This is a genomic window from Microbacterium imperiale, from assembly GCF_017876655.1.
GTDB lineage: Bacteria > Actinomycetota > Actinomycetes > Actinomycetales > Microbacteriaceae > Microbacterium > Microbacterium imperiale.
Window position 1 is genome coordinate 170,848 of sequence record NZ_JAGIOK010000001.1, and the last position, 451,184, is coordinate 622,031.

Annotated in this window: 447 protein-coding genes, 12 tRNA genes, 1 other RNA gene and 2 pseudogenes (1 of these 462 running past the window's edge); 199 read left to right on the plus strand and 263 right to left on the minus strand. The window is 70.4% G+C overall.

The window, feature by feature from the left end; translation table 11 throughout:
• Together JOF37_RS00740 and typA are read left to right on the plus strand one after the other, a co-directional pair.
• A protein-coding gene (locus JOF37_RS00740; protein WP_210004166.1) for a dipeptide ABC transporter ATP-binding protein crosses the window boundary here: on the plus strand, positions 1-851 show its end. 889 nt of this gene lie to the left of the window's left edge; only the last 851 of its 1,740 coding nucleotides appear in the window; its start codon lies off the left edge, out of view; its stop codon occupies positions 849-851.
• Between the two features lie 106 nt (positions 852-957).
• Complete coding sequence (typA, locus tag JOF37_RS00745) at positions 958-2,871, plus strand: translational GTPase TypA (RefSeq protein WP_210004169.1); 1,914 nt, start codon at positions 958-960, stop codon at positions 2,869-2,871.
• Positions 2,872-2,936: 65 nt separating this feature from the next.
• Here the strand turns inward: typA and JOF37_RS00750 are convergent, their stop codons facing one another.
• Complete coding sequence (locus JOF37_RS00750; RefSeq protein WP_210004171.1) at positions 2,937-3,278, minus strand: DUF2200 domain-containing protein; 342 nt, start codon at positions 3,276-3,278, stop codon at positions 2,937-2,939.
• A 49-nt stretch (positions 3,279-3,327) separates the two neighbouring features.
• On the opposite strand from JOF37_RS00750, the gene JOF37_RS00755 reads away from it, so the two are divergent.
• From JOF37_RS00755 to JOF37_RS00780, 6 genes are all read left to right on the plus strand, one after another.
• Complete coding sequence (locus JOF37_RS00755; RefSeq protein WP_210004174.1) at positions 3,328-4,053, plus strand: AzlC family ABC transporter permease; 726 nt, start codon at positions 3,328-3,330, stop codon at positions 4,051-4,053.
• Positions 4,050-4,364: an AzlD domain-containing protein gene (locus JOF37_RS00760; RefSeq protein WP_210004176.1), complete on the plus strand. Its 315-nt coding sequence runs from the start codon at positions 4,050-4,052 to the stop codon at positions 4,362-4,364. Before JOF37_RS00755 ends, JOF37_RS00760 begins: the two co-directional genes overlap by 4 nt.
• 9 nt (positions 4,365-4,373) lie before the next feature.
• Positions 4,374-4,763, plus strand: coding sequence for a histidinol dehydrogenase (locus JOF37_RS00765; protein ID WP_210004178.1), 390 nt, complete (start codon positions 4,374-4,376; stop codon positions 4,761-4,763).
• A 10-nt stretch (positions 4,764-4,773) separates the two neighbouring features.
• Entirely contained in the window at positions 4,774-5,100 is a 327-nt protein-coding gene (gene fdxA / locus JOF37_RS00770; RefSeq protein WP_210004180.1) for a ferredoxin, read from the plus strand.
• The gene (gene dapC / locus JOF37_RS00775) at positions 5,097-6,203 is read left to right on the plus strand and encodes a succinyldiaminopimelate transaminase (protein ID WP_210004182.1); all 1,107 of its coding nucleotides are present in this window, start codon (positions 5,097-5,099) and stop codon (positions 6,201-6,203) included. The genes fdxA and dapC overlap by 4 nt, the downstream gene beginning before the upstream one ends.
• Before the next feature lie 101 nt (positions 6,204-6,304).
• A complete protein-coding gene (locus JOF37_RS00780; protein ID WP_210004184.1) occupies positions 6,305-7,597 on the plus strand; it encodes a citrate synthase in 1,293 nt (430 codons plus the stop codon).
• 64 nt (positions 7,598-7,661) lie between these two features.
• Here JOF37_RS00780 and ppk2 read toward each other — a convergent pair whose 3' ends face one another.
• Positions 7,662-8,462, minus strand: coding sequence for a polyphosphate kinase 2 (ppk2, locus tag JOF37_RS00785; protein ID WP_210004186.1), 801 nt, complete (start codon positions 8,460-8,462; stop codon positions 7,662-7,664).
• Between the two features lie 96 nt (positions 8,463-8,558).
• On the opposite strand from ppk2, the gene JOF37_RS00790 reads away from it, so the two are divergent.
• The gene (locus tag JOF37_RS00790) at positions 8,559-10,163 is read left to right on the plus strand and encodes an L-lactate permease (protein ID WP_210004188.1); all 1,605 of its coding nucleotides are present in this window, start codon (positions 8,559-8,561) and stop codon (positions 10,161-10,163) included.
• 15 nt (positions 10,164-10,178) lie between these two features.
• Here the strand turns inward: JOF37_RS00790 and dapD are convergent, their stop codons facing one another.
• On the minus strand, positions 10,179-11,129 hold the full coding sequence (gene dapD, locus JOF37_RS00795; protein ID WP_210004190.1) for a 2,3,4,5-tetrahydropyridine-2,6-dicarboxylate N-succinyltransferase: 951 nt from the start codon (positions 11,127-11,129) through the stop codon (positions 10,179-10,181).
• Positions 11,130-11,173: 44 nt separating this feature from the next.
• On the opposite strand from dapD, the gene dapE reads away from it, so the two are divergent.
• From dapE to JOF37_RS00810, 3 genes are all read left to right on the plus strand, one after another.
• The gene (dapE, locus tag JOF37_RS00800; RefSeq protein ID WP_210004193.1) at positions 11,174-12,250 is read left to right on the plus strand and encodes a succinyl-diaminopimelate desuccinylase; all 1,077 of its coding nucleotides are present in this window, start codon (positions 11,174-11,176) and stop codon (positions 12,248-12,250) included.
• Between the two features lie 10 nt (positions 12,251-12,260).
• Positions 12,261-13,463, plus strand: a complete 1,203-nt coding sequence (locus JOF37_RS00805) for a putative hexosyltransferase (RefSeq protein WP_210004195.1) — start codon at positions 12,261-12,263, stop codon at positions 13,461-13,463.
• Positions 13,464-13,536: 73 nt separating this feature from the next.
• On the plus strand, positions 13,537-13,710 hold the full coding sequence (locus JOF37_RS00810) for a DUF3117 domain-containing protein (protein ID WP_023950528.1): 174 nt from the start codon (positions 13,537-13,539) through the stop codon (positions 13,708-13,710).
• 62 nt (positions 13,711-13,772) lie between these two features.
• On the opposite strand, the gene JOF37_RS00815 is transcribed toward JOF37_RS00810, so the two are convergent.
• Entirely contained in the window at positions 13,773-14,408 is a 636-nt protein-coding gene (locus tag JOF37_RS00815) for an O-methyltransferase (RefSeq protein WP_210004199.1), read from the minus strand.
• 72 nt (positions 14,409-14,480) lie between these two features.
• Between JOF37_RS00815 and JOF37_RS00820 the strand changes: the two genes are divergently transcribed.
• Positions 14,481-14,876: a twin-arginine translocase TatA/TatE family subunit gene (locus JOF37_RS00820; protein WP_210004201.1), complete on the plus strand. Its 396-nt coding sequence runs from the start codon at positions 14,481-14,483 to the stop codon at positions 14,874-14,876.
• Here the strand turns inward: JOF37_RS00820 and JOF37_RS00825 are convergent, their stop codons facing one another.
• Genes JOF37_RS00825 through JOF37_RS00835 form a run of 3 tightly spaced genes read right to left on the minus strand, consistent with a single transcriptional unit; the run spans position 14,877 to position 17,805 of the window.
• Positions 14,877-16,013: an Mrp/NBP35 family ATP-binding protein gene (locus JOF37_RS00825; protein ID WP_210004203.1), complete on the minus strand. Its 1,137-nt coding sequence runs from the start codon at positions 16,011-16,013 to the stop codon at positions 14,877-14,879.
• Positions 16,010-16,534, minus strand: coding sequence for a DUF1003 domain-containing protein (locus JOF37_RS00830; protein WP_210007619.1), 525 nt, complete (start codon positions 16,532-16,534; stop codon positions 16,010-16,012). The genes JOF37_RS00825 and JOF37_RS00830 overlap by 4 nt, the downstream gene beginning before the upstream one ends.
• Positions 16,534-17,805, minus strand: a complete 1,272-nt coding sequence (locus JOF37_RS00835; RefSeq protein WP_210004208.1) for a magnesium transporter MgtE N-terminal domain-containing protein — start codon at positions 17,803-17,805, stop codon at positions 16,534-16,536. Before JOF37_RS00835 ends, JOF37_RS00830 begins: the two co-directional genes overlap by 1 nt.
• Positions 17,806-17,856: 51 nt before the next feature.
• On the opposite strand from JOF37_RS00835, the gene JOF37_RS00840 reads away from it, so the two are divergent.
• Together JOF37_RS00840 and JOF37_RS00845 are read left to right on the plus strand one after the other, a co-directional pair.
• Entirely contained in the window at positions 17,857-18,588 is a 732-nt protein-coding gene (locus tag JOF37_RS00840; protein WP_210004211.1) for a YflT domain-containing protein, read from the plus strand.
• Entirely contained in the window at positions 18,585-19,256 is a 672-nt protein-coding gene (locus JOF37_RS00845) for an alpha/beta hydrolase family protein (RefSeq protein ID WP_210004213.1), read from the plus strand. The genes JOF37_RS00840 and JOF37_RS00845 overlap by 4 nt, the downstream gene beginning before the upstream one ends.
• On the opposite strand, the gene JOF37_RS00850 is transcribed toward JOF37_RS00845, so the two are convergent.
• The 3 genes from JOF37_RS00850 to JOF37_RS00860 form a co-directional block, all read right to left on the minus strand.
• Complete coding sequence (locus tag JOF37_RS00850) at positions 19,257-20,978, minus strand: gamma-glutamyltransferase family protein (protein WP_210007620.1); 1,722 nt, start codon at positions 20,976-20,978, stop codon at positions 19,257-19,259.
• 62 nt (positions 20,979-21,040) lie between these two features.
• Complete coding sequence (locus JOF37_RS00855; protein WP_210004216.1) at positions 21,041-22,462, minus strand: aminopeptidase P family protein; 1,422 nt, start codon at positions 22,460-22,462, stop codon at positions 21,041-21,043.
• A 38-nt stretch (positions 22,463-22,500) separates the two neighbouring features.
• A complete protein-coding gene (locus JOF37_RS00860) occupies positions 22,501-23,520 on the minus strand; it encodes an endonuclease/exonuclease/phosphatase family protein (protein ID WP_210004219.1) in 1,020 nt (339 codons plus the stop codon).
• Between the two features lie 58 nt (positions 23,521-23,578).
• Between JOF37_RS00860 and JOF37_RS00865 the strand changes: the two genes are divergently transcribed.
• A complete protein-coding gene (locus JOF37_RS00865; protein ID WP_210004222.1) occupies positions 23,579-24,457 on the plus strand; it encodes a PHP domain-containing protein in 879 nt (292 codons plus the stop codon).
• A 27-nt stretch (positions 24,458-24,484) separates the two neighbouring features.
• On the opposite strand, the gene JOF37_RS00870 is transcribed toward JOF37_RS00865, so the two are convergent.
• Positions 24,485-25,945 carry a DEAD/DEAH box helicase gene (locus JOF37_RS00870; RefSeq protein ID WP_210004224.1) on the minus strand — a complete coding sequence of 487 codons (1,461 nt, stop codon included), beginning with the start codon at positions 25,943-25,945 and terminating at the stop codon, positions 24,485-24,487.
• Positions 25,946-26,075: 130 nt separating this feature from the next.
• Here JOF37_RS00870 and JOF37_RS00875 point away from each other — a divergent pair, with 130 nt between their 5' ends.
• Complete coding sequence (locus JOF37_RS00875) at positions 26,076-26,792, plus strand: ferritin-like fold-containing protein (protein WP_210004228.1); 717 nt, start codon at positions 26,076-26,078, stop codon at positions 26,790-26,792.
• Positions 26,793-26,814: 22 nt separating this feature from the next.
• Here JOF37_RS00875 and JOF37_RS00880 read toward each other — a convergent pair whose 3' ends face one another.
• Positions 26,815-27,105: a hypothetical protein gene (locus JOF37_RS00880; RefSeq protein ID WP_210004231.1), complete on the minus strand. Its 291-nt coding sequence runs from the start codon at positions 27,103-27,105 to the stop codon at positions 26,815-26,817.
• A 3-nt stretch (positions 27,106-27,108) separates the two neighbouring features.
• Positions 27,109-27,333: a DUF3107 domain-containing protein gene (locus JOF37_RS00885; protein WP_210004234.1), complete on the minus strand. Its 225-nt coding sequence runs from the start codon at positions 27,331-27,333 to the stop codon at positions 27,109-27,111.
• Between the two features lie 126 nt (positions 27,334-27,459).
• Here JOF37_RS00885 and JOF37_RS00890 point away from each other — a divergent pair, with 126 nt between their 5' ends.
• Positions 27,460-30,537 carry an ATP-dependent helicase gene (locus JOF37_RS00890; RefSeq protein ID WP_210004236.1) on the plus strand — a complete coding sequence of 1,026 codons (3,078 nt, stop codon included), beginning with the start codon at positions 27,460-27,462 and terminating at the stop codon, positions 30,535-30,537.
• Positions 30,534-33,824, plus strand: coding sequence for an ATP-dependent helicase (locus JOF37_RS00895; RefSeq protein WP_210004238.1), 3,291 nt, complete (start codon positions 30,534-30,536; stop codon positions 33,822-33,824). Before JOF37_RS00890 ends, JOF37_RS00895 begins: the two co-directional genes overlap by 4 nt.
• Positions 33,825-33,830: 6 nt before the next feature.
• Here JOF37_RS00895 and JOF37_RS00900 read toward each other — a convergent pair whose 3' ends face one another.
• Positions 33,831-35,099 (minus strand): protein kinase family protein, encoded by a 1,269-nt coding sequence (locus JOF37_RS00900; protein WP_210004241.1) that lies wholly within the window; start codon positions 35,097-35,099, stop codon positions 33,831-33,833.
• 65 nt (positions 35,100-35,164) lie between these two features.
• On the opposite strand from JOF37_RS00900, the gene nudC reads away from it, so the two are divergent.
• A complete protein-coding gene (nudC, locus tag JOF37_RS00905) occupies positions 35,165-36,058 on the plus strand; it encodes an NAD(+) diphosphatase (protein ID WP_210004243.1) in 894 nt (297 codons plus the stop codon).
• Complete coding sequence (locus JOF37_RS00910) at positions 36,055-37,809, plus strand: ATP-dependent helicase (protein ID WP_210004246.1); 1,755 nt, start codon at positions 36,055-36,057, stop codon at positions 37,807-37,809. Before nudC ends, JOF37_RS00910 begins: the two co-directional genes overlap by 4 nt.
• 752 nt (positions 37,810-38,561) lie before the next feature.
• Here the strand turns inward: JOF37_RS00910 and JOF37_RS00915 are convergent.
• Positions 38,562-39,974: a zinc-dependent metalloprotease gene (locus JOF37_RS00915; RefSeq protein WP_210004249.1), complete on the minus strand. Its 1,413-nt coding sequence runs from the start codon at positions 39,972-39,974 to the stop codon at positions 38,562-38,564.
• A 125-nt stretch (positions 39,975-40,099) separates the two neighbouring features.
• Here JOF37_RS00915 and JOF37_RS00920 point away from each other — a divergent pair, with 125 nt between their 5' ends.
• Both JOF37_RS00920 and JOF37_RS00925 read left to right on the plus strand, forming a co-directional pair.
• Positions 40,100-41,221 (plus strand): YlbL family protein, encoded by a 1,122-nt coding sequence (locus JOF37_RS00920; protein ID WP_210004252.1) that lies wholly within the window; start codon positions 40,100-40,102, stop codon positions 41,219-41,221.
• A 41-nt stretch (positions 41,222-41,262) separates the two neighbouring features.
• Positions 41,263-44,172, plus strand: coding sequence for a UPF0182 family membrane protein (locus JOF37_RS00925; RefSeq protein ID WP_210004255.1), 2,910 nt, complete (start codon positions 41,263-41,265; stop codon positions 44,170-44,172).
• Between the two features lie 90 nt (positions 44,173-44,262).
• Here the strand turns inward: JOF37_RS00925 and JOF37_RS00930 are convergent, their stop codons facing one another.
• Genes JOF37_RS00930 through mvk form a run of 6 tightly spaced genes read right to left on the minus strand, consistent with a single transcriptional unit; the run spans position 44,263 to position 50,640 of the window.
• Complete coding sequence (locus JOF37_RS00930) at positions 44,263-45,417, minus strand: hydroxymethylglutaryl-CoA synthase (RefSeq protein ID WP_210004257.1); 1,155 nt, start codon at positions 45,415-45,417, stop codon at positions 44,263-44,265.
• On the minus strand, positions 45,414-46,460 hold the full coding sequence (locus JOF37_RS00935) for a hydroxymethylglutaryl-coenzyme A reductase family protein (RefSeq protein ID WP_210004260.1): 1,047 nt from the start codon (positions 46,458-46,460) through the stop codon (positions 45,414-45,416). Before JOF37_RS00935 ends, JOF37_RS00930 begins: the two co-directional genes overlap by 4 nt.
• On the minus strand, positions 46,457-47,536 hold the full coding sequence (fni, locus tag JOF37_RS00940) for a type 2 isopentenyl-diphosphate Delta-isomerase (protein ID WP_210004263.1): 1,080 nt from the start codon (positions 47,534-47,536) through the stop codon (positions 46,457-46,459). Before fni ends, JOF37_RS00935 begins: the two co-directional genes overlap by 4 nt.
• On the minus strand, positions 47,526-48,674 hold the full coding sequence (locus JOF37_RS00945) for a phosphomevalonate kinase (protein WP_210004265.1): 1,149 nt from the start codon (positions 48,672-48,674) through the stop codon (positions 47,526-47,528). Before JOF37_RS00945 ends, fni begins: the two co-directional genes overlap by 11 nt.
• A complete protein-coding gene (gene mvaD, locus JOF37_RS00950) occupies positions 48,671-49,639 on the minus strand; it encodes a diphosphomevalonate decarboxylase (RefSeq protein WP_210004268.1) in 969 nt (322 codons plus the stop codon). The genes JOF37_RS00945 and mvaD overlap by 4 nt, the downstream gene beginning before the upstream one ends.
• Complete coding sequence (gene mvk / locus JOF37_RS00955; RefSeq protein WP_210004271.1) at positions 49,636-50,640, minus strand: mevalonate kinase; 1,005 nt, start codon at positions 50,638-50,640, stop codon at positions 49,636-49,638. The genes mvaD and mvk overlap by 4 nt, the downstream gene beginning before the upstream one ends.
• A 143-nt stretch (positions 50,641-50,783) precedes the next feature.
• On the opposite strand from mvk, the gene pyrR reads away from it, so the two are divergent.
• From pyrR to pyk, 27 genes are all read left to right on the plus strand, one after another.
• Positions 50,784-51,314 (plus strand): bifunctional pyr operon transcriptional regulator/uracil phosphoribosyltransferase PyrR, encoded by a 531-nt coding sequence (pyrR, locus tag JOF37_RS00960; RefSeq protein ID WP_210004273.1) that lies wholly within the window; start codon positions 50,784-50,786, stop codon positions 51,312-51,314.
• The gene (locus tag JOF37_RS00965) at positions 51,311-52,273 is read left to right on the plus strand and encodes an aspartate carbamoyltransferase catalytic subunit (RefSeq protein WP_210004275.1); all 963 of its coding nucleotides are present in this window, start codon (positions 51,311-51,313) and stop codon (positions 52,271-52,273) included. Before pyrR ends, JOF37_RS00965 begins: the two co-directional genes overlap by 4 nt.
• Positions 52,270-53,580, plus strand: coding sequence for a dihydroorotase (locus JOF37_RS00970; RefSeq protein ID WP_210004276.1), 1,311 nt, complete (start codon positions 52,270-52,272; stop codon positions 53,578-53,580). The genes JOF37_RS00965 and JOF37_RS00970 overlap by 4 nt, the downstream gene beginning before the upstream one ends.
• Positions 53,577-54,101, plus strand: coding sequence for a PH-like domain-containing protein (locus tag JOF37_RS00975; protein WP_210004278.1), 525 nt, complete (start codon positions 53,577-53,579; stop codon positions 54,099-54,101). The genes JOF37_RS00970 and JOF37_RS00975 overlap by 4 nt, the downstream gene beginning before the upstream one ends.
• Complete coding sequence (carA, locus tag JOF37_RS00980; protein ID WP_210004279.1) at positions 54,098-55,246, plus strand: glutamine-hydrolyzing carbamoyl-phosphate synthase small subunit; 1,149 nt, start codon at positions 54,098-54,100, stop codon at positions 55,244-55,246. Before JOF37_RS00975 ends, carA begins: the two co-directional genes overlap by 4 nt.
• Positions 55,246-58,533 carry a carbamoyl-phosphate synthase large subunit gene (carB, locus tag JOF37_RS00985; RefSeq protein WP_210004281.1) on the plus strand — a complete coding sequence of 1,096 codons (3,288 nt, stop codon included), beginning with the start codon at positions 55,246-55,248 and terminating at the stop codon, positions 58,531-58,533. Before carA ends, carB begins: the two co-directional genes overlap by 1 nt.
• Positions 58,530-59,402, plus strand: coding sequence for an orotidine-5'-phosphate decarboxylase (gene pyrF / locus JOF37_RS00990; RefSeq protein WP_210004283.1), 873 nt, complete (start codon positions 58,530-58,532; stop codon positions 59,400-59,402). The genes carB and pyrF overlap by 4 nt, the downstream gene beginning before the upstream one ends.
• A complete protein-coding gene (gene gmk / locus JOF37_RS00995; RefSeq protein ID WP_210004285.1) occupies positions 59,395-60,291 on the plus strand; it encodes a guanylate kinase in 897 nt (298 codons plus the stop codon). Before pyrF ends, gmk begins: the two co-directional genes overlap by 8 nt.
• A 103-nt stretch (positions 60,292-60,394) precedes the next feature.
• A complete protein-coding gene (rpoZ, locus tag JOF37_RS01000) occupies positions 60,395-60,649 on the plus strand; it encodes a DNA-directed RNA polymerase subunit omega (RefSeq protein ID WP_023950606.1) in 255 nt (84 codons plus the stop codon).
• Between the two features lie 123 nt (positions 60,650-60,772).
• A complete protein-coding gene (metK, locus tag JOF37_RS01005; protein WP_210004288.1) occupies positions 60,773-61,966 on the plus strand; it encodes a methionine adenosyltransferase in 1,194 nt (397 codons plus the stop codon).
• The gene (locus tag JOF37_RS01010) at positions 61,963-63,924 is read left to right on the plus strand and encodes a primosomal protein N' family DNA-binding protein (protein ID WP_210004291.1); all 1,962 of its coding nucleotides are present in this window, start codon (positions 61,963-61,965) and stop codon (positions 63,922-63,924) included. The genes metK and JOF37_RS01010 overlap by 4 nt, the downstream gene beginning before the upstream one ends.
• Before the next feature lie 8 nt (positions 63,925-63,932).
• Positions 63,933-64,850, plus strand: coding sequence for a methionyl-tRNA formyltransferase (gene fmt, locus JOF37_RS01015; protein ID WP_210004293.1), 918 nt, complete (start codon positions 63,933-63,935; stop codon positions 64,848-64,850).
• Positions 64,847-66,199 carry a transcription antitermination factor NusB gene (locus JOF37_RS01020; RefSeq protein WP_210004296.1) on the plus strand — a complete coding sequence of 451 codons (1,353 nt, stop codon included), beginning with the start codon at positions 64,847-64,849 and terminating at the stop codon, positions 66,197-66,199. Before fmt ends, JOF37_RS01020 begins: the two co-directional genes overlap by 4 nt.
• A gap of 17 nt (positions 66,200-66,216) precedes the next feature.
• Complete coding sequence (rpe, locus tag JOF37_RS01025) at positions 66,217-66,894, plus strand: ribulose-phosphate 3-epimerase (protein WP_210004298.1); 678 nt, start codon at positions 66,217-66,219, stop codon at positions 66,892-66,894.
• A 52-nt stretch (positions 66,895-66,946) separates the two neighbouring features.
• The gene (locus JOF37_RS01030) at positions 66,947-67,210 is read left to right on the plus strand and encodes a phosphoribosyl-ATP diphosphatase (RefSeq protein ID WP_210004300.1); all 264 of its coding nucleotides are present in this window, start codon (positions 66,947-66,949) and stop codon (positions 67,208-67,210) included.
• A 40-nt stretch (positions 67,211-67,250) separates the two neighbouring features.
• A complete protein-coding gene (gene hisG / locus JOF37_RS01035) occupies positions 67,251-68,093 on the plus strand; it encodes an ATP phosphoribosyltransferase (protein ID WP_210004302.1) in 843 nt (280 codons plus the stop codon).
• Between the two features lies 1 nt (position 68,094).
• Positions 68,095-68,859: an imidazole glycerol phosphate synthase subunit HisF gene (gene hisF, locus JOF37_RS01040; protein ID WP_210004304.1), complete on the plus strand. Its 765-nt coding sequence runs from the start codon at positions 68,095-68,097 to the stop codon at positions 68,857-68,859.
• On the plus strand, positions 68,856-69,212 hold the full coding sequence (gene hisI / locus JOF37_RS01045; protein ID WP_210004305.1) for a phosphoribosyl-AMP cyclohydrolase: 357 nt from the start codon (positions 68,856-68,858) through the stop codon (positions 69,210-69,212). The genes hisF and hisI overlap by 4 nt, the downstream gene beginning before the upstream one ends.
• Positions 69,209-69,814: a Trp biosynthesis-associated membrane protein gene (locus JOF37_RS01050; RefSeq protein ID WP_271174880.1), complete on the plus strand. Its 606-nt coding sequence runs from the start codon at positions 69,209-69,211 to the stop codon at positions 69,812-69,814. The genes hisI and JOF37_RS01050 overlap by 4 nt, the downstream gene beginning before the upstream one ends.
• 47 nt (positions 69,815-69,861) lie before the next feature.
• A complete protein-coding gene (locus JOF37_RS01055; protein ID WP_210004308.1) occupies positions 69,862-70,089 on the plus strand; it encodes a DUF6704 family protein in 228 nt (75 codons plus the stop codon).
• A 1-nt stretch (position 70,090) separates the two neighbouring features.
• Positions 70,091-70,867 (plus strand): indole-3-glycerol phosphate synthase TrpC, encoded by a 777-nt coding sequence (gene trpC, locus JOF37_RS01060; protein WP_210004310.1) that lies wholly within the window; start codon positions 70,091-70,093, stop codon positions 70,865-70,867.
• Complete coding sequence (trpB, locus tag JOF37_RS01065) at positions 70,864-72,123, plus strand: tryptophan synthase subunit beta (RefSeq protein WP_210004313.1); 1,260 nt, start codon at positions 70,864-70,866, stop codon at positions 72,121-72,123. The genes trpC and trpB overlap by 4 nt, the downstream gene beginning before the upstream one ends.
• Positions 72,120-72,914, plus strand: a complete 795-nt coding sequence (gene trpA / locus JOF37_RS01070) for a tryptophan synthase subunit alpha (protein ID WP_210004315.1) — start codon at positions 72,120-72,122, stop codon at positions 72,912-72,914. The genes trpB and trpA overlap by 4 nt, the downstream gene beginning before the upstream one ends.
• A 43-nt stretch (positions 72,915-72,957) precedes the next feature.
• Positions 72,958-73,932: a prolipoprotein diacylglyceryl transferase gene (gene lgt / locus JOF37_RS01075; protein ID WP_210004318.1), complete on the plus strand. Its 975-nt coding sequence runs from the start codon at positions 72,958-72,960 to the stop codon at positions 73,930-73,932.
• Between the two features lie 52 nt (positions 73,933-73,984).
• Complete coding sequence (gltB, locus tag JOF37_RS01080; protein WP_210004320.1) at positions 73,985-78,565, plus strand: glutamate synthase large subunit; 4,581 nt, start codon at positions 73,985-73,987, stop codon at positions 78,563-78,565.
• Complete coding sequence (locus JOF37_RS01085) at positions 78,558-80,024, plus strand: glutamate synthase subunit beta (RefSeq protein ID WP_210004322.1); 1,467 nt, start codon at positions 78,558-78,560, stop codon at positions 80,022-80,024. Before gltB ends, JOF37_RS01085 begins: the two co-directional genes overlap by 8 nt.
• 42 nt (positions 80,025-80,066) lie before the next feature.
• Complete coding sequence (pyk, locus tag JOF37_RS01090; protein ID WP_210004324.1) at positions 80,067-81,515, plus strand: pyruvate kinase; 1,449 nt, start codon at positions 80,067-80,069, stop codon at positions 81,513-81,515.
• A gap of 59 nt (positions 81,516-81,574) precedes the next feature.
• Here pyk and JOF37_RS01095 read toward each other — a convergent pair.
• Positions 81,575-81,655 (minus strand) — tRNA-Leu (locus JOF37_RS01095).
• Positions 81,656-81,743: 88 nt separating this feature from the next.
• Here JOF37_RS01095 and JOF37_RS01100 point away from each other — a divergent pair.
• Positions 81,744-82,361: an ANTAR domain-containing response regulator gene (locus tag JOF37_RS01100; protein WP_023950638.1), complete on the plus strand. Its 618-nt coding sequence runs from the start codon at positions 81,744-81,746 to the stop codon at positions 82,359-82,361.
• An 87-nt stretch (positions 82,362-82,448) separates the two neighbouring features.
• On the opposite strand, the gene JOF37_RS01105 is transcribed toward JOF37_RS01100, so the two are convergent.
• On the minus strand, positions 82,449-82,880 hold the full coding sequence (locus tag JOF37_RS01105) for a hotdog fold thioesterase (protein WP_210004325.1): 432 nt from the start codon (positions 82,878-82,880) through the stop codon (positions 82,449-82,451).
• 57 nt (positions 82,881-82,937) lie between these two features.
• On the opposite strand from JOF37_RS01105, the gene polA reads away from it, so the two are divergent.
• The 6 genes from polA (at position 82,938) to JOF37_RS01135 (ending at position 90,952) form a co-directional block, all read left to right on the plus strand.
• The gene (gene polA / locus JOF37_RS01110) at positions 82,938-85,577 is read left to right on the plus strand and encodes a DNA polymerase I (protein WP_210004328.1); all 2,640 of its coding nucleotides are present in this window, start codon (positions 82,938-82,940) and stop codon (positions 85,575-85,577) included.
• A gap of 40 nt (positions 85,578-85,617) precedes the next feature.
• Complete coding sequence (locus JOF37_RS01115; RefSeq protein WP_210004330.1) at positions 85,618-87,294, plus strand: DUF885 domain-containing protein; 1,677 nt, start codon at positions 85,618-85,620, stop codon at positions 87,292-87,294.
• Positions 87,295-87,370: 76 nt separating this feature from the next.
• Positions 87,371-88,411: an LLM class flavin-dependent oxidoreductase gene (locus tag JOF37_RS01120; protein WP_210004331.1), complete on the plus strand. Its 1,041-nt coding sequence runs from the start codon at positions 87,371-87,373 to the stop codon at positions 88,409-88,411.
• A gap of 43 nt (positions 88,412-88,454) precedes the next feature.
• Positions 88,455-89,822 (plus strand): MFS transporter, encoded by a 1,368-nt coding sequence (locus tag JOF37_RS01125; RefSeq protein ID WP_210004334.1) that lies wholly within the window; start codon positions 88,455-88,457, stop codon positions 89,820-89,822.
• Positions 89,812-90,588, plus strand: coding sequence for an SGNH/GDSL hydrolase family protein (locus tag JOF37_RS01130; protein ID WP_210004337.1), 777 nt, complete (start codon positions 89,812-89,814; stop codon positions 90,586-90,588). The genes JOF37_RS01125 and JOF37_RS01130 overlap by 11 nt, the downstream gene beginning before the upstream one ends.
• A gap of 103 nt (positions 90,589-90,691) precedes the next feature.
• On the plus strand, positions 90,692-90,952 hold the full coding sequence (locus tag JOF37_RS01135) for a DUF6458 family protein (RefSeq protein WP_210004339.1): 261 nt from the start codon (positions 90,692-90,694) through the stop codon (positions 90,950-90,952).
• Position 90,953: 1 nt separating this feature from the next.
• On the opposite strand, the gene JOF37_RS01140 is transcribed toward JOF37_RS01135, so the two are convergent.
• A complete protein-coding gene (locus JOF37_RS01140; protein ID WP_210004341.1) occupies positions 90,954-92,291 on the minus strand; it encodes an MFS transporter in 1,338 nt (445 codons plus the stop codon).
• Between the two features lie 59 nt (positions 92,292-92,350).
• Between JOF37_RS01140 and JOF37_RS01145 the strand changes: the two genes are divergently transcribed.
• On the plus strand, positions 92,351-92,779 hold the full coding sequence (locus JOF37_RS01145) for a YdeI/OmpD-associated family protein (protein ID WP_210004342.1): 429 nt from the start codon (positions 92,351-92,353) through the stop codon (positions 92,777-92,779).
• A 12-nt stretch (positions 92,780-92,791) separates the two neighbouring features.
• Here the strand turns inward: JOF37_RS01145 and JOF37_RS01150 are convergent, their stop codons facing one another.
• Positions 92,792-93,547, minus strand: coding sequence for a phosphotransferase (locus JOF37_RS01150; protein WP_210004344.1), 756 nt, complete (start codon positions 93,545-93,547; stop codon positions 92,792-92,794).
• 132 nt (positions 93,548-93,679) lie between these two features.
• Here JOF37_RS01150 and JOF37_RS01155 point away from each other — a divergent pair, with 132 nt between their 5' ends.
• Complete coding sequence (locus JOF37_RS01155; protein ID WP_210004346.1) at positions 93,680-94,171, plus strand: RNA polymerase sigma factor; 492 nt, start codon at positions 93,680-93,682, stop codon at positions 94,169-94,171.
• Positions 94,172-94,237: 66 nt separating this feature from the next.
• Here the strand turns inward: JOF37_RS01155 and JOF37_RS01160 are convergent, their stop codons facing one another.
• Genes JOF37_RS01160 through JOF37_RS01175 form a run of 4 tightly spaced genes read right to left on the minus strand, consistent with a single transcriptional unit; the run spans position 94,238 to position 98,360 of the window.
• Positions 94,238-94,897 (minus strand): response regulator transcription factor, encoded by a 660-nt coding sequence (locus tag JOF37_RS01160; protein ID WP_210007622.1) that lies wholly within the window; start codon positions 94,895-94,897, stop codon positions 94,238-94,240.
• Positions 94,894-95,898 (minus strand): sensor histidine kinase, encoded by a 1,005-nt coding sequence (locus JOF37_RS01165; protein ID WP_210004348.1) that lies wholly within the window; start codon positions 95,896-95,898, stop codon positions 94,894-94,896. Before JOF37_RS01165 ends, JOF37_RS01160 begins: the two co-directional genes overlap by 4 nt.
• Positions 95,899-95,920: 22 nt before the next feature.
• Positions 95,921-97,066, minus strand: coding sequence for a peptidoglycan glycosyltransferase FtsW (locus JOF37_RS01170; protein ID WP_210004350.1), 1,146 nt, complete (start codon positions 97,064-97,066; stop codon positions 95,921-95,923).
• Positions 97,067-97,121: 55 nt separating this feature from the next.
• Entirely contained in the window at positions 97,122-98,360 is a 1,239-nt protein-coding gene (locus JOF37_RS01175; RefSeq protein WP_210004353.1) for an LCP family protein, read from the minus strand.
• 201 nt (positions 98,361-98,561) lie between these two features.
• Between JOF37_RS01175 and JOF37_RS01180 the strand changes: the two genes are divergently transcribed.
• From JOF37_RS01180 to JOF37_RS01190, 3 genes are all read left to right on the plus strand, one after another.
• Positions 98,562-100,931 (plus strand): glycoside hydrolase family 65 protein, encoded by a 2,370-nt coding sequence (locus tag JOF37_RS01180; protein WP_210004357.1) that lies wholly within the window; start codon positions 98,562-98,564, stop codon positions 100,929-100,931.
• Between the two features lie 43 nt (positions 100,932-100,974).
• Entirely contained in the window at positions 100,975-101,892 is a 918-nt protein-coding gene (locus JOF37_RS15735; protein ID WP_210004360.1) for an AEC family transporter, read from the plus strand.
• A 74-nt stretch (positions 101,893-101,966) separates the two neighbouring features.
• Positions 101,967-102,518, plus strand: a complete 552-nt coding sequence (locus JOF37_RS01190) for an HdeD family acid-resistance protein (RefSeq protein WP_210004364.1) — start codon at positions 101,967-101,969, stop codon at positions 102,516-102,518.
• 11 nt (positions 102,519-102,529) lie between these two features.
• Here the strand turns inward: JOF37_RS01190 and JOF37_RS01195 are convergent, their stop codons facing one another.
• Positions 102,530-104,512, minus strand: coding sequence for a S9 family peptidase (locus JOF37_RS01195; RefSeq protein ID WP_210007623.1), 1,983 nt, complete (start codon positions 104,510-104,512; stop codon positions 102,530-102,532).
• 2 nt (positions 104,513-104,514) lie between these two features.
• Positions 104,515-105,279, minus strand: a complete 765-nt coding sequence (locus JOF37_RS01200) for an SDR family oxidoreductase (RefSeq protein WP_210004368.1) — start codon at positions 105,277-105,279, stop codon at positions 104,515-104,517.
• A 121-nt stretch (positions 105,280-105,400) separates the two neighbouring features.
• On the opposite strand from JOF37_RS01200, the gene JOF37_RS01205 reads away from it, so the two are divergent.
• The 4 genes from JOF37_RS01205 (at position 105,401) to JOF37_RS01220 (ending at position 108,044) form a co-directional block, all read left to right on the plus strand.
• Positions 105,401-105,886 (plus strand): NfeD family protein, encoded by a 486-nt coding sequence (locus JOF37_RS01205; protein ID WP_210004371.1) that lies wholly within the window; start codon positions 105,401-105,403, stop codon positions 105,884-105,886.
• Positions 105,879-106,805, plus strand: coding sequence for an SPFH domain-containing protein (locus JOF37_RS01210; protein ID WP_210004374.1), 927 nt, complete (start codon positions 105,879-105,881; stop codon positions 106,803-106,805). Before JOF37_RS01205 ends, JOF37_RS01210 begins: the two co-directional genes overlap by 8 nt.
• Positions 106,802-107,572 (plus strand): glycerophosphodiester phosphodiesterase family protein, encoded by a 771-nt coding sequence (locus tag JOF37_RS01215; RefSeq protein ID WP_210004377.1) that lies wholly within the window; start codon positions 106,802-106,804, stop codon positions 107,570-107,572. Before JOF37_RS01210 ends, JOF37_RS01215 begins: the two co-directional genes overlap by 4 nt.
• Before the next feature lie 109 nt (positions 107,573-107,681).
• A complete protein-coding gene (locus tag JOF37_RS01220; RefSeq protein ID WP_210004380.1) occupies positions 107,682-108,044 on the plus strand; it encodes an RNA polymerase-binding protein RbpA in 363 nt (120 codons plus the stop codon).
• 55 nt (positions 108,045-108,099) lie between these two features.
• Here JOF37_RS01220 and lnt read toward each other — a convergent pair whose 3' ends face one another.
• The 9 genes from lnt to JOF37_RS01265 form a co-directional block, all read right to left on the minus strand.
• Positions 108,100-109,638 (minus strand): apolipoprotein N-acyltransferase, encoded by a 1,539-nt coding sequence (gene lnt, locus JOF37_RS01225; RefSeq protein WP_210004382.1) that lies wholly within the window; start codon positions 109,636-109,638, stop codon positions 108,100-108,102.
• A 10-nt stretch (positions 109,639-109,648) separates the two neighbouring features.
• Positions 109,649-112,093: a DEAD/DEAH box helicase gene (locus JOF37_RS01230; protein ID WP_210007624.1), complete on the minus strand. Its 2,445-nt coding sequence runs from the start codon at positions 112,091-112,093 to the stop codon at positions 109,649-109,651.
• A gap of 26 nt (positions 112,094-112,119) precedes the next feature.
• Positions 112,120-112,899 (minus strand): twin-arginine translocase subunit TatC, encoded by a 780-nt coding sequence (gene tatC, locus JOF37_RS01235; protein WP_210004384.1) that lies wholly within the window; start codon positions 112,897-112,899, stop codon positions 112,120-112,122.
• A gap of 66 nt (positions 112,900-112,965) precedes the next feature.
• On the minus strand, positions 112,966-113,214 hold the full coding sequence (locus JOF37_RS01240; RefSeq protein WP_210004385.1) for a twin-arginine translocase TatA/TatE family subunit: 249 nt from the start codon (positions 113,212-113,214) through the stop codon (positions 112,966-112,968).
• A 71-nt stretch (positions 113,215-113,285) separates the two neighbouring features.
• The gene (locus tag JOF37_RS01245; RefSeq protein ID WP_210004387.1) at positions 113,286-114,248 is read right to left on the minus strand and encodes a helix-turn-helix transcriptional regulator; all 963 of its coding nucleotides are present in this window, start codon (positions 114,246-114,248) and stop codon (positions 113,286-113,288) included.
• A complete protein-coding gene (locus tag JOF37_RS01250) occupies positions 114,245-115,246 on the minus strand; it encodes a helix-turn-helix transcriptional regulator (protein ID WP_210004389.1) in 1,002 nt (333 codons plus the stop codon). Before JOF37_RS01250 ends, JOF37_RS01245 begins: the two co-directional genes overlap by 4 nt.
• A gap of 36 nt (positions 115,247-115,282) precedes the next feature.
• Positions 115,283-116,227 carry an FKBP-type peptidyl-prolyl cis-trans isomerase gene (locus JOF37_RS01255; RefSeq protein WP_210004390.1) on the minus strand — a complete coding sequence of 315 codons (945 nt, stop codon included), beginning with the start codon at positions 116,225-116,227 and terminating at the stop codon, positions 115,283-115,285.
• Positions 116,228-116,236: 9 nt separating this feature from the next.
• A complete protein-coding gene (locus JOF37_RS01260; protein ID WP_210004392.1) occupies positions 116,237-117,250 on the minus strand; it encodes a tRNA (adenine-N1)-methyltransferase in 1,014 nt (337 codons plus the stop codon).
• Positions 117,247-117,927 carry an HAD family hydrolase gene (locus JOF37_RS01265; protein WP_210004394.1) on the minus strand — a complete coding sequence of 227 codons (681 nt, stop codon included), beginning with the start codon at positions 117,925-117,927 and terminating at the stop codon, positions 117,247-117,249. The genes JOF37_RS01260 and JOF37_RS01265 overlap by 4 nt, the downstream gene beginning before the upstream one ends.
• A 102-nt stretch (positions 117,928-118,029) precedes the next feature.
• Here JOF37_RS01265 and JOF37_RS01270 point away from each other — a divergent pair, with 102 nt between their 5' ends.
• Positions 118,030-118,893, plus strand: a complete 864-nt coding sequence (locus JOF37_RS01270; RefSeq protein WP_210004396.1) for a PAC2 family protein — start codon at positions 118,030-118,032, stop codon at positions 118,891-118,893.
• Positions 118,894-118,911: 18 nt separating this feature from the next.
• Here JOF37_RS01270 and JOF37_RS01275 read toward each other — a convergent pair whose 3' ends face one another.
• The 4 genes from JOF37_RS01275 to JOF37_RS01290 are packed head-to-tail and all read right to left on the minus strand — an operon-like array spanning position 118,912 to position 122,977.
• Positions 118,912-119,745, minus strand: a complete 834-nt coding sequence (locus JOF37_RS01275; protein ID WP_210004398.1) for an undecaprenyl-diphosphate phosphatase — start codon at positions 119,743-119,745, stop codon at positions 118,912-118,914.
• A gap of 10 nt (positions 119,746-119,755) precedes the next feature.
• Entirely contained in the window at positions 119,756-121,054 is a 1,299-nt protein-coding gene (locus JOF37_RS01280) for a M20/M25/M40 family metallo-hydrolase (protein WP_210004400.1), read from the minus strand.
• A 31-nt stretch (positions 121,055-121,085) separates the two neighbouring features.
• Positions 121,086-122,312, minus strand: a complete 1,227-nt coding sequence (locus JOF37_RS01285) for a sensor histidine kinase (protein ID WP_210004402.1) — start codon at positions 122,310-122,312, stop codon at positions 121,086-121,088.
• A complete protein-coding gene (locus JOF37_RS01290) occupies positions 122,309-122,977 on the minus strand; it encodes a response regulator transcription factor (protein ID WP_210004403.1) in 669 nt (222 codons plus the stop codon). The genes JOF37_RS01285 and JOF37_RS01290 overlap by 4 nt, the downstream gene beginning before the upstream one ends.
• Positions 122,978-123,083: 106 nt before the next feature.
• Between JOF37_RS01290 and JOF37_RS01295 the strand changes: the two genes are divergently transcribed.
• Genes JOF37_RS01295 through JOF37_RS01310 form a run of 4 tightly spaced genes read left to right on the plus strand, consistent with a single transcriptional unit; the run spans position 123,084 to position 126,773 of the window.
• The gene (locus tag JOF37_RS01295) at positions 123,084-123,809 is read left to right on the plus strand and encodes a hypothetical protein (protein WP_210004405.1); all 726 of its coding nucleotides are present in this window, start codon (positions 123,084-123,086) and stop codon (positions 123,807-123,809) included.
• Positions 123,806-124,894, plus strand: coding sequence for a peptidoglycan-binding domain-containing protein (locus JOF37_RS01300; protein WP_210004407.1), 1,089 nt, complete (start codon positions 123,806-123,808; stop codon positions 124,892-124,894). Before JOF37_RS01295 ends, JOF37_RS01300 begins: the two co-directional genes overlap by 4 nt.
• Positions 124,891-125,589: an ABC transporter ATP-binding protein gene (locus JOF37_RS01305; protein ID WP_210004409.1), complete on the plus strand. Its 699-nt coding sequence runs from the start codon at positions 124,891-124,893 to the stop codon at positions 125,587-125,589. The genes JOF37_RS01300 and JOF37_RS01305 overlap by 4 nt, the downstream gene beginning before the upstream one ends.
• Positions 125,586-126,773 carry an ABC transporter permease gene (locus JOF37_RS01310; protein WP_210004411.1) on the plus strand — a complete coding sequence of 396 codons (1,188 nt, stop codon included), beginning with the start codon at positions 125,586-125,588 and terminating at the stop codon, positions 126,771-126,773. Before JOF37_RS01305 ends, JOF37_RS01310 begins: the two co-directional genes overlap by 4 nt.
• Before the next feature lie 53 nt (positions 126,774-126,826).
• Here JOF37_RS01310 and JOF37_RS01315 read toward each other — a convergent pair.
• Both JOF37_RS01315 and JOF37_RS01320 read right to left on the minus strand, forming a co-directional pair.
• Positions 126,827-126,911, minus strand: a tRNA-Leu gene (locus JOF37_RS01315).
• Between the two features lie 95 nt (positions 126,912-127,006).
• Positions 127,007-128,848, minus strand: a complete 1,842-nt coding sequence (locus JOF37_RS01320) for a DEAD/DEAH box helicase (RefSeq protein ID WP_372445482.1) — start codon at positions 128,846-128,848, stop codon at positions 127,007-127,009.
• A 91-nt stretch (positions 128,849-128,939) separates the two neighbouring features.
• On the opposite strand from JOF37_RS01320, the gene JOF37_RS01325 reads away from it, so the two are divergent.
• Positions 128,940-129,788: an SGNH/GDSL hydrolase family protein gene (locus JOF37_RS01325; RefSeq protein ID WP_210004414.1), complete on the plus strand. Its 849-nt coding sequence runs from the start codon at positions 128,940-128,942 to the stop codon at positions 129,786-129,788.
• Here the strand turns inward: JOF37_RS01325 and JOF37_RS01330 are convergent, their stop codons facing one another.
• Positions 129,789-130,580 carry a TrmH family RNA methyltransferase gene (locus tag JOF37_RS01330; protein WP_210004416.1) on the minus strand — a complete coding sequence of 264 codons (792 nt, stop codon included), beginning with the start codon at positions 130,578-130,580 and terminating at the stop codon, positions 129,789-129,791.
• A 64-nt stretch (positions 130,581-130,644) separates the two neighbouring features.
• Between JOF37_RS01330 and JOF37_RS01335 the strand changes: the two genes are divergently transcribed.
• Genes JOF37_RS01335 through JOF37_RS01345 form a run of 3 tightly spaced genes read left to right on the plus strand, consistent with a single transcriptional unit; the run spans position 130,645 to position 132,655 of the window.
• A complete protein-coding gene (locus JOF37_RS01335; RefSeq protein WP_210004418.1) occupies positions 130,645-131,493 on the plus strand; it encodes a Sir2 family NAD-dependent protein deacetylase in 849 nt (282 codons plus the stop codon).
• Positions 131,494-131,530: 37 nt separating this feature from the next.
• Positions 131,531-132,139 carry a histidine phosphatase family protein gene (locus JOF37_RS01340; RefSeq protein ID WP_210004420.1) on the plus strand — a complete coding sequence of 203 codons (609 nt, stop codon included), beginning with the start codon at positions 131,531-131,533 and terminating at the stop codon, positions 132,137-132,139.
• A gap of 42 nt (positions 132,140-132,181) precedes the next feature.
• Positions 132,182-132,655: an Lrp/AsnC family transcriptional regulator gene (locus JOF37_RS01345; protein ID WP_210004422.1), complete on the plus strand. Its 474-nt coding sequence runs from the start codon at positions 132,182-132,184 to the stop codon at positions 132,653-132,655.
• Here JOF37_RS01345 and JOF37_RS01350 read toward each other — a convergent pair.
• Positions 132,591-133,631: a DMT family transporter gene (locus JOF37_RS01350; RefSeq protein ID WP_210004424.1), complete on the minus strand. Its 1,041-nt coding sequence runs from the start codon at positions 133,629-133,631 to the stop codon at positions 132,591-132,593. The genes JOF37_RS01345 and JOF37_RS01350 overlap by 65 nt on opposite strands.
• 75 nt (positions 133,632-133,706) lie before the next feature.
• Here JOF37_RS01350 and JOF37_RS01355 point away from each other — a divergent pair, with 75 nt between their 5' ends.
• A complete protein-coding gene (locus tag JOF37_RS01355) occupies positions 133,707-134,267 on the plus strand; it encodes a CGNR zinc finger domain-containing protein (protein WP_210004425.1) in 561 nt (186 codons plus the stop codon).
• On the opposite strand, the gene JOF37_RS01360 is transcribed toward JOF37_RS01355, so the two are convergent.
• Both JOF37_RS01360 and leuA read right to left on the minus strand, forming a co-directional pair.
• Entirely contained in the window at positions 134,227-135,129 is a 903-nt protein-coding gene (locus JOF37_RS01360; protein ID WP_210004427.1) for an alpha/beta fold hydrolase, read from the minus strand. The two genes, JOF37_RS01355 and JOF37_RS01360, sit on opposite strands and share 41 nt — an antisense overlap.
• Before the next feature lie 56 nt (positions 135,130-135,185).
• The gene (gene leuA / locus JOF37_RS01365; protein ID WP_210007625.1) at positions 135,186-136,946 is read right to left on the minus strand and encodes a 2-isopropylmalate synthase; all 1,761 of its coding nucleotides are present in this window, start codon (positions 136,944-136,946) and stop codon (positions 135,186-135,188) included.
• A gap of 204 nt (positions 136,947-137,150) precedes the next feature.
• Between leuA and JOF37_RS01370 the strand changes: the two genes are divergently transcribed.
• Positions 137,151-137,753: a hypothetical protein gene (locus JOF37_RS01370; RefSeq protein ID WP_210004428.1), complete on the plus strand. Its 603-nt coding sequence runs from the start codon at positions 137,151-137,153 to the stop codon at positions 137,751-137,753.
• On the opposite strand, the gene era is transcribed toward JOF37_RS01370, so the two are convergent.
• From era to lepA, 11 genes are all read right to left on the minus strand, one after another.
• Positions 137,750-138,649: a GTPase Era gene (gene era, locus JOF37_RS01375; protein ID WP_210004429.1), complete on the minus strand. Its 900-nt coding sequence runs from the start codon at positions 138,647-138,649 to the stop codon at positions 137,750-137,752. The genes JOF37_RS01370 and era overlap by 4 nt on opposite strands.
• Positions 138,646-139,971, minus strand: coding sequence for a hemolysin family protein (locus tag JOF37_RS01380; protein ID WP_210004430.1), 1,326 nt, complete (start codon positions 139,969-139,971; stop codon positions 138,646-138,648). Before JOF37_RS01380 ends, era begins: the two co-directional genes overlap by 4 nt.
• Entirely contained in the window at positions 139,968-140,432 is a 465-nt protein-coding gene (gene ybeY, locus JOF37_RS01385; RefSeq protein ID WP_023950734.1) for an rRNA maturation RNase YbeY, read from the minus strand. Before ybeY ends, JOF37_RS01380 begins: the two co-directional genes overlap by 4 nt.
• Positions 140,429-141,568, minus strand: a complete 1,140-nt coding sequence (locus tag JOF37_RS01390) for a PhoH family protein (RefSeq protein ID WP_210004431.1) — start codon at positions 141,566-141,568, stop codon at positions 140,429-140,431. Before JOF37_RS01390 ends, ybeY begins: the two co-directional genes overlap by 4 nt.
• On the minus strand, positions 141,519-141,866 hold the full coding sequence (locus tag JOF37_RS01395) for an HIT domain-containing protein (RefSeq protein WP_210004432.1): 348 nt from the start codon (positions 141,864-141,866) through the stop codon (positions 141,519-141,521). The genes JOF37_RS01390 and JOF37_RS01395 overlap by 50 nt, the downstream gene beginning before the upstream one ends.
• Positions 141,867-141,912: 46 nt before the next feature.
• Positions 141,913-142,641, minus strand: coding sequence for a 16S rRNA (uracil(1498)-N(3))-methyltransferase (locus JOF37_RS01400; RefSeq protein WP_210004433.1), 729 nt, complete (start codon positions 142,639-142,641; stop codon positions 141,913-141,915).
• A 3-nt stretch (positions 142,642-142,644) separates the two neighbouring features.
• A complete protein-coding gene (gene dnaJ, locus JOF37_RS01405; RefSeq protein ID WP_210004434.1) occupies positions 142,645-143,766 on the minus strand; it encodes a molecular chaperone DnaJ in 1,122 nt (373 codons plus the stop codon).
• A 39-nt stretch (positions 143,767-143,805) separates the two neighbouring features.
• Complete coding sequence (gene hrcA, locus JOF37_RS01410; RefSeq protein WP_210004435.1) at positions 143,806-144,843, minus strand: heat-inducible transcriptional repressor HrcA; 1,038 nt, start codon at positions 144,841-144,843, stop codon at positions 143,806-143,808.
• 75 nt (positions 144,844-144,918) lie between these two features.
• A complete protein-coding gene (hemW, locus tag JOF37_RS01415; RefSeq protein WP_210004437.1) occupies positions 144,919-146,136 on the minus strand; it encodes a radical SAM family heme chaperone HemW in 1,218 nt (405 codons plus the stop codon).
• Complete coding sequence (locus tag JOF37_RS01420; RefSeq protein ID WP_210004438.1) at positions 146,136-146,795, minus strand: DUF1990 domain-containing protein; 660 nt, start codon at positions 146,793-146,795, stop codon at positions 146,136-146,138. The genes hemW and JOF37_RS01420 overlap by 1 nt, the downstream gene beginning before the upstream one ends.
• A gap of 26 nt (positions 146,796-146,821) precedes the next feature.
• Positions 146,822-148,672, minus strand: a complete 1,851-nt coding sequence (gene lepA / locus JOF37_RS01425; RefSeq protein WP_210004439.1) for a translation elongation factor 4 — start codon at positions 148,670-148,672, stop codon at positions 146,822-146,824.
• A 223-nt stretch (positions 148,673-148,895) separates the two neighbouring features.
• On the opposite strand from lepA, the gene JOF37_RS01430 reads away from it, so the two are divergent.
• The 3 genes from JOF37_RS01430 (at position 148,896) to rpsT (ending at position 155,088) form a co-directional block, all read left to right on the plus strand.
• Positions 148,896-153,857 (plus strand): ExeM/NucH family extracellular endonuclease, encoded by a 4,962-nt coding sequence (locus tag JOF37_RS01430; RefSeq protein WP_271174877.1) that lies wholly within the window; start codon positions 148,896-148,898, stop codon positions 153,855-153,857.
• A 115-nt stretch (positions 153,858-153,972) separates the two neighbouring features.
• Positions 153,973-154,710 (plus strand): alpha/beta fold hydrolase, encoded by a 738-nt coding sequence (locus JOF37_RS01435; protein ID WP_210004440.1) that lies wholly within the window; start codon positions 153,973-153,975, stop codon positions 154,708-154,710.
• Positions 154,711-154,827: 117 nt separating this feature from the next.
• Positions 154,828-155,088 carry a 30S ribosomal protein S20 gene (gene rpsT, locus JOF37_RS01440; protein WP_210004441.1) on the plus strand — a complete coding sequence of 87 codons (261 nt, stop codon included), beginning with the start codon at positions 154,828-154,830 and terminating at the stop codon, positions 155,086-155,088.
• Positions 155,089-155,163: 75 nt separating this feature from the next.
• Here the strand turns inward: rpsT and holA are convergent, their stop codons facing one another.
• From holA to JOF37_RS01455, 3 genes are all read right to left on the minus strand, one after another.
• Positions 155,164-156,204: a DNA polymerase III subunit delta gene (gene holA, locus JOF37_RS01445; protein WP_210004442.1), complete on the minus strand. Its 1,041-nt coding sequence runs from the start codon at positions 156,202-156,204 to the stop codon at positions 155,164-155,166.
• Positions 156,205-156,292: 88 nt separating this feature from the next.
• On the minus strand, positions 156,293-157,222 hold the full coding sequence (locus tag JOF37_RS01450) for a zinc-binding dehydrogenase (RefSeq protein WP_245338076.1): 930 nt from the start codon (positions 157,220-157,222) through the stop codon (positions 156,293-156,295).
• Positions 157,223-157,290: 68 nt separating this feature from the next.
• Complete coding sequence (locus JOF37_RS01455) at positions 157,291-157,995, minus strand: CPBP family intramembrane glutamic endopeptidase (protein ID WP_210004443.1); 705 nt, start codon at positions 157,993-157,995, stop codon at positions 157,291-157,293.
• Between the two features lie 80 nt (positions 157,996-158,075).
• On the opposite strand from JOF37_RS01455, the gene JOF37_RS01460 reads away from it, so the two are divergent.
• Entirely contained in the window at positions 158,076-158,660 is a 585-nt protein-coding gene (locus JOF37_RS01460; protein ID WP_210004444.1) for a TetR/AcrR family transcriptional regulator, read from the plus strand.
• Positions 158,661-158,697: 37 nt separating this feature from the next.
• On the opposite strand, the gene JOF37_RS01465 is transcribed toward JOF37_RS01460, so the two are convergent.
• Both JOF37_RS01465 and JOF37_RS01470 read right to left on the minus strand, forming a co-directional pair.
• A complete protein-coding gene (locus JOF37_RS01465; protein ID WP_210004446.1) occupies positions 158,698-161,013 on the minus strand; it encodes a ComEC/Rec2 family competence protein in 2,316 nt (771 codons plus the stop codon).
• Positions 161,010-161,615, minus strand: a complete 606-nt coding sequence (locus tag JOF37_RS01470; RefSeq protein ID WP_271174876.1) for a ComEA family DNA-binding protein — start codon at positions 161,613-161,615, stop codon at positions 161,010-161,012. Before JOF37_RS01470 ends, JOF37_RS01465 begins: the two co-directional genes overlap by 4 nt.
• Before the next feature lie 200 nt (positions 161,616-161,815).
• Between JOF37_RS01470 and JOF37_RS01475 the strand changes: the two genes are divergently transcribed.
• Positions 161,816-162,169, plus strand: coding sequence for a hypothetical protein (locus tag JOF37_RS01475; protein ID WP_210004448.1), 354 nt, complete (start codon positions 161,816-161,818; stop codon positions 162,167-162,169).
• Positions 162,170-162,268: 99 nt separating this feature from the next.
• On the plus strand, positions 162,269-162,757 hold the full coding sequence (locus JOF37_RS01480) for a hypothetical protein (protein ID WP_210004450.1): 489 nt from the start codon (positions 162,269-162,271) through the stop codon (positions 162,755-162,757).
• Positions 162,758-163,088: 331 nt separating this feature from the next.
• On the opposite strand, the gene JOF37_RS01485 is transcribed toward JOF37_RS01480, so the two are convergent.
• Positions 163,089-163,535 carry an SRPBCC family protein gene (locus JOF37_RS01485; protein ID WP_210004452.1) on the minus strand — a complete coding sequence of 149 codons (447 nt, stop codon included), beginning with the start codon at positions 163,533-163,535 and terminating at the stop codon, positions 163,089-163,091.
• A 134-nt stretch (positions 163,536-163,669) separates the two neighbouring features.
• Here JOF37_RS01485 and JOF37_RS01490 point away from each other — a divergent pair, with 134 nt between their 5' ends.
• Entirely contained in the window at positions 163,670-163,885 is a 216-nt protein-coding gene (locus tag JOF37_RS01490) for a hypothetical protein (RefSeq protein WP_210004453.1), read from the plus strand.
• 213 nt (positions 163,886-164,098) lie between these two features.
• On the opposite strand, the gene JOF37_RS01495 is transcribed toward JOF37_RS01490, so the two are convergent.
• The 8 genes from JOF37_RS01495 to JOF37_RS01530 all read right to left on the minus strand — a co-directional run bounded on the left by JOF37_RS01495 (position 164,099) and on the right by JOF37_RS01530 (position 168,350).
• Positions 164,099-164,407 (minus strand): hypothetical protein, encoded by a 309-nt coding sequence (locus JOF37_RS01495; RefSeq protein WP_210004454.1) that lies wholly within the window; start codon positions 164,405-164,407, stop codon positions 164,099-164,101.
• A gap of 49 nt (positions 164,408-164,456) precedes the next feature.
• Entirely contained in the window at positions 164,457-165,113 is a 657-nt protein-coding gene (locus tag JOF37_RS01500; protein ID WP_210004455.1) for a hypothetical protein, read from the minus strand.
• Positions 165,114-165,209: 96 nt separating this feature from the next.
• A complete protein-coding gene (locus tag JOF37_RS01505; RefSeq protein WP_210004456.1) occupies positions 165,210-165,905 on the minus strand; it encodes an SOS response-associated peptidase in 696 nt (231 codons plus the stop codon).
• A gap of 328 nt (positions 165,906-166,233) precedes the next feature.
• Positions 166,234-166,536: a hypothetical protein gene (locus tag JOF37_RS01510; protein ID WP_210004457.1), complete on the minus strand. Its 303-nt coding sequence runs from the start codon at positions 166,534-166,536 to the stop codon at positions 166,234-166,236.
• Positions 166,533-166,667, minus strand: coding sequence for a hypothetical protein (locus JOF37_RS15645; RefSeq protein ID WP_276512764.1), 135 nt, complete (start codon positions 166,665-166,667; stop codon positions 166,533-166,535). The genes JOF37_RS01510 and JOF37_RS15645 overlap by 4 nt, the downstream gene beginning before the upstream one ends.
• A gap of 295 nt (positions 166,668-166,962) precedes the next feature.
• Positions 166,963-167,508 carry a hypothetical protein gene (locus JOF37_RS01520; RefSeq protein WP_210004458.1) on the minus strand — a complete coding sequence of 182 codons (546 nt, stop codon included), beginning with the start codon at positions 167,506-167,508 and terminating at the stop codon, positions 166,963-166,965.
• 19 nt (positions 167,509-167,527) lie between these two features.
• Positions 167,528-167,797, minus strand: coding sequence for a hypothetical protein (locus JOF37_RS01525; protein ID WP_210004459.1), 270 nt, complete (start codon positions 167,795-167,797; stop codon positions 167,528-167,530).
• Positions 167,798-167,984: 187 nt separating this feature from the next.
• Positions 167,985-168,350 carry a hypothetical protein gene (locus JOF37_RS01530; RefSeq protein ID WP_210004460.1) on the minus strand — a complete coding sequence of 122 codons (366 nt, stop codon included), beginning with the start codon at positions 168,348-168,350 and terminating at the stop codon, positions 167,985-167,987.
• 59 nt (positions 168,351-168,409) lie between these two features.
• Between JOF37_RS01530 and JOF37_RS01535 the strand changes: the two genes are divergently transcribed.
• Entirely contained in the window at positions 168,410-168,577 is a 168-nt protein-coding gene (locus tag JOF37_RS01535) for a hypothetical protein (RefSeq protein WP_210004461.1), read from the plus strand.
• A gap of 406 nt (positions 168,578-168,983) precedes the next feature.
• Positions 168,984-169,511: a hypothetical protein gene (locus tag JOF37_RS01540; protein ID WP_210004463.1), complete on the plus strand. Its 528-nt coding sequence runs from the start codon at positions 168,984-168,986 to the stop codon at positions 169,509-169,511.
• Positions 169,512-169,614: 103 nt separating this feature from the next.
• Here the strand turns inward: JOF37_RS01540 and leuS are convergent, their stop codons facing one another.
• Both leuS and JOF37_RS01550 read right to left on the minus strand, forming a co-directional pair.
• Positions 169,615-172,194 (minus strand): leucine--tRNA ligase, encoded by a 2,580-nt coding sequence (gene leuS / locus JOF37_RS01545; RefSeq protein ID WP_210004465.1) that lies wholly within the window; start codon positions 172,192-172,194, stop codon positions 169,615-169,617.
• Between the two features lie 52 nt (positions 172,195-172,246).
• Positions 172,247-173,575, minus strand: coding sequence for an anthranilate synthase component I family protein (locus tag JOF37_RS01550; protein ID WP_210004467.1), 1,329 nt, complete (start codon positions 173,573-173,575; stop codon positions 172,247-172,249).
• A gap of 43 nt (positions 173,576-173,618) precedes the next feature.
• On the opposite strand from JOF37_RS01550, the gene JOF37_RS01555 reads away from it, so the two are divergent.
• From JOF37_RS01555 to JOF37_RS01570, 4 genes are read left to right on the plus strand one after another with little or no spacing between them, the layout of a single operon-like run.
• Entirely contained in the window at positions 173,619-174,299 is a 681-nt protein-coding gene (locus JOF37_RS01555) for a DedA family protein (protein WP_210004468.1), read from the plus strand.
• Between the two features lie 4 nt (positions 174,300-174,303).
• A complete protein-coding gene (locus tag JOF37_RS01560; RefSeq protein WP_210004469.1) occupies positions 174,304-175,338 on the plus strand; it encodes an App1 family protein phosphatidate phosphatase in 1,035 nt (344 codons plus the stop codon).
• Positions 175,339-175,386: 48 nt separating this feature from the next.
• Positions 175,387-176,094, plus strand: a complete 708-nt coding sequence (locus tag JOF37_RS01565) for an SOS response-associated peptidase (protein WP_210004470.1) — start codon at positions 175,387-175,389, stop codon at positions 176,092-176,094.
• On the plus strand, positions 176,091-176,984 hold the full coding sequence (locus JOF37_RS01570; protein WP_210004471.1) for a 3-methyladenine DNA glycosylase: 894 nt from the start codon (positions 176,091-176,093) through the stop codon (positions 176,982-176,984). The genes JOF37_RS01565 and JOF37_RS01570 overlap by 4 nt, the downstream gene beginning before the upstream one ends.
• A 76-nt stretch (positions 176,985-177,060) precedes the next feature.
• Here JOF37_RS01570 and JOF37_RS01575 read toward each other — a convergent pair.
• The 10 genes from JOF37_RS01575 to rplU form a co-directional block, all read right to left on the minus strand.
• Positions 177,061-177,133, minus strand: a tRNA-Ala gene (locus JOF37_RS01575).
• A 27-nt stretch (positions 177,134-177,160) separates the two neighbouring features.
• Positions 177,161-177,550: a ribosome silencing factor gene (gene rsfS / locus JOF37_RS01580; protein WP_245338077.1), complete on the minus strand. Its 390-nt coding sequence runs from the start codon at positions 177,548-177,550 to the stop codon at positions 177,161-177,163.
• Positions 177,547-178,806: a hypothetical protein gene (locus JOF37_RS01585; protein WP_210004472.1), complete on the minus strand. Its 1,260-nt coding sequence runs from the start codon at positions 178,804-178,806 to the stop codon at positions 177,547-177,549. The genes rsfS and JOF37_RS01585 overlap by 4 nt, the downstream gene beginning before the upstream one ends.
• Positions 178,803-179,399, minus strand: a complete 597-nt coding sequence (gene nadD, locus JOF37_RS01590; RefSeq protein WP_210004473.1) for a nicotinate-nucleotide adenylyltransferase — start codon at positions 179,397-179,399, stop codon at positions 178,803-178,805. Before nadD ends, JOF37_RS01585 begins: the two co-directional genes overlap by 4 nt.
• Before the next feature lie 10 nt (positions 179,400-179,409).
• Complete coding sequence (locus JOF37_RS01595; protein WP_210004476.1) at positions 179,410-179,637, minus strand: hypothetical protein; 228 nt, start codon at positions 179,635-179,637, stop codon at positions 179,410-179,412.
• Between the two features lie 47 nt (positions 179,638-179,684).
• The gene (locus JOF37_RS01600) at positions 179,685-180,947 is read right to left on the minus strand and encodes a glutamate-5-semialdehyde dehydrogenase (protein ID WP_210004478.1); all 1,263 of its coding nucleotides are present in this window, start codon (positions 180,945-180,947) and stop codon (positions 179,685-179,687) included.
• A 9-nt stretch (positions 180,948-180,956) separates the two neighbouring features.
• Complete coding sequence (gene proB / locus JOF37_RS01605) at positions 180,957-181,802, minus strand: glutamate 5-kinase (RefSeq protein WP_210004480.1); 846 nt, start codon at positions 181,800-181,802, stop codon at positions 180,957-180,959.
• Positions 181,799-183,310 (minus strand): GTPase ObgE, encoded by a 1,512-nt coding sequence (gene obgE / locus JOF37_RS01610; protein ID WP_210004481.1) that lies wholly within the window; start codon positions 183,308-183,310, stop codon positions 181,799-181,801. Before obgE ends, proB begins: the two co-directional genes overlap by 4 nt.
• Before the next feature lie 72 nt (positions 183,311-183,382).
• Positions 183,383-183,640 (minus strand): 50S ribosomal protein L27, encoded by a 258-nt coding sequence (rpmA, locus tag JOF37_RS01615; RefSeq protein WP_210004483.1) that lies wholly within the window; start codon positions 183,638-183,640, stop codon positions 183,383-183,385.
• A 17-nt stretch (positions 183,641-183,657) separates the two neighbouring features.
• Positions 183,658-183,966 (minus strand): 50S ribosomal protein L21, encoded by a 309-nt coding sequence (gene rplU / locus JOF37_RS01620; protein WP_023950787.1) that lies wholly within the window; start codon positions 183,964-183,966, stop codon positions 183,658-183,660.
• 232 nt (positions 183,967-184,198) lie between these two features.
• Between rplU and JOF37_RS01625 the strand changes: the two genes are divergently transcribed.
• Positions 184,199-184,471 carry a DUF4031 domain-containing protein gene (locus tag JOF37_RS01625; protein ID WP_210004485.1) on the plus strand — a complete coding sequence of 91 codons (273 nt, stop codon included), beginning with the start codon at positions 184,199-184,201 and terminating at the stop codon, positions 184,469-184,471.
• A gap of 39 nt (positions 184,472-184,510) precedes the next feature.
• Here the strand turns inward: JOF37_RS01625 and JOF37_RS01630 are convergent, their stop codons facing one another.
• Entirely contained in the window at positions 184,511-186,982 is a 2,472-nt protein-coding gene (locus JOF37_RS01630; RefSeq protein ID WP_210007631.1) for an Rne/Rng family ribonuclease, read from the minus strand.
• Positions 186,983-187,262: 280 nt separating this feature from the next.
• On the opposite strand from JOF37_RS01630, the gene JOF37_RS01635 reads away from it, so the two are divergent.
• The gene (locus tag JOF37_RS01635) at positions 187,263-187,862 is read left to right on the plus strand and encodes a vitamin K epoxide reductase family protein (RefSeq protein WP_210004508.1); all 600 of its coding nucleotides are present in this window, start codon (positions 187,263-187,265) and stop codon (positions 187,860-187,862) included.
• 64 nt (positions 187,863-187,926) lie between these two features.
• On the opposite strand, the gene ndk is transcribed toward JOF37_RS01635, so the two are convergent.
• From ndk to ileS, 4 genes are read right to left on the minus strand one after another with little or no spacing between them, the layout of a single operon-like run.
• The gene (gene ndk, locus JOF37_RS01640; RefSeq protein WP_210004510.1) at positions 187,927-188,343 is read right to left on the minus strand and encodes a nucleoside-diphosphate kinase; all 417 of its coding nucleotides are present in this window, start codon (positions 188,341-188,343) and stop codon (positions 187,927-187,929) included.
• Position 188,344: 1 nt separating this feature from the next.
• Positions 188,345-188,746 (minus strand): DUF4233 domain-containing protein, encoded by a 402-nt coding sequence (locus tag JOF37_RS01645; protein WP_271174873.1) that lies wholly within the window; start codon positions 188,744-188,746, stop codon positions 188,345-188,347.
• Positions 188,734-190,086, minus strand: a complete 1,353-nt coding sequence (locus JOF37_RS01650) for a bifunctional folylpolyglutamate synthase/dihydrofolate synthase (RefSeq protein ID WP_210004513.1) — start codon at positions 190,084-190,086, stop codon at positions 188,734-188,736. Before JOF37_RS01650 ends, JOF37_RS01645 begins: the two co-directional genes overlap by 13 nt.
• Positions 190,083-193,430 carry an isoleucine--tRNA ligase gene (gene ileS / locus JOF37_RS01655; protein ID WP_210004514.1) on the minus strand — a complete coding sequence of 1,116 codons (3,348 nt, stop codon included), beginning with the start codon at positions 193,428-193,430 and terminating at the stop codon, positions 190,083-190,085. The genes JOF37_RS01650 and ileS overlap by 4 nt, the downstream gene beginning before the upstream one ends.
• A gap of 212 nt (positions 193,431-193,642) precedes the next feature.
• Between ileS and JOF37_RS01660 the strand changes: the two genes are divergently transcribed.
• On the plus strand, positions 193,643-194,326 hold the full coding sequence (locus JOF37_RS01660) for a hypothetical protein (protein WP_210004515.1): 684 nt from the start codon (positions 193,643-193,645) through the stop codon (positions 194,324-194,326).
• On the plus strand, positions 194,323-194,829 hold the full coding sequence (locus JOF37_RS01665; protein WP_210004516.1) for a GNAT family N-acetyltransferase: 507 nt from the start codon (positions 194,323-194,325) through the stop codon (positions 194,827-194,829). Before JOF37_RS01660 ends, JOF37_RS01665 begins: the two co-directional genes overlap by 4 nt.
• A gap of 18 nt (positions 194,830-194,847) precedes the next feature.
• On the opposite strand, the gene JOF37_RS01670 is transcribed toward JOF37_RS01665, so the two are convergent.
• Complete coding sequence (locus JOF37_RS01670) at positions 194,848-195,264, minus strand: OsmC family protein (RefSeq protein ID WP_210004517.1); 417 nt, start codon at positions 195,262-195,264, stop codon at positions 194,848-194,850.
• A gap of 47 nt (positions 195,265-195,311) precedes the next feature.
• Here JOF37_RS01670 and JOF37_RS01675 point away from each other — a divergent pair, with 47 nt between their 5' ends.
• The 5 genes from JOF37_RS01675 (at position 195,312) to JOF37_RS01695 (ending at position 200,543) form a co-directional block, all read left to right on the plus strand.
• A complete protein-coding gene (locus tag JOF37_RS01675; protein ID WP_210004518.1) occupies positions 195,312-196,076 on the plus strand; it encodes an ATP-binding cassette domain-containing protein in 765 nt (254 codons plus the stop codon).
• Positions 196,073-196,744 carry a methionine ABC transporter permease gene (locus tag JOF37_RS01680; RefSeq protein ID WP_271174872.1) on the plus strand — a complete coding sequence of 224 codons (672 nt, stop codon included), beginning with the start codon at positions 196,073-196,075 and terminating at the stop codon, positions 196,742-196,744. Before JOF37_RS01675 ends, JOF37_RS01680 begins: the two co-directional genes overlap by 4 nt.
• 55 nt (positions 196,745-196,799) lie before the next feature.
• Positions 196,800-197,627 (plus strand): MetQ/NlpA family ABC transporter substrate-binding protein, encoded by an 828-nt coding sequence (locus JOF37_RS01685; RefSeq protein WP_210004519.1) that lies wholly within the window; start codon positions 196,800-196,802, stop codon positions 197,625-197,627.
• Between the two features lie 101 nt (positions 197,628-197,728).
• Positions 197,729-200,308, plus strand: a complete 2,580-nt coding sequence (gene valS / locus JOF37_RS01690) for a valine--tRNA ligase (protein ID WP_210004521.1) — start codon at positions 197,729-197,731, stop codon at positions 200,306-200,308.
• Position 200,309: 1 nt separating this feature from the next.
• A complete protein-coding gene (locus JOF37_RS01695) occupies positions 200,310-200,543 on the plus strand; it encodes a hypothetical protein (RefSeq protein ID WP_210004522.1) in 234 nt (77 codons plus the stop codon).
• Positions 200,544-200,570: 27 nt separating this feature from the next.
• Here JOF37_RS01695 and JOF37_RS01700 read toward each other — a convergent pair whose 3' ends face one another.
• Positions 200,571-201,890: an MFS transporter gene (locus tag JOF37_RS01700; RefSeq protein WP_210004524.1), complete on the minus strand. Its 1,320-nt coding sequence runs from the start codon at positions 201,888-201,890 to the stop codon at positions 200,571-200,573.
• Between the two features lies 1 nt (position 201,891).
• Positions 201,892-202,506, minus strand: coding sequence for an ArsR/SmtB family transcription factor (locus JOF37_RS01705; protein ID WP_210004526.1), 615 nt, complete (start codon positions 202,504-202,506; stop codon positions 201,892-201,894).
• A gap of 67 nt (positions 202,507-202,573) precedes the next feature.
• Between JOF37_RS01705 and JOF37_RS01710 the strand changes: the two genes are divergently transcribed.
• Entirely contained in the window at positions 202,574-204,631 is a 2,058-nt protein-coding gene (locus JOF37_RS01710; protein ID WP_210004527.1) for a M3 family metallopeptidase, read from the plus strand.
• On the opposite strand, the gene JOF37_RS01715 is transcribed toward JOF37_RS01710, so the two are convergent.
• The 6 genes from JOF37_RS01715 to JOF37_RS01740 all read right to left on the minus strand — a co-directional run bounded on the left by JOF37_RS01715 (position 204,628) and on the right by JOF37_RS01740 (position 209,846).
• Entirely contained in the window at positions 204,628-205,242 is a 615-nt protein-coding gene (locus JOF37_RS01715) for a dihydrofolate reductase family protein (RefSeq protein WP_210004528.1), read from the minus strand. The two genes, JOF37_RS01710 and JOF37_RS01715, sit on opposite strands and share 4 nt — an antisense overlap.
• A 60-nt stretch (positions 205,243-205,302) precedes the next feature.
• Complete coding sequence (gene clpX / locus JOF37_RS01720) at positions 205,303-206,571, minus strand: ATP-dependent Clp protease ATP-binding subunit ClpX (protein ID WP_210004529.1); 1,269 nt, start codon at positions 206,569-206,571, stop codon at positions 205,303-205,305.
• A 167-nt stretch (positions 206,572-206,738) separates the two neighbouring features.
• On the minus strand, positions 206,739-207,404 hold the full coding sequence (locus tag JOF37_RS01725) for an ATP-dependent Clp protease proteolytic subunit (RefSeq protein ID WP_210004530.1): 666 nt from the start codon (positions 207,402-207,404) through the stop codon (positions 206,739-206,741).
• Between the two features lie 23 nt (positions 207,405-207,427).
• Positions 207,428-208,012 carry an ATP-dependent Clp protease proteolytic subunit gene (locus tag JOF37_RS01730; protein ID WP_023950833.1) on the minus strand — a complete coding sequence of 195 codons (585 nt, stop codon included), beginning with the start codon at positions 208,010-208,012 and terminating at the stop codon, positions 207,428-207,430.
• Positions 208,013-208,174: 162 nt separating this feature from the next.
• A complete protein-coding gene (gene tig / locus JOF37_RS01735; protein WP_210004534.1) occupies positions 208,175-209,701 on the minus strand; it encodes a trigger factor in 1,527 nt (508 codons plus the stop codon).
• Between the two features lie 71 nt (positions 209,702-209,772).
• Positions 209,773-209,846: transfer RNA gene (locus tag JOF37_RS01740), tRNA-Pro, on the minus strand.
• Positions 209,847-209,936: 90 nt separating this feature from the next.
• Between JOF37_RS01740 and JOF37_RS01745 the strand changes: the two genes are divergently transcribed.
• A tRNA-Gly gene (locus JOF37_RS01745) sits at positions 209,937-210,010 on the plus strand.
• 16 nt (positions 210,011-210,026) lie between these two features.
• Here the strand turns inward: JOF37_RS01745 and JOF37_RS01750 are convergent.
• Together JOF37_RS01750 and JOF37_RS01755 are read right to left on the minus strand one after the other, a co-directional pair.
• On the minus strand, positions 210,027-211,253 hold the full coding sequence (locus JOF37_RS01750) for a tyrosine-type recombinase/integrase (RefSeq protein ID WP_210004536.1): 1,227 nt from the start codon (positions 211,251-211,253) through the stop codon (positions 210,027-210,029).
• On the minus strand, positions 211,250-211,840 hold the full coding sequence (locus JOF37_RS01755; RefSeq protein ID WP_210004537.1) for a helix-turn-helix domain-containing protein: 591 nt from the start codon (positions 211,838-211,840) through the stop codon (positions 211,250-211,252). The genes JOF37_RS01750 and JOF37_RS01755 overlap by 4 nt, the downstream gene beginning before the upstream one ends.
• Positions 211,841-211,997: 157 nt before the next feature.
• Here JOF37_RS01755 and JOF37_RS01760 point away from each other — a divergent pair, with 157 nt between their 5' ends.
• From JOF37_RS01760 to JOF37_RS01790, 7 genes are all read left to right on the plus strand, one after another.
• A complete protein-coding gene (locus JOF37_RS01760) occupies positions 211,998-212,234 on the plus strand; it encodes a helix-turn-helix transcriptional regulator (RefSeq protein WP_210004539.1) in 237 nt (78 codons plus the stop codon).
• Positions 212,231-212,467 carry a hypothetical protein gene (locus tag JOF37_RS01765; RefSeq protein ID WP_210004542.1) on the plus strand — a complete coding sequence of 79 codons (237 nt, stop codon included), beginning with the start codon at positions 212,231-212,233 and terminating at the stop codon, positions 212,465-212,467. Before JOF37_RS01760 ends, JOF37_RS01765 begins: the two co-directional genes overlap by 4 nt.
• Before the next feature lie 134 nt (positions 212,468-212,601).
• Positions 212,602-213,339 carry a helix-turn-helix domain-containing protein gene (locus JOF37_RS15820; protein ID WP_210004545.1) on the plus strand — a complete coding sequence of 246 codons (738 nt, stop codon included), beginning with the start codon at positions 212,602-212,604 and terminating at the stop codon, positions 213,337-213,339.
• Positions 213,336-213,788 (plus strand): helix-turn-helix domain-containing protein, encoded by a 453-nt coding sequence (locus JOF37_RS01775; protein ID WP_210004547.1) that lies wholly within the window; start codon positions 213,336-213,338, stop codon positions 213,786-213,788. Before JOF37_RS15820 ends, JOF37_RS01775 begins: the two co-directional genes overlap by 4 nt.
• 33 nt (positions 213,789-213,821) lie before the next feature.
• Entirely contained in the window at positions 213,822-214,016 is a 195-nt protein-coding gene (locus JOF37_RS01780; protein WP_210004549.1) for a hypothetical protein, read from the plus strand.
• Positions 214,016-214,438 carry a hypothetical protein gene (locus tag JOF37_RS01785; RefSeq protein WP_210004551.1) on the plus strand — a complete coding sequence of 141 codons (423 nt, stop codon included), beginning with the start codon at positions 214,016-214,018 and terminating at the stop codon, positions 214,436-214,438. Before JOF37_RS01780 ends, JOF37_RS01785 begins: the two co-directional genes overlap by 1 nt.
• Positions 214,435-215,127, plus strand: coding sequence for a hypothetical protein (locus tag JOF37_RS01790; protein WP_210004552.1), 693 nt, complete (start codon positions 214,435-214,437; stop codon positions 215,125-215,127). Before JOF37_RS01785 ends, JOF37_RS01790 begins: the two co-directional genes overlap by 4 nt.
• Before the next feature lie 455 nt (positions 215,128-215,582).
• Here the strand turns inward: JOF37_RS01790 and JOF37_RS01795 are convergent, their stop codons facing one another.
• Entirely contained in the window at positions 215,583-216,119 is a 537-nt protein-coding gene (locus JOF37_RS01795; RefSeq protein WP_210004553.1) for a gamma carbonic anhydrase family protein, read from the minus strand.
• 111 nt (positions 216,120-216,230) lie between these two features.
• On the opposite strand from JOF37_RS01795, the gene JOF37_RS01800 reads away from it, so the two are divergent.
• On the plus strand, positions 216,231-216,716 hold the full coding sequence (locus JOF37_RS01800) for a Dps family protein (protein ID WP_210004555.1): 486 nt from the start codon (positions 216,231-216,233) through the stop codon (positions 216,714-216,716).
• A gap of 93 nt (positions 216,717-216,809) precedes the next feature.
• Here JOF37_RS01800 and JOF37_RS01805 read toward each other — a convergent pair whose 3' ends face one another.
• Genes JOF37_RS01805 through JOF37_RS01820 form a run of 4 tightly spaced genes read right to left on the minus strand, consistent with a single transcriptional unit; the run spans position 216,810 to position 220,513 of the window.
• Positions 216,810-218,309: an amidohydrolase gene (locus JOF37_RS01805; protein WP_210004557.1), complete on the minus strand. Its 1,500-nt coding sequence runs from the start codon at positions 218,307-218,309 to the stop codon at positions 216,810-216,812.
• The gene (locus JOF37_RS01810; protein WP_210004558.1) at positions 218,306-218,959 is read right to left on the minus strand and encodes an FMN-binding negative transcriptional regulator; all 654 of its coding nucleotides are present in this window, start codon (positions 218,957-218,959) and stop codon (positions 218,306-218,308) included. The genes JOF37_RS01805 and JOF37_RS01810 overlap by 4 nt, the downstream gene beginning before the upstream one ends.
• Before the next feature lie 4 nt (positions 218,960-218,963).
• Complete coding sequence (locus JOF37_RS01815; RefSeq protein WP_210004559.1) at positions 218,964-219,968, minus strand: Fpg/Nei family DNA glycosylase; 1,005 nt, start codon at positions 219,966-219,968, stop codon at positions 218,964-218,966.
• Positions 219,968-220,513, minus strand: coding sequence for a ribose-5-phosphate isomerase (locus JOF37_RS01820; protein ID WP_210004563.1), 546 nt, complete (start codon positions 220,511-220,513; stop codon positions 219,968-219,970). The genes JOF37_RS01815 and JOF37_RS01820 overlap by 1 nt, the downstream gene beginning before the upstream one ends.
• Before the next feature lie 112 nt (positions 220,514-220,625).
• Here JOF37_RS01820 and pepN point away from each other — a divergent pair, with 112 nt between their 5' ends.
• The 7 genes from pepN to JOF37_RS01855 all read left to right on the plus strand — a co-directional run bounded on the left by pepN (position 220,626) and on the right by JOF37_RS01855 (position 228,566).
• Positions 220,626-223,172 (plus strand): aminopeptidase N, encoded by a 2,547-nt coding sequence (pepN, locus tag JOF37_RS01825; protein ID WP_210004565.1) that lies wholly within the window; start codon positions 220,626-220,628, stop codon positions 223,170-223,172.
• 105 nt (positions 223,173-223,277) lie between these two features.
• Positions 223,278-224,192, plus strand: a complete 915-nt coding sequence (locus JOF37_RS01830; protein WP_210004567.1) for an ABC transporter ATP-binding protein — start codon at positions 223,278-223,280, stop codon at positions 224,190-224,192.
• Positions 224,189-224,998, plus strand: coding sequence for an ABC transporter permease (locus tag JOF37_RS01835; protein WP_210004569.1), 810 nt, complete (start codon positions 224,189-224,191; stop codon positions 224,996-224,998). Before JOF37_RS01830 ends, JOF37_RS01835 begins: the two co-directional genes overlap by 4 nt.
• Positions 224,999-225,008: 10 nt before the next feature.
• Positions 225,009-226,271 (plus strand): sensor histidine kinase, encoded by a 1,263-nt coding sequence (locus JOF37_RS01840; RefSeq protein WP_271174871.1) that lies wholly within the window; start codon positions 225,009-225,011, stop codon positions 226,269-226,271.
• Complete coding sequence (locus JOF37_RS01845; RefSeq protein ID WP_210004571.1) at positions 226,258-226,932, plus strand: response regulator transcription factor; 675 nt, start codon at positions 226,258-226,260, stop codon at positions 226,930-226,932. Before JOF37_RS01840 ends, JOF37_RS01845 begins: the two co-directional genes overlap by 14 nt.
• 57 nt (positions 226,933-226,989) lie before the next feature.
• Positions 226,990-228,108 (plus strand): mechanosensitive ion channel family protein, encoded by a 1,119-nt coding sequence (locus tag JOF37_RS01850; protein ID WP_210004575.1) that lies wholly within the window; start codon positions 226,990-226,992, stop codon positions 228,106-228,108.
• The gene (locus JOF37_RS01855) at positions 228,105-228,566 is read left to right on the plus strand and encodes a globin (RefSeq protein ID WP_210004577.1); all 462 of its coding nucleotides are present in this window, start codon (positions 228,105-228,107) and stop codon (positions 228,564-228,566) included. Before JOF37_RS01850 ends, JOF37_RS01855 begins: the two co-directional genes overlap by 4 nt.
• A gap of 24 nt (positions 228,567-228,590) precedes the next feature.
• On the opposite strand, the gene JOF37_RS01860 is transcribed toward JOF37_RS01855, so the two are convergent.
• Entirely contained in the window at positions 228,591-229,262 is a 672-nt protein-coding gene (locus tag JOF37_RS01860) for a DUF8185 domain-containing protein (protein WP_210004579.1), read from the minus strand.
• Between the two features lie 20 nt (positions 229,263-229,282).
• On the opposite strand from JOF37_RS01860, the gene JOF37_RS01865 reads away from it, so the two are divergent.
• Positions 229,283-230,224, plus strand: coding sequence for an acyl-CoA thioesterase (locus tag JOF37_RS01865; protein WP_210004581.1), 942 nt, complete (start codon positions 229,283-229,285; stop codon positions 230,222-230,224).
• On the opposite strand, the pseudogene JOF37_RS01870 reads toward JOF37_RS01865, so the two are convergent.
• The 5 genes and pseudogenes from JOF37_RS01870 to msrA all read right to left on the minus strand — a co-directional run bounded on the left by JOF37_RS01870 (position 230,206) and on the right by msrA (position 234,195).
• Positions 230,206-230,720: pseudogene (locus tag JOF37_RS01870) on the minus strand (acyl-CoA thioesterase). The gene JOF37_RS01865 and the pseudogene JOF37_RS01870 overlap by 19 nt on opposite strands.
• On the minus strand, positions 230,713-232,392 hold the full coding sequence (ettA, locus tag JOF37_RS01875; RefSeq protein WP_210004582.1) for an energy-dependent translational throttle protein EttA: 1,680 nt from the start codon (positions 232,390-232,392) through the stop codon (positions 230,713-230,715). Before ettA ends, JOF37_RS01870 begins: the two are co-directional and overlap by 8 nt.
• A 50-nt stretch (positions 232,393-232,442) precedes the next feature.
• Positions 232,443-232,937 (minus strand): DUF6993 domain-containing protein, encoded by a 495-nt coding sequence (locus JOF37_RS15445; RefSeq protein WP_271174870.1) that lies wholly within the window; start codon positions 232,935-232,937, stop codon positions 232,443-232,445.
• Positions 232,938-232,980: 43 nt separating this feature from the next.
• Entirely contained in the window at positions 232,981-233,505 is a 525-nt protein-coding gene (locus tag JOF37_RS01885; RefSeq protein WP_210004583.1) for a single-stranded DNA-binding protein, read from the minus strand.
• Between the two features lie 162 nt (positions 233,506-233,667).
• Positions 233,668-234,195, minus strand: coding sequence for a peptide-methionine (S)-S-oxide reductase MsrA (msrA, locus tag JOF37_RS01890; RefSeq protein WP_210004584.1), 528 nt, complete (start codon positions 234,193-234,195; stop codon positions 233,668-233,670).
• A 117-nt stretch (positions 234,196-234,312) separates the two neighbouring features.
• Here msrA and JOF37_RS01895 point away from each other — a divergent pair, with 117 nt between their 5' ends.
• The gene (locus JOF37_RS01895) at positions 234,313-234,540 is read left to right on the plus strand and encodes a hypothetical protein (protein ID WP_210004586.1); all 228 of its coding nucleotides are present in this window, start codon (positions 234,313-234,315) and stop codon (positions 234,538-234,540) included.
• Positions 234,541-234,571: 31 nt separating this feature from the next.
• On the opposite strand, the gene yczR is transcribed toward JOF37_RS01895, so the two are convergent.
• The gene (gene yczR, locus JOF37_RS01900; RefSeq protein ID WP_210004588.1) at positions 234,572-235,981 is read right to left on the minus strand and encodes a MocR-like transcription factor YczR; all 1,410 of its coding nucleotides are present in this window, start codon (positions 235,979-235,981) and stop codon (positions 234,572-234,574) included.
• 61 nt (positions 235,982-236,042) lie between these two features.
• Here yczR and yczE point away from each other — a divergent pair, with 61 nt between their 5' ends.
• Positions 236,043-236,699, plus strand: coding sequence for a membrane protein YczE (yczE, locus tag JOF37_RS01905; RefSeq protein WP_210004589.1), 657 nt, complete (start codon positions 236,043-236,045; stop codon positions 236,697-236,699).
• On the opposite strand, the gene JOF37_RS01910 is transcribed toward yczE, so the two are convergent.
• From JOF37_RS01910 to JOF37_RS01925, 4 genes are all read right to left on the minus strand, one after another.
• Positions 236,680-236,892 carry a methyltransferase gene (locus JOF37_RS01910; RefSeq protein ID WP_245338078.1) on the minus strand — a complete coding sequence of 71 codons (213 nt, stop codon included), beginning with the start codon at positions 236,890-236,892 and terminating at the stop codon, positions 236,680-236,682. The genes yczE and JOF37_RS01910 overlap by 20 nt on opposite strands.
• A 63-nt stretch (positions 236,893-236,955) precedes the next feature.
• Complete coding sequence (locus JOF37_RS01915; protein WP_210004593.1) at positions 236,956-237,555, minus strand: TetR/AcrR family transcriptional regulator; 600 nt, start codon at positions 237,553-237,555, stop codon at positions 236,956-236,958.
• 4 nt (positions 237,556-237,559) lie between these two features.
• Positions 237,560-238,102: a hypothetical protein gene (locus JOF37_RS01920; protein WP_210004594.1), complete on the minus strand. Its 543-nt coding sequence runs from the start codon at positions 238,100-238,102 to the stop codon at positions 237,560-237,562.
• A 127-nt stretch (positions 238,103-238,229) separates the two neighbouring features.
• Positions 238,230-238,302: transfer RNA gene (locus tag JOF37_RS01925), tRNA-Arg, on the minus strand.
• Between the two features lie 75 nt (positions 238,303-238,377).
• Here JOF37_RS01925 and orn point away from each other — a divergent pair.
• The 5 genes from orn (at position 238,378) to JOF37_RS01950 (ending at position 240,238) form a co-directional block, all read left to right on the plus strand.
• Complete coding sequence (orn, locus tag JOF37_RS01930; protein WP_210004595.1) at positions 238,378-239,001, plus strand: oligoribonuclease; 624 nt, start codon at positions 238,378-238,380, stop codon at positions 238,999-239,001.
• Positions 239,002-239,037: 36 nt separating this feature from the next.
• A tRNA-His gene (locus JOF37_RS01935) sits at positions 239,038-239,113 on the plus strand.
• A gap of 26 nt (positions 239,114-239,139) precedes the next feature.
• Entirely contained in the window at positions 239,140-239,490 is a 351-nt protein-coding gene (locus JOF37_RS01940) for a metallopeptidase family protein (protein ID WP_245338282.1), read from the plus strand.
• A complete protein-coding gene (clpS, locus tag JOF37_RS01945; protein WP_210004600.1) occupies positions 239,490-239,780 on the plus strand; it encodes an ATP-dependent Clp protease adapter ClpS in 291 nt (96 codons plus the stop codon). Before JOF37_RS01940 ends, clpS begins: the two co-directional genes overlap by 1 nt.
• Entirely contained in the window at positions 239,750-240,238 is a 489-nt protein-coding gene (locus JOF37_RS01950; RefSeq protein ID WP_271174869.1) for a DUF2017 family protein, read from the plus strand. Before clpS ends, JOF37_RS01950 begins: the two co-directional genes overlap by 31 nt.
• Here the strand turns inward: JOF37_RS01950 and JOF37_RS01955 are convergent, their stop codons facing one another.
• The 6 genes from JOF37_RS01955 to gatC all read right to left on the minus strand — a co-directional run bounded on the left by JOF37_RS01955 (position 240,239) and on the right by gatC (position 245,827).
• Entirely contained in the window at positions 240,239-240,814 is a 576-nt protein-coding gene (locus JOF37_RS01955) for a nucleoside/nucleotide kinase family protein (RefSeq protein ID WP_210004601.1), read from the minus strand.
• Positions 240,789-241,109 (minus strand): hypothetical protein, encoded by a 321-nt coding sequence (locus JOF37_RS01960; RefSeq protein WP_210004602.1) that lies wholly within the window; start codon positions 241,107-241,109, stop codon positions 240,789-240,791. Before JOF37_RS01960 ends, JOF37_RS01955 begins: the two co-directional genes overlap by 26 nt.
• Positions 241,110-241,148: 39 nt before the next feature.
• Complete coding sequence (locus JOF37_RS01965; RefSeq protein ID WP_210004603.1) at positions 241,149-242,408, minus strand: DNA polymerase IV; 1,260 nt, start codon at positions 242,406-242,408, stop codon at positions 241,149-241,151.
• Positions 242,409-242,502: 94 nt separating this feature from the next.
• Entirely contained in the window at positions 242,503-244,020 is a 1,518-nt protein-coding gene (gene gatB / locus JOF37_RS01970; RefSeq protein WP_210004604.1) for an Asp-tRNA(Asn)/Glu-tRNA(Gln) amidotransferase subunit GatB, read from the minus strand.
• Positions 244,020-245,531: an Asp-tRNA(Asn)/Glu-tRNA(Gln) amidotransferase subunit GatA gene (gene gatA / locus JOF37_RS01975; protein ID WP_210004605.1), complete on the minus strand. Its 1,512-nt coding sequence runs from the start codon at positions 245,529-245,531 to the stop codon at positions 244,020-244,022. Before gatA ends, gatB begins: the two co-directional genes overlap by 1 nt.
• On the minus strand, positions 245,528-245,827 hold the full coding sequence (gene gatC / locus JOF37_RS01980) for an Asp-tRNA(Asn)/Glu-tRNA(Gln) amidotransferase subunit GatC (protein WP_210004606.1): 300 nt from the start codon (positions 245,825-245,827) through the stop codon (positions 245,528-245,530). The genes gatA and gatC overlap by 4 nt, the downstream gene beginning before the upstream one ends.
• 52 nt (positions 245,828-245,879) lie before the next feature.
• Between gatC and JOF37_RS01985 the strand changes: the two genes are divergently transcribed.
• Positions 245,880-247,577, plus strand: a complete 1,698-nt coding sequence (locus JOF37_RS01985; protein ID WP_210004614.1) for a long-chain-fatty-acid--CoA ligase — start codon at positions 245,880-245,882, stop codon at positions 247,575-247,577.
• A gap of 42 nt (positions 247,578-247,619) precedes the next feature.
• Here the strand turns inward: JOF37_RS01985 and JOF37_RS01990 are convergent, their stop codons facing one another.
• From JOF37_RS01990 to JOF37_RS02005, 4 genes are all read right to left on the minus strand, one after another.
• A complete protein-coding gene (locus JOF37_RS01990) occupies positions 247,620-248,786 on the minus strand; it encodes a glutamate--cysteine ligase (RefSeq protein ID WP_210004616.1) in 1,167 nt (388 codons plus the stop codon).
• Positions 248,787-248,945: 159 nt separating this feature from the next.
• Positions 248,946-251,258 carry an NAD-dependent DNA ligase LigA gene (gene ligA, locus JOF37_RS01995; protein WP_210004618.1) on the minus strand — a complete coding sequence of 771 codons (2,313 nt, stop codon included), beginning with the start codon at positions 251,256-251,258 and terminating at the stop codon, positions 248,946-248,948.
• A gap of 63 nt (positions 251,259-251,321) precedes the next feature.
• Positions 251,322-252,419, minus strand: coding sequence for a tRNA 2-thiouridine(34) synthase MnmA (mnmA, locus tag JOF37_RS02000; RefSeq protein ID WP_210004620.1), 1,098 nt, complete (start codon positions 252,417-252,419; stop codon positions 251,322-251,324).
• A gap of 9 nt (positions 252,420-252,428) precedes the next feature.
• On the minus strand, positions 252,429-253,610 hold the full coding sequence (locus JOF37_RS02005; protein ID WP_210004622.1) for a cysteine desulfurase family protein: 1,182 nt from the start codon (positions 253,608-253,610) through the stop codon (positions 252,429-252,431).
• A gap of 45 nt (positions 253,611-253,655) precedes the next feature.
• Here JOF37_RS02005 and glgX point away from each other — a divergent pair, with 45 nt between their 5' ends.
• From glgX to glgB, 3 genes are read left to right on the plus strand one after another with little or no spacing between them, the layout of a single operon-like run.
• The gene (gene glgX, locus JOF37_RS02010) at positions 253,656-255,725 is read left to right on the plus strand and encodes a glycogen debranching protein GlgX (RefSeq protein ID WP_210004624.1); all 2,070 of its coding nucleotides are present in this window, start codon (positions 253,656-253,658) and stop codon (positions 255,723-255,725) included.
• Between the two features lie 47 nt (positions 255,726-255,772).
• Positions 255,773-257,857: an alpha-1,4-glucan--maltose-1-phosphate maltosyltransferase gene (locus JOF37_RS02015; RefSeq protein ID WP_372445400.1), complete on the plus strand. Its 2,085-nt coding sequence runs from the start codon at positions 255,773-255,775 to the stop codon at positions 257,855-257,857.
• A complete protein-coding gene (gene glgB, locus JOF37_RS02020; RefSeq protein WP_210004628.1) occupies positions 257,854-259,989 on the plus strand; it encodes a 1,4-alpha-glucan branching protein GlgB in 2,136 nt (711 codons plus the stop codon). Before JOF37_RS02015 ends, glgB begins: the two co-directional genes overlap by 4 nt.
• A 58-nt stretch (positions 259,990-260,047) precedes the next feature.
• On the opposite strand, the gene JOF37_RS02025 is transcribed toward glgB, so the two are convergent.
• Positions 260,048-261,001, minus strand: a complete 954-nt coding sequence (locus JOF37_RS02025) for a tetratricopeptide repeat protein (RefSeq protein WP_210004630.1) — start codon at positions 260,999-261,001, stop codon at positions 260,048-260,050.
• A complete protein-coding gene (locus JOF37_RS02030; protein ID WP_210004632.1) occupies positions 261,002-262,786 on the minus strand; it encodes a DUF8094 domain-containing protein in 1,785 nt (594 codons plus the stop codon).
• Between the two features lie 157 nt (positions 262,787-262,943).
• Here JOF37_RS02030 and JOF37_RS02035 point away from each other — a divergent pair, with 157 nt between their 5' ends.
• Positions 262,944-264,014 (plus strand): AI-2E family transporter, encoded by a 1,071-nt coding sequence (locus JOF37_RS02035; RefSeq protein WP_210004634.1) that lies wholly within the window; start codon positions 262,944-262,946, stop codon positions 264,012-264,014.
• Here JOF37_RS02035 and JOF37_RS02040 read toward each other — a convergent pair whose 3' ends face one another.
• From JOF37_RS02040 to rpsB, 9 genes are all read right to left on the minus strand, one after another.
• Positions 264,015-264,761: an alpha/beta hydrolase gene (locus tag JOF37_RS02040; protein ID WP_210004636.1), complete on the minus strand. Its 747-nt coding sequence runs from the start codon at positions 264,759-264,761 to the stop codon at positions 264,015-264,017. It abuts the gene before it with no gap.
• On the minus strand, positions 264,758-265,039 hold the full coding sequence (locus tag JOF37_RS02045; RefSeq protein ID WP_210004639.1) for an Rv1322 family protein: 282 nt from the start codon (positions 265,037-265,039) through the stop codon (positions 264,758-264,760). The genes JOF37_RS02040 and JOF37_RS02045 overlap by 4 nt, the downstream gene beginning before the upstream one ends.
• Before the next feature lie 11 nt (positions 265,040-265,050).
• Positions 265,051-265,734 carry an aggregation-promoting factor C-terminal-like domain-containing protein gene (locus JOF37_RS02050; RefSeq protein WP_271174868.1) on the minus strand — a complete coding sequence of 228 codons (684 nt, stop codon included), beginning with the start codon at positions 265,732-265,734 and terminating at the stop codon, positions 265,051-265,053.
• Positions 265,735-265,780: 46 nt separating this feature from the next.
• Positions 265,781-266,353: a DivIVA domain-containing protein gene (locus JOF37_RS02055; protein WP_210004641.1), complete on the minus strand. Its 573-nt coding sequence runs from the start codon at positions 266,351-266,353 to the stop codon at positions 265,781-265,783.
• Positions 266,350-267,360, minus strand: coding sequence for a phosphatidate cytidylyltransferase (locus JOF37_RS02060; RefSeq protein ID WP_210004643.1), 1,011 nt, complete (start codon positions 267,358-267,360; stop codon positions 266,350-266,352). Before JOF37_RS02060 ends, JOF37_RS02055 begins: the two co-directional genes overlap by 4 nt.
• A 5-nt stretch (positions 267,361-267,365) precedes the next feature.
• Positions 267,366-267,920, minus strand: a complete 555-nt coding sequence (frr, locus tag JOF37_RS02065; protein WP_210007638.1) for a ribosome recycling factor — start codon at positions 267,918-267,920, stop codon at positions 267,366-267,368.
• A gap of 55 nt (positions 267,921-267,975) precedes the next feature.
• A complete protein-coding gene (pyrH, locus tag JOF37_RS02070; RefSeq protein WP_210004645.1) occupies positions 267,976-268,695 on the minus strand; it encodes a UMP kinase in 720 nt (239 codons plus the stop codon).
• Positions 268,696-268,782: 87 nt separating this feature from the next.
• Positions 268,783-269,610, minus strand: a complete 828-nt coding sequence (gene tsf / locus JOF37_RS02075; protein WP_023950948.1) for a translation elongation factor Ts — start codon at positions 269,608-269,610, stop codon at positions 268,783-268,785.
• A gap of 105 nt (positions 269,611-269,715) precedes the next feature.
• Positions 269,716-270,600 (minus strand): 30S ribosomal protein S2, encoded by an 885-nt coding sequence (gene rpsB, locus JOF37_RS02080; protein ID WP_210004647.1) that lies wholly within the window; start codon positions 270,598-270,600, stop codon positions 269,716-269,718.
• A gap of 277 nt (positions 270,601-270,877) precedes the next feature.
• Here rpsB and JOF37_RS02085 point away from each other — a divergent pair, with 277 nt between their 5' ends.
• Positions 270,878-271,396, plus strand: a complete 519-nt coding sequence (locus JOF37_RS02085; RefSeq protein ID WP_271174866.1) for a murein hydrolase activator EnvC family protein — start codon at positions 270,878-270,880, stop codon at positions 271,394-271,396.
• Between the two features lie 2 nt (positions 271,397-271,398).
• Here JOF37_RS02085 and JOF37_RS02090 read toward each other — a convergent pair whose 3' ends face one another.
• The 10 genes from JOF37_RS02090 to JOF37_RS02135 all read right to left on the minus strand — a co-directional run bounded on the left by JOF37_RS02090 (position 271,399) and on the right by JOF37_RS02135 (position 279,061).
• On the minus strand, positions 271,399-271,779 hold the full coding sequence (locus JOF37_RS02090) for a DUF3060 domain-containing protein (protein ID WP_210004648.1): 381 nt from the start codon (positions 271,777-271,779) through the stop codon (positions 271,399-271,401).
• A 244-nt stretch (positions 271,780-272,023) separates the two neighbouring features.
• Positions 272,024-272,938, minus strand: coding sequence for a tyrosine recombinase XerC (locus JOF37_RS02095; protein ID WP_210004654.1), 915 nt, complete (start codon positions 272,936-272,938; stop codon positions 272,024-272,026).
• Between the two features lie 58 nt (positions 272,939-272,996).
• Positions 272,997-274,139, minus strand: a complete 1,143-nt coding sequence (gene dprA / locus JOF37_RS02100) for a DNA-processing protein DprA (protein WP_210007640.1) — start codon at positions 274,137-274,139, stop codon at positions 272,997-272,999.
• 32 nt (positions 274,140-274,171) lie between these two features.
• A complete protein-coding gene (locus tag JOF37_RS02105) occupies positions 274,172-275,710 on the minus strand; it encodes a YifB family Mg chelatase-like AAA ATPase (RefSeq protein ID WP_210004659.1) in 1,539 nt (512 codons plus the stop codon).
• Positions 275,707-276,069, minus strand: coding sequence for a YraN family protein (locus tag JOF37_RS02110; protein ID WP_210004662.1), 363 nt, complete (start codon positions 276,067-276,069; stop codon positions 275,707-275,709). Before JOF37_RS02110 ends, JOF37_RS02105 begins: the two co-directional genes overlap by 4 nt.
• Before the next feature lie 94 nt (positions 276,070-276,163).
• Complete coding sequence (locus tag JOF37_RS02115) at positions 276,164-276,487, minus strand: DUF2469 family protein (protein ID WP_023950963.1); 324 nt, start codon at positions 276,485-276,487, stop codon at positions 276,164-276,166.
• Between the two features lie 40 nt (positions 276,488-276,527).
• Entirely contained in the window at positions 276,528-277,187 is a 660-nt protein-coding gene (gene rnhB / locus JOF37_RS02120) for a ribonuclease HII (RefSeq protein ID WP_210004664.1), read from the minus strand.
• Complete coding sequence (lepB, locus tag JOF37_RS02125) at positions 277,184-277,927, minus strand: signal peptidase I (protein ID WP_210004666.1); 744 nt, start codon at positions 277,925-277,927, stop codon at positions 277,184-277,186. The genes rnhB and lepB overlap by 4 nt, the downstream gene beginning before the upstream one ends.
• A 142-nt stretch (positions 277,928-278,069) precedes the next feature.
• On the minus strand, positions 278,070-278,417 hold the full coding sequence (gene rplS, locus JOF37_RS02130; RefSeq protein ID WP_210004668.1) for a 50S ribosomal protein L19: 348 nt from the start codon (positions 278,415-278,417) through the stop codon (positions 278,070-278,072).
• Positions 278,418-278,572: 155 nt separating this feature from the next.
• A complete protein-coding gene (locus tag JOF37_RS02135) occupies positions 278,573-279,061 on the minus strand; it encodes an MFS transporter permease (RefSeq protein ID WP_210004670.1) in 489 nt (162 codons plus the stop codon).
• A 52-nt stretch (positions 279,062-279,113) separates the two neighbouring features.
• On the opposite strand from JOF37_RS02135, the gene map reads away from it, so the two are divergent.
• A complete protein-coding gene (gene map / locus JOF37_RS02140) occupies positions 279,114-279,896 on the plus strand; it encodes a type I methionyl aminopeptidase (RefSeq protein ID WP_210004672.1) in 783 nt (260 codons plus the stop codon).
• Between the two features lie 6 nt (positions 279,897-279,902).
• Here the strand turns inward: map and trmD are convergent, their stop codons facing one another.
• Genes trmD through rpsP form a run of 4 tightly spaced genes read right to left on the minus strand, consistent with a single transcriptional unit; the run spans position 279,903 to position 281,879 of the window.
• Positions 279,903-280,604, minus strand: a complete 702-nt coding sequence (gene trmD, locus JOF37_RS02145; protein ID WP_210004673.1) for a tRNA (guanosine(37)-N1)-methyltransferase TrmD — start codon at positions 280,602-280,604, stop codon at positions 279,903-279,905.
• A gap of 1 nt (position 280,605) precedes the next feature.
• Complete coding sequence (rimM, locus tag JOF37_RS02150; protein WP_210004674.1) at positions 280,606-281,238, minus strand: ribosome maturation factor RimM; 633 nt, start codon at positions 281,236-281,238, stop codon at positions 280,606-280,608.
• The gene (locus tag JOF37_RS02155; RefSeq protein WP_210004675.1) at positions 281,222-281,452 is read right to left on the minus strand and encodes an RNA-binding protein; all 231 of its coding nucleotides are present in this window, start codon (positions 281,450-281,452) and stop codon (positions 281,222-281,224) included. The genes rimM and JOF37_RS02155 overlap by 17 nt, the downstream gene beginning before the upstream one ends.
• Before the next feature lie 4 nt (positions 281,453-281,456).
• Entirely contained in the window at positions 281,457-281,879 is a 423-nt protein-coding gene (gene rpsP, locus JOF37_RS02160) for a 30S ribosomal protein S16 (RefSeq protein ID WP_210004676.1), read from the minus strand.
• 183 nt (positions 281,880-282,062) lie between these two features.
• Between rpsP and JOF37_RS02165 the strand changes: the two genes are divergently transcribed.
• On the plus strand, positions 282,063-283,232 hold the full coding sequence (locus JOF37_RS02165) for a glutamate--cysteine ligase (RefSeq protein ID WP_210004678.1): 1,170 nt from the start codon (positions 282,063-282,065) through the stop codon (positions 283,230-283,232).
• 20 nt (positions 283,233-283,252) lie between these two features.
• Here JOF37_RS02165 and ffh read toward each other — a convergent pair whose 3' ends face one another.
• Positions 283,253-284,800, minus strand: a complete 1,548-nt coding sequence (ffh, locus tag JOF37_RS02170) for a signal recognition particle protein (RefSeq protein WP_210004681.1) — start codon at positions 284,798-284,800, stop codon at positions 283,253-283,255.
• 47 nt (positions 284,801-284,847) lie between these two features.
• Positions 284,848-285,414, minus strand: a complete 567-nt coding sequence (locus JOF37_RS02175) for a TetR/AcrR family transcriptional regulator (protein WP_210004683.1) — start codon at positions 285,412-285,414, stop codon at positions 284,848-284,850.
• A gap of 57 nt (positions 285,415-285,471) precedes the next feature.
• Between JOF37_RS02175 and lipB the strand changes: the two genes are divergently transcribed.
• Both lipB and lipA read left to right on the plus strand, forming a co-directional pair.
• Positions 285,472-286,110, plus strand: a complete 639-nt coding sequence (lipB, locus tag JOF37_RS02180; RefSeq protein ID WP_210004685.1) for a lipoyl(octanoyl) transferase LipB — start codon at positions 285,472-285,474, stop codon at positions 286,108-286,110.
• Positions 286,107-287,129 (plus strand): lipoyl synthase, encoded by a 1,023-nt coding sequence (gene lipA, locus JOF37_RS02185; protein ID WP_210004686.1) that lies wholly within the window; start codon positions 286,107-286,109, stop codon positions 287,127-287,129. The genes lipB and lipA overlap by 4 nt, the downstream gene beginning before the upstream one ends.
• Positions 287,130-287,144: 15 nt before the next feature.
• Here the strand turns inward: lipA and JOF37_RS02190 are convergent, their stop codons facing one another.
• From JOF37_RS02190 to smc, 4 genes are read right to left on the minus strand one after another with little or no spacing between them, the layout of a single operon-like run.
• On the minus strand, positions 287,145-287,588 hold the full coding sequence (locus JOF37_RS02190) for an MSMEG_6728 family protein (RefSeq protein WP_210004687.1): 444 nt from the start codon (positions 287,586-287,588) through the stop codon (positions 287,145-287,147).
• A gap of 2 nt (positions 287,589-287,590) precedes the next feature.
• The gene (locus JOF37_RS02195) at positions 287,591-288,091 is read right to left on the minus strand and encodes a DUF2004 domain-containing protein (protein ID WP_210004690.1); all 501 of its coding nucleotides are present in this window, start codon (positions 288,089-288,091) and stop codon (positions 287,591-287,593) included.
• A gap of 60 nt (positions 288,092-288,151) precedes the next feature.
• Positions 288,152-289,024: a signal recognition particle-docking protein FtsY gene (gene ftsY / locus JOF37_RS02200; RefSeq protein ID WP_210004691.1), complete on the minus strand. Its 873-nt coding sequence runs from the start codon at positions 289,022-289,024 to the stop codon at positions 288,152-288,154.
• Positions 289,025-289,028: 4 nt separating this feature from the next.
• Positions 289,029-292,538 (minus strand): chromosome segregation protein SMC, encoded by a 3,510-nt coding sequence (gene smc, locus JOF37_RS02205; RefSeq protein WP_210004693.1) that lies wholly within the window; start codon positions 292,536-292,538, stop codon positions 289,029-289,031.
• A gap of 362 nt (positions 292,539-292,900) precedes the next feature.
• Here smc and JOF37_RS02210 point away from each other — a divergent pair, with 362 nt between their 5' ends.
• Together JOF37_RS02210 and JOF37_RS02215 are read left to right on the plus strand one after the other, a co-directional pair.
• A complete protein-coding gene (locus JOF37_RS02210) occupies positions 292,901-293,152 on the plus strand; it encodes a hypothetical protein (RefSeq protein ID WP_210004696.1) in 252 nt (83 codons plus the stop codon).
• A gap of 50 nt (positions 293,153-293,202) precedes the next feature.
• Positions 293,203-294,336, plus strand: coding sequence for a GNAT family N-acetyltransferase (locus JOF37_RS02215; RefSeq protein ID WP_210004698.1), 1,134 nt, complete (start codon positions 293,203-293,205; stop codon positions 294,334-294,336).
• On the opposite strand, the gene mutM is transcribed toward JOF37_RS02215, so the two are convergent.
• The 6 genes from mutM to JOF37_RS02245 all read right to left on the minus strand — a co-directional run bounded on the left by mutM (position 294,287) and on the right by JOF37_RS02245 (position 299,357).
• Complete coding sequence (mutM, locus tag JOF37_RS02220; protein WP_210004700.1) at positions 294,287-295,180, minus strand: bifunctional DNA-formamidopyrimidine glycosylase/DNA-(apurinic or apyrimidinic site) lyase; 894 nt, start codon at positions 295,178-295,180, stop codon at positions 294,287-294,289. The two genes, JOF37_RS02215 and mutM, sit on opposite strands and share 50 nt — an antisense overlap.
• Entirely contained in the window at positions 295,173-295,850 is a 678-nt protein-coding gene (gene rnc, locus JOF37_RS02225; protein ID WP_210007641.1) for a ribonuclease III, read from the minus strand. The genes mutM and rnc overlap by 8 nt, the downstream gene beginning before the upstream one ends.
• A gap of 26 nt (positions 295,851-295,876) precedes the next feature.
• Positions 295,877-296,086 carry a 50S ribosomal protein L32 gene (rpmF, locus tag JOF37_RS02230; protein ID WP_013586329.1) on the minus strand — a complete coding sequence of 70 codons (210 nt, stop codon included), beginning with the start codon at positions 296,084-296,086 and terminating at the stop codon, positions 295,877-295,879.
• 2 nt (positions 296,087-296,088) lie between these two features.
• Positions 296,089-296,586 (minus strand): YceD family protein, encoded by a 498-nt coding sequence (locus tag JOF37_RS02235; protein WP_210007642.1) that lies wholly within the window; start codon positions 296,584-296,586, stop codon positions 296,089-296,091.
• Between the two features lie 104 nt (positions 296,587-296,690).
• Complete coding sequence (gene coaD / locus JOF37_RS02240; protein ID WP_210004702.1) at positions 296,691-297,188, minus strand: pantetheine-phosphate adenylyltransferase; 498 nt, start codon at positions 297,186-297,188, stop codon at positions 296,691-296,693.
• 9 nt (positions 297,189-297,197) lie between these two features.
• The gene (locus JOF37_RS02245) at positions 297,198-299,357 is read right to left on the minus strand and encodes an ATP-dependent DNA helicase RecG (RefSeq protein ID WP_210004704.1); all 2,160 of its coding nucleotides are present in this window, start codon (positions 299,355-299,357) and stop codon (positions 297,198-297,200) included.
• A gap of 62 nt (positions 299,358-299,419) precedes the next feature.
• On the opposite strand from JOF37_RS02245, the gene JOF37_RS02250 reads away from it, so the two are divergent.
• Together JOF37_RS02250 and rsmD are read left to right on the plus strand one after the other, a co-directional pair.
• Positions 299,420-300,010: a 1-acyl-sn-glycerol-3-phosphate acyltransferase gene (locus JOF37_RS02250; protein WP_210004706.1), complete on the plus strand. Its 591-nt coding sequence runs from the start codon at positions 299,420-299,422 to the stop codon at positions 300,008-300,010.
• Complete coding sequence (gene rsmD, locus JOF37_RS02255) at positions 300,007-300,603, plus strand: 16S rRNA (guanine(966)-N(2))-methyltransferase RsmD (protein ID WP_210004708.1); 597 nt, start codon at positions 300,007-300,009, stop codon at positions 300,601-300,603. The genes JOF37_RS02250 and rsmD overlap by 4 nt, the downstream gene beginning before the upstream one ends.
• Here the strand turns inward: rsmD and thiL are convergent.
• A complete protein-coding gene (thiL, locus tag JOF37_RS02260) occupies positions 300,573-301,571 on the minus strand; it encodes a thiamine-phosphate kinase (RefSeq protein ID WP_210004710.1) in 999 nt (332 codons plus the stop codon). The two genes, rsmD and thiL, sit on opposite strands and share 31 nt — an antisense overlap.
• A 77-nt stretch (positions 301,572-301,648) precedes the next feature.
• Between thiL and JOF37_RS02265 the strand changes: the two genes are divergently transcribed.
• On the plus strand, positions 301,649-302,161 hold the full coding sequence (locus tag JOF37_RS02265; protein WP_210004712.1) for a DUF3515 family protein: 513 nt from the start codon (positions 301,649-301,651) through the stop codon (positions 302,159-302,161).
• Between the two features lie 6 nt (positions 302,162-302,167).
• Here the strand turns inward: JOF37_RS02265 and JOF37_RS02270 are convergent, their stop codons facing one another.
• From JOF37_RS02270 to JOF37_RS02300, 7 genes are all read right to left on the minus strand, one after another.
• Positions 302,168-303,271: a D-alanine--D-alanine ligase family protein gene (locus tag JOF37_RS02270; RefSeq protein ID WP_210004714.1), complete on the minus strand. Its 1,104-nt coding sequence runs from the start codon at positions 303,269-303,271 to the stop codon at positions 302,168-302,170.
• Complete coding sequence (locus JOF37_RS02275; RefSeq protein ID WP_245338080.1) at positions 303,171-304,307, minus strand: NAD(P)H-dependent glycerol-3-phosphate dehydrogenase; 1,137 nt, start codon at positions 304,305-304,307, stop codon at positions 303,171-303,173. Before JOF37_RS02275 ends, JOF37_RS02270 begins: the two co-directional genes overlap by 101 nt.
• A complete protein-coding gene (locus JOF37_RS02280; protein ID WP_210004716.1) occupies positions 304,297-305,061 on the minus strand; it encodes a lysophospholipid acyltransferase family protein in 765 nt (254 codons plus the stop codon). Before JOF37_RS02280 ends, JOF37_RS02275 begins: the two co-directional genes overlap by 11 nt.
• A 3-nt stretch (positions 305,062-305,064) precedes the next feature.
• On the minus strand, positions 305,065-306,432 hold the full coding sequence (murA, locus tag JOF37_RS02285; RefSeq protein ID WP_210004717.1) for a UDP-N-acetylglucosamine 1-carboxyvinyltransferase: 1,368 nt from the start codon (positions 306,430-306,432) through the stop codon (positions 305,065-305,067).
• A gap of 72 nt (positions 306,433-306,504) precedes the next feature.
• Positions 306,505-307,101, minus strand: coding sequence for a 3-isopropylmalate dehydratase small subunit (gene leuD, locus JOF37_RS02290; protein ID WP_210004718.1), 597 nt, complete (start codon positions 307,099-307,101; stop codon positions 306,505-306,507).
• 2 nt (positions 307,102-307,103) lie between these two features.
• Positions 307,104-308,552 (minus strand): 3-isopropylmalate dehydratase large subunit, encoded by a 1,449-nt coding sequence (gene leuC, locus JOF37_RS02295; protein WP_210004721.1) that lies wholly within the window; start codon positions 308,550-308,552, stop codon positions 307,104-307,106.
• Positions 308,553-308,702: 150 nt separating this feature from the next.
• Positions 308,703-309,776 carry a TerC family protein gene (locus JOF37_RS02300; RefSeq protein WP_210004724.1) on the minus strand — a complete coding sequence of 358 codons (1,074 nt, stop codon included), beginning with the start codon at positions 309,774-309,776 and terminating at the stop codon, positions 308,703-308,705.
• A 115-nt stretch (positions 309,777-309,891) separates the two neighbouring features.
• On the opposite strand from JOF37_RS02300, the gene JOF37_RS02305 reads away from it, so the two are divergent.
• Complete coding sequence (locus JOF37_RS02305) at positions 309,892-310,452, plus strand: RNA polymerase sigma factor (protein ID WP_210004726.1); 561 nt, start codon at positions 309,892-309,894, stop codon at positions 310,450-310,452.
• Complete coding sequence (locus JOF37_RS02310) at positions 310,449-311,513, plus strand: DUF4349 domain-containing protein (protein WP_210004727.1); 1,065 nt, start codon at positions 310,449-310,451, stop codon at positions 311,511-311,513. The genes JOF37_RS02305 and JOF37_RS02310 overlap by 4 nt, the downstream gene beginning before the upstream one ends.
• Before the next feature lie 55 nt (positions 311,514-311,568).
• Here the strand turns inward: JOF37_RS02310 and JOF37_RS02315 are convergent.
• A tRNA-Glu gene (locus tag JOF37_RS02315) sits at positions 311,569-311,644 on the minus strand.
• Positions 311,645-311,764: 120 nt separating this feature from the next.
• On the opposite strand from JOF37_RS02315, the gene JOF37_RS02320 reads away from it, so the two are divergent.
• Positions 311,765-312,403 (plus strand): MBL fold metallo-hydrolase, encoded by a 639-nt coding sequence (locus tag JOF37_RS02320; RefSeq protein ID WP_210004728.1) that lies wholly within the window; start codon positions 311,765-311,767, stop codon positions 312,401-312,403.
• 69 nt (positions 312,404-312,472) lie between these two features.
• On the opposite strand, the gene JOF37_RS02325 is transcribed toward JOF37_RS02320, so the two are convergent.
• The 5 genes from JOF37_RS02325 to JOF37_RS02345 form a co-directional block, all read right to left on the minus strand.
• The gene (locus JOF37_RS02325) at positions 312,473-312,742 is read right to left on the minus strand and encodes an HPr family phosphocarrier protein (RefSeq protein ID WP_210004729.1); all 270 of its coding nucleotides are present in this window, start codon (positions 312,740-312,742) and stop codon (positions 312,473-312,475) included.
• 12 nt (positions 312,743-312,754) lie between these two features.
• The gene (locus JOF37_RS02330; RefSeq protein WP_210004730.1) at positions 312,755-314,833 is read right to left on the minus strand and encodes a PTS fructose transporter subunit IIABC; all 2,079 of its coding nucleotides are present in this window, start codon (positions 314,831-314,833) and stop codon (positions 312,755-312,757) included.
• Positions 314,834-314,869: 36 nt separating this feature from the next.
• Positions 314,870-315,820, minus strand: coding sequence for a 1-phosphofructokinase family hexose kinase (locus JOF37_RS02335; RefSeq protein WP_210007643.1), 951 nt, complete (start codon positions 315,818-315,820; stop codon positions 314,870-314,872).
• A complete protein-coding gene (locus JOF37_RS02340) occupies positions 315,817-316,590 on the minus strand; it encodes a DeoR/GlpR family DNA-binding transcription regulator (RefSeq protein WP_210004731.1) in 774 nt (257 codons plus the stop codon). Before JOF37_RS02340 ends, JOF37_RS02335 begins: the two co-directional genes overlap by 4 nt.
• Before the next feature lie 154 nt (positions 316,591-316,744).
• A complete protein-coding gene (locus tag JOF37_RS02345; RefSeq protein WP_210004732.1) occupies positions 316,745-317,518 on the minus strand; it encodes a hypothetical protein in 774 nt (257 codons plus the stop codon).
• Between the two features lie 126 nt (positions 317,519-317,644).
• Between JOF37_RS02345 and JOF37_RS02350 the strand changes: the two genes are divergently transcribed.
• The 3 genes from JOF37_RS02350 to JOF37_RS02360 all read left to right on the plus strand — a co-directional run bounded on the left by JOF37_RS02350 (position 317,645) and on the right by JOF37_RS02360 (position 321,555).
• Positions 317,645-319,657 carry a DUF262 domain-containing protein gene (locus JOF37_RS02350; protein WP_210004735.1) on the plus strand — a complete coding sequence of 671 codons (2,013 nt, stop codon included), beginning with the start codon at positions 317,645-317,647 and terminating at the stop codon, positions 319,655-319,657.
• Positions 319,658-319,867: 210 nt separating this feature from the next.
• Positions 319,868-321,349: an SDR family NAD(P)-dependent oxidoreductase gene (locus JOF37_RS02355; protein ID WP_210004741.1), complete on the plus strand. Its 1,482-nt coding sequence runs from the start codon at positions 319,868-319,870 to the stop codon at positions 321,347-321,349.
• Positions 321,343-321,555: a putative acetyltransferase gene (locus JOF37_RS02360; protein ID WP_210004742.1), complete on the plus strand. Its 213-nt coding sequence runs from the start codon at positions 321,343-321,345 to the stop codon at positions 321,553-321,555. Before JOF37_RS02355 ends, JOF37_RS02360 begins: the two co-directional genes overlap by 7 nt.
• A gap of 43 nt (positions 321,556-321,598) precedes the next feature.
• On the opposite strand, the gene JOF37_RS02365 is transcribed toward JOF37_RS02360, so the two are convergent.
• Entirely contained in the window at positions 321,599-321,811 is a 213-nt protein-coding gene (locus JOF37_RS02365; protein WP_210004743.1) for a hypothetical protein, read from the minus strand.
• A 110-nt stretch (positions 321,812-321,921) separates the two neighbouring features.
• On the opposite strand from JOF37_RS02365, the gene JOF37_RS02370 reads away from it, so the two are divergent.
• The gene (locus tag JOF37_RS02370) at positions 321,922-323,169 is read left to right on the plus strand and encodes an MFS transporter (protein ID WP_210004744.1); all 1,248 of its coding nucleotides are present in this window, start codon (positions 321,922-321,924) and stop codon (positions 323,167-323,169) included.
• Positions 323,170-323,224: 55 nt separating this feature from the next.
• Here the strand turns inward: JOF37_RS02370 and JOF37_RS02375 are convergent.
• From JOF37_RS02375 to JOF37_RS02385, 3 genes are all read right to left on the minus strand, one after another.
• Positions 323,225-323,296, minus strand: a tRNA-Gln gene (locus tag JOF37_RS02375).
• Positions 323,297-323,379: 83 nt separating this feature from the next.
• Positions 323,380-324,894, minus strand: coding sequence for a glutamate--tRNA ligase (gene gltX / locus JOF37_RS02380; protein WP_210004745.1), 1,515 nt, complete (start codon positions 324,892-324,894; stop codon positions 323,380-323,382).
• 10 nt (positions 324,895-324,904) lie between these two features.
• On the minus strand, positions 324,905-325,867 hold the full coding sequence (locus tag JOF37_RS02385) for a LysR family transcriptional regulator (RefSeq protein ID WP_210004747.1): 963 nt from the start codon (positions 325,865-325,867) through the stop codon (positions 324,905-324,907).
• Positions 325,868-325,941: 74 nt separating this feature from the next.
• On the opposite strand from JOF37_RS02385, the gene JOF37_RS02390 reads away from it, so the two are divergent.
• Entirely contained in the window at positions 325,942-326,991 is a 1,050-nt protein-coding gene (locus JOF37_RS02390) for an aminotransferase class V-fold PLP-dependent enzyme (RefSeq protein WP_210004749.1), read from the plus strand.
• 22 nt (positions 326,992-327,013) lie between these two features.
• Here the strand turns inward: JOF37_RS02390 and JOF37_RS02395 are convergent, their stop codons facing one another.
• The 6 genes from JOF37_RS02395 to JOF37_RS02420 form a co-directional block, all read right to left on the minus strand.
• Positions 327,014-327,190: a hypothetical protein gene (locus JOF37_RS02395; protein WP_210004751.1), complete on the minus strand. Its 177-nt coding sequence runs from the start codon at positions 327,188-327,190 to the stop codon at positions 327,014-327,016.
• A 61-nt stretch (positions 327,191-327,251) separates the two neighbouring features.
• Positions 327,252-328,526 (minus strand): MFS transporter, encoded by a 1,275-nt coding sequence (locus JOF37_RS02400; RefSeq protein WP_210004752.1) that lies wholly within the window; start codon positions 328,524-328,526, stop codon positions 327,252-327,254.
• Positions 328,519-329,283 (minus strand): fumarylacetoacetate hydrolase family protein, encoded by a 765-nt coding sequence (locus tag JOF37_RS02405; protein ID WP_210004754.1) that lies wholly within the window; start codon positions 329,281-329,283, stop codon positions 328,519-328,521. Before JOF37_RS02405 ends, JOF37_RS02400 begins: the two co-directional genes overlap by 8 nt.
• Positions 329,284-329,285: 2 nt before the next feature.
• Positions 329,286-330,392, minus strand: a complete 1,107-nt coding sequence (locus tag JOF37_RS02410; RefSeq protein ID WP_210004755.1) for a branched-chain amino acid aminotransferase — start codon at positions 330,390-330,392, stop codon at positions 329,286-329,288.
• Between the two features lie 39 nt (positions 330,393-330,431).
• Positions 330,432-331,484, minus strand: coding sequence for a 3-isopropylmalate dehydrogenase (locus JOF37_RS02415; protein WP_210004756.1), 1,053 nt, complete (start codon positions 331,482-331,484; stop codon positions 330,432-330,434).
• 38 nt (positions 331,485-331,522) lie between these two features.
• Entirely contained in the window at positions 331,523-333,070 is a 1,548-nt protein-coding gene (locus tag JOF37_RS02420; RefSeq protein ID WP_210004759.1) for an MFS transporter, read from the minus strand.
• A gap of 62 nt (positions 333,071-333,132) precedes the next feature.
• Between JOF37_RS02420 and JOF37_RS02425 the strand changes: the two genes are divergently transcribed.
• Positions 333,133-333,678 (plus strand): TetR/AcrR family transcriptional regulator, encoded by a 546-nt coding sequence (locus JOF37_RS02425; protein ID WP_210004760.1) that lies wholly within the window; start codon positions 333,133-333,135, stop codon positions 333,676-333,678.
• 130 nt (positions 333,679-333,808) lie between these two features.
• Here JOF37_RS02425 and serA read toward each other — a convergent pair whose 3' ends face one another.
• The 10 genes from serA to JOF37_RS02475 form a co-directional block, all read right to left on the minus strand.
• Positions 333,809-335,413, minus strand: a complete 1,605-nt coding sequence (gene serA, locus JOF37_RS02430) for a phosphoglycerate dehydrogenase (protein WP_210004761.1) — start codon at positions 335,411-335,413, stop codon at positions 333,809-333,811.
• Positions 335,414-335,551: 138 nt separating this feature from the next.
• The gene (locus tag JOF37_RS02435) at positions 335,552-335,902 is read right to left on the minus strand and encodes a hypothetical protein (RefSeq protein ID WP_210004763.1); all 351 of its coding nucleotides are present in this window, start codon (positions 335,900-335,902) and stop codon (positions 335,552-335,554) included.
• Complete coding sequence (locus tag JOF37_RS02440; protein ID WP_210004765.1) at positions 335,902-336,402, minus strand: DNA polymerase III subunit gamma/tau; 501 nt, start codon at positions 336,400-336,402, stop codon at positions 335,902-335,904. The genes JOF37_RS02435 and JOF37_RS02440 overlap by 1 nt, the downstream gene beginning before the upstream one ends.
• Before the next feature lie 52 nt (positions 336,403-336,454).
• The gene (locus JOF37_RS02445) at positions 336,455-337,216 is read right to left on the minus strand and encodes a hypothetical protein (protein ID WP_210004767.1); all 762 of its coding nucleotides are present in this window, start codon (positions 337,214-337,216) and stop codon (positions 336,455-336,457) included.
• A 141-nt stretch (positions 337,217-337,357) separates the two neighbouring features.
• Positions 337,358-338,383, minus strand: coding sequence for a ketol-acid reductoisomerase (ilvC, locus tag JOF37_RS02450; RefSeq protein WP_210004769.1), 1,026 nt, complete (start codon positions 338,381-338,383; stop codon positions 337,358-337,360).
• A 36-nt stretch (positions 338,384-338,419) separates the two neighbouring features.
• The gene (gene ilvN, locus JOF37_RS02455; protein WP_071918201.1) at positions 338,420-338,929 is read right to left on the minus strand and encodes an acetolactate synthase small subunit; all 510 of its coding nucleotides are present in this window, start codon (positions 338,927-338,929) and stop codon (positions 338,420-338,422) included.
• A gap of 1 nt (position 338,930) precedes the next feature.
• Positions 338,931-340,733, minus strand: coding sequence for an acetolactate synthase large subunit (locus tag JOF37_RS02460; RefSeq protein ID WP_210004771.1), 1,803 nt, complete (start codon positions 340,731-340,733; stop codon positions 338,931-338,933).
• Between the two features lie 46 nt (positions 340,734-340,779).
• A complete protein-coding gene (ilvD, locus tag JOF37_RS02465; RefSeq protein WP_210004773.1) occupies positions 340,780-342,486 on the minus strand; it encodes a dihydroxy-acid dehydratase in 1,707 nt (568 codons plus the stop codon).
• 29 nt (positions 342,487-342,515) lie between these two features.
• On the minus strand, positions 342,516-343,307 hold the full coding sequence (otsB, locus tag JOF37_RS02470; protein WP_210004776.1) for a trehalose-phosphatase: 792 nt from the start codon (positions 343,305-343,307) through the stop codon (positions 342,516-342,518).
• A complete protein-coding gene (locus tag JOF37_RS02475; protein WP_210004778.1) occupies positions 343,304-344,767 on the minus strand; it encodes an alpha,alpha-trehalose-phosphate synthase (UDP-forming) in 1,464 nt (487 codons plus the stop codon). The genes otsB and JOF37_RS02475 overlap by 4 nt, the downstream gene beginning before the upstream one ends.
• Positions 344,768-344,848: 81 nt before the next feature.
• Here JOF37_RS02475 and JOF37_RS02480 point away from each other — a divergent pair, with 81 nt between their 5' ends.
• Positions 344,849-345,103 carry a hypothetical protein gene (locus JOF37_RS02480; protein WP_210004781.1) on the plus strand — a complete coding sequence of 85 codons (255 nt, stop codon included), beginning with the start codon at positions 344,849-344,851 and terminating at the stop codon, positions 345,101-345,103.
• 37 nt (positions 345,104-345,140) lie between these two features.
• On the opposite strand, the gene JOF37_RS02485 is transcribed toward JOF37_RS02480, so the two are convergent.
• On the minus strand, positions 345,141-346,325 hold the full coding sequence (locus JOF37_RS02485; protein ID WP_210004783.1) for an acetyl-CoA C-acetyltransferase: 1,185 nt from the start codon (positions 346,323-346,325) through the stop codon (positions 345,141-345,143).
• 110 nt (positions 346,326-346,435) lie between these two features.
• Here JOF37_RS02485 and JOF37_RS02490 point away from each other — a divergent pair, with 110 nt between their 5' ends.
• Entirely contained in the window at positions 346,436-347,896 is a 1,461-nt protein-coding gene (locus JOF37_RS02490) for an HNH endonuclease signature motif containing protein (RefSeq protein ID WP_210004785.1), read from the plus strand.
• A gap of 123 nt (positions 347,897-348,019) precedes the next feature.
• Here JOF37_RS02490 and JOF37_RS02495 read toward each other — a convergent pair.
• Positions 348,020-348,095 (minus strand) — tRNA-Lys (locus tag JOF37_RS02495).
• Positions 348,096-348,192: 97 nt separating this feature from the next.
• Here JOF37_RS02495 and JOF37_RS02500 point away from each other — a divergent pair.
• From JOF37_RS02500 to JOF37_RS02515, 4 genes are all read left to right on the plus strand, one after another.
• Entirely contained in the window at positions 348,193-349,038 is an 846-nt protein-coding gene (locus tag JOF37_RS02500; protein ID WP_210004787.1) for an inositol monophosphatase family protein, read from the plus strand.
• On the plus strand, positions 349,035-349,598 hold the full coding sequence (locus tag JOF37_RS02505; RefSeq protein ID WP_210004789.1) for a hypothetical protein: 564 nt from the start codon (positions 349,035-349,037) through the stop codon (positions 349,596-349,598). Before JOF37_RS02500 ends, JOF37_RS02505 begins: the two co-directional genes overlap by 4 nt.
• 1 nt (position 349,599) lies before the next feature.
• Positions 349,600-349,974: a nuclear transport factor 2 family protein gene (locus JOF37_RS02510; protein ID WP_210004791.1), complete on the plus strand. Its 375-nt coding sequence runs from the start codon at positions 349,600-349,602 to the stop codon at positions 349,972-349,974.
• A 61-nt stretch (positions 349,975-350,035) separates the two neighbouring features.
• Positions 350,036-350,194 carry a hypothetical protein gene (locus JOF37_RS02515; protein WP_210004795.1) on the plus strand — a complete coding sequence of 53 codons (159 nt, stop codon included), beginning with the start codon at positions 350,036-350,038 and terminating at the stop codon, positions 350,192-350,194.
• A 125-nt stretch (positions 350,195-350,319) separates the two neighbouring features.
• Here the strand turns inward: JOF37_RS02515 and JOF37_RS02520 are convergent, their stop codons facing one another.
• Together JOF37_RS02520 and JOF37_RS02525 are read right to left on the minus strand one after the other, a co-directional pair.
• Positions 350,320-351,507 carry a tyrosine-type recombinase/integrase gene (locus JOF37_RS02520; protein WP_210004803.1) on the minus strand — a complete coding sequence of 396 codons (1,188 nt, stop codon included), beginning with the start codon at positions 351,505-351,507 and terminating at the stop codon, positions 350,320-350,322.
• Position 351,508: 1 nt separating this feature from the next.
• Complete coding sequence (locus tag JOF37_RS02525; protein WP_210004806.1) at positions 351,509-352,192, minus strand: helix-turn-helix domain-containing protein; 684 nt, start codon at positions 352,190-352,192, stop codon at positions 351,509-351,511.
• Positions 352,193-352,278: 86 nt separating this feature from the next.
• Between JOF37_RS02525 and JOF37_RS02530 the strand changes: the two genes are divergently transcribed.
• From JOF37_RS02530 to JOF37_RS02580, 11 genes are all read left to right on the plus strand, one after another.
• Positions 352,279-352,461, plus strand: coding sequence for a helix-turn-helix transcriptional regulator (locus JOF37_RS02530; RefSeq protein WP_210004810.1), 183 nt, complete (start codon positions 352,279-352,281; stop codon positions 352,459-352,461).
• A 73-nt stretch (positions 352,462-352,534) separates the two neighbouring features.
• Positions 352,535-353,332 (plus strand): hypothetical protein, encoded by a 798-nt coding sequence (locus JOF37_RS02535; RefSeq protein WP_210004812.1) that lies wholly within the window; start codon positions 352,535-352,537, stop codon positions 353,330-353,332.
• Positions 353,332-353,631: a hypothetical protein gene (locus tag JOF37_RS02540; RefSeq protein WP_210004814.1), complete on the plus strand. Its 300-nt coding sequence runs from the start codon at positions 353,332-353,334 to the stop codon at positions 353,629-353,631. The genes JOF37_RS02535 and JOF37_RS02540 overlap by 1 nt, the downstream gene beginning before the upstream one ends.
• Positions 353,624-354,145 (plus strand): hypothetical protein, encoded by a 522-nt coding sequence (locus JOF37_RS02545; RefSeq protein WP_210004815.1) that lies wholly within the window; start codon positions 353,624-353,626, stop codon positions 354,143-354,145. The genes JOF37_RS02540 and JOF37_RS02545 overlap by 8 nt, the downstream gene beginning before the upstream one ends.
• Positions 354,142-354,501 carry a hypothetical protein gene (locus JOF37_RS02550; protein ID WP_210004817.1) on the plus strand — a complete coding sequence of 120 codons (360 nt, stop codon included), beginning with the start codon at positions 354,142-354,144 and terminating at the stop codon, positions 354,499-354,501. The genes JOF37_RS02545 and JOF37_RS02550 overlap by 4 nt, the downstream gene beginning before the upstream one ends.
• Positions 354,502-354,599: 98 nt before the next feature.
• Positions 354,600-354,938, plus strand: coding sequence for a hypothetical protein (locus JOF37_RS02555; RefSeq protein WP_210004819.1), 339 nt, complete (start codon positions 354,600-354,602; stop codon positions 354,936-354,938).
• Between the two features lie 2 nt (positions 354,939-354,940).
• Positions 354,941-355,303 carry a capsid cement protein gene (locus JOF37_RS02560; protein WP_210004820.1) on the plus strand — a complete coding sequence of 121 codons (363 nt, stop codon included), beginning with the start codon at positions 354,941-354,943 and terminating at the stop codon, positions 355,301-355,303.
• Between the two features lie 8 nt (positions 355,304-355,311).
• Positions 355,312-356,196 carry a hypothetical protein gene (locus JOF37_RS02565; RefSeq protein ID WP_210004821.1) on the plus strand — a complete coding sequence of 295 codons (885 nt, stop codon included), beginning with the start codon at positions 355,312-355,314 and terminating at the stop codon, positions 356,194-356,196.
• Between the two features lie 183 nt (positions 356,197-356,379).
• Positions 356,380-359,133 carry a phage tail tape measure protein gene (locus tag JOF37_RS02570; protein WP_210004822.1) on the plus strand — a complete coding sequence of 918 codons (2,754 nt, stop codon included), beginning with the start codon at positions 356,380-356,382 and terminating at the stop codon, positions 359,131-359,133.
• Between the two features lie 26 nt (positions 359,134-359,159).
• Positions 359,160-359,405, plus strand: a complete 246-nt coding sequence (locus JOF37_RS02575) for a Trm112 family protein (RefSeq protein WP_210004823.1) — start codon at positions 359,160-359,162, stop codon at positions 359,403-359,405.
• A 291-nt stretch (positions 359,406-359,696) separates the two neighbouring features.
• Positions 359,697-360,179 carry a helix-turn-helix domain-containing protein gene (locus JOF37_RS02580; RefSeq protein WP_210004824.1) on the plus strand — a complete coding sequence of 161 codons (483 nt, stop codon included), beginning with the start codon at positions 359,697-359,699 and terminating at the stop codon, positions 360,177-360,179.
• A 25-nt stretch (positions 360,180-360,204) separates the two neighbouring features.
• Here JOF37_RS02580 and JOF37_RS02585 read toward each other — a convergent pair whose 3' ends face one another.
• Positions 360,205-360,471, minus strand: coding sequence for a hypothetical protein (locus JOF37_RS02585; protein ID WP_210004825.1), 267 nt, complete (start codon positions 360,469-360,471; stop codon positions 360,205-360,207).
• A gap of 141 nt (positions 360,472-360,612) precedes the next feature.
• Positions 360,613-360,982, minus strand: a transfer-messenger RNA (tmRNA) gene (gene ssrA, locus JOF37_RS02590).
• A gap of 132 nt (positions 360,983-361,114) precedes the next feature.
• On the opposite strand from ssrA, the gene JOF37_RS02595 reads away from it, so the two are divergent.
• Positions 361,115-361,777, plus strand: a complete 663-nt coding sequence (locus JOF37_RS02595; protein WP_210004826.1) for an SIMPL domain-containing protein — start codon at positions 361,115-361,117, stop codon at positions 361,775-361,777.
• 63 nt (positions 361,778-361,840) lie between these two features.
• Here the strand turns inward: JOF37_RS02595 and smpB are convergent, their stop codons facing one another.
• The 4 genes from smpB to prfB all read right to left on the minus strand — a co-directional run bounded on the left by smpB (position 361,841) and on the right by prfB (position 365,478).
• Positions 361,841-362,317, minus strand: coding sequence for an SsrA-binding protein SmpB (smpB, locus tag JOF37_RS02600; protein ID WP_210004828.1), 477 nt, complete (start codon positions 362,315-362,317; stop codon positions 361,841-361,843).
• Positions 362,318-362,395: 78 nt separating this feature from the next.
• Entirely contained in the window at positions 362,396-363,310 is a 915-nt protein-coding gene (gene ftsX / locus JOF37_RS02605; RefSeq protein ID WP_210004831.1) for a permease-like cell division protein FtsX, read from the minus strand.
• A complete protein-coding gene (ftsE, locus tag JOF37_RS02610) occupies positions 363,307-364,284 on the minus strand; it encodes a cell division ATP-binding protein FtsE (RefSeq protein WP_210004833.1) in 978 nt (325 codons plus the stop codon). The genes ftsX and ftsE overlap by 4 nt, the downstream gene beginning before the upstream one ends.
• 81 nt (positions 364,285-364,365) lie before the next feature.
• On the minus strand, positions 364,366-365,478 hold the full coding sequence (prfB, locus tag JOF37_RS02615; protein ID WP_210004835.1) for a peptide chain release factor 2: 1,113 nt from the start codon (positions 365,476-365,478) through the stop codon (positions 364,366-364,368).
• Between the two features lie 25 nt (positions 365,479-365,503).
• Between prfB and JOF37_RS02620 the strand changes: the two genes are divergently transcribed.
• From JOF37_RS02620 to opgC, 6 genes are all read left to right on the plus strand, one after another.
• Positions 365,504-366,793 carry an MFS transporter gene (locus tag JOF37_RS02620; protein WP_245338306.1) on the plus strand — a complete coding sequence of 430 codons (1,290 nt, stop codon included), beginning with the start codon at positions 365,504-365,506 and terminating at the stop codon, positions 366,791-366,793.
• On the plus strand, positions 366,790-367,686 hold the full coding sequence (locus JOF37_RS02625; protein ID WP_210004837.1) for an endo alpha-1,4 polygalactosaminidase: 897 nt from the start codon (positions 366,790-366,792) through the stop codon (positions 367,684-367,686). Before JOF37_RS02620 ends, JOF37_RS02625 begins: the two co-directional genes overlap by 4 nt.
• A gap of 140 nt (positions 367,687-367,826) precedes the next feature.
• Positions 367,827-369,785 (plus strand): glycosyltransferase, encoded by a 1,959-nt coding sequence (locus JOF37_RS02630; protein WP_245338307.1) that lies wholly within the window; start codon positions 367,827-367,829, stop codon positions 369,783-369,785.
• Between the two features lie 3 nt (positions 369,786-369,788).
• On the plus strand, positions 369,789-370,124 hold the full coding sequence (locus JOF37_RS02635) for an STAS domain-containing protein (protein WP_210004841.1): 336 nt from the start codon (positions 369,789-369,791) through the stop codon (positions 370,122-370,124).
• Complete coding sequence (locus tag JOF37_RS02640; RefSeq protein WP_210004843.1) at positions 370,117-370,536, plus strand: ATP-binding protein; 420 nt, start codon at positions 370,117-370,119, stop codon at positions 370,534-370,536. Before JOF37_RS02635 ends, JOF37_RS02640 begins: the two co-directional genes overlap by 8 nt.
• Positions 370,521-373,010: an OpgC domain-containing protein gene (gene opgC / locus JOF37_RS02645; RefSeq protein WP_271174861.1), complete on the plus strand. Its 2,490-nt coding sequence runs from the start codon at positions 370,521-370,523 to the stop codon at positions 373,008-373,010. Before JOF37_RS02640 ends, opgC begins: the two co-directional genes overlap by 16 nt.
• 24 nt (positions 373,011-373,034) lie before the next feature.
• On the opposite strand, the gene JOF37_RS02650 is transcribed toward opgC, so the two are convergent.
• The 9 genes and pseudogenes from JOF37_RS02650 to JOF37_RS15455 all read right to left on the minus strand — a co-directional run.
• Positions 373,035-374,228, minus strand: a complete 1,194-nt coding sequence (locus JOF37_RS02650) for a SpoIIE family protein phosphatase (RefSeq protein ID WP_210004845.1) — start codon at positions 374,226-374,228, stop codon at positions 373,035-373,037.
• A gap of 98 nt (positions 374,229-374,326) precedes the next feature.
• Entirely contained in the window at positions 374,327-374,764 is a 438-nt protein-coding gene (locus tag JOF37_RS02655) for a pilus assembly protein TadG-related protein (protein ID WP_210004847.1), read from the minus strand.
• Complete coding sequence (locus tag JOF37_RS02660; protein WP_245338082.1) at positions 374,761-375,165, minus strand: TadE family protein; 405 nt, start codon at positions 375,163-375,165, stop codon at positions 374,761-374,763. Before JOF37_RS02660 ends, JOF37_RS02655 begins: the two co-directional genes overlap by 4 nt.
• 49 nt (positions 375,166-375,214) lie before the next feature.
• A complete protein-coding gene (locus JOF37_RS02665) occupies positions 375,215-375,601 on the minus strand; it encodes a TadE/TadG family type IV pilus assembly protein (RefSeq protein WP_271174860.1) in 387 nt (128 codons plus the stop codon).
• A 1-nt stretch (position 375,602) separates the two neighbouring features.
• Positions 375,603-375,794 (minus strand): hypothetical protein, encoded by a 192-nt coding sequence (locus JOF37_RS02670; RefSeq protein ID WP_210004851.1) that lies wholly within the window; start codon positions 375,792-375,794, stop codon positions 375,603-375,605.
• A gap of 20 nt (positions 375,795-375,814) precedes the next feature.
• Positions 375,815-376,732 carry a type II secretion system F family protein gene (locus JOF37_RS02675; protein WP_210007647.1) on the minus strand — a complete coding sequence of 306 codons (918 nt, stop codon included), beginning with the start codon at positions 376,730-376,732 and terminating at the stop codon, positions 375,815-375,817.
• A complete protein-coding gene (locus tag JOF37_RS02680; RefSeq protein ID WP_210004853.1) occupies positions 376,729-377,592 on the minus strand; it encodes a type II secretion system F family protein in 864 nt (287 codons plus the stop codon). The genes JOF37_RS02675 and JOF37_RS02680 overlap by 4 nt, the downstream gene beginning before the upstream one ends.
• Positions 377,589-377,921 (minus strand): ATPase, T2SS/T4P/T4SS family, encoded by a 333-nt coding sequence (locus JOF37_RS15450; protein ID WP_245338313.1) that lies wholly within the window; start codon positions 377,919-377,921, stop codon positions 377,589-377,591. The genes JOF37_RS02680 and JOF37_RS15450 overlap by 4 nt, the downstream gene beginning before the upstream one ends.
• A 127-nt stretch (positions 377,922-378,048) precedes the next feature.
• Positions 378,049-378,768: pseudogene (locus JOF37_RS15455) on the minus strand (ATPase, T2SS/T4P/T4SS family); the annotation flags it as partial.
• A 119-nt stretch (positions 378,769-378,887) separates the two neighbouring features.
• Between JOF37_RS15455 and JOF37_RS02690 the strand changes: the two are divergent.
• Genes JOF37_RS02690 through JOF37_RS02700 form a run of 3 tightly spaced genes read left to right on the plus strand, consistent with a single transcriptional unit; the run spans position 378,888 to position 382,121 of the window.
• On the plus strand, positions 378,888-379,502 hold the full coding sequence (locus JOF37_RS02690; RefSeq protein ID WP_210004855.1) for a TetR/AcrR family transcriptional regulator: 615 nt from the start codon (positions 378,888-378,890) through the stop codon (positions 379,500-379,502).
• A gap of 22 nt (positions 379,503-379,524) precedes the next feature.
• Positions 379,525-380,925 (plus strand): MFS transporter, encoded by a 1,401-nt coding sequence (locus JOF37_RS02695; protein ID WP_210004856.1) that lies wholly within the window; start codon positions 379,525-379,527, stop codon positions 380,923-380,925.
• Between the two features lie 2 nt (positions 380,926-380,927).
• Positions 380,928-382,121, plus strand: coding sequence for a M20 metallopeptidase family protein (locus JOF37_RS02700; RefSeq protein ID WP_210004857.1), 1,194 nt, complete (start codon positions 380,928-380,930; stop codon positions 382,119-382,121).
• A gap of 18 nt (positions 382,122-382,139) precedes the next feature.
• On the opposite strand, the gene JOF37_RS02705 is transcribed toward JOF37_RS02700, so the two are convergent.
• On the minus strand, positions 382,140-383,081 hold the full coding sequence (locus tag JOF37_RS02705) for a LysR family transcriptional regulator (RefSeq protein WP_210004863.1): 942 nt from the start codon (positions 383,079-383,081) through the stop codon (positions 382,140-382,142).
• A gap of 118 nt (positions 383,082-383,199) precedes the next feature.
• Between JOF37_RS02705 and JOF37_RS02710 the strand changes: the two genes are divergently transcribed.
• The 5 genes from JOF37_RS02710 to JOF37_RS02730 all read left to right on the plus strand — a co-directional run bounded on the left by JOF37_RS02710 (position 383,200) and on the right by JOF37_RS02730 (position 387,167).
• Positions 383,200-384,192 carry a putative oxygenase MesX gene (locus tag JOF37_RS02710; RefSeq protein ID WP_210004866.1) on the plus strand — a complete coding sequence of 331 codons (993 nt, stop codon included), beginning with the start codon at positions 383,200-383,202 and terminating at the stop codon, positions 384,190-384,192.
• Positions 384,193-384,209: 17 nt separating this feature from the next.
• A complete protein-coding gene (locus tag JOF37_RS02715; RefSeq protein ID WP_210004867.1) occupies positions 384,210-385,262 on the plus strand; it encodes a methionine synthase in 1,053 nt (350 codons plus the stop codon).
• A 113-nt stretch (positions 385,263-385,375) separates the two neighbouring features.
• Entirely contained in the window at positions 385,376-386,209 is an 834-nt protein-coding gene (locus JOF37_RS02720) for a formate/nitrite transporter family protein (RefSeq protein ID WP_210004869.1), read from the plus strand.
• A gap of 12 nt (positions 386,210-386,221) precedes the next feature.
• Positions 386,222-386,303, plus strand: a tRNA-Leu gene (locus JOF37_RS02725).
• A 51-nt stretch (positions 386,304-386,354) separates the two neighbouring features.
• On the plus strand, positions 386,355-387,167 hold the full coding sequence (locus JOF37_RS02730) for a DedA family protein (protein ID WP_210004871.1): 813 nt from the start codon (positions 386,355-386,357) through the stop codon (positions 387,165-387,167).
• Here the strand turns inward: JOF37_RS02730 and ku are convergent, their stop codons facing one another.
• Complete coding sequence (gene ku / locus JOF37_RS02735) at positions 387,168-388,121, minus strand: non-homologous end joining protein Ku (protein WP_210004873.1); 954 nt, start codon at positions 388,119-388,121, stop codon at positions 387,168-387,170.
• Positions 388,122-388,176: 55 nt separating this feature from the next.
• Here ku and JOF37_RS02740 point away from each other — a divergent pair, with 55 nt between their 5' ends.
• Positions 388,177-390,567 carry an ATP-dependent DNA ligase gene (locus JOF37_RS02740; protein WP_372445403.1) on the plus strand — a complete coding sequence of 797 codons (2,391 nt, stop codon included), beginning with the start codon at positions 388,177-388,179 and terminating at the stop codon, positions 390,565-390,567.
• A 128-nt stretch (positions 390,568-390,695) separates the two neighbouring features.
• Here the strand turns inward: JOF37_RS02740 and rdgB are convergent, their stop codons facing one another.
• From rdgB to murI, 3 genes are read right to left on the minus strand one after another with little or no spacing between them, the layout of a single operon-like run.
• Entirely contained in the window at positions 390,696-391,289 is a 594-nt protein-coding gene (gene rdgB / locus JOF37_RS02745) for an RdgB/HAM1 family non-canonical purine NTP pyrophosphatase (protein WP_210004875.1), read from the minus strand.
• Positions 391,286-392,017, minus strand: coding sequence for a ribonuclease PH (gene rph / locus JOF37_RS02750; protein WP_210004877.1), 732 nt, complete (start codon positions 392,015-392,017; stop codon positions 391,286-391,288). Before rph ends, rdgB begins: the two co-directional genes overlap by 4 nt.
• Before the next feature lie 31 nt (positions 392,018-392,048).
• Positions 392,049-392,891 (minus strand): glutamate racemase, encoded by an 843-nt coding sequence (murI, locus tag JOF37_RS02755; RefSeq protein WP_210004879.1) that lies wholly within the window; start codon positions 392,889-392,891, stop codon positions 392,049-392,051.
• Positions 392,892-392,929: 38 nt separating this feature from the next.
• Here murI and JOF37_RS02760 point away from each other — a divergent pair, with 38 nt between their 5' ends.
• Positions 392,930-394,255: a nicotinate phosphoribosyltransferase gene (locus JOF37_RS02760; RefSeq protein WP_210004880.1), complete on the plus strand. Its 1,326-nt coding sequence runs from the start codon at positions 392,930-392,932 to the stop codon at positions 394,253-394,255.
• A gap of 100 nt (positions 394,256-394,355) precedes the next feature.
• Here JOF37_RS02760 and JOF37_RS02765 read toward each other — a convergent pair whose 3' ends face one another.
• From JOF37_RS02765 to JOF37_RS15460, 3 genes are read right to left on the minus strand one after another with little or no spacing between them, the layout of a single operon-like run.
• Positions 394,356-394,622, minus strand: coding sequence for a DUF3039 domain-containing protein (locus tag JOF37_RS02765; protein ID WP_210004881.1), 267 nt, complete (start codon positions 394,620-394,622; stop codon positions 394,356-394,358).
• Between the two features lie 23 nt (positions 394,623-394,645).
• Positions 394,646-396,181, minus strand: coding sequence for a hypothetical protein (locus tag JOF37_RS02770; RefSeq protein ID WP_210004882.1), 1,536 nt, complete (start codon positions 396,179-396,181; stop codon positions 394,646-394,648).
• Positions 396,157-397,935, minus strand: coding sequence for an ABC transporter ATP-binding protein (locus JOF37_RS15460; protein ID WP_271174858.1), 1,779 nt, complete (start codon positions 397,933-397,935; stop codon positions 396,157-396,159). The genes JOF37_RS02770 and JOF37_RS15460 overlap by 25 nt, the downstream gene beginning before the upstream one ends.
• A 205-nt stretch (positions 397,936-398,140) precedes the next feature.
• On the opposite strand from JOF37_RS15460, the gene JOF37_RS02780 reads away from it, so the two are divergent.
• From JOF37_RS02780 to JOF37_RS02790, 3 genes are read left to right on the plus strand one after another with little or no spacing between them, the layout of a single operon-like run.
• Positions 398,141-398,833: a phosphocholine cytidylyltransferase family protein gene (locus JOF37_RS02780; RefSeq protein ID WP_210004883.1), complete on the plus strand. Its 693-nt coding sequence runs from the start codon at positions 398,141-398,143 to the stop codon at positions 398,831-398,833.
• Between the two features lie 37 nt (positions 398,834-398,870).
• Positions 398,871-399,785, plus strand: a complete 915-nt coding sequence (locus JOF37_RS02785) for a hypothetical protein (RefSeq protein ID WP_210004884.1) — start codon at positions 398,871-398,873, stop codon at positions 399,783-399,785.
• A complete protein-coding gene (locus tag JOF37_RS02790) occupies positions 399,782-400,003 on the plus strand; it encodes an SCO4848 family membrane protein (protein WP_210004885.1) in 222 nt (73 codons plus the stop codon). Before JOF37_RS02785 ends, JOF37_RS02790 begins: the two co-directional genes overlap by 4 nt.
• Before the next feature lie 19 nt (positions 400,004-400,022).
• On the opposite strand, the gene JOF37_RS02795 is transcribed toward JOF37_RS02790, so the two are convergent.
• The gene (locus tag JOF37_RS02795; protein ID WP_210004886.1) at positions 400,023-401,291 is read right to left on the minus strand and encodes a CDP-glycerol glycerophosphotransferase family protein; all 1,269 of its coding nucleotides are present in this window, start codon (positions 401,289-401,291) and stop codon (positions 400,023-400,025) included.
• Positions 401,292-401,346: 55 nt separating this feature from the next.
• Here JOF37_RS02795 and JOF37_RS02800 point away from each other — a divergent pair, with 55 nt between their 5' ends.
• Entirely contained in the window at positions 401,347-402,438 is a 1,092-nt protein-coding gene (locus JOF37_RS02800) for a glycosyltransferase (RefSeq protein ID WP_210004887.1), read from the plus strand.
• An 18-nt stretch (positions 402,439-402,456) separates the two neighbouring features.
• Here the strand turns inward: JOF37_RS02800 and JOF37_RS02805 are convergent, their stop codons facing one another.
• The 3 genes from JOF37_RS02805 to JOF37_RS02815 are packed head-to-tail and all read right to left on the minus strand — an operon-like array spanning position 402,457 to position 406,659.
• Positions 402,457-403,908, minus strand: a complete 1,452-nt coding sequence (locus JOF37_RS02805) for a CDP-glycerol glycerophosphotransferase family protein (protein ID WP_245338084.1) — start codon at positions 403,906-403,908, stop codon at positions 402,457-402,459.
• Positions 403,905-405,152, minus strand: coding sequence for a CDP-glycerol glycerophosphotransferase family protein (locus tag JOF37_RS02810; RefSeq protein WP_210004888.1), 1,248 nt, complete (start codon positions 405,150-405,152; stop codon positions 403,905-403,907). Before JOF37_RS02810 ends, JOF37_RS02805 begins: the two co-directional genes overlap by 4 nt.
• 43 nt (positions 405,153-405,195) lie before the next feature.
• Positions 405,196-406,659, minus strand: coding sequence for a S1C family serine protease (locus JOF37_RS02815; RefSeq protein ID WP_210004889.1), 1,464 nt, complete (start codon positions 406,657-406,659; stop codon positions 405,196-405,198).
• 100 nt (positions 406,660-406,759) lie between these two features.
• Here JOF37_RS02815 and JOF37_RS02820 point away from each other — a divergent pair, with 100 nt between their 5' ends.
• Positions 406,760-407,959 carry an aminotransferase class I/II-fold pyridoxal phosphate-dependent enzyme gene (locus JOF37_RS02820; RefSeq protein ID WP_210004893.1) on the plus strand — a complete coding sequence of 400 codons (1,200 nt, stop codon included), beginning with the start codon at positions 406,760-406,762 and terminating at the stop codon, positions 407,957-407,959.
• Here JOF37_RS02820 and JOF37_RS02825 read toward each other — a convergent pair.
• Together JOF37_RS02825 and JOF37_RS02830 are read right to left on the minus strand one after the other, a co-directional pair.
• Positions 407,933-408,751 (minus strand): carbon-nitrogen hydrolase family protein, encoded by an 819-nt coding sequence (locus JOF37_RS02825; protein ID WP_210004894.1) that lies wholly within the window; start codon positions 408,749-408,751, stop codon positions 407,933-407,935. The genes JOF37_RS02820 and JOF37_RS02825 overlap by 27 nt on opposite strands.
• On the minus strand, positions 408,748-409,263 hold the full coding sequence (locus JOF37_RS02830; protein ID WP_245338085.1) for a DUF6328 family protein: 516 nt from the start codon (positions 409,261-409,263) through the stop codon (positions 408,748-408,750). Before JOF37_RS02830 ends, JOF37_RS02825 begins: the two co-directional genes overlap by 4 nt.
• A 133-nt stretch (positions 409,264-409,396) precedes the next feature.
• Here JOF37_RS02830 and JOF37_RS02835 point away from each other — a divergent pair.
• Positions 409,397-409,470: transfer RNA gene (locus JOF37_RS02835), tRNA-Met, on the plus strand.
• A 100-nt stretch (positions 409,471-409,570) separates the two neighbouring features.
• Here JOF37_RS02835 and JOF37_RS02840 read toward each other — a convergent pair.
• Complete coding sequence (locus JOF37_RS02840) at positions 409,571-409,999, minus strand: MarR family winged helix-turn-helix transcriptional regulator (RefSeq protein WP_271174857.1); 429 nt, start codon at positions 409,997-409,999, stop codon at positions 409,571-409,573.
• 142 nt (positions 410,000-410,141) lie between these two features.
• On the opposite strand from JOF37_RS02840, the gene JOF37_RS02845 reads away from it, so the two are divergent.
• The 6 genes from JOF37_RS02845 to JOF37_RS02870 are packed head-to-tail and all read left to right on the plus strand — an operon-like array spanning position 410,142 to position 415,150.
• The gene (locus tag JOF37_RS02845; RefSeq protein ID WP_245338086.1) at positions 410,142-411,188 is read left to right on the plus strand and encodes a polyprenyl synthetase family protein; all 1,047 of its coding nucleotides are present in this window, start codon (positions 410,142-410,144) and stop codon (positions 411,186-411,188) included.
• Entirely contained in the window at positions 411,185-412,063 is an 879-nt protein-coding gene (locus JOF37_RS02850; RefSeq protein WP_210004899.1) for a phytoene/squalene synthase family protein, read from the plus strand. Before JOF37_RS02845 ends, JOF37_RS02850 begins: the two co-directional genes overlap by 4 nt.
• Positions 412,060-413,649: a phytoene desaturase family protein gene (crtI, locus tag JOF37_RS02855; protein ID WP_210004900.1), complete on the plus strand. Its 1,590-nt coding sequence runs from the start codon at positions 412,060-412,062 to the stop codon at positions 413,647-413,649. Before JOF37_RS02850 ends, crtI begins: the two co-directional genes overlap by 4 nt.
• A 3-nt stretch (positions 413,650-413,652) precedes the next feature.
• Complete coding sequence (locus JOF37_RS02860; RefSeq protein WP_210004901.1) at positions 413,653-413,979, plus strand: lycopene cyclase domain-containing protein; 327 nt, start codon at positions 413,653-413,655, stop codon at positions 413,977-413,979.
• Complete coding sequence (locus JOF37_RS02865; RefSeq protein WP_210004907.1) at positions 413,976-414,281, plus strand: lycopene cyclase domain-containing protein; 306 nt, start codon at positions 413,976-413,978, stop codon at positions 414,279-414,281. Before JOF37_RS02860 ends, JOF37_RS02865 begins: the two co-directional genes overlap by 4 nt.
• Positions 414,278-415,150 carry a prenyltransferase gene (locus tag JOF37_RS02870; protein ID WP_210004910.1) on the plus strand — a complete coding sequence of 291 codons (873 nt, stop codon included), beginning with the start codon at positions 414,278-414,280 and terminating at the stop codon, positions 415,148-415,150. The genes JOF37_RS02865 and JOF37_RS02870 overlap by 4 nt, the downstream gene beginning before the upstream one ends.
• A gap of 18 nt (positions 415,151-415,168) precedes the next feature.
• Here the strand turns inward: JOF37_RS02870 and JOF37_RS02875 are convergent, their stop codons facing one another.
• The 16 genes from JOF37_RS02875 to JOF37_RS02950 form a co-directional block, all read right to left on the minus strand.
• The gene (locus JOF37_RS02875; RefSeq protein WP_210004911.1) at positions 415,169-416,743 is read right to left on the minus strand and encodes a Rieske 2Fe-2S domain-containing protein; all 1,575 of its coding nucleotides are present in this window, start codon (positions 416,741-416,743) and stop codon (positions 415,169-415,171) included.
• Between the two features lie 102 nt (positions 416,744-416,845).
• Entirely contained in the window at positions 416,846-419,761 is a 2,916-nt protein-coding gene (locus tag JOF37_RS15740; protein WP_210004912.1) for a DEAD/DEAH box helicase, read from the minus strand.
• A 48-nt stretch (positions 419,762-419,809) separates the two neighbouring features.
• The gene (nusB, locus tag JOF37_RS02885) at positions 419,810-420,220 is read right to left on the minus strand and encodes a transcription antitermination factor NusB (RefSeq protein ID WP_210004913.1); all 411 of its coding nucleotides are present in this window, start codon (positions 420,218-420,220) and stop codon (positions 419,810-419,812) included.
• A 16-nt stretch (positions 420,221-420,236) separates the two neighbouring features.
• Complete coding sequence (gene efp / locus JOF37_RS02890) at positions 420,237-420,797, minus strand: elongation factor P (protein WP_210004915.1); 561 nt, start codon at positions 420,795-420,797, stop codon at positions 420,237-420,239.
• 53 nt (positions 420,798-420,850) lie between these two features.
• The gene (aroQ, locus tag JOF37_RS02895) at positions 420,851-421,294 is read right to left on the minus strand and encodes a type II 3-dehydroquinate dehydratase (RefSeq protein ID WP_210004917.1); all 444 of its coding nucleotides are present in this window, start codon (positions 421,292-421,294) and stop codon (positions 420,851-420,853) included.
• A 29-nt stretch (positions 421,295-421,323) separates the two neighbouring features.
• Entirely contained in the window at positions 421,324-422,400 is a 1,077-nt protein-coding gene (gene aroB / locus JOF37_RS02900; protein ID WP_210004919.1) for a 3-dehydroquinate synthase, read from the minus strand.
• On the minus strand, positions 422,397-422,906 hold the full coding sequence (locus JOF37_RS02905) for a shikimate kinase (RefSeq protein WP_210004921.1): 510 nt from the start codon (positions 422,904-422,906) through the stop codon (positions 422,397-422,399). Before JOF37_RS02905 ends, aroB begins: the two co-directional genes overlap by 4 nt.
• Positions 422,903-424,114, minus strand: a complete 1,212-nt coding sequence (aroC, locus tag JOF37_RS02910; RefSeq protein WP_210004923.1) for a chorismate synthase — start codon at positions 424,112-424,114, stop codon at positions 422,903-422,905. The genes JOF37_RS02905 and aroC overlap by 4 nt, the downstream gene beginning before the upstream one ends.
• Positions 424,115-424,118: 4 nt before the next feature.
• The gene (locus tag JOF37_RS02915) at positions 424,119-424,979 is read right to left on the minus strand and encodes a shikimate dehydrogenase (protein ID WP_210004925.1); all 861 of its coding nucleotides are present in this window, start codon (positions 424,977-424,979) and stop codon (positions 424,119-424,121) included.
• Positions 424,960-426,297, minus strand: coding sequence for an endolytic transglycosylase MltG (gene mltG / locus JOF37_RS02920; RefSeq protein WP_210004926.1), 1,338 nt, complete (start codon positions 426,295-426,297; stop codon positions 424,960-424,962). Before mltG ends, JOF37_RS02915 begins: the two co-directional genes overlap by 20 nt.
• 1 nt (position 426,298) lies before the next feature.
• Complete coding sequence (ruvX, locus tag JOF37_RS02925) at positions 426,299-426,769, minus strand: Holliday junction resolvase RuvX (protein ID WP_210004927.1); 471 nt, start codon at positions 426,767-426,769, stop codon at positions 426,299-426,301.
• The gene (gene alaS / locus JOF37_RS02930) at positions 426,766-429,429 is read right to left on the minus strand and encodes an alanine--tRNA ligase (RefSeq protein ID WP_210004929.1); all 2,664 of its coding nucleotides are present in this window, start codon (positions 429,427-429,429) and stop codon (positions 426,766-426,768) included. Before alaS ends, ruvX begins: the two co-directional genes overlap by 4 nt.
• Before the next feature lie 68 nt (positions 429,430-429,497).
• Positions 429,498-429,803 (minus strand): ATPase, encoded by a 306-nt coding sequence (locus JOF37_RS02935; RefSeq protein ID WP_245338087.1) that lies wholly within the window; start codon positions 429,801-429,803, stop codon positions 429,498-429,500.
• A gap of 73 nt (positions 429,804-429,876) precedes the next feature.
• On the minus strand, positions 429,877-430,506 hold the full coding sequence (rpsD, locus tag JOF37_RS02940; RefSeq protein WP_023951228.1) for a 30S ribosomal protein S4: 630 nt from the start codon (positions 430,504-430,506) through the stop codon (positions 429,877-429,879).
• A 171-nt stretch (positions 430,507-430,677) separates the two neighbouring features.
• Positions 430,678-431,604 (minus strand): tetratricopeptide repeat protein, encoded by a 927-nt coding sequence (locus JOF37_RS02945; RefSeq protein WP_245338088.1) that lies wholly within the window; start codon positions 431,602-431,604, stop codon positions 430,678-430,680.
• A complete protein-coding gene (locus JOF37_RS02950; protein ID WP_210004932.1) occupies positions 431,601-432,923 on the minus strand; it encodes a replication-associated recombination protein A in 1,323 nt (440 codons plus the stop codon). The genes JOF37_RS02945 and JOF37_RS02950 overlap by 4 nt, the downstream gene beginning before the upstream one ends.
• 104 nt (positions 432,924-433,027) lie before the next feature.
• Between JOF37_RS02950 and JOF37_RS02955 the strand changes: the two genes are divergently transcribed.
• From JOF37_RS02955 to JOF37_RS02965, 3 genes are all read left to right on the plus strand, one after another.
• Positions 433,028-433,330 (plus strand): dioxygenase, encoded by a 303-nt coding sequence (locus JOF37_RS02955; RefSeq protein WP_210004934.1) that lies wholly within the window; start codon positions 433,028-433,030, stop codon positions 433,328-433,330.
• Positions 433,331-433,398: 68 nt separating this feature from the next.
• On the plus strand, positions 433,399-434,661 hold the full coding sequence (locus JOF37_RS02960; RefSeq protein WP_210004935.1) for a DUF349 domain-containing protein: 1,263 nt from the start codon (positions 433,399-433,401) through the stop codon (positions 434,659-434,661).
• Between the two features lie 89 nt (positions 434,662-434,750).
• A complete protein-coding gene (locus JOF37_RS02965) occupies positions 434,751-435,323 on the plus strand; it encodes a type IV toxin-antitoxin system AbiEi family antitoxin (RefSeq protein WP_210004936.1) in 573 nt (190 codons plus the stop codon).
• Here the strand turns inward: JOF37_RS02965 and JOF37_RS02970 are convergent.
• From JOF37_RS02970 to pdxS, 10 genes are all read right to left on the minus strand, one after another.
• Positions 435,293-437,545: a RelA/SpoT family protein gene (locus JOF37_RS02970; protein WP_210004937.1), complete on the minus strand. Its 2,253-nt coding sequence runs from the start codon at positions 437,543-437,545 to the stop codon at positions 435,293-435,295. The genes JOF37_RS02965 and JOF37_RS02970 overlap by 31 nt on opposite strands.
• A 49-nt stretch (positions 437,546-437,594) precedes the next feature.
• Positions 437,595-438,584, minus strand: coding sequence for a protein translocase subunit SecF (gene secF, locus JOF37_RS02975; protein WP_210004938.1), 990 nt, complete (start codon positions 438,582-438,584; stop codon positions 437,595-437,597).
• Positions 438,584-440,299 carry a protein translocase subunit SecD gene (gene secD, locus JOF37_RS02980; RefSeq protein ID WP_210004939.1) on the minus strand — a complete coding sequence of 572 codons (1,716 nt, stop codon included), beginning with the start codon at positions 440,297-440,299 and terminating at the stop codon, positions 438,584-438,586. The genes secF and secD overlap by 1 nt, the downstream gene beginning before the upstream one ends.
• Positions 440,300-440,344: 45 nt before the next feature.
• Complete coding sequence (locus JOF37_RS02985) at positions 440,345-440,851, minus strand: preprotein translocase subunit YajC (protein ID WP_210004941.1); 507 nt, start codon at positions 440,849-440,851, stop codon at positions 440,345-440,347.
• A 79-nt stretch (positions 440,852-440,930) separates the two neighbouring features.
• On the minus strand, positions 440,931-441,956 hold the full coding sequence (gene ruvB / locus JOF37_RS02990) for a Holliday junction branch migration DNA helicase RuvB (RefSeq protein WP_210004943.1): 1,026 nt from the start codon (positions 441,954-441,956) through the stop codon (positions 440,931-440,933).
• Positions 441,949-442,569 (minus strand): Holliday junction branch migration protein RuvA, encoded by a 621-nt coding sequence (gene ruvA, locus JOF37_RS02995; protein ID WP_210004947.1) that lies wholly within the window; start codon positions 442,567-442,569, stop codon positions 441,949-441,951. Before ruvA ends, ruvB begins: the two co-directional genes overlap by 8 nt.
• Before the next feature lie 83 nt (positions 442,570-442,652).
• Complete coding sequence (ruvC, locus tag JOF37_RS03000) at positions 442,653-443,219, minus strand: crossover junction endodeoxyribonuclease RuvC (protein ID WP_210004952.1); 567 nt, start codon at positions 443,217-443,219, stop codon at positions 442,653-442,655.
• Between the two features lie 124 nt (positions 443,220-443,343).
• Positions 443,344-444,105, minus strand: coding sequence for a YebC/PmpR family DNA-binding transcriptional regulator (locus JOF37_RS03005; RefSeq protein WP_210004953.1), 762 nt, complete (start codon positions 444,103-444,105; stop codon positions 443,344-443,346).
• 10 nt (positions 444,106-444,115) lie between these two features.
• Positions 444,116-444,715: a pyridoxal 5'-phosphate synthase glutaminase subunit PdxT gene (gene pdxT, locus JOF37_RS03010; RefSeq protein WP_210004955.1), complete on the minus strand. Its 600-nt coding sequence runs from the start codon at positions 444,713-444,715 to the stop codon at positions 444,116-444,118.
• Between the two features lie 16 nt (positions 444,716-444,731).
• Positions 444,732-445,628 carry a pyridoxal 5'-phosphate synthase lyase subunit PdxS gene (gene pdxS, locus JOF37_RS03015; RefSeq protein WP_271174856.1) on the minus strand — a complete coding sequence of 299 codons (897 nt, stop codon included), beginning with the start codon at positions 445,626-445,628 and terminating at the stop codon, positions 444,732-444,734.
• Positions 445,629-445,715: 87 nt separating this feature from the next.
• On the opposite strand from pdxS, the gene JOF37_RS03020 reads away from it, so the two are divergent.
• Both JOF37_RS03020 and pdxY read left to right on the plus strand, forming a co-directional pair.
• A complete protein-coding gene (locus JOF37_RS03020; RefSeq protein WP_210004959.1) occupies positions 445,716-447,056 on the plus strand; it encodes an aminotransferase class I/II-fold pyridoxal phosphate-dependent enzyme in 1,341 nt (446 codons plus the stop codon).
• A gap of 4 nt (positions 447,057-447,060) precedes the next feature.
• Entirely contained in the window at positions 447,061-447,912 is an 852-nt protein-coding gene (gene pdxY / locus JOF37_RS03025) for a pyridoxal kinase PdxY (protein ID WP_210004961.1), read from the plus strand.
• A 4-nt stretch (positions 447,913-447,916) separates the two neighbouring features.
• Here pdxY and JOF37_RS03030 read toward each other — a convergent pair whose 3' ends face one another.
• From JOF37_RS03030 to thrS, 3 genes are all read right to left on the minus strand, one after another.
• Positions 447,917-448,510, minus strand: a complete 594-nt coding sequence (locus tag JOF37_RS03030) for a hypothetical protein (protein ID WP_210004963.1) — start codon at positions 448,508-448,510, stop codon at positions 447,917-447,919.
• Between the two features lie 89 nt (positions 448,511-448,599).
• A complete protein-coding gene (locus JOF37_RS03035) occupies positions 448,600-449,157 on the minus strand; it encodes an HIT family protein (RefSeq protein WP_210004964.1) in 558 nt (185 codons plus the stop codon).
• Complete coding sequence (thrS, locus tag JOF37_RS03040; RefSeq protein WP_210004965.1) at positions 449,154-451,172, minus strand: threonine--tRNA ligase; 2,019 nt, start codon at positions 451,170-451,172, stop codon at positions 449,154-449,156. Before thrS ends, JOF37_RS03035 begins: the two co-directional genes overlap by 4 nt.
• Positions 451,173-451,184: the final 12 nt, after the last annotated feature.

Genomic DNA, 451,184 nt, shown 5'->3' on the forward strand with positions numbered 1-451,184 from the left:
ACGCCACCGCTGGCCCCCGCATCGACGCACCCGTGCTGTCGCTTCAGAACGTCTCGATCGAGTACGGCAAGCGCGGCCGTGTGGCGGCCTTCCGCGCGGTCGACGACGTCTCGCTCGACATCGCCGAGGGCGAGATCGTCGGCCTCGTGGGAGAGTCGGGCTCCGGCAAGTCGACGATCGGGCGTGCCGCGATCGGTCTCCAGCCGATCGCCGAGGGTAAGCTCGTCGTCGACGGCATCGACATCAGCGGCGGGGACCGCAAGATCATCCGTTCGCTGCGCCGCAAGGTCGGCATCGTGTTCCAGGATCCCTCGTCATCGCTCAACCCGCGTCTGCCCATCGGCGAGAGCATCGGCGAGCCGATGCTGCTAGCGGGGGAGGCGAAGGGAGCGGCCCTCGACAAGCGGGTCGAGGCGCTCCTCGATGATGTGCGTCTGCCGCGTTCGTACCGCAACCGCTACCCGCACGAGTTGTCGGGCGGTCAGAAGCAGCGCGTCGGTATCGCCCGTGCGCTCGCGCTCAAGCCACGGCTGCTCGTCGCCGACGAGCCCACCAGCGCGCTCGACGTCTCGGTCCAGGCGCGCGTGCTCGAGCTGCTGAGCGAGCTGCAGGCCGAGTACCGCTTCGCCTGCCTGTTCATCAGCCACGACCTGGCCGTCGTGGACGCGATGGCCGACCGCATCGTGGTGCTGTACCACGGGCAGATCGCCGAGCAGGGAACGCGCGACGAGATCCTCCGCGCCCCGAAGGAGGCGTACACGCAGCGCCTCATCGCGGCGATCCCCGTGCCGGACCCCGCCGAGCAGGCAGCCCGTCGGGCCATCCGCCGACAGATCCTCGACGTCTCCTGAGGCCTCGAGACCCGCTTCCGCAGGCGTCCCGCATCCCCGCGGGACGCCTGCGGTAAACTGGAGCGTCGGCATCCCGGCGTTTTCCCTTCATCCTGAGGATTCCTTCATGGCGCACGCCCTTCGTCCTGACCTCCGCAACGTCGCGATCGTCGCGCACGTCGACCACGGCAAGACGACGCTCGTCGACGCCATGCTCCGCCAGACCGGCTCGTTCGGCGACCACGCGCACGTCGAAGAGCGTGCGATGGACTCGAACGACCTCGAGCGCGAGAAGGGGATCACAATCCTCGCCAAGAACACGGCGATCACCTACAACGGCGCTCACACCGACGTCCCGGTGACGATCAACGTGATCGACACCCCCGGCCACGCGGACTTCGGCGGCGAGGTCGAGCGCGGCCTGTCGATGGTCGACGGCGTCGTGCTCCTGGTCGACGCGAGCGAGGGCCCGCTGCCGCAGACCCGCTTCGTGCTGCGCAAGGCGCTCGAGGCGAAGCTGCCGGTGATCCTCCTGGTCAACAAGACCGACCGCCCCGACGCGCGCATCGCCGAGGTCGAGGAAGAGGCGCACGACCTGCTGCTCGGCCTCGCGGGCGACCTCGTCGACGACGTTCCCGACCTCGATGTCGACGCGCTCCTCGACGTGCCCGTCGTGTACGCGTCGGGTCGTGCCGGCGCGGCATCCCGCAACCGTCCCGACAACGGCGACCTGCCCGACAACGACGACCTCGAGCCGCTGTTCGAGGCGATCCTCGAGCACGTGCCGGCACCCTCCTACGACGACGAGGCGCCGCTGCAGGCCTGGGTGACGAACCTCGACTCGAGCCCGTTCCTCGGCCGTCTCGCGCTCCTGCGCATCTTCAACGGCACCCTCAAGAAGGGGCAGACGGTCGCTTGGGTGCGCCACGACGGCACGCACAGCAACGCCCGCATCACCGAGCTGCTCATCACGAAGGCGCTCGACCGTTTCCCCGCCGAGTCCGCCGGCCCCGGTGACATCGTCGCGATCGCCGGCATCGAGGACATCACCATCGGCGAGACGATCGCCGACCCCGAAGACGTCCGGCCGCTGCCGGCCATCACGGTCGACGACCCCGCGATCTCGATGACCATCGGCACCAACACCTCGCCCCTCATGGGCAAGGTCAAGGGCCACAAGCTCACCGCGCGCATGGTGAAGGACCGCCTCGACCGCGAGCTGATCGGCAACGTCTCGCTCAAGGTCGTCGACATCGGCCGCCCCGACGCGTGGGAGGTGCAGGGCCGCGGCGAGCTGGCCCTGGCGATCCTCGTCGAGAACATGCGCCGCGAGGGCTTCGAGCTGACCGTCGGCAAGCCCCAGGTCGTCACGCGCCGCGACGAGAACGGCAAGCTCACCGAGCCCTTCGAGCACCTCACGATCGACGCGCCCGAAGAACACCTCGGGGCGATCACGCAGCTCATGGCGGCCCGCAAGGGACGCATGGAGACCATGACCAACCACGGCACCGGGTGGGTGCGCATGGAGTTCGTCGTGCCGTCGCGCGGCCTCATCGGGTTCCGCAGCGAGTTCTTGACGATCACGCGCGGCACGGGCATCGCCAACGCGATCGCCCACGGTTACGACGAGTGGGCCGGCGCGATCTCGACGCGTCAGAACGGCTCGATCGTGGCCGACCGCTCGGGCGTCGTCACGCCGTTCGCGATGATCGCGCTGCAGGAGCGCATGAGCTTCTTCGTCCAGCCCACCGAAGAGGTGTACGAGGGCATGGTCATCGGCGAGAACTCGCGCGCCGACGACATGGACGTGAACATCACCAAGGAGAAGAAGCTGACGAACATGCGCTCGTCGACCTCCGACTCCTTCGAGTCGATGACGCCGCCGCGGGTGCTGACGCTCGAGGAGTCGCTCGAGTTCGCGCGCGACGACGAATGCGTCGAGGTCACCCCCGAGAAGGTGCGCATCCGCAAGGTCCTGCTCGACGCGACCGAGCGTGGCCGTGCCGCCTCGCGCGCCAAGCGCCAGGACGCCGGCTCCTGATCTTCTGACGACGACGACCCCGGGTGGCTACGCGGCCTCCGGGGTCGTCGTCGTTCGCGGCGCGGTCAGCCGCGGAGGATCTTCGACATGTCCTTGCCGCGTGCGACCTCGTCGACGAGCTTGTCGAGGTACCGGATGCGCTGCATGAGCGGATCGTCGATCTCCTCGATCCGGATGCCGCAGATCACGCCCGTGATCATCGAGGCGTTCGGGTGCAGCCGCGCCTTCGCGAAGAACTCCGCGAACGTCGTGCCGGCGGCCAGGTGAGCGTCGAGCTCCTCCTGGGCGAAGCCGGTCAGCCAGCGAGTCACCTCATCGACCTCGGCGCGGGTGCGACCCTTGCGCTCGACCTTTGCGACGTAGTGGACGTATACCGACGCGACACTCATGGTGAACACGCGACTCATGCCCGTCACGCTACCCGGCGCGACCCATCGGGATCGATAGCATCGGACGGTGAGACAGGATGCCGCTTCGCGCCGCGCGTGGCGCGACGGCATCGGCGTCTCGCTGGCCACGAGCGCCTACGGCGTCTCGTTCGGCGCCCTCGGCGTCGCGGCGGGCCTGGACGTCTGGCAGACCTGCGTCCTCAGCCTCCTGATGTTCACGGGCGGCTCCCAGTTCGCGTTCGTCGGTGTCGTGGCATCCGGCGGACTCTCGGCGATCCCCGCGGCGATCGCCTCGGCGGCGCTGCTCGGGGTGCGCAACGTCGCTTACGGCCTGCGCATGGCGCCCATCATCGGCGGGGGAGTGGCGCGGCGGCTCGCCGCGATGCCGTTCACCATCGACGAGTCGGCGGCGGTGGCCCTCGCGCAACGCGATCCGCGCGCCCGGCGCATCGGATTCTGGGTCACCGGCGTGGGGATCTACGTCGGCTGGAACCTCTTCACGCTGGTCGGCGCGCTGCTCGGCGACGTCTTGGGCGACCCCCGGGCGTACGGACTGGATGCTGCGGCGGCGGCGGCCTTCCTCGCTCTGCTCTGGCCTCGGCTGCGCCGTGGCGAGGCAGTCGTCATAGGGGTCGCGGCCGCGGTGGTCGCGGCCGTCGCGACCCCGGTGACGATGCCCGGCGTGCCGGTTCTCGTCGCCGGCGTCGTCGCGATCGTGGTGGCGGTGGCGCTGCCCGCACGACGCGCTGTGGACGAGCCCGACGACGTCGCGGAACGGCAGGGTCTGCCGTGACGCTCTGGACGGGGATCCTCGTCGCGTCGATCGTCTGCGTCGCGCTGAAAGCCCTCGGCTACCTCCTGCCACCGCGCTGGTTCGACGGACCGCGGGCGCAGCGGACGATCGACCAGCTCACGGTCGCGCTGCTCTCGGCGCTCGTGGTGGTGCAGACCCTCGGGTCGGGCGCGGCCATCGTCGTGGACGCGCGTCTGCCGGCGGTGATCGCGGCCGCGGTGCTGCTCCTGCTTCGCGCTCCGTTCCTGCTGGTCGTCGTCGCGGCCGCGGCCGTGGCTGCGGCGCTTCGAGCGGTCGGTTGGGCGGCTTAGACTGAAGCGGTGACGCAGATCTGGCCCCGCATCGCCGGGTGGGCGGTCGCGGCGGTCGCCGGTGTCGTCTACGGCGTGGCCGGAACGATCGGCCAGGCGCACACGTGGGGCGTCCTGCCCGTCGGTCTCATCGTCGCGATCATCGGCGTCACGGGACTCGTCGCCGGCCTCCGACTGCTCACCGGCGACCGGTGGGTCGCCCTGGCGAGCGGCCTCGGCGCCGTGGTTGCGACGATCATCTTCTCGGGTCGCGGCCCCGGGGGCTCGGTCGTGGTTCCGGCGCCGCCCGAGGGGCAGCTCAGCACCGGCATCATCTGGACCTTCGCGCTCCCCGTGGTGGTGGCCATCGTCGTCGGCTGGCCGTCGCTGGCGGCGGCCCGGCGCGCGCACACGAACTAGACTCGATGCCGTGACTTATGTGATCGCTCTTCCGTGCGTGGACGTGAAGGACCGCGCCTGCATCGACGAATGCCCCGTGGACTGCATCTACGAAGGGGAGCGCTCGCTCTATATCCATCCCGACGAGTGCGTGGACTGCGGCGCCTGCGAGCCGGTCTGCCCGGTCGAGGCGATCTACTACGAGGACGACCTCCCCGCCGAGTGGCAGGACTACTACACCGCGAACGTCGAGTTCTTCGACGATCTCGGCTCGCCGGGCGGCGCCGCCAAGATCGGCGTCATTCCCAAGGATCATCCCCTCGTGGCCGCGCTGCCGCCGCAGGGGGAGGGGCATTGAGCGTCCGCGACCTCGCGGACTACCCCTGGGACGCCGTCGCCCCGTACGCCGAGACCGCCCGCGGTCATGCCGACGGCATCGTGGACCTCTCGATCGGCTCTCCCGTCGACCCCACGCCCGAGATCGTGGCCGACGCGCTGCGTGCCGCGACCGACGCTCACGCCTATCCGCAGACGGTGGGGACGCCCGACCTGCGCGAGGCGATCGTTGCCTGGTACGCACGGCGCCGGGGTGTCTCGGGGCTGACGGTGCAGAACGTCCTGCCGACGATCGGCTCCAAGGAGCTCGTCGCGCTGCTGCCGTTGCTGCTCGGACTCGGTGAGGGCGACGTCGTCGTCCACCCCCGCGCGGCGTATCCCACGTACGAGGTCGGCGCGCGGCTCGTCGGGGCGACCCCCGTCGCGGCCGACGAGCCGGCCGACTTCCCCCTCGGCACGCGCCTGGTCTGGGTCAACTCGCCCGGCAACCCCGATGGACGCGTCCTCGACGTCGCCGAGCTGCGCGCGATCGTCGAGCGGGCTCGCGAGCTGGGCGCGGTCGTGGTCTCGGACGAGTGCTACGCCGAACTCGGATGGGACGGCGCCTGGGCGCAGTCCGTCGTCCCCAGCATCCTCGATCCGCGCATCAGCGAGGGCGACCACGCCGGCCTGCTCTCGGTCTATTCGCTGAGCAAGCAGTCCAACCTCGCCGGTTACCGTGCGGCCTTCCTCGCCGGCGACGCCGCGATCGTCGGCCGTCTCCTGACCGCGCGGAAGCACCTGGGTCTCATGCTCCCGCTTCCGGTGCAGCACGCGATGGTCGCCGCGCTGCGCGACGACGAACACGTCGCGGCTCAGAAGGAGCTGTACCGGGCTCGTCGCGACGTGCTGCGTCCTGCCCTTGAGGCCGCCGGCTTCCGGATCGACCGCAGCGAGGCGGGACTGTATCTGTGGGCGACCGCCGGTGCGGATGCCTGGGCCACCCTCGGGTGGCTCGCCGAACGCGGCATCCTCGCCGGTCCCGGTCACTTCTACGGTGAGCACTACCCCCAACACGTGCGCTTCTCGTTGACGGCTCCTCTCGAGCGCATCGAGGCGGCGGCACGGCGCCTGACCGTTTCGTAGGTTTTCTCCTACGCATCCGCCGTTCCCTTGGCGACGTACGGAGTAGGCCCGTGCGCCCGATAGGCTGTAATGACCGCACCGGACGATCGCAAGGAGGCTTCGTGAACGACACGGGCACCCCGCAGAAGGCCACCGTCACCATCGGTGACCGCACCGCGGAACTGCCGGTGCTGCCAGGAACCGCTGGAGTTCCCAGCGTCGACTTCTCGACCTTCACCAAGCAGACCGGGCACACGAGCCTCGACTACGGGTTCGTGAACACGGCGGCCACACGCTCCGCCATCACGTACATCGACGGCGACCAGGGCATCCTGCGCTACCGCGGCTACCCGATCGAGCAGATCGCCAAGCACTCCACGTACCTCGAGGTCGCGTGGCTGCTGCTCTACGGCGACCTGCCCTCTGCGGACGAGCTCGCGGACTTCGACGACCGCATCCGTCGTCACACGCTTCTGCACGAAGACCTCAAGCGCTTCTTCTCGTCGCTGCCCCACACGGCGCACCCGATGTCGGTGCTGTCGGCGGCGACCGCGGCGCTCTCGACGTACTACGAGGACCAGTCCGACCCGAACAACCCCGAGCACGTCGAGCTGAACACGATTCGTCTGCTCGCCAAGCTTCCCGTGATCGCGGCCTACGCGCACAAGAAGAGCGTCGGGCAGGCCTTCCTCTACCCCGACAACTCGCTGAGCTTCGTCGACAACTTCCTCAAGCTCAACTTCGGGGTCCTCGCCGAGCAGTACCAGGTGAACCCGGTCGTCTCGCGCGCGCTCGAGCGCCTGCTGATCCTGCACGAGGACCACGAGCAGAACGCATCGACGTCGACTGTGCGTCTGGTCGGCTCGACCGGCGCGAACCAGTTCTCGTCGATCTCGGCGGGCATCAACGCGCTCTACGGTCCGCTCCACGGTGGCGCGAACGAGGCGGTCCTCGACATGCTCGCGCGCATCCGCGACTCCGGCGAGAGCGTCGAGCGTTTCGTCGAGCGGGTCAAGAACAAGGAAGACGGCGTGAAGCTCATGGGCTTCGGGCACCGCGTCTACAAGAACTACGATCCGCGCGCCAAGCTCGTCAAGGAGTCCGCAGACGAGGTGCTGAACGAGCTCGGCGTCGTCGACCCCCTGCTCGATCTGGCCAAGGAGCTCGAGGAGATCGCGCTCAGCGACGACTACTTCCGCGAGCGTCGCCTGTACCCGAACGTCGACTTCTACACCGGCGTCATCTACAAGGCGATGGGTTTCCCCACCCGCATGTTCACGCCGCTGTTCGCGATCGGACGCCTGCCCGGCTGGCTCGCCCACTGGCGCGAGATGCAGAACGACCCGCAGACGAAGATCGGGCGACCGCAGCAGCTCTACATCGGAGCGGGCGAGCGCGACTACCCCGTCTCCTGAGCGCTTCCTCGATGGCGATGAAAAGGCCGGTGCGTCCCTCGGACGTCACCGGCCTTTTCGCTCCTCAGTCCTCCAGCAGCGTCGCCGCGTAGTCGGGCACATACCCGTCGAGCTGCTGCGGCGGCCGGTCGTACCCGCCGGAGGGCGGGCGCGGCGGGATCTCGATCTCGGGACGTTCGATGACCTCGTACGGCACCTGCTGCAGCAGATGGTGGATCATGTTGATCCGTCCGCGCCGCTTGTCCTCGTTGTCGACCTCGTGCCAGCGCGCTTCCGGGATGTCGGTGTGCACGAACATCGTGTCCTTGGCGCGCGAGTAGTCCTCCCACTTCGTGATCGACAGGACGTCGTTGGGGGAGAGCTTCCAGCGGCGCATGGGGTCCTCGTTGCGGGAGCGGAACCGCTTCTCCTGCTCGACGTCCGACACGCTGAACCAGTACTTCAGCAGCAGGATGCCGTCCTCGACGAGCATCCGCTCGAAGATCGGCGCCTGATGCAGGAAGCGGTGGTACTCCTCGTTCGTGCAGTACCCCATAACCCGCTCGACGCCGGCGCGGTTGTACCACGAACGGTCCATCAGCACGATCTCGCCGGCGGCCGGCAGGTTCGCGACGTAGCGCTGGAAGTACCACTGCGTCCGTTCCCGCTCCGTCGGGGCGGGAAGCGCCACGATACGGGCGACGCGCGGGTTGAGATACTCCGAGACCCGTTTGATGGTCGATCCCTTCCCGGCGGCATCGCGCCCCTCGAAGATCACGACGATGCGCGCTCCTGTGGCCTGCACCCAGGCCTGCATGTCGACGAGCTGCGCCTGCAGGCGCTTCAGCTCCGCCTCATAGAGCTTCTTGGGCAGACGTTCGACCATCGAACCACCTCCTGGCGGCGAGCATACGCCCCTCGTCGTTCGGGGCGGCACGGCACTAGGGTGTTGGCGTTGGCGACTCGACCCCCGGAGATGCACATGTGGACACAGACGACGGATCCGCTCGGCTCCCTCGCCCTGTCGGCCCTCGTGGCCGCGATCCCCATCGTCGTCTTCCTCGTCGCCCTGGTGGTGCTGCGGCTGAGCGGCATCCGTGCCGGTCTCATCGCGCTCGTCGCCCAGATCGCCGTCGCCGTCTTCGCCTTCGGAATGCCGGTCTCGGCGCTCGCGGGGGCGAGCCTCCTCGGGGCGCTCACCGCCGTCTGGCCGATCGCGTACATCATCGTCATGGCCGTGTGGCTGTACAAGCTCGCCGTCGCGAGCGGCCGCTTCGACGTCATCCGGTCGTCCATCGGGGGCATCTCGACCGACCAGCGCCTCCAGGTGCTGCTCATCAGCTTCGCGTTCGGGGCGTTCCTCGAGGGCGCCGCCGGCTTCGGCGTCCCGATCGCCATCTGCGCCGCGCTTCTGGTGCAGCTCGGCTTCCGACCCGTGAAGGCGGCCATGATCTCGCTCGTGGCCAACGCCGGCGCGGGGGCGTACGGCGCCATCGGCATCCCGGTGATCGTCGGCGCGCAGGTGAGCGGCATCGACGTCCACGAACTCTCGCGGGCGATGGTGCTCGTGCTGCAGCCCCTGACCCTGCTGATCCCGTTCCTCCTCGTGGTCATCCTCGACGGGCTCCGCGGGCTGCGTGAGACGTGGCCGGCGACCCTCGTGGTGACCGTCGTATTCAGCGGCGTGCAGGCCGGGGTGCTGTGGTTCCTCGGCCCGGAGCTGGCCGACCTGAGCTCCGGGCTGGCAGCGATGGTCGCGCTCTTCCTGCTCGGGCGGGTGTGGCAGCCCAAGCGTGTCTACCGCGAGCCGGGTGCGCCCGAACCCGAGGTGACCCGCACGAGCTTCTCCGAGGTCGTCGCCGCATGGAGCCCGTTCTACATCCTCACCGCGGTCATCCTGGTGTGGAGCCTGCCGGCGTTCAAGAACCTGTTCGTCGCCGACGGACCGCTGGCCGCGCTCGCGCCCGCGGTGCCGATGCCGGGGCTCACGGGGAGCGTGCAGACGGCGACGGGGACGGTCGTGACCGCTGCCTGGAGCTTCACCCCGATCAACGCGACGGGCACCGCGATCCTGCTGGCCGTGCTCATCTCGTTCTGGACCACGCCGCAGCTGCGTGCGGCGGACCTGGCGCGGACGTTCCGCACGACCATCGCCGAGCTGTGGCCGGCGCTCGTGCTGATCACGATCATCCTGGTGCTGGCGAACATCGCCAACCACTCCGGCGGATCCGCGTCCATGGGCACGGCTCTGGCCGCCGTCGGGCCGCTGTTCCCGGTGCTCGCCCCGATCATCGGCTGGATCGGTGTCTTCCTCACCGGGTCGGTCGTCAACAACAACACGCTCTTCGCGCCGCTGCAGGTCGCGACGGCCGAGCGGCTCGCCGTCGACCCGGCGCTCCTCGTCGGCGCCAACACGGCGGGCGGGAACGCGGCGAAGGTCATCTCGCCTCAGTCGATCGCGATCGCGGCCGGTGCCGTGGGGCTCGCCGGCCGCGAATCCGAGATCCTTCGCGCATCGATCTGGTACAGCCTCGGAATGCTCGCGTTCATCTGCCTCTGGTGCGGGCTGCTCGCCGCACTCGCCTAAGGCAGCTCAGCCCGATCAGGCGTGCAGGGCCTCGTTCAAGGTCACGCCGACACCGGCGCGGCGCACGGCCTCGATCGCCCCCGTCAGCGAGTTGCGGCGGAACAGGATGCCGTCGCGGCCCGAGAGCTCGGCCCCCTTGACCGTGGGGCGAGCGCCCGACGCGGTGGCAGGCTCGTCGGCGAGCACGATCTTCGACCCGGCGGTGACGTAGAGGCCGGCCTCGACGACGCAGTCATCGCCGAGGGAGATGCCGATCCCGGCATTCGCGCCGAGCAGCGTGCGCCGACCGATCGAGACGCGGTGGCTGCCGCCGCCGGAGAGGGTTCCCATGATCGAGGCCCCGCCGCCGATGTCGCTGCCGTCGCCGACCACGACGCCCTGCGAGATGCGCCCCTCGACCATCGACGCTCCGAGGGTGCCGGCGTTGAAGTTGACGAAGCCCTCGTGCATCACGGTCGTGCCCGAGGCGAGATGCGCACCGAGTCGCACGCGCGACGCGTCGGCGATGCGCACGCCCGAGGGTGTGACGTAGTCGAGCAGGCGCGGGAACTTGTCGAGGCTGTGGACCTGGATGCCGTCCCGCTGCAGCTGCGCGCGGCGGCGCGTCGCGTCATCCGGATGCATGGGGCCCGCGGTGGTCCAGGCCACGATGGGCAGGTGGCCGAAGATGCCGTCGAGGTTGACGGTGTTGGGTGCGGCGAGGCGGTGCGACAGCACGTGCAGACGCAGATAGGCGTCGGCCGTCGATGCGGGGGCGGCGTCGAGGTCGATGGTGACGGTGACGGCCTCGACCGACACGCCGCGGCGTTCGTCAGCGGATGCCGACGGCGCCCAGGCGACCATCGCGGCGGCGGCGTCGGCCGCGGCCGGGGTTCCGAGCGCGGGCTCGGGGAACCAGGCGTCGAGTGTCGTTCCATCGCTGCTCGACGTCGCGAGTCCGACGCCCCATGCCCACCGTTCGTTCATGCCTTCCAGGGTATCGGTGCGGCGGCCGTCGATAGACTCGCGGCATGCCTGAGCTCGATCTGTCCCTGCCCAGTGTCGATCTGACCCGGGCCGTCTGCGACATCCCGAGCGTCTCGGACGACGAGACGACTCTCGCCGACGCCATCTTCGCCGCCGTGTCGATGCTGCCGCACCTCGAGGTCGTGCGCGACGGCGATACCATCGTGGCGCGGACGCAGCTCGGCCGCGCGCAGCGCGTCGTGATCGCCGGACACATCGACACCGTCCCGATCAACGACAACCTGCCGACACGTTCGGTCGTCGAGGACGGTGCGGAGTTCATCTGGGGCCGCGGAACGGTCGACATGAAGGCGGGCGTGGCGGTACAGCTCAAGCTCGCCGCCGAGCTCGTCGACCCCCGCGTCGACATCACCTGGATGTGGTATGACCATGAGGAGGTCGCGGCCGAGCTCAACGGGCTCACCCGGCTCGCCGCGCATCGGCCGGAGCTGTTCGCCGGCGACTTCGCGATCCTGGGCGAGCCGTCGAACGGGCAGGTCGAGGGCGGCTGCAACGGCAACCTGCGCGCCATCGTCCGTACCCGCGGCGTGCGGGCGCACAGCGCTCGCGCATGGATCGGCGACAACGCCATCCACCGGGCGGCGCCGATCCTCGCCCGTCTGGCGGAGCACACGCCCGAGGACGTCGAGGTCGAGGGCCTCGTGTATCGCGAGGGCCTCAACGCCGTGCGCGTATCGGGCGGCGTCGCCGGCAACGTGATCCCGGATCTGTGCGAGGTGGAGGTCAACTACCGCTTCGCGCCCAGCCGCAGCACCGACGAGGCCGTCGCCGTCGTCGAGCGCTTCTTCGACGGCTACGAGGTCGAGGTCGTCGATCTCGCCGGCGGGGCGCGCCCCGGACTCGACGCCCCCCTTGCGCGCGAGTTCGTCGCGGCGGTGGGGGCCGAGCCCCGGCCGAAGTACGGCTGGACCGACGTCGCGCGGTTCTCGGCACTCGGCGTCCCCGCGGTCAACTACGGTCCCGGCGATCCGTCGCTTGCCCACCACGACGAGGAACGTGTGCCCGTGGCGCAGATCGAGGCGGTCGAGCGCGGTCTGCGAGCGTGGCTGTCGGCTTCGTGATCGGCTGGGCATGACGACGCGGCGGCATCCCTGGCTGCGGCTCCCGGTGCCGGCGGCCATCGGACTCGTCTATCTCGCATCACGGGCCCTCACGACGCTGTTCCTGCTGATCGCCGCCGAGATCAGTGGTCCGGCGTCGCGATTCGGTGCCGACGCGACGCTGGGTTCGCTGACGATGGGCTGGGACGCACAGTGGTACTGGCTGATCGCCTTCAGCGGGTACCCCGCCGAGCTGCCCCTCGACGCCGCCGGCAACGTGGCCGAGAACGCCTGGGCGTTCATGCCCGTCTACCCGTGGATCGCCGACGCCCTCGGCGTCGTCGTCGGCGGCTACCCGGTGGCTGCCCCCGTCGTCTCGATCGTCGCCGGCTACCTCGCGTGCGTGGTGCTGTACGCGCTGCTGCGCGACCGCGTCGGACGCATCGCGGCGATGTGGGCCGTGGTGTTCTTCGCCGCAGGACCGATGGGCGCGCTGTTCCAACTCGGTTACGCCGAGGCGCTGTTCCTGCTCTGGCTCCTGCTCGCGCTTCGCGCGGTGGAGCGGCGGACGTGGTGGTGGCTGTACCTGTGGGTGCCGCTCATGGCCTTCACCCGCCCCGGCGTGCTGGCGTTCTCGCTTCTGCTGGCCCTCTATGGGATCTGGCGGTGGCTGCGGCGCCGCCGCGACGCGCTGCCCGCTCGCGACGTCGTGCACATCCTCGCGAGCGGGCTGCTCGCGGCGGTGTGTGGTTTCGCCTGGCCGGTGATCACCGGCGTGGTCACGGGCGACCCCGGCGCCTATCTGCAGACCGAGCTCGCCTGGCGTCGTTCATGGATCGGCGACCACGGGGCCTTCGTGCCGTTCGATGGATCTGTGCGTGCCGCGGCGCTCTGGTTCGAGATCTGGGGCCTCCCGGCGTGGCTCGGACCGGTCGCGCTCACGGCCGTCGTGGTGTGCACCGCGCTCGTGCTGCTGTTCGATCGTCGGGTGCGCCGGCTCGGCGTCCCGCTGCGGCTGTGGTCGGCGAGCTATCTGCTGTACCTGCTCGCGGTGTTCTTCCCGCAGTCGAGCACCTTCCGCCTGCTCGTGCCGCTGTCACCCCTGTGGGGCGCCATCGCGGTACCGCGGTCGACGGTGTGGCGGGTCGCCGTCGCGGTCGCTGGAGCTGCAGCGCAGTGGTGGTGGATCTACAACATGTATGCGCTGGGAAACACCTTCGCCCAGGTTCCGTGAGATGCATGTCCACGCTGAGCGTTCCCTGCACGATAAACTCTTCAGGTAGTCCTCATGATGAAAGGGAGCCGTTATGGCAGCCATGAAGCCGCGAACCGGAGACGGACCGATGGAGGCCGTGAAGGAGGGGCGCCTGATCATCGTGCGTGTCCCCCTCGAAGGCGGAGGGCGACTGGTCGTCTCGGTCAATGATGAAGAGGCCAAGGAGCTCCACAGCGTCCTGAGCGGAGTCGTCGGCGCAGCCTGACGATCACCTCTCGAGAAAAGCCGGCCCCGCGGGGCCGGCTTTTCTCGTTCTGGGGCCCGGTGTCAGGCGCGAGGAACCGTCGTCAGCTGCAGCAGTCCCTCGCCGACGATCGACAGTGCGCCGAGGACGGCGGGGGAGGACTGCGTCTCGCGGATGAGCGTGCGGTAGGCGCGCGTGACATCGTCCCGACGCACCGGATCGGCCACGGCTCCGCCGGCGAGCACGCGGGGAACGAGGACCATACCGCCCGGACGCACGAGTCGCAGGCCGTGCTCGACGTAGTCGATGACGCCGTCCGCGTCGGCGTCGACGAGCACGATGTCGTACGAGGCCTCGTTCATGCGGGGCAGCACGTCGGCCGCGCGGCCGGTGATGAAGCGGGCACGCGCCGGCGGCACCTTCGCCTCGGCGAAGGACTGACGAGCCACGGCGAGGTGCTCGGGCTCGATGTCGATGGTCGTGAGGGTCGCGCGGGGCGACCCGTGCAGCAGCCACAGGGCTGACACGCCGCCGCCGGTGCCGATCTCGACGATGTTCAGCGCACCCGTCGCCGCGGCGAGGACGGCGCACTGCGCGCCGACGGGCGGGCTCACGGGGGCCGCGCCGATCTCGAGGGCGTGAGCGCGCGCACGAGCGATGTGCTCCGGTTCCACCGTCGCTTCCATCGCGAATCTGCGGATCGCTTCCTGATCGCCCATGTGTTCCTCCTTCCGCCAGCGTACGCGTCGTCGCGGCTTCGGCCGTCGAGGCGCACGGGTAATCTGGAGGGCATGTTCTTCGGCCTAGACGGGGACAAGCTGATCCTCATCGGGGTCGCAGCTGTCCTTCTCCTCGGACCCGAGCGGCTTCCTCAGCTCGCCGAGACGCTCGCGCGGTTCACGGTGCGAGCGCGCGAGTGGGTCAACGGCGCGAAAGACCGCGTGAAGGACGAGATGGGTCCCGAGTTCTCCGAGGTCGAGTGGCGCAAGCTCGATCCCCGGCAGTACGACCCCCGGCGCATCATCCGTGACGCGCTGCTGGAGGACGCCCCCGTGCCGACCGTGCGCGCGGCCGCTGCCGGGGCGGCCATCACGACGGCATCGGCGGTGGGGATGGATGCCGCGGGCGCCGCGCATCTGCGCTTCGACCGCGAGGCGGTCGTCCCCTTCGACGACGAGGCGACCTGATCAGCGCACGCGCAGCGGTAACGACCGTCCGCTGAGGCCGCGGCCGTCCCGCGCGATGGCGTCCGCGATGCGGCCGATGGCCTGTGCCGCGGGATCGTCGGGATGTGCGACGACGACGGGCACTCCGGCGTCGGCGTCACCGCGCAGCGCCGGGCTGAGGGGCACCGATCCCAGCAGCGGCACGTCGGCGTCGGCCGAGAGGGCCGCGGCGACGGCGGCACCGCCTCCGGCGCCGAAGAGATCGAGCAGCGTTCCGTCGGGGAGCGACATGGCCGCCATGTTCTCGATCACGCCGACGACGCGCTGCCCCGTCTGGCGGGCGACCAAGCCGCTGCGCACGGCGACATCCGCGGCGGCGGACTGCGGCGTCGTGACGACGACGACGTCGGCGTGGGGGAGCAGCTGCCCGACCGAGATCGCGACGTCTCCCGTGCCGGGAGGCATGTCGATGAGGAGGACGTCGATGTCGCCGAAGTAGACATCGGTGAGGAACTGCGACACCGTGCGGTGGAGCATCGGGCCGCGCCACGCGACCGCGCCGGGCGCCGACGACCCCCGCGGCAGGAACATGCCGATCGAGATCGTTCGGACGTCATGCGCGATCGGGGGGAGCATGAGGCCGTCGATGCGCGTGGGTTGCGGCGGCAGCCCGTCGTCGTCGACGAGTCCGAGCAGACCGGGGATGGAGAATCCGTGCACGTCGGCGTCGATGAGCCCGACGGCGAGGCCGCGTCGAGCCAGCGCGACGGCGAGATTCGCGGTGAGCGTCGACTTGCCGACGCCGCCCTTGCCGCTCGTGATCGCGATCACCCGGGTCAGCGAGTCCGGGCCGAACGGGTTCTCGCGCGCTGCGCGGTCGCCGCGCAGTCGCGACGTGAGCGCCGCGCGCTCCGCCGGGGTCATGACCCCGACGGCGACGTCGACCGACGTGACGCCCGGCACCGACAGGGCGGCCGATCGCACGTCACGCTCGATGCGATCGGCGGCGGGGCAACCGACGATCGTCAGCGCGATGCCGACGCGGGCGCGACCGTCGGCGAGGTCGATCTCGCGCACCATGTCGAGGTCGCCGAGGGGCTGCCGCAGCTCGGGGTCGCGCACCGCCGAGACGGCCGCTCGGACCGCCTCGGCCGTCATCGGGCGTCCGGCCGATCGTCGGCGTCGATGCGCTCGAGCGCGGTCCTGAGCTCGGAGCGCAGGGTCTCTTTCGTGACCAGGCCGTCGGTCAGGTCGGAGATCGCCAGACGCAGGGCGACGACCTCGCGCGCGAGGTACTCGGTGTCGGCGAGGTTCCGCTCGGCGCGCTGACGATCCTGCTCGATCTGCACCCGGTCGCGGTCGTCCTGCCGGTTCTGCGCCAGCAGGATGAGGGGAGCGGCGTAGGACGCCTGCAGGGAGAGCACGAGGGTCAGCGCGGTGAACCCGAGGTCGGCCGAGTCGAATTGGAACTGCTCCGGCGCGAGCGTGTTCCAGGCGATCCAGAGCAAGCAGAACAGCGAGAGCATCACGAGGAACTGCGGCGTCCCCATCGCCCGGGCGACCCACTCGGTAAAGCGTCCGAAGCGGTCCCGCGAGGGCTGCGGAGTACGCGTTCCGAGCACGACCGACCGGCGCCCCCGGGGCGCCTCGAGCGAGACCTTCTTGGGTGAGCGCGCCATCATCGTCTTCCTCGCAGGGCTGCGGCTTCCTGCGGCTCGACGTCTTGCGAGCGCCAGTCGTCAGGCAGGAGATGATCGAGCACGTCGTCGACGCTGACCACGCCGACGAGACGATGGGCCTGATCGATCACGGGCACCGAGACGAGGTTGTAGCTGGCGAGCATGCGCACGACCTCGGCGGCCGACGACGAGGCCGCGACCGGCTCGACCGTGTCGTCGATGATCGAGCCGAGTCGTTCGTGCGGGGGATAGCGCAGCATCCGCTGGAAGTGGACGGTTCCCAGCAGGCGGCCGGTCGGTGTCTCATAGGGCGGAAGAGTGACGAAGACCGACGCGGCGAGCGCCGGATGCAGCTCGTGGCGACGGATCAGCGCGAGGGCTTCGGCGACCGTCGCCTCGGCCGACAGCACGATCGGGTCGCTCGTCATGAGACCACCGGCGGTGTCGGGGCCGTACTCCAGGAGCGCGCGGACGTCCTCGGCCTCCTCGGGCTCCATGAGGTCGAGCAGCTGTTCGACCCGGCCCTCGGGCAATTGGCCGAGCAGGTCGGCGGCGTCATCGGGCTCCATGGCATCCAGGATGTCGGCTGCGCGCTCGTCGCCGAGTCGCTCGAGGATGTGCACCTGCTCGTCCTCCGGCATCTCCTCGAGCGCATCGGCGAGGCGGTCATCGGGCAGCTCCTCGGCGACCTCGAGCAACCGGTCCTCGGGCAGATCCAGGAGGGTGTTCGCGAGGTCGGCGGGCTTGAGCTCGGAGTAGGTCGCAACGAGCTGCTCGGCCGACTGCGCCTCGCCGGAGGTCTGATCTTCGCGGACCTCCGCCCACGTCGCGAAAGTCGTGGGGCCCTTCGCGAACGGAGATGCGCTCGTCTTGGGCCGGCGCAGGAACAGCTGCCCGATGTCCCAGTCGCCCAGTCGGTTGCGCTCGATGGCGACATCCTCGATGACGGCGCCGCCCGAACCGTCGCGGAGGTAGACCTTGCGGCCCAGCAGCTCCGCCATGACGCGCACCTCGCCGCCGCGCTGCTGGAAGCGTCGCACGTTGATGAGCCCGGTCGTGATGACCTGCCCCGTCGCGATCGAGGTCACGCGACCGATCGAGAGGAAGACATGGCGTCGACCGGGGATCTCGACCACGAGGCCGATGACGCGCGGAGGGTCCGCCTTTCGGAAGATGACGACCACGTCTCTCACCTTGCCGAGCCGATCGCCAGCGGGATCGAAGACCACGCAACCCACCAGGCGCGCGACGAAAACCCTCTGCGTACTCACCGCTCCAGCGTAGTCGGCGACCGGGTGGGAGGCCCGTGACAAGATGGGGTGATGAGCATGATGGGCGGAACACCCCCGGTCACGGGCGAGAAGGTCGCCGAGTTCGCGTCGTACGAGGCCGCGCAGAAGGCGGTGTCGACGCTCATCGCCGCCGACATCCCCGCCCGCGAGATCGCGATCGTCGGGTTCGGCCTACGATCGGTCGAGACGGTCACGGGCCGCCTCGGGTACGCCACGGCAGCCCGGACCGGCGCCGTCAACGGCATCCTGCTCGGCCTGATCTTCTCGCTGATCTTCGTCTTCGGCACCCCGGATGCTGCGCTGCAGCTGTTCCTCGGGGTGATGCTCGTCGGTGTCGCGATCGGCATGATGATGAGCCTCGTCATGTTCGCCCTCGTGCGACGGCGCCGCGACTTCGCCTCGGTCACGCAGGTGACGGCCGACCACTACGAAGTGACGGTGCAGGCGAACAGCATCCACCGCGCCCGTGGCGCCCTGAACGTCGCGCCGGCGCGTCCCCAGACTCCCGCCCCGTCGGTGCCCGACGGCCCGCCGCGCTACGGCGAGCGGATCGACCCCGTACCGGCGCCGCCGGCCGACCGCCCCGCCCCCGGCCCCGCCGCTCCGAGCGGAACGCCCGCTGCGCCGCCGGCCACCTCTCCCGCGGGTGGGGCCACCCCCGCGCAGCCTCCCGCCACCGGGCCGGTACCCGGTGGCGAAGCGCCCGGCCCGGAGCTGCCCGCGTCCCCCGAACCGCTGCCGGGAGACGATACGCGGCGATGACCGCCGAGGTATCGGTCGCGCTCCCGACCGGCGCGGTAACGGTGCCGCTCATCTGGAACCGCGCCGCGGAGCCCGCCGCCTGCGTCGTCCTGGCGCACGGCGCGGGCGCCGGCCCCGAGCATCCCTTCCTCGACGGGTTCGCGGCGCGCCTCTCCTCCGCCGGGATCACCGTGGTCCGGTTCCCGTTCCCCTACGTCGTCGCGGGGCGGCGGCTGCCCGGTCCGGCGGCGCACGCGGTCGCGACGTGGCGTGCGGTCGTCGATTCCGTGGATGCCGCGGCATCCGGCATCCCGCTCATCGCGGCGGGGAAGTCCTACGGTGGGCGCATGGCGTCGGTCGCGGCCGCGGAGCGGGCCATTTCGCCGGACGGGCTCGTCTACCTCGGGTATCCGCTGCACCCGCCCGGCCGGCCGGACCGCCTGCGCACCGAGCACCTGCCGCTCGTCGAGCAGCCGCAGCTGTTCGTGTCGGGCACACGGGATCCGTTCGTCGACCCGGTACGCGACCTCGAAAGCGCTGTCGCGGCATGCCGGGACGCCGAGGTGCGCTGGGTCGACGGCGGCCGCCACTCCTTCGAGACTACGGGCGGCCCGCGCGACGCGTCGATCGTGGGCGCCGCTATCGCCGATCTCGTCCGACCCTGGATCGGCGCGCAGGCCCGCGGGTGATCAGCGCCCCGCGGCGTACCCCTGCGCCCCGCGGGGATTCGCCGCCGCCCACATCGTGCCGCGCTCCCGGTCGATGCCGACTGCCGAGATGCGGCCCAGGGCCCAGTCGCCGGCTCGCGTGATGGCGTGCCCGCGTGCGCTGAGCGCCGCGATGACGTCGTCGCCGATGCGGTCCTCCAGCACGGCGCCGGCGGGGGTCCAGGTGCGGGGCCAGAACGAGTCGATCATGGCGGTCGTGTGCAGTGTCGGCGCATCGATCGCGGCCTGCGGATTCCAGCCGCCGACCAGCACGCGCAGAAGGAACGGGAGCTGCCACTGGTCCTGCTGATCGCCACCGGGCGTGCCGAGTGCCATGTCGGCTCGGTCGCCGCTCATCACGAGCGTCGGCGACAGCGTGGTCCGCGGCCGGGCTCCGGGGCGCAGCGCCGCGGGGGAGTCCTCGTCCAGCCAGGCCATCTGCAAGCGGGTCCCGAGTGCGAACCCGAGTTCGGGAATCGCGGGCGACGACTGCAGCCAGCCGCCCGACGGCGTGATGGCGACGATGTTCCCCCATCGGTCAACGACGTCGATGTGGCACGTGTCGCCGCGCGTCTGGCCCGAGCGGGCGACCGTCGGCTCGCCGGTGCCCGCGGCGGCGGGTCCGGCGTCGGTGCGCAGCGGCGGGTGGTGCGGCTCACGCCCGCCGGGCGCTCCGGGTCGCCATTCAGCAGAGGCGTCCGCGGCCAGCAGGCCGCGCCGCTGCGCCAGGTAGGCCGCGTCGAGCAGGTCGGCCGTGTCGACTCCGTCGCCGAAGTGCGCGTCGCGGTCCGCCAGCGCGAGCTTGAGCGTCTCGAGCACGAGGTGCGCGCCCTCGGCCGTGCCCGGATCGAGCACCTCGTCGGGGAAGGCGTCCAGCATCCCGAGCGCCTGCAGCAGCACGGGGCCCTGCGACCATGCGCCCGGCTTGACGATCGTGCGGCCGCGGAATCGGCACATCAGCGGTTTCTCGTAGCCGGCGGAGAAGGCCGCGAAGTCCGCCGCCGTGATGACTCCGGCGTGGTCGCCGCCGGTCGCGTGGCGGTGCGGGATCGATACGAAGGCGGATGCTGCTCGCGCAACGAACCCGGTCGACCACTCGGTGCGCGCCGCCTCGATGCGCGCGACGCGATCGGCGGCGCCGTCACCGGCGGCGACGAGGCCCGCGTACATGTCGGCCAGGGCCGGGTTGCGGTGGAGCTCGCCCGCCTGCGGTGGCCGGCCGTCACGCAGCCAGAGGGCAGCCGAGGTCGGCCACGCCTCGGTGAACAGCGTCGCGACGCGTGCGATCGTCGCAGCGGCGGACGCCAGCAGCGGGTGGCCGTCGCGGGCGTAGCCGATCGCATACGCGAGCACGTCGGCGAGCTCCCAGGTGCCGTGATCGCGCAGCAGGAGGAGCCAGGCGTCGACCGCCCCCGGCACGGCGGCGGCCAGCGCGCCGGCTCCCGGGACGAGCTCGAGGCCCTCCTCGCGGAAATGCTCGATCGTCGCGGCCGCGGGAGCCGGCCCCTGGCCCATGAGCACCCGCGGTTCGGCGTCGACGGCGGCGTGGAACAGCCCGACGAGGTCTCCGCCGGGACCGTTCAGGTGCGGTTCGACGACCTGCAGGACGAACCCGCCGGCCACGACGGCGTCGAAGGCGTTGCCGCCGCGCTCGAGCACCGCCTGCGCGGCAGCGGTCGCGAGCCAGTGCGTGGAGGCGGCCATGCCGAAGGTGCCCGTCACGAGCGGGCGGGTGGTCGTGGTCGGCGCTGCCGAGAAGGCGGAGCTCACGAGGCGAGACGCGCGATCCAGGCCTCGACCTCGTCCGCCGTGCGCGGGATGTCGGCCGACAGGTTCACCGGGCCGGTCTCGGTCATGAGGATGTCGTCCTCGATCCGTACACCGATCCCGCGGTACTCCTCGGGCACGGTGAGATCGTCGATCTGGAAGTACAGGCCGGGTTCGATCGTGAAGACCATGCCGGGCTCGAGGATGCCGTCGTAGTACATCTCGCGGCGCGCCTGGGCGCAGTCGTGCACGTCGATGCCGAGGTGGTGGCTCGTGCCGTGCACCATGTAGCGACGGTGCTGACCGCCCCGGTCGGCCTCGAGCGCCTCGTCGGCCGAGACCGGGAGGAGCCCCCACTCGGCGACCCGCTGAGCGATGACGCCCATCGCGGCCTCGTGGATCGAGCGGAAGGTCACGCCCGGACGCGCCGCCGCGAACGCGACGTCGGCGGCCTCGCGCACCGTCTCGTACACCCGGCGCTGGATGTCGGTGAAGCGTCCCGAGACGGGAAGCGTGCGGGTGATGTCGGCCGTGTAGAGGCTGTCGACCTCGACGCCGGCGTCGATGAGGATGAGGTCGCCGGGGACGACCGGCCCGTCGTTGCGCGTCCAGTGCAGGTAGCAGGCGTGCGGCCCGGACGCGGCGATGGTGTCGTAGCCCTCGCCGTTGCCGTCGGTGCGCGCCCGCAAGTGGAACAGTCCCTCGACCGCTCGTTCGCCACGCGGGGTGGCGATGATGCGCGGCAGGTCGGCGACGATGTCGTCGAAGCCTCGGCCGGTTGCCGCGACGGCGGCGCGCATCTGCTCGACTTCGTAAGCGTCCTTCGTCAAGCGCAGCTCGGAGACGGCGCGGGTGAGGTCGGCATCGTCCTCGAGGACGAGGTCGTCCGCTCGCAGCTCGACCTCGTCGAGGTGGGCCGTGGTGATCCCGAGGTCGGCGGCGACGGCCGCGAGCGCGGGGCGAGGCCCGATCCAGAACTCGCCGATGGAGGCGTCCGCGTAGAACTCGGGCGTCGTGCGGTCGGCGCGGTCGCGGACGTACAGCGTCACATCGTGACCGGCGGGCGTCGGGTCGAACACGAGCACCGAGCCGGGAACGGCATCGCTGCCCCAACCGGTGAGGTGCGCGAAGGCGGAGTGTGCGCGGAACGGGTAGTCGGTGTCGTTCGAGCGCTGCTTGGGGGAGCCGGCCGGGATCACGAGGCGCCGGCCGGGGAAGGCCGCCGACAGCCGATCGCGCCGCTTCGCCGCGTACGGAGCCTGCGCGCGCGGCGAGACCGCGACCTCAGCACGGTCGGCCCACCCCTCGGAGATGGTGTCGAGGAAACCGCGCGGGAACGGCTGACGTCGGTTGGTGTTCTCGTCCGTCGCCTCGGGGGCGGCGGCCTCGGTTCCGGTCGTGTCGGTCTCGCTCGTACTCATGCGTCCAGTCTCGCACTCGTAGGCGCGCACCGGCGGTCTCAGCGGCGCGTGTACTGCACGACCAACGGCCGGTGATCGCTGCCCGAGCCGTCGAGCGACGACAGCACCACCGAGCCGGTGGGCTTCCACGAGGCGGTCGCCATCACGTGATCGATGGGAGCGCCGAGCGGTGCGGGAAGAGCGGTGGGCCAGGTGCCGATGCCGCCGTTGCCGGTCTGCTTCGCCGCATCATGACACCGGCCGAGGTCGGCGTCGCCGACGCCGAGTCGCGCCATGTGGTCGAGCGTCGCATTGAAGTCGCCGGCCATGATGACGTCGTCGCTTGCGCACTGGTCGGCCAGCCACTGCAGATCGCTGCGCCACCCGTCCATCGCGGAGGTCCGGGGCGCGACCGCGTGCACCGCGACGACGATCGGCCCGTCGCCGTCCACCGGCATCGCGACGGCGCTCGGCACGATCGTGGTGTTCGACGTTCCGCCCGCTTCCGACTCGATCACCGCGTAGTCGCCGAGCTCGGGGGAGATGAGCAGCGCCGTCGAGTTGGCGTCCCAGGTGTCGGGCCCCTCGTAGCGGTCGACGTGCGCCCACATCGGCTGGCCGCGCTCGCCCATCGCGACCGCGACCGCTCGGCCGGTCTCCATCGTGGTCTCCGGCAGCGCGACGATGTCGGCCTGCATCGCGACCGCGGTCTCGGCGATCGTCTCGGCGTCCGTCGCGGGCCCGGCGGTGTTCCAGGTCATGACACGGATGCTCTCGGCGTCCTTCGCGGGCAGCGTCTCGGCTCCCAGTCCGCGTGTCGCGAGGATGCCGGCACCGGTGCCGGCAGCGACGAGCGAGATCACGGCGATCCACAGGCAGAATGCGCGGATGCGGCGGGCGAGGCCGAAGAGCAGGAAGAGCAGGGCGATCGCGGCGAAGCCTCCTACCAGCAGGGGTCGCAGCGACACCGCCTGCGCGAACGGGAACTCGCGTTCCAACCGCAACAGCTGCGGCCACGTGACGACCGCAGCGCCGGCTGCGAACAGCGCGACGATGAGGGCTCCGAGCACGCGCTTCACGCCTCGACTCTAAGAGAGCCACCCTGGATGATCGCCGGGCGCGGCTACGCTGTCGTGAATGGGAACGACGGCGCGCGCTCACCCCTTCAGCGGGCCGAGTGATCTCCACCTCCACTCCCTGCGATCGGACGGCACCGAGCCTCCGGCCGCCGTCGTGCAGGCGGCGCACCGCCACGGATTGCGCACCATCGCGCTGACCGACCACGACACGACTGCCGGGTGGGCCGAGGCGGCCGAGGCCACCGCTTCGCTCGGGATGACACTGCTGCCCGGCATGGAACTGAGCGCGCGGCACGAGTGGCGCACGGTGCACCTGCTGGCCTACCTGTTCGACCCGGACCACCCGAGACTGCGGGCCGAGATGGAGCGCATCCGCGAGGACCGTGTGGGCCGTGCCGAGCGCATCGTGCGCAGCATCTCGCGCGAACACGACCTGACCTGGGACGACGTCCTGGCCCAGACCGGCGTCGGAGCGACCGTCGGGCGTCCGCACATCGCCGATGCGCTCGTGGCGCGGGGGCTCGCCGCCGACAGGGCCGAGGCGTTCGCCGGCATCCTGCATCCGAGTCAGGGTCACTTCACCCCGCACTACGCGCCGGACCCGTTCACGGCGGTGTCGCTCGTCGTCGCCGCCGGGGGCGTGCCGATCCTCGCGCACCCGTCGCCGAGCGGCCGCGAGCGGATGATGGCGCCGGCGGTCCTGCGCGAGCTGGTGGCGCGCGGGCTCGCGGGCTTCGAGATCGGGCATCGCGAGAACACCGCGGACGGCAAGCGCGCGCTGCGGGCCCTGGCCGGTGAGCTGGACCTGATCGTGACCGGGTCCAGCGACTATCACGGCCTCGGCAAGCCGAACCTGCCCGGAGAGCACACCACCGCTGACGACATGGTGGCGCGCATCATCGATCGCGGAAGCGGAACGGCGCCCGTCTACGCGTAGAGGGGCGCCGTTCGATGCGGATCCGGGTCAGCCCGCTGCCGGGGCTGCCGGGCCACCGGCGCCCGAACCGCGGCGGCGGCGACGACGGCGCGGCGACGTCTTGCCGTCGCGGTGCTCGGCCCCGCCGCCGTCGTGGGTTCCGGCTCCTGCCGGCGTCTCGCCCGTCGTGGTGCCGTCGCCCGAGGCCGCGGCGGAGGTCGTCGCGGCGTCGCCGGCACCGCGTGAGCGGCGACGGCGCGGGCGCTGCCCCGAGCCGTCCGACGCCTCGGTCGACGCGGTCTTCACGCTCTGCGTCGTGGGCAGCTTGCGCAGGCGGCCCTTGGTCCCGGCAGGAATGGCGAGGTCTTCGAACAGGTGGGGGCTCGACGAGTACGTCTCGACCGGCTCAGGCTGGCCGAACTCGAGCGCCCGGTTGATGAGCGCCCACTTGTGCAGGTCCTCCCAGTCGACGAAGGTGACCGCGATGCCGGTGCGGCCGGCTCGTCCGGTACGGCCGGCGCGGTGCAGGTACGTCTTCTCGTCGTCGGGGATCGTGTGATTGATGACGTGGGTCACGTCGTCGACGTCGATGCCGCGCGCGGCGACATCCGTCGCGATGAGCACGTCCTTCTTGCCGGCCTTGAAGCCCGCCATCGAGCGCTCGCGCGCTTCCTGGCTCATGTCGCCGTGGACGGCACCGGCATTGAAGCCCCGGTCGTTCAGCTCGTCGACGAGCTTCTGAGCCGCGCGCTTCGTGCGCGTGAAGATGACCGTCTTGCCCCGGCCCTCGGCCTGCAGGATGCGGGCGATGATCTCGTCCTTGTCGAGCGAGTGCGCGCGGTACACGAGGTGCTTGATGTTCGCCTGCGTGAGGCCCTCGTCGGGATCGGTCGCGCGGATGTGGATCGGGTTCGACATGAACCGGCGTGCCAGAGCGACGATCGGGCCGGGCATCGTCGCCGAGTAGAGCATGGTGTGGCGGACGGGTGCCACCTTCTGGAAGATCTTCTCGATGTCGGGGAGGAATCCGAGGTCGAGCATCTTGTCGGCCTCGTCGAGCACGACCTCCGTCGCGTTCGACAGGTCGAGCAGACGCTGTCCCGCGAGGTCGATCAGACGCCCCGGGGTTCCCACGACGATCTGCGCACCCGCCTTGAGCTGGTCGATCTGGCCTTCGTAGGCCTTCCCGCCGTAGATGGCGACGACGCTCGTGGAGCGGTTGCGCGTGAGCATGTCCATGTCCTCGAACACCTGCACCGCGAGCTCGCGCGTGGGGACGACGATGAGGGCCTTCACGCCGGGTGCCGGATCGAGACCGAGGCGCTGGACGACCGGGATGCCGAAGCCGAAGGTCTTGCCGGTGCCGGTCTTGGCCTGCCCGATGATGTCCTGGCCCGGAAGGCCGAGGGGGATGGTCTGCTCCTGGATGGGGAACGCATCGACGATCCCCTTCTCAGCGAGGGCGTCGACGATGTCCTGGTCGACGCCGAGATCAGCGAAAGTGGTCATGGATGGCGTGCCTGTCTGGCGGTGAGAAGCCGCCGGGTGAACGAGTCCACGCCCTTCACTCAGCCACAGGCGCGGGGCCCCGGTCCGATGCCGGGGCGCATCCAGCCTAGCGCGACCCTAGGCTGGAGCCGTGGTGAGCTGGTTCTTCAAACGCAAGCGTCCCGTCGGACGCACGCTCCGGCTGCGTTCGCGCGGCGACTACGGCGACGTCCGCCGTGTCGATTTCGAGGAGCTCGCGCCCGACATCGACACGTTCCTCGGACAGGCCGCCTATCTGCAGCTCGGGTACTTCGAGACCCTGAGCGATCTCATCGCGTCGACGCCGGAGCTGTCGCAGAAGGAGTCGCTGTCGCTCGCGGCCGGGACGGCGCTGCTGAAGCACCGCGAGCTCGTCGGCGTCATCCGCGATCGCGGGGCCGATCCGCTCGAGCTCATGCTCCCGTTCCGCGAGCCGCTCGACGCGTTCCGCCGCGCGACGCACGGGGCCCGACCGCTCGAGACGATGCTGTCGGTGCACCTGACGGCGGGGATGCTCGACGACTTCTACCTCGCCCTCTCGGCGAGCTACGGCGACACCGGGCGTCAGGTCGCGGTCATCCTCCGCGCGCATGACGACCGCAGCGCGCTCGTGCGGATCATCACCGAGGCGATCGCGGCCGACGAGCAATGGCGTGGACTGCTGTCGCTGTGGGGGCGCCGACTCGTCGGCGACACGTTGCTGATCGCTCGGGCAGCCCTGCGGTCGACGTCGCTCGAGCCCGCGAACGAGAAGCGCGTCGAGCCGACCTACGCCGACGTCATGGCCGCCCATTCGCGCCGGATGGCGGCGATGGGCCTCGAGGCCTGAGAGTCGGTCCGACCGGATCGGATCAGCCGATACGGAGGCGGCGCCGCTCCTGCGCATCGCGCGACGCGCGCACGCGCGTGAGCACGATCAGCACGAGCGGGACGATCAGGGCGGGAGCGAGGACGGCGACGACCCAGATCACCGGGTCGGTGATGCCGACGCCGAACCAGGTCAGCATCGCCCAGGCCGCACCCGCCACCAGCGCCCCCATCACGGGGGCGAGGGCGGCGCCGCGCGCGTCGCGTCCCGGCACGAGCAGTTCCGCGGCGAGCCCGATGGCCGCCCCGAGGATCAGCGCGAGCAGGATGTGCACGGGTCAGGCCACGAAGCCCACGCGGCGGGTCTGGTCCGTGCCGACCTCGACGAAGGCGATCCCGGCCGTGGGGATGATGTAGGAGCTGCCCTTCGCGTCGGTCAGCTCGACGAACGCGGCGTCGGAGGACAGCGCCTCGGAGATCTTCGCGCGGACGGCATCGGCCGAGTCGTTCGACTCCAGGCTGAGCTCGCGTCCGGTGTGGCTGATGCCGATACGAATCTCCACGAAAATCTCCTCCTCCGCGACCGTCCCTCGGGCGCTCTTCGACTCTACGACACCCGTCGCGCGCGGCACCGGGCGTGGTCACGCCCTGGGCGAACGCCTGTCGGAGGTGCGGGTTACCGTGGAGCAATGCCCTCGCTCGCGCCCGACGTCGTCCTCGATGCCGCGCAGTCGCGCGTGGTGGACCTCCCGGTCGACGCGAGCGCCGTCGTCGTCGGGGCCCCCGGCACGGGCAAGTCGCTCACGGTCGTGCAGCGCGTGCGTCGGCTGGTCGAGGCGGGCGTGTCACCCGACGACCTCGTCGTCCTGACGGCGACCCGTCAGGCGGCCACGGGTCTGCGCGACGAGCTCGCCGTCGCGGTGGGCGTCGCCACGGCCGGACCCCTCGCGCGTTCGGTCGCGGCGTTCGCGTTCCAGATCGTGCGCGCCGATGCCGTGCGTCGCGGGCTCGAGCCGCCGCGGCTGCTCACGGGGGCCGATGAGGACGCCCTCGTGCGCGATCTGCTCGCGGGCGACGCCGAGGACGAACAGGAGGGACGCACGCGCTGGCCCGACTGGCTTCCCGCGTCCGTCCGCGAATCGCGCGGGTTCCGGGCCGAGTTGCGTGCGTTCATCGCGGAGTGCACGGCGCTGGGAATCGACAGCCGGACCCTGCGCGAGCGAGCGGAGCGCGAGGGGCGCGAGGCGTGGCGGGCCGCGGCGTCGTTCCTCGCCGACTACGACACGGTCCGGGATGCGATGCGCGGCGCCCACCGCGACGCCGCGGGGCTCGTCGCCGAAGCGGCCGCGATCGTCGCCCGCCTCGGCCTGCCCGATCTGCGCGTGGTGCTCGTGGACGATGCGCAGGAGCTGACCCGCGGCGGGGTGCAGCTGCTCGAGGCCTGCCGGTCGCGTGGCGTCGCCGTCGTCGCGTTCGGCGACCCGGACGTCGGGTCGGGCTCCTTCCGCGGCGCGGCGCCCGAGAACTTCGCGCGGTTGGCCACGGGCGTCGAGCTCCTCGTCCTCGATCGGGTCCACCGCGCCGACGGCGGCCATGCCGATCTGGTGTCGGCGGTCACGACCCGCATCGGCGCCATCGGGGTCGTCGCCCATCGTCGTCCCGCCGCGTCCGACCACCGCACCGCCACCGCCGCGCTGCGCGCCCTCGTGCTGCGTTCGCGCACGGAGGAGTTCGACACGATCGCGCGCATCCTGCGGGAGCGCCACATCCACGCCGGGGTGCCCTGGGAGCAATGCGCGGTGATCGCCCACGACAGCCGTCAGGTCGGCGCGCTCGAGACCGAGCTCGCGGCGCGCGAGGTGCCGACGGTGACCTCCGGTACGGGCTCGGCGCTGCGCGACTCCGCCGTCGTGCGCGACCTGCTGCGGGTCGTCGACCTCGCCGCACGACCGCACGAGGAGTGGACGCGCGACGAGATCGTCGGGGCCCTCGCGGGCGCCGGGCTCGACGCCGTCGACCAGCGTCGGCTGCGCTCCGCGCTGCGGCATGCGACCGGAGACGCCGCCGCGTCGTTCGTCTCGCCGTGGGAGACACTGCGGTCGGCGATGGTGCACCCGGCCGAGTTCGCCCTCGTCGACCTGCGCGAGGCCCGTCGGGCGGCGCGGGTCGCCGACACGCTCGCCGCGGTGCACGACCTGATCGCCGAGGGAGCCACGGCGCACGAGCTGCTCTGGGCCGCGTGGGAGGGCTCGGGGCGCGAGCGTGCGCTGCGCGAATCCGCCCGCGGGCACGGACCGCTCGCCGCCCAGGCCGATCGCGACCTCGACGCCGTGGTGGCGCTGTTCCAGGCGGCGAAGCGCCACGGCGAGCGGGAAGACGGCACCACGCCGATCGCGTTCCTGCGCGGCATCCTCGACGCCGACGTGGGCGACGACCGCTTCGTCGCACCCCCGGCGATGGGGGCCGTGCGGGTGCTCACGCCCGCCGCCGCGCTCGGGACGGAGTTCGACACCGTGGTGGTCGCCGGTCTGCAGGAGGGAGTCTGGCCGAACCTGCGAGTGCGCGGCAGCCTGCTCGACACCTGGCGTCTGGCGTACGACGACCCCGCCGCCGCCGACGCCCTCGACCGTCGTCGCTCCGTGCTGCACGATGAGCTGCGCCTGTTCGCTCGCGCCGTCTCGCGCGCCCGCGATCATCTCGTCGTCACCGCGGTGTCGGATGACGACACCGGGCCGAGCCCGTTCTTCGACGTCCTGCCCGACCCCGAGGGTGCGCCGCCCGAGGCAGCGCACCCGCTGACGCTGCGCGGCCTGGTCGCGCGGCACCGCCGCACCCTGACGGATCCGCGGGCTTCGGATTCCGAACGAGCCGACGCCGCGGGTCAGCTCGTCCTGCTCGCCGACGCGGGCATCGCGGGAGCCGATCCCGACGAGTGGTTCGGGGTCGAGCCGGTGACCTCGGACGCGCCGCTCCGTGACCGCGAGGCCGAGAGCATCCGGGTCTCGCCGTCGCGGCTCGAGACGCTCGAGGAGTGCCAGCTCAACTGGGTCATCGGCGAACTGGGCGGTGACTCGGGCAGCGCGACGGCCGGCATCGGCACGATCGTGCACGGCGCGCTCGAGGTCGCCGCTCCCGACGAGGACGCGCTCTGGTCGGCCGTGGCGGCGCGGTGGGGGGAGCTGGAGTTCGAGTCGCCCTGGCGCGAGCGCGCGGAACGGACGCGGGCTCGCGACCTCGTCCGCCGTCTCGCACGGTACCTGCGCGATTTCGAGCGAGACGGGGGACGCCTCCTCGACGCGGAACCCCGCTTCGAGGTCGAGCTCGCCACGGATGACTCCGACGGGCGGATCGTCGTGAGCGGGGCCGTCGACCGGGTCGAGCTGCGCGGTGACGGATCGGTCGTGATCGTCGACCTGAAGACCGGCAAGCGCGAGCCCCAGACCGACCGCGCGGTGGCGACGCATGCGCAGCTCGCCGCGTACCAACTCGCCCACGAGCGGGGCGCGATCCCCGCCGCGGCGGGCCGTCCGGGCGGCGGCGCGATGCTGCTGGTGCTGCGTCCGACCGCAGCGTCGAAGGACTACGTCGTCCCGCGGCAGCCGCCGTTCGACGACGACAGCCGCGCGACGTTCGTGGCCCGGGTGCACGAGGCCGCCGCGGCGATGGGCGGCACGACCTTCTCGGCTCCGTTCGAAGAGCACTGCCGCGACGACCATTCCTACGGGCTGTGCCGCATCCACACGATCGCCCCGGTGAGCGCGACGTGATCGTGTCGCCTGCCGCCCTCGCCGCGGCTCTCGGACAGTTCCCGCCCACGCCCGAGCAGAGCGCGGTCATCTCAGCCCCGCTCGAACCGTCGCTCGTCGTGGCCGGAGCCGGCAGCGGCAAGACCGAGACCATGGCCGGCCGCGTCGTGTGGCTCGTGGCGAACGGGCGCGTCTCGCGCGCCGGCATCCTCGGACTGACGTTCACGCGGAAGGCGGCCGGCGAACTGGCCGAGCGCATCCGCCGCCGTCTCGACCGCTTGGCGGAGTTCGAGACGGCCGGGCTGCTGCCCCACCTGGACGACCTGCACGCGCGCGGCGCGCTCGACGTGTTCGGCGAGCTCGAGCGCGCGCAGGCGCCCGCGACCGCGCGGCGGGTCACGCTCGAACGGCTTGCCTACGAGAGCGGCGCCCGAGGGCAGTCGGCGCCGTCGGACTCGCTGCTGGATCGGCCGACCGTGTCGACCTACAACAGCTTCGCCGACGGGATCGTGCGCGAGAACGCGGTTCGGATCGGTCGTGACCCCGAAGCGGCCGTGCTCAGCGAGTCCGCCGCGTGGCTGCTGATGCGGCGCGTCGTCCTCGAGTCCGACGACGAGCGCCTCGAGAAGCGCGACAACGCCCTGCGGACGATCATCGACGGCGCGCTGCACATCGCGCGCGACGGCGTCGACAACCTGGTGGACTTCGACGACCTCGTCCGGTTCGGCGACGCTTTCGCCGACGTGCTCGAACGTCCCTCCACCCGCAGCGGAACCACCGTGTACGCGGATGTCGCGCGCGCGGCCGAGCAGGTCGGGGCGCTGCCGCTGCTGGCCGACCTCGCGCGGGAGTACCAGTCGCGCAAGGCCCGTGCCGGCGTCATCGACTTCTCGGACCAGGTGGCCGGTGCCGTCGCCGTCATCCGCGGTCACGCCGCCGTCGCCGATGAGCTGCGGGCGCGGCATCCCGTCGTCCTTCTCGACGAGTACCAGGACACCTCCGTCGTGCAGACCGAACTGCTCGCCGCGGTGTTCTCGGGTACGGCCGTGATGGCGGTGGGCGACCCGCACCAGTCGATCTACGGCTGGCGCGGGGCGAGCGCCGGCAACCTCGGCGACTTCGCCACCGCGTTCGCGCCCGCCGGCCCGTCGCACCGCTTCTCGCTGGCGACGAGCTGGCGCAACAGCCACCGGGTGCTCCGCGCCGCCAATGCCGTGCTCGCGCCGCTCGCGGACCGTTCGCCGGTGCCGGTCGATGAGCTGCGTTCGCGGCCCGGGGCGCCGGACGGGCAGGTCGACATCGTCTTCGAAGCCGACCTCGACGCCGAGACCGACCGCGTCGCCGCGTGGTTCCAGTCGGTGCGCGCCGACCGTGCGCGCCGAGGTGAGCCGACGAGCGCGGCGATCCTCCTGCGCAGCAAGAAGCACATGACACGCTTCGCCGATGCGCTGGGACGCCGTGGCATCCCGCACCGCATCCTCGGGCTGGGCGGCCTGCTCAGCACTCCCGAGGTCGTGGACGTCGTGTCGGCGCTGCGTGTCATCAGTGATCCGACGGCGGGTTCGGCCCTGCTGCGGCTGCTCACGGGGCCGCGCTGGGCCATCGGTCTGCGCGACCTCCGCGCCCTCGCCGAGCTCGCCCGCCGGCTCGCCCGCTCCGACGCCTCGCTGCAGCCGCTTCCGGCGGATGTGCTCGGCGGCGAAGAACGCGCCTCGCTCATCGACGCGCTCGACTTCATCCTGCGGGTGCCGGCAGATCACAGCTGGCTGGCCGACCTCACCCCCGCGGCCCGCTCGCGACTGCGCGAGGCGGCCGCGGTCTTCGCGGGTCTGCGTCGTGCGTCGACGATGCCCGTGCCGGAGCTCGTGCGCCTCATCGAAGCCGAACTGCGACTCGACATCGAGCTCGCCGCCAACGAGAGTCGTGGTCCCGCCCGCGTCGCGTCCGATCAGCTGCGCGCCTTCGTCGATGAGCTGCAGGGCTTTCTCGCAACGGATGAGTCCGGTTCGCTGCCCAGCCTGCTCGCCTGGCTCGACCATGCGGAGCGCCAGGACGAGTTCGCACCGCGCACCGAGCCACCCGAGGACGACGTCGTCCAGATCCTCACGATCCACGGCTCCAAGGGTCTGGAGTGGGATGCCGTCGCCGTCGGCCGCGTCGTCGTCGACGAGCTGCCCGCACGTCCCCGCGACAAGCAGGGGTGGCTCGGTTTCGGCGTGCTGCCGTACGCGTTCCGGGGCGATTCCCGCTGGCTCCCCGAGTTCGCGTGGCAGGCCCACGCGGCGCCGACCCAGCAGGACCTGAAGGCGGCCCTCGCCCGTTTCGCCGATGACAACGCCGACCGGCAGCGCGAAGAGGAACGACGCCTGGCGTACGTCGCCGTCACGCGGGCCCGGGACGCCCTGCTGCTGAGCGGCTCATCGTGGTCGGGCACGCGGAATCCGCGCGGTCCCAGCGCTTTCCTCACCGAGATCGCCGAAGCCCTCGATCATGCGATCGACGACGTCGACCCCGGCGAGAATCCGTACCTCGAGCGCCGTCAGCTCCTGACGTGGCCGCTCGATCCGCTGGGCTCGCGTCGTGCCCCGGTGGATGCCGCCGCCGAGGCTGTCCGCGCCGTCCGTGCCTCCGGTGGGCGGCCGACGCCGAGCCGCGACCTCGCCCTGCTCCTCGCCGAGCGCGACGAGAGGCGCAACGCCGTGGCTCCGACCGCTCCCACCCGCATCCCCGCGTCGCGGTTCAAGGAGTTCGCCGCGGACTACGCCGCCGCGGTCGAAGCGGCTCTGCGGCCCCTGCCCGAGCGGCCGTACCGCGAGACCCGGCTGGGCACACGCTTCCACGCGTGGGTCGAGCAGCGGTCGGGCATCGCTGCGCGCGGACCGCAGCCGGATGCGCCGCTGTGGGAGATCGACGCCGACCTCGACGAGACCGGAACGCCGGCCGCCGGCTCGGACGCCGAATTCCGGCGGCTGCAGCAGAACTTCCTGCGGTCGGAGTGGGCCGATCTGCAGCCGATCGAGGTCGAGACCGAGATCGACTTCGCGGATCAGACCCTGCTGGGCGACGGACGCCCCCACGTGATCATCTGCAAGCTCGATGCCGTCTACCGACGCGACGACCGCGGCGGGCGTCTCGAGATCGTCGACTGGAAGACGGGTCGCCCGCCGCGCACGCCCGCCGAGCGCGCGGAACGGATGCTGCAGCTCGAGCTCTACCGTCGGGCCTACTCCGCCCGCCACGGGGTGCCGGAGTCCGAGATCGACGTCGCCCTGTTCTACGTCGGCGACGACCTCATCCTGCGCGGGTGAGGCTGCTCAGTCGTTGCCGGCCCAGCGGCGCAACGCGTTGCGCGCCGACTCGGCGTGCTCCGGGTCGCGCTCCTCGGTGCCGTCGCCCGCGGACGCGGATTCGTCGGCGACGGGATTGCTCACCGGACGGCGGTCGCTCGAAACGCCGTCGGGAGTCCAATCGGAGAGATCGATCGGGATCGTCTCGATGTCGGCCTGTTCTGCGGTCTCCTGGTCGGCGAGATACGCGGCCAGGAGCGCCGGGTCGTAGGTGTCGGTCTGCATCGACGTGTCGCGGGCCGCGGTCGCGGTGGCCGGCGTGCGCTCGAGGATCTCGAGGGCATCGTCGACCGAACTGTGCTCGTCCGCGAGCAGGGGCTCGTCGCGGACCCCGTCATCAAGGGCGGTGAGCAGGGCGACGGCATCCTCGACGACGCGAGCGGCGCCCGTCTCGTGTCCGTGGGCGAGCCAGCGAGCGAACTCGAGCTCGGCGTAGAGCCGAGCGCGCGAGGCGAGAGCGGCATCGGGGGTGTGGTGGGCGGCTTCGGTGTAGGCCTCGAGGACGTCGTCGCGGGCATTCGGCGCGGAGGCGAGCCAGCGCAGGTCCTCGGCCGGATCGCCGACACCGAGGCCGTTCCAGGCGAGGAGGCCGGTGACGGTCGGCCCGGCGGCCGTGTCGGCGAGCACGAAGCGGCCCGGGTCGACACCGCCGAGGGTCACGGTCGTCTCGAACCGCCACAGCCGATCGGCTCCGAGCGCCGTGCTCCATCGGCGCAGCAGGCCGAACGGGAGCGAGCCGGTGGCCTCGGCGCGGTCGAGCAGGCGCTCGGCGTCCGCGCGGACCTCGGCGCTCGTCCGGGTGCGCAGCCCGGCGTCTCGCGCGACGGCGTGCGGCAGGCCGTGCACGCGCGCGATCGCGGCGCCGAGAGACCAGGCGACACCGCGGCCGGCGGGGATGTGCGCGGCTTCGACTCGATAACCCGGGACGAACTCCTGCACGACCGCGGTGAAGCCGTCGAGGCGTGCTGTCCCGAGCACGGTGGGCGCCGCGAAAGGCAGGAGCCCGCGGACGCCCGGGGTCAGCGCGCGCAGCGCACGGGTGTCGGCGACGAGCTCGCGGTCGGCGTCGGCATCCACGGGCGCGCGGACGACCACTCGCTGCCCGTCGGCGAGGGTCACGAGCGCGCTGTCGTAGCGGCCGTCGGAACCCTCGGTCAGTTCGGCCGCACCGACCACGGCGGCGCCGGGCAGAGCCGAGCTGACGGACGCGGCTAGAGTGAAGGGAGAGCGAGCCATGCCATCAGGGTAGGTCGGGCGGCGGCGCAGGCCGACGCGCCACGCCCGCGAGAGAGGTCCCCGAGATGCGATTGCAGCCGCCGGCCCTAGCCCGGTCCGCGTTCGACACGTCGCCCGACGAACGAGCCGACGACGATCTCCTCTTCCGGTTGCGCGCCGACCCGACGACACGCGTGCTGCGCGTGCACGGCGATCGCGCGCCGGCGGACGGCGCTCGCCTCGTGTGGGAAGCCCCCGACGCCGTCACCGATCCTGCCGAATGGGGATTCCTCGGCCGCGCCCGGGACGGATCGGCGCGCCTGGTGGCAGCCGTCGAACCGGCGGCGTCGCCCGACGCCGAGGCCGGATGGGTGTCGCTCCGGATGGTCGGCGGCGACCTGAGCGACGAGGACGCGGGCGCATTCGTCACCGCCGTGGCGCTCGCGCGGTGGTTCGCCGACTTCCGCTTCTGCCCCCGGTGCGGCTCGCCCGCGCCGCTGCGGGCTGCCGGCTGGTCACGCCTGTGCTCCGGCTGCGGCCGGCAGCAGTTCCCGCGCACCGACCCCGCCGTGATCGTCGCCGTCCGCGACGGGCGGAACGAAGGGCTGCTGCTCGGCCAGAACGCCGCGTGGGCGGCGCAGAACCGATTCTCGACTTTCGCGGGGTTCGTCGAGGCGGGGGAGTCTCTCGAGACCGCCGTGCGGCGCGAAGTGTCCGAGGAGGCGGGCGTGGCCGTCGGCGAGCTGTCGTACCGAGGCTCGCAGGCGTGGCCGTACCCGCGTTCGCTCATGCTCGGCTTCCACGCCGTCGCCGAGGACGCGGCCCCCGCGCGTCCCGACGGTGAGGAGATCACGGAGGTGCGGTGGTTCACGCGCGCCGAGATCGCGAGCTCGCTCGCGGGAGCCGGTCCCGTGGCCCTGCCGGGATCGGCGTCCATCGCGCACCGCCTGATCACCGACTGGTGCGAGGAGGGCGCGTGAGCGACGCCCTCGCCGGTCTCGATGAACAGCAGCGGGAAGCCGCTTCGGCCCTGCGCGGGCCGGTCTGCGTGCTGGCGGGCGCCGGCTCCGGCAAGACCCGCGTCATCACGCACCGCATCGCCCATGGCGTCGATACGGGCGCCTACTCGCCCGGGCGGGTGATGGCCGTGACCTTCACCGCGAAAGCGGCCGGAGAGATGCGGGGCCGGCTGCGTGCCCTCGGCGTGGGCGGTGTCGCGGCGCGCACCTTCCACGCAGCCGCGCTCGCGCAGCTCAACTATTTCTGGCCGCAGCTGGCAGGCGACACCGCGCCGACGATCCTGAGCAGCAAGGTGCGCGTGCTCGCGCAGGCCGCCGACGCGATCGGGGTGAACCCCGACCCGGCTGTGCTGCGCGATGTCGCGACGCGCATCGAGTGGCGCAAGATCACCATGCGCTCCATCGAGCAGTACGCGCTCGACCGCCCCGAGGGCGTCGGGTCGCTCTCACTCGACGCGATCGTGGCACTGCAGCAGGCCTACGAACGGCTCAAGGACGAACGCCGCCAGCTCGACTTCGAGGACGTCCTGCTCGCGTGCGCCGGCATGCTCGAAGCCGAGCCTCGTGTCGCCGCGGAGGTCCGTGAGCAGTATCGCCACTTCACCGTCGACGAGTTCCAGGACGTCTCTCCCGTGCAGTACCGGTTGCTCGAACTCTGGCTCGGCGACCGGCACGACCTCTGCGTCGTCGGCGACGCGAGCCAGACCATCTACTCGTTCGCCGGCGCCGACCCCCGCTACCTCCTCGACTTCGCGTCGCGGTTCCCCGACGCCCGTGTGCTCCGGCTCGAGCGGAACTACCGTTCGGAAGCGAATGTGGTGGCCGCGGCGAACGAGCTGATGCGGGGGCGCCCGGGCGCGCTCGAGCTCGCGGCGCACCGGCGCACGCCGGACCACCCACGACCGGTCCTGCGCGAATACGACGACGACGCGGCCGAGGCCGACGGCGTAGCGGCGTCCATCGCCGACCAGCTCGCCGCCGGCGCCGATCCTCGCGAGATCGCCGTCCTGTACCGCGCCAACGCACAGTCCGCGCCCCTGCTGGCCGCCCTCGCGCGCCGCGGGATCGCGGCATCCGTCCTCGGAGGACCCCGGTACTTCGACATCCCGGAGGTCCGCCAGGCGGTCATGGCGCTGCGGGGCGCAGCGGTGGCCCCCACCTCGGGCGACCTGGTCGCGGACGTGCGGGCGGTGCTGCGCTCGCTCGGGCTGAGCGAAGAGCCGCCCGCCGCGGGCGGCCCGCTGCGCGACGCCTGGGAGGCGCGTGCGGCCCTGCTGCGCCTCGCCGAAGAGGCGCCGGCAGGGACGAGCATGCGGGCGTTCACCGATGACCTGCAGACGCGAGCGAAAGACCAGCACGAGGTCGCGACCCGCACCGTCACGCTCTCGACCCTCCACGCCGCGAAGGGTCTGGAGTGGCCGCATGTCCACCTGGTCGGGCTGGCCGAAGGGCTGCTGCCGATCGCGTACGCCACGACGTTCGAGCAGGTCGACGAGGAGCGGCGCCTCACCTACGTGGGGATCACGCGGGCCGAGCGTACGCTTTCGCTGTCGTGGGCCCGGGGAGTGGGGCGGTACGAGCGGCAGGTGTCGCGGTTCGTGAAGGAGATCGGCACCAACACGCTGGATGCGGCTCGTGCTCGCGCCAGGTCGCCGCGACGCTCCCCGCACGCAGCGTCGCCGAGAGGGCCGGCTCCGTCTCGGGCGCGCTGACCATCCGGACAGCCAGGGCGCACGCCGCCGCGATGAGCGCGGCATCCGTGGGCGGGGCGGGACGAGCGAGCAACTGCGCCGCGATGAGCGGCCACTCGGGATCGGCGTCGCGCCGATGGGCATGCGCGCACGCGCCGCAGGCGGTCCGCCCGGGGATGACGAACGGTCCGACCGTGACGCGATCGCCGGCGAGCTCGAGGGGCAGGTGGGGGATGTCGTCGGACACGAGCCCCGCCGTGCGACGGGGCTCGACGAGGTAGGGCGCGACGAGCACGACCGCGGCTGCTCGATCTGCGGATTCGGTCACCCGTGCGCCCGCGATGCGCAGTGCTCCGGTGACGCGCTCTCGCGCCTCGGCATCGACACCGGGCGCGAACGACACCCGCATGATCGTCGGCGTCCGCGGGCCGCGGTCGAGCACGGGGCCGAGTGCCCCGAGCAGCTCTTCCGCCTCGGCCGGCGACGAGCCGGCATCGGCTGCCAAGGCTGCGATCATCGCTTCCGGAACGCCGGTCCGCAGAGCGTCGATGAGCCGTTCCATAGCAGGCGAGACGTCATCGAGTCGGACGGTGCCCTCCACTCCCAGCTGCAGTCGGCTGGGGGAGCGCCAGAGGGGGACGGCGGAGGGGATCAGGCGGAGCACGTTCCGATTCTCCGCACCGGAGCTCGGCGTTCGCGCCCCTGTCCACAGCCGCGCCAGCGGGGTGTGGCGACGACGCGCATGTGGAGAGGGCGGTGCGCCCGAGCGCGAGTCAGACCGGACGCGGCCCCGCCGGTCCCTCGTCGATCGGACCGTCCTCGGGTTCGTCGCGGTCGTCGGGCGCGTCATCAGAAGGTGCCGCGTCCGCCGACGCGAGCAGCGCGTCGAGCGCGTCATCCATCTCGTCGCGTTCCGGCGCCTCGCCGCGGGCGTGCGCCTCGAGCCGGGCGATGAGACCGCTGGGATCGTCGATGTCGGACGGGGCGGGCATCAGGTCGGGGTAGTCCCAGAGGCTGTCGCGAGCCTCTCGGCCGACGGCATCCGTGATCGCGCGCCACATCGCGGCGGCCTCGCGCAGCCGGCGCGGGCGCAGCTCGAGGCCGACGAGCGAGGCCATCGCCTGCTCGGCCGGGCCGCCCACCGCGCGGCGGCGTCGCACCGCCTCGGCGATGCGGCCGGCGCTGGGAAGCCGGGTCGTGGCGTCGGCAGCCACGACGTCGACCCAGCCCTCGATCGTCGCGAGGAGGTGCTCGAGGCGGGCGAGTGCGGCCGACTGAGCCTCGGAACGCTGGGGCAGCAGAACGCCGCTCTCGAGCGCTGTGCGCAGCTCGTCCGGCTGCGACGGATCGAAACGCGCCGCGAGGTCTTCGAGAGCGTCGGTGTCGACATGGATGCCGCGGGCGAAATCGGTCACCTGCGAGATGACGTGCAGCCGCAGCCAGCGGGCGTGGCGGAACAGTCGCGCGTGGGCGAGCTCGCGGGTCGCGAGCGCGAGGGCCAGCTGGTCGTCGTCGATCTCGAGGTCGCGACCGAAGTCCGCGAAGTTCTGGGGCAGGATCGCCGCTTCGCCGTCCGGCATCACCGGGATCCCCACATCGCCGCCCGAGACGACCTCGAGCGAGAGCTTGCCGACGACGGCGCCGAGCTGCGCGGCGAAGAGCGACCCGCCGACGGTGCGCAGCAGCCGGCCGGCACCCGCGATCATCGTCTGCATCTCCTCCGGCGCCTGCGCCTCGAGGGCTGCGGTCAGCGCGTCCGCGATCGAGGTCGCGACGGGCTCGGCCAGTTCCTGCCACACCGGCAGCGTCGCTTCGACCCACGCGCCGCGGGTGAGCGCACGCGGGGGGACCGGCAGGTCGGAGATCGTCGTCGCCTCGCTCAACCACAACGTGGCGAGGCCGAACGCGTCGCTGAAGTCCTGGCGGTCGCCCGAGCTGATGCCGTGCCCGTCCTTGTTCGCCAGGTGCAGCGCCTGCGTGCGGGTCGCCGACCAGTCGATGCTGCCGTCGCCTCCGCCGGCGAACGCCCCCTGGAGCTGCCGCATCATCTGCTGCAGCATCGCCGGGTCGACGCCCATCCCTGCGAGGCGTTCCAGTTGTTCGGGCCCGAGGGTGCCGCCTTGGCCCAGCAGGCTGCGCAGCAGCTCCTGGAACTCGTCCTCGGGGGAGCGGTCGTCGTCAGCCATGTCAGGCGCCTTTCAGCAGGGCGGTCAGCTCGCGTTCTACGCTAGCCGCACGACCTCGTCGCACGGCGCGAACGACCCTCGTTCGCTTTCGCCGGTCGCGAACGACCCGGGACAGAAAGCAGCACGTGTCACTTTTCGACGAGAACGCCACCGTCATCGCGCCCCGACGTCGTCTCAGCCGCCCAGCCCTGGCCGGTCTGTGGGCGGTGTCGCTGTCCCTCGTGGCACTGCTCGTGCTCACACTCCTGCCGACGTCCTTCGTCATCCAGCGTCCGGGCCCGGTGTACGACACGCTGGGCACCGTGACGACCGGTGACGGCGAGGAGCGCCCGCTCATCAGCGTCTCCGGCGCCGAGACCTTCCCGACATCCGGCTCGCTCGACCTGCTGACCGTCGAGGTGCTGGGCAATCGCGAACGGACCCCGTCGTGGTTCGAGCTCGCGTCGGCCTGGTTCGATCCGGCGCGAGCGATCGTTCCGATCGACGAGATCTTTCCCGAGGGGGTGACCACCGAGCAGCGGAACGACGAGAACGCGGCGCTCATGGTCGACTCCCAGAAGGAGGCGACGGCTGCGGCGCTGCGCGAGCTGGGCTACGACATCGAGTCGCTGGTGCGCGTCTTCCAGGTCATCGACGACTCGCCGGCAACGGGGGTCCTCGAGCAGAACGATGTGATCCGCTCCGTCGACGACCAGCCCGTGACCACGACCACCTCCCTGCGCGACGCGATCAACGCCGCCGGCGGCGCCCCCGTGTCGCTGGGGATCGAGCGCGACGGGCAGTCCCGCACGGTCGAGGTGACACCGGCCGAGACGACCATCGACGGCGAGACCCGATGGGCGATCGGCGTCACCATCACCCCCGATTACGCCTTCCCGGTCGAGGTCGCGCTGCAGCTCGACAACGTCGGCGGTCCGAGCGCCGGCATGATGTTCGCGCTCGGCATCATCGACACCCTCACGCCGGGCGAGCTGACCGGAGGAGAGCGATTCGCCGGTACGGGCACGATCGACGCGGAAGGGGCGGTCGGGCCGATCGGCGGCATCCGTCAGAAGCTCTTCGGAGCCAAGAACGCCGGTGCCGACTGGTTCCTCGCGCCCGAACGCAACTGCGGCGAGGTCGTCGGTCACATCCCCGACGGCCTGCGCGTTTTCTCCGTGGCCGACCTGGAGGACGCCCTCGAGGTCGTCGAGACCGTGAGCTCCGGCGGCGACCTCGACGCCCTCCCGACCTGCACCACGGGCTGACCCTCGGCGTCCCCCCAGCGGGCGGCGCCTAGGATGGGAGGGTGACCACGACCTCAGCGCCGACCCCGGCCACACCGAGCAGATCCCGCCGCGCCGTCGCCATCACCCTCGCCGTCATCGCGGCCATCGTGGTGGCGTTCTTCGTCTTCGCGAGCCTCTACGCCGATTGGCTGTGGTTCCGTCAACTCGGCTTCGAGAACGTGCTGCTGACGCAGTGGATCGCCCGCGTGCTGATGTTCGTCGTGGGCTTCGTCGCGATGGCGGTGCCTGTCTGGCTGTCGATCCAGCTCGCCTACCGCCTGCGGCCGGTGTACGCGCGGCTGAGCTCGCAGCTGGACCGCTACCAGGAGGTCGTCGAGCCGCTGCGCCGTCTCGGGATGTGGGGCATCCCGGCCTTCTTCGGCTTCTTCGCCGGCTTCGCGGCATCGGCGCAGTGGGAGACCGTCGCGCTGTGGTTCAACGGCGTCACCACCGGGACCACCGACCCCGAGTTCGGTCTCGACACCGGGTTCTACCTGTTCACGATGCCCTTCCTGTCGGCGGCGATCGGATTCGTCTCGGCCGTCATCATCGTCTGCCTGCTGGTGACCGCGCTCGTGTCGTACCTCTACGGCTCCGTCCGGGTCGGTCAGCGCGAGCTGCGGATCTCGAAGTCCGCCCGCATCCAGCTGGCCGTGCTCGCCGGCGTCTACCTGCTGGTGCAGGGGGCGAGCCTCTGGCTCGACCGCTACCGCACCCTCGTGACGCCGAACGACCGCATCACGGGCGCCTCGTACGTCGACGTCAACGCCGTCATTCCCGGCCAGGCGATCCTCGCCATCGCTGCCGCCATCGTCGCCATCGCCTTCTTCGTCACCGCGGTCATCGGCCGCTGGCGCTACCCGCTCATCGGCACCGGCCTGCTCGTGGTGTCGTCACTGGTGGTGGGCATCGCCTATCCCTGGTTCGTCACGAACGTGCAGGTGCGTCCGAACCAGCTGACGCTCGAGTCGCCGTTCTACGAGCGCAACATCGAGAGCACGAAGGCCGCCTACGGCATCGACGGCTTGGAGAAGACCGACTTCGAGGCCGTCACCGACGTCGAGCCGGGCCAGCTGCGCGCCGACGCGGACACGACGGCATCCATCCGCATCATGGACCCGGCGATCATCGGGCCCACGGTCCGTCAGATCGAGCAGTACCGCTCGTATTACCAGTTCGCGGAGCCGCTCGACGTCGACCGCTACGAGATCGACGGGCAGTCGCAGGACACCGTGGTCTCGGTGCGCGAGCTGAACGTCGAACAGCTCGGCGAAGCAGCGTCCTGGTACAACACGACGCTCGTCTACACCCACGGTTACGGCATGGTCGCGGCCAAGGGCAACGAGCGCACCGCCGACGGCAACCCGGTGTTCGTCGAGCGCGGCATCCCCGCATCCGGCGAGCTGACCCTCGCGCAGGAGTACGAGCCGCGCGTCTACTTCGGTGAGTTCTCACCGACCTACTCCATCGTCGGCGCCCCCGAGGGCGCGTCGCCGATCGAGCTCGACTACCCGCGCGGTCAGGAGGGCGAGAGCCAGACGAAGACGACTTTCGACGGTGACGGCGGCCCCGCCATCGGCGACGTCTTCCACCGCCTGATCTACTCGCTGAAGTTCCAGTCGACCGACATCCTGTTCTCGGACGCGATCAACTCCGAGTCGCAGATCCTCTACGACCGCGACCCCGCGACCCGCGTGCAGAAGGTCGCGCCCTACCTCGAGCTCGACAACGATCCCTACCCGTCGGTCGTCGACGGACGCATCGTGTGGATCGTGGACGGCTACACGCTGAGCGCGAACTACCCGTACTCGTCGATCGTGAGCCTGAGCGATGCGATCTCGGACTCGTCGAACCCGCAGCCGCGCGTCGCGCTCGACAACATCAACTACATCCGCAACTCGGTGAAGGCGACCGTCGACGCGTACTCCGGCGAGGTCACGCTGTACGCCTGGGATGCCGAGGACCCGCTGCTGCAGGCGTGGCAGAAGGTCTACCCCAACACGCTCAAGCCCGTCAGCGAGATGAGCGGCGACCTCATGAGCCACGTGCGCTACCCGACCGACCTGTTCAAGGTCCAGCGGGCCATGCTCGGCACCTACCACGTCGACACGGCACAGTCGTTCTACTCCCGCGACAACGCATGGAAGACCCCGAACGACCCGCAGCAGAACGAGCAGCTGCAGCCTCCGTACTACCTGACGATGAAGATGCCCGGTCAGGAGTCGCCGTCGTACTCGATGTTCTCGTCGTTCATCCCGGGCGGCCAGGACACGCGCAACGTCCTCATGGGATACCTGTCGGTCGACTCCGACGCCGGCTCCGAAGCGGGCGTTGTCAGCGGCGAGTACGGCAAGCTGCGCATGCTCGAGATCAACGCCGAGACTCCGGTCCCGGGCCCGGGTCAGGTGCAGAACACCTTCGATGCCGACCCCGAGGTCTCGTCGTTCTCGAACATCCTGCAGCAGGGTCAATCGGAGGTCATCAACGGCAACCTGCTCACCCTCCCCGTGGGTGGCGGTCTGCTCTACGTCCAGCCCGTGTTCGTGCAGTCCTCGGGTGCCACGAAGCTCCCCACGCTGCAGAAGGTGCTGGTCGGTTTCGGTGACGAGGTCGCCTTCGAGAACACGCTGCAGGAAGCGCTCGACGTCCTCTTCGGCGGCGACTCCGGCGCCAGTACGGGTGACACCGACGTGGTGCCCGAGCCCGTCCCGGGCGAGGACGCGACGCCCGCGCCCACGCAGCCGGGAGACGGTGGAACCGCCCCGTCGGCGCCGAGCCTCGACTATCAGGCGGCGCTGAACCAGGCCCGCGACGCACTCGCGGAGCGCAACACCGCGATGCAGAACGCCGACTGGGCCGCGTACGGCGAGGCTGACGCGAAGCTGACCGAGGCGATCAACCGTCTGCTCGAGCTCGACGGCGAGGGCTGATCACCCGCTGAACGAGGAAGGGCCCCGACTGCGAAGTCGGGGCCCTTCCTCGTTGATCCGCGCCCGGCATCGTCGATGCCCGGCGGTCGGTCAGTCGCGCGTGTAGCGACGGGCGCGGCCGGAGAGGCCCGCGAAGTGGAACGGGCCGGGCGACTCGGGCGCGATCTCGACGTCGATGGTGCTGTCGCGGTGCGTCGCGTCGTGCAGGTCGCGGTAGGTCGGCACGTCGACGGGAGTGCGCGCCGCGAGCAGCGCCTCGGTCTCGGCGCCGCGGGTGGCGGCGCGGTAACCGGGCTGAACGACGAGCGTGAAGAACTCGCTCACAGAGCCGGAGCCGTAGCTGAACAGGCCGATACGAGCCCCGGTGAGGTCCGCGTCCCCGTCCAGCAGTGCGGCCAGCGCGATGTAGAGCGACGCGGTGTACGAGTTGCCGATGCGGCGGTTGTAGCCGGTGGTCGCCGCGACCAGCTCGGGTGCCAGCTCCACCCCGACGTGCTGCCCGAGCGCGCGATGCGCCTTGACCGCCATCTTGGTGAAGGGCTGGTGGTGGCAGAACCAGTCGATTTGGTCGATGTCGACCCCGCCCCGGGACCGGTAGTCGTCCCACGCGCCGGCCACGCCATCGAGGTAGGCGCTGACCGAGAGCTTTCCGTCGACGACCGCCGTGACGCTGTCGTTGGGGCGCCAGAAGTCGTCGACCTCGGCGGTGTAGACGCCGGCGGCGGGCTCGAGCACGGCGAGTGCGGGATCGGCCGTGACGAGGTAGGCGACGGCGCCCGCGCCCTGGGTCGGCTCGGCGGCGGTGTCCAGTTCGTAGCGCGCCACATCGCTCGCGATGACCAGCACCCGCTCGTCCGGGTTGCGTGCGATCAGCCCGGCGGCGGACTGCAGCGCGGCCGTAGCGGAATAGCACGCCTGCTTCAGCTCGACGACGCGCACCGAGCGCGGCAGACCCAGCAGTTCGTGCACGTGCACTCCGGCGGCGCGGGACTGGTCGATGCCTGTCTCGGTGGCGAAGAAGAGGGTGCGGATGCCGTCGACGCCGTGGCGATCGATGATGCGCTGCGCGGCCGCGGCGCCCATGGTCACGATGTCCTCGTCGAGGCCCGGGATGCTCATCTGCTCCTGCCCGAGCCCGATACGGAACTTGGCGGGGTCGATGCCGGCCCGAGTAGCGAGGTCGTCGAGCTCGACGACGTGGGAGGCGGTCGCGACGGCGAGGTCGTGGATGCCGATGGTGGTCACTGCGAAGAGTCCTTCCGGCGCTCGAGGAGCAGATGCGACTGCATCAGTTCTCCGGGGTTGGTCTGGGCGGCGAGCAGGGAGAGTTCGCCGCAGAGCACGGTGGCGGCGATGAGAGCCGCGAGGCGCCGGGCGTTCTCGCCGGGCTCGCGCTCCTCGCGGCAGCCGAGCCGGGTGAGGGCCTCCTCGACTGCGGGGAGATCCTTGCCGTTGCCGACGGTCCCGACGATGAGGTGGGGGAGTGTGCACGAGAAGTACAGATCGCCGTCACCGCGCACCTCGGCCCACGTGAAGCCCTGCGAGCCCTCGACGATGTTCGCGGCATCCTGGCCGGTCGCGAGGTAGAACGCCAGCAGCATGTTGGCGTAGTGGGCGTTCGCCGAGCGCAGCGCTCCGGCGATCGTCGAGCCGACGAGGTTCTTCTGCACGTTCAAGTCGACGATGCGCTGCGCGGTCGAGCGCAGCTGCTTGTCGACGAGCGCGCCGGGAATCAGGATCTCGGCGATGACGCTGCGGCCGCGACCGAGGATGCCGTTGACCGCGGTGGCCTTCTTGTCGGTGCAGTAGTTGCCCGAGATCGACCCGTACTCGAGCTCGGGGTGCCACGAGAGGACACGCTCCATGAGCGTCTCCGCCGCGAAAGTCACCATGTTGTGGCCCGAGGCATCGCCGGTCGTCAGCGCGAAGCGCAGGTACAGCAGGTTGCCGACGACCTCGCTGTCGAGGTCGATGAGCTTCGCGTGGCGGCTGCGCTCCGAGACGGCCGCGGCGAGCTCATCGAAGCGGGCGATGATGGCGCGGGAAGCGGCGACGGCGGCGGCGGCGCTGTCGGCGACGAACAGCGACGACCGCGTCATCCGCTCGTCGACCACGGTCACGCGGATGCCGTCGTCGACGAGGCGCGAGATGCGGGCGCCACGACCGACGGAGGGCCACAGAGGCGATTCGTAGGTCGCGAGGGGAACATCCTGCTCGGTCTCGACATCACCGGTCAGCCGCAGCGGCCCCACCCAGCGGAGGGGAATCGGAGTGAACTCGGCGCTCATCGCGCGTCCTTCCCGCCGGCGCGGCGCGCCAGGCTGTCGATGTCGATGCCGCGGGCCCGGGCGAACTCCGCCGCGCGTCCGTGGATGATCAGGTCGGTTCGGCGGAGGTCCTCCGGACGGGTCGCCCCCACCAGGGAGTGCAACGCCGTGAGGTGGTCTGACCATTCCCGGATGCGCGAGATCAGTGCATCCGCGCCGCCGTCCAGGACGACGGAGAGGAACGATCCGGACACGCCGACGGCGCGAGCGCCCAGAGCGAGGGCGCGCGCGACGTCGAGCGGGGTGCGGACACCGCCCGACGCGAGGAGGACCGGGGCGTCGGCCGGCGCTTCGAGGAGGCACTCCACGGCGGACTGGCCCCACCCGGCGAGGTAGGCGTAGTCACGGCCCGAGCGCCGATCGTTCTCGATGCGCATGAAGTCGGTACCGCCGACCCCGGAGACATCGGCGAAGCGCACGCCCGTGGCCGCGAGACGCGACAGCGTCTCGGCGCTCAGACCGAAGCCCACTTCCTTCACGACGACCGGAACCTCGACGGCGGCGACGATGGCCTCGAGCGACGCGGGCCAGCTCGAGAACGAGCGGCTGCCCTCGGGCATCACCGTCTCCTGCATGGCGTTCACATGTACCTGCAGCGCGTCGGCCTCGAGAGCATCGACGGCGCGGCGGGCGTCCTCGGGCGAGCGCTCGATGCCGACGTTGGCCATCACGAAGCCGTCGGGGTTCTCGTCGCGGATGACCCGGAAGGTGCTCATGAGCTCGGGGTTGTCGAGCGCGATGCTCAGCGATCCCGACGCGATGGCCACCCCCGTCTCGCGCGCGGCGATGGCGAGATCCCGGTTGATGGTGCCGGTCGAGGCGCTGCCGCCGGTCATGGCGTTGACGTAGAAGGGCAGCGCCCAGCGGGTACCGGCCACATCGACGCCGAGGTCGACCAGGGCCGCATCGACGCCGGCGAGGGCGTGGTGCACGAAGCGCACGTCGTCCCAGCCGTTCGGTCGCGGCGCCTCCTTCTGCTGCGCCGCCGCCAGGCGGACGTGGTCGTCCTTGCGCTCCGATGCCAGCTCAGCCGCCATGGTTGTCTCCTTCCGGCGGATGCACGCCGATCGTGAGGTGTCGGATGTCGTTGGTCTCCCAGACCCGCAGAAGGCCGGCGACGTCGGCGTCGGCCGGCGCCAGGACGATGCCGCAGTCGCCTCCGCCGGCGCCCGAGGGCTTGCCGGCCGCGCCGATCGCCTCGGCCGCGTCGCAGAGGATGCGCAGACGTTCGGTCTCAATGGTGACGCCGGTCCGCTCGCCCAAGGCCTGCAGCAGGCGCCGGTTGCGCCGGATCGCGTCGAGGGCGAGCGTGCCGTCCGATCCCGCGTCGCCGGGAGCGCCGGCATCCGGCAACACAGCCAAGGCGCGCCACAGGTCCTCGACGCAGTCACGCGAGGCCTCGAGGAAGCCGGCGTGGGCGTCACCGGTGACGTTGGTGCCGCGCGACACGCCGCTGACGAGCCGCTCGGTCGACGCGGGGTGTCCCGTCCAGCCGACGAGCAGCTCGAGGCCGACCGGCGGTGCGAGACGGATGATCTCGCTACCGTTCCAGGCATCCGATCCGAGAACGGCGGCGACACCGTGCGCGGATCGCGCGGCGCGGAGGCGGTCGCGGTCGGGCGAGCGGTAGCCGATCCAGCCGCCGTAGGTGCTGGCGGCGACGTCGCCGCCCGACGCGTTCGGCGCGACCGCGATCGTGGCGAGCATCGCGAGCTCGTACCTGCCCCGCGTCCCCAGCTCGAACCCGTAGAACTCGTCGATCGCCGCGATCGTGGCGACGGTGACGGCGGCCGACGAGCCGAGGCCGAACTTCCGGCCGCTGGGATCGTCCAGTCCACTCTCGATGTGGAGGTCGAAGAAGCGGGGGTGCAGCCCTCGCTCGGCCCGTAGGCGTTCGGATGCCTCGATCGCCGCGATGACGTAGTCGTAGGGGTGATGCTCGCGGTCGAGGGTCAGACCGTCCTGCCCGCGCGTCCAGCGCACGGGCATTCGGCTGTACTCCGGCGAGTGGATGCTGCCGGCGTCGACGCTCTCGGTCAGTGACACCGTCAGGTAGCGGTCGACCGCGATGAGCACGGACGGCTCGCCGGGGGACACGACGGCGTACTCCCCGGCCACGAAGAGCTTGCCGGGCGCGCGCACGACGATCGCGCCGGACGGTTCGGTGCTCGTCATCCGTCGGCTCGCGTGACCAGGGCTGCGGCGGGTCCGGGCCGCGCGACGGCGAGCTCGGCGAGTCCGTCGAGCGCTGCGGTGACCGCGTCGACCGAATCCGGGCGCGTCAACACGACGACGTTCGGTCCCGCGTCGGCGGTCGCCCAGGCCTCGACGCCGGACTCGCGCAGGGCTGCGACCCGGTCGAAGATCTCGACGCTCACGGGGCTGAGGTAGCGGATGGGCGGATCGCACGACTGGATGAGGGCGTGCATGCGCAGGGCGTTGACCTCGGTGATACGGCCGAGCCGTTCGACGTCGCCGTCACGGCAGGCTTCGACGGCGGCATCGAGGCTCTCAGCGGTCGACGAGACCCAGGCCGGGTAGAACGGCGAGGTCAGCACGGTGCGGCGCATCGCATCACGGCTGGAGATCGGCTTCTCCCGCTTCTCCACCATCGCCACGACCATCGCCAGATCCGGCGCATCGACCGGTTCGGCGAAGGAGGTGGCATCATCGTCGCCGGCATGCCACACGGCGAAGCCCGGGATCACGGAGCGCGATGCCGACCCCGAGCCGCGGCGGGCGAGGCGGCTGAGAGCGCGCGTGTCGAGGTCGAGTCCGTACGCGGCGGAGGCGGCGACGGCGAGAGCGGCGAAACCCGAGGCGGACGAGGCGAGGCCGGCCGCCGACGGGACCGTGTTGACGGTGTCCACGCGCGCGAAGACGGTACTGCCGGCGAGGTCGCGCACGATGTCGAGGAAGCGTGAGACCCGCTCGGCGGGTCCGTCGACGCGCTCCTCGCCGTTGAAGACGAGCACGTCGCCGGCGGCGTCCGCATCGAGGCTGACGGTCGTGGTGGTGGGGAAGATGTCGAGCGTCATCGACAGACTGCCCGTCGCCGGGAGGTTCAGCCCGCTGTCGCGTTTGCCCCAGTACTTCACGAGCGCGATATTCGGATGCGCGATGGCTGTCGCGGTGCTCATGCCGCTCCTTCGACGGTGGTGGTCCAGACCGCGGCGGCGCCGGCGCGGGTGAGTCGGTCACTGAGGTCGTGTGCGGACGCTGCGTCGCGGGCGAGCGCGAGGACGCAGCCGCCCCGGCCGCCCCCCGTCAGCTTCGCGCCGAGGGCGCCGCCCGCCGTCGCAGCATGCACCAGATGGTCGAGCGCGGGGTCACCGACGCCGAGGCCGTTCAGGAGTACGTGGGCGCGGCTCATCGAACGTCCGATCGCGTCGCGTGCGCCGGTGGAGACGTCGTCGCGCAGCGCTGTCGCGAGCTCGCCGAGCTCGTCCAGGGCCGACTCGACCCCCCGCGGGTCGCTCTCTCGTCGCTCCGCGACGGCCGCGACGGCCTCGCGGGTGCGCCCTCGGACTCCGGTGTCGGCGATGACGAAGACGAGGTCGTCGCCCACCGCGACGGGTTCGATACGACCGCCGTCGAACCACACCGCGGCGCGTGCGCGTACCGTGCGGGCGTCGAGCCCGCTGGGAGCGCCGTGGGCGGCGCGCTCGGCGGTCTGGATGAGCTCATGCATCGTCTCGTCGTCCGCCGTGAGACCGCATGCGCCGAGCACCGCCTCGATGACCGCTGCCGACACGGCCGCGCTCGAGCCGAGACCCCGCTCGGCCGGGACGCTGCTGTCGATCGAGATGTCGAGTGCAGCGTCGGGCTTGCCTGCGGCGGCGAGCGCCGCCCGCATCGCCGTCAGGGTGACGTTGAGGCGATCGGGCGCCTGAGCGATGGGGCCGTGGTACAGCGTGCTCGAGAGGCGGCCGGGCCCCGTCGCCGGACGTGCGTGCGCCTCGACACCGAGGGCGCGGACGGGGATCGCGATCGCGGGTCGCCCGTATACGACGGCATGCTCGCCGAGGAGGATAGCCTTCGCACCGGCGCGGCCCGTCGCTCCGGGCTCCGCGGCCGAGCCGTGCGTTGCCACGTGCAGACGGGCGTCCGGTGCAATGGGGACGTCGGTCGGTGCAGTCATGGAATTTCGACGAGCGTAACAGCCCGTCCCCGCACGAGGCCCGAGCGGCTGCCGATGTGCTCGGCGGCCCGCCAACCGCTATCATTGGCGCCGCACCCAGCAACCTTTAACCCCGTCCTGTGAGGCGGAGAAGGGAGCGGCGGATGAGCACGCGCACCGTGCTGCATGAAGCCGACATCGCCCGGGCCCTGACGAGGATCTCCCACGAGATCCTCGAATCGAACAGGGGACCCGCTGGCCTCGTCATCCTCGGCATCCCGCGGCGGGGCTTTCCCCTCGCCGCACGCATCGGCTCTCTCCTCGCGGAGATCTCCGGGACGGTCGTCCCGGTCGGAGCACTCGACGTGACGATGTACCGCGACGATCTGCACCGCAATCCCACGCGGGCGCCGCAGCCCACGGAGATCCCCGAGGGCGGGATCGACGGCAAGGTCGTGGTGCTCGTGGACGACGTGCTGTTCTCCGGGCGTTCGATCCGCGCTGCGCTCGACGCGCTGCAGGACATCGGTCGTCCCGCGGCCGTCAGGCTCGCGACGCTGGTCGACCGCGGTCACCGCGAGCTGCCCATCCGTCCGGACTTCGTCGGCAAGAACCTTCCGAGTGCCCGCGACGAGCGGGTCAACGTCCGCCTCCGCGAGGTCGACGGCGTGGAGGAGGTGACGATCGGCTCATGAGGCACCTGCTCGACACGAAGCACCTCGGTCGCGAGGACGCGCTGCGCATCCTCGACGTGGCCGAGGACATGGCCGCCACCCAGCAGCGTGAAGTGCGCAAGCTGCCGACACTGCGCGGCAAGACCGTCGTCAACCTCTTCTTCGAGGACTCCACGCGCACGCGCATCTCGTTCGAGGCCGCCGCCAAGCGCCTCTCGGCCGACGTCATCAACTTCTCGGCGAAGGGGTCGTCGGTCTCCAAGGGCGAATCGCTCCAGGACACCGCCCAGACGCTGCAGGCGATGGGGGCCGACGCCGTCGTGATCCGGCACGGCGCCTCCGGAGCGCCGCAGACCCTCGCCACGAGCGGCTGGATCAGCGCCGGTGTCGTGAACGCGGGCGACGGCACGCACGCTCACCCGACGCAGGCCCTGCTCGACGCCTTCACGATCCGCAAGCGCTTCTTCGGTGACGGCAGCCGCGGGCGCGACCTCGCCGGCCTGCGGGTGACGATCGTCGGCGACATCCTGCATTCGCGTGTCGCGCGTTCGAACGTGTGGCTCCTCACGACCCTCGGTGCGAGCGTCACGCTCGTCGCGCCCCCGACGCTTGTGCCGCAGGACGTCTCGGCCTGGCCCGTGGACGTCGTCTACGACCTCGACGACGCGATCGCGGCCGGCCCGGACGCGCTCATGATGCTCCGCATCCAGCTCGAGCGCATGAACGCCGCGTATTTCCCGACTGAACGGGAGTATTCCCGCACGTGGGGCCTGGATGCCGCGCGACTGGCGGCGCTGCCGGCCGATAGCATTGTGCTGCACCCCGGCCCGATGAACCGGGGGATGGAGATCTCCGCCGCCGCCGATTCGCCGCGCTCGACCGTGCTCGAGCAGGTGGCGAACGGTGTGTCGGTGCGGATGGCCGTGCTCTACCTGCTGCTGGCGGGCGAGCGGACCGAAGCTGAGGAGGACGGACGATGAGCGAGAGCTTCCTCATCCGCGGGGCCCGCCGATCGGGCGGGGACGCGATCGACATGATCGTCGCCGACGGCATGATCACCGAGGTCGGCACCGGGCTGAGTGCCGGCGGCGCCACGGTGATCGACGCCGAGGGCCTCATCGCGCTGCCCGGACTCGTCGACCTCCACACCCACCTCCGCGAGCCCGGTTACGAAGCGTCCGAGACGATTCTTACCGGGTCGCAGGCCGCGGCCGCGGGCGGATTCACGACCGTCTTCGCAATGCCGAACACCTCGCCCGTCGCCGACACCGCCGGTGTCGTCGAGCAGGAGCTCGCCCTCGGCGAGGCGGCGGGATACGTGCACGTGCAGCCGATCGGCGCCGTGACGATCGGGCAGAAGGGGGAGCGGCTGGCCGAGCTCGGCGCCATGGCCGCCTCGCGCGCTCGCGTCCGGGTCTTCAGCGACGACGGCTTCTGCGTCTTCGACCCGCTCATCATGCGTCGCGCCCTCGAGTACGTGAAGTCGTTCGACGGGGTCGTCGCCCAGCACGCGCAGGACCCGCGGCTGACCGAGGGCGCTCAGATGAACGAGGGCACCGTGTCGGCCGAGCTGGGCCTGACCGGATGGCCGGCGGTGGCCGAGGAGTCGATCATCGCGCGCGACGTCCTGCTCGCCGAGCATGTGGGCTCGCGTCTGCACGTCTGCCACCTCTCGACGGCCGGCTCCGTCGACATCATCCGGTGGGCGAAGAAGCGCGGCGTGAACGTCACCGCCGAGGTGACGCCGCATCACCTCCTGCTCTCGGAAGAGCTGGTCCGCGGCTACGACGCCCGGTTCAAGGTCAACCCGCCGCTGCGGCGCGACGAGGACGTGCAGGCGGTGCGCGAGGGGCTCGCCGACGGAACCATCGACATCGTCGCGACCGACCATGCTCCGCACCCCGCCGAGGCGAAGAGCTGCGAGTGGGCTGCGGCGGCCAACGGCATGGTCGGGCTCGAGTCCGCCCTGCGTGTCGTGCAGCAGGCGGTCGTCGACACGGGGCTGCTCGGCTGGGACGACGTCGCGCGCGTGCTGTCGTCGGCCCCCGCGCGGATCGGACGCCTCGATGACGCCGGCACGCCGCTCGAAGCGGGTCGGCCCGCCTCGTTCACGCTCTACGACCCGCGCCCGCTGCGCACCTTCACGGGGGACGACCTGCGCGGGCGGAGCGTCAACTCTCCCTACCTCGACCGCGAGCTGCCCGGTGAGGTCCGGTGGACGTTCTTCCGCGGCACGCCGACGGTCGCCGACGGCGATCTGCTCGCGCGGCCGGGAGTGCGCGCGTGACCCGCGAGGGCGCTCTGCTCATCATGGTCGCCGTCGCCGTGGTGCTGCTCGCCCTCGGCGTCTGGGCCTGGCGACGACGAACGAGGCGCGACAGCGGCCTCGCTGCGCCGGTGGGCGAACTGCGCGCCGACGCCGTGGAGACGGCGGCGATCTCGGGACTCTACGTCGCGACGACCCGCCACGACGAGCCGCTCGAGCGCCTCGCCATCCGCGGGCTCGGATTCCGCTCCCGCGTCGACGTCATCGTCGCCGCGGGCGGTGCGGGCGACGGCGTGGCCCTCGACCTGACCGGTCAGCCGCGACTGTTCATCCCCGCCGAGCGCATCGTCTCCGTCGATCAGGCCACCGTCGCGATCGACCGTGTCGTCGAGAAGCAGGGCCTGACGCGCCTGAGCTGGCGCATCGACGACGAGACGATCGTCGACAGCTACTTCCGGCCCCAGACCGCCTCGGCCCGCGCGCTGGCCGAGGCCATCCAGACCATCGTGACCCCCACCCAGACCCCAGGAGGCGACGCGTGACCTCGTTCACCCGCGACCCCGCCGTGCTCGTGCTCGAGGACGGATCCCGCCACATCGGCCGCGCCTACGGCGCGCGCGGCACCACTCTCGGAGAGGTCGTCTTCGCGACCGGCATGACCGGCTACCAGGAGACCCTGACCGACCCGTCCTACGCCGGCCAGATCGTGCTGCAGACGGCACCCCACATCGGCAACACCGGGATGAACGGCGAGGACGTCGAGTCCCGTCGCATCTGGGTCGCCGGATACATCGTCCGCGACCCCTCGCGCGTCGTGTCGAGCTGGCGCTCGGAGAACTCGCTCGACGAGTCGCTCGAGCGCGACGGCATCGTCGGCATCAGCGGCATCGACACCCGCGCAGTGACGCGGGTGCTGCGATCGGCCGGCTCGATGCGCGGCGGTGTGTTCAGCGGCGACGCCGCGGACATCGACCCCGACGAGCAGTTGCGGATCGTCCGCGAGGCGCCGGAGATGACCGGCCGAAACCTCTCGGCCGAGGTGTCGGTCCCCGCTGCCGAGGTGACTCCGGCGACGGGGGAGCGGCTCGGAAACCTCGCCGTGCTCGACCTCGGCGTCAAGCAGGCGACGGTGAACAACCTGGCCGCCCGCGGGTTCGACGTGCACGTGCTGCCCCAGGACGTCACGCTCGAGCAGCTTCGCGCGATCGACCCGGTCGCGGTCTTCTACTCCAACGGCCCGGGCGACCCGGCCGCGAGCGACCACCACGTCGAGCTGCTTCGCGGCGTGCTCGCCGAGAAGCTGCCGTTCTTCGGCATCTGCTTCGGCAACCAGCTGCTCGGCCGCGCGCTCGGCTTCGGCACCTACAAGCTGCCCTTCGGCCACCGCGGCATCAACCAGCCCGTGCTCGACAAGCACACCGGCCGAGTGGAGATCACCGCCCACAACCACGGCTTCGCCGTCGACGCCCCCATCGAGGGAGTCATCGACAGCCCGGCCGGCTTCGGCCGCGTCGAGGTCAGCCATGTCGGCCTCAACGACAACGTCGTGGAGGGCCTGCGCGCCCTCGACCTGCCCGCCTTCTCGGTCCAGTACCACCCGGAGGCCGCAGCCGGTCCGCACGACGCCAACTACCTCTTCGACCGCTTCCGCGACCTCGTGATCGCGTCCCAGGAGAACAAGAACTGATGCCCAAGCGCGACGATATCCAGAGCGTCCTCGTCATCGGGTCCGGCCCGATCGTCATCGGCCAGGCCTGCGAGTTCGACTACTCGGGCACCCAGGCGTGCCGCGTCCTCCGCGAAGAGGGCGTGCGCGTCATCCTCGTCAACTCCAACCCGGCGACGATCATGACCGATCCCGACTTCGCCGATGCCACCTACATCGAGCCGATCACGTGGCAGGTCATCGAGACGATCATCGCCAAGGAGCGCCCCGACGCGATCCTGCCGACCCTCGGCGGCCAGACCGCCCTCAACGCCGCGATCGACCTGCACAAGAACGGCATCCTCGAGAAGTACGACATCGAGCTGATCGGCGCGAACTTCGAGGCGATCAACAAGGGCGAAGATCGCCAGATCTTCAAGCAGCTCGTCATCGACTCCGGGGCGGATGTCGCCGACAGCCGCATCTGCCACACGATGGACGAGGTGCTCGCCGGCGCCGCCGAGCTCGGGTACCCGCTCGTCGTGCGTCCGTCGTTCACGATGGGCGGGCTCGGCTCGGGCTTCGCGTACGACGAGGAGGACCTGCGCCGCATCGCCGGGGCCGGTCTGCGCGACTCGCCCACGACCGAGGTTCTGCTCGAGGAGTCGATCCTCGGGTGGAAGGAGTACGAGCTCGAGCTCATGCGCGACTCGGCCGACAACACCGTGGTCGTCTGCTCGATCGAGAACGTCGACCCCGTCGGCGTCCACACCGGCGACTCCATCACGGTGGCCCCGGCGCTCACGCTGACCGACCGCGAGTACCAGAAGATGCGCGACATCGGCATCGACATCATCCGCGCCGTCGGCGTCGACACCGGCGGCTGCAACATCCAGTTCGCCGTCGACCCGCAGACGGGCCGGATCATCGTCATCGAGATGAACCCGCGTGTGTCGCGTTCCTCGGCGCTGGCATCGAAGGCGACCGGGTTCCCGATCGCGAAGATCGCCGCGAAGCTCGCGATCGGGTACCGCCTCGATGAGATCCCCAACGACATCACGAAGGTCACCCCGGCGAGCTTCGAGCCGACGCTCGACTACGTCGTCGTGAAGGTGCCGCGCTTCAACTTCGAGAAGTTCCCGGCCGCCGACACGACTCTCACGACGACCATGAAGTCGGTCGGCGAGGCGATGGCGATCGGCCGCAACTACGCCACTGCCTTGCAGAAGGCGCTGCGCTCGCTCGAGAAGCGCGGTTCGAGCTTCCACTGGGGCGACGAGGAACGCTCCGTGGACGAACTGCTCGAGATCGCGAAGACTCCCACCGACGGCCGGATCGTCGTGCTGCAGCAGGCGATGCGCAAGGGCGCCACGATCGAGCAGGCCTTCGAGGCCACAGCGATCGACCCGTGGTTCCTGGATCAGATCGCCCTCATCAACGAGGTCGCGCGCTTCGTCGCGGAGGTCGCCGACCTCGACGAGCACGTGCTGCGCGTCGCGAAGGAGCACGGCTTCAGCGACGCCCAGATCGCGCAGCTGCGCGGCATCGACGAGGGCGAGGTGCGCGGCATCCGTCACGGACTGGGCCTGCGCCCGGTCTTCAAGACGGTCGACACGTGCGCGGGGGAGTTCCCGGCCCTCACGCCGTACCACTACTCGTCGTACGACAGCGAGACCGAGGTCACCCCCTCTGACCGCACGAAGGTCGTCATCATCGGCTCGGGTCCGAACCGTATCGGTCAGGGCGTGGAGTTCGACTACTCGTGCGTCCACGCCAGCTTCGCCCTCTCGGATGCCGGCTACGAGACGATCATGGTCAACTGCAACCCCGAGACGGTCTCGACCGACTACGACACCAGCGACCGGCTGTACTTCGAGCCGCTCACGCTCGAGGACGTCCTCGAGGTCCTGCACGCGGAGTCGCAGTCCGGCACGATCCTGGGCGTCGTCTGCCAGCTCGGCGGACAGACCCCGCTCGGCCTGGCGAAGGGCATCGAGGCCGCCGGCTACACGATCCTGGGCACCCAGCCCGCCGCCATCGACCTCGCCGAGGAGCGCGAGCTGTTCTCGCGTCTGCTCGACGAGGCCGGTCTCGTCGCGCCGCGCAACGGCACCGCGATCGACGTGGACGGCGCCGTCGAGGTCGCCGAATCGATCGGCTACCCGGTGCTGGTGCGTCCGAGCTTCGTGCTCGGCGGCCGCGGCATGGAGATCGTCTACGACACCGAGAGCCTGCGCGACTACTTCGTGCGCGTAGCCGACCAGGCCATCATCGGGCCCGGCCTGCCGCTGCTCGTCGACCGGTTCCTCGACGACGCGGTAGAGCTCGACGTCGACGCCCTGTTCGACGGCGAGGAGCTGTACATCGGCGGCGTCATGGAGCACCTCGAGGAGGCCGGCATCCACTCCGGCGACTCCAGCTGCACCCTGCCGCCCATGTCGCTGGGTCGTACCGAGATCGACCGCGTGCGCGAGGCGACCCTCGCGATCGCCCGCGGTGTGGGGGTGCGCGGTCTGCTCAACGTGCAGTTCGCGGTGTCGGCCGGCGTCCTCTACGTCATCGAGGCCAACCCCCGCGCGAGCCGTACGGTGCCGTTCGTCTCGAAGGCGCTCGGCATCCCGCTTGCGAAGGCGGCCTCGCGCATCATGGCGGGCTCGACGATCGCCGAGCTCATCGCCGAGGGCCTGCTCCCGGCGGAGGACGGTTCGCGTGTCCCCCTCGACGCGCCCGTCGCGGTCAAGGAGGCCGTGCTGCCGTTCAAGCGGTTCCGCACCGCGGACGGCCGGACGGTCGACTCGGTGCTCGGCCCCGAGATGCGCTCGACGGGGGAGGTCATGGGCATAGACCGCGACTTCCCGACCGCGTTCGCGAAGAGCCAGGCGGCCGCCTACGGCGGGATGCCCACCTCGGGCACCGTCTTCCTCTCGGTCGCCGATGACGACAAGCGTGCCGTCATCCTGCCCGCGCACCGCCTGCAGGAGCTCGGCTTCCGTCTCGTCGCGACGGAGGGCACCGCCGAGATCCTCGCGCGCAACGGCATCCGGGTCGAGGTCGTCGGCAAGTACTCCGAGACCCAGGCGTCGGGCGAGCCCAACGTCGTCGACCTCATCAACGCGGGCGAGATCGACATGGTCGTGAACACGCCTTCGGGCGGGGTCGCGCGCGCCGACGGCTACGAGATCCGTGCGGCTGCCGTAGCCGGCGACCGCGCCCTCTTCACCACGATGGCCGTGCTCGGCGCCGCCGTGAGCGCGCTGCCGGTGCTGCGCGAAGGGTTCGAGGTGAGGAGCCTGCAGGATTACGCGCGCGATCGAGCGGCACGCGTGTGATCGGATTCGGTGAGCGACTGCACAGCGCGGTCGCCCGTCACGGACGCCTGTGCGTCGGAATCGATCCGCACGCATCACTGCTCGCGCAGTGGGGCCTCGAAGCCTCGGCCGCGGGGACCCGCGAGTTCGGTCTGCGGGTCGTCGCGGCGGCAGCGGGCCGTGTCGGCATCGTCAAGCCGCAGGTGGCCTTCTTCGAGCGCTGGGGATCGGCCGGCTTCGCCGCGCTGGAGGACGTGCAGGCCGCGGCGCGGGACGCCGGGCTGCTCGTGATCGCCGATGCGAAACGCGGCGACATCGGCAGCACGATGGACGGGTACGCCGCCGCCTGGCTGGAGCCGGGCGCGCCCCTCGAGGCGGATGCCGTCACCGTGAGCCCCTACCTCGGCCCGGGTTCGCTGCGGGGAACGATCGCCGCAGCGGCCCGTGCCGGGAAGGGCGTCTTCGTCCTCGCGGCCACGAGCAACCCCGAGGCGCTCGGCGTGCAGTCGGCGGAAGTGTCGGTCGTCGACGCGCAGCGTGGTCAGACCGTCGCCGACTGGGTCGCATCCGGCATCGGGTGGGCGAATCGCGCTGCTGTGGATGCCGGGGGATGGGGGCCGGTCGGCCTCGTGGTGGGCGCGACGGTCGATCGCGACGAGCTGGGGCTGACCGACGAGGCGCTGCGCGGCGCCCCCATCCTGGCGCCGGGCTTCGGCGCGCAAGGCGTCGGTCTGCGCGATGTGGGCTCGGTGTTCGGCGCGCACGCTCCGCAGGTCATCGCCAACGCCAGCCGCAGCGTGCTCGCGGCGGGTCCGGACGGGATCGCCGCCGCGATCGACGCGCACCGCGCCGAACTCGCCGACGCTTTCGAGGAGGAGCCCCGTGGCTGAACGCCCCCACCCGCCCGAGGTCGATCGCGCGGCGGCATCCCGCCGGGCGGTGGCCGCGCGACGCGCGCGCGCCGCTCTCAAGAAGGATGTCGCGACGCGCGTCATCTCGCCGCAGGAGCTGTTGCGGCGGGCACTGGCCGATCCCGAGTCCGCCGCCGGAGCGATGCGGGTCACCGACTTCCTCACCGCCATCCCGGCCATCGGCGAGAACAAGCGCGACCGCATCCTGCAGGAGCTCGACATCTCGCCGGTGAAGAGGCTGGGGGGTCTCGGCTCGCGTCAGCGCCTCGCGCTGCAGTCGTTCCTCGACGCCCGGCTGCCGGAGCCGCAGCCGCGGGCCGGTCGCTCGCGCCTGCTCGTTCTCGCGGGCCCGACCGCGGTCGGCAAGGGCACGGTGGCCGCGCACATCCGCGCCAACCATCCCGAGATCATGCTGTCGGTCTCGGCGACGACGCGCGCGCCGCGACCGGGGGAGGTCGACGGGCAGCACTACTACTTCGTCGACGACGCCGAGTTCGACCGGCTGATCGCCGACGGCGAGCTGCTCGAGTGGGCGACCGTCCACAACAAGCACCGGTACGGCACGCCCCGCGGTCCCATCGAGGCGGCTCTCGCCGAGGGTCGCACCGTGCTGCTCGAGATCGATCTGCAGGGCGCCCGCCAGGTTCGTGCGGCGGCGCCCGACGCGACGCTCGTGTTCCTGCTGCCGCCCAGCTGGGATGAGCTCGTCGATCGACTGGTGGGCCGCGGCACCGAGGACGCCGAAGAGCGGACCCGACGGCTGCGGACCGCGCGGGTGGAGCTCGCCTCGCAGAACGAGTTCGACTTCCGCGTCGTCAACGACACGGTCGAGCGGGCTGCGGCCGAGATCGCCGCGCTCGCTCGCTGAGTGCGTCGGCGGCCCTTCGCCGACGCACTGTAGAATGGGAGGATGCCTGCGTCCTCGGCGCGGCAGCAGACTCTCCACCACATCGATCCCGGAAGGATCCGCCATGGCCGGAAGCAACGAAGGCATCATCGACCCGCCCATCGACGCCCTGCTCGACAAGGTCGACTCGAAGTACCAGCTGGTCATCTACGCATCCAAGCGGGCGCGTCAGATCAACGACTACTACTCCGACCTGCACGAGGGCAACCTGTTCGACAACGTGGGCCCGCTCGTCGACTCGTCCGTCGAGGACAAGCCGCTGACGATCGCGATGCACGAGATCCACGAAGACAAGCTGCGCCTGCGCTCGCTCGACTGAGCCGACGGTCGGTCCGTCACATTTCTGCCCGCGGCAGCCGGATGTCGGCCGCCGCGGGCAGAATCGTTCCGGTCGTCCCGATCCTGATCCCGTCCGTTTCGTCACGCCTCTCAGGGAGCCCCGATGAGCCAGCTGCGCCTGTTCACGTCCGAGTCCGTCACCGAAGGGCATCCCGACAAGATCTGCGACCAGATCTCCGACAGCATCCTCGACGCGCTCCTCACAGTCGATCCGGGCTCGCGCGTCGCCGTCGAGACCCTCGTGACCACGGGCCTCGTGCACGTCGCCGGTGAAGTGCGCACCGACGGGTACGCCGACATCCCCGGCATTGTCCGCGGCGTCGTCAACCGCATCGGGTACACCTCGAGCGAGACCGGCTTCGACGGCGATTCCTGCGGCGTGACCGTGTCGATCGGCGAGCAGTCCTCCGACATCGCCGCGGGCGTCGACAACGCGCTCGAGCACCGCGAGCAGGGCTCGAGCGACCCCACCGATGCACTCGGCGCGGGAGATCAGGGCATCATGTTCGGCTACGCGACGAACGAGACGCCGCAGCTGATGCCGACGGCGATCTGGACGGCGCATCGCATCGCCGAGCGACTGACGTCGGCGCGGCGCATCGGTGCTCTGCCGTTCCTCCGTCCCGACGGCAAGACGCAGGTCACCCTCGGCTACGACGGGGCGACGCCGAAGACCGTCGAGACCGTGGTGCTCTCGACCCAGCATCAGCCCGACATCTCGCTCGCGGCGCTCCGCGCGGCGGTGCAGGCCGAGGTCATCGAGCCGGTCCTGGCGGAGACGGGGCTCGACCTCTCGGCGGTCGAGTACGTCATCAACCCGGCGGGACCGTTCGTCACCGGCGGGCCCAAGGGCGACGCCGGTCTCACCGGCCGCAAGATCATCATCGACACCTACGGCGGAGCTGCGCGCCACGGCGGCGGCGCATTCAGCGGCAAGGACCCCTCCAAGGTCGACCGATCCGCGGCGTACGCGATGCGCTGGGTCGCGAAGAACGCCGTCGCGGCGGGCTTGGCCGACCGGCTCGAGGTCCAGGTGGCCTACGCGATCGGTCGCGCGGCCCCCGTCGGGCTCTACGTCGAGACGTTCGGAACCGGCAACGTGGCGGACGACGTCATCACGGCCGCCATCCGAGACGTGTTCGACCTGCGGCCGCAGGCGATCATCGACCGCCTCGACCTGCTGCGTCCGATCTACGCCCGCACCGCGGCCTACGGGCACTTCGGTCGCGAGCTGCCCGAGTTCACCTGGGAGCGCACCGACCGCGTCGAGGAGCTGCGCACCGCCGCAGGGCTGTGACCGCCCGCCCCACTGCGCGGGTACTGATCGACTCGCCGCTTCCGCAGCTCGACCGGCTCTTCGACTATGTCGTGCCCGCGGCTCTGATCGAGACGGCGCGGCCCGGGGTGCGCGTCAAAGTCCCGTTGCGCACCATGGGCCGGACGGTCGAGGGATACCTGGTCGAACGGGGCGAGGAGAGCGACGCCGATCGTCCGCTGTCGGAGCTCGAGGACGTCGTGTCGCCCGTGGTCGTCCTGCCGCCGGGTCTGTACGCGACGGCGCGACGCGCCGCCGACCGTGCGGCGGGTTCGGCCAGCGACATCCTGCGTCTGGTCATCCCGAAACGGATGGTGCGCGCCGAGAAGGCCTGGGCGGCCGCGCCGGCGCCCGATGCACCCGCCGTCACCGACGACGCGGTCGCCTGGGCGCGGTCGGTCACGGCACAGTATCCCGACCTCGCGAGCGCGGTCACGGGAGGCGAACGGGTCGCGCTCGATGCCCCGCCGCGACCGGGCGACGTGGCGCCGGCTTGGGCCGAGCTGCTGGCCGCGATCGCCGTCGAGACGCTCGCCTCGGGTCGCAGCGCCGTGGTGGTGGTCCCCGATCATCGCGACGAGGCGCACGTGCTGGGGGTGCTCGCAGGGCAGGTCGCCGAATCCGCGGTCGTGCGCGACGACGCGCGACGTTCCGGCCCGGAGCGGTACGCGAGCTACCTGCGCCTGCTGGCGGACGTGCCGTGCATCGTCGTCGGCAACCGCTCGACCGTCTACGCCCCGGCCCACGACGTCGGCGTCGTCGTCATCTGGGACGACGGCGACCCGCTGCTGGCCGAGCCGCTCAGTCCGGGCGTCCACGCCCGCGACGCGGCGCTCGTGCGGCAGGAGGTCGAGGGCAGCGCGCTCGTCTTCGCGGGCATCACGCGGACCACCGACGTCGAGCGACTCGTCGCGTTGGGCTGGGTGCGCGACATCCCCGCACGCCGGCGCGAGAGCCCCCGCGTGGTGCTGTCGGCGACGCGTGAGGGCGAGTCCCGGGGGACGCGCGTGCCGTCCGCGGCGTTCGCGGCGGCGCGGGAGGCGCTCGCGGACGGCCCCGTACTCGTCCAGGTCGCTCGTCCCGGCTATGCGCCGGTGCTCGTGTGCGCCGACTGCCGCACCCCGGCGCGGTGCGCGCACTGCGCCGGTCCGTTGCGTGCGCGACGTCCCGGCGCGGTGCCGGATTGCACGTGGTGCGGACGCTCCGCCCCGGCGTGGTCGTGCGCCGCCTGCTCGTCGCCGCGGCTGCGGATGGCGTCGTCGGGCAGCGAGCGCACCGCCGACGAGCTCGGGCGGGCGTTCCCGAATACTCGGGTCATCGTCTCGGACGGCGAGCACCAGATCACGCACGTCGACCCCAAGCCCGCCCTCGTGATCGCCACCCGCGGGGCCGAGCCGTTCGTCGCGGGCGGCTACCGGGCCGTGATCCTGCTCGACGGCGATCGCATGCTCATGACCGAACAGCTGCGCATCGCCGAAGCCTGCCTCCGGTGGTGGTCGGATGCCGCTGCACTGGCCGCCCCGGGCGCGCCGGTGCACCTCGTCGGCGTCGCCGGGCCCGCCGCCCGTGCCCTGGCGACGTGGACGCAGCCGGCATACGCCCGAGCGGAGCTGGCCGAGCGCGCCCCTCTGCACATGCCCCCTGTTGTGCGCGTCGCGGCGGTCGAGGGCACCGCCCCGGCTGTCTCCGGTGCGCTCGCGCAGCTGCGGACGGATGTGCCTGCGCTGAGCGAGGCGGCCGTGCTCGGGCCGGTTCCGCGCGAGGAGGCGACCGTGCGCGCATTGGTGCGGTTCGAGTACGCGCAGGGCCGCGCCGTGGCCGAATCGCTGCGCGCATCCGTCATCGCCGAAGCTCTGCGCGGCAGGCGACGCCGCGGTGCCCCGCCGGGGCCGCGCAATACACTCAAGGTACGGCTCGACGTGCCCGATCTCGATCTGTGAGGAGCGCCATGCGCATCGTGTTCGCCGGGACACCGGAGCCCGCCCTTCCATCCCTGCGTCGCCTCGCGGCCTCGCACCACGAGATCGTCGGGGTCGTCACGCGGCGCGACGCGCCGCTCGGTCGCAAGCGGGTGCTCACGCCGTCGCCGGTGGGAGCCCTCGCCGAGGAGCTCGGCCTGCCGGTGCTGAAGACCGATCGGCTCGACGCCGACGCGACCGCGACGATCGCACGGTGGGCCCCGCAGCTCGGCGTGATCGTCGCCTACGGCGGGCTGGTGCGCGAACCGCTGCTCTCGACCCCCGACCACGGCTGGATCAACCTCCACTTCTCGCTGCTGCCGGCCTGGCGCGGTGCGGCTCCGGTGCAGCGGGCACTCATCGCGGGCGACCGTGTCACCGGCGCGAGCGTCTTCCAGCTCGTGCCCGAGCTCGACGCGGGCGACGTCTTCGCCCGTTCGCGCTACGACGTCCCGCGCGGCGCGACGGCCGGTGAGGTCCTCGCGGCTCTCGCCGACCTCGGCGCCGAGACCCTCGATGAGGTCGTCGACGCGATCGCCGACGGAACCGCGGCGGCGATCGCGCAGGAGGGGACCGTGACGCTCGCGCCGAAGCTCACCCTCGTGGACGGGCTGCTCGACTTCTCCCAGCCGGCCGAGGTCGTCCTCGACAGATACCGCGGCACGACGCCGGAGCCCGGCGCCCACACGACGATCGACGGTCAGCGGCTCAAGGTGCTCTCCGCGCGACGCGGCCCCGACACCGACATCCCACCGCGCATCATCCGTCTGGTCGGCAAAGAGGTCGTCGTCGGCACGGGCGAGGGGACGATCGCCCTGCTCACGGTTCAGCCCGCGGGCCGCGGTGCGATGGCGGCCGCGGACTGGTGGCGCGGCCAGCGCCTCGAGAGCGCGGAGGCGGGGTCGTGAACCCGGCGCGACGGGTCGCGTTCGACGTGCTCCGCGCCGTCGACGAGTCCGACGCCTACGCGAACCTGCTGCTCCCGCAAGAGCTGAGGCGCGCTGGGCTGAGCTCCGCCGATGCGGCTCTGGCGACCGAGCTCACGTACGGGACGCTGCGCCGGCGCGGCACGTACGACGCGATCATCGAGCATGCCTCGGGGCGCAGCGTCGACGCGATCGATCCGCCGGTGCGCGACGCCCTTCGGCTGGGCGTCCACCAGCTGCTCGCGACGCGCGTGGCGTCGCACGCCGCCGTCAACGAGAGCGTCGAGCTCGTCCGGCGCTCCGGGGCGGCCAACGCCGCGGGCTTCGCCAACGCCGTCCTCCGGCGGATCGCCCGTGACAACCCGGGCGACTGGCTGCAGCGGGTCGCCGACGCGGCACGCTCCGACGACGAGCGGCTCGGTCTGCGCTACGCGCATCCGGTGTGGGTGATCCGCGCGTTCCGGCGTGCCCTCGCGGCGGAGGGACGCGCCGACGAGCTCGAGGAGCTCCTCGCGGCCGACAACGTCTCGCCGGCGGTCACGATGACCGCCCTGCCCGGACTCGCCGACATTCCCGCCGACGCCGCCCGCACTCCGTACTCGCCGGTCGGCTTCCGGCTGGGTGGCGGTGACCCCGAACCGCTCGTGCGCGCCGCGGGCGGCCGCGTGCGGGTCCAGGACGAAGGCTCGCAGCTCGCGGCGCTCGCCCTCGCTCGGGTGCGGCCGGTGCGCGCGGGGGAGCGGTGGCTCGACCTGTGCGCCGCGCCGGGCGGGAAGACAGCTGTGCTGGCGGCGGAGGCCCTCGCAGGGGATGCCCGCGTGGAGGCCAACGAGCTCTCGCCGGCCCGGGCGAAGCTCGTGCGCACGTCGGTCGCCGGCGTTCCGCTCGACGTGCCGGTGTCGGAGGAAGACGGGCGCGTGCGCGCCGGACGCGGCGTGTACGACCGCATCCTCGTCGATGCCCCATGCACCGGCCTCGGCGCCCTGCGCCGGCGTCCCGAGGCCCGTTGGCGCAAAACGCCGGCCGATGTGCCCGACCTGTCCGACCTGCAGCGCGGCCTCCTGACGGCGGCGGTCGACGCCCTCGCCCCGGACGGAGTCGTCGCGTACGTGACGTGCTCGCCCCATCTGGCCGAGACGGCGGCGGTCGTGGCCGATCTGCGCCGCACGCGCGACGACCTCGTCGAGCTGGATGCCCGCGCGGTCCTGCGCAGCGTCTCCCGGGGTGAGCTCGACCTGCCCGACCAGCAGGACGGCTCGGGACGCGCGCAGCTGTGGCCGCACCGGCACGGGACCGACGCGATGTCGATCACGCTGCTGCAGAAGCGGTGACGACGGATAATGGGCGGGTGACCGACGCCGACGCCATCCGCATCAACCCCAGCATCCTGGCCGCCGACTTCGTCAACATGCAGGCGGAGCTCGGCCGCATCCGTTCCGCCGACTTCGTGCACGTCGACGTCATGGACAACCACTTCGTCCCGAACCTCACCTTCGGTCCGCAGATGGTCGAGCGGATCCAGGCCACGAGCCCGGTGCCGCTGGACGTGCACCTGATGATCTCGGATGTCGACCGGTGGGCCCCCGGATACGCCGAGCTCGGCGCCGCCAGCGTCACCTTCCACCTCGAGGCGGCCACCGACCCGGTCCGCCTCGCCCGACGACTCCGCGACATCGGAGCGCGCGCCGGTGTCGCGGTCAAGCCCGCCACCCCCGTCGACGGCCTCTTCGACGTGCTGAACGAGTTCGACCAGATCCTCGTGATGACCGTCGAGCCGGGCTTCGGCGGTCAGAGCTTCATGCCCGATCAGATGCCTAAGCTCCGTCGTCTCGCCGACGAGGCCCGCCGCCGCGGGTCGCAGGTGTGGCTGCAGGTCGACGGCGGCATCTCCGAGGCGACCATCGCGCAGGCCGCGGAAGCCGGCGCCGACACCTTCGTCGCCGGATCGGCGGTCTTCGGCGCGGACGATCCGGATGCCGCGATCGCGAGCCTGCGCTCGGGCGCCGCGGCCGCGCATCGTCACTGATCCCCGACCGTCCGCGGTCGGGGAGGGGCGCCGGCCCCGGTACCCTGGCTAGGTGAAGACGTTCGACGCCCTGTTCGCAGAGCTCACCGCGATCGCCGAGACGCGACCCGAGGGCTCGGGTACCGTCGCACAGCTGGACCGCGGCGTGCACGCCATCGGCAAGAAGATCGTCGAAGAGGCGGCCGAGGTCTGGATGGCGGCCGAGTACCAGTCCGACGCCGAGACGGCGGAGGAGATCTCGCAGCTGCTGTACCACCTGCAGGTGCTCATGATCAGCAAAGGCCTGCGTCCCGAGGATGTCTACCGACATCTCTGAGCGACGCTCCGCCCTCCCGCTCCGCGACAGAAAGACCCCCATGCTGCGCATCGCCGTCCCGAACAAGGGATCGCTCGCCGAGACCGCCGCCGAGATGCTGGCCGAAGCCGGCTACACCGGTCGCCGCGACTCGAAAGACCTGCACGTCATCGACCCCGTGAACGAGGTCGAATTCTTCTACCTGCGCCCCAAGGACATCGCGACGTACGTCGGCTCCGGCGCCCTCGACGTGGGCATCACCGGCCGCGACCTCCTGCTGGACGCTCGCATGCCGGGTGCACGCGAGATCGAGCGCCTCGGCTTCGCGGGCTCGACCTTCCGCTTCGCCGCGCCGACCGGCACGTTCACGGACGTGAGCGAGCTCGCCGGCAAGCGCATCGCCACGTCCTACCCCGGGCTGGTCGATGCGTTCCTCGACGAGCGTGGCATCGCCGTCGACCTCGTCCCGCTCGACGGAGCGGTCGAGTCGGCCGTGCGCCTCGGCGTCGCCGATGCGGTCGCCGACGTCGTCGAGACCGGCACGACGCTCCGGCAGGCCGGGCTCGAGGTCTTCGGCCCCGAGATCCTGCGGTCCGAGGCGGTGCTCATCGCCGGTCCGTCGGACGTCGAGGGCACCGAGCGTCTGCTCCGCCGCCTGCGCGGCGTGCTCGTCGCGCGCCAGTACGTCCTGGTGGACTACGACCTGCCGGCCGACCTCGTCGACGACGCGGTCGCCATCGCCGGCGGCATCGAGTCGCCGACGATCTCGCCGCTGCGCGACCCGGCGTGGGTCGCCGTCCGCGTCATGGTGCCGCGCAAGAGCGTCAACACGACGATGGACGACCTGTACGCGATCGGCGCCCGGGCGATCCTCGTCACGGCGATCGACAACGCGAGGCTCTGACGTGACGCTCGCCCGTCGCGTCATCCCGTGCCTCGACGTCGCCGCCGGCCGCGTCGTCAAGGGCGTCAACTTCGAGAACCTCCGCGATATGGGCGATCCGGTCGAGCTCGCGCGGCTGTACTTCGACCAGGGCGCCGACGAACTGACGTTCCTCGACGTGACCGCGACGGTGGACGGTCGTGCCACGACCTACGACGTCGTCCGCCGCACCGCCGAGCAGGTCTTCATCCCGCTGACCGTGGGGGGCGGCATCCGCTCGGTCGACGACGTCGCCCGGCTGCTGTCGGTCGGGGCCGACAAGGTCGGCGTGAACTCGGCCGCGATCGCCAGGCCCGACCTCGTGAACGAGATCGCGGACCGGTTCGGCGCGCAGGTGCTCGTGCTCTCGCTCGACATCAAGCGCGCGCCCGGCACACCCTCGGGCTTCGTGGTGACGACGCACGGCGGTCGCACCGCCACATCGCTCGATGCGCTCGAGTGGGCCCGCGAGGCCATCGAGCGCGGCGCCGGCGAGCTGCTGGTGAACTCGATCGACGCCGACGGCACGAAAGACGGGTTCGACCTCGAGCTGATCTCCCGGATGCGAGAGATCGCCAGCGTGCCGGTCATTGCTTCGGGCGGCGCCGGCGCCGCCGAGCACTTCGCTCCCGCGATCGCCGCGGGGGCGGATGCCGTGCTCGCGGCCTCGGTGTTCCACTCGGGTCAGCTCACCATCGGCGATGTGAAGAAGGCGCTCGTGGCGGACGGGATCGAGGTGCGCGCATGAGCGAGAGCGTCGAGGATCGCATCGCCCGTGTGTCGTTCGGCGCCGACGGGCTCGTGGCGGCCATCATCCAGCAGCACGACACCCTCGAGGTGCTCATGCTCGCCTGGATGGATGCCGAGGCGCTGCGCCGCACGCTCACGACCGGGCGCGTCACCTTCTGGTCGCGTTCACGTCAGGAGTACTGGCGCAAGGGCGACACCTCCGGCCACATCCAGCTCGTTCGCGGTGCGCGCCTCGACTGCGACGGCGACGCGGTGCTGATCGCCGTCGAGCAGGTCGGCGCGGCCTGCCACACGGGCACGCGGACCTGCTTCGACAGCGACGACCTCGAGCCGGTCGTGAGCGCGCCGTGAACGGCCGGTCGCGCATGCTGGCCGTGCTCGCGGCGGTGCTCGGCGGCGGATTGGCCGTCATCGGATCGACGCAGCCGTGGCTCGAGGCCACTCTTCGCGACGGTGCCCACGCCGTGCTGCCGGTGCCCGGCACCGAGGCGCTGCCGCTCGTGACACCGCTCGGTCTGGCCGCGCTCGCGCTCGGACTCGCGCTGTCGATCGTCGGCCCGGTGCTGCGGTACGTGTTCGGAGCCCTCGGCATCCTGATCGGCGGCGCGCTGCTGGCCGAGTCGGTGCGCATCGCGCTGACGGCTCCCGCCGAGGCCGTGGTCGGGGTCGTCGCCGACACCACCGGGCTGTCGGGTGTCGCAGCCGTGGAGACGCTCGTGTCGACCATCACGGCCACCGCCTGGCCCGTCATCACCGCCGTGGGCGCGTTCCTCATCGCCGCCGGGGGAGCGGTGACCCTCCTCACGGCCCGCTCGTGGCGCAGCACCGCGCGGCGCTACCGCACCGACGCCGCGACGGAGGCCGCGCGGCCGCGCGGATCGCGACCGCACGACTCGCACGACGCCATCGATTCGTGGGACGACCTCAGCCGGGGGTCCGACCCCACCGCCTGAGCCCCGATAGACTGTCTGCAGCCCGAGAAATCCCGCGAAGGAGAACAATGAGCAACATCGGCGACCCCGGCCACGGACACTCCCCGGCGGCGTGGACCGCAGTCGTGATCATGCTCCTCGCATTCGCGCTGGGCACGCTGTTCTTCTGGCTCGACATGCCGGCACTCGTCTGGGCATCCGCGGGCCTGCTCGTCGTCGGCGCCATCGTCGGCTGGGCGATGTCGAAGGCCGGCTACGGCGCCTACGGCGACAAGTACACCCCGAAAGCTCACTGACGTGCTGGCCGGTCTCACGGCCGGCGCCGTCGAGGACGCCGAGGCCCGTGCGGCCGATCGGCCCCTCGCCGTCGTCGAGCGCGACGCGCTCGCGCAGGCTCCGGCTCGAGACGCCCTCGCGGCCCTCGCGCCCGCAGAGCGTGTGCGTATCATCGCCGAGGTCAAGCGCGCGAGCCCGTCGCGTGGCGACCTCGCCGACATTCCCGACCCCGCGCTGCAGGCCAGCCGGTACGAGCAAGGCGGCGCCTCCGTCATCTCCGTGCTGACGGAGGGACGGCGGTTCAAGGGGAGCCTCGCCGACCTCGAGGCGGTCAAAGCCGCGGTGTCCCTGCCGGTGCTGCGCAAGGACTTCATCGCGACGCCGTACCAGGTGCTCGAAGCACGCGCCTCCGGCGCCGACCTCGTGCTGCTCATCGTCGCCGCGCTCGAGCAGCCGCTGCTCGCGCAGCTGCACACGATGGTCCTCGAGCTGGGCATGACGCCCCTCGTCGAGACCCACTCGCTCGACGAGGTGCACCGCGCAGCCGACATCGGCGCGCAGCTCGTGGGCGTCAACGCCCGCAACCTCTCGACCTTCGAGCTCGACCGCGACCTGTTCGGCCGCCTGTTCGAGCACCTTCCCGCCGACGCGGTGAAGATCGCCGAGTCCGCGGTGCTGACGCCCGCCGACGTCGCGCATTACCGGGCGGCGGGAGCGGATGCCGTACTGATCGGCGAAGCGCTCGTGACCAATGACCCCGTGACGACCCTGCACGCATTCCTGGAGGCCGGCGCGTGAGCCTGAGAGACCAGCACGGACCGTTCTTCGGCGACTTCGGCGGGCGTTACATGCCCGAGTCGCTCATCGCCGCGATCGACGAGTTGACGGCGGTGTACGAGCAGGCGATGGCCGATCCCGCCTTCACCGCCGAGCTCGCCCAGATCCTCGCCACCTACGCCGGCCGCCCGTCCGCGCTGACCGAGGTGCCGCGGTTCGCCGCGCACGCCGGGGGAGCCCGCGTCTTCCTCAAGCGCGAGGATCTGAACCACACCGGTTCGCACAAGATCAACAATGTGATCGGCCAGGCGCTGCTCACCAAGCGGCTGGGCAAGACCCGCGTGATCGCCGAAACCGGCGCGGGTCAGCACGGCGTGGCCACGGCGACCGCGGCCGCTCTGTTCGGGTTCGACTGCACCATCTACATGGGCGAGGTCGACACCGAGCGTCAGGCCCTCAACGTCGCGCGCATGCGCCTTCTCGGCGCCGAAGTGATCCCCGTCACGACGGGGTCGCGCACCCTCAAGGACGCGATCAACGAGGCCTACCGCGACTGGGTTGCCTCGGTCGAGACGACGAACTACGTCTTCGGGACGGCGGCGGGCCCGCACCCGTTCCCGGCCATGGTCCGCGACTTCCAGAAGATCATCTCCGAAGAGGCGCGCGAGCAGCTGCTGGCTGAGACCGGACGTCTGCCGGATGCCGTCGTGGCCTGCGTCGGCGGCGGATCGAACGCCATCGGCATGTTCGACGCCTTCCTCGACGACGAGGGCGTCGCTCTCTACGGCGTGGAGGCCGCCGGTGACGGCGTCGACACCGAGCGCCACGCCGCGTCGATCGAGCGGGGCCGCCCGGGCGTCCTGCACGGCGCGAAGACCTTCGTCCTCCAGGACGAGGACGGCCAGACCGTCGAGTCGCACTCGATCTCGGCCGGCCTCGACTATCCCGGCGTGGGGCCCGAGCACGCCTGGCTCGCCTCGATCGGCCGCGCGCAGTACATCCCCGCGACCGACACCGAGGCCATGGAGGCCCTGCGTCTGCTCAGCCGCACCGAGGGGATCATCCCGGCGATCGAGTCGGCACATGCCCTCGCCGGCGCTCTCCGTATCGGCCGCGAGCTCGGTCCCGACGCGATCATCGCCGTGAACCTCTCCGGTCGCGGCGATAAGGACATGGACACCGCCGCGCGCTGGTTCGAGCTGTACGACGACGGCGCTGAACCGGTCGTCGAGCCCGAGCACGACGAAGCGGCATCCGGCGAAGGGGTCGAACTGTGATCTCTCGCGTCGCTGCGGCGATCGACGCAGCCCACGCCGCCGGTCGTGGCGCCTTCGTCGGCTACCTGCCGCTGGGATTCCCCGATCTCGCCACGAGCATCGACGCCGCCGTGGCACTGGCGGAAGCCGGTGCCGACGTCCTCGAGCTCGGGCCGCCCTACTCCGACCCCGTCATGGACGGTGTGGTGATCCAGGAGGCGACCCAGACGGCGCTCGCGGCCGGCTTCCGCCTGCGCGACACCTTCACGGCGGTGCGCGAGATCGCCGCCCGCGTCGATGTCCCGATCCTGGTCATGACGTACTGGAACCCCGTGCTCCAGTACGGGGTCGACCGCTTCGCCGACGACCTCGTCGCAGCGGGTGGCGCGGGGCTCATCACGCCCGACATCACCCCCGACGCCGCTCCCGAGTGGATCGCGGCCTCGGAGCGCACCGGGCTCGACCGCGTCTTCCTCGCGGCCCCGACGTCGACCGACGACCGGCTGCGGATGATCGCCGCCGAGTCCACGGGATTCGTCTACACCGTCTCGACGATGGGCATCACGGGCGAGCGCGCCGAGCTGGATGCCGCCGCCCGCACGCTCGTCGGGCGGCTGCGCGACTTCGGCGCCGGCCACGCCTGTGTGGGAATCGGCATCTCGACGCCCGACCAGGTCGCCGGGGTCGTCGAGTACGCCGACGGCGCGATCGTCGGCACCGCACTCGTGCGCGCCCTGCGCGATGGCGGCGTCCCGGCTCTGACCGAGACCGCCCGCGCACTGGCCGCGGGCACGCCGCGCCGGGCGGTCTAGACTTTTCCGGTCGCACGACCGCCGAATCCCGAGGGACGATCCGATGATCCATGCCGCCAACCTGCTCGTCACGAGCATCCCCAGCCCGTCGGTGAGCTACGTCGACCTGGGACCCCTGCGCATTCACTTCTATGCGCTGTGCATCATCGCGGGCATCATCGTCGCGACCCTCTTGACCAACTACCGGCTCACCAAGCGGGGCGCCGAGCCGTGGGTCGTCATCGACATCGCGCTGCTCGCCGTGCCGCTCGCGCTCATCGGGGCGCGCGCGTTCCACGTGCTGACGCACCCGGGGTTCTACTTCGGGCCGGACAAGAACCCGTGGGCCGTCCTGTTCATCTGGGAGGGCGGCATCGCGATCTTCGGCGCGCTGATCGGCGGCGCGGTCGGCGCGTACCTGGGCTGCAAGTGGACCGGCATCCGGTTCTGGAGCTTCGCCGACGCGCTCGCTCCCGGCCTCCTGCTCGCCCAGGCGATGGGTCGCTTCGGCAACTGGTTCAACCAGGAGCTGTTCGGCCTGCCCACGGACCTGCCGTGGGGCCTGGAGATCGACGCCGACAACCCCGCCTTCCCGGCCGGCCTCGCCCCCGACACGCTGTTCCACCCCACCTTCCTCTACGAGGTGATCTGGAACGGCCTGGGCGTGCTCGTGCTGCTGTGGGTCGGGCGCACCGTGTGGGCGCAGTGGGGCAAGCTCTTCGGGCTCTACCTCATCTGGTACGGCGCCGGTCGCATCGTCTGGGAGTCGATCCGCATCGACCCGAGCGAGATCATCCTCGGTCTGCGCACGAACGTGTGGGCCGCGATCTTCGCCGTTCTCGTCGGCGTCGCCATCATCGTCGTGCAGTCGCGGCGTCACTTCGGCGATGAGCCGACGCCGTATCAGCCCGGTCGCGAATGGGTGGCTCCGAGCGCGCTACAATCGCAGAGCACCGAAGACTTCGTGGATCTGAGCGCACCCCCGACGCCCGAAGCTCACGCAGACAGCGCCACAAGCGCAGTCACCTCGAAGCAGTAGTTCCCCAGGGCCGACGTCGTCCCGGTTCAGCACCAATGTGAGGACGGTCAGTATGGCCTCGAGCCCTCGACCCCAATCTTCCGGATTCGGTTCCTTCCCCGCCAAGCAGGGCATGTACAACCCTGACTTCGAGAAGGATGCCTGCGGTCTGGCGATGGTCGCCACGCTGCGTGGCGAAGCCGGTCACGACATCGTCGAGCTGGCGCTCACCGCGCTGCGCAACCTCGAGCACCGCGGCGCTATCGGCTCGGACGCGGGCACCGGTGACGGCGCCGGCATCCTGACGCAGATGCCCGACGCGTTCCTGCGCGACGTCGTCGACTTCCCCCTGCCGCCGGCAGGGGAGTACGCCGCGGGCATGGCGTTCCTGCCCCGCGAGGCGGAGGCGCGCGACGCGCTGAAGGCGCGCATCGAGGAGATCGCGGCGTCCGAGGGGCTCGACGTACTCGGGTGGCGCGTGGTGCCGACCGAGGACGAGAACCTCGGCAAGCTCGCCTTCGCCGCGCGTCCGTCGTTCGAGCAGCTGTTCGTCTCGCGACCCGCCGTCGGCGACGCGCCGGCGCTGTCGGGCATCGCGCTCGATCGGCGCGTCTACCGTCTGCGCAAGCGGGCGCGTCACGAGCACGACGCGTACTTCGTGTCGCTCTCCAGCCGCACCCTCGGGTACAAGGGCATGGTCACGACGCTCCAGCTCGAGCCGTTCTACCCCGACCTGCAGGACGAGCGCTTCGCCTCCGAGCTGGCCGTCGTGCACTCGCGCTACTCGACCAACACCTTCCCGTCGTGGCCGCTCGCACAGCCGCTCCGGATGCTCGCGCACAACGGCGAGATCAACACGGTCAAGGGCAACCGCAACTGGATGCGCGCGCGTCAGTCGCAGCTCGAGTCCGAGCTGCTGGGGGATGTGCGCCCGCTGCTGCCCATCTGCACCGATGGCGCCAGCGACTCGGCGTCGTTCGACGAGGTGCTCGAGCTGCTCACGCTCACCGGGCGCAGCCTGCCGCACGCCGTCATGATGATGGTGCCCGAGGCCTACGAGAAGCAGACCGACATCGACCCCGACCTCCGGGCGTTCTACGACTACCACTCGATCCAGATGGAGCCGTGGGACGGTCCGGCCGCGCTCATCTTCACTGACGGCACGCTCGTCGGCGCGACGCTCGACCGCAACGGCCTGCGTCCCGGACGGTGGACCGAGACCACCGACGGCCTCGTCGTCATCGGCAGCGAGACCGGCGTCCTCGACTTCGCCCCCGAGCGCATCAAGCGGCGCGGCCGCCTGCAGCCGGGGCGGATGTTCGTCGTCGACACCGAGCAGGGCCGCATCGTCGAGGACGAGGAGATCAAGCGCGAACTCGCAAGCCTGCACCCGTGGCAGGAGTGGCTCGACGCCGGCCGAGTCCGCCTCAAGGACCTGCCCGAGCGCGAGCACATCGTGCACCCCATCGCCTCGATCACGCGTCGCCAGCGCACCTTCGGCTACACCGAGGAAGAGGTGCGCATCCTCCTGACGCCCATGGGCCAGGTCGGCGCCGAGCCGCTCGGCGCCATGGGCAGCGACACCCCGGTCGCGGTCCTCAGCGAGCGCCCGCGACTGCTGTTCGACTACTTCACGCAGCAGTTCGCGCAGGTGACGAACCCGCCGCTGGACTCCATCCGCGAAGAGGTCGTGACCTCGCTCTCGCTCGGGCTCGGTCCCGAGGCGAACCTCCTGGCGTGGGGACCGAAGCACACCCGCACCGTCACGCTCGACTTCCCGGTCATCGACAACGACGAACTCGCGAAGATCCAGCACATCGATACGGCGCTGCCGGGCCGATCCTCGGTCACGATCCGCGGTCTGTACCGGGTCGAGGCCGGACACAAGGGCATGCAGAAGCGCCTCGCGCAGATGTGCGCCGAGGCGGATCAGGCCATCGAGGACGGCGCCGAGTTCATCGTGCTGAGCGACCGCGACTCGAACAAGGACCTCGCGCCGATCCCGTCGCTGCTCATGCTCGCGGCCGTGCACCACCACCTGATCCGACAGGAGACCCGCATGCGGGTCGGGCTCGTCGTCGAGGCCGGCGACGTGCGCGAAGTGCACCACGTGGCGACCCTGCTCGGCTACGGCGCCTCGGCGGTCAACCCGTACCTGGCGATGGAGACGGTCGAGTACCTCGTGCGCGCCGGCTACATCACCGGCGTCGCTCCCGAGAAGGCCGTCAGGAACCTGATCTACGCGCTCGGCAAGGGCGTGCTGAAGATCATGTCGAAGATGGGCATCTCGACGGTGTCGTCTTACGCGGGCGCTCAGGTCTTCGAAGCCGTCGGCCTGTCGGAGGACTTCGTCTCGAAGTACTTCACCGGCACCGAGACCAAGCTCGGCGGCGTCGGCCTCGAGGTGATCGCCGCCGAGAACGCGGCGCGCCACGCCTACGCCTATCCCGAGGATGCCGCGGTCCGCGCGCACGAGCGGCTGTGGACCGGTGGCGAGTACCAGTGGCGCCGCGACGGCGCACCGCACCTGTTCAACCCCGACACGGTGTTCCGGCTGCAGCACGCCACGCGCACCCGTCGTTACGACATCTTCCGCGAGTACACGAAGCTCGTCGACGACCAGGCGGCGGAGCTGAAGACCCTGCGCGGCATGTTCAAGCTGCGCACCGGAGTGCGTCCGCCCGTACCGATCGACGAGGTCGAGTCGGTGGCATCCATCGTCAAGCGCTTCTCGACCGGGGCAATGAGCTACGGGTCGATCTCGAAGGAGGCGCACGAGACGCTCGCGATCGCGATGAACCGTCTCGGCGCGAAGTCGAACACGGGTGAGGGCGGCGAGGACGTCGAGCGCCTGCTCGACCCGGAGCGCCGGAGCGCCATCAAGCAGGTCGCCTCGGGACGGTTCGGCGTCACGAGCATGTACCTCACTCACGCCGACGACATCCAGATCAAGCTCGCCCAGGGTGCCAAGCCCGGCGAAGGAGGACAGCTGCCCCCGGGCAAGGTGTACCCCTGGATCGCGCGCACGCGCGGCGGCACCCCCGGCGTCGGCCTGATCTCGCCGCCGCCGCACCACGACATCTACTCGATCGAAGACCTCAAGCAGCTGATCTTCGACCTCAAGCGGGCCAACCCCGCAGCCCGCATCCACGTCAAGCTCGTCAGCCAGGCGGGCATCGGCGCGGTCGCGGCGGGAACGGCCAAGGCCCTCGCCGACGTCATCCTCGTCTCGGGGCATGACGGCGGCACCGGTGCCAGCCCGCTCAACTCGCTCAAGCACGCCGGTACGCCGTGGGAGCTGGGCCTCGCCGAGACCCAGCAGACGCTCATGCTCAACGACATGCGCGACCGCGTCGTCGTGCAGGCCGACGGCCAGCTGAAGACCGGCCGCGACGTCGTCATCGCGGCGCTGCTCGGGGCCGAGGAGTTCGGCTTCGCCACGACGGCGCTCGTCGTCGAAGGCTGCATCATGATGCGGGTCTGCCACCTCGACACCTGCCCGGTGGGCGTCGCGACGCAGAACCCCGTCCTTCGCGAACGCTTCACCGGCAAGCCGGAGTTCGTCGTGAACTTCATGGAGTTCGTCGCTCAGGAGGTGCGCGAGTACCTGGCCGAGCTCGGATTCCGCTCGCTCGACGAGGCGATCGGGCGCAACGACGTCCTCGACGTCGACGGAGCGATCGAGCACTGGAAGGCCAACGGCCTGGACCTCGGCCCGATCCTGACCGGACCGGCGTTCGCCGACGAGGTGCCCCGCCGCCACCTGCGCGACCAGGAGCACGAGCTCGACGAGCACTTCGACGTGCAGCTGATCGAGCGCGCCCAGGATGTCGTCGCCCACGGCGGTCGCATCGAGATCGACCTCCCCATCCGCAACACCGAGCGGGCGGTGGGCACGATGCTCGGCAACCGGGTCACGCTTGCGCACGGTCAGAACGGCCTGCCGGCCGATTCGATCGTCGTGAGGCTCACCGGGTCGGCTGGTCAGTCCTTCGGGGCGTTCCTGCCCGCCGGCATCACGCTGCGGCTCGAGGGCGACTCGAACGACTACGTCGGCAAGGGGCTCTCGGGCGGCCAGATCGTCGTCCGCCCGCCGCGCGACGCCGCGTTCGACGCGTCCGAGAACGTCATCGCCGGCAACGTCATCGGCTACGGGGCGACGCAGGGCACGATGTTCCTGCGCGGCGTGGTGGGGGAGCGCTTCCTCGTGCGCAACTCCGGCGCGACCGCCGTCGTCGAGGGAGTGGGCGACCATGCCCTCGAATACATGACCGGTGGTCTGGCGGTCATCATCGGCGCGACGGGACGCAACCTCGGCGCCGGAATGTCGGGCGGCAACGCGTACGTCTACCGTCTCGAAGAGGCCAACGTGAACCGCGAGGCCATCGCGACGGGCGAGCTTGCCCTCGAGGAGATGGGCTCGGGCGATGCCGAGATCCTGCGCGACCTGCTCGAGCGCCACGTCGCCGAGACCGGCTCCGAGCTCGCCGCGCGCCTGCTCGAGGACTTCGACACCGAGGTCGCGAACTTCGTCCGTGTGGTGCCGCGCGACTACGCCGCGGTCCTCGAAACCCGACAGACCGCCGCCGCCGAGGGGCTCGACCCCGACGGCGACGAGGTCTGGAACCGCATCCTGGAGGTGACCCGTGGCTGATCCCAAGGGCTTCCTGAAGACCACGGAGCGCGAGCTGCCCAAGCGGCGCCCCGTCCCCGTTCGCATCATGGACTGGCGCGAGGTGTACGAGCCCGGCGACAGCGCTGTGCTCCGCCGTCAGGCAGGGCGCTGCATGGACTGCGGCGTGCCCTTCTGCCACCAGGGGTGCCCGCTCGGCAACCTCATCCCGGAGTGGAACGACCTGATGTGGCGCGGCGAAGGTCGCTCGGCCATCGAGCGGCTGCACGCGACGAACAACTTCCCGGAGTTCACCGGCCGGCTCTGCCCCGCGCCCTGCGAGAGCTCGTGCGTGCTGGGCATCAATCAGCCGCCCGTGACGATCAAGCAGATCGAGGTCTCGACGATCGACGAGGCCTTCGCCAACGGCTGGGTCGAGGCCGAGCCGCCGGGACGCCTGACGGGCAAGACCGTCGCGGTCGTCGGATCCGGGCCGGCCGGACTGGCCGCCGCGCAGCAGCTCACGCGCGCCGGGCACACCGTGGCCGTCTACGAGCGGGACGACCGCATCGGCGGGCTGCTGCGCTACGGCATCCCGGACTTCAAGATGGAGAAGCGCCACATCGAGGCACGCCTCCGTCAGATGCAGGACGAGGGCACCCGTTTCCGCGCCGGGGTCGAGATCGGCAAGGACATCTCCTGGGACGCGCTGCGTGCGCGCTACGACGCCGTCGTGGTCGCCACCGGCGCGACCCTGCCGCGCGACCTGGCCATCCCCGGACGTGACCTCGCCGGTGTGCACTTCGCGATGGAGTACCTCGTCGAGTCGAACAAGGCCGTCGCCGGTGACCAGGTCGCCAACCAGATCCACGCCGAGGGCAAGCACGTCGTCGTCATCGGCGGCGGCGACACCGGAGCGGACTGCATCGGAACGGCGCATCGGCAGGGGGCGCTCAGCGTCACCAACCTGGCGATCGGCAAGCAGCCGCCGTCCGACCGGCCCGAGCACCAGCCCTGGCCCATGATGCCGACGATCTTCGAGGTCGCCTCGGCGCACGAGGAGGGCGGGGAGCGCAGCTACCTCGCCTCGACCGTGGAGTTCCTCTCGAACGAGGCGGGCGAAGTGCGTGCGCTGCGCGTGGCCGAGACCGAGTTCGTCGACGGACGCCGCGTCGCCAAGAGCGGCACCGAGCGGGAGATCCCGGCCGACCTCGTGCTCATCGCGATGGGTTTCACCGGCCCGGAGCGCTCGGAGCTCGAGGCCCAGCTCGGTACCGTTTTCACTGATCGTGGCAACGTCGACCGTGCCGACGACTACCAGACGACCGCGCCCGGCGTGTTCGTCGCGGGAGACGCCGGCCGGGGGCAGTCGCTCATCGTATGGGCGATCGCCGAGGGGCGGGCGGCTGCGGCCGCCGTCGACCGGTACCTCATGGGCGACACGGCCCTGCCGGCACCGGTGCGTCCGACGGACGTCGCGATCGGGCTCCAGCGGGCATAGGCTGGACCCATCCCCTCCCGACCCGAGACCACCGGAGATTCAGTGAGACGCGCCAAGATCGTCGCCACCCTGGGACCGGCCACAGCCAGCTACGAGATGGTGCGAGCCATCATCGACGCCGGCGTGGACGTGACCCGATTCAACCTCAGCCACGGAGACTATTCGGAGCACGAGGTCCGCTGGGCCAACGTGCGCAAGGCGGCCGACGACGCGGGGCGCCCCGTCGCCATCCTCGTCGACCTGCAGGGACCGAAGATCCGGCTCGGCAAGTTCGAGAACGGCCCGCACCACCTCGCGGTGGGCGACATCTTCAAGATCACGACGGAAGACATCCTGGGCACCAAGGAGATCGTCTCGACGACCTTCAAGGGCCTTCCCGGCGACGTCACGCCGGGTGACTTCCTGCTGATCGACGACGGCAAGGTCCGCGTCGAGGTCGTCTCGGTCGACGGTCCGGTCGTGACCACCAAGGTGATCGTGGCCGGTCCCGTGTCGAACAACAAGGGAATCAACCTGCCGGGTGTCGCGGTGAGCGTGCCGGCGCTGTCCGAGAAGGACGAGTCCGACCTGCGCTGGGGGCTGCAGCAGGGCGCCGACCTCATCGCGCTGTCGTTCGTCCGCGACGCGGCCGATGTCACGCGCGTGCACGAGATCATGGCGGAGGAGGGCCGCAAGGTCCCCGTCATCGCCAAGATCGAGAAGCCGCAGGCTGTCGAGAACCTCGAGGGCATCATCGACGCCTTCGACGGCATCATGGTCGCCCGCGGCGACCTCGGCGTCGAGCTGCCGCTCGAAGCGGTGCCGATCGTCCAGAAGAAGGCCGTGGCGCTGTGCCGTCGCATGGCCAAGCCCGTCATCGTCGCGACGCAGATGCTCGAGTCGATGATCGAGAACCCGGTCCCCACCCGCGCCGAGACCAGCGACGTCGCCAACGCCGTCCTCGACGGTGCAGACGCCGTGATGCTCTCGGGCGAGACGAGCGTGGGCAAGTACCCCGTGGGCGTCGTCGAGACGATGGCCCGCATCGTCGACTCGACCGAGACGCATGGTCTCGACCGCATCGCCCCGCTGACGGCGAAGCCGCGCACGCAGGGCGGTGCCATCACGCTCGCCGCGATGGAGGTCGCCCAGTTCATCGAGGCGAAGTTCCTGTGCATGTTCACGGAGTCGGGTGACACCGCGCGCCGTATGTCGCGCCTGCGCCCCGAGATCCCGATGATCGCCTTCGCGACCGACCCGGCCATCCGACGTCGCATGGCGCTGACGTGGGGCATCCGCTCGAGCCTGGTCGAAGAGGTGGCGCACACCGATCTGATGTACCACCAGGTCGACGACTACTTCCTGTCGAACGGCCTCGCCGAGGTCGGCGACAAGGTCGTGGTCATCTCCGGATCCCCTCCCGGAATCCAGGGCTCGACGAACGACATCCGCATCCACAAGATCGGCGACGCCGTCAACGGCCGCGCGCCGATCTACCAGGCGATCCAGTAACCGCCGCCGGGATGCCGAAGGGCGGGTGCCTCCTGAAGAGGTACCCGCCCTTTCGTTCGTGCCGGTGGTGGGAGTCGAACCCACACGTCCGAAGACAACCGAGTTTGAGTCGGTCGCGTCTGCCATTCCGCCACACCGGCGCACGCCTCTAGGAGCCTACCGGCAATCGCGCGGGGTGCTGCGCGAGGCGGGAGCGTTCCCGGAACGGCCATACCGTAGGATCGAAAGGTGACAGAGCAAGAAGAGGCCCCCACGTCGGCCGCACCCGCACCTCGTCGGGTCGTCGTGGCCGAGGACGAATCGCTGATCCGACTCGACATCGTCGAGATCCTCCGCGACAACGGCTATGACGTCGTCGGCGAGGCCGGAGACGGTGAGACCGCCGTTCAGCTCGCGACCGAGCTCCGTCCCGACCTTGTGATCATGGACGTGAAGATGCCCGTCCTCGACGGCATCTCGGCGGCTGAGCGGCTTGGCAAGGCGCACATCGCGCCGGTCGTCCTGCTCACCGCGTTCAGCCAGAAGGAACTCGTCGAGCGCGCGACCGAGGCGGGCGCCCTGGCGTACGTCGTCAAGCCGTTCACGCCGAACGACCTCCTGCCCGCGATCGAGATCGCGCTGGCTCGCTACGAGCAGATCATCACGCTCGAGGCCGAGGTCGCCGACATGGTCGAGCGCTTCGAGACCCGCAAGCTCGTCGACCGGGCCAAGGGCCTGCTCAACGAGAAGATGGGGCTCAGCGAGCCCGAGGCGTTCCGCTGGATCCAGAAGGCGTCGATGGATCGCCGCCTGACGATGCAGGATGTCGCCAAGGCGATCATCGAGCAGCTCGCACCCAAGAAGTAACGCCACCCGCGTCGCGAGACCCCGTCCGCGCATCCCTCGGCCCCGGGGGCTCCGGTTGCGTAGGCGGGGTCTTCTCGCGTCGAGGCGTCAGGACGCGCCGGGGGAGTCCTTGATCACGTTCGTGATGCGGATCGTCGAGCACCGTCGCCCCTGCTCGTCCGTGACGACGATCTCGTGCACGGTCATCGACCGGCCGAGGTGCAGCGGCACGCAGGTTCCGGTGACGACGCCAGAGGTCGCGGAACGCGTGTGCGTGGCGTTGATGTCGACCCCGACGGCGAGGCGACCGGGTCCGGCGTGCATGTTCGCGGCCATGGAGCCGAGCGACTCGCCGAGCACGACGTACGCGCCCCCGTGCAGGAGGCCGGCCGGCTGGGTGTTTCCCTCCACCGGCATCGTCGCCACGCAGCGCTCGGTCGTGAACTCGACGAAGTCGATCCCCATGCGCTCGGCCAGTGCACCCTTGCCGCGGGCACGGGCCCAGTCCAGTCCGGCGTCGGCATCGATGTTCTCGGGCATGCTCCACCCTCGGTTGCAGCGGGTCGTCCTGTCCGTCCCTCTCGTTAGGCTGGTCGGGTGACGGACTCCGCAAAGCCTACCCTTCTCGTCGTCGACGGCCACTCGCTGGCCTACCGGGCGTTCTTCGCCCTGCCGGTCGACAACTTCACGACCAAGGACGGGCAGCACACGAACGGCATCTACGGATTCCTGTCGATGTTCGTCAACCTGATCAAGGCCGAGAAGCCGACGCACCTCGCGGTCGCCTTCGACACGTCGCGTCAGTCGTTCCGCACACGCGAGTACAGCGAGTACAAGGCGAACCGGTCCGAGTCGCCGGCCGAGTTCAAGGGGCAGATCCCGCTGCTGCAGGAATGCCTCGAGGCGATGAACGTCACGGTGCTGACGAAGGAGGACGTCGAGGCCGACGACATCCTCGCGACCCTCGCGACCCAGGCCGCGGCCGAGGGCTTCGACGTGCTCGTGTGCTCCGGCGATCGCGACACGATCCAGCTCGTCACCGACGACGTCACCCTGCTGTACCCGAGCGTCCAGGGCGTCTCCCAGCTCAAGCGCTACACCCCCGAGGCGGTCATCGAGAAGTACGGCCTGCCTCCGGAGAACTATCCTGACATCGCGGCTCTGGTCGGTGAGACCAGCGACAACCTGCCCGGTGTGCCGAAGGTCGGCGAGAAGACCGCGGTGAAGTGGCTCACGCAATGGGGCACGCTCGACGCCCTCATCGAGAACGCCGACAAGATCGGCGGCGTCGTCGGCGGCAATCTGCGTGAGCACCTCGACGACGTGCGGCGCAACCGGTCGCTGAACCGGTTGCTGCGCGACGTCGAGCTCGAGCAGACGCCCGCCGACCTCGCGGTGAAGCCGATCGACGCCGAGGCCGTGCGCGACATCTTCGCGCGTCTCGAGTTCCGCACGCTGCTTCCCCGGGTGTTCGAGGCCGCTGGCGCCGATCCGGCGATGGCGGTCGAGGCAACGGCACCGGCGGTGCCGGCGCCGGTCGCGGCCGAGCCGGATGCCGCGGCGCTGGCGGCTTGGGCCGAGGCGCAGGAGGGCGACGTCGGGGTCACCGTCATGGTCGCCGGCGGCTTCCCCCAGCGGATCGGCCTCGCCGCACGCGATGCCGCCGTCGAGGCGACGTGGGACGACGCCGTCGCCGAGGCGCTGCGTCCGTGGCTCGAGTCCGACGCGCCCAAGGTGATCGCCGACGCGAAGATCCAGGTCAAGGCGCTGCGCCGCGCGGACGTCCGGGTCGGGGGCCTCACCTGCGACCCGATCCTCGCGGGCTGGCTGCTGCGCCCGAGCTTCCCCGACAAGACGCTTGCCGACCTGGTGCACCGCTACCTTGACGAGAAGCTGCCCGAGGCCGACCCCTCGCAGCTCGTGCCCGAGACCGAGGGGGCGACCCCGGGGCAGCTCTCGTGGTTCGCGCTGCGCGTCGCCGATGCCGTGCGCGCCGAGCTGCCCGCGCCCGTCGCCTCGGTGCTCACCGACATCGAGCTGCCCACGCTCGACACCCTCGCCGACATGGAGCTCGCGGGCGTCGCCGTCTCGCACGACAAGCTGTCGACGTTCTCGAGCGAGCTCGGGGCCCGTGCCGACGACATCGCCCGTCGCGCGTACGAGACGATCGGACGCGAGGTGAACCTCGGCTCGCCCAAGCAGCTGCAGGAGGTCCTGTTCGAGCACTTGGAGCTTCCGAAGACCCGCAAGACGAAAACCGGCTACTCGACGGATGCCGCTGTGCTGGCCGACCTGCAGGAGTCCAACCCGCATCCCTTCCTCGAGCTGCTGCTGCAGCACCGCGAGGCGACCAAGCTGCGTCAGATCATCGAGTCCCTCGACACGGCGATCGCGGCCGACGACCGCATTCACACGACCTATGTGCAGACGGGCAGCCAGACCGGGCGCCTGTCGAGCACCGACCCCAACCTGCAGAACATCCCGATCCGCAACGAGGAGAGTCGGCGCATCCGCGCCGCCTTCGAGGTGGGGGAGGGCTACGAGACGCTCCTGACCGCGGACTACTCGCAGATCGAGATGCGCATCATGGCGCACTTGTCCGAAGACCCGGGTCTCATCGAGGCCTTCGTCTCGGGCGAAGACCTGCACCGGTTCGTCGGCGCCCGCGTGTTCGGGGTCGAGCCCGCCGACGTCACCCCCGCGATGCGCACGAAGGTGAAGGCGATGTCGTACGGCCTGGTCTACGGGCTGTCGGCCTTCGGGCTCTCGAAGCAGCTGCGGATCGAGCAGTCCGAGGCGAAGCAGCTCATGCTCGAGTACTTCTCGCGCTTCGGCGCGGTGCGCGACTACCTCCGCTCGAGCGTCGAGCAGGCCCGCATCGACGGCTACACCGAGACGATCTTCGGGCGTCGACGCCCGTTCCCCGACCTCTCGAGCCCCAACCGCGTCCTGCGCGAGAACGCCGAGCGCGCCGCCCTCAACGCCCCGATCCAGGGCAGCGCCGCCGACATCATGAAGATCGCCCTGTTCCGCATCGACCGCGAGTTCCGGTCGGAAGGGCTGCGCTCGCGCGTGCTTCTGCAGATCCATGACGAGCTCGTCGTCGAGGTGGCTGCGGGGGAGTGGGATGCCGCCGAGCAGATCGTCCGGCAGCGCATGGGCGACGCAGCCGATCTCACCGTTCCGCTCGAAGTGCAGATCGGCCGCGGCGGGGACTGGGACGTCGCCGGTCACTGAGGTCCCCAGGCGCGGAAACCGGTCGCAGTAGGCTCGGAGAATGACCGAAGCACAGCGCACCCCCACGCCGATCGACACGATCGCCGACGCGTGGGTCGACACCCTTGCCGAGCTCTCGCCCGGGCTCGCGACGTACATCGGCCGGTTCGAGCACAACGGTCGTCTCGACGACTACTCGCCCGCCGGAACGGCACGAATGCTCGAGGCGGCGCGCGCGACGCTCTCCGCTCTCGAAGCGGCCGAGCCCGTCGATGACGTCGACACCGTCACGCAGGCCGATCTGGCGGGTGATCTGCGTCTGCAGATCGAGCTCGCCGAGGCCGGCGCCCACCTGCGCGACGTGAACGTGATCGCGTCGCCCGCGCAGGAGATCCGCAGCACCTTCGACCTCATGCCCACCGACACGGTCGACGACTGGGCCGTCATCGCCACGCGGCTCGGAGCGGTTCCCGCGGCGATCGAGGGCTACATCCAGACGCTGCGCGAGGGCATCTCGCGCGGGATCGTGCCCGCACGCCGACAGGTCGCCGAGGTCGCGACGCAGATCGCCCGGTACACGGCGGACACGGGCTTCTTCGCGACGTTCGCCGCCGAAGCCGCGCCGGCTGAGGGCGGGCTGCCTGCGTCGCTGGCCCGGGAACTGTCCGACAACGCCAACGCGGCGCGTGTGGCCTACGACGGGTTGGCGGCCTTCTTCACCGCCGAGCTGCTGCCCGAGGCATCCGACACCGACGCCGTCGGACGCGAGCTGTACGCGCTGCACTCGCGCCGCTTCCTCGGTGCCACCGTCGACCTCGACGAGACCTACGAGTGGGGGCTGCAGGAGCTCGCACGCATGGTCGCCGAGCAGGAGGCGATCGCCAACGAGATCCTTCCCGGCGCGACGGTCGAGGAGGCGGTCGCCTTCCTCGAGCAGGATGCTTCGCGCAAGCTGCACGGCACCGATGCGCTGCAGAAGTGGATGCAGGAGACGAGTGACCGCGCCGTCGAGGAGCTCGGGCGCACGCACTTCGACATCCCCGAGCCGATCCGCACGCTCGAGTGCATGATCGCCCCGACCAACGAGGGCGGCATCTACTACACGGGTCCGACCGACGACTTCTCCCGTCCCGGCCGCATGTGGTGGTCGGTGCCCGAGGGCGTGGACTCGTTCGACACGTGGCGTGAGCTCACGACGGTCTATCACGAGGGTGTGCCCGGGCATCACCTTCAGATCGCGCAGTCGGTGTACAACCGCGCGGAGCTGAACTCGTGGCGGCGTCTGCTGGCCGGATCCAGCGGCCACGCCGAGGGCTGGGCCCTCTACGCGGAGCGCCTGATGGAACAGCTCGGCTACCTCGACGACCCCGCCGACCGCCTCGGCATGCTCGATGGCCAGCGGATGCGGGCGGCGCGCGTCGTCCTCGACATCGGGGTGCACCTGGGCAAGCAGCGTCCGGACGGCGAGGGCGTCTGGGATGCCGACTACGCGCTGGCCTTCATGCAGCGCAACGTCAACATGCCCGACGAGTTCATTCGGTTCGAGGTCAACCGCTACCTCGGCTGGCCGGGTCAGGCGCCGTCGTACAAGGTCGGCCAGCGCATCTGGGAGCAGATCCGGGACGACTACGCCGCTCGCGCAGGCGACGACTTCGACATCAAGGCGTTCCACATGACGGCGCTGCGGCTGGGCGGCGTGGGGCTCGACACCCTGCGCATGGCGCTCACCACGGACTGAGCCGGGCTCCACGGGCGGCCGACGGGAATACTCCCGCCGGCCGCCCGTTGCATGCGTGTGAATGAAAGGTGATCTCATGACCGCGAACTCCGTCCAATTCGGCCTCGACACGTTCGGCGACGTCACGATCGACGCCGACGGCTCGCTCCTGTCGGACGCCCAGACCATCCGCAATGTCGTCGACCAGGCGGTGCTCGCCGACGAGGTCGGTCTGCACTTCTTCGGCGTGGGGGAGCATCACCGCCGGGAGTTCGCGGTGTCGAGCCCCGAGATCGTTCTCGCGGCGGCGGCCTCGCGCACCCGCGACATCCATCTCGGCACCGCCGTGACGGTGCTCTCGAGCGACGATCCCGTCCGCGTGTACGAGCGGTTCGCGACCCTCGACGCGGTCTCGAACGGACGCGCCGAGATCATCCTCGGACGCGGTTCGTTCACGGAGTCCTTCCCGCTCTTCGGCTTCGATCTCGCCGACTACGAGATCCTCTTCGAGGAGCGCCTCGACCTCTTCGGTCGCCTGCGCACCGAACAGCCCGTGACCTGGCAGGGCAAGACCCGTCCGGCGCTGACGAACGCCGACGTCTTCCCGAAGACCGAGAACGGCCTGCGTGCATGGGTCGGTGTGGGCGGGTCGCCCGAATCGGTGCTGCGCACCGCGCATCACGGTTACGGCCTCATGCTGGCGATCATCGGCGGCGGCGCGGCCCGCTTCCGGCCCTATGTCGACCTCTTTCACCGCACACGCGACGCGATGGGCGCGGAGCGGCTGCCCGTGGGCGTCCACTCGCCGGGGCACGTCGCCGATTCCGACGAGCAGGCCTGGGAAGAGGTCTTCCCGGCGATGAAGGTCAACCGCGACGCGATCGGCGCCGAGCGCGGGTGGCCGCCCTACTCGCGGCTGCAGTTCCAGCACGATCTCGGGCCCGATGGCGCCGTCTACGCCGGATCGCCCGAGACGGTCGCGAAGAAGATCGCCGAGACCGTCCGGACGCTCGGTCTCGACCGCTTCGACCTGAAGTTCTCGCACGGCACGCTCGGCCACGAGCCGATGATGCGCTCGATCGAGCTCTACGGCACGCGCGTCGTTCCGCTGGTGCGCGAGATGCTCGGCGACGCCTGACGCGGTGGCTTCGGAGGGCGTCGCGGGTCAATAGCATGGAGCAATGACCGATACCGCGACGCCCTCGGTGGCGCGCCGCCTCGACGCCCTTCCGTTCGGACGGCGTCACCTGAAGGTCCTCACCGGCTCCGGGCTGGGGTGGGCGCTCGACGCCATGGACGTCGGACTGATCTCGTTCATCATCACCGCGCTCATCGCGGAGTGGTCGCTCGAGACGTCGCAGGCCTCGTGGATCGCCTCGGCGGGCTTCGCCGGGATGGCGATCGGCGCGAGTCTCGGCGGCCTGCTCGCGGATCGCTTCGGACGCCGGTCGGTGTTCGCGGTCACGCTGCTGGTCTACGGGCTCGCCACCGGCGCGAGCGCGGCTGTCGGCGGGCTCGCCGTGCTCCTCGTCCTGCGTTTCGTCGTCGGACTCGGGCTCGGGGCGGAGCTCCCCGTCGCGAGCACCTACGTCAGCGAGTTCGCGCCCGCCCGTATCCGCGGACGGGTGATCGTGATCCTCGAGGCGTTCTGGGCCGTCGGATGGACGGCATCCGCCCTCATCGGCTACTTCGTCATCCCGCAGGTCGATGAGGGGTGGCGGTGGGCGTTCCTCATCGGTGCCATCCCCGCGGCTTACGCCCTCGTCGTGCGCTGGGGGCTGCCCGAGTCGGCTCGGTGGCTCGAGCGGCGCGGGCGTCACGCCGAGGCCGACGCCGTCGTGCGCGAGTTCGAGGCCGCCTCACCGGATGCCGCGTCGGGCGTCGCCTCGCCGGGCGCCGCCGACCCCGCGCCCACTGAAAACGCCGCGCCTGCCCCGGTCACCGCCGGGCGCGGCCGCATCGGCGCGCTCTGGAGCGGGGAGTTCCGCGCGCGGACGGCCTGCCTCTGGCTGGTGTGGTTCTGCGTCAACTTCTCGTACTACGGCGCATTCATCTGGATCCCGACGATCCTCTACACCCAGGGCTACGACCTCGTCCGCTCGTTCGGGTTCACGCTCATCATCACCCTCGCGCAGCTGCCCGGCTACGCCGTCGCGGCCTGGTTGATCGAGGTGTGGGGGCGGCGCGCGACCCTGTCGGTGTTCCTCGTGGGCTCGGCCGTCGCGGCCGTGGTGTTCGGCACCGCGAGCACCGAGGGCGTCATCATCGGCGCCGGCATGGCGCTGTCGTTCTTCAACCTCGGTGCATGGGGCGCGCTGTACGCCGTCACTCCCGAGATGTACCCGACGTCGATGCGCGGCACCGGAGCCGGCTGGGCCGCCGGTGTGGGCCGCATCGCCTCGATCCTCGCGCCGCTGTCCGTCCCGCCGCTTCTGCTCTGGGGCGGTGCGCCGGTGCTTTTCGTCGTGTTCGCGATCTTCTTCGCTGTCGCGGCCGCGGGAGCTTGGGGCCTCGCCGACCGAAAGGGGATGGCACTCGATGAGCGCTGAGTCCGCGGCATCCGTCCGTTACGTCGCGATCGGCGACTCGTTCACCGAGGGCGTCGGCGATGAGCTGCCCGACGGCGCCGTCCGCGGCTGGGCCGATCTCGTGGCCGCCGGCTGGGCCGACGCGACGGGCGAGAGCATCCAGTACGCGAACCTCGCCATCCGCGGCAGGCTCGTGCGACCCATCGTGGACGAGCAGCTCGAGCCCGCACTCGCGCTGCGGCCGACCCACCTGTCGTTCAACGGCGGCGGCAACGACATGCTGCGTCCGCGTACCTCGGTCGAACATGTCCTCGAGGCGTTCATGCAGGTCGTACGCCGCTGTGATGAGGAGGGCGTGACCCTCATCGTCCTGTCGGGGGCGAACCCGTCCGCGCAGCTGCCGTTCGGCAGCCTCGTGAACCGGCGCGGCGACGCACTGTCGGACGCCGTCGTCAGCCGGCTCAGCGACCGCGACGACATCGTGCGCGCGCTGAACTGGTACGACCGCACTCTGACGCACCCGTCGTACTGGTCCGCTGACCGGCTGCACATGAACGCTCGCGGTCATCACCGCGTCGCGGCGCGGGTGCTCGGCTCGCTCGGCATGGACGCGCCGGGGGAGTGGTGGGCGCTGCCCGCCGAGCAGCAGGCACCCGCACTGGCGCGTGGCGAGTACTTCCGCGAGCACCTCGCGCCGTGGGTTCGGCGGCGGCTGACCGGTCGGTCGTCGGGCGACGGGCGCGCGCCCAAGTTCGGGTCGTGGGTCGAGGTGTCACCGCGGGGGTGAGGCCAGCATGCTCGCTGGGTCGGTGTCAAGCAGGTGCGCGGGTTCGGCTCGGAGCGCCAGGATCGGAGCCGTCCGCTTGTACGCCCGTCCCGAAGGAGCTGTCATGAGCATTGGTGCCGGAATCGCCCTGTTCGTCATCGGAGCGATCCTCGCTTTCGCCGTCAACGTCGAGGTCGAGTTCGTCGACCTCGACCTGGTCGGCTACATCCTCATGGGCGCGGGTGCGGTCATCTTCGTCCTCGGTCTCGTGCTGCTCGCCCGTCGCCGCCAGACCGAGACCGTCAGCCGCACGGCGATCGACCCCGCCAGCGGTCAGCGCGTGACGCGCAACAGCTCGACCACCTCGGGCGACCCCACCCTCTGACTCAGCGTCGCGGGCGGCGCGGCGCATCCATGCCGATGTGGATGCGGGTGCGCTTGCGCTCGATCGCGATGAACGTGCCGCCGAGGAGCCAGAGCGGAACCTGCGTCAGGAAGGCGATGCGGAACGCGTCGAGCGTGTAGGTCGACGGCGTTCCCGCGCCCTGCAGGTCGAGGGCCAGGCCGATCGCGAACACCGCCAGGAGTGCCGCGAGGAACCCGCCCGAGTTGGTGAGCCCGGTGGCCGTGCTCAACCGATGCGACGGGTTGTGAGCGCGCGCATGGTCGAACGCGATCATGGATGCCGGTCCGCCGGTCGACAATGCGATGGCCAAGGCGACGAGCAGCCACAGTGGCGCCGGCCCCGGCCACAGCAGCACGGCCGTCCACGCCGCCAGTTGCACGCCTACCGCGGGAAGCACGAGCGCGCGCGAACGCAGGTTCGGAATGCGGCGGGAGAGGTCTCCGACGATCGGGCCGAGGACCATCCCGGCGAAGACGTACAGCGTCGTGATGAGCGTTGCCTCGGACTGCGTGCGGCCTTCACCGGCGGTGAGGAACGGGATGCCCCACAGCAGGATGAAGGCTGTGCCGGCGAACGGCGTCGTGAAGTGCGACCAGAACGCGAGACGCGTGCCGGGGTGAGCCCACGCGGCGCGGATGCCGACGCCGGTGTCGACGCTCGAAGTGACGACACGGATGGCGCCGGTGTCGGTGTCGACGGTGACGTCGCGGTCTACCTCGGGTGGGTGATTGCGGATCACGAGGAACACGAGGATCGCGAAGAGCACGCCGAGCCCGGCGATGCTGCCGAAGGCGATCGACCACGTGGTGGCGTGCAGCAGCGCCGAGAGCGGAATGATCGCGACGAGCTGTCCCGCCTGCCCGATGATGCCGGTGAGCTGCACCATCACCGGGCCGCGTTGCGCCGGGAACCAGGTCGCGACCAGGCGCAGCACCGCCGGGAAGATCGCCGCGTCGCCGGCACCCAGAAGCATGCGTGCGACGATCGCGACGCCGACACTGGGGGAGAGGGCCATCGTCAACTGCCCGACCGCCATGAGCACCATGCCGACGGTCATGATCGGGCGCGAGCCGTATCTGTCGAGCAGGACGCCGATCGGCAGCTGCATCCCGCCGTACACAGCCAGCTGGACCACCGCGAACAGCGACAGGGTCGCGGCATCCGCCTGGAAGCGCTCGGCCGCGTCGACGCCGACCGCCGAGAGCGAGGTGCGGTTCGTGATCGAGAGGACGTACGCTGCAACGCCCGTGCCCCACACGAGCCACGCCCGCAGGTCCGGTCCGCCGCGGTCCGGGGGAGCGGATGCGGCGAACGTCACCCCTCCACGCTACTCCCGTCGTGTCGCGCGACAGCGGTCGCGCTGCCATAATCCGAGGCATGCGGTTCGAGACGACGCTGTTCCAGACCGGCAACAACGCCGGCATCGAGGTCCCTCCCGAGATCGTGCATGCGCTGGGCGGCGGTCAGCGCGCCGCCGTCGTGGTGACCGTCAACGGCTTCAGCTATCCGAGCACGCTCGCCGTCATGGGCGGACGCCACCTGATCCCGTTCTCTGCCGACAAGCGCGCAGCAACCGGTCTCTCCGGCGGGGACCCGATCGATGTGACGCTCGAGCTCGACACGACGCCGCGTACGGTCGATGTGCCCGAGGATCTCGCCGCGGCACTCGAAGAGGCGGGCGTGCGCGGGACGTTCGACGGCCTCGCACCGAGCAAGCGCAAAGCGGATGTCGCGAACGTCACCGGCGCGAAAGCGGCAGACACCCGCGAGCGTCGCATCGCGGCGATCGTCGCACGCCTCAGCTGAGACCCGGGGGAGTCAGGCGACCGGCAGCAGGGCCGCGCGCCACAGGTCGCGGTGGCGGCTGACGAAACTGTTCACGGTCGACCAATGATCACCGTGCCCCGAGGCGAACATCGTCGCCCAGGGTTCCTTCCCCGTGGCGTACGAGGTCCGTAGCAACTCGTACATAGCGGCGGCGCGGTCGGCCATCGCCTCCGGCAGAGCGCGCCGCATCTTCTCGTCCGCGCGATATCCGTCGACGAAAGCGGCCAGATTCGCGGCCGCGAGGAGCGGGTCGAGCGCGGCATCCGAGAGGGCGAATGCCTGCGCGGCGTAGGCCAGATCCCACACCCGGGTACTGGGTGCCGCAGCATCCCAATCGATGAACACCCACCGGTCTCCGACGAGCAGGTTCCACGGGGCCAGGTCGTTGTGACAGACGAGTTCGGCGCCGGGCGCGGGGATCGCCGTCTCCCACACCGCGTCAGCGGGCGGGATGTAGGCGGCGCTGGCGTCATGAATCGCTCGTACCATCGCGCCCACACGCCGGAATTCCGCGGGGGAGAGGGGGCCGGCCTCGATGGCCAGAGTTCCGGGGACGAACTCCTGAATCTGGCGACCCTGCTCATCGCGACCCTCGGGAGTCGGGGCATCGACGCCGGCTGCGCGGAGCGCGTTCACGAAGGAGACGACGCTGGCAGTTGATGCCGTCCACGGCTTGCGGACGGTCCCATCGATGCGGACGACAGCGCCGCTTGCGTTGCCACCCGCCAGCGGCTCCTCGTAGCTCACGGAACGTCCTTCCTGACGACACCGCCGAGTGTAGATCGTCGTACGGCACGCAGAGGGTCGTGGCGTTCCGTAACCGGCGGCTGTCGGTAATGATTGCTGTGAACCGATCCGGAGGATTCGAGCAATACGGATGTGAGCCCCGATAACGAGGTGATTGAGCGCTCGGCGCGTGAGCCGGAGGCCTTCAGCGCGCTGTTCGAACGACACGCTACGTCCGTGTACCGGTATGCGGCGCAGCGAATGGGAGACCGCGTTGCCGAAGACGTGATGTCCGAGACTTTCCTCGTGGGAATCGCAACCCGTTTGATGCGGAAACACGCCCGGCTCGAGGCGACCGCGTGGCGCGGACTCTCCACCGACCTGGCCGCACGGATCGCGCCTGACCTCATCGAACAGGCTGGGGCCCGCGTCGACGCCGAGAGGTTGACGCGGCGGCTGACGAAAGCGCTGCGGAAGCTGGGAGCTGCCGACCGCGACACATTGCTCCTGTATGCGTGGGCCGACCTCGACTACGCGTCGATCGCGGACGCGATCCCTCGGGCGCGGTCCAGAACGCGGGTCGCTGCGATGAGCTGCTCGTTGCCGGCAGCCGCGACCGGGGAGGCCCTTCAGAACCCAAACTGACATAATGTGCATTATCGGCGGCATCCCGATCGTTAGGACCGGGATCATCGGCGCAGCGAAGCGGGTTCAGGCGGGATCTCCCAGCCGGTAGCCGCGGCCGCGCACTGTGCTGATGATTTCGCGCTGGGTTTTCCGTCGTAGGTAGTGAACGTAGGTATCGACGGTCGTCGTGCTTTCCCCCTGGGCAAAGACGCGCGCGAGCAGCTGTGTGCGAGAGAACGTGCGCGTGGGCTCATTCGCAAGCACCGCCAGCAGTGCGGCCTCTGTCTCTGTGAGCGAGACTCGCTCGCCGTACATCGACTCGATGACGAGGTCGCTCTCGTAGAAGACCCAGCTCCCGATGTCGCGTCCGACCTCGACGCCGGTGTCGTCGCGTGTGAGTGCTCGCAGTCGCGCGGCGAGTTCCTGGAAGTCGAAGGGCTTGACGAGGTAGTCGTTCGCACCAGCATCCAGACCCTCGACCTTGTCGTGCACCTGCCCGAGCGCCGTGAGGATCAGAACGGGTGTGGCGATCCGTCGACGTCGCATCTCGCGGATGACATCGAGGCCGCTCGTCCTCGGCAGGCCACGGTCGATGATCATCACCGCGAAGGTTGTCGTCTCGACAGCCGCGAGGGCGTCCTCCCCTGATCCTGCTAAAGCGACGTCCCAGTCAGTGGCGAGGACGTCGCGCATGATAGGACCGAGTCGGGGATCGTCCTCGACGATGAGCAGTTTCAAGCTCATGATCCGCACTCCCCCACGATGAGCGGCAGGCGCAGTTCAAAGGATGTCCCGCCAGGACCGGGATCGACGACCCGAATCCTTCCTCCGTAAGCCTTGGCGACATCGCGCACCAGCGCGAGGCCGATGCCCCGTCCCGTCGGGCGAACTCGCCCGGGCCGATCCCCTTGCGCGCCGCGATCGAACACGCGCGTCGGATCGATGCCCACGATCCCCAGACCTTCATCGGCAATGGTGATGAGGACGACGGACCCCCTTCGCTGCGTCGCGACGCGGACGGTGCCACCGGTTGGCGAGTGTTCGATCGCATTATCCAGGAGCGCGATCAGGCATCGGCGGAGCTCGATGGCGGGAAGCCCGACCGTCATCGGATTGGCAACGGGCGTCAGATCGATCGAGACACCGTTGGGTGTCGCAATGCAGCGCAGATCGAGGCAGGTGGACTCCAGCACGGCGCTGAGGTCGGCCGTGCCCGCGGAAGACCCGCTATCCGTCACCGTGACGATCAGGTCGTCGATCACTGCCGACATGATGCGCACGTCCTCGCGCAGCTCGTCGAGGATGAGCCGCTGCGCTTCTCCGACGGGGTGCAGCGCCATGAGGTGCTGGACGCGGGCGTCGAGCACCGCGAGCGGGGTGCGTAGTTCGTGGCTGGCATCGTCGATAAAGCGTCGCTCGCGCTCGAGGGCGTCCGCTAGCGGTCGCACCGCTCTGCGAGCAACCAGGCGCGCCGCGATGTCAGCGCAGATCGCGGCACCGACGGCTAGAGCTGTGAGCGCGACAAGGAGTTCCGCGAGGTCGAGGCGAAGCTCGACTTCGCCAGGTCGAAGGGGGCGCTGCATCTCGTCGAGCGTCGTCTGCCACAGCACGAATCCCAGGATGACGAGACCGCCGAGCAGAACGAGCGCGACGCAGATCACCATGACCTCATGGCCGAGACGCTGCGCGGAGCGACGGACTATCGGCTCGTCACCGGCCACTGAGGGGCTGAGCAGTGTCTGCACCCGCATCCCGTCTCCGTATCGCTCATGCCGAACGCAGTCCGAGTTCCACCCTGGCACGCTCCGTCTGCGAGGCCGCTGACTCTCGCTCGGACGCGCTCTCCCTGCGGGACTCGTCGCGCAGGCAGGCGACCACGACGCCGACCGCGGTGAGCAGTGAGATGAGGGACGAGCCTCCGGCGGAGACGAACGGAAGCGGCACACCGAGGACGGGGACGAATCCCAGCACCACCGCGACGTTCACGACCATCTGCCCGATGATCCAGACCAGTGCGCCACCGATCAGCGCGGTAGTGAATTTCTGGTGACACCGCGTGAGGGCGATGAGCATCGTTACCGCGATGACGAGAAACACCGCGAGGGCTGCGCACGCGCCGATGAGACCGGCTTCTTCACCGATGATCGCGAAGATGAAGTCATTCTCGGCCTCGGGCAGCCAGTGCCATTTCGACCTGGAGGAGCCGAATCCCACGCCTGACCAACCGCCGCGTGCGAGAGCGCCGAAGCCATGGAGGGTCTGCCAGCACAGTCCGTACTTCTCATCCGGATCGGACAGGCAGTCGACCTCCATGAAATGCGCGACGCGCATGACCCGGTTGGGCTTTATCGCCGTCATCACAGCGATACCGAGCGCCGCGAGGGCGACGATTGCTAGGAGGACGCGCATCCGGATCTGAGCGAAGAACAGGCATCCGAGAACGAGACCTGCGATGACCATGAGCGATCCGAGGTCTCCGCCGAGGATTCCCACGATCATCGAGAGGGCGACAACAGGCACGACGGGAATCACGACGTGAACCCATCGGTTCAGAAGCCGCGACTTGGCATCGATGACGGTGGCGATCCACACGAGCAGAGCGAGCTTCATCAACTCCGACGGCTGCAGACTCACCGGGCCGATCCTGAGCCAGTTGCGGTTGCCCTGGAATTCGTAGCCGAGCGGCGTGTACACGAGGGCCTGAAGTGCCAGCCCGATCAGCATCCCGGCCCATGCGAACCGTTTGAAAGTTGCTATCGGAAGACGCATCACGACGAGCATGGCGATGAGACCGATGATGACGTGCGGAAGTTGGCGCAGCGCTCCCGAAAGGGGAAACTCTCCGGCTGCCACCGCTCGCACCTGAAGTGCGGACTGAACCATGACGACGCCAGTGGTGACCAGGAGCAGCACCGCGGTGAGCAGGGTGCCCTCGAGTCGGCGCAGGGACGGCGCTTTCACGTCCTGGTCAGTTGACGCACGGCAGCGCCCCCGCCCGCATCGGCTCGTCCCAGGTCTCGTAGACGGCGACCCGGGGCTCGTCCTCGTCGTCACTCCCGGCGCCGGGCTCGTCGTCGTTATCGGCGCCGGACTGGTCGTGCGGGGCACCTGGGTCGTCGGCGCCGTCGTCGGGGGCGAAGTACGTCCCGTCGAGCGCAGCCGCAACCACTGAGCGCACCTCATCGAGATCGACGATGTTGACCGAAGCTCCCTGAATGGTGTCGAAGCCGGCAATGGGCAGCGTCACGAAGCTCACACCGCTTCGCGATACGTTGTGCGCCGTGCGGAGGAAGCTCAGCACGTCGAAGCCGGAGTCCATCGCGACGTGATTCTTTGTTACCTCCATAAGCGTCATCACGGTGTGCGGGTTAATGAGCGTGGTCTGCTCTCGGAGCTTCTCGGCGAGCGCAGCGATGAATGCCTGCTGACGCCGGGACCGATCGAGGTCGGTGAGGAAGGGTCCGCCGGCGGTGTCACGGCGCTGTCGGACGAAGGCGAGAGCCTCCTCGGGCCCCAGTTCCTGAACCCCGGCGGTGAAGTTCGCTCCAGAGTGGTCGTCCTGTGTCGCTTCGTTCACGCACACGGTGATCGGGGCGACGGCCTCGGCAACGTAATAGAAACCGGCCATCGTGACCTCGACGAAATGGTCGATGCGCACGTCGCCGAGAAAGCGTGAAATCGTCTCGATCTGCGCCTGCCGCGCCGCGGCCCGCGCCTCCTGGTACCCCTCGGCGTCGCTCGTGCGGCCCTGGTTGACCTGTTCGTTCAGGCGAGCCTGGAGTGTGAGCCCGTAGGCCTCTTTGATCTTCGCGTGCGTGACGCCCAGCGGCGCCCCGGCGATCTCGACATAATCGTCACGCGGGATCGAGATGCCGACCGCCTGAGACCGGTCTTCGGGGATGTGCAGCAGGATGAGGACGTTTGCGTTGTACCCGCCCACGCTCGCGTCGCCGGCGTGGAGCGCGTGGTAGATCTCGTCGGGGAGGGCCTTGCCGTTCTGGTCGACGCGGCTGTCAAGGCCCATGATCAAGATGTTCTGCTCGCCTGAGTCCTCATCAAGGTCGTCGATGAACGGCAACTCGAACTCCGAGCGGGCGATGCCCTCATCGAGATCGCGAAACACCAGTGCAACGATCCCTACGCCGACCGCGAGAGCGGTGGTCATCGCAACGGAGATAGTGGTGAGCAACCGGCGACGGCGACGCACTCCCGGGGACAGGGGGGATCGGCCTCGAGCAGCTGGCGAAGTATCAGTCATTCGTTCATGCTCGGCGAGAGGCACCAAGAAAGGACCAATGAATGCGCTGGGGCCCATGTGCGTTGGTCTCGCATCAGAGGAATCGCTGAGCCGCGTCGATTACGTTGGTCGGATGCATAGCTCTGGGCTCCGACACGCAACGTCCGCGGCATGAGCGGCACGTATCCGTTCACGGTCCACCCGTGGAGCATCGGCTTGTCGGGCATCGACGAGTCGCAGCTGACGCATCGCGAGTCCGTGTTCGCACTGTCGAACGGGCACCTGGGCTGGCGGGGAAACCTCGACGAAGGTGATCCCCGTGGCATTCCGGGAAGCTACCTGAACGGCGTCTACGAGGAATACCCGATGCCCTATGCCGAGGACGGCTACGGGTACCCCGAGAACGGCCAACACGTCATCAACGTGCCCAACGGTCAGATTCTGCGGCTGCTGGTGGACGATGAACCGTTCGACGTCCGGCGCGGGGCGCTCACCCAGCATGACCAGTGCCTCGACTTCCGAGCCGGAACGCTGCATCGCGCCGTCGAATGGACGTCGCCGACGGGCCGGACGGTACGTGTCCGCTCGACGCGGCTGGTCTCCCTCGCCCACCGCTCCGTCGCTGCCGTGCGGTATGAGGTCGAAGCCGTCGACGCGCCGATGACGGCGACGGTCCAGTCGGAACTGGTGGCGAACGAAGCGATACCCGATGCTCACCCGGAGGGTCGCGTTCAGCGAACCGTCGATGCTCCCCTTCAGGGAGTCGAGCATGTCGTGTTCGGCTCGGCGGCGACGCTCGTGCATCGGACACCGACCAGTGACCTGGGGATCGCGGTGTCCATGGACCATGTCGTGACCGGCTCCGGCACGACAGATCCGGATGTGACGACCGAAACATCGGCGGATCTGGCGCGCACGACGATCAGCCTCCGTCTCGAGCCCGGCGACCGACTCGAGATCGTCAAGGTCATCGGTCACGAGTGGGCAGCCGCCGTCTCCGCCGCGGGGCTGCGCGACCGGGCGGAGGGCGCGGTGGCGGACGCCCTGCGCGACGGGTGGGACGGGCTCGTCCAGCAGCAGCGCGAGCGCCTGCACGAGTACTGGACGTGCGCGGATGTTCGCGTCGAAGGCGAACCGAAGCTGCAGCAGGCCGTCCGGTTCGCGATGTTCCACATCTTCCAGGCAGCTGCTCGCGCAGAACTGAGGTCGGTGCCGGGTAAAGGCCTGACGGGCGCGGGTTACGACGGGCATACCTTCTGGGACTTCGAGGCGTTCGTCCTGCCCGTCCTGACATCGACAGCGCCGGCAGCCGCAGAGCAGGCCCTGCGCTGGCGGCACTCCACACTCGGCCACGCCCGCCGGCGCGCTCAGCTGCTCGGATTGGCGGGCGCCGCTTTCCCCTGGCGGACGATCGACGGCCGCGAGAGCTCGGGCTACTGGCCGGCGAGCACCATCGCGTTTCATCTGAACGCCGACATCGCCTTCGCCGTCCTTCACTACGTGCGGTCGACCGGTGACGACGTTTTCGAACGCGAAGCGGGGCTCGAGATCCTGGTCGAGACCGCGCGCCTGTGGATGTCGCTGGGCCATCGAGACGCCGAGGGTCGGTTCCACATCGACGGGGTGACCGGGCCCGACGAGTACTCGGCGATGGTCGACGACAACGTCTACACGAACCTGATGGCTCAGCTCAATCTCACCGGCGCTGCAGCCGCCGCGAAACGCCACCCCGAGGTCGCAGACGGTCTCGGCGTCGGCGATGACGAGATCGAACAGTGGGCGGCAACGGCGGCCGCCATGACCGTTCCTTTCGATGTCGAGAGGCGAGTGCACCCCCAGTTCGCCGGATTCACCGACAAGCAGCGCTGGGACTTCGCCAACACCTCCCCCGACCAGTACCCGCTGCAGGAGCACTTCCCCTACTTCGACCTGTATCGCAAGCAAGTCGTCAAGCAGGCCGACCTCGTCCTGGCGCTGTATCTCGTCGGTGACGCGTTCACGGCTGCGGAGAAGGAGCGCGCCTTCGCGTACTACGACGCCCTCACGGTGCGTGACTCATCACTGTCGGCGGCCGTGCAGGCGGTGATCGCCGCCGAGGTCGGACACGTGGATCTCGCCGCCGATTATCTCGCCGAGACGGCCACGATCGATCTGCACGATCTGCACGAGAACACCGATGCTGGCCTCCACCTGGCGTCCCTCGCCGGCATCTGGCTGGCCCTGACCGCCGGGTTCGGCGGGATGCGCGACGCCGAGAACGGTCTCCGGTTCGCCCCGCGCCTCCCCTCGCAGCTGACACGGATCGCCTTCGGCGTCCGTATCGGCGGGCAGACGCTTCAGCTCGACATCACGCCGTCCGCCACGGTGTATCTGCTCAGCGACGGCCCCTCGCGATCCATTCGGCACTTCGACGAGACCCTCGTGCTGTCCCCCGGTCACGCGACGACCGTGACGACTCCCCCGTTGCCCGCCGTCGGGCGTCGGCCGGTGCAGCCGCCCGGCCGAGCTCCGCGCGACTTCGCCGCCGCCTTCGCGGACTGACCCGTCGGCGAGGCGCGCGCCGCGGCTCGCCTAGGCTCGGAGGGTGCAGGTCGTGACCGGTTTCGTCGTCATCGGTGTCGCGATCGCCGTCGGTTACGTGATCGGGCGCATCGATCTGCTCGGCCCGCACGGCCGCCCCGTCCTGGCCCGCCTGATCTTTTTCGTCCTGTCGCCGTTCCTCATGTTCGTCGTGCTGTCGCAGGCGGATGTGTCGACGCTCTTCTCCGCGCTGCTACCGGTGTCGGCCATCGCCGCGGTGTCGATGTTCCTCGTCTATGCGCTGGTCGCGCGTCTGTTCTGGCGTCGACGCGTCGGCGAGGCGCTCATCGGGATGCTCTCCGCAGGCCAGGTGAACTCGAACAACATCGGCATCCCCTTGTCGCTCTACCTGCTCGGTTCCGCGGCGCTGCCGGCGCCGGTCATCCTGATGCAGCTGATCGTGTTCACCCCGATCACCATGGCGATCCTCGAGGCGGTCACGACCGGTCAGCGTCGACCGTTGCCGATCCTCCGCCGCACATTCGGCAACCCGATCGTGATCGCCTCGCTCGCGGGTGTCACCGTCTCGGTCAGCGGCCTCGAGCTGCCGCCGATCGTGCTGGACCCGCTGCAGCTGATCGCCGACGCCTGTGTTCCCGTGCTGCTGATCGCCTACGGAATGTCGCTGCACGGGCAGCGCGTGCTGTCGCGCTCGGGTCGGCGACGCGACATCCTGCTCGCCAGCGGACTCAAGCTCGTCGCCATGCCGGTCGTCGCCTGGGCGGTGGCCGCCTACGCCTTCCGCCTCTCCCCCGACGAGGTCCTGGCCGTGACGGTGCTCGCGGCGCTTCCGACCGCGCAGAACGTCTTCAACTTCGCCCAGCGCTACGACATCGGCGAGACGATCGCGCGCGACACCGTCTTCCTCACGACGCTCGGGTGCGTGCCGGTCCTCATCGGGGCGACCGTCCTGCTCGGCTGAGCGTGTCGCCGCCGCTCCCCGTGGGCTAGCGTGTCGCATGGCGGGGCGTGCGCCTCGCGGAAGGAGGCCCGACCATGTCCACCATCGACGGCACCGCGCGGACGTTCGTGAAGTCGCTGCGCACGGCGTTCATCGTGGGCGGCATCCTGTCGCTCATCCTCGGCATTGTGATCCTCGTCTGGCCTGGACGCACGGCCCAGGTCGCGACCGGGATCATCGCCGCCTACGCGATCGTCGCCGGCGTCGTGTACGCGGCGCTCGGCATCTTCTCGCGCACCAGGGGCGGCTGGTCGCGCCTCGGCCACATCGCACTCGGTGCGCTGTTCGTGGTCGTCGGCGTGGTCGCGTTCGCCAATCTTGCGGCGTTCACGGTCTCATTCGCCCTGTTCCTCGGTGTGCTCGTCGGCATCCTCTGGATCATCGAGGGCGCCGTCTCGCTCTCGGTGATCGGCCAGTCGAGTTCGCGCGGGTGGACGATCGCCTTCGCCGTCCTGTCGATCATCGCCGGCGTGATGCTGCTCTTCTCGCCGCTGTGGGGCGCCTTCGTGCTGTGGTGGCTCCTGGGTGCGTCGGCCGTCGCCCTCGGCATCGTGAACATCGTCCGCGGGCTCTCGTTCCGCCCCTGAGGGCGGGTGGTTCAGACCGGCAGGTAGCGGGACCACCACTCCAGGATCGCCTCGAACCGCTCGACGCGGTGCCGGGGGCGCCCCGATCGCGTGAGCTCGTGGTCCTCGCCCGGGAACACGAGCAGCTCCGCCGTCGTGCCCTTGCGCCGCAGCGCGCTGTAGTAGCGCGTCGCCTGCTCGAGCGGGCACCGGAAGTCGAGCTCCGAGTGGATGACGAGCGTCGGCGTGGTCACCCGGTCGACGACGGCCATCGGACTCTGGCGCTCGATCGCCTCCGGGTCGGTGCCGACGTACTCGTCGCCGAAGAACGAGCCGATGTCGCTCGTGCCCTGGAACGTCGCCGGATCGAGGAAGCCCCGCTCGACGATCGCGCCCGCGAAGCGGTGGTCGTGGGCGATCGTCCACGCGGTGAGGTACCCGCCGTAGGACCCGCCCATGATGCCGACGCGGTCGCCGTCGAGGCGGCTGTCGGTCGCGACGGCGCCATCGAGGAACGCGAGGACGTCGACGAGATCGTCGGTGCCCATCCGACCCCGGATGCTGCGCCCATGAGCCCGGCCGTAGCCCGCGCTCCCCCGAGGGTTGCAGTACACGACGGCGTAGCCCGCGTCGACGAGCACCTGCGTCTCGTCGAAGAGGTGGACGCCGTACGACGCATACGGCCCGCCGTGGATCTGCAGCAGCACGGGGAACGGACCGTCGCCCGCCGGCGTCGCGATCCATCCGTGCACCGGGTACCCGTCAGGACCGGAGACTTCGATAGCCCGCGGCAGGACGAAACCGCGCGCGTCCGCCGCATCGCCGAACGCGGTCAACAGCCGCGCGTCGACACCGTCGGAGTCGAGCAGGAGGATCTCCCCAGCGGAACGGCTGGTCGCGACAGCGCAGACGATGCGCTCCCCCGCGGCATCCGCGCCGTGGCCGATCACTTCGAGCCCGCCGCGCAGGCGCGTCACCTCGCCCGTGCGGGTGACGCGCAGGAGCTCGACTTCGCCGCGCGTGCGGTTCTGGACGAGGAAGTCGTCACCGATGGGGGTGATGTGCGAACCGACCTCGCCGAGGTCCACGGTCTCCTCGTCGGTGAGGCGGCGAGGCTCGCCGTTCTCGATGACCCACAGCGCGACGCCGGGTGCGACGAAGTCGACCCCGGTGGCGCCGGGGTCGGAGGCCAGCAGCGCGATGAGTCCGTCGGGTGCGACCGAGACGTCGTTGATCGACAAGACGGCGGGGAGCACCTCGCGCGAGCCGGAGCCGTCGACGCGGATGCCGACCAGCGGCGTCCGCAGATCGCGCTGGTCCGCCTCGATGGTGTCGACGACCGTGAGGACCTCGTCGCCGTCGCGGGTGAAGACGACGCCGTCGTGCGAGTGCGGGCCGTCGGTCAGCTGCACGACCTCGTTCGCGGGTGCGGACTCGCTGGACGCTGAGTCCTCCGATAGTGCCGGAGCCGCGTCGTAGACGGGTTCGGCATCGAGATCCGGTGCATCCACGACGAACACCTGCGCGGGGCGGTCGAGGGTGTAGCCGACGCCGTTGGAGTGCCATCGGATGCCGGTGATGCGGCGGGGCGCCTCCGCTTCCGGTGCCAACCCGTCGACGGAACCGTAGCGGCCCGCCTCGGGCACACGAGCGGTGAACGCGAGTCGGCGCCCGGACGGATCCCACGCGAACGACGAGACACCCAGCGGCGCGTCGGTGACGCGGAGGGCCTCGGAACCCGTCGCCTTGATCACGTGGAGCTGTGCTCTTCCGCGGTCGTCGGCGCGCAGGAAGGCGACGACCGACCCGTCGGGCGACAGTCGCGGCGACGTGTCCGCGGTCCCCCGGGTCAGACGCTCGAGGCTGCCGCCGGGCAGGGCGACGCGCCAGAGCTGTCCGACGTTGCGGTTGGCCGCGATGTCGGGTCGCGACGTCGCGAAGACGGCGAACGACCCGTCCGGGGCGACCGCGGGGCGACCGACCGAGATGAGGGCTTCGATGTCGTGGGCGCGCACCGTCACTCGCCGCCGAAGGACGAGATGTCGCCGACGAGACGGGTGTGATCGGCGGGGATCGGCTCGACCGCGGCGAGGGCGATCTCGGCCGCGAACTCGGAGACGTTGTAGAGCTTGCCCGCCGACTCGCGACGCGTCGCGATCGCGCCCGGGTTGGCACGCTCGAGGAGCGTCGCCGTGATGGTCCCCTCGATCATGTCGCCCGAGACGACGACGAATCCGATGCCGCGCTCGGAGAGCTCTTCGATGCGCTCGCGCAGCGCGTCCTCGCCGGCGCGCTTGGACAGCGCCACCGCTTCGTACTCGGGCATGGTCGGAGTGGTGCGGATGAAGTGGGCCTGGTGGCTGGTGACGAACACGACGCGCGAGCCGTCCTCGAGCAGCGGCAGTGCGGACTCGAGCGTCCCCACCTGCGCGTCGCGGTTCAGCGTGAGGGCGTAGTCCTCGGCCATTCCGCCCTCCATGCCGCCGGAGGCGTTGAGGACGAGCAGGTCGAGATGACCGAAGGTCTCGCGGACGGCGGCGAACATCTCGTCGACCGAGGCCCGATCGGTGAGGTCGGCCCCGACGACGAGGACCTCGACGCCCAGTTCGCGCAGCTCGGCCGCGAGCTTCTCGGCGCGGGGCGCCTTGTTGCGGAAGTTGATCACGACGTTCGCGCCGGCCTGCGCGAAGTAGCGCGCCGTGTCCGCACCGATGCCGCGGGAGGATCCCGTCACCAGTGCCGTGCGACCAGTGAGGGTTCCGGCGGGAAGGGGCTGAGTCATGGGGCGCTCCTGCGAAGAAGTGGGCTCGGGGCGCGGCGGATCGCCGGCACCGCACGAGCCTATCAACCGCCCTCCGACCGCCCCCGACTGATAGATTCGGGTCAGGGACGAAGGAGCGCCGATGTTGCCCGATCTCACGCAGTACCTCTGGATAGCGTGGCTCGTGCTGGCCTTGATCTTCGTGATCGTCGAGCTGCTCACGCTCGAGTTCACCTTCCTCATGCTGGCCGGGGGAACGCTCGTGGGCGGTCTCGGCGCGAACCTCCTCTCGGCACCCTGGTGGCTCCAGGTCGGTGCTGCCGCGGCCGTCTCGGCGCTGCTGCTGTTCACCATCCGTCCCCTATTGCTGCGTCTGCTGCATCGCAGTAGTGCGCACATCCCCACCAATGTGGATGCTCTCGCCGGCATCGGAGCACGTGTCCTCGTGCCGTTCGTCGACGGAGCCGGATCGGTCAAGCTCGACAACGGCGAGACCTGGACGGCCCGTCTGGTCGAGGGAGAGAGAAACGCCGAGGTCGGCTCGCGCCTCGTCGTCCGCGCCGTGCGAGGTGCGACCGTCGAGGTCGCCGCCGCCGTACCGGACCCGAAGGAGAACACCCATGGTTGACGTCGGCGCTTTCGTCGGACAGATCTTCGTGATCGTCCTGCTGGTCGTGCTCGCGATCTTCGTGATCGTCGTGCTCTTCCGCGCGATCCGCATCATTCCGCAGGCGTACGCCGGGGTGGTGGAGCGTCTGGGCCGATATCAGCGCACGCTGTCTCCCGGCCTGAACCTCCTCGTACCGTTCATCGACCGCGTCCTCCCCCTCGTCGACATGCGCGAGCAGGTCGTCTCGTTCCCGCCGCAGCCGGTGATCACCGAAGACAACCTCGTCGTCTCGATCGACACCGTCGTCTACTTCCAGGTGACGGATGCCCGCGCTGCCACCTATGAGATCAACAACTACCTCGGCGCCGTCGAGCAGCTGACGACCACGACGCTCCGCAACGTCGTGGGCGGCCTGAATCTCGAGGAAGCCCTCACCAGCCGCGACAACATCAACGGTCAGCTGCGCGTGGTCCTCGACGAGGCGACCGGCAAGTGGGGCATCCGCGTATCCCGCGTCGAGCTCAAGGCCATCGACCCGCCCACCTCGATCCAGGACTCGATGGAGAAGCAGATGCGGGCGGAGCGCGATCGTCGCGCCGCGATCCTCACGGCCGAGGGCTCCAAGCAGTCGCAGATCCTCGAGGCCGAGGGCCGCCGGCAGGCGGAGATCCTCAAGGCCGAGGGTGACAAGCAGGCTCAGATCCTGCGCGCGGAGGGCGAGTCGGCGGCGATCCAGTCGGTGTTCCAGGCCATCCACGACGGCAACCCCGACGACAAGCTCCTGGCGTACCAGTATCTGCAGACCCTTCCGAAGATCAGCGACAGCGCCTCCAGCAAGCTGTGGATCATCCCGAGCGAATTCACCGAGGCGTTGAAGGGGATGAGCGCCGGCTTCGCCGGTCGTCGCGACGACCGTCAGGCTCCCCCGACGCCGTGACCCACCCGTTCTTCGCACCCGACCGCCCACGCGTCTTCGCTCACCGCGGGTTCGTCCCGCCCGACGCGGAGGGCGTCGTCGAGAACTCCTTCGCCGCCTTCGCGGCGGCGCACGCGGCGGGAGTGCCCTACGTCGAGTCGGACTGCCATGTGAGCGCCGACGGCACGGTCATCCTGTTCCACGACGCCGATCTCGCGCGGGTCGCGGGCGATCACCGGAGCGTGTCGGATGTCGGCGATCGCGAGCTCGAGCTGCTGATGGCCGAACGCGGCGGACTCGTCACGCTCGCTCAGGCGCTCGAGGCTTTTCCGACGCTGCGCTTCAACCTCGACGTGAAGGCCGAGGGCGCCGCCGAAGAGGTCGGACGCATCGTCGCGCCGCACGCCGACCGCGTGCTGCTCACGAGCTTCTCGGAGCGGCGTCGCGTCTCCGCGATGCGGTCGGCGTCGCGACTCGGCGGGCGTCCCGCGACCTCGGCCGGCACGACGCGCGTCGCGGCCTTCGTCGCCGCGGCCACCGTCGGTGTGCCATGGTTGATACGCCGCGCGCTGCGCGGCATCGATGCGATCCAGGTACCCGAACGACGGGGGCCGATCCGGGTCGTCTCTCCCCGCCTCATCCGCGCGGCGCATCGCGCCGGCGTCGAGGTGCACGTCTGGACCGTGAACGACGCGGACGACATGCGCCGCTTGCTGGCCGCCGGAGTGGACGGGCTGGTGACCGATCGCGTCGATCGCGCACTGGCCGTCATCAACGGTTCACGCTGATATCCCGACACGCTGAACATCGGCTGTGAAACCCGGCCGAGATTCACTCATTCGGATGATGCACACAGCCGCGCACGTTACAACTGATAGCCGACGAGAGGACCACACAATGGCAGACCGCAGTTTGCGCGGCATCCGACTCGGCGCCTCGAGCCTACAGAGCGAAGAGGGCGTCGTCTTCCACGACCGGATCAACCACACGTACGTGTGCTCGCGCTGTGCGCACGAGACCGTCATGACGTTCGCGGCCGACGCCGAAGCGCCCGAGACCTGGGAATGCCGCGCGTGCGGCGCCGAGGCTCTGCTGCGCGTGGGCGAGGGCCTCGTCGAGGTCGACCACTCGGGCGACAAGGCCGCCCGCACCCACTGGGACATGCTGCTGGAGCGTCGGACGATCCCCGAGCTCGAAGAGCTCCTCGAGGAGCGTCTCGCCATGCTCCGGGAGCGCCGCGGTTCGCGCCTCAGCGCCTGAGCTTCCCGCTCCGCGCCCACAGTGCCGGCTCCTTCGGGGGGCCGGCACTGTCGTTTCACCGGCGCCGCTTGATTCCGGCGATGAGGCCGATCACGACGAGCGCTGCAGCACTCCCCCACCCGAGGACGACCTGCACCGCTCCCCCGAGCACCACGGCCGGCGTGAGCCCGGTCCGCAGCGGCACGTCGGTGATCATCGCTCCGGCTTCGGCGGCGGGCAGCCCGTCGAGCTCTTTTCCGTCCGGTGCGATCACCTGGCTCGTGCCCACTGTCGAGATGTTGACGACCGAGCGTCCGGTCTCGATCGCGCGCATCCGCGCGAAGGCGAGCTGCTGAAGATTCTCGTCGGTGTCACGGAAGTCGGCATTGTTCGTCTGGAACACGTAGACCTGGGCGCCCTCACGTGCCCCCGCCCAGATCACGTCGTCGTACAGCACGTCGAAGCAGATGGCGAGGCCGAGCCCCACGCCGTCGACGTCGATGAAGGGCGGGTTGGTCCCCGGTGTGTACTCGCGCTGGATCAGACCGATCAGATCGGGCACGATCATCTCGAAGAACCAGCGGTCTGGCACGTACTCGCCCATCGGCACCGGCCGGGACTTGTCGTGGATCGCGACCGGGTTGTCGGCCCCGGCGCGCCACAGCATGGAGGTGTTGAAGCTGTTCTCGCCGCGCGTCGTCGCCGCGTTGACCAGCAGGGGCGCCTCGACGCGCTCCGAGAGGCGGTCGAGGGCACGAGCGACCGACGCGTTGGCCAACGGATCGGCATCGATACCGCCCTCGGGCCACACGAGCAGATCCATCGGCTCGTCGATGATCGCCTCGGTCGCCTCGAGCTGCGCCCGGAACACGCCGTACGGCTCGCGATCGTCGAAGTAGCCCGCGGGGCCGTTTCCCTGCACCGAGCCGATGCGATACGTGCCCGCGTCCGCCGTCGGGAACGCCGGGGTCACGACCAGGACGACGATGACAGCGAGGGCGGGAAGGGCCGTGCGCAACTCACGCCACCGACCGGCGCGGCCCCACTCGATGCCGGCCGCTGCGACGAAGACCATGAGGAAGGTCAGCCCCGAGACGCCCGTCCATGACGCGATGTGGGCGAGGGGGCTCTCGGACTGACTCATCCCGATCCGCCCCCACGGGAAGCCGGTGTACGGCCAGGAGCCCATGAACAGTTCTCGGGCGGTCCACAACCCCGCCACGAGGGCCGGCAGCGCGACGAAGCGCCCCCACCACCCCGGCGCGACCCGCGGGAGCCAGCGGTAGGCCAGTGCGATCGGGATGGAGCCGAGAGCCATGAACAGGGTCTCGATCCCGGCCAGACCGAACCACGGCAGAGGCCCGAGGTATCGGGTGATCCAGGAAATGTGGATGAAGTAGAACGAAGCGCCGAACACGGCGCCGACGGCGACCGCCCCGCCCACCGACCGACCGACGAGCCCGACGAGTGAGAACGCCACACCGACGAAGGCGAGCGGCCACCAGCCGATGTCGGGGAACGCGGCGTCGAGCACGGCACCACCCACGAGCGCGGCGACGAGCGCCAGCCACAGCGGGATGAGAGGGCGCGAGCGGGCCCCGGGCGAATCGGCCACGGTGTCGAGCCTAAACGCCGGAGTATGAGACGATGCCGCGTCGCACCGCCTCGAGCGCGGCCCGGGCGGTACGCGCCACAGGCCCGTCCGCGACCAGCGAGAGCTGGTCGAGCAGGTCGATCGTCTGCTTCGCCCAGCGGACGAAGTCACCGGCGGCCATATCCGCCTCGACGAGTACGCGGTCGAGCATGGCCCCCCGCGCCCAGGAGTGCATCGCGCCCGCCAAGCCGGTCGCGACGGGCTCGGACCCGGGCAGCTGGTGGTCGCGTTCGAGATCGTCCAGCACCGCCCACAGTTCCTGGGTGGCAGACAGGGCGGTGCGGAACGCGCCGCGCGGTAGCCCGTACTCGCCCGGCCCGTCGCCTTCGCGACGCGGTTCGTAGACCAGCGAGCAGGCGAGCGCGGCCATGCCCGCCGGATCGAGGTCGCGCCACAGTCCCCGCCGCAGCGCTTCGGCGACGAGCAGATCGCGTTCGCCGTAGATGCGCCGCATGGTCGCGCCGGCCGGCGTCAGCGAGGTCGCGCCGTCCTCATCGATCCGGACGTATTCGAGCGCCGCGAGGACGTCGACGACGCGGTCGAACACCCGGGCCACGGTCCCCGTGCGGGTGTCGATCTGCTGCCGCAGCTTCTCGACGTCGCGCCGCAAGCGCCAGTAGCGTTCGGCCCACCGCGCGTGGTGCTCGCGGTCGGGGCAGCCGTGGCATGGATGCCGCTGCATCCGGCGCCGCAGGAGCGCGAGCTCGTCCTGCCGACGCTGGCGCACCCGGGCCGGGGCGGTGCGGTCGTTGCGGTTGAGCTTCTCGAGGTCGCTCAACTCGCGACGGATGCCGGAGTACTCGGCGAAGTCGCCCCGGTCGCAGGTCATGGAACGGGCGTACCCCTCGAGGGTCTGCTCCTTGTCGCGCACCTGACGGGCGAGACCGACCACCGACCGGTCGGCCTGGAACTGCGCGAACGAGGACTCCAGCACTTCCCGGGCCCGCTCCCGCCCGAACCGGTCGATGAGGTTCACCGCCATGTTGTAGGTGGGCCGGAAGCTCGAATTCAGCGGGTAGGTGCGGCGCGAGGCGAGAGCTGCCACCGCCTGCGGGTCGAGCGCCTCACTCCACTGGATGACGGCATGCCCCTCGACATCGATGCCCCGTCGCCCGGCGCGACCGGTGAGCTGGGTGTACTCCCCCGACGTGATCGCGACGCGGGCTTCGCCGTTGAACTTCTCGAGCTTCTCGAGCACGACGGTGCGCGCCGGCATGTTGATGCCGAGAGCGAGCGTCTCGGTGGCGAACACCACCTTCACGAGCTTGCGCTGGAACAGCTCCTCGACCACCTCCTTGAAGGCGGGCAGCAGGCCGGCGTGGTGCGCCGCCACACCCCGCTCGAGGTTCTCGCGCCACTCCCAGAAACCGAGAACCGCGAGATCCTCCTCCGCCAGCGCGCGCGTGCGCCGCTCGACGACCTCGCGGATCTCGTCGCGCTCCTCGGGCGTCGTCAGCCGCACCCGCGAACGTCGCAGCTGTTGGACGGCTCCATCGCAACCCGCCCGGCTGAAGATGAAGAAGATCGCAGGCAGAAGATTCGCGCGGGCGAGGAGGCCGACAACATCCGGCCGGTCCAAGCGCTCCATCCGCTGCATGCCGCCCGGACGCGGCGCGTTCCGGTCGCGCCGCTGACCGCGGTGCGCCTCTCGCCCGCCCCCGGAGCGATAGCCCTGCGTCCGGCGGTCGCGGTCGGAGCGCGGACCCTGCGGCGACCGAAGCCGCATGAGCTCCTGATTGACCCGGGCCGTGGCGACGCCGGCGCGATCGTCGAAGAGCGGCAGGAGGTCGCCCCGCACCAGGACATGCTGCTCGAGGGGAACGGGCCGGATCTCGGATACGACGACCGCCGTGTCACCGCGCACCGTGTCGAGCCAGTCGCCGAACTCCTCGGCGTTGGACACCGTCGCCGACAGCGCGACCATCCGCACCGAGCGATGGAGGTGGATGATGACCTCTTCCCACACCGCCCCGCGGAAGCGGTCGGCGAGGTAGTGCACTTCGTCCATCACGACGTATCGCAGGCCGCGAAGAGCCGGGGAGTCCGCGTACAACATGTTCCGCAGCACCTCAGTCGTCATCACGACGATGCGGGCGTTGCCGTTGATGTTCGTGTCGCCGGTGAGCAGCCCGACCTCGTCGGGCCCGTAGACGTCCACGAGCTCGCGGAACTTCTGGTTCGACAGCGCCTTCATGGGCGTCGTGTAGAACGCCTTCGCGTCGGGCTCGCGCATGGCCAGGTGCATCGCGAACTCGCCGACGATGGTCTTCCCCGCGCCGGTGGGAGCCGCCACCAGAACGCTGCGCCCATCCTCGAGGGCCTGACATCCGGCGATCTGGAACGGGTCGAGCGAGAAGCGCTGATTCTCTGCGAAGGCGGATGTCAGCGGATGCGCACGGGCCGACTGCGCGGCCATATACCGTTCGGCGGGGCTCGGGCCGCTCACGGGATCGGATCCGTCGTCGGCATCGGCCCCGGAACCGTGAGCTCGGGCGCACGCCGCGAACGGCGGAAGTCGAGCAGCAACGACAGACCCGCCGCCGCGAAGTAGAGGACGGTGAGGATCGCCGCGAGCATGAGCATGCTGACGATGTCGGCGGCCGGGGTCGCCAGACCCGAGAAGATCACGGCGACCAGGATCGCGACGCGCCAGCCCTTCAGGATCGCCTTGCCGCTCATGATGCCGGCGAAGTTCAGGGCGACGAGGAACACCGGGATGACGAAGGCGATGCCGACCACGAGGAGCAGCTTGAACACGAAGTCGTAGTAGTACTTGCCCTCGTAGAAGTTCGCGGACGACTCGGGCGAGAACGTCGCCATGATCTCGACGATGTGGGGCATGACGAGCCAGCCGGTGAGCACGCCCGCGAAGAAGAGCGGCACCGCCGCCGAGACGAAACCGACGGTGTAGCGAACCTCTTTACGGGTCAGACCGGGCATCAGGAACGCCCAGATCTGCCACAACCAGATCGGTGCCGAGAGGATGATGCCGACCGAGAACGAGATGCGCAGGCGCATGTCGAACGGCCCGGTGATCGTCGAGTACATGAGCTTGACGGCCTCGCCGTCACCGCGCTGCTCGGCGACGAGCCGGATGGGCTCGGTCATGGCCCAGATGATCCAGTCGGTGAGGAAGAAGGACGCGACCATCGAGGCGACCAGGGCGATCGCCGCGATGATGAGGCGCCGCCGCAGCTCGATGAGGTGCTGCCCGAGGGACATGCGCTTGTCGCGCCGGGGGCCGCCCTCCGCCCCTGAGCGCGTGCGCTCAGCTGTGACCACGCGGGGCTACGGAGTGGGCGCGGCGGGACCGCTCTTCGGGTCCGCCGGCTTATCGCTCGGCGTGGAGTCGACCGTCGCAGGCGCCGTCGTTCCGGCGGAGGCGTCGTCTTCCTTCATGGCCTTCAGCTCACCCTTGAAGATGCGGGCGGACTGGCCCATGCTCTTCGCCAGCGCCGGCAGCTTGGCCGCGCCGAACAGCAGCAGGATGACGATGAGTAGGACCCACAGGTGCGGCCCTGCGAAAAGATTGCCCATAGCGTCTCCTCGTCGCTCGTTTCGCCCAGTCTAACCCGGGCATCCGGAGAGGCAGCCGGACGCGCACGTGATTATTCGTACAGATCCAACGCCGCGCTCGCCCAGTCGTGCGCCGCTCGTCGTGCGTCGATCGGTGCAACGATCTCGATGGCGCCGCCGGCACGGGCGACGAGGCGCTTGAGCGACCGTGCGTCCGCGACCCGGATGCGAGCGATCCGCCAGGGGCCGTCCGCGCGCACCTCGGCGTTGGCGAGGTACTCCCCGACGGCGGCCGTCGCCGCCACGGGGAATCGGATCTCGGCGACGACCTCGTCCTCGCCGGGCTGGAACAACTCGGGCACCGGTTCGGAAGCATGCACTGCGGGTATCTGCGTCGCTTCGGCATCCGCGATGCGGTCGAGGTGGAAGGTGCGCATCGCCCGACGCATGTGGCACCAGCCCTGCAGGTACCACTGCCCATCCGAGATCGAGACCTTCACCGGGTCGACCGTGCGCTTCGTCGGCCCCGGCGCATCGGGCGCGCGATACGTGAACGACACCGCCACGCGCTCGCGCAGCGCGCGCGCCACCGTCTCGCGCACCTCGTCGACGGGCGCCGGCGCGATGATCACCTCGGCCGGAGTCTGACCCGCGCCGCGGGCGAGCTTGGCGAGGAGCCCCTGCATGACGTCGCTGTCGCCGACTCCCGGGAGCGATGCCGCGAGCTGGAGACCGGCGAGGAGGGCCGCCGCCTCGCGTGCCGTCAACCGCGGTGAGCGCTCGAGCCCGACGGAGTTGGTGATGACGATCCGGTCCTCACGTTCGAGCAGGTCCCAGTCGATGTCGAAGAGGTCGTTGGCCATCTGCCAGAACCCGCCTTCGCCCGGCAGACCGATCACCGTGAGCTTGCGCACCATCTCGCGCATCTGCTCGGCGGACACCTCGAAGTCACAGGCCGCCTGCTCGACGGTCACCTCGCCGGCGGCGATCAGATACGGGACGAGTTGCAGGATCAGCGCGGCCCGGTCGGTGGCGACGATCGGCTGCGCGCTCATGCCCGCACCTCCGACCGCTGCAGCGCACCGCGAAGCCGCTCGACGACGGCATCCCGCAGTTCGACAGGCGCGATCACGCGCACCTCTGGTCCGTACGAGGCCAGCTCGTCCGCGAGCACCTGGAGATCGACGTACGGGATGCTCAGGCCGCTCGGTACGTCGGCGCCGGTCACGGCGCGGCGGCCGAGCCGGACCGCGGCCTCGGTGCCGGCGGCGACCTCGACGACGGCGCGCTGGCGCGCCGCGAGATCGCGGAGTCCGGCAAGAGCCCGCTCCCCCGCCCCCGCGAGCGCCGACGGATCGAACGACCGGCGGGTCGTGACCACGTCGGAGCAGATGCGGGAGAGCAGGAAGGTGCGCTCCGCGCCGACGTTCGTGTCGAAGGCGAAGAGGTGCCAGCGGCCCTCGAAATCAAGCAGGGCGTAGGGGCGCACCTGACGGCGACGCGGCTGGTCGGACCCGGGACGCAAGTAATCGAAGGCGACTTCGCGGGCCTGCTCCATCGCGCGTTGCAAGGGCAGGAAGGATGACTCGCGCAGCGTGATGCGCGGCGCGTAGCCGATGATCGGCTCGTCGACGTCGATTCCGAGCGATCGGATCTTGCGCAGACCGGAACGGGCGCCCGCCGAGAGCGACCCCTCCTCCCACACGCCGCCCGCGAGCGTCAGCACAGCCAGCTCGGCCGGGGTGAACTCGATGTCGTCGGGCAGCGCATACTCGGTCGGCGGGATCCGATAGCGGGCCTCGCGCAGATCGTCGGGGTCGGCGTAGTCGCCGATCGTCTCGATCGGTACGCCGAGGCCGCGGAGGTTCTCCTTGTCGCGCTCGAACATCTTCTCGAGCGCGTCCTTGCGGGCACCGCCCTCGTTCTGCTCCCGGTAACCCGAGACCGAGCTGAGGATGGTGTCCTTCGTCAGCCCTTGTTCGGTGGCCATGAGCGCCACGACGAGGTTCACCAGACGCTCTTCCGGAGGCACGCGTGGTGAGGGGCTGGACACGCCTTCGATTCTAGGCGCGACCGAGCGTGGGCCGACTCAGGCGGCGGGATCGAGGCCGAGGATGTCGATGACGTAGACGAGGGTGTCGCCCGTGGCGCCCGCGGCGCCGTCGTCGCCCGGGATCACGGCGAGTACCTGCGACCCCACCGGCTGACCGCGCAGCGCGTCCGCGAACGAGTCACCCATGCTGTCGATCATGAGGGGGCGCGAACCGCTCCCCCACGTCGTGTCGACGACCTGCTGGTCGCTCCAGCTGACGGCGGTGTAGTGGACGCGCACCGGGACATCGCCGGTCACCTCGGGTCCGTCGCCCTTCTTGAGCACCTCGACGGCGACCTCCGCCGGCGGCTCGGCGTCGGGGACGACGATCCCCGGGCGGCCGTCGGGGGCGCGGACGACCGACGGCATCCCGGACCGGTCGTTGAACTGCTCGGCGCCGTCCGCCGCGGCGAGGTACACCTTCTGCAGGTCGAGGACCACGACGGTCGTGGCGTCCGGTCCCATCCCGAAGCGTGCGCGGGTGTCGGCGGTGACCTCGTCGGGACCCAGCGCCATGACGACCCGCGACCCCTCGGTCGCGCACGCGAGCGCGTCGACCAGGCCCGGGAAGGTCGCCTCCCAGTTGTCGAGCGGATAGACCTGCGAGAGGTCGCCGCTGTAGCCGGAAGCCGCGATCGGGGCACCGGAGGAGCCGTCGATGACCGTCAGATCGAAGACGACGTCCTGAGCGTCAGACGTGATGGCGCGGCCGTCGCCGACGACGAGGTCGCGAGCTGCCAGCCCGTCGACGTGCACGGGTGCGCCGAGGCTGATCTCGGGCTCGGTGCCGACGGGAGCCTCTCCGACCTGCACGAGGTCGAGAGCGCTCGAGTCAGCCGGTTCCCGAAGGCACGAAGCGGAACCGCCCGACGGTGTCGAGCAAGCCGTCAGAGCGACAACGGTCAACGAGAGAGCGCCGGCGGCGGCGAGGATCCTACGCACCGCAGCAGTCTACGCGGACTCGTCCTGCCCGCCGGACCCGGCGGCGATGCGCGCACCGTCGGCGGCGCGCTGGGCCTCGCGCATCCGCTTGCGCAGGTTCTTGTCGGTGATCTCGCGGTCGCCGACGGCGCCGGGCGTCCACAGCTCGACGTCCTCGTCCGCGTAGCTCGGCTTCTTCAGCGCGCGCTTGCGCACATCGGGTGGCACCGCACCCGGCGCGAGGCGACGCGCTGTCAGCAGGAACCCCGTGTGGGCGACCATCCGATGGTCGGGGCGCACCGCGAGGCCTTCGACGTGCCAGCCGCGGATCATCGTCTCGGAGGCCTCCGGGTCGGTGAACAGGCCGGTGCCGCGGACGTACTCCGCGACGCGGCTCAGCTGCGTCGCCGTGGCGATGTAGCAGAGGACCACGCCGCCCGGGGCGAGGGCGTCCGCGACGGCGTCGATGCACTCCCACGGGGCGAGCATGTCGAGGACCACGCGATCCACGCTGCCCGGGGCGACGGCATCCGGCAGGCTCTCGACGAGGTCGCCGACGACGACATCCCAGTTGCTCGGACGCGACCCGGTGAAGGTCGTGACGTTGGCTTCGGCCACCTCGGCGAACTCAGCCCGCCGCTCGAACGAGAGCAGCCGTCCCTCGGCGCCGATGGCGCGCAGCAGCCACAGCGACAGGGCGCCCGAGCCGACTCCCGCCTCGACGACGGTCGCGCCGGGGAAGATGTCGCCGGCCGCGAGGATCTGCGCCGCATCCTTCGGGTAGACGATCGCCGCGCCGCGGGGCATCGACATGACGAAGTCGCGCAACAGCGGCCGGAGCGCGAGGTACTCGTGCCCGCCGCTGTTGGTCGCGACCGATCCGTCGGGCTGGCCCACCAGGACGTCGTGACGCAGCACGCCGTGGTGCGTGTGCAGCTCGCCACCTTCGCGGAGAGTGATGGTGTGCATCCGCCCCTTGGGTCCGGTCAGCTGAACGCGGTCGCCGTAGCGGAAAGGCCCGCGGGGCTGGAGGTCGTCGGTCATGCGGGGGCTCCGAGTCGGTGGCTGGTGTACAGGTCGGTCAGATCGGCGACGGTGCGTCCGTCGAGGGAGTCCCAGAGGGCGTGCGCGCCGATTCCCGCGAGCGGGACCATGAGCGGGACGCCCAGCGCGACGGCCCCGGAAGCGACCGCCGAACGCAGACCGTTCGGGGAGTCCTCGATCGCCACCGTCTCGGCGACGTCGACGCCGAGCGCTCGGCAGGCCTGCAGATAGGGGTCGGGATGCGGCTTGGGGCGGACCGCGTCGTCGCCGGCGATCACGACATCGAAGGCCTCGAACGGGATGGCCGAGACGACGGTTTCGGCCATCCGCCGCATCGACATCGTCACGAGCGCCGTCTTGATGCCGGCCTGACGGAGGCCGGCGAGGAGTTCGCGCGCGCCCGGGCGGAACGGCGCGCCCTCGGCGCGCAGGCGAGATGAGACGGTGTCGGTGAGGTGATCGATGATCTCACGGGTCTCCATCCGAACACCCGCTGCCTGCAGGATGCGGGCGGAGTCTTCGAGGCCCAGCCCGACGAGCGACAGCGCCTGCTCGTGCGTCCAGACGCCCCCGAAGCTCGCGACGAGCGGCCCCTCCGCGGCCATCCAGTACGGTTCGGTGTCGACGAGGGTGCCATCCATGTCCCACAGGACGGCGGCAGGAGCGGGAGAGGTCATCCGCCCCATGTTACCGACGCGCGGTCGCGGCGCCGCGCGCCCCCGCCCCGGCCCGAGCAGGCGCGGCGTATCGTGGAGCAGAACCTCTCGGAAGGAGGACGGGTGAACAGTCTGGGACGTCGGGTTCTCGTGGTCGCCTTCGACGGATGGAACGACGCCGGCGAAGCTGCGACGGCCGCTGCGACCCAGCTGCGCGAGTCACGCCCGTACGAGCCGGTCTACTCGGTCGATCCCGAGCTCTATTTCGACTACATGTACACGCGGCCCCAGATCGAGGCCGACGCGGACGGCCGGCGGTCGCTGCGCTGGCCCGAGGCGACCATCTGGCGCCCCCAGGCGACGGCCCGCGGAACCCGGCTGTGGGTGCTCAGCGGCGCCGAGCCTGCACGCGCGTGGAAGTCGTTCGCGGCCGAGCTGGTGGACGCGGCTCTCAGCGAGGACATCACGGGACTCGTGGCCCTCGGCTCGATGATGAGCGACGTGCCGCACACGCGGCCCATCACCGTCTTCCGCGGCAGTGACAACGACGAACTGCGCACGGCACTCGGCCTCGAGCGCTCGACGTACGAAGGACCCGTCGGCATCCTCTCCGTCATCGCGGCGGCCGCCGAGGAAGCCGGCATCCCCACGGCCGCCCTCTGGGCGAGCGTCCCGCACTACGTCGCCGGGCACTCCCCCTCGCCCAAGGCGACGCTCGCCCTGCTCGACCGGCTCGAGGGCATCACCGGCGCGAAGATCGCCCGCGGCTCGCTGCCCGGCGACGCGCTCGCGTGGGAGGCGACCATCGACGCGGCCGCCGCCGACGACGAGGAGATGACGGAGTACATCCGCCAGCTGGAACAGACACGCGACACGTGGGACTCGCCCGAGGCCTCCGGCGACGCGATCGCGCAGGAGTTCGAGAAGTACCTGCGTCACCGCGGTGACGGCGACGGCCGCGGGCTGGGGCGGGGACCGCACCGCTGACGCGGCCCCCGCGGCGGCTCAGGACGCCTGCAGCACGCCCATCGAGAGCAGGACGATCAGCACGACGCCGAGCCCGACCCGGTACAGCACGAACGGCAGGAAGCTGCCGCGCTTGAGGTACTGCATCAGGAACGCGATGACGGCCAGCCCGACGCCGAACGCGACGACCGTGGCCACCGCCGTCTCGGTCAGCGTGAACACCGAGGCGCCGGGTTCGCGGATCGCCTGCAGCAGCTCGTAGAAGCCGCTGCCGAAGACGGCGGGGACGGCGAGCAGGAAGGCGACCTCGGCCGCGGCCGGCCGCGTGTAGCCGAGGGTCAGCCCCATCGTCGTGGTGGCGCCGGAGCGGGACACGCCGGGGATGAGGGCCAATGCCTGGGCGAAGCCGAGCGCGAGGCCGTGGCCGTAGGTGAGATCCTTCTCGGTGCGCACGCGGCGGCCGAGGGCGTCGGCGGCGCCGAGGAGCAGACCGAAGACGATCAGGACGATCGCCACCAGCCAGAGGTTGCGGAAGGTGTCGCGGATGACGTCCTGGAAGAGGAAGCCGAGCACACCGATCGGCAGCGTGCCGATGATGACGATCCAACCGAGGCGGACGTCGGCGTCGTCGCGCGGCACCGAGCCGGTGAACGAGCGGAACCAGCGGCCGATGATGCGCGTGATCTTCTTCCAGAAGTAGACGAGCACGGCCAGCTCTGTGCCGATCTGCGTGATGGCGGTGAAGGTCGCGCCGGGATCCTGCGCCGAGGGCAGGAACTCTCCCACGATGCGCAGATGAGCGCTGGAAGAGATCGGCAGGAACTCGGTCAGGCCCTGGATGATGCCCAGGATGATCGCCTCGAGAAGCTGCATGGGGCGCCTTTCAGTACGTGCGGATGAGATCGGTGAGCACGCGCTGCCCGAAGACGAGCGCGTCGATCGGGACGCGTTCGTCGACCCCGTGGAACATACCGGTGAAGTCGAGATCGGCCGGGAGGCGCAGCGGCGCGAAGCCGAATCCGGCGATGCCGAGTTCCGCCAGCGCCTTGTTGTCGGTTCCGCCCCCCATCAGGTACGGCAGCACCGGCACGCCGGGATCGTGGCGACCGAGCGCGGCGACCATGGAGTCGACCAGGGAGCCCGCGAACGGCACCTCGAGCCCGATGTCCCGGTGCACGATCTCGATCCGGATGTCGTCGCCGACGATGCGCTGGATCTCGGCGAGGACGGCGTCCTCCTGCCCGGGGAGCGTGCGCACGTCGATGGCAGCCGAAGCGGCATCCGGGATGACGTTGTGCTTGTAGCCGGCGGTCAGACCGGTGGGGTTGGCCGTCGTCCGGAAGGTCGAGGCGAGGAAGGCCGACGTGGCACCGGTCGCCTCGACGACCGCGTCCGGGTCGGCGCCATCGCGTCCGCTCAGGCGCGCGAGGTCGGCCACGAGACGCTCCGTCGTGGCCGTGAGCTCGATCGGCCAGCGTGCGCGCCCGAGCGCCGCGACCGCTTCCGCGACGCGCGTGATCGCGTTGTCGGGATGCAGCCGGCTGCCGTGGCCCGCCCGGCCCGTGGCGTGCAGGCGCAGCCACACGAGCGCCTTCTCGCCCACCTGCAGCAGGTACGCGCGGTGCCCGTCGACGCCGATGGAGTAGCCGCCGACCTCGCTGATCGCCTCGGTCGCGCCGGCGAACCACTCCGGCCGATCGCGGACGACGAGCTGCGAGCCCTCGACGCCGCCGTTCTCCTCGTCGGCGAAGAAGGTCACCACCAGGTCGCGCTCGGGCTGCTCCCCCGCGCGCAGCAGGCTCGCGACGGACGTGAGGATCATCGCGTCCATGTCCTTCATGTCGACCGCGCCCCGACCCCACAGCATCCCGTCGCGGACGACGCCGCCGAACGGGTCGACGCTCCAGTCCTCCGCGACGGCGGGGACGACGTCCAGATGGCCGTGGAGCACCAGCGCGGGCTTGTCGCGGTTGCGTCCCGGGATCCGCACCGACACGTTCGTGCGACGCGGGATCGGTTCGTAGTACTCGGGACGCAGGCCCAGGCCTTCGAGATACGCGCCGACGTACTCGGCGGCCTCACGCTCGCCCCGCGAACGGCCCTCGCCGAAGTTCGTCGTGTCGAAGCGGATCAGGTCCCGCGCAACGCGGGCGACCTCAGGCAGATCGTCGTTCTCGGACATGGGTTCCACGGTAGTCGCGAAGCCGTTCCGGTCATGACAGCGGCTCGGGTGCGCGAGGCGCGGTGAGCACCACGCGCAGGCCTCCCTCGGCCCGCGCTTCGAGCGCGAGCGAACCGCCGAGCGCCCGCAGCGCCGCCTCGGCGAGCGTCAGCCCCAGCCCCAGGCCCGGCCCCGCGAGGCGGGTGCTGCTGCCACGGTGGAACGGCTCGGTGAATCGCGCGACCTCGGCCGGCGTCAGCACGGCGCCGTCGTTTCCGACGACCAGACGCAGGTGCTCCCCCTCGACCTCGGCGGTGACCTCGAGACGCCCGGCGGGCCGGTTGTGGCGTACGGCGTTGCTGATGACGTTGCCCACCGCGATGCCGAGGAGGGCGGGGTCCGCCCGCGCAGCCAGCGGCGGCACGTCGACCAGCACCGCGAGCTGCTTCGCGGCGATCGCGTCCGCGCCTTCGGCCAGCGCGTCGGCGACGACGTCGTCGAGCGGCGTGGCGGGAGTGTCGTCGTCGGCTGCGCGCGGGACGGCGTAGGTGAGCGTCAGCAAGGCGGCGATCAGCCGCTCGCTGCGGGCGTTGGCCTCGAGCGCCTGGCGCACCGTGGGCTCGAGCTCGGCGGGGACGCGCCCCTGCTCGAGCGGGATCTCGAGCAGGGCGCGCGTCGTCGTCAGGGGCGTGCGCAACTCGTGCGATGCGCTCGCGATGAATCGCTCCTGGCGCTGGAACGCATCGTCGAGCCGGTCGAGCATGCCGTCGATGGTGTCGCCCAGCTCTTTGATCTCGTCGCGCGGGCCCTCGAGCTCCAACCGGCGATGCAGATCGCCGCGGGTGATCTCACGGGTGGTCGCGATGACGGCCGCGATACGCCCGAGGGAACGCCGCGACAGCCACCATCCCGCCGACGCGGCCAGGGCGGCGAAGCCGATCAGCACCACGATCGACCAGCCCAGCAAACCCGACAGCACCTCCTCCGACAGCTGCGTGGTCTGCTCCGTCACGATGGACTCGTACTGCTCCCCCGGCGCCGTGCCCGCGTCGGGGCCCGAGACGATCTCGCAGGCGAGCTCGCTCTCGGTTCGGGGTTGACCGTCGGACAATCCCTCGCTCACGATGCACCCGGTCGAGATGGTGCTGATCCCTTCGGCGAAGAGCTGCTGCACCAACAGGAACTGCACGGTCAGCAGCACCGCGCCGCCTGCGATGAACACGCCGGCGATGAGCGTCGCGAGCTTCGCCCGGAAGCTCCACGGCCGAACGAGCGTCACGCGTCCTCCGCCCCGATGCGGTAGCCGCGCCCCACGGCCGACTCGATCGGAGCGTCCGGCCCGAGCTTGCGCCGCAGGTTGTGGACGGTCGCCTTGACGATCGCCGGGTCGCGATCGCCCCCGTGGTCCCACACCTCCGAGAGCAGCTCGCCGGTCAGGACCCACCCGCCGTCCGCCCGCAGCAGGCACTCCAGCACGCCGTACTCCTTCGGCGTCAGCGATACCGGCCGCCCGTCGCGTTCGACGACGCGACGAACGGTGTCCATCCGGATGCCGCCGCCGTCGAGCACCGCGTCGAGCGTCGGGGCGGCGCGCCGGGCGAGGGCGCGGATGCGAGCGAGCAGCTCGATGTACGCGAACGGCTTGGTGACGTAGTCGTCCGCTCCGAGATCCAGTCCCGCGACGCGGTCGCCGAGAGCTCCCGCCGCCGTGAGCATGAGGATGCGCACGGGATGACCCTCGGAGCGCAGCGAACGACACACGGCGTCGCCCGTCAGACCGGGCAGGTCACGGTCGAGGATCAGCAGATCGATCTCGCGCTCGGCGAAGGCCGTGAGCGCGGTGAACCCGTCATACGCGACGTCGACGGCGTACCCCTCCCGGCGCAGACCGTCGGCGAGGGCGTCGGCCAGAACGCGCTCGTCCTCCGCCACCAGGATCTGCATGCATCCCCCTCTCCGTTCCGCGCCATCCACTCTGCCAGTGACGGGTCAAGGCTCGGTCAAGGCGAGGCAGACATCCCGTTGACACCCTGCTCGGCACGGTGGGCTCATGAGAAACACGACATTCCCACAGCACACGCTCACTCGTCCGATCCGCTCGGCCTGCCTGCTCGGAACCGCGTTCGCGCTCGCCCTCGCGCTCGCGGGGTGCAGCCCCACGCCCGACGACGTCGCACCCGGTGATGGCGCCGGCGCCGGCCGTTTCGCCGCGTGCCTGGCCGCGGCGGGCGTACCCGCGAAAGCGGTCGATCCGGGCTACGTCGTGGTCCGCGTCGCCGGCCCCGGTCAAGACGACACCGCCGAGAACGTCGGCATCGGCGCTCTGCTCACCCTGTCGGACGAGGACGGCACGTGGGTCGCGCCCGCCGACGCCGAGTTCTTCGAGGACGATGCCGCCGCGCGCGACGCGTACGCCGCGTGCGAGACGGACCATCCGGACTTCGCCCAGCCGGCCGTATCGGTGCCGGGTGGCGCCGCGGACGAGGGAGCGGATGCCCTGGCCGAGGCACTCGCATTCACCCGATGCGCGCGCGACGCGGGGTTCGCGTGGCTCGCCGACCCCGACCCCGAAAGCGGGGGCAGCATCGTCCTGCCGCCCAGCCTGACCGAGAGCGAGTTCCGCGCCCTGCTCGCGGCGTGTCCGCCCACGGACTACCCCGCCGGGCTCGGCTGGTCCGTCACCGGTGACCTGAGCTTCGACTGGACCGCCGTGCTCGACGAGTTCGCGGAGGCGGCAACGACCGGGGACACCTCAACGCGGCGGGTGCCCTCATGAGTCGTCCCGGCAGAGCCTGGACGGTCGGGGCCGCGGTGCTGGTGGGAGCAACGCTCGTGGTGGGGGGCATCGCCGCAGGCCGAGCGACATCGACCGACACCGAGGCCGGTGACGACGGGGCCACCCCTGTCACCGCCGTGGTCGAGCGCACCACGTTGGCTGCCCAGCTGCGATTGAACGGGCAGCTCGCTTACGGCACCCCGCAGCCGCTTCCGGCGAGCTCCGGCATGATCACCCGGCTGCCCTCGGCCGGTCAGATCGTCGAACGAGGGCAGCCGGTGTACGAGGTGGAGGGCAAGCCGGTCGTCCTCTTCTCGGGCGAGCGGCCGTTCTGGCGGGAGCTGTCGACCGAGAGCTCGGCCGGCGAGGACGTCCGACAGCTGCAGACGAACCTGCGCGACCTCGGCTTCGAACCGGGCCGCGACGACGGTCGCTTCGACTGGCGCACGGATCAGGCCGTGCGGGCGTGGCAGCGCAGCGCGGGGCTGCCGCAGGACGGCGTCTTCTCGCCGGCGAGCGTCGTCGTCGCCGACACCGCCCGCATCCGGATCGCGCAGGTCACCGCGCGAGCCGGCGACGGGGCGACCAGCCCCGGCACCTACACCGCCACCGACCTCCGGGCGTCGGCGGCCCTGACGCCGGCTCAGGCGCGCCGGGTGCAGGTCGGGACGGCGGCCTCGATCGAGCTGCCCGACGGCTCCGTGACCGACGCCAGCGTCGCCGCGGTCGATCCGGGTGGTCAGCCCACCGGCGCGGACGGGGGCGACCGCACTCCCCCGACCGCGATCCTCGACGTGGCCGATCAGGATGCCGTGGCGGCTGCCGGCGCCGGCGACGTTCGGGTCACGATCGTGCACGACGACGAGGAGGAGCCGACGCTCGTGGTCCCGGTGCACGCCCTCATCGCCACGGCCGGCGGCGGATACGCCGTCGAACGTCTGCGCGACGACGGGGCCGAACGCATCGCCGTGACGATCGGTCGCGTCGGCGACGCCCGGGTCGAGATCCGCAGCAGCGGCGACGAGATCGAGGGCGCCGCCGGAGCTGCCCTGGAACCGGGTGACCGGGTGGTGCTGGCACGATGAGCACAAGCGTGATCCGGGCCGACCAGGTGTCCAAGACGTATCCGGGCCCGCCGCCGACGACCGTGCTTCATCCCGTGTCATTGACCATCCACGCCGGTGAGCAGATCGCCGTCGTCGGAGCCTCAGGCTCGGGCAAGAGCACGCTGCTGGCGATCCTGGGGATGCTGGACGATCCCACTTCGGGCCGGGTCGAGGTCGACGGCGTGGCGACCGCGTCGATGAGCGAACGCGAGCGCTCCCGCATCCGGGCCACGCGCATCGGCTTCGTCTTCCAGCAGTTCCACCTTCTGCCGGCGCTCAGCGCGCTCGACAACGTGGCGACGGGGCTGCTCTACGCCGGGGTGCCGCTGCGCGCGCGCCGCGCCCGGGCCGCCGCGGCACTCCGCGACGTCGGCCTCGGGCACCGCCTCGATCACCGACCGACGCAGCTCTCGGGCGGCGAACAGCAGCGCGTCGCGATCGCCCGCGCCCTCGTCCGCGAGCCCGCGGTCCTGTTCGCGGACGAGCCGACCGGAGCGCTGGACTCCGTCACGAGCGCGGGCGTGGTCGATCTGCTGGCCGGCCTGACGGAGCGCGGGACGACCGTCGTCATCGTCACCCACGACAACGACATCGCGGCATCGTTCGCACGACGTGTGCGGATCACCGACGGCCGGGTCCGCGACGATGCCGCACGTCGGAGGAGCGCATCATGAGCGGCCGTCTGCGCGTGCGCGACGTCGTCGGCACCGCCTGGCTCGGAGTCGCCGCGCGACCCCAGCGCACGATGTTGGCAGCACTGGGCGTCGCGCTCGGCATCGCCGCGATGATCGCGCTCACGGGAGCCGCCGCGTCGAACCGTGCGCACCTGCTCGCAGAGTTCGACGCGCTCGGCGCCGACCTCGCGGTCGTGGCTCCCGGTGAAGGCCCCGACCGCAAGCCCGTCCCCCTTCCGGGCACCGCGCCCGAGACCATCGCACGCCAGGACGGTGTGGCGCGGGTCGGCGTCGTCGAGACCGCGCCGCCGGGCCTCGCGGTGTACCGCACGCACCTCATCCCCCGCACCGAGACCAGCGGCGTGACGGTCGCCGTCGCCAGGCCCAATCTCCTGGCTGCGTTGGATGCCACCGTGGTCTCGGGGCGGTGGTTCGACGACGCCTCCCGTTCGCTGCCCACGGCGGTCCTCGGCGCCACCGCCGCCGAGCGCCTGGGGATCGATCGTGCGGGTGACCGCGTGCTGATCGGGGGCGAGTGGTACGGCGTCATCGGCATCCTCGCCCCCGCCGGGATCGTCGACTCCCTCGACGCCGCCGTGTTCCTCGGCGACCGTTGGATCGCCGAGCACCTTCGTGCCGGTGACGACCCCGAGATCGCGGCGGTGTACGTCCGCGCCGAGCCCGGCCGGCTGGCGGACGTCAGCGCCATCCTCGCCGCTGCGGCCTCGCCCGGGTCACCCTACGCGTCGGTGACCCGCGCCGCGGACCTCTTGCAGGCCCGTGCCGTCGCGGACGACTCGCTCGCGACCCTCGGGCTCGCACTCGGCGGCATCGCGCTGCTCGTCGGCGGCGTGGGCATCGCCAACACGATGCTCGTGTCGGTCATGGAGCGGCGCGGCGAGATCGGGCTACGTCGGTCGCTCGGCGCCCGACCCGGGCAGATCGCGACGCAATTCGTGACCGAGTCCGCCATGCTCTCGCTGCTGGGCGGGGCCGGCGGCATCCTGCTCGGCGTCGCCGGCGCTGCAGCCACGGCGGCCGTTTTGCGACAGCCGCTCGCACTGCCGATCGCGACCATCCTGCTAGCACCCATCGTGTCGGTCATGGTCGGGGCGTTCGCCGGATTGCAGCCGGCGGTGCGCGCGGCACGGCTCGCCCCGACGGCCGCGCTGCGATCGTCGTAGGACGCAAGCGAAAGGCCCCGTCCCGGTTTCCCGGGACGGGGCCTTTCTCACTGTGCGCGAGGGGGGACTTGAACCCCCACGCCCTATACGGGCACTAGCACCTCAAGCTAGCGCGTCTACCTATTCCGCCACCCGCGCAGTGTTTTTCAGTTGTTCCCAACCGAGGATCAACACTAACACGTCGCCGCCCCCGCGAAGAATCGACGGCCGCCCGGGCGTGGCGCGGCGCGGGTTCACGACCGTACGCGCGATCGCAGCACGGCGATGCGTGCTTGCAGCTGTGCGACCGTCGCGTGCGAGACGGCCGGTCCGCCGCAGACCCGGCGGAGCTCGGCGTGGATCTGAGCGTGCGCCTCGCCGCTCTGCCGGGCGTAGAGCCCGACGAGGCTGTTGAGCAGCTGGCGCTGTTCCTTCAGCGATCGATGCAGAGGCTCGGGCAGCGACGTCTCCGGCGCGTCCTCAGCGGTGGCCGTGCCGCCCTCCGCCTTCTCGCGCGCCTCTCGGCTGTGCCGATGCTTGGACTGCCGCGACTGGCGCTGCATGAGCAGTTCGTGCACGTGCTCCGGCTCGAGCAAGCCGGGGATCCCGAGGAATTCCTCCTCCTCGGGGGTCCCTGGAACAGCCAGCTGCCCGAACTCGGCGCCGTCGAACAGCACCCGATCGAAGTGCGCGACCGAGCCCAGGGCCTGGTAGCTGAACTCCTCGGTCAGCGCGTCGGAGGCGGCGTCCTCGCGCTCGGCCTCGGCGAGCAGCGTGTCTTCGAGCCCGTCGTCGTCGCCGGCCTCGCGATCGAGCGCGTGGTCGCGCTGGCGCTCCATCTCGGCGGCCAGTCCCAGGAGCACCGGCACGTTCGGCAGGAAGACGCTCGCCGTCTCGCCGCGACGTCGAGCCCGGACGAAGCGGCCGATGGCCTGCGCGAAGAACAGCGGCGTCGAGGACGATGTCGCGTAGACGCCGACAGCCAGACGTGGCACGTCGACACCTTCCGACACCATGCGCACCGCCACCATCCAGCGGGTCGTGCTCTGGGAGAAGACCTCGATGTTGCCCGACGCGGCCTTGTCGTCGGAGAGCACGACCGTCGGAGCCTCGCCCGTGATGCCGTGGAGGATCTCCGCGTACGCTCGCGCCGCGGTCTGATCGGTCGCGATGACGAGGCCGCCGGCATCCGGGACCTCCTGACGCACCTCGGTGAGCCGGCGATCCGCCGACCGCAGCACCGCCGGGATCCAATCACCCTCAGGGTTCAGCGCGGTGCGCCACGCCTGCGAGGTGATGTCCTTCGTGTTGTCCTGGCCGAGGTGGGCCTCGAACTCGTCGCCGGTCTTGGTGCGCCACTTCATGTGCCCGGCGTAGACGAGGAACAGCACGGGCCGCACCACGCCGTCGGCGAGGGCCCGCCCGTAGCCGTAGTTGTAATCGGTCCGCGAGAGGCGGATGCCCTTGTCGTTCGGGTGGTACTCCACGAACGGGATGGGCGCGGTGTCGCTGCGGAACGGCGTTCCCGACAGCAGCAGGCGGCGGGTCGCGCGGCCATATGCCTCGCGCAGGGCGTCGCCCCAGCTGAGGGCGTCGCCGCCGTGATGCACCTCGTCGAGGATGACGAGGGTGCGGGCATCCATCGTCAGGCGCTGATGGACGGAAGCCTTCACCGCCACCTGCGCGTACGTGACCGCGACGCCGTGATACTGCCGTGACGGCGTGGCATGGCGATTGCTGAAGCGCGGATCGAGACGGATACCGACGCGACCGGCGGCATCGGCCCACTGCGTCTTCAGGTGCTCGGTAGGCGCGACGACGACGATGCGGTCGACGACGTTGCGGCGCAGCAGCTCGGACGCGAGCCGGAGCGCGAAGGTGGTCTTACCGGCACCGGGCGTCGCCGCGGCGAGGAAGTCGCGCGGACCGCGTCCGACGCCCTCGGGGCCGTCGGCGCCGAAGTACTGATCGAGCGCTTCGGCCTGCCAGGCGCGCAGTCGCTGAGCGGTACCCCAGGGGGCGCGCTGCGGGAACGAGGGCGACAGATGCTCGGCGGCGAAGCTTCCGAAATGCTCCTGCGGGTCCTCTGTCACGATGGACCACCCTAAACGACCGCACCGACAGGCTCGCCTCGTCGGGATCGGACCCGACCCGATACCGTGGAAGGACCGATGCCCAGGAGGTGCCATGAGGGAGAACGAGACGTCCGAGCACGACCGACGCACACCCTACGTTCCGAACGACACGGCGCACCCGTGGCGCCGCATGGTGGCGATCGGCGACTCGTTCACGGAGGGCATCGGCGATCCCGAACCCGATCGGCCAGGTGGGCACCGCGGCTGGGCCGACCGCGTCGCCGAGGTCCTCGGCGCTCAGGTGCCCGACTTCGCGTACGCCAACCTCGCCGTGCGCGGCAAGCTCATCGCCCAGATCATCGCCGACCAGATCGAGCCGGCGCTCGCGCTCAAACCCGACCTCGTGACCTTCTCGGCCGGCGGCAACGACGTCATCCGTCCGGGTGCCGATCCCGACGCCGTCGCCCAGCAGTTCGAGGATGCCGTCGTCCGCCTGTCGTCGACCGGCGCGACCCTCGTGCTCTTCACCGGCATCGACACGAACTTCACGCCGGTGTTCCGCGGCATTCGCGGGCGGGTGGCCATCTACAACGAGAACATCCGCGCGATCGCCGAGCGGTACGACGCGATCGTGGCGGACCAGTGGGCGCTGAAGGAGGTGCAGGACATGCGCTTCTTCGACGACGACCGCCTGCACTACAACTCGCTGGGGCACCACGAGGTCGCCCGCATGGTGCTGCGGGCCCTCAACGTCCCGAACGACCTGCAGCCCATGCAGCCCGATCCCCTGCCGCCCTCGACGTGGCGTGCGGCGCGCGCTCACGACCTGGTCTGGGCCCGCGAATACCTGGTGCCCTGGGTGCTGCGCCGCCTGCGGCACCAGTCGTCCGGCGACCACGTGACGGCGAAGCGCCCCGAGCCGCTGCCGGTCATCCGGCGCCTGCACGACGACGGCGAGTGATCAGCGCAGCGCCCACAGTGCGACGGCCGCTGCCGCCGCGACGTTGAGCGAGTCCACTCCCCCGGCCATCGGGATCGTCACGATGGAGTCGGCGGCGGCCAGGGCGCGGCGGGTCAGGCCGTCGCCCTCCGTTCCCATGAGCAGCGCCACTCGATCGGGTCGTGCTGCGGCGAAGTCGTCCAGCGGCACCGCGCCCTCCGCGAGCGCGAGGGCCGCCAGGTGCAGGCCGGCCTCGCGGAGCAGCGGCGCGGCCTCGGGCCAGGCGGGCAGGCGCGTCCACGGCACCTGGAAGACCGTGCCCATGCTGACGCGGACGCTGCGACGGTAGAGGGGGTCGGCGCAGCGCTCGCTCACGAGGACCGCGTCGGCACCGAGACCCGCGGCGGCGCGGAACGCGGCTCCGACGTTGGTGTGATCGACGATGTCCTCGAGGACGAGCACGAGCCGCGCCCCCGCGACGACCTCCGCGACGGATGCCGGCGCCGGGCGGTGCATCGACGCGAGCGCGCCCCGGTGCACGGCGTACCCGGTGAGCGCCTCGGCCACGGCATCCGACACCACGAACACCGGCGCATCGCCCGCGAGGTCGGCGACGTCGGCGAGCCATTTCTCCTGGACGAGGACCGACCTCGGCCGGTGTCCGGCAGCCCGCGCGCGAGCGATGACTTTCGCCGACTCCGCGATATACAGGCCGCCGGCGGGCTCGAGGACGCGTCGCAGTGCGACGTCCGTCAGATCCCGGTAGTCGGAGAGGCGGGAGTCGTCGGGGTCGTCGATGCGGATCACGGGCACCCTCCCACTCTCGCACGCGCGACCGACCGGGTCCGCAGGCCCGCGCCGCTCGTAGAGTAGAGGGGTGACCCCCGCCGACCTCGTCTCTCCGTCGAGCGATGACGTGCGGCAGGCCATCGACGTGCTGTCGGGGCGCCGGATCGCCGTGCTGACCGGCGCGGGGGTCTCGACCGACTCCGGAATCCCCGACTACCGAGGGGCGGGCGCACCCGTGCGCACACCGATGACCGCCCAGCAGTTCCTCGCGAGCGAGGACGCCCGCCGGCGCTACTGGGTCGGCAGCCACCTCGGCTGGCGCGCCTTCGCCGCTGCACGGCCGAACGACGGTCACGTCGCCCTCGCCGACCTGGAACGCGCGGGCGTCGTCACCGGAGTCGTCACCCAGAACGTCGACGGTCTGCACCTGCGTGCCGGCAGCAGCCGAGTGGTCGAGCTGCACGGCACCATGCGGCGGGTCTTCTGCCTGCACTGCGGGCAGGTCTTCGACCGGCGCGACCTCGCCGAGCGCGTCGAGACCGACAACCCGTGGATCACCGTTCCCGAGAACGTCGAGCTCGGTCCCGACGGCGATGTCCTGCCCGCGACGAGCGACGGGTTCGTCGTGCCGCGCTGCAGCGTGTGCGAGGGAACCCTCAAGCCGGATGTCGTCTTCTTCGGCGAGTTCGTTCCGCGCGAGAAATTCGCCGAAGCCGAGCAGCTCGTGCGCACGAGCGACGCGCTCGTGGTCGCGGGTTCGTCGCTCGTCGTCAACTCGGGTGTGCGACTGGTGGAACGGGCGCGGCGGCGACGGATCCCGGTCGTCATCGTCAACCGCGGCGCGACCCGGTCGGATGCGAAGGCCACCGTGAAGATCGACGCGGGAACGACCGAGGTCCTGCGGGAACTGGCCGCCCACCTGCCGCGTCCGCTGTGAGATCGGCCGATCCGCGGGACGCGCGTAGGGTCGAAGCGTGACTGTTCTGACCCTCGTGCGCCACGGCGAGACCGATTGGAACCGCGATCGCCGGATCCAGGGATCCACCGACATCCCTCTCAACGACACCGGGCGGGCCCAGGCTCGGGCCGTGGGAGTCGAGCTCGCCGCGAAGCTGTCGGGCGTCCCCGGCGTGACGGTGGCCTCGAGCGACCTCGCGCGCGCCGCCGAGACCGCGCGCCTGATCGCCGCTGAACTCGACGCTCCGGACCCGCTCGCCTACCCCGAGCTGCGCGAGCGGGGCTACGGCGACGCCGAGGGCGTCGGGGTCGAGGAGTTCCACGCCCGCTGGGGAGAATGGGCCACCGCCGAGGTGCCCAACGCCGAGCCGTGGCCCACGGTGCGCGAGCGTGCGCTCCGCGGGCTCGAGCGCGCGGTCCGTGACGCGCGGACGCGCACCGCGCCGGTCGCGGCGCCGCTGATCGTCGTCGCGCACGGTGCGCTGATCCGCGAAGTGATCCGCCATGCCACCGCCGACGAGTTCCCGCTGCAGGGCGTGCGCCTGGCCAACGGTTCGAGCCACACATTCCTCTTCGAGCGCGAGCGCCTGCGGCTGCTCGAGTCGGCGGCGGTGGCGTCGGGCTGAACCGCCGACACGCCGGCACTGGCCGGTGTATCGTCCAGGTTCATGGCAACGCACGACCGGGTCGATCTGGCACTCCTCGACGCTCTCGCCGGCGATCCTCGGGCGACGGTCGTCGCACTGTCGGAGCGGTTGGGGATGTCACGCAACACCGTGCAAGCGCGCATGGGACGCCTTGAGCAGGCCGGCGTCTTCCTCTCGTACGAGCGCGCGATCTCGATGCGCGCCCTCGGGTACCCGATCGAAGCGGTCGTGAGCGTCATCCTCCGCCAGCCCGAACTCCCCCGCATCGCCCGCGAGCTCGCCGAGATCCCCGAAGTCCTGCAGGCTCAGGGCCTCAGCGGTCAGGTCGATCTGATGGTGCGCGTCGTCGCGCACGACACCCAGCACCTCTTCGCCATCGACGCCCGCATCCTCGCCGTCGACGGCGTCGAGCGCACCGAGACCTCGCTCATCATGGACGAGGTGATCCCGCACCGCGTTCGACCATTGCTGCAGCAGAGCCGATCGGGCGTGTGATCGGCGGCGCGCCGTCCGCATCAAGACGTACGAGCACGACTCCGACGAGGATGAGCGCTCCCCCGGCGAACTGCACGGGGGCGGGAGCTTCGGCCAGCAGCAGCCAGGCGAACCCGAGCGCGAACAGCACCTCCGACAGCCCGATGAACGACGCCAGCCGCGATCCGGTGCGCGGTACCGCCGAGACGCCGAGCGCGTAGGCGGTTCCGGTCGCGAGGCCGACGAACAGCAGCACGGCGAGCGGCGGGAGCTCGGCGCCCAGCACCGCCGCAGCGCCGCCGGAGACGGCGAGCGGCAGCAGCCCGAGGCCGAGCAGGACGGCGATGAACGTCGCGGCCACCACCATGCCTCCCGCCGCCAGCACGATGGGCGCCAGCGTGTCGCCCGTGCGCTCGGCCATCACGAAATAGACGCACGTGCACAGCGCCGCCCCCAGCGCGAGCAGCGTGCCCCAGAAGTCGAACCGCGCACCCGCGATGTCGACCACCAGGACCAGGCCGATCATCGCGACGACCGACCCGGCGATGACGGTGTTCGAGGGGCGACGGCGCGTCCGCAGCCAGACCCACAGGACCAGCAGCACGGGCGCTAAGTACTGGATGAGGAGCGCCACGGCGACCGGCATCCGCTGCATCGCGGAGAAGTAGAACAGCTGGCAGCCGACGACGGGCATGAGACCGAAGGCGATCATCGCGCCCCCGTGCCGGCGCAGGATGCCGCGGTCGCGGACGATCGCACGCACGAGGAACGGTGAGAGCACGAGGGCCGCCGTGGCGATGCGCACGAACAGCGCCGCGCCGAGAGACCAGCCCGCTTCGAGCAGGGGCTTGACGAGCGGCCCGCTCGACGAGAACGCGAGCGCCGACGCGACGGCCATCGCCATGCCGATGGTCCGGCGACCGGCCGAGGACGCCGCCGGAGCATCCGCGGAGTCGGCGACTGCGATGATGGGCAGGGGCGCGGTCGGGTTCGTCATCGGCAGGCCTCGCGTGTCACGGGTGAAAGTTATCTACACTCGTGACAGTAACGCTCGATTGAGTCAGGAGTCAACATGGTGTTCATCCATGACACCGAACTGTCGTTGCGCGCCACGGCGGCACTGGTCAACACGCTGCCTCGCACGAGCGCGGGAACCGCTGACACCCTGGCCGACCGCGACGACCTCGACGCCTATCTGGCGGAGTTCGCCTTCACCGGGGCGATCGTGCGCGACGAGGCCGAGCTGCAGGCCCTGCGCCGCATCCGCCCCCGGCTGCGCGAGCTCTGGACGCTCGGTCGCGACGAGGCGGTCCCGCATGTCAACGCCATGCTGCGCGACGGGCATGCGCAGCCCCAGCTCGTGATCCATGACGGCTACGACTGGCACATCCACGCCACCCCCGACGACGCTCCCCTCGCAACGCGCATCCTCGTCGAGGCGGCGATGGCGTTCGTCGATGTCATCCGCGCCGACGCCTACGACCGGGTGCGTACGTGCGCGGCCGACGACTGCGCCGCCGTCTATGTCGACTTCTCGAAGAACGGCTCGAAGCGCTACTGCGACACCGGCAACTGCGGCAATCGCATGAACGTCAACGCCTATCGTCGACGGAAAGCCCGAGAAAGCGCCTGATCGCCGTCGCCGCCTCACGCGGCTTCTCGTAGTGGATGAGGTGTCCGACGCCGTCGAGCTCGACGAGCTCGGCCCGGGCGAAGAGCGTCTGCAGGTGACGCTCGGCATCGATGGGCGTGATGTCGTCCTGCACCGCGGCGATGAGGAGGGTCGGCTGCGAGATCTCGGGGGCGAACGCACGGACGTCGTTCGAGACCGACGTGACGAACGCGTCACGCAGGACGTCGCGGTCGGCGAAGCGCGAGAAGTACGTGTCGTGCTGAGCGTGGACGAAGCGGCGCAGTCCTCTGTCGCGCGTCTTGACCATGGCGAGACTCATCACGCGGACGATGATGCGGTTGCGCAGGAGCGCCTCGCCGAGGCGTCGCGGCAGCGATGCGCCGAGGCCGTAGTACCAGATCGCCAGACGGGTGAAGAAGCCGCGCGGCCCCTCGAGAGCCGGAGCGCCGATCGGATTGATCAGGATCAGCTGCGGGGTCGCGAGTCCGCGTGCGACCGCCGCGGACGCGACTATCGAGCCGAACGAGTGCCCCACGACGACCGAGTCGGGCGCGACAGCGGCTGCGAACGCCGTGAGCCACTCCGCGTACGTCGTCAGGTCGTGCGTCCGGCCCGGCAGCGGGGCGGTTTCACCGAAGCCCGGGAGGTCGGGCATGACGACGCGGACATCGCCGAGGTGCGCCACGACCGGCTCGAGTCCGTGATGCTCGCCCCGGAATCCGTGCACCGCGAGCAAGGTACGGGGGGCGTCGTCGCGCCCATAGACCCAGAAGGACGTCCGTCCGCCCAGCACGGATGCCTCGGCGCGGCGCACCGGGATGCGCGAGAGGAGCTCGGAGTACGGCGACGGCGCGGAGGGCATTCGTCGAGTCTACGGATCACTCCCCTCGACGAACGCCGTCCGCGCCGCCGTGTGCGTCAGACGGCTGCGAGCTCGCCCGAGCGCTCCCGGGTGCGGATCGCACGGTTGACGCACGAGACGACGGCCTTGAGGCTCGCGGTCGAGATGTCGCCGTCGATGCCCACGCCCCACAGGCGCTGGTCGTCGACCTGCAGCTCGACGTAGGCGGCAGCCTGCGCGTCGCCGCCCGAGCTCAGCGTGTGCTCGACGTAGTCGTACAGCGAGATGTCGAAGCCGCGCTCACGCAGCACCTCGAGGAAGGCGGCGATGGGACCGTTGCCGACCGCCGACACCTCGTCGCGGGTCTCGCCGTCGCGCAGCGTGACGTCGAGACGGACATCGCCCGACATGTCGCTGTGCGTGCGGGTACCGAGCAGTTCGAAACGCCCCCACTTGTCGTCGGCGGCGGGTGCGGGGAGGTACTCATCGGTGAAGATCGACCAGATCTGCTCGCTCGTGACCTCGCCGCCCTCGGCATCCGTCTTCTCCTGCACGACGCCCGAGAACTCGATCTGCAGCTTGCGCGGCAGGTCGAGCGCGTGGTCGGTCTTGAGCAGGTACGCGACACCGCCCTTGCCGGACTGCGAGTTGACGCGGATGACGGCTTCGTACGAGCGCCCCAGATCCTTCGGGTCGACCGGCAGGTAGGGCACCGCCCACTCGATCTCGTCGATCGAAACCCCGGCGGCGTCGGCACGCACCGCCATCGCCTCGAAGCCCTTCTTGATCGCGTCCTGGTGCGAGCCACTGAAGGCCGTGAACACGAGGTCGCCGGCCCAGGGGCTGCGCTCGGGCACGGGCAGCTGGTTGCAGTACTCGACGGTGCGCTTGATGCCGTCGACGTCGCTGAAGTCGATCTGCGGGTCGATGCCCTGCGTGAAGAGGTTGATGCCCAGCGCGACCAGGTCGACGTTGCCGGTGCGCTCACCGTTTCCGAAGAGGCAGCCCTCGATGCGGTCGGCACCGGCCATGTAACCGAGCTCGGCGGCCGCGATCGCGGTACCGCGGTCGTTGTGGGGATGCAGCGACAGAATCACGTTCTCGCGGTGGGCGAGGTGCCGGCTCATCCACTCGATCGAATCGGCGTACACGTTCGGGGTCGCCATCTCGACCGTCGCGGGCAGGTTGATGATGACCTTGCGCTCGGGCGTCGGCTCGAAGATCTCGATGACCTGGTTGCAGACGTCGACGGCGAACTCGAGCTCCGTACCGGTGTAGCTCTCGGGCGAGTACTCGTAGTAGACGGCGGTCTCGGGCACCGTCTTCTCGTATTCGCGGCACAGGCGCGCGCCCTCGAGCGCGATGTCGATGATGCCTTGCCGGTCGGTGCGGAACACCACCTCGCGCTGCAGGATGCTCGTGGAGTTGTACAGGTGCACGATCGCCTGCTTCGCGCCGGCGATCGCCTCGTACGTGCGCTTGATCAGGTGTTCGCGCGCCTGCGTCAGCACCTGGATCGTGACGTCGTCGGGAATCAGGTCGTCCTCGATCAGCTGGCGGACGAAGTCGAAGTCGGTCTGGCTCGCACTGGGGAACCCGACCTCGATTTCCTTGTAGCCCATCTTCACGAGCAGCTCGAACATGACGCGCTTGCGCTCGGGGCTCATGGGGTCGATGAGCGCCTGGTTGCCGTCGCGCAGGTCGACCGCGCACCAGCGCGGCGCCGTCTCGATGCGCTTCGTGGGCCACGTGCGGTCGGGCAGGTCGACGCGGATCTGCTCGTGGAACGGCCGATACTTGTGGATCGGCATGCCCGAGGGCTTCTGGTTGTTCTCCATGGTGGTCTCGCTCTTCCTCATCAGGTGTGGCGGGCCAACGCGAAGCTCCGCGACGAGAGAGGCCCTAGAACGAGGACTCGTCGCGGCGACTAAGAAGGAGAAGTCGGCCGAAGCGCATGCGCCCAGGCTACACCGGCCGGCGGGTCGTGCGCACACGGGCGTGCCATCATCGAGACGATGGGCGGATCGGCGACACTTCCGGGTATGAGAACTGCGCGCCTGCCCCTGCTCGCCGTGGCCCTGTCGACCCTGGTGCTCACGGCCGGCTGTGCGACGACTCCCGCCGCCGACCGCGCGTCCCTCACTCCCCCGCCGCCTGCCGGCCCGATCGTGGCGCAGGGCACGGTGCTCGACGACGGCAGCGAGGCCGAACTCTGCCTGGGGGCGGTGTCCGAGTCCGCTCCCCCGCAGTGCGGCGGCATCCCCCTCGCGGATTGGTCCTGGGAGGGTCTCGACGACGCGACCGAAGTGTCGGGGGTCACCTGGGGCGCCTATGCCGTGCACGGGACGTACGACGGCGACGTCATCACCGTGACCGAACCGCCGGTGCCGCTCGCGGCGTACGACCCGGCTCCGCTCGAGGATCCGACCGGCGGGGCGCCGGGCTCCGCCGACGAGGCGACCCTCCGCGACGTCGAGCAGCGGATCCACGACACCCTCGGGAAGACGGTGCTGGCATCCGGCGCGTACGACGGGCGCCTCTGGGTCACCGTGGTGTGGGATGACGGCACCCTGCAGGACGCGGCGGACACGGAGTTCGGCGACGACGTCGTCGTCGTGCAGTCGGCGATCCGCGAGGTCGGCTAGAAGCCCAGGCGGCCCAGCTGCTTGGGGTCGCGCTGCCACTCCTTCGCGACCCGCACATGCAGCGACAGGAAGACCCGGCGCCCCAGCAGCGGCTCGATCTGAGCACGGGCGCGGGCTCCGACATCCGCCAGGCGCGAGCCCTTGCGGCCGATGATGATCGCCTTCTGACTGTCGCGCTCGACGACGATGTTCGCGTAGACGTCCGTGAGGTCGGAGTCCTCGCGATCGGAGAGGTCCTCGATGGTCACGGCGATCGAGTGCGGCAGCTCGTCGCGCACGCCCTCGAGCGCCGCCTCGCGGATGATCTCGGCGATGCGGTCCTCGGTCGATTCGTCGGTGACGACATCATCGGGGTACAGCGCCGGGCCCTCCGGCATGAGCGCCAGCAGCTCGTCCGCGAGCACGTCGAGCTGGTCGTCCGTGACGGCCGAGAGCGGGATGACGGCGGCCCAGTCCTCGCGCAGGCTGTCGACCTCCATGAGCCGCTCCATGATCGCGTCGCGCCCGGCGAGATCGGTCTTGGTGACGATCGCGACCTTCTTGGCGCGCGGATAGCCGTCGAGCGATGCGGCGATGCGGCGGTCGCCGGGGCCGACCTTGTCGACGGCGGGGACGAGGAAGCCGATGACGTCGACGTCGCCGAGCACCTGCTCGACCAGATCGTTGAGTCGCTGTCCGAGCAGCGTGCGGGGCTTGTGGATGCCGGGGGTGTCGACGATCACCAGCTGCCCGGCCGGCCGGTTGAGGATGCCGCGGATCGCACGCCGGGTCGTCTGGGGCTTGTCGCTGGTGATGGCGACCTTCTCGCCGACGAGCGCATTCGTCAGCGTCGATTTGCCGACGTTCGGGCGTCCCACGAAGGTCACGAACCCCGAACGGTGCGCATTCTCGGTCATCGTTCTTCTCCTCTGGATTCCACCCGGATGCCGCCGGTGCGGGGATGCGGGTCGTCGGCGTCCGCATCGGACGGCGCCCGCTCGACGAACACCGTCGCGAGGCCGCGGCCGCGACCGCGCGAGACGCCGCCGGTGATCATCAGGCCGTCGGCCACGACGGTGGCCCCGGGCATGGGCACGCGGCCCAGCTGCTTGCCCAGCAGGCCGCCGATCGAGTCGACATCGTCGTCGTCGAGCTCGAGGCCGAACAGCTCTCCGACCTCGTCGAGGCCCAGCCGAGCACTGACCCGGTAGCGGCCCGGCTCGAGCTCGACGACCTCAGCGGCGCCGCGGTCGTACTCGTCCGCGATGTCGCCGACGAGCTCCTCGATCAGGTCCTCGAGCGTGATCAGTCCCGCCACGCCGCCGTATTCATCGACGACGAGACACACGTGCACGGCATCCCGCTTCATCTGCTGCAGCAGCGTCTCGGCACGCATCGACTCGGGCACGAACACCGCCGCGCGGGCGACGCGCCCCACCGGGACGTCTCGCCATCCTGCCGCTTCTCCGTAGGAGAACTGCACCAGGTCCTTCAGGTAGACGACACCCAGGATGTCGTCGCGCTCGTCGTCCGTGACGGGCATGCGCGAGACCCCGCGCTCGAGGAACAACGCCAGCGCCTCATGGGTCGTCGCGGTCTGCGGAACCGTGACCATGTCGGTCCGAGGAACCATGACGCTGCGGACGAGCGTGTCGGTGAAGTCGAAGACGGAGTGGATCAGGTCGCGATCGTCCGCCTCGATGAGGTCCTGCGACGCGGCCTCGTCGACCATGCTCAGCAGCTGCTCCTCGGAGGCGAACGACGTGCCGCGCGAGACGCCGGGCGTGACCCGGTTGCCGACGATGACCAGCAGGTGCGCGAGCGGACCCAGCACGATCCGGGCAGCGCGCACGATGGGCGCGCACGCGATGAGGAGCCCCCGGGCGTGCTGGCGGCCGACCGAGCGGGGGCTCGCGCCCACGAGGACGAACGACACCGCCGTCATCAGGAGCGCCGCGACCAGGATCGCCCACCACAGATTCTCGAGCGCGAGCGTCAGGGCCGCCGTGACGAAGACCGCGGCGGTCGACTCGGCGAGGATGCGGATGAAGACGACGGCGTTGCCGTGGGCCGTCGTGTCGTCGGCGATGCGCCGCAGGGCGTTCTGCTGCCGGCCGAGCTCGGCCCAGTCCGACAGGTCGGAGCGTGAGGTGACGCCCAGCGCGGCATCCAGAGCCGCCATCAGGCCCCCGAGCGCGACCAGGAAGACCGCGCCGAGGGCGAGGAGGAGCTCGGTCACGCTCGGCGGCGCTCGCTCGCGTGGAAGGCCGAGATCAGCTCGCGCTGAAGCCCGAACATCTCGCGCTCCTCTTCGGGCTCGGCGTGGTCGAATCCGAGCAGGTGCAGCAGTCCGTGCGTGGTGAGCAGGATCAGTTCGTCGAGGGTGGTGTGTCGAGCTGCCTGAGCCTGCGCCTCGGCGACCTGCGGGCACAGCACGATGTCGCCGAGCAGCCCGGGGGGCGTCGGTGCATCCTCGGTGCCGGGGCGCAGCTCGTCCATCGGGAAGCTCAGGACGTCGGTGGGGCCGGGCTCGTCCATCCACTGCACGTGCAGCGACTCCATCGCCCCTTCGTCGACGAGGAGGATGGCCAGGTCGGCATCGGGGCTGACGTTCAGCTGCGCCAGGTTGTGCTCCGTCAGACGCAGCAGCACGGTCTCATCGACCGAGACCCCGGACTCGTTGGTGATCTCGATGGTCATGAAGAACGTCCTCGTTTCGGGAGTCGATCGCGGGGACCGGCGGGGCGGGCCGTCGAGCGGCGTTCGGCGCGGTTGGCGAACTCGCTCGCCTCGTCGCGCTCGCGCCGCGCCAGCAGGCGCTGCTCGTCGTACTCGCTGTAGGCGTCGACGATCCGGCCGACGAGCGTGTGGCGCACGACGTCGTCGCTCGTGAGGGTCGCGAAGTGGATGTCGTCGATGTCCTTGAGGACGCGCGTCACGGTGCGCAGGCCCGAGGTGCCCTGTGGCAGATCGACCTGCGTGATGTCGCCGGTCACGACCATCCGGGTGCCGAACCCGAGACGCGTGAGGAACATCTTCATCTGCTCGGGCGTGGTGTTCTGCGCCTCGTCGAGCACGACGAAGGAGTCGTTCAGCGTCCGACCGCGCATGTACGCCAGCGGCGCGACCTCGATCGTTCCCGTCGCCATGAGCTTGGGCACGAGCTCGGGATCGAGCATCTCGTTGAGCGCGTCGTACAGCGGCCGCAGGTACGGGTCGATCTTGTCGGTGAGGGTCCCCGGCAGGAATCCGAGCCGTTCGCCCGCCTCGACGGCCGGGCGCGTCAGGATGATGCGGTTGACCTCTTTACGCTGCAGGGCCTGCACGGCCTTCGCCATCGCGAGGTAGGTCTTACCCGTGCCCGCAGGACCGATGCCGAAGACGATCGTGTTCTCCTCGATCGCGTCGACGTACGCCTTCTGGCCGAGCGTCTTGGGCCGGATCACCTTGCCTCGCGACGACAGGATCGCCTCGCCGAGCACTTCGGAGGGCCGCGGCCCCTCGTCGCCGGGCGACCGACGCTGGAGGATGCGGCTGGACGTCGTGACATCGCTCGGGTCCAGGCCCTGACCGGCGCGGGCCATGGCGATCAGCTCGTCCACGAGAGCGCGCGCTGCCGCGACGTCATCCGTCGAGCCGGTGAGCGTGATCTCGTTGCCGCGCACGAGGACGTCGACATCGGGGTGCTCCCGTTCGACGACGCGCAGCAGTCGGTCCTGCGGCCCGAGCAACTGGACCATGGCCACGCCGTCGGCGAAGATCGTCGCGACGGCGGGTTCGGAAGCGTCAGCCACCGAGGCTCCCTTCGGAGAGGCCACCGGCGAGGACGTGGGCATGGACGTGGAAGACCGTCTGCCCGGCCCCGGCGCCGGTGTTGAAGATGAGGCGGAAGTCGCCGTCGGCATGCTCGGCGGCGATGGAGTTGGCCAGGCCGATGAGCTCGCTCAGCAGAGCGGGATCGGCCGCGGCGAGCTCGACGACATTGCGGTACTCCTCGGTCTTGGGGATGACGAGAAGGTGGACCGGAGCCTGCGGCGCGATGTCGCGGATGGCGAACACGTTCTCGGTCTCGGCGATGATCTCGGACGGGATCTCACCGCGGAGGATGCGCGTGAAGACGGAGGGTTCGCTCATTCGCCCAGTCTATCGACGGGCAGGCCGAGCGGGTCGGCGGAAGCCGTCACCATCTCCCCAACGCGACGTTGACGACGCCGAGCGCCGCGGGGCCTGCTGTCGAGGTGCGCAGTACCGTGTCGCCGAGGCGGACGAGGGTCGCCCCCGCGTCGCGGAGCTCGTCGAGCTCATCGGGGGCGATGCCGCCCTCGGGCCCGACGACGAGGTCGACGTCGCCCTCACCGAGATCGACCTCGCTGAGACGCTCGGTGGCGGACGGCTCGAGCACGAGCATGCGGGTGCGCCCGGCTCGGGCCACGAGGTCTCGCGTCGTCGCCGGCGCGCCCACGAGGGGCAGCCACGGCCGGTGCGCCTGCTTCGCGGCCTCGCGCGCGATGGTCGTCCAGCGCTGCACCCCCCGTTCGAGCTTCGGGCCCGCCCATCGAGACACGCTGCGCGCGGCCTGCCACGGCACGATCTCGTCGACGCCCAGCTCCGTGCTCGCCTGTACCGCGAGCTCGTCGCGATCACCCTTCGCGAGCGCCTGGACCAGGGTCACGCGCCGCGTCGGCGCCGGATGTTCGGCGCGCGAGCCGACCTCGATGCACACACGCCTGGGGTCGGCGGACACCACGACCCCGGTGAGCCAGACCCCGGACCCGTCGCCCACCGTGACGGCCTCGCCGGCGCGGACCCGACGCACACCCGCTGCATGGTGGGCCTCCGGCCCCGTCAGATCGACGGTGTCCCCCGCGCGCGCATCGAGCGGCGCGTCGACGACGAAGTGCAGTGCCACCGCTCAGCTGTTCCGGAAGCGGTCGCGCAGCTTCGCGAACATGCCCTGGTGGAACTCCGCCAGACGCGGCGCCGGCGCCTTCGTGCGGCGCTTCAGCTCCTCGATCAGGGCGCGCTCCTTGGCGTCGAGGCGAGTCGGCGTCACGACGTGCACCCCGACGCGCAGATCGCCGCGCGTGGAGCCCCGCAGGGGCGTGATGCCGCGGCCCTTGACCGTCAGGACGTCGCCGGACTGCACGCCCGGGCGCAGCTCGAGCTCGACGGTTCCGTCGAGGGACTCGATCGTCGTGGTGGCGCCGAGCACGGCATCGGGCATCGACACCTCGAGGGTCGCGAGCAGGTCGTCGCCTTCGCGACTGAACACGTCGTGCGCCTCGACCGTGACCTCGAGGTAGAGGTCGCCGTTGGGACCGCCCGCGGGCCCGACCTCGCCGGAGCCCGGGAGCTGCAGCCGCAGCCCGGTCTCGACACCCGCCGGGATGTCGAGCGAGACGGTCCGGCGGGCGCGAACGCGCCCCTGACCCTGACAGGTCGTGCACGGGTAGGGAATCGTCGTCCCATAGCCCTGGCACACGTTGCACGGCTGGGAGGTGACGACGTTGCCGAGCAGGCTGCGCACTGTGCGCTGGACGTTGCCCGCTCCGTGGCAGACGTCGCACGTCACCGGCTGCGTTCCCGGCTGGCAGCACGAGCCCTGGCATGTGTCGCACAGAACGGCCGTGTCGACCTCGATGTCGCGGTGGACGCCGAACACGACGTCGTCCAGCTCGAGGGTCACGCGCACCAGCGCGTCCTGCCCGCGCTCGCGGCGGGAGCGCGGGCGGCCGGCGCGAGCACCGCCCCCTGCTCCCCCGCCGAAGAACGTCTCGAAGATGTCGCTGAAGCCACCGAAGCCGCCGGCGCCGCCGAAGCCGCCCGCGGCGTCGCCGCCCATGTCGTAGCGCTGGCGCTGCTCGGGATCGCTGAGCACGTCGTAGGCGTGCGTCACCAGCTTGAAGCGCTCGGACGCGTCCTCGCCCGGGTTGACGTCGGGGTGCAGTTCGCGCGCGAGGCGTCGGTATGCCTTCTTGATCTCGTCGGGCGACGCGTCGCGCGCGACGCCCAGGACCTCGTAGTGGTCAGCCACGGATCGCCTTTCCGCCCCTGCGGGCGTGGGTGGATACGGTCAGCGGGCGCTCTCGTCGTCCTCAAGCAGCCGGCTGAGATAGTGGGCGACGGCACGCACCGTCGCGAGGTTGGTCGGGTAGTCCATGCGGGTCGGACCCATGAGGCCGACACGCGCGTGCGAACCCGGCACGTCGTAGTCGCTCGTCACGACAGAGGCCTCCGAGAGCCCGAACGCCTCGTTCTCGCGGCCGATACGGGTGGCGACGCCGCGCTCGTCGGCGACCATCTCGCCCATCAGCCGCAGAAGGGTCACCTGCTCCTCAATCGCCTCGAGCAGCGGGTAGATACTGCCGCGGAAATCCGCTTCGCGACGGGCCAGGGTGGCCGTGCCGGCCATGACGAGCCGGTCCTGTCGGAACGTCTCGAGCTCCTCCACGAGAATCCGGGCGATCTCCCGGACGGCGTCGCCGATGGGATCCCCGGCGGACTGCCCTTCGGCCAGAGCCGACACCGCCTGCGACGCATCGCGGATGGAGCTGCCCGTGATGGCGGCGCGCAGCGTCGCCTTCGCGACGGCGAACTGCGCTTCGTCGAGGAGCGTGCGCACGACGCCGACGCGCTGCGAGACCCGCCCGGTGTCGGTGACCACGATCACGACGAGTCGCCCGCCGCCGAGGTCGACCAGCTCGAGGTGCGAGACCTGAGCCCGCGCGAACGAGGGGTACTGCACCATCGCGACTTGACCGGTCAGCTGCGTCAGCGCGCGCACGGTTCGGACGAGGAGGTCGTCGAGGTCGGACGGCCCGTCGAGGAAGGTCGCGATCGCCGAGCGCTGCGCGGGGCTGAGCGGGCGGAGTCCGGCGAGATGGTCGACGAAGACGCGGTAGCCCTTGTCGGTGGGCACGCGGCCCGACGACGTGTGGGGCGCCGCGATCAGCTCCTCGTCCTCGAGCAGGGCCATGTCGTTGCGGATCGTCGCCGCCGACACGCCGAACGCATGCCGCTCGACGATCGACTTGCTGCCGACCGGCTCGCGGGTGTCGACATAGTCCTGCACGATCGCTCGCAGCACCTGCAGTCCGCGTTCCGAGACCATGTCACCTCCTCGCTGGCACTCGCTATACCTGAGTGCCAATTCTATCGCGAACCGACACGGGATAGCCGCCGGGACTCACTCCGTGAGAGCACGCACCACGGCGTCGGCCATCAGGCGCCCCCGCCGCGTCAGGACGATACGTCCGCGCACCGCGTCCGCCCCTTCGATGAGCCCGTCCGCGATGAGGGCGGCGACGCCCCGGCGGCCGTCCTCATCCAGTTCGGCCACGGGCAGCCCTTCCGCGATGCGCGTGCGCAGCAGCACGGATTCGAGGCGTCGAGCCGCGGCATCCGGTCGTTCCCGGCCCGCCGCCGGTGAGGCGTCCATCGCGAGACGCTGTGCGTACGCGGCCGGGTGCTTCACGTTCCACCAGCGCAGCCCGCCCACGTGGCTGTGCGCGCCGGGCCCGTAGCCCCACCAGTCGGTGCCGCGCCAGTACGCGAGGTTGTGGCGCGACCTCTGCTCCGGCGACGTGGCCCAGTTCGACACCTCGTACCAGGAGTAGCCCGCGGCTGCGAGCAGCGTGTCGGCCGTCTCGTACATGTCGGCCTGCAGATCGTCGTCGGGGGCAGGCACCTCGCCGCGCCGGATCTGACGTTCGAGCTTCGTCCCGTCTTCGATGATCAGGGCGTACGCCGACACGTGGTCGGGCGCCAGAGCGATGGCCGTCTCTACGGAGGCACGCCAGTCGGCCAGGCTCTCGCCCGGCGCGCCGTAGATCAGGTCGAGGGACACATCGAGACCCGCCGAGCGCGCTGCGGAGACCGCCGTCGCCACGTTCGCGGGGTCATGGGTGCGATCCAGCGCCGCCAGCACGTGCGGCACCGCCGACTGCATCCCGATAGAGAGACGCGTCACCCCGGCCGCAGCCAGCTCGTCGGCGACCGCGGGCGTCATCGTGTCGGGATTGGCCTCGACCGTCACCTCCGCGCCGGGCGCGATGCCGAACGTGTCACGGACGCCGCCCAGCATCCGCGCGAGATCCCCCGGCGGCAGCAGGGTCGGAGTGCCACCGCCGAAGAAGACGGTCGCGGCGGGGCGACGGGGACCGCGCGCGTCGAGCACCCGAGCCGAGAGCGCGACCTCGCGCAGCACCTCGTCGGCGTAGGCGTCCTGACGCGCGCCTCGCAGCTCGGTGGCGGTGTACGTGTTGAAGTCGCAGTATCCGCAGCGCACGCGGCAGAACGGCACGTGCAGGTACACGCCGAAGTCCGCATCGGGCGAGACGAGAAGGTCGTCGGGCAGGGCTCCGTCAGCGGGAACGGGATCGCCCAGGGGCAGCGCTGCCCCCATCAGGACCCGGGGGTGGCGTACAACGGCGAGATCGCGCGGAGGTATCCCTGGAACAGCAGGCGGCGACGCCGCCGAACGAGGGCGGGCAGCATCCGGTACAGCATCGCCGTCGGACGGTCGAAGGCGCGCACGACGAACCAGACCTCGTCATTGTCGCGCCACTCGAGCAGGAACGACTCCTCACCGCTGACGACCGAGCCGTCGACCGTGCCGAGCGCGAACGCCACGCGGCGCGGCTCCTCGTCCACGAAGATGACGCGCAGCTCACCGTCGGCACTGTGACCGGCGACCCGTCCGTGGACGCGCAGCGTCGTGCCGGCCCCGACGTAGGGGGTGCCGTCGGCGTCGAAGCGCTGCTCGTGCTCGAGGCTGCTCGGTGCCACCGCGTTTCCTTCGTCGTCGAAAGCGACGCCGGTGTACATCGGGCCCGAGGCGGGGCGCACGTCGGTGACGCGCAGGCCCGCTCCGCGCAGCGCGCTCCACGACATGAGCAGGTCGGCGGCCGTGTCGAACCGCGCTTCGCCGCTGCCGATGCGCCAAGCGTCCTCAGCGGGGATGCTGCGCTCGGGCGGGTAGGCCATCAGGTCGTGGGCCCGGGTCGCCCCCACCGCCGCGTAGTCGACGGTCTCATCACGGAAGGTTCCGCGTCGGTGATGCATCGCTCTCCTCGTGGATCCGGTGGTGACTACTTCTTGTCCTTGCCCTCGACGTCGCCCGAGAGCGCCGCGATGAAGGCTTCCTGGGGCACCTCGACCCGGCCGACCATCTTCATGCGCTTCTTGCCCTCCTTCTGCTTCTCGAGGAGCTTGCGCTTGCGGGTGATGTCACCGCCATAGCACTTGGCGAGCACGTCCTTGCGGATGGCGCGGATGTTCTCGCGGGCGATGATGCGCGCCCCGATGGCGGCCTGAATGGGCACCTCGAACTGCTGACGCGGGATGAGCTTGCGCAGGCGCTCGGTCATCATCGTGCCGTAGGCGTACGCCTTCTCGCGGTGGACGATCGAGCTGAAGGCATCCACCTTCTCGCCCTGCAGCAGGATGTCGACCTTCACCAGGTCGGCGGTCTGCGACCCGGCGGGCTCGTAGTCGAGGCTCGCGTAGCCCTGCGTGCGCGACTTGAGGTGGTCGAAGAAGTCGAAGACGATCTCGCCGAGCGGCATGTTGTACCGCAGCTCGACGCGGTCCTCGCTGAGGTAGTCCATGCCGAGCAGCGTGCCGCGACGCGACTGACACAGTTCCATGACGGTGCCGACGTAGTCCTTCGGGGCGAGGATGCCGACCTTGACGACCGGCTCCGAGACCTCGGCCACCCGCCCGTCGGGGTATTCGCTCGGGTTCGTCACGACGACCGTCTCGCCCGTGTCGGTCGCGACCTCGTACGTCACCGACGGCGCGGTCGTGATGAGGTCGAGACCGAACTCGCGCGAGAGGCGCTCGGTGATGATCTCGAGGTGCAGCAGGCCGAGGAAGCCGCAGCGGAACCCGAAGCCGAGCGCCACCGACGTCTCGGGCTCGTACTGCAGCGAGGCGTCCGAGAGCTTGAGCTTGTCGAGCGCTTCGCGCAGGTCGCCGTAGTCGCTGCCGTCGATCGGGTAGATCCCCGAGAAGACCATGGGCTTGGGGTCGGTGTAACCGGGCAGGGCCTCGGTCGCGGGCTTGCGGTGGTTGGTGATGGTGTCACCGACCTTCGACTGACGCACGTCCTTCACACCGGTGATGAGGTAGCCCACCTCGCCGACGCCCAGCCCCTTGGTCGGGATCGGCTCGGGGCTCGACACACCGATCTCGAGCAGCTCGTGCGTCGCACGCGTCGACATCATCTGGATGCGCTCGCGCGGCTCGAGCTTGCCGTCGACCATGCGCACGTAGGTGACGACGCCGCGATAGGCGTCGTAGACCGAGTCGAAGATCATCGCGCGCGCCGGAGCCTCGGGGTCGCCCACGGGGGCCGGGATGCGATCGACGATGCGGTCGAGCAGGTCTTCGACGCCCATGCCGGTCTTGCCGCTCACGCGCAGCACGTCTTCCGGGTCGCCGCCGATGAGGTTGGCCAGCTCGGCCGCGTACTTCTCGGGATCGGCCGCCGGCAGATCGATCTTGTTCAGGACCGGGATGATCTGCAGGTCGTTCTCGAGCGCGAGGTACAGGTTCGCGAGGGTCTGCGCCTCGATCCCCTGCGCGGCGTCCACGAGGAGGATCGCTCCCTCGCACGCGGCGAGCGAGCGGCTGACCTCGTACGTGAAGTCGACGTGACCCGGCGTGTCGATCATGTTGAGCGCGAACGTGCCGGAGTCCTTCGACCACGGCATCCGGACGGCCTGGCTCTTGATCGTGATGCCGCGCTCGCGCTCGATGTCCATCCGATCGAGGTACTGGGCGCGCATGTCACGGTCGGCGACGACGCCGGTGATCTGCAGCATCCGGTCGGCGAGCGTCGACTTGCCATGGTCGATGTGGGCGATGATGCAGAAGTTGCGGATGAGCTCGGGCGGCGTGGCGGCGGGCGCGAGCGGCTGAAGGGCGCGCGGAGACATGTCCCGGGAAGTCTACCCGGGGGCTCGCCGCCCGACGGCCTCGACGATCCCGCGCGCGGCACAATACGACGCCGGATGCCGGACACGCCAGCAATCCGTCGAGTGAAAAACAATTAACCATCTCGCTACTTGCCGAACAGGTCGATCGCGTCGAATGCTCAGTGCGGCGGCCGGCGGTTGCGCGAACTCACCGCGCCCGGTCCGCTTCCCCCCGGAGAGCACCGTGATCACAGCAGACCCCGTCGCGCCCGCGCGACGACCCTGGCGAACCTGGGTGGCGTCGAGCGCCGCCCTCGCGATGGCGATGGGAGGTGTGAGCCTCGGCGCACTGCCGGCATCGGCAGCCGTGTCGCCGGACGCCGCAGTCGTGATCGACGAGATCTACGGCGGTGGCGGCAACAGCGGCGCGCCGCTCAATCGCGACTTCGTCGAGTTGCGGAACACCTCGAGCGAGACGGTCGTCCTGGACGGCTGGAGCGTCCAGTACACCTCGGCGGGCGGCGGCGGCGGATCATCGCGCTGGCAGGCGACTTCGCTCGACGGCGCCTCGATCGCCCCGGGCGGCTCGCTGCTGGTCGGTCAGGCGTTCGGCACGAACCGCGACCTGCCGAGCTTCGACGCGGACGTCGAGGGCACGATCGCGATGAGCGGCACCGGCGGGAAGGTGGCGCTGGTGCGCGGCACCGAGCCGATCGTGGGCGCCACGGGTGCGGCCGCTCTCGAGAACGCCGTCGATTTCGTCGGCTGGGGCGGGGCGAACGACTTCGCGGGCACCGCGGCACCGGCCACGACCAACAGCACGAGCGTGGCGCGCGACGCGGAGTCGACCAACACGGGCGACAACGGCGCCGACTTCCGTATCGGAGCTCCGACGCCGCAGGGCGCTGCACCGACGGAACCGACCGAGCCGACCGAGCCCACCGAGCCCACCGAGCCGACTGAGCCCACCGAGCCCGAACAGCCCGGACAGCCGACCGTCCCCGCGGTCGTCGCCATCGCCGACATCCAGGGCACCGGCGGTCGTTCGCCCCTGGCCGGACAGACCGTGACGACCGAGGGGGTCGTCACGGCGCACTACCCGACCGGCGGCTACAACGGCTACGTCATCCAGACCGGCGGTACGGGAGGCGAGATCGATCTCGCGACGCACCGGGCGTCCGACGCGGTCTTCGTGTACTCCCCCGCGACCGTCGGAGAGGTCGCGCTCGGCAGCACGGTGCGCGTCACCGGCGTCGTCGGTGACTACTTCGGCCTGACGCAGCTCACCGTCGGCCCGGGGAACGCGACCACGATCGCGGACGCCCCGCCGGTCCTGCCGGCGACCGTCGCGTGGACGACCGACAACGCTCAGCGGCAGTCGCTCGAGTCGATGCTCGTTCAGCCGCAGGGCGATTTCGTCGTCGCGGACAACTACAACCTCAACCGCTTCGGCGAGCTCGTGCTGGCTACGGGCGACGAGCCGCTGCGGCAGCCGACGGATGTCGCTCGTCCCGGCTCCCCCGAGGCCGCGGCCGTCGCCGCCGACAACGCCGCACGGCGGGTCGTGCTCGACGACGGCTCCTCGACGAATCTCGGCGCGGCGGGCGCGACGCCGCCCTACATCTCGACCACCGAGCCCGTTCGCGTCGGTGCGCGGGTGAGCTTCGACGCGCCGGTGATCCTCGACTACCGCAACAACTCGTGGAAGCTGAGCCCGGTGCGGCACATCGTGGCCGGCGAGACCCGCGACGACGACATCACCGTCGAGAACACCCGCACCGCTTCGCCGGCCAAGGTCGGCGGCGATGTCTCGGTCGCCTCGTTCAACGTCCTCAACTACTTCACGACGTTGGGCGACGAAACCGGCACCTGCGTGGCGTACAAGGACCGCGAGGGCAACGGGACGAACGTGCGTGAGGGCTGCGACCAGCGCGGCGCCTGGGACGCGGCATCCTTCGGGCGCCAGCAGGAGAAGATCGTCGCGGCCATCAACGCGCTCGACGCCTCCGTGGTGGGCCTCATGGAGATCGAGGACTCGGCTCGCCTGGGCGAGCAGGCCGATGAGGCGACCGCATCCCTCGTCGCGGCGCTCAACGCGGCGGCCGGTACCGAGCGCTGGGCGTTCGTGCCGTCCTCGGACGAGCTGCCGGATGCCGCAGGGCGCGACGTCATCACGAACGCGATCATCTACCAGCCGAGCGAGGTCGAACGCGTCGGCGACGCCCGTGCCCTCGGCACGGAGTCGGATGCCGGTGAGGCCTTCCAGAACGCGCGCACCCCGATCGCTCAGGCCTTCGCGCCCGTCGACGGCGGCGAGCCGTTCCTGTTCGTCGTGAATCACTTCAAGTCGAAGGGCTCGGCGGGCCCGTGGGCCGGTGACGCCGACGCCGGTGACGGCCAGGGCGCATCCAACGAGTCGCGCGTGCGTCAGGCCCGTTCACTCGACGCCTGGGTCGAGCGGATCCAGGGCGACGTGGAGTCGGTCCTGCTGGCGGGAGACTTCAACGCGTACTCGCAGGAGGACCCGATGCAGGTCTTCTACGAGTCGGGATACGTCGACGCGGGCATCGCCTTCGATGTGACCGACAGCAGCTACGTCTTCCAGGAGCTGTCGGGCTCTCTCGACCACGTCCTCATGAACGAGGCCGCGTACGACCGCGCGACGGGCGCCGACGTATGGAACATCAACGCGGGCGAGTCGATTTTCCTGGAGTACAGCCGGTACAACTACTTCCCGGTGAACTTCCACGACGACGGCCCCTACCGCTCGTCGGACCACGACCCGGTCAAGGTCGGTCTCTCGGCCGAGGCTTCGGCCCCGGTCGAGCCGGTCGATCTGACGCTGCTCGGGATCAACGACTTCCACGGACGCATCGCGGGGATCACCCCCGCGAAGCCCGCCGACGGCCCCGTCCAGGCGCAGGACGAGATCCCCGGCACCGTCGGGTTCGCCGGCACCATCGAACAGCTGCGGGCGGACGCACCGGAGGCGATCCTGCTCTCCGCGGGTGACAACATCGGAGCCTCGCTCCCCGCCTCGTCGCTCGCGCAGGACGTGCCGACGATCGATGTGCTCAACGCCCTGGAGCTGCGCGCGAGTGCCGTGGGCAACCACGAGTTCGACCGCGGGTTCGCGGATCTGCGCGACCGGGTCATCCCGCGAGCGGACTTCTCGCACCTGGGCGCCAACGTCTACGTGGCCGGCACTCGCGAGCCGCAGCTCGACGAGTACGAGCTCATCGAGTCGCAGGGGCTCACGGTGGCCGTCATCGGTGTGGTCACTCAGGAGACCGCGGCTCTCGTCAGCGGCTCCGGGATCGCCGGTCTCGAGTTCGGTGACCCGGTCGAGGCGGTCAACCGGGTGACGGCCGACCTCACCGACGGCGAAGGCGAGCAGGCCGACGTGATCGTCGCGGTCTACCACGAGGGTGCGGCCGACAGCGCCTCCGACGCGAGCCTCGCCGACGCCGTCGCCGACAGCGCGGTGTTCGACCGCATCGTCAACGAGACCTCCCCCGAGGTCGCCGCCATCTTCACCGGGCACACGCACAAGCTGTACGCCTGGTCGGCGCCGATCCCCGGCACGGACCGCACCCGCCCGGTCGTGCAGACCGGCTCGTACGGCCAGTTCGTCGGCAAGGTCGTGCTCTCGGTCGACCCGCGCACGGGCGCGGTCATGTCGCACACGCAGGAGAACGTCGGACAGACGAAGACGCCCGCGGCCGACCTGATCGCCACCTACCCGCGCGTCGCCGAGGTCAACGAGATCGTCCAGCGCGCTCTGGCGGACTTCGCCGAGATCGGCAACCGGCCGGTGGCGACCATCTCCGCTGACATCACGAGCGCATACTCGGGCGGTGCGTACGTCGACGGCGTCTACGCCGGCGGCCAGCGTGACAACCGGGCGGCCGAGTCCTCGCTCGGCAACCTCGTCGCGGAGTCGATTCGCTCCAACCTGGCGAATCTGCCGAACGGCGCGCAGATCGGCGTGACGAACTCGGGTGGGCTCCGAGCCGACCTGTTCGACACGCAGGCAGAGTTCGGCGCGAACGCGGTGGCGGGTGTGCCCGACGGCACGATCACGTGGGGTCAGGCGTACGCGGTGCTGCCGTTCAACAACACGATGGCGCTGGTGACGCTCACCGGTGCCGACTTCGTGCGGGTGCTGGAGCAGCAGTGGCAGCGCGACAAGGACGGCAAGATCCCCTCGCGTCCGTACCTGCAGCTGGGCCTGTCCGACAACGTGACCTACACGTTCGACGAGGCCCGCCCCGAGGGCGATCGGATCACGTCGGTCACGATCGACGGCGAGCCGCTCGATCCCGCCGCCGAGTATCGCATCGGCACGCTCTCGTTCCTCGCCAGCGGCTCGGGAGACAACTTCCGCGCCTTCGCCGCCGGAACCGACTACGTCGACACGGGCTTCCTCGACCACGAGGCCTGGATCGAGTACCTCGGCGCCGAGCAGCCGGTGTCGCCCTCGTTCGACAAGCGCGCCGTCCAGGTGCAGGGCGTCCCCGAGACGGCGGCTCCCGGCTCAGCGCTCACGCTGACGGTGTCGAACCTCGACATGACGAGCCTCGGCGCACCGCAGAACACCGCGGTGGACGTCGCGCTGAACGGCGCGACGATCGCCTCGGCGCCGGTGGCCGGCGGCAGCGCGGTCGTGTCGGTGCCGCTGCCCGCCGACCTGCCGGACGGCCCGCTGGAGCTCGTCCTCACCACGGATGCCGCGGCGACGACCGTCACCGTGCCGGTGGAGGTGGCCGCGGCGGGCACCGACCCGGGCGCAGGCCCCGCGCCCGACGGCGCACCGTGGGCGCAGGCCGACCTGTCGACCACGCGCGTCGAGCAGGGCGGCGTCATCGATGTGCGTGTCTCGGGCCTCGAGCCCGGACAGCAGATCGGCGCCACCCTGTTCAGCGACCCGCTCGTGGTCCGCGGCATCCCGGCGGCGGACGCATCCGGCGTCACGTCCTTCCGGGTCGCGGTCCCCGCCGACTTCGCCGTGGGGGCGCACACGCTGCAGATCACCTCGGCCGGTGAGCAGCCGCTCGAGTTCGGCATCACCGTCGTCCGGGCCGGGCAGCTGGCGGTCACCGGTGCCGAGACGCCGCTGGGCGTTCTGCTCGCCGCATCGATGCTCCTCGTCGCCGGCGGCGTGATCGCGGCGACGCGACGCCGGGGCACGGTCCGCGAGGGCTGAGCGCGCGATACGCGAGCCGAACGAGGGCGGCCGGTTCACAGCCGGCCGCCCTCGTTCGTGCCGGCCTGTCCGGCCGCTCAGCCGACGCACCGCTTCGGCTTCGTAGAGTGGGGATATGACCGCTCAGGTGGTGCTCGTCCACGGCATCCGGACGTCTGCGACCATGTGGCGGGCGCAAGTCGCCCACCTGGGCGATCGCGACGTCGACGTGACCGCCCTCGATCTGCCGGGGCATGGGACGCGGATGTCCGAGACGTTCACCCTCGACGGCGCCTTCGCCACGATAGATGATGCGGTGCGCCGGGCCGCCGAGCGCGGTCCCGTGCTGCTGGTCGGTCATTCGATGGGCGGGCTGCTGAGCACCGCGTACGTCGGCAACGAGGAGCGTCCTCCCGTGTCGGCGTTCATCGCGGCATCCTGCACTGCGATCCCGCGAGGTTTCGGTCTGGCCGTCTACCGCGCACTCGCACTCGGTTTCGACCGGCTGCCCGGGCGCGGGCAGAGGATCACGGACTGGGTTCTCGACCGCACGCTCCCCGTCGAGACGCGGCCCGACTTCGGTGCGGGCGGCTACGCCTACGACGCCCAGGATGTCGCGCTCGCGAGCCTATCGGTGCTCGACCTGCTCGCGGCGCTGCGGCGCATCGACGTGCCGACGTGGTTCGTCAACGGTCAGTACGACCAGTTGCGGGTCAATGAACGGCTCTTCACGCAGCTGGCGCCGGCGGCGGAACTCATCGTGGTCCCGCGAACGAGTCACCTGGTCACGGCGATGCGCCCACGAGTCTTCAACGCCGTGCTCGACCTGGCGCTCGCCACGATGGCGGATACCGGTTCCCGCGACGCGACCTGATAGACTCGGAAGTCGGCTTGCCGTGTGGGTTCCTCCCTCACACGACCGCCGTGCGGCATCCCTCTACTGTCGCCCGGCACATCCACCGAAAAACTCCGAACGAAAGATACGTCGAACGTGGCGAACATCAAGTCGCAGATCAAGCGCAACAAGACCAACGAGAAGGCGCGCGAGCGCAACAAGGCGATCAAGAGCGCGCTGAAGACCGAGGTGCGTCGCACCCGCGAGGCCATCGCCGCCGGCGACAAGGCCGCCGCCGAGAAGGCTCTGGCGACCGCGTCGAAGAAGCTCGACAAGGCCGTCAGCAAGGGCGTCATCCACGAGAACCAGGCTGCGAACCGCAAGTCGGCCATCGCCAAGAAGGTCGCCGCTCTCTGAGCCGTCGCTTTCCGAAGGCCCGTCCCGTTCCGGGGCGGGCCTTCTGCGTTGCCGCGACGATCGCGCGTCGCGGCGTCAGGACCCGTAGGGCGCGCGCGTGGCGATGACCGTCACGAGACGCTCGACGGCGAATACGGGGTCGCGCGAGGCGCCCTTCACCTCGGCGTCGGCGCGGGCCGCGGCCTGGATCGCTGTCGCGAGAGCAGACTCGCTCCATCCGACGAGGTCGCGCTTGGCGCGGTCGACCTGCCAGTCCTTCATGCCCAGTCGTGCCGCGAGGGCGGAGGAAGGCTCGCGGGTTCCGGCGACGCGTGCCATCGTCCGCAGCTTCGAGGCGATCGCAGCGACCAGGGGCACCGGGTCGGCGCCGCTCGAGAGCGCGTGGCGCAGGGTGAGCAGCGCTTCGCCGTAGCGGCCCGCGATGGCCGTGTCGGCCACGGCGAACGCGGTCGTTTCGACGCGACCGCCGTAGTAGCGCTCGACGACCTGGTCCCCGATGTCACCGGGAACGTCGGAGATGAGCTGCTGGCACGCGGCGGCGAGTTCGGTCAGATCGTCGGCGAAGGCGGAGACGAGCGTGCGCAGCGCGGAGGGCGCGATGCGCTTGCCCGCGGCGGAGAACTCCCCCGCCGCGAAGTCGAAGCGGTCGGAGTCACGCTTGATCGCGGGCACGGCGATCTCGACGCCACCGCCGGTTCCGGCGCGGATCGCGTCGAGGAGCTTCTTGCCCCGAACGCTCGCACCGGTGTGCCGGAGCACGACGGTCGCGCCTTCCTGCGGGTTCTCGAGGTACGCCAGCGCCTCGGTCAGGAACGCGTCCGAGCACTTCTCGACACCGGCGACGCGGACGAGGCGGGGCTCGCCGAACAGCGAGGGCGACGCCATGCCGAGAAGCGTGCCCGCGGCGTAGTCATCGGCACGGACATCGGAGACCTCGAGGCTCGGATCTTCGGCCTTCAGGTAGTCGCGGAGCGAGGCGATCGCCCGCTCGGCGCAGACCTCTTCGGGACCGGCGACGAGCACGATCGGCGCGGGCTCGGGCGACCGCCACGACAGCTGCCGGATGGCCGACTTCGCGCCGCCTCGGGCGGCGGGGCGGCGAGCGGACGGCGGCATGTCACCAGCCTAATCGGCACCGGCGACAGCGCCCGCCGGACCGGTCATCCGGGTTGGTGGTCGAGCAAGGCGTCATTCGGGCGAGCCATCATCGCACCTCGAGGACAGCTTTGCCGTTGAGCTGCCGCCGCTGAAGGAGGTCGACCGCTGTATCCGCCTCGGACCAGCTCCCGCGCCATGCGATGCCGGGGTCGATGGTTCCTGACGCTACTTGCTCGCACAGCCATTCGAGCCCGTGCGCGAAGTCCGCGGCTTCGGGCATGAAGAACGTGTGCACGGAGCGATTGTCTTGTCCGGCACGACTCGTCAGCAAGCCGACAGGGAAGATCTCCGGTTCGTCCGTGACGTGCCCGACCGCGACCAACGTGCCGTCGCGACGCAGCAGCTGAAACGCCTCGATCAAGACGCGCCCGCCGACAGTGTCGACGACGCCATCTACGGGCGCGACGCCGCTCAGGGATTGACGCACCTCGTGGGCGCCCAGCGCGCGGAGCGCGTCTCCATGCCGAGCAGCATCGCTCGTCGCGGCGATGACGAACGCCCCACCCAACCGTGCGAGCTGCAGGGCGTAGCGTCCTACTCCGCCCGAAGCGCCCGTCACGAGTATCCGACGCCCGAGGGTTGGTCCGATGCGGTCGAGAGCCGCCAGGGCGCTGACACCCGCGACGGGAATCGTGGCCATCGCACCGAGATCTGCACCGGAGGGTGCACGGCTCAACAGCGCGGTGTCCACGGCACGCAACTCCGCCCACCCGCCAGTCCAACCGAAGGTAGCGACGGGTGTGCCTTCGGCCGGCCCGCTGCCGTCGCGGGCGGCAGCGCGGACGATCCCCGCAGCCTCCCATCCCGGGACCGTGCCGTCGACAGCGTTGGCGACGTTGTCGACGAGGTCGCCGAAGTTCAGCGATATCGCGGCGACTGCCACGAGCGCCTGGTGCGGCGTGGGGGCCGGGTCAGGCACGTCGCCCAGGCGCAGCTTCTTCGGGGCCGAGTGATCGACGATGAGGGCACGCATCATGCAGCCGGGCCCGAGACAAGCTGACCGTCTACGACGGCCGACGCGATCGCGATGCTCATTGTTGCTCCTCACCCGACGAGAGCGAATCCCACGTTGCTGATGCCGTTGTACACCACATGCACAATCACGCATGGCCACACGGAACCGCTCAGCCGGAACAGGATCGCGTTCACCAGACCGACGGTGAAAGCGAGAGGGAAGACGAGATTGACACCGTGCACGAGTGCGAACAAGAGCGCGCTCACGACGACGCCGGCCCACGGGCCGAATCGCCAGAGCACATTCGCGACGACTCCTCGGAAGAAGACCTCTTCGCCGAGACCGGTGAGGCCTGCGCCGAGCAGCAACGTCAGAATCAGGGAGATCACGCTCGCACTCGCAGCTGCCTGGTAGTCCGCTTGCGGCGTATCGTTCCCGAAGATCGCGATGTAGCCGACGGCGACGAACTGGTTCGCCCAGTACACGACCGCGCCGACGACGAGCGCGATCGCGATCCACTTCCCGCGGACGCGCGCCAATCCGAAGGCGGCGAAAGGCAGCCGGCGAGCTCGGGTCGCCGCGAGGAGGGCGAGGATGCCCGCAACGCCGGACACGAAGTAGCTCACGTATCCGCGTAGTTCGCCCAGATGCTGCGGTGTGCTGTCGATCCACCAGATCCCGAGAGCGAGCGCGACAGCGTACGCTCCGGCGGCCAGCCCGAGTTCGGGCCAACCCGGTCGGGTCGAGCCTGGGATTGTCGTCGAGCGGCTCTGCTGCGCAGAAGAGATGTTCATGTGACTCGCGTACTCCTTGTCGTTATCCGTACAGCGTACGGCACAGCGTACGGGCACGGCGTACGCTGTACCGTGATCGCATGCCGAAAGACACCCGAGCTCGTATCGTCGAGGCGGCGACGGCGCTCGTGCGGGAGCGGGGACTGGGGGCACTCTCGGTTCGCTCCGTGGCGTCGGCCGCAGGGTTAGCGCCGACGACGCTGCGCGGCTATTTCCCCTCTCAGGCCCAGCTCTACAGCGCTGTCGCATCAGAATTCGTCTCGGTGACGCTCAGCGATCAGCGAGTGCACGACGAAGAGGTCTCACCCGTGGAGCGACTGCATGAGTGCATGCGGCAGTTCCTGCCAGAGCCGAAAGGAGCACGAACGGCTCTCGAGGGCTGGTTCGAGTACTACCGCCTCTCGTTCGGCGCCGAGGGCAACACTGCTGTTCGCGAGCTGCTCGTCGCAGGTCGGCATGCCTCGCTGAGCTCCATCGAGGGATGGCTGACGGTCCTTGCCCAGCAGGGTCACCGATGCCGACGAGGGATCCCTCAGACCGCGGCAGGGCTTCTCTCCGTGATAGACGGCCTGCATCTGTCGATGCTCGCCGACCCCGAGCTTCTGTCGATCGACGACGCACACGATGTCCTCCGCGATCACGTGTCCGCTTCGCTGCATGCCTGAGCACAGCGCTACTGGCGAACGGCGCCCGCCGGACCGGTCATCCGGGACGTTGACGCCATAGCTCGAGCCCGCGCTCCGTCGCGAGAACCGCCGCTGCTCCCGTGCGGTCGGTGCGCGCGACCGACGTACCGGTCGTGGCCAGCACGTCGAGGATCTCGGACCGCGGATGGCCGTAGTCGTTCTCACCGACCCCGATCAGCGCGATGCGTGCCCCGATGCGGCGATAGAGCGCCGCGGCTTGGTCCGCGCTGCCGTGGTGGGCGACTTTGACGATGTCGAAGCTCCCCCGCACCGCCGGTGAGAGCGCCACCTGAGGCGTCTCGGAGAGATCCCCGAGCAGAATCGAGCGCGGGATGCCGCCGCCTTCGATCGTCAGCACGACGCTGGCGTCGTTGCCGGGAGGGAAGACCACCCCGCTGCTGCGTGGCCAGAGCACTCGCCATCGCGCGTCGCCGAGCACCCCCGACATCCCGGATGATACCGCCTGGGTCGCCGCACCTGCGTCGACGAGGTCGTTGAGAAGGGCTTCATCGGCCGGTTCTCCGAGGGGTCCGTGGAGGACGAGTCCGACGCGTCCCCGAATGGCGGCGACTCCCCCGCTGTGGTCGAGGTCGAAGTGCGTCAGGACCAGGAGGTCGAGCCAGTCGACTCCGAACAGATCGAGGCACGCGGCCAGCCGCTCGGGCTCGGGGCCGGTGTCGACCAGGGCCGTCCGCTCGGCCGAACGCAGTAACACCGCGTCGCCCTGCCCCACGTCGCAGATCGCGACCGCCCAGTCGTCGGGAACAGCGGCGCGCTGTATGGGTCCGGTGAGCGCGATGACCCCGCTCCCGACGCCGACCGTGAGGGCGAGCACACCCACGGCGAAGCGAGCGAGGAGCCGTGGCGCACGCGGTATCAGCACGACGAGCACGGCAGCGCTGAGAGCGAGAGCGACGGCGGCACCGGCCAGGTCGGGGATCCAGGGCACCGCGTTGCCCGGAAGGACGGACACGAGTCCCGCCGTCGCGGCGATCCAGGCGCATGGCAGCCAGGCGAGTGCGGCGAAGCCCGAAGCGAGCACGGGCACACCCACGAAGAGGCAGGCGGCGAGTCCGGCGACCGTGGCCAGGGGTGCCGCCGGAGCCGTCAGCACGTTCGCGAGCACCGCGTACACCGGGAGCCGGGGGTCGATCAGCACGATGAGCGGCGTGCAGGCGAGTTGGGCGGCGAGCGGAACCGCCACCGCGAGCGCGAGAGGCCGCGGCATGAACCGGGCGAGCGTGTCGCCGACGGGGCCGGCTGCGAGCAGCAGGGCACCCGTCGCGGCCGCTGACAGGGCGAAGCCCAGGCTGCCGGCGAGCCAGGGATCGGCGATGATGCAGGCGATGATCGCGAGCGACAGGACGGAGACCCCCGCCCCCGCCCGTCCGAGCAGCACCGCAAGCATCGCGATAGCGGCCATCGCCGCGGCCCGGACGACGCTCGGCTCGGGAGAGACCAGCAGCACGAACCCGACGAGCACGACGAGTCCCGCCGCGACCCGCCACCCGCGCCGCAACCCCAGCCAGGCCGCGGTTACGAAGGCGATGCCGACCACCAGGGCACAGTTCGCGCCGGAGACCGCCGTGAGGTGCGAGAGTGACGCGGTTTTCATCTGCGCGTCAAGCTCATCGGTCACCGCGGACGTCTCGCCCACGGCCAGGCCGGCGATGAGACCGGCTCCAGGTCGCGGCAGGGTGTGCGACTGAGCGACGAGCGCAGACCGTAGCCCCGCCGTGGCGGCGAGGACCCCGCTCGGCGGGGCGCGCAGCTGCGGAGGCGTGGCCGCGTCCACGACGAGGACGGCACGCTCCCCCGGTTCCGCCGGGAATGCCGAACCGGTCACGCGTATGGTTGCGCCCAGGTCGAGCGCCGCCGGCCGTTCCGCGGCGCGCACCACCACCGGGATTGAAGCTCGCAGGCTCTCGGCCGCCGCGTCTATCCGGGTCGTGACCGCGTCGAATCGCCAGCCGGTGGGCGATCGCTCGACCTTCCCGGTCACCGCGGCTTCCAGAACGACCGAGCGACCGCCCGAGATGGGCATCCTCGCCGCGCGGTCGCGCTCCGGGTGCGCTACCGCCACATGGCTCACCGTCGCGGCGGCGAACGCGGCGGCGACGGCGGCGACCGTGAGAACGGAGGCGAACCGGCCGATACGTCGGTGTCGTCCGGCACCGAAAAGCACCGCGACGAGCGCGAGCGCAACGGCCCACAGAGCCGCCGACCCGGAAGCCGCGAGACCGGGATACCGCGTCGCGACGAACGCTGCGGCCCACGTGATCCCCGCGACGGGCAGCAACCGCAAGTCGCGGCGGCGCGGATGCCCGCTCACACGCTTACCTGGTCGCGCAGCGCCTCGAGCATCTTCTCGCCGATCCCCGACACCGCCAGCAGGTCCTCGACGCTCGTGAAGCGACCGTTCTCCTCCCGCCAGGCGATGATGCGCTCCGCCAGCGCCGGACCCACCCGCGGCAACGTGTCGAGGGCGGCGGCATCCGCAGTGTTGAGGTTCACCCGCCCATCGGCGTCACCGCCGCCCGCACTCGTTCCGTCGGGTGACGCGGGCGGTGGCGCTTCACCGGCCGCCGGCACGTACAGCTGCTCGCCATCGGTGACCGTCCGGGCCAGGTTCACTCCGGCCGGGTCCGCGGCGTCGGTGAAACCACCCGCGGCGGCCACCGCGTCGACCACCCGCGCGTCCATCTCCAGCCGGTAGAGACCCGGACTCACGACCGCGCCGTGCACATGCACATACGCGGATGCCGGCTGCGCGACAGCATCCGGTGACGCTGCCGGTGTCACGAGCTCGACCGGCGCCGCGACCGAGCGGAACATGCCGATCGCGACGGTCACGCCCGCTGCCGCGAGGATCAGGACGATGACCGCGCCGGCCCCGAGCCGGCGCCGCGACGCCGAGGAATCAGAAGCTGCCACCCGGTCAGGCTAGGCATGCCGCCCGCACCGATTGCGGCTCACTGCGCTTGCTGGGGACAGCGCGACACGCCCGCTCGACGGGGAGGCGCCGACACGGCACGGCGAAGGGTCGAACCCACAGGACTCTCGATGATCGAACTCGGGTGCCGTCACCGCCGGCATCCGTAGCCCGCGCGACGCCGCCGCGGTACGTTGTCGCCATGGGGAGAGAGCTCACGCAGCGAGAGCGGGGAATCGCGGCTTTCATGATCGACAATGGCGAGCCGTTGCCGGGAGATGCGGTGCTGGACGCCGACGCGCGCGAGCGGCTGTACGAGCGGCTCGACGCTGTGCGCGCCGGCAAGCCCTGCGCCTGCGGCACCTGCCCTTCGATCGAACTCATCGACGAGGCCGGCCAGGCGCCGGACGTCGAGCTTCGAACCGTGCTGATCGCCGAGACGGAGGGTGCCACGCTCCTGCTGTTCGTCAGCGAGGGGCAGCTCAGCTACCTCGAGCTCGCCCCGCACGGCGACGAGCCGTTCGCAGAGTTCCCCATCACCGCCCCGTCTCAATGACAGTCATCATGAAACCGGAGCGCGTTCCGTCGGCGGCGGTCTCTCGGCGGCGCCGCTACGTCACCCGGATGAATCGGAGCACGGCAGGGGAAGCCGCCGATGTCGCATGACGCAGTCGGCAAGGACGGACCTCGTCCAAGCCGAGACGAGTTGCTGTCCCGGTTGGAGGCGCTCGAACGAGAGCACCACGAAGTGCTGCTGGCCGCACTGTCGGTACCTGGAGGCGCTCACTTCTCGCAGCGCTTGCGCGAACTCGAACATGCAGCCGATCTCATCAGACGAGAACTGAGTATTCCCACGAGGGCTGGGACCGAGCTCGGGGCGGTTGGCGACTTCGAGGGCCCACCCAACCGGACGATGTGGGCCGACCGGCGACCGGTCATCAAGGTCGTGATGGTGCTGTCAGTGATCCTCGTAGCCGGCGGGTTGGCGCTCGGCGCGTTCGCCCTCGGATCGGGCTACTGGGGCGGCATAGGGGGCACGATCAATATGATCCTCGGCGGATCGTTCTGCTACTGGTTCGCATCGACCCAGACCGGCAGAAGAACCGACCGACCCCTGAAGCCGGGAGGGCCTCGCCGTCGCTAACCCACCGGCTCCGGCAAAGTCGGATCAGCCGGATCGACGGCGCAGGAGTTCCTCACCTTGCGGCCGACGATGTGCTCGCGGATGGTCGAGGCGACCTCACCCGAGCTGTGCTCGAGCATCGCCAGCGGCGTTCCTCACGAGCGAATGGCCGGAAGTCTCCTGACACACCCGGGCGGGCTCATCGCTGCCTGAACCGTACGGGGGGTCTCACGGCCCCGCGCTACGTGCAGGGCGCTCCCGTCAGGAATCGCTGATCTGCGCAGAGGCGATGGCGAGAACCGCCAGGATCGCCCCGTGTCGGGCCAGGACCGATCCGCACCCCCGTGCCGCGTCACCGAGTGACGGAGGCTACGAGGTGCCGGCCCCGCCGCGTGAGCAGGCGGCGCAGGTATGGCACGAGTACGACGCGCTCGGCGAGCAGTCCGAACACCGGTGACGCGAGGGTCACGCGATCGGTCATGATCGTCACACCGTCGCGCTCGAGGTAGAGATGCTCGTGTTGGAAGATCCGGAACGGTCCGGCGACCTGTTCGTCCACGAAGCGGCGGGGCCGATCGAGCGCCGTGACGCGGGAAGTCATCCGGAACGGGATGCCGAAGTGCCAGGCCCGCCACGTGACCGTCTCACCCAGCCCGATGCGGCCAGTCGTGACCCCACCGATCGCACGCTCGCCGGTGCCGCGCATCGAGTCGACATGGGCTCCGATGTCGAGCGACGCGTCGAAGAGCGCCTCGGCGGGAACATCCGCATGCGTCTCGATCTCGAACGACGACGTCATTCGCCGATGATCCCACACCGCGGCCCAAGGTCTGACGGGCGGGGCTCGACGACCCCTCCCTTACTCAGTCTCAAAGCGCGGAGCGTCGTTGGCTAGCAACCGCACCCGGCATGGCGGCTCGCTAGGCTCGCCGCATGGGGACCAGATGGGCCGATCGAAAGAGGGCCAACAAAGCACTGCTCATCTGCTCGGCGGTACTCCTCGCCAATGGCCTCGCGATCCTCGCGATGGCACTCGTCTACGGACATGCGAGCGGGGTCGGCTCTGCGATCAGCCTGGCGATGACCTCCGGATTCTTCTTCTGGTTAGCCCAGCGCGGCGGCACGGACGACGACAGCGCAGGCCGCTAGTCGCGTCGCGAACGGATCGAGCATGCATCAGCATGGACGGGTGCAGCCTTGGTCGCGCCGTTCCCTCGTGGTCATGACGGTCGCTTTACTGCTCTCGCTGATCGGGATGCCGCTGGCGTTACTCGCCGGTGAAAGCTGGCGAACAGTCGGCATCGCCCGGGCCATCCCGTGCACGATCACGGTTTGGGTTCTCTTGGCGCGACGGATGCTCTATTAGAACGACCCGGGACGACCGTCCTCGGTGACGGTTGCGCTCCCGACGTCGCTGCTTCCTGGCGGCGGGCTCCCGGGCCAAGGGTCAGGTGGGTACTCGTGGTAGTACCGGCGCCAGGCGTAGATGTTCCCTGCGACGGCTAGAGCGATCCAGCCCGCGAGCACGAGCCAGCGCATCAGGTTACCGGGGTCATCGATGGCGAGCACCAGGAACAGCCCGCCGACGGATGAGCTGAGAAGACCGGCGATCATCAGCTGATGGTTGCGAGCGCGCGCCTTCGGATCTCGCGGCGGCTGGGGAATCTCCATCACGGCTCTCCTTCATGTGCCCACAACGTCGCCGAGGCTTGCTCGACGATTATCTCGACGCGTTTCGCTGGATACCAGCTGCAGCAACGAACCCGGCCGCGGCGAGCGTCGAAACCCCGATGCCGAACTGGAGCGTCGTACCGAGACAGACGAGGCAAGCACCGGCTGTGGCTCCAACGAGCGACCATCGCCGGCCGACGGCCACACCGATTACCCCGATGAGCAGACCCAGAACACTCACCGCCAAGCTCGGGGCCACCGCCTCCATCCATAGCCCCAGCCCCGTCTCACCGGGCGGGCGGGATCCGGTATAGATCGTGGCCGGGTAGAACGACCACCACCCGATCCACGCGAGCGACACCGATGCGAGCACCACCAGCGTCGCAGCACCGCGGAGAGACGGCTTGCCGATCGCGACGAGCAGGCCGAGGAGCACCAGCAGCGCGGACATCCCGCCGAGACCCACCGCGACGACCATGTAGCCGATCCCGTCTGCGCAGACCCATTCACCTGCCTCCCACGATTCGCCCGTGAACAAGTAGGAGCAGTTGTAGTGCAGGGTGTCGCGGAACAGATACAACGCGGAACCCGAACTGAGGAACGCAAACAACCCGCCGAGAACGACCGCCATCACCGCGTAGTTGCGGTGCTCACGCCCGGCGCCCCTCATCTCCAGGGGCTCAGCGTCCATTGGGAGGTGCGCCATCAGGCCGACGTTACCCGACCGCCTCGCTCGGTGAACTGGTCACCATCGTTCCGCACTCGGGGTGCGGGACCCACGACTCTGAGATGACCCTCTCGCCTAGCCCACCGGCTCCAGCAAGCTGGGATCAGCTGGGTCGACGGTCCGGGAGTTGCTGACCTTGCGGTCGACGATGTGCTCGCGGATGGTCGAGGCGACCTCACCCGAGCTGTGCTCGAGCATCGCCAGCGTCTCGGCCTTGCGATCGCCGGTGAGCTTCTCCGGAGTCAGCCAGTCGTCCCAGGTGTCAGGGGTCAGAAACGCCGGCATTCGGTCGTGCACCTCGCCGCTGGCATCGCGCGCTTCGCGGGTGATGACGACGAAGCAGCGTGACTTCTCACCGTTCGGCAGTTCCATCGACCAGGTCAGTCCCGCGGCCGAGAGCAGCCCGTCGCCGTGGAGGAAGTGCGGGGTCTTCGGCGTCTTGTCGCCGGTCCACTCGAAGTACCCGCGCATCGGGACGATGCACCGGGCGGCGCTGAACGCCGGCGCCCAGAACCCTTGCGCGAGCTTCTCCATCCGGGCGTTGATGATCGGGCCACCCCGCGGCCGGTTCGCTGGCTTCTGCCAGTCCCATTGGACGAGCTCGAGAAACCGGCCCTCACCCCGGTCACGGACGATCGGGGCATCCTGCGTCGGTGCGATGGAATATGCACCAGTCCACGCGCTCGACCACTCCTCGGGCTTCCCGCCGCCGGCGACGTACTCCCGGATCAGCTCGTCGGTCCCTGCGTCATTCGCGAATCGGCCGCACATACGAGTGACCCTACGGCGCGAGCCGAGTAGCGTCGAGGGAGCTTCCCGGACCGACCGCTCTGCTACGGTTCCGGCATGCCGCAGGAGCCGTGGTCGATTGCGAACCTCGCCGGGCCACGTTTCCGCGTGCTCGTGTTCCTCACATGCTTCACCGCTGTGCTGACCGCCATCTATGCCGCAGTCGCGATCGGACGGCAAGAGGTCTCGGACATCGTCGTCGCCGTGCTGTGGGCTCTGATCACGGCCGCCCACGCCACGTTGCTGGTCCGAGCTGCACGACACCGTCGTCGAACACGCGGTAGAACCGCTAGACCCACTCCCCCACCGATCAATTCATCAACGCAGAGGTGATGGCGAGAACCGCCATCATCACGACGACGCTGGCAGCCAGCAGCATCCATCCCGGCATGTGAGAGCGCCGCTGCGCGGCGTCCGGGGAGCGTTCGTGCCCGAGAGCCGCGCGCAGCTTGGCGCGCTCGTTGTCGATCGCGTCCTGCCGCAAGTGACTTGAATGCGCCATGAACCGCAGCGGAGTCATGTCCTTCCCGTGAAGGTCGCGCTCTTCCGCGTCCAGCTGCTCCAGCCGTCTGCGGATGTGCTCCTCATCGCGTGCAGGTTCGTGTTTGCTCATTCAGCGTCGCCCGACCTATCGACGCCGACGATGCGTCGGGCGAGAGCGTGACCTCGGCGTTGGTACTGCTTCATGTCGATCGCCCCTCGGGCGTAGTCGGTGATGTTCTCGACCTCCTCACGCGTCGGCACGAACGCGTCGTGCCAACCCGCCAGAGCCTGCCGCACGCTATCGCGCTGCGCCGCGTCGAGCTGTACGAACAACTCCGGCCAGTCGTCCTCAAACGTTAACGCGTCCGGCGCCGTAGCCCCCTCCGTAGCTGTGCATCCATCGTGCCTCCCGAAAACCCCCTCGCGCGAGGTTCCGGCTGAAGACGTTTCGACACAGGGTCTTGGCACCGCGTGTCGACCTCGACCAGCGCCCGGCATCAGGCTTGCCGATAACATCGTCTGCGGCATCGACCGAGGGCTGCGGAGCCGATGCTTGTCAACGCAGAGTCTCAACGTGGTGCTCGGACGTCTCGGTGTCGCAGGTGGTGATCTGCCACATCGACTCGTCGTTTTCGCGAACGCGTGCCATTTCGATGATCAAGGTGGACGGCCACTCTTCCCCTGCGCGCTGAGCTACCTCGTAGGCGCTCGTACCCTCCTCTTGCTCGGCTGTAGAGAGCTCCGCGTCGTAGGACGAGACGACAGCCAGAGTGCGGGCATCAACAATTGAGTCTCGGCCGAAGCTCGGATCGTTCTCTCGTTGGCCCAATAGGTTGGTCTTCTGCGCAGCGGAGCGGAGCCGCCATACCCACTCGGAGTCCACGTACTCAAGACGCAGACCGACGATCCTGCCGCCGACCGCAGAGGATGCGCCCGGCAACGACTCAATAAAATCAGTCGGCCACCTCAGTTCACCGGGCAAGCAGGTGCCGGGGAAGTTCTCGCCGACGACGGTCGGAGGGCTCGGATGCGGCGCGCAACCCACGAACGCCGACAACATCGCGCACGCGAGCGTCACACCAACGAGGAGCCGGGCCTTCACTTGGTCTCCATTCTCCGGTTCACTCAGGCGGTTCGCCTGTTGCACATGGAGCGATCGCGTAGACGTCAACGACCTCGGCCCCATCGACGTCCGCGACGATGACATCCAGGATGATCCCGCTCGCATGGTTCAGCGCGACCGCCGGGAACGCGATGTCGACGACCTTGTCGTCGACGAGGAACTCTTCGCCCAGACGGCCGGGGAGGTCTCGAACGAAGTCCGCACCGCTGAAGGCGCGATCTGGTGTTACCCCCACCGGGCGCTGTAGGTATATGCACCTTCTCCGCATGGCAGGTAGGGCGATTCTGCCGAGAAATCCTCGATAGTGCCGCCTGGAACCTCATCAGCGATCGTTTTCATCACCGTCTCGGCTATTGCGCGTGCCTCGTCGAGTGTCATCTGCTCCCCTGATGCACAGCCCGTTGTGAGCAGCGTTGTCAGCATCGCGAGGGCAACGCCGACGACCCAGCGGCGCCTCATCGTGTTAGCTCGTACAAGACGCGGTTTACCTCACGACGCGTGCGCGGATTGAGCCGCTCGCCTGTCGACAGTAGCCAGTTGTGTTGTTCGATGGGGTCCCCCGCGGTCATCCCGGAATCAAGCTCAGTGATGCCATTCTCCTGCGAAGGGGTGATGGCGTACCCCAGGGCGCCGACTTGAGCACCATCCAGATAGCGGTTGACGTCACGGGGACCCTGGATGGCGTAGTACTCAGTGCCGTCGCGCGCTTCCCAACCCTCGAGCATCCCGATCCCACCTAACAGCACGCGTGGCCGAAAATCGGCGCCCGCAGATTCCGCCGCACCACCGATGGCGGTCCCGAAGGAGTGCTCCAGCGACATGAGCGGCGTGTCGCCTACGACACGGGCCGCGTGGAAGAATGGCGAAAAGGAGACATGACATGTCCCAGAAGAAGCTCTCCATCTGGACGCGGCTCCGGCACCTGGTCCTCGGCCGGCCCATCACCCACGAGGAGCAGCAGGCAGCGCGCCGCTCCGGGCGCGCCGACACCATGACCCAGGTGCAGAACGGCGTGCGCGGGACGAGCTCCGCCGGCTTCCACCTCTGACCCGTCGAGATTCCGCCGTAGTCCATCGATTCCGGCACGCAGTCATCCACCGTTGCTGCGGCGGTGCGGTCTTCGAGCGCCGACCAGACGTCCGCACGCACGGCGTCGAGGTAGGCCCGCCCGGGAAGTCGGTTTCAGGTTCGGATCGGTATCAGGGTCGCCCCCTCTCGCGCCCGAAATGATCGCAGCAACGCGACTGCTCGGATGGCGCCTCAGTTGCAGCCGAGGACGATGCCATCATCCTCGCTTTCACGAGTGAACACGAGACGGGCGGCTACATCACAGACAAGCATGACCTCACTCTCGTCGAGGTGACCTGACCGGTCCAGCACCCTCACGGAACCCATGCGGCCCTCGGACCACGTCCCTGTCATTCACCCCTCCTGCCCCTCTCTAGGCTCAGCGCATGGGGATCACTCGGGCCGGTCGCGAGACAGACCCCACGCCCGGCGCGACATCCCCGTTGACCACGTTCACTGCACTCCTCGCGGGCGCGTGTGCGGGACTGAACATCGGAGCTGCCTCCGCGGCATTCCTCCTGGTGCCCGTCAGTGGCGCGGGCCCTTTCGTCCTCTTCCTCCGCTTCGTCCTGATAGGCGCGCTGGTTCTCGCGCCGATCGCGACGATCTTCGTGCTGCCTCCGTTAATGCTCGGCGCGAGACGAGGTCAGACTCGCTCGACTTCGCTTCTACTCGGGGCGTGCCTCGCGACGAGCGCACTGCTGCTGCTCGGCGTGATCCTCGGGTGGGCATCATCGGGGCCGGGTTGGATCGGCGTATCAGTCGCGGTGGTTCTCACGGCCGGCCTCCTCTGTCAGTTCTCCGCCCTCCTGCTGCTCCGCATCTTCCTCGACCACCGGCGGCTCAGGACCGTCGTCCTCATCGGAACTGCCGCGGCGGCGGTGCTCGGTGGGCTGTCTCTGCCCTTGCTCTAGCACCGAGGGGCAGTCCCGTGCGCTGTCGCGCCCGGCTTGGGAGGCGCCGAAACGGGATGACGAAGGGCCCGGTCCCGCAACGGACCGGGCCCTTCGATGTCGATCAGGCGGTGGTGAAGCTCACGACCTTCGGGGCGCGCACGACGGCTCGCGCGATCGCGCGGCCGTTCAATGCTCGCGTCACCTTCTCGTCGGCGCGGGCGAGAGCCTCGAGCTCGTCCGAGGAGATCTTCGCCGAAACGCTCAACGTGCCGCGGACCTTGCCGTCGATCTGGACGACGGCCGTGACGGACTCCTCGACCAGCAGCGTCGGGTCGGGCTGACGCCACACGGCGAGACCGACGAACGGACGGTGGCCGAGCATCGCCCACATCTCCTCGGCCGTGTGCGGCGCGAACAGGTCGAGGACGACGGCGATGGCCTCGGCGGCTTCGCGGACTGCAGGGTCGGAGGCGCCCGCACCGGTGTCGATGACCTTCCGCGTCGCGTTCACGAGCTCCATCAGGCGCGCCACCACGACGTTGAACTTCGTCTGCTCGACGAGCCCCGGAACGTCCGCCCACATCCGGTGCGTGACGCGGCGCAGAGCGGTGTCGCCCTCCGCCCACACGACATCCGTCTCGCTGTCGACGTCTGCCGCGACGCGCAAGGCGCGGGCGAGGAACTTCGCAGCGCCCGTGGTCGAGACATCCGCCCAGTCCTTGTCGTCCTCCACCGGACCGGCGAAGGCGAGGGCGACGCGCAGAACGTCGGCACCGTGCTGTTCAAGCTCCTCCTGGAACAGGACGAGGTTGCCCTTGCTCTTCGACATCTTCGCGCCGTCGAGGATGACCATGCCCTGGTTGATGAGGCTCGAGAAGGGCTCGGTGAACTCCACCTGGCCCATGTCGAACAACGCCTTGGTGATGAACCGCGCATAGAGCAGGTGCAGGATCGCGTGCTCGACGCCGCCGATGTAGAAGTCGACGGGACCCCACTTGTCGGCCTCAGCCGGCGCGAACGGCTGCCCGGCGTCGTTCGGCGACAGGAAGCGCAGGAAGTACCAGGAGCTGTCGACGAAGGTGTCCATCGTGTCGGGGTCGCGACGCGCCGGCTCGCCCGTCTCGGGGTCGGTCGTCGTCACCCAGTCGGTCGCCGCACCCAGCGGCGACGCGCCCTTCGGGGTGAGGTCGAGTCCCTCGACCGAGGGCAGACGCACGGGCAGCTCGTCGGCGGGAACCGGGACGATGCGGCCGTCCTCGGTGTGGATCATCGGGATGGGCGTGCCCCAGAAGCGCTGCCGCGAGATGAGCCAATCGCGCAGGCGGTAGGTCTTGGCGGCGCGACCGGTGCCGCTCGCCGTGAGCTGCTCGATGGCGCGCGCGATCGCGTTGCGCTTGCTCAGACCATCGAGAGCGCCCGAGTTGATCATCCGGCCGTCGCCGGTCAGCGCCACCCCGGTGCGGGCCGGGTCGAGGTCGTCGAGCTCGGACGCCGGCATGACGGGCACGCCGTCCTCATCCAGCTCGATGACCGGCACGGCACCCGTGACCGGCGCCGTCGTGTCGACGACGACGCGAACGGGCAGGTCGAAGGCGCGGGCGAAGTCGAGGTCGCGCTGGTCGTGCGCGGGAACGGCCATGACCGCCCCGTGTCCGTAGTCGGCGAGCACGTAGTCGGCGGCCCAGATCGGCAGCCGCTCCCCGTTGATCGGGTTGATGGCGAAACGGTCGAGGAAGACTCCCGTCTTCGGGCGGTCCGCCGTCTGCCGGTCGATCTCACTCGTCTTCTGCACCGTCTGCAGATAATCCTGGAAGCGCGTGCGCACCTCTTCGGAGGAGTCCGCGACGAGCTCGGCGGCGAGGTCCGAGTCCGGCGCGACGACCATGAAGGTCGCGCCGTGCAGGGTGTCGGGGCGCGTCGAGAACACGGTGACTGTCTCGGCCCGTCCCTCGATCTCGAAGTCGATGTCAGCGCCGACCGAACGGCCGATCCAGTTGCGCTGCATCTGGATGACCTTCTGCGGCCAGAACCCCTCGAGCTGGTTCAGGTCGTCGAGCAGCCGGTCGGCGTACTCGGTGATCTTGAAATACCACTGGGTCAGCTTCTTCTTGACGACCTCGTTGCCGCAGCGCTCGCAGCGGCCGTCGACGACCTGCTCGTTCGCGAGCACGGTCTGGTCGTGCGGGCACCAGTTGACCGGGCTCTCCTTGCGGTAGGCCAGGCCCTTCTCGTACAGCTTCTGGAACAGCCACTGGTTCCACGTGTAGTACTCGGGGTCGCTCGTGTGGAGCACGCGGCTCCAGTCGAACGAGACGCCGTACTCGTGCAGGCTCTGCTTCTGCTGCGCGATGTTGTCGTACGTCCAGGCCCGGGGGTCGGCGCCGCGCTTGATCGCGGCGTTCTCGGCGGGCAGACCGAAGCTGTCCCAGCCGATCGGGTGCAGCACGTTGTATCCGCGGTGGCGCCAGAACCGGGCGACGATGTCGGAGTAGAGGTAGTTCTCGGCGTGCCCCATGTGCAGGTCGCCGGAGGGGTACGGGAACATCGCGAGGACGTACTTGCGGGGGCGCTTGTCGTCGTCGCCACCGGCCCGGAAGGGATCGGCGTCGGCCCAGGCGCGCTGCCACTTCGCCTGGATGGCGTGGGCGTCGAAAGCGGCGGAATCGGGCGCGGTCGCGCGATCAGTCGAAGTGTCGGTCACGGGTGAACCAATCTGGGAAGTGCGAGATGGGCGCGAAAGCGCATGTTCCAGGCTACCGGACCCGTTCCTGCCAGCGCGGCGGCAGCACGGCTCCCAGTGCGGCGAGCGGCGCGCGCGCCTTTAGTGCGACCTCCTCGACCTCCGCGTCGGGCTCCGAGCCCCACGTGATCCCCCCGCCCGCCCCGACGTAGGCGCGCTCGCCCGCGATGACGACCGAACGGATCACCATCGCGAGATCGCCGCTTCCGTCGTCGCCGAGCCAGCCGAAGCAACCGGCGAACACACCTCGCGGGGCCGCCTCGAGCTCGTGCAGGATCGTCATCGCCGACAGCTTCGGCGCTCCCGTCATGCTGCCCGCCGGGAACGTCGCCGCGAGGACGTCCGAGAAGCGGATGCCGCGCCGCAGGGTGCCCGCGACGGTGCTGACGAGCTGATGCACGGTGGGATAGGTCTCGACCTCGAGCAGTCGCTCGACGGTGACCGATCCCGGAACGCACACCCGCTGCAGGTCGTTGCGCATGAGGTCCACGATCATCACGTTCTCGGCCCGCTCCTTCGGGCTCGCGACGAGCTCTGCCGCCAGCGCCCGGTCGGCGGCGTCATCGCCGCCGCGGCGCCGCGTGCCCTTGATCGGGCTCGTGCGGACGGTTCCCGCATCGAGTTGCAGGAATCGCTCGGGACTGACGCTCACGAGTGCCGAGGCCCCCGATCGGATCACCGCGCCGTGATGCGATGACGCGGCCGCGCGCAATCGCTCGAAGGTCTCGAGCGGGTCGATCGCCGCCGCGCTCGCGACGTCGAACCGGGTGGTGAGGCACAGCTGATAAGCGTCACCGCGGCGGATCGCGGCGCGACAGCCTTCGACCAGCTCGGCGTACACGTCGGGCTCCACGCGTGCGAGCGCGGCGCCGCGCTGCGGAGGCTCGGTCGTCGCAGCGCGCGTCGCCGCCGCCTCGCGCCACCCCGCCACCGTGTCGGTGAACACCGCGAGCTCGGAGCTCGGACCGACGAGCCACGCGACGCGCGCGGCGTGGTCGAACGCGACGAATCGGTCGACGCGGAGCCACAGCGATGCGGGAACCGCGTCGTCGGAGCGGTGGGGGGCTCCGGCCTCAGCGGCGGCGGAGTCGTAGTCGCACCACCCGACCCAGCCCCCGCGAAAGGGGCCGGGGGCGGCGCTGGCTTCCTGCGCGCCGGGCGCCGTCCCGTCGACGAGAGGATCGGGTCGGTTCGCGAGCACACCGGTCCCCACCCAACTCCACCCCTCAGCGGCATCCACTCCGGCGTCGAGCCAGAACGCGTGCTCGTCCGGGATGCCCGGGAACAGTGCGGCCGGGTCGACCCACTCGTCGAGCGGGCGGTAGGCGAAGGTCGCAGGCACTCTCTCAGGCTATGCCGCCGCTGGCGGGCCCTAGGCTCAGAGGGTGAACGAGATCCTCGACTGGATTCTGGACACGGTGCAGAACATCGACCCGGTGCTGCGCACTGTCGTCGCAGGGATCGCGATCATGCTCGAGACCAGCGTCCTCGTCGGTCTCGTCGTCCCCGGCGACACTGTTGTGATCGTCGCCTCGACGGCGGTCGGAAGCGTCGGCGAAGGCTTCCTCCTCGGAGCGGCGGTCGTGGTGGGCTCGCTCGCCGGCGAGTCCATCGGGTTCGCACTCGGGCGATGGCTCGGGCCGCGCATCCGTTTCTCTCGTCTCGGCCGACGCATCGGGGAGCACAACTGGGTGCGCTCGGAGCTCTACCTCCGCCGTCGCGGCGGCCCGGCCATCTTCCTGTCGCGCTTCCTCCCCGTGCTGCACTCGCTCGTACCGCTCACGGTCGGAATGAGTGGCTACTCGTATCGACGCTTCATCGCCTGGACGGCCCCCGCCTGCCTCATCTGGACCTCCCTCTATGTCGGTGTGGTCGCTGCCGCGGCGAAGACGTACCGGGCTGTGTCGGACAACATCCAGTACGCGGGCTACCTCTTCGTCGCGATCATCGTCGTCTTCCTCATCGGTGCATACCTCCTCAAGCGCGTCATCGCACGGCGCGAGGCCCGCCACCTCGCTCTCGAGGCCGAGACGAACCGCACGACCGATCCCGACATGAAAGACTGAGGCGATGGCTTCCTCACCGGCTCCGCGGAAGAAGATCCTGTGGCTCGCGCGCCTCGAGCGTCGATTCCACTCGTGGCGGGAACGACGCGCCCGCGCCCGCGGTCAGCGCCCCACCGTCGCGGCCTACCCCGGCTACGGCGGCGACGGGTGGGTACGGGTACTCGGCCGCGTGCTCATCGCCCCGAAGGTTCCGCCGACCGATGGCGGCGAGTACGCGTCGGTGCGCGGCTGGCGGAGCTTCGCGTCGGTCCCGGTGGCCTTCGCGCAGGTTCGCGTGACGATCGCCGGCGTGTCGCACGACATCGTCGCCGATCGCGGCGGCGTGATCGATGCCAAACTGCCCGGCACGCTCGAGCCCGGGTGGCAGCCGGTCACGATGACCGTCGAAGGCAGCGAACCGATCGAGACCCGCGTGTTCGTGATCGGTACCGACGTCGAGTTCGGCATCGTCTCCGACATCGACGACACCGTCATGGTGACGGCGCTTCCCCGCCCCTTCGTCGCGGCGTGGAACTCCTTCGTCCTCGACGAGCATGCGCGCCAGCCCGTGCCCGGAATGGCCGTCATGCTCGAGCGCCTGACGCGCGACCGACCGGGCAGCCCGGTCATCTATCTCTCGACCGGCGCCTGGAACGTGGCGCCCACTCTGATGCGCTTCCTCCGCCGCCATGTCTTCCCTTCTGGTCCGATGCTGCTCACCGACTGGGGACCGACGCACGATCGCTGGTTCCGCAGCGGTCGCGACCACAAGGCGGAGAACCTGCGTCGCCTCGCACAGGAGTTCCCGCACGTGCGCTGGCTACTGATCGGCGACGACGGCCAGCACGACGACGCGCTCTACACCGCTTTCGCGAGCGAGCACCCGGACCGGGTTCGCGCGGTCGCCATCCGGCGGCTCTCACCCACTGAGGCCGTGCTCGCGGGTGGCCGGACGGCCGTCAATGACCACACCGCGGCGCAGGTGCCATGGGTCACCGGCTCGGACGGGGCCGCTCTGCTCGACCGGCTCGCGGGCGTCGGGGTCATCGAGAGCGACTGACGCCGGCTGAGCGACCGCCGTGTCGGCACCGCCGCGTACGCTGGTCGTATGTGCGGTCGCTTCGTCGTAGCCCGCGTCGGTTCCGAGCTGGCGGGCGTCTTGCGCGCCGAGGTCGTACCCGACGATCTGCCCGCTCCCTCGTTCAACGTCGCGCCCACGGCGCGGGCGACGATCGTGCTCGACTCGGCCAAGACGGAGCCACCCACGCGCCGGCTCGCGGCTGCGCGCTGGGGCCTCGTGCCGGCGTGGGCCAAAGACCCGAGCGTCGGCTCGCGCGCCTTCAACGCTCGGTCCGAAGAAGCGGCCGAGAAGCCCATGTTCCGCAAAGCGCTGGCCGCCCGACGCGCCGTCGTGCCCGCCTCGGGCTACTACGAGTGGCAGGGCCCCGCCGGCTCGAAGGTGCCGCACTACATCCGCCCCGCCGCCGACGAGCCGCTCTTCTTCGCCGGGCTCTACGAGTGGTGGAAGGACGAGTCACGGCCCGACGACGACGCCGACCGCTGGTTGCTCAGCTTCACGATCCTCACCCGCTCCGCCGTCGGCGGTCTCGCTGACATCCACGACCGGATGCCGCTGGTGATCGACGCCGATCACGCCGACGTCTGGCTCGACCCGACCACCGAGTACCCGGCCGATCTGCTCGACGCCGTCGTCGACGCGGCCCCCGGCGTCGTCGAGAGCTTGACCTGGTTCCCGGTCGGAGCCGCGGTCGGCAACGTGCGCAACGACGACCCGTCACTCATCGAGCCCGTGTGAGTGCGACGGTCGCTGCCGCAGCCGCGCCACCGCTCGCCCGCCTCTCGGCCGACGAATGGCGGGGCCGCGCCGAGGCGCACGCGCAGCGCGCCGATGCGCTGACGGCGGCGCATCGCGATCGATCGGCCCGCGGGCAGAAGCATCCCGTCGAGGACTTCCTCTTCACCTACTACTCGTACAAGCCCTCCGTGCTGCGCCGATGGCATCCGGGTGCCGGCATCGTGCTCCAGGACGCCCGCGAGCGCGCCGAGTGGCGCTGGTACACCCCGGTCGGCGCCGATGGCGCGCGCGTCGATGATGCCGCCTTCCGCGAGCAGCGGGGGTCGCTGTACCGCGGCGCCGTCGGCATTCTTCGCGCCACGCTGGCGCGCAACGCCGCTTTCGGTTGCTTCGGACTGCACGAGTGGGCCATGGTCTACCGCGCACAGGCCACGCGCCATGCCGTCCCCCTGCGACTCGGCAGCGTCGGGACGGATGCCGTGGTCGAGGCGCACGATCTCCGGTGCACGCACTTCGACGCCTTCCGCTTCTTCACGCCGGAAGCCGTCCCGCGCAATCGCGACCGGCTCGAGCGCGACGGGGCCGCGCAACGAGAACAGCCCGGCTGCCTGCACGCCGGCATGGACGTCTACAAGTGGATCGTGAAGCTGAGTCCGCTCGTACCCGGCGAGCTCTTGCTCGACGCTTTCGAGCTCGCCCGCGACATCCGCACGCTCGACATGCGCGCCTCTCCGTACGACCTGACCGATTGGGGCTACTCCCCCGTTCCCATCGAGACCGCCGAGGGGAAGGCACACTACGTCCGCGAGCAGCGACTCCTCAGCGAGCGGGGCCAGCTCCTCCGCCGTGCCGTGATCGACGTCCTGGACGCCGCAGCCCCAGCTCACTGACCCGGCTCTCCGGCGCGGTGGCTCGGCGCATCACCGGCCCAGAAAACACGAAATCCCCGCCGAAGCGGGGACATCGTGGACCTGAGGGGACTCGAACCCCTGACCCCCTGCATGCCATGCAGGTGCGCTACCAGCTGCGCCACAGGCCCGTGGTTTCCGCTCTCGCGGCAACTCATTTAGCTTACTACATCTCCCGGGGTGCTCGTGACCACGGCGGGCTCGATGGGGATGACGGGGCAGTCCTTCCACAGGCGCTCGAGACCGTAGTAGACCCGCTCCTGCTCGTGGAAGACGTGCACGACGAGGTCGCCGAAATCGAGCAGCACCCAGCGCGACTCGGTGCGTCCTTCGCGGCGCAGACGCTTGTGGCCGGCCTCGAGCATGCTCTCCTCCACCGCGTCCGCGATGGCAGCGACATTGCGCTCGCTGTTGCCGCTGACGAGCAGGAAGGCATCGACGAGCGGCAGGGGCTGCGAGACGTCGAGGGCGACGAGGTCTTCGCCACCCTTGGAGTCGGCGGCGGCCGCGGCGACGCCGACCATCTCGATGACGGATGCTGAACTCATTGGAAGACTCCTGTGACGAGCGCGACGATCAGCACACCGGCCAGCGCAACGGCGAGAGCACCGGCGGTGATGGCGAGGGCGACCGTCCAGCGGCTGCCCTTCTCGGGTGCCGGCGGACGGATGACGTCCTCGGCGCTCTTGATGGTGGAAATAGCCGCGCTCGCGGCGATGGGGGTGGGTGACGACGCGGGCGGCAGCTCGCCGTCCATGAGCACGGCGTCCACCTCCTTGCCGTCGGCGGAACCGGGGACGACCCCGGTCGAACCGTAGTGCTCGGGCAGCGCGAACGTACCGGTGATCAGCACCTCGCCGGTCGCGTTCACAGGGGCGACGAAGGGGCCGGCGTCCGGGTTCTGCGTGAGGATCAGAGCGTTGGGTGCGGTGAAGGCCCCGGTCGCGGCCGCACTGCGCGAGAGCAGCTGGTCGAAGGATGCCGGCACGTCGGCCGACACGGAATCGCCCGCCAGGAGGTCGGCACCGAGGTCGTTCGAGACGACGTGGCGTTCGACCTCGTCCTCGGGCTCGCCGTCGGGGGCCGTGTCGATCAGCGCGCGATCCGCGTCCGCAGGCTCCTCGACGGCCGGTGCGTCGGCGGCGCCGTCGTCCTCAGCCGGCACGTCAGCGACATCAACGACGTCCTCAGCAGGACCGTCGTGCTCGGCGGCATTCTCGCGCGGCTGCCCGTCCGCGTCACCGTCGCCGTCGACCTCGACGTGCTCGTCGGAGTCGACCTGCTGTTCGGCCTCCGCCGGCTCGCTGGCCTCGGCGTGCTCGATGCTCTCTTCGTGCGCGTCGGAGTCGGCCTGCCCGTCGGAGTCGGCGTGCTCGTCGGAGTCGGTGCGCTCGTCGGCCTCGATGTGCTCTTCGGCCGGCGCTCCGTCGTCGTCACCCGCATCCTCGCGAGAATCAGCGGCCGCCATCTCGCCCTCAGTAGGCGCTGCATGCTCGCCCGTGGTGATGATGACCGGAATCGACGCAGTGCGGATCTTCTCCTGCAGACGCGCCTGCCGGCGGGTGAGCGCCGGCGCGCCCAGGTCGGCCGAGGTCTGCGGCACCGGTGCGGGCGGCACCTCCACGGGCTCCGCCGGGCGAGGCAACGGCGCCGCGACGGGGGTCGGCTCGACGTCGGGTTCCGCGGCGGCATCCGCGCTCGCGCCCGCATCGGTGATCACGGGGTTCGACGCGGTGTTGCGCAGCTCCCGCAATTGCCGACGCGTGAGCTGCGGAGTCGATGGCTCTTGCTCGTTGTCGCTCATGCCTTGCTCCGATACAGGTGATGCTTCGCAATGTATTGGACGACGCCGTCGGGGACGAGGTACCACACCGGGTGGCCCCGACCCACGCGTGCTCGACAGTCCGTCGACGAGATGGCCAGCGCGGGGATCTCGAGCAGGCTCACGTCGTCACTGGGCAGTCCGGCGCTGCTCAGCGTGTGCCCCGGACGCGAGACCGCGACGAAGTGGGCGAGCTCCCACAGTTCATCATGGTTCCTCCAGCTGAGAATCTGCGCGATGGCGTCGGCACCCGTGATGAAGAAGAAGTCGGCCTCGGGACGCTGGGCCTTCAGATCGCGCAGCGTGTCGATCGTGTAGGTGGGCCCGTCGCGGTCGATGTCCACACGGCTCACCGTGAACATGGGATTCGACGCGGTCGCGATGACGGTCATGAGGTACCGATGCTCACCCGGTGAGACGAAGGACTTCTGCCAGGGCGTGCCCGTCGGGACGAAGATGACCTCGTCGAGATCGAAGGATTGCGCGACCTCGCTCGCGGCCACGAGGTGCCCATGGTGGATCGGGTCGAACGTGCCGCCCATCACGCCGATGCGCGGCGCACGCGTTCCCGTCATCGACGCGGCCTCAGTGGTGACCGTTCCCCGACTGCGTCAGTTCGCGTCCCTGCGCCGCGGCGTAGGCCTCGGCCTTGCCGGCGTGACGGTTCGCGACGTTCCGGTACGAGAGCGTGACGAGCCCGAGAGCGAGGAAGATGACCAGGGCGATGACGCCGAAGATCATCGTCTCCGCCTGGACGTTGCCGTGATGCTCCGTCTGTTCGGCGGCGAATGCGGTGATCGTGGCGAGGGTCATCGGGGCTCCGTTCGTTTCGCGCGGCGGCGCAGGTCAAGTTTAGGCGGTCAAGCGCGCGTCTGTCCGGCGCCGCGCGCGAGCCACTTCGTGCTGGTGAGCTCGGGCAGCCCCATCGGACCGCGTGCATGCAGCTTCTGGGTCGAGATGCCGACCTCGGCGCCGAACCCGAACTCGCCGCCGTCGGTGAACCGGGTCGACGCGTTCGCCATCACGACCGCCGCGTCGACCTCGGCGAGGAAGCGCTCGGCGTTCGCATCGTCGGCCGTGATGATCGACTCGGTGTGCATCGTCGAGTAGCGGCGGATGTGGTCGATCGCGTCGTCCAGGTCGTCGACGACGCGCATCGAGAGGTCGAGGCTCATGTGCTCGGTCGCCCAGTCGTCGTCGGTGGCGGCGACCGCCTGCGGCACGCGCCGCTGGACCTCGGCGTCTCCGTGGATGGTCACGCCCGCATCGATCAGCGCGTCCGACACCGCCGGGATGAGCCGGTCGGCGGCCGAGCGCACGACGAGCACGGTCTCGACGGCGTTGCAGACGCTGGGCCGCTGTGCCTTCGCGTTGACGACGATGTCGCGGGCCCACTCCAACGGAGCGGTCTCATCCAGCACGATGTGCACGACGCCGGCGCCGGTCTCGATGACGGGGACGGTGGACTCCGTGACGACCGTCTCGATCAGCTGCGCACTCCCCCGCGGCACGAGCACGTCGACCAGCCCGCGGGCTCGCATGAGCGCGCGCGCCCCGTCGCGGCCGAGATCATCGACGCTCTGGATGCCGCCGGGGTCGACGCCCGCTGCCTCGAGCGCCGCGCGCATCGCTGCGATGAGCGCGGCATTCGTCGCCTGCGCTGCCGACCCGCCGCGCAGGGCGACCGCGTTACCCGAGCGGAGGGCGAGTGCGGTGATGTCGACCGTGACGTTCGGACGCGCCTCGTAGATCGAGGCGACCACGCCGAAGGGCACCGTCACCTTCTGCAGCCGCACGCCGTTCGCCAGCTCCCGCTGTTCGAGCACCCGACCGACCGGGTCGGGCAGCTCGGCCACAGCGCGCACGGCGTCGGCGAGGGATGCCACCCGCGCGGCATCCAGCAGCAGCCGGTCACGCAGTCCGGACGAGATCCCGTCGTCGTCGCCGCGGGCGAGATCGGACGCGTTCGCCTCGATGATGGCCGGTGTCTGCGCGACGATCTCATCGGCGATGCCGCGGAGCAGCGCGGCTTTCGCGGCGTCGTCGAGTAGACCGATCTGACGGGCGGCGCGCTGAGCCGAGCGCAGCCGCTCGGCGACATCGGTGGCGACTGCAGTGCTCATCCCGTCAGTCTATCCAGCCGGGTCGAACGCCTCGTCGAGCGGGATCGAGCCGGTCCCCGCCGCGACCTCGGGCTGCGGGTTCGCGGCGAACCACGTGCCGATGTCAGCGCCGGCCAGTGCGTCGGCGGCCAGGTCGATGCTCGTGACGAGAGCCGCCACGCCCCCGTCGGCGGCGAGCCGCGCGGCCGAGGCCTTCGTCGCCGCGCCCCCGGTGCCGACGCTGTTGACGACGGTCGCGCCGAACTGGAACTGACTCAGGTCGTCGCCGTACGCGATCTCGCGGATCGGCTGCGCGCCCGGCTCGCTCGGCGGGCGGGTGTAGAGGCAGGCGATGTCGCTCAGGAGCACGAGGGCGTCGGCTCCGATCAGCCGCGCGACGAGAGCGGCCAGCCGATCGTTGTCGCCGAAGCGGATCTCATGGGTCGCGACGGTGTCGTTCTCGTTGACGATCGGCAGGATGCGCAGGCCCAGCAGCCGTTCCATTGCCCGCCGCGCGTTCGAACGATGCGTCGGGTCCTCGAAGTCGCCCGCCGTCAGCAGCACCTGACCCGCGACGATGCCGAAGGCGCGCAGCGCGCTCTGGTAGCGGTAGACGAGGACGTTCTGGCCGACCGCCGCCGCGGCCTGCTGCGTCGCGAGGTCGGTCGGACGCTCGTCGAGCCGCAGATAGGGCATGCCCGTCGCGATGGCGCCGGAGGAGACGAGCACGACCTCGGTACCGCGCGCGTGCGCGGCGGCCAGCGCGTCGACGAGCAGGTCGATCTTGCCGGCGTTCTCGCCGCTGATCGACGACGAGCCGACCTTCACCACGACACGACGGGCGCCGTTGAGCTCGGCCCGCGAGCGCGCGGTCACTCCTCGTCCCCGTCGGCACCTCGCGACTTCTCGGCACGGCGCTCCGCCTCGAGCTCGGCACGCGCCTCCGCCTTGGCGTCCATGCGCTCGTGGTAGCGCTCACGGCGCTCGCTCGAGGTACGGCGGCCGTTGAGGTCCAGACGCGGGTCCGTTCCACGCGGAGCCGTCATGAGCTCGGCGGGCGAGGACAGCGTCGGGTGCCAGTCGAAGACGATGCCGTCGCCCTCGCCGATGACCACCGTCGATCCGGGTGTCGCGCCCGCGCGGTAGAGCTCGGTCTCGACGCCGAGCTTCTCGAGCCGGTCGGCGAGGAAGCCCACGGCCTCTTCGTTCTGGAAGTCCGTCTGCTGGACCCAGCGCACGGGCTTCTCGCCGAGGATGCGGTACACGTTGCCGTACGTGCCGCCTTCGACACGGATCGTGAAGTCGCGCTCGCTCCCCTTCGGGCGGATGACGATTCGCTCGGCGGGGCCGTCGTCGACCGTCGCCGCTCGATGCTCGGACACCAGCTCGGCCATCGCGAACGAGAGCTCGCGCAGACCCTGGCGGCTCACCGTCGACACGTCGAACACGCGGTATCCGCGAGCCTCGAGGTCGGGGCGAACCAGCTCCGCGAGCTCGCGCGCCTCGGGCACATCGGTCTTGTTCAACGCGATGAGCTGGGGACGCTCGAGCAGCGGCACCTGGCCTTCCGGCACGGGATACGCGCCGAGCTCGGCGAGGATCACGTCGAGGTCGGTGAGGGGGTCGCGCCCGGGCTCCAGAGTCGCGCAGTCGAGCACGTGCACGAGCGCCGAACAGCGCTCGACGTGGCGCAGGAACTCGAGGCCGAGACCACGACCTTCACTGGCGCCTTCGATGAGGCCCGGCACATCGGCGATCGTGTAGCGCACGTCGCCCGCCTGCACGACACCGAGGTTCGGGTGCAGGGTCGTGAACGGGTAGTCGGCGATCTTGGGGCGTGCGGCCGAGACCGCGGCGATCAAGCTCGACTTGCCCGCGGACGGGAAGCCCACGAGCGCGATGTCGGCGACGGTCTTGAGCTCGAGCAGGACATCGCCCTCCCACCCGGGGGTGCCGAGCAGAGCGAAGCCGGGCGCCTTGCGCTTGGGTGAGGCGAGGGCGGCATTGCCGAGCCCGCCCTGGCCGCCGGGCGCGGCGATGAACCGCATGCCGGGGACGACCATGTCGACGAGAGTCTCGCCGTTGGGGTCCTTCACGACCGTGCCGACGGGAACCGGGAGTTCGAGGTGCTCACCGGCGGCGCCCGATCGGTTGTCCCCCATGCCGAAGCCGCCGTTGCCGCCGGAGCGGTGCGGCGAGTGGTGGTACGACAGGAGCGTCGTCACCTGCGGATCGGCGACGAGGACGACATCCCCGCCGTTGCCCCCGTTGCCCCCGTCGGGACCTGCCAGCGGCTTGAACTTCTCGCGGCGCACCGACACACAGCCGTTGCCGCCCTTGCCGGCGCGCAGATGCAGCGTCACCCGGTCGACGAACGTCACCATGCGGTGCCTCCTGAAAACAGGGCGAGGGGCGAGCCGAAGCCCGCCCCTCGCCGCGAAGTGGTGTGAGCCGAATTACTCGGCGGCCGCCACGATGTTGACGACCTTGCGGCCGCCCTTCGTGCCGAACTCGACAGCGCCTGCTGCGAGAGCGAACAGAGTGTCGTCGCCGCCACGGCCGACGTTGGCGCCGGGGTGGAAGTGCGTGCCACGCTGGCGGACGAGGATCTCGCCGGCGAGGACGGCCTGGCCGCCGAAGCGCTTCACGCCGAGGCGCTGTGCGTTGGAGTCACGACCGTTACGGGTGGAGCTTGCGCCCTTTTTGTGTGCCATCTCTGCGTCTCCCTGGCTTACTTGATGCCGGTGATCTTGACGCGCGTGAGGTCCTGACGGTGGCCCTGGCGCTTCTTGTAGCCGGTCTTGTTCTTGAACTTCTGGATCACGATCTTCGGGCCGCGCTCCTCACCGAGAACCTCGGCGGTGACCGTGACCTTCGCGAGCTTGTCAGCGTCGGTGGTCACGGCGTCGCCGTCGACGAGAAGGACGGCGGGAAGCTCGAGCTTGTCGCCGATCTGAGCCGCCTGACGGTCCAGGACGACGATCGTGCCGACCTCGACCTTTTCCTGACGGCCGCCGGCGCGCACAACTGCGTAAACCACTTCACACCTGTTTCTTCTGTGGAGCGCACGGCTCCGATTGTCTTTGCGAGACTGGAAAGTCTTGGTGCGCATCCCGCAGATGGCCCTGCGGCTGAGACGGTATCGTGACGGGTCGTCGCCGAACTCGCTGCACCAAGGGTCCACTTTACCGGATGCTGCGTCATCCGGCAAAAGGAGGCGATGGTGTGTCGCGCCGAGCCCTCTCCCGCCCGGCCGTCCGTAGGATCGGACGATGGCGATCCTCATCGACGACCCCCGGTGGCCGGCGCACGGCCGCCTCTGGTCGCACCTGGTCAGCGACAGCGACCTCGAGGAGCTCCACGCGTTCGCTCGACGACACGACCTGCCGCCCCGCAGCTTCGACCTCGACCATTACGACGTACCGGATGCCGCCTTCGACCGGCTCGTCGCTGGCGGTGCCGAGCACGTCTCCGGCCACGAGCTCGTCCGCCGGCTCATCGCCTCGGGGCTGCGCGTCACCGCGCGCGAACGCCGCGGCCGCTGAGCGCGGGCCGCGGCGTTCGCGGGGTTCGGTGCGGCGGCGTCAGTCGTCGCTCACCGGTGCAGCCGACACGGGCGTGCCGCTGAGTGCGGCGGTCGTCACGCGGCGGCGGCCGCGGCCCTGGCCGGGGGCCTTCGGCTCGGGCAGGGCATTCAGCACCGAGTCGAGCAGCAGATCCTTCTCGGTGCGCGGACCCTTCGCCTCGGACTTCTTGCGACGCGGCTTCTTGGGCCGCTCGACGGGCGCGAGCTCGACGTCGGCGACCGGAGCGGCCAGCTCGGCATCCTCGTCGGCCGCGGAAGGCTGAATGGTCGAGGCCGCGATCTGCGCGAGCGCGGACTTCGCACCCTCGGTGATGACGTGCGTGCCGCCGTTCGCAGGAGCCGGCGGCGTGTTGCCGGCGCCACGCCCGCCTCGACGCGACGAGCCATTGCCGCCGTTCTGCCCCGCGCCACCGCGGTGCTTGACGACCGGGTCGTGGTGGACGATGACGCCGCGGCCCGCGCAGACGTCGCACGCCTCGCTGAAGGTCTCGAGCAGCCCCAGGCCGAGCTTCTTGCGCGTCATCTGGACGAGACCGAGCGAGGTGACCTCGGCGACCTGGTGCTTCGTCCGGTCACGGCTGAGGCACTCGATGAGCCGCCGCAGTACGAGGTCGCGGTTGGACTCCAGCACCATGTCGATGAAGTCGACGACGATGATGCCGCCGATGTCGCGCAGGCGCAGCTGGCGGACGATCTCCTCCGCCGCTTCGAGGTTGTTCTTCGTGACCGTCTCTTCGAGGTTGCCGCCGGAGCCGACGAACTTGCCGGTGTTCACGTCGACCACGGTCATCGCCTCGGTGCGGTCGATGACGAGCGAGCCGCCCGAGGGCAGCCATACCTTGCGGTCGAGGGCCTTCTCGATCTGCTCCGTGACGCGGAAGGCGTCAAACGGGTCCTGTTCGTCCTCGTACTTCTCGACCCGCTCGAGCAGGTCCGGGGCGACGCCAGTGAGGTAAGAGGTGATCGTCGCGTGCGCCTCGTCGCCCTGGATGAGCATGCGCGAGAAGTCCTCGTTGAACACGTCGCGGACGATCTTGACGAGCAGGTCGGGCTCGGAGTGCAGCAGCGCAGGCGCCTGGATCTTCTCGAGCTGCGAGCTGATGTGCTCCCACTGCGAGGTCAGGCGCTGCACGTCGCGCGTCAGCTGCTCCTCGGTCGCGCCCTCGGCCGCGGTGCGCACGATGACGCCGCTCGACTCGGGCAGCACCTCCTTGAGGATGCGCTTGAGGCGCGCGCGCTCGGTGTCGGGAAGTTTGCGCGAGATGCCGTTCATCGCGCCGCCGGGCACGTACACGAGGTAGCGGCCCGGAAGCGAGATCTGGCTCGTCAGTCGCGCGCCCTTGTGGCCGACGGGGTCCTTGGTCACCTGGACCAGCACGCGGTCACCCGACTTGAGCGCCAGCTCGATGCGTCGCGGCTGGTTGCCGGTCTCGACGGCATCCCAGTCGACCTCGCCGGAGTACAGGACGGCGTTGCGGCCCCGGCCGATGTCGACGAACGCCGCCTCCATGCTGGGCAACACGTTCTGCACGCGTCCGAGGTAGACGTTGCCGATGAGCGAGGCGTCCTGGTTGCGCGCGACGTAGTGCTCGACGAGCACGTTGTCCTCGAGGACGGCGATCTGGATGCGGCCGTTCTTCGAGCGCACGATCATGACGCGGTCGACCGCCTCGCGTCGCGCCAGGAACTCGGCCTCGGTGACGACAGTGCGCCGACGACCCGCCTCGCGACCGTCCCGGCGACGCTGCTTCTTGGCTTCGAGCCGGGTGGAGCCCTTGATGCGCTGCGGCTCGGTGATGAGCTCGACGGCGCGCTGACGCGGAGCCGGCTCGGGGGTCTCGTCCGCACTCGCTCCCCCGCGGCGCCGGCCGCGGCGACGGGCGCTCGAGGTGCCGCCGCCGGAGAATGCGTCGTCGTCTACCTCGTCGATGCGCGGCGGCAGCGGCGTGATCTCGGGAGCGTAGAAGTGCAGCTCGGTCGAGACGGCCGAGACGAAGTCGGCCGGCAGCAGTCCGAGCGAGACGGCTGTGAGCGGCTCGGGCTTCGCGGGAGCGGCGCTCTGCTCGGGCTCGGACTGCTCCGCCGTCTCCGTCTCGGGCTCGGGGGCGGCGGCCGGCTCGGGCTCAGCGGTCGGCTCGGGGGCGGCAGCCGGCTCGGGCTCTGCGGTCGGCTCGGGGTCTGCGTCCGGCTCGGGCTGCTCCGCCGGCTCCGACTCCGTGACCGGCTCGGGGTCTGCGACCGGATCCGGGTCCGCGGGTGACGCGGCATCCTCGTCGTTCCCCGAGAGTTCCGGGGCCGCCTCGTCGGGTGACGACGTCGCGGGCTGCGTGTCGTCGGAGGCACGTCCGCTGTCGATGTGCTCCTCGACAGCGTCGATCGAGGTCACCGCGTCGGCGAGCTCGGCGGCGGCGGGGTCGACGGGCGCCGAAGCGTCATCGGCGGTCGGATTGTCGTTGCGATCATCGGCCATCACTGGCGTACTCCTCTTCGGGCGGCACCGCGCGCCACCCGGCACATCTCTGGCGGCGTCGCTCCCGGAAGGACGAGCCGCGAACTCACTCGGTGTGCAGCCGGCTCTCGGCGCGGCCTGCGTGGGCAGCCATTGCCCGAAGTCTCTCGTGATGCACTGGCGCAGCGCGGCTGCGAACGAGCATCGACGACCATTATCGCACTACCGGCGTCGGGCTGTGGGACGCGGGGCTGCGCGCGCTCGCGGCGGGGCCATCGACGCCGGTGCGATAATCGCCCTCATGTCCGCTTCCAGCACTCGCGCGCGCCCCGTCTTCCTGGCCGTCTGGCTGATCGTGGCGGGCGTCATCGGGTGGATCGCGGCGTTCGCGCTCACGACCGAGCGCATCCACCTTCTGCAGGACTCGACCGCCACCGCCTCATGCGACTTCAACTTGGTCGTGCAGTGCGGCGCGAACCTAACCTCGTGGCAGGGATCGGTCTTCGGGTTCCCCAACCCGCTGCTCGGGGTCACCGGCTGGGTGGCGCCGATCGTCGTGGGCGCAGCCATCCTCGCGGGCGCCCGGTTCTCGCGCTGGTTCTGGCTGGCCTTCTGGGCGGGTATCGCCCTCGCGTTCGGCTTCGTCGTCTGGCTGATCTCCCAGAGCATCTTCGTCCTGGGCACCCTGTGCCCCTGGTGCATGGTGACGTGGTTCGTCACCATCCCGACCTTCTACGCCGTCACCCTGCACCTGCTGCGATCCGGCGTCATACCGGTGCCCCGCCGTGCCCGGTCGGCCGCCGCCGGTCTCATCGCGTGGGTGCCGCTCATGGCGGTGCTGAGCTACGTCGCAATCGCCGTCGTCGCGCAGGTCCGTCTCGACTGGATCGGCTTCCTCTGACGACGAAGCCCGCGAGCCGGCGCCGTGCGCTGACTCGCGGGCCGGATGCCGCAGAGGTTCGGGATCAGCCGAACCAGATCTCCAGTTCGCGCGCGGCCGACTCGGGGCTGTCCGAGCCGTGCACGAGGTTCTGCTGCACGGCGAGACCCCAGTCGCGACCGAAGTCGCCGCGGATCGTGCCGGGAGCGGCCGTCGTGGGGTCGGTCGTGCCGGCCAGCGATCGGAAACCCTCGATGACGCGGTTGCCGGCGAGGCGGATCGCCACCGACGGCCCGCTCTGCATGAACTCGAGCAGGGGCTCGTAGAAGGGCTTGCCGGCGTGCTCGGCGTAGTGCTTCTCGAGCCGCTCGCGGTCGGGCTCGACGAGGCGGACGTCGACGAGGGCGTACCCCTTCGCCTCGATGCGGGCCAGGATCGCGCCCGTGAGGCCGCGAGCCACGCCGTCCGGCTTGACGAGGACGAGGGTCTCTTCGATGGGCATGTCAGTCTCCGTTCGATTCGTCGGCTGCGAGGGCGGCGTTGCGCCGGTCGAGGGCAGCCCCCTTGATGGTCGCATACGCGTACATGGCACCGAAAACGAGGGCGACCAGTCCGAGCGCCGGAACGAGGAACACCCCGAGCGCCAGGACGAGCTGCAGCGCCCAGCCGAGGGCGATCCCCCACCGGTGGCGCAGCAACCCGGCGGTGACGATCATCCCCACCGCGAGCACGGATCCCGCGACGACGCCCCACCAGGACGGGACGGATGCCGGCAGCGCCGACAGCCCGTACACCGTCAGTCCCCCGAGGAACACGACGATCGACTCGAACCCCAGCACCACCGAGCCGAGCGATTCGGCCGCTCCCCGGCGACGGCGCGGGCGGGGCTCACTCACTCCTGCCACCCGGACTTCCAGTCCTCCGCCGACGCGAGCGCGATCGCCTCTCCCGCCAGGACGACCGATCCCGCGATGACGACGGCGCGGCGCTCGCCCGACGCCGCCCATTCGCGGGCGGCCTCGGCCGCCTCGACGAGGTCGCGGTGCTCGGTGACGGCGAGTCCGCGCTCCTCCGCGAGATCGGCGACCAACGTCGGCTCGGACGCCCGCTCCGAGTCGGGCGCCGTGGCGAACACGTGGGCGGCGACCGGAGCCAGCTCATCCACGATGCCCGCGGCATCCTTGTCGCCGAGGACGCCGAGGACGACGCCCCACTCGTCGAAGTCGAACGATTCGCGCAGCGCACTCGCGAGCGCACGGGCGCCGTGCGGGTTGTGCGCGCTGTCGACGAGGACGGTGGGCGCGACGCCGAGCAGCTGCAGACGACCGGGCGACGTCACGGCGCCGAGGCCGTCGGCGACGACCTCCGCGTGCAGCGGCTGATCCTCGGAGCCGATGAGCGCCTCGACCGCGGCCACCGCCAGCGCCGCGTTGTCGGCCTGGTGCGAGCCGTACAGCGGCAGGTAGAGCTCGGGGTACTCGCCGGCACGGCCGCGGACACTCACCTGCTGTCCGCCCACGGCGAGGCTGTGAGCCGTCAGGGCGAAGTCGTCGCCGGCGAATCCGAGCGTGGCCGACACCTCCGCCGCCCGCGCGCGGATCGCGGCGGCGGCCTCCGGCGCCTGAGCCGCCGAGACGACGGCTGCGCCCGGCTTGATGATCCCGGCCTTGACGGCGGCGATCTCACCGACCGTCTCGCCCAAGCGGTCCGCGTGATCGAGGGCGACGGGACCGATGACCGCGACGTCGCCGTCGGCCGTGTTGGTGGAGTCCCACGTGCCGCCCATGCCGACCTCGATCACCGCGACATCGACCGGGGCGTCGGCGAACGCGACGAACGCGAGCACCGTGAGCAGCTCGAAGAAGGTCAGCGGTGCGTCGCCGGCGGCCGTCAACTCGGCGTCGACCAGGTCGACGAACGGCTCGATCTCCTCCCAAGCCTCGGCCACGGCGGCATCCGCGATCGGCTCGCCGTCGACCATGATTCGCTCGGTGAACCGCTCGAGGTGCGGGCTCGTGAAGAGCCCGGTCCGCAGCCCATGGGCACGCACCAGGCTCTCGATCATGCGGCTCGTCGACGTCTTGCCGTTGGTCCCCGTGACATGCACGACGCGATAGGTGCGCTGCGGGTCGTCGAGCAGCTCGAGCACGCGGCGCGTGCGCTCGATGCGCGGCTGCACCCACTGCTCGCCCTGGCGCTCCAGCAGCGCGGCGTAGACCGCGTCCGCGCGGGCCTGATCGGTCATGCGGTTCCCTCCGAGACGCGCGAGACGGCGACGCGGAACGCGCCCCGGTTCGCGAATGTTCCTGCGGCGAAGTCGCCGACGTGTTCGGCTTCGCCCACCTCCGTGCCGTCGACGACGTCGTGCGCGACCGCGAGAGTCTCGCCCGCGACATCCGCCGCGTCGAAGGCCGACCGCAGCGCGGCCGCGTCGTCCGCATCCTCGAGTGCCAGCACGAGCCGGATCCGGTCGCTGACATCGAAGCCCGCCGCCTTGCGCGTGTCCTGCACGGCGCGGACGACGTCCCGCGCGAGGCCCTCCGCCTCGAGCTGAGGCGTCGTCGTCGTGTCGAGCAGAACGAAGCCCCCGCCCGAGAGCAGAGCGATCGCCGTGCCCTCCGCGACGCCGCCCGCTTCGAGCGTCAGGTCGTACTCGCCCGGCTCGAGAGCCACACCGTCGACGACGACGACGCCGTCCCGTTCCTCCCAGAGCCCGGAGCGCGCCCCGGCGATGACGTGCTGCACCTGCTTGCCCAGGCGGGGACCGGCCGCGCGCGCGTTGATCGACAGGCGCTGGCTGATGCCGTACGAGGCCGCGAGGTCGTCCGCCAGCTCGGCGAGGGCGATCTGCTTGACGTTGAGCTCGTCGCGCAGGATGTCCTCGAACTGGGCGAGCGAGGCCGCGTCCGAGACGGCGACCGTGAGCTGCGGCAGCGGCAGCCGCACCCGCTTGCCCTCCTTCTTGCGCAGGGCGTTCGCCACCGACGACACCTCGCGCACGGCGTCCATGGCCGCACGGATGTCGGCGCCGGGGGCGAAGGCGTCGGCGTCGGGCCAGAACTCGAGGTGGACGCTGCGCCCGCCGGTCAGACCCTGCCACACCCGCTCGCTGACCAGCGGCAGCAGCGGCGCCGCGACGCGGGTCAGTGTCTCGAGCACCGTGTACAGCGTGTCGAACGCTTCCGTCGAAGACGCGTCGCCCGGACGCGCCCCCTCCCAGAAGCGGTCGCGCGAGCGGCGGATGTACCAGTTGGTCAGCGCCTCGGCGAAGTCGCGCAGCTTGGCCGCCGCCATCGTCGAGTCCAGCGCCTCGAGGTCGCGGGCGACATCGCGCACGAGGTCGCCGGTCAGCGCGAGGATGTAGCGGTCGAGCACGTTGGTGGAATCGGTGCGCCAGGTCGCCTCGTAGCCCCCGCCGTTCGGGCCGCCGGCGGCGTTGGCGTAGGTCGCGAAGAAGTACCACGTGTTCCACAGCGGCAGCAGGAACTCGCGCACCCCGGCGCGGATCCCCTCCTCGGTGACGACGAGGTTGCCGCCCCGCAGCACCGACGAGCCCATGAGGAACCAGCGCATCGCGTCGGAGCCGTCGCGATCGAACACCTCCGAGACGTCGGGGTAGTTCCGCAGCGACTTCGACATCTTCTGGCCGTCGCTGCCGAGGACGATCCCGTGACAGGCGACGCCGGAGAAAGCCGGACGGTCGAAGAGCGCACCCGAGAGGACGTGCATGACGTAGAACCAGCCGCGCGTCTGACCGATGTACTCGACGATGAAGTCCGCCGGGGCGTGCTCGTCGAACCACTGCCGGTTCTCGAACGGGTAGTGCACCTGCGCGTAGGGCATCGAGCCCGAGTCGAACCAGACGTCGAACACGTCCTCGATGCGGCGCATGGTCGATCGGCCGGTCGGGTCGTCGGGGTTCGGGCGCGTCAACTCGTCGATGAACGGCCGGTGCAGGTCGACTTCGCCCTGTTCATTGCGGGGCAGCCGACCGAAGTCGCGCTCGATGTCGGCGAGCGAGCCGTAGACGTCGACGCGCGGGTACTCGGGGTCGTCGCTCTTCCAGACGGGGATCGGAGAACCCCAGAAGCGGTTGCGGCTGATCGACCAGTCGCGGGCCCCTTCGAGCCATTTGCCGAACTGACCGTGCTTGACGTTCTCGGGCGCCCACGTGATCTGCTCGTTCAGCTCGAGCAGCCGGTCCTTGATGGCCGTCACCCGGACGAACCAGCTCGACACGGCCTTGTAGATCAGAGGATTGCGGCACCGCCAGCAGTGCGGGTAGGAGTGCTCGTAGCTCGCCTCGCGCAGCAGGCGCCCCTCGCCCTTGAGCAGCCGGATGAGCGGCCGATTGGCGTCCATCCAGAGCTCGCCCGCGACATCGGTGACCTGGGGCAGGAAGCGCCCACCGTCGTCGAGGCTCATGATGAGAGGGATGCCGGCGGCCGCGGTGACACGCTGGTCGTCCTCACCGTAGGCGGGCGCCTGATGGACGATGCCGGTGCCGTCGGTGGTCGTGACGTAGTCGTCGACGAGGACGCGCCAGGCCGACCCGGTGCCCCACGTGTCGGCATCCGCGTAGTAGTCGAACAGCCGGTGGTACTGGACATCCGCCAGGTCGGCGCCCCGCACCGTCCGCTCGACCGCCGCCCGGGCCTGCTCGGCGTCGGGGTAGCCGAGGTCCTTGGCGTACCCCGCGAGGAGGTCGGCGGCCAGGAGGTAGCGGTGGGCGTCCGCCTCGACGCGGTCGACGTGCACGTCCGCGGCTCCGGCCGGGCCGCCGGGCACCACGACGTAGTCGATGTCGGGGCCCACGGCGAGCGCGAGGTTGGTCGGCAGCGTCCAGGGCGTCGTGGTCCAGGCGAGCGCCCGCACGCCGGTCAGGCCGAGCGATTCGGCCTTCTGACCGACGAAGGGGAAGGTGACCGTGACCGAGGGGTCCTGGCGCATCTTGTAGACGTCGTCGTCCATGCGCAGCTCGTGGTTGGACAGGGGCGTCTCATCGCGCCAGCAGTACGGGAGCACCCGGTGTCCCTCATAGGCGAGGTCCTTGTCCCAGAGTTCCTTGAACGCCCAGAGGACCGACTCCATGAAGCCGGTGTCGAGCGTCTTGTAGCCGCGTTCGAAGTCCACCCAGCGCGCCTGGCGGGTGACGTAGTCCTCCCACTCGCGCGTGTACTCGAGCACCGACGACCGCGCCTTGTCGTTGAAGGCCGCGATGCCCATCTGCTCGATCTCGCTCTTCTCGGTGATCCCGAGCTGCTTCATCGCCTCGAGCTCGGCCGGCAGACCGTGCGTGTCCCACCCGAACACGCGATCGACCTTCTTGCCGCGCATGGTCTGGAACCGCGGGAAGACGTCCTTCGCGTACCCGGTGAGCAGGTGCCCGTAGTGCGGCAGACCGTTCGCGAAGGGAGGACCGTCGTAGAACACCCACTCCGGTGCGCCCTCGCGGCGCTCGATCGAGGCCCGGAAGGTGTCGTCGCGCTCCCAGAAGGCGAGCACGTCGCGCTCGACGTCGGGGAACCGAGGGCTGGGGACGACGCTGTCGGCGGCGGGGCCGAAAGCAGAGGACTGGGGGTACGTCATGGCTTCTCTCGCAGGGTCGGACTTCCTGCGAGGACGATCGTGCGACCGCGGTACCACCCCGCTTGCCCCGGAGGGCCACTCTCCCAGCGGCTGTGACGGGCCTGCCCCGCTCGGTTCTACTGAGCGGATGTCCGCCGTTCTTCCGAGAGCTCCCCGGTGATGGCCGGATCGGTGCTGATCGCCCCATCATACCGGCGTCCTACGCTGAAAGCATGGCCCGCCCGCGCTCTCATCCCGCTCCGCCCCGCATCACGGCCCCCGACCTCCCCCGCCACCTCGTTTCCGGCCGCCTCGCACGCCACGCCGACCTCACGGGCGCCGCGATCGGCATCGAGGCCGGGAGCGCCGACGGCGCGCATGCCCGTCTGAGCGAGAGCTCGCTCAGCGCGGCATCCGTCGATCGGATCGAACTGACCGGCGGCATCCTGAGCGATGTGCACATCGGCGATGTCTCGGCTGCCGAGCTCGTCGCGCGCGATGGCGCTTGGCGCACCGTGACCCTCGTCGGCGGACGTCTCGGGACGCTCGATGCCGGACGTGCCCGGTGGGACGGCGTCGAGGTGCGCGGCGTCCGCATCGACTACCTGTCAGCGCCGGCGGCGATCCTGCGCGACGTGCGGTTCGTCGACTGCCGCATCGGGACTCTCGATGCCCCCGGCTCGACGCTCGAGCGCGTGCAGTTCGCCGGCACGACGGTCGACGAGTTCGACACCCGCGAGCTGCGCGGCACCGACCTCGACCTGCGCGGTCTCGATGCTCTCGCATTCACCGACGTCCGGGCGCTGCGCAACGCGACCGTGTCGCTCCGGCAGGCCGAGGCGCACGCGGCGGCCCTCGCACAGGCCCTCGGGATCGAGGTGCGCGACGATGCGCGAGACGAACGGATGCCGCGATGATCGCCACGACGTCGCGCCTCGTCCTGCGCCGGATGACCTCGGACGATCTGTCCCCGTTGCGGGCGATCCTCTCGGACCCGATCGTGATGACCGCGTACGAGGGTGCTTTCGACGACGACGAGAGCGCCCAGTGGCTCGAACGCAATCTCCAGCGTTACGAGGACGACGGGTTCGGCCTGTGGGCGGTCGACCTGCCCGGCGCCGGAATGATCGGCCAATGCGGCATCACCCGGCAGCGGATCGACGACGACGAGGTCCTCGAGGTGGGTTACCTGTTCAACCGGGACTACTGGCACCGCGGCTACGCCACCGAGGCGGCGACCGCGGCGCGCGACTGGGCGTTCCGCGAACTCGACGCCGACACCATCTGGGCCAAGGTGCGCGACACGAACCTGGCCTCGATGAACGTCGCCATCCGGCTGGGGATGAGCGTGCGACGCCGCTTCATCGTGCGCTACCGCGGCGTCGACATGCCCCACCTCGGCTTCGCCGTCGACCGCTGAACGGGAGCGTCGCGACGATCAGTCCGACGCCCACCCCTCCGAGCGCACGCTGACCGTCGGAGCGTCGTGCAGCAGGCGCGACACCGGGCACCGGGCGTGTGCGGCAGCCGCCAGGTCGGCGGCTTCGGCCTCGCTCAGCCCCTCGCCCGAAACGAATGCGGTCGCGACGAACTCGAAGCCGCCGCGACCCTCCGCATCGCGCATCTCCACCTCGACGCGGACAGCCGTCCGGTGCGCGCCCCGCACCACTGCCTGCGCCGTGGCGTTGAGGCACGTCGCCCAGGCGAGGGCGAGCAGCTGCTCGGGGTTGCTCGCCTCCGGGTCGTGACCCGGCTGGAGCGGGTTCGACACTGCGACGCTCAGACCACCGGGCACGCGGCTCACGCCGGTGCCTCCATCGTCGTTGAACGCGGACATGCGGTACCGGACAGTCATACCGCGACTATAGTTGAACGTCGTCCAACTATCCGGAGGATGCCGCCGTGCCCACCCTCGACCACCCGGTCGCTCTCAGCGGCGTCGACGTCACCTATCCCGGCGGCACGCGCGCCCTCGCGGGCGTCGACCTCACCGTGTCGGAGGGCGAGATCTTCGGCGTCATCGGCGAGAGCGGCGCGGGCAAGAGCACGCTGCTCGGGCTCCTCACGGGAGAGCTGACCGCGACGAGCGGCACTGTCCGGGTGCTGGGCCAGGACCCCGCTCGGCTGTCGCCCGGCGACCTGCGAACGCTTCGGCGGAGCCTCGGCGTCGTCTTCCAGGGCGTTCACCTGCTGTCCAACCGCACCGTGCGGCAGAACGTCGCCCTGCCCCTCGCCCTCGAGCAGGGGCGGCCGAGCCGTGACGAGCGCGCGGATCACCGTGAGCGCGTCGCCCAGGCGTTGCGATTCGTCGGCCTGGACACGCGCGCCGATGCCTACCCGGCTCAGCTCAGCGGGGGCCAGCGCCAGCGCGTGGGCATCGCTCGCGCCCTCGTCTCGCGCCCGCGACTGCTCCTGTGCGACGAGCCGACCTCGTCGCTCGACGCCACGACCACCGACGGAGTCCTGGCGCTGCTGCGCGAGGCACGCGAGCGCTTCGGCACGACGATCGTCGTCGTCACGCATGACCTGGGCGTCGTCCGCCGCGTCTGCGACCGCGTGGCACTGTTCGAGTCCGGCGCGCTTCGCGAGGTGCTCCCGGTCACCGGAGCCGTCGAGCGCGAGCAGGGCACGTACCTCGACCGCGCGCGACGGGAGCTCGGGGCGTGAACGCCCTCGCCGACTCGCTCGCCCGGCGCGGCGACGACCTGCTCGAGGCGCTCGCGCAGACCGGGTACATGCTCGTCGTGTCGCTCGCGGCAGCGATCGTCATCGGACTGCCGCTCGGCATGCTCGTCTACCTCACCCGCCGCGGTGGTGTCGCCCAGAACCGGCTGGTGTGGTGGGTGGGCAATCTCTTCATCAACATCGTCCGCTCCTTCCCGTTCCTCCTGCTGGTCGTCTTCCTCGTGCCCGTCACACGGCTCGTGTACGGCACCACCTTCGGCACGCCGGCTGCGACCTTCTCGCTGTGCTTCGTCGCCGTGGCGATCTACGCCCGGCTCGTCGAGCAGATCCTGCGGGAGATCCCGCCCGGCATCCCCCGTGTCGCCGTCACGATCGGTGCCACGCTGCGGCAGACGGTGCTGCGCTTCCTGCTACCCGAGGCGTTCCCCGGCCTCGTCTACGCGCTGACGTCGGCGACGATCAGCCTGCTGTCGTACTCGACGGTGCTCGGCGTCGTCGGCGGCGGGGGCATCGGCGACTTCGCCCTCCGCTACGGCTATCAGGAATACGACTACCCGCTGATGTACTTCACGATCGGCGTCATCCTGGTCGTCGTTCTCGTCATCCAGTCCGCCGGGCACCGCCTCTCGCTGCGCCTCGACCACCGGTGACTTCCCGTCGCGCCCACCCTCTTCCCCCCCGTCCCCATCCCACGAGGAGAACATCATGCCCATTCGCTCGCTCCGCTCACGCCTGACCCTGGCCGCCGTCGCGACCGTCGCCGCCGCCGGCCTGCTCGCCGGATGCGCGTCGTCGGCCGGTGAGGGCGACGCCGGTTCCGCCCCCGTCACCCTGCGCGTCGGCGCGGTCACGGCTCCCGCGACCGACATCGTCGAGGCGGCCGGCGACGCGATCGCCGACGGCTACGAGATCGAACTCGTCGAGGTGTCGGACTACGTCACGATCAACAACATGCTTGCCGCCGGCGACATCGACGCGAACTTCTCGCAGCACGAGCCGTACATGACCGAGTTCAACACCAAGAACGACGCCTCGCTCGAGGCGGTGCAGCCCGTCTACAACTTTGTCATCGCCTTCTACTCCAAGACGCTGGGCGACATCACCGAGCTGCCCGACGGCGCGACCGTCGCCATCCCGAACGATTCGTCCAACACCGCGCGCGCACTGAAGCTGCTGGCCGACGCCGACATCATCACGCTCACGAGCGGCGTCGACCCGTATGCCGCCACGCTCGACGACATCGCCGAGAACCCGAAGAACCTCGAGTTCCTCTCGCTCGAGATCAACCAGCTCAACACGGCCTACGACGAGGCGGACCTCGTGTTCCAGTGGCCCTCGCACATCGCCGCCCTCGGCCTCACGCCGCAGGAGGACGGTCTGCTGACCGAGCTCGACGACCGGTTCGCGCTCCAGCTCGTCGTCCCTTCCGACGACGCCGACTCCGACGCGACCCGCGCCCTGATCGACGCTTTCACGAGCGACGAGGTGCGCGAGATCATCGACGGCAACGCCACCATCGAAGCCGCGTTCTGAGCCTCGGCGGGGCGCGGCTGTCGCGCCCCGCCGAGTAGACTCGGGTGATCCCACACTCAGGCACGCTCACACAGTGCCGCACATATCGCCGAGGAGTCCCGATGTCCGCGCAGATCCCCGACAAGCCCGCTCTCGAAGGCCTCGAGAACAAGTGGGATGCCGCGTGGGCGGAGCAGGGCACCTACCTGTTCGACCGCGCGCGCGCAGCCGAGTCCGGCCGCGCCGGCGTCTTCTCGGTCGACACACCGCCGCCGACGGCATCCGGGTCGCTGCACATCGGGCACGTGTTCTCGTTCACGCACACCGATCTGAAGGTGCGCTTCGAGCGCATGCGCGGCAAGAGCGTGTTCTACCCGATGGGCTGGGATGACAACGGCCTGCCGACGGAGCGGCGCGTGCAGAACTACTACGGCGTGCGATGCGACCCGACACTCCCGTACGACGCGTCGTTCGTCCCGCCGTTCGAGGGCGGCGACAACAAGTCGAGCCGGGCAGCCGATCAGGTGCCGATCAGCCGACGCAACTTCATCGAGCTCTGCGAGAAGCTGACGCTCGAAGACGAGAAGCAGTTCGAGTCGCTCTTCCGTCAGCTCGGGCTGTCGGTCGACTGGACCCAGACCTACCGCACGATCTCGGACGAGACGATCCGCACGAGCCAGCTGGCCTTCCTCCGCAACCTCGAGCGCGGCGAGGCGTATCAGGCGCTCGCGCCCACCCTGTGGGACATCGACTTCCGCTCCGCCATCGCCCAGGCCGAGCTCGAGGACCGCGACCAGCAGGCCTCGTACCACCGCATCGCCTTCCACAAGACCGACGGAACCGGCGACATCCACATCGAGACCACCCGTCCCGAGCTCCTCCCGGCGTGCGTGGCGCTGGTGGCCAACCCCGACGACGAGCGCTACAAGCCCTACTTCGGCCAGACGGTGCGCACGCCGCTGTTCGATGTCGAGGTTCCCGTCCTGGCGCACCCTCTCGCGCAGCAGGACAAGGGCTCGGGCATCGCGATGATCTGCACCTTCGGCGACGTCACCGACATCATCTGGTGGCGCGAGCTCGACCTGCCCAACCGCACCATCCTCGGCGCCGACGGCCGCATCCTCGCCGACGCTCCCGACGTCATCGTCGGCGAGACCGCTCGCGCGGCCTACGCCGAGCTCGCCGGCAAGACGGTCTTCAGCGCGAAGAAGCGCATCGTCGAGCTGCTCGAGGAGTCGGGAGAGCTGCTCGAGGTGTCGAAGCCGTTCACCCACCCGGTGAAGTTCTTCGAGAAGGGCGACCGCCCGCTCGAGATCGTCTCGACCCGACAGTGGTACCTCCGCAACGGTGCGCGTGACGAAGAGCTGCGCGACCGACTCATCGAGCTGGGCCAGGGGATGTCGTGGCACCCCGACTTCATGCGCGTCCGCTACGAGAACTGGACCAACGGCCTCACGGGAGACTGGCTCGTCTCGCGTCAGCGGTTCTTCGGCGTGCCGATCCCGGTCTGGTACGGCCTCGACGAGAACGGCGAGCGGGACTACGGCCGGGTCATCACGCCCGAGCTGTCGCAGCTGCCGGTCGACCCCACCACGCATGTGCCGTCCGGCTACACCGAAGACCAGCGCGGCGTGCCCGGCGGCTTCGACGCCGAGCGCGACATCTTCGACACCTGGGCCACGTCGTCGCTGACGCCGCAGCTCGCCGGCGGATGGCAGCGCGACGACGAGCTGTGGAACCTGGTCGCGCCGTTCGACCTGCGCCCGCAGGGCCAGGACATCATCCGCACGTGGCTGTTCTCGACGATGCTGCGCAGCGCGCTCGAGGACGGACGGGCGCCCTGGTCGGATGCCGCGATCTCGGGCTTCATCGTCGACCCCGACCGCAAGAAGATGTCGAAGTCGAAGGGCAACGTCGTAACGCCCGCCGACATCCTCGCCCAGCACGGCACCGATGCGGTCCGCTACTGGGCGGCATCCAGCCGACTCGGATCCGACGCCGCGTTCGACCCGCAGAACCCCACCCAGGTCAAGATCGGCCGCCGCCTCGCCATCAAGGTGCTGAACGCGGCGAAGTTCGTGCTTTCGTTCCCCGTCCCCGAGGGCGCTCGCGTCACCCACGCCCTCGATGCGGCGATGCTCGCGACACTCGACCGGGTGATCGCCGACGCCACGCGGGCGTACGAGGCCTACGACCATGCGCGCGCGCTGGAGGTCACCGAGGCGTTCTTCTGGACGTTCTGCGACGACTACCTCGAGCTCGTGAAGGAGCGCGCCTACAACCAGGCCGACAGCGGCCAGGCCTCCGCCGCCCTCGCGCTGCGGCTGGCCCTGTCCTCGCTGCTGCGCCTGCTGGCACCCGTGCTCGCGTTCGCGGCCGAAGAGGCGTGGTCGTGGTTCGAAGAGGGCTCCGTGCACGTGGCCGAATGGCCGCAGCCGCGCGGCATCGACGGCGACCCGGCGATCCTCACCGCCGCGAGCGCCGCGCTCATCGGCATCCGCCGCGCGAAGACCGAGGCGAAAGCCTCGCAGAAGACCCCCGTGACGATCCTGACCCTGCGCGCCGACGCCGCGACGGTCGGGCGCCTGCGGCAGGCCGAGGGCGACCTCAAGGCCGTCGGCCGCATCGCCGAGCTGGAACTGCTCGACGGTGAAGGCGATCTCGTCGTCGAGCGCGTCGAGCTCGCTCCCCAGGAGGCATGACATGAGACTCGGTACCCGCTGGACCAGTGGCGGCGCGATCCCCGCGTCGGTGCCGGAGGCCCTGCACGAGCAGATCGGCCAGGTCGACCGCCTCATCGAGGTCGACCCGCGGCCGAAGTGGACGCTCACCTGGCTCGAGGGGCGACCCGTCGCCGAACTCGAGAACGGGGCAGTCGTCTCGCTCGATGCGACGGGCCGGGCCGTCGTCGGACAGATCGACGACGACACCTTCTGAGTCGCGCTTGATCGACCGGGGCCCGCGTCATGCCCCGGTCGAGGCGTACCGGCTCGCCGACAGCAGCAGCCGCGTGCACGCGAGTGTCGCGACCACGCAGACGACGCCGGCGACGACGAACGGCAACCGCAGGTCGGCGGTCGCGACGACGCCTCCGAGGACGGTCGCCACCGGGAACAGTCCCCACGTCAGCGTGCGGATGATCCCGAGAGTGCGCCCGAACAGCGCCGGCGGGATGATCTGCTGTCGCAACGCGCCCCACGGGACGTTCCAGACGGACACGGCGAACGCCATGCCGGCGTAGGCGGCAATCGCCAGCACAACGTGCGGGGCCACGGCGACGCCCAGCATGCATCCCGCAGCGACGAGATTCGCCGACCACATCACGATCCCCCGCCCCCAGCGCTCCACGAGCCGAGCCGCGGTGAGCGAGCCGGCGAGGGCCCCGATCCCGACACCGGCGGTCACGAACCCGATCGCCGCCTCGTGGACGCCGTGCACATCGAGGAAGTACAGCAGCGTCGGGGCCTGGGCGAACGCGAAGGCGCAGCCCACCACGGATGTGAACACCACCAGGGCCCGGAGGAACCGATGCTTCCAGAGGTAGCTCATCGCCTCGCGGGCCGGTAGCGGCGTGGGCGCCGGGGCGACGGCCACCGGCTCGGGCGACACCGCCGCGACCGTCTCACCGACCGGTGCCGCCGCGTCGAGCGATCGGGACGCACGCGCGGCGCCGATCGGCAGCAGGAGCGCGAGCGCGATGGGCACGAGATACCCCACGGCCCCGCTCCACAGGGGCAATGCCAACGAGACCGCGAACAGCAGCCCGGCCGCCGGTTGGGCGAGGAAGCTGTCGATCGTGATCTGCGCGGCCTGGATGCGCCCGTTCGCCCGTTCGAGCTGGTTGCGGCGCACCAAGCCGGGAATGACCGCGTTCGTCGCGTTGTCGAACAGCGTCTCGCCGAATCCGAAGATCAGCGTGCCGATCAGCAGCCAGACGATGTCGAGGCGGCCGGTCGCCGTCAGCACCGCCAACCCGATCGCGGCGAACCCGCGGATGCCGTTGGCGAGCGCCATGACGCGCCGCCGGTCGAATCGGTCGACGACGACACCGGCGGGAACGCCGAACACGAGCCACGGGACGAACGCCGCCGCCGCGAGCAGCGAGATGAGCAAAGGATCACGCGTGAGGGTCGTCGCGATGAGCGGCACAGCCGTGCGACCGAGGCCGTCGGCGAGGTTGCTGAAGGCCGCGGCGGTCCACAGGCGGCTGAAGTCACGGCCCAGCGGGACGGGATGACCGGAGTGGAGCTCGGCGGCGGCCTCCGCCTGCGTCGCGTTGCCCATGTCAGTTGCCCTCGAGCGGCAGCGGGAAGACGTCGGCACGCAGGGACACCGTGCGCGCGTCATCCGGCACGTCTTCGTCCCGAACGCGGTACTCGTCGACGAGCTCGTCGATGACGGCCTGGACGCGCTTCGAGACCTCGGCGAGCTGATCCGCGGTGAGCCGAAGCGACGACGTGGCGATGAGCGAGTGCTGCGCCCAGGCGTCGAGCTCATCGTCGAGACTGGTCCCGACGAACCTCATCAGCTGACTGTGCCGCCGTCCGAGGAACTCGCTCATGACGACCTGCGATGCCGCGCGCCCGGCGGGCGTTCGAGCGGCTTCGGGGTTCGGGAACGACACCCCGCCGACGGGACGCTCCCACCACCGCTCGCGCGCGGTGCCGCGACCCTCGACCTCGCGGATCAGGTCGTGCTTGGCCAGCGCGCGCAGGTGGTAACTCGTCGACCCCGACGACTCCCCCGTCATCTCCGCCAACGAGCTGGCGGTCTGCGGTCCGTACTGACTGAGGATGTCGTAGATCTGCACCCGGATGGGATGAGCGAGCGCTCGCAACGCGCCCGCGTCGAGGGTGCGCACATGCGAGCTGTCCGGGAGCGAGGGCTTGTCGTCGACCATGTCTGCAAAGATATCTTTGCAACGTGCGCTTTGCAAGACTTTCTCTGCATCGGTCTACGCTAGAGCCATGACGGATCCCCACAACCCTCTGCTCGGCGCCTCGACGATGCCCCACGGACTGCCGGACTACCGCGCGATCCGGCCGGAGCATTACCTGCCCGCCTTCCAGGTGGCGTTCGAGGAACAGCGCTCCGAGATCCAGGCGATCGCGACGGACGACGCCGCCCCGACCTTCGCCAACACGATCGAGGCCTGGGAGCGCAGCGGCCGGCTCTTGGCGCACGTGGCGCACACCTTCTTCACCGTCAGTTCCGCCGATGCCACCCCCGAGATCCAGCGCATCGACGAGGAGCTCGCGCCCCTCATGTCGGCCCACAGCGATGGGATCCTGCTCGACGGCCGCCTGTACGACCGCGTCCGCCGCGTGCACGACGACCTCGCCCACTCGGACCTCACCCCGGAGCAGCGGTACCTGGTCGAACGCCGCTTCGTGCAGATGACTCATGCGGGCGCCGCCCTCGACGACGAGGCGAAGGCGCGACTGACGGAGATGAACAGCCGGCTCTCGGTGCTGACCACGACGTTCGAGAAGAACCTGCTGGCAGACACCAACGAGCTCGCGGTGGTCTTCGACGACGTCGCCGACCTCGACGGGCTCGGCGAGGGCGAGGTCTCCGCCGCCGCGCGAGCGGCCGCCGACCGCGGTATGCCCGGCCGCTTCGTCGTCACACTGACGCTCTTCACGGGCCACCCTCTGCTCGCTTCGCTGCGTCGACGCGCGAGTCGTGAGCGGGTGCTCGAGGCGTCGCGGCTGCGCGGCAGCCGCCCCGGCCAGCACGACAACCGCCCGGTCCTGCTCGAGATCGTCCGCCTCCGAGCCGAACGCGCCGCATTGCTCGGTTTCGCGTCGCACGCCGCCTACGTCACATCGGATCAGACGGCCGGCGACCCGCGGGTCGTCGCCGACCTCCTGCGTCGCCTCGCGACGCCCGCCGCCCGCAACGCGCAGCGCGAGAAGTCGGAGCTCGTGCGCATCGCTGCGCAGGAAGCGCCCCTTCCGGAAGGTATCGGCGCGGCGGACTGGGCGTTCTACACCGAGAAGGTGCGGGCGGCGACGTTCGACATCGACACCGCCGCGCTGCGACCCTGGTTCGAGGCCGAACGCGTCCTGCACGACGGCGTCTTCTATGCGGCGACGCGGCTCTACGGCATCACTTTCCGAGAGCGTGCGGACCTGCCCGCATACCACCCCCAGGCGCGAGTGTTCGAGGTGAGCGACGCCGACGGGTCGCACCTCGGCCTGTACATCCTCGACCTCTACACCCGCGACAGCAAGCGGGGCGGAGCGTGGATGAACTCGATCGTGTCGCAGTCCCACCTGCGCGGGACGACCCCGATCGTCGTGAACAACCTCAACGTGCCGCAGCCCGCCCCGGGTACTCCGACGCTGCTGACCCTGGACGAGGTGACGACGCTCTTCCACGAGTTCGGCCACGCGCTGCACGGGCTGTTCGCCACCGTCACGTACCCGAGCTTCGCGGGCACCAACGTGTTCCGCGACTTCGTGGAGTTCCCGAGCCAGGTCAACGAGATGTGGATCTTCCGCCCCGAGATCCTCGCGAACTACGCGCGCCACATCGAGACGGGCGAGCCGTTGCCCGCATCGATCGTCGAGCGTTTGGAGGCCTCGAGCGCCTTCAACCAGGGCTTCGCCACGAGCGAGTACCTCGCTGCCGCGTGGCTCGACCTCGCCTGGCACTCGCTTTCGGTCGATGAGGCGCGCAGCGTGGCGGATGTCGCGGCGTTCGAGGCCGCGGCACTCCGCGACATCGGCCTCGACGACCCGGCCGTACCCACGCGATACTCCTCGACGTACTTCGCGCATGTCTTCTCGGGCGGCTACAGCGCCGGCTACTACTCCTACATCTGGAGCGAGGTGCTGGACGCCGATACGGTCGAGTGGTTCGACGAGAACGGCGGACTCGAGCGGGCGAACGGCGACCGCTTCCGCGAGCGGCTGCTCGGCGTGGGCGGATCGAAGGACCCACTCGAGGCCTATCGCGACTTCCGCGGCCGCGACGCGCGGATCGAGCCGCTGCTCGCGCGGCGCGGCCTCGGCGTCTAGCGCGGTCCTTCCCGCACGACGCCGCCGGTGGGAGCGCTTCGCGCAGATCGCCCGCCGGCGGGCGCGATGTCGTAGACCAGTCGTGCGAACGCGCCCACCTGCTCAGCCGACCGCAGCGAGAGCCGGTCTGACTCGATGCGGCGCGGAAGCACCGGTGCTCCCCCGCCGAGCGTCACGGGCGCGACCGAGACGGCGATCTGATCGAGCGCGTCGGCGTCGAAGAACTGACCGGCCACATCGCCGCCGCCGACGACCCAGACGTCGCGATGACCGGCCGCTTCTCGGATGCGAGGGAGGACGTCCGACACAGGGCCGGCGACGAACCTGATGTCCGCGCCCGCAGGCCGGGGCAGCTCGCGTGACGTGAACACGAAGGTCGGTCGATCGCCGTGGAACTCCCGCCATCGCTCGGGGTGCGCAAGCAGATCCGACTCGGCGAGGAGCCATTCGTACGTTGTGGCCCCCTCGACGAGCACGCCGGCATCAGCGGGGATCAGGCTCGCGTCCGGCTGGTCACCCCCGTCGACCGCGAACAGCCAGGAGAGCGAGCCAGCCCCGTCGGCGATGAAGCCGTCGAGTGAGCTCGCCATGTCGTAGATGATGCGGCGCATACCGGCAGGCTAATCGGCGCCTCCGACCTCACCCCAGCGGCGTCAGGTCGCTTTCGGACGTCAGGCGCTCTTGCGCTTCTGCCGCAGCACGAGCGTCGGCGGCGCACCGTCGTCGACAGCCGCGCGCGTGACGATGACCTTGTCGACATCGTCTGCCGAGGGGATCTCGAACATGATGGGGCCGAGGACATCCTCGAGGATGGCCCGTAGGCCGCGGGCGCCCGTCTTCCGAGCGACCGCGAGGTCGGCGATCGCGCGCAGCGCGTCGTCCTCGAACTCGAGCTCGACGCCGTCCAGCTCGAACATGCGCTGATACTGCTTGACGAAGGCGTTCTTCGGACCGGTCAGGATCTCGATGAGCGCCTTCTGGTCGAGCGGCGCGACCGAGGTCACGACGGGCAGGCGACCGATGAACTCGGGGATGAGACCGAACTTGTGCAGGTCCTCGGGCTCGACCTCGCGGAACAGGTCGAGCTCCTTGTCCTTCTCCTGCAGAGGTGCGCCGAACCCGACGCCGTGCTTGCCGACGCGCGACGAGATGATCTCCTCGAGACCCGCGAAAGCTCCCGCGACGATGAAGAGCACGTTCGTGGTGTCGATCTGGATGAACTCCTGGTGCGGGTGCTTGCGGCCACCCTGCGGCGGCACCGAGGCGACCGTGCCCTCGAGGATCTTCAGCAGCGCCTGCTGGACGCCCTCACCGGAGACGTCGCGCGTGATCGACGGGTTCTCGGCCTTGCGCGCGATCTTGTCGACCTCGTCGATGTAGATGATGCCCGTCTCGGCGCGCTTGACGTCGAAGTCGGCGGCCTGCAGCAGCTTGAGGAGGATGTTCTCGACGTCTTCGCCGACGTAGCCGGCCTCGGTCAGCGCCGTGGCGTCGGCCACCGCGAACGGGACGTTGAGACGCTTCGCCAGCGTCTGCGCGAGGTAGGTCTTGCCGCAGCCGGTCGGGCCGAGGAGCAGGATGTTGCTCTTCGCGAGCTCGACGTCGTCGGCCCGCTGCTCCGCGGGCTGCAGCGTCGCGTGCGCGCGGACGCGCTTGTAGTGGTTGTAGACGGCGACCGACAGGGCGCGCTTGGCGGGATCCTGCCCGACGACGTACTCCTCGAGGAACGAGAAGATCTCGCGCGGCTTGGGCAGATCGAACTCGGCGACCGACTCGTCACCCGATTCGGCCATCCGCTCTTCGATGATCTCGTTGCACAGCTCGACGCACTCGTCGCAGATGTAGACGCCGGGGCCCGCGATCAGCTGCTGCACCTGCTTCTGACTCTTGCCGCAGAACGAGCACTTGAACAGGTCAGCGCTCTCACCGATGCGAGCCATGTACCCTCCTGGATGCCGGATGCCGTCGCCCCCGGGGGGAACGCGGTGTTCCGAGCCTAACCTCTCCCACGGACATCCCCGCGGATTTCCGACGCCTCGCCGTCGATCGTCATGAACGGCGACGGCCCCGGGTCTCCCCGGGGCCGTCGTCGTTCACTTCGCCTGCGTCACGCGGTGATGGCCGCGGGCGTGCGCTTGCGCGAGGTCAGCACCTGGTCCACGATGCCGTACTCCATCGCCTCGTGCGCCGACAGGATCTTGTCGCGGTCGATGTCCTTGTTGACCTGCTCCTGCGTGCGGTTGGTGTGGCGCGCCATGGTCTCTTCGAGCCACGTCCGCATGCGGAGGATCTCGGCCGCCTGGATCTCGATGTCCGACGCCTGACCGTGACCGGCCTCGCCGACGGCGGGCTGGTGGATCAGGATGCGCGCGTTCGGCAGAGCCAGACGCTTGCCGGGCGCACCGGCGGCGAGCAGCACCGAGGCCGCCGACGCGGCCTGGCCGAGCACGACCGTCTGGATCTGCGGCGACACGTACTGCATCGTGTCGTAGATCGCCGTCATCGCGGTGAACGAGCCACCGGGCGAATTGATGTACATGATGATGTCGCGGTCGGGGTCCTGCGACTCGAGCACGAGCAGCTGGGCCATGACATCGTCAGCCGACGCGTCGTCGACCTGGACGCCGAGGAAGATGACGCGGTCCTCGAACAGCTTGTTGTACGGGTCCTGGCGCTTGTAGCCGTAGGCGGTGCGCTCCTCGAACTGCGGCAGGATGTACCGGCTCGAGGGCATCGCTGCGCCGTGGGGAAGGCCGAAGGCGGGTGTGTTCATCGTTCTGTGTCTCCTTCGGGCGATCAGTTCTCGGTGCCGCCGCCGCCGACGACGTCGGTGGCCGATTCGCGGATGTGGTCGACGAAGCCGTACTCCAGCGCCTCCTGGGCGGTGAACCAGCGGTCGCGGTCTCCGTCCGCGTTGATCTGCTCGACCGACTTGCCGGTCTGCGCCGCGGTGATCTCGGCGAGGCGGCGCTTCATGTCGAGGATCAGCTGCGCCTGCGTCTGGATGTCGCTGGCCGTGCCGCCGAAGCCGCCGTGAGGCTGGTGGAGCAGCACGCGGGCGTTGGGCGTGATGTAGCGCTTGCCCTTGGTGCCCGCGGTCAGCAGCAGCTGGCCCATCGACGCGGCCATGCCGATGCCGACCGTGACGATGTCGTTCGGCACGAACTGCATCGTGTCGTAGATCGCCATGCCGGCGGTGATGGAGCCGCCGGGCGAGTTGATGTAGAGGTAGATGTCCTTCTCGGAGTCCTCGGCTGCGAGCAGGAGGATCTTCGCGCAGATCTCGTTCGCGTTCTCGTCGCGCACCTCCGACCCGAGCCAGATGATGCGGTCCTTCAGCAGTCTGTCGAAGACGCTGGTTGCGATGAGGGGGTCAGCCATGTGTGCTCCTGATCCGAAGTTTCGTGACGTGTCGAATCTACCGACGCGGGAGCGGGCCCCCGACCGTGTTCGCCGTGGGCATAGCCGTGTCGCGCCGCAACGACGAGGGGGACGGATGCCGCAGCATCCGTCCCCCTCGTGCCGGTCAACCGGCGGGCGCGATCACTCGGCCGCGGCCTCGTCGGCAGCCTTCTTCTTGGCCGGCGCCTTCTTGGTGGGGGCCTTCTTGGCCGGCGCCTTCTCGTCGGCGTCGGCGTCCGCGGCCTCGGCCTTCTTCTTGGCGGGGGCCTTCTTCGCCGGGGCCTTCTTCTTCGGGGCCTCTTCGGCCTCGATCACGGCGTCGGCGTCGGCAGCGGCGTCGGCGATCTCCTCGGCCTCGGCGACGACGTCCTCGCCGGCGGCCTCTTCGCCCTCGACGGCGATGAAGCCGGTGAGGTCGACGGGCTTGCCGTCGGTGTCGACGACGGAGACCTTGCCGAGCGCGATCGCGAGGGCCTTGTTGCGCGCGACCTCGCCGACCATGACGGGCAGCTGGCCGTTCTCCTGCAGGGCGTTCACGAAGTCCTGGGGCGCCATGCCGTACTGGGCAGAGGCCTGGATGAGGTACTGCGTGAGCTCGTCCTGCGAGACCTGCACTTCGTGCGTCTCGGCGATCTTGTCGAGGATCATCTGCGTGCGGAACTGCTTCTCGCTCGCCTCGGCGACCTCGGCGCGGTGCTCGTCGTCCTCGAGGCGCCCCTCGCCCTCGAGGTGAGCGTGCACCTCGGCCTCGACGAGCGCCGCCGGGACGGGGATGTCCGCCTTCTCGAGCAGCGCGTCGACGAGCTTGTCGCGAGCCGCCGCACCCTGGGTGAAGACGCTCTGCTGCGAGACACGCTCGACCAGGCTCTCGCGGAGCTCGGCGATGGTGTCGAACTCGCTCGCCATCTGAGCGAAGTCGTCGTCGGCCTCGGGCAGCTCGCGCTCCTTGACGGCCTTGACCGTCACGGCCACCTCGGCCTCTTCGCCGGCGTGGTCGCCGCCGACGAGCTTCGAGCGGAAGGTGGTCTCCTCGCCCGCGGTCAGCGAGTCGATCGCCTCGTCGATGCCCTCGAGCAGCTCGCCCGAACCGACCTCGTACGACACGCCCTCGGCGCGGTCGATCTCCTTGCCGTCGATCGTGGCGACGAGGTCGAGCTCGACGAAGTCGCCCTTCGCGGCGGGACGGTCGACGGTCACGAGGGTGCCGAAGCGGCCGCGCAGACGGTCGAGCTCCTCGTCGATCGCTGCGTCGTCGGTGGCGACGGCGTCGACCTCGATGGTGATGTCGTCGTAGGCGGGAAGCTCGAACTCGGGCCGGACGTCGACCTCGACCTCGACCTTGAGGTCGCCGGAGAAGTCCTTGTCGCTCGGCCAGTCGATGACCTCGGCCGACGGGCGGCCGAGGACGCGCAGCTCGTTCGCGGTGACCGCTTCGCGGTAGAAGCCGTCGAGACCCTCGCTGACGGCGTGCTCGATGACCGCACCGCGGCCGACACGCTGGTCGATGATGGGAGCGGGCACCTTGCCCTTGCGGAAGCCGGGGATCTGCACGTCCTGAGCGATGTGCTCGTACGCGTGGGTGATGCTCGGCTTGAGCTCGTCCGGGCTGACCGTGATGTGGAGCTTCACCCGGGTGGGGCTGAGCGTCTCGACGGTGCTGGTGACCATGCCTGTCGTTCTCCTTTATCCGGCCGCGCAGGTGCGCGTCCGTTCGGTGGTCTGGGTTCGTGGGGCCGTAGTCGGGGCGACAGGATTTGAACCTGCGGCCTCCCGCTCCCAAAGCGGGCGCTCTACCAAGCTGAGCTACGCCCCGGGCGCGCCGCGACGTGCGTCGGGAAACGGCCGTGGTCAGTCTAGCCGACGGAGTCCGCTAGACTGATCGGGTTGCCGTTCGCACGGCTCCGGGGATGTAGCTCAATGGTAGAGCCTCAGTCTTCCAAACTGATGGTGCGGGTTCGATTCCCGTCATCCCCTCCACATCGTTACCCCCAGGTCAGACGGCATTTTCGTCGGTGCTCATCGCCACGCTGAGGATGGCCTGAAGCCCCGTCCGTGCCCTCCCCGTGCCCTTATCGCTCTCAACCACCGTCGTGAACGCCGCTCCGGCGAGGGCGTCCATCCGGTCAGCGACGAGCGCGTTGCGCTCCTCCGCGACGTGCTGATAGGTCATGGCGGCGGCGGTGGTGCGGTGACCGGCTCGGGCCATGAGTTCGCGCGTCGTCGCTCCCGCCTGCGCGGCGAGGGTGAGGCCCGCATGCCGCACGTCGTGGACGTGGAACTGCGGATGCCCCGCCGCCCTGCGCGCCTTCGCCCAGGCCTGTTGGATGCCGCTGTGCGTGAGCGGGGACCCATCGGGGCGGGTGAACATGGGCGACTTCGGGAACCCGCTCGTAGCGTCCAGGTGCTCGTGGAGGAGGAGGGCGAGGGTGCGGGGCACGGCGACGGTCCGTTCCTCCCCCGTCTTGGTGGGCGTGACGGTGGGGACGCCGCGCACGATGGCGACCTGGCGTTCGACCTTCAGCACCCCGTCCACGAAGTCGCCCCGCTGGAGCGCGACGAGTTCACCGAGGCGCAGGTGCGCGCCGAACATGGCCCGCATGGGCAGGTGGTAGCGCTCGGGCATCTTCTCCACGATGGCGGAGAGCACGTCGGGGGCCATGTAGGGACGCTCGGGCGCGGACGCGATCCCGGCACCCTTGATCTGGCAGGGGTTCGACGGGATCAGGCCATCGGTCACTGCCGTGGCGAGGATGGAGCGAAGGAGCGCATACGCCTGCCGAACCGCCGTCTCCCCGGTGCCGCCACGCGCCGCGGAGGACGCCTGGAGCCCCTTCCTCGTCTTGGCGTACCAGGAGCGCACGAGCGGCGGGGTGATGGCGTTCAGCGGCGTGGTGGCGAGGGATGCCAGGTGCCGCCGATTCAGGTCCTCGTAGAGCACGCGGGTGCGGGGTGCGAGTCTGCCCCGTGAACCACCGTTCGCGATCCACTCGGCGGCGTAGGGGCCGAACGGTGCCTCTCCGGCGCGGTGGTCCCGGAACGTGCCGCGCATCTTGTCGGCGCGCACCCCGGCGAGCCAGTCGAGCGCCTCACGCTTCGTCGCGAACGTCGTCGGGGCGGTTACGCGCTGGCCGTTGGCCTCCGGGTAGCGGGCCTGGTAGCGGCCCGAGGGCAGTTTGCGGACGGTCCCGAAGGATGCCCGGTTCGTCTTGCGCGCGCTCATCGCGTGCTCCTCTCGGTGGTTGTGGTGCGGCTCGGCCGACCGTCGAACATGCCGCGCTCTGCCGCGCGGTCTAGACGCCGCTGGACGGTGGCACGGCTCATGTGTAGGGCCGCGGCGGTGGCGGCGATGGGGCTCGGGCTCCAGCGGTGCTTGCTGTACTCCTCGACCGCGGCGCGCAGTTCCTCGTCGGTGACCACCTGCCCGCGCTTCGGCGGAACGGGTGCGGGCTGGGGCGCGTTCTCGATGGCCTGAGCGACTCCCTCGAATCGAGCGAGCCCAGTGGGGCCGACCTCGCCCACGGATGCGGGAGGAGGGCCACCGACCGCGCGCCAGTGGATGGCTCGCACGACCTCGGGAACTCGGATCGCCCGGAGCGCGTTCGTGGTGACCTCCAGCGATGCGTCGGCGTCGGCCAGCAGGATGCCCGTGAGGATCACGCGCCCATCTTCGGCGGTGCCGGTGCGCACCCAGAACGACGGGGCCGCGGGCTCGCGCGTGTCTTCGATGAGGAGCCACCCGGCCCCCTGCGTGAGGCCCTCGGGCACGGGCTGGTCGTCTCTCACGTTCCATCGCGCGGTCTGCGTCATGAGCATGAGGCTACATCGTTGGCGCGGGTCTTGCTACACCGATGCACCCGTGTCTCTATCGCTCTGCCCCGGAATCTCAGGTGTCTCACCCACCTGCGCCGAAGTTGAGATAGCAATATGTGCGCATCACTGTCTCATGTGACCTAGCGTGATGGCCATGAGCCTGATCGACACCGTGCGAACTCGAAGCGCACTCCCCACCCCGGCACTCCGCCGCGCCATCCGTGAGGCGGCGGGCGTCTCCCAGGGTCAGATCGCCCGCGAACTCGGCGTGCACCGCATGACCGTCTGCCGCTGGGAGGCAGGCACGTCCACCCCGACCGGCGACCACCTGCACGCCTACGCGGCGATGCTGACCGCCCTCTCGGAAGCCACGCGAGGGGGTGCGCGATGACCACGGCAACCCTCACGCTCGCTGACCTCCGCGACCGCGCGACGTGCACCATCCCCGAGGCATCCGCCGTGCTCGGCCTCTCCGCGTGGGCGGGCTACCAGGCCGCTCAGCGGGGCGAGATTCCGGTGCTCACGCTCGGTCGCCGCAAGGTCGTGCCGGTCCCGGCGCTCCTCCGGATGCTCGACGGCGGGCCGGTAGACGAGCCCATCGCGCTCGCGCGCCCGAAGCGCTGAGCCGTCCGGAGGGTGACCCTGATGGACACGACACAGCAGACCTCGGAGCCGTTCGTCTCGATGCTCGCCGCGCTCGACCGCTTCGACGCGCACCTGGCCGAGTTCGCGCTCGCCGCAGTTGCGGAGGGTGAGCGATGACCGAGACGAGAGACGGCTTCGCGCGCATCCCGGACTGGCTCACCCGCCACGCCGTGCCCGCGCTCGGACTGACCGCCGCCGAGGGCTTCGTCTACGTCGCTGTGCGGTCGCGTGCGGACGCAGATGGGCTCGCCTGGCCGTCCTACCCGACCATCGCCCATGAGACGGGCACGAGCGAGAGCACGGCGGCGCGTGCGGTGAAGCGTCTCGTGCAGGTGGGGCTCCTCGAAGTTGCTGAGCCGGGTCGCCAGCACCAGGCCACGGTCTATCGCGTGGTCGAGCGCCCGAGCCTCCCTCCGAAGCCCGACCGCCCGCTGTCGAAGTCCGAACGCCGACGCGCTCAGGCTCCTCACCGTGGGGAGCCTGAAGCGGAATCGCCTGAGGGTCAGGCTCCTCATGGTGACGCCCAGGCTCCTCACGGTGGGGTGCTCAGGCTCCTCACTGTGGGTAGCGAAGTAGACACAGTGAAGAACACACAGGAAGTAGACACATCTACCCCCACCGCGCTTCGCGCGGCACCCCCCCAGAGGGGGGATGGAGCGGATGACGTGAATGCGGATGGTCAGGCTCGTCTCTCGGCTCTCCTCCCAGCGTTCAGCGTGCCGGATGAGCAACGACGCCAGCCGCCCCCGACCTCACGTGCTCGCGCATCGGCGCATCGGCACGTCTTCGACCCCGTATCCGGCTACTGCGGGTGCGGCCTCCGTAACGACAGAGAGGAGGGTGCGAGATGAGCACCCCACAGCACGACCCGACCACAGCCGACCTCGCCGCGGAATACCTCCTCGGGGACCGGCCAGCACCGAAGGGCGTTCCCGCCCGCGTCGCCCGCGCGACCCGCAAGGCGAAGGCGCTCCAGATGCGCCGTGCGGGCATCTCCGTCGAGGTCATCGCCGCGCACCTGAAGGTGCACCCCCGCACCGTCTACACGTGGCTGAGAGATGCCCTCGCGGCGATCCCGCGTGAGGAGGCGAACGAACTGCGTCTGCTCGAACTCGACCGCCTCGATGCGATCTTCCGGGGGCTGTTCCCCGACGCAGTTGCGGGCGACGTGCGAGCCGCGGAGGGATGCCTGAAGGTGATGGAGCGCCGTGCGCGTCTCCTCAACCTCGACGCGGCGCACACGGCGGGCCTGGAGCAGGTGGGGAGCCTGCTCGACCGGCTCGTCAACGGGGAGGGCTGAGCCGTGGTGCACAGCGCGCCCCGACCGTCCGACGTGGACCTCGCCCGCGCTCGCGCCAAGGCCGCGTTCCTGCCGTACCGGAGCGCGCTCGCCGCCCTGCCCGAGCCGGTGCGCGTGACCATCACCGCCTACACGGGCGCGCTCAGCGCGGAGGCCGCGGCCCAGCGTCACCGCGCACAGCGAGCAGAGGCCCGCCTCGACGCCATCCGCACCGAGAGGAGACGGTGATGACCGCTCGCACCTACAAGGGCGTGCACCGTGCGATCCGAGCCGCACGCGGATCAGCCGTAGGCCGACCATGCGCAGGACCCGACTGCGACCGCCCGGCCACGGGATGGGGCCTCGTGGGTCATCCGACGCAGTTCGGCTACCAGGCCGATGGCAGGGCTGTCTCGTGGTCGCTCGACCTCGACGCCTACGCGCCGCTGTGCACGCGCCACAACAGCCAGAAGGACGGCGGCGGCAACTGGAGCCTCTGCCCGAGAGGGCACGCCCGCATCGCGTGGGGAACGGATGGCCACGGCCACTGCCTCGGATGCAAGCGCGAGCGGGACCGCGAGTACGCGCGACGCCGCAGAACCTCCCGCCAGTCGGCGGGGACCATCGCCCAGCAGGGCACCGACACCAACACAGAACGGAGGCCGTCGTGACCATCGACAGCGCCAACCTCATCACCCTCATCACCACCGCGCGCCGCGACCTCCTCGCCACGGCACGCGCCACCGACCCGCACCTGACGCCGGATGGGCTCCGCGCTCGCCAGCGTGCCGAGGTCGAAGCGATCCGGGCTCGACTCCTCGACGCGATGCCCGCCGAGCCCGCGGCCACCCCCGACCGCCAGCCCGTGCTCGACGCGCTCGCCCCGGCCACCGCGGACGACATCGCCCGCGTCCAGCACGAGCAGGCGAAGGTGAGCGCCCTCCTCGCCGCGGGCCGACTCCTCCCCGAGGTCATCGCGACCGCCAGCCGTGACCGGCTCGCCGCGATCCTCGACAGCGCGGAGACGAGCCCGGAAGTGCTGGAGGCACGCGACCCGGCATCCGTGCTCGGTGCGCTCCACGAGATGATCTGGGGTCGACTCGTGCAGGTGGACGACGCGGCGCAGGCCATCGTCGCCGCCGAGGAGGCCACGACCCCCGCCCGTGCGTGGCGGTCGATCCTGGAGGGCGTCGCGACAGCGGGCTCGATCCCGTTCGAGGGCCGCGTGCTCCTCAACCGTGCCGACCCCGCCGTGCTGGGCCTCCTGGACGACGGGGACGCCGAAGCGGTGCCCGGCCCCTCCGGGAACCTCATCGAGTCGATGATGGACGGGCTCGACCGCGTGCCGGTGGACGCCTGACCACCGATCACCGCCGAGGGGCGGGCTGGCCTACCCGGTTGGTCCGCCCCTCGCGCCGTGTGCGCCCGTCTGAGCGACTTTCACACCGTCCAGGCCCTCTCACCCCACCCTGCGCCCGTTCGTCGCTCTGTGCGTATCTCACGGCTCCTGGTGGTGCTCCAGCCTCGAATCTCTCTCCACAGCCCAGAGGGGCCGAAGATGCAACAGCCTGGCATCGCCAATGCCTCGCGTGAGGGGCTCAGACCGTGCCCTATCCGTGCCCCTAGGGGGCCTCACGTGCCCTAACTCGACCTCACCAGACCACATGAGGGACCCCCGGCATCTCCGCGGTTCTGCGGGATTCCGGGGGTCGGCCTGGAGGGGGTGACCTATCTTCCAAACTGATGGTGCGGGTTCGATTCCCGTCATCCCCTCCACGGCTCCGACGCGCACCGCATCCGCTCGTCGGAGCTTCGTCATTCCGCCCGCGCTGCGTCGTGCTCGGCGCGCAGCGCCACGTAGGTCTCGGCATTGCGTCGGAGACTCGCGCGCTCCTCGTCCGTCAGGGCTCGCCGGACCTTGGCCGGCACTCCGGCCACGAGCGAGCCCGGCGGCACGACCGTGCCCTCGAGCACGACGGCACCACCGGCCACGAGGGAACCCGCGCCGATGACGGCTCCGCTGAGCACCGTGCTGTTCATGCCGATGAGGCATCCGTCGCCGACGGTGCATCCATGGACGACGGCGTTGTGGCCGATCGAGACGTCATCGCCGATCGTCGTCGGCGACGCGGCATCCACGTGGATCACGACGCCGTCCTGGACGTTGCTCCGCTCACCGATGACGACGCGCGACCGGTCGCCCCGGATCACCGCGTTGTACCAGACGCTCGACTCGGCTCCCAGCTCGACCGCGCCGACGATGCGGGCCCCGTCCGCCACGAACACGGTCGGATGCAGCCGGGGCCGCAACTCCCCCAGCGCGACGACGGATGCGGCGGCGGAGACGGGCACGCCATCACGTTACCCCTGGTGAGCCCAGCCTTCTCTTGCTTGCGGAATGTTCCGGGCTGAGTAGCGTTTCATCCGTAGCAGGCCCCGACCTGCCGAGAAGGAGGCGCGACCATGACCGACACGAACATCACCACCCCCGCTCTCACCGCAGACCCGGAGGTCGCGGCCGCGACGGCGCAGTTCCTGACGCCCGTCGTCCACAAGATGCAGGCGCTCGTCGTCAACGGCAAGCAGGCGCACTGGAATGTCCGCGGCTCGAACTTCATCGCCATCCACGAGCTGCTCGACACGGTCGTGGCGCACGCCCAGGAGTACGCCGACACCGCCGCGGAGCGCATCGTCGCCCTCGGCCTGCCCGTCGACTCGCGGGTGTCGACGCTGGCCGACAAGACCACCACGGCCGTCCCCGCCGGCTTCGCGCAGTGGCGCGACGAGATCAAGGCCATCGTCTCCGACATCGATGCAGCCCTCATCGACCTGCAGGACGCGATCGACGGTCTCGACGAGGTCGACCTGTCGAGCCAGGACGTCGCTATCGAGATCAAGCGCGGAGTCGACAAGGACCGCTGGTTCCTCCTCGCGCACCTCGCCGAGTGACGCGTCCCGCTCACTGATCACGCCGCGAAGGCCCCGGACCAGCATCGGTCCGGGGCCTTCGACGTGGGCGTGCCGCGCGACGCGATCCGCGCGTCAGGCGACGTGGGTCGCGCGGCCCGCGAGCAGCGTTGCCTGAACGCCGGTCACCCGCATCTCGACCGCGGTCGCCGCCGCCACGGGGTCACGGTCGACGACGATGAGATCGGCGACGTCGCCCGGCGCGATCGCCGAGCCGGTCTCCGAACCACCCGACGTCGAGGCGGCCAGGGCAACCGAGGCCGCGACGCGCTGGTGCGGACGCCACGCCTCGCGGTCGTCCCCGGTGCGGAACACCGCCGCCGCCATCGTCGACCAGGGATCGAGGGATGCCACCGGCGCATCCGATCCGAAGAGGAGGTTGGCACCCGCATCCGCCAGCTCGCGCATCGGATAGGCGACCGAGGTCTGTCCGGCCCAGTACTCCTCGGCCATGTCCCGGTCGTCCACCGCGTGGGCGGGCTGGACGCTCGCGGCCACGCCGAGCCGGGCGAAACGGGGGATGTCGGCGTGGGCGACGAGCTGAGCGTGCTCGATCGTGCCGGTCGCCCCCGTCAGCGCGAACGCGTCGAGCGCATGAGTGTTCGCCACGTCGCCGATCGCATGGACCGCGCACGCGATGCCCGCGCCGGTGGCGCGCCGCATCAGCTGCACGAGTTCGTCCGGCGGCACCGTCATGACGCCGAAGTCGGTCGCCTGGCCGGGGTAATGGTGCGAGCACGCGGCGGTGCGCGTCCCGAGCGAGCCGTCGGTGATGACCTTGAACGGCCCCATCCGCACGAGTCCGCGCTGATCGATCGCATCGCCCGTGGCCAAGCCCGCGGCGATGGCGCGCTCGAGGGAGCTCGCATACACGCCGAACGAGACGCGCACCGCATCGAAGCCGCGCGCGAGACGGCGCTGCCAGGCCTCCGGGTTCCACGCCATGTCGAGGTCGACGATCCCGACGACGCCGCGAGCCGCCGCCCGGTCCATCGCGTCGATCACGGCGGCGTCCGCGAGGTCGACGTCGAGAGCGTTCAACCGGCGGGAGATCTCGAACGCCGGTTCTTCGCGCAGGATGCCGTCGTCGGAGCTCATTCCCTCGCGCCGAAGAGCCGCCGAGTTCAGCCACACGCTGTGGACGTCGGAATTGATGAGGTAGGTGGGGACGTCGCCGGTCGCCGCGTCGAGGAGCTCGAGCGTCGGTGTGTCGCGCCAGAGAGCGTCGCGGTACCCCGATCCGACGCGGCGCCCGTCGTCGCCGACCGGTGCGGCGCCCATGACCGCCGCCGCCTGAGCGGCGGAATCCAGGCCGTCGAGCACGACACGGCGCGACGCGAGTGCCCACTGCACGGTGTGGATGTGGTGGTCCCACAGCCCCGGCAGCAGCCAGCCGCCGGCTCCGTCGATCACGGCCCCGGTCCGCGGCAACGCCCCCGCCGGGGCGATGTCGGCGACGACCCCGTCGACGAGATGGACGTCGACGAGGTCGGTCCCGAACGGATCGGTGCGGCCCGGACCGGTCAGGCGGACGTTCGCCACGACACCGATCGAGGCGCCGCGCTCGACGCTCATCGAGCTCCTCCCCGAGCCGCGCGCATGGCGCTGTGGGCGCGGCGCATCTCGGCGGCCAGACGCGGGTCGGCGTACGGGGTGGTGCCGGTCTCGAGCCGGTCCATGATCGTGTCGACGACCTCGTCCGGGCGGTTCTGACTGAGCTTGCGCTTCGCGCTCACCCGATCGGGCGTCAGCCGGAAACCGACGGTGCCCCGTTCGAGTCGTCGCACGAACTCCTCGTCGTTCGGGTGGGCCAGCATCGGGCGGGGATCGGGCGTCTGCGATTCCAAGCGGTCGACGAGCCGGTCGAGCACCCGAAGGTTCTCCTCGGTGTCGAGGATCTCGGGCACGCCGGCGAGATGAACCGCCACGAAGTTCCACGTCGGGACGGCGGGCGCATCGCCGTACCAGCTCGGCGAGATGTAGCCGTGCGGACCGGCGAACACCACGAGGAGCTCACGCTCGCCGAGCCCGTGGACGACGTCGTCGGGGCGGCCGACGTGCCCGACGATGGTCAGGTCGTCACGGTCCTCGTCGAGCAGCACGGCGTAGTGCGACGCGACGAGCCCGTCGGGGGTCGAGCTCACGAGGGTCGCCCAGGGGTTCTCGTCGATCGTCCGGCGCAGCTCGGCGACATCCGTCATCGCGAAGCTCGGGTTCTGTCTCATCGCATCATCTCTGGCAGTTCGGGCACCAGTACAGCTTTCGCGCGCCCATCTCTTCGAGCAGGATCGCGGTGCCGCACACGCGGCAGGGCAGGCCGGCGCGGTGGTACACCCAGTGCCGGTCGTCGCGGTGGGCCATCGCGCGACGCCAGGCCTCGGGGTCGAGGTCGTCCATCGTCATCATCTGGCCGGTCTCGACGCCGATCGCCAGCAGTCGCACCCAGTCCCGCCACAGCTCCCGCACCGTCTCCTCCGGGACGTCACGCCCGGGGGTGTGGGGGTCCAGGCGCGCACGGAAGAGCATTTCGGCGCGGTACACGTTGCCGATGCCGCTCACGACGTTCTGGTCCATCAGCAGCAGACCGATCGGGGTCGGCTTGCGCCGCACGACGGCGGTGAAGCGCTCCTCACCCGCGGCGGGGTCGTCGACGAGCGGATCGGGTCCGAGCTTCGCGATGGTCGCCCGCACCTCGTCCGGGGTCTGCAGCTGACACGCCGTCGGGCCGCGCAGGTCGGCGCACGTGACGTCGGTGAGCAGGCGCAGCCGCACCTGTCCGACGACCGGCGGCGGCCATTCGGCCTCATCCACGTCGTCGTCGTCGAGACCCGTCGTCTGCTCGCTCATCCGCACCCGGACGCGGGTCCGCCGCGGCGCGCCGATCGAGGTCAACGAGTTCTCGCCCGCCGTGTCGAAGATGCGGTCCACATCCGTCCCACGCTGATTGGTGTGGCCCATCCGGCCGTTCGCCGAGGCGATGGTGGCGTCGGCCAGCACCTCGCCCGCGAAGTCCCACGCGCCGTACATCCCGAGGTGCACCCGCAGCCAAACGTCGCCCTCGAAGTTCAGGAACATCTGTTTGCCGACGGCGCGCACGGCGACGGCCTCGCGGCCATTGAGCACCGCGGCGCCCTCGGCGAAGCGACCCTGCGGACTGGATGCCGCGACGGTGCGCCCCACGATGTTGCGGTCGAACTGCCGGGCGATGCGGTGGACGGAATGCCCCTCGGGCATCAGCCCGCTTCCGGGTCGAACGAGTCGCCGGCCGGGAGCGGGGAGGTCGCCTCACGGCCGTCCTCGCGCGGGTCCGGGAGCAGGCTGCCGTCGGCCTCGTACGCGGCGAGCTGACCGATACGACGGGCGTGCCGCTCTTCGCCGCTGAAGGGCGTCGCGATGAAACGGTCGATGAAGGCGACCGCCTCGTCGAACGTGTGCTGGCGCGCCCCGATCGAGATCACGTTGGCGTCGTTGTGCTCGCGGGCGAGCTCGGCGGTGGCGAGGTTCCACACCAACGCCGCACGCACGCCGTGCACCTTGTTCGCCGCCATCTGCTCGCCGTTGCCGGACCCGCCGAACACCACGCCGAGCGCTTCGACACCGGCCTGCTGGTCGCGCACGACCGCCTGTGCCGCACGGATGCAGAACGACGGATAGTCGTCGAGGGCGTCGTACTCGACCGGGCCATGGTCGACGACCTCGTGACCGTGTTCGGCGAGGTGGTGCTGAAGCTGGGTGGAGAACTCGAGACCGGCGTGATCGGTCGCGATATGGATGCGCATGGCACCATCCTATGAACGTGCGGGCCGCAGACGCGTAGGCTGGCACGGTTGCCGTCGGCGCCAGCAGCGCACGGCCGCCAAACCTCACCCCGACCCTGGGAGCAGAACGCACGTGCCTGGAGAGAACCTCACCCGCATCGAGGCGCAGGAGCGCCGCGCGATCGTCGACACGCAGTCGTACGACGTCGCCCTCGACCTGACCGTCGGCGCGGAGGTGTTCCGCTCCCGCGTGGTCGTCCGCTTCGCCGCGACGGAGGGCGCCTCGACCTTCATCGACCTCATCGCTCGCGAGGTCCGCGAGATCACGCTCAACGGACGCACCATCGACACCGGAGCGTTTGCCGACTCGCGGATCGCCCTCGACGGTCTCGCGGCGCAGAACGAGCTCATCGTCGACGCCGACTGCCTGTACACGAACACGGGCGAGGGGCTGCACCGCTTCGTCGATCCCGTCGACGGCGAGGTGTACCTCTACTCGCAGTTCGAGGTGCCCGACTCGCGGCGCGTGTTCGCCGTCTTCGAGCAGCCCGACCTCAAGGCCGAGTTCCGCTTCACCGTGACCGCGCCGGCAGAGTGGAAGGTCGTGTCGAACTCCCCCACGCCCGAGCCGGTCCGCGGCGATGCGGGCACCGCCACGTGGGCGTTCGAGCCCACTCCCCGGATCTCCTCGTACATCACCGCGCTCGTGGCCGGTCCGTACGAAGAGGTCTTCTCGGAGCTCACGAGCGCCGACGGCCGCGTCATCCCGCTCGGGGTGTACGCCCGCAAGAGCCTCTGGCAGTACCTCGACGCCGACTACGTCTTCGAGAAGACTCGCCAGGGCTTCGCGTACTTCGAGGACAAGTTCGGTGTGCCGTACCCGTTCGCCAAGTACGACCAGCTCTTCGTCCCCGAGTTCAACGCGGGCGCCATGGAGAACGCGGGCGCGGTGACCTTCACCGAGACGTACGTCTTCCGCTCGAAGGTCACCGACGCCGTCAAGGAACGTCGCGTCGTGACGATCCTCCACGAGCTCGCCCACATGTGGTTCGGCGACCTCGTCACGATGAAGTGGTGGAACGACCTCTGGCTCAACGAGTCGTTCGCCGAATGGGCGTCGACGATCGCGACCGCCGAGGCCACCGAGTGGACTGAGGCCTGGACCACGTTCAACGCGATGGAGAAGACCTGGGCGTACCGCCAGGACCAGCTGCCCTCGACCCACCCCGTCGTCGCCGAGATCAACGACCTCGAGGACGTCCAGGTCAACTTCGACGGCATCACCTACGCCAAGGGCGGCTCGGTTCTCAAGCAGCTCGCGGCCTGGGTCGGTGTCGAGGCCTTCTTCGCCGGCGTGTCGGCCTACTTCCGCAAGCACTCCTGGGGCAACACCGAGCTGAGCGACCTGCTCACCGAACTCGAGGCCACGAGCGGCCGCGAGCTGGGCACGTGGTCGAAGAAGTGGCTCGAGACGGCGGGGGTCAACACCCTCGAGCCCGAAATCACGACGGATGCCGACGGCACCATCACTCGCTTCGCCATCGTCCAGACGGCGCCCGCGGACTACCCGACCATCCGCCCGCACCGCCTGGGCGTCGGCTTCTACTCGCTGCGCGACGGCGCGCTCGTGCGCACGCATCACATCGAGCTCGACGTCGACGGCGACCTCACCGAGGTCCCCGAGCTGAAGGGGCGGACGCAGCCCGACCTGGTGCTGCTCAACGACGACGACCTCGCCTACGCGAAGATCCGCCTCGACGACCGGTCGCTCCGCACGGCCATCGAGCACCTCGCGGAGATCAGCGACCCGCTCGCCCGCTCGCTGGTGTGGGGTGCGGCGTGGGACCAGACGCGCGACGCCGAGGCCTCCGCCACGGACTACATCGATCTCGTCCTGCGCAACATCGGCAGCGAGACCGAGTCGACCACGGTCCGCACGACGCTGGCCCAGCTGCAGCTGGCGGCGAACTCCTACGTCGCACCCGAGACTCGCGACGCCGCTCGCGCGCGGGTGGCCGACGGGCTGTGGGCGCTCGCCCAGCAGGCGGAGGCGGGCAGCGACAGCCAGCTGCAGTTCGTCACCGCCTTCGCCTCGGCCGCAGCCACCGCCGAGCACGCCGAGGTGGTCCGCAGCCTGCGCTCTGGCGAGACGGCCCTCGCCGGCCTCGACATCGACGCCGACCTCTCGTGGGCGCTGCTGGTGTCGCTGGCGGCGTCCGGGGCTGTGTCCGCTGACGAGATCGATGCGGCGCTCGCAGCGGACAACACCGCCAAGGGCGGCGAGTTCGCGGCTCAGGCCCGCGCCGCTCTGCCCACGGCCGAGGCCAAGCGCGCCGCCTGGACCTCGCTCGTCGAGCAGGCCGACCTGCCGAACACCGTCGTGCGCTCCGCAGCCGTGGGCTTCACCCACCCCGCCGGAGTCGCGCTCCTCACGCCGTACATCGAGGAGTACTTCGGGATGCTGCTGCCGATCTGGGAGTCGCGCACGTACCAGATCGCGCAGTACCTGATCGTGGGGCTGTACCCCGCCGCTCTGGCGAACGTCGAGCTGCGCACTGCGACACGCGCCTGGCTGTCGCAGCACGGCGACGCCCCCGCAGCCCTGCGCCGCCTCGTCGCCGAGAACCTCGCCGGCGTCGAGCGGGCCCTGTCGGTGCAGGAGCGCGACGCGCAGGACTGAGTCGACCCAAGCGCAGCGGGCGTCATACTCCGGTATGACGCCCGCCGCGCGTTCCGGTACGAGGAGCCGACGACGCGGCCCACATCGCGTCGATAGCGTGGGCGCATGATCGTTGCAGAAGGCCTCACGAAGAGGTACGGAGACAAGACCGCGGTCGACGGCGTCAGCTTCACGGTTCCGTCGGGGAGGGTGACGGGGTTCCTCGGGCCGAACGGTGCCGGAAAGTGCACCACGATGCGCATGATCGTCGGACTCGATCGCCCGTCCTCGGGGCGCGTCACCATCAACGGACGCGACTACCGCTCGTTGCGCTCCCCGCTCACCGAGGTCGGCATCCTCCTCGACGCCAAGGCCGTGCACACCGGCCGCAGCGCACGCAATCACCTGCGGGCGATGGCGGCGACGCACGGCATCCCGCGCTCCCGTGTGGACGAGGTCATCGAGATCACCGGGCTCGGTTCGGTCGCGGGCAAACGCGCGGGCAAGTTCTCGCTGGGCATGGGCCAGCGGCTCGGGATCGCCGCCGCGCTGCTCGGTGATCCGCAGACCCTCATCCTCGACGAACCCGTCAACGGACTCGACCCCGAGGGCGTGCGCTGGGTGCGGCAGTTCGTGCGCGGACAGGCCGCCCAGGGGCGCACCGTCCTGCTCTCGAGCCACCTGATGAGCGAGATGGCCCTCACCGCGGACCACGTCATCGTGCTCGGGCGCGGACGAGTCCTCGCCGACGCCGGCATCGACGACCTCGTCCGGGCCTGGACCACCAACACCGTCACCGTCCGCAGCCCGCGCGCGGACGACCTCGCGCGCCTGCTCGCAGGCCCCGACGTCTCCGTGACGAGCGGGGAGGCCGGGGTGCTTCAGGTTTCCGGGATCGGTGCCCCAGCGATCGGCGACACGGCCGCGGCCAACGGCATCCCGCTCCACGAGCTGACCCCGCGCGTCGGGTCGCTCGAAGACGCCTACCTCGCCCTGACCGAGGGGTCCGTCGAATACCAGACGAAGGGGGCCGTGCGATGAGCGCGACGACCGTCCAGAGCGCGCCGCCCGCGGCGCCCGCCGCCACCGGCTACCGACTGTCGGCCGGCCGATTGGTGCGCAGCGAGTTCATCAAGCTGCTGACCCTCCGCTCGACGTGGTGGTCGCTCGGGGTGACGGCGGCTCTCGCGATCGGCATCTCGCTGCTGATGGCGTGGGCGTCGACCGACTTCGGCGGCGACTTCAACCCCGTGCTGGCGATCACCGCGCCAATGCAGTTCACCATGCTGGTCGCCGGCATCCTCGGCGCGATGGCCATCACCGGTGAGTACTCCACCGGCATGATCCGGTCGACGTTCGCGGCCGAACCGCGGCGCGGCGCGGTCCTCGCAGCGAAGGCCGTCGTCGTCGCGGTGCTGCTCGCCGTCACGACCGTGGTCACCTCGACCGTCGCTCTCCTGGCTTCCGCCCCCATCTTCGGCGACCGCACGCTGGACTGGGGCGCGCCCGAGCAGTCGATCGTCCCGCTCGCGCTCGGCGTCCTCGCCATGGCCACCTTCGCCCTGCTCGGGCTCGGCTGGGGCTTCATCATCCGCAACGGCGCCGGCGCGATCGCGGCGACGGTGGGAATCCTGTTCGTCCTGCCCATCGTGCTGAGCCTGTTCGCGCTCGGCGGCGAGTCGTGGGCGTGGATCGTCGACCTGGGACAGTACCTCCCGGCCGCGGCCGCTCAGGTCGTGACCTCCCCCGCGCCCGACGACTTCTGGCCCGCGCTCATCACACTGCTCGCCTGGCCCGCGGCGACCCTCCTGGGCGGCTGGGCCGTGCTCCGCACGGGCGACGCGTAGGGTGCCAGGAGTGACCTCACGAAGCCGTAGTTCGCCGTCTCCGGACGACGAACTGCGGCTTCCGCGTCCGCCCGGCGTCATGCGCCGGTTCTGGTCGCGACACCCCCGGATCGCCGACGTCCTGATCGCGGGCGTCTGTCTGCTGATCTCCCTCGTGCCCGCGACATCGTTCGCCGGCCGCGAGGATGCCGTCGGCGTCGCCCGGTACTGGCCCGCGACCGGGCCGTTCGTCGTCGGCCTCGTCGTCGTCGGCTGCGCGTCGCTGCTCGTTCGCCGACGATTTCCCCGTGCGGTCTTCGCGCTGGCCGTGGTCGTCGCGCACGCGTACCTGCTCGCACCCGTCGCCGTGGGCGGCCTCCTGCTGTGCATCAGCGCGTACTCCCTGGCCGTGTATCGCAGTACTCGGGCATGCCTGATCGGTGTGGGGATCGCTCTCGGCTCGCTCGCGACGAGCGCCGCCGTCCTCGGCTTGACCGGCGTCATCGGTCCCGCGATCGCCTGGAACGCCGTGATCGGCGAGGCCGTCGTCACGACGATCGGCGCTCTCATCGGCACCAACGTCGGCAACCGCAAGCGCTACGTCGCCGCGCTCATCGACCGCTCCCGCCAGCTGGTCGTCGAGCGCGACCAGCAGACGCAGCTCGCGGCGGCCTCCGAACGCGAGCGCATCGCCCGCGAGCTCCACGACATCGTCGCGCACTCGCTCACCGTGATGGTCGCCCTCGCTGAGGGCGTGGCCGCTTCGACCGACATGAACCGCGCACGCCCCGGGGCCGCGGCGATCGCGGCGACCGGCCGTGAAGCCCTGCGCGACATGCGCGCGACGCTCGGTGTGCTGCGGGAACCGGATGCCGCACCACTCGCGCCGCTCGCCCGCGACACCGCCGCCGAGACAATCGCCTCGGCGCGCGCGGCGGGGTTCGACGCCACGCTGACGGTGGCGGGAGAACGACCCGAGCTCAGCAGCGCGGTGCAGCTGGCCATCTCGCGCATCGCGCAGGAGGCCGTCACCAACGCCATCCGACACGCGCGCGGCGCGACCCGCATCGACCTTCGCATCGCGTACGCGCCGACGTCGGTCACCGTCACCGTGAGCGATGACGGTGAGCCCGTCGACCCGCCGCCGGCCTCCGCGGGCGGTTACGGTCTGCGGAGGCTGCGGGAACGGGTGGAACTGACCGGCGGCACCGTGGCAGCGGGGCCGGCCCAGGGACGCGGGTGGCGGGTCCACGCCGTCCTCCCTCTCGAACAGGAGAACCATGACGAGTCCTGATGCCGCGCCGATCCGCGTCCTCATCGTCGACGATCAGACGCTCATCCGGTTGGGGTTCCGCATGGTGCTGGAGTCGACCGGCGACATCGACGTGGTGGGCGAGGCGTCCGACGGCGCCGAGGCGCTCACGGCGGTGGCGGAGCTGTCGCCCGATGTCGTCCTCATGGACGTGCGCATGCCGGGCGTCGACGGCATCGAGGCGACCGCCCGCATCCGTCGGACCCACCCCGACGTGCGCGTGCTGGTGCTCACGACCTTCGACCTCGACGAGTACGCCTTCGGCGCGCTCCGCGCGGGAGCCGGAGGATTCCTGCTCAAGGACGCCCGTCGCGATGAGCTCATCGCCGCGGTTCGGGCGGTCGCGGCGGGCGAGGCGACCCTGTCGCCCCGCGTCACGCGGCGCATGATCGATCTCGTCACCTCCGCGGGCCTCCCCGCACCCGAGCCGGCGCGGCCGACGACGCTGACCGCGCGTGAGGCGGAGGTCCTCGACGCCATGGCGCGGGGACTGACCAACGCCGAGATCGCTGCGACGCTGTTCCTCAGCGAATCGACGGTCAAGACGCACGTCGGCCGCATCCTGACGAAGCTGCCCGCTCGCGACCGCGTGCACGCCGTCCTCATCGCGCACGGCCTCGCGCAACCCGGCCTCGACGCCTGAGCCGGGCCTCGGCGCGCTCGCGGCTGGGGCGCAGGAGCCGTCGTTAGGATCGGATCGATGACCCCGTTCGACGCCTCCCCCGACCCCGCTCCCGTGGACTGGAACATCTCCATGACCGACTTCGTGACGTTCCTCACCGCCGCTGGATGGAACATCGTGAAGGTTGCGGCGATCGTCCTCGGAGCGTTCGCGCTGTCCTGGCTCATGCGGCGCCTGATCGGACGGGTCGTCGAGCGGATCGTCCGCGGGGCGAAGACCCGTGCCGATGCCGAGGACACCCGCGCGATCGACATCTCGCCGCTGGCCGAAGTGCGCATCGTGCAGCGGACCCGAACGCTCGGCTCCATCCTGTCGAACATCGTGAACGTGACGATCGTCATCGTCGCCCTGCTCATGATCGTCGGGGTGCTCAACCCCGACATCCTCGGCTCATTCACGCTCCTGTCGGCGGCGATCGGCGCCGGCCTCGGCTTCGGCGCGCAGAACATCGTCAAGGACGTCCTCAACGGCATGTTCATCGTCGCCGAGGATCAGATCGGCATCGGCGATGTCGTCGACCTCGGGCTCGCGACCGGGATCGTCGAGTACGTGAGCGTGCGGGTGACGCACGTCCGCGATGTCAACGGCACCCTCTGGTTCGTCCGCAACGGCGAGATCACGCGCATCGGCAACCTGTCGCAGGGGTGGGCGCGCGTCATCATCGATCTGTCGGTCCCCACCGACGCGGACATCGACGACGTCGAGCAGACGATGCTCGACAGCGCGAAGGAGATGGCGCGCGAGTCGAAGTGGCGTGGACGCATCATCGAGAAGCCCGAGATCTGGGGACTGGAGTCGGTCAACGGCGACGCCCTCGTGATCCGACTGGTCGTGAAGACGCGGCCGAATGCGAAGGATGACGTCGCTCGCGCGCTGCGCCTGCGGCTCAAGCGCGCGATGGACGACCTCGGGGTGAAGATCCCGCAGCTGAACTCCACCATCCTGAGCGGTCTCGACGGCGCTCAGAGCGTCCGCGGCGCGAACCCGCCGAAGACCAAGCCGCAGCCCGTCGCACCCATCGCGACGCGACCGCGACCGCAATGGCGGCCGCGTCGCAAGAACGCGCCCATCGCTGACGCTTCGCCGCCGCGGGAGCGTCCGGACTCCCCCGCCGCCGACCCGAAGGACACACCGTGACCGACACGCGCAGCTTCTACGACGAGGTCGGCGGACACGAGATCTTCGCGCGACTGGTCGAGGTGTTCTACCGCGAGGTGGCCACCGACGACGTCCTCCGCCCGATGTATCCCGAGGAAGACCTCGGCCCCGCCGCAGAGCGCCTCTTGCTCTTCCTCGAGCAGTACTGGGGCGGACCGACGACGTACGGCGAGACCCGGGGTCACCCGCGTCTGCGCATGCGGCACCGCCCGTTCCACGTCGACCCGGACGCCCGTGATCGGTGGCTGCGTCACATGAGGACGGCCGTGGACGAGCTCGATCTTTCTCCGCTTCACGAGGCGACGCTCTGGGACTACCTCGAACGCGCCGCTCACGCGATGGTCAACACCTTCGAGCCGTCGGGCATCGGCCCCGCTGCCGGCGTGGGCGCCACCGCCCTGCCGCTGCACCCCCGGACGACCGCCGACGACTCCTGACCGCCTGCGCGGTGCGACGGGCTTCTAGCCGTTCCGACCGGTGGCGCGCACGGGCGTCAATCCCATCGCGACCGGGCCGCGCGTGAGCACGTGCCCGCGAGCGAACGAGACGCGCGTCCACACGTCGGTGCGGCGGACGACCGGCTGTTCCGCTCCCCCGATGAAGCCGAGCCCGACGGCGGCGAAGGCGACGCCCAGCGGCAGGCCCGCGAGGTCGTCGTCGGCGGCACCCCAGATCGACGAGCGGACGAGGTGGACGACATCGTCGCCGGCTCCCGTCGGCAGCTGACGAGCGACGGCAGCGATCCCCCACTGCGCGCGCAACGATACGCGCGCCGAATCGAGTCCGCCCGCATCACGCCAGCCGGAGCGCGGCGGTGAAACGCCGGCCCAGGAAGCGGTCACCGCGCTGTCGGGAAGACGGACGGCTCGGGCGTCGGCGTCCGCGGTCAGCGCCGCGGCACCGACCGCGAGGTCGCACTCGAGTTCGGGATCGACCGGGGCGGTGCGCATCCCCAGTACGAAGGGGGTTCCGTCCGCGAGCGAGCGCGGCGCAAGCGGCGCGCACGTTATGGCGAGGATGCCGTTGCCGCCCTGCAGCCGAATGACGCCGTCCCCCAGACGTGCGGCGCGGCCCGCGAAGGTGAGGACGTCGCGTGCCACCTCGGGCTGGGGGAACAGGAGGCGCGCAGACATCCGTCCTAGACTACCGATCGATGGCTGAGACAAGCGGAGAGACCGTACCCGAGACCCCCGCCGAAGAAGCCGACCCGGTTGCCGCGCTGCTGCGCGTTCTCGACCTCTCGTCGAGCGAGGCCCGCACCACCGAAGACATCTTCACCGGTGAGTCGCAGGTCATGCCGCAGGGCCGCGTCTTCGGCGGTCAGGTGCTGGCGCAGGCGACCATGGCGGCGATGCGCACCGTCCCCGACGAGCGCGTCCCGCACTCGATGCACGGTTATTTCCTGCGGCCGGGCGACTCGTCGCGCAACATCACGTTCTCGGTCGACCGGATCCACGACGGGAGATCGTTCTCGACGCGCCGCACGCAGGCCTTCCAGAACGGGTCGCCGATCTTCTCGATGATCGCGTCGTTCGAGGACGAGGATCCGGGCGTGGAGCATGCCGAACCGATGCCGGAGGGCATCCCGCAGCCCGAAGACCTGCCGGGCCTCGAGCAGCAGCTGAGCGGTCTGCACCCGCTGAGCCGACGGATCTTCTCGGCGAACCCGATCGAGCTGCGTCATGTGACCGCGCCGATCTACCTCGAGCCGAGCGACCCGGCGACCTCCCGACAGGCGGTATGGGCTCGCAGCCGGTCGCCGCTGCCGGATGACCCGACGATCCATCGGGCCGCTCTCGCCTTCCTCAGCGACCTCACGATCCAGGAGCCGGTGCTGCGCGCGCACGGACTCGCGTGGGCGACCCCGGGGCTGAAGGTGGCCAGCCTCGACCATGCGATGTGGTGGCACCGCTTCGCGCGGGTCGACGAGTGGCTGCTGTACGTGCAGGAGTCACCGAGCGCCCGCGGTGGGCGCGGACTGTCGACCGGACGCATTTACGACCGCGCCGGCACGCTCATCGCGAGCGTGGCGCAGGAGATCATGGTGCGCGTTCCGGACGGCGCGGACGGCGCAGCTCAGCGCCGGCGCGCGTAGACGATCGGCTCGCCCACGACCGGGGCCCACGCGGCGCGCATCTCATCGGTCAGCCGCACGGGACGACCGGTAGCGGTGGAGACCATGACCACAACGGCGGTGGATCGCGCGTAGCAGACCTGCGGCTCGTCGCCGCGAGGACTGAACACCTCGTAGCAGACGTCGATGCTCGAGCCGCCCATGCGGCCGATCCACAGCTGCACATCAAGCGGTCGCTGGCCGTAGGCACCGGGGCGAGGTACTCGATCTCCTGCCGCGCGATCAGCGTCATCGTCTCGGCCGTCGCACTGAGCGCCCCGAGGATCGCGGTGGGAGGACCATCCAGGCCCGCCTCGGGCTTCCAGAAGGCCCGCAGGCGCGCTTCCTCGAGCAGCTTCAGCATCGAGGTGTTGTTCACGTGCCCGAGCGCGTCCAGATCGCCCCAGCGCAGGTGTATCGGGACGTGGACGCGGGCGTCCCCGGCGGTGCCCGCCGGGGACGGGGTGACCTCAGTCACGCGTGAGCTTGCGGTACGTCGACTTCGCCGGGTTGGCGGCATCCGCTCCGAGACGCTCGATCTTGTTCGCCTCGTAGGCTTCGAAGTTGCCCTCGAACCAGTACCACTGCGCGGGGCTCTCGTCCGTGCCCTCGTACGCGAGGATGTGCGTGGCGATGCGGTCGAGGAACCACCGGTCGTGGGTGATGACGACGGCGCAGCCGGGGAACTCGAGCAGCGCGTTCTCGAGGGAGCTCAGGGTCTCGACGTCGAGGTCGTTGGTCGGCTCGTCGAGGAGCAGGAGGTTGCCGCCCTCCTTGAGCGTCAGCGCGAGGTTCAGGCGGTTGCGCTCACCACCCGAGAGCACGCCGGCCTTCTTCTGCTGGTCGGGGCCCTTGAAACCGAACTTCGACACGTACGCGCGCGACGGGATCTCGGTCTTGCCGACCGTGATGATGTCGAGTCCGTCCGAGACGACCTCCCAGAGGGTCTTCTCGGGGTCGATGTTGCCGCGCGACTGGTCGACGTAGCTGATCTTGACGGTCTCGCCGATCTTCAGGTCGCCGGCGTCGAGCGGCTCGAGGCCGACGATGGTCTTGAACAGCGTCGTCTTGCCGACGCCGTTGGGGCCGATGACTCCGACGATGCCGTTGGGCGGCAGGTTGAAGCTGAGGTTGTCGATGAGCACCCGGTCGCCGAACGCCTTGTGGAGCTTCTTGGCGTCGATGACCACGTTGCCCAGACGGGGACCCGCGGGGATCTGGATCTCTTCGAAATCGAGCTTGCGCGTGCGCTCCGCCTCGGCCGCCATCTCTTCGTAGCGTGCGAGACGCGCCTTCGACTTCGTCTGACGGCCCTTGGCCGAGCTGCGGACCCACTCGAGCTCGTCCTTGAGGCGCTTCGCGAGCTTGGCGTCCTTCTTGCCTTGGATGTCGAGGCGCTCGGCCTTCTTCTCGAGGTAGGTCGAGTAGTTGCCCTCGTACCCGATGAGGCGACCGCGGTCGACCTCGGCGATCCATTCGGCGACGTTGTCGAGGAAGTACCGGTCGTGCGTGATCGCGATGACGGCACCCTTGTACGACTGCAGGTGCTGCTCGAGCCACAGCACGCTCTCGGCGTCGAGGTGGTTGGTGGGCTCATCCAGAAGCAGCAGGTCGGGCTTCTGCAGCAGCAGACGCGCGAGCGCGACTCGGCGACGCTCACCACCGGACAGGGGCGCGACCGACGCGTCGGCGGGCGGAGTGCGCAGTGCCTCCATCGCCTGGTGGAGCTGCGAGTCGAGGTCCCAGCCGTCGGCCGCGTCGATCTCCTCCTGCAGCGTGCCCATCTCGGCCAGCAGCGCGTCGAAGTCCGCGTCGGGGTCGGCCATCAGGGCCGAGATCTCGTTGAACCGGTCGAGCTTGGCCTTGATCGCCACGCCCGCCTCGATGTTCTCGAGCACCGTCTTGGAGTCGTCCAGCTCCGGCTCCTGCATGAGGATGCCGACCGTGTACCCCGGCGTCAGCTTCGCCTCGCCGTTGGAGGGCTGGTCGAGGCCCGCCATGATCTTGAGGATCGTCGACTTTCCGGCGCCGTTGGGGCCGACCATGCCGATCTTCGCTCCCGGAAGGAACGACATCGTGACGTCGTCGAGAATGAGCTTCTCGCCGACAGCCTTGCGGGCGCGGACCATGGAGTAGATGTACTCAGCCATAACGGATCGATTCTAGTCGGCCGGGCGCCCGGCTCTCCGCCCCGCGCCGGTCACCAGTCGATCGGCCGCGTCAGCCCGACCAGGCACCCGCCGCTCGGCAGCTCCGGGAGCACGAGCGCGGTCGGTGCCGGGGTCGAGGGTCCGACCTGTCCCACGAGGCACTCCCCCTTCCAGAGCACCGAGAACTGCAGGCTGTCGACGGGGTCGTCCACGGACGTGCGGTCGGCGGTGACCTGCATCGCCGCCTTGTCGAAACCGGCGGCGACGAGGGCGTCGACGTATGCACGTCCGGCCACGTTGTCCGGCGTCGCCGCCACCTGCTCCATGACGGCCGTGAAGAGCGGCAGGTTGTCCGCTGCCGAGCCCTCGGGAACGAGGACCGGCCCCTGGGGTGCCGGTTCGGTGGTGGTCTCCACCGGGCTGGGCGTGGTGGGAACCGGCTCCGGGTTGGTCTGCGAGCACCCCGCCACGGCCAGGGTCGCGGCGACGATCACCGCGGCTGCGGCGTGTCTCGGTCGGGGCGATGCGAAGCGGAGGGGGCGCACCCGTGCAGTCTAGGGCGCGGATCCGAACGGCCGCTGTCGAGCTTCAGAACGGCGCCGGCTCGGGCTCTGCAGGCGCCCAGTGCCCCTCGGCTGTCGCCGCCTCCGCCTGCTCCCGCGGCCCTGCGGCCGGAGTGCCCCCGGGGAGGGACCATGCCCCCGCCTCGGTGCCCCCCTCAGCGCCCGGCGCGGCCTCGGACGGCGAGGCCTCGCCCCCCGTGCGCTTGTGGAAGACGGCGGTGCCCCACTTGAGGTCCGGGCCGATCGCGTCGGCATCGACCTCGACCTCGATCCCCTTCTTGCCGCCGGCCTCCCATTCCTTCACGCGGAGCTTCCCGTCGACGATGACGCGTTGCCCCTTGCGCAGCGACGCGAAGGCGTTCTCGCCAAGCGAGCGGAAGACGCAGATGCGATACCAGTTCGTCGTCCCGTCGACCCATTCCCCCGACTGGGGATCGCGATAGCGCTGACTGCTCGCGAGCCGAAAGGTCGTCACGGGGATGCCGCTGCCGGTGCGGCGCTGCTCGGGCTCGGTCGCGATGTTGCCGATGACGGTGATGCGGTCGGACATGTCTGCTCCTCAATCGAAGGGGACGCGGTGGTGGATGCTCCGACGCCCGAGTGCCCGTCGAGCGCCGGAGCACGTCCAGCATCGCGGCATCCGTGAACGCGACGACGGCGGTTCCGCACGAGTGTGGGGAACCGCCGTCGCCGGGAGGATGGGGAGGAGCCGTCAGCTGCGGGCGTACTCCGCGAACCGCGCGCGCACTTTGTTGACCTTGGGCACCGCGACGGCCAGGCAGTATCCCTGGCCGGGGTTCTTCGCGAAGAAGTCCTGGTGGTACTCCTCGGCCGGGTAGAACGTCTCGGCCCGCTCGATCGTCGTCACGACGCCGCCGCCCCAGAGCTCGTCAGCCCGGGCCCGGGCGGTCTCGAAGAGCTCCGCCTGCGCGTCGTCGAGCGGGAACATCGCCGAGCGGTACTGCGTGCCCACGTCGGCCCCCTGCCGGTTGAGCTGGCGCGGGTCGTGCATGGTGAAGAACGCGTCCAGGATGACGTCCGCGGGGATCACCTCCGGGTCGAACGTGACCGAGACCGCCTCGGCGTGGCCGGTCGCCCCGGTGCAGACCGCCTCATAGCTGGGGTGCGGGCTGTGGCCGCCGATGTAGCCGGACACGACCTCGGTGACCCCGTTGAGGGCGCGGTACGCCGCGTCGAGGCACCAGAAGCAGCCGCCGGCGAGGATGAAGGTGGTGGTCATGGAAAGCTCCGTTCTCCCGCTTTCGCGAGGTCTCACCATAGCCAACGCAGGAGCGTGCCGGGTGTTCCCGGCGATGTCGGAGGCCCGGCGTAGCGTCATCGACGAAAGGAGCAGCTCATGATCACTTCCGCGCCGACCACCCCTCGCCTTGTCCGCCTCGGAGCCGATCGCTGGCGAGTGCTCGACCGCGACGGCAGCGTTCGCGGTCTCGTCGAAGCGGTCGCGACGCCCGCAGGCACGCGCTTTCGCGCTTCCCGTTTCCACGCAGCCTCGCGCGCGTTCCGGTCCGTCGGCGACTTCTGGACGATCGGCGAGGCGTCCGAGACCCTCCGGCTGTCACGCTGACGCCCGATTGCATCGTCTCCCCACCGCGCCGTCACACGAGAGCGTCGACCGGCGGCGGCCCCGACGTCGTGACGCCGGCGGTCACCTGGCCCCACACCTCCGCGAGCACCTCGACAGCCCGTTCGAGGTCAGGGGGCGGCGCCGTGAAGGGGATGCGCAACCGGTTCTCATGCCCCCCTCCCACAGCGAACCGCGGGCCCGGACTGAGATAGACCCCCTCGGCCCGAGCGCCCAGAACCAGAGGCGCACTGAGCGGCGCCGGGAGCCCGACCCACAGGGACACTCCCCCGGCGACACGGGGCGCATGCCACTCCGGCACGGCGCGGCTCAGAGCAGCTCGCAGCGTGTCGTGACCCGTCGAGAGCAGCTCGCCGCGTTGCGGGAGGATCTCCGGCATCCGCGCCAGCAGCCGCGTGGCGACCGCCTGCTCGAACTCGGGCGTCCCGAGGTCGCGCGCCGGTCGACCGGCGTGCAACCGGCGGATGACCTCCGGCTGAGCGCGCACCCACCCGACGCGCAGCCCGCCCCACACGGTCTTGCCCAGCGACCCGAGTCGGATGACGTCCTCGTCGGCGAGGGTCAGCGGCATCCGTTCGTCGAAGTGCAGCTCGGCGGTCGTCTCGTCCACGACGATCGTGCAGCCCGACGCCGCGACGGCACGCACGGCACCCTGTTCCGCCTCGTCCATCGAGCGCCCGGTCGGGTTCTGGAACGTGGGCATCAGGTAGGCCATCGCGGGACGGGTGCGCCGTGCTGCTTCGCGCAGGCGGTCGACGTCCCACCCGTCGTCCGTCGTCACCGGCACCGCGACCAGGCGCGCCCCCGCCTCGCGCAGCGCTTCGGCGGCATGCGGGTAGGTCGGTGTCTCGATGAGGACGCGGTCGCCTCGGGCGAGCAGGACTTCGGCGACCAGATGAATCGCCGACTGCGCGCCCGCGGTGACGAGCACCTGCTCGACCGACGTGTGCAGACCGCGGACGGTGTAGCGGTCGGCGATGGCGGCGCGCAGCTGGCGGGAGCCCAGGGTGTCGTAACCGGTGCGTCCGACGAGGGTCGCCGCATCCGCCGCCGTTTCCGCGATGACGCCCGCGAGACCCGGCCAGGCGCTGGGACTCGCCTGCTGCAGGTCGACCGAGCCCGGCGCGGCGAAAACCGTGCCCTCGCCGCGGATCGGCTGAGCCGTCGTGACGCTGCCCGATCCGCGCACGCTGTCGATGTGCCCCGAGGCACGCAGGCTCGCGTAAGCGCTGGCGACCGTCGTACGGCTCACCCCGAGCGTCTCGGCGAGCACGCGCTCGGCAGGCAGCAGTGTCCGTGCCGCGATGCGGTTGTCGAGACACAGCAGACGGATGCCGTCGGCGAGAGCCTCGTACGCGGGCTCGCGTGTCCGCCAGCCGCCGAGCGCGACGTCGAGCGCGCGGGCCGAGATACGGGAGTGCATGCAGCCACCGTAATCGAATTGGCATCTTCCGTAGCGGCCAATCATCGGCTGGAATGAGATCGTGTTCACCCGTGTCGTCCAACTCCTCGTCGGCCTCGCTCTGTTCGGGGCCGGCTGCGCCGTCATGATCGAGGCCGGTATCGGCCTCGACCCGTGGACCGTCTTCGCCGAAGGCATCAGCAACCGCACGGGTCTCGGCATCGGGTGGGTGGTGAACCTCACCGGGTTCCTCGTGCTGCTCGCGTGGATCCCGCTGCGACAGCGTCCGGGCATCGGGACCGTGGCCAACATCCTGCTCGTCGGCACCGCGATCCAGCTGACACTGCCGCTGCTCTCCACGCCCGAGCCCTGGCTCCCACGCGTCGGGATGTTCCTCGCCGGAACCCTGCTCGTCGGGATCGCCTCGGGGATCTATCTCGGCGCACGCTGGGGAGCCGGGCCCCGCGACGGCCTCATGACCGGGCTGCACGAGCGCTTCGGTTGGCCCATCTGGGCCAGCCGGCTCGGCGTCGAGGCCACGGTGCTGCTGGTGGGGTGGCTGCTCGGCGGAACCGTGGGACTGGGTACCGTGCTGTTTGCGGTGCTCATCGGGCCGATCGTGCACGTGAGCGTCCCGCTGTTCGACCGGCGGCGCTCGTCACGCCGTGCGCGGACGCCCGACGAGCCTCCGGTCGAGAGCGACGCCCCCGCCGTCGGGCTCAGTGCTCCCGGAACGTAGGCCAGTCCGCGCCGGGCCCGAGGTGCGCGTGGAGAGCACTCTTTGCGATCTCCATCGTCGGGTACGCGCCGAGTTCGGCGTCGGCCCCCGCCATCGTCACGGTGTACCGCCCGTCGAGCCGACGGATCATTCCGACCACTCCGCGGCTGCCGTACGCGACCCAGAGTGCGGACGGACGTGTCTGCGTGTTCATCATCGAACCCCTTCCGACACCCGCAGGCTACTCCCCGCCTGCACCCCGCACCAGCGGTGGGGCTCACGCGCGGGCAGCTCCTCCCGACAGGGCGTCGATATGGTGCTCGAGCATCGCCTCGGCGACACCCGCCAGGTCGGCCGGGCGCGTGCTGAGAAGCTGCAGCGCCAGCCCGTCGAGCAGCGCATGCAACCGAGCCGCCTCGCGCGGCAGGTCGGCATCGGGCGACATGCCGCCGGTCCGCTTGAGCTCCTGCAGCGCCGAGACGCACACGGTGCGGACGGCATCGTGCAGTTCCGCGACGCTGTCGCCGAGGTCTCGGTCGGTCAGAGCGAGCATCGCGAGCTGCAGTTGTGCCGCGAGTTCGCGGCGGCGGGCGTCGTCGAGCGGAAGAAGCTCCGACAGCAGACGCAGCACCAGCGGTCGCCCCTCACCCCGCAGAGCTGCGATGCGCCCCGCGACGTCATCCCGGATGCGTCCGACGCAGAAGCGGCGCAGTGCCTCCTGCGTCGGGAACGCGCGGCGCAACGATGCGGTCGCGATGCCCGCCTCGTCCGCCACCTTGCGGACGGAGAGTGCCGCGAGACCGTCGGCGGCGAGCACGCGGATCGCAGCCTCACCGATCTGACGGTCTCGTTCGTCGTGGTCGATCAGCCGCGGCATCCCGTCATCCTCTCACCGCAGCCGGGGCTTTCTTCGGCCAGAGCGTGTAGCTGACGGCCCACAGGAGATCGATTCCGACGATTACGGCGAGCACGGGAAGGAACCCCTGCAGCTCAGCGGTTCGGGCCGGCGCGTCGACGACGAGGGTCAGGCCGACGATGATGCCCGCCGCGACCGCGGCCGCCACAAGCGTGCGGAGCACGTCCACCCAGCACTTGCGTGTGTAAGCCCACCCCATGAGGCGTGGCCGGGGCGACGCGCCGCGGAATCGCACGGCGAAGGCACGGTCGGCCCACGCGATCATGCGATGGCCGTAAGCGACAGAGATGCCGATGTAGAGCGCGGCGAGGCCGTGATGCCACGACGCGGTGCCGCCCCCGATGAGGTCGGCTGCGACGAGGATCAGGAGCACGACGTCGATCACCGGCGCGGCGACCAGCAGAGCGGCGCCCAGACGAGGCTTGCGCGCGACGTAGCGCGTGACCAGGCCGGCGATGATGGCGACCCAGAACCCCACCTCGCAGGCGATGATGGCCAGCAGAATCACGATGCTCCCCCGTCTCGTCGAACGTCAGACGACGACCGCATCCTTTTTAGCACACGCGTGTTACTACCGGCGGTGGGGCGCACAAGGAGTCCGTTGCACGGCGGCAGCGGTGGACGAATCGAGACGGCGCCCCCGACAGGATTCGAACCTGTGACCAACGGATTAGAAGGCCGCTGCTCTATCCACTGAGCTACGGAGGCCGGGCCCGCGCGGCGGACCGTCGCCTCCAGGCTACCCGCGCTCGGGTGTCGCACGCGGTCATTAGGATGGGCGGCATGGTGGGAACAGCCGAGAACGACCGTCTCGTATGGATCGATTGCGAGATGACGGGGCTGGACCTCCGCGTCGACGAGCTCGTCGAGGTCGCCGTCATCGTGACCGATTACGAGCTGCGGCCGCTGGATGATGGCTTCCAGCTGGTCATCGCACCCAGCGAAGCCGCTCGCGCGAACATGGGCGAGTTCGTCACCGCGATGCACGAGAGCTCGGGCCTGCTGCACGAGCTGGACAATGGCGTGCCCCTCGCCGAGGCCGAGGAGTCGGTTCTGGCCTACATCCAGCGCTTCGTGCCCGAGGGCAAAGCCGCTCTCGCCGGCAACACGATCGGCACCGACCGGATGTTCCTCGCGAAGTACATGCCGCGCGTGGACTCATGGCTGCACTACCGCAACGTCGATGTCTCGAGCATCAAGGAGCTGTCGCGCCGCTGGTTCCCCCGCGCCTACTTCCAGGCACCGGCCAAGGACGGCGGCCACCGCGCCCTCGCCGACATCCGGGAGTCGATTCGCGAGCTGGCGTATTACCGCGCCGCCGTGTTCGTGCCCGAGCCCGGACCCACCAGCGATCAGGCGCGCGCGACGGCAGAGGCCGTCGTGTCGTCGTACACCCCATCCGTGTAATACAATCGTCTGGTTGCCCGGTTTCCGGGAGACATGGTGGCTATAGCTCAGTTGGTAGAGCACCGCGTTGTGGTCGCGGGGGTCGCGGGTTCAAGTCCCGTTAGCCACCCCAAGAAGCACCCCGCTTCGGGAGTGAAGATGATCGAGATGGATGCCGCGGCATTCGAAGAACTCGTCACGGACGAGCTCGATCGCCTTCCCAACGACATGGTCGACGGCCTCGACAACGTCATCTTCGTCGTCGAGGATCGTCCCGAGGACGGGAGCCTCGATCTGCTCGGCCTGTACGACGGGTTCGCCCTCACCGAGCGCGACCGATACGGGCAAGGCGAGCTGCCCGACCGCATCATCGTGTACCGCGAACCCCATCTGCATACGTGCGACGACCTCGCCACCCTGCGGGATGAGATCCACACGACGCTCGTCCACGAGATCGCCCACTTCTACGGCATCGACGATGCCCGGCTGCATGAACTCGGGTGGGCGTGATGGGCATGGCCCTCCCCGATCTCGACGAGGAGCTGCGGCTCAGCGCCGCCCCCGACGTCCCGTGGCAGACCGTGGTGTGGAACGACCCGGTCAACCTGATGTCCTACGTCGTCCACGTCTTCCGCGTTTACTTCGGTTTCTCGCGCGAGCGGGCGAACGAGCTCATGCTCGCGGTGCACAACGACGGCCACGCCGTCGTCGCGGAAGGGCCGCGAGAAGCGATGGAGGCGCATGCCCGTGCGATGCACGGATACGGGCTGTGGGCGACGGTGCGGCGGGCGGCATCGTGACGGATTCGGTGACGTTCATGCTGCCCGATGCCGAAGCGCAGTACCTTCGCGAGCTGGTCGAGCAGTACCTCGAACTCGTGCGGTCGCCTGACGATGCCCGCGATCCGGCGATCCGGAGGCTCTCCCCCGATGCGTATCCCGACGAGGCCGATGCGTCCGCGGAGTTCCGGGCGTGGACCCGCGACGATCTGGCGGCGACACGCGCTGCCGACGCTGAGCGGGTGATCGAGGTGCTGCGGGAGCGCGAGCGGGCGGCAGAGCCGCGCCCCGAGCTGATCCTCGACGCGCCGTCTCAGACGGCGTGGCTGCGGACCCTCGCCGGCTTGCGCATCGTCCTCGCCGCGCGGATGGGAATCGTCGACGACGACAGCGTCGTGGCCGACGGCGATCCGCGCTACGACGTCTACGAGTGGCTCGGTTACCGCCAGGAGATGCTGCTGCAGTCGATGGCCGGCTGATCAGGCCACTTCGACGATGTGGGTCGCGAGGGCACGCGGATCGTGAGAAGCGATGTGATCGTCCTCCTGCCGCGCCCACCGCTCCCAGTGCGGCCGATAGGTGTCTCCGTCGCGCCGCAACGCTCGCTCCTGGCGCACGTCGTCGGGAGCATCGAGCCACACACGTACGGAGGCGAGGGCGGCAGACGCCGGGGTGAGTGCTCCGCTGCCCTCCAGGAGGAGGGCACGCTCCGGCGGACACGTGCGAACGTCGCCGTACCGCTCCGCGGCCCAGTCCCACCGCTGCCATGTCGCCGGCCGGCGCTCGCGACGGGGAGCCAGGACGCGCGCATAGGCATAAGCCGACCCGGCGGCGAGGCCATCCCATCCCGGGTACAGGTCGTCGAGGGCGACCGACTCGACCTCCAGACCGTCCGGCCAACGCGCGACCAATGCCCGCGCGAACGTCGTCTTGCCCGCGCCGCTGCGTCCGTCGACGATCAGCACCATCCCGGGAACGACCGTGTCGAGGATCGCCGTGACGGCGTCCTCGACCGCGCGCGGGACCGGGTTACTTCTTGAGAGCGCGGATGACACGACTGAGCGTGCGCCCGACGACCCAGACGAACGGGATCGCGACCGCGACGAGCGAGACGAGATTCGGCTCGAACCGCAGGTCGTCGCCCTTCCGGACGTAGGCGCCGACGGGGATCGCGTAGCCGCCGCCCCCGCCACCGCTGTTGCCCTCGCCGTCCTCGCCGGCGCCGAAACCGCTCCAGCTCAGTGCCACGGGGATCAGGCGGATCCCGTCGACGTCCTGCTGCTCACCGTAGACGCTGGTGACGCCGAGGTTGGCGGTCTGCTTGCCGAGTTCGAGTGCGAGGTTGGGCATGATCCCACCGTACCCGCCGCGCGCGTCGCGGTACAGGCGTCACCGCTCATGGTCGACGCGCGGGTTCGTCGGCATGGCTCCGACATCGCGGCGCGGACCGAGCACGCTCGCTCGGGTCACGGCGCCGCGACCGAACCGCGCGCGTGCGTCGTCGAGCGCGTCGTCGACGCGTCGCCATTCCGCGTCGTCGTCCCACAGCGTCAGGCCGCCGGTGCCATCGGGTCGCAGCTTCTCGGCGCGTACCCCGATGAGACGGACCGGCTGCGACAGCTCGACGCTCTCGAGCAGGTCGATCGCGGCCGATCCGATCCGCTGACCGACATTGGTCGGCAGCGGCAGGGTCTGCGACCGGCTGTAGGTCGAGAAGTCGGTGAGGCGCACCTTGATCGACACCGTCGCCGCCTCCCACCCACCGGCGCGGAGGCGAGCACCGACGCGGTCGGCGAGGCGGCGCAGCTCGGATCGCAGAACCGTGGTGTCCACGACATCATGCGAGAACGTCTCTTCGTGCGAGATGCTCTTCTCCACGCGCTCCGTCTGCACTTCACGTGCGTCGTGCCCGCGGGACAGGTGCCACACGCGCTCTCCCATCGCCGGTCCCAGCGCCCGGTCGAGGACGGACCGCGGCGTGTCCCACACGTCGGCGACGGTGCGGATGCCGCGGGTGAGCAGCGCCTCGGTCGCTTTCGGCCCGACTCCCCACAGCGCGCCCACCGGCCGCGCCCCGAGGAAGCGGAGCGTGTCAGCCTCGGCGACGACCAGCAGCCCATCGGGTTTCGAGATGGTGGAGGCCATCTTCGCCACGTGTTTGGTCGCGGCGACGCCGACGCTGCACGTGAGACCGGTCTCGTCCAGCACCCGGGACCGGATCAGCTGGGCGATCTCGCGCGGGCTCCCCCACAGCCGTCGGGCGCCGCTCACGTCCAGGAACGCCTCATCGATCGACAGTGGCTCGACGAGCGGCGTGACGGACCGGAAGACGTCCATGACGCGTCGCGAGAGCTCGGCGTAGCGCTCGAACGTCGTCGGCACCACGATGGCCTGCGGGCACAGCTGCAGGGCTCGGGCGACCGGCATCGCCGACCGGACGCCGAACCGGCGCGCCTCGTACGAGGCGCTCGAGACGACACCGCGGCGCTCGACCCCGCCGACGATGATGGGCTTGCCGGCCAGCGACGGATCGTCGAGCACGGCCACCGCCGCGTAGAACGCGTCCATGTCGACGTGCAGGATGCGAGTGCCGGTGTCGTCGGCATCCGGCGCGGAAACCAGCCGCCCCGATCCGTCGCCGCGTCCCATGCGACCATTCTCCCCCGGACCGCCGACATCCGGCCCCCAACGACGAACCGCGGAACGGCCCGAGTCGCCGTTCCGCGGTTCGAGAGACCCGCGCTTACTGCGCGGCGCGTTCGAGGATCAGTTCGCGCACGCGAGCCGCGTCGGCCTGACCCTTCATCGCCTTCATGACCGCGCCGATCACGGCGCCGGCAGCCTGGACCTTGCCGTCGCGGATCTTCGCGAGGACATCGGGCTGCGATGCGAGCGCGTCGTCGATCGCCGCGATCAGCGCACCGTCGTCCGAGACGACCGCGAGCCCCCGGGCGTCGACGACCTCCTGCGGGGTTCCCTCACCGTCGATGACGCCCTCGAGCACCTGGCGTGCCAGCTTGTCGGTCAGGGTGCCTGCGTCGACGAGCTGCTGCAGCGCCGCGACATCGGCGGGTGCCACGAGTGCCTGCGGCTCGGCGCCACGCGCGTTGGCGATGCGGGTGATCTCACCGGTCCACCACTTGCGGGCCGCGGTCGGCGCCGCCCCCGCCGCCACCGTGGCCTCGACCTCGGCGAGGAGGCCGCCGTTGACGACATCCTGGAACTCGAGATCGGTGAAGCCCCAGTCGCCCTGCAGGCGGCGACGACGCACGGCCGGCGGCTCGGGCAGAGCGGCGCGCAGCTCCTCGATCAGCTCGATCGACGGCGCCACGGGCAGCAGATCGGGCTCGGGGAAGTAGCGGTAGTCGTCGGCGTCGGACTTGGGCCGACCCGGCGAGGTCGTGCCGGTGTCCTCGTGCCAGTGGCGCGTCTCCTGGATGATCGTCCCGCCCTCGGCGAGGATCGCCGCCTGGCGCTGGATCTCGTAGCGCACCGCGCGCTCGACCGAGCGCATGGAGTTGACGTTCTTGGTCTCGGTGCGGGTGCCGAGCTTCGCCTGACCGCGCGGACGCAGCGAGACGTTCGCGTCGCACCGGAGGTTGCCGCGCTCGAGGCGCGCCTCGGAGATGCCCAGGCCGATGACGATGTCGCGGATCGTGCGGACGTACGCCTTGGCGATCTCCGGCGCCCGGTGCTCGGCTCCGAAGATCGGCTTCGTCACGATTTCGACGAGCGGGACGCCGGCGCGGTTGTAGTCGACGAGCGAGAACTCGGCACCCTGGATGCGACCGGTCGCGCCGCCCATGTGGGTCAGCTTGCCGGCGTCCTCCTCCATGTGCGCGCGCTCGATGTCGACCGTGACGGTCGTGCCGTCGGCGAGCTCGACCTCGACCGCGCCCTCGAAAGCGATGGGCTCGTCGTACTGGGAGATCTGGTAGTTCTTGCCGAGGTCCGGGTAGAAGTAGTTCTTCCGCGCGAACCGGCTCGACGGTGCGATGGAGCACCCGAGGGCGAGCCCGAGGCTGATCGAGGAGCGGATGGCCGTCTCGTTCACGACGGGCAGTGCTCCCGGCAGCCCCATGTCGACGGGCGCGACGAGGGTGTTCGGAGCGGCGCCGTGGTTGTCGGGGTGAGCCGGGTTGGCGGCCGGCGAGAACATCTTGGTGCGGGTGTTCAGCTCGACGTGCACCTCGAAGCCGAGCACCGGCTCGAACAGCTCGAGCGCCTTGTCGAAGTCCATCAGTGCGACCTTGGCAGCCATCAGCGTGCCCCTCCCAGGATCGGTGCGCGGTCGAGCAGCGGGCCGCCCCAGCTGTCGACCAGCAGTGCCTCCAGCGCGGCGCCGACGCGGTACAGCTGCGCGTCCTGGCGAGCCGGCGCGATGAACTGGATGCCGACGGGAAGACCGTCGTCCTCCGACAGCCCCGACGGGATCGAGATGCCCGGCACACCCGCGAGGTTGACCGGGATGGTCGTCACGTCGTTCAGGTACATCTGCAGCGGATCGTCGATCTGCTCGCCGAGACGGAAGGCCGTCGTGGGCGCGGACGGCGTCGCGATGACGTCGACCTGCGCGAAGGCGTCGTCGAAGTCGCGCTGGATGAGCGTGCGCACCTTCTGGGCGCTGCCGTAGTACGCGTCGTAGTAGCCCGCCGACAGCGCGTAGGTGCCCAGGATGATGCGGCGCTTGACCTCGTCTCCGAAGCCGGCGTCGCGGGTCGCCGACATCACGTCCTCGACGGTGCCCCCGGGGACGTCGAGACGCATGCCGAACCGCACGGAGTCGAACTTCGCGAGGTTGCTGGAGGCCTCGGCCGGCAGGATCAGGTAGTACGCGGCGACGCCGTACTCGAAGTGCGGTGCGCTGATCTCGACGATCTCCGCGCCCTGCGCCTCCATCGCCGCCAGCGAAGCGCGGAAGGACGCGCTGACGCCGGGCTGGAAGCCCACGTCGGCCAGCTCGCGGATGACGCCGACCTTGAGCCCGCGCAGGACGTCGCCGCGCGCGCCCTCGCGAGCGGCCGCCGCGAATGACGGCCACTGCTCGGCGAGCGAGGTCGAGTCGTGGGGGTCGTGCCCGCCGATGACGTCGTGGAGCAGGGCGGAGTCCAGCACCGTGCGGGACACCGGGCCGACCTGATCGAGGCTCGACGCGAGCGCGATCGATCCATAACGGCTCACGCCGCCGTAGGTGGGCTTGACGCCGACCGTGCCGGTGACGTGCGCGGGCTGGCGGATCGAGCCGCCCGTGTCGGAGCCGAGGGCGATCGGAGCTTCGAAGGCCGCGACCGCAGCGGCGGAGCCGCCGCCGGAGCCGCCGGGGATGCGGTCGAGGTCCCACGGGTTGCGCGTGGGACCGTAAGCGGAGTGCTCGGTCGAGGAGCCCATGGCGAACTCGTCCATGTTCGTCTTGCCGAGGGGCACGAGACCGGCCGCGCGGGCACGGGCGACGACGGTGGCGTCGTAGGGCGACATGAAGCCCTCGAGGATCTTCGATCCGCTGGTGGAGGGCATGTCGGTCGTGACCAGGACGTCCTTGATGGCGAGCGGCACACCGGCGAGTTCGCCGAGGTGCTCACCCGCGGCGCGGCGGGAGTCGATGTCGGCAGCGACCTCGAGCGCGTGGTCGGACACGTGCAGGAAGGCGTGGACGTCGCCGTCGACCGCGGCGATCCGATCGAGGTGCGCGCGCGTGGCGTCGACGCTGCTGACGCTCCCCTCGGCCAGGCGAGCTGCGAGGTCGGCGGCGGTCAGCCGAGTGAGGTCGCTCACTGCTCCTCCCCCAGGATCGCGGTGACGCGGAACCGGTCCTCGGTCCGCTCGGGGGCGTTCTGGAGCACCTGCTCGAGGCTCAGCATGTCGCCGGGGACGTCCTCGCGGAAGACGTTCTCGAGCGAGATCGGGTGGCTCGTCGCCGGCACGTCGGGCGTGGCCACCTTCGACACCTTCGCGATGTTGTCGACGATGGCATCGAGCTGTCCGGTGAGACGCTCGACCTCCTCGTCGCTCAGCTGGATCCGGGCGAGCACGCCGAGATGGCGCACGAGATCGGGGGTGATTTCAGACACCCGTCGATTCTAGTTGGGGCGGGCCGGAGCCCGAGACCCGTAGGGTGTTGGCGTGACGACCTACGACCCGCCGCGTCCTTGGATCGCCAGCTACGCCGAAGGGGTTCCCCAGGACCTGCCACCGATCGAGGGCTCGCTCGTCGACATCGTCGCGACCTCGGCCCGCGAGCACCCCGACGCTCCGGCCCTCGAGTTCTTCGGGCGCACGATGTCGTATCGGCAGATGCAGGAGCGCATCGATCGCGCGGCGGCGTACCTGCGCGACGCCGGGGTCCGGCGCGGCGACCGGGTCGCGATCGTGCTCCCCAACTGCCCCCAGCACATCGTGGCCTTCTACGCCGTGCTGCGGCTGGGCGCCGTCGTGATCGAGCACAACCCGCTCTACACCCCGCGCGAGATGCGCAAGCAGTTCGAGGATCATGGGGCGAAGGTCGCCATCGTCTGGAGCAAGCTCGTGTCGGTGCTGCTCGAGTTCCCCGACGACCTCGCGCTCAGCGCCGTCATCGCCGTCGACATCACCACCGCGATGCCCGTCCGCATGCGCGCCGCGCTGCGTCTGCCCATCGCCAAGGCGCGCGCCTCACGCGACGCGTTGACCGCCCCCGTCGCCCGCAACCGGGTCCACGGGTTCTGGTCGGACGCCGAGCGGCACGACCCGCTGCCGGCCAGCCATGTCGGTCCCACCACCGGCGACCTGGCGCTCATCCAGTACACGAGCGGTACGACCGGCACACCCAAGGGCGCCGCTCTGACGCACCGCAATCTCCTCGCCAACGCCGCTCAGGCCCAGGCGTGGGTCCCCACCATCGAGCGCGGTGCGGGATGCGTGGTCTACGCCGTCCTGCCGATGTTCCACGCCTACGGGCTGACCCTGTGCCTCACATTCGCGATGTCGATGGGCGCGCGGCTCGTGCTCTTCCCGAAGTTCGACCCCGACCTCGTGCTGGCGGTGCACAAGCGTCACCCGGCGACGCTGCTCCCCCTCGTCCCGCCGATCGCGGAGCGGCTCCTGGCGGCAGCCGACGCCGCGGGCGTGTCGCTGGCCGGGACGCAGGTGGCGATCTCGGGCGCGATGGCGCTGCCGCATGAGCTGGTCGTGCCGTTCGAGGCGTCGACGGGCGGGTACCTCGTCGAGGGCTACGGGCTGTCGGAATGCTCGCCCGTGCTCATGGCCAATCCCGTCGCCGAGAACCGGGTGCCGGGCACGGTCGGCCTGCCCCTCCCGGGCACCGAGTGCCGCGTCGTGGATCCCGACGAGCCGACGCGCGACGTCGAGCCCGGCGCACGCGGTGAGCTGCTCGTGCGCGGCCCCCAGGTCTTCAGCGGCTACTACGGCAAGCCGGAGGAGACCGAGAAGGTGTTCGTCGACGGGTGGTTCCGCACCGGGGACATCGTCACGATCGACGACGGCGGGTTCGTCCGCATCGTCGACCGCATCAAGGAGCTGATCATCACCGGCGGGTTCAACGTTGCCCCGACCGAGGTCGAGATCGCGCTGCGGCAGCATCCCCAGATCGCTGATGCCGCCGTCGTGGGTCTTCCCAGCGAGCACTCGGGTGAGGATGTCGTGGCCGCCGTCGTGCCGGTCCCCGGTGCCACGATCGACGAGGGCGACGTCCGGGACTTCTGCCGCGGCATCCTCACGCCGTACAAGGTTCCGCGTCGGATCGTCGTCGTCGACGAGCTGCCGAAGTCGATGATCGGCAAGGTTCTGCGCCGCCAGGTGCGCGACCGGCTGCTCGCTGGCTGACCCCGCGGTCGCCGTCGGGCCGGCTCGGCGTGAGCGGTGCTGTCACCCGCCGAGACCGTGCCGCACCGATTCAGCGACGACGCAAGCGAGGCCTCCTCCGCTCGATGCGGCGGTCCGCTGCAGCGACGCGCCGTTGCCGCGCTCGATGATCGAGGCGACACCGTCGTGCGTCTGCGACCGCTCGAGAGGGGTCGCGAAGTGATCCTCGACGTACCGGAGAAGCGCCGCGACCGCCGCCGCGGCGGGGACCAGCCGTTGCTCGGTCGGGTGGATCAACTCATCGTCGAGCGCCCATCTGCTCGCTCGCCAGCTGGCGAGGCGGATCGAGGCCGCCGAGCATGCCGCGGGCGCGTGGCCCGCCCGCCAGTCGGCGGCCGCACGGTCGACGAGTGCGCGCACCAGCACCGGGATCGTCACGGCGTCCTCCGGTCGCAGACACACGTCGGCGATGCGGATCTCGACCGTCGGGACATGGGACGACAGTCGCGCGTCGAAGTAGATCATCCCGGTGTCGAGGCACACCCCCGATCCGACCGAGGCGGCGACCTCGCGCCGGTATGCATCGGGTGAACCGAAGATCTCGGTCGGCCCGGACGTCGGCCATCGTCCCCACGCCTGGTACCGGTAACTCGCGAACCCGGAGTCCGCGCCCTGCCAGAACGGCGAGTTGGCGCTGAGTGCGAGCACGAGCGGGAGCCAGGCGCGCACCCGGTCGAGCACCGCGATGCCCTCCTCGGGCGAGGTGACCGAGACGTGGATGTGCATCCCGCACGTCAGTTGCTCCTGGGCGGTCGCTCCGAACCGGGCGGCGATCTTCTCGTAGCGCGGCGACGGCGCCACGTGGGGTGTGCACGCGTCCGGGCACGTCGCGAGCGGAACAGCTCGCGCGCCCACCGCCTGCGCCGCCCGGTCGACGGTTCGCCGCCCCTCGGCGATCACGGCGACGAGTTCACTCCGCGTTCGCACGGGCGGGCTCACCACCTCGATCTGCTCGCTCTTCAGCTCGCGGTGAAAGGCGATCGGCGCGCCCATCGGCCCGACTGCGGACAGCGAAGCCCGCTGCGCGACCAGCAGCGTCTCGTCCGCGGCGGGAATCGGGCGGAAGGTGGTGGCGTCGACGAGGAGGAACTCCTCCTCGATGCCGAGCGTGCGCAGACCTCCCGGTCCGCCCGCGGTCGGCAACAACTCCGGGCTGTGCAGCATCGTCATCTCATCCCCCTTCTCCGCGAACGTGGGAGGAGGCATGTCACCCCGGTACCCCGTGAGAGCACAGTCGGGCGCGGGAGCGTTGTTGTGAGGGGGATTGACTTCCGGCGCCGGAAAACCTATGTGGCGGCGGGGAGCCGACGGCACAGCGTTCGACGGCGGTCAGGCGTCGAGCGCGGCAGGTCCCTGCTCGACGAGGACGCGGAACTGCGCGGCATCGATGATCCGGACGCCGAGCTGTTCCGCCTTCGCCAGCTTCGATCCGGCGCCCGGGCCGGCCGCGACGAAGTCCGTCTTCTTCGACACCGACGAGCCGGCTTTGCCTCCGGCCGCCAAGATCGCCTCTTGAGCGCCCTCGCGCGTGTAGCCCTCGAGCGAGCCGGTCGCGACGACGGTGATGCCCTCGAGCACACCGCCCTCGACGACCGCCGCGCCCGGTCCCGGATGACCGGGGACCTCGAGTCGCGCGCCGGCCGCTTCCCAGCGCTCGACGATCTCGCGATGCCAATCCACCGCGAACCACTCGGTCAGAGAATCGGCGATGATCCCGCCGACGCCCTCCACGGCCGCCAGCTTGTCGCGGCTGGCCGCGCGGATCGCCGCGATCGAGCCGAACCACTGCGCCAGCGCGCGAGCGGCGACCGGACCGACGTGACGGATGCTGAGCGCGACGAGGAACCGCCACAGCTCCTTCGTCTTCGCCTTCTCGAGCTCGTCGAGCAGCTTGAGCGCCTGAGCCGATGGCTGCGGGCCCGCGCGCCCCTCCTTCTTCTCGGCAGCGGACGCATTGCGTCGGAACGGAGCACGCCGTACCGGCTCGCCGGTCTTCTCGTCGACGCGCGGCTCACCCGTCTCGGAGTCGCGGACGATCACCTCGATGGGGACGAGTTGCTCCAAGGTCAGCTCGAACAGAGCCGCCTCGGTCACAAGCGGTGGCGTCGAGTCGCGGAGCGGCTGTGTCAGCGCCGCTGCCGTCACCTCGCCGAGCGCCTCGATGTCGAGCGCGCCGCGGGAGCCGACGTGCTCGACGCGCCCCCGCACCTGAGCGGGGCACGAGCGCGCGTTCGGGCAACGCAGATCGATGTCGCCCTCTTTGGCCGGGCGCAGCGGCGAGCCGCACTCGGGGCAGTTCGCGGGCATGACGAAGGCCCGCTCGGTGCCATCGCGCAGCTCGACCACCGGGCCGAGGACCTCGGGGATGACATCGCCGGCCTTGCGCAGCACCACCGTGTCGCCGATGAGCACGCCCTTGGCCCGGACCACGTCCTGGTTATGCAGGGTGGCCTGTCGTACGACACTGCCGGCCACGCGCGCCGGAGCCATGACGGCGAAGGGCGTCGCGCGACCGGTTCGCCCCACCGACACCACGATGTCGAGCAGCTTCGTGTTGACCTGCTCGGGCGGGTACTTGTACGCGATCGCCCAGCGGGGAGCGCGGCTGGTGGCGCCGAGCTCGTCGTGCAGCGACAGCTCGTCGATCTTGACGACGACGCCATCGATCTCATGCTCGACGCTGTGGCGGTTCTCGCCGTAATGCTCGACATAGGCGAGAACGCCGTCGATGCTGTCGAGCGTCTGCGAATGCGGGCTGATGGGCAGGCCCCACGCCCCCAGCAGCGTGTAGATCTCGCTCTGCGACGAGACCGGCGGGTCCTGCCAGGCGCCGATACCGTGGACGTAGAGGCGCAGCGAGCGCACGCGGGCCTCGGATGCCTCGAGCTCGAGACCGCTCTTCTTGTCGAGTTGCTGACGCAGGCCTCCGCTGGCCGCGTTGCGCGGGTTGGCAAAGGCGGGGAACCGCCGCTCCGCGCTGATGCGGGCACGGTCCTCATCGAACGCGCGCGAGCGCGCCCGAGCCTCCTCGACGACGCGGTCGCGCATCTCGGCCTGCAGCGCGTTGAGGGCGGCGAACTCGGCGACGGGGATGAAGATCTCTCCCCGCACCTCGACGATCGGCGGGTGTCCCTCTCCCGCGAGGCGCTCGGGGATCCCGGCGACCCGCAGCGCGTTCACCGTGACGTCTTCGCCCACGCGGCCGTCGCCGCGGGTCGCCGCCGAGGTGAGGACGCCGTTCTCGTAGCGCAGGCTGATCGCGAGTCCGTCGATCTTCAGCTCGGAGAGCCAGCGCACCGCCCGCCCCGCGGACGAGGCCGCCTTCGCGCACCACTCGGTCAGCTCGTCGGACGAGAAGACGTTGTCGAGGCTCAGCATGCGTTCGGCGTGCTCGACGGGGGCGAACAGGGTCGACTCCGCGGCGCCCACCGTCTGCGTCGGGGAATCCTGCGTCTGCAGCTCGGGATGGAGCCGCTCGAGCTCGTCGAGGCGACGCATCCAAGCGTCGTAGGTCGCGTCGTCGACGATCTCGGCGTTGCGTCCGTAGTACGCATCGCGCGCCGCGGTGATGCGATCGATCAGCTCACGCGCCTCGTCACGGGCGTCGTCGAGGGTGATGTCGGGGAGTTCTCCGTCTGCCACCTCGTCAGTCTAGGCAGGGGGTCCGACGCGCACGGCGGGGTTTCCGCCCTCCCGGAGGATGCGCTAGGCGCCGACGGGGACAGCCGAGACGGTCCGGTCGATCGTGAACTGCCCGATCACGCGCGTCCCGTCGTAGATGACTGCGGTCTGCCCCGGGGCCACACCGTCGAACGGCACCTCGGGGATGACGACGATCTCGTCATCGGTGAGCTCGGCACGCGCCGGTACCGGGTCGGCGTGGGCGCGAATCTGCGCCTCGCACGCGAACGAACGGTCCGACGGGGCGCGCCCCGCCCACGTGAACCGGCCACCGGCGATCTCCGCCGTGGCCAGCGCCTCCTTGGGGCCGACGACGACCCGGTTGTCGACGGGACGCACCTCGAGGACGAACCGCGGCTTGCCGTCGGGGGCGGGCACGCCCAGCTGCAGTCCGCGACGCTGGCCCACGGTGAAGGCGTGGGCGCCCTCATGACGCCCGACCACCGCGCCAGTGCGGTCGACGATCTCACCCGTCTCGGCCCCGACCTTGTCGGCGAGCCACCCGCGGGTGTCGCCGTCGGGGATGAAGCAGATGTCGTGGCTGTCGGGCTTCTGCGCCACCGTCAATCCGCGCTCCGCCGCCTCGGCGCGCACTTCGGCCTTGGATGGGGTCGACCCGAGCGGGAAGTAGGTGTGCGCCAGCTGTTCGGCCGTCAGCACGCCCAGGACATAGGACTGGTCCTTGGCGGCATCCGAGGCCCGGTGAAGCTCACGTCCGTCGGGACCGTCGACGAGGAGCGCGTAATGCCCCGTGCACACGGCGTCGAAGCCGAGCTCGAGAGCCCGCTCGAGCAGTGCCGCGAACTTGATCTTCTCGTTGCAGCGCATGCAGGGGTTCGGCGTCCGACCCGCGCGGTACTCCGACACGAAGTCCTCGATGACGTCGTCGCGGAAGCGCTCCGAGAAGTCCCACACGTAGAACGGGATGCCGAGGCGATCGGCGGCACGCCGGGCGTCCATCGCGTCCTCGATCGTGCAGCATCCGCGGCTCCCGGCCCGCAGTGTGCCTCCCGCGCGTGACAGGGCCAGGTGCACGCCGACGACGTCGTGGCCGGCGTCGACGGCACGGGCCGCGGCGACCGCGGAGTCGACGCCACCACTCATGGCAGCCAGTACTCGCATCGCTCCAGTCTACGGGCGGCCCGCACGGCCGGCTCGGGCCGCCGATCCCCGGCGGTGGACTTCCGGAAGAGCGGCGAGGAACGCATCGACATCGGCATCCGTGCTCGTGCGTCCCAGGGTCAGCCGGAGCACCGCGCGGGCGTCGTCGGCGTCGCGGCCCAGCGCCAGGACGACGTGCGAGGGCTCGGCGACGCCCGCCTGGCACGCCGACCCGGTCGAGACCGCGATGCCGGCCGTGTCGAACAGGAAGAGCAGCGTCTCACCGATCGTGCCGGGGAAGAGAACGTGCACGTTGCCCGGCAGCCGATCGCGCAGGTCTCCGAGGATCACCGCCGAAGGAACGAGGGACCGGATGCCGCTGATGAGCCGATCCCGCAGGGCTTCGAGGCGGGCCGTCTCGCTCTCCCGCTCGCGCTCGGCGACCTCGAGTGCGGCGGCGAGCGCCGCGGCACCGGCGACGTCGGGTGTGCCCGCGCGGAGCCCGCGCTGCTGTCCACCCCCGTGCGCGAGCGGAGTCAGGTGCGCGTGACGAGACACGACGAGCGCCCCGGTACCCACGGGAGCTCCGACCTTGTGCCCCGAGACCGACATGGCCAGGAGGCCATGAGCGCCGGCCCCGGCGCCGCGCCACGAGGCGAAGTCGAGCGGGACGGTGCCGAGCGCCGCGACGGCATCGAGATGCAACGGCACGCACGCCTCACGGGCCGCCGCCGCGAGGCCGGCGGGATCGTTGCGGGTGCCGACCTCGTTGTTGGCGACGAGCGCGGTCGCGAGGCCGGCTCCGGGCAGAGCGTCGGCGAAGGCGACGGCATCGATCCGCCCGACCGCGTCGAGCGGCACCGGGCGGATCGCAGCGTTCCACCGGGACGAGAGCCACGCGACGGCGTCCATGGTGGCGTGATGCTCACCGTCGGGAAGCACGATCGGCGCCGCCGCGTCGCCGGCCAGCCACAGACCCTTCACCGCGAGATTGATGGACTCCGTGCCGCCCGACGTGAAGACGACCTCGATGGGCTCGCAGCCGAGCGCGCGCGCGACGGCGTCTCGGGCGTCCTCGAGCAGTCGCCGCGCGGCCTGCCCGGCACCGTGCACGGACGACGCGTTGCCGAGGGTCTCGTGTGCGGCGAGCCAGGCATCGCGCGCCTGGGCACGAAGCGGTGTCGTCGCTGCGTGATCGAGATAGACGACCATGCCACCCTCCCGAAGCGTTCACCGTCGCTCATTACTGTAGATCGCATGCCCGACAGCACGATCGACGCCGGACTCCACGACCCCCGCTTCGCCGACCTGGGCGTGACGCTGCACGACGGCGGCGGCACGCTGCGGGTGTGGTCGGAGCGCGCGAGCGCCATCACCGTCGTGCTCTTCGACGACGACGACCTGGACTGGGCCATCGACGAGCGCACCCTCAGCCCCGTCGGCGGCGGCATCTGGGAGGCGCGGATCGACGCCCTGCGCCCCGGCGTCCGCTACGCCCTGCGGGTCGACGGTCCCCACGGGCCGGGCAACGTCTTCAACCCGCAGACGCTGCTGCTCGACCCGTATGCCCGCGGTGTCGTCTCGGGCGGTCCCGGCGACCACCGGTCGGTCGTCGTCGACCCGGCCTTCGACTGGAACGGCGTGCGCAAGCCCCGCGTGCCGCACGACCGCACCGTCATCTACGAGGCGCATGTGAAGGGCCTGACCAAGCGGCATCCCGACATCCCGCCCGCACTGCACGGCACCTACGCCGGTCTCGGCCACCCCGCCATGATCGACCACCTGATCTCGCTCGGGGTCACGAGCGTCGAGCTGTTGCCCATCCACGCGTTCGACAGCGAGCCGCGACTGCTCGCCCTCGGGCTGGCGAACTACTGGGGGTACAACTCGGTCGGGTTCTTCGCGCCCCACCCGGCGTATGCCACGCAGGAGGCTCGGCGCGCTGGGCCGACCGCGGTGCTGAACGAGCTCAAGACGACGGTGCGCGCCCTGCATGCCGCCGGTCTCGAGGTGATCCTCGACGTCGTGTACAACCACACAGCCGAGCTCGAGCTGGGCGGCCCGCGCTCCAGCTTCCGGGGTATCGACAACCGCGCCTACTACCGCCAGCAGGAGGACGGTGCGTACATCGACGTGACCGGATGCGGCAACGCCGTCGACACCTCGACCGACGGCGTCGCGCGACTCGTGCTCGACTCGCTGCGGTACTGGAGCGAAGAGGTGCAGATCGACGGGTTCCGCTTCGACCTCGCCGTCACGCTCGGTCGTGACGCCGCCCACGCGTTCGATCCCGAACACCCGCTGCTCCGCGCGATCGTCGACGATCCCGTCCTGCGCGACGACAAGATGATCGCCGAGCCGTGGGACATCGGCCTCGGCGGCTGGCACACCGGCGGCTTCGCCGCCGGATGGCAGGAATGGAACGACCGATACCGCGACGGCATCCGCAACTTCTGGCTGAGCGACATCGACTACCTGCGCCGGGCGGGAACGTCGCCGGCCGGCGTCGGCGGCCTCGCCACGCACCTGGCCGGATCGGCCCCGCAGTTCGGCACGGAGCGCGGCCCGCTGGCGGGCGTGAACTTCATCACGGCGCACGACGGATTCACGCTGCGCGACCTGGTCTCGTACGACGCCAAGCACAACGAGGCCAACGGGGAGCACGGACGCGACGGCGCGGAGACGAACCGCTCCTTCAACCACGGTGCCGAAGGCGAGACGAACCGGGAGCCCGTCCTCGCCGCCCGACGCCGCGCCATGCGCAATCTCGCGGGTACGCTCCTGCTCTCCGCCGGCGTGCCGATGCTGACCGCGGGCGACGAGATGGGACGCACGCAGCTGGGCAACAACAACGCGTACTGCCACGACAGCGCGCTCACGTGGGTCGACTGGCAGCTCGCCGACTGGCAGGTCGACCTCCTCGAGCACGTGCGGGCGCTGACCCGGCTGCGCGCCGAGAACCCGGCGTTGCGGCCGGCGCGGTACGCCGATCCCGCCGACGACGTGCCCGAGGCATCGGTCATGCACTGGTTCGACGCGGACGGCGAGGGCATGACGCAGGCCCGCTGGACCGATCCGGAGCACCGCACCCTGCAGTACCTCGCGACATCCACGCCGGCGCACGAAGCGCCCAATCGCATCCTGCTGATCATCCACGGCCGAGAGGATGACGCCGAGGTCACTCTCCCCGCCGCCGCGGACGTGAGCTCGTTCACCTCGCTCTGGTCGAGCGAGGACGAGCGCCCCCGCGCTCGCGGGCAGCGATTCGTCCCGGGCGACCGGCTCCGCGTCTCCGGTCCCTCCCTCCATTTGCTCAGAGCGGACTGAGGCGCAAGCCCGTTTTTCGAACCGGTCCCCCGCGATATGTTCGAGCCGTGGCATCACTGACGCGCACGACCGCATCCGTTCCGTTCCGCAGCACCGCCGAGATCCCGGTGCGGCCCGCCGTGGCCGTCTCCTCGGCGGGCGACACCGTGACGGGACGCGTCCCGTTGCAGCGACCAGCACCGTCGGTGCCCGGTGACCTGTTCCGCCCGTCGGCCTTCGCCGGTGAAGCGGTGCCGTTCCGGGTGACCGCCTTCCGCGAGGGGCACGACGCCATCGGCGTTCACCTGCGGCTGATCTCCCCCGACGGCGCGGAGTCACTGCACCGTCTCACGCCGCTCAACGACGGGTTCGACCGGTGGTCCGTGCTCGTCGCGCCGCTCAGCGAGGGGATCTGGCGGTTCCGCTACGAGGCCTTCGGCGACGACTTCGCGACGTGGCAGCACGCCGCCGCCATCAAGATCGCCGCCGGCGTCGACGTCGAGCTCATGCGCGAGTCCGGAGCGCTGCTGCTCAAGCGCGCAGCGGGTGAGAAGAGCCGGCCCGCTGCCGAGCGCAAGCGCCTGGATGCCGCTGCGGCACGCCTGCGGGATGTCGCAGCCGACGCCGTCGACGCGCTCGAGGTGGTTCGCGACGGCGAGCTCGCGAGCATCTTCGCCGCGCGGCCGCTGCAGTCGCTGCTCACCATCGGCGACCAGCGCGAGCTGCTCGTCGAGCGCGAGCGCGCCGGGGTAGGCGCGTGGTACGAGTTCTTCCCCCGGTCCGAGGGCGCCGAACGGCTGCCCGACGGCACCGTCCGCAGCGGCTCGTTCGTCACCGCGCGCGACCGCCTCGCCGGAGTCGCCGCCATGGGCTTCGACGTGCTCTACCTCCCGCCGATCCACCCGATCGGCCGCACCCACCGCAAGGGCCCCAACAACACCCTGACCGCCGGCCCGAACGATCCCGGGTCGCCGTGGGCCATCGGCGGCCCCGAGGGCGGACACGACGCCGTCCACCCCGACCTCGGCACCCTCGAGGACTTCCGCGGCTTCCTGGCCGCGGCATCCGACGCCGGTCTCGAGGTCGCCCTCGACCTCGCACTGCAGGCATCGCCCGACCACCCGTGGGTCACCGAGCACCCGGAGTGGTTCACGACCCTGCCGGACGGGTCCATCGCGTATGCCGAGAACCCGCCGAAGAAGTACCAGGACATCTACCCGATCAACTTCGACAACGACCCCGCCGGGATCCGTGCCGAGGTGCTCCGGGTCGTGCGCCACTGGATCGCGCAGGGCGTGCGGATCTTCCGCGTCGACAACCCCCACACGAAGCCGCTGCAGTTCTGGGAGTGGCTCATCGCGACGATCGCGGACGAGACCCCCGGCGTCGTCTTCCTCGCCGAGGCTTTCACGCGCCCCGCTCCGATGCAGGGACTGGCGATGGCCGGCTTCCAGCAGAGCTATTCGTACTTCACCTGGCGCAACACGAAGGAGGAGCTCGAGGAGTTCCTCGCCTCGGTCGCTCACGACACGGCGGACTTCATGCGTCCCAACCTGTTCGTGAACACACCCGACATCCTGACCGAGTACCTGCAGTACGGCGGACGCCCGGCGTACAAGATCCGCGCCGCGATCGCCGCCACCGCCGGTGCGTCCTACGGCGTGTACGCCGGCTACGAACTGGTCGAGAACGTCGCGCGGCCCGGCTCGGAAGAGAACATCGACAACGAGAAGTACGAGTACAAGCTGCGCGACTGGGCCGCAGCCGAGGAGCGCGGCGAATCGCTCGCACCGTTCCTCACCCGGCTGAACGAGATCCGCCGCGCGCACCCCGCGCTGCGCCAGCTCCGGAACCTCTCGTTCCACTGGTCGGACGACGAGGCGATCGTCGTGTTCTCGAAGCACCTGCCCGCCGAGCTCACCGCCGACGGCGTCGCCGACACGATCCTCGTCGTCGTGAACGTCGACGCCCACTCGGCTCGCGAGACGACCGTCCACCTCGACACGACCGTCTGGGGCATCGCGCCCGGCGACGAGTACGAGGTCGAGGATCTGCTCACCGGCGCCGTCTGGACCTGGAACGACCACAACTATGTGCGCCTCGACGCCTTCGTCGAACCGGTGCACATCCTGCACGTGAAGGAACGCCGATGAACGCCCCCGCAGACCACGTCCTCGACTCGGTCGCCACCGGCTCGTACCACGCACCGCACGATGTTCTCGGTGTGCACCAGACCGGCGACGGATGGGTGATCCGTGCGCGCCGTCCGCTGGCGCGCACGGTGACCGCCGTCTTCGCCAATCAGCCCGAGGCATCGTTCCGGCACCTGCGCGGCGGCGTGTGGGAGGCGGCGGTCGACGCCCGCCCCGAGGCCTATCGCATCGTCGCGACCTACGACGACGCGCCCGCTTGGGTCGCCGACGACCCGTACCGGCACCTGCCGACGATCGGCGAGCTCGACCTCCACCTCATCCGCGAAGGACGCCACGAGGAGCTGTGGCGCGTCCTCGGTGCGCACGTCCGCGTGCACAGCGGGGTCCCGGGCGTGTCGTTCGCCGTGTGGGCGCCCAACGCGCGGGCCGTCCGCGTCATCGGCGACTTCAACGGCTGGGACGGCCAGGGGCACGCGCTGCGTTCCATGGGCGATTCGGGCGTCTGGGAGCTGTTCGTTCCGGGCCTCGCCGCCGGCGCCGTCTACAAGTTCCAGATCCTCACCGCCGACAGCGCGTGGATCGACAAGGCGGACCCAATGGCGCGGCGCTCCGAGGTGCCGCCCGCGACGGCATCCGTCGTCACCGAGAGCTCCTATGAATGGCAGGATGCCGCGTGGCTCGAGCACCGCGGCACGTCGACGCCGGTGTCGCAGCCGATGTCGGTCTACGAGGTTCACCTCGCGTCCTGGCGGGCCGGGCTCGGCTACCGCGAGGCGGCCGACCAGCTGATCGACTACGTCGCCGCTCAGGGGTTCACCCACGTCGAGTTCCTGCCGCTGGCGGAGCACCCGTTCGGCGGCTCGTGGGGCTACCAGGTCTCGGGCTACTACTCGCCGACGAGCCGATTCGGTTCGCCCGACGACCTGCGTTACCTCATCGATCGCCTGCACCAGGCGGGCATCGGCGTCATCATGGACTGGGTCCCGGGGCACTTCCCGAAGGATGCGTTCGCGCTGGCGCAGTTCGACGGCCGCCCCCTGTACGAGCACCCGGACCCGCGTCGCGGCGAGCACCGCGACTGGGGCACGCTCATCTTCGACTACGGGCGCAACGAGGTGCGCAACTTCCTCGTCGCCAACGCGCTCTACTGGTTCGAGGAGTTCCACGTCGACGGCCTGCGCGTCGACGCCGTCGCCTCGATGCTGTACCTCGACTACTCGCGCGAGGAAGGCCAGTGGGAGCCGAACATCCACGGTGGGCGCGAGAACCTCGAGGCCATCTCGTTCCTGCAGGAGGTCAACGCGACCGCCTACAAGCGCTACCCGGGAATCGCGATGATCGCGGAGGAGTCCACCAGCTTCCCCGGCGTCACGGCGCCGACCGAGCACGGCGGGCTCGGCTTCGGGTTCAAGTGGAACATGGGCTGGATGAACGATTCGCTGCAGTACATCAAGCGCGACCCCATGTACCGCGGCCACCACGAGGGCGAGCTGTCGTTCTCGTTCGTGTACGCGTTCAGCGAGAACTTCGTCCTGCCGATCAGCCACGACGAGGTCGTGCACGGCAAGGGCAGCCTGTTCACCCGGATGCCCGGCGATCACTGGCAGAAGCTGGCGAACATGCGCGCGTACCTCGCCTACATGTGGGGCCACCCGGGCAAGCAGCTGCTGTTCATGGGTCAGGAGTTCGGTCAGATGTCCGAGTGGTCCGAGGCGCGCGAGCTGGACTGGTGGATGCTCGACCAGCCGGCTCATCGCGGACTGCACGCTTTCGTCGCCGACATGAACCGCGTCTACCGAGACGAATCGGCGCTGTGGTCGCGCGACTCCGACGGTGAGGCGTTCACCCGCCTCGGCGCCCCGCACTGGAACACGAACGTGATGGCGTTCGCCCGCCGCGACAATCACGGCAACACCGTCGCCGTGATCTGCAACTTCTCGGGTGTTCCGCTGCACGACTTCACCCTCGAGCTGCCGGAGGACGGTTCCTGGCTCGAGATCCTCAACAGCGATGCCGAGGCCTACGGGGGTTCGGGAGTCGGGAACTTCGGCACCGTCGAAGCTGTCGACGGGCGGGCCACGATGGTGCTGCCGCCCCTCGGCGTGCTCTGGTTGCGCAACCCGGCCCGCTGATACGCGGATACGACGAGGGGGCCAGCACCGTCAGGTGCCGGCCCCCTCGTCGTATCGGTCAGAACAGCAGGGAGGCCAGGCGTCCCCGGGCGGCGATGACGCGCGGGTCGGAGTCGCCGACGAGGCCGAAGAGTTCGAGCAGCCGCGCGCGGACAGCGGCACGCTCGTCATCTCGCGTGGCCGAGAACAGGTCGAGCAGGCGACCGAACGCATCCTCGACGTGTCCCCCGGCGATGTCCAGATCGGCCACGAGGAGCTGCGCCTCGACGTCGCTCGGAGACCCGGCGGCGGCAGCGCGGGCGGCCGCGAGATCCACGTCCTGCACGCGGGCGAGAAGCTTCACCTGGCCGAGACCTGCGGCAGCGTCGGCATCGCGGGGATTCTCGGCGAGAGCCTGCTCGTAGGCCGCGACGGCACGGGGGTAGTCCCCCGCCTCGATCGCGGCGAAGGCTTCGGCGTGCAGCGGCGGCAGCGGCGGTTCGGTGGGCTCGGCCTCGCCGTCAGCGGCATCCTCGCCCGCGGGCACGGTGCCGGTGACGCCGTGCTGCGCTGCCAGCTGCAGCAGCTGTGCGAACACCTCGCGCACCTGCTGCTCCGGAACGGCACCGGTGAACAGCGGAACCGGCTGCCCCGCGACGAGGGCGACGACCATGGGGATGGACTGGGCGCGGAAACCCTGTGCCAGCTGCGGATTGGCGTCGACGTCGACCTCGGCCAGCACCAGACGTCCGGCGAGCTCGGTCACGACCTTCTCGAGCACGGGGCTGAGCTGCTTGCACGGCCCGCACCACTCGGCCCAGAGGTCGACGACGACCGGCACCGTGCGCGACAGTTCGAGGACCTCGCCGAAGCTCTGGTCGGTCACGTCGAAGATCAGTCGCGACGTCGCACCCGCATCGGTGCCCGCCGGGGGCGCCGCCGGCGCGGCACCGGCACTGGGTGCCGGGCGGTTGCGCAGCGAGGAGAGGTCGATGGCGCCGCGGAGCACGGCACTGGAGGTGGGATCGCTCATTCAGACAACCTTCGCGGAGAGGACATTGGACCGGTACCCGAGGAACTGGATGGGCTGCGAGGAGCCGGCCCCGGGGACGAAGAAGAACAGCTGGTCGGCGTACGTCGTGGTGAAGCCGGTGGATGACTGCGAGACGCCGGTGAGCGCGCTCGCGACCGGGTTCGTGTCGGGCACGTTGATCACGGCGTCCGGGTTGCTCGGGGTGAAGGTGTGATCCTCGGTGATGGTGACGGCGACGATGGCGCCGCTCTCGAGGGTCTGCAGCGCGATGGGCGCCTGGTTCCCGGCTTGAGTCGTGAACGACACCGAGCCGGTCTCGGCACCGGTCTGGTTGAAGTCGTTCGTGATCTGCTCGCGATTGGCGGTCACGCCTGCGCGGAACGCGTCACCTTCCGCTTCGAACAGCTGCGCGTACGGGCTCGCGTCTCCGTTGGTCAGCAGATCGGCGTAGGCCGCCGCCAGATCCTGGGGCGCCAGCACGAGGAACGGCGAGTCCGGCGCCACCTGCGCCGCGCCGAGGTAGGACGGCGCCAGTTCGGGGAAGGTGTCGGTCGCCAGCTCGGCGATGTAGCCGAGCTTGTAGTTCGCCCACGGATCCTGCTGGCTGACGGTCATGATCGTGTCGGCCGCGCCGTCGCTGCCCTCGACCACGGCGAGGAACGTTCGGGGCCACTGCTCGAACGTCTCGGGGAGCAGGATCTCGAGCGGCTCGGCCGGGATCGGCGGCAACGGGGCCCGGTCGGCGATCTTCGAGCGGAGGGTGTAGTTGGTCTCGCGCTCGGCGAGGGCAGGGCCGCTCAGCCGGGTCGCCGCGAGGGCGGCATCCGCCGAGGCATCGGCCGTCGACACATCCTCGGCGATGCGCGCGAGGATGCGCTCGGCCTGCTTCTCGGTGACCGCGGGCGGCGCCTGGTCGGGATCGGCGACGACCGTGGTCGTCGGGGACGGGGTCGCGGTGGGCGCGAGCTGCGGCCACGCGTCGGCGGAGCAGCCCGACAGCGCGACGATCGAGACGAGCGGCAGGGCCAGGAGAGCCTGACGTCCGCGCGTGAGCTTCCGGCGCGGCGGCCGCGCGGAGATGACGCCCTTGGCCTCGTTCTCGACGGAGATGTCGATCGGCTGCGTCTGGGTCATCGGGATGCCCTTGCGTCGCGGACCGCGCGAGCGGCGGAGGTGCCGCCAGCCGAGCGCGTACATGATGATGCCGAACAGCAGCAGCACACCGCCGAGGACGATCAGCGGCCCTGCCCACGGCGTGTTGGATTCGATCGGCCAGGTCACCTCGATGTCGGCGGGAGCGGGCGCGGTGCCGTCCGAGGCGATCACGAGACTCATCTCCTCGGGCAGCTGCAGAGACGTCTGCAGCGCATCGTCGCGCTGGAACTCCTCGAGCCAGAGGTCTGAGCCCACCGGGGAGGGCATCGGGGCGGCCGTGCCGTCCTCGTTGGGAGCGGGGGTCGCGGTCGCGGCGACCTCCGAGACGGTGGCGTCGCCGTCCTCGCCCACCGAGATGCGGTTGTGCTCGGTGCGAGACAGCCATGCCTCGACGTCCGCGGTGCGGCCGTACGCAGCGAAGACGGTGCCCTCGCCGCGGATGCTGAGGGTCTGCGCGCCTGGACGAGAGGTGAGCACATCGCCCTCGAGCATCGTGAACGGCGCATCCCCCGCGACCGTCACCGACTCGCTGACCGTCTCGGGCCCGCGCAGGATCGTCCGCTGCGCGATGCCGGCCCCGATCATCACGGTGGCCAACACGAACGCGACGACAGCCCACACGAAACGCACGAAGAAACACCTCTCCACATCCGGAACGGGACCACCGAACGCTTGATCGACGTTTCAGACTATCGAAAACGACCTGAAAGCGTCGTGAGAGGGGCGCCTGGCGGGCAACATCCGCTTCTGATCGTAGGGTGAGTTGATCCGACCCCGGGAGGCGTCCGTGAAGTTGCAGAACCCGTTCCGCACGGCGCTCATCGCCACGCTCGGCGTCGGCGTCGGGATCCTCATCATCGGCGGCATCCAGACGCTGTCGACGATTCTGCTCTACGTCGGAACCGCGCTCTTCCTCGCACTCGGGCTCGACCCGGTCGTGTCGTGGCTCGAACGACGCAAGCTCCCCCGCTGGGCGGCGCTGCTGATCACCTTCGCCGCACTGCTCGCCGCCTTCGCAGGCATCATCCTCATGGTCGTGCCGATCATCGTGTCGCAGATCTCACAGCTGGTCGCCGCGATCCAGGACCTCGTGACCGGCGGACAGTGGGATCCCGTCACCGCGATCAAGGACTGGCTGACGGCGACCTTCCCGCAGCTCGACGTCGACGAGCTCTTCCAGTACCTCTCCGACTGGTACGCCTCGCTCGACATCGGCGCCATCGGCGGCTCGATCACCGAATCGCTCATCACCATCGGCGGAACGATCATCAGCGGCTTCACCGGCGCGGTCATCGTCCTGATCCTGACGATCTACTTCACGGCATCGACGCCGAGCCTCAAGGCCGCCGTCTACCAGCTCGTGCCCGCTTCGCGTCGCCCGCGGTTCATCGACCTCTCCGAGCAGATCACCGCCTCGGTCGGCTTCTACGTCATGGGGCAGGTGTCGCTCGGCGTCATCAACGGTGTGCTCAGCGCCATCTTCCTCAGCGTCATCGGGGCCCCATTCCCCGCCGTCCTGGCCGTCATCGCGTTCTTCTTCTCGCTCATCCCGCTGGTCGGAACACTGACGGGATCGGCGATCATCGTGCTGACCTGCCTGATCCCCGGGCTCTCCGACCCGCAGACGGCGCTGTGGGCGGCGATCTGGTACATCGTGTACATGCAGGTCGAGGCGTACCTCATCTCGCCGCGCATCATGAACCGCGCCGTCTCGATCCCGGGCGCCGTCGTCGTCATCGCGGCGCTCGCGGGAGCCGCCCTCGGTCAGCTGCTCGGCGCCCTCGTCGCCATCCCGGTCGCCGCCAGCATCCTGATCATCTACCGCCAGGTGGTCATCCCCCGGCAGAACGAGCGCTGATCAGGCGGAGGGCGCTGCGTCGCGGCCCGCGTCCTCGTCCCACTCGTCGGCGAGCGGGAGGGCGTCGGGATGGACCGCCGCCACGATCTCGGTCAGCACGCGCCGCGTCTGGTTCTCGCCCACCCACAGATGCTTCCCGCCCTCGACGGCGATGAGCGTCGCCTGCGGGACCGTCGCGAAGCGCTCGCGCGCTTCGGCGGGACGCAGATAGTCGTCGAACTCGGGAACGACGATGACGACACGTCGAGAGTCGCCCGCCCACGCCGCCACCTCGGCGGCGCTCGCGCGATGCAGCGGCGGCGAGAGGAGGATGATCCCCTCGACGTCGTGGTCGCGACCGTACTTCAGCGCCAGCTCGGTGCCGAAGGACCAACCGACGAGCCACGGCCGGGGCAGCCCGCGCTCGCGGACGAGATCCATGGCGGCGGCGACGTCGAACGCCTCGGCGACGCCGCCGTCGAACGCGCCGTCACTCGTGCCGCGCGGCGACGTGGTACCGCGTGTGTTGAAGCGCAGCACCGCCAGATCGGCGAGGGCCGGCAGCCGCCCGGCGGCCTTGCGCAGGATGTGCGAGTCCATGAAGCCGCCCGCCGTCGGGAGCGGATGCAGCGTCACGAGGGTCGCCGCCGGCGCCCCGCTCTCCGGAAGCGCGAGCTCGCCGACCAGTCGCAGCCCGTCGATCGTGTGCAGTTCGATGTCTTCGCGGCGGGCGGGCAGCTGAACCGGCCCGCGGATCTCGATCGTCATGCGATCCTCCAACATGCTGAGTGCCAATGCCGGCGTGCGGCCAGGTCTGCGGCATCACCCAGGACCCCGTCGGCGCGCCACGCGACGAGGTGGGCGACCCCGACGCCGATCTGCCGACCGCATCCGGGGCAGACGTAGGTCTTCTGCGCCTGGGTGGCCGAGATGGGTTGGACCGTCCACTCGAACCCGCGGCGCGTCTCGCTGCGCTTCCAGCCGTTGAGCAGACGCTCGAACGATTCGTCCGGCGGATCGGGACGACGACGGTGGGACCGGGGCATGAGTAGCCGGGTCACCACCAGTGGTTGCTCGTCCAGAAGGCGTGTGCGGCGGCCCAGCTGCCGTAACGCCCGACCGCGTACCCGTGGGCCCAGCGCAGATTGTCGACCGGGTTGTAGCCGCTGCCCGGGACCTTGCTGCACGGATAGGCCTGGACGAGCCCGCACGCGCCGGACGAAGCGTTCGTCGCGTTCGGGTTCCAGCCGCTCTCGCGCGAGACGATGTAATCGACGTATCCCCAATCGCTTTCGGGGATGCCGGCGGCGATCAGCCACTCCGTCGACGAGCCGCCGCCGGAGTACAGCACGGGCGACGAGCGCGTCGTGCTGGCGCGCTCGTCCTCCGCGTCCGGAGTGGGGGTCGGGGTCGGAGTCGGCTTGGGCGTGACGTACACGGTGAACCCGCTGCGGTCGAGGGTGACGGCACCATCGGGCTGCGCCACGTTCGCGAGCGCCTGCGCGTCGGCTCGCGAGTCGGCCCAGAGCGAGACCACCTCGGGGGGCTTCTCCTGCGCGACGGCCAGGCTCGCTCCGAGAGGCGCGAGGGCTCCCCCGGCCATGCCGACCGCCGCTAGGGCGGCGAAGACCCCGACGACGCCCCGACGGCGCGACCAGCGCGCGGCGGGACGCGTGGCACCGACGCTACGACGGGCGACCTCGGACGAGGTGCGCGGAGTCAGTTCGGAGCCGGGAGTCACAATGCCCTCGAGTTTAGCGACCGGGTCGCGTTCTCTCCATCCGAGGTCACCCGATGGCGAGGATGACGGACACCACGGCATCCAGAACGGCATCCACCTGCGCTTCGCGGTAGCCGCCCCGCTGCATGCGGAAGGCGACCGAGCGCACCTGTTCGACCGTCAGGGTCTCGCCGGATTCGAGGTAGCGCGCGATCCGATCGGCGACCTTGTCGACCTCGTCGATGCGGTAGCCATACGACAGAACTCCGACGCGGTCGAAGCGCTCGCGCTCGGGACGCGACAGCCGGTCGAGGACCTCCTGCGCGAGATTGCGCGAGCGACCGACCCAGGCCCGGGCACCCGCACGCGACAGGGCGTGCTCGCGCTCGCGTGCGGCGAAGGCGTCCTCGATCCGTCCGACCGCCGCGTCGACCGCCGCAATGGCATATCCGCCCCGAACGACAGGGAAGGCCGTGCGCCGGATCTCGGCTGAATCGAGATCGCTGTCGTCGGGCGACGCCTCGAACGCGTCTCGAGCCCGCTCCAGGAAGGCGTCCACCGCCTCGCGGTCGTAGCCCTTGGAGCGTCCCGGGGCATCCGGGAAGGGAGTCGAGGCAACAGCCGTCTCGGTCGAGGTCATGACACCGCCCAGGGAGAGAGCACGTGGAACAGGATGAGCGCGACCACCGTGGAGGGCAGGATCGAGTCGAGCCGGTCGAGCACCCCGCCATGACCGGGGAGCCACGAGCTCATGTCCTTGATGCCCAGATCACGCTTGATCATGGACTCGCCGAGGTCCCCGACGGTCGCTGATCCGAGGATCAGGAGCCCCATCACGACACCGGTCCAGATCGGCAGGTCGAGCAGCAGCCAAGCGAACCCGACCGCGACGATCATCGCCACGACGGCAGCACCGACGAGACCCTCCCAGGTCTTATTCGGGCTGATGCGCGGCGCCATCGGGTGCTTCCCGAATGCGAGTCCGGCAGCATACGCGCCGGTGTCGGCGGCGACCACCACCGCGATCATCGCCAGCACCCAGAGCTCGCCGCCGTCCTGACGCAGCAGGATGAGCAGCAAGCTTCCCAGGAACGGGACGTAGAGCTGCACGAACCCGCTGATGAGCACGTCCCCCAGAACGTCGCCGTACCGGCGCGACTCGGCCGAGCCCATCTGCGCGAGCAGGCGCCACACGATCACGAAGACGACCGCGGCGAAGACGACGACCCAGTGCGTGCCGGCGTCGAGGAAGTACCCTGCTGCGAGCACCGCGGCGCCCGCCACCAGCTGCGGCACGACGTCCACGCGCCGCCCGGCCGCCTGCAGCGCCCGGACGAACTCGAAGACGGCCAGCAGCGCCGCCGGCACGGCGAAGAGCAGGAACACCCACTTCACGAAGATGAGCGATCCCACGACGACGGCCCCGATCGCGAGACCGATGAGGATCGCGAGGAACAGGTTGCGACCGGTCCGCGCGTTGATCCGCTCGTTCGCCTGTTCGAAGTCCGCGCGGGCGCGGCCGATCTGCTGCTCGAACTCGGAACGAGCCGCGCGCACCTGGTTGTGGAACGCCGAATCGCCGTGCTCCCGCGAGCGGTGTCGCTCTCGGTCGGAAGCCCGCGGGACGTCGTCACCCGGTACGCTCATGCCGGTCAGACCTCGAGGAGCTCAGCCTCTTTGCGCTTGAGCGCCTCGTCGATCAGGTCGACGTGAGCTCGAGTCAGGACGTCGAGCTCCTTCTCGGCGCGGACCAGTTCGTCCTCGCCGACGTCGCTCTTGAGCGTGTCCAGCTCGTCCTTGGACTTGCGACGGATGCCGCGCAGGTGGACCTTGTGGTCCTCCCCCTTCGACCGCACCAGCTTGACGTACTCCTTGCGACGCTCCTCCGTCAGCTCCGGCATGGTGACACGCACGATGTTGCCGTCGTTGGTGGGGTTCACGCCGAGGTTCGGGGTGTCGCGGATGGCCTGCTCGATCGCCTTGAGCGCCGACTTGTCGTAGGGCGTCACGATGATCGTGCGCGCCTCGGGGTTGTTCAGCGAGGCCAGCTGCGCCAGGGGGGTCGGCGAGCCGTAGTAGTCGACGAGGATCTTCTGGAACAGCGCCGTGTTCGCGCGCCCGGTGCGAACGGTGGAGAAGTCCTCCTTCGCCGCCTCGACAGCGCGCTGCATGCGGGTTTTCGTGTCAGCGAGGATCTCGGGGATCACCGTCACTCCATTCGTCGGTACGTCCGGTCAAGTCTAGTCTGCGGCGCGTCGGGACTCAGACGCTCACGAGCGTGCCGATGGAATCCCCCAGCAGCGCGCGGGTCACATTGCCCCGCGGTTCCATGCCGAACACGCGCATATCGATGCCGTTGTCCATGCACAGGCTGAACGCGGTCGAGTCGACGACCTTGAGGCCGCGCTGCAGCGCCTCGGCGTAGGTGATGGCGTCGATCCGCTCGGCCGTCGGGTCGATCTTCGGATCGGCCGTGTAGACGGCGTCGACGCCGTTCTTGGCGACGAGCACCTCATCGGCCTTGATCTCGAGCGCGCGCTGCGCGGCGACGGTATCGGTGGAGAAGTAGGGCAGGCCGGCGCCGGCGCCGAAGATCACGACTCGCCCCTTCTCCATGTGACGCTCGGCGCGCCGGGGGATGTAGGGCTCGGCGACCTGCGTCATCGAGATGGCGGACTGCACGCGCGTGGCCGCGCCCGCCTGCTCGAGGAAGTCCTGCAGCGCGAGAGCGTTCATGACGGTGCCGAGCATGCCCATGTAGTCGGCGCGCCCGCGGTCCATCCCGCGCTGGCTCAGCTCGGCGCCGCGGAAGAAGTTTCCGCCGCCGACGACGATCGCGATCTCGACACGGTCGACGGCCTCGGCGATCTCGCGGGCGATCTGGCTGACGACGTCGGGGTTCACACCGAGCTGTCCGGCCCCGAAGGCCTCACCCGACAGCTTCAGCAGGACGCGACGGCGCCCGGTCTTCTCGTTGTTCATCGTGTCCCTCTCGTCGCTGTGTTGCAGAGTATCGCCCGCTCGGGCATGGAAAAGGCCCGCATCCGTGGATGCGGGCCTTTCGGGTGATTACGCGCCGACCTTGAAGCGGGCGAAATCGGTGATCGTGATGCCGGCGTCCTTCGCGACCTGGGCGACCGACAGCTTGTTGTCCTTCGCGTAGTCCTGGTCGAGCAGGGCGACCTGCTTGAAGAACGCGCCGACGCGGCCTTCGACGATCTTCGGCAGAGCGGCCTCGGGCTTGCCCTCGTTGCGCGAGATCTCGGTGACGATCTCGCGCTCCTTCTCGACATCGGCCTCGGGCACGTCCTCGCGCGAGAGGTAGCTCGGGTTCGCGAACGAGATGTGCTGAGCGATCGAGCGGGCGGTCTCGGCGTCCGAGCCCGAGTACGCCACGACGACGCCGATCTGCGGGGGCAGGTCCTTGCTGGTCTTGTGGAGGTAGATCTCGAACGCGTCGCCGGTGAGCGTGCGCACGCGGCGGAGCTCGACCTTCTCGCCGATGATGGCGGCCTCATCGTTGATGAGCTGCTCGATCGTCTGGCCCGATGCGTCTGCCGCGAGGGCGGCCTCGACCGAGTCGGCGGATGCTGCGGCGGCGGCGTCGGCGACCTTGTCGGCCAGGGCGATGAAGCGGTCGTTCTTCGCGACGAAGTCGGTCTCGCAGGCGAGCTCGACGAGGGTGACCTTGCCATCCTGCTCGCGGGCCACGACGAGGCCCTCGCTCGTGGAGCGGTCGGCACGCTTCGCGTTGCCCTTCGCGCCCTTGAGGCGGAGGATCTCGACGGCCTTCTCGACGTCGCCGTCGGCCTCTTCGAGGGCCTTCTTCGTGTCGACCATTCCGGTGCCGAGCTGCTCGCGCAGAGCCTTGATGTCGGCGATGGTGAAGTTTGCCATGAGTGGCGGCTCCTTCTGTCTGTGGGAAATCTCGTGGATGCCGATCGGCGCGGCCGGGCTCAGCCGCGGCCGCGCCGATCGTAGCGGGTCAAGAAGACGCGCTGATTACTTCTCGGTCGCCTCGGCGGCGTCGGCCTCGGCGGGCGCCTCGGTCTCGACCTGAGCCTCGGCACCGGCCTCGTCCGCGGGCGTCTCGGTCGCGGCGACCTCAGCGGCGGCGCCCTCGACCGGAGCGGTCTCGAGCAGCTCGCGCTCCCAGTCGGCCAGCGGCTCGGCCTCGGCCGACTCGTCGGACGGCTGGTGACGCTGGATGAGGCCCTCAGCGGCCGCGTCGGCGACGATGCGCGTGAGCAGGCTCACCGAGCGGATCGCGTCGTCGTTGCCGGGGATCGGGTACTGGAACTCGTCGGGGTCGGCGTTCGTGTCGAGGATGCCGATGACGGGGATGCCGAGCTTCTTGGCCTCGTCGATGGCGAGGTGCTCACGCTTGGCGTCGACGACCCAGATCGCCGACGGCGTCTTCTGGAGGTTGCGGATGCCGCCGAGCGACTTGTGCAGCTTGTCGAGCTCGCGCTTCTTGAGCAGCAGCTCCTTCTTCGTGAAGCCGCTCGCAGCGGGGTTCTCGAAGTCGAGCTCCTCGAGCTCCTTCATGCGGGCGAGTCGCTTCGACACCGTCTGGAAGTTGGTCAGCAGACCACCGAGCCAGCGCTGGTTGACGTAGGGCTGGCCGACGCGGGTCGCCTGCTCGGCGATGACTTCCTGAGCCTGCTTCTTGGTACCGACGAAGAGGATGGTGCCGCCGTGGGCGACCGTCTCCTTGACGTACTCGTAGGCGCGGTCGATGTACGACAGCGACTGCTGCAGGTCGATGATGTGGATACCGGAGCGCTCGGTCAGGATGAAGCGCTTGACTTTCGGGTTCCAGCGGCGGGTCTGGTGCCCGAAGTGGACGCCGCTGTCGAGCAGCTGGCGAATGGTGACGACGGCCATGGCCGTTCTCCTTCTGTTTCGGTTGCTGTCCGGGCCGACGACCCGGTGTCCTGGCGCCCGACGCGCTTCCGCTCGCCGCCGGAGCGGGAGACCTGGGGAAGACGCGCCATGATCCGGTGAGCCGGTCACTGTGGGCACGCGTAGTCACCCCGACGAGCGAGGTGCCGTCCCAGTGTAGCAGTCACGACCCTCCTCCCCCGGCGAGCCCCACGCGCGCGCCGTCCACGCATCACCCGTCCGAGGAACGGCGACTCGCCGCCGCGCCCAGACTCGCCTCGTGACCTTCTTTCGCCGCCGCCTCGTCGCTCTCGGCATCCTGCTGCTCACGCTCGGCGCGGGCCCACTCGCCGCCGAGGCGCGGGATGACGCGGACGATGGTGTCCAGACATCCGCTCGCTGGGAGTACCCGCTCGCCGACGGCGAGGTCATCCGAGCGTTCGAAGCGCCGGCTCACGAGTACGGGCCCGGTCACCGCGGCATCGATCTGCGTTCGGGCGGCGACGACCTCGTCCTGGCTCCCGCAGCCGGGACGATCGCGTTCGCCGGCCCGGTCGCCGGACGCCCGGTCGTGACGATCGATCACGGCGGTGGGCTGGTCTCCAGCCTCGAACCGGTCGAGACCACGCTCACGCCGGGCAGTGCGGTCGTCGGCGGAGACCCGATCGGCGCGCTCTCACCCGCGGGCCACACCGGTCCGGGCACGCTCCACCTCGGCGCACGCCTCGACGGCGTCTACATCAACCCGCTGCTGCTGCTCGCCGAGGTGCCGCGCCCGATCCTCCTGCCGTGCTGCTGAGGTCAGTCGGGACGGATGTCGTTGCGGTCGCCGGCCTGCTCCACCGAGCCCAACCGGTCCGCGTGCACCCGGTTGTCGTTGCCCGACACCGATACCGCGCTGATCTCGTCACCGTCGACGACGTTGCGGTCGCCCGCCACGCTGAGCGAGCCGATCATGTCGGCGTCGATGTCGGCGGCTTGACCCGTGACTTCGAGGGCGTCGACGTCGGCGAGATCGACCTCGATACGATCGCCCCGCACAACGACCGTCGCGACCCGCGCGTCCGACAGATCGACGTCGAGACCCGCGCCCTCGATCTCCACCCGATCGCACTCACCACTGAACGAGAGGTCGGTGTCGGAACCGCGCAGGGCCACGACGCCGGCGACGCACATGGACATGTCGGATCCACCGGTCGACGCAGGGGCGGTTGGCGTTGCCGGTTGCGGGCTCACCGGCGGTGACGCCGTCGCCGACGTGCCCGACGGTGCGCTCGGCCGAACCACGCGGTCCGGTGCGTCATCGGCCGGGACGCAGGCGGTCAGGGCGAACACGACGCCGACGGCGCCGAACCAGACGAGCGCTCTTCTCATGGCTCCACGGTAGGCCCGCGGCGACACGTCGCGCCATCCGGCGCTCGGCGCATCAGGCTCGCGGGTGCGCCTGACGGTACGCGGCAGCGAGACGTTCACCCGAGACGTGGGTGTAGATTTGCGTCGTGCCGAGGCTCGCGTGCCCGAGGATCTCCTGGACCGCACGAAGGTCCGCGCCGCCGTCCAGCAGGTGGGTGGCGGCGGAATGCCGCAGGGTGTGCGGACCCGCGGTCTCGCTGCCGAGCGCGGGGGCGACGCGTTCGGCGACGACCGAATAGACCGCACGCGGCCCCAGGCGCCCACCGCGCGCCCCGAGAAAGAGGGCGGCTGCTCCGGGTGCCGGGCGGTCGGACGCGCGTGCCGCCAGCACTGGGCGCCCGCGGACGAGGTAGGCCTGCAGGGCGGCGAACGCCGGCCCGCCGACGGGGACGATGCGCTCACGGTCGCCCTTACCCGTCACGCGGGCTGTGCGCCGGCCGTCGTCGACGTCGTCGACGTCGAGTCCGCACAACTCCGACACCCGGATGCCGCTGGCATACAGCAGCTCGAGAATCGCGTGGTCCCGCAGCAGGATCGGGTTCCCGTCCGCGGCACCCGCGCGCAGGGTGTCGAGCACGCCGGCGAGGGTGCCGGCCGTGGCGACCTTCGGAAGCGTCCGCCCCTTCTTCGGTGACGCCAGCCGCAGCGCGGGGTCGGCGTCGACCATCCCGCGCTCGGTCGCCCAGGCGAAGAACCCGCGAGCCGTGGCCGTCCGTCGCGCCAGCGTCGAGCGCGCGTCCCCGCGCTCGCTCGCGCGCCAGATCCAGTCGCGTAAGGCGTCGATGTCCACGCGGGCGACGTCGACGTCGCCCGCGGCATCCGCGAGGTCGGCGAGATCCGACAGATACGCGCGCACCGTGTGCCCCGACAGTCTGCGCACGCGCGCGAGGTGCTCGCCGTAGGCCGATGCCGCCGCGGAGATGCGCATGCCACCAGCATGACGGATGGCCCGATCGGCGGACCGGAACGCCGCGGTGCGCCGCGCTTCATGGCGTCCCCTGCCGCCAACCGCGCGCATCGGAGACGGCGCGGCCATCGAGCGCTAGCAGACCGAGGAGCGAGCTCACGCGGTCGGCTTCGACCCCCGAGCGGCGGGCGAGCTCATCCACATCGCGAGGCGAGCGGGAGCTGAGCGCATCGAGGATCCGGGTCGTGTCGTCGGTCCGGTCCGTCGAGGTGCCCTGTCGCTGCGCCGAGGCATCCCAGCCCACGAGCTCCCGCACATCATCCGCGCTGGTGATGCAGCGGCCGTCGTAGTCGCGCAGGATGCGGTGGCATCCCGCGGACGCGGCCGAGGTCACGGGCCCCGGCACGGCACCGAGCGGCCGTCCGAGCGCGGCTGCATGCCCCGCCGTGTTGAGCGAGCCCGAGCGCCACCCCGCCTCGACGACGACCGTCGCGTCCGCGAGGGCGGCGATCAGCCGGTTCCGCTGCAGGAACCGCCACTTCGTGGGGGCCGTGCCGCACGGCACCTCGCTGACGACGACGCCGCGACGCGAGAGACCCGCCAGCAGGTCGGCATGACCGGCGGGGTAGGACTTCTCGACGCCGCCGGCGAGCACGGCGATGCCCCGCCCCTCGACCGCGACGCAGGCGCGATGCGCAGCGGCGTCGATGCCCACAGCGGCGCCCGACACGACCGTCGCTCCCCCGGCGGCGAGGTCACCCGACAGCTCGGCCGCCACGCGCACGCCGTACGCCGTCGCGGCGCGGGCTCCCACCAATGCCACCGACGCCACGGGGTCCGCCAGCGCGTCCAGACGGCCACGCACCCAGAGCGCCGGTGGAGCGTGCACGCCGAGGTCGTCCAGACGCACCGGCCACGCCTCGTCCCCCGGGACCACCAGTCGAGCTCCGACCCGCCGCGCGAGCTCCAGCGGGTAGGCGTGGTCGTCGCGCCGCGGCAGCCAGCGCGCCCGAGCGCGTCGCCAGTCGCGCTCCGACAGCTCCGGGATGTCGGGCGCCGAGGTGTCACTGAGCGCGAGGTCCAGGGCGGCCGCCGCGCCCCATCGGGCGATCGCGTGCCCCGCCACACCGTCTCCGGGTTCGGTGAGCACCGACCACCGTGCCCGGGCGTACCGCTCGACGTCGTCGGCGCCGCCGCCCGACGTCGGGGCGAGCGTCGCCATCGCCTCGCGGGCCTCGCGAAGCAGCGTGGACGTCACCGGTCGACCCCCTTCTTGAGGAACAGCGCCCGCCCGACATCGTCCAGCGTGAGGCGGTCGTGGCCCGCGAGGTCTGCAACCGACCACGCGACGCGCAGTACCCGGTCGTAGCCTCGGAGCGTCAGTGCGCCGCGGTGCAGCGCGGCGTCCAGCGGCGCGCGTACATCGCGCTCGGGCGCGAGAGGTCCGTCGCGCAGCCACGAACCGGCGACCTGGGCGTTCGTGCGCCACGGGGTCGCGCTCAAACGCTCAGCGGCGCGAAGCCGCGCGCCCGCGACCTGGTCGCGAGCCTGGGCCGAGGACAGGCCGGTGGTGCCCGCCGTGGCGAGGTCGGCGAGAGACACCCGGTTGAGGGAGAGCTCGATGTCGATCCTGTCGACGAGGGGGCCGGACAACCTTCCGAGGTAGCGACGGATCGCGAGTGAGGGACACGAGCAGCTCCCGCCGCGGACGCCGTACTGACCGCAGGGGCAGGGGTTCGTGGCGAGCACCAGCTGGAATCGCGCCGGCAGCGTCGCGCGGAACCCCGCCCGATGGATCTCGATCGCCCCGGACTCGAGGGGCTGCCGCAGCGAGTCGAGCGCGTGCGCGCCGTACTCCCCCGCCTCGTCGAGGAAGAGCACACCCCCGCTCGCGCGGGCGATGGCACCGGGACGCAGCATGCGGCTGCCGCCTCCGACGAGCGCGGCGACGCTCACGCTGTGATGGGGCGCCTCGAAAGGTGGCACGCGGCTGAGGTGGTCCACCGCGGTCCCGGAAAGCGACCGGATCGATGCCACCTGCAGCGCGGTCTCGTCGTCGAGCGGCGGCAGGATGCCGGGCAGACGACGCGCCAGCATGGTCTTGCCCGCGCCGGGCGGCCCGGTCATGAGCAGGTGATGCCCGCCGGCGGCCGCGACCACAACCGCCGCGACCGCCTCTTCCTGACCGCGGATGTCGGCGAGGTCCTCGGCCGTCGGCTCCTCCTCGAGCGCTGCGGGCGGGGTGTCCTCTCCGCCGGAGGCGTCGTCGTCGACGTCGACGTCGAGCCCGTGCCAGCGCGCGACGGCACCGAGCGAGCGGCATCCGACGACGCGGATACCGTCGACGAGCGCGGCTTCGCGGCGGCACGCCTCGGGCACGATGACGGTCCGGCGACCCGCGCGCGCGGCCGCGATGACGGCGGGCAGCACGCCGGGCACGGGCCGCAGCCGCCCATCGAGCGCGAGCTCGCCGATGTGGACCGTGTCGGCCAAGGACACGGCATCCATCGGCAATTCGGTGGCGAGAGCGGCGATCGCGATCGCGAGGTCGAACCCGGAGCCCTGCTTGGGCAGGCTCGCGGGCGACAGATTGACCGTGACGCGACGTCGCGACAGCGGCAGACCGCTGTTGGCGCACGCGTTGTGGACCCGTTGCTGCGCCTCGGCGAGAGCCCGGTCGGCGAGCCCGACGATGCGGAACGCGGGCGTCTGGTTCGACAGGTCGGCTTCCACCTCGACGAGGTCGCCGACCAGTCCCGTCAACGCGACAGCCCACGTGCGCCCAACGCTCACCGCAGGTCCTCGATGTGCTCGACGCGCGCCGTCGCGACGTCGTCGCCGGTGATGCCGATGACGTCCAGTCGCACTCGGCGTCCGCGGACGCGCTCGGGATAAGCCGCGATCCAGGCGCAGGCCAATCGCCACAGCCGATCCCTCTTGCGATCGTCGACCGCCTCGAACGGGTGACCGAATCCGTCGCTGCGCCGCGTCTTCACCTCGACGATCACGAGTTCGTCGCGCGTGCCCGCGACGATGTCGATCTCACCCTGCCGATGTCGCCAATTGCGGTCGAGGATGTCGTATCCGCGTTCGGTCAGATGGCGCGCGGCGCGTTCCTCGCCCGCGCGGCCCCGCTCGTCCTTCGTTGCCATGCCAGCACTCTGGCCTGGCCGCGCTCAGCGCCGGCGCGGTCCGCGTCCGACCGGGGACGAATCGACGCGGGATGCCGCTGGGGAGGAGCCGCGCTCAGCTGTCGAGCGACAGCTCGTCGGGCAGCTCGAAGTCGCGCCGCTGCAACTCCTCGACGTTGACGTCCTTGAAGGTCAGCACTCGGACGGACTTCACGAAGCGATCCGCGCGGTAGATGTCCCACACCCACACATCGTTCATGGTGAGCTCGAAGTAGAAGTCGTGCTCGGTGTCGCGACGGACGACGTTGACGTCGTTGGCGAGGTAGAAGCGGCGCTCGGTCTCGATCACGTACTGGAACTGCGACACGACGTCGCGGTACTCCTTGTAGAGCGCCAGCTCCAGTTCGCGGTCGTAGTCTTCGAAGACTTCGTCATCCATGGTCCCTCCATCCTAGGCGGCGCCGGAGGGCGGGCGAGCCTCAGAACAGGGTGGGGGCGTCCGCGATGGCCCACGACGCGCGATGGTGCCGGCTCAGTCCGTGCGAGCGGATCGCGTCGCGGTGCAGCGGGCTCGCGTAGCCCTTGTTGCGGGCCCATTCGTAAACGGGCGACTCGTCGTGGAGTCCCGTCATGTGCGCGTCTCGTGCCACCTTCGCGATGACGGATGCCGCCGCAGCGCTCGCGCAGTCGCGGTCGGCCTTCACGATCGTCCGGATCGTCAGGCCCGGTCCGGCGACCGGGGTCACGTAGTCGTGGTTGCCGTCGAGGATGACCACGGCGTCTTCGGTCGTCGGGTCGAACCCGTCCAGGCCCGTGAGCGCGCGCACGGCGGCGAGCCCCAGGGCGCGGATGATGCCCCGCTCGTCGATCTCGGCCGGCGAGGCCCACCCCACCGCGGACGCGACGACCCAGCCCGCCGCGCGCTCCGCGAGTGCGGGGCGACGCAGCTCCGTCACCAGTTTGGAGTCTCGCAGCCCTTCGGGGATGCGGCGGCGTGCACAGCGGGCGTCGAGCACCGCGGCCCCGACTGCGACCGGCCCGGCCAGCGCTCCGCGTCCGACCTCGTCGAGCGCGACGACGAAGTCATGCTCGCGCAGCAGCCGCCGCTCGACGGTCAGCCGGGGCGCGACGACGGTCATCGGGCGTCGGGGGCCGGGACACCGGCGAACACGTCGTGATGGAAGTCGATGCCCCCGAACCGGTCGAGCGGCCAGGTGATGAGGAACGCGCGCCCGACGACGTTGTCGAGAGGCACGAAGCCCTGCGAGGGTTGGTCCTGGTTGTAGCGCGAGTCGCGGGAGTGGTCGCGGTTGTCGCCGAGGACCCACAGCGATCCCTCGGGCACCACGACGTCGAAGGGCACCTCCTGCGGCGCGGACTGCCCGTCGGCGAGACGGACGTAGGGGCGCTCATCGAGAGGGACGCCGTTGACGGTGATCTGCCCGACCGCGTTGCAGCAGACGACGTGATCGCCCGGCATCCCGATGATGCGCTTGATGAGATGGTCCTTGCTGTCGGGCGCCGACAGCCCGACCACCGACAGCACCCAGTCCACGCCCTCGACGAAGGGCGGCCGCACCGGTTCGACCGTGGGCGGAAGCCATCCGCCCGGATCGCGGAAGACGACGACGTCGCCCCGCTCGTAGCCGCCGAAACGCGGGGTGAGCTGGTCGACGAGGATGCGGTCGTCTTCACGGAGCGTCTGCTCCATCGAGCCCGAGGGGATGTAGAACGAGCGGACGAGGAACGTCTTGACCAGGAAGGAGACCACGAGCGCGATCGCGACGATGACGAGGACGTCGCGGACCAGCAGCCAGAGCCGGCGCGATCGCGAACGCGCGGGCGCCGGTGCCGACCCGGCAAGGTCATCGGTGGTCATACGTCGCCTCTCATCCGACTCACCCGCCGGGGAGCCCATCCCAGGGTCGCACATTCCGTGCGTTTCGCCGTCCGCCGCGCGACGGACAACGACGGATGCCCCGAGCCTGAGCCCGGGGCATCCAGAGAACGCGTCGCTGAGATCAGCGGTCGCGCTTCTCCTTGATCTTCGCCTTCTTGCCGCGCAGGTTGCGCAGGTAGTACAGCTTCGCGCGACGCACGTCACCGCGGGTGACGACCTCGATGTGGTCGATCACCGGGCTGTGGACCGGGAAGGTGCGCTCGACGCCGACCTGGAAGCTGATCTTCCGGACGGTGAAGGTCTCGCGCACGCCGTCGCCCGAGCGGCCGATGACGACGCCCTGGAAGACCTGGATGCGCGAGCGGTTGCCCTCGGTGATGTTGACGTGCACCTTGACGGTGTCGCCGGGGGCGAAAGCGGGGATGTCGTTACGCAGCGATGCTGCGTCGACGGAGTCGAGGATCTGCATGATCTTTTCTTCCTGCGACCGCCTCAGGTCGACCACGAGAGAGTTGAATAAGGATGTGGTGCCCCGGGCGCCCGCCGGGCGCCGCTCCCCTGAGGCAGAGATCTCTCAGGGCACAAGTGTTCATTCTGCCATGACCGCGAGATGCGGCCAAACCGTCAGCGGTCCCGGCGCGGCGCCTCTTCGACGACGAAGACGCCCGCCTGCTGGGCCTCGCGATGCGTCCGAGCTCCGTCGAGGAAGGTGGAGTCCATCGGCATCCGGAACAGGGACACCGGACGCGCCTCACGGAACAGCTGCCACAGCGAGACCCAGAAGACCCCGAGGAAAGCGGCTGTGGCCGCGAACAGCAGCGGCCAGAACGCGCCGGCCGGGTAGAAGCCCGTCGCGATGATCAGAGCGTGCCAGACGGCGAACACCAGGACATCCCACCACGACAGCGCGCGGGAGTGGCGGACGGTGCCGCGGGCCCGCACGAGCAACGTCGCGACCAGCTGGCCGACCAGAACCGCGGGAACCGCGATGAAGAGCACCCAGAGGAACACCCAGCCGCTCGCACCTGAGACCGCCCAGCCCACGACGAGCCAGAGCGGGAGCACCAGCGCCGCCGGCAGGAGCCAAGAGAAGAGCGCGCGTCGCAGCCACATGCTCCCGATGCTACGCCGGTCCGGCAGGATAGAAGCTGAAGAGAGGATCACGATGATCGAGCTGCGCACCCCTGCCGAGATCGAAGCGATGCGTCCCGCCGGACGGTTCGTCGCCGAGGTTCTGGCGACCCTCCGAGACGAGACGAAGGTCGGCACGAACCTGCTGTCCATCGATCGGCGCGCGCACGAGATGATCCGCAAGGCGGGCGCCGAGTCCTGCTACATCGACTACCACCCCTCGTTCGGCGCAAGCCCGTTCGGCAAGGTGATCTGCACGTCGATCAACGATGCCGTCCTGCACGGCCTCCCCCACGACTACGCCCTGCGCGACGGCGACCTCGTCACCCTCGACTTCGCGGTCGCGGTCGACGGGTGGGTCGCGGACTCGGCCGTGTCGTTCGTCGTGGGAACACCCCGAGACGAGGACCTCGCGCTCATCGACACCTCCGAGCGCGCCCTCGACGCGGCGATCGGCGCCGCGGTAGTCGGCAACAAGATCGGCGACATCTCGCACGCCGTGGCTCAGGTCGCGCGGGCCGAGGGCTTGTCGATCAACACCGACTTCGGCGGCCACGGTGTCGGCCGCGAGATGCACGGCGACCCGCATGTCCCCAACGACGGCAAGCCCGGACGCGGGTACCCCCTGCGCGCCGGCCTCGTCGTCGCACTCGAGCCGTGGTTCCTGCAGAGCACCGACAAGCTCGTCACCGACGCCGACGGCTGGACGCTGCGCAGCGCCGACGGTTCGCGCGGCGCCCACTCCGAGCACACCGTCGCGATCACCGAGACCGGCCCGATCATCCTGACCGACCGCTCGTTCCTCGGCGTCGACTGAGGCGGGTCAGGCGCTCGGATCGGACGGCAGCAGATCCGGGCGCCGCTCGCGGGTCCGGGCCACCCGCTGGTCGTGACGCCACTCGGCCACCCGGCCGTGGTGTCCGCTGAGCAGGACGTCGGGCACGTCGTATCCGCGCCAGGCGGCCGGTTTCGTGTACGAGGGGTACTCGAGCAGACCGTCCTCGTGAGACTCTTCGACGAGGCTCTCGGGATTGCCGACCACACCGGGGATGAGGCGGCCGATCGCCTCGATCATCGCCATCGAGGCGACCTCGCCGCCATTGAGCACGTAGTCCCCGAGACTCATCAGCCGAACATCACCGAGGGTCGCGGCGTACGCGAACACGCGCTCGTCGATGCCCTCGTACCGGCCGCATCCGAACACCAGATGCGAGGCACCGCTCAGCTCGCGCGCGGTCGCCTGCGTGAAGAGCTCGCCCGCCGGCGACGGGAAGATGAAGGTGGGGCGGGATGCCGCATCCGCCACGATCTCGTCGAGCGCGGCGCCCCACGGCTCCGGCTTCATGACCATGCCCGCTCCCCCGCCGTACGGGGTGTCGTCGACGGTGCGGTGACGGTCGGAGGTGTGCTCGCGCAGGTCGTGGACACGCACGTCCAGCAGCCCGGCGCCGCGCGCCTTGCCGAGCAGAGAGACTTCGAGGACGTCGAAGAACGCGGGGAAGATCGTGACGACGTCGACGCGCACGTCAGTCCTCGGTCGTCGCGTCGCCGCCGTCGTGCGGTACCGCTGCGTCTTCCGGGGCGGCGTCGTCGGCCGGCAGTTCCTCGAACAGGCCCGCCGGCGGCGTGACGATGACACGACCCGCGGCGACATCCACCTCGGGCACGATCGCCTTGACGAAGGGGACGAGGATCTCGGCATCGTCGCCGTCGCGCTGAACGATCAGCAGATCCTGCGCAGGCAGGTGGTCGACCCGCGTGACGCGGCCGACACGATCGCCGTCGCGCACCACATCCAGGCCCACGAGCTGGTGGTCGAACCAGGCGTCGTCCTCGGCCGGAGACTCGGCGTCCTGGTCAATCCAGAGGATCGCCTTCACGAGGCTCTCGGCGGCGTCGCGGTCGTTGACGTCCTCGAGGAAGAGCACGGGATGGGAGTTCATCCACCGGAACTCCCGGACGGTCACGGTCTTGCCGTGCCACGGCGATGCCTCGGGCACCTGCAGAGTAAAGGTGGCGCCGGGGACGAAGCGCCCGTCGGGATCGTCGGTGTACAGCTCGAGCTTCAGGGCGCCCTTGAGACCGTGGGCCTTGACGAGACGCCCGACGCGGAGCTGCGTGCCTGCGGGATTGGTCGCCACGTCAGTCGTCCGCGACATCGACGCGGACACGGGTGCCGTCGGCCAGCGCGCTGATGAGGGTGCGCAGGGCCTTCGCGGTGCGCCCGCCGCGCCCGATCACCCGTCCCCGGTCGTCGGGGTGCACGCGCACCTCGAGGACCTCGCCGCGAGGCGACGTGGAGGAACGGATGACGACGTCGTCGGGGTGATCGACGATCCCCTTGACGACGTGCTCGAGCGCGGCGGACAGCAACGAATTACTCCGCGTCGGTCGCGTCGGCGGCGGGGGCCTCGTCGGCCGGAGCCTCGGCGGGCTCGTCCGCCTTCTTGGCGGCCTGCGGCTTGATGACCGACTTCTTCGAGGCGTCGGCGACGAACTCGCTCTTGCCCTCGGCCGTGCGGACGGTCGAGACGGCGTTCTTGTCGCCCTTGAACTTGCCCCAGTCGCCCGTGAGCTTCAGCAGCGCGGTGACCTGCTCGGTCGGCTGAGCGCCCACCGACAGCCAGTACTGCGCACGCTCGGAGTCGACCTTGATGACCGAGGGCTCCTCGGTCGGGTGGTACTGACCGATCTCCTCGATCACGCGGCCGTCGCGCTTGGTGCGCGAGTCGGCGACGACGATGCGGTAGTAGGGCGCGCGGATCTTTCCGAGGCGCTTGAGACGGATCTTGACAGCCACAATTCTCCTGAGTGGTGTGATGTGAAGTGAACGTCGCCTGGAGCGTGGGGTGCACACCCGGCGGGAGCTCTGAGGGCGGACCTTCCCGCCGGATAGAGGGTCGAGCGGGCGGTCCAACCGTCTATTTTGCCAGATGAACCGAGCTGTCGCGAACCGCGCCGTACCGCGTGTCAGACTGTGGCCATGACGGTCCCCTTCGCCACGTCTGCCCGCTCGTCCGTGGGCATCGAGTGGGAGTTGATGCTCGCCGACCGCGAGAGCGGCGATCTGGCCCCCCGCGCCCCCGAGGTGCTGGCGGCGGTCGAGGAGGCTTCGGCTCTCGAGCGCTACACGATCACCGGTGAACTGCTCACGAACACGATCGAGGTCACGAGCGGTGTCGGCGACACCGTGGCGGCGGCCGTCGACGACATCGATGACGCCATCCAGCGCGTCCGCGAGTTCGCGGCCCCGCGGGGCCTGGAGATGCTGTGCGCGGGCAGCCACCCGTTCGCGCGCTGGTACGAGCAGCAGATCACCGACAAGACGCGCTATCACAAGCTCATCGAGCGCACGCAGTGGTGGGGTCGCAACATGATGATCTGGGGCATCCACATCCACGTCGGTGTCGAGGACGTCAACAAGGTGTTCCCGCTCATCAACGCCCTCTCGCTCTACCTCCCCCACCTGCAGGCGCTGTCGGCGTCGAGCCCGTTCTGGGCCGGCGATCGCACGGGATACGCCTCGAACCGCGCGCTCGTGTTCCAGCAGCTCCCGACGGCGGGCCTGCCGTGGAGCTTCACCGAATGGCGCGACTTCGAGAACTACCTCGACGGCATGGTCCGCACCGGCGTCATGGAGGACGCCTCCGAGGTCCGCTGGGACATCCGACCCGCGCCGAAGTGGGGCACGATCGAGATCCGCGCCTGCGACGGGATGTCGACCCTGCCGGAGCTCGCCGCGGTCGCCTCTCTCGTGCAGGTGCTCACCGAGCACCTGTCGCGGCAGCTCGACGAGGGCCGCACTCTGCCGGTCATCCCGCCGTGGTTCGTGCGCGAGAACAAGTGGCGAGCCGCACGCTACGGGCTCGACGCCCGCCTCATCGTCGACGCCGACGGGACCCAGCGCCCCGTCACGGAGCACCTGCGCGAGACGATGGAGATGCTCGAGCCGATCGCCGTCGAACTGCACTGCGCGCGCGAGTTCCGCGGTCTGCGGACGATCCTCGACCAGGGCGCGAGCTACCTGCGGCAGACGCGTGTCGCCGACGCCGCGGACGGAGATCTGCGCGAGGTCGTGCAGCATCTCATCCGCGAGTTCCGCGACGGCCCCACCCTGCGCGAGCACCTCGCCCAGCCCGACACCGGGCGCTGAGCGAGAGCCCGCCGGCGGGATCAGCGCTTGCCGAAGAGCTTCTGGATCTCGGCGAGGTCGGCCTCGCTCGGCTGGGCCTGAGCACCGCCGAGCCCGAAGCCGGAGCCCGTCGGGGCGGCGGTCGCGATCCCCGCGTTCTCCGCGGCACGCTTGGCCGGGTTGCCCGAGCGCGAACCGCCCTTGCTCTTCGCCTGCTTGCCGCGCTTGCTCGAGGCGCCCGGCTTGCCGCCCACCGGCCCCATGCCGGGGATGTTGGGCACACCGCCGCGCGCGACGGTCTTCATCATCTTCGCCGCCTGGTCGAAGCGCTGGACGAGCTGGTTCACGTCGGTCACGGTCATGCCCGATCCGCGCGCGATGCGCAGGCGCCGCGACCCGTTGAGGACCTTCGGGTTGCGTCGCTCCGCCGGCGTCATCGAGCGGATGATCGCCTCGGTGCGGTCGATCTCACGCTCGTCGAACTGCTCGAGCTGCTGCTTCATCTGCCCCATGCCCGGCAGCATGCCGAGCATCTTCTTCATCGAGCCCATCTTCTTCATCTGCTGAAGCTGGTCGAGGAAGTCTTCGAGCGTGAACTGCTCCTTCGCGAGCTTCTCGGCGACCGCGAGGGCCTCCTCCTCGTCGAAGGCCTGCTGCGCCTGCTCGATGAGGGTGAGGATGTCGCCGAGGTCGAGGATGCGGCTCGCCATGCGGTCGGGGTAGAAGGGCTCGAGGTCCTCGAGACCCTCACCCGTGGAGGCGAAGATGATCGGGCGCTGGGTGACCGAGGCGACCGAGAGCGCGGCACCGCCGCGGGCGTCACCGTCGAGCTTCGACAGGACGACGCCGGTGAAGTCGACGCCCTCCTGGAATGCCTTGGCCGTGTTGACGGCATCCTGTCCGACCATCGCATCGATGACGAACAGGACCTCGTCGGGATCGGTCGCCTTGCGGATGTCGGCGGCCTGCTTCATCAGCTCGGCGTCGACGCCGAGACGTCCGGCGGTGTCGATGATGACGATGTCGTGCTGCTGACGACGCGCGTACGCGACGCCGTCGCGCGCGACCCGCACCGGGTCGCCGACGCCGTTGCCCGGCTCGGGAGCGAACACGGCCGCTCCGGCACGCTCGGCCACGACCTGGAGCTGGTTCACGGCGTTCGGGCGCTGGAGGTCGCACGCGACGAGGATCGGCGTGTGGCCGTCCTTCTCGAGCTGCTTCGCGAGCTTGCCCGCGAACGTCGTCTTACCCGATCCCTGCAGACCGGCGAGCATGATGACCGTCGGCGGGTTCTTGGCGAACTGCAGGCGCCGCTGCTCGCCACCGAGGATGCCCACGAGCTCTTCGTTGACGATCTGCACGACCTGCTGCGCGGGGTTGAGCGCGCGGTTCACCTCGTCGCCGAGGGCGCGTTCGCGCACCTTCGCGGTGAACTCCTTGACCACCACGAGGGCGACGTCGGCGTCGAGCAGCGCCCGGCGGATCTCGCGAACCGTCTGGTCGACGTCAGCCGCGCTGAGCTTTCCCTTGGTGCGGAGATTCCGGAAGGTCTCGGTAAGACGGTCGGAGAGCGTGCCGAAAGTTGCCATGATCCCTCGATTCTATGCGAGGGGCCGCAGGCGTCAGCGCCGGGATGTCAGGCGTCGCGCGCGATCCGCGCCGCCCGGGACACCGTCGAGGCGAGCTCGGAGCGCCCGGCACCGTCCCGGGCCCACGCCGCGACGGCGGCCAGCACGGCGCCACCCCAGGCTGCGGCTCGGACATCTGCCTCGAGCCGGTCCGCACCGCCCCGGACCAGAGCGCCCGACACGGCGCGGGCGATGCGCGAGCTGCGCATCGCCGCCTCGCGCGCCAGTTCGTCGGCGACGCCCATCGCGACATCGTTCACGATCGCGAGCGCGAGGGCGTCGGGAGCGAAGCCGCGCGCCAACTCGGCGATGGCTGCGTCCACCGCCGCCGAGCCGGCAGCGCCGTCGAGCTCGCGCTCGAGGAGCCCGATGCGCTCGTCGAGCCCCGACCAGAGCACCGCCGATTTCGACGCGAAGTAGTTGAAGAAGCTCGACCGGCTGACACCCGCTCGGGTGGTGATGTCGGCGACGGTCGTGGCGTCGTAGCCGCGCTCGAGGAAGAGCTCGCACGCCGCTTCGGCGAGCGTCTCGCGCGACGACACGCGGGGGCGGCCGGCTCGACTCTCGGAGGTCACCGTGACAGCCTAGGCGTAGCGTATTGTTGGACGCCGTCCAGATATGGAGGAGGCACCGTGCTCGATGTGCGGACCGTGGGCCTGAGCCCCGACTACATCCCCTACCGCGAAGGCTGGGATCTGCAGCGGCGCGTGCACGACGACGTCGTGGCGGGCGCTCCCGACACCTTGCTGCTGCTCGAGCACGACGCCGTCTTCACGGCCGGCGCACGGACGGCCCCGCACGAGCGCCCCGCCGACGGCACGCCCGTCGTCGACGTGGACCGGGGCGGCAAGATCACCTGGCACGGACCGGGTCAGCTCGTCGGGTATCCGATCGTCCGCCTCCCGGAGCCGGTGGATGTCGTCCAGCACGTCCGTCGCCTCGAGGCTCTCCTCATCGCCGCGCTCGCCGATCTCGGCGTCGCCGGGCACCAGGTGCCCGGTCGCAGCGGCGTGTGGGTGAGCGCGGGCGACAATGATGCGAAGATCGCCGCGATCGGCGTGCGGGTGCAGCGGGGCGTCACGATGCACGGCTTCGCCCTGAACTGCAGCAACGACCTCGCACCGTTCGCGCAGATCATCCCCTGCGGCATCCCGGACGCCGGCGTCACGACGGTCTCGGAGGTCCTCGGCCGCAGGCTGACACCCCACGACGCGGTCGGAGCTGTGCGGCGGCACTTCGCCGCAGACTTCGCGACGGCGGTCGCCGCATGAGCGGCTGCGCCGCGCCGACGGGCGCACCGGCAGCCGGCGGACCGGGGGGACGCAAGCTGCTCCGGCTCGAGATCCGCAACGCCCAGACCCCGATCGAGCGCAAGCCCGAGTGGATCAAGACGAAGGCCCGTATGGGTCAGGAGTACCGCGCCCTGCACGACCTCGTCCGCGATGAGGGGCTGCACACCGTCTGCCAGGAGGCGGGATGCCCGAACATCTACGAGTGCTGGGAGGACCGCGAGGCGACCTTCCTGATCGGCGGCTCGCAGTGCACGCGCCGGTGCGACTTCTGCCAGATCGACACGGGCAAGCCGGCCGACTACGACACGGACGAGCCGCGCCGTGTCGCCGAGAGCGTGAACCGGATGCAGCTGCGCTACGCCACCGTCACGGGCGTGGCCCGCGACGATCTGCCCGACGGCGGGGCGTGGCTGCACGCCGAGACGGTCCGCCGCATCCACGCCGAGAACCCGACGACCGGTGTCGAGATCCTGGCCACCGACTTCAACGGCGACCCGGCGCAGCTCGACGAGGTGTTCGACTCGCGGCCGGAGGTGTTCGCCCACAACGTCGAGACCGTGCCGCGCATCTTCAAGCGCATCCGTCCCGCTTTCCGCTACGAGCGCTCGCTCGGCGTCCTCACGCGGGCGCGCGCCGCCGGGCTCATCACGAAGTCCAACCTCATCCTCGGTATGGGTGAGACCCCGGACGAGGTCGTGCAGGCGCTGCAGGACCTTCACGACGCGGGCACCGACATCGTGACCATCACGCAGTATCTGCGGCCCACCCCGCGGCACCTGCCGGTGGACCGGTGGGTCAAGCCCGACGAGTTCGTCGCCTTCCGCGAAGAAGCCGAACGCATCGGGTTCCTCGGCGTGCTGGCGGGTCCGCTCGTGCGGTCGTCCTACCGCGCCGGCCGGCTGTGGGCGCAGTCGATGACGGCGAAGGGGCGGACGATTCCGGACCACCTGGCCCACCTGTCGGAGTCGGGTGCGGCGGGGTTCGCTCAGGCCGTCTGAGGCGCGGCTGCGACCTCAGGCGGCGGTCGGGTCGGGCGGCCAGACGTAGGGCAGATCGTCGGGCACGTCGCCGAACCGCGGCCGGTAGAACTCCGGATCCTTCCGCACCAGGTTCGAGCGGTGCGACAGGTGCAGCGCCTCGTCGCCGAGCCACGGCGGCAGGTCGAGGTCGGCCTGCGCGACCCCGTCCACCTCGGGGGCGAAGGCCACCAGCTGCGGGCGGACGGTATCGGGGTGCCCCGCGGCGATCCAGGCGTCCGTCATCGCCAGGCCGTAGGAGACGAGAGCCGGCAGGTACCCGCGCCACATCTTCGCGGCGGGGTGGTGGCGCCAGCCGTAGCCCGGAACGGTGTTCGCGCGGAGCAGTTGCAGAGTCTCGACACGCTGCTTGCCCAGCCGCGGGGAGTCCAGCGCGGCGGCGGAGTCGGCGAACGACGCGTACGGGAGGAAGGTCTGCACGATCAGTCGGCGCTGGTGACCGACTGGATGCTGCCGTCGCTCGTGAGGTTGACCAGGAGCACCTCGTCGGTCGAATCGGGGTCGAGTGCGTACTCCAGCACCGCGAAGGGGTCTGTGCCCCCGTGCTCGTCGGCGAGGATCGTCATGCTGATGAGCTGCAGCGACCGGATGACGTCCATGTGGGTGTCGCCCGAGACGTCGACCAGGAACGACTCGATGTCCTCTCCCAGCTCCTCCTGCTGCTGCAGGATAAACTCCGTCACCTCGCTGGTGCGATCACTGATCTCGGACACCATCGCGTTGCGCGCGGAGAGGTCGATCGTCTCGATCGCCGAGATCATCGCGGCTGCGACGTCGAGCGCAGCCGGCGACACGTCGTCCTGGTCGGGCGCCGTGAGGTCGACGGTCACCGTCTGGTCGCCGATCTCGACCTGATCCGACCAGAAGATCGATCCGTCCGGACCGGACTCGAGGAGTCCGAAGTAGTCGTGCTCGATCGCCATGTGTTTATGAAACCAGCCGTGAGGGTGCGGGGGAAGTGGTGACGCGGCGCGGCGCGGGAGTCAGTCGACCAGCGCCGACGCGAAGACGTGGGGGGTGAAACCGGTGAGGTCGCCGATCCCCTCTCCCTGCCCGAGGAGTTTGACGGGGATGCCGGTGCGCTCCTGCACCGCGAGCACGAAGCCGCCCCGTGCGGAGCCGTCGAGCTTCGTGATCACAAGCCCCGTGACGCCGGCGTGCTGCAGGAACGCCTCGGCCTGCATGACCCCGTTCTGACCGGTGGTGGCGTCGAGGACCAGCAGCACTTCGCTGATGGGCGCCTGCTTCTCGATGACGCGGCGGATCTTCGTCAGCTCGTCCATCAGGCCGCCCTTGGTGTGCAGCCGCCCGGCGGTGTCGACGAGCACGATCTCGGTGCCGGTGCGCTTGGCGTAGTCGATCGTCTGGAAGGCGACGGAAGCCGGATCCTGACCCTCCTGCTGCGGGCGCACGATGTGCGCGCCGCCGCGTTCTGCCCACGTCGCGAGCTGATCGACGGCGGCCGCGCGGAAGGTGTCGGCGGCGCCGACGACGACCGAGCGGCCGTAGCGCTGCAAGAACTTCGCGAACTTGCCGATCGTCGTGGTCTTGCCTACGCCGTTGACACCGACGACGAGGACGACGGCGGGACGCTCGGTCAGACGCAGCGTCGAGTCGAACGCCGCGAAGCGCTCCTCGAGCGATTCCTTGAGCATCCGTTGCAGGTCGCGCGGATCGGTCGTGCGGTAGCGCTCGACCTTGCCGCGCAGCTCGTCGACGAGGCGCTCGGTGATGTCGGGACCGAAGTCCGCCGTCAGCAGGGCGGTCTCGAGGTCGTCCCACGTGTTCTCGTCGATGGTCGGCTTGACGAAGAGCCCGCGGAGGGCACGCGACAGCGACCAGGGATTGTCGGCCATGCTCTCAGCCTACGGCGCCCGCGCGTTCGCGCACGCGCTGACCCACGACCGCCGACACGCCGTCCTGCCGCATCGAGACGCCGTAGAGCGCGTCGGCGATCTCCATCGTGCGCTTCTGGTGCGTGATGACGATGAGCTGACTGGACGCGCGCAGCTGCTCGAACACGCCGAGCAGGCGCCCGAGGTTCGCGTCGTCGAGCGCCGCCTCCACCTCGTCGAGGATGTAGAAGGGGCTGGGGCGAGCCTTGAAGATGGCGGTGAGCAGCGCGACGGCCGCGAGCGAGCGCTCGCCGCCCGAGAGCAGCGACAGCCGTTCGATCTTCTTGCCGACCGGGCGCACCGAGACCTCGATGCCCGTCGTCAGCGGGTGGTCGGGATCGGTCAGCGAGATGCTGCCGGTTCCGCCCGGGAACAGGATCGGGAAGACCTCGCCGAAGGCGATCTTGGTGTCCTCGAACGCGGCCAGGAAGATCGTCTGCATCCGCTCGTCGAGCTCGTCGATGATCGTGAGCAGGTCGGCGCGGGTCTGCGTCAGGTCGGCGAGCTGTTCGGTGAGGAACGCGTGGCGTTGCTCGAGCGCCGAGAACTCCTCGAGTGCCAGCGGGTTCACCCGGCCGAGCTGTGCGAGCTTGCGCTCCGCCTCTGCCAGGCGCCGGCGCTGCTGCCCGCGTTCGAACGGCGCGGCGTCACCGTCCTCGCCCGGGATGGGCTGATCAGGGCCGTATTCCGCGATCAGGATGTTCTCCTCGAGACCAAGTTCCGAGGAGACGCGCTCGAGCAGGCTGGTCACGTGCAGCTTCTTCTCGTGCATCTGCATTTCCAGGCCGTGCACGGACTCCGTCAGGGCCGCCAGACGCGCGCGGGCAGCCTGGTCCCGCTGACGCAGATCGGACAGTTCGGCGGTGATCTCGCTGCGCGACTGCTCGGCACGCCCCAGCTCGACGCGGGCCTGCGCGACGGACCGGTCGATCGACTCCATCAGCGGCGGCAGCTGGCTCGCGACGGCATCGGCGACCTCCCGCTGGCGGCGCCGGATGACGGCGCGTCGGGCGGCTTCGGCGGCGGCGGCCTTCTCGCGCTCGCGCTGACGTTCGAGCTGCGCGACGCGCGCCTCGCCCGCGCGCACGCGCTCGCGGAGGGTCTCGACATCCAGCCGGGCGCGCATCTCGTGCTCGCGGGCGCGTTCGAGCGCGTCCAGCAGGCCGTCCCGCGCCGAGGCGTCCAGGATCGGGCGCGGCGCGGCCGTCGCCGCCGCCAGCGCATCGTCGGCCTCCCGAGCCGCCGTCTCAGCGTCGGCGACGGCGGCCGTCGCGGGCGCGAGTCCGGCCTCGAGCCGGTCGCACTCCGCGACCGCGGCCTCGAACCGGACGGTGGCTCGGTTGAGCTTCTCGGCGTCGGCCGCGAGCGCGGCATCGTGCGCGCGCAGCGTCTCGAGCGTGGTGCGCGTGCGGGTGCGGGCCTCGTTCCACGCGGCCTGAGCGTCCGACAGCGACTCGCGCAGTGCGTCGACGACGACGGTCAGCTCCGACAGTCGGTCGGCGGCCGCATCCCGCTCGGCCGCGAGCTCGAGACGTGACCGGCCGGCACCGGACCCGGCGCGCAGTGTGCGCCACGAGACGAGCTCGCCCTGCGTCGTGACGATGACGGCGCGGTCGCGGTCGGCGGGGTCGAGCTGTTCGCGCAGAACGGTGGCAGCCGCGAGGTCGTCGACGATGAGGACGGCAGACAGCTGGCCCAGCACACCGGGCGGCGCCGCCGTGACGTCGACGGCGCGGACAGCACCGGATGACGACGCGGCGATCGGCTCGCCGGCCGACGCGTCGGCGAGGACGATGTCGACCACGCCCAGGTCGTCGGCGCGCGCGATGTCGGCGGCGGCCACCGCGGCCGCGACGTCGTCCACGAGGATGCCTTCGGCCAGCGCACCGAGCGCAGCCGCCACCGCGGCCTCGTACCCCGGCTCGACCTTGACGGCGTCCGAGACCAGTGAGCGCACTCCCCCGGCGCCTCGGTGCAGCAGGTCGGCGGCGGCGTTGCGGATCTCGAGGGCGCGCCCGAGCGCTGCCGTCTGAGCGGTCAGCGACTCCGCCTCGCGCTCAGCGGCGTGAAGCCGCTCGCGGATGCCCGAGACCTGCGCCTCGGCGTCGGCGGCATCGCGCTGCGCGCGGTCGTACGCCGCGGTGTGCTCGGCGGAGCTGGCCTCAGGGCTCGCGTCGGTCTGCACAGCGGCGAGAGCCTCCTCGGCCTCGGCGCGGCGGGAACGCGCGGCGTCGAGCCCGCGTTGCTGCCGCTCCACGGCGGCACGCAGTGCGTCGAGCCGGGATGCCGCGGCGTCGGCCCGGCCGCGCAGCTTCGTCAGCCGCATGTCGTGCTCCGACACGAGGGCGCTCTGGGCCGCGATGTCCGAGTCCAGCGCGTCGAGCTCGGCCCGGGCGCGGATGACGTCCCGCGAGGCAGCGGCGGCGACATCCTGGGCATCGCCGACGCCGGCGGCGATCTCGTCGACCTCCTGGCGCGCCTCGTCGATCGTTGCCTGACCGACCGTTGCAACCTCGACCGCGAGCTGCCCGTCGTCCTCGAGCAGCGCGCGGCGCTGGGCGGTGAGCGTGTGCAGCCCGCGCACGCGTTCCTGCACCTGCTCGAGGGCGAACGCCGTGGCCCGCGCTCGATCGACGGCCTCCGATCGCTGCTCGGCCTCGAGCGCGTCGATGCGCTGCTTGACGCCGTCGAGCTGATCCTGCAGGACCACGCGCTCGGCGTGTCGCTCGTGCTCCGCGCGCGCGTGGTCGGCCAGCTGCGCGCGCAGCGACACGAGGTCGTCGGCGAACAGGCGCGCTTTGGCATCGCGGACCACCGCCGCGATCGTGGCCGCCTCGCGGGCGACCTCCGCCTGCTTGCCGAGCGGCTTCAGCTGCCGCCGCAGCTCGCCGGCGAGGTCGCTCAGTCGCGTGAGATTCGCCTCCATCGCCTCGAGCTTGCGGACCGTCTTCTCTTTGCGACGGCGATGCTTGAGGATGCCGGCCGCCTCTTCGATGAAGCCCCTCCGGTCCTCGGCGCTGGCCTGCAGGACCGTGTCGAGACGCCCCTGCCCGACGATGACGTGCATCTCGCGGCCGAGGCCCGAGTCGCTCAGCAGCTCCTGGACGTCGAGCAGACGGCAGGTCTCGCCGTTGATGGCGTACTCGCTCGCGCCGTTGCGGAAGAGAGTCCGACTGATCGTGACCTCGGAGTACTCGATGGGCAGCACACCGTCGTGGTTGTCGATCGTCAGCTGCACCTCGGCGCGTCCGAGCGGTCCGCGCGTCGCGGTGCCGGCGAAGATGACGTCCTCCATCTTGCCGCCGCGCAGCGTCTTGGCGCCCTGCTCCCCCATCACCCAGGCGAGCGCGTCCACCACGTTCGACTTACCCGATCCGTTGGGCCCGACGATGCAGGTGACGCCGGGCTCGAGGACGAACGTGGTCGGCTGGGCGAACGACTTGAAGCCCTTGAGCGTGACGCTCTTCAGGTGCATGTCGGGCCCTCCCGGGGGTCGGTGAACGTCCACACGCTACCGGAGGATGTCGGTCCGGACTTGACGCCGCACCGCGCGGACCGCTAGCGTCACAACCCGCATCCCCGATGGAAGGAGGTTCCCCGATGTTGATCACTGTCACCGCGTTCGCTGTCACCGCTCGTTCCGAGCACCGCGACCGTTTCGACCGCGTTTCCCGAGGAGCCACCGTCATCGGCGCCCCGCTGAACGCGTAGGTCCGCGGCTTCTCCGCCCCCGTTCCGCCCCTCTCCCGGCTCGTCACCTTCGCCGGGACGCAGCGCTCGCTGCGCTCTGCGACGTCTCCGTCGCCTCGCAATCCCGCCCTCTCGAACGAGGACCCCATGAACACCGTCGTCGAACGACACCCGTCCCTCGCGTCCGTCGCACCCGCCCAGGCGGTGCCGACGCTGTCGCGTCCGCTCACCCTCACCGAGCGCCTCGCCCTCCGACTGGCCCTGCGCCTGATCGTCTGGAGTGCGCGCCACCGTGCCACGACCGCCCCGGCCGTCGCACGAGCTCGCGAACACCTCGCCGCTCGCGAGGCGCGGGAGCGCGCCTGGGAACGCTCCTTCCTGCTCGCCGTCCGCCGTTGATCGTGCGGGGGCCCCCGGGCCCCCGCACCTTCCGTCCCGAGAGACCCGACATGATCACCCCACCACCGCAGCTCGAGCTGCACCCCCTGCACATCCCGACCGACATCGACGACGCAGATGCCGCCGACTTCCGCGAGATGACGCATGTCCGCAACCTCGTCTACCGAGAGATCACCGGGTCGACGGACGAGGACCTGCGGCCCGAGGAGCTGCTTCCCCATTACCGCCCCGCGCCCGACGAGATCCGACTGATCTGGGTCGCCCGCTGGGACGGGCGGATCGTGGGTCGCGTCGGGCTCGACCTTCCCCTCGAGGATGGCTCGGACACGGCGTACTGGCTCATCGAGCTGCTCGCGGAGTTCCATGGCCGCGGCATCGGCACGGCCGCGTACGCGGTACTCGAACGAGCCGCGCGCGACCACGGCCGCCGCACCCTCCAGAGTTACGCCGAGCACACGAACGCACCGGGTCCGCGACTGGCCGCACCGACCGGTTTCGGCGACATCCCGCTCGACCGCCGTGCGCGCTTCTTCCTGCGTCACGGATACGAGCTCAAGCAGATCGAGCGCAAGAGCGTCCTCGACCTGCGGTCAGCCGCGTCCACGGTCGACCGACTGCTCGCGACGGCGCGCGCGGCCTCGGCCGGCTACCGCGTCGTGCACTGGACGGCACCGACACCCGCCGAGCACCTCGATGGCTACGCCTGGTTGAAGTCGCGCATGTCCACCGACGCACCGACGGGAGGCATGGCCGTGGACGAGGAGGCCTGGGATGCCGCTCGCGTGCGACGCCACGATGCGCGATACGTCGAAGCGGGCCAGACGCTCTTCGTCACCGCCGCGCAGCACATCGCCACGGGAGACCTCGTGGCGTTCAACGAGCTCGTGATCGGCTCGGACAAGAGCCGGGCGACGTTCCAGGAGGACACGCTGGTCTCGGCAGACCATCGCGGCCACCGCCTCGGCATGCTGGTCAAGTGCGCGGCGCTCGTCGCCTGGCGCGACATCGCCCCGGAATCACCGCGCGTCATCACCTACAACGCCGAGGAGAACCGACCGATGCTCGACATCAACGAGGCGATCGGCTTCGCTCCCGCGTCCTACGAGGGGGCGTGGCAGAAAGTGCTGGACGCCGTCACCGACGGCGCTGGCACCGCGGGCAGTAGTGCGACGAGCGGTTCGTGAACGCGACCCGCACGATCGGCGTGCCGCACCGGGTGCACGCGGCGCCGGTGCGGCCGTAGGCCTCGAGGGAGTGCGCGAAGTAGCCGGCCTGCCCGTTGACGTTGACGTACTGCGCGTCGAAGCTCGTCCCGCCTTCGGCGAGGGCTTTTGTCATCACGGCGACGACGGCGTCGAGGAGACGCTCGCGCGCCACACGCGACAGAGACGAAGCCGAGGTCTCGGGATGGATGCGGGCTGCCCAGAGCGCCTCATCGGCGTAGATGTTGCCGATGCCGCTGACGACCGCCTGGTCGAGCAGCACCCGCTTGATCGCCGGTGCGCGCCGGGCGAGCTCGGCGTGGAAGCGGCGCCGGTCGAACGCCGGATCGAGGGGGTCGCGCGCGATGTGCGACACCTGCGTCGGGACGGCGGCCGCGTCGGTGCCCCTTCCGCCGGGCGCGCCGTCGGCGGTCGCGACGAGGTCGTCGACGGCGAGCGACCCGAAGGTGCGCTGATCGACGAACAGCACCGAGAGCTCGCCGTGCTCGGGGTGCACGATGTCCCAACGGATCCGTTCGTGACGCTCCACCGGCGCGCCGGGCTCGCGCAGCAGCATCTGCCCGCTCATCCCGAGATGCGCCACGACGGCACGGCCGGTGTCGCGCACCGGGAACCACAGGAACTTTCCCCGTCGCGCGACGGCGCCCACCGAGCTGCCGGTGAGTTCCCGCTCGAATGACTCCGGGGTGCCGGAGTGGCGCGTGAGGGCACGGGCGTCGAGCACCGTGCAGGCCTCGATGCGTGCGCCGACGACGGCGGGCTCGAGCCCCGCGCGGACGACCTCGACCTCGGGGAGCTCAGGCACGATCCGACAGCACGCGCCAGACAGCCAGCGCCGCGGCCATCTCGGCCTGCTTCTTGCTCGAGCCGACGCCCTTGCGCGAGACGTCGCCGACCGTGACGGTGGCCGTGAAGACACGGTGATGGTCGGGCCCGGACGCCTCGACGCGGTAGACGGGCGGCGCGAGCTCGAGGTGAGCGGCGAGCTCCTGGAGCGACGTCTTCGGATCCATCGCCGCGCCGTATCGGGCGGGGTCGGCCAGCAGCGGAGCCACGAGCCGCAGCACGAGCTCCTGCGCCGGTCCCTGTCCTGCCGACAGGAACGCGGCGCCGATCACAGCCTCCATCGCGTCGGCGAGGATCGAGTCCTTGTCGCGGCCGCCGGTCTGGGTCTCGCCGCGGCCGAGCAGGATGTGGTCGCCGAGACCGATCGTGCGCGCGACCTCGGCGAGGGCGACGGTCGACACGACACTCGCCCGGCGCTTGGCGAGCGACCCCTCGTCGAGGTCGGGGTGGGTGCGGAACAGGTGCACCGTCACCGCTTGGCCGAGGATCGAGTCGCCGAGGAACTCGAGCCGCTCATTGTGCGGCGTCCCGCCGTTCTCGTACGCGTACGAGCGATGCGTCAGGGCAAGCGACAGAAGCTCGGGGTCGATATCGACCCCGAGCTTGTCGGTGAGCGCGTTGCGCTCCATCAGAGTGTCCGTCACGACGCTCGACGTCAGACGTCGGCGACCTTGCGACCCTTGTACTCGAGGAACAGCTCGGTGCCCTGCGAGTCGGTGACGACCTTCGCCTGGTGGGGGCGACTGTAGACGACCTTGCCGTTCTCGATGGTCTTGACGAGGGCGGGCGCCTCGGCCTTCCACTGCGCACGACGCGAACGCGTGTTGGAGCGGGAGACCTTCCGCTTCGGGGGGTTACCTGCCATGGCTAGCTCTTCTCTGTGTCGGGCGCGACGCGGTTCTCTGCGTCGTCGTGGTCTGGGGTGTAGGCCGTCAGCGCGGCCCAGCGCGGATCGATCTTCTCCTGCTCGGCAGGCTGCGTTCCCGGCGCCAGCTTCTCACCCGTTTCCGGGTCGAGCCCGGGGCAGTCCGGCTGACACACCGGCTGGAACGGAAGCGCCAGGACGATCGAATCCCTGACCGGAGTTTCAAGATCCACGTGGTCGTCTTGAACCTCGAAGTCGGACGCTTCGTCCCCAGAATACCCGAAGAGCTCCTGAAACTCGATTCGGAGGGGGCGTGTCAGGTCGGTGAGGCATCGACCGCACACGCCTTCGTAGACGGTATCGGCTTCGGCCGTGACGAGAATGCCCTCGTGCACGGACTCCAGGCGCACCGCCATGTCGATCGGCTGCGCCGCGGCGACGAAGACGAGGCCCTCGCCCCACTTCTCGGGCGCGGGCACGCTGAAGGCGAACTCGCGCATCTCCCCCGGCTGGTGCACGATGTCGCGCACGGGGATGACGAATGGTCCGGTGACGTGCTTTCTACCCACGATCGACCATGGTAGTCGCCGTGGCGGAGACGGTCTCAGATACCGCGCGATCCGGTGTCGAGGAAGCGGGCGACGGGTCCGGGGACGAACGGCGAGACATCGCCGCCGAGCGAGGCCACCTGCCGGACGAGCGAACTCGACACGAGCGCGTGTGCCGGGTCGGGCAGCAGGAAGACCGTCTCGATCTGCGCGAGGTGGCGGTTGACGATCGCCATGGGGGTCTCGTAGGCGACGTCGACCTGCGACCGGATGCCCTTGACCAGGATGCCGGCCCCGACGTCCGTCGCGTAGTCGACGAGCAGTCCCATGCTCCAGGCCGCGACGACGATCTCGCCCTCGATCCCCGCCTCCTCGATCGATTGCTCGAGGAGCGCTTGGCGCTGGGCGATGGGGAGCATCGCCTCTTTGCCGGGGTTGTGGACGACGAGGACGTGCAGCTGGTCGTAGAGTCCGGCCGCGCGGCGGATGACGTCCAGGTGGCCGAGGGTCGGCGGATCGAAGGAGCCGGGCACGACCGCGATCCGGTTGCTCATGGCACGAGCCTAGTTCCTGTGCAGCGCGCTGCGCTCGTCCTCGCCCAGTCGCCGGGCGATCGCGCTCGCAAGGCCCGGATGCCGCGACAGGTCGGGGTCGTCGCGCAGCACGAGCGCCGCCTCGTCGCGAGCCTGGGCGATGAGGTCGGCGTCGGCGACGACGCGCAGCAGTCGCAGGGACGAGCGGGCGCCGGACTGGGCGTCGCCGAGCACGTCCCCCTCGCCGCGCAGTTCGAGATCGACTTCGGCCAGCGCGAAGCCGTCGAGGGTCGCCGCGACGGCCTCGACGCGGGATCGCGCCGCGGTGTCGGGGTCGGCTTCGGTGACGAGCAGGCACAGTCCGGGCACGCTGCCGCGGCCGACCCGCCCGCGCAGCTGGTGGAGTTGGGAGACGCCGAAGCGCTCGGCCTCGAGGATGACCATCGTCGAGGCGTTGGGCACGTCCACGCCGACCTCGACAACCGTCGTCGCCACGAGCACATCGATCTCGCCGCGAGCGAAGGCCTGCATGACGGCATCCTTCTCGTCGGCGGGCATCTTGCCGTGCAAGGTCGCGATACGCAGGCCGCGGAACGAGGGGTGCTCGTCGAGCATCGCGCGCGCCTGCACGACACCCCACCGCGTGCGCGTGCGGGTTCCGTCCTCGAGCATTCCGGGATCGTCGGTGTCGTCGACGACCGCCTTCTCGGCGTCGATGGCGGCGCACACGACGAACGCCTGCCGGCCCGCGGCGACCTCTTCGGCGACGCGCTCCCAGACCCGGCCGAACCAGCCGGGCTTCTCGGCGAGCGGCGCGACGAAGGTGCTGATCCCGGCGCGGCCGGTGGGCATCGTGCGAATCGTCGAGACGTCGAGGTCGCCGAACACCGTCATGGCCACCGTGCGCGGGATCGGGGTCGCCGTCAGCACGAGGACGTGCGGCGAGCTGCCCTTGGCCCGCAGCGCCTCGCGCTGCTCGACCCCGAAGCGGTGCTGCTCGTCGACGACGACGAGGCCGAGGTCGGCGAAGGTCGTCGATGCGCTCAAGAGGGCATGCGTGCCCACGACGATCCGCGCCTGACCGGATGCCGCCCGCAGCGCGGCCTTGCGACGTTCGGCGGCCGGCTGTGCACCGGTCAGGAGCGTCGGCATCAGCTCAGGGGCGAGGCGGGGGCCGAGCATGCGTGCGATGGAGCGGACATGCTGGGCGGCGAGGACCTCGGTCGGGGCGATGAGCGCGGACTGCCCTCCGGATTGCGCGACCTGCAGCATCGCGCGCAGCGCGACGAGCGTCTTGCCCGAACCCACCTCTCCCTGCACGAGGCGGTTCATCGGCCACTCGTTCTGCAGGTCGGCGGCGATTACCTCGCCGACGGCGATCTGGTCGGGCGTGCGCTCGAACGGCAGCGCGGCGTCGAAGACATCGAGCAGCTCGCCCGCCGGTCGCGCGGTCGCCGCGAGCTGACGAACCTGGATGCGGTGCTGCAGCAGCGCCGCCTGCAGCACGAAGGCCTCGTGCATCCGCAGCGTCGCGAACGCGGGAGCGACATGCTCGGGAACGACGGGCGTGTGCGCCTGCACCAGCGCGGTGCGCGCGTCGAGGAGCTGCTCGCGCGCGCGCAGCTCCTCGGGGAGCGGATCGGGCACGGGCCCCAGCTTGGCGATGACGTCGGCGATGATCTTGCGCAGCTGCCAGCTGGTGACCGTGCTCGTCGCCGGGTAGATCGGGATCGGCTCCAGACTGCGCGCGACCGCCGTCACGCGCGCCTCGACCTCGTCGTCGAAGAGCTCGTAGTCGGGATGGGCGAACTGCTGCTTGCCCTTGAACACGCCCACCTTGCCCGAGAAGATGCCCTGCCGGCCGGGCCGCAGCTCTTGCAGACGCCACTTCTGCCCGAAGAAGGTGAGAGTCGCCGTGCCGACGCCGTCGCTGATGACGACCTCGATGAGCGACCCCTTGCGCTGCCGCATCGGCCGTTCCGACACCGACTGCACCTCGGCGACGATGGTGGCCATCTCACCGACGGGCAGGGACGAGATGGGCGTCAGCTCGCCGCGTCGTGCATACCGGCGCGGGTAGTGCGCGAGCAGGTCGGCGACGGTCGCCATGTCGAAGGCACGGGCGAGAGTTGCGGCCACTTTCTCGCCGACGGCATCCACCAACGGGGTATCGAGGGCGAACTGCGGCATGACGACGAGTCTAGGCAGGACCGCCGACAGTGCGCCGTCCCGTCAGGCCCTACGGTAAGAGGATGCTTCGACGCGCGATCGCCGGCCTGTTCTGGACGTTCAGCCGCTGGCGCTTGGTCACCACGCCGGCACCCACTCGCCCGACGGTGCTGATCGGCGCACCTCACACGTCGAACTGGGACTTCGTCCTGATGCTCGCCATCGCGTGGCGACTGCAGGTCCCGATCCGGTGGCTGGGCAAGAAGAGCCTGTTCCGCGGCTGGCGGGGCGGCCCGATGCGCCGGCTCGGCGGCATCCCCGTCGACCGCGACGATCCCTCGCGCGTCGTGGCGGACGTGCTCGCGCAGATCGCCGCCGGCGAGGTGTTCGGCCTCGTCATCACGCCTGACGGCACGCGCACCTCCCGGTCGGGGTGGAAGTCCGGCTTCTACCGCATCGCCCGCGCGGCCGGCATGCCGGTGACGCTCGGATACGTTGATCGCACCACCATGACGGCGGGGCTCGGACCGACGATCGAGCTGACGGGCGACGTCGCCGCCGACATGACCGTGATCCGCGCCTTCTACGCCGACAAAGCGGGGTTCCGCCCCGAGCTGCGCAGCGAGCCGCGCCTGCGCGACGAGGAGGGCCGCGCCGGGGAGACCGCGCCGTGACGCGCATCATCTCCGGCGCCGCCGGGTCGCTCACCCTCGCCGTGCCGGACCGTGGCACCCGCCCGACGAGCGACCGCGTCCGCGAATCGCTGTTCGGGGGACTGGATGCCGCGGGCGTTCTGCCCGGCGCACGCGTCCTCGACCTCTACGCGGGCTCGGGCGCGCTGGGGCTCGAAGCCGTCAGTCGGGGCGCCGCCTCGGCTGATCTCGTCGAGAAGGCCCCGTCGGCCGCGGCGGTCACCGAGCGCAACGCCCGCACCGTCGGCCGCGCGGTGCCGACGGCTGTCGTCCGGGTGCACCGCTCGAGCGCCGATGCCTTCCTGCAATCGACGTCGGCGCAGTTCGACCTGATCTTCCTCGACCCGCCGTACGACCTCGACGACTCCGCCCTCGCGCAGACGCTCGCTCTCGTGGACGACGCCGCCGCGGACGACGCCCTCGTCATCGTCGAGCGAGCGGCCCGATCCGCCGAACCGGCGGTCCCGGAAACGCTGCGGGCGCTCCGCTCCAAGCGCTACGGCGACACCGCCCTGTGGTGGTACGAACGCACCGAGCGCGGCGCTCAGCCCGCGGCGCCGTCCCAGTCTCGGTAAGGGTCCCATCCCCCGGGCCCGTCGGCCGGAACGCCGTCGACCGTGACGGTGGCCTCACCCGCGTCGCGCACGACGCCGATGATCCGGAAGGGCCGGGGAAGCGGCGTCTGCGCGGGGAAGGTCGCCAGCAGCGCGTGATCCTCCCCGCCGCGCAGCGCCCGCTCGCTGTCGGGTTCCAGCGACGCACGTTCCAGGTCGAGCGTCACACCCGAGGCACGCGCGAGGCGCCGGGCATCGCGCACGAGGCCGTCCGAGACGTCCATCATGGCGGTGGCGCCCGCGGCGGCCGCCCGGGTCCCCGCGGCGATGGGCGGTCGCGGCCGCAGCTGACCCGCGACGGCGGCGCGCTCCGCATCGGTCAGCACCGACGCGTCGACGGCGACCGGCTCGCCCGCGGCATCGCGGAAGCGCTCGAACAGGATGTCGAGCCCGGCCGCCGCGACGCCGACGTCGCCGGCGATGGCCACGACGTCGCCGACGCGCGCGCCCGATCGCAGGACCGGACGCCCTCCCGGCGTCAGTTCGCCGATCGCCGTCACGGCGATCGTCAGCGTCTCGGAGATCGTCAGGTCGCCGCCGGCGACGCGGCATCCGGGCGCGAGCTCGTCGCACGCCTCGCGCAGGCCGGTCGCGAGGTCTTCGACGAAGGCGAGCGTCGTGCTCGGCGGCATCGCGAGCGCCACGAACAGCGCAACGGGCCGGGCCCCCATGGCGGCGATGTCGGCGAGGTTGACGGCGGCGGACTTCGCGCCGAGGTCGCGACCGTTGGACCACGCCAGCCGGAAGTCGGGCCCGTGCACGAGCGTGTCGGTGGTCACGACCGCGCGCGCGTCGGCGAGGTCGAGCACAGCGGCATCGTCGCCCGGGCCGACCGCCACGTCGGCGGGGCCCAGCCGTTCGAGGATCCGCGCCAGGATCACGTCCTCCGAGAGGTCGCCGACGGTCGCGGCGGGGTGCAGGTCGGGCATCCCCTCACGCTACCCCGCCGCGCAGACGGGGCAGGGTGACGGGCGGGGCGCCGCGGACGGCGCAGTACGCTGGAGGGATGCCGCGCCGCCGCACGATCCCCGCACTCGTCATGGTCTCGGCGACGCTGCTGCTCGGCGGCTGCGCCGGCACGGTGGCGGTCCCTGCCGCCCCCCAGGCCAACGCCCCCGAGTGCGCCGAGGTCATGGTGCGTCTGCCCGACTCGGTGGCCGGAGCGGAACGCCGGTGGACCGACAGCCAGTCGACCGCGGCGTGGGGCGACCCCACGACCGTCATCTTCTCGTGCGGCGTCCCCAGCCCCGGCCCGACGACCCTGCGCTGCGAGTCCGTCGCCGGCGTGGACTGGGTCATCGACGAGTCCGAGGCTCCGCGCTTCCGGGTGACGACGTTCGGACGCGAGCCCGCCGTCGAGCTCTTCTTCGACACCGAGATCACCGAGGACGTTCAGGGCGTGTCGAGCCGGGACGTGCTCGAGTCCCTCTCCCCCGTCGTCGCGCGCCTGCCGCGCACCGGGGCCGCGTGCGTCGACCGCGCTGAGGCGACGCCGGTCCCGACCCCCGTCACGCCCTGATCGGGCTCAGCCGGTGACCGCCGCCTCGCGCGCCAGTGCCACCTCTACCAGCTCGGAGATGAGCTCGCCGTAGCTGAGGCCCGAGGCGATCCAGCACTTGGGGAACATCGAGATCGGCGTGAAGCCGGGCATCGTGTTCAGCTCGTTGACGACGAGACCGTCCGGGGTCTGGAAGAAGTCGACACGCGCCAGTCCGCGCCCGTCGACGGCGTCGAACGCGGCGACCGCCATGCGCTGCAGCGCATCGATCTCGTCGGCCGTCACGTCAGCCGGGCACACCACCTCGGCCCCGTCCCCGCCGAGGTACTTGCCCTCGAAGTCGTAGAACTCGCGCGTGGTCAGCACGATCTCACCCGGCAGCGAGGCCCGGGCGGGTGCGTCTCCGCGCCCCTCGAGCACCGCCACCTCGACCTCGCGTCCGACGATCGCCGGCTCGATGAGCACCTTGCGGTCTTCGGCGAACGCCAGCTCCAGCGCCGCGTCGAGCTCGTCCGCCGCGTGCACCTTCGACACACCGACGCTCGATCCCGCGCGGGCGGGCTTGACGAAACTGGGCACCCCGAGCGCAGCGGCATCCGCGCGCACGCCCTCGGGATCGCGCCGCCAGCGCGCGAGGTCGACCGTGATCCACGGTGCCACCGGGATGCCTGCGGCCTGCAGGACCACCTTCATGAAGTGCTTGTCCATGCACAGCGCCGAGTCGAACACGCCGCCGCCCGCGTAAGGCAGCTGAAGCGTGTCGAAGAAGCCCTGGATGGTGCCGTCCTCGCCGTGCGGTCCGTGCAGGATGGGCAGGACGACGTCGATCTCCCCGAGCGTGTCGACGGCACCGTCGGCCCGGCGCACCCGCAGCTCGCGGCGCCCGCCCGGCTCGGGCCACAGCACGCGCGTGCCGTTGTCGGCCACCTCGGGCATCCGCTCCGGGTTCAGCGCGAACTTGTCGGGGTCGTCGTCCTCGAGGACGAAAGCCCCCTCGCGCGTGATCCCGATCGGGATCACGCGGTAGCGATCACGGTCGATCGCCCGCAGCACCCCGGCCGCCGTGGCGGAACTGATCGAATGCTCGCTGGAGCGCCCGCCGAAAAGCACCGCTACTGCTGTCGTCGCCATGGTGGGTCCTCTCGCCGGTCGGCTTGTCGTCGTCAGTGGTCAGGTGGGGGGCGATGTCGCGGGGGTTCATCGTGCCGTCGAGGACCATCTTGACCTGCTCCACGATCGGCATGCGGATGCCCGCCTCGCGCGCCAGCTGCAGCACGGGCGCGACGGACGCGAGGCCTTCGGCCGTCTGATCCATCTGCTTGACGACATCCTGGAACGAGTAGCCCTGCCCGAGCAGGCGACCCGCGGTGTTGTTCCTGCTGAGCGGCGACTGGCACGTCGCGATGAGGTCACCGAGGCCGGCGAGGCCCTGCAGCGTCTCGGGCTGGGCGCCCTGCACGACCGCGAAGTCGGTCATCTCGACGAGTCCGCGTGTGATGATCGACGCCTTGGTGTTCTCGCCGTAGCCGACGCCGTCGACGATGCCGATCGCGACGGCGATGAGGTTCTTGAGCACGCCGCCGAACTCCGTGCCGATGACGTCGGTGTTCACGAAGGAGCGGAAGTACGCGTTGCGCGAGCGACGGGCGACGGCCTCGGCCGTCTCCTGGCTCGACGAGGCGATGACCGCCGCAGTCGGCTGCTGCCGGGCGATCTCGAGCGCGAGGTTCGGGCCCGATGCGACCGCGATGCGGCTCGGGTCGCACTCCAGCTCCTGCTGGATGACCTGGCTCATCCGCAGTCCCGACCGCTTCTCGACGCCCTTCATGAGCGAGACGACGGGCATCGTCCCCTCCGCCAGCAACGGACGGATCGCCGTGAGGTTCTCGCGCAGCGCCTGGCTCGAGACCGCGAGGTACACCTGCTCGGCGCCGTCGAGCGCCTCCGCGAGACGGTGCGTCGCGGTCATCGACCGCGGCAGGTTGATTCCGGGCAGGTACTGGCTGTTGCGCTTGCCCTCGCGGATCTCGTGCGCGAGCTCGGCGCGCCGGGCCCACATCGTGACGCGGGCGCCGCCGTCGGCGAGCACCTTGCCGAACGTGGTGCCCCAGCTGCCCGAGCCGATGACGGCGACGCGCGGGGCGGCGGTGTCGGGCTTACGACTCAAGGCGACCCGTCTCTCTCTGACCGTGCTCGCCGGGGTTCCAGCGGTGCGCGGGCGGCTGCTCGTCGCGCAGCTCGCCGAGGAGTCCGGCGATGCGTCCCATGACGGCATCCGTTCCCGCGACCAGCTGCGCCGGCGAGGGCGTCTGCCCAGCCGCGAACGGCAGCTCGACGCGCGGTCCGAACCGCACCCGCACGCGCTTGCGCAGCGGCCACAGGCTGAGCTTGCCGTAGCGCGGCAGGATCGACTGCACGCCCCACGTCGCGACCGGGATGATCGGGATGTCGCCGGCGACCGCGACCCGCACCGCGCCCGACTTTCCGCGCATCGGCCACAGGTCGGGCTCGCGGGTGAGCGACCCCTCGGGGTAGACGATGACGCCGCGACCGTCCGCGACGAGCTCGGCCGCCTGCGCGATCGCCTGGCCCGCGGCGGACGCGGAGGTCGCGCGCGAGACCGGGATCATGCCGAGGCCGCGCAGCACGCCGCCGACGACGGGAACCCGGAACAGGCTCTCCTTCGCCATGAACCGCGGTGCCCGGCCGAGACGCCAGGTCGCGACCGCCACGATGATCGGATCGAACTCGCTGTAGTGGTTGGGCGCGAGCACGTACGGCCCGTTCTCGGGCAGATGCTCGCCGCCCTCGATCTCGATCTTGGCGAGGAGGCCCACCGCCGGTACGACGACGGCGGCGGCCAGCCAGAACGGGGTCGGCTTCGTCTTCTCGGCGGAAGCGCGACGACGGATCTCGCTCACCGCTCAGCCGATGACGTCGAAGTCAGCGCCCAGGGCCGTGAGCTTGTCGAAGAACTTCTCGTAGCCGCGGCGGATGATGCCGACGTTGCGGACGACCGAGACGCCCTCGGCGGCCAGCGCCGCGATGACGTAGCTGTAGCCGCCGCGGAGGTCGGGCACGACGACATCCGCTCCGTGCAGCGGCGTCGGACCGGTGATGACCGCAGCCTGCTCTAGCGCGCGACGCGGCACGCGGCGGTCGGGGCTCGCGATGCCCTCGGGGTGGACGACGATCTGAGCGCCCATCTTGTTGAGCGCCTGCGTGAAGCCCAGCCGGTTCTCGTACACGGTCTCGTGCACGGTCGAGACGCCTTCGGCCTGCGTCAGCGCGACGATGAGCGGCTGCTGCCAGTCCGTCATGAAGCCCGGGTGGACGTCCGTCTCGACCGAGACCGGGCGCAGTGCGCCGGCCCGGCGGAAGCGGATGCCGTCCTCCTGGATGTCGAAGTCGCCGCCCGCCTTGCGGAAGACGTTGAGGAACGTCAGCATCTCCTGCTGCTTGGCGCCGGCGACGAAGATGTCACCGTCGGTCGCCAGCGCGGCGCACGCCCACGACGCGGCCTCGTTGCGGTCGAAGATCGACCGGTGGTCGTAGCCGCGGAGCTTGTCGACGCCCTCGATGAAGATGACGCGGTTGGGCTCGTAGGAGATGATCGCGCCCATCTTCTGCAGCACCGCGATCAGGTCCATGATCTCGGGCTCGATGGCCGCGTTGCGCAGCTCGGTCGTGCCCTTCGCCCGCACCGCCGTGAGCAGCACCTGCTCGGTGGCTCCGACGCTGGGGTACGGCAGCTCGATGTCGGCGCCGTGCAGCCCCTCGGGAGCCGAGAGCCGGATGCCGCTGGGCTGCTTGTCGACGATCGCGCCGAACTTGCGGAGCGCGTCGAGGTGGAAGTCGATCGGGCGATCGCCGATGCGGCATCCACCGAGGTCGGGGATGAACGCCTGGCCCAGGAGGTGCAGGAGCGGTCCGCAGAAGAGGATCGGGATGCGCGATGCTCCCGCGTGCGCGTCGATCTCCTCGAAGCCCGCCGACTCGGCGCCGCTCGGGTCGAGCCGGTACGTGCCCTCGCCGTCGTCGGCGACCGTCACGCCGTGCACCTCGAGGAGGGAGCGCACGACGGCGACGTCGCTGATGGCCGGCACGTCGCGCAGCACGCTCTCGGTCTCGCCCAGCAGCGAGGCCACCATGGCCTTGGTCGCGAAGTTCTTCGCGCCCTTCACGTCGACGCGGCCCACCAGCGGGCGTCCGCCGCGGATCTCGAGGATCTCGCCGTCTTCTCGACGGATGCCGTTCGCAGGCGGCGTCGACTCACTCGGGAGAGTGTTCATCCAGGGGTTCCTCACTTGATCATCGAGGGCGGGACGGATCGGTGCCCCGCCGTGCGGGGGCGTGATCCGGGGCTACGCGACGGGGAGTGTCCGAGGTCGCCACGCCTCACGGCGCGCCTCGAACTGCGCGATCGCCTCTTCGTTGCGCAGCGTGAGCCCGATGTCGTCGAGTCCCTCGAGGAGCCTCCATCGAGTGTAATCGTCGATCTCGAAGGGGACGCGGAGGTCGCCGATCGAGGCCGTGCGCGCCGCGAGGTCGACCGTCATGGTGACGCCGGGCTGCGCCTCGGCCGCCGCCCAGATGGCGTCGCGGTCGGCCTCCGAGATGACCCCGGCGAGCAGGCCCTGCTTGCCCGCGTTGCCGCGGAAGATGTCGGCGAACTTCGGCGCGAGCACGACGCGGAAGCCGTAGTCGCGCAGCGCCCAGACGGCGTGCTCACGGCTCGAGCCCGTGCCGAAGTCGGGGCCGGCGACCAGGATCGACGCGTGGGCGTAATGCGGCTGATTCAGGATGAAGTCGGGGTCCTGTCGCCAGTTGGCGAAGAGGGCGTCCTCGAATCCGGTCTTGGTGACCCGCTTGAGGTACACCGCGGGGATGATCTGATCGGTGTCGACCGCGGAGCGCTTCAGCGGCGCGACGATCCCGGTGTGAGTCTCGAACTTGTCCATGCTCAGGCCTCGACCTTCTCGCGCGCGGGCAGATCGCTCGGGCTGGCGAGCCGTCCGAGCACAGCGGTGGCAGCGGCGACGAGCGGCGACACCAGGTGCGTGCGCCCGCCCTTGCCCTGCCGGCCTTCGAAGTTGCGGTTGCTCGTCGACGCGCATCGCTCGCCGGGGGCGAGCTGGTCGGGGTTCATGCCGAGGCACATCGAGCAGCCGGCGAAGCGCCATTCGGCGCCGAACTCGGTGAACACGCGGTCCAGACCCTCGGCCTCGGCCTCCAGCCGCACCCGCGCGGAGCCGGGAACCACCATGACGCGGACGCCGTCCGCCTTGGTACGCCCCTCGATGATCGAGGCGAACGCCCGCAGGTCCTCGATGCGGCTGTTGGTGCACGAGCCCATGAAGACCGCGTCGACGGGGATCTCCTTCAGCGGCGTGCCCGGCTCGAGGTCCATGTACTCGAGCGCCCGCTGGGCTGCTGCCTTCTCGTCCGGGTCGGTGAAGTCGTCGGGCGAGGGCACCGCCGCGCTGAGCGACACGCCCTGCCCGGGGTTGGTGCCCCAGGTCACGAACGGCTCGAGCTCGCCGGCATCGATGAAGATCTCGGCGTCGTAGACCGCGCCTTCGTCGCTCGGCAGGGTGCGCCAGTACGCCACCGCGTCATCCCAGTCCTGCCCCGTCGGGGCGTGGGGACGGCCCTTGACGTACTCGAACGTGATGTCGTCGGGCGCGACCATGCCGGCGCGCGCGCCGGCCTCGATCGACATGTTGCACATCGTCATGCGGCCCTCCATCGAGAGCGAGCGGATGGCGCTGCCGCGGTACTCGAGCACGTAGCCCTGACCGCCGTTCGTGCCGATCTTCGCGATGACGGCGAGGATGATGTCCTTCGCGGTGACGCCCTCTTTGAGCTCGCCCTCGACCGTGATCGCCATGGTCTTGAAGGGCTTGAGGGGCAGCGTCTGGGTCGCCATGACGTGCTCCACCTCGCTCGTGCCGATGCCGAAGGCCATCGCGCCGAACGCACCGTGGGTCGAGGTGTGGCTGTCACCGCAGACCACGGTGATGCCGGGCATCGTCAGACCGAGCTGCGGTCCGACGACGTGCACGATCCCCTGCTCGGCGTCGCCCAGCGAGTGCAGCCGCACGCCGAACTCCTCGGCGTTGCGACGCAGGGTCTCGATCTGCGTCCGGCTCGTCAGGTCGGCGATCGGCTTGTCGATGTCGAGCGTCGGGGTGTTGTGGTCCTCGGTCGCGATCGTCAGGTCGAGGCGGCGCAGCGGGCGCCCCTCGGCACGCAGACCGTCGAACGCCTGCGGGCTCGTGACCTCGTGGACCAGGTGCAGGTCGATGTAGATGAGGTCGGGCTGACCGTTCTCGCCCTTCACGACCAGATGGTCGTCCCAGACCTTCTCGGCCAGGGTGCGCGGGCGTGCGGGCGGGGTGGGAATGCTCATGGGTGTCGTTCTCCTTGCGAACCGGATCAAGCCCGCGACGGACTCCGCGGCGAGGAGGGGCTCAGAACGAGACCTCGCCGCGGCCGCTAAGGAGAAGGCGAGCGATCCGCATGGCGCCAGGATACCACCGGGCCCGTCGGCTCCGTCCGATCATGACCGGTCGTCGGGGGCCGGCGGCTGCTCGACCGTCGCCGGGGTGCCCTGCTCGTCCGCGACAGCTGCCGCCGCGGCATCCGGGTCCTGGGCGGTCGCGCCCTCGCGCCGAGCGGCGATGAGGCTGGCCACCGTGGCGACCGCCATCGAGGCGATGATGACCCCGAGCGAGACCCAGGTCGAGATCTCGGGGGCCCATTCGATGTGCTCGCCGCCGTTGATGAAGAACAGCTCGTTCTCGTGCATCGCGTGCAGCACGAGCTTGACGCCGATGAAGGCGAGGATGAAGGCGATGCCGTAGTGCAGGTACTTGAGCCGGTCGAGGAGATCGCCCAGCAGGAAGTAGAGCTGTCGCAGGCCCATGAGGGCGAAGATGTTGGCGGTGAACACGAGGAACGGGTCCTGCGTGATGCCGAAGATCGCCGGGATCGAGTCCAGCGCGAACAGCAGATCGGTCACCCCGATGGCCACGAAGACGATGATCATCGGCGTGAACATGCGCTTGCCGTTCACCACGGTGCGGACCTTCGGGCCGTCGTACTCCTCCGAGATGTCGACGGTGCGCCGCACGATGCGCACGAGGAAGCTCTCTCGCTTGACGTCGTCGTCGTGGTCGCCGCCCGGGAACGCCTGCTTGATCGCGGTATAGATCAGGAAGGCGCCGAAGATGTAGAACACCCAGCTGAACTGCTCGATGATCGCGGCCCCGGCCAGGATGAACAGACCGCGCAGCACCAGGGCGATGATGATGCCGACCATCAGCACCTTCTGCTGGTAGCGCCGGGGCACCGAGAACTGGCTCATGATCAGCACGAAGACGAACAGGTTGTCGATCGACAGGCTGTACTCGGTCAGCCAGCCCGCGACGAACTGCCCCGCGTGCTCGACGTCGGCGACGGCCCAGAGGATGCCCGCGAACGCCAGCGCGAGGCCGACGTAGAACAGCACCCACAGCGTCGATTCCTTCGGCGACGGGATGTGGGGTCGCTTGACGATGATGAGCAGGTCGGCGATGAGCACGAGAACCAGCACGACGAGCGCGACGATCTGGAACGGCACGGGGAGGTCCATGCGAGCCTTTCGGGGAGGAAGCCTCCCGAGACTACACCCGCCTTCCGCAGCGGCCGGCGGGGTGAGACGGTTTCCGCAGCCGCGACACTGAGGGGTGAAGGAAGGGCGCACAGGGATGACGGACACGACGGCACGCGGTGATGCCGAACTCGTCGCCGCTGCGGCGGGCGGGAGCGAGTACGCCTTCCGCGCGCTCTACCGCGCCTACGTCCGCCCGGTGTACTGGATCGCCCACGGCCTGCTGCGCGATCCCGCCGACGCGGAGGACGTCGCGCAGGAGACCTTCCTCGTCGCGTGGCGAAAGCTGCCGGAGCTCGAGCTCCTGGGCGAATCGCTGCTCCCCTGGCTCGCGACCATCTGCCGTTTCCAGAGCGCGAACCGCTTGCGCCGACGCGGGCTCGAGCGCCGCCACCTCACCGACGAGGATGCCGCCGAGATCGCCGACACCGTCGACGTGGAGAGGCAGGTGGTGCAGGCCGACCTGGTCGACCGCATCCTCGCCGCCGTCGGCTCACTGAGCGCGCTCGACCAGGAGATCTTCCGACTGTGCGCCGCGCAGGGCTACGCCTACCAGGCCGCGGCTGACCGGCTCGGGGTCAGCCACGGCGCGGTCCGAAACCGTCTCTCCCGCATCCGCACGCACGTGCGGGCGGCCGTCGAACCGGAGGGGTCATGACCGATCTGCCGATCCTCGAAGAGCGTCGCATCGCGGAGATGGAGGACGCCCTCTTCACCGACATCGCGCGCGAGCGGACGGAGCGCTCGGAGCGGGATGCCGCGACCGCCGCCCGGCGCCGGCGGCGCCGCCGCACCGTGTGGGTGACCTCGAGCGCGGCCGCAGTGGTTCTCGTCGCCGCGTTCATCTTCGCGCCGCAGCTGACGACGTCGACCGGATCAGCGGAGTCCGCGGCGCCCGCGCCGGCTGACGGCGCCGGGACGAGCGAAGGGCTCGCGCCGTTCAGCCTGGACGAGGGCACGACGGGCGCGCCCATCCGCGAGGAAGGGGTCGAGGCTCCTGCCGAGCGCGAGGTCCTGACCACGGCATCCGCGACGGTGACGGTCGCCGACCCGCAGCGAGCGGCCGAGCGGATCACCGAGGCGGCGATCGCCGCGGGCGGCTACGTCGAGTCGCTCAGCGTCGGGGGCGGAACCGTGCCGCCGTTGCCGGATGCCGCAACCTGGCCGGCACCGTCAGCGTCCGCCTGGGTGTCGGTGCGGGTGCCCGCCGCGAACCTGGAGGGCGTCCTGGCGGGGCTCGCCGACGTCGGTGAGGTGGAGAGCTCGCAGGTCTCGCGCGACGACGTCACGACGCAGACGATCGATCTGCGCGCGCGTGTCGCCGCCGGGCAGGCGTCGGTCGACCGGCTGACAGATCTGTTGAGCCAAGCGGGATCGGTGGCCGATCTCATCGCCGCCGAGTCCGCGCTCGTGGAACGGCAGGCCGACCTCGAGTCGCTCCAGCAGCAGCTCGCCGCGCTGGAGTCTCAGGTCGCCTTCTCGTCGCTGAGCGTGCAGCTCGACGAACCGGCCGCAGCGGTCGATGCGGACCCCGCGGGGTTCGCCGACGGACTCGCCGCCGGGTGGAACGGCATCGTCGCGGCGTTCAACGCGGTCGTCGTCGGGCTGGGGTTCGCGCTCCCCTGGCTCGCTGTGCTCGCGGTCGCGGCGCTGTCGGTGCGACTCGCGCTCGCGGCGGTCCGCCGCCGACGGGCACGCCGTACGACCACCACCGACTGAGCGGTCGCAACCGCGGATATGCGAGACGCCCATCCGTTCGGATGGGCGTTTCGTCTGGTGACCCCAGCGGGATTCGAACCCGCGTTACCGCCGTGAGAGGGCGGCGTACTAGGCCGCTATACGATGGGGCCGTACTTTTCGTTTTCTCCGGGGCTCCGGAGGCAACCGTTAAAGTATGCCACGGCCTCGCGCATCGGGCAAAATCGAGGCCGGCATTGCTCTCTCGGGCGTGTCGGGCGTTGACTGAAAGCATGCACGTCACCAAGCACGAACACGCCTGTGTGCGCCTCGAGCGCGACGGGAAGACCCTGCTCATCGACCCCGGGATGTTCACCGAGCCGCTGGCGGATCTCCACGGTCTCGCAGCCGTCGTGATCACGCACGAGCACCCCGACCATTGGACCTCGCAGCACCTCGCGCGCATCCTCGAGGAGTTCCCCTCCGTGCCGATCTACGGCCCCGAGGGCGTCGTCCGCGCGGCGGCCGGCTTCGACATCCGCGAGGTGTCCCCCGGCGACGAGCTCGAGGCCGGCCCGTTCCGGCTGAAGTTCTTCGGCGGACGCCACGCGGTGATCCACGAGTCGATCCCGGTCATCGACAACGTCGGCGTGCTCGTCGACGACGAGTTCTACTATCCGGGCGACTCCTATGCCGTCCCGAAGGGCGCCGACGTGACGCTGCTCGCGGCGCCCGTGGGCGCACCGTGGCTCAAGATCGGCGACGCCATGAACTTCGTGCTGGCCGTCAAGCCGCGCCGCGTCTTCGCGACGCACGACATGACCCTCTCGCCCGCGGGCCTGGCGATGGGGCGCGAGCGACTGACGTGGGCGGCGGCGCAGAACGGCGGCGAGTTCGTCGCGCTCGACCCGGGCGACGCGACCGACCTCTGAGAGCGCCTCCGCTGAACGACGGATGCCGTGGACCCGAAGGTCCACGGCATCCGTGCGTGTGATCTGGCGTCAGGCCGCGTCGTGGTCGATCTCGAGGAAGGCGGCGAGCTCGTCGAGCGCCTTCTCGGCACCCTCGCCCTCAGCCTTGAGCGTGACGACGGAGCCCTTCGACGCACCGAGGCCCATGATGCTCAGGATGCTGCCGGCGTTGAGGTCGGGACCGCCCTCGACAGCGATGGTCACGGGCACGCCCTTCGACTGCACCTCCTGCACGAAGAGCTTCGCGGGGCGCGCGTGCAGGCCCGAGCTGCTGGCGATGGTGGCGGTGCGTTCTGCCATGGTGGTGTCTCCTCAGACGGTCGCGGTCGCCTCGGCCGGAGCCGGGGCGGTGGAGCTCTTGCGGACGTACTTCTTGAGCACGACGAGCAACAGCGCAGAAACGACGGTACCCGCCAGAAGCGCGACGACGAAACCCCAGACCGGATTGATGGCGAACAGCACGAAGATGCCGCCATGCGGGGCATAGCTCTGCACGGTGAACACCATGCTCAGGGCGCCGGTGATCGCGCCGCCCACCATCGAGGCGGGGATGACGCGGAGCGGGTCGGCGGCCGCGAAGGGGATCGCTCCCTCGCTGATGAACGCCGCTCCGAGCAGCCAGGCCGCTTTGCCGTTCTCGCGCTCCACCGGGGTGAACAGCGGACGGGCGAGGACCGTCGACGCGAGGGCCAGCGCCAACGGCGGCACCATGCCCGCGGTCATGACGGCAGCCATGATCAGGTACGGCGCGGTGTTCTCGGTCGAGGCGGCCGCGAGTCCCGTCGTGGCGAAGACGTAGGCGACCTTGTTGATCGGACCGCCGAGGTCGAAGCACATCATGAGACCCAGGATCACGCCGACGACGATGAGGCCGGCTCCGCTCTCCGTGAGCGAGGTCAAGCCGTCGGTGAGCAGCGCCATCAGCGCGGCGATGGGGCGGCCGAGGAACAGGATCATCAGACCCGAGGCGACGATCGACCCGAGGAGCGGGATGATCACGACGGGCATGAGTCCGCGCAGCCACCGGGGGGCCGGCAGGCGTCCCAGCCACCAGGCGACGAAGCCCGCGAGGAAACCGCCGACGATACCGCCGATGAAGCCCGCGCTCATGGTCACCGCGATCGCTCCCGCGACGAATCCGGGGGCGATGCCGGGCCGGTCGGCGATCGCGTACGCGATGTAGCCGGCGAGGGCCGCCACGAGGAAGCCCATCGAGGTCGACCCGATCATGAACGCCACGGAGCCGAGGTACTGGCCCAGGGGTCCGAAGGGCGACGTGATGTCGGTCGTGGGAAGGTTCCACAGCGCGTTGTCGATGATGACCTTCGACGCGTTCGCCGTCACCTCGTAGCCGCCGAGCGCGAAGCCCAACGCGATGAGCAGACCACCGCCGGCGACGAACGGGATCATGTAGCTGACTCCGGTCAGCAGGATGCGCTGGATCCGCGCGCCCCACGACAGGTTCTGGGTGCTCGTCTCCCCCGACGACGCACCCGCCGTCCCGCTCACGCGTGCCGCGTTCGGATCGGATGCCGCAGCCACCGCCTCGCGGATCATCTGGGCCGGCTGCTCGATGCCGCGCTTGACACCCGAGCGGATGACGGGCTTGCCGGCGAACCGCGAGATCTCGCGGACATCGACGTCGGTCGCGAAGATCACGGCGTCGGCGTCGTCGATGACGGATGCCGGCAGCGCCTGGTACCCGCTCGAGCCCTGCGGCTCGACGACGAGGTCGATGCCCGCGTCCTTGCCCGCCGCGGTGAGCGCGTCGGCGGCCATGAACGTGTGAGCGATGCCGGTCGCGCACGAGGTCACCGCGACGATGCGGGCGGGACGGCCGTCGATCTGCAGGTCGGCAGCCGTCGCGGAGGCGGGCGCCGAGGCGGAGGCGGGCGGGGTGGACGCAGCGGACGCAGGGGCCGCATCGCTCACGGCTTCGCCCTCGCCGATCGCCGTACGCACGACACGTACGACACCGTCGGCGTCGGCGGCGGCGCGCAGATCGGCCGTGAAGGTGTCCTGCATCAGGCTGCGCGCGAGCCGGGAGAGCACCGCGAGGTGCTCCTCGGACGCGTGCGCCGGGGCCGCGATGAGGAAGACGAGGTCGGCGGGACCGTCCGGTGCGCCGAAATCGACGCCCGGCTGCAAGCGGGCGAACGCGAGCGACGCCTGCGTCACCGCGGCGCTCTTCGCGTGCGGGATCGCGATGCCGCCCGGCAGACCGGTCTCATCCTTGTCTTCGCGGGCGATCGCGTCGGCCGCGAGCGCGTCGGCGTCGGTCGCGCGACCCTGCGCGGCGACGAGGCCGGCGAGGGCGCGGATGACGTCCTGCTTATCGGTCCCGAGGGGCGCGTCGAGGCTGACGAGCTCCGGGGTGATGGTGTCGGACACGGTGTCCTCCTGGTTCGGGTGTTTCGAGGGTCGGATTCAACGGGTGAGCGCGCGGACGGGGATGTCAGCGGTGGGAAGGTCGGACGCCCGCGGGGCCTGGGTTCCGTCGAGGGCAGCGGCGGCCGAGCCGTAGCGGATGGCCGACACGAGGGATGCCGCCGGGTTCGCGCCCGCCGAGACTGCGAGCAGATACCCGGCGAGCGAGCTGTCGCCCGCTCCGACGGTGCTGCGCACGCGGGTCGGCGGCGGGACGGCCGCCCATGCGCCCTCGCCGGTGACGAGCACCGCACCGTCGCCCCCGAGGGTGACGAGGGCGGTAGCGACGGCGTTCGGGACGAGTTCGCGCGCCGCGGCGTGCACCGCCTCGGCCAGATCCGTCGCCTCGGGCAAGGGCGCACCGAGCAGGTCGGCGAGCTCGTCGTCGTTCGGCTTGATCAGGTCGGGACGGCCGTCGCGCACGACCGCGCGCAGAGCCGGGCCGGAGGTGTCGACGGCGATGCGCGGGGCCTCGGCGCCCAGCCGATCACGGACGGCGTGGATGACGCGCACGTAGGCGTCCGCGGCGAGTCCCGGCGCGAGCGACCCGGCCAGCACGAGCCAGTCCGCGCCGCGAGCGGCGGCCACGACCGCGTCGATGAGCGCGGCGAGGTCGCCGTCGTTCAGCGCGACGCCGGGAAGGTTGATCTTGGTGGTCTCGCCGGCGGCATCCGTCACCGTGATGTTCGCCCGAGCACGTCCCGCGACGGGCACGGGGCGTACCTCGACATCCGCGTCGGCCAGGACAGCGGCGAAGGGGTCGGCCGGGTCGAGCGGGAGGACCGCGAGGCTGTCGCCGCCTGCCGCCCGGATCACCCGTGACACGTTGATGCCCTTGCCGCCGGCATCCTCGCGTGCGCCGCTCGCTGTCTGCACCTCACCGACGCGCAGCGGCGCGCCGAGCGACACGGTGCGGTCGAGCGACGGATGCACCGTCAGGGTCACGATCATGCGATCCATACCTCCACGTCGGCGTCGCGCAGCGCTCGCGAGAGCGCCGCGCCCGGTTCCCGATTCGTCACGACCACGTCGAGGTCGGACAGCTCGGCGAAAGAGACGAGAAGTTCCGCTTCGAACTTGTCGGCGTCGGCGAGGACGATCACCCGCCGGGCTCCCGCGACGACGGCGCGCTTGACGGCCGCCTCTTCGGGGTCCGGCGTGGTCAGCCCGGCGCCGACGGTGATGCCGTTGGCACCGAGGAACGCGACGTCCGGCCGCAGCCGCCCGATCGCCGCGACGGTGTCGGAACCGACGGCGGCGGCCGTCAGCCCGCGGACGCGTCCGCCGATCGCGGTGAGACCGACGCCCGACACGCCCGCGAGCGAATGGGCGATCGTCATCGAGTGGGTCACGACCTCGCGGCCGGACGGCGACGACTGGGCCATGAGGACGGCGAGGGCCGCGGTCGTCGTGCCCGCGTCCAGGTAGATCGATCCAGCTCCGGCGGGAAGGGCGGCGAGGGCGCGGCGCGCGATGCGCTCCTTCGCCTCGGAGTGGCGCATCGACCGCTCGGCGACGGACGGTTCGGACGTGCTGGTGCGCTCGGGCGATACCGCGCCGCCGTGCACGCGCCGCAGGGCGCCGGCCTCTTCGAGCGCGGCGAGGTCACGCCGAACGGTCTCGGTCGTGACGTCGAAGCGCGCCGCGAGGTCGACCACGGCCACGCGTCCGTCGTCGGCGAGCAATCGCTCGATGAGCTGCTGGCGCTCCGTTGCGTACACGACACCCTCCTTCGGATGCCCACACGTTACAACGCAAACACAAACAAATCAACAGAAATCAACATCGGACTCATGCATGTGCCGAAGCTGGCAGCCACCGCCTGGGACGACGAAGGGCGCCGGCTGATGCCGACGCCCTTCCGCAGAGAGAGGCTCAGGCCTCGCTCATCGCGATGACCTCCTGCTGGCCGCGGGCCGCGAGGGCAGCAGCGCGGGCAGCGATGCGGCGCTCCTGCTCGATCTGGCCGGCGTCGAGGGTCTCCTGGTCGACGTGGTAGCTGTCGACCTTGTTCACGCCGTTGTACTTGGCGATGTAGGCGTCGAGCTCCGGACCCGACTCCCACGACGTGATGAGGCAGTAGCGGGGCTCGTCGCCGTAGTGAGCGGCGGCGTGCCACAGACGCTGCGTGTCGACGATCAGCTGCGCGCCGGCCGGGAGGGCGATGCGCGTCTCCTCGCTGGGGTCGGTGCGGTTCTCGCGCAGCACGAAGTAGCTCGTCTGGTCGTCCGTCAGGTTGAAGAAGCCGCGCACGACCCACCCGGTGCCGTCCGGGTTCAGGCGGTTGTTGTCGTCCTGGTGCAGGTTGTAGAGGCAGTCGGCGTAGGTGTTCGGCTGCAGCTCGATGATGCGGCAGCGTCCGACGTTGGCACCCGGCTCCTGGGCGCGTGCGGTCAGCGTCGGCGCGATGGCGGTCTGCGAATCGATCCACACACCGTCCTTGTCGGTGCGCGGCGGCTTGTGGTTCCAGAAGCCGTTGCACTCGATCTCACCCTTGGCCGAGGCGAGGGGCGCGAACCGGGTGTCACCCGAGGACTTCCAGTCGACGTACTCGACGTCGAGCCATTCCTTCGGATCGATCTCTTTGTTGTAGCGATCGAGGACGACGTAACCGGTCTCCTCGAGGGCGGCGGACTTGATGTAACCCATGACGGATCATGACCTTTCTGTCGGACAAGCGAAGTTTTTACAGGCCCGACTGAGGTCAGCCTACCGAGCCGTTCCGAGGGCGCCAGTAGACTCGAGCGGGCTTGTCGAGGAGCGATTTCGGAGAATATGAGCACTGCCACGAATGTCGGAGCGACCGCCGTCAACACGATCAGCTGGCTGTCGGCATCCGACACGACGATCGTGGTCCCGGTCTACCAGCGGCAGTACCGCTGGGACATCGGCGGCTGCGAACAGCTGCTCGCCGACATCCGCTCGGTATCGGCCGCCGACGACGCCCACACCCACTTCATCGGCTCCATCCTCTCGACCGCCAGCACGACAACGGAGGATGACGCCCAGCTCGTGCTCATCGACGGGCAGCAGCGCATCACGACGCTCATGCTGCTCGTCGCCGCCCTGCATCACACCCTGCGCGACGACGATCCCGAGCTCGCACGCGAACTCGAGCGCGTGCTGGCCCGGGCCGACGACCCCGCGCGCACGAAGCTGCGTCCCCACCGCGCCTGGGCCGACGTGTTCGAGAGCGTCGTGCTCGACCGCCGCGCCCCGGGCGAGGAGCATCGCGAGTCGCGGTTCGACGACAACTACGCGTTCTTCCGCAGCCAGATCCGCCCCGACGAGGCGCCGACGATCTGGCGGGGGCTGCAGAAGCTCGAGCACGTCGCGATCACGCTCGGCGAAGGAGCCAACGCCCAGCAGATCTTCGAGAGCCTGAACTCGACCGGCGAGCCGCTGCGCGACCACGAGCTCATCCACAACTACGTCCTCATGGGACTCTCGCACGGCGAGCAGATCGAGATCGAGAACGACTTCTGGGTGCCGATCGAGCGCAACACCGGCGACGCCATCGGCGCGTTCTGGAATCACTTTCTCGTGATGCTCACCGGCCGCGAGGTCCTCGTCACCGGTGGCCGCGGCGTCTACGACGTCTTCCGCCAGCAGTTCCCGCGGCTCGACATCGATACGCTGCGTGCGCACGCGGCCTCATGGCGGGAGTACTCCGAGATCTATCGCGAGATGGTCGACCCCGCCGCGAGCACGGATGCCGAACTGGCCCGTCAACTCGGCTACCTCAACGTGCTCGGGCGCAACATGTACCCGCTCGTGATGCGTCTCGTGCACGACGCCCGTGCCGGGCTCCTCCCCCGCGCCGAACTCCTCGCGCGGATCGAGGACGTGCAGGCGCTGCTGCTGCGCCGCACCGTCGTCGGGATCGCCACCGACCGCCTCGTCGCACGCCTGTGCCGGGCCTACGCCCAGGGCGCGGACGCCCTCACCCGAGCCATCGCGCGCATCACGCCCTCGGACGAGCGCGTGCGCGTCGGCGTGAAGTACGGCGATCTGCCGCATCCGCGCTACGTGCTCGGCCGCCTCGCGGACGTCGATCCCGCGGCTCCGCTCGACGTCTCGCCGGTGTTCCCCGCCGCGGCGGGCGACGACTGGTCCGGCGACGGCCATCGCCGCTTCGCCGATTACAGCGAGGACGAGCAGAACAGTCACCGTGCGCTCGCGCACACGCTGGGCAACCTGACGCTGCTCGAGCAGGACCTCGCGGAGCGCGCGCTCGACGCCACCTATCCCGAGCTGCGATCGCTTCTTCGCCGCAGCGACGTGGCGATGGCGCGCGAGGTCGCCGACAACGACAGCTGGGACACACGGGCGATCGGCGCCCGCACCGAGCGGCTCGCGCAGCGATTCGTCGAGGTGTGGCGACGCCCGCCGCTGACCGGGATCGACGACGACAACCTGACCCCGATCCTCGACGCGAAGCTCCGCCGCGGATGGCCGCGCGGCTGGCAGCGCGAGTTCGACTACGTCGAGTTCCGCGGCGAGCACTGGGAGGTGCCGGACGTCCGCTACCTCTTCAACCGCGTGTTCAAGCGGCTGTGGGTCGACTCCCGGCAGAGCGTCATCGACTTCAGCGCACGGCGCGGCGGCCCCGTGTACCCCGCCATGGCGTGGAACGGACAGTGGGACGAGCTCGGCGAGGGGAGCTACCTCTACATGGGTTGGGACTCGCGCTACATGCTCACCGCCGTGCAGGGTGTCCTCGACGAAGCTGGCTGGGCCGCAGAGGTCTTCGTGAAGTACTCCTACATCGGCGACGCGATGCGCTGAGGCGTAGCAGAGTCGCGGGTGCGTAGTCAACAACCCGCGCGAAGCGGGCGAGGAGCGTAGCTTCGCTGTTGTACGTGAGCGGCTCGGTAGAGACGGTGTTCGGGTCACTTTCTCCCAGACCTCACTGACGGCCCCGCTGTGAGTCACTCCAGCGGGGCCGTCCCCTTTCCTCTGTGCCGGTTCCGGGGGTGGTTGGACGTACAATCGCGTGTGCTCCCCGACACGCTCTCCCCGACTTCCGTCGCGCCCAGCGGCATCGACCCCGACGATCTCGCCGCTACCCTGCGCGTTCTCGCGCAGCTGGCCGACATCGACCATCGGCATCCCGACTACGCGACCGTTCGGCAGGCGACCGCCGCGATGTTCAAGGCGGCGAAGAAGGTGCGCCGGCGCGAGATCCGGGATGCCGTCGCCTCGGCCGACCGCGCCGTCGTCCATGCCACGGCGACGGGAGCTCCGGATCGGATCGACGACGAGACCCGCGGCATCCCCATCTCGTCCTCGACCACCGCGCCGATCGCCGGCACGCTCATCAAGGCGCGCGCCTGCTACATCTGCAAGCAGCCGTACACGATCGTCGACGCGTTCTACCACCAGCTCTGCCCGGACTGCGCGGCGATGAGCCACGCCAAGCGCGACGCGCGCACCGACCTCTCCGGCCGCCGCGCCCTCCTGACGGGTGGCCGCGCCAAGATCGGCATGTACATCGCGCTGCGACTGCTGCGCGACGGCGCTCACACGACGATCACCACGCGCTTCCCGCGGGATGCGGTCCGCCGGTTCCGGAGCCTGCCCGACTCGGCCGAGTGGATCGATCGCCTCAAGATCGTGGGCATCGACCTGCGCGACCCCGCACAGGTCGTCGGCCTCGCCGACGATGTCGCCGCGGCGGGTCACCTCGACATCCTCATCAACAACGCGACGCAGACCGTTCGCCGCTCCCCGGGCGCTTACCAGCCGCTCGTCGACGCCGAGCTGTCGCCGCTGCCCGACGGCCCGCTGCCCGAGCTGGTCACGTTCGGTCACACCAACGACATGCACCCGCAGGCGCTCGAGCGCTCGGTCAACGCGCACCCGATCCTCGCCGCCGCCGCCTCGCGTGCCGACGAGCTGACGGAACAGGCCATGGCCGCCGGTTCCAGCTCGCTCGAGCGACTCGCCGCCGGCACCGCGATCGACGCGGGCGGCCTCATCCCCGACCTCGACGGCGTGAACTCATGGACCCAGCGCGTCGGCGACGTCGACCCGCTCGAGATGCTCGAGGTGCAGCTGGCGAACACGACGGCGCCGTTCCTGCTCGTCTCGAAGCTGCGTGCCTCGCTCGCGGCGAGCCCGGCACGCCGGACCTACGTCGTCAACGTCAGTGCGATGGAGGGCGTGTTCAACCGCGGCTACAAGGGCCCGGGCCACCCGCACACCAACATGGCCAAAGCCGCCGTGAACATGCTGACGCGCACGAGCGCCCGCGAGATGTTCGAGACCGACGGCATCCTCATGACGAGCGTCGACACCGGCTGGATCACCGACGAGCGCCCGCACCCGACGAAGGTGCGCCTCGCCGAAGAGGGCTTCCACGCCCCGCTCGACCTCGTCGACGGCGCCGCGCGCGTCTACGACCCGATCGTCCGCGGCGAGGCCGGCGAGGACCTGTTCGGCGTGTTCCTCAAGGACTACTCCCCCGGCGCATGGTGAGACTTCCGGCCCCCGGGAACCGCGTCGTCGTCCGCTACCTGCTGCCGACGGGGCAGGCCACCGATGTCCTCGGCGAGCTGCTGAGCGCCGACGACGAGCTGGTCGTCGTCGATGGCAAGCGTGGCGTCGAGCGCATTCGCCGCACGGACATCGTTGCCGCTAAGCCGGTGCCCCCGCCGCCGGCGCCGCGACCGCGTCGCACCTGAGACCGCAGCACCGCATGACGCGCATGGACGCTGCGCGTCGGCGTCAGTCCGAGGCCCCGCCGTCGCCCGCGCCGGGGTCGGCCACCGGGATCGGGATCGACGCGATGCCGGAGGCGGAGCCGAAGACGGCCGCGCCCGGGTCCGCGACCGGCGGCGCGTCCGGCAGCAGTTCGGCGTCGGAGCGCGGGCGGTGCGGCTCGGACGGCAGTCCGGCCCACTCGCTCGGGTCTTCGGGTCGCTGCGTGAAGAGTCCCATACGTCCATTGTCGCGCTGCGGGGCGCCCCTCGACACAGCCGACGGATCGTCTTGGGAGGATCGTTCTCGGCGGCGTGCCGCCGGCGCCCCGAGGATCGAGAGGGACTGACGTGCGAAATCCGCCTCCCGAAGCCGACGCTCCGCGTGCTCCCCACACGCCGGTGCTGCTCGCGACGCAGCTTCTCTTCAACACGGGCTTCTACGCGGTTGTCCCGTTCCTCGCACTCGTCCTCTCGGAAGATTTCGGTGTCGCGGCGGCTGCCGTCGGGCTCATCCTGGGCGTGCGCACCTTCGCGCAACAGGGCATGTTCCTCGTCGGCGGTGTGCTCGCCGACCGCATCGGCGCCCGCCGCGTGATTCTCCTCGGGTGCGCCGTCCGGGTCGCCGGGTTCGCGACGTTGGCTGCGTCCCTCATGGTGGCGTCGCCACAGCTCGCGCTGTTCGTCACGGGTACCGTGCTCACGGGTCTGGGCGGCGCGCTCTTCTCACCGGGACTCAACGTCCTGCTCGCGGATGCCGAGCACCGCCGCTCCCCGGCGGTGCACGGACGACGCGCATCACTCTTCGCCTGGCTGAGCATCACGGGTGAGCTGGGCGCCGTGATCGGCCCGATCCTCGGCGCGGCACTTCTCGGTTGGGGCTTCGCCACGGTCGCCCTCTTCGGTGCCGCCTTCTTCGTTCTCATCGGGCTGTTCCTGGCGTACGCGTTGCCGGCGCCGACGCGCGTCGCGGCTCGCGGAGCACATGACACCCGCCACGGACGGTGGTGGTCGCTGCGCGATCGCCGCTTCGTCGGCTTCTCGACCGCGCACGCAGCTGATCTGCTCGCCTACAACCAGCTCTACCTCGCCCTACCGCTGCAGCTGGCGATGACGCCCGGCGCTGCGCCGGCGACGGCGGCGATGTTCGCGTGGGTCTCGCTGCTCACGCTCACGCTCCAGCTGCCCGTGGCCCGCTGGTCGGCGTCCGTGGGCGCGGCGGTCGCGCTGCGGACCGGGTACCTGCTGTCGGCCGCCGGATTCGCCGTCATGGCGGTCGGCGCGCTGTCGCCCGTGACGGATGCGGTGCGCGTCACGATCGTCTTCGTCGCTGCGTCGCTCGTCGTGATGGGTCACATGACGACCCATCCCACTGCGCTGTCGCTCGCCCCTCGCTTCGCGGGGCTCCACCCCACCGGATCGTTCTTCGGCCTGCTTGCGACCTGCGGCGGCATCGCGGTGCTCGTGGGCAACCTCATCTTCGGCGCGCTTCTCGGAATCGACGGGATGCCGGCCGCGGCATGGCTCTTCCTCGCCGCGCCGCTCATCGTCGCGGCGCTCGTGGCCCCTCGGCTGGTGCCGGCGAATCGTCCGGCGTGACGTCCGTACGCGCCAGAGAAGCAGAAAACCCCGCCTGAGCGGGGTTTTCGTGAAGCTGGGGTACCTGGACTCGAACCAAGAACAACTGAACCAGAATCAGCCGTGTTGCCAATTACACCATACCCCATGGTCGGTTTGACCTCAGTCGCACCGAGGATCAACTATACCTGACGGATGCGGTGCGACCTAACCGACCGCCGCCCGGGCGCGTCAGCCGACGCGCTGCACGAGAGCGTCGAGCCGTCGGATGGTCTCGGCCTTGCCGAGAAGCTCCATCGACTCGAACAGCGGCGGCGAGACGCGACGGCCGCTGAGGGCGACACGCAGCGGGCCGTAGGCGACGCGCGGCTTGAGGCCGAGCCCCTCGATCAGCGCGGGGGCCAGAGCGTCCTGCACGGCCGCGGCCGTGAACCCCTGCTCGGGAACCAGCTCGAGGGCGCCGACCGACGCGACGAGCACCTCGCCCGCGTTCGCCGGAAGGCCCGACAGCGCGTCGTCGTCGTACGCGATGTCGGAACGGAACAGGAAGCCGAGCAGCCCCGGCGCGTCACCGAGCAGCTGCATCCGCTCCTGCACGAGCGGCGCGGCGGCCTCGAGGATCTCGCGCTCGCCCGCGGTGGGCGGGTTCTCGATCAGGCCCGCACCGGCGAGGTAGGGCACGAGGCGCTCGGCGAAGTCGGCCGGCGCGAGCATCCGCACGTGGTCGCCGTTGATCGACTCGGCCTTCTTCTGATCGAACCGGGCGGGGTTGGGGTTCACGTCGGCGATGTCGAACGCGGCGATGAGCTCGTCGCGCGAGAAGACGTCGCGGTCGGCCGCGATCGACCAGCCCAGCAGCGACAGGTAGTTGAGCAGCCCCTCGTGGATGAAGCCCTTCTCGCGCTGCAGGAAGAGGTCGGCTTTCGGGTCGCGCTTCGACAGCTTCTTGTTGCCGGTCTCGCCGAGCACGAGAGGCATGTGGCCGAATCGCGGCACGAAGTCGGTGACACCCGCCTCGATGAGCGCGGCGTACAGGGCGAGCTGGCGCGCCGTCGAGGGCATGAGGTCCTCGCCGCGCAGGACGTGCGTGATGCCCATGAGCGCGTCGTCGACGGGGTTTACGAACGTGTACAGCGGGATGCCGCCGGCGCGCACGATCACGAAGTCGGGGAACGACCCGGCGGGGAATGTGACCTCGCCGCGGATGAGGTCGACGTAGGTCAGGTCGTGGTCGGGCACGCGCAGGCGCCACGCGGGCTCGCGCCCCTCGGCACGGAAGGCGGCCTTCTGCTCGTCGGTGAGGTCACGGTCGTAGTTGTCGTAGCCGAGCTGCTTCGCGCGGCCGTTGGCCTCGTTGCGCGCATCGATCTCTTCGGCCGTCGAATACGACTCGTAGACGACGCCGGCGGCGATGAGCTTGTCGAGCACTCCGCGGTAGAGCTCGTGACGCTGCGACTGGCGGTACGGGGCGTGCGGACCGCCCTTCTCGACGCCCTCGTCCCAGTCGATCTCGAGCCAACGCAGCGCCTCGAGCAGCTGCTGGTAGCTCTCCTCGCTGTCACGCGCGGCGTCGGTGTCTTCGATGCGGAAGACCATCTTGCCGCCGTTGTGGCGCGCGTAGGCCCAGTTGAACAGGGCCGTGCGGATGAGACCGACGTGCGGCAGACCGGTCGGCGAGGGGCAGAACCGCACACGGATGTCGGATCCGATGGCGGTCGTGGTGGCGGGGTGAGGTGCGCTGGACATCCCCTCCAGCTTAGTTCTCGCGCGCGCCGGTGCCGGTGAGCTCCCCCACCACGGCTCGGAGATGGCCGAGCACGGATGCCACCGCCGGAACGCGTCCCGCTCCCCCGGCCGACACGGCGTGGATCGCGCGACGCTCGCTCGCCGGCAACGGCCGGGTCACGACACCCGGCAGGACGGGGAACGACGACACCGCGAGTCCCGGCAGCGTCGCGACGCCGATTCCCTGCGCGACGAGCTGTTCGACGGCGACGAAGTTGTCGGTCTCGAAGCGGATGGCCGGGACGAAGCCCGCGCGCCCGCACACCTCGAGCAGGTGCCCCCGGCAGCGCGGGCACCCGGCGATCCAGTCCTCGTCGGCGAGCGGGGCGATCTCGATCGGGCCGGCGCCGCCCGCGGCTGGGTGGTCGGCCGGCAGCACCGCGAGCAGCTCGTCGTAGCCGATCACCTCGGTATCGAGCCCACGGGCGCTCTCGCCGTGCGGATCGCTGCGGTCGCCGGGGTAGCCGAATGTGAGCGCGATGTCGGCCCGGTCGGCGCGGACGTCCGCGATCGCCTCCGGCGGCTCCGCCTCGACGTAGGTCAGCGTGAGCCCGGGCTCGGCCTGAGCGAGCCGATCCATCAGGCGCGGCAGCACCGTCGGCGACGCCGAGGGGAAACCGACCATGCGGACGGTTCCCGACCGCAGCCCGGCCAGCTCCGCGAGCTCTCCGGAAGCCGCCTCGATGACGGTCGCGACGGCGGCGGCGTGCCGGGCGATGACGCGGCCGGCCTCGGTCAGCCGCATCCGTCTTCCGACGCGTTCCACGACGGGTACTCCGAGCCGCTGCTCGAGCCGTTTGACCTGCTGACTCACCGCCGGCTGACTGTAGCCGAGGGATGTCGCGGCGGCGGTGATCGAGCCGCCGTCGGCGATCGCGCGCACGATGCGCAGCTCGGCGACGTCGAGACGGTAGTCGGGGGCGCTCATGCTCATAGATAACTGGACGTGATGCTTTGCATGCAAGTCCTGCCGTAGACCAATACGTCGTGTTGATCGACGCTGGAACCATGCAGACGACAGCCCTCTCGCCCGACGAGCTCCACGGCGCGTTCACCGGTGCGCGCGGGTATCTCGCAGCCTGCAGCACCGGCCTGCCGACCCGCGATACGCGCGCAGCCGTGCTCGCCGACCTCGACGCACGTCCCGACCTCCTTCATTACGCCGCGGTCGCGGAACGATGCCGCACGCACTTCGCGCGCCTGGTGACGACCTCGGCCGACCGCGTCGCGCTCGGCTCGCAGACCTCGGTCATGGTCGGCATGATCGCCGCCTCGCTGCCCGACGGTGCCACCGTGCTGTGTCCGGAGGGCGAGTTCTCATCGCTCGTGATGCCCTTCGCCCACGCCGGCCGGGGCATCCGCGTCCGCACCGTCCCGCTGGCCGACCTCGCCGACGGGATCGGGCCGGAAATCGACCTCGTGGCGTTCTCGATCGTCCAGTCCGCGACGGGCGAGGTCGCGGACGCCGACGCCATCGTCGACGCCGCCCGACGGCACGGGGCGAAGACCCTCTGCGACGCGACCCAGGCGGTGGGCTGGCTGCCCGTCCGGGCCGACGCCTTCGATGCCCTCGTCTGCCACGCCTACAAGTGGCTCTGCGCGCCGCGCGGCGTCGCGTTCCTGGCGTTGAGCGACGACTTCGCAGCGACCCTGCATCCCATTCACGCCGGCTGGTACGCCGGCGAGAACCCCTGGGCCGCGTGCTACGGAACCGACGCGTCGCTCGCGCGTTCGGCGCGACGATTCGACGTCTCACCCGCCTGGCAGGCGATGGTCGGCGCGGAACCCGCGCTCGCGATGTTCGCGGATGCCGACCCGGTCGCCCTCCACGCCCGCGTGACGGGCCTCGCGACGGCGTTCCGCACGCGCCTCGGCCTGCCCGAGCCGATGGTCCCCACACCGATCGTCACGTGGCCGGACGCCGACGGCGCCGACCTCGCCCGACTGACCGCCGCGGGCATCGTCGCATCGGGTCGACGGGGCAACGCGCGCGTCGCCTTCCACGTCTTCAACGACGAGGGCGACGTCGAGGCGGCGGCGCTCGCTCTGCTCGGCTGAGGAGCGACGACGGCGTCGCGCGTCAGGCGACGAGCGCCCAGCCGGTCGACGCGAGGCCGTCGACCATGTGCGACTGCCCGCCGAAGTCGATGCCGTCCGTGAAGAAACTGATGATCACCAGCGCGAACATCAGCGCGATCGAGAGGAAGAGGATCGCGCTCGACACGAGGGCGATGATCAGCTGTGATCGGGGACTCATGACACCACCGTGACAGGGTTCGCGCCCGGATCCAAATGCTTGCTCCCCCCGCGGGGAGCGGCTAGGTGCTGCGGGCGCGCCCCGACCCTGACCCGGCGACCGCCGGCCGCCGGACGAACAGCGCTCCCAACGAGACCAGCGCAACGATCGCGAGGGCGCTCGCGGCGAGCCCGGGATAGCCGATGATCCCCAGGACTCCCCCGGCCGCTGCCGCCCCCGCCGCCCCGACGACGTTCATGACGGCGTCGCTGCGCCCCTGACGCGCCGTCCGGTGCCGAGGCGACGACGCTTCGGTCAGCAGCGCCGAGCCGGCCACGGTCGCCGCACTCCAGCCGAGGCCCAGCAGGATGAGCGAGACGGTGACCGCGGGGGCCGACTCCGCACCCCACGCGGCCACCACGAGTGCTGCGGCGAGCAGCAGCTGGCCGAGGAGGATCGTGGGCACCCGCCCGAGGCGGTCGGCCACCAGTCCGAACACCGGAGACAGCGCGTACATCCCGGCGATGTGCAGGCTGATCGTGAGCCCGACGACCGACAGGTCGGCCCCGTGATGGACCAGGTGCAGCGGTGTCATCGCCATGACCGAGACCATGACGCCGTGAGACCCCGCGATCGCGACGACGGCGTAGCGCGCCGTCGTCGGTCGGTCCGCGGGCGCGCTGTCCGCCGCCGGACCGGGCGCCTGCGTCGCGGCCGAGTCGCGCGCCACCAGCAACGGGTCGGGCCGCAGCGCAGCCAGGTACAGCGCGATCGCGAGCACCTGAGCGACAGCGGTGAACACGTACGGGCCGGTCAGCGGCGGCATCCCCAGAGCGTCGCCCAGGCGCTCGCCCGGACCGACGAGGTTCGGCCCGAGCACTGCACCGAAGGTCGTCGCCCACACCACGACCGAGAGGTCACGACCCCGGGTGCGGTCGGTCGCGAGGTCGGTCGCCGCGAACCGCGACTGCAGGTTCGCCGCCTGCCCGGCACCGATCAGCGCGAACGCGACCAGCAGGATCGGGAAGGCACCGAGGGCCGTTCCGACCACCACGAGGCCGACCCCGGCCAGCGCCAGCGCCATCCCCAGCGTCAGCGGGGGGCGCCGCCCCGCGCGCGAGGCGAACGACGCGAGCGGCACCGCGAGCAGCGCCGCGCCGAGGGTCACGGCCGCCGTGGGCAGGCCGGCCAGCGCCTCATCGCCGGTGATGCGCTCGGTGATGACGGCGCCCAGCGAGATCGTCGAGCCGAAGCCGATGCCACCCAGCACCTGGCCGAGCGACAGCACGAGGAGCGCACGGCGGCGGACGGCCTCTCGCGAGGCATCCGTCAGCGGGACAGCTGAGCGCTCAGGCATCCCGGACGATGTTGCGGAGGATGCCGAGACCGTCGATCTCGACTTCCACCACATCGCCCGCCACGAGCGGGCCGACGCCCGCCGGCGTTCCGGTCAGGATGACGTCGCCGGGCAGCAGGGTGAACGCCGCCGAGGCGTACGCGATGAGGTCGGCGATGCCGTGCACCATGTCGGTCAGCGGCGCGCGCTGCTTCTCCTCGCCATTGACGCGGGCCACGAGCTCGGCCTGTGCGGGGTCGAACTCGGTCTCGATCGCGGGGCCGAGGGGGCAGAAGGTGTCGAACCCCTTCGCGCGCGCCCACTGACCGTCGCTGCGCTGCAGGTCGCGAGCGGTGACGTCGTTGGCGATCGCATACCCGAACACGTGCTCGAGCGCATCATCCGCCGTCACGTTGCGGGTGACCTTGCCGATGACGACGGCCAGCTCGCCCTCGAAGTCGACCTGCTGCGACTGGGTCGGACGCACGATCGCGTCGCCGGGACCGATCACCGAGGTGTTCGGCTTGAAGAACAGCAGCGGCTCGGCGGGCACCTCGTTGCCGAACTCGGCGGCATGGTCGCGGTAGTTGCGACCCACCGCGATGATCTTCGACCGCGGGATGACGGGAGCCAGCAGCACGGCGTCGCCGAGGGCGACGCGCTCGCCTGTCGTGTCGTAGCCGGCGTACATCGGGTCGCCGGCCAGGGTGACGAGTTCGGTGCCGTCGAGGATGCCGTAGCGGATGGTCTCGTTGTGCGAGAAGCGAACGATCTTCACGGTCAGCCGTCCAGCCGCACGAGCCAGCCGTGCTTGTCTTCGCGCCGGCCGTACTGGATGTCGGTCAGCTCCTCCCGCAGCGACAGCGCGAGCTCGCCGACGGGCTGCTCGTCGAAGAAGTCGCGGCCCTTGAGCACGCCGATCGGCGTCACGACTGCGGCCGTGCCGCAGGCGAAGACCTCGACGATGTCACCGGAAGCCACACCCTGGCGCCACTCGTCGAGCGACACGGCCCGGCCCTCGACCTTGTGTCCGCGGTCACGGGCGAGCTGCAGGATCGAATCGCGCGTGATGCCCTCGAGGATCGAGTCGGACTGCGGCGTGACGATCGTGCCGTCCTTGTAGACGAACACGACGTTCATGCCGCCGAGCTCCTCGACGTTGCGGTCCTGATCGAGGAAGACGACCTGGTCGCACTCGTTCTCGTACGCCTCGGCCTGCGGCAGCAGGCTCGACGCGTAGTTGCCGCCGGTCTTGGCCGCGCCCGTGCCGCCCTTGCCGGCACGCGCGTAGTCCTCGCTCAGCCAGATGGAGACGGGCTTGACTCCCCCGGTGAAGTACGCACCCGCCGGGCTCGCGATGACGTAGTACGCGACCTTGTTCGCGGGGCGCACACCGAGGAACGCCTCCTTCGCGAACATGAACGGTCGCAGGTACAGCGACTGGTCGGCCCCCGAGGGCACCCAGTCGCCGTCGACGGCGATGAGTTCGCGCAGCGACTGGATGAACCACTCGACCGGCAGCTCAGGCAGCGCGAGGCGACGGGCCGAACGCTGCAGCCGGCGGCCGTTCTGGTCGGGGCGGAAGGTGTGCACCGATCCGTCGGCGTGGCGGTAAGCCTTGATGCCCTCGAAGATCTCCTGCCCGTAGTGCAGTACGGCCGCGGCCGGGTCGAGCGAGATCGGACCGTAGGGCTGGACGCGGGGGCGGTGCCAGCCGCCGCGGACGGACCAGCAGATGTCGACCATGTGGTCGGTGAAGTGCGTGCCGAAGCCCGGGTTCGCGAGGATCTCGTCGCGGCGCGCGGGGGCGGCGGCGGCGAGGTTGCGGGTCACGGCGAACTCGAGCGGCTCGAGTCCGGCGTCGGGGTCGTTTTCGAGAAGAGTCATGTGTCGTCCAAGCGGGTGTGAGGCGAGGCGGTGTCCAGGCTACGCCTGCAGGCGTGCCACGATCGCGTCGCCGATCTGTGGGGTGGAGCGGGCGTCCGAGGTGCGGGCGGCGATGTCGGTTTCGACGGCTCGGGTCACGCGTTCGGCGTGATCGCGCAGCCCGAGGTGATCGAGCATGAGCGCGACCGAGAGGATCGCTGCGGTCGGGTCGGCCTTCTGCTGACCCGCGATGTCGGGCGCCGATCCGTGGACGGGCTCGAACATCGACGGGAACGCGCCGTCGGGGTTGATGTTCCCCGAAGCGGCGAGGCCGATGCCTCCGGTGACGGCGCCGGCCAAGTCGGTCAGGATGTCGCCGAAGAGGTTGTCGGTGACGATCACGTCGAAGCGGCCCGGGTTCGTGACCAGGAAGATCGTCGCCGCGTCGACGTGCAGGTAGTCTACGGCGACCTCGGGGTGCTCCGCGGCCACCTGGTCGACGATGCGCTTCCAGATGCCTCCCGCGTGCACCAGGACGTTGGTCTTGTGCACCAGCGTGAGCTTCTGTCGCCGGCGTTCGGCCAATGCGAAGGCATAGCGCACGACACGCTCGACTCCGAACGCGGTGTTGACGGAGGTCTCGTTCGCCACCTCGTGGGGTGTCCCCCGCCGGATCGAGCCGCCGTTGCCGACGTACGGCCCCTCCGTGCCCTCGCGAACGACGACGAAGTCGATGTCGCCCGGGTCGGCCAGCGGACCGGGGACGCCGGGGTACAGCTTCGACGGGCGCAGGTTGACGTAGTGGTCGAGCTCGAACCGCAGCTTCAGCAGCAGTCCACGCTCGATGTTGCCGTCGCGCAGCCGCGGGTCGCCGGGCACGCCGCCGACAGCACCCAGGAGGATCGCGTCATGGTCTGCGATCGCCCCGAGGTCGTCGTCGGTGAGCGTGTCGCCGGTCTCGAGGAACCGGCCTGCCCCGAGTGAGAACCGGGTCTTGTCGAAAGCAACGTCCGACCCGGCGATCACGGCGTCGAGGACCTTCTCGGCCTCCGCGACGACCTCGGGTCCGATTCCATCGCCCGGGATGACGGCAAGCTTCACGACGCGTGACATCGCTCTCCTCGTTCTCGGCGGAGCGGCGCGTCGCTCGATCAGTGATCGGCGCGCCGCGAGTGGGATCCTTTCAGCGTAGTGGCCGCGATGACGCCCGCGAGAACGACCAGCACGGCGCCGATCGTCGCGGTGACGGCGACGCCGGCGTCGAAGGCGTGCGCCGCGGCATCCAGCAGTTCCGCACCGACGGGGGCCGGGAGATGCTGGGCGACGTTGACGGCTCCGGCGAGCGTCTCACGCGCCGCATCCGCGGCCTCGGCGGGCACGCCGGGCGGCACGACCATGCCGAAGCGGTACATGGCGGTCAGGATGCCGCCGAGCACGGCGGTTCCGAGCACGGCGCCGAGCTCGTACGCGGTCTCGGAGACGGCGCTGGCCGCTCCCGCCTTCGCCGGCGGCGCGCTGGCCAGCACGAGCTCGTTCGAGACCGTCTCGGCAGCGCCGATGCCCATGCCCAGCAGGGCGAAGGCGAGCACCAGCTCGATCATGCTGTCGGGGTCGGTGGCGGTGGCGATCACGATGTACCCGGCCGTCGAGAGGACGAGTGCGGCCGGGATGACGATACGCGGTGACACCCGTCGCGAGATCGGCACGACGCCGAGGCCCGAGATGATCATCATCGCCAGTCCGGGAACGAGCGCCAGCCCGGCCTGCAGGGGCGACAGGCCGACGATCAGCTGCAGGTGCTGGGTGACGAAGTACAGGAACCCGACGAGCGAGACGACGCTGAGCAGGTTGACCAGGAGCGCGCCGCTGAAGGTACCGCGCGTGAACAGCCGCATGTCGAGCATCGGCGAACTCAGGCGCAGCTGACGGCGGACGAACAGCCAGCCGAAGACCAGGCCGACGCCCACGAGAACGGGAGGCAGGACACCCCAGCCCTTGACCGCGAACTCCTTGATCGCATACACGATGGGCACCATCGTGAGCATCGACAGCGCGATGCTCGTCGGGTCGATGCGCCCGGGGTGGGGGTCGCGACTCTCGGGCACCAGGAACGGCGCGAGGATGAGCAGCGGCACCAGCACCGGCACCGCCATCAGGAACACCGAGCCCCATGAGAAGTGCTCGAGCAGCAGACCGCCGACGATCGGTCCGAGCGCCGCCCCGGCGGAGAACATCGACGCCCATACGGCGATCGCCAGTCGCCGCTGATCGCGGTCGGTGAAGATGCTGCGCAGCAGCGACAGGGTCGACGGCATGAGCATCGCGCCGAAAACGCCCATCGAGGCGCGGGCGGCGATGAGCCACTCGGCGCTCGGGGCGAATGCCGCCAGCGCCGAGACCGTCGCGAACCCGGTCGCACCGATGAGCAGCAGGCGCCGGCGACCGAAGCGATCGCCGAGCGACCCCATCGTCACCAGCAGGCCGGCGAGCACGAGGGGGTAGACGTCGATGATCCAGAGCTGCTGCGCGCTCGACGGGCTGAGCGCCCGCGCGATCTCGGGCAGCGCGAAGCTCAGCACCGTGTTGTCCACCGACACCAGCAGCACCGGCAGCATCAGCACGCCGAGTGCTGCCCACCCCCGCCAGTCGGCTCGCCTGCCGTGTCCGTCAGCGATCGCGATCTCTTCAGTCAACGTCATTTATTCACCGTCCAGCCGGTATAGTAACACTCGATGCGGCCGGACGGGAGAGGATGGAGAACATGAGTCGTCCCCCTCGAGCACGCGGGAGCGTCCTCGACGCCTACGAGCAGCTGCTGATCACCGACGGCGCGCGCGGAGCGACGATGGATGCCGTCGCGGCGGCGGCCGGCGTCTCGAAAGGCGGCCTGCTCTACCACTACGCCTCGAAGGAGGCCCTCGAGTCGGCTCTGCTCGACCGCATGCTCGAGCTCGCCCGGCTCGACGTCGACGAGATGGCCGGCCACCCCGACGGCATCGTCGCCACGTACCTGCGGACATCCGTCATGGACGACAGCCCGCTCGACCGAGCCCTCCTGGCCGGCTCACGGCTCGCCCAGAGCGGCCACGCCGGCGCGAGCGCCGCGTTGCGTGACGTCCGCACCCTCTGGGAAGAGGCGCTGCGGCCCCACACCCGCGACGAGACCGCGCTGCAGCTCGTGCTGCTCGTCGGCGACGGTCTCTACTTCAACAACGCCCTCGGCGCCGGCGCGGTGGTCGGGCCGCTCCCCCAGGGCGAGGACTTCGAGGCGCTCGTCCGACTCGTGCTCGAAGCGGCGTCCGCCTGATCGCACCGACGCCCCTGATCGCACCGACCCCACCGCGACGGGGCGCACGACCGAGCCGTGACCCCGCAACGACGACGGCGGCGGCCGGGTCGCCCCGCGCCGCCGCCGTGGTTGATCCGCGTGCCGCGGGTCAGACCTCGGTCAGCTCGATCTGGCGGAACAGATCCGCCGCGACGGCTTCGCGCATCTCGTCGAGCAGGTGGTCGGGAACCGGCGAGTCGACGGTGAGCACCGACAGGGCGCGGCCCGAGGCGTCGGGTCGGGCCACCTGGAGACCGGCGATGTTGATCCCCGCCTCGCCGAGCTTCTGCCCGTAGATCGCGACGATGCCGGGACGGTCGGCGTACCGCATCACGACGTGGTGGCGCTCGATCGGGACCTCGACCTCGTAGCCGTTGATGCCGACGACCTTCGGCACCATCCGGGTGCCGGCGAGCGTGCCCTCGACCGTGAGCACCGAACCGTCGGCGAGGGTGCCGCGGAGGATCGTGATGTTGCGGTACAGGGGGCTGTCGGACTCGACGATGAGACGGGTCTCGATCCCCCGCTGCTCGGCGAACAGCGGCGCGTTCACGTACGAGACGTTCTCGCTGACGATGTTCGTGAAGATGCCCTTCAGCGCGGCGAGGCGGTACACGCTCACGTCGTAGTCGGCGAGCTCGCCGCGCACCTCGATGTCGAGGCTCGTGAGGGCGCTGGGCGCGAGGCCCGTGAAGATCTGGCCGAGCTGCTCGACGAGGGCGATGCCGGGGCGCACGAAGGGGTCGATGACCCCACCGGCGACGTTGACGGCGTCGGGGACGAGGTCGCCCTCGAGCGCCAGCTTCACCGATTTGGCAACGGACACGCCGGCCTTCTCCTGCGCCTCGTCGGTCGACGCGCCGAGGTGGGGCGTCACGACGACGTTCGGCAGCGACAGCAGCGGGTACGCCGTGCCGTCCTCCTTCGGCGGCTCGGTCGTGAAGACGTCGAGCCCGGCGCCGGCGATCTCTCCGGTCGTGAGGGCGACGTACAGCGCCTCTTCGTCGATGAGACCACCGCGGGCGACGTTGACGACGTACGCGCTCTTCTTCATGAGCGCGAACTGCGCGGTGCCGATCATGCCGGTCGTCTCGGGCGTGCGCGGCATGTGGATCGTGACGAAGTCGCTCTGCGCGAGCAGCTCGTCGAGGCTCAGCAGCTGCACGCCGAGCTGCTGCGCGCGCGTCGGGGTCACGTAGGGGTCGTACGCGACGACGGTCACGCCGAACGCCTGCAGCCGCGCGGCGATGAGAGCGCCGATGCGTCCGAGCCCGATGATGCCCACCGTCTTCTCGAACAGCTCGGTGCCCGTGAACGACGAGCGCTTCCACGCGCCCGTCGCCAGCGAAGCGTGCGCGGCGGGGATGTGACGCGCCAGGCTCAGGATGTGGCCGATCGTCAGCTCCGCCGCGGAGATGATGTTCGACGTCGGGGCGTTGACGACCATGACGCCCGCGGCGGTCGCCGCCTTGATGTCGACGTTGTCGAGTCCGACGCCGGCACGTGCGATGACCTTGAGCGACGGCGCAGCGGCGATCGCCTCGGCATCCATCTTCGTCGCCGAGCGGATGAGTACGGCGTGGGCGTCGGCGAGGGCCGGCAGCAGGGCTGCGCGATCCGCACCGTCGACCGAGCGGATCTCGAAATCAGGACCGAGCGCGTCGATCGTGGCGGGCGAGAGTTCTTCGGCGATGAGCACGACGGGCTGGGGCACGGGCGATCCTCTGGAGCGAGCGCAGGGCGCGGAATGGGCGGTCGCCGCGACGGCCGACGGCGGTGCGGCGGGTCGTCTCAGCCTAGCGCGGCGCGTCCGGGCCCACCGACCGTGTGACGCCGCGCGACCCCAGCGGCCTCATGTGGCGAGCAGCGAACCGCCCGCGGTGATGGAGTACGACAGGATGTTGAGCCAGAACACCGCGACGAGGCCCAGGCCCGCGAGCAGGAGCAGGGCGAAGGCGCCCGCGCGGCGCCGGTACCCGAGCGCGAAAGCAGCGGCGAAGACCAGGATCGGGAAGACGATCGCCGACCCCAGCACAGCCCACCCGGCGCCGTTGAGCCCGCGCACACCCGTCGCCTGCGTCACGAGGTGGCCGACCGCGACCCACACGGCGTAGGCGTAGAAGAGGCCGAACGCACCGGCGACGGTCGCGACGAGCCATGTCGGCGTGCGACGCCGGGTCGTGGGTGCGGATTCCGTCGTCATCACAGCCCCGTTCCGAGCATCACGAAGGGCCACGGCACGAGAAGCACCGCGCCGGCGGCGAGCCAGGCGAACCGCTGCCACGACGGCCGCTCGCGAGTGAGCAGGAAGACGACGCCGAACCAGATCGCAGGCGCCGCGACGGCCACGATGACCGCCGGCACGAAGGCCGTCGGCGCCACGATGAATCCCGCGATGCCGTTCAGCCGCAGGCCGCCGATGATCCAGCCGATCGTGTAGAGCAGGTAGATGCCGCCGAGGACGCCGAGCGACACCAGCGCCGCACTGCTCATGCCCCCATCGGCGTCGGCGCCGGACGAGGTCCGCGCCGGCTCCGAGTCTGCCGGCGACGGCGCGGGCGCCGACCTCGGTGTCGTCGTCAGCGCCGACGGGTCGGCTTTCGCGCGGCGCGGCACCGCGGTCTCGTCGGCCGCGGGCGCCGAGACGAGGGTGGGGTCGTCGTCTCCGGCCCAGCTCAGGGCGTCGTCGTCGCGGGGGCTCACTCGTTCAGGGTAGCGCGGAGCGCCACGGGCGGGCCCGACGGTGCGTCACGCCTCATCGGCCGGGCCGCCGCCCGAAGAGCAGGCCGCCGCCGACCACGACGACGGCGGTCGTCGCGATGCCGAGCGCTCCTGCCCACGGGCCCCAGACGATCGGTCGCGTCAGCGCGCTACCGGTCCTGCCGCTGAGGTCGCCGACCTGCACGGCATCCGTTCGTCCTGTCGCCCCCTCGGGCGCGATCGAGGCGTTGAGCTCCGCCGATCCCCCGACATCCGGCCCACCCTCGACGTGCACCGTCGCGGTCGGTTGCGGCACGGGCACCGGCGCCACCGCTGCTCGGCCCAGGCGCAGCAGCGCTCCGAGCCGCGCCGCGGCGCCCGCCGCGACCTGTGTGCCCGATTCGACCCGCGGCAGCTCGATGCCCGGCACGGGGACGGTCTCGTCCACCGGGATGTCCGGCACCGGGACGGGCGGTGCCGGCGGGAGGGTCACCGTCGGTGCCGGCTCGGGCGCGGGTTCGGGAATCACGGGAGGAGGCGTTGTAGGCGCCGGCGCGGGGGTGACGGGCTCGGTCGGGGCCGGCTCCGGCGACTCCCCCGGCTGCGGTCCGTCATCGGCGGGATCCCCCGGCAACACGGGCGCCGGCAGCGGCGCACTGGGATCCGGGTCGGGAGTCGCGAGCGTGGTCTCAGCCCCCGCATAGCCCCAGACCGCCGCGCTGGGAACCGCGGCGACGCCGCAGCCCGCGATCACCGCAGCGGTGAGCCCGGCCGCTTGCAGGCGCACGCGAGCGGACTGCTTCGTCGGGAGGGGCATACGTCCCATCGTAAAACCTGCGCACCCGAGGGCAAGCCGAAAGCCCGGCCCCTGATGGGGACCGGGCTTCCGTGGCCGAGGCCGGACTCGGCGGGGTGTCGCCGAGGATCGGTTCGCACGCGCGACGACGTGCGAGTCGGGTCAGCGCGCGGCGCTGCCCTCGGTGTAGTCGGCGTCCTGCTGCTTCCAGGCGAAGAGCGAGCGCAGCTCCTTGCCGACGGACTCGATCGGGTGCGACGCAGCCTTCTCGCGCAGCTCGCGGAACTCGACGGCACCGTTGTCCTGGTCGCCGATGAAGCGCTGCGCGAACGCACCGTTCTGGATGTCGGCGAGAACGGCCTTCATGTTCTCCTTGACGTGCGGGTCGATGACACGCGGGCCCGAGACGTAGTCGCCGTACTCGGCGGTGTCGGAGACCGACCAGCGCTGCTTGGCGATTCCGCCCTCCCACATGAGGTCGACGATGAGCTTGAGCTCGTGGAGCACCTCGAAGTACGCGATCTGCGGCTGGTAGCCCGCCTCGGTCAGGGTCTCGAAGCCGTACTGCACGAGCTGCGAGACACCACCGCAGAGCACCGCCTGCTCACCGAACAGGTCGGTCTCGGTCTCTTCGGTGAAGGTGGTCTTGATGACGCCGGCACGCGTGCCGCCGATCGCCTTGGCGTACGACAGCGCCGTCGCCCAGGCCGAACCCGAGGCGTCGCGCTCGACAGCGATGATGTCGGGGATGCCGCGGCCCGCGACGAACTCGCGGCGCACCGTGTGACCGGGGGCCTTCGGTGCGATGAGGATGACGTCCACACCCTCGGGCGCGTCGATGTAGCCGAAGCGGATGTTGAAGCCGTGCGCGAAGGCGAGCGTCTTGCCCGCGGTCAGCTTGTCCTTGATCGAGTCGGCGAAGATGGCGCGCTGGTGCTGGTCGGGAGCCAGGATCATGATCAGATCGGCCCACTCGGCGGCATCCGCGACGCTCTTGACCTCGAAGCCCTCGTCCTGCGCCTTTGCGGCCGACTTCGAGCCGTCCTTGAGCGCGATGACGACCTCGACGCCCGAGTCGCGGAGGTTGAGAGCGTGCGCGTGTCCCTGCGAGCCGTAGCCGACGATCGCGACCTTCTTGCCCTGGATGATGGACAGGTCGGCGTCGGCGTCGTAGAAGATCTCGGCCATGTTCGTGTGTTTCTCCTTGATTCGTGGTTCGTACGGTCAGCCGCGCAGGACGCGCTCGGTGATGCTCTTGCCACCGCGGCCGATGGCGAGCAGCCCGGACTGAGCGAGCTCTTTGATGCCGAACGGCTCGAAGGCGCGCAGGATGGCATCGATCTTGCCCCGGTCGCCCGTGACCTCGACGACGAGTGCGTCAGGCGCGTAGTCGACGATCGCGGCGCGGAACAGGTTCGCGACCTCGATGACGTTCGAGCGGGTCTGGTTGTCCGCGCGCACCTTGATGAGGATGTGCTCGCGCTGCACCGACGACGAGAAGTCGAGCTCGACGATCTTGATGACGTTGACGAGCTTGTTCAGCTGCTTCGTCACCTGCTCGAGCGGCAGCTCCTCGACGTCGACGACGACCGTGATGCGCGAGAGGCCCGGCACCTCGGTCACCCCGACCGCGAGCGACTCGATGTTGAAGCCGCGGCGGGCGAACAGCCCCGCGACGCGGGTGAGCAGACCGGGCTTGTCCTCCACCAGGAGGCTCAGCACGTGGCGTGACATCTCAGTCCTCCTCGTCGAATGCGGGCGCGTGCTCGCGGGCGTACTGGATGTAGCTGTTGCTGACACCCTGCGGGACCATCGGCCAGACCATCGCGTCGGCGCTCACGACGAAGTCGATCACGACGGGGCGGTCGTTCGTCTCGAGGGCGAGCTTGATGGCGTCGTCGATCTGGTCCTCGGTCTCGACCCGGATCGCGAGGCAGCCGTAGGCCTCGCCGAGCTTGACGAAGTCGGGGATGCGCGCGGTGCCGTGTCCGGTGTTGAGGTCGGTGTTCGAGTGGCGGCCGTCGAAGAACAGCGTCTGCCACTGGCGCACCATGCCGAGCGAGGAGTTGTTGATGATCGCGACCTTGATCGGGATCTGGTTGATGACGCAGGTGGCGAGCTCCTGGTTGGTCATCTGGAAGCAGCCGTCGCCGTCGATCGCCCAGACGACGCGGTCGGGCTGAGCGACCTTCGCGCCCATCGCCGCGGGTACGGCGTAGCCCATCGTGCCGGCGCCGCCGGAGTTGAGCCACGAGTTCGGGCGCTCGTACTTGATGAACTGCGCCGCCCACATCTGGTGCTGTCCGACACCCGAGGCGTACACGCCCTCGGGTCCGGTGAGCTCACCGATGCGCTGGATCACGTACTGCGGCGAAAGCAGGCCGTCGGTGGTCGGCGCGTAACCGAGCGGGAACTCCTCGCGGAGGCCGTCGAGGTAGGCCCACCACTCGGCGGTGTCGGGCCGGCCGTCGCCGATGACACCGCGGAACGCCGCCTCGAGGTCGACGAGCACGTCGCGCACGTCGCCCACGATCGGCACGTCGGCGAACCGGATCTTCGAGATCTCGGCCGGGTCGATGTCGACGTGGACGACCTTGGCGTGCGGCGCGAAGAGCGCGGCCTTGCCGGTGACACGGTCGTCGAAGCGCGCGCCGAGCGCGACGATGAGGTCGGACTCCTGCAGCGCGAGCACGGCGGGCACGGTGCCGTGCATACCGGGCATGCCCAGGTGCTGCGGGTGCGAGTCGGGGAACGCACCGCGTGCCATGAGCGTCGTCACGACGGGTGCGCCGGTCGCCTCGGCGAGGGTGAGCAGCTCGTCGGACGCGCGACCGCGGATGACGCCGCCACCCACGTACAGCACGGGCTTCTGCGACTCGGCCAGCAGCTGCGCGGCGGCCTGGATCTGCTTGCCGTGGGCCTTGGTCACCGGCCGATACCCCGGCAGGTCGACCTTCGGCGGCCACACGAACGGTGCCGTGGCCTGCTGCGCGTCCTTCGTGATGTCCACCAGCACCGGGCCGGGACGCCCCGTCGAGGCGATCTCGAACGCGGCGGCGATGGCGCCGGGGATCTCCTCGGCGGTCTTCACCAGGAAGGAGTGCTTGGTGATGGGCATCGTGATGCCGACGATGTCGGCCTCCTGGAAGGCATCCGTTCCCATGAGGGTCGAGAACACCTGGCCCGTGATGCACACGAGCGGCACGGAGTCCATGTAGGCATCGGCGATCGCGGTGACGAGGTTGGTCGCGCCCGGGCCGGAGGTGGCGATGGCCACACCCGTCCGGCCGGATGCCGCGGCGTAGCCCTCGGCCGCATGGCCGGCGCCCTGCTCGTGACGGACGAGGATGTGGCGGACCGCCTCGTCGTCCATGAGCGGGTCGTAGACGGGCATGATCGCACCGCCCGGCAGGCCGAAGACCTCGGAGACACCGAGATTGTCGAGCGAGCGGACGACCGCCTCGGCGCCCGAGATGACGGGAGCGGACGGGGTGCGGGACGGCGGCCGGGGAATGGCCGCGGAGATGTCGGTGGACATGGTGGTGAACCTCGCTGAAGAAGAGGAGTCGATGTCGGTGCCGAAGTCAGCCGGTGGTCGCGCCCTCCGCGGCGGAACGCACGAGCTTGGAGTACTTGGCCAGAACGCCACGGGTATAGCGCGGGGGAAGAGGTGCCCAGCCGTCTCGGCGGGCGTTCAGCTCAGCCTCATCGACGAGTAGGTCGAGGGAGCGAGCCGCGATATCGACCCGTATCAGATCACCATCGCGCACGAATGCGATGGGACCTGCGTCCACCGCTTCGGGTGCTATGTGGCCGATGCACAGGCCGGTTGTGCCGCCTGAGAATCGCCCGTCCGTCAAGAGTAGTACATCTTTTCCGAGACCAGCGCCCTTGATGGCGGCCGTGATGGCCAGCATCTCGCGCATGCCCGGACCGCCCTTGGGGCCCTCGTAACGGATGACGATCACCGAACCCGGTTCGATCTCGCCATTGGCGACGGCATCCATCGCGGCGCGCTCGCGCTCGAACACGCGCGCGGGGCCCTCGAACACGGCGGCGTCGAAGCCGGCGGTCTTGACGACGGCACCCTCGGGGGCGAGCGAGCCGTGCAGGATCGTGATGCCGCCACTGGCGTGGATCGGGTCGTCGAAGCGGTGGATGACCTTGCCGTCGAGCGGCTCGGGGTCGAGGTCGCGAAGGTTCTCGGCCAGAGTCTTGCCCGTCACCGTCAGTGCGTCGCCGTGCAGCAGACCCTCGTCGAGCATCGCCTTCATGACGACCGGGATGCCGCCGTGGCGGTCGACGTCGTTCATGACGTACTGGCCGAACGGCTTCATGTCGGCCACGTGCGGCGTCTTGTCGCCGATGCGGTTGAAGTCGTGCAGGCTCAGGTCCACCTCGGCCTCGCGGGCGATGGCCAGGAGGTGCAGGACGGCGTTGGTGGAGCCGCCGAGGGCCATGACGAGGGCGATCGCGTTCTCGAAGGCTTCCTTCGTCAGGATGTCCTTCGTCGTGATGCCCTGGCGCAGGAGGTTCACGACGGCCTCGCCGGAGCGGTGGGCGTAGTAGTCGCGGCGCCGGTCGGCGGAGGGCGGAGCGGCCGAGCCGGGCAGGCTGAGACCCAGCGCCTCGCCGACGGAGGCCATCGTGTTCGCGGTGTACATGCCACCGCACGCGCCTTCGCCCGGGACGATCGCGCACTCGATGCGCTTGAGGTCGGCTTCGCTCATCTTTCCGGCGCGGCAGGCTCCGACGCCCTCGAACGAGTCGATGATCGTGACGTCCTTCTCGGTGCCGTCGCTGAGCTTGACCCAGCCCGGCATGGTCGAGCCGGCGTACAGGAAGACGCTCGAGAGGCCCAGGCGCGCGCTGGCCATCATCATGCCGGGGATCGACTTGTCGCAGCCGGCGAGCAGCACGGTGCCGTCCAGACGCTCGGCCATGATGACGGCCTCGACGGAGTCGGCGATGACCTCGCGCGAGACGAGCGAGAAGTGCATGCCCTCGTGGCCCATCGAGATGCCGTCCGAGACCGAGATGGTGCCGAACTGCAGCGGGTAGCCGCCGCCGGCGTGCACGCCCTCTTTGGCGCCCTGCGCGAGCCGGTCGAGGCTCAGGTTGCAGGGGGTGATTTCGTTCCAGCTCGAGGCGATGCCGATCTGGGGCTTGTCCCAGTCCTCGTCGCCCATGCCGACGGCACGCAGCATGCCTCGGGAGGTCGTGGCTTCGATGCCGTCGGTGACGGCACGACTGCGGGGCTTGATGTCGATGGTCTCGGAGCTGTCGGGCATGCTCGAATTCTATGCCCGGCGGCCCGGGGTCATCGGCCCGCGCGGGCCTCGGCGAGCCGGCTCAGCAGGGCCGCGAGCTCGGCGGCGTCGGCCACCCGGTAGGCCGCGACGCTCTCTCCCCCGCCGACGCGGATGCCGATGTCGCCGGCCCCGAGCGACGCGAGAGCGTCCTCGTCGGTGACATCGTCGCCGGCGAAGAGCACGACGTCCGCATCGACCAGCTCGCGCAGTCGGCGGATCGCGGCGTCCTTGCCCTCGTGGCGCGAGGCGAACTCGAGGATGTCCTGGCCCGTCCGGCGACGCCACTCGGGCGCCTCGGCTCGCACGAGGTCGTCGATGCGCGCCGCGGCCTCGGCCGCTCGCTCGGGATCGCTCAGCCGCGTGTGCAGCGCGAATCCGAATCGCTTGCGCTCGATCCAGGCGCCCGCCGTGTCGGCGATGATCGCCTCGGCGCGGTCGGCCAGCGTGTCGCGCAGCGAGCCGGCGTCGTCCGCATCAGCGTCGTCGGCGCCGCCGGGGTGCCAGAACTCGGCGCCGTGCGATCCGGCCAGGTGGATGCGCGAATCCGGCTCGCGCTCGGAGATCTCGGCGAGGTGGGCGAGCGTGCGCCCCGAGACCAGCGCGACGGTCGTGTCGGGCAGCGACGACAGCCGTGTCAGCGCATCGCGGGCCTCGGGCAGCATCCGTGCCGACATCGGCTCGTCCACGAGGGGTGCGAGCGTGCCGTCGAAATCGAGGGCCACGAGCAGGTGGCGTGCGTCGGTGCCGAGCGCAAGCGCCGTCGCGAGCTCGCCGGAAGGGCTGGGCGACGAGTCGCTCATGCTTCCCTCTGCTCCTCATCGACGGTCGAGACCGAACGCGTCGTGACGCCGTGTCCGCGAGCGGCCGCCGTCAGCGCATCGAGAAAGAGCCGCGACCAGTCGTCGACGTCGTGCTCTCGCACCCGTTTGCGCAGGGCGCGCATCCGGCGCCCCTGCTCGGCCGTCGGCATCTCGACGGCGCGGACGATCGCGTCCTTGAGGCCGTCGATGTCGTGCGGGTTGATCCTGACCGCGCTCGCGAGCTCGTCGGCGGCGCCGGCGAACTCGCTGAGCACCAGCACGCCCTTGTTGTCGACGCGGCTGGCGACGTACTCCTTCGCGACGAGGTTCATCCCGTCGCGCAGGGCGGTGACGAGCATCACGTCGGCCGCGAGGTACAGCGCGACCATCTCTTCGCGCGGGAAGGCCTGATGCATGTATCGGATGGCACTGTGACCCCAGGTGTCGTTGTCACCGTTGATGCGGGCGACGGTGAGCTCGATCTCGTCGCGCAGCTGGACGTAGGACTCGACGCGCTCGCGGCTCGGGCTCGCGACCTGCACGAGCGTGACGTCCTCGACGCTCAGACGGCCGTCCTCGATGAGCTCGCCGAAGGCCTTGAGACGGTGGCGGATGCCCTTGGTGTAGTCGAGGCGGTCGACGCCGAGCAACACCTTCTTGGGGTTGCCCAGATCCTCGCGGATCTCGGCTGCCCGCGCCTGGATGTCGGGGCGCTGAGCGAGCTCGATGTAGTCGTCGGTCGAGATCGAGATCGGGAAGGCCTTCGCCAGCGCCGTCCGGTGCCCGCCGTCCGAGGTGGGCACGCGGATGCCACTGGCCCGGGTCTCGTACCGCAGCTGACGACGGACCGCCCGAGCGAAGTTGCCGGCGTCGGCGACGCGCTGGAAACCGATGACGTCGGCGCCGAGGAGGCCCTCGAGCACCTGCTTGCGCCACGGCAGCTGGGAGTACAGCCCGTAGGCGGGGAACGGGATGTGGTGGAAGTACCCGATCGTCAGGTCGGGGCGCATGTCGCGCAGGAGCTTGGGCACGAGCTGCAGCTGATAGTCCTGCACCCAGACCGTGCCACCCTCCGCCGCGATGGCGGCCGTCGCCTCGGCGAAGCGGAGGTTCACGCGCTGGTAGGCCTCCCACCAGTTGCGGCGGTACCGGGGCGCGGCGATGACGTCGTGGTAGAGCGGCCAGATGGTGTCGTTCGAGAAACCCTCGTAGTAGTCGGCGACGTCATCGGCCGACAACGGGACGGGAACCAGGTGCATCCCGTCGAACTCGAAGGGCTCAAATTCGAGATCGGCCTTGCCCGGCCAGCCGACCCACGCCCCCTCGGTGCTGCGCATGACCGGCTCGAGGGCGGTGACGAGTCCTCCCGGCGAGCGACGCCACTCGCCTCCGTCACCACCATCCGTGTTCCGGTCAACCGGCAGGCGGTTGGCGACGACGACGAAATCAGCGGTGCTCATGCATGCCTCCAGGCTGCGATCGGCGGTGCGTCCAGCCTAGCGGCGCGCCTTCGCCCCTCCGCGGGCGACTACGTTTGTGCTATGCGCAAGTACCTCTTCGGCACCGGTCTCCTCTCGTCGATCACCGGCGGCATCACGCTGCTGCGCGCCGCCCGCAGCGACGAGCCCTTCACCTGGCGCACAGCGCTGGCCTGGCTCAGCTGGGCCATCACGTTCGCTCTCGCGATCGGCGCAGTGGTCGACAGCTACCGTGCCGCCCGCGGCAAACTGATCGACGGCGACTCGAGCGTCGACCGCGACAAGCTGTTCCGCGAGCGCGTCAAGCGCAACGGCTGACGCGGGGCGCTCATCCGCCCGCGGCTGAGCGGGTGCCTCAGCGGGTGAGGATGAGCGCTTCGCCCTGACCGCCGCCGCCGCAGAGGCCGGCCGCGGCGGTTCCGCCGCCGCGACGCGCCAGCTCGTGGGCGAGGTGGACCACCAGACGCGCTCCGGATGCCCCGATGGGGTGCCCGAGGGCGATCCCGCCACCGTCGACGTTGACGATCTCGGCCGAGACACCGAGCCGGCGCACCGACGCGGCCACGACCGCGCCGAACGCCTCGTTGATCTCGATCAGGTCGAGATCGGATGCCGCGATCCCCTGCTTCGCCAGGGCTCGCTCGATCGCCGCGGCGGGCTGCTCGTGCAGCGAGTTGTCGGGCCCGGCGACCTGTCCGTTGGCGCCGACCGCGGCGAGCACCGCCCACCCTTCGCGCTCGGCCCGCTCGCGGGTGGTGAGCACGACGGCAGCGGCTCCGTCGGAGATCTGCGACGCGTTGCCCGCGGTGATCGATCCGTCCGCCGAGAAGGCCGGGCGCAGGCGGGCGAGCGTCTCGACGGTCGTGTCGGGGCGCACGCCCTCGTCGGTGTCGACGAGCACCGGCTCACCGCGCCGCTGCGGCACCGAGACCGGAGCGATCTCGGCGTCGAAACGTCCCGCCCCGGCGGCGGCCGCGGCGCGCTGGTGCGACCGCGCGGCTGCCGCGTCCTGGTCCTCGCGCGACACCGAGAAGCGGGGGTTGAGCCGCTCGGTGGACGCTCCCATGCTTTCGCGGTCGTAGGCGTCGGTGAGGCCGTCGAACGCGGCGTGATCGAGCACCTCGACCGAGCCGTAGCCCCAGCCCGAGCGTGAACCCGGCAGCAGGTGCGGTGCGCGGCTCATGGACTCCATGCCACCCGCGACGACGACTTCGGCGTCGCCGAGCGCGATCATCCGAACGCCGTCGATGATCGCCGTCAGACCGGACAGGCAGACCTTGTTGACGCTCGACGCGGGGACGTCCCATCCGATTCCGCCCGCAAGCGCGGCCTGGCGCGCCGGGTTCTGGCCGTTGCCGGCGGGAAGCACCTGACCCATGATCACGGCGTCGACGGTTGCCGCGGGAACGCCCGAGCGCTCGAGGGCCGCGGCGATCGCCGTGCCGCCGAGCTCGGGCGCCGAGACGCTCGACAGAGCGCCCTGCAGGCGGCCCTGCGGCGTGCGGGCGGCGGCGACGATGACGATGTCGGGCGTGGTCATCCCCCCAGCCTACGAGCGTCGCGACGACGGTGGGGCGCCCGGCGCCGATGCACGCGAACCGATGTGGAGAAGCGCATCGCGGTGTCCGAGGTTCGTGGGAACATTCGAACATGTCTTCGAGTGCGGGGTTTGGCAGCGACGCGGATGCCGCCGCGCTGGCCGCGCTCGTCACGGATGCGGAGGGCGCGGTCGATGTGGTCCGCGCGGGTCAGATCCGCGAGGTGAGGGTGCTGGCTGCGGCGGGCCGACTCGCGCAGCAGCAAGCCGCGGGGGCGTCGGAGCGGGTGAAGAGCCATGAGATGGCGTTACGCGGGATCGCGGCGGAGCTTGCCGGGGTGTTCGCGGCGACCGATCGCACGCTGCAACGCCGGATCGACGAGGCGCAGGACCTGGTCGAGAACTATCCGGCGACGATGAACGCGTGGGAAGCGGGACGCATCAGCCGGGGGCATGTCCGGGCGATCCAGGACGCCGGGTGCGTCGTGCCCGCCGAAGCGAGGGGCGAGTTCGAGCGGGCGGCGATCGAGCGGTGCGAGGGCGAGACGCCCAACCGGGTGCGGGACGCGCTGATGCACTTGGCGGAGAGACTGCATCCGCGGTCGTTCACCGAGCGGCATGAGGCGGCTGCGGCGGGCCGGTGCGTGCGGGTGCAGCCCGGACCCGACGGAATGTCCGACCTGATCGCGACGCTGCCGACCGTGATCGCCGAAGGGGTGGTCGACCGGCTCACACGGCAGGCCCGGGAGATCATCAACGCCCGACCTCAAGCGGAGGCGGCGGAGGTGACCGACACGGATGCCGCGACGCTCACGAGCCCGGATGCCGCGGCGTACGGCATCGCCGATGCCGACGGCTCGAGGATCGGCGACACCGCTGAACAGCACGGATCGTCGTTCGCCGCCGACAACCGCACGATCGACCAAGTCCGGGCCGATGTGTTCGCCGACCTGCTGCTCGCCGGAACGCCGTCACTCGACCCGACCGATACGGGAGACGGCGAGGGCACGCTCGGCGCGATTCGGGCGAAGGTGCAGGTCGTCGTGCCCGCGCTCGCCCTCACCGGCGAGGACGACCGGCCGGCCGATCTCGTGGGCCGCTCCCCCATCGATGCAGCGACCGCGCGTGAATTGGCCGGTGAGAACACCGCCTGGGACCGACTCCTCACCCACCCCGTCACCGGGACCGTGCTGGAATGCGACGCCTACCAACCCACCGCCGCGATGAGACGGCTGCTGCGGGCGCGAGACCGGCACTGCCGATTCCCCGGATGCCGCCAACCCGCCATTCGGTGCGAGATCGACCACACCCACGCGGCATCCGACGGCGGACCCACCCACGTCGGGAACCTCGCCCACCTCTGCAAACGACATCACGACGTGAAGCACCACACCCGGTGGCGCGTGAGACAGCTGACGGGAGGACTACTCGTGTGGACCTCGCCCACCGGAAGGGTCTACCGCGAAGACGCACCCCGACCGCTCGTCGCGTTCACGATCGAAGCGGGGCCGCCGCCTCCCCCGGGCGCGAGCGCGCAATGCGCGCGGACGCCCGAGGCACCCCCGCCATTCTGATCGGCCGCAGAGCGCCCGTTCGACATCGAACGCGTCGCGTGCAGCCGCGCGGCCGCGGAGGAAACGAAGGCCGCGCAACACACGAAGGCCCCGCAACTGGCGAGAGTTGCGGGGCCTTCGTGCTGGTGCACCCCCTGGGACTCGAACCCAGAACCCACTGATTAAGAGTCAGTTGCTCTGCCGATTGAGCTAGAGGTGCAGGCTGTTCGCAGTGAAGCGAACCGAGGAGAAACGTTACCACCTCGCGACGGGTCTCGCGAATCGGGGGAAAGCCGCGCGCGTCGTATCCTGGACCCGTGACCCCCACCACCCCGGATCGGGCCGACCCGATCGTCGATGACCTGAGCGCGGATCTGACGCTCGCCCTGCGCCTTGCCGACGCAGCGGACGCCGTCAGCATGGCCCGCTTCGACGCCGCCGACCTCGACATCAAGGTCAAGGCCGACGCGTCGCACGTCACTGAGGCCGACCTCGCGACCGAGCGAGCAATCCGCGAGCTGCTCGCGGCAGAACGCCCGGGTGACGGCATCCTCGGCGAGGAGTACGGCACCTCGGGTGGCACGCGGCGCCAGTGGATCATCGATCCCATCGACGGCACCGCCAACTACCTCAAGGGCATCCCGATGTGGACCACCCTCATCGCTCTGGCGATCGACGGTGTGCCGCGTGTCGGCGTCGCGAGCCAGCCAGCCATCGGGCGACGCTGGTGGGCCGCCACGGGTCACGGCGCCTGGACGAACGTCCCCGGCGAGACCGAGCCGCGACGGATCTTCGTCTCGGCGGTCGACGACATCGCGCAATCCAGCATCAGCTTCCAGAGCCTGCGCCAGTGGGACGAGGTGGGTCGTGCCGACCAGCTGCTCGCCCTCTCGCGCCGCGTGTGGCGCGACCGCGGCTACGGGGATGCCTGGCCCTACATGCTGCTCGCCGAGGGGCGCCTCGAGTTCGTCGCGGAGTTCGGCGTGAAGGAGTACGACATCGCCGCTCACGTGCCGATCGTGACCGAGGCGGGCGGCCGTTTCACCGACATCGACGGCAACGAGACCCTGTCGACGCGATCGGCCCTCGCGACCAACGGCACGCTGCACGCGACCTACCTCGAGATGCTCGGCGAGACCCGCGGCCTGGGAGCGGACGCGTGAGCCGCCGAGATCGCCGGTCGGTCGTCGCGCTCGGCCTGATCGCGGGCCTCGGGCTGCTCGCCGGCTGCGGCGCTCCGGCGCCGGCCCAGACGACCCCACCCGCCGAAGCCGTCCCGTCGTCGCCGGTCGCGACGCCGCAGGCCACCGCCTCCGAGCCGGCCCTTCCCGACCCGACGTGCGAGAACATCATCCGGTCGGCCAGCTTCGAGGAGCTCGAATCGCAGGGGTGGGAGTACAAGCAGGAGCCTTTCCTCATCGGCGAGATGCCGATCGAGGGCGGGGTGTCGTGCCTGTGGGCGAACCCCGCCGAGCCGGGCGGCAACATCCTGCAGTTCGGCTGGGCCCCGCTCACCGCGGAAGAGACGACCGAGGCCGAGCAGTCGCTCGAGTCCGCCGGCTGGATCCGCGAGGAAGGCGATGACGGCGTGTACCTGACGGAAGACCCGGCGTTCGCCCTGAACATCGACGCCGACGGCTACGGCATGACCTACTTCTTCGGCGACGGCTACGTGCAGGTCGCCGATGTCAAGCAGGGCCTCGTCGTCATCGAACGGCGCTGAGATGATCGACACCATCACCGACGTGGCCGATCGCATCCGGGACGCCGAAATCGCGCTGCTTACGTCCTCCGTACGCCAGGACGCTCGACGGCTGCGTGAGCTGCTGCATCCCGATTTCACCGAGATCGGGAGATCGGGACGCATGTGGACTCGTGCCGACCTGCTCGTCGACCTCGTCGAGGAGCCGACGCGAGCGACTCCCGATACCGACGAGTGGACGTTCCAGCCGCTCGGCGCGGACGCCGTTCTGGTGACGTTCCGCGTGATCGCCGGCAGCCGCATCAGCCGTCACTCGTCCATCTGGGACACCACCGGCGATGAGCCGACCCTGCGCTTCCATCAGGGCACGGATCTGTCCGACGGCACTCGGCCATAGAACTCTCATCCACCGACGTCAAGGACGTGCGCCGTTCGAGCGACGAGAGCACAATCGAGGCATGCCTGCACTTGCGATCATCCTCATCATCATCGGCATCGCGCTGCTGTTCACCGGAATCTTCGTCGAGGCGGTGAAGTTCCTGCTGTTCGTCGGCATCGCGCTCATCATCCTCGCCGTCATCGCCTGGCTGATGCGCTCGATCCGCAACAAGACCTGAACCCCGCCCGCACGACGAAGGGGCCCGAGAATCGCGATCACGCGACTCTCGGGCCCCTTCTGCTGCGACAGCGGCAATGGTGGAGATGGGGGGAATATGCCGATCCTCGCCGCGACCCGTTCTCCCTACTGGCGTGAGGGGCTGCCGGTCCGCGAGGAGTCCGCGAGAGTCTCGCTGATCAGCTTCGAGAGGGCCGTGCGAGCCCTCGAGTCGGGGCCACGAAACTGCGCCGCGTAGATGTCCAGCGTGAGGCTGGGGTCCTTGTGCCCGAGCTGTCGCTGCACCGTGACGACGTCGCACCCGGCGTTGATCATCCCGCCAGCTGCGTAGTGGCGCAGGTTGTGGAACTTCGTGTCGACGCCTGCAGCAGCTCGGGTGCGTGTCCACTCCGCCTCGAATGCGCGGGGCCACATCGGACCGAGCCCGCCAGCAGGGATCGGGTAGGCGATGTCGACGAGACCGTCGGGGAGGATGCGGCCGGGAAGCAGCCAGTCCGCCTCGCCGTGCGTGCCATGCTGCGCGACGTGCACGCCGATGCGGGCCACGAGCTCGGGCGGGATGAGGACGTCTCGAGCTGACCCGTACTTCGGCGGACGGATCTCGATTGCCTTCGACAGTGAGGCGTTGCGTTGCACCTGCCGACGCACTCGGATCACTCCCCCATCGCTGTCAATGTCGGCGAGGGTGAGCCCGCAGATCTCCCCGAGACGGAGCCCAGCGAATGCGGCGATGGCCACCGCGATCGCGAACGGCGTGCCGTCTGCCGCGCTTAGGAGCGCTCGGACGTCACGTCCCTCGGGGAACACCGGTCCGTGAGCCTGTGGGGCGCCTGCGACTGTAGAGCGGTTCCTCGAGAGGGCGGGGCCCTTTACGCCCGCGGCGGGGTTCGCTGCGATACGCTTGTCGCTCACAGCGCCGTTGAGGATCGCCCCCAGGTGCATGAGGCGGGTCTTGATCGTGCGAGGCGCGAGCTGCCGGTCGACCATCGCTCGCATGTACTTCTCGACGTCGGCGCGCTTGATCGAGTCGAGGCGACGTTCGCGCATGCCGCAGTCGTCGACGACGAGTCTCATCTGGCGGTGCGTCGACGATGTCCAGTCTTTCCGAGCTGCCCACTCGTCGAAGTAGGCGCCGAGGAGGATCTTCCCGCGGCCAGGGTCGACGTACATGCCGGTCACGACGGATGTGGTGACCTCGTCGAGCCACGTCTGCGCCTCGCGTTTCAGCTTGAAGTGGCGCGCGTGCTCCTTGCCGTCGGCGTCCCGGTATCGGGCCCGCCAGACCCCGTCAGGACGTTGCTTGATCGACGCCACCTCAGAACGGCACGCCTGGGTAGAGGATCGGCTCGTCGATCGCGACGCCGTACGAACGGAGCTGCCGATCCACTTCGTAGAGTTCGGCTCGGAAATCGCGAACTCTGATGCGCAGGGTATCGAGGTCGTTGGGCAAGAAGCCCCCACGGATGACCTCGCCGCGCGATGCCGCGCGATCAACGTCGAGCAGGTGCTGCTCGTGGGCGGCGAGAGCATACGCCGCGGACGCTCGCTGATCGAGCAGCTTCTGGATCAGCGTGAGTTTGTATGCGTCGTCTGAGACGTGCAGCGGACTCAGGTCGTCGGCATCGTCCGGGCCCTGCACCGTGGTTCGGTAGCTCATCTCGCTGGCGAGTCGCGAGCCACCGAACCACGATCGAGCGAGGACCTGCCCCGTCGTCGTGCTCGCATAGCTCTCGGGTGCGCTCGTGTCACCTAGGGGGACCAGGTCGTACGGACGCCTCAGATCGAAGACGAGGTCTGCCGGGCTCACGCCGAGGACGAGAGCAAGCGCGATGAGCTGCTGCACGGTCACGTCCCTCTTGCGCCCGTTCTCGAGGTTGGCGATGACCGACCGGGTCAGGCCGAGCCCGGCGCGAGCTGCGAGTTCCTCGCCGCTGATCTTGAGCATGCGGCGATACTTCGCGACCTGGTAGCCGAGCGCGGGGGGTTCTAGTTCATCCACGCACTACACAGTATGGGCGAGTCTGTGTTACTGTCCAACCCGACACAGATCAGCTCGATTTGTGTCTGAGGCCATAGGAGGCACCGGTGGAAGACAAGATCCTGTTCGTGAACGAGGCAGCAGCTCGGCTGCGCCGCTCCCCCGAGCAGCTGCGCTACATGATGACCCAGGGCACCGCGCCGAAGCACGCGAAGATCGCGGGACGCATCTGCTTTCGCGAGTCCGATATCCAGGCGTTCATCGACGCCGCGTTCGCTGAGGCCGTCTGACATGCCCGACACAAAAACAGCCCCCGAAGCCGGCCAGGGCTTCGAGGGCCAGAACCCCGAAGGGATCAATCTCATGAGCAAGGTAGCACGGGAGCAGCGCGCGGCGAAGGCGCGGCCCGGGACGATCGCAGCGGACCCGCGGATCGACATCTTCGACACGCCGACCGAGGCCACGATGTACGACGAACCGGAGCGGAAGGTCGAGTACGTCGATCCTTCCGAGCACCTGTCTGCTGAGGAGATCGCGGCGATGCCGCTGTGGTTCCGCTCGTCGTCGTCGCCCGTGCAGGTGTGGCGGTCGATGGACGGCACCTGGTGGCGGGACTCCGGTCATCTGCGCATCCAGCTGTGCAAGGACGGGGTGCGACGGTTTGTGCTCTTCCTGTCAGACGGCGCGACGCGCACGGACCTCAAGCATTTGCTCGACACGGTACACCGGCATCGTGCGGGCAAGACCCGCCGCGCCTGGCGGCAACACTCCGCCGGCTTCGGGGGTTCGGGTGACGACCTGACGTTCTCGCTCGCGTTCCACCATCGCGAGTACGCCGACCCGTACACGCACCGCGAGACCGATCTCGAGGTCGCCGTCTGCGACGAGCCGCTGTGCGGCGCGGACTGGCACGACGGGTACGGCACGCACGAGGCGGATTCAGTGACACGGAAGTTGCCCGAGGGCCGCGGCCGCTACCAGATCTCTGTGACGAGGATGCCGGAGGCCGGCGAACCGTGGAAGGTCGACGTCTTCTCGGATGAGTTCTTCGGCACGCCGGAGGACGTGGCCCTGTTCGTGTCCGATCTGCAGTGGATGTCGGAGACCTGCCGGCGCGCGAATGAGAGCGCCGTGGAGCGTACAGAGCGGACGGTGGCGTGATGACACGAGGGAAGCCGCAGAACGCGTCAGCGAGCGGCACAGCACTCGCCACGACCATCTCTGTGTCGACGGTGCTCCCGACCGCGCGGCGTGAGGGTGTCGTGGTGCTCGGGGTCGGCGGGCAGACGCTCGAGCTGCCGTCGTCGGAGGCGTTCGACCTGCAGCGCCGGATCCTGTCCGCGACGATCGCGGTGCAGCGGGCCGGTGTGCAGGTCGAGGCGACACGGAAGGCGAAGGAACAGCGCGAGCTCCGTCGTGCGGCATCCGTCGACGAGGCACTGCGGAAGCACGATGGCTGACGCACGCATCCCCGAGCGATACCTCGTCGACCGCCGCATCATGCGACTGTCGGACGCCGAACGCTCGAGCTTGTTCCTCGCGACGCTGTGGTCGGTATCCAATCGCACCGACGGGCGTATCGAGCGAGGTGACCTCGCGATCATCCCGATGTTCCGTGAGGCTGCCGTGCACACACTCGTCGTCCAAGGGCTCTGGGTCGAGGACGGGCCAGACGCGTGGGTAATCGTCGACTACGAACGCGACCAGACGTCACGTAGTCAGTTCGAGGTCATGGAGAACACCCGCCGTCGGGAACGCGAGAAGAAGCAACGTCAGCGCCTGAAGCAGGGTGTCCCGGGGGACAGTCCCGGGGGACAGTCCCGGGGGACATCACAGGATAGGCAAGGCCAGGCTAGGCAAGGCGAGGAAGGCCAGGAGATAGCCGAAGGCGTCGATGTAGGAACAGGCGAGGTTCACGAGTGGCCCGTGCGGGTGCCGGGTGAGCAGTTCGTTCAGGATGAGGTGCCGTGGTGAGCGGGCGGGTGGACGCGCGCACGTCTGGGCAGCGGCTTTCGGATGAGGCTGCGCGGCGCCGTCGGGAGCTACGGGAGGAGCAGGCGCGGCACGAGGACACCCGGCTGTTGCTGCACAACGCGAATCGGCTTTTGTTGCAGGTGGCTCTCTGCGATCGTCTCGCCGATCCGCGGGACTTCGAGCTCATCGTCGGCGTGGACCGGGCCGTCGACGATCGCGGCGCCATCGTCTGGGCGCGCGTCGAGGTCCTGGTGGAGGTGCTGTTGCAGGAGCGGCCGCACCTCGCCGCGCCGGTCGACGACGCTCCGTGGCGGCGTGGGTCGACGGCGCTAAAGTGGATGGCGGCGGGATCGTGACAGGCCAGGGGCCGGCGTCCACAGCCACGGAGCCCAGGGGGCAACGCGCGACAGGCCAGGGGCCGGCGCGGCAGTCGTTCAGACACCCGGAGGCCTCCGTGTCCCACCCCACTCACTACGGGATCGAGTCCGATCCCACGTTCGATCCCCGCATCCTCCTGAACGGGTCACCCGTCGTCGCTGTCGCTGGCGCTCGCCGGGTGACCCGGAAGGACTTCACCGACCGTCTCGGGCTGCCGGAGTCGGCGTCGAACGCGCAGTTCCTGGCCGCGCTAGACGCCCGTCTCGGCCGCAGCGCGCAGTCGGCGCCGTCCCCCTCCGCTGATGAGCAGCTCTACGCCCGGGTCACGGGCCGCGCGCTCGACCGTGAGGGTGCAGCGCCCGCGCTGAGCGAGGAGTCGCTCTGGGATCGGCTGTTCGAGAAGACGGGAGCCTGATCATGGCGAAGTCGTATCTGCCCCTGTTCCGTCCCGGCCAGACCGTCACCTTCGGAGTGACGGCTGCTGTCACCGCAGGCACCCCGGTCGAGGTCGGGAGCATCGACATGTCGGTTGCTCCTGCAGCGGAGCGCTCGGCGAAGGTCGTCGGCGTCGCCGGCCACGACGCTGCCATCGGCGACAAGGTCACGGTCGAGGTCGGCAAGCCGATCCACGAGCTGACCGCCTCGGGTGCCGTCACCCGTGGCCAGCGTCTCGAGGCGGCAGGGGGCGGCAAGGTCCGCACCCTCGCAGCCGGGGCCGCGGTCTACCTCGCCCTCACGTCCGCCGTAGAGGGATCTCACGTGAAGGCGATGGTCCTCTGATGCGCCGCATGACTGCACCCCAGCTCCAAGTTGGCGGCGCGATGGAGTTCGTCGAGATCTGCCGATCGTTCGACGTCGAACCGCCCGCCGCGCTGGTCCGTGGCCTCGAGTTGCTCGACATCGCGGACGAGTTCCGTGACGACCGGCCGCTTCCCAGGCTTCTCGACCTCGCGCCGGAGGAGGTCGGGCCCCTCATTACGGATCTCTCGATTCGGCGGCACGCCGGCAGCGGAGCCCTGAATCCGGACGGCCTGGCCACCGGAGCGAGCGCCTTCGCGGAGAAGCTCCTCGCCGAGATGCGCGAAGCGACGCTCCCCGAGCTAGACCGAATCGTCTCGGACCTCCGGCCCCGGTTCGACGAGCTCGCGAAGCCCCTGCTCGTCGCCGCTCAGGAGCACGGCTTCACGAGTGCGACGACGTCGGATGACGTGATCACGCAGTCCCCGGCAGCCATCGAGGCATGGAGAGCCCTGCGCCACGCAGAGGCCGCCCTCGAGCCCATCGCGGACGTCTGGCGCTCGATGACGACGATCTTCGCCGTCGAACCGACCCGATCAACGCTGCCCACGGCTCACCAGCACAACAGCCAGCACAGCGTGAACTTCTCGGTCTGCTTCGCAGCCGGCGAGAACTGGTCGCTCGACGAGGGATTCGTGACCTCGCAGTATCGCTCGCACCTCGACTGGCTCGCCATTGCGGCTCGCGGCCTCCGCCTGAACAGCCCGACTGAGGTCGGGGAGAAGATCGCGACGCGCGATCGGCAGCAGCGCGCAGCCGCTGTCGCCGCGGCCGAGGCGAACCGGGCCGACCGTGACGCCGAGAACGCCGCTTTCGCCGCGGCGCTCGACGCCGCACCCTCCGCCGCAGCGATCGCGCGCGTGGGTCGCGGCTGATCCCCTGATTCCGGGCTCGCTGCCCGCCCGCCGTCCTTTCCGGTTGGGGCCTGCGAGTCCGGCGGTGGTGAGCATCGGACGTCCGCACCGCGGGAGTCTCACCACCCCTTATGAGGGGCTGACGCTGGGCGGGGTCAGCCCCTCAACCACACCCACGAGCGCACACACACGAGAGAGCAGATCATGACCTACCGCGCCGGTGAAGTCGAAGTCCTCCTGACCGTCAACGACAAGGATCTCTCCCGGGCCGACAAGAACGTCGAGGCCACCGGGAAGAAGATCGAGAAGAACCCCCTCAAGGTGAAGGCGGATACCGCGGACGCCCTCGAAAGACTTGATCGAGTCACGGACGAAGCGAAGAAGCTCGTCTCGAAGGACGTCGCCCTGCAGGTGAATGCCCGCATCGAGGGAGCGGAGAAAAACCTCGACCGGACGCAGAAACGCCTCGAGTACCTCCGTTCGGTGGAGACGGAACTCGACGTGTCCGCCGACATCCGTCGGGCGGAACGCAGCCTCTCCCGGATCGAGAGTCAGGTCGACGCGCTCAAGCGGGCGCGGGCGACGATGGAAGTCGACGTCGCCGACGAGGGGGCTCGGCAGAAGCTCCGGGCCGTCGCGGACTATGCCGGCGAAGCGGGCAGCGCCGGCGGAGAAGACGCAGGAGAAAACCTCGCGAGCGGCATCGTCGGGGCGCTCGCATCGATCCCCATCGCAGGCGCCGTCGTCGGGATCGGATACGCGGCCGGCCAGGCGCTCCGGGAAGCGTTCGAGAACGGCCTGCAGGTCGAAGCCGGGTACGACCGCCTCGCGGCTCTCACCGGCCTCAGCGACATGAACGCCCTGCGCGTCGGCCGCGGCGCCGCCGAAGCCTACGCGGCGGGGTTCGGCGAGTCGATCGAGTCGAACATGGATCTCACCCGACTCGCCATTCAGTTCGACCTCATCGACGCGGAAGCGACAACTCAGCAGTCGCAGAAGGTCGTTGAGGGGCTCGCCGGTATCGCTGACGTTCTCGGGGAAGACGTCCAGCCCGTCGCGCGGGCGGTGACGCAACTTCTCCGCAGCGGCCTTGCGCGGTCAGCGCAGGAAGCTTTCGACATCCTCGCGACCGGTCAGCGGGAAGGTGTGAATCTCAGCGAGGACCTTCTCGACACGCTGTCGGAGTACGCGTCGACCTTCGAGTCGATCGGTCTCACCGGTGGGCAGACGCTCGGGCTGCTCAACCAGGGCCTGCAGGCCGGCGCGCCGAATACCGACTTCTTCGCTGATGCGCTCCGCGAGCTCGGCATCCGGATTCGCGAAGGCGACGACGCGACGGCCGGATTCCTCGGCCAGCTGGGACTTCTCCCCGATGAGATGCAGAGAGCGTTCGTCGAAGGCGGGCCAGCGGCGCGAGACGCGTTGGACGCGATCTTCGATCGCCTGCGCGATACCGACCCGGTCGACCGGAACCGGATCGCTGTCGGCCTGCTCGGCACCCAGTTCGAGGACCTGCAGCTCGACCTCTCGAGGATCGACCTCAGCAACGCCGAGGAACAGCTCGACGGGGTCGCCGGCTCCGCACAGCGCATGTTCGACACGCTCGCCGACAACGACGCCAGCAAGATCGAGCAGGCACGGCGAAGCATCGAGGTCGCCGCGCAGGGCATCCAAGGGGCCCTCGCGTCCGCGTTCGCTGAACCCCTGGGAGACGCAGCCGACTGGATCGCTTCCAACCGGGGCCCGGTCCTGCAGTTCTTCCGGGACCTCGTCAACGGCGCCCTCGACTTCGGCATCGCAGCGAACACCGCCGTCGGCGACTTCGTCTCGGGACCGCTCGAGCAGATGGTCGAGGGACTCAAGAACGCCCGGCGGATCATCGCTCCCTTCGCAGACACGACCGAGCTCGACGAGTTGCAGGACTCGATGCGGGCGTTCGGCGACAGCACGGATGCCGGGAACGAGAAGCTCGAGGAGATGCGGGACCGGTTCAACGAGTTCATCGATCCTCAGATCATCCTCGGGGAGCTGAGTGACCGAAGCCGGGACTTCGCCTCGGCGCTCGACTCCATCACCGCGGCGCAGGACGGCAGTGCTGAGGCGGCGACGGCTCTCGGAGATCAGACTCGTGCGGCGGTTGATGCTCTGTACGCGCAGCAGACCGCGGCGACGAGCGCCGGCCAGGGACAGAGCGAGCTATCGGAACTGTGGCGGAACGGCGCCGGAGCGCTCAGCGAGCAACTGCGGGCGATGGGACTGACCGAACTGCAGACGTGGCAGCTCATCGCTGCGTATGCCGGCATCCCGGAGTCGGAGATCACCGAGATTCTCTCGAACGCGCCCGACGAGCAGTCGAAGGTGCAGGCACTTGTCGATCGAGTGAACACGATCCCTGACGGTGAGACGACCATCTACGCCGACACCTCACCCGCCGAAGAGGCCATCCGCGCCCTTCGCTCGAGCATCTCTGCCGGCGCCACTCTCGGCGTAGCGGTGGCGACGTCGGGCGGTATCCCGCGCGCGAACGGCGGTCCGATCATCGGTCCCGGCGGTCCTCGCGACGACCTCGTGCCCGTCATGGCCTCGAACGGTGAGCACATGCTCACCGCCGCGGAGGTCAGAGCCGCGGGCGGGCACGGCGCGATCTACCGTCTTCGTCGAATGCTCGCGGACGGTGCGCTGCATCTAGCTGGAGGCGGCCCGGTGGAGAAGGTGCCCTCCGCGACCTGGCAGACGGCGCCTCCGGTCGAGCCGGGTGACGTTGCAACCTATCGCGTGGTCGCCGGTCAGCGCATCCGCGTCGACGGCGACCGCGCGGAACCGGCCCGCGTCGACGGCGACCGCGCGGTGATCGAGATTCATCACCACGGCGACAACTACTCCTACGACCCGAGCGATATCGCTCGAGAGCAGCGTGAGCATCTCGCCCGCGCACTCGACGCCCACGGCCTCGGCTGACGGACCCGCCGAATAGGCTCACATCCGTGGATGCTCTCACCTGCCCGCGTTGCCTCGGGCCCCTCGACGACGAACTGCTCGAGGAGCCCGAGGAGATGCGGGGCCCATCGTACGTAGACGAGAACGACACACTCGTCTGCATGGACTGTCGACTCGATGAAGCGGCCAGGATGGCTGCGAAAGCTCGCAACATCCCGCTCGAAGAGTGGCCGATCCTCGATGGCCCACACGACTACATCCTGACCTTCGAGCTCGACCCCGACAAGCGCTGAAACGTCGGTACGCGTTCCACCGCGATCCGCTCAGCAACGCTCCCTGACCCCACCCCGCCAAGAATCCAGCAACACGGCAGGAGGGGGGACCACCACGGGGGAGGTGTTCCTCTCCCCCCGGATTGGTTGTCCCGTTTTCCGCCACCCCCCTCCGGCCAGATTCCGCGGGTTCATGCGGCTGGGGGCGTCACAGAGCCCCCCTTATCGCGCTCCCAAACCGCACCCAAACCGACCTCAGATCGGCCGTCAGCGAGGCGCACAGCACTCGCCACGGCACATAGCATCGTGCCCATGACTGACGAGCTAGAGGCGCTCATTCGGGCTGACGCGCAGAGGTATCTCGATGAGGGTTCGGTGCGCGACTTCGAGATGGGAATGCGGAAATCGCGCGCGATCCACGCGGCGGCCGCGATCTACCTCGAGGCGAAGATCCGCATGGAGACGGAGAAGGCGATCGCGAAGGCTCAGGCTGAATTCGAAGCCGAGCTGGACGCCGAGTTCGACTACGAGCACACGGGAGAGCTGGTGGAAGATGCGTCCGCTGAACGTCTCGAGTACATGACCGAGCTTGAGGTCGCGGAGTATCTGAAGGTGCCCGTCGCGACGCTGCGGGACTGGCGCCGCAAGGATGCGGTCAAGGTGCTCCCGTTCCACAAGATCGGGCGACTCATTCGCTACGAGCGCGGCGAGGTCGATGCTGCTATGCGTGCTGGGCGGGTAGAAGGTGGAAACAACTTGCCAGCTGGGGCTTCTGTGTCCATCGAGCCCCACTGAGTGGGCTGCAACAGCAGGACGAGGCTTATCCGACGGATGTGAGTGAGCGCCAGCGTCCGCCGTGATCGCGCACGACGTCCTCCCGCTTCCCCCGATCGGTGCGCATGCTCGCCCGCCAGTACGCGAGGAGAACGTCCTCCCGCACCAGGCGGACCCGCTGCCCGTCGCGGATGCCCCACGTCATCTGCATGCCGTCGACCTGCCACCGGATGATCGTGCGCTTTGCACGCTGCACACGAGCTGCGGCCTCGCGGTAGGTGTAGAGACGGTGATCGTCGGGCTCGAGCTCCATGACGAGCAGTATGCCGTGTCGGTCGAGTCCGCACCCAGTCCGCAGAGTGTCCACAAACGCACCCGAACGAGCCATAACGCACTGTGCGGGAACCGTTGAATTTCCGCGGTCCCCGCACAGTACTTGAAGCGACAGCGGCAATGGTGGAGATGGGGGGAATCGAACCCCCGTCCATCGCTGAGATACGGCGTCTTCTCCGGGCGCAGTCTGTAGAGGCGTTCTGCTCGGCCCCGACTTTCAGTACAGACACATAAGTCGACGGGCCCAGTCCGGGAAGAGTCCCGCGTGACGTCCGGACGCCGTCACGCAGCAAGATCCCTAGATGACGCCAGGGTCCGTGGCGGGATCACACACGGTCTGACGGACTATCGGGCTCGCTTATGCAGCGAGGGCGAAGTCAGTGCGCTTGGATTCGGCACTTATTGGTTTGCAGAGAGCGTTAACGAGATAACTCTGCATCCTCGGCCCGCTTCTCGCCGACACACAGGCGATGTCGAAACCGATCATCCCCATGAGCCTTCGCGTGAAGGGCCGCTGTCGCACTGTGGAGTTGTTCCCTCGGATGCCGCAGCACCCGAGCACTACAGACTACAACCGATCGCGTTCCCACGCCATTCCCGGGGCCGCGGCCTAGAGTCGGGTCATGGCCGACATCCTCATCTCCGTCCGCGGTGAAGCCGAGCAGCGCACGGCTCCCGAGCTCGCATTGGTCTCTGCCAGCGTGTCGACCGAGGGCGCCGAGCGCGAGGAGGTCGTCGCCCGCGCGAGCGCTTCGGCCGCGACCGTACGCGACCGGCTCGGCGAGCTGCACGAGCGCGGCTCCGTGACGGCGTGGTCGAGCGGCACGACGTCGGTCTGGTCCGACCGCCCGTGGGAGGGCGACGCCCGGGCGTCGGAGATGCGCCACCACGCGACCATCGACTTCACGGCGACGTTCGGCGACGTGGCCGCGCTCGGGGAATGGGTCAGCGCCCTCGCCGACGACGCGAACCTCCGCATCTCGAATGTCGACTGGCGGCTCTCTTCCGCCACCCGCACGCGCATCGAACGAGAGCTCGCCACGACCGCCGTCGGCGTCGCCGTCTCGCGCGCCTCGGCCTACGCCGCCGCCCTTGGCCTCGGCACCGTCGAGCCCGCCGAGATCGCCGACGTCGGACTGTTGAGCGGTGCGGATGCCGCGCCCCCGGCGCCCGCGTTCGCTCGAGCGGCTCTGCTGTCGGCCGACGGCGGAAGCGGAGGAATCGACCTGCGCCCCACCGAGATCGTCGTCTCGGCAGCCGTCGAAGGGCGCTTCACCGCTCGGTGAGCCCGTCCGTGAGGCAGGGGGCGCCGGACTTCCTCGACGGAGGACGCTGCCGCCAGCGAGCGGTTACTCGCCGAGGCGGTTCCGGGAGCGCATGGCCCGCTCGGCCTCGCGCTTGTCCTCACGCTCGCGGATCGTCTGCCGCTTCTCGAACTCGCGCTTGCCCTTCGCGACCGCGATCTCGACCTTGGCGCGCCCGTCCGAGAAGTACAACCGCAGCGGCACGAGCGTGTAGCCGCCTGCGCTGACGGCGTGCGAGAGCTTGATGATCTCCTCTTTGTGCAGCAGGAGCTTGCGCGTTCGCTTGGCGGCGTGGTTCGTCCAGTGACCCTGCGAGTACTCGGGGATGTTCACCGCGTCGAGGAACGCCTGTCCGTTGTCGATGTACGCGTACCCGTCGGTGAGGTTGGCGCGGCCCTGGCGCAGCGACTTCACCTCGGTGCCGGTCAGTACGAGACCGGCCTCGTAGGTCTTCTCGATGGCGTAGTCGTGGCGGGCGCGCTTGTTGCTCGCGACGAGCTTCTCACCCTGTTCCCTCGGCATGGCGCGCCTCCTTCCTGTGCTGCACGGACGCAGCCCTACAGTCTACGGGCAGCGGGGGGCGCGAGTCGACGTCCGTCGTCAGGTGCGCAGCCAGCGGCGGATCGCGAAGCCCGCCGAGACCGCCGCGAGCAGGACGCCCAGCACGATGACGGCCGGCACCACGAGCGCGACGTCGCCGAGATTCACCCAGTTCGTCACGAAGTCGATCTGCGACGACAGGTACTGCCCCACCCCGACTTGCACCATCGCGACGATCGCGGCGCTGGCCAGCGCCGATCCGATCAGCGCAGCGAAGACACCCTCGAGGATGAACGGCGTCTGGATGAACCGGTTGGACGCGCCGACGAGGCGCATGATGCCGAGCTCGCGCCGCCGGGCGTAGGCGGACAGTCGGATGGTCGTGGCGATCAGCAGCACCGCGGCGATGAGCATGAGGCCCGCGATACCGATGGCCACGTAGGTCGCGACGGTCAGCGCCGAGAAGAGCGGATCGAGGTACTGCAACTGATTCGCGACCTCTTCGACGCCGTCGAAGTCCTTGAATGCCTCGCTGATGACATCGCTCTGCGCGGGATCAACGAGGTTCACCCAGTACGTGTTGTTGAGCTGCTCGGCGCTGACGAACTCGGAGTAGTCCTGCCCCATGAGGTTCAGGACGTTGTCGTACGCCTCTTGGCTGCTCTCGAATCGCACGCCGCTGACGACGCCCTCGAGCGCGGGAGACGACAGCCGTTCGGCGACGGCCGCGAGCTGCTCCTCGGTGGCGGCACCGTCGGCGCAGTTCTGCACCGTCGCATCTTCACGGCACATGTAGACGGCGACCTGAGCGCGATCGACCCAGTAGTCCTTCGTCTTGCCGATCTGCATCTGCATGAGCATCGCGGCACCCACGAACGTCAGCGACACGAACGTCACGAGCACGACCGAGATCACCATCGAGGCGTTGCGGCGCAGTCCCGTCAGGGCCTCGCCGAGGATCAGACCGACTCTCATGACGTGGGCCCCACTTCGTCGCCCCGGTCATCCTTCTGACCGAGACCCAGCTTCTTGGCGACGTCGGGCAGACCGAGCCCCGCCAGGTCGATGTCGGGCGCGACGATCGGAATCGCACGCGTGGATTCGCCGACGGGCGGCGGCGGCTCCGAGACGGTCTCGGGCTGCTCGGGCACGTGCGCCGCCGGAGGCGTCTCGGCGATCTCTCGCTGCAGCTCCAGGACCGCGGTCAGCGCGGCGACGGCGGCGGCGCCCTTCACCGGCTCGGGCTTGAGGCTCGGCAGCGCGGAGGTGTCGCCGTATCCGCCGCCCACCTCGTCGCGGACCATGACGCCGCCGCTGAGCTCGATGACGCGGCGCTGCATCTGGTCGACGAAGCCGGCCTCGTGCGTGGCCATGACGACGGTGGTGCCGTTGGCGTTGATGCGCGCCAGCAGCTGCATGATGTCGACGGATGTCGCGGGGTCGAGGTTTCCGGTGGGCTCATCGGCGAGCAGCACCTGCGGCCGGTTCACGATGGCACGGGCGATCGCCACGCGCTGCTGCTCACCGCCCGAAAGCTCGTGCGGCAGGCGCTTCTCCTTGCCGGCGAGGCCGACGAGCGCCAGCGCCTCGGGCACCGCCTGCGAGATGAACGCTCGGGACGAGCCGATGACCTGCAGCGTGAACGCGACGTTCTGGAACACCGTCTTGTTGGGCAGCAGCCGGAAGTCCTGGAAGACGGCGCCGATGTGTCGCCGGAAGTACGGAACCTTCCGCGTCGACAGGCCCCGCAGGTCGCGGCCGAGGACGACGACGCGCCCCTCGCTCGCGACGTCCTCGCGGAGGATCATCCGCAGACACGACGACTTGCCCGATCCGGACGCGCCGACGAGGAAGACGAACTCGCCGCGCTGGATCTCGAAGTCGACGTCGCTGAGCGCGGGCTTCGAGGTGCCGCGATACCGCTTGCTGACGTGTTCGAACCGGATCATGACTCGACGAGCCTAAGCGGCGGTGCGGCGGAACGAGGACGCGACACCCGCGCGGCGCGGCATCCGCACCTCAGGGGTTGATCAGGCGTCGTCGTCTTTGCGCTTGCGCCAGCGGATGCCGGCGGCGATGAAGCCGTCGAGGTCGCCGTCGAACACGGTGGACGGGTTGCCGACCTCGTGACCGGTGCGCAGGTCCTTCACGAGCTGCTGGCCGTAGAGGAAGTACGAGCGCATCTGGTCGCCCCAGCTCGCGGTGATCGTGCCCGCCAGCTCCTTCTTCTTCGCGGCCTCCTCCTCGCGCTGCAGCAGCATGAGGCGGGTCTGCAGGACCCGCATCGCGGCGGCGCGGTTCTGGATCTGCGACTTCTCGTTCTGCATCGACACGACGATGCCCGTCGGGATGTGCGTGATGCGCACGGCGGAGTCGGTGGTGTTGACCGACTGACCCCCGGGGCCGGACGAGCGGAAGACGTCGACGCGGATGTCGTTCTCGGGAACGTCGACCTCCTGCGCCTCCTCCATCACGGGGATGACCTCGACGGCTGCGAAGCTCGTCTGGCGCTTGTCGGCCGAACCGAAGGGGCTGATGCGCGCGAGGCGGTGCGTACCGGCCTCGACCGAGAGCGTTCCGTAGGCGTAGGGCGCATCGACCTCGAACGTCGCCGACTTGATCCCGGCGCCCTCGGCATACGAGGTGTCCATGATCTTGACGGGGTACTTGTGACGCTCGGCCCAGCGCAGGTACATGCGCAGCAGCATGTCGGCGAAGTCGGTGGCGTCGTCGCCTCCCGCGCCGGAGCGGATCGTCACGACGGCGGAGCGCTCGTCGTACTCGCCGTCGAGCAGGGTCTGGACCTCGAGCTGACCGATGACGTCCTCGAGCTGGGCGAGCTCCTTGCGGGCCTCGTCCGCGGACTCCTCGTCGTCCATCTCGACAGCGAGCTCGACGAGCACGTCGAGATCGTCGAGGCGGCGCTCGACGTCGGTGACGCGTTTGAGCTCGGCCTGGCGGTGGCTCAGAGCACTCGTGACCTTCTGCGCCTTCTCGACGTCGTCCCACAGGTCGGGGGCGCCGGCCTCTTCGGACAGGCGCGCGATCTCGGCCTGGAGCGCCTCGACGTCGACCACGGCCTGGATGTCGGCGAACGTGGAGCGCAAGGCCTGGATGTCGGCGGAGATATCGAATTCGAGCATGGCACTCCAGAGTAACGTGGAAGAGATGCCAGCCAGCGACGCGAACGAGCCGATCCGACGAGTTCTCTGGCGACTCGCCCCGATGATCTACGGGCCCACGACCCTCTTCGGCCTCGGCGAAGGCGCCGTCATCCCCCTGATCCCGGTCATCGCGGTCCAGCTCGGGGCCGACGTCGCAACCTCCGCGCTCGTCGCCTCCGCCCTCGTCGTCGGCCAGCTCTGCGGCAACATCCCCGCGGGGTGGGCCGTCGCGCGCATCGGCGAACGCGCCACCATGATCATCGCGGGCCTGCTCGCCCTCGTCGGCCTCGGCGCGATGGCCCTCGCGCCCGCGCTCGGCGTCTTCGCGGCATCCGTCTTCCTCATCGGCATCTGCGCGGCCGCTTTCGGGGTCGCCCGTCACGCGTTCATGACGACGCGCGTGCCGCTGACATTCCGGGCCCGCGCGCTGTCGCTGCTGGGCGGAAGCTTCCGGCTCGGCATGTTCGTGGGCCCGTTCATCGCGGCGGCGCTGCTGTGGATCTTCGGCGACGAGCATGCGACGATCTGGTTCTTCGGCATCTGCCTGATCGCGATGATCGTCCTCGTCGCGTTCGGGCCCGAGCCCGAGAAGCGGCTGGGTCCGCCGCCCGCGGTCGCGCGCACCGTCGACGGCGAGGCGATCACCACCGCCCCCGTCCGCACGCGGCGCACGCCCGGCACCGGCGTCGTCCGGACGGCCTGGCGCAATCGCGACGTCCTCGCACGGCTGGGCGTCGCGGCAGCGTCGCTCTCGGCGTTGCGCTCGACCCGCCAGGTGCTGCTGCCCTTGTGGGGTGTCGCGATCGGACTGGACGGGTCGACGATCGCCCTCGTGGTCGGCGTCTCGGGAGCGATCGACTTCGCGCTCTTCTACGCCAGCGGACAGGTCATGGACCGGTTCGGCCGGCTCTGGGCCGCCCTGCCGGCGATGCTCCTGATGAGTTCCGGGTTGATCGCTCTGGGACTGACGGCAGCCAGCGAGCAGCCGGAACTGTGGTTCGCGCTGTTCGCGGCCGTCCTCGGCGTCGGCAACGGCCTGTCGAGCGGCATCCTGCTGACCCTCGGGGCGGACGTCGCGCCCGTCGCGAATCCGGCGCCCTTCCTCGGGTCGTGGCGCACGCTCACCGACGCCGGCGGCGCCGCCGCTCCGCTGCTGGTGTCGGGCATCACCGCGATCGCGTCGTTGCCGGTCGCGGCAGCGGTCATGGGCGGCGTCGGGCTGGTGGGGGCGATCGGGTTCATCCGCTGGGTACCGCGGTTCGTGCCGCGCGCGCGGAACGGAGATCGACCATGAGACGAACGCGCCGCAGCACCTTCGCCCCGCCCGCCCGGACGGCCTTCGCCGCGGGGGCCCTCCTCCTCGCGCTCACCGCGCTCGTCGGCTGCTCCAGCGCAGGAACGGATGCCGCTCCCGCGAGCACGAAAGACGCCGGCGAGGTCTCCGCGGACGCATCTCCGGCGGTCGAGGTCGTCCGGCCGCCCGCCGGCGCGCAACCGGACTATCAGCTGGGCGGCGCGTACGAGCCGGCCGCCGGCGTCGGAATCGTGGGGCGCGACCGCGAAGCCGAACCCGCGGAGGGCCGCTACTCCATCTGCTACGTCAACGGCTTCCAGACGCAGCCGAACGAGCGACAGCTGTGGGACCCCGAGCTGCTCGTTACCGTCGATGGCGAGCCGCTCGTCGACCCCGACTGGCCCGACGAGATCCTGCTCGACACCTCGACGGCCGAGAAGCGCGACCGCATCCTCGCGCTCGTGGAGCCGTGGATCCGGGGCTGCGCGGCGGCGGGCTTCGACGCCGTCGAGTTCGACAACCTCGACTCGTTCACCCGCTCCGAGGGCCTGCTCGACATCGACGGCAACCTCGCCCTCGCAAGCGCCTTCGTCGCCGTCGCCCACGACGCGGGACTCGCGGCGGGCCAGAAGAACGCCGCGGAGCACGCGCCCCTTCTGCGCGATGAGGCGGGCTTCGACTTCGCCGTCGTCGAGGAGTGCGCGGCGTACAGCGAGTGCGGCGACTACACCGCCGTCTACGGCGATGCGCTGATCGACATCGAGTACACCGACAACCTGCCGCGGGCGTGGTCGGAGATCTGCGACGATCCGGAGACGCCGCGTTCGGTCGTCCTGCGCGACCGCGCGCTCACCGTGGCCGGCGATCCCGAACACGTCGCCGCGCATTGCTGAGGCACATCTTCGTCTGACACATCGTCGCCACGCAAGCCGTTTCGTGCCACTCTGGGCAGCCGGATAAGTTGTCGAGCGACCGAGGGAGATCGATGGTCTTCGAGACGACCGTGCACCGACAGGAGACGCGACGCGAGAACATGCGCCGCGCCCGGTCGGCGACGCGCCGGATGGCGCTGATCCGTCTCGTCATCGTGCTCGCCGCCGCCTCGGGCATCAACTACATCGCCTGGCGCTGGCTGGCTTCCGTCAACTGGGAAGCGTGGTGGATCGCCGTACCGCTCGTGGTCGCCGAGACGTACAGCCTCATCGACTCGCTGATCTTCGCGCTCGGGGCGTGGCGGCTGCGCGAGCGCCATGACGCTCCCCCCATCACCCGTCCGGTCACTGTCGACGTGCTCGTGACAACGTACAACGAGCCGCTCGACCTCGTCATGCGCACCGCCCGGGCGGCTCTCGAGATCCGGTACCCGCACCAGACCTGGATCCTCGACGACGGCGACCGCCCCGAGCTCCGGGCCCTCGCCGAGGCCGAGGGCATCGGCGTCATCACCCGCTCGCAGGCCTGGCGCGACCGGCCGCGGCACGCCAAGGCCGGCAACCTCAACAACGCCCTCATGGTCACCGAGGGCGAGTTCCTGCTCATCCTCGACGCCGATCAGATCCCCAAGCCGCAGATCCTCGACCGCACGCTGGGGTGGTTCGAGGACGATGGCGTCGCGCTGGTGCAGACGCCGCAGTGGTTCGTCAACGTTCCCCCGAGCGACCCTCTCGGCAGCCAGGCGCCCCTCTTCTATGGCCCGATCCAGCAGTCGAAGGACGGTTGGAACGCCGCCTTCTTCTGCGGCTCCAACGCGATCCTGCGGCGCGAGGCGCTCATGCAGCTGGGCGTGTCGCGATACGTCGACGAGGTCACCCTCGCCGTCAACCGCGGTGTCCGATCGTCGCGCCGCATCCTCACCCGGGCTCGCCAGGAGCACGGCGACGATCCGCGGATCGCGGCGGCGCTCGACGCGGTGGGCGCGGCCCTCGACGAGGTCAAGGTGGAGATCGCCCGCGGCGACGCTCTGGCGGACGTGACCTACGCCTTCCAGGCCCGCATCGATCGGGTGCGCCGCGAACTCACCGATCAGGACCTGGCGAGCGTCCGCGATGAGCTGCGCGCCCTCGCCGAGATCACCGGCGACACCGAAGCGCTCGCGGTCATCGACGAGGTGACCCTCGACGCCCTCGGTGACCGCAGCCTCTCGCCGCTCGGCGCACTGGAATCGATCAGCATGCTGGTCTCGTCGTTCGAGGTCGGCCGCGACGAAGAGGCTCAGGCGATCATGCCGCTGGCCACCATCTCGGTCACCGAGGACATGGCGACCTCCATGCGACTGCACGGCCTCGGCTGGAAATCCGTCTACCACGACGAGGTGCTCGCGGTGGGTTTGGCCCCCGAGGACCTGCCGACCATGCTCACGCAGCGACTGCGCTGGGCGCAGGGCACGATGCAGGTGATGTTCCGCGAGAACCCGCTCGTGCAGCGCGGCCTGAGCTGGGGCCAGCGCATCATGTACTTCGGCACGATGTGGAGCTATCTGGCCGGTTTCGCGGGGCTGGTGTACATCGCCGCGCCGGTGCTGTACCTCTCGTTCGGCGTCATGCCGGTGCAGGCCTGGAGCGTGGACTTCTTCGTCCGCTTCATCCCGTTCTTCGTGCTCAACCAGCTGCTGTTCCTCGTCGTCGCCAACGGCAGACCGACATGGCGCGGCGCGCAGTACTCGCTGGCGCTGTTCCCGGTGTGGATCCGATCCGTGACGACGGCGTTCGGCAACGTCTACCGCGGCCGCGCGCTCGGCTTCTCGGTCACACCCAAGACACGCGCGGCCGAGGGACGTCCCCGGTGGGATCTCGTGCGGCCTCAGCTCATCGCCATGGCCGCGCTGGTGCTCTCGCTCGTCGCGGTCGCCATCCGCTACGCGGTGGGGCAGGCCGAGGGAATCGCGCCGCTCGTCAACATCGTCTGGGTGCTGTACGACCTCATGGTGTTCAGCATCATCATCCGCGCCGTGCTCTACACGCCGCCCTCGGACCTCGAACTGAAGGAGAACTGACCCATGATCGATCTCGATATCGACGTGCGAGACAACGGTCGGGTCGTGCGACCGCACGGCCGCCTCACGATGGTGTCGGCGCGCGAGTTCCGCGAGCGGGTCAACGAGGAGATCAGCGCCGCCCCCGACTCCCTTGTGGTCGTCGACCTGTCGGATCTGCAGTTCATCGACTCGTCGGGGCTGGGCGCGCTCGTGGCCTGCCTGAAGTCGGCGCGCCAAGCCGGCGGGGACCTGCGCCTCGCGGCGCCCACCGAGCAGATCACCATGGTGCTCGGCCTGACCAACCTCGACCGCGTCCTGCGGCCCCGCGCGACCGTCGAGGAGGCCCTCGGTGGCTGACAAGATCGAGCGCTCGCTCCTCGCGGACGTCTCGCTCGAGAGCGTCGAAGCGGTCCACGACCTGCTCCTGGAATGGTTCGAGGAAGTCGGCGAGGTCGACCCCCGGGTCCGGTTCGCGTTCGAGACCGCCGTCGTCGAGATCGCCGGCAACATCGTCGAGCACACCGTTGCCGCTCAGGGTGCCGAAGGACGCCACTTCACGGTCGAGCTCGTTGCCGATGAGGCGGCGTTGACGGCCACGTTCCAGGATGACGCTCAGCCGGCGGAGCTGGACCTCAGCGCGGTGACGATGGCGGAAGAGGGCGCCGAGGACGGCCGTGGGCTCGCCCTCGCGCTCGCCAGCGTCGACCGGCTGGAGTACCGCCACGAGGGCGGGCGGAACATCTGGAGCATCGAGTGCCGCCGAGGCTGAAGCGCGCGCTCGGCCGCCTCCTCTCGGCGATCGGCTTGGTCGTCGCCGCGCTGCTCATCGCAGCGCCCGCCGCCCATGCGGCCGTCGGCGACCCGGCGGACGACGGGCTGTGGTGGGGCGCCGAACTGGACTGGGGCGCCGACGGCCCCGACGGGTACGCCGATCGCCTCGGCGAGACGCCGGCGATGTACTCCATCCGATTGGCCTACCCGCTCGACGAGCGGGCGCGGCAGGACTGGATGCGCGCGGCCACCTCCGCATCCGCTCAGGGAGCCGTGCTCGTGCTGAGCATGGAGCCCGGCATCAAGCTGAATGATCTCACCGCCGACGACGCCGACACCTTCAACGAGATGCTCGAGAGGGTGCACCGTGACTACGGCACCCACCAGCTCGTCCGGTTCGCACCCGAGATGAACGGCTCGTGGGAGGAGTGGGGACAGCAGCCCCGCGAGTTCGTGCGTGCTTTCGAGACGGTCGCCGACGCGGTGCACGACGGGGACTCGGATGCCGAGATGGTATGGGCCCCCTCCTACGGGGCGGGCTACCCGTTCGAGCGGGCGGACGGACGACTCGAGGATCTGACGGCGACGGACCGCCGGCTGCTCGACACGGACGGCGACGGTCTGCTCACCGAAGCCGACGACCCCTACGGTCCGTACTTCCCCGACCCCGACGCCGTCGACCGCGTCGGGCTCACGATGTTCTACTTCGGCAAAGGCGAGGCCGGCGCCGCCGCGGGGCGCGACGTGCCGTTGCAGGCGAACGAAGCGCCCGAACCGGGCGAGGTCGCCGAGCGCTTCGCCGAACGCTGGGGCTACACGGTGCCGCAGTCCGAGTCCTTCTACGACCGCTTCGTGGTCGGCGAGGATCGTCCGCTGCTGCTCGACACCGGGGCTCTGTACGACCCCTCCCTGCCCGGCGACTCCGAACTCGCGGTCAAACAGGGCTGGTGGGAGCAGGTGCTGGCCGAAGCGGCATCCCGCCCTCGCCTGAACGCGATCACCTGGCTCGAGACGGTCCGGCGCGAGGCCGAGGCCGGCGCGAACGAGGTGGACTGGCGGGTGACCGCCTCGAGCGAGCTCGCTGCTGCGTTGCGGACCGACCTCGACGCCGCCGACGTCCGGTGGGGCCCGATTACCCAGGTGATCACCCCGCAGCAGGGATCGGCGAGCACCGTGCAGGTACGCCAGGGCAACAACGAGATGAACTGGATCACGGGCAGCGCAGCCGTGCTCGCCGTCGCCTACCTCATCTCGGGGATCGTGGGACGGCTGCGCCCCGCCTGGCGCTATCCGGACGATTCGGCCACGCGTGACCTGCGGATCGACATGGTGCGCGGGTTCGTCATCATCGTCGTCGTCGTCACGCACATCGAGGTGCTCAGCCCGTATTCGCTGGCATCGCTCAACGTCATCGGTGCGATCACCGGTGCGGAGCTGTTCGTCCTGCTCAGCGGCATCGTGCTCGGGATGGTCTTCCCGGCAGCGATCAGACGCGGAGGCGAGTGGGCGGCAGCTGTGGGCGCGTGGGCCCGGGCGCGCAAGCAGTACCTCGTCGCGCTGGCCGTCATCCTTCTCGTGTTCATCCTGAGCTTCGTGCCGTTCATCGACGCCACGCCGGTCACGACGTTCACCGACCGCGGCACCGGAGCCGACGGCGAAGCGACGACGGGCCGGGTCTACGACCTGTATCCGAACGCGGATCGCCTGCTCGACTACCCCCCGCCCTGGTACGCCGTGCGCCAGTTCCTCCTGCTCGAGATGGGGCCCTGGCCCTTCAACATCATGGGCCTGTTCGTCGTCCTGAGCCTGGCGTATCCCGCCATCATGTGGCTCATCAAACGGCGGATGTGGTGGCTCGTGCTCGCCGCCAGCTGGGGCCTGTACGCCGTGCACGTATTCGTCCCCGACTTCGCGCCGCTGCCGTCGCAGTTCAACGCGGTGTTCCCGCTGCTGGCCTGGCAGGTGCTGTTCACGCACGGGCTCGTCATCGGGTACTACCGGCGGCAGATCATCGCCGCGCTCACCTCGCGGCCCGGCAAGATCCTGGTCGGCGTGTTCGTCGTCACGTACGCCGGGTTCCTGGTCTACCTGTGGGCGGGCGACCGCTTCGGGTTCACGCCGACGCCCTTCCCCGCGGACCTCTACGGGATGCTGTACGACTCGGGCTACCAGCGCATCGACCTGCACTGGGGCCGGCTCATCGACCTGCCGCTCGTCCTCGTCAGCAGCTACGCGGTGCTGACGGTCGCGTGGAAGCCGATCGACAAGATCATGGGCTGGCTCTGGATCCCCCTCGGCCAGGCGAGTCTGTACGTGTTCATCGTGCACGTGTTCTTCGTGCTGGCCGTCGCCAACATCCCCGGTCTCGACCGCGAGAGTTTCTGGCAGGGAACGCTCATCCACACCGCTGTAATCGCCATCATCCTGGTGATGGTGAAGCGGAAGTTCCTGTTCTCGGTCATTCCCCGCTGAGCGGCGTCTCGGTGCGCGGCCGGATCAGCGCACCGAGACGACCACCGCGGTGACGTCATCGTCGATCACGTGCTCCGACACCCGGATCGCGAGCTGGTCGAAGAAGGCCTCGGCCTCACGGGCGCGCCGCAGGTCCTCGCCGATGAGGCGAAGGCTCTCGAGCGTGCAGTCGTAGGCGTCGAGGGCGCCGTCCGACACACTCACGATCAGGTCCCCCGAAGCGACGGTCGTCTCCCCCGCCTCCCAGGCGGCGTCAGCGGGACGCAGGCCCAGCGGCAGGTTGCGCGAGCTCAACCGCTCGGTCGAGCCGTCGGGTCGCAGCAGCAGGGTCAGGCCGTGCCCGGCGTCGACGTAGGCGACGCGGCCCGAGCGCGGATCGATGACGGCATGGAAGAGGGTCGCGAACGTCTCGCGGTAGCGGGGCTCGTGACGCGCGAACTCCTCGACCGAGAGCATCGCCTCGACGGGCTCGAGGTGCGCACGGTCCTGCAGCGCGGCGATGAGCTCTTCGGCGAAGCCGCCCGCCAGCTCGCCCTTGCCCATGACGTCGGCCAGCGTCACGATGATGCGATCGCCCACCTGCTGCCAGCTGCTGCGGTCGCCGCTGACACGGCCGTACGGGATGGCCAGCGACGCCAGGCGCACCTCGCCGCCCGCCAGCTGATCCGCGCGCGCCGTGGCTGCCGCAGGATCGCGCTCGTTCGCCGCGGGGTCGCCCGGGGCGGCGGCATCCGGGTCGTCTGCGGGGTCGTCCATCCGCATCTCGGCCTGCGCCCACAGACCGAGCTGCTCGAACGCCTCGCGGTCGGACTCGGTGAGCTCGCGCGGCGACGAGTCGAGCAGGCACAGGGTGCCGACGGTCTCCCCGGCTTCGGTGTGGATCGGGTAGCCGGCGTAGAACCGGATGCCGTGCTCGGCGACGATCGCCCGGTCGGCGAACCGCGGATCGGCGCGGCCGTCGGGCACCTCGAGAACGGCCGGCTGCTTGACGGCCTCACCGCAGAAGGAGTCCTCGATGGGCGTGTGCCGGAAGTTCGAGGTGGACGGCTGCGACTTCGTGAAGACCGTCTCGGAGTTCACGACGTTCATGACCGCGAAGTCGACCTGGAAGCGCTCGCGCGCGAGCCGGGTGATGCGGTCGAAGCGCTCCTCGGGCGGACTGTCCATCAGTCCCAGCCGTGCGACGGCTTCGTCGTTGGATGCGATCTGCTGAGTCATGAGTGGGCTCCCCCTCCACGCATAGTCCGTTCTCCGACCATATCCATCGTGGCCCACCCGGAAAGGGGGTGGGCGCGTTCCGGACTATTTGGGGCACCTCACTGCAGCACGGTTCGGCTGGTCGCGGTCGCCTCGATCCGCACTCCCTCGGGTACGAACAGCGTCGACACCGGCGGATGCCAGGTCGTCGCGACGGTCACGCGCGCGGACAGGCCGTCGGGGCTGTCCGCACGTACCAGCGCCGCGCCGGGGGTCGCGCCGACAACCTGCCGAGCCAGATCCTCGACCGCGCCCCGATCGAGACGAGCGGATGCCGCGCCCCCGTCGACCACGACCGTGAAGCCGTCCGCAGCGGCCAGGGCAGCGGCATCCGCCACGGTGTCGGCGTGCTTGCGGGCGAGGTACAGGCTCGACGCGTCGATGGTGACGAGCACGAGCACGACCGCCAGCGCCGCGTATCCGAGCGCGAGGATCAGCACGCTGCCGTCCTCCTCCCGACGCAGAGCGCTGCCACGGCAGGGCGAGCGGTGGCTCATCGCGTCCCCCAGAGGCGCGACATCCGCTGCACCGCGACCGCCTCGACGGGAACTCGTGCCCAGCGGTCGAGCCCGAGCACCGGCGGCAGCAGTGGCAGCGGCACCTCCGTGCGCGCCGTCACGGTGACGAGGCCTCCGGCCTGGGGGCAGGCGCCCGAGGTCGGGCACGAGACGCTCAGGTCGATGGCGCCCGCCTCGACGCCATACTCGTCGGCTATCGCCTGGGCGATGCGTTCAGCGCGCCCGTCCGCGGCATCCGGTCCGCTCGCGAGGGCGATCGCGCGAGCGACGTGCCGCGCCGTGGCTTGAGTGGCCCACGCGTGGGTCTGCACGACGCCTAACGCGACCGCGAGGTACGCGATCGGGACGAGCAGGATCAGCCCGGCGACCAGGAACTCCAACGACGCCGACCCTTCCTCGGTCGGACGGACCGCCCGGGCCCACCGGCCCTCAACCGGTCTCGTCGGCCGGCGCATGGGCTGTCACCTCCCACCCGCCGGGTATTCCGAGCAGACCGACGAGCGGCACCGTGACGCGCAGCGACACCTCGATCGCCGGGTAGCCGCGCGATGAGGTGCGGCGCACGTCGGCCCCCTGGACGAGTTCCCCTCCGATCGTCCGGGCGACGATCTCGCGCGCCCGATCGCCGCCTGCGTCGTCGGGTACGTCGGCGAGCGACGCGTGGTAGGCCCCGTCGATCGCGGCGTCATGCGCCACTGCCCGCACGTAGACGGCGAGCGCGACTTGGAGGACGCCGAGGGTGAGGACGGTGAGCAGCGCGCCGACCATCACGAACTCCGCGGCCGCCGAGCCCCGCTCATCCGAAGCGAGCCTCACGTCACAGCCCCGACACCCGCGCGATCGCCTGCTCGAAGAGGTTCGACAGCGCCGGTCCGGCGAGCGCCCAGATCACGACGACGAGCCCCGCCGTCATGAGGGTGACGAGCACCCAGCCGGGGACGTCGCCGCGATCGTCCTCGCGCAGGGTCGGGTGTGTGCGGGCGAGGGCCGCCCGTCGGGAAGCACGCATGCTTCTCCTCTCTCTCAGGGTCAGATCCCCAGCCGCAGCATGACGATGCCGGGGAAGACGGCGAACAGGACCGACAGAGGCAGCACGAGGAAGACCAGTGGCAGCAGCATGAGGATCTCCTTGCGCCCGCCCTGTTCGATGAGACCGCGCTTGGCGTCCTCGCGCGCGTCCGCCGCCTGCGCCTGCAGCACCTGGGCCAGCGGCGCACCGCGGTCGATCGCGGCGACGAGCTGGTCGACCGCGCGCCCGACGCTCGCGACGTCGGCGGTGCGGGCGAGATCGCGGAGGGCATCGGTCAGCATCGAGCCGGTCGTCGTGGCGAGCACGGCATCGCGTACCTGAACCGTCAGCTCACCGGCACCGATCTCGCCCACGCGACGAAGAGCGTCGAGCAGGCTCTCTCCCGCCGCGAGACACAGTGCCAAGAATTCGAGCACCATCGGCACGTCCTCGCGGATGCGGCGCAGTCGCCGGCGCGCGGCGGCGACGAGCATCAGGTGCGACGCGAGCACGGCGCCGCAGGCGGTCGCGACCGGCAGCAGCGCGGTGCCGGCCCACGCCTGTCCCGCGACGGCGAGCGCCACGACCGCGCCCGCTCCCCCGAACAGACCGACGAGACCCGCGAACAGCTGCCGCGCGCGGAAGCCCGTCACCGAGACCGACCACCCGGCCTGGCGGAGCAGCCGCTGCGCCGAGGCGGTGTCGCCGACGGCCTCGATCCATCGCCTCGGTCCCCTCATCCAGCCCGCCGCCCCCGGGACGACGGGCTCCAGAGGTGTGAGTCCCCGGGGGTCGGCGATGTCGCGGACATACGGCGCGATGCGGCGCGCGAGCGTGGGCGCCGCCCAGCGCGGCATCCGTGTCGCCATCAGCAGCACACCCGCTGCCATTGCGGCACCGAGCAGCACCGACACGGCCGCATCCGTCGCGGCGGTCATCGCGTCCACCGCCGCGGCTCGGGCAAGCGGCCGATGCGCAGCATCATCCGGTACGCGCTGAACGACACCGCGGCCCCCACGAGGATGAGGACACCGCCCTCGGGACTCCCGTAGGCGCGCGCACCCTCGGGGCGCAGCGCGAGCAGGGTGAGGATCACCCACGGCGCGACGAGCCCCAGCACCGCGGCGCCGTGGATCCAGGACTGGCGCGCCTCGATCTCGGACCGCAGCGTCGACTCGGTCCGCACCGACGTGGCGAGCGCCCGCAGCACCGGGACGAGCTCGGAGCCGCCCACCTGACGGGCCATCCGCAGCGTCTCGATGATGCGATCGGCGACCGGGTCGGCAAGGGTCGCCTGCAGGCGCGCGGCGCTGGAGTCGAAGTGACCGGATGCCGCGATATCGCGGGCGAATCCGCGGAACGCCGCGCGCAGCGGCGGCGGACCGTTCTCGGCGACCGAGGCGAGGGCGTCGGGCAGGGACATGCCCGCGCGCACCGATGCGATGAGCAGGTCGCAGACGTCCGTCCACAGGGCTCGGCGAGCGCGGCGGATGCGACGCGCTCGTGCCCGCAGCCACGCGGTCGGGGCGACGGCACCCCCGGTTCCCGCAACCGCACCGACCGCCGGCACCGCAGTGACCAGCCACGCGGTCGCCGCCGCGAGCGCCGCCGCGCCGATGCTGAACACGACGAGCCGCCCGCCCGGCGCGTGCGCGAACCCGGCAGCCTGAAGGAGGGCCTGCGTCCGACCATCACCGGCCCGCGCGCGCCGTACCCTCGGCTCGCGGCGTGGCCAGACCCACGGAGAAACACCGAGCACCACTCCGGCGCCCAGCAGAGCACCCCAGACGACGGTCACGGCCGGCTCCGGTAGACCGGCTTCACGACGATCTCGCCGTCGACCACCGCCCCGGTCGGCGCGGCGATCTCCGCGACTCGGCGCCGCCCGTCCGGATGGCGTTCGCAGTGCACGACGAGATCGACCGAGGCGGCGAGCGCCGCGCGTACGAAGGCGAGGTCGATGTTGCGGCCGGCCAGCAGTGGCAGCGCGGAGAGCTTGCGCAGCGCGTCTGACGCGGAGTTCGCGTGGATGGTCGCCGCCCCCGGCACTCCCGTGTTGAGCGCGAGCACCAGGTCGAGCGCCTCGGCGTCGCGCACCTCGCCGATCACGAGCCGGTCGGGACGCATCCGCAGCGCTTCCTTCACCAGCCGCCGCAGCGACCTCGCCGCCGCCTTCCAGACTCGGCTGGCGGGCTTGGAGGGCGACGGTGTCGGGAAGGTCGACAGCGAGCTCGAACGTCTCCTCGACCGTGATGACGCGGTGCTCGGACGGGCCGGCTCCGACGAGCGCGCTGAGCATAGTCGTCTTGCCCGCGTGCGTGGCCCCCGAGACGACGATCGTGCATCCCCCCGCGACGGCTGCGCGCAGCATATCCGCCTCGCGCTGCGGCAGCGACCCCAGGGCGACGAGGTCATCGAGGGTGCGGTGGCTGCGCAGGAACTTCCGGACGTTCACCGCCCAGTGCCGAGTGATGTCGGGGATCGCGACGTGCAGGCGGGAACCGTCAGGGAGGGATGCGTCGGCGAACGGCTGGCTCAGGTCGACGCGGCGCCCCGTCGCGTGCAGCATCCGTTCGGCCAGGTCGCGCACCTGCGCCTCGGTCAGCGTCAGCGCGACCCGCTCGCTGCGTCCGCCCCGCGCCACGAAGATGCGGTCGGGGGCGTTGATCCACAGCTCCTCGACGCTCGGGTCATCCAGCAGCGCCTGCAGCGGCCCGTACCCCGACAAGGTCGCGAGGACCTGCCGCACCATCGACGCCTCGTCGTCCACCGGCGCCGCGCCGCGCGCGAGCGCGAAGTCGTTGTGATGACGCACCTCGGCCGCCGTCACCCGCTCCGCCGCATCCGGATGCTGCCCCGGGTCGATGCCCTCAGCGCGCAACCGGTCGCGCACCCGATCGATGAGGGCGAGCGCCGGCGGCGCCGACGCGACCGAGGACGACGGAAACGACTGCGGGAAGCTCACCCGCAGCATCCTGCTCAGACGCTGCGCAGAGCGTCGGGAAGTTTCCACAAGCGAGGTCGGTGGTACCCGAGAGGAATCGTGAACGATTCGTAACACTTACGAAACACTCCGTTTCGTATCGTGAACTCATGGCATCAGCGACAACGGACAAGCAGGGCCGGCCTACCGACGAGGACCTCACGCGCCGCATTCTCTCGGCGGCGGCCGACCTCCTCGGCACGCAGGGCTACCAGCAGCTGAGCGTCGAGCGGGTCGCCAAGACCGTCGGATGCGGCAAGACCGCCATCTATCGCCGCTACCCCGACAAGGGCGCTCTCGTTGCGGCGACCCTGCGCGCGCAGGTGGAGGTCGGCCAGGCCCCGGACCACGGCGACGTCCGCGCCGACCTGCTCGAGCACGCCCTGCAGAACCAGCGCAACCAACAGCTGTCGCCTCAGCAGCGCAACGGCCTGCAGGCGATGTTCGAGCCCGACGTCTTCCCCGCCCTGTGGGAGTCGTTCTTCCGGCACCGCCGCCAGCAGGGCGTCGACATCATCGACCGGGCCGTCGCGCGCGGCGAACTGCCCGCCGACGTCCACCACGACATCCTCCTCGACACCATCGCCGGGCTCACCCTGTACCGGCAGTCGGTGAAGCGCATCCACCTCGATCAGCACCACTACGTCGACATCATCGACGCCCTCGTCACCAGCCCGCCCAGTCGACTGCCCGACGCCGATGAACAGGTCCCGCATGTCCCCTGATTCCCCTCCTCTCACTCAGTCCATGCCGAAGGTCAGCGTCCGCGCCGTCGTCGGCTTCCTCGTCTTCTGCGAGCTCGCCAGCGGGTTCGTGCAGGGCTTCTACGCTCCACTCCTCGGCGAGATCGCCGGCCACCTGCAGGTGTCGGATGCCGACATCACCTGGTTCCTCACCGTGCAGACCCTCGCCGCCGCGGTGTGCGTGCCGCTGCTGTCGAAGCTCGGCGACATCTTCGGGCACCGCCGGATGCTGCGCATCGCCGTCATCGCGGTGCTGATCGGCACCGTCGTGACCGCCTTCCTGCCGAGCTACCCGATCGTGCTGATCGCCCGCATCCTCGTCGGGCCGCTCGCCGTCTGGCTGCCGCTCGAGATCGCCCTCGTGCACAGCCGCATCAAGGGCGAGACGGCGCGCACCTCGATCGGCCTGCTCGTGTCGTGCCTTACCGGCGGCGCGATCCTCGGCACCATCTCGGCCGGGCTGTTCTCGGCGCTCCTGCCGAGCCTCACGCTCGTGCTGCTGATCCCCGTCGTCTTCGTCGCCGTCAGCGTCTACGCCGTGTTCTTCAAGGTTCCCGAGTCGACCTCGCGCACCGACGCGCGCATCGACGTCCTCGGCTTCGTCGGCATCGGCCTGGCGATGGTGCTGCTGCTGTTCGGACTGCGCCTCGCCTCGAGCGAAGGATTCACGGCGCCGGCCACCGTCGCGACCCTGGGCGCCGCTGTCGTCGTGTTCGTCCTCTGGGTGCTGTGGGAGCTGCGCTCGCCCTCGCCGGCCATCGACGTGCGACTGATCGTCTCGCCGCGCCTGGGACCGGTGTATCTGACGGCGTTCCTGTTCGGCATGGTCATGTTCGGCATGCAGGCGCCCACGACGACCTTCCTCACCGCCGACCCGGTCGACACCGGCTACGGGTTCGCGGCCACCGCGGGAACCGCCTCGGCCGTGACCGCCGTCGTCACGATCCTCGCAACCGTCGGGGCGGCGACCTTCGCGCCGATCGCGCGCCGGGTCGGCATCCGCACCGTCCTCGTCACGGGCGCACTCGCCGCGGCATCCGGCTTCCTCATCCAGATCGCCTTCCACGACCACCTGTGGCAGATCTTCCTGGTCTCGGCCGTCAACGGCATCGGCATGGGCTTCCTGCTCGGCGCGCTGCCGGCGCTCGTGGCCGAACTCGCCCCGAGCGATTCGACGGGCATCGCGACCGGCGTCTACAACTCGCTCCGCACGCTCGGCGGCTCGACCGCCGGTGCCGCCTTCGCCGTCGTGCTCGCGGGCTTCACCGCGTCGGGCGCGCTGCACTCGACGATCCAGGGCTATCTGACCATCTGGGGCATCTGCGCCGGCGCGTTCCTCGTCGCCGCCGTGGCCCTGTCGTTCATGCGCATGCCGCGCGCCACCGAACCCGTCACGAAAGGCTGACCATGCAGACCCCCGACTTCACGGCCGACGCCGTCGCGATCCTCCCCGAGCTCGTCTCGCTGCGCCGATCGCTCCACGCCGACCCCGAGCTCGGCCTCGACCTGCCGCGCACGCAGCAGCGCGTGCTCGACGCCCTCGCGGGCCTGCCCCTCGAGGTCACGACGGGCGACAAGACCACCTCGGTCGTCGCTGTCCTTCGCGGCGCGTTGCCCGGACCTACGGTGCTGCTGCGCGGCGACATGGACGCACTGCCCATCGACGAGGCGACCGGCCTCGAATACGCCTCGTCCAACGGCGCCATGCACGCCTGCGGGCACGACCTGCACACCGCTGGCCTCGTCGGCGCCGCGAAGCTCCTGTCCGCCCGGCGCGATGAGCTGCACGGCTCGGTCGTATTCATGTTCCAGCCCGGCGAGGAGGGGCACGGCGGGGCGAAGATCATGCTCGACGAGGGACTGCTGGATGCCGCCGGCGAGCGGCCCGTCGCCGCCTACGCGGTCCACGTGGCACCGGGACCGCGCGGCGTCTTCGCCACACGGAGCGGCGCCGTCGCCGCGGGGTCGAACCAGCTGTTCGTCACCGTCAACGGCCGGGGCGGGCACGGGTCGCAGCCGCACCAGACGCTCGACCCGGTGCCGGTGGCCGCCGAGATCGTCCTGGCGCTGCAGTCCTTCGTCACGCGGAGGTTCGACGCCTTCGACCCGGTGGTCCTCTCGGTGACCCGCCTGTCGACGGGCGACGGCGCGGTCAACGTCATCCCCGAGCGCGTCGAGATCGCCGCCACCGTGCGCAACATGTCCGCCGCTTCCCTCGCGATCCTGCAGGAGGGCCTGCCCCGCGTGATCGAGGGCATCGCGGCGGCCCACGGGCTGAGCGCGGACGTCGACTTCGAGACGATGTACCCCGTCACGGTGAACGATGCCGGCGAGACCGAGGCGACCCTCGCCGAGCTGCGCCGGACGTTCGGCGAGCAGCGGGTCATGGTCATGCCCTCGCCGATGATGGGGTCGGAGGACTTCGCCTTCGTCCTGGCGGAGGTGCCGGGCACGTTCATCGCGCTCATGACCTCGCCCGAGGGAACCGACCTGCGCACCGTCGAGTGGAACCACTCCCCCCGCGTCGTGTTCGACGACGCGGTGCTCGGCGATCAGGCCGCCGCACTGGCATCCGTCGCCTTCGCCCGCACGGCGCGCTGACGGGCGCGGGCCGTCCGCTCAGCCGAGCAGTTCGATCCCGAACCCGGCGACGACGGCCCGCACCTCGGTCAGGTAACGCTGGGCCTGCTCGGTCAGCGGGATCGCGGTGTGGCCGATCCAGCCGATCTCGATGCGCTCGTCGACATCGAGCGGCACGGCGACGATCTCGGGGTCGAGATCATCGCTGATGATTCCCGTCGAGATCGTGTAGCCGTCGAGACCGATCATGAGGTTGAAGATCGTCGCGCGGTCGGACACGCGGATCTCCTGCGTGCTCGAGAGCGTCGAGAGGATCTCCTCGGCGAAGTAGAACGAGTTGTTCGCGCCCTGATCGAAGGTCAGCCGCGGCAGGTCGGCCAGATCATCGAGCGTTGCGCGCGTGCGCGAGGCGAGCGGATTCCGCCGTGACACGAAGATGTGCGGCTCGGCCACGAACAGCGGGTGGAACGCGAGGTTCGACTCGCGCAGCAGCTTGTCGATGACGTTGCGGTTGAAGTCGTTGCGGAACAGGATGCCGAGCTCGCTGCGGAGCGTCCGGACATCCTCGATGATGTCCCACGTCCGGGTCTCGCGCAGCGAGAACTCGTACTCGGGCGCGCCCGTGCTCTTCACCATGCGCACGAACGCGTCGACCGCGAATGAATAGTGCTGGGTCGAGACGCCGAGAAGCCGGCGCGACGGCGGCCGCCCGAGGTATCGCTGCTCGAGCAGCTCGGCCTGCTCGACGACCTGACGCGCGTACCCGAGGAACTCGACGCCGTCGGGAGTGAGAGTGACTCCGCGGGCCGAGCGGACGAGCAGGTCGCGTCCGACCCGGCTCTCGAGATCCTTCATCGCCGCCGACATCGTGGGCTGCGCGACGTACAGGAGGTCGGATGCCGCCGAGATCGAGCCCTCGGCGGCGACCTCGATGAAGTACTGCAGCTGCTGCAGAGTGATTCCGCTGCGACGTCCGGCCATAGCCAGAGACTATGCCACACGATAGCGAGGGCAGATTACCCGATGACCTGGCCGCACCCGCACCATGGACACACCACCGCCCACACGCCCCCGGGGGCTCGGCTTCGATTGGCTGCTCATGGCGAACGACTTCACGTTCCACATCACCACGACGCGCTTCGACGAGGACTACTCGCCGTCGGCGAGCTCGCGCATCACCACGAACTTCGCCAACCTCGCGCGCGGCGAGCGCCGCCGCGACAACCTGCGCCGCGCCCTCGCGATGATCGACGCCCGCCTCAACGACCTCGCCCGCGCCGACAACCCCACAGCGGATCGCTATACGGCCGAGCTCGACATCGTGTCGGCACAGCTGCGGTTCGCGGACGCCGGCGACGACCGGGAGTTCCCGCTGCTCGAGGTGCTCGACATCAACATCGTCGACCGGCGGACCGGCGAGCGCCACCACGGCATCGTCGGCAACAACTTCTCGTCGTACCTGCGCGACTACGACTTCAGCATCCTGCTGCCGTCGGCGCAGCGGACAGCAGGCGAGTTCGTCGTCCCGGAGGACTTCGGCGACCTGCACGGCAAGCTCTTCCAGCACTTCCTGGAATCGGACGCCTACCGAGAGCGCTTCCCCCAGTCGCCCGTGGTGTGCATCAGCGTCTCGACCAGCCGGACCTACCGTCGCAACGGCAACCGTCACCCCGTGCTCGGCGTCGAGTACGAGCAGGATTCCTTCTCGCTCACCGACGAGTACTTCGCGAAGATGGGCCTGCAGGTGCGCTACTTCATGCCCCGCGGCAGCGCGGCGCCCCTCGCCTTCTACTTCCGCGGCGACCTGTGCGGCGACTACACCGACCTGCAGCTGATCGCGACGATCAGCACGATGGAGACGTTCCAGAAGATCTACCGCCCCGAGATCTACAACGCCGCCTCCCCCGCCGGCGACGTCTACCGCCCCTCTCTCGAACGCGACGACTTCTCGCGCACCGATATCACCTACGACCGCGTCGAGCGCAGTCAGCTCGCGGCCACGCAGGGCAAGTACGCCGAGGAGCACTTCGTCGCACCCCACCGCCAGGTGCTGAACCGGTGGGCCGCGCGCTACCCGGCGACAGCCCGTTGAGCCGCGAGGAATCATCCATGACGAACACGCTCCTCCCCACCTCGATCGTCGGCAGCCTGCCCAAGCCGTCCTGGCTGGCCAAACCCGAGGTGCTGTGGTCACCGTGGGAGCTCGACGGCGACACCCTGGCCGAGGGCAAGCACGACGCCCTGCGCGCCGCCGCCCACGAACAGCGCCGGCGCGGGATCGACATCGTCAGCGACGGCGAGCAGACACGCCAGCACTTCGTCACGACCTTCATCGAGCATCTCGACGGCGTCGACTTCGAGAACCGCGAGACGGTGCGGATCCGCGACCGCTACGACGCGAGCGTGCCGACGGTGGTCGGTGCCGTGAGCCGCCGCCGGCCCGTCTTCGTCGACGACGCCGCGTTCCTGCGCCGGCAGACCGACCAGCCGATCAAGTGGGCGCTTCCCGGCCCGATGACGATGATCGACACGCTCTCGGACCGGCATTACCGCAGCCGCGAGAAGCTCGCGTGGGAGTTCGCGACGATCCTCAATCAGGAGGCGCGGGAGCTCGAGGCCGCGGGGGTCGACATCATCCAGTTCGACGAGCCCGCGTTCAACGTGTTCTTCGACGAGATGAGAGATTGGGGCATCGCCACGCTCGAGCGGGCCGCCGAAGGCCTGTGCGCCGAGACGGTGGTCCACATCTGCTACGGCTACGGCATCGAGGCCAACAACGCCTGGAAGGCGACCCTCGGCCCGGAGTGGCGGCAGTACGAGGAGTCGTTCCCGCTCCTGCAGCGCTCGACGATCGACGTCGTGTCGCTCGAGAGCCACCACTCGCATGTGCCGATCGACCTCATCGAGCTCATCCGCGGCAAGAAGGTGATGCTGGGGGCCATCGATGTGGCCAGCCACGACGTCGAGTCGCCGCAGGAGGTCGCCGACACGCTGCGTCGAGCCCTGGAGTTCGTCGATGCCGACAACCTGATCCCGAGCACCAACTGCGGCATGGCCCCGCTCCCCCGGCAGGTGGCGTTCGAGAAGCTCAGCGCCCTCGTCGCCGGTGCCGACATCGTCCGAGCGGAACTCGCCCGAGAGAGCACGGTGTCCGCACCCTGACCCTCTCGGCGGCGACCGCCGCCGCCGCCGCCGCCGGGCGATTATCCCCGGTCCCCCGCGCCCGCTGCCCCGTCGTCATGGGCGCACACTGGCGGCGGAAGGACGGTGATCCCGTGATCTCGATCCCGGCAGCGCTCAGCGCCCAGGCCGACAACGGCATCCACAAGGTCGACGGTATGGGCTCTCCCGGTCGGTTCACCGTCTCGGGCATGCTCGCCGGCGCCTATATCGGCGTCGGCGTCGTGCTGATGGTCAGCGCCGCCGGCCCGCTGGCGGCCGCCGGCTCGGGATGGGGCAAGCTCGTGTCGGGCCTCGTCTTCGGCGTCGCGCTCACGATCGTCCTCGTCGCCGGCGGCGAACTCGTCACCTCGTCGATGATGACGCTGCCGCAGGCAGCCCTGATGCGCGCGATCGGCCCGGGCCGGGCCGCCGCGGCGATGCTCTGGACCTTCGGCGCCAACCTGCTCGGCTCGGTCCTCTTCGCCGCTCTCGTCGTCGCGTCCGGCGTCCTTCGCAGCAATCCCGCTGCCGGCAGCATGATGACCGACATGCTCGCCGCGAAGGCCCACGAGGGTCCCGTCGAACTGTTCGCGCGCGGCATTCTCTGCAACGTGCTCGTCTGCGCCGCCGTGTGGATGACGGTGCGGCTGCGCAGCGAGACAGCGCGTGTCCTCGTCGTGTTCGCCGCGATCCTCGCCTTCATCACCTCGGGCTTCGAGCACGTCGTGGCCAACATGACGACCTTCACGATCGGACTGCTGACGGGCGACCCCTCCGCCACCCTCGCCGGGTTCGCACTCAACCTGGCGCTGGTCGGCGCGGGCAACCTCGTCGGTGGCGGGCTGATCATCGGAGCCGGCTACTGGTTCGCGGGGGGATCACCGCGGGTTCGGGATGTCCCGAAATCTGCGCCGCGGGCGCAGATCGGAGAGGTCTCGGCTGGTTAGACTGAGCCGTCCGCGGGAGTGGTGGAATTGGCAGACACGCAGGATTTAGGTTCCTGTGCCTCACGGCGTGTGGGTTCAAGTCCCACCTTCCGCACGGAACGGGCGTTCGCCCGCCCCGGAGTCATCCTCTCCCGACGGGAAAACCGTGCATCAGATCGCTCTCATCCCCTGGCTCGACCCCGCCACCATCATCAGTGCGGCCGGCCCCTGGGCTCTGCTCGTGGTGTGCTTCATCGTCTTCGCCGAGACGGGCCTGCTCGTCGGCTTCCTGCTGCCCGGCGACACGCTGCTGATCATGGCGGGCCTGCTCTCGAACCCCGTCACGCACGCACCCCACGGCGTCTTCGGGATCAACGTGTGGCTCGTGGCGCTGCTCATCGGACTGTCCGCCTTCCTCGGCGGTGAAGTCGGCTACGTCATCGGACGCAAGGGCGGTCCCGCGGTCTTCGAGCGGAAGGAGAGCGGCCTGTTCAGCCGGCGCAACGTCGAGCGGACGAACGCCTTCTTCGAGCGGTACGGCGGGGTCACCGTCATCCTCGCCCGCTTCGTCCCCATCGTTCGCACCTTCGCACCCGTCGCGGCCGGCGTCGGCAAGATGCCGTGGCACCGGTACACGCTGTACAACCTCATCGGCGCGGTGCTCTGGGGCTTCGGCCTGACGATGCTCGGCTACCTCGTGAGCCTCATCCCCGGCGTCGGCGGGTTCGTGGCGAAGTACATCGACGTGATCCTGCTCGTGGCGGTGCTCGGCACCGTGATCTTCATCGTGTGGCACTACTTCGCAGAGAAGCGGAAGTCGAAGAAGGCGATGGCCGCCGGTCCCGACGACTACACCGATGCGGACGAAGCGCAGGAGCTCGTCCTCGACCGCGAGGTCTTCGAACAGCACCCCCAGCCGCACCCGCAGGGGCGCCGCGTCGGTCCCCCCGCGGGCCGGCACGAGCCTCCCCGCGTCTGATCAGGACGCCTTCGCGCTCTTCTTGGCGGCCGGCTTCTTCGCGGTCGACTTCTTCGCCGTCGACGAGCCCGCCGACTTCTTCGCGGTGCTCTTGTCCGACCCCGCGTCCTCGTCGGTGTCGTCGGACGATCGCGAGGCCGAGCCACCGCCGCCGGACGACCCGCCGCGCGCCGCACGGCTGCGCTCGACGCTGGCCCGCAGCGCCTCCATCAGGTCGATGACCTCGCCGCCGTCCTTGTCGCCCTGCTCGCCGAACGTCTCCGAGGTGTCGAGCGCATCACCCTTCTCGAGCTTCGCGTCGATGAGGGTGCGCAGCTCCTCCTGGTACTCGTCGGTGAACGACGCCGGGTCGAAGTCGCTCGAGAAGCTCTCGACGAGGGATGCCGACAGCTCCAGCTCCTTCGCCGAGATGCGCACCGACTCGTCGAGCGACGGGAACGCCGCCTCGCGCACCTCGTCGGCCCACAGCAGCGTCTGCAGCACCAAGACGTCGCCACGCACGCGCAACGCGGCCAGGCGGGTCTTCTGGCGCAGCGAGAAGCGGACGATCGCGGTGCGGTCGGTCTGCTCGAGCGTCTTGCGCAGCAGCACGTACGACTTGGGCGAGGACGAGTCGGGCTCGAGGTAGTACGCCTTGTCCAGCGTCAGCAGGTCGATCTGCTCGCTCGGCACGAACTCCACGACATCGATCTCGCGGCTGCGCTCGGACGGCAGCGATGCCAGATCCTCCTTCGTCAGCACGACCGTGCGATCGCCGTCGTCGTATGCGCGGTCGATGTCGGCGTACGGGACGACTTCGCCATCGATCTCGCAGATGCGCTGGTACCGGATGCGGCCGCCGTCGGCGTTGTGCACCTGGTGCAGCGGGACGTCGTGGTCCTCGGTCGCCGAGTAGACCTTCACCGGCACGTTGACGAGCCCGAAGGTCAGGGCGCCTTTCCAGATCGATCTCATGAGAGCAGTACACACCGCAACCACCCTCCGCGACCAGCGGGTGGCGCAATAGCCTGTGGTCGTGGCAGGAGAGCAGACGGTGCGGGTCGACGGACGCCGCCTGCGCCTGTCGAACCTCGACAAGGTGCTCTACCCCGCCACCGGCACCACCAAGGGCGAGGTCATCGCCTACTTCTCGCGCATCGCCCCGCTGATGCTGCCGCATCTCGACCGGCGACCGGTGACCCGCAAGCGCTGGCCCGAGGGCGTCGAGCAGCCCGACTTCTTCGCCAAGGATCTGGAGCGAGGAGCTCCGACCTGGCTCCCCCGCCTGCCGATCGACCACTCCAGCGGCTCGAAGGACTATCCCCTGGTCGAAGAGGTGGCCTCGCTCGTCTACCTCGCCCAGGTCGCGAGCCTCGAGCTGCACGTGCCCCAGTGGCGCTTCACGGATGCCGGTGCGCGCGGCACCCCCGACCGGCTCGTGCTCGACCTCGACCCGGGTCCCGGGGTCGGGCTGGCGGAGTGCGCCGAGGTGGCGCGGTGGGTGCGCGACATCCTCGCGGGCATGGGCATGGAGCTGTTCCCCGTCACCAGCGGCAGCAAGGGCATCCACCTCTACGCCGCGCTGACCGGCGATCAGACGAGCGATCAGGCGTCGGCGTTCGCGAAGGAACTCGCCCGCGCGCTCGAGGCAGACCACCCCGACCTCGTCATCAGTCAGATGACGCGCAGCGCGCGTGCCGGCAAGGTGTTCCTCGACTGGAGTCAGAACAACGGGTCGAAGACCACGATCGCGCCGTACTCGCTGCGCGGCCGCACCGAGCCCACGGTCGCCGCCCCGCGCACGTGGGACGAGCTCGACGACCCCGGGCTGCGCCACCTGAGCTTCGACGAGATGCTCGAGCGCGCCGACCGCGTCGGCGATCTGCTGGCCCCTCTCGCCCCGCGCCGCACGGCACCCCTGGCGCCCTATCTCGCCAAGAGATCGGCGGAGCGCACACCCGAGCCCATGCCGACGGCGGCCGCGCCGGCCCGGCCCGGCGACGCACCGCGCTTCGTGGTCCAGGAGCACCACGCGCGGCGCCTGCACTACGACCTGCGGCTCGAGCGCGACGGTGTGCTCGTGAGCTGGGCCGTGCCCCGCGGCATCCCCGACAGCTCGGAGCGCAACCACCTCGCGGTCATGACCGAGCCCCACCCGTTGGAGTACCTCACCTTCGCCGGCGAGATCCCCGCCGGCGAGTACGGCGCGGGCACGATGAGCATCTGGGACACCGGCACGTACGAGCTCGAGAAGTGGCGCGACGACGAGATCATCTTCACCCTCCGCGGCGCGCGGGGCGGGTGGGACGAGAATCCGCGTCTCGTCCTCATCCGCACGAACGGCGCCGGCGAGAAGTCGCAATGGCTCCTGCACCGGATGAAGACGGATGCCGCGGCGCCGACGGTCACCGCTCGGGCGCCGATCGAACCCGAGACACCGACAACGCCGGCGTCGGGCCCCGTGGCGCCGATGCTCGCGGTGGCGGCGTCCCCGAGCATCGGCCGCGCCGCCGCGGGCCGGTGGAGCCCGTGGGTGGAGTTCAAGTGGGACGGCATCCGCGCCATCGCGCAGTGGGACGGCGCCCGGCTCCGCCTCTACGCGCGCAGCGGCACGGATATCACCGACCGCTACCCCGAACTGACCGACGCCGACCTCGGCCTCGGCCCGGAGCCCCTGACGCTCGACGGCGAGATCGTCGCCCTCGACAGCGCGCGGCGGCCGAGCTTCTCGCTGCTGCAGAACCGCATGCACCTCACGAAGGCGCGCGACATCGCCCGTGAGCGCGAGCGCACCCCGGTGGACTATTTCGTCTTCGACCTGCTGCGCCGCGGCGCCACCGACGTCGCCGCCCGCTCCCTGCGGGAACGGCGCGCGCTGCTCGAGCGGGCGACGGCGGACGCTCGGGCCCCGCTGACCGTCCCGCCCGTCACCGACGACCTCGACGCCGCCCTCACTGCGGCGCGCGAGCTCGATCTCGAGGGTGCCGTCGTGAAGAACCCCGGCTCGCGTTACCGCCCCGGCATCCGCTCGGAGGAATGGCTCAAGGTCAAGCTGTCGCGCACGCAGGACGTCATCGTCGGCGGCATCCGTCCGGGAAAGGGCGGGCGCCGCGGCGGGATCGGGTCGCTGCTGCTCGGCATCCCGGACGAGGAGGGGCTGCGCTACGTCGGCCGCGTCGGATCGGGGTTCTCGGACGCCGAGCTGGCCCGGCTCGACGCGGCTCTCACGCCGCGACGGTCGGACCGGAATCCCTTCGTGGGCGTCCCGTCCGCGGACGCATCGGACGCCCTCTGGGTCCAGCCGGACCTCGTGGGCGAGGTCGAATTCGCCGAGTTCACCCCCGGCGGCACCCTGCGGCACGCCCGGTGGCGGGGCCTGCGCCCCGACCGCGCGGCCGCGGACGTGCGGCGCGAGGCCTAGCCGCGTCGCCCGGGCGCGGGACCCGTCGTGCCGTCGTCAGGCTCAACGGTTCGCGTACGACCGTCGGGGACAGCTTCGGCCCCGCTGAGCCTGCAGACGGAACACCCCCGGCGACCGCGGCGGCGCCGTCAGAGCTTGCGGAGCAGCTCCGTGAGCGCCACGAAGGCGCGCGCTCGGTGCGACGCGGCGTTCTTCTCGGCGGCCGTCCACTCGGCCACCGTGCGCTCGGGCTGCGGCTGGCCGTCGGGGATGAAGACCGGGTCGTAGCCGAAGCCGCCCTCCCCCGCCGCAGCCGTCGCGAGCCGTCCGGGCCACACGCCTTCGACGACGTGCTCCGCCTCGCCGTCGACCAGAGCGATCACCGACACGAACTGCGCGGCGCGGCGCGGATCGGCGATGTCGGAGAGCTGATCGAGCAGCAGGGCCGTGTTGGCGGCGGCATCCTTCTGGTGGCCGGCCCAGTAGGCCGAGAAGGCGCCCGGTGCGCCGCCGAGGGCGTCGACGCAGATGCCGGAGTCGTCCGCGAGCGCGGGCAGCCCCGTGTGGGCGGCCGCCGCGCGGGCCTTGATCAGCGCGTTCTCGGTGAAGGTGACGCCGTCCTCGACGGGTTCCGGTCCGTCGTAGCCGATCACCTCGAGGTCGGGACGCACCGCCGCGACGATGGCGTGGAACTCCTCGATCTTGTGGGGGTTGTGGGTGGCCAGGACGATGCGGGCCGTCATGCGAGCGTCGCCGCCTGGATGTCGCGCAGCTCGGCGCAGCCGTTCACGCCGAGCTCGAGCAGGGCGTCGAGCTCGCGCTTGTCGAAGGGAGCGCCCTCGGCGGTGCCCTGCACCTCGACGAACAGACCGCGACCGGTGACGACGACGTTCATGTCGGTCTCGGCGCGCACGTCCTCGACGTAGGCGAGGTCGAGCATGGGCGTGCCGTCGATGATCCCGACCGACACCGCCGACACCGAGTCGACGAGGGGCGTCGCCCGCTGCGCGATGAACTTCTGCGAGCGGCCCCACTCGATCGCGTCGGCGAGCGCGACGTACGCGCCGGTGATGGCGGCGGTGCGGGTTCCGCCGTCGGCCTGCAGGACGTCGCAGTCGATGACGATCGTGTTCTCGCCCAGCGCCTTGGTGTCGACGACGGCACGCAGCGCGCGTCCGATCAGGCGAGAGATCTCGTGCGTGCGTCCGCCGACCTTGCCCTTGATCGACTCCCGGTCGTTGCGGCTGTTGGTGGCGCGGGGCAGCATCGCGTACTCGGCCGTCACCCATCCCTTGCCCTTGCCCGTCAGCCAGCGGGGAACGCCGTTGGTGAACGACGCCGTGCACAGCACCTTGGTGCCGCCGAAGCTGACGAGGGCCGAGCCCTCGGCGTGGGCGCTCCAGCCCCGTTCGATCGTGACGGTGCGCAGCTGGTCGGCGGTGCGCCCGTCGGCGCGCAGGGAATCGGTCATGGGATGTCTCCGATCGGAGGGCGGATGAGGGTCAGGATGCCGGCGGCGCCGCAGCCGGCTTCGGCAGGGTGATCGCGCCCGTCTGCACGAGACGCACCGACGGGACGCCGCGGCCCATGAGGCGGTCGGCGAGGGCGAGGAAGTCGTCGGCCGAGTCACCGGTCGCTTCGTACACATGGCGCGGGACGGCATCCGGGCTCGCGAGCAGACTCCGCGAGACGAGCTGACGGTAGACGTCCTTCGCGGTCTCGGAGTCGCTCGAGACGAGCGTCACGTCGGGACCCATCACGTAGCTGATCGCGCCCTCGAGGAAGGGGTAGTGGGTGCAGCCGAGTACGAGGGTGTCGACGCCGGCCTCCCGCAGCGGAGCGAGGTACTCCTCCGCGACGGCGAGCACTTCGGGCGACTGCGTGATGCCGGCCTCGACGAACTCGACGAAGCGGGGGCAGGATGCGGCGAACACCGACAGGTGCTCGTTGACCTCGAGCATGTCCTGGTAGGCCCGGGAGGCGATGGTCCCCACCGTGCCGATGACGCCGATGCGCCCGTTGCGCGTGGTCGAGATGGCGGTGCGGACGGCCGGGTTGATCACCTCGACGACGGGTACGTCGTACCGCTCGCGTGCATCGCGCAGCAGCGCCGACGACGCGGTGTTGCAGGCGATCACGAGCATCTTCACGCCCTCGTCGACGAGTGTGTCGAGCACCTCGAGGCCGTAGCGTCGTACGTCGGCGATGGGCTTGGGGCCGTAGGGCGAGTGGGCGGTGTCTCCGATGTAGAGCAGCGACTCCCGCGGCAGCAGCTGCGAGACCGCCCGCGCCACCGTGAGACCGCCGACGCCCGAGTCGAAGATGCCGATGGGCGCGTCGTTCACGATCATCGAGCCTACCCCGCGTCGCTACAGTGGCAGACATGACGGCCTCCAGCGCACTGCTCACCGACCGGTACGAGATCACGATGCTGCAGGCGGCGTTGCGCGACGGAACGGCCGACCGCCAGTGCGTCTTCGAGGTGTTCGCGCGCCGACTCGCCGGGGGTCGCCGGTTCGGTGTCGTCGCCGGAACCGGACGCCTTCTGGAGGAGATCGAGAGCTTCCGCTTCGGCGAGGACGAGCTGGACTACCTCGAGCAGCACGGCGCGATCGACGAGCGCACCCGGCGCTGGCTCGCCGACTACCGCTTCACCGGCAGCATCACCGGATACCGCGAAGGCGAGCTCTACTTCCCGGGCTCCCCCATCCTGACGGTCGAGGGCACCTTCGCCGAGGCGGTCGTCCTCGAGACCCTCGTGCTCAGCATCCTGAACTACGACTCCGCCGTCGCCACCGCCGCAGCTCGCATGGCGATCGCCGCCGGCGACCGTCCGCTCGCCGAGATGGGCTCGCGGCGCGCGCACGAGCGCAGCGCCGTCGCCGCGGCGCGTGCCGCGCACATCGCCGGGTTCGGCGCCACGAGCAACCTCGAGGCGGGCCGGACGTGGGGCATCCCGACGATGGGCACCGCTGCGCACGCCTGGACGCTGCTGCACGACAGCGAGGAGGAGGCCTTCCGCAGCCAGATCGAGGCGCTCGGCGTCGAGACCACGCTGCTCGTGGACACCTACGACATCACCGAGGGCGTCGCCACCGCCGTCCGCGTCGCCGGTCCTGGCCTCGGCGGCGTGCGCATCGACTCGGGCGACCTGCCCACGGTCGCCGCGGACGTGCGCGCACAGCTCGACGAGCTCGGCGCGCACAAGACGCGCATCACCGTCACGAGCGACCTCGACGAGTACGCGATCGCGGCGCTCGCGGCATCCCCCGTCGACGCGTACGGAGTCGGAACTTCGCTGGTGACCGGTTCGGGCACGCCTACCGCGGGCATGGTCTACAAGCTCGTCGCGCGTCAGAACGCCGACGGGTCGTGGCTGTCGGTCGCGAAGGCGTCAGCCGACAAGGTGTCGCACGGCGGTCGGAAGTCGGCGTTCCGCGTCTTGAACGGCGGCACCGCGTCGGAAGAGGTCGTCGTCGTCTCCGACGGCTTCGAGCCGCTCGACACTCCCGCCGAGCACCCCGACGCCCGTCCCCTGCAGACGGAGCTCTTCGCCGGCGGACGGCCCGTCGCCGGCTGGACCGGTCCCGACGGCGTACGCGCGGCCCGCGAGCATCACGCCCGCGTCATCGAGGAGATGCCCGTCCGCGCCCTTGCGCTGAGCCGGTCCGAGCCCGCGATTCCCACGGTCTACCGCGACGCGGACTGACGCGCGGAGCCCCAGAACGCCGAGAACGCACCCTCGCAGCGAGAAGGCCCGGGGGGCGCGTTCTCGGGCGGAGGGTGCGTTCTCGAGTGGTCGCGACGCGTCAGCGCGTCATCGACTCGTAGATCTCCTTGCACGTAGGGCAGACCGGGAACTTCTCGGGGTCGCGCCCCGGCGTCCACTTCTTGCCGCACAGTGCCCGCACCGGCTTGCCGGTGATCGCCGACTCGAGGATCTTGTCCTTCTTGACGTAGTGCGAGAAACGCTCGTGGTCGCCCGGCTCGATCGACTCCTCGCGGATGAGCTCCTCGAGCTCACGGTCGAGGGTCGCGAGACCACCCTGGTCGGGAGAATCGAGAGGAGTGCTCATGCCGGAATTCTATCCGCGAACCCTCAGGTGGTCTCGGCGAATGCCATCAGGCGGTCACCCCGCCGATCGAACACGGCGCCGCCGATGAGGATGCCCACGACCAGCACGAGGATGCCGGTGCCCAGGCCGACCCCGAGCGCCCACCACTGCGCGTCAGGGGTCCCCTGCAGGAAGCGCCAGCCCCACCAGAGGGCCGGGACCGCCGCCACGATGGTTCCCACCAGGACGAAGCCCTGCGAGAGCCCGCCGCCCGTTCGCTGAGGCTGCTGGAACGGACTGTCGCCGTGCCGGGCCACGGCGTACGGCGCCACGACGGAGGCGATCGACGACAGCCCCAGGCCGCCCAGCAACAGCGCGCTGCACACGCCCACCATGGCCGGCAGTACGGACCAGTCGTCGTGGATGCCGACGCCGACCGGGATCGCGATCGCCAGCAGCGGCAGCGCGACGAGGAACAGCGGAACGAGTCGCCCCACGCGGTCGGAGACGCCGCGCACCGCGCTCGAGATGTGCAGCCAGACCGCCGAACCGTCGTAGGCGAGGTCGTTGTGCACGAGCCAGCCGAGGAAGAGCGCGATGACCGGAGCCGGAATGAGCGCCGCCGTCTCGCGCGAGACGCCGACGATCACGAGCGGGACCACCACGACGATGGCGGCGATCGGGATGATGACGATGTCGACGAGGTAGCGGGGATCGCGCAGCCAGTAGATCAGCGAGCGAGCGGCGACGGCGCCGCCCGGAGTGCCGGGGGTCACGGTGAACCACCCGAGACCGCGGCGCTCGCGGACCGAGACGGGGCGTTCCGTCCGGGTCAGCATGTGCCGGACGATGAGGGCCCACGCCGCGCCGAGGGCGACCGGCGTCAGGAGTGCGACCGCGACGACGCCGGGTGTCGGCGCGAGGGGCAGCACCCACGCGGCGCCCAGAGGCGTCGCCGCCAGGACGTCGACGGCGGACTGCAGCGCCGGTGGAACGCCGCCGGCCCAATTCAGCGACGCCAAGAACACGGCGACGGGGATCGCGATGACGGCCAGGCCCAGCACCAGCAGCGACGTCAGCTCGCGTGAACGGCGATCGGCGAGCACGAGGGCGGCCAGGCCGAGGGCGACTCGGGCGAGCAGAAGCTGCGTGACCACCAGCAGGGCAGCGGCGAACCCGGACGCCGCCGCGGCGACTCCGTGCGCCGACCAGGTGAGGGCGACGAATACCGCGACCACGATGAGCGCCGCCGACGGCAGGCTGAGCGGCGACGCCAGCGCCGTCGCTCCGGCGACGGAGCGCCAGCCGCGGCCCGTCACAGCGAAGCGGCGGGGATCCAGCGGATCGCGCACGGGCGCGATGAGCGGCACCAGGGCGAAGCACAGCGTCACGGCGGATCCGCCGATCCCGAGCACGACGAACGTGCTCGTCGACGGGGCGTCCTGGAGCCGGACCAGAGCGAAGCACGCGCCGGCAGCCAGCACGAGCGCTCCCGTCAGCGCGGCGATGGCGCGGGTGCGCTGATACCGCAGCGCGCCCAGCAGGAGCGCGAGCCTCAGTCCGAGAACGTGTGCAACCACTCGAGCCCCTCCACCGCGCTGGTTCCGCCCGCGAGCTCGAGGAAACGCTCTTCGAGGGTACGACCGTCGCGCACCTCGTCGACCGATCCGGACGCCAGGATCCGTCCGCCGACGAGAACCGCGACGCCGGAACAGGCGCGCTGCACCAGCTCCATGCCGTGGCTCGAGAGGATGACCGTGCCGCCGTGGGCGACGTACTTCTGCAGGATGTCGAGGATGACCGCGCTCGACACGGGATCGACCGACTCGAAGGGCTCGTCGAGCACGAGCAGTCGCGGCGAGTGGATCATCGCGCCGGCGAGCATGACTTTCTTGGTCATACCGGCGGAGTAATCGGCGACGCTTCGTCCGAGCGCATCGGTCAGGTCGAAGGCGCGCGCCAGATCGCCGATCCGGTTCTCGACCACGGCGGGCTTCAGGCCGCGCAGCACGCCGTAATAGTAGAGCAGCTGCCGCCCCGTCAGGCGGTCGAAGGTGCGCAGCCGGTCGGGCAGGATCCCCATCTGACGCTTCGCGAGCGCCGGACGGCGCGCGAGGTCGACGCCCGCGATCTCGACCGACCCGCGATCGGGCCGCAGCAGGCCCGCGATCATCGAGAGCGTCGTCGTCTTGCCGGCCCCGTTGGGACCGACCAGGCCGTAGAACGACCCCGCGGGGATCTCGAGGTCGATCCCGTCGACGGCGTGCGTCTCGCCGTAGATCTTGGTCACGCCGCTCAGACGGAGCGCAGGAGCAACCGGAGCTGCATCCGTCGTGGGCTTCGGCGTGTCGACGGCCTCGCCATCGGCCTCGACCACCAGCACGTGCGTTGCGTCCATCACCGCGGTGTCGTCCGCGCCGGCAGGTACGGCGACCACGTCGGGCTCGGGCTCAGCGGCCGACTCGGGCTCGACGACCGGCTCGGGCTCGGGCGCGACGACCAGCTCGGGCTCCGGCTCAGCGGCCAGCTCGGGCTCAGCGGCCAGCTCGGGCTCAGCGACCAGCTCCGGTTCGGGCTCGACGATCAGCTCAGGCTCGGGCTCGGGCTCGGGCTCGAGGACCGGCTCCGACTCGGGCTCGGGCTCGACGGCCAGCTCGGGCTCAGCGACCAGCTCGGGCTCGACGACCGGCTCCGGCTCGGGCTCGGCGGCCAGCTCAGGCTCAGCGACCAGGTCCGGCTCGGGCTCGGGCTCGGGCTCGGGCTCGACGACCGGCTCGGGCTCCACGATCAGCTCCGACTCGCTGACCGCCTCGGGCTCACGCGGGGTCTCGGGCTCGGGCTCGACGACAGGCTCCGACTCGCTCACGGCCTCCGACTCGCTCACCGCCTCCGGCTCGCTTACCGCCTCCGACTCGCTCGCCGCTTCCGGCTCGCGCACCGTCTCGGGCTGCGGTGCGGGCGTAAGGTCCCGGTCGTCCGCGAGGGCCGGATCCGCCGGCTCGGTCGGCGGTGCGACGAACGCGGCCGCGGCGACGGCGGCCGGAACCTCGGGCAGAGGAGGCGCAACGGGAGCCGGCCGGGGCTTACGCGGTTTGCGCGGCTTGTGCGGCTTCTTGGCGCCCGACCCGGCCGAACCCGCGCCGGACGGTGGGGCGGCGGGCTTGCGCGGTGGGCGCGGCTTGGGCGTCGGTGGCACCGCGGGAGCCGCCTGCGGCGCACCCGCCAGATCGGCGGCGGCGACCTCTGCGGGCACCGGCGGAAGCGGGGGCGCGGGGGCGTCGACCACAGAGGTGACGGGCCGTCGATCCTGGGGGGCGGGGGGCTCGGCTGTCACTCGACCAACCTATCAAGGGGGCCGTGTTTGCCCCGGCCCCTCGTCATCGGGAGTAGCTGTGAAATGAGCTACCAGCAAGGTCACGAAAGCGCAACGGCCGGAGGCGTTACTGCGACCTCTCAGGAGTCATCGCTACCATGAAGGATCGGCTTGCCGGGTGACGCCCTGGTGAACCCTGCTCTAAATCGTAACTTCGGGAGATGTCGTGAGCCTTCAGATCGTGATCCTCGCCGCCGGGATGGGCTCGCGCCTGGGCCGCTCGCTTCCGAAGCCGCTGACCGAACTCGGCGACGGACGCAGCATCATGCAGCAGCAGCACGACAACATCCGTTCCGCCTTCGGGGACGACGCGCGCATCACCACCGTCGTGGGCTACCGCGCCGAGACGATCGTCGAGGCCTTCCCCGACGTCGACTACGTCTACAACGCGCGCTACGACCAGACCAACACGTCGCAGAGCCTGCTGCGCGCGCTCAAGGCGAGCGGTCGCGGCGGCGTCCTGTGGATGAACGGCGACGTGGTCTTCGACCCCCGCGTGCTGGGCCGTGCGGTCTCGTTCATCGAGCGCGACCAGTCGTTCGTGACGGTGAACACCGCGAAGGTGAGCGACGAAGAGGTCAAGTACACCGTCACCGCCGAGGGCTACATCAACGAGCTGTCGAAGACCGTCCGCGGCGGGATCGGCGAGGCCGTCGGCATCAACTACATCTCCTCGCGCGACAAGAAGGCCCTGATCGCGCAGCTCGGTCGCGTCGACGACCAGGACTACTTCGAGCGCGGCCTCGAGCTGGCCATCGCCGAGAACGGCGTGCTGCTCGAGCCGATGGACATCTCCGACCTGTACGCGGTCGAGGTCGACTTCGCCGAGGATCTCGAGCGCGCGAACCTGTTCGTCTGACGCCCGCAGCCTCCGCGGCCGCGAGAGGATGGGTGTCATGGCTCGCAAGGTGCACCGCATCGACTCGCTCCCCGACGACGCGCCCCGGCGCGACGCCGGCTCACCCGATGGTGCGGGTCATCCGCTGACGGTACGGACGCTGGATCGCCTCCTCGCGGTCCAGCGACCGGTCGTGCTCGCGCACCTGCGCAGCATCCGCCAGCATCATCCCGGCGCGTCGACGACGCAGGTCGCGCAGATGCTCGAGCGTCGCTACCTCACGGCCGTCACGACGGGCGGTGCCGCCGTCGGTGCGACAGCGGTGGTTCCCGGCATCGGAACGGCGACGACTCTCGCGCTCAGCGGGGTCGAGACCGCCGGCTTCCTCGAGGCGACGGCGCTCTTCGCCCAGTCGCTGGCCGAGCTCCACGGCATCCCCGTCGAGAACCCCGACCGGGCGCGCGCTCTCGTCCTGGCCCTCATGCTGGGCCGCGAGGGGGCCGACCTGGTCGGTCAGTTCGCGCGGCAGGCGACCGGCCGCGGCGGACCGCTCAGCACCTATTGGGGTGAGCTCGTGACCGCGTCCCTCCCCCGTGCCGCCGTCGGCCCGGTGCTCGACCGGCTGACCCACACCTTCCTGCGGCGCTTCGCGGCCGCCGGTGGCGCGTCGGTCGTGGGCAAGGCCATGCCGTTCGGCATCGGCGCGGTGATCGGGGGGACGGGCAACCACATCCTCGGCCGACGCGTCATCGCCGGCGCGCGTCGCGCGTTCGGCATCGTGCCCGCGACCTTCCCGTCCGACCTCGATCCGCGTCCCGGAAATCAACCGATCGGACGAAGCGTCGGCTCGATCGCCCGGCGTGTCGGCGGCGTCGTGACGGGCGCGGGACGCCAGGTCGGCGGCATCGCGACGCGGCCCTTCCGACGCGGCGAGAAGCTCACTGAGATCGACGCGGACGAAAGAGAGTCATGACCCCCTTCCTCATCGCGATCCTCGTAGCCGGGGCCGTCTTCAACGTCATCACCTGGCCGACCTTCCTGCGACGGGTCGCGCGGGATCCGCGAGCGACGGATGCCGACGGCCGGCGGACGCGCTTCTACACCGTGCATCTCGTGCTCGTGGTGATCGCACTCCTGCTCGCCGCGCTGTTCGTCGTCGGCGCCGTGCTTCTGCTGACCGGCGCAGCCTGACCGCGGGAGGCGCGCCCGCTCACGCGTCGTCGAACTCGGCCTCGTCCGCTTCGTCGGCGACCGTCACGGTTCGCGCATCCCACTCGCTCCACCGCTGCATCAGCAGCTCGATCGCCGCGTGGAAGCGCGCCGTCGCCGCGCCCGGGGTCGTGTCGCCGAAATAATGGCGCGACCACCCCTGCAGGCGAGCCGTGGCCTCGGGATCGGCGGCGATGCGATCGGCGATCTCGACGATGCCGCCGGCATCCGACGCCTCGAGCCACTCCGCATCCGACAGGTATCCGCCCGTATCGATGAGCGCGGCGGGGTCGGCCGGCCGGGTCACGAGAAGCGGCTTGTCGGCGGCGAGCCGGTCGTAGACCATGGCCGAGATGTCGACCACGGCGAGGTCGGCCGCGGCGAGCTGCCAGCCCAGGTCGGGGCCGTCGTCGAAGACGTGATGCGCGCTCGGATCAGCGGCGTTCGCGGCCCCGATCGCTGCCACGATCCGGCGGTTCGCCTCGCCGTAGGCACGGTCGACGACGCCGGAACGGGGATGCGGGCGGTAGATGAGTCGGTGACGGGGCGAGGCGAGCACGGCGGCGGCCAGCGCCTCGCCGTGCGTCGCAATGGAGCCGTAGTGGGCGGCGGGCCGATCGCCCTCCCACGTCGGGGCGTAGAGCACGACGGTCCGGTCGTCCTGCGGGTAGGGCAGCGTTCCGGAGTAGTGGTCCGCCTGCGGACGGCCGATCTCGATCGTGCGGGCGTCGAGGTCGTAGTCCCACAGCACCCGCCCGAGACGCTCGCGCGCTGCATCGCCGGCGATGAGGGCGTAGTCGTAGGCCTTGAACTGGTTGGTGGTCATGTACATCTTGTCGGACTCGCCGTGGTTGATGAAGACGTGCCACCGGTGCCCGTACCGGAACATCTGGAAGTTGCGGGTGTTCTGGTTGACGTACAGGACGACGCGGATGTCCTGCGCGGCGACGAACTGCTCGAGCGCACGCACCGACGGCGCGAAGGCCACCGGCAGCGCCCCGTCGGCCAGCAGCGCCTGCGCACCGGTGGCGCTGCGGCTGATGACGACGACGGGCCAGGTTTCCGCCAGCTTCTGCAGCGGCTTGTACCACTGACGCATCTGGTACATGTTCACGTCGCCGTCGGCGAAGTACACCGCGACGCGGTAGTGCTTACGCGGCGGTCGGGGCAGTCTCGCGAGCGATCGGCGCACGTCGAGGTGGGCCGACCGGTTGGCGATGGCGCGCCGCACGAGGTGGACGGCTTTGCGTGCGTCGGTGATGATTGCCACCTCTCCAGGGTACGAGGGTGGTGGCCCGGCGGGGGACGCATGGGATGATCGACGGATGCACGACGACGCACGCCGCTGGCGGCCGGCCCCGGTACCGGGTGCGGACGCCGGGGTCTCGTTCGTCATGCCGGTGCTGAACGAGCGCGACTACCTCGAGCGCGCCGTCCGCAGCGTTCTCGCGCAGGAGCTCGCGGGACCCACCGAGATCCTCCTCGCCCTCGCGCCCTCCACGGACGGGACCGAGGCCGTCGCGCAGCGACTCGCCGACGCCGATCCGCGCATCCGTCTCGTGCGCAATCCGGCGGCGCATATCCCGGTCGGTCTCAACATCGCCATCCGCGCCGCCCGGTTCCCCACCATCGTGCGGGTCGATGCGCATTCCGAGCTGCAGCCCACCTACACCGCCGCCGCCCTCGCGACCCTCGCCCGCGTCGAGGCGGCCAACGTCGGCGGAGTCATGCGCGCGGACGGTCGCACCCCGTTCCAGCGAGCCGTCGCGCGCGCCTACAACTCGCGGATCGGGCTCGGCGGCGGTGCGTATCACGGTGGCACCGAAGAGGGACCGGCCGAATCCGCCTACCTCGGGGTGATGCGTCGCGCGGTGCTCGACGAGGTCGGGCTCTTCGACGAGGGCATCCGCCGGGGCGAGGACTGGGAGCTGAACCTCCGCATCCGACGAGCCGGGTACCGCGTGTGGTTCGATCCTCGGCTCGAAGTGACGTACTGGCCGCGCGAGAGCTGGGCGCGCCTGGTGCGGCAGTTCCGCGCGACGGGGTCGTGGCGTGGTGAGCTCGTGCGACGTTTCGGCCGCCGCAACGGCATGCGCTTCTTCGCCCCGCCCGCGCTCGTGTTGGCGGTGGGCGCCGCGCTGGTCGTGGGCGTGCTGCAGCTCACGCGCGTGCTCAGCGGCTGGCCGAGCGCGCTCGCGTCGGTCGTCTACCTGCCGGTCGCCGCTTACGCGCTCCTCATCGCGGCGGTGGGCGCGGGACGCGGAGGCGGTCGTGGCACGCGTGATCGCCTGTGGACGCTCGCCGTGCTTCCCTCGATGCATCTGGCCTGGGGGGTCGGGTTCCTGCAGGGCGTGCTGCGGGGCGCGCGAGGCACCGTCGACACCTCGCGCCTGGCACGGAACACTCCCCTGCCCTGAGCCGGCGGCGTGCGGCGCTCAGTCGCGCGAGACGAACCCCTGATCCAGGATGCGGGCCACCACGCGCTCGGCGGCATGACCGTCGTCACGCCCGTTGAACCGACGACGCCAGTCGTCGTACCGATCGGCGAAAACCGCAGGGTCGGCGCGGAGCGCCGCGACGAGTTCGTCCTGCGTGCGGGTGAGCGGACCGGGGGCGCGCTCGGCGAGGTCGAAGTAGAACCCCCGCAGCTCGCCGCGATACCGCTCCAGGTCGGGGGCGAAGAAGTACATCGGCTTGCCGGTCACCGAGTAGTCGAACATCACCGAGGAGTAGTCGGTGATGAGCGCATCGGATGCGAGCTGGAGCGCCGCGAGGTCGGGGTGCGCCGTCACATCGATGACCCGCGCGCCGCGCGCGTCGGCGCCGGGCAGCAGCGTCCGGGAGTGCCCGCGCACCAGCACGACGGCACCCGTCGATTCGGCGAGCGCGGCGAGGTCGAGGAAGTCGACGATGGTCTCGCGGTCGTCGCGCCAGGTCGGCGCGTAGAGGAGCACACGATCGTCGCCGTCGATGCCGAGCGCCGAGCGGACTGCTGCCCGGTCGCCGGTGTGCAACTCGTCGGTACGGGGATAGCCCTCGACCCAGACCGGGCGCCGCAGGAAGGCGTAGGCCCTGCGCAGCACCCGGGCGCCGTAGGGATTCTGCGCCAGGAGGACGTTCCAGCGCCGGCTCTCGCGGATCACCGCGAGAGCCCGTCGCGGGTCGAAGCCAGGGCGGTGCAGCGCCAGTCGCTTGAGCGGGGTGCCGTGCCACGTCTGCAGCACGACCTGGCCCGGACGACGGACGAACCGCCGGCGCAGCCAATCGTTCACCACCAGCAGACGAGCCGCACCGCGGGCACGCCACCATTCCGGGCTTCCCTCGACCACCGCCACCGCGCCGTCGGGAACCGGCACCGAGAGGTCCACGACGCTCCAGTAGCGCGTGACGGCGGGGGCCACGCGCGCGAGCTCGCGGTCGATCGCGCGCGGGTTGTCGCCGGCGCTGCGGCCGTAGAAGCTCTCGAAGAACACGGCGTTCTCGAGGGGCGCACGGTGCGCGGCGTAGCGCTGCTCGAGCGCGTTCTGCCCTTCGCCCGCGGCGAGGGCGGGGTCCAGGGGCGGACCGATCAGCACGCGCCGGCCGTCCCAGCCCGCCCGCAGCGTGCCGAGGACGATCGCGGCCTGCGCCGGGGGCGCCGCTCGCTCGTCGAGAGGGCGGCCGTCGACGGCGATCGTGTAGGTACCGGACGGCAGGGGCAGCTCGGGACCGCTCCACCGCGAGGCGTGCAGGGGCACGCGTGCCTCCCAGCCGTCGGCCACAGTCGCGGCCGCAGCCGTCACACGCGCGCGCGCACCGTCCACCTCGATCGTCGCAGGCGCCGGTCCGTCCGACGCGACGACGAGCATCGGGACGCCCTCGGCGAGCTCGAATCGCAGTCGCATCATGCGGGTTCCTTCCCGGCCGCGGGGACGGCCGCGACGATCGCGTCGTGCACACGACGGGCGTTGCCGCCGTCGCGCCACGCGTGGACACGGGCGCTGAGCGCGGCCGCGCGGTCCCGCCGACGCTGCGCCTCGACGGGGTCGGTGAGCACCGCTTCGAGCGACGGCATGAGGTCGCGCCACGATGCCGCGGTGTCGTCGCCGGCGACAGCGGCGTACGAGCCGTAGAAACCGCGCGTGAGCGTGTACGCGGCGACATCGGGGGCGAGGAAGAGCGTGCCCAGCGGCACCAGCCCCGCGTCGTAGGCGAGGGACGAATAGTCGGTGACGAGCACGTCCAGCGCGGGAAGCAGCGGGGTCACATCGGCGACGACGTCGCTGCCGAGCGAGCGGACCCGCTCGTGAGCCGGTTCGGGAGCGTACGCACCGCCGCCGAGCGGGTGCGAGCGGACGAGCAGAACGGCGTCGGTTCGCTCGAGCAGCGAGATGAGCGCCGCCCAGTCGGAGGCGGTGGGGATCGCCGGGTCGGGTGCGCCGTCGCGCCACGTCGGGGCATACAGGACGACCCGCGCGCCGCCGAGAGGGCCGACCAGGTGCTCGAGCCGAGCACGGGCGCCCGTGCGCGCGGCATCCCGGTCGGGCGGCGACAGCACGTCCACGCGGGGCTCCCCCAGCACCGGCACGTGATCATCGGGCAGGCCGAACGCGCTCTCGAGGCGACCGCGGACGAGGTGTGACGCCGCCGGCAGCAGCGCGATCTGGCGCTGCGTGCGCCGATACGCCGCCGCGAGGAGGGCACGGACGCCCGGGATGCGGCCGAGGCGCCCGGGATCGGTCGTGACGGGTGAGTCGAGGCCGATGCGCTTGAGGGGGATGCCGTGCCACAGCTGCACGATGTACGCACCGTGCACGCCGTATCGATTGACATCGCCGAGTCCGTGCGTGATGACGACCACCCGCGCGCGGGCGGTGAGCCAGAACCCCCGCAGCGAGTCGCGCTCAGCCGTCGGGATGCCGCGCCGGCGGGCCTCCTCGGCCTGCTGCGGCGTCGAGACGAGCCAGACCGCGCGTGCCCGGGGTGCCGCCTGCCACAGCGCGAGCGCACCGTCGGCGATGCCCACGGCGCAGCCGAAGACCCAGCCGCCGCGGCTGCGCGGGATCACGGCGGTGGCGATGCGTCCGGCCAGATACAGCGGGATGCGCAGGAGCTTCCCCACGTTGCCCGCGCCGAACGAGAAAGACGCCACCCCGCGAGCCTATCGCGGGGTGGCGTCCGAGCCGGGATGCCGCTTACTGCTGCAGCTCGCCGAGCGTGACGGTGGTCGTCTCCTCGCGGCCGTCGCGAACATAGGTGATCTCGGCGTCGCTGCCAGCCGCGAGCGCCCGCACCTGTGCCGTGAGGTCGACCTGGTCGGTGATGGCGACGCCGTTGAAGCGGGTCACGACATCCCCCTTCTGCAGTCCGGCCTCCGCCGCCGCGCCGTCGGGCGTCACGTCGTCGATGAGTGCACCGGCGCGGGTCGCGCCCTCGGCCGCGGCGGCGTCTCCCACGGTCGCTCCGAGAAGACCGTGGGAGGCCGACCCGTTCTCGATGATCTCGTTGGCGACGCGCTCGGCCACGGTCGACGGGATCGCGAATCCGACGCCGATCGAGCCGGCCTCGGTCGAGGTGCCGCCGGCGCTGGCGATCGCGACGTTGATGCCGATGAGGCGTCCCTTGCCGTCGACCAGTGCGCCGCCGGAGTTGCCGGGGTTGATCGCCGCGTCGGTCTGGATGACCGAGATCGCGATCGACGACGTCGCCTGACGCTGCTCCTGCTGGCCCTGGCCGAAATCGAATTCGAAGGGTGTGCGTCCGCCCGGCGACCCCTGGTCGGGCTCGGCCTCGGAGTCCGGGGCCGCCGACGAGGCGATCTGGATCGACCGGTTGAGCGCGCTGACGATGCCGGTGGTCACCGTGTTCGAGAGCCCGAGCGGAGCACCGACGGCGACCGTCTGGTCGCCGACGTTGAGCTTGCTCGAGTCGCCGAACTCGATCGGGGTCAGGCCCGACGCGTCGGTGAGCTTGATGACCGCGAGGTCGTAGGTCGGGTCGGTCCCGACGATCGTCGCGGCGTACACGCGGCCATCGGACGTCGTCACCGACAGTCGCGGGTCGCCCGTCGCGCCGTCCAGGGTGACGACGTGGGTGTTGGTGAGGACGTAGCCGTCCTCGCTCAGGATGACGCCCGAGCCCGTGCCGCCCGAGCCGTTCGACGACGCCGAGATCGTCACGACGCTCGGCAGCACCTTCGAGGCGATGGCCGTCGTGGCGTTGACCGAGTCGGGGTTGTTGACGGTGATCGACGAGGGCCCGGCGCTCTGCGAGGCGGGCGCGGCGACGAAGGACGAGCCGACGGCGGCGGCTCCGCCGATGCCCGCGGCTCCGCCGACGAGGGCCGCAGCGACGAGGATCGCCGCGACCTTGCCACCGCCGACTCGCTGCTTGTCGTGGTGCTCGGCCGTCGCGGCGGGCGCGGCGTGACCGAAGCTCGCGCCGTACGGCTGCGTCGGCTGGGTGTGGAAGCCCGAGCCGGCCGCGGCCTCGTAGCCCGGCATCGGCGGACGCGGCGGGATGGTCGCGTCGCTGGGCGGCGGCGTCGGTGCCGCGGCGGCCTCCGGTCGGGTCTCGGGGATCGAGGTGCGGTCGGCGGGCTGCTCGGCGGCGCTCTGCGCGCCGGGAGTGCGGTCGTCGGGGTTCTGCGGGTCGCTCATCGAGGTTGCTCCTTTGTCCAAGCGAGACCAGATTGCCGCGCCATGCTGTGGTTTGCCTATGGCGGGGTTGGGACCGTGCTATGCGTGTAGCCTGTGCCGGATGCACGAGGTTCCCGGCGCCTGGCGTCGCGCCGCCCGCGGCGCCGGCCTGCTCACCGACGAGGGCGTACCCGTCCCGACCATCTTCGCCGAGATGAGCGCGCTGGCGGCGCGCACCGGAGCGGTGAATCTGGGCCAGGGATTCCCCGACGACGATCCGCCCGCGCCCGTCCTCGCGGCAGCGCACGCGGCTATCGCAGCGGGTCGCAACCAGTACCCCCCGGGCCGCGGCGAGCCTGAGCTGCTGACCGCCGTCGCCGAGCATCAGGCCCGGTGGTACGGCATCCCCCTCGACCCGGACTCGGAGATCCTGGTGACAGCCGGCGCGACGGAGGCCCTGGCCGCCACGCTGCTCGCCCTCGTCGACGGACCCGACGACGAGATCGTCGTCTTCGAGCCCTACTACGACGCCTATGCCGCGCTGATCGCCCTCTCCGGGGCGCGTCTGGTCACGGTGCCGCTGCGGTGGCCCGGGTTCCAGCCCGACCTCGACGAGCTGCGCGCCGCCGTGACCGACCGCACGCGCATGATCCTCGTCAACGATCCCCACAATCCCACCGGGGCGGTCTTCGATCCCGAGGTCGGCGCGGAGATCATCCGCTTGGCCCACCGTCACGACGCGATCATCGTGACCGACGAGGTCTACGAGCACCTCACGTTCGACCGGTCGCATGTGCCGCTCGCGAGTCGCGCCGGGGCCTTCGAGCGCACGCTGACGATCTCGTCGGCCGGCAAGACCTTCTCGGCCACCGGATGGAAGGTCGGCTGGGTCTCGGGCCCGCGCGAGCTCGTGGGGGCGGTGCTCGCCGTCAAGCAGTGGCTCACCTATGTCAACGCCGGGCCGTTCCAGCCCGCCGTGGCTGTCGGCCTGCGCCTGCCCGACGACGCCTATGCGGCGATCACCGCGCGACTGCGAGCCGGACGCGACGCGATCGGCGCCGGGCTGCGCGCGGCCGGCTTCGACGTGTCCACCCCGTCCGGGTCGTACTTCACGGTCGCCGACGCCTCCCCCCTCGGGGCGACCGACGCGGCGGAGTTCTGCCGCGAGCTGGCCGACCGCGCGGGCGTGGTGGCGATCCCGCTCACGGCCTTCGCCTCGCACGCGCACCGTCGCCACTACAGCACGCTCGTGCGCTTCGCGGCCTGCAAGCGACCCGACGTGCTCGCTGAAGCCTCAGCTCGGCTCGCCGCCGCCTTCTGACCGCGGGACGACGGCGAACCGCCGCAGGCGCAAGGCCGGATTGACGCGTCGGACGCGCTCCACCGCCTCGAGCTCGAGGTGCGCGACCGCCACATCCGTCGCGGTGCCGACCGCCGCGATGTCGACACCCTGCGGGTCGATGACGCCGGAGTTGCCGACGCCCAGCGGCGGCGGGTGGTCCGCGGCAGCGACGAACAGGGTGTTCTCGATCGCCCGCGCGCGCAGCAGGGTGTGCCAGTGCAGCTCTTTGAGCGGGCCGCGCACCCATTGCGCCGGGACGAGCAGCGCGTGCGCGCCGGCGTCGGCGAGGGTGCGCGCGACCTCCGGGAATCGCAGGTCGTAGCAGGTCATCAGGCCGAACCGGATGCCGCCGACCACGAACGTCTCGGGCGGCGCGATGTCGCCCGGCTCGACCCAGTCCGACTCCCGCTGTCCGAACGCATCGTACAGGTGGAGCTTGCGGTACGCCGCGGCGAGGCCCTCCGGGCCGACGGCGACGACGGTGTTGCGCACGCGCTCGCCGTCGGCAGCGGCTTCAAGCAGGCCCGCGACGACGTGCACCCCGTACTCGATCGCCAGCTCGCGCAACGCCGCCACGAACGGGCCGTCGACCGACTGGGCGTGCGCCGCGAGCGTGTCGTCGAAGGGATCGACGAAGTAGCTGGAGTACTCCGGGAACACGACGACATCGGCGCCGCGGTCGACTGCGCGGGCGACCAGCCGCCGCATCTCGCGGAGGTTGCCTGCCGGATCGGCCGACGGCGCGAACTGGGCCACGGCGACAGCGGTCATCGTGCCCCCGTTCCGCGGCGCCGGAACACGAGCGGCGAGACGATCCACAGCGCGGCGATCAGCAGGGCGAGCACGGCGCCGGCGATCCACGACGCCGAGACGCTCACGACGACGTCGAACACGAACACGACGACCCCCACCAGCAGCAGCGAGACGGTCACCAGAGCCGTGAGCAGGGCGACGTGCCCGTAGGCGACGACGGCGGGCTTGGCGCGGTGTCGGAAGAGGGCGCGGTGCAGGGCCACGGGGGCGAGAGCCACGATCGCGCTGAGGGCGGCGAGCACGACGAGCACCAGGTAGAACGTCCGCTGCATCGCGTTGAGGTCGTCGAACGCGGGCTGGAACGCCAGGGCGAGCAGGAAGCCCGTGAGGATCTGCGTGCCGGTCTGGAGAACGCGCAGCTCCTGCAGGAGTTCGTTCCAGTTCCGGTCGGCGCGCTCGTCCGCCGACTCGTCGCGGCCGTCGTCGGCGACATCACCGGACTTCGCGGACATCGAGGCGGCGGAGGTCATGGCGCCATCCTCCCGCCGACGGCGGCGCGAGGCAACACGACTGCGGAGACCACGGACGACACGCCCGGCCGGCGTCGCGAAGGCGTCTCGATTGGACGACCCCCGGAACCCGTGCTAGCTTTATCTCTTGTGCCGCGGGGTGGAGCAGCTCGGTAGCTCGCTGGGCTCATAACCCAGAGGTCGCAGGTTCAAATCCTGTCCCCGCAACAGAAAAGACGAAGGCCCCGCCGAATGGTGGGGCCTTCGTCGTATGCTCCGCGAGTTGTGACCGGCGCGGTACCGGTTCGTGATTCCCGCCGCGGCGGGATCAGTCGTCGACGAGCGCCTCGCTCATCTCGTCGAGGAAACGGATGATCGTCCTGAGCTCGCCATCGGTGAAGGGCTCGAGCGCTCCGCGCATGCGCGCCATGCGCGCCGCGAAGTGCCGCCCGAAGTCGGCACGCGACGACTCGGTCAACGTGATGACCAGCGCGCGTCGGTCGTTCGGGTGGGGCTCCCGCACGACGAACCCCTCTTTCGCAAGGCGGTCGATGAGCTTCGTCGTCGAGGCGCTCGAGATTCCGAGGTGCCGGGCGAGGTCGTGCGGCTTGACCAACTCACCGTGCTGCTCGCGGATGCTGAGCATGCGCAGCGCCGATAGGTCGGTGGCGTTCATGTCCATGTCGCCGCGCAGACCCGTGTGCATGCGGTCCATGGCGTCGCTGAAGGCGCGCACGCCCTCCAAGGCGGCGCGCACTACACGGCTTCTCGCCGTCGTGCGATTCGGGAGAACCATGTGGACACCACCTCTCGGGCGTGGTTATCATCGGCTCGAACGCTAGTTAAGCTAGCAAAAAGGCCGGCCGAATGGCAGACCCTGGATGGTGGACATGATTTCGATGCCCGACGACAGCACGACCGCCGTCGATCGCGCGCTGGACGCCGTCCTCACTCGCCTGGCGGAACGCGCCATCCCACGGGGAGCAGCGGCACTCGCCCTCATCCGTGCCGCATCCGACGCGACCACCGGCGGTAAGCGGTTCCGCCCCGCCCTCGTCGTCGCGGCGTTCGATGCGTTCGACGGCGACCGTGGCGCCACCCCGGGCCTGTGGGATGTCGCTGCCGCCTTCGAGCTGCTGCACACCGCGTTCGTGATCCACGACGATCTCATCGACCGCGACATCGAGCGGCGCGGAGTCCCCAACGTCGGCGGCACCTTCCGCTCGCGCGCCCGGTCTCTGGGCGTGGCCGATGACGGCGCCGATCGCATCGGCGACGCCGCGGCCGTGCTCGCGGGCGACATCCTGCTGTACGAGGCCGCACGCCTCGTCGCCGTGGCTGACATCGCCGCCGACCAGCGGGTTCCGCTCTTCGGTCTCCTCGACGACGCGGTCCTCGTCTCGGCCATCGGCGAGCTCGCCGACGTCGAGCAGGCTGTCGTGCCCGGCGAGCCCGAGACGACCCAGCTGCTCAGCACGGCCCACGACAAGACCGCGGTGTACTCGTTCTGCGCGCCCCTCGCGGCCGGCGCCGTGCTGGCCGGAGCCGACGCGGGCGATCGCGCCGTCCTCATGACGGTCGGCGCCGACCTCGGACTCGCGTTCCAGCTGGTCGACGATCTGATCGGCACGTTCGGCAGCGAGGCTCAGGCCGGGCGCGACGCCGGCGCCGATCTGCGCGAGGCCAAGCGCACCCCGCTGATCTCGCTCGCGCGCGAGACCTCGGCCTGGCCCCAGGTCTCGTCGGCCCTCGCGCTCGCGCCCACCGGCCCGATCGCGGTGCGCGCCGCCCAGCGCGAACTGCACGAGAGCGGCGCCCGCGACCGGCTCGTGGCTCTCATCGGGCAGACCCTCGCGTCGGTGCGCCGCCGCGCGACCGAGCTGCCGACGGAGCCGCGCGCTCTCATCGAACGACTGGCCACCGGCATCGAAGGACGCATCCCGTGAGCGACGACACCACCGGCATCGCCCTGTACGACCAAACCGCCCGCGATGCCGCCGCTGTCGTCATCTCGGCCTATTCGACGTCGTTCGGGCTCGCAGCCCGGCTCCTCGGGCCGCGCGTGCGCCCGCACGTACGCAACATCTACGCGCTCGTCCGGGTAGCCGACGAGATCGTCGACGGGTCGGCGGCGCAGGCGGGCATGCCCGCCGCCGCCCAGCGGCGCGTGCTCGATGCCCTCGAGGACGAGACGCTGATCGCCGTCGAGGAGGGGTTCAGCGCGAACCTCATCGTCCATGCCTTCGCCCGGACGGCGCGGGAGTGCGGCATCGGGCCCGACCTGGTGCGCCCGTTCTTCGCCTCCATGCGCACCGATCTCGACGTCACCGCCCACGATGCGACCTCCCACGATTCCTACGTCTACGGCTCCGCCGAGGTGGTGGGCCTGATGTGCCTGCAGACCTTCGTCAACGCCGGAGCCGACCGACCCAAGCCCGCCCACCCCGACCTCGTCGACGGCGCGCGTCGCCTCGGCGCCGCCTTCCAGGATGTGAACTTCTTGCGCGATCTCCCCCACGACGTCGGCTCGCTCGGCCGCGACTACCTCGGCGTCGGCACCACCGAGGCCTGCACCGTCTCGCGCGTCGACGTCCTCGACCGCATCGACGCCGACCTGGATGCCGCCGGCGCGATCATCCCCCGTCTGCCGGCCGATTGCCGACGCGCCGTCACGGCCGCGCACGACCTGTTCACGGCGCTCTCGCGCCGTCTGCGTCGCGCGGGCAGCACGACCGAGCGGGTGCGGGTACCCAACAGCGTCAAGCTCGGCCTCGCCGCTCGCGCCACGGTCGGCGCCGCTCCCCTGCGAGCCGGCTCATGAGCCGCCCGGTGCCCGTCGCGGCCGGCCAGCGCATCGTCGTCGTGGGCGGCGGGATCGCGGGGCTCTCGACTGCCGCGCTCCTGGCCGAGGACGGGCACGACGTCACGGTCATCGAGGCGCGGGACGAGACCGGCGGGCGCGCAGGCTCGTGGGAGCGCGAGGGCTTCCGCTTCGACACGGGTCCGAGCTGGTACCTCATGCCCGAGGTGTTCGACCACTTCTTCGCCCTGCTGGGCACCACGGCAGCCGCCGAGCTCGACCTCGTGCCGCTTGTGCCGGCCTACCGCGTGTACGCCGAGCCCACCGGCTCCGGCGCCGGCGAGCACGTCGACGTCGTGTCGGGCCGCTCCGCGGCGACATCGCTGTTCGAGAGCCGCGAACCGGGTGCGGGGGCCCAGCTCGACGCCTACCTCGACTCCGCCGCCGACGCGTACGACCTCTCGGTCTCGAAGTTCCTCTACGACACCTATGCGACGAGCGAGGGCCTGCGCGACCCCGAGCTGCTGCGCCGCCTCCCCCAGCTGGCTCCGCTGCTGTCCCGGTCGCTCGTGCGACACGTCGAGAGCCGGTTCTCCGATCGGCTGCTGCAGCAGATCCTCGAGTACCCCGCGGTCTTCCTCGGCTCGTCGCCCTACGATGTGCCGAGCCTCTACCACCTGATGAGCCACCTCGATCTGGACGACGCTGTGCTCTACCCCCGCGGCGGCTTCACGGAGGTCATCGCGGCGATCGAGCGCCTCGCCGTCGCTCGCGGTGTCACGGTCCGGACGGGAACCGCCGTCGCGCAGATCCTGACCGACGCCGCGGGGAACGCTTCCGGTGTCCGGCTGGCCGACGGCTCCGAGATCGCCGCCGACCTCGTGGTCTCGACGGCGGACCTGCACCACACCGAGACGGTGCTGCTCCCGCCCGACCAGCGGTCGTACCCCGAGAAGTGGTGGCGCAAGCGCACGCCCAGCTTCGGCGCACTGCTGCTCCTGCTCGGCGTCGACGGCGAACTGCCCCAGCTCGCCCACCACACGTTGCTGTTCACCGACGGTTGGCGCGAGAACTTCGACGCGATCTCGGGTCGTGACGCCCACATCCCCGACCCCGCATCGCTGTACGTGTGCCGCCCGAGCGCGACCGACGACACGGTCGCCCCCGCCGGCTCAGAGAACCTGTTCGTCCTCGTCCCGATTCCGGCAGACCCCGAGCTCGGCCGTGGCGGGGTGGACGGTGAAGGCGACCCGCGTATCGAGGCGGCGGCCGACCAGGCCATCGCCCAGATCTCGGCGTGGACCGGCATACCCGACCTCGCGGATCGGATTCGGGTGCGCCGCACCATCGCTCCGGGAGACTTCGCCCGCGATCTCGGGGCTTGGCGCGGCAACGCGCTGGGTCTCGCGCACACGCTGGGGCAGAGCGCGCTGTTCCGTCCGGGGAACGCATCGAAGAAGGTGTCGGGGCTGTTCTACGCGGGGGCGTCCGTCCTGCCCGGCATCGGGCTGCCCATGTGCCTGATCTCGGCCGAGCTCGTCGTGAAGCGACTGCGCGGCGACACCACCGCCGGCCCCCTCACCGAGCCCACGGCTCCGCCCCGCTGAGCGGTGCCGGGGCTCTACCTGCTCGCTCTGCTCGCCTCGATCGTCGGGGTCGGGCTGCTCGATCGTCGCTTCCGGCTCGCCCTGTGGCGCGATCGGCGCACGACGGTGGTGGCGACGATCGTGGGGACCGTGTTCTTCCTCGCCTGGGACGCCGTCGGCATCGCGACGGGCGTCTTCGTCAAGGGCGACAGCGCGCTGCTGCTCGGCCTCGACCTCGCCCCGCATCTGCCCGTCGAGGAGCCCGTCTTCCTCTTCTTCCTCAGCTACCTCGCACTCGTGCTGTACGGCGCCGCTGCGCGCGTGCGCGCACCTCGAGAGGATGCGTCGTGACGACCTATCCGCTCATCCTCATCCCGTTCGTCACCGTGACCCTGATCGTCACGCTGGCCACGGCCCGGCGCCCGCGCTTCGCGCGCCGGATGGCGTGGTCCGCCCTCGCCGCCGTGGGACTGCTCGCGCTGACCGCCGTCTTCGATAACGTCATGATCGCCGTCGGGCTCTTCACCTACCCGGAGGTGCACCTCAGCGGCATCCGCGTCGGGCTCGCCCCGATCGAGGATTTCGCCTACCCGTTGTGCGCGGCGTTCCTGGTGCCCGCCGTCGCGACTCTCCTGGAAAGACCCGAACGATGACCGCCGCCCTGCCGCGCCAGCTGCTGCTCGCCTCGCGCCCCGTCAGCTGGATCAACACCGCGTTCCCGTTCGCAGCGGCGTACCTGCTCACGACCCGACAGATCGATCTGACCCTCGTCATCGGCACCGTGTTCTTCCTCGTGCCGTACAACCTCGCCATGTACGGCATCAACGACGTGTTCGACTACGAGTCCGATCTGCGCAATCCGCGCAAGGGTGGGGCGCACGGGGCGATCCTCGACCGCCGCGTGCACCGCGCGACCCTGTGGGCGGCGGCGCTGTCGTGTCTTCCGTTCGTTGTGTACCTCGTCGCCGTGGGGTCGCCGCTGTCGTGGCTCGTCCTCGCGCTCAGCCTCTTCTTCGTCGTGTTCTACAGCGCGCCGCCGCTGCGGCTCAAGGAGCGGCCGTTCGCCGACTCGGTGACCAGCAGCATCCACTTCTTCTCGCCCGCCGTGTACGGCTTCGTCCTCGCCGGAACGACGTGGACGTGGCAGCTGGCGCTGATCGTGCTCGCGTTCGCCGCGTGGGGGATCGCGTCGCACGCCTTCGGGGCGGTCCAGGACGTCAACGCCGACCGCGAGGCCGGCATCGCGTCGATCGCCACCGTGCGCGGCGCTCGCTGGACCGTGTGGTTCGCGCTCGGCTGCTACGCCGTCGCGGGCCTTCTGATGCTCCCGACGACGTGGCCCGGACCGCTCGCGGCCCTCGTCGCCGTGCCGTACCTGGTGACGCTGTGGCCCTTCCGCGACATCACCGACGCCACGTGCGAGCGCGCCACCGCGGGGTGGGACCGCTTCCTCTGGCTCAACCAGCTCGGCGGCTTCCTCGTGACGCTGCTGCTGGCCTGGTGGTGGCTGCTGACCTCTTGAGCCGGTGTCGCCCCGGGCTCAGGCGGCGGGCGACGCCGTCTCGGCCTGCCGGGCCTCGTCGGTGCGGCTGGCGCGGATCGGGTGGCCCTGCGTCGTGAGGCAGCGTCCGCTGGCGAGGTCCCACTTCCAGTCGTGGAGCGAGCAGGTGAGCACGCCGTCCTCGATCTTCCCGGTCTTGGTCAGATCGGCGCGCAGGTGCGGGCACCGGCGCTGCACGGTCCACTCCCCCAGCTCCGCGTCCTCGGTCTGGTCGGACTGCTCGGCGTACCAGTTCTCGACGTACTCGATCCGGTCGCGCGACAGGCACTTCAGGAACGTCGTGAGGAACTCGTTGAACTTGCCGCTGCGGCCGACCTCGAACTGCATCGACAGGAAGATCGAGTTCGACCAGTCGATCTCATGGTCGCGGATGTTGGTCGAGACGAGGTCTGCGGGGATCGTGTACCAGTAGATGCAGTCCTCGCCGGCGTACTCCCGCACCTTGGCGCGCGGGAAGTCGACGACCATGTCGAGTTCGCCGATACGGAAGCGCACCAGCCCGCCGACGCCGTTGCGGATCGTGCGGGCGCGCCGCAGGAGCGGCTCCCACCACTGCTTGATCGCCTGCAGCATCTCGTCGGGCGGAAGCACCGCGGCGCGTGTGGCGATCTCGGCCCGGACCTCGTCCTGACGGCTGTCGCGCTGCTCGGCCAGGTAGGCCCACTTGTCCGAGAACATGCGCTCGATCTCGGCCTCGGTGTAGAGGGTCTGCGTGACCTCGAGCGCGCCCGCGTTCAGGTCGACCTGCGTGCCCGGAACGAAGAGGTAGCCCTTCTGCTCGGGGCGATCGACGGCCATGTGCGCGAGGAACTGCGCCTGGTCGGTGAAGATCGAGTCGTCCTGCTCGCCCCAGCCGTTGTAGCGGAAGAGCTCCTCGCGCAGGAACATGGGCGGACCGGCCATGGGGAACACGTGCGGCGCATCGACCTTGTCGATGTAGTACATCGCCCGCTTGTTCTGCGCGTCGCGCTTGAGCTGCGCGAAGTTCTGCTTCGCGTCCTGGGGCAGGTCGTAGACCATCGGCCACCAGATGGCGCCCGACACCTGCGTGAAGTACGCGTCGGGCGTGCCGAACGACAGCAGCTTCTCGAGATCCAGCGGGTGGGAGTCGTTCTGGTTGAGGACCGACCCGGTGCCGTCGTCGACCGACAGGCTGGAGTCGCCGATGGGGCCGTCGCTGGGCGCTCGCAACGGCGTGACCATGACCTTCAGATCGCCGAACTCGAGCGGCACACCGGCTTCGGTGTAGATGATGTTGTCGTATCCGAGGGCTCGCAGGTCACGCTCGAGATCGTCGGTCGGATAATCCGGCAGCAGCACGCGGATGTCGGTGGGCACGTGCGCCTTCAGCAGCGCCGGATCGAAGTGGTCGCGGTGCCGGTGGGAGATGTACAGGAAGTCGGCGCGGCCGAACCGCTCCCAGTCGAGCCCGCGGTTGTCGGGGAACGGGAACCACGAGCCGAAGAAGCTCGGCCCGACGACGGGGTCGCAGAGGATGCTGCCCCCGGCCGTCTCGATGAACATCCCGGCGTGTCCCAGCCCTGTGATCCGCATGACGATGACCTCCTGTTACGACTGGTCGAGTCTACGTGAGCCCTCGCGTCCCGCCGCCGTGGCGCGGGCCGTGTCAGTTCGGTGCTCCGCGCGGCGAGACGCTCAGCCGAGCAGCCCGCGGATGTCGTCGGCGCTCAGGGCGGCCGAGAACGCACCGTCGGCGTCGAGGAGAGCGCTCGAGAGCCGCGCTTTCCGTCGCTGCAGATCGATCACCTTCTCCTCGATGGTCCCCGCCGCGATCAGCCGGTACACGGTGACCGGTCGGTCCTGACCGATGCGGTGGGTGCGATCGATCGCCTGCTGCTCGGCCGCCGGGTTCCACCACGGATCGAGGAGGAACACGTAGTCGGCCTCGGTCAGGGTGAGCCCCACGCCGCCCGCCTTCAGGCTGATGAGGAAGACGGGGTCGTCGCCCCGGCGGAAGGCGTCGATGACTTCCGCTCGTCGCGTCGTGGAGCCGTCCAGACGCACGACGCCGATGCCGTGCGCGCGCAGGTCGGCCTCGACGATGTCGAGGTAGGAGGTGAACTGACTGAACACGAGCGCACGGTGCCCTTCCGCCACGACCGGGCCGAGCCGGTCGCGGAGCGCCTCGAGCTTGCTCGAGGCGAGGCCGGGCCCGCCGGCATCCACCAGCGACGGTGCCAGCGCGAGCAGCCGCAGCAGCGTGAGCGACCGGAACACGATGAACCGCTGACTGTCGAGATCGTCGAGAAGACCGAGCACCTTGCGCCGCTCGCGCTGCAGCACCCGTTCGTACACGGCCCGGTGGCCGCTGGAGAGTTCGACCAAGACGTCCTGTTCCTGGCGCGGCGGCAGGTCGGTCGCGACGAGCTCCTTGGTGCGACGCAGCAGGAAGGGACGGATGCGGCCGCGCAGGCGAGCCAGGCGCCGCTCGCGCGCCGGACCGCCCTCGGAGTTCTCCGCTACCCGCCCGTGCTCGATGGGCAGGACGTACTCCTGCCGGAACCGCCGGGCGGAGGGGAACAGTCCCGGCGAGGTGAGGGAGAGGATCGCCCACAGGTCGGTCAGGCTGTTCTCGAGCGGAGTGCCGGTCGCGGCGAAGACGACGTCGGCACGCAGGGCGAGCACGGCACGGTGAACGTGGCTGCGCGGATTCTTGACGTACTGGGCCTCGTCGAGGACGACGGTCGACCATTCCCGTGCGGCGTACGCGGCCGCGTCCAGCCGCAGCAGCGCATAGGACGTGACGACGACGTCAGCCTCGTCATCGTCGTCGAAGCGGTGCCCCGTCGTCTCGACGACGCGAACGCGCAGTCCCGGCGCGTGGCGAGCCGCCTCGTCGCGCCACGCGGCGACGACCGAGGTGGGCGCGACGACGAGAGCCGGACGGGTCTCACCCCCCTCGCGCGCGTGCAGCAGCATCGCGAGCAGCTGCACCGTCTTCCCGAGCCCCATGTCGTCGGCGAGGATGCCGCCGAGGCGGGCGTCGCGCAACGCGCAGAGCCAGGCGAACCCGTCTCGCTGGTACGGGCGCAGGGTCGTCACGAGGCCGGCGGGCGGGCTCGCGACGGCCGCGGCATCGGCCGTGCGCACGCTCTCGGCGGCGCGACGCCACCGCAGGGCGGGCTCCGTCTGATCGGCGACATCCTCGAACTCCGACCACAGCTGCTGGTGATAGCGACTCACGCGAGCGCCCGTCTCCCACTCGACGAGGTCGCGCGACTCCTCGATCAGGTCGCGCAGCCGATCGAGCGACCGGTGAACGAGCGAGAAGTACGCGCCGTCCGACAGGAGCATCCGCTTGCGCCCCTGAGCGAGCGCCGTGAACAGGGGACGGAACGGGATGCGGCGACCCTCGATCTCGACGTGGACACCGAGTTCGAACCAGTCGGCGTCGGTCGTCTCGACGGTGCGCACCGTGATGCGGGGGTCGCCCGACAGCTCGCGATATGACCGGCGCAGCCCGGAGACCTCGATGCGGACCGCATCCACCCTCTCGAGCGCGGGGAGCACCTGCGCGACGAAGACCGCGGCATCCACCCCGCTGCGTCGTCCCGCGGGGGCGAACGGTTCGTCGGTGGCGGTCGTCCATGCGCGCTCGACCGCCGCGCGGACCTCTAGGCGATCCGGGTCGCGCTCGCGCTCCGTCGTCCACGCCTCCGGCTCGGCGCCACGGGCACGCCACGTGAGCGCATAGTCGATCACGTCATCGGGGCGCTGCTCCACTGCCACGACGGCGACGGTGCGCTCGGGTGGCGGCAACCGCACGCCAGGCCCGGCGACGACGGACGTCTCGCGCGCCAGGCGCGGGTAAGCGTCGCTCAGGAAGTCCTCGACATCGGCGGCGGGAATCGGTACGGGCTCCCCCGCCGCGATCAGCGCACGCACTCCCGGGCCCAGCGCGACCGGGGCGAAGGCGACGCCCAGCCCCGCGCCGACGCGATCGACCGTGTAGACGCCGACGTGACCGAGCGGGCGGGCGTGCGACGCGGCCTCTCCGCCGTCGACGGTCACGACCGGGGTCAGCTCCAGGTCACCGCCACGAGACTCGACGCGCACCTCGACCGATGCGACCTCACCCAGCCGGACCTCCTGGTCCGGACGCGTCGGGACGATCGGGATGCCCAGATCGGCGGCCGCGCGCAGGTGCGCCCACAGCAGGTCGGAGTCGGCACCGTCGAGGGTCAGCCACTCGGAATCGCCGAAGCCGCCGAGCAGCCGCGCGTCGTGCGCGATGCCGTAGAGGGTGGCGAACCAGCGCGTACGCGCCGCGTCGATACGCCACCCGCCACGACGCAGCGAGTCCCACGTCTCATCGCCCTGCACCCAGCGGCCGCTCGTGGCGCTGCGCACGAGAGGTCTCACCGCGAGGCGGAGGTCCCGGGACGAGGTCTCAATGCTGCGCGCAGTCGCCGGACTCACGCGCCGGGGCCCCCAGTGCGCTTCTTCGGCGCTCTCGCGCTGGCGCAGCTGCACACCGAGCGCGAGGGAACCGTCGGCCGCGGCGGCCGGCGCGAGCACGGAACGCCACGACGGGCGGCGCGGCTCGGTCACGCCCGGCCCCTCACGCGACGGGCGTCTCGCGCACCGCAGTCCCCGCGCTCAGGAGGCGCGGGCGACGCGTCCGAGGACGCCGTGGACGAACGCGCTCGACCCGTCGGTCGAGAACTCCTTCGCGAGCTCCACGGCCTCGTCGATCGCCACCGCCGCGGGTACGCCGTCGTTGTAGACGATCTCCCACACACCCAGACGCAGGATGGCGCGGTCGACAGCCGGCATCCGCGCGAGCGACCAGTCCTTCGCGAAGGTCGTGATCTGCTCGTCGATATCGTCGCGGTTGTCGATGATGCCGTCGATGATCTCGCGCGCATAGAGCCAGGACGCCTCGCGGGCGGGCTCGAGCGCGGCGCGCTTGGCCTCGGCGGCCAGCGTCACGCTCAGGTCGTCGCCGCGGACGTCGGACTGGTAGAGGATGTCGAGGGCGCGCTTGCGCGCCTTGGACCGTGCACTCATCGGGCGGAGGCCGGTGTCAGCTCACGCGGCCGAGGTAGTCACCCGTGCGGGTGTCGACCTTGACCTTCGTGCCCTGGTCGACGAACAGCGGCACCTGGATCTCGTGACCGGTCTCGAGCGTCGCCGACTTCGTGCCGGCGGACGAGCGGTCGCCCTGCAGGCCGGGCTCGGTGTAGGTGATCTCGAGGACCACGGATGCCGGCAGCTCGATGTACAGCGGGTTGCCGTTGTTGAGCGCGATCTGCACCTGCTGGTTCTCGAGCAGGTAGTTCTTCGCGTCGCCGACGGTCGCAGCCGCCACCGTGATCTGGTCGTAGTCGGCGACATCCATGAAGACGAAGTTGTCGCCGTCGTTGTAGAGGTAGGTGAAGTCGCGGCGGTCGACGTTCTCGATCTCGATCTTCGCGCCGGCGTTGTAGGTGCGGTCGACGACCTTGCCCGACACGACGTTCTTCAGCTTCGTGCGCACGAAGGCGCCACCCTTGCCGGGCTTGACGTGCTGGAACTCGATGACGTTCCAGAGCTGACCGTCGATGCTGAGGACGACGCCGTTCTTGATGTCTGCGGTCGATGCCATGAGTGTGGAGTTCCGTTCGTGAGGTCGGGCGGCCGGCGGGCCGACGATCGATTCTACGTGAGGTTGTCGAGCAGCTGCTGCGTCGCGGTGGCGTAGCCGGCGACACCCTCGCCGATGACGTGCACCGAGGCGACGTCGGCCACGTAGGAGTGATGCCGGAACGCCTCGCGCTCGTAGACGTTCGAGATGTGCACCTCGGCGACCGGCAGCGCCACGGCTGCGAGAGCGTCGCGCAGGACGACCGAGGTGTGCGTGAGGCCGCCGGGGTTGATCACGATGCCGGCGCAGTCCGCGCTCGCGGCATGGATGGCGTCGATGAGGACGCCCTCGTGATTGCTCTGCACCGCGCGCACCTCGAAGCCTCGCTCGGCGGCCGTCGCGGTCACCAGCGCCTCGACATCGGCGAGGGTGTCATGGCCGTAGACGTCGGGCTCGCGCGTTCCCAGGAGGTTCAGGTTCGGTCCGTTGACCAGCAGCAGACGGCGCGGGGTGCTCACCCGCCCCACCCTATCCAGCGCCGCCCCGGTCAGGCGCCGACCTCCTGGTAGGCCGCGAACAGGAGCGACTCGTCGGGCGCCTGCAGCACGGTGGGCTTGGCGATGTCGTCGAGCACGATGAAGCGCAGCATCGACCCGCGGGTCTTCTTGTCGCGCTGCATCGTCGCGAGAAGCTGGCGCCAGGCCCCGGCGCGGTACGAAGTCGGCAGGCCGAGGGTCTCGAGCACGTCGCGGTGACGCTGTGCCGCGGCATCCGGAAGGCGTCCGGCCAGGCGCGATAGTTCGGCGGCGAACATCATGCCGACCGAGACGGCGGCGCCGTGGCGCCACTGGTAGCGCTCGGCGTGCTCGATGGCGTGCCCGAGGGTGTGTCCGTAGTTCAGCACCTCGCGCAGTCCCGCCTCGCGCAGATCCTCGCCGACGACGCGGGCCTTCATGTCGATCGCGAGCTCGATGCTGCGGCGGAACGCCGCACTGTGCGGATCGACCGCCGCCTCGGGGTCGGCTTCGATGAGGTCGAGGATCTCGGGGTACCAGATGAAGCCGGCTTTGACGACCTCGGCGTAGCCGGCGACCCGCTCGTTGCGCGAGAGACCGTCGAGCAGATCGAGGTCGCACACGACCGCGGTGGGGGTCCAGAACGCACCGACGAGGTTCTTCCCCTCGGCGGTGTTGATGCCCGTCTTCCCGCCAACGGCGGCGTCCACCATGCCCAGCACCGTGGTCGGGACCTGAACGACGGCGATTCCGCGCAACCACGTCGCGGCCACGAAGCCGGCGAGGTCGGTCACCGCACCTCCGCCGAAACCGACGACGGCGTCGGTGCGCGTGAAGTCGGCCTGGCCCATGACCTGCCAGCAGAACGCGGCGACCTCGACGCGCTTGCCCTGCTCGGCGTCGGGGATCTCCGCGAGCAGCACCTGCCGGTCCGAGCCGAGCATCTCGCGCAGGCGCTCCGCCTGCGCCCCGAGCGTCGGCGGGTGCACGATGAGCACCTTCCGTGCCGACTCCGGCAGCGCTTCGCCGACCAGAGGCAGGATGCCGCGGCCGACGGTGACGTCGTAGGGCGACGGGCCGCCGACGGGGATGACGGTGGTATCGGTCATGACGTTCCCTCCCGTGTCCACGCCGCGATGGCGTCGACGATGTCCTGGATGTGCCCGGTCGACGTGTCGAAGCGGGCGTCGGCGAGCCGCTCGTACAGCTCGCGGCGGCTCTCCGCGACCTCGCGCCACCGAGCCACGGGGTCGTCGCCCTGCAGCAGCGGGCGCACGCTGCCGCGCAGGCGCGACGCGATGGTCTGCTCCGAGACCGTCAGCAGCACGACGCGGTGCGCCGCGATGTCACGCTGCGTCTCAGGATGCAGCACGGCTCCCCCGCCGAGAGCCACGACGCCGCCGACCTCGAGCGCCGCGCTCACAGCTCGTCGCTCGAGTTCGCGGAAGTGGGACTCGCCGTGGGTCGCGAAGATGTCCTCGATCGGGCCGTGCTCGCGGACGACGAGGCCGTCACTGTCGGTGAAGGGAACCCCGAGCGCCCGCGACAGCTTCTTGCCGATGCTCGACTTGCCGGCCCCCATCGGGCCGATCAGCACGACGGCGGGCTCGGTCATCCGATCGCGTCGTCGCTGGCAGCAGCCGAGCGCAGCGTCTCGGGGATGGCCGCGAGGTAGCCCTCGAGGTTGCGCCGCGTCTCGGGGACGCTGTCGCCGCCGAACTTCTCGAGCACCGATTCCGCGAGCACGATCGCCACCATGGCCTCGGCCACGACACCGGCGGCGGGCACGGCGCACACGTCGGAGCGCTGGTGGTGCGCGGTGGCAGACTCACCCGAGGCGACGTCGACCGTCCGAAGCGCGCGCGGCACCGTCGCGATGGGCTTCATGCCGGCGCGCACGCGCAGGACGGTGCCGGTCGACATGCCCCCCTCGGTGCCGCCGGCCTTGTCGCTCGCGCGTGCGATGCCGCCGTCGGTCGCGAACAGCTCGTCGTGCGCGTCCGACCCGCGGCGACGCGTGGTCTCGAACCCGTCTCCGACCTCGACGCCCTTGATGGCCTGAATGCCCATGAGGGCCTGTGCGAGCTTCGCATCGAGACGGCGGTCCCACTGCACGTGCGAGCCGAGGCCCGGCGGCAGGCCGTAGGCGAGCACCTCGACGATGCCGCCGAGCGTGTCGCCGTCCTTCTTGGCGGCATCCACCTCGGCGACCATCGCTGCGGAGGTCTCGGGGTCGAAGCAGCGCAGCGGATCGGCGTCGAGCGCGTCGACGTCGTCGGGACCGGGCAGCGCGGCGCCGGCGGGCACCTGCACGGGCCCGATCGAGAGCGTGTGGCTCACCAGACGGATGCCCAGCTCGCCGAGGAACGACCGCGCGACGGCGCCGAGGGCGACGCGCGCCGCGGTCTCGCGGGCGCTCGCGCGCTCGAGGATCGGCCGGGCCTCGTCGAAGCCGTACTTCTGCATGCCGACCAGGTCGGCATGGCCCGGGCGCGGTCGGGTGAGAGCGGCGCCGCGTCCGCGGGACTTCTCGGTGAGCTCGACCGGCTCGGGGCTCATGACCTCGACCCACTTCGGCCACTCGGTGTTGCCGATGCGCAGCGCGATGGGGCTGCCCAGGCTGAAGCCGTGCCGCACACCGGTCGAGATCGTCAGCTCGTCCTCTTCGAACTTCATGCGCGACCCGCGACCGTAACCGAGCTTGCGACGGGCGAGGTCGGCCTGGATCGCGGCGCGCGAGATCGGCACGCCGGCGGGCAGGCCCTCCATGAGGGCGACGAGTTCGGGGCCGTGCGATTCGCCGGCCGTGAGCACGCGGAGCATTCGTCTATCCTCCCATGAGAGCTCGCCGCATGACGGCGACCACGGCGTCCTCGTCGGGCAGCGGCTCCTCGGCGCCGCCCGACGCGAAGATCCGGATCTGCAGCACCGCCTGATGCAGGAGCATCGTCGCGCCGGGGTGCGCGGGAAGCCCCGACCGCTGCCACGCGGCGCCGAGCGCGGTCGGCCAGGTGCCGTACACGACGTCGTACAGCGTCCCGCCGGATGCCGCGAGGCGCTCAGCGTCCGACTCGGCCACCGGGGCGTCGCCCGGAAGCGTCGACACCGTCAGGTCGACGGCTCCGCCGGGCTGGCCCAGCGGCGCGACGGCGGCCCTCACGCCGAGGTGCTCGGCGAGAGCGACGAGCGCCCGCGCCGCCTCGGGCCGGCGCGCCGATACCTCCACGCGCCGGACGCCGATGCGGTGCAGCGCCAGCAGGGCGGACGTCGCCGTCGCTCCCGCCCCGACGATGCGGGCCTCCTCGGCGTCACCGACGCCGGCCTCCGTCAGCGCACGGGCCAGTCCCCCGACGTCGGTGTTGAAGCCGGCCCACCCCTCGCGGGTCCGCACGAGGGTGTTCGCGGCGCCGGTCGCTTCGGCTGCGGCGTCGTGCCGCCCCGCGGCCCGGTGGGCGAGCGACTTCAGCGGCATCGTGAGCGACAAGCCGCGAACGGATGCCGGCGCCGCGGCGAGCTCGTCCCGGAACGACGCCTCGTCGACGCGCCGGCGCCCGTACTCCCACGGCCAGCCGAGCAGCGCGTAGGCGGCGCCGTGCAGCGCGGGCGACCGGCTGTGATCGATGGGGTCGCCCCACACCGCGAAGCGGTGCGGCCGACGCGTCGGCGACTCAGCAGCCGCGGTTGTCATTCGCCTCGCACCACTCGTTCCACTGCGCGATGCCCGCCTCGTGCTGCTCGAACGTCTCGGAGAAGATCGTCTCGCCGGTGTCCATGTTCCAGGTCACGAAGTAGCGCCACGGCCCCTCGGCCGGGTTCATCGCCGCATCGATCGCGACGTCGCCCGGGTTGGCGATCGGCCCGACCGGCAGGCCGTCGCGAACGTACGTGTTCCAGGCGTTGTCGTCCTCGAGCGCCGCCGCCGACGAGCTGGCCGTGCCATCGTGCATCTCGTCGTACCCGAACTGCGCGGTCGAGTCCATCTGCAGGCGCATGCCGTCGGCCAACCGGTTCTGGATGACCCGTGAGACCTTGTAGAAGTCGTCCGACAACCGCGCCTCGCGCTGGACGATGGACGCGATCGTGAGGATCTCCTGGCGCCGCTCGACCGGCACGCCGGCCGAGTCGAGCGACTCGACGGTGCGATCGACCATCGTGCGGATCATGTCGGCGGGGGCGACACCGGGGTCGAACTGGTACGTCGCGGGGAAGAGCCACCCCTCGAGGTCGGCCGCGGCGACGCCGTACGCCGCCGGATCGGCGGCAGCCGCCTGGAACTCCTCGATCGGCAGCGCGGTGCTGTCGGCGAGGGTCTGGAGCGACTGATCGAGCGTCAGCCCCTCGGGCAGCTGCGCGGCGTTCTGACGCTTGCTCTCGGGATCGAGGATGCGGGCCAGCGCCGCCTCGGACGTCATCCGCTCCTGCAGGGCGTAGACACCCGGCTGGAAGTTCGGGTTCTGCGCCGTCGCGATGAGGTGGTCGTAGAAAGCGCTGCTGGTCTTGGTCACCCCGGCGTCGTGCAGCGTCTCCGAGATGGTCGAGCCGGTGTCACCCGCGACGATCGTCACGAGGACCTCGCCCGTCGCCTCGCCGGGCTCGTAGTCCTTGGGCTCCTCCCACCCCATGACCGATCGGATCTGGGTCTCGTACGTGTTCCACACCCACGCGCCCGCGGCGCCGATCCCGCCGATGATCGCCAGGATGACGATGAGCACGACCCACGTGGCGATCCGGCTCTTCCTCCGGTCGCGATCGTGACGGCTCGGCACGTGGCCGACGTCGTGCGTGCTGAGCTCGCCGGTGAAGAGCGCGTCCAGGGTTCCCGCCGCCGGTGCGGGGCGCGATTCCGCCCGCGGGGCGGAGACCGGAGGAGCGGCCGCAGCAGCCGTCGCCGGCTGCTCCCCCGCCGGACCTGCTGCGGCGTCGGCCGGGAACGAGTTCTGCGCGGCCGCGCGGGCGGCGCGACGGCTCAGGGGGGCGGAGCCGTCCTGCGGCGGGCGGTCAGTCATGTCAGGGATGCTCCTGCGAGGGTCCGACGGAGGCACCGGCCGGGTTTCCGGTGCCCTTCTCGACGTCGAGTGCCTGCTGGAGGAGCACTACGGCGGCGACCTGGTCAACAATGCTACGAGACGATTTCTGCGAGCGGCCCGATCCGCGCAGGGCTCCGTGCGCGCTCACCGTGCTGAGCCGCTCGTCGATGAGCCGCACGCGGTGTCCCGCATCGGCCAGAGCCTGGGCGAATCCCCGCGCATCGGCGGTCGAGGCGGTCTCCCGTCCGCTCAGGGCGACGGGCAGACCGACGACGAGTTCGAACGCGTCGTACTCGGCAGCCAGGGCGGCGATCCGGGCGACGTCGTTGTCGCCGCGCGGGACGGTCTCGACCGGAACCGCGAGCAGTCCGTCCCGATCGCTGCGTGCGACCCCGATCCTCGCCGTGCCGACGTCGATCCCGAGCCGGACGCCGGGACGGAATCCGCTCACAGGCCGCCCGCCGCCTGGCGGACCGCCGTCAGCGCGGACGGAAGCGCAGCGGCATCCGTTCCGCCGCCCTGTGCGACGTCGTCACGGCCCCCACCGCCGCCGCCCAGAGCGGACGCCGCCGCCTTGGCCAGCACGCCGGCCTTGGCGCCGGCGGAGCGCGCGGTCTCGTTCGTCGCGACGACCACCACGGGACGCTCACCCACCACGGCGCCCAGCGCGACGATGGCCGCAGCGTCGGCACCGAGGCGGTCGCGCACCTGTAGGGCCAGCGTGCGCACGTCGTCGGCCGATCCGGCCGACCCCAGCGATTCCGCGACGACCTGGAAGGAGCCGCTCGGCGCTGCCGCCGAAACGAGCTGCGGCAGCCGGTCGGCCAGAGCGCGCGCCTCGAACTGCGCGATGCGCTTCTCGGCGGCCTTCAGGCTCGCCGCGAGCTCGGCGATGCGGGCGGGCAGCTGGTCGCGCGGCGTCTTCAGCGAGGTCGTCAGCTGCGAGACGATCGCGCGCTCGGCGGCGAGCTCGCGGAAGGCGTCCTGTCCGACCAGCGCCTCGACGCGACGGTTCGACGCCCCGACCGACGACTCGCCGACGAGGTTGATGAGTCCGACCTCCGCGCTCGAGGCCACGTGCGTGCCGGCGCACAGCTCGCGCGACCAGGGGCCGCCGATGTCGACCATGCGCACGGTCTCGCCGTACTTCTCGCCGAAGAGCGCCATCGCCCCGGCGGCCTTGGCCTCGTCGAGCGACACGACGCGGGTCGTGACCTCGAGGTTGTCCCGCACGGCGTTGTTGGCGATCTCCTCGATCTCGGAGCGCGTCTCGGGTGAGAGGGCCTGCCCCCACGAGAAGTCGAAGCGCAGGTAGCCCGCACGGTTCAGCGAGCCCGCCTGGGTCGCGCTCTTGCCGAGCGTGTCGCGCAGCGCGGCGTGCACGAGGTGCGTCGCCGAGTGCGCCTGCTGCGCGGCGCGGCGGTTCGCCGCATCCACGACCGTGGTCGCCGGCTCGTCGACCGCGACCTCGCCGAGCGTGACCTCGACGGTGTGGCTCACGAGGCCGGCCACCGGCTTCTGGACGTCGAGGACCTCGAGCTCGTACCCGGGTCCGACGATGACGCCCTTGTCGGCGACCTGACCACCCGACTCGGCGTAGAGCGCGGTCTCGGCCAGGATCACCTCGGCGATCTGACCCTGCGTGGCACGGTCGACCGAGACGCCGCCGACCAGGATGCCGAGGACCTTGGTGCCGGTCTCCAGCTCGGTGTACCCGGTGAAGACCGTCTCGCCCTGCGCGCGGAAGTCGCGATACACGCTCGTGTCGGCCAGCTGGCCCTTGCGCGAGCGCGCATCCGCCTTCGCCCGCTCGCGCTGCTCGCGCATGAGGCCGTCGAACGCCCCGCGGTCGACCGTGAGCCCCGCCTCTTCGACGATCTCGAGCGTGAGGTCGATCGGGAAGCCGTAAGTGTCGTGCAGCAGGAACGCCTGCGCGCCGCTCAGCTGCGCACCACCGTTCGCCTTGGTCTGCGCCACCGACTCATCCAGCAGCTCGGAGCCCGCGGCGAGGGTGCGCAGGAACGTGGCCTCCTCGGCCAGCGCGTACTGCGAGAGGCGCGCGTAATCGGTCTCGACGATCGGATAGGCCTCCTTCATCGCGTCGCGGGACGCGGCGAACAGCTCCGCGAAGCTCGGGCCCTCGACGCCGAGGAGCCGCATCGAGCGGATCGCGCGTCGCATGAGGCGGCGCAGGATGTATCCGCGGCCGTCATTCGAGGGAGTGACGCCGTCGGAGAGCAGCATGAGCGACGACCGCACGTGGTCGGCGATGACGCGGAAGCGGACGTCATCCTCGTGGTCGGCTCCGTAGGTCTTGCCCGACAGCTCGACGGCCTTGTCGAGCACGGGGCGCACCTGGTCGGTCTCGTACATGTTGTCGACGCCCTGCTTGATGAAGGCGACGCGCTCGAGACCCATGCCGGTGTCGATGTTCTTGTTCGGCAGCTCGCCGACGATCGTGAAGTCGTACTTCGACCGGACGTCGGTGATCTCGTACTGCATGAACACGAGGTTCCAGATCTCGACGTAACGGTCGTCGTCGGTCGCGGGACCGCCGTCGATGCCGTACGCGGGGCCCCGGTCGAAGAAGATCTCGGAGCAGGGGCCGGCGGGACCGGGCAGACCGGTGCTCCAGTAGTTCGTGTCCTTGCCGAGGCGCTGGATGCGCTCCTCGGGCAGGCTGGAGTGCTTCAGCCAGAGCTCGCGCGCCTCGTCGTCCTCTTCGTAGACGGTGACCCAGAGGTCCTCCGGGTCGAACCCGAGACCGCCGTCGGCCTCGGGGGCGGTGAGCAGCTCCCACGCGAACGAGATCGCGCCCTCCTTGAAGTAGTCACCGAACGACCAGTTGCCGAGCATCTGGAAGAACGTGCCGTGGCGGGGCGTCTTGCCGACCTCTTCGATGTCGTTCGTGCGGATGCACTTCTGCACGTCGGCGGCGCGCGGGTAGGGCGCGGGGACGTCACCGGAGAGGTACGGGATGAAGGGGACCATGCCCGCGACGGTGAACAGCAGTGCCGGGTCGTCGGTGACCAGCGAGGCGGAGGGGACGATCGTGTGCCCCTTCTTCTCGAAGTAGTCCAGGTAGCGCTGGGCGATCTCGGCGGTCTTCATCGGATTCCTTCGGCAGGCAGGCGTCGGCGCCGCGCCCATCGGACGCGACGCCGCGATCGGATCGTGGGTCAGTGGGTTCGTTCGTCGGCGGAGCGCGTCGCCGAGACGACGGTCTCTCGGGTGTCGTCGACGACATCGGATGCCGCGTCGATGGCGGACTGGAGCGCGTCGGCCGCCACGCCCTTGACGTCGGCGGCGAGGCCCTCGATCCGGGCCTCTTGATCGCGGTACGCGTCTCCGATGCGGTCGGCGAACTCGGTGATGCGGGCATCGACTTCGGCGAGCATCTCGTGACCGCGCGGATCCTTGTTGATCACGTGCGCGGCGACGAATCCGCCGGCGACGCCCAAAACGAACCACAGCGCGTTCTTCATGGCATCCATGTTAGGCGCAAAGCACGAAGGGCGCCGGGAGACCCCGACGCCCTTCGTGGCGGTGCTGAGAGACTCAGCGCGCGGCGTAGTACTCGACGACGAGCTGCACGTCACACGTGACGGGCACCTCGGCACGCTTCGGGCGACGCACGAGGCGCGCCTGCAGCTTGTCGAGCTCGACCTCGAGGTAGCCCGGAACCGGGGGCAGGACATCGGCGTGACCGCCGGCGGCTGCGACCTGGAACGGCTCGAGCGACTCGCTCTTCTCCTTGACGTGGATGAGCTGACCCGGCTTCACGCGGAACGACGGGCGGTCGACGAGCTGGCCGTCGACGAGGATGTGGCGGTGCACGACCAGCTGACGGGCCTGTGCGGTCGTGCGGGCGAAGCCGGCGCGAACGACGAGAGCGTCCAGACGCATCTCGAGCTGCTCGACCAGGTTCTCACCGGTCAGACCGTCCTTGCGGCGGGCCTCGTTGAACTGGATGCGCAGCTGCTTCTCGCGGATGCCGTACTGCTCGCGCAGACGCTGCTTCTCGCGCAGACGAACGGCGTAGTCGCTGTCGGCCTTGCGCTTGGTGCGGCCGTGCTCGCCCGGAGCGTAGGGACGCTTCTCGAGGTAGCGGGCGGCCTTCGGGGTCAGCGCGACGCCGAGGGCGCGCGACAGACGGACCTTGCGGCGGTCCTGAGACTTCGTGGTCACGAAGCTCTCCTTCCGATGACGTGGTCGTGACGCTCACGACTCACGGACGTATCTCCGTCTCCTCGCCCGTCTCGGACTGCACGCCGGGGCACGCCGAGAGGTCTGTGTCAGAGGAGAGGGATGCCCGAAAACTGGGCTTCGAGCCGATCGAGTCTAACAGACGCCGTCGCGTCATATCTCGGCGGCGAGATCGAGCGCCGCCGCCGGGTAGAACGGCGTCGCCCCCGCTCGGAGGTCGTCGATGCGGTACCACCCGACGGTCGTGTCGCCGTCGAGCACCGGCAGCCGCGCGTCGAGCGGCAGCGCCTGCAGCGACTGACTGCGCACGGCGAAGACGTAGGCGATCTCATGGCCCCGCTTGCGGCCGTCGTCGAAGATGTTCTCGGCCACGGTGAGCAGTCGCAGCTCGTCGACGACCGCCGCGAGCTCCTCCCGCAACTCGCGCCGCATCGCCGACGATGCCTCCTCGCCGAACTCGATTCCGCCGCCGGGCGCGCGCAGGAACGTCGGACGGTCCGGTCCGCCGGCGTACTCCTCCGCGAGGACGAATCCGTCCCGCACGATGACGGCCACGGCGATGGCTCGGATGCGGGGCCCAGCGACGAGTTCGCTCGCGTACCGTTCGACCGACCGGCGATACGCCGGCAGATGCGGCGCGAGCGCGCGCAACGCCGTCCGCAGCGCCGGGGCCGGTTTCTGATCGTCGAACAGCGCGAGTGCCTCGAAGGCACGCGCTGCATCCGCCAGCGGATGATCGGCGGGATACCCGTGCAGCAGCGCCATGGCGCCGGACGGGTCACCCACGTTGCGCAGCGAGCTGGCGAGCTGGATGATGCACTCGCCGCGCTGCGGATCGGGCAGCCCCGCGTCGAGGGCGGCTCGATAGAGCGGAATCGCCTCGGCCTCCCGTCCGAGGTAGTCCGACAGGGATGCCCGTTCGAACAGGGCCACTGGGTCGTTCGCGGGCAGCGACGCGAGCACGCGGTCGAGCTCGGACGCGAGCAGTTCCGGGGTGGCGCCGTCGGCGCGGTCCCAGAACTCGCCAAGCGTGGCGTCGAGCCGGTCTCGATCCACCCCGGGGCCGTTCATCGTGCTCATTCCCCCAGGATCTTCCGCAGCTTCTCGACGCGCGCGCCGATGTCCCGTTCGACGCCCCGATTCGTCGGCTCGTAGTAGCGGCGCCCGCGCAGCTCATCCGGCAGGTACTGCTGCGTGGCCACGCCGACGTCGAGGTCGTGGGGATAGACGTATCCCTTGCCGTGGCCGAGCCGCTTCGCACCCGGGTAGTGCGCGTCGCGCAGATGCTTCGGCACACGCCCGAAGCCACCGGCGCGCACATCCGCGATGGCCGCGTTGATGGCGTTGTAGGCGGCGTTCGACTTGGCGGTCGTCGCGAGGTACGCCGTCGCCTCGGCAAGCGGGATGCGCCCTTCGGGCATGCCGATGAAGGCGACGGCGTCCGCGGCGGCGACGGCGATCGACAGCGCCTGGGGATCGGCCAGCCCGATGTCCTCCGACGCGGAGATCACGAGCCGGCGGGCGATGAAGCGGGGATCTTCGCCGGCTTCGATCATCCGCGCGAGGTAGTGCATCGCGGCGTCGACGTCCGACCCGCGGATCGACTTGATGAAGGCGCTGATGACGTCGTAGTGCTCGTCGCCCTGCCGGTCGTATCGGAGCAGAGCGCGGTCGACGGCCTGTGCGACGTGATCAGCGGTGATGCGGGGCGTCTGGTCATCGCCGGGCTCGGCCATCGTCGCCGCCGCCTCGAGCGAGGTCAGCGCGCGACGGGCGTCTCCCGAGGCGAGCCGCACGAGCGCCGACCGCGCCTCGTCGTCGAGACTCACGGCTCCCGCCAGCCCGCGCGCATCGACGACGGCGCGGTCGATGAGCCCGCCGAGGTCGTCGTCGCTCAACGGCTGCAGCGTCAGCAGCAGCGACCGAGACAGCAGGGGGGCGACGATCGAGAACGACGGGTTCTCGGTGGTCGCGGCGATCAGCAGCACCCAGCCGTTCTCGACGCCGGGAAGCAGCGCGTCCTGCTGCGCCTTCGTGAAGCGGTGGATCTCGTCGAGGAACAGGATCGTCGAGATCCCGTACAGGTCGCGCTGCGTCATCGCCTCCTGCATGACCTCACGTACGTCCTTGACGCCGGCCGTCACCGCCGACAACTCGACGAAGCGGCGTCCCGACGACCGCGCGATCGCTTGAGCGAGCGTCGTCTTGCCGGTTCCGGGCGGCCCCCAGAGGATCACCGACACCGCACCGGCGCGATTGCCGTCGGGCGAGGCGAGGGCGACGAGCGGCGAGCCGGGGCGGAGCAGGTGGCCCTGACCGGCGACCTCGTCGAGAGAGGTGGGGCGCATCCGCACGGCGAGCGGCGTCTGCCCCGCGAAGAGCGCGCTCGAATCGGTCATCCCCTCAGGCTAGCCGCGACCGGCGACAGCCGGCTTTTGTCGGCCCACCGAGGGCCGCCGTAGGCTGAGAGCGTCCCGACGGATCGGGGTTCGGAGGAGGAATCGTGGCAGGTCGCGGCAAGAACCGGGATGATCGGGCGGCGCAGGAGCGCGCCCGCCTGTACGCCGCCCGGCGCGAGTATCACGCCGGTCTGATGCGTCGCCGTTCCCGCGACAACCTCATCGCCGCCGTCGGCGGCGGCGTGCTGCTCCTCGGGCTGCTGGGGGCACAGGCTGCATACTTCACCGCCGGCCCCGGCGCCCCCGAGCCGACCGAGACGCCGGCGCCCTCGCCGTCCGCCACGCTTCCGGCATCCCCCGCGCCGTCGCCGAGCGACGCCGCTCCGTCATCGGAGCCGACTCCCTGACGCCCTGCGTACTAGGCTGTCGAGCGACCTGACCCCCAGGCGGCGAGAGCCGCGACGAGGTGCCTTCCGTGACTTCCACCCCTGACTCCACGACCACTCCCGCCGACGACGCCCCGTGGGGTCGCGTCGATGACGACGGCACCGTCTCGGTGCGCGAGGGCGACCAGTGGCGCGTCGTCGGCCAGTACCCCGACGGCACGCCCGACGAGGCCCTCGCCTACTACCAGCGCAAGTTCTCCGATCTCGCCGGTGAGGTCACGCTCGTCGAGGTGCGCCACCGTCGCGGCGGCGCGTCCGCGTCCGACCTGCGCTCGACCGTGGGAACGCTGCGATCGCGCATCACCGGCGCTGCGGCTGTCGGCAACCTCGCCGCGCTCGAGGCCCGCCTCGCCGCGCTCGAGACGGAGCTGAACGCGGCGTCCGAGTCCGAGGCCGCCGAGGCCAAGCAGGCCCTCGATGCGGCGATCGCCGAACGCACCGCCCTCGTCGAGGCCATCGAGGCCATCGCCGCACGCGATCCCCGGTCGATCCAGTGGAAGCAGACCTCGGCCGAGGTCACCGAGCTGTTCGAGCGCTGGCAGCGCCACCAGGCCGAGGGCCCGCGTCTGCCGCGCGGCACCGGCCAGCAGCTGTGGAAGCGGTTCCGCGACGCCCGCTCGATCATCGACAAGCACCGCCGCGAGTTTTACGCGAGCCTCGACGAGACGCACAAGAGCGCGCGCGACGCCAAGCAGCGCCTCATCGAGCGCGCCGAAGCCCTCGCGCCCCGCGGCGAGGATGGCATCGGCGCCTACCGCGAGCTGCTCGACCAGTGGAAGCAGGCCGGCCGCGCGGGCAAGAAGGCCGACGACGCCCTGTGGGCTCGGTTCAAGGCGGCGGGCGACGCGCTCTACGGCGCCCGCGCCGAGCGCGAGCAGGCCGATGCCGAGGCCTCGAAGGAGAAGATCGTCGCCAAGCGCGCCCTCCTCGACGAGGCAGCCGCGGTCGAGCGCGAGAAGGACACCGCCGCCGCGCGCGCGCTTCTCACCGGCATCCAGCGTCGCTGGGACGAGATCGGTCGCATTTTCCCCCGCGACAAGGAGCGCGCCCTCGACGACGAGCTCCGCAGGATCGAACAGTCCGTCCGTGCCCGCGAAGACGCCGACTGGAAGAACAACAACCCCGAGACGAAGGCGCGCCAGGGCGACATGCTCTCGCAGCTGCACGACGCCATCGGCAAGCTCGAGGCCGACCTGGCCACCGCCGAGGCCTCGGGCGACCAGCGCGCCATCGCGCAGGCGCGCGAGGCCCTCAGCGCACGGAAGGCCTGGCTCACCGCCCTCGGCGGCTGACGCTCTCCCCCGTCGCACTATCGCGGGCGCTCTCCACACCCGGAGGGCGCCCGCGGTCGTCGGGGCGGCCGGTCGGCCAGACTGCGGGTATGCCCTGGCCCTTCCTCTACCTCCCCGGCGAGACCCTGTCGGCCACCGAGCTCGCCGCCGCGCGGTTGGACGGCGACGTGGTCGAGGTCGGCGAGGCGTACATCCCCGCTGACGCCGTCGAAACCGCCGAGCTGCGCGCGGCCTCGCTGCGCCCGCTCCTGTCTCCCGGCGTCGCCGTTACACACGTGTCGGCGGCGTGGGTCCATGGTGCGCTCCCCGATCCGCCGGCGCGTCACACCGTGCAACGCAGCAGCGCGCGAAGGTTGCATCACGTCATCGACAACCGCCTGCACTACCGCGATCGGCGCGTCCCGCCCGAGGACGTCTCAGTCATCGGCGGCGTTTCGGTGACGACACCGGCGCGCACCCTCGGTGACCTCGTGCGCGGGGCATTCGCCGGGGGCGAGCAGCCCGCTGCCACCGCCATCGCGATGATCGAGCTGTTCCCCGGTCTCAGCGGGCGTGCAGCGGCCGCCCTCGCCGCGGCCGGACCGGTCTCCTTCAAGCGGCCCGCGCTCGAATGGCTGCGCCGACAGGCGGCTCAGGAGGAGGTGACGCGATACACGTCGTAGACGGCGTCGATGCGACGGACCGCGTTGAGCACGCGATCGAGGTGGACGGTGTCGCCCATCTCGAACACGAACCGACTCAGCGCGAGACGGTCGTTGTTGGTCTGCACCGACGCCGAGAGGATGTTGACGTGGTGCTCGCTGAGTACCCGGGTCACGTCGCTCAGCAGTCCGGAGCGGTCGAGGGCCTCCACCTGGATCTGCACGAGGAACAGGCTCTTGGTCGTGGGCGCCCACGTCACCTCGATGAGACGCTCCGGGTCCTGCATGAGCGACTCGACGTTCGTGCAGTCGGCGCGGTGCACGGACACTCCGCTGCCGCGCGTCACGAAGCCGACGATCTCGTCGCCGGGAACGGGGGTGCAGCACTTCGCGAGCTTGACCAGGATGTCGGGCGCGCCCCGGACGAGGATGCCCGAGTCGCTGTCGCGCTTCTGTCGCGACCGGCCCACGACGGGCAGGTCGATCGGGCCGGTCGAGGTGTCTTCTTCGGCCCGGACGAGCGCGGTGACCTTCTCGATCACGGACTGCGTCGAGACGTGACCCTCGCCGACCGCCGCGTACAGGGCCGTGACGTCCTCGTACCGCAGCTGATGAGCGACCTCGGTGAAGGCGTCCTGCCCCATGAGGCGCTGCAGAGGCAGGTTCTGCCGGCGCATGGCGCGCGCGATGGCATCCTTGCCCTGCTCGACCGCCTCTTCGCGACGTTCCTTCGTGAACCAGCCGCGGATCTTGTTGCGCGCCCGCGTGCTCTTGACGAAGCCCAGCCAGTCCTGGCTCGGACCGGCATCCGGGTTCTTCGACGTGAAGACCTCGACGACGTCACCGCTCGAAAGCGTCGACTCGAGCGGCACGAGGCGTCCGTTGACCTTCGCGCCCATGGTCCGGTGACCGACCTCGGTGTGGACGGCGTAGGCGAAGTCGACGGGAGTGGCGCCTGCCGGCAGACCGATCACGCGCCCCTTCGGCGTGAAGACGTAGACCTCTTTCGCCCCGATCTCGAAGCGCAGCGAGTCGAGGAACTCCCCCGGGTCGGCCGTCTCGGCCTGCCAGTCGGAGATGTGGGCGAGCCACGCCATGTCGTTGTCGAGCGCCTTGGCGTCGGACTTGCCGCCCGTCATCCGCTCCTTGTACTTCCAGTGCGCCGCGACGCCGAACTCGGCCTGCTGGTGCATCTCGTGCGTGCGGATCTGGATCTCGACGGTGCGGCCGCTCGGTCCGATAACGGTGGTGTGCAGCGACTGGTACAGGTTGAACTTCGGCGTCGCGATGTAGTCCTTGAACCGGCCCGGCAGCGGGGTCCACCGCGCGTGGATCGAGCCGAGCACCGCGTAGCAGTCGCGGACCGTCGTCACCAGGACGCGGATGCCGATGAGGTCGTAGATGTCGTCGAACTCACGACCGCGCACGACCATCTTCTGGTACACCGAGTACAGCTGCTTCGGGCGCCCCATGACGCGGCCGCGGATCCGCAGCTCGCGCAGATCGCTCTCGACCGCGTCGATGACGGTCTGCAGATACTGCTCGCGCTGTGGCGTGCGCTGCTTGACCAGGCTGTCGATCTCGGCGTAGAGCTTCGGATGCAGCACCGCGAACGAGAGGTCCTCGAGCTCGCTCTTGATCGCCTGGATACCCAGACGGTGCGCGAGGGGTGCGTAGATCTCGAGCGTCTCGGTCGCCTTCTTCGCCGCCTTGTGCGGCGGGACGAAGCCCCAGGTACGCGCGTTGTGCAGGCGGTCGGCGAGCTTGATGAGCAGGACCCGGATGTCGCGCGACATCGCCACGATCATTTTGCGCACGGTCTCGGCCTGAGCGGCGTCGCCGTACTTGACCTTGTCGAGCTTGGTCACGCCGTCGACGAGCATGGCGACCTCGTCGCCGAACTCCGCCGTGAGCTGGTCGAGACCATAAGAGGTGTCTTCGACCGTGTCGTGCAGCAGGGCCGCGGCGATCGCCCGCGGGCCGAGCCCGAGCTCAGCCAGGATCTGCGCGACAGCGAGCGGGTGGGTGATGTAGGGCTCGCCGCTCTGACGCTTCTGCTGCGCGTGCGCCCGCGCCGCGACCTGGTACGCGCGATCGATGATCGCGATGTCGCCCTTCGGATGGTGCGCGCGCACCGTCCGCACGAGCTGTTCCAGGCCTTCGCGGGGCGCCGCGCGCGAGAAGATCCGCGGGACGAGCCGGCGGAGCGAGCTCTGGGCAGGGGGCGGAGTGATCTCGGTCATGCCTTCACCTCCGCCATCCAGACCACGATTCTACGCGCGTCCGCCGCGGTCAGGCCGCGACCGCGGCGCGCTCGCGGGACTCGCGCACCCGGGCGTCGTTCGCCTTGATGCCCGGCTCGCTCTCGCGCATGAGCGCGAACAGAGGCACGGCGACGAACAGCGTCGAGTACGCGGCCACGAGCGTGCCGACGAAGATCGACAGCGAGATGTCGGTGAGGGTCTGCGCTCCGAGCCACAGGGCACCGATGAAGAGGATCGCTCCCGTCGGCAGGGCAGCGACGATCGTCGTGTTGATCGAGCGCACGAGCGTCTGGTTGGCGGCGAGGTTCACGGACTCACCGAACGTGCGTCCCGACTTCTCGCCGTCTTCGAAGGTGTTCTCGCGCACCTTGTCGAACACGACGGTCGTGTCGTACAGCGAGTACGACAGGATCGTCAGGAAGCCGATCACTGCCGCGGGCGAGATCTCGAACCCGAACAGCGAGTAGACGCCGACGGTCACCACGAGCACGTCGATGAGGCCGATGATGGCCGCGACCGACATCTTCCAGGTGCGGAAGTACAGCGCCAGGATGAGGAAGGTCAGCGCCAGGAAGATCGCCAGACCCCACAGCGACTGCCGCGTGACGTCCTGGCCCCAGCTGGGACCGATGAACGACGAGCTGACCTCGGCGGTCGGCACCTCGTAGATCTCCGCGAGCGCGGCGGTGACACCGCGGGTCTCGGCATCCGACATCTGATCGGTCTGCACGCGCACGGCGTCCTCGCCGATCGTGGTCACCTTGGTGCCCGCGCCCGGCACGACCGACTGCACGGCCTCGGTGGCCAGCAGCTGATCGGTGTTCGCCACGTTGGTGACGGTGAACTGCGACCCGCCCGTGAACTCGATCGAGAACTGCGGCGGCTTGACGATGAGCACGAGCACCGAAGCCAGCACGAGCGCCGCCGCGATGATGAACCACAGGGTGCGGCGAGCGACGAACGGGAACGAGAGCTTGCCGGTGTAGAGGTCGTTGCCGAACCGGTTGAAGAAACGCATCAGTCGTTGTCCCCCGTCGCACCGCGCGTATCGCCCGCGGCCTGTTCGGCGCGCTTGCGCTCCGCGATCGTCTGTCTGCGCTCGGCTTCACCGCGCGACTTCGCCGCGCGCCGCCCGGCGCTCGTCTTGGCGCCCGTCGCCACCGGGGCCCGGAACTGGGCCCGGCCGCGGTACACGGCACCGAGGGCCTCGGGGTCGAGGCCCGAGAGCTTGTGACCCGAGCCGAAGAAGCGCGTGCGCACGAGCAGCTGCAGCACCGGGTGGGTGAAGAGGATGAAGATCAGGATGTCGATCGCCGTGGTGAGGCCCAGGGTGAAGGCGAAGCCCTTCACGGTCGCGTCGGCCAGGATGTACAGCACGACCGCGGCGAGGATGTTGATCGACTTCGAGATGTAGATCGTGCGCTTGGCGCGCGACCATCCGTCCTCGACGGCGCTGGTGATCGACTTGCCGTCGCGCAGCTCATCGCGGATGCGTTCGAAGTAGACGATGAACGAGTCCGCGGTGAAGCCGATCGTGACGATGAGGCCGGCGACACCGGCGAGGGACAGGCGGAAGCCCATCCGCCACGCGAGGATCGCCAGCGCCGCATACGTCAGCACCGCCATCACGACGAGCGAGGCGATGATCACCGTTCCCAGGGCGCGGTACACGACGAGCGAGTAGATCGCGACGAGCGCCAGGCCGATGAGGCCCGCGATGAGGCCGATCTGGAGCTGCTGCGAGCCGAGGGTCGCCGAAATGGTGTTCGTACTCTGTACCTCGAAGCTCAGGGGCAGCGCGCCGAACTTCAGCTGATCGGCGAGGATCTTCGAGCTGTCCTGGTCGAACGAGCCGGTGATCGACGGCTTGCCGGTGAGGATGACGGCATCCATCGACGGCGCCGACAGCACGCTGCCGTCGAGCACGAACGCGAACTGGTTCAGCGGCGGCTGCTGGCCGTACAGTCGCTGGCTGATCTTGCCGAAGGTCTCGGTGCCCTCGCGGTTGAACGTGATGTTCACGGCCCAGCGGCCGGTCTGCTGCTCGAGGCCGTTCGTGGCGTCCGAGATGGCCGACCCGTCGAGCTCGACGGGACCGAGGATGTACTTCGCCGTGCCGGTGCGGTCGCACGTGATGAGCGGCTGGTCGGCCGGCGCGTCGGCCGGATCGTTCGTGGGGTTCGCGCAGTCGTAGGCGAGGAACTGCGCCTGCAGGGCCTCGGTGATCCACGCCGGGTCGCTGCCGTTGGTGGGCGCGACGGACGGCGTCGCGGGCAGCGCCGGGTCGGGCGTGGGGTACGGCGTCTGCTGCCCGTCCTCGCCGACGAAGCTCGTCGCCGGCGATCCGGTGTACAGCACAGCGCGCAGCTGCAGCTGAGCCGACGCCTCGATCCGCTCGCGCGTCTCGTCGTCCACCTCGCCCGGCAGCTGCACGACGATCTGGTTCCCCGACTGCGTCGCGATGTCGGCCTCGACAAGGCCGGATGCGTCGACGCGCTGACGGATGATCGACGCCGCCTGCTGCATCTGCTCGGCCGACGGCGTCGTGCCCTCGGACTGCGCCTCGAGGATGATCTGCGTGCCGCCCTGCAGGTCGAGCGCGAGCTCAGGGGTCCAGGAACTCGCCTTGAAGACGTACACGCCGAGGGCGTTGACGCCGAACAGCAGCGCCGTCAGCACGATGAGTCCGGTCAGCGCGCGCCAGGCACGGCGCACAGGAGTGGATGTCGCCACGGGTAGGTCAGCTTTCGTCGTGCGAGCGCCGGGGGGACCGGCGGATCAGGCGCGGGGCTTGTCGTCGCGGTCGGCGGCACCTTCGGGCGCGGCGTCCGCGGCCTTCGCGCGAGCCGCGTCGTCGCTGGCCGACGTGATCAGGCCCTGCTCAACGTCGGCGACGTACTCGTCGTGGTGCTCCTCGGCCTCGATGTACTCGTCCTCGGTGACGGTGCCCTCAGCGGGGTCGACGACCCGCAGGATCGCCTGGCTGTGGACCTCGACCTCGACACCCGGGGCGAGCTCGACGCGAGCCGACTTCGAGAGGTCCTCGCCGTCGTACTCGACGATCGTGCCGTAGAAACCGCCCTGCAGCAGCACCTTCGCGCCCGGCGTCAGCTGGCGCGACTTCTCCTCCTGCTCGACCTTCATCCGCTGCGCGCGGCGCCGCTGGCTCCAGAACATGAAGACGATGAGCAGCGCGAGGATGATCAGCAGACCGTACTCGGCGAAGAACTGCACCGCCGGGTTCGCGGGAGGAGCGTCGGCCGGGGTGGTGGCGAAGGGGAGCATGGAGGTGGGAGCACCTTTCACGGGTCGGCACGCGAAGAATGCGCAGCCTCGGGATTCGTCGGCGAGAAGCCTTCAGCGATTATAGGTCATCGATCTCCAGCGCCCCGTCTGCGCGCGGTACGCCCAGGTGCCGGTACGCCGAGGGCATCGCGACCCGTCCTCGCGGCGACCGGCCCACGAAGCCGATGCGCACGAGATAGGGCTCGACGACCGACTCGATCGTCTCGGCCTCCTCGCCCACCGTCACGGCGAGGGTGTTGAGCCCGACCGGACCGCCGCCGAAACGCCGCACGAGCGCCTCGAGCACGGCACGGTCGAGGCGGTCGAGACCGATGGCGTCGACGTCGTAGAGGTCGAGCGCGGCCGCGACATCCGCCTCGCTCGCCCCCGCGGCCGTGTCGCCGTGGACGACGACGAAGTCGCGCACGCGGCGCAGCAGCCGGTTGGCGATCCGCGGCGTGCCCCGCGAGCGTCGGGCGATCTCGGCGCGGGCGGCCGGCGGGACGTCGACGGCCAGCACACTCGCGGAGCGCGCGATGACGCGCTCGAGCTCGTCGGGTTCGTAGTACTCCATGTGCGCGGTGAAGCCGAAGCGGTCGCGCAGCGGGTTGGGCAGCAGGCCCGACCGAGTCGTCGCCCCGACGAGGGTGAACGGCGCCAGTTCGAGCGGGATGCTGGTCGCCCCCGCACCCTTGCCGACCATGATGTCGATGCGGAAGTCCTCCATCGCCAGATACAGCATCTCTTCGGCGGAGCGCGCCATCCGGTGGATCTCGTCGATGAACAGCACCTCGCCGGGAACGAGGCTCGACAGCAGCGCCGCGAGGTCGCCCGCATGCTGGATCGCCGGTCCGCTCGACATGCGCAGGGGCCGGCCGCTCTCGTGCGCGACGATCATCGCGAGCGTGGTCTTGCCCAGGCCCGGCGGGCCGGAGAGCAGGATGTGGTCGGCGGGACGGTCCTGCATGCTCGCCGCCTGCAGCAGCAGCTCGAGCTGTCCGCGCACCTTCTGCTGGCCGACGAACTCCGCGAGCGACGTGGGCCGCAGCGCCCCCTCGACGGCGAGCTCGGTCTCGTCGGCGGCGAGGCCGTGCGCGTCAGACACCGGTCTGCTCCGGGCGAGCGGGGCCGAGGTGCGCGAGAGCGAGCTTCAGCAGCCCGGGCACGGACGCCGGAGCGCCCTCGGCGGCGGTGACCTGCGCGACCGCGTCGGCCGCGACCCGCTCGCTCCACCCGAGCGCGACGAGCGCGGCGACGACCTGACCGGCGAGCGTGCCGGCCCCCGCGGCGGTGCCCGACGCCGGCGCTGCGGCGGGACTCGCCTGCAGCTTGCCGGCGAGCTGCAGGACGATGAGCTTCGCCGTCTTGGGCCCGATGCCCGACACCCGCCGGAACGGGGCGTCGTCCTCGGCGGTGACCGCCTGCGCGATCTGATCGACGCTGAGCGACGACAGCACACCGAGCGCGGACTTCGGGCCGACCCCGGTCACCCCGATGAGCAGCAGGAAGGCGGTCAGCTGCTCGCGCGTCTCGAAACCGAACAGCGACAGCGCATCCTCACGCACGACCAGGTTCGTATGCAGCACGATCTCATCGCCGACGTGGAAGGAACGCGGGATGTCGGGAGTCACCGCGACCGAGAACCCGACGCCCCCGACGTCGATCACGACGCTGTCGGGCTCGAGGTGCAGCACGGTGCCGCGCAGGGAGGAGATCATGCTCCGAGCCTAAGCGCAGCTTCGCAGGTATGTTCGACCGACACGCATCCGAGCGCCGGACGGCCCTTCGCCGCCGACGCGCCTCAGCGGCGCGACAGGCGCTCGGCGTCGGCCCAGGCCCGCTGCGCCGGGGTCAACGCAGTGGACGATCCGGCGGCCGCGGCGCTCCCCCGCCGCCAGGCGTGGCAGATGGCCAGCGCGAGCGCATCCGCGGCGTCCGCGGGCTGAGGCAGGGCATCCAGGCGCAGCACCCGCGCGACCATCGTCTGCACCTGGAGCTTCTCGGCCGAGCCGTATCCCGTGATGGCCGCCTTGACCTCAGAGGGCGTGTGGGTCGCGGCATCCAGGCCATTCTCGGCCGCCACCAGCAATGCGATGCCGCTCGCCTGCGCCGTCCCCATGACGGTGCTGCGATTGTGCTGGGCGAAGACGCGCTCGACGGCCACGACGTGCGGGCGGTGCTCCGCGATGACCTCGCGCAGCCCCGCCGCGATCGTCGCGAGCCGGCGCTCGATGGGCAGGTCGGTGGCGGACCGGACGACCCCGACATGCACGAGGGCGGCGGATCGATCGCGGGCGACGTCGACGACCCCCACGCCGCACCGGGTGAGGCCGGGGTCGACGCCGAGGACGCGCAGCGGGGAGGTCACTCCCCCACGCTAGGGCCCAGTTCGCCCGCGGCGGCGCCGACACCCGCGAAACGCGCAGTTCCCGGCATCCCGCGCAGAACAAACTGCGCACGATGCCGGGAACTGTGCCGGATGCCGGGTGGGCTTACTCCTCGTCGTTCTCGAGCTCGGCCTGCACCTCGGCGGTGAGGTCGAAGTTGCTGAAGACGTTCTGGACGTCGTCGCTGTCTTCGAGGGCGTCGATGAGACGGAACACCTTGCGAGCCGTGTCGGCGTCGATCTCGACCTTGAGCGAGGGCACGAACTCGACGTCGGCCGACTCGTACTCGAGGCCCGCCTCCTGCAGCGCCGTGCGCACAGCGACGAGCTCGGACGGGTCGGTCACGACCTCGAAGCCCTGCGCGTGCGGCTCGACCTCTTCGGCTCCCGCCTCGAGAGCCGCGAGCATGACGTCGTCCTCGCTGGCGTTGTCGTCGGAGACGACGATGACGCCCTTGCGATGGAAGTTGTACGCGACCGAGCCGGGGTCGGCGAGCGTCCCCCCGTTGCGCGAGAGCGCCGTGCGCACTTCGGCGGCGGCGCGGTTCTTGTTGTCGGTCAGACACTCGATGAGCAGTGCGACGCCGTTGGGGCCGTACCCCTCGTACATGATCGAGGTGTACTCGACGGACTCGCCGCCGATCCCCGCCCCGCGCTTGACCGCACGATCGATGTTGTCCTTCGGGACCGAGGTCTTCTTGGCCTTGAGGACGGCGTCGAAGAGCGTCGGGTTGCCCTGCAGGTCGGGGCCGCCCAGCTTCGCCGCGACCTCGATGTTCTTGATGAGCTTGGCCCACGACTTGGCACGACGCGCGTCGACGACGGCCTTCTTGTGCTTGGTCGTGGCCCATTTGGAGTGACCGGACATGCGCGCAATCTTACCGGGACGACAGCGAGGCCTCGCGGACGCGCGCGAGGAATCGCTCGTGGAAGCGCCGTTCGCCCGACACCTCGGGATGAAACGCCGTCGCCAGCAGCCGTCGCTGCTCGACCGCGACGATCCCGCCGTCGGGAAGCCGCGCGAGGACGCGCACGGCCGGGCCCACCTCGGTGATGAGCGGGGCCCGGATGAAGGACGCGGGCACCGAACCGCGGAAGCCCTCGACGGCGAGCGCCGTCTCGAACGACTCGTTCTGCCCGCCGAAGGCGTTCCGGCGCACGGTGGCGTCGAGGCCGCCGAAGGTCTCCTGACCGGAGATGGCGCCCTCGACGCGGTCCGCGAGCAGGATCAGCCCGGCGCACGTGCCGAAAACCGGCAGGCCCCGGTCGATGGCGGTGCGGATCGGCTGCTGCATCCCGAAGGCGCGCGCGAGCTTGTCGATGACGCTCGACTCCCCACCGGGCAGCACGAGCCCGTCGACGGCTTCGAGGTCGGCGGGTCGGCGCACGAGCGATACCCGTGCGCCGAGACCGTCGAGCATGCGGACGTGTTCGCGCACGTCGCCCTGCAGGGCCAGGACCCCGACCCGGGGAGTCATCCCGTCGGTCACACGCTCACCAGCCGCGCTCGGCCAGCCGGTGCGGCGCCGCGAGGTCGGCGACGTTGATGCCGACCATCGCCTCTCCCAGCCCCCGTGACGCCGACGCGATCACGGCGGGGTCGTCGTGGAAGGTCGTGGCCTTCACGATCGCGGCCGCCCGGCGCGCCGGGTCGCCGGACTTGAAGATGCCCGACCCCACGAACACGCCGTCGGCACCGAGCTGCATCATCATCGCCGCATCGGACGGCGTCGCCACGCCGCCGGCGGTGAACAGCACGACCGGCAGCGCACCGGTCGCGGCGACCTCCGCGACGAGCTCGTACGGCGCCTGCAGCTCCTTGGCCGCGACGTAGAGCTCGTCGGGTGTGCGCGACGCGAGCGCCCGGATCTCGGCGGTGATGGTGCGGATGTGGCGCGTCGCCTCCGAGACGTCGCCGGTTCCGGCCTCGCCCTTGGAGCGGATCATCGCCGCACCCTCCGTGATGCGCCGCAGCGCCTCGCCGAGGTTGGTCGCACCGCACACGAACGGCGTCGTGAAGCCCCACTTGTCGATGTGGTTGGTGTAATCGGCGGGCGACAGCACCTCGGACTCGTCGATGTAGTCGACGCCCAGCTCCTGCAGCACGCGCGCCTCGACGAAGTGCCCGATCCGAGCCTTCGCCATCACCGGGATCGACACCGCGGCGATGATCTCGTCGATGAGGTCGGGGTCGCTCATACGCGCGACGCCGCCCTGTGCGCGGATGTCGGCGGGAACCCGCTCGAGCGCCATGACCGCGACGGCGCCGGCGTCCTCGGCGATGCGCGCCTGATCGGCGGTCACGACGTCCATGATGACGCCGCCCTTCAGCATCTCGGCGAGCCCGCGCTTCACGCGGGCGGTTCCGGTGGCGATCTGATCGTTCGACACGAGGGACTCCGTTCTCGGCCGGGACATCGGGAGGTAAATACGGCCTAGGCCAAAAGTTAACATGGCATCCGTCATAAGATCGACGCGATGACTTCCCGTGAGACGATCACCGGACACACGGCCGGCGAGATCGCCGACAGCGTGCGGATGCTGCTCGAGCGCGGGATGCTGCGCGCGGATGACGCCCTCCCGCCCGTGCGCGCGCTCGCGGACGAGCTCGGTGTGAACCGCAACACGGTCGTCGCCGCCTACCGGCTTCTCGCCCAGGCCGGCATCGTCGTCGCCCGGGGGCGCGGAGGCACCCGCATCGCCGACGTCGCCCCCATCGCCGCGGAGGGCGTCGCCGCCGACACCGTGCTGCGCGACGTCGGGTCGGGCAACCCCGATCCCACCCGCATCCCGGACCCGACTCCCCTGCTCCCCGGTGTGACGGGACGCCCCGTGCTCTACGGCGAGCCCGTCATCGACCGCGGACTCGCCGTCTGGGCACGCGACTGGTTCGCCGCGGACGCCGACGCAGCAGGAGACGGAACCGACGCCCATCTCACCATCACCGGTGGCGCCGTCGACGCGGTCGAGCGGCTGCTCGCTCAGGCCCTGACACGCGACGACGCCGTCGCCCTCGAAGATCCCTGCTTCCTCGCGAGCATCCACACGGTTCGACTCGCCGGCTACCGGGCGCTCCCGGTTCCCGTCGACGCCGAAGGAATGACCGTCGCCGGGCTGGAGGCCGCGCTCGAGGCGGGCGCCCGCGCCGTCGTGGTCACCCCGCGCGCGCAGAACCCCACGGGTGCGAGCCTGTCGGCCGAGCGTGCCGCCGCGCTCCGCCGGGTGCTCGCCCCGCATCCCTACGTGCTGGTCATCGAAGACGATCACTTCTCCCTGCTGTCGACGCAGCCGTACCGGTCGATCATCGGCCCCGGCCACCGACGCTGGGCGCGGGTGCGGTCGGTGTCGAAGTTTCTCGGTCCCGACATGTGCCTCGCGGTGACGGCATCCGATCCCACCACCGCGGAACGGATGTCGCTGCGTCTGGGCTCGGGCACGACGTGGGTCAGTCACCTGCTGCAGCGCCTCACGCACGCGCTCGTCACCGACGACGCGGCCGCCGCGACCATCGCCGCCGCCGGCGCGCACTACGCCGCCCGCAACGCCGCCTTCGCCGAACGGCTCAGCATCGGCGGTCTGCCCTGCACCGCGGGCGACGGTCTCAGCCTGTGGATCGAGGTGCCCGGCCCGGCACGCGCCGTCGCCGATGCGCTGATGCGGCGCGGGTGGCTCGCCCGCACCGGTGACGAGTTCCGCCTCACCGCGGACGAGCCCTCGCGGCACCTCCGGCTCACCGTCCACGACCTCGACGACGACGAGGCCGACGCACTCTCCCGCGACCTCCTCGCCGCGGCTCTCACCCCCTCGCGAAAGGTATGACCCGATGAAGGTCCTCTCGATCCAGTCCGCCGTCGCCTACGGTCACGTCGGCAACTCCGCCGCCGTCTTCCCGCTTCAGCGCATCGGCGTCGAGGTGATGCCGGTCTACACCGTCAACTTCTCCAACCACACCGGCTACGGCGCGTGGCGCGGACCGATGATCAGCCCCGACGACGTCAGCGCGGTGATCACGGGCGTCGAGGAGCGCGGCGTCTTCCCCCAGATCGACGTCGTGCTGTCCGGCTATCAGGGCGGCGAGGGCATCGCCGATGTCATCCTCGACGCCGTCGCGCGGGTGAAGGCGGCGAACCCGGATGCCGTCTACGCGTGCGACCCCGTGATGGGCAACGCCACGTCGGGGTGTTTCGTCGCACCGGCCATCCCGGTCCTGCTGCGCGACCGGGTGGTGCCGGCCGCCGACATCATCACCCCGAACCAGTTCGAGCTCGGCTTCCTCACCGAGACCGACCCGACCGACCTCGACTCGACCCTCGCCTCGGTCGACGCGGCGCGTGCGATGGGTCCGCGCACGGTGCTCGTCACGAGCGTGCAGCGTCCCGACCGGCCCGCCGGCACGATCGAGATGCTCGCGGTCGATGAGGGCGGCGCATGGATCGTGCGCACCCCCCACATCCCCATGAAGGCGAACGGCTCGGGGGACGTGACGGCGGCCCTGTTCACCGCGCACTACCGCAGCACCGGTTCAGCGGCCGAAGCGCTCGCCCGGACGACATCCAGCGTCTTCGACCTGCTCACGCGCACGCACGAGTCCGGCCAGCGCGAGCTGCAGCTCGTCGAGAGCCAGGAGGCCTACGCGCACCCGCGGATGCAGTTCACCGTCGAGCAGGTGCGCTGACGGGTCAGTACTGGCCGCCCGCCTCGGTCCAGGCCTGCTCCCACTGGGGGGCGTCGTCGGGGCAGAGGAACCGGGTTCCGAAGACCATGATGCTCACGGCGCCCTCGCGCGAGGCGTCGTCGACGGCGAGGCTGCCGATCAGCGGTGACGTCACGACGTGCGTGCGGAAGGATGCCACGTCGATCTCGTGACCGTTGAGGATGGAGGTCTCGCACGCGTCGAGCGCGAGGGCGAGCGTGACCGTCTCGGCCTGCTCGGACCACTGCCCGCCGTTGGCCTCGACGTGAGCGCGCTGCTGGGCGACGAGGTCCTGCTGCGCGGGCGTCTTCGCGGTGAGCACCGGCTGGCCCACGGGCTGCTGCTGCTCGGCGATGAAGGCGTCGCGTTCGGCGAGGACGTCGCCGGTCATCGCCCCGTCGCCGCCGGCATCCGGGGTCGGGGTCGGGGTGGCGCTCTTCTCCGGCGTCGAGGCCGTGGGTGCGGGGGTCGCGTCGGACGAGCCCGCGTCGCCCGTCGGCGTGCAGCCGGTCAGCGCGAGGGCGCCGACGACGGCCAGCGCGGCCAGGGTCGCGGTGCGGGGACGGGCGGTGATCGACATGGTGCCTCCTCGGTGAGCGGCCAGGCTATCCCCCGCGTCGGACCCCGCGCGGGGGCTTGCGCTCGGGGCCGAGCACGAGGAAGGCGGCGTCAGCCGCGCGGCCAGGCGGTCGCGACCGCCTCGCGCACCTCGCCGAGCAGCTGCGGCAGCGCCTTGGTCTTCGCGATGATCGGGAAGAAGTTCGCGTCCGTGGCCCAGCGCGGCACGACGTGCTGGTGCAGGTGGCCGGCCACGCCGGCGCCGGCGACCGCCCCCTGATTCATGCCGAGGTTGAACCCGTCGCAGCGGGACACCTCGCGCAGCACGCGCATCGCGGTCTGCGTGAGCTCTCCGATCTCGGCGACCTCCTCGGGCGTGGCGAGGTCGTAGGTCGCGATGTGCCGGTACGGGCACACGAGCAGGTGGCCCGAGTTGTACGGGAACAGGTTCAGCAGCACGAAGGCGGTGCGCCCGCGCGCGACGATCAGGCCGTCGGCGTCGGACTTCTCGGGAGCGGCGCAGAACGGGCACTCCTCGACCAGCGGATCGGGCCCGGCCTGGATGTAGGCCATCCGGTGGGGCGTCCACAGCCGCTGGAACTCGTCGGGCACCCCGGCCAGGTGCGCGGCGTCCTCGACCGAGCGCGGGATGCCCGACGTGTCGCTCACGCCAGGTGCTCCGCGGTGTCGACAAGGGCGCGCTGGGCGATGGCCGCGCGGATGCGCTCGACCGCCTCGTCGACCGGGACGCCGTTGGTCTGCGATCCGTCGCGGAAGCGGAACGAGACGGTACCCGCCGCACGATCCTGTTCGCCGGCGATCAGCTGCAGCGGCACCTTCTGCGTCGTGTGCGTGCGAATCTTCTTCTGCATCCGGTCGTCGGAGCGGTCGAGCTCGGCGCGCACGCCGGCCTCGCGCAGGCGCGTGACGATCGTCTCGAGGTAGGGCGCGTAGTCCTCGGCCACCGGGATCGCGACCACCTGCACGGGCGCGAGCCACACCGGGAAGGCCCCCGCGTAGTGCTCGAGCAGGATCGCGAAGAACCGCTCGATCGAGCCGAACAGTGCGCGGTGGATCATCACCGGGCGGTGCTTCTCGCCGTCGGGACCGGTGTACTCGAGCTCGAACCGTTCGGGCTGGTTGAAGTCGAGCTGGATCGTCGACATCTGCCACGTGCGGCCGATCGCGTCGCGGGCCTGCACCGAGATCTTCGGGCCGTAGAACGCCGCCCCGCCCGGGTCGGGCACGAGCTCGAGCCCCGAGCCCTCGGCGACGCGTCGCAGCGTGTCGGTGGCCTGCTGCCAGAGGGCGTCGTCGCCGATGAACTTCGGGTTGCCCTCCTCCTTCGTCGACAGCTCGAGGTAGAAGTCGTTGAGGCCGTAGTCGCGCAGCGTCTGCAGCACGAACTCGAGGCTGTGCACGAGCTCGGCCTCGACCTGGTCGGCCGTGACGTAGATGTGGGTGTCGTCCTGCGTCATGCCGCGCACGCGCGTCAGGCCCGAGAGCGTGCCGCTCTTCTCGTAGCGGTAGACCGAGCCGAACTCGCTGAGGCGCAGCGGCAGTTCGCGGTAGCTGCGTCCGCGCGAGCGGAAGATCAGGTTGTGGAACGGGCAGTTCATGGGCTTGAGGTAGTACTCCTGGCCCTGCCGGGTCACGTTGCCCTCGGCGTCGACGGTCTCGTCGAGCTTCATGGGCGGGTACATGCCGTCGGCGTACCACTGCAGGTGACCGCTCGTCATGAACAGGTCGCCCTTGGTGATGTGCGGGGTGTTGACGACGTCGTACCCGTTCGCGAGCAGACGCTCGCGCATGTACCGCTCGATCTCGTAGCGGATGATGCCGCCCTTGGGGTGGAACACCGACAGCCCCGGACCGATCTCGTCGGGGAACGAGAACAGGTCGAGCTCGACGCCCAGCTTGCGGTGGTCGCGGCGGGCAGCCTCGGCGAGGCGCTCCTGATAGGCGCGCAGCTCGTCCTTCGAGGGCCACGCGGTGCCGTAGATGCGCTGCAGCTGCGGGTTCTTCTCGCTGCCCCGCCAGTAGGCGGCCGCGACCCGGGTGAGGTCCCACCCGTTGCCGATGAGGCGCGTGCCGGGCACGTGCGGGCCACGGCAGAGGTCCTTCCATGCCGTCTCGCCGTCGCGGGTTACGTTGTCGTAGATCGTCAGCTCGCCGGCGCCGATCTCGGCCGAGGCCCCCTCGGCGGCATCGGCGCCCGACCCGGGACCGCCGGCGAGCGCGACCAGCTCGAGCTTGAACGGCTCGTCGGCGAGCTCGGCGCGCGCTTCGTCCTCCGTCACGACCCGTCGGACGAAGCGCTGGTTCTCGCGGACGATGCGCTCCATCTCCTTCTTGATCGACTTGAGATCCTCCGGAGTGAAGGGCTCGTCGACGCCGAAGTCGTAGTAGAAGCCGTTCTCGACCGGCGGGCCGATGCCGAGGTTCGCCTGAGGCCGGATCCGCTGCACGGCCTGCGCGAGGACGTGCGCGGTGGAGTGGCGCAGGATCGCGAGGCCGTCGGGGCTCGCGACCGTCACCGGCTCGACGGCATCCGTCTCGGTCACGACCGTGGCGAGGTCCTTCAGCTCACCGTTGACGCGCAGGGCGACCACAGAGCGATCGGGGAAGAGGGCGAAGCCGTCGGCGGGGTACGACACGTCCGACGGGGAAACGACGTCAGTCAAGGGAACATCTCC

Coding starts and splice junctions, on each gene's coding strand:
- typA (WP_210004169.1), top strand. CDS start 958: ATGGCGCACGCCCTTCGTCCTGACCTCCGCAACGTCGCGATCGTCGCG.
- JOF37_RS00750 (WP_210004171.1), bottom strand. CDS start 3,278: ATGAGTCGCGTGTTCACCATGAGTGTCGCGTCGGTATACGTCCACTAC.
- ppk2 (WP_210004186.1), bottom strand. CDS start 8,462: ATGGTCGAACGTCTGCCCAAGAAGCTCTATGAGGCGGAGCTGAAGCGC.
- JOF37_RS00790 (WP_210004188.1), top strand. CDS start 8,559: ATGTGGACACAGACGACGGATCCGCTCGGCTCCCTCGCCCTGTCGGCC.
- dapD (WP_210004190.1), bottom strand. CDS start 11,129: ATGAACGAACGGTGGGCATGGGGCGTCGGACTCGCGACGTCGAGCAGC.
- dapE (WP_210004193.1), top strand. CDS start 11,174: ATGCCTGAGCTCGATCTGTCCCTGCCCAGTGTCGATCTGACCCGGGCC.
- JOF37_RS00805 (WP_210004195.1), top strand. CDS start 12,261: ATGACGACGCGGCGGCATCCCTGGCTGCGGCTCCCGGTGCCGGCGGCC.
- JOF37_RS00810 (WP_023950528.1), top strand. CDS start 13,537: ATGGCAGCCATGAAGCCGCGAACCGGAGACGGACCGATGGAGGCCGTG.
- JOF37_RS00815 (WP_210004199.1), bottom strand. CDS start 14,408: ATGGGCGATCAGGAAGCGATCCGCAGATTCGCGATGGAAGCGACGGTG.
- JOF37_RS00820 (WP_210004201.1), top strand. CDS start 14,481: ATGTTCTTCGGCCTAGACGGGGACAAGCTGATCCTCATCGGGGTCGCA.
- JOF37_RS00825 (WP_210004203.1), bottom strand. CDS start 16,013: ATGACGGCCGAGGCGGTCCGAGCGGCCGTCTCGGCGGTGCGCGACCCC.
- JOF37_RS00830 (WP_210007619.1), bottom strand. CDS start 16,534: ATGGCGCGCTCACCCAAGAAGGTCTCGCTCGAGGCGCCCCGGGGGCGC.
- JOF37_RS00840 (WP_210004211.1), top strand. CDS start 17,857: ATGAGCATGATGGGCGGAACACCCCCGGTCACGGGCGAGAAGGTCGCC.
- JOF37_RS00845 (WP_210004213.1), top strand. CDS start 18,585: ATGACCGCCGAGGTATCGGTCGCGCTCCCGACCGGCGCGGTAACGGTG.
- JOF37_RS00850 (WP_210007620.1), bottom strand. CDS start 20,978: ATGGCCGCCTCCACGCACTGGCTCGCGACCGCTGCCGCGCAGGCGGTG.
- JOF37_RS00855 (WP_210004216.1), bottom strand. CDS start 22,462: ATGAGTACGAGCGAGACCGACACGACCGGAACCGAGGCCGCCGCCCCC.
- JOF37_RS00865 (WP_210004222.1), top strand. CDS start 23,579: ATGGGAACGACGGCGCGCGCTCACCCCTTCAGCGGGCCGAGTGATCTC.
- JOF37_RS00870 (WP_210004224.1), bottom strand. CDS start 25,945: ATGACCACTTTCGCTGATCTCGGCGTCGACCAGGACATCGTCGACGCC.
- JOF37_RS00890 (WP_210004236.1), top strand. CDS start 27,460: ATGCCCTCGCTCGCGCCCGACGTCGTCCTCGATGCCGCGCAGTCGCGC.
- JOF37_RS00900 (WP_210004241.1), bottom strand. CDS start 35,099: ATGGCTCGCTCTCCCTTCACTCTAGCCGCGTCCGTCAGCTCGGCTCTG.
- nudC (WP_210004243.1), top strand. CDS start 35,165: ATGCGATTGCAGCCGCCGGCCCTAGCCCGGTCCGCGTTCGACACGTCG.
- JOF37_RS00915 (WP_210004249.1), bottom strand. CDS start 39,974: ATGGCTGACGACGACCGCTCCCCCGAGGACGAGTTCCAGGAGCTGCTG.
- JOF37_RS00935 (WP_210004260.1), bottom strand. CDS start 46,460: ATGAGCGCCGAGTTCACTCCGATTCCCCTCCGCTGGGTGGGGCCGCTG.
- fni (WP_210004263.1), bottom strand. CDS start 47,536: ATGGCGGCTGAGCTGGCATCGGAGCGCAAGGACGACCACGTCCGCCTG.
- JOF37_RS00945 (WP_210004265.1), bottom strand. CDS start 48,674: ATGACGAGCACCGAACCGTCCGGCGCGATCGTCGTGCGCGCGCCCGGC.
- mvaD (WP_210004268.1), bottom strand. CDS start 49,639: ATGAGCACCGCGACAGCCATCGCGCATCCGAATATCGCGCTCGTGAAG.
- mvk (WP_210004271.1), bottom strand. CDS start 50,640: ATGACTGCACCGACCGACGTCCCCATTGCACCGGACGCCCGTCTGCAC.
- pyrR (WP_210004273.1), top strand. CDS start 50,784: ATGAGCACGCGCACCGTGCTGCATGAAGCCGACATCGCCCGGGCCCTG.
- JOF37_RS00965 (WP_210004275.1), top strand. CDS start 51,311: ATGAGGCACCTGCTCGACACGAAGCACCTCGGTCGCGAGGACGCGCTG.
- JOF37_RS00970 (WP_210004276.1), top strand. CDS start 52,270: ATGAGCGAGAGCTTCCTCATCCGCGGGGCCCGCCGATCGGGCGGGGAC.
- carB (WP_210004281.1), top strand. CDS start 55,246: ATGCCCAAGCGCGACGATATCCAGAGCGTCCTCGTCATCGGGTCCGGC.
- rpoZ (WP_023950606.1), top strand. CDS start 60,395: ATGGCCGGAAGCAACGAAGGCATCATCGACCCGCCCATCGACGCCCTG.
- metK (WP_210004288.1), top strand. CDS start 60,773: ATGAGCCAGCTGCGCCTGTTCACGTCCGAGTCCGTCACCGAAGGGCAT.
- fmt (WP_210004293.1), top strand. CDS start 63,933: ATGCGCATCGTGTTCGCCGGGACACCGGAGCCCGCCCTTCCATCCCTG.
- hisG (WP_210004302.1), top strand. CDS start 67,251: ATGCTGCGCATCGCCGTCCCGAACAAGGGATCGCTCGCCGAGACCGCC.
- hisI (WP_210004305.1), top strand. CDS start 68,856: ATGAGCGAGAGCGTCGAGGATCGCATCGCCCGTGTGTCGTTCGGCGCC.
- JOF37_RS01055 (WP_210004308.1), top strand. CDS start 69,862: ATGAGCAACATCGGCGACCCCGGCCACGGACACTCCCCGGCGGCGTGG.
- lgt (WP_210004318.1), top strand. CDS start 72,958: ATGATCCATGCCGCCAACCTGCTCGTCACGAGCATCCCCAGCCCGTCG.
- gltB (WP_210004320.1), top strand. CDS start 73,985: ATGGCCTCGAGCCCTCGACCCCAATCTTCCGGATTCGGTTCCTTCCCC.
- JOF37_RS01105 (WP_210004325.1), bottom strand. CDS start 82,880: ATGCCCGAGAACATCGATGCCGACGCCGGACTGGACTGGGCCCGTGCC.
- JOF37_RS01115 (WP_210004330.1), top strand. CDS start 85,618: ATGACCGAAGCACAGCGCACCCCCACGCCGATCGACACGATCGCCGAC.
- JOF37_RS01120 (WP_210004331.1), top strand. CDS start 87,371: ATGACCGCGAACTCCGTCCAATTCGGCCTCGACACGTTCGGCGACGTC.
- JOF37_RS01125 (WP_210004334.1), top strand. CDS start 88,455: ATGACCGATACCGCGACGCCCTCGGTGGCGCGCCGCCTCGACGCCCTT.
- JOF37_RS01130 (WP_210004337.1), top strand. CDS start 89,812: ATGAGCGCTGAGTCCGCGGCATCCGTCCGTTACGTCGCGATCGGCGAC.
- JOF37_RS01135 (WP_210004339.1), top strand. CDS start 90,692: ATGAGCATTGGTGCCGGAATCGCCCTGTTCGTCATCGGAGCGATCCTC.
- JOF37_RS01145 (WP_210004342.1), top strand. CDS start 92,351: ATGCGGTTCGAGACGACGCTGTTCCAGACCGGCAACAACGCCGGCATC.
- JOF37_RS01160 (WP_210007622.1), bottom strand. CDS start 94,897: ATGAGCTTGAAACTGCTCATCGTCGAGGACGATCCCCGACTCGGTCCT.
- JOF37_RS01180 (WP_210004357.1), top strand. CDS start 98,562: ATGAGCGGCACGTATCCGTTCACGGTCCACCCGTGGAGCATCGGCTTG.
- JOF37_RS01190 (WP_210004364.1), top strand. CDS start 101,967: ATGTCCACCATCGACGGCACCGCGCGGACGTTCGTGAAGTCGCTGCGC.
- JOF37_RS01200 (WP_210004368.1), bottom strand. CDS start 105,279: ATGACTCAGCCCCTTCCCGCCGGAACCCTCACTGGTCGCACGGCACTG.
- JOF37_RS01205 (WP_210004371.1), top strand. CDS start 105,401: ATGTTGCCCGATCTCACGCAGTACCTCTGGATAGCGTGGCTCGTGCTG.
- JOF37_RS01210 (WP_210004374.1), top strand. CDS start 105,879: ATGGTTGACGTCGGCGCTTTCGTCGGACAGATCTTCGTGATCGTCCTG.
- JOF37_RS01220 (WP_210004380.1), top strand. CDS start 107,682: ATGGCAGACCGCAGTTTGCGCGGCATCCGACTCGGCGCCTCGAGCCTA.
- JOF37_RS01230 (WP_210007624.1), bottom strand. CDS start 112,093: ATGGCCGCGCAGTCGGCCCGTGCGCATCCGCTGACATCCGCCTTCGCA.
- tatC (WP_210004384.1), bottom strand. CDS start 112,899: ATGTCCCTCGGGCAGCACCTCATCGAGCTGCGGCGGCGCCTCATCATC.
- JOF37_RS01240 (WP_210004385.1), bottom strand. CDS start 113,214: ATGGGCAATCTTTTCGCAGGGCCGCACCTGTGGGTCCTACTCATCGTC.
- JOF37_RS01245 (WP_210004387.1), bottom strand. CDS start 114,248: ATGAGCGCGCAGCCGATCGTCGCCACCGACCGGGCCGCGCTGATCCTG.
- JOF37_RS01260 (WP_210004392.1), bottom strand. CDS start 117,250: ATGACCGACGACCTCCAGCCCCGCGGGCCTTTCCGCTACGGCGACCGC.
- JOF37_RS01265 (WP_210004394.1), bottom strand. CDS start 117,927: ATGACCTCTCCCGCTCCTGCCGCCGTCCTGTGGGACATGGATGGCACC.
- JOF37_RS01275 (WP_210004398.1), bottom strand. CDS start 119,745: ATGCAGCTTCTCGAGGCGATCATCCTGGGCATCATCCAGGGCCTGACC.
- JOF37_RS01280 (WP_210004400.1), bottom strand. CDS start 121,054: ATGTCCGAGAACGACGATCTGCCTGAGGTCGCCCGCGTTGCGCGGGAC.
- JOF37_RS01290 (WP_210004403.1), bottom strand. CDS start 122,977: ATGCAGATCCTGGTGGCGGAGGACGAGCGCGTTCTGGCCGACGCCCTC.
- JOF37_RS01295 (WP_210004405.1), top strand. CDS start 123,084: ATGAGAAACACGACATTCCCACAGCACACGCTCACTCGTCCGATCCGC.
- JOF37_RS01300 (WP_210004407.1), top strand. CDS start 123,806: ATGAGTCGTCCCGGCAGAGCCTGGACGGTCGGGGCCGCGGTGCTGGTG.
- JOF37_RS01305 (WP_210004409.1), top strand. CDS start 124,891: ATGAGCACAAGCGTGATCCGGGCCGACCAGGTGTCCAAGACGTATCCG.
- JOF37_RS01310 (WP_210004411.1), top strand. CDS start 125,586: ATGAGCGGCCGTCTGCGCGTGCGCGACGTCGTCGGCACCGCCTGGCTC.
- JOF37_RS01325 (WP_210004414.1), top strand. CDS start 128,940: ATGAGGGAGAACGAGACGTCCGAGCACGACCGACGCACACCCTACGTT.
- JOF37_RS01345 (WP_210004422.1), top strand. CDS start 132,182: ATGGCAACGCACGACCGGGTCGATCTGGCACTCCTCGACGCTCTCGCC.
- JOF37_RS01350 (WP_210004424.1), bottom strand. CDS start 133,631: ATGACGAACCCGACCGCGCCCCTGCCCATCATCGCAGTCGCCGACTCC.
- JOF37_RS01355 (WP_210004425.1), top strand. CDS start 133,707: ATGGTGTTCATCCATGACACCGAACTGTCGTTGCGCGCCACGGCGGCA.
- JOF37_RS01360 (WP_210004427.1), bottom strand. CDS start 135,129: ATGCCCTCCGCGCCGTCGCCGTACTCCGAGCTCCTCTCGCGCATCCCG.
- leuA (WP_210007625.1), bottom strand. CDS start 136,946: ATGGAGAACAACCAGAAGCCCTCGGGCATGCCGATCCACAAGTATCGG.
- JOF37_RS01370 (WP_210004428.1), top strand. CDS start 137,151: ATGAGAACTGCGCGCCTGCCCCTGCTCGCCGTGGCCCTGTCGACCCTG.
- era (WP_210004429.1), bottom strand. CDS start 138,649: ATGACCGAGAATGCGCACCGTTCGGGGTTCGTGACCTTCGTGGGACGC.
- ybeY (WP_023950734.1), bottom strand. CDS start 140,432: ATGACCATCGAGATCACCAACGAGTCCGGGGTCTCGGTCGATGAGACC.
- JOF37_RS01390 (WP_210004431.1), bottom strand. CDS start 141,568: ATGCCCACGTCCTCGCCGGTGGCCTCTCCGAAGGGAGCCTCGGTGGCT.
- JOF37_RS01395 (WP_210004432.1), bottom strand. CDS start 141,866: ATGAGCGAACCCTCCGTCTTCACGCGCATCCTCCGCGGTGAGATCCCG.
- hrcA (WP_210004435.1), bottom strand. CDS start 144,843: ATGGTCTCGGAACGCGGACTGCAGGTGCTGCGAGCGATCGTGCAGGAC.
- hemW (WP_210004437.1), bottom strand. CDS start 146,136: ATGGGGGCAGCGCTGCCCCTGGGCGATCCCGTTCCCGCTGACGGAGCC.
- JOF37_RS01420 (WP_210004438.1), bottom strand. CDS start 146,795: ATGCATCACCGACGCGGAACCTTCCGTGATGAGACCGTCGACTACGCG.
- lepA (WP_210004439.1), bottom strand. CDS start 148,672: ATGTCTCCGCGCGCCCTTCAGCCGCTCGCGCCCGCCGCCACGCCGCCC.
- JOF37_RS01435 (WP_210004440.1), top strand. CDS start 153,973: ATGACCGCTCAGGTGGTGCTCGTCCACGGCATCCGGACGTCTGCGACC.
- holA (WP_210004442.1), bottom strand. CDS start 156,204: ATGCCGCCGTCCGCTCGCCGCCCCGCCGCCCGAGGCGGCGCGAAGTCG.
- JOF37_RS01450 (WP_245338076.1), bottom strand. CDS start 157,222: ATGATGCGTGCCCTCATCGTCGATCACTCGGCCCCGAAGAAGCTGCGC.
- JOF37_RS01455 (WP_210004443.1), bottom strand. CDS start 157,995: ATGAACATCTCTTCTGCGCAGCAGAGCCGCTCGACGACAATCCCAGGC.
- JOF37_RS01460 (WP_210004444.1), top strand. CDS start 158,076: ATGCCGAAAGACACCCGAGCTCGTATCGTCGAGGCGGCGACGGCGCTC.
- JOF37_RS01475 (WP_210004448.1), top strand. CDS start 161,816: ATGGGGAGAGAGCTCACGCAGCGAGAGCGGGGAATCGCGGCTTTCATG.
- JOF37_RS01480 (WP_210004450.1), top strand. CDS start 162,269: ATGTCGCATGACGCAGTCGGCAAGGACGGACCTCGTCCAAGCCGAGAC.
- JOF37_RS01485 (WP_210004452.1), bottom strand. CDS start 163,535: ATGACGTCGTCGTTCGAGATCGAGACGCATGCGGATGTTCCCGCCGAG.
- JOF37_RS01490 (WP_210004453.1), top strand. CDS start 163,670: ATGGGGACCAGATGGGCCGATCGAAAGAGGGCCAACAAAGCACTGCTC.
- JOF37_RS01495 (WP_210004454.1), bottom strand. CDS start 164,407: ATGGAGATTCCCCAGCCGCCGCGAGATCCGAAGGCGCGCGCTCGCAAC.
- JOF37_RS01500 (WP_210004455.1), bottom strand. CDS start 165,113: ATGGCGCACCTCCCAATGGACGCTGAGCCCCTGGAGATGAGGGGCGCC.
- JOF37_RS01505 (WP_210004456.1), bottom strand. CDS start 165,905: ATGTGCGGCCGATTCGCGAATGACGCAGGGACCGACGAGCTGATCCGG.
- JOF37_RS01510 (WP_210004457.1), bottom strand. CDS start 166,536: ATGAGCAAACACGAACCTGCACGCGATGAGGAGCACATCCGCAGACGG.
- JOF37_RS01525 (WP_210004459.1), bottom strand. CDS start 167,797: ATGCGGAGAAGGTGCATATACCTACAGCGCCCGGTGGGGGTAACACCA.
- JOF37_RS01530 (WP_210004460.1), bottom strand. CDS start 168,350: ATGTCGCTGGAGCACTCCTTCGGGACCGCCATCGGTGGTGCGGCGGAA.
- JOF37_RS01535 (WP_210004461.1), top strand. CDS start 168,410: ATGTCCCAGAAGAAGCTCTCCATCTGGACGCGGCTCCGGCACCTGGTC.
- JOF37_RS01540 (WP_210004463.1), top strand. CDS start 168,984: ATGGGGATCACTCGGGCCGGTCGCGAGACAGACCCCACGCCCGGCGCG.
- JOF37_RS01560 (WP_210004469.1), top strand. CDS start 174,304: ATGGCTTCCTCACCGGCTCCGCGGAAGAAGATCCTGTGGCTCGCGCGC.
- JOF37_RS01565 (WP_210004470.1), top strand. CDS start 175,387: ATGTGCGGTCGCTTCGTCGTAGCCCGCGTCGGTTCCGAGCTGGCGGGC.
- rsfS (WP_245338077.1), bottom strand. CDS start 177,550: ATGAGTTCAGCATCCGTCATCGAGATGGTCGGCGTCGCCGCGGCCGCC.
- JOF37_RS01585 (WP_210004472.1), bottom strand. CDS start 178,806: ATGAGCGACAACGAGCAAGAGCCATCGACTCCGCAGCTCACGCGTCGG.
- nadD (WP_210004473.1), bottom strand. CDS start 179,399: ATGACGGGAACGCGTGCGCCGCGCATCGGCGTGATGGGCGGCACGTTC.
- JOF37_RS01595 (WP_210004476.1), bottom strand. CDS start 179,637: ATGACCCTCGCCACGATCACCGCATTCGCCGCCGAACAGACGGAGCAT.
- JOF37_RS01600 (WP_210004478.1), bottom strand. CDS start 180,947: ATGAGCACTGCAGTCGCCACCGATGTCGCCGAGCGGCTGCGCTCGGCT.
- obgE (WP_210004481.1), bottom strand. CDS start 183,310: ATGGTGACGTTCGTCGACCGGGTGACGCTGCATCTGCGCGCCGGCAAG.
- rpmA (WP_210004483.1), bottom strand. CDS start 183,640: ATGGCACACAAAAAGGGCGCAAGCTCCACCCGTAACGGTCGTGACTCC.
- JOF37_RS01625 (WP_210004485.1), top strand. CDS start 184,199: ATGGCGATCCTCATCGACGACCCCCGGTGGCCGGCGCACGGCCGCCTC.
- JOF37_RS01630 (WP_210007631.1), bottom strand. CDS start 186,982: ATGGCCGATGATCGCAACGACAATCCGACCGCCGATGACGCTTCGGCG.
- JOF37_RS01635 (WP_210004508.1), top strand. CDS start 187,263: ATGTCCGCTTCCAGCACTCGCGCGCGCCCCGTCTTCCTGGCCGTCTGG.
- ndk (WP_210004510.1), bottom strand. CDS start 188,343: ATGCCCATCGAAGAGACCCTCGTCCTCGTCAAGCCGGACGGCGTGGCT.
- JOF37_RS01650 (WP_210004513.1), bottom strand. CDS start 190,086: ATGACCGATCAGGCCCGCGCGGACGCGGTCTACGCCGCGCTGCTGGAG.
- ileS (WP_210004514.1), bottom strand. CDS start 193,430: ATGACGTACCCCCAGTCCTCTGCTTTCGGCCCCGCCGCCGACAGCGTC.
- JOF37_RS01660 (WP_210004515.1), top strand. CDS start 193,643: ATGGCCCGCCCGCGCTCTCATCCCGCTCCGCCCCGCATCACGGCCCCC.
- JOF37_RS01665 (WP_210004516.1), top strand. CDS start 194,323: ATGATCGCCACGACGTCGCGCCTCGTCCTGCGCCGGATGACCTCGGAC.
- JOF37_RS01670 (WP_210004517.1), bottom strand. CDS start 195,264: ATGACTGTCCGGTACCGCATGTCCGCGTTCAACGACGATGGAGGCACC.
- JOF37_RS01685 (WP_210004519.1), top strand. CDS start 196,800: ATGCCCATTCGCTCGCTCCGCTCACGCCTGACCCTGGCCGCCGTCGCG.
- valS (WP_210004521.1), top strand. CDS start 197,729: ATGTCCGCGCAGATCCCCGACAAGCCCGCTCTCGAAGGCCTCGAGAAC.
- JOF37_RS01695 (WP_210004522.1), top strand. CDS start 200,310: ATGAGACTCGGTACCCGCTGGACCAGTGGCGGCGCGATCCCCGCGTCG.
- JOF37_RS01700 (WP_210004524.1), bottom strand. CDS start 201,890: ATGGGCAACGCGACGCAGGCGGAGGCCGCCGCCGAGCTCCACTCCGGT.
- JOF37_RS01705 (WP_210004526.1), bottom strand. CDS start 202,506: ATGGTCGACGACAAGCCCTCGCTCCCGGACAGCTCGCATGTGCGCACC.
- JOF37_RS01710 (WP_210004527.1), top strand. CDS start 202,574: ATGACGGATCCCCACAACCCTCTGCTCGGCGCCTCGACGATGCCCCAC.
- JOF37_RS01715 (WP_210004528.1), bottom strand. CDS start 205,242: ATGCGCCGCATCATCTACGACATGGCGAGCTCACTCGACGGCTTCATC.
- clpX (WP_210004529.1), bottom strand. CDS start 206,571: ATGGCTCGCATCGGTGAGAGCGCTGACCTGTTCAAGTGCTCGTTCTGC.
- JOF37_RS01725 (WP_210004530.1), bottom strand. CDS start 207,404: ATGAACACACCCGCCTTCGGCCTTCCCCACGGCGCAGCGATGCCCTCG.
- JOF37_RS01730 (WP_023950833.1), bottom strand. CDS start 208,012: ATGGCTGACCCCCTCATCGCAACCAGCGTCTTCGACAGACTGCTGAAG.
- tig (WP_210004534.1), bottom strand. CDS start 209,701: ATGGTCACCAGCACCGTCGAGACGCTCAGCCCCACCCGGGTGAAGCTC.
- JOF37_RS01750 (WP_210004536.1), bottom strand. CDS start 211,253: ATGAGCGCGCGCAAGACGAACCGGGCATCCTTCGGGACCGTCCGCAAA.
- JOF37_RS01755 (WP_210004537.1), bottom strand. CDS start 211,840: ATGACGCAGACCGCGCGATGGAACGTGAGAGACGACCAGCCCGTGCCC.
- JOF37_RS01760 (WP_210004539.1), top strand. CDS start 211,998: ATGAGCCTGATCGACACCGTGCGAACTCGAAGCGCACTCCCCACCCCG.
- JOF37_RS01765 (WP_210004542.1), top strand. CDS start 212,231: ATGACCACGGCAACCCTCACGCTCGCTGACCTCCGCGACCGCGCGACG.
- JOF37_RS15820 (WP_210004545.1), top strand. CDS start 212,602: ATGACCGAGACGAGAGACGGCTTCGCGCGCATCCCGGACTGGCTCACC.
- JOF37_RS01775 (WP_210004547.1), top strand. CDS start 213,336: ATGAGCACCCCACAGCACGACCCGACCACAGCCGACCTCGCCGCGGAA.
- JOF37_RS01785 (WP_210004551.1), top strand. CDS start 214,016: ATGACCGCTCGCACCTACAAGGGCGTGCACCGTGCGATCCGAGCCGCA.
- JOF37_RS01800 (WP_210004555.1), top strand. CDS start 216,231: ATGACCGACACGAACATCACCACCCCCGCTCTCACCGCAGACCCGGAG.
- JOF37_RS01805 (WP_210004557.1), bottom strand. CDS start 218,309: ATGAGCGTCGAGCGCGGCGCCTCGATCGGTGTCGTGGCGAACGTCCGC.
- JOF37_RS01810 (WP_210004558.1), bottom strand. CDS start 218,959: ATGAGACAGAACCCGAGCTTCGCGATGACGGATGTCGCCGAGCTGCGC.
- JOF37_RS01815 (WP_210004559.1), bottom strand. CDS start 219,968: ATGCCCGAGGGGCATTCCGTCCACCGCATCGCCCGGCAGTTCGACCGC.
- JOF37_RS01820 (WP_210004563.1), bottom strand. CDS start 220,513: ATGCGCATCCATATCGCGACCGATCACGCCGGTCTCGAGTTCTCCACC.
- JOF37_RS01830 (WP_210004567.1), top strand. CDS start 223,278: ATGATCGTTGCAGAAGGCCTCACGAAGAGGTACGGAGACAAGACCGCG.
- JOF37_RS01835 (WP_210004569.1), top strand. CDS start 224,189: ATGAGCGCGACGACCGTCCAGAGCGCGCCGCCCGCGGCGCCCGCCGCC.
- JOF37_RS01845 (WP_210004571.1), top strand. CDS start 226,258: ATGACGAGTCCTGATGCCGCGCCGATCCGCGTCCTCATCGTCGACGAT.
- JOF37_RS01850 (WP_210004575.1), top strand. CDS start 226,990: ATGACCCCGTTCGACGCCTCCCCCGACCCCGCTCCCGTGGACTGGAAC.
- JOF37_RS01860 (WP_210004579.1), bottom strand. CDS start 229,262: ATGTCTGCGCGCCTCCTGTTCCCCCAGCCCGAGGTGGCACGCGACGTC.
- JOF37_RS01865 (WP_210004581.1), top strand. CDS start 229,283: ATGGCTGAGACAAGCGGAGAGACCGTACCCGAGACCCCCGCCGAAGAA.
- ettA (WP_210004582.1), bottom strand. CDS start 232,392: ATGGCTGAGTACATCTACTCCATGGTCCGCGCCCGCAAGGCTGTCGGC.
- JOF37_RS01885 (WP_210004583.1), bottom strand. CDS start 233,505: ATGTCCGACCGCATCACCGTCATCGGCAACATCGCGACCGAGCCCGAG.
- msrA (WP_210004584.1), bottom strand. CDS start 234,195: ATGACCACCACCTTCATCCTCGCCGGCGGCTGCTTCTGGTGCCTCGAC.
- JOF37_RS01895 (WP_210004586.1), top strand. CDS start 234,313: ATGATCACTTCCGCGCCGACCACCCCTCGCCTTGTCCGCCTCGGAGCC.
- yczR (WP_210004588.1), bottom strand. CDS start 235,981: ATGCACTCCCGTATCTCGGCCCGCGCGCTCGACGTCGCGCTCGGCGGC.
- JOF37_RS01910 (WP_245338078.1), bottom strand. CDS start 236,892: ATGAACACGCAGACACGTCCGTCCGCACTCTGGGTCGCGTACGGCAGC.
- JOF37_RS01915 (WP_210004593.1), bottom strand. CDS start 237,555: ATGCCGCGGCTGATCGACCACGACGAACGAGACCGTCAGATCGGTGAG.
- orn (WP_210004595.1), top strand. CDS start 238,378: ATGGTGGGAACAGCCGAGAACGACCGTCTCGTATGGATCGATTGCGAG.
- JOF37_RS01940 (WP_245338282.1), top strand. CDS start 239,140: ATGATCGAGATGGATGCCGCGGCATTCGAAGAACTCGTCACGGACGAG.
- clpS (WP_210004600.1), top strand. CDS start 239,490: ATGGGCATGGCCCTCCCCGATCTCGACGAGGAGCTGCGGCTCAGCGCC.
- JOF37_RS01960 (WP_210004602.1), bottom strand. CDS start 241,109: ATGCCCAACCTCGCACTCGAACTCGGCAAGCAGACCGCCAACCTCGGC.
- JOF37_RS01965 (WP_210004603.1), bottom strand. CDS start 242,408: ATGGGACGCGGCGACGGATCGGGGCGGCTGGTTTCCGCGCCGGATGCC.
- gatB (WP_210004604.1), bottom strand. CDS start 244,020: ATGGCTGCCAAGGTCGCACTGATGGACTTCGACAAGGCGCTCGAGCTG.
- JOF37_RS01990 (WP_210004616.1), bottom strand. CDS start 248,786: ATGACGATGCTGCACAGCCCGGAGTTGTTGCCGACCGCGGGCGGACCG.
- mnmA (WP_210004620.1), bottom strand. CDS start 252,419: ATGCGAGTACTGGCTGCCATGAGTGGTGGCGTCGACTCCGCGGTCGCC.
- JOF37_RS02005 (WP_210004622.1), bottom strand. CDS start 253,610: ATGGTCGTCTATCTCGATCACGCAGCGACGACACCGCTTCGTGCCCAG.
- glgX (WP_210004624.1), top strand. CDS start 253,656: ATGCCCGACAGCACGATCGACGCCGGACTCCACGACCCCCGCTTCGCC.
- glgB (WP_210004628.1), top strand. CDS start 257,854: ATGAACGCCCCCGCAGACCACGTCCTCGACTCGGTCGCCACCGGCTCG.
- JOF37_RS02025 (WP_210004630.1), bottom strand. CDS start 261,001: ATGAGCGATCCCACCTCCAGTGCCGTGCTCCGCGGCGCCATCGACCTC.
- JOF37_RS02040 (WP_210004636.1), bottom strand. CDS start 264,761: ATGACGATCGAGATCCGCGGGCCGGTTCAGCTGCCCGCCCGCCGCGAA.
- JOF37_RS02045 (WP_210004639.1), bottom strand. CDS start 265,039: ATGCCCCGGTCCCACCGTCGTCGTCCCGATCCGCCGGACGAATCGTTC.
- JOF37_RS02055 (WP_210004641.1), bottom strand. CDS start 266,353: ATGACCTCGACCGAGACGGCTGTTGCCTCGACTCCCTTCCCGGATGCC.
- JOF37_RS02060 (WP_210004643.1), bottom strand. CDS start 267,360: ATGAGCGTACCGGGTGACGACGTCCCGCGGGCTTCCGACCGAGAGCGA.
- pyrH (WP_210004645.1), bottom strand. CDS start 268,695: ATGAACAACGAGAAGACCGGGCGCCGTCGCGTCCTGCTGAAGCTGTCG.
- tsf (WP_023950948.1), bottom strand. CDS start 269,610: ATGGCAAACTTCACCATCGCCGACATCAAGGCTCTGCGCGAGCAGCTC.
- rpsB (WP_210004647.1), bottom strand. CDS start 270,600: ATGGCCGTCGTCACCATTCGCCAGCTGCTCGACAGCGGCGTCCACTTC.
- JOF37_RS02090 (WP_210004648.1), bottom strand. CDS start 271,779: ATGTCCATGTGCGTCGCCGGCGTCGTGGCCCTGCGCGGTTCCGACACC.
- JOF37_RS02095 (WP_210004654.1), bottom strand. CDS start 272,938: ATGCGCATCTCCGCGGCGGCATCGGCCTACGGCGAGCACCTCGCGCGC.
- dprA (WP_210007640.1), bottom strand. CDS start 274,139: ATGGCGACGCTCGCCCCGACGTCGGGCGGCGGCGCCGACGACGTCGAG.
- JOF37_RS02110 (WP_210004662.1), bottom strand. CDS start 276,069: ATGGCAACGAAGGACGAGCGGGGCCGCGCGGGCGAGGAACGCGCCGCG.
- JOF37_RS02115 (WP_023950963.1), bottom strand. CDS start 276,487: ATGGATGACGAAGTCTTCGAAGACTACGACCGCGAACTGGAGCTGGCG.
- rnhB (WP_210004664.1), bottom strand. CDS start 277,187: ATGACCGTCGTCGCGCCCCGGCTGACCGTCGAGCGGCGGCTGCTGCGC.
- lepB (WP_210004666.1), bottom strand. CDS start 277,927: ATGACCACCGATGACCTTGCCGGGTCGGCACCGGCGCCCGCGCGTTCG.
- rplS (WP_210004668.1), bottom strand. CDS start 278,417: ATGCAGATCCTCGACTCCGTCGACGCAGCATCGCTGCGTAACGACATC.
- JOF37_RS02135 (WP_210004670.1), bottom strand. CDS start 279,061: ATGTGGCTGCGACGCGCGCTCTTCTCTTGGCTCCTGCCGGCGGCGCTG.
- map (WP_210004672.1), top strand. CDS start 279,114: ATGATCGAGCTGCGCACCCCTGCCGAGATCGAAGCGATGCGTCCCGCC.
- rimM (WP_210004674.1), bottom strand. CDS start 281,238: ATGTCGCGGACGACTGACGTGGCGACCAATCCCGCAGGCACGCAGCTC.
- JOF37_RS02165 (WP_210004678.1), top strand. CDS start 282,063: ATGACGGTCCCCTTCGCCACGTCTGCCCGCTCGTCCGTGGGCATCGAG.
- ffh (WP_210004681.1), bottom strand. CDS start 284,800: ATGGCAACTTTCGGCACGCTCTCCGACCGTCTTACCGAGACCTTCCGG.
- lipA (WP_210004686.1), top strand. CDS start 286,107: ATGAGCGGCTGCGCCGCGCCGACGGGCGCACCGGCAGCCGGCGGACCG.
- JOF37_RS02195 (WP_210004690.1), bottom strand. CDS start 288,091: ATGGCGATCGAGCACGACTACTTCGGACTCCTCGAGTCCGGTCCGGAC.
- ftsY (WP_210004691.1), bottom strand. CDS start 289,024: ATGGCCGACAATCCCTGGTCGCTGTCGCGTGCCCTCCGCGGGCTCTTC.
- smc (WP_210004693.1), bottom strand. CDS start 292,538: ATGCACCTGAAGAGCGTCACGCTCAAGGGCTTCAAGTCGTTCGCCCAG.
- JOF37_RS02210 (WP_210004696.1), top strand. CDS start 292,901: ATGAACACCGTCGTCGAACGACACCCGTCCCTCGCGTCCGTCGCACCC.
- JOF37_RS02215 (WP_210004698.1), top strand. CDS start 293,203: ATGATCACCCCACCACCGCAGCTCGAGCTGCACCCCCTGCACATCCCG.
- rnc (WP_210007641.1), bottom strand. CDS start 295,850: ATGGAGCGCAACGCGCTCACCGACAAGCTCGGGGTCGATATCGACCCC.
- rpmF (WP_013586329.1), bottom strand. CDS start 296,086: ATGGCAGGTAACCCCCCGAAGCGGAAGGTCTCCCGCTCCAACACGCGT.
- JOF37_RS02235 (WP_210007642.1), bottom strand. CDS start 296,586: ATGCGCGAGTTCGCCTTCAGCGTGCCCGCGCCCGAGAAGTGGGGCGAG.
- coaD (WP_210004702.1), bottom strand. CDS start 297,188: ATGAGCAACCGGATCGCGGTCGTGCCCGGCTCCTTCGATCCGCCGACC.
- JOF37_RS02245 (WP_210004704.1), bottom strand. CDS start 299,357: ATGCCGCAGTTCGCCCTCGATACCCCGTTGGTGGATGCCGTCGGCGAG.
- JOF37_RS02250 (WP_210004706.1), top strand. CDS start 299,420: ATGCTTCGACGCGCGATCGCCGGCCTGTTCTGGACGTTCAGCCGCTGG.
- thiL (WP_210004710.1), bottom strand. CDS start 301,571: ATGCCCGACCTGCACCCCGCCGCGACCGTCGGCGACCTCTCGGAGGAC.
- JOF37_RS02265 (WP_210004712.1), top strand. CDS start 301,649: ATGCCGCGCCGCCGCACGATCCCCGCACTCGTCATGGTCTCGGCGACG.
- JOF37_RS02270 (WP_210004714.1), bottom strand. CDS start 303,271: ATGGCGACGACAGCAGTAGCGGTGCTTTTCGGCGGGCGCTCCAGCGAG.
- murA (WP_210004717.1), bottom strand. CDS start 306,432: ATGAACACTCTCCCGAGTGAGTCGACGCCGCCTGCGAACGGCATCCGT.
- leuD (WP_210004718.1), bottom strand. CDS start 307,101: ATGGACAAGTTCGAGACTCACACCGGGATCGTCGCGCCGCTGAAGCGC.
- leuC (WP_210004721.1), bottom strand. CDS start 308,552: ATGAGCATTCCCACCCCGCCCGCACGCCCGCGCACCCTGGCCGAGAAG.
- JOF37_RS02300 (WP_210004724.1), bottom strand. CDS start 309,776: ATGGACCTCCCCGTGCCGTTCCAGATCGTCGCGCTCGTCGTGCTGGTT.
- JOF37_RS02305 (WP_210004726.1), top strand. CDS start 309,892: ATGACGGACACGACGGCACGCGGTGATGCCGAACTCGTCGCCGCTGCG.
- JOF37_RS02310 (WP_210004727.1), top strand. CDS start 310,449: ATGACCGATCTGCCGATCCTCGAAGAGCGTCGCATCGCGGAGATGGAG.
- JOF37_RS02320 (WP_210004728.1), top strand. CDS start 311,765: ATGCACGTCACCAAGCACGAACACGCCTGTGTGCGCCTCGAGCGCGAC.
- JOF37_RS02325 (WP_210004729.1), bottom strand. CDS start 312,742: ATGGCAGAACGCACCGCCACCATCGCCAGCAGCTCGGGCCTGCACGCG.
- JOF37_RS02335 (WP_210007643.1), bottom strand. CDS start 315,820: ATGATCGTGACCCTGACGGTGCATCCGTCGCTCGACCGCACCGTGTCG.
- JOF37_RS02345 (WP_210004732.1), bottom strand. CDS start 317,518: ATGGGTTACATCAAGTCCGCCGCCCTCGAGGAGACCGGTTACGTCGTC.
- JOF37_RS02350 (WP_210004735.1), top strand. CDS start 317,645: ATGAGCACTGCCACGAATGTCGGAGCGACCGCCGTCAACACGATCAGC.
- JOF37_RS02360 (WP_210004742.1), top strand. CDS start 321,343: ATGGTGAGACTTCCGGCCCCCGGGAACCGCGTCGTCGTCCGCTACCTG.
- JOF37_RS02365 (WP_210004743.1), bottom strand. CDS start 321,811: ATGGGACTCTTCACGCAGCGACCCGAAGACCCGAGCGAGTGGGCCGGA.
- gltX (WP_210004745.1), bottom strand. CDS start 324,894: ATGTCCAGCGCACCTCACCCCGCCACCACGACCGCCATCGGATCCGAC.
- JOF37_RS02385 (WP_210004747.1), bottom strand. CDS start 325,867: ATGAGCATGAGCGCCCCCGACTACCGTCTCGACGTCGCCGAGCTGCGC.
- JOF37_RS02390 (WP_210004749.1), top strand. CDS start 325,942: ATGCAGACGACAGCCCTCTCGCCCGACGAGCTCCACGGCGCGTTCACC.
- JOF37_RS02395 (WP_210004751.1), bottom strand. CDS start 327,190: ATGAGTCCCCGATCACAGCTGATCATCGCCCTCGTGTCGAGCGCGATC.
- JOF37_RS02400 (WP_210004752.1), bottom strand. CDS start 328,526: ATGCCTGAGCGCTCAGCTGTCCCGCTGACGGATGCCTCGCGAGAGGCC.
- JOF37_RS02410 (WP_210004755.1), bottom strand. CDS start 330,392: ATGACTCTTCTCGAAAACGACCCCGACGCCGGACTCGAGCCGCTCGAG.
- JOF37_RS02415 (WP_210004756.1), bottom strand. CDS start 331,484: ATGTCACGCGTCGTGAAGCTTGCCGTCATCCCGGGCGATGGAATCGGA.
- JOF37_RS02420 (WP_210004759.1), bottom strand. CDS start 333,070: ATGACGTTGACTGAAGAGATCGCGATCGCTGACGGACACGGCAGGCGA.
- JOF37_RS02425 (WP_210004760.1), top strand. CDS start 333,133: ATGAGTCGTCCCCCTCGAGCACGCGGGAGCGTCCTCGACGCCTACGAG.
- JOF37_RS02435 (WP_210004763.1), bottom strand. CDS start 335,902: ATGACGACGGAATCCGCACCCACGACCCGGCGTCGCACGCCGACATGG.
- JOF37_RS02445 (WP_210004767.1), bottom strand. CDS start 337,216: ATGCCCCTCCCGACGAAGCAGTCCGCTCGCGTGCGCCTGCAAGCGGCC.
- ilvC (WP_210004769.1), bottom strand. CDS start 338,383: ATGGCCGAGATCTTCTACGACGCCGACGCCGACCTGTCCATCATCCAG.
- ilvN (WP_071918201.1), bottom strand. CDS start 338,929: ATGTCACGCCACGTGCTGAGCCTCCTGGTGGAGGACAAGCCCGGTCTG.
- JOF37_RS02460 (WP_210004771.1), bottom strand. CDS start 340,733: ATGTCCACCGACATCTCCGCGGCCATTCCCCGGCCGCCGTCCCGCACC.
- ilvD (WP_210004773.1), bottom strand. CDS start 342,486: ATGCCCGACAGCTCCGAGACCATCGACATCAAGCCCCGCAGTCGTGCC.
- otsB (WP_210004776.1), bottom strand. CDS start 343,307: ATGAGCGACTCGTCGCCCAGCCCTTCCGGCGAGCTCGCGACGGCGCTT.
- JOF37_RS02475 (WP_210004778.1), bottom strand. CDS start 344,767: ATGAGCACCGCTGATTTCGTCGTCGTCGCCAACCGCCTGCCGGTTGAC.
- JOF37_RS02480 (WP_210004781.1), top strand. CDS start 344,849: ATGCGCAAGTACCTCTTCGGCACCGGTCTCCTCTCGTCGATCACCGGC.
- JOF37_RS02485 (WP_210004783.1), bottom strand. CDS start 346,325: ATGACCACGCCCGACATCGTCATCGTCGCCGCCGCCCGCACGCCGCAG.
- JOF37_RS02490 (WP_210004785.1), top strand. CDS start 346,436: ATGTCTTCGAGTGCGGGGTTTGGCAGCGACGCGGATGCCGCCGCGCTG.
- JOF37_RS02510 (WP_210004791.1), top strand. CDS start 349,600: ATGATCGACACCATCACCGACGTGGCCGATCGCATCCGGGACGCCGAA.
- JOF37_RS02515 (WP_210004795.1), top strand. CDS start 350,036: ATGCCTGCACTTGCGATCATCCTCATCATCATCGGCATCGCGCTGCTG.
- JOF37_RS02535 (WP_210004812.1), top strand. CDS start 352,535: ATGAGCAAGGTAGCACGGGAGCAGCGCGCGGCGAAGGCGCGGCCCGGG.
- JOF37_RS02540 (WP_210004814.1), top strand. CDS start 353,332: ATGACACGAGGGAAGCCGCAGAACGCGTCAGCGAGCGGCACAGCACTC.
- JOF37_RS02545 (WP_210004815.1), top strand. CDS start 353,624: ATGGCTGACGCACGCATCCCCGAGCGATACCTCGTCGACCGCCGCATC.
- JOF37_RS02560 (WP_210004820.1), top strand. CDS start 354,941: ATGGCGAAGTCGTATCTGCCCCTGTTCCGTCCCGGCCAGACCGTCACC.
- JOF37_RS02565 (WP_210004821.1), top strand. CDS start 355,312: ATGACTGCACCCCAGCTCCAAGTTGGCGGCGCGATGGAGTTCGTCGAG.
- JOF37_RS02570 (WP_210004822.1), top strand. CDS start 356,380: ATGACCTACCGCGCCGGTGAAGTCGAAGTCCTCCTGACCGTCAACGAC.
- JOF37_RS02580 (WP_210004824.1), top strand. CDS start 359,697: ATGACTGACGAGCTAGAGGCGCTCATTCGGGCTGACGCGCAGAGGTAT.
- JOF37_RS02585 (WP_210004825.1), bottom strand. CDS start 360,471: ATGGAGCTCGAGCCCGACGATCACCGTCTCTACACCTACCGCGAGGCC.
- JOF37_RS02595 (WP_210004826.1), top strand. CDS start 361,115: ATGGCCGACATCCTCATCTCCGTCCGCGGTGAAGCCGAGCAGCGCACG.
- smpB (WP_210004828.1), bottom strand. CDS start 362,317: ATGCCGAGGGAACAGGGTGAGAAGCTCGTCGCGAGCAACAAGCGCGCC.
- ftsX (WP_210004831.1), bottom strand. CDS start 363,310: ATGAGAGTCGGTCTGATCCTCGGCGAGGCCCTGACGGGACTGCGCCGC.
- ftsE (WP_210004833.1), bottom strand. CDS start 364,284: ATGATCCGGTTCGAACACGTCAGCAAGCGGTATCGCGGCACCTCGAAG.
- prfB (WP_210004835.1), bottom strand. CDS start 365,478: ATGCTCGAATTCGATATCTCCGCCGACATCCAGGCCTTGCGCTCCACG.
- JOF37_RS02620 (WP_245338306.1), top strand. CDS start 365,504: ATGCCAGCCAGCGACGCGAACGAGCCGATCCGACGAGTTCTCTGGCGA.
- JOF37_RS02625 (WP_210004837.1), top strand. CDS start 366,790: ATGAGACGAACGCGCCGCAGCACCTTCGCCCCGCCCGCCCGGACGGCC.
- JOF37_RS02630 (WP_245338307.1), top strand. CDS start 367,827: ATGCGCCGCGCCCGGTCGGCGACGCGCCGGATGGCGCTGATCCGTCTC.
- JOF37_RS02635 (WP_210004841.1), top strand. CDS start 369,789: ATGATCGATCTCGATATCGACGTGCGAGACAACGGTCGGGTCGTGCGA.
- JOF37_RS02650 (WP_210004845.1), bottom strand. CDS start 374,228: ATGACTCAGCAGATCGCATCCAACGACGAAGCCGTCGCACGGCTGGGA.
- JOF37_RS02655 (WP_210004847.1), bottom strand. CDS start 374,764: ATGAGCCACCGCTCGCCCTGCCGTGGCAGCGCTCTGCGTCGGGAGGAG.
- JOF37_RS02670 (WP_210004851.1), bottom strand. CDS start 375,794: ATGCGTGCTTCCCGACGGGCGGCCCTCGCCCGCACACACCCGACCCTG.
- JOF37_RS02675 (WP_210007647.1), bottom strand. CDS start 376,732: ATGACCGCCGCGACGGATGCGGCCGTGTCGGTGCTGCTCGGTGCCGCA.
- JOF37_RS15450 (WP_245338313.1), bottom strand. CDS start 377,921: ATGCGTCCCGACCGGCTCGTGATCGGCGAGGTGCGCGACGCCGAGGCG.
- JOF37_RS02690 (WP_210004855.1), top strand. CDS start 378,888: ATGGCATCAGCGACAACGGACAAGCAGGGCCGGCCTACCGACGAGGAC.
- JOF37_RS02695 (WP_210004856.1), top strand. CDS start 379,525: ATGCCGAAGGTCAGCGTCCGCGCCGTCGTCGGCTTCCTCGTCTTCTGC.
- JOF37_RS02700 (WP_210004857.1), top strand. CDS start 380,928: ATGCAGACCCCCGACTTCACGGCCGACGCCGTCGCGATCCTCCCCGAG.
- JOF37_RS02705 (WP_210004863.1), bottom strand. CDS start 383,081: ATGGCCGGACGTCGCAGCGGAATCACTCTGCAGCAGCTGCAGTACTTC.
- JOF37_RS02710 (WP_210004866.1), top strand. CDS start 383,200: ATGGCGAACGACTTCACGTTCCACATCACCACGACGCGCTTCGACGAG.
- JOF37_RS02715 (WP_210004867.1), top strand. CDS start 384,210: ATGACGAACACGCTCCTCCCCACCTCGATCGTCGGCAGCCTGCCCAAG.
- ku (WP_210004873.1), bottom strand. CDS start 388,121: ATGAGATCGATCTGGAAAGGCGCCCTGACCTTCGGGCTCGTCAACGTG.
- rdgB (WP_210004875.1), bottom strand. CDS start 391,289: ATGACGGCCCGCATCGTCCTGGCCACCCACAACCCCCACAAGATCGAG.
- rph (WP_210004877.1), bottom strand. CDS start 392,017: ATGACCGATTCCCTGCGCGCCGACGGGCGCACCGCCGACCAGCTGCGC.
- JOF37_RS02760 (WP_210004880.1), top strand. CDS start 392,930: ATGACGGCCTCCAGCGCACTGCTCACCGACCGGTACGAGATCACGATG.
- JOF37_RS02765 (WP_210004881.1), bottom strand. CDS start 394,622: ATGAGCACTCCTCTCGATTCTCCCGACCAGGGTGGTCTCGCGACCCTC.
- JOF37_RS02785 (WP_210004884.1), top strand. CDS start 398,871: ATGGCTCGCAAGGTGCACCGCATCGACTCGCTCCCCGACGACGCGCCC.
- JOF37_RS02790 (WP_210004885.1), top strand. CDS start 399,782: ATGACCCCCTTCCTCATCGCGATCCTCGTAGCCGGGGCCGTCTTCAAC.
- JOF37_RS02800 (WP_210004887.1), top strand. CDS start 401,347: ATGCACGACGACGCACGCCGCTGGCGGCCGGCCCCGGTACCGGGTGCG.
- JOF37_RS02805 (WP_245338084.1), bottom strand. CDS start 403,908: ATGATGCGACTGCGATTCGAGCTCGCCGAGGGCGTCCCGATGCTCGTC.
- JOF37_RS02815 (WP_210004889.1), bottom strand. CDS start 406,659: ATGAGCGACCCGCAGAACCCCGACGACCGCACTCCCGGCGCGCAGAGC.
- JOF37_RS02820 (WP_210004893.1), top strand. CDS start 406,760: ATGCACGAGGTTCCCGGCGCCTGGCGTCGCGCCGCCCGCGGCGCCGGC.
- JOF37_RS02825 (WP_210004894.1), bottom strand. CDS start 408,751: ATGACCGCTGTCGCCGTGGCCCAGTTCGCGCCGTCGGCCGATCCGGCA.
- JOF37_RS02830 (WP_245338085.1), bottom strand. CDS start 409,263: ATGACCTCCGCCGCCTCGATGTCCGCGAAGTCCGGTGATGTCGCCGAC.
- JOF37_RS02845 (WP_245338086.1), top strand. CDS start 410,142: ATGCCCGACGACAGCACGACCGCCGTCGATCGCGCGCTGGACGCCGTC.
- crtI (WP_210004900.1), top strand. CDS start 412,060: ATGAGCCGCCCGGTGCCCGTCGCGGCCGGCCAGCGCATCGTCGTCGTG.
- JOF37_RS02870 (WP_210004910.1), top strand. CDS start 414,278: ATGACCGCCGCCCTGCCGCGCCAGCTGCTGCTCGCCTCGCGCCCCGTC.
- JOF37_RS02875 (WP_210004911.1), bottom strand. CDS start 416,743: ATGCGGATCACAGGGCTGGGACACGCCGGGATGTTCATCGAGACGGCC.
- nusB (WP_210004913.1), bottom strand. CDS start 420,220: ATGAGTGCACGGTCCAAGGCGCGCAAGCGCGCCCTCGACATCCTCTAC.
- efp (WP_210004915.1), bottom strand. CDS start 420,797: ATGGCATCGACCGCAGACATCAAGAACGGCGTCGTCCTCAGCATCGAC.
- aroB (WP_210004919.1), bottom strand. CDS start 422,400: ATGACCGATACCACCGTCATCCCCGTCGGCGGCCCGTCGCCCTACGAC.
- JOF37_RS02905 (WP_210004921.1), bottom strand. CDS start 422,906: ATGACCGAGCCCGCCGTCGTGCTGATCGGCCCGATGGGGGCCGGCAAG.
- aroC (WP_210004923.1), bottom strand. CDS start 424,114: ATGCTCCGCGTGCTCACGGCCGGCGAATCGCACGGCCCCGAACTCGTC.
- JOF37_RS02915 (WP_210004925.1), bottom strand. CDS start 424,979: ATGACAACCGCGGCTGCTGAGTCGCCGACGCGTCGGCCGCACCGCTTC.
- mltG (WP_210004926.1), bottom strand. CDS start 426,297: ATGACTGACCGCCCGCCGCAGGACGGCTCCGCCCCCCTGAGCCGTCGC.
- alaS (WP_210004929.1), bottom strand. CDS start 429,429: ATGAAGACCGCCGAGATCGCCCAGCGCTACCTGGACTACTTCGAGAAG.
- JOF37_RS02935 (WP_245338087.1), bottom strand. CDS start 429,803: ATGAAGAACGCGCTGTGGTTCGTTTTGGGCGTCGCCGGCGGATTCGTC.
- JOF37_RS02945 (WP_245338088.1), bottom strand. CDS start 431,604: ATGAGCACGATGAACGGCCCCGGGGTGGATCGAGACCGGCTCGACGCC.
- JOF37_RS02950 (WP_210004932.1), bottom strand. CDS start 432,923: ATGACCGATTCGAGCGCGCTCTTCGCGGGGCAGACGCCGCTCGCCGTG.
- JOF37_RS02965 (WP_210004936.1), top strand. CDS start 434,751: ATGCCCTGGCCCTTCCTCTACCTCCCCGGCGAGACCCTGTCGGCCACC.
- JOF37_RS02970 (WP_210004937.1), bottom strand. CDS start 437,545: ATGACCGAGATCACTCCGCCCCCTGCCCAGAGCTCGCTCCGCCGGCTC.
- secF (WP_210004938.1), bottom strand. CDS start 438,584: ATGCGTTTCTTCAACCGGTTCGGCAACGACCTCTACACCGGCAAGCTC.
- JOF37_RS02985 (WP_210004941.1), bottom strand. CDS start 440,851: ATGCTCCCCTTCGCCACCACCCCGGCCGACGCTCCTCCCGCGAACCCG.
- ruvA (WP_210004947.1), bottom strand. CDS start 442,569: ATGATCTCCTCCCTGCGCGGCACCGTGCTGCACCTCGAGCCCGACAGC.
- JOF37_RS03005 (WP_210004953.1), bottom strand. CDS start 444,105: ATGTCCGGTCACTCCAAATGGGCCACGACCAAGCACAAGAAGGCCGTC.
- pdxT (WP_210004955.1), bottom strand. CDS start 444,715: ATGACTCCCCGGGTCGGGGTCCTGGCCCTGCAGGGCGACGTGCGCGAA.
- JOF37_RS03020 (WP_210004959.1), top strand. CDS start 445,716: ATGACTTCCCGTGAGACGATCACCGGACACACGGCCGGCGAGATCGCC.
- pdxY (WP_210004961.1), top strand. CDS start 447,061: ATGAAGGTCCTCTCGATCCAGTCCGCCGTCGCCTACGGTCACGTCGGC.
- JOF37_RS03030 (WP_210004963.1), bottom strand. CDS start 448,510: ATGTCGATCACCGCCCGTCCCCGCACCGCGACCCTGGCCGCGCTGGCC.